The sequence below is a fragment of the Methylophaga thalassica genome (assembly GCF_030159795.1).
In the GTDB taxonomy this organism is placed as follows: Bacteria; Pseudomonadota; Gammaproteobacteria; order Nitrosococcales; family Methylophagaceae; genus Methylophaga; species Methylophaga thalassica.
The window spans coordinates 1-461,373 of sequence record NZ_BSND01000013.1 but is presented as its reverse complement, the minus strand read 5'-3'; the positions used below and the strand labels follow the sequence as shown (position 1 = coordinate 461,373).

Here is a 461,373-nt window from a genome sequence, read left to right as displayed (position 1 = left end):
CACTTTTTTGTTTTTATTGAACTGGCTGAGTTCTACTTGAATTGACTGACGGGCATCAACGCAGTGACGTTCGATCGTTTGATTGATTTGTATTATTTTTTCAATAACAGGGCTCGCTTCAGACTGGTTCACTGAGTTATCTAAAGGGAAAACTTCGGCTAATATTTGACCACGCTTGTGTACTAATCCGGAAATCTCAGACCACTTTTCATTTTCTACAGCTGAGAGCATTGACTCTGTTAGCCTTAAAGCTTCCTGTAACTGGGCTATGGCATTCATAACTAATGAAACTCTGGGGGTATTCCATCCCAGCCCGCTTTGATTTCTTCAAGTAACTTGGTGACTTCATCAAGAATCGTTATATCATTGCTGACATTCGCTTCAAGTAACCGGCGCGTTATATAGTCATATAATGCATCTAAATTGGCAGCGATCTCCCCGCCCTTTTCAGCATCCAAACTGGTCTTTAATCCTTCAACAATACGAATGCACCATGAAATCTGATGTCCTTTTTCAGCAATTTCATTACGCGCAATACAGCCTTTTGCAGTAGCGACCCTCGCCAGCGCACCTTCCATCAACATCTGAATAATTCGATAGGGTGAGGCATAATTTACTTCAGACTCAATGGCACCTCGGCCATAACCTTCCATCGCTTTTTTATTGACCATTACCTGCATACTCCAGTCCTTAACACTAGTGAATCATTCTACTTAATTTGAATTCATGGAGGATAATTGTGAAATCAAATAATCACCTTGTGATTGTAAATTACTAACCAATGTGTCCATCGCTGAATACTGTGCACGCAGACGTGTTTCCGTCATTTCAAGACGGGCTTCCATCTGCTCTTTTTGCCTGTCAAGCGAAGTTAAACGTGCATTGAGTCCTTCTTCCTTTGAGTCAATAAGGCCATCGGTCTGTAACCATGAATCGGCTAATGATTCTAAACGATTAGCAAAACCTTCACCTTCAGCTGAAAACAAATTAGCAAATGAAGTGAAGTCTGAGCTTAATACTTCATTCACTTTATCTTCATCTACCGTCATCACCCCTTCTTTATTGATAGAAATCCCCGCTTGAATCAGATAACTAAAACTCGACCCGGTAATACTGGCACCAGAATTAAATACATCACGTACCTGACTTTCGATCGTTAGCAGTGTGCTATCGGCTTCTAACTGGCCATTACGTTGAGATTTAATTTCTGTCATTAATGCATTATATGCCGATGCAAACTCATTAACTGATTCCAAAATCGCATCATCATCACGGGTAATATCTAATGTAGAACTACCGACATCTTTGACATTCAACGTGACACCATCAATAGCATTAGCAATCGAATTTGAGCTACTAGTGACAGTAAATCCATCAATACTTACAATCGCATCTTTCGCTGAAGAAATCGAAGAAAGATTTTGTGTTCCCCCCGAACTGTAAACGAAAGCAGAAAGCCCTGATGCATCAGAGTCATTCCCATCACTGTCACCACTCACAGAAACACTGATCGCATTATCTGTTCCGGTTTCGTTTGATGTCAGCACAAGACGAGCACCACTATCGTCTGTAATAATTGATGCCGTCACACCAGTATTTTCGGACGCATTATTGATAGCTGTACGAATCTGAGCCAGCGAACTATTGCTCGAATCAATAGTCACGTCAAAACTTTCAGAACCGACACTTATCGTGAGCGTACCTTCTCCCACAGTCGTGTTGTAATCAGTAAAAGCAGATGACGCTAATTTATCTCGTGTCGCTATTTGCGTGACATCAATATTGTATGAACCAGTAGCGGCAGTACTGGTAGCCGTCGCAGTAAATAAATCTTCATCTTGAGAATTGGCTTGAAATACTTTAAAACTAGAAGCACTACTTAACGACTCCATTGCCGACTGAAAAGTCGACAATTTACTTTTAAAGGAGCCATACGCACTAATCTGAGCATTAATGGTAGATTGCTTACTCTCAAGCCTATCAAGTGGTTGACGCTCAATATCCATCAAGCCAGTGACGATACTCTCAAGGTCGAGCCCTGTTCCTACCCCTAATGATGAAATTGTAGCCATGTCAATTCTCCGCTTAAACTTGATTACAAATTTGCAGCAAGTTTTGAGCCAATCAAGCTTTTGTTTCTAATAAAATGCCACGATATTTTTCAATAGCATGTCTCGCCTCTAAAATCTCTTCCGATGGAATTTGTCTGACGACTTCTTCTGTTTCAGAGTCAATCACTTTAATCACCGTATCCCCGCTAGTATCATCGACACTAAACTGCAGGTTCCGGTTCATGTTCTGCATATAATCATTTAGTTGAGCAACCTTATCACGCAAAGCTTCTGTACGCTGTTGTTGCTGGTTGTTCTGCTCATCTGATGATTGTCGAATCACTTGAGATTGAGCAGATAATTCAGTAACAGTCTCAGTCTGAACAGATTGCGTAACCGGTTTAGACTGACTAGTAACATTGTTTTGCACTGATTGAAGGGCAGATTGCACTAACAGATCATTATTAGCCATTGTCTTCCTCCTAATCTTTTATAAACGGCATAAAGCCTGGGGAGTAGTTTACTCACCAGGCCTATGCGTTTCATCCTTTTGTTATTATCCCAGCAGTGATAACGCTGACTGCGGAATAACGTTAGCTTGTGATACGATGGATACACCGGCCTGTTGCAGAATCTGTGCTTTGGTAAGGTTTGCAGTTTCAGCAGCAAAGTCGGCATCAACGATCCGGCTACGGGCAGCAGTGGTGTTTTCTGAAAAGCTGTTGATATTTGAAATAACTGCCTCAAAACGGTTTTGAATAGCACCAAATGTCGCACGCAATTGACTCACTGTGTTGATGTCAGTATCCAACGTTCCAAGAGAAGTCGATGCATTTGCTGAGGTATCTACGGCAGCGGTAGTCAAGCTTAATGCTGTTGCGCTAATACTCACAGTATCACCAGCATCTTGTCCGACCTGAATGCTCAGAGATAAATCAGTACTACCAGAACCACCTAGTAAATCAGTACCGTTAAACTGTAATGACTCAATAATACGAGTATTTTCAGCTTCAAGCTGTGTCACCTCAGCAGATAGACCTGTACGATCTGTTACAGTACCGTTAGCAGATTGCACTGCGATTTCACGAATCCGTTGCAGGTTATTACTGATTTCAGCAAGGCCACCTTCAGCAACCTGAGCCAATGAAATACCATCCGCAGCGTTACGAGCCGCCTGATTTGCGCCACGGATATCCGCTGTCATTTGCTGAGCGGTGTATAGTCCAGCAGCATCATCTTTCGCGCTATTAATACGCAAGCCAGACGATAAACGTTGTAATGATGTATTCAGAGTATCTTGAGATTTACTTAAGTTACGTTGTGCATTTAATGATGCAATGTTTGTGTTAACGACTAATGCCATGAGATTTACTCCCTCATAGGGTCGAGCTAAGCTCGCTTTATACATGGCGGACAAACTATGAATTTTCTAGTTTTTACCGCCTCCGAAAACATTAGCGGCAGGGAGTGAGATTTTCTTTAAGACAATTTACAAAAAAATAGGTCAGACTTTGCGAAAGTCTGACCCAGTTCACATTTTGATATTGATCGATATCTGAATTCCACTTACATGGAAATATTCTGTTCGTCACTAGTAGTGAGTTTACATTTTCTGCGGAGGTTTATAGCCCCTAATAATGCTGGGGCGAATAAAAGTGCTGCACTTGGTATTGGAGTTGCGATGAGTGAAGATTCAGACCAAACTGCAAAAGTTCTACTTGCTTGTGGGTATAAATTTCCTTGTCCATACCCAACACCTTCTTGTTCAAACTCAAAGCGTTCTGTATTTCTGAAAAAATAATAAGATCCGGTATCAAACCCACTAGTATGAACATAGGCTGTAGTCAACTCACACGATACAGTTCCTTCACATCCCTCAACCAGCTCTGGACTTTGGTCATAAACTGTATCAGCAAGAAGACCATCACCATTGAAAGCAGCGTATAGAGCGTTTGCAGCTGCAGTTACGAAACCGTATGAGTTACCACCAAGCGAGTAATCAAAAACGTCATTGAATGTAACATCATAAAGTCCGAAGCCACTAACGTTTATCCCCTTGATTCCAGCAAGTTTTCCATCGCTATTAATTAGAATGCTAGCTGCACTTACAGTCGTTGTAGTCAATACAAATAATATTGCACAAGATAGTTTCAATAAAAACTTTTTCATCATAAATTCCTTTTTAATTGATGATATTTACTTATCACCGATAAAACTCCCTTTCATCCGTGCTCACTAACTGAATGTGGAAAATCCATTTTCCACTTTAACTTTCTATCTTGACATCCCAAGCTTCTGTTCTTTGCTAAGGAAAAGTAACATTATCGGTTATCACTGCAATAAGGACAGAGCATTCTGAGGCAATGTATTTGCCTGTGCGAGGATGGACGTACCAGCTTGCTGTAGAATTTGAGCTCGCGTTAATTTAGCCGTTTCTTCAGCAAAATCAGCATCCATAATCCGGCTTCGAGCAGCACTGGTATTTTCTGATAAGCTTTGTAAATTAGAGATAACGGCTTCAAAACGGTTTTGTATTGCACCGAACGTGGCGCGTAATTGGCTAAGACTATTAATATCAGTATCCAATGTACCCAATGCTGTCGAAGCATCTGCTGATGTTGAGACATCTACCGTCGTAGTAGTGGCAGCAGTGGCAGTAACGGTAACGGTATCAACGGCATCAGCACCGACCTGAAATGTCAGTGACAAGCCTGATAAAACTAGCTGGCCATTAAATTGGGTCGTGTTGATTATTCGGGTATTTTCATCCTGTAGCTGAGTAACCTCAGCCTGCAAACCATTTCTATCTGTGACTGTGCCGTTGGCAGACTGCACTGCTATTTCACGAATACGTTGCAGGTTATTAGTAATTTCAGCCAGGGCACCTTCAGCAACCTGAGCAAATGAGATACCGTCAGCAGCATTTCTTGCCGCTTGATTGGCACCGCGAATATCGGCGGTCATTTGCTCTGCTGTATAAAGGCCTGCAGCATCATCTTTGGCACTGTTCACGCGAAGGCCAGAAGATAAACGTTGTAATGCAGTGTTCAAATCACCTTGCGATTTAGTTAAGTTCCGCTGCGCATTAAGCGACGCAAGGTTAGTATTTACGATTAATGGCATTTGAATTCTCCCATTTCAAATATTATTTGCCTGTAACCACAAAGGGTTACCAGACTTGATGGGAGTAAAGCAGTTTGCGTACCAGTTTTTTTAAATCAACAGAAAAAAAACATAAGCAATTGTTTTATATAGATTTAAATACTTTTAACCAGTCATCTAAATGATCTTCAAGGATAAATTTTTGACGTACCCAGTTTTGTAGCTGCCGACCTTGAGCGGCAATTTTCTCCGGTTCAGCTAAGGCGGCAAGGATTGTCTCTATCCAGATATCGCTTTCATTAGGTATTAAAGTTACCGGTGCCCCATATTGCTGATATGGGTACATATCACTTGCAATGACAGGCCACCCCATAATGCCATATTCAAGTAAGCGCAAATTACTTTTTGCCTCATTAAAAGGATGCTGCTCTAATGGTGCGATAGCTAAATCTAAATCAAGATCTGCTAAAGCCTGCGGATATTGATTGAAGGAAACAAATTGATGAAACTCTTTTACATACGGTCTGAGTTCGATTGGACACATCCCCATGAAGATCCAATCCACTTTATCTGCCAAAGATTTAACCACATCTGTCATTAACGCTAAATCACCTGCATGTTGATTAGCCCCAGCCCAACCTACTCGTGGTTTTTGATGGACCGTTTTTTCTGGTAATGATAATGTCAACCACCTTTGTGATTCCAGTCTATTAGGTATGACCGTAACATAATCAGTATATTGACGACATAAATCAGCCAATGGCTTAGTGGATACTATTGTATGATCACATATTGCCAACGTTTTTCTCAGTCTTGAACGCATATCCCTGAAAACCAGTTTTTTTCTGTCACTCATTTTCGGTAGGTTTATGACCAGATCATCCAAAGAAAAGACAATTTTGATTTGAGTGTGTTGTTTAACCTTTTGTAGAAACTCAAAGGCAACATCTGTAAGCATCTGCTGAACATACAATATATCCGGCTTTAACCGCGCTAATTCTAGCAAGGTGGGTAAAACAGGTTGCTCTTTAAACTCATGAAAAGGCATCCATGTCAGCTCAACATCACCATGATTTGCCAACGCCATCGTTGGTGCGATCATCCGATATTGACCAGTACCAGAGCCATTAAGAGGAAACACTACAATGCGAGTTTTTAAGTCAAATCGAGGATCCCATTGTCGTTGAATTTCGACCTCAGGCGCAAAATAAGTAGATCGCAAACTCAGGTTTGGATTGAAGAAAGGATCATTGCTGAAGGAATTAGCCCATTTAACAGCTAACACTGACTCATCTATATCACTATAGGGATTAACACCGTTTGTTTCTATCGCCAGCTTTTTATCTTGAAATAATGTGACATAAGGCGACCAGATAACTTTTTTACCCTGCTGCTGAATTGTGAGGCATAAATCCATTACCGAGTAACGCGTATCTGAGAATGCGTTTTCACACAGGCCGCCAGCTTCGATAAAAGTCTGTTTTTCAATAGCAAAACAGGCTGCTGAAACTGATGAATATTGCTGAATACAATGCGCTCGTTCCATATAACCAGCCTCTGTAATATCCAGCCCTTGGAATAGACCAGTCACATCATCCGTAATACCGAACACACCACCGGCATGAATAATCTTGTTTTCATCATCAAGGATACGAGCGCCAACAACTCCAACATCCTCTCTTGTCATCAATGGCATCATTTCATTTAGCCAATTGCCATTCACAGCCATCGCAAAACAGGAGATGATCACTAAATAATCACCACTAGCGATATTTACTGCATGATTAATCGCTGCCGAGTAATTTTTCTGATCAAAACGTGTTGCTGCAAAACGTTCACCCCACGCTTCCGACATCTCAGCATACACATCCTCGAGATCTTCGATATCACTCATTACATCTACAACGACCACTTCATAGTTGATATAGGTCGTGTTTAGCTCTAACTCTTCCAAACAACGTGCAAGGTAGGAGACATGATTATGATGAGCAATGATGATAGACACTTTTGGCTGGTTTTTCGTGCTATAGACGGTCTGGAATCGCGGCTTGTTTTTGGGGTTCGATATGGTTGCAGAAACACCAACCCTGTTTAGATGCGCATGACGGGTCAACCATTCATTTTCCGTCAATTGCTCTTTATTGATATCTAATGGAATCGAGGTAAGCAATACATCTGGAATATGAGAAAACGCTCGTTGCTGATACTGCTCATACACCTTAAATGCCATATCTGTGGTGTGCACATAAGCCAAGTTTGAATAACCACCGACCTGTTCAAAGGCTTCCCTACTTACAATAAATGAACGCCCTAAGTATGAATAAGCCCTTAAATAATCAAGACTAAACTCTGGCTTAAACCAGATATCGGCCTTAGCTTCATCGACTAACTCATCACTGTAAATAAAGTGTGCCTTAGTCTCTAAGTTAATTGTGTCAGCAAAGCTCAATAAAGCATGTGGGGCTAATTTATCACCGGGAATTAACTGCATAATCCAATCTAAACCTGAGGCCATAATGGCGCTTTCAATGGATTCATTAATTGAGCTCTCGATTTCAAGCCATTCGATATTCTCAGGAATAGAATTGAAGACGTCCGGAGCTGGAATATTACTGATGATCGTCAACCCCCAGGCAGAATAGAGTTGTTGTTCAAGCGAGTTTAAAGTTAAGGCAAGACTATCAAGCTCATGGGCGTTGACCACCATGATCAAGTGTATACCAGGTATTTGCTGCCAGTCAGTGGATAAACGCTCTGCCAATACGCTGGCCCTAGCTTCAGTCAGCAGATGCTGTTTCTCCCAAAGACCATAATCTATATTCAAGGTTTGCAACAATCTGTCTGAATCAGTCTCTCTCGAACTCAGTATTTTTGAGAGAATTCGAACCCATTCAAGATTCTGCCAGTCGGCGCTTTCCAGTTTTGATTCAAACTCATGGGCAGTTTTGCGAAGGAATTGATCCATTTGCCACCAGCAGTAATTGATCGATTGCTGGTTGTTATAACGTACTTCCGCGACTGTGGCTTTGGCTTGCTCAAGTGCATCAGTCCCACTCGAATAGGCGATACCCGGACCATGTATCGGATCACGCATGTTATTGCGCAAAAACTCAGAGTCCACCATTATCACTGGACAACCACATAATAGGGCCTCACCAATCATTGAGGTCGGTTCATAGCAATAGAGGACTTCAGACCGGCGGAGAATATCTGCGATCTGCTGGTGACTCAGTGAAACATCCTGACAGAGACTGATTGCGTCTTTGGCATGATCAGTAAGTACCCCGCCTTTCGCCAGATATTTATGGGCGTAATAACAGGCACCACGTCGCTGTTTATCATGAGGATTGTTTTCATTATGAAACAGGCTGTTATTGATGAGCGGAATATTCAGCAGATCAACATCCATGCCTTCAGGCACAAAACCTTGTGAGTAGGTAAAAAATAACTCATTGGCAGAAAGGTTTTCATCACCTCCCACATAGCCCGGTTTGTTCAACCACCAACGAACAACAAAAGGCATACATAGCGGATTACCACGTACCACCTCAGGGTAAACCATGATTGGCATCAGTCCCGCCTTAACATGGCGAATAATATCACTATTTCTGAGTAGGGGGGTTCTTAGCGTTTCACTTTCTATATCAGTACCGACAAGATAGGCCTCTCGCCCCATTTCATTGAGACCATGACATAGATAATGCAGAGCTCGGATACCCGCTGACTTCTGCGAAAAATCGGGTGCATAAATATAAAAAGGTAGATTGATGCATTCAAAAAAGCTGGGTTGCCTAATCATTCATTTCTCCCTAGAGTTGTGTCGGACGACGCTCCATGATTGAATTAAGGCTGGTTAAGCAGAACGGCCAACTGCTGCGCATTATTTGCACGAGGTACCTTGGCATCATCACACTGTCCATATCCCCATTGCACCATAATATAGTGTAAATCATTAGCCACAGCAGCCTGATAATCAGAATCGGTATCGCCAACATAGACGGTGTGTTTTGGATCAAGTTTATATTTGTACATTATCTCTGCTAACAGTTCTTTTTTTGACGCCAAACCGATAAAGCTATCTAGCGAATAAACACCGGTCATCATCTGCTGCCAACCTAAATATTCAGTGATCTTACGGGTCGGGACTTCGCGTTTGTTGGTCGCGATAAAAAGCTGCCGCTGGTCATGGTACAAGTCGTGAATTAGCTCATCTATCCCATCATAAACACTGCTTGAGCGGTAACTGTCATGATCGTAAACCGCTTTGAATGAAGCAGCGATACTGGCCAGCTTTTTTTCATCCGTAAGCCCAGTCAATATTGGTAATAACTGGTTTAACGGAGGACCGATGAGTTTATGGGTCATCGGCAATTTAGGTTTTATCTTATTTTTTTCCAGCGCCATTTCTAACGCTGCCAGTATGGCCGGTGAGGAATCAATCAGCGTACCATCAAGATCGAAAATGATATTCAAAACGTGTCTATTCCTATAATGATAAAAAGTCTTAACTCAACAGCTGCTCAAATTCATCCAGTTGCTTTTCGGTGAGACTTTTCATCGCCCCCAGCTGATAGGCCGACTCAATTGCACCGTCAAATAACAAAGCCAGTAAAACACCGGCACGACGGCTTAGCTTCTGGATGTGGAAAATCTCATCACGCGATGACAGTGTCTGCTTGAGCTCAGTGGATGTCTGTTGCAAACGTTGTTTTGCCGCCGACTCGCATGAATGGTTGATAATCTCATAAAGCCGTGAAGGCAGCGCGGTCAGCCAGAGATGATGTGACGGCAATCCGTTCTCGATGACCGCCAACATTTTGTCGAAAATACGGTACTGATAAACTGGGAGCAACTGTGTCGTCCAATGATCATGTTTCTCATCCGGTATCAAAAAGACATCTGCAGTGTCTTTGAGTATTGAGGTGTTCCAGACAGCTTTATTACTGAGACAAATGCCATAAATGTTATAGACCGTGTAGCCGATATCACGGGCAAAGTCATACAGCGTGTCAGCTGTAATCGCCTGTCCATTGAGCTCGAAACTGAGCGCATTATGACAATATTCCATCAAGATATAAGGCCGGTTTCTTGCGAGCAGCGCTCTGGCACCATCAAGTGCCAGTAACTCTGCCCCTTCAATATCCAGCTTGATCAGCCCGATATTGTCACGATCTGCCAGCATCTCATCCAGCCGCACCAAATCGACCGTCTTGACCACATAATCCTCACCAACACCGCAATGAGCCATGCCCCGGGTATATTTCAGGCTGCCGGCACCCCAGATTGCTGTTTCTATAAAATCGGCAGTGCCCTCTTGATTCGAAACGGCGTAGTTGTATAGCTCAACTTGAGGCTCATCAGCAAACTTGGACCTGGCAAATTCATAGATCGCCGCTGAAGCCTCAAACCCCAGAATCGGCCCCTTGGTATGTTGAAGGTATAGTTCCGCCTGAATACCGATATTGAAGCCGACATCCACCACCGCCTGCTCAGGGCCAAGCACCAGTGCAAAGAATTCATCAAAGAACTCGGTATCATTGAAATAGTGCGAAGTGCCGGATGAATGACTAAGGGCCTGATAAGCCACAGTCTGGAATGAAGTCAGCTTATTCATTACTTTACTCCTCCGCAAACACCAGTTGTTTCCATGACACAATGACAGGCGGCTTAAAGGCCAACTTATGAATTAACTGTGTCAGTTGTGCTTCCTGATTTTTTTCAGAGCTCAACACCACCTGCTGGATCGGTGAGTCGGGCTGTGACAAATCGTGGATTGGAATAATCGGTACGCCCAGTAATGTTCCCCCCTGACGTGAGACATTGGACTCCAGGCAGGCCACGACCTCAATGCCGGCCCTTTTCAAGTCAATAATGAGCAAGGCGGCGACCAGCGCACTTCCCAGAATAGCGACCTTTTTGGTGGCATCAAGCCCATCAGCAGCACTGCCGCCACCGACCCGTTTCCGGTACCAGGCATAAAAGGCCTGTGTTGCGTTGGTAAATGACTTATCAGGGCTGGGACAATGCTGCGATGACACCGGCGACAGATCATCAACATCATCGCTTATCAGTTGATGCAGGATGAATAGAGGCAGAATGGGATAAAACGCCTCAGCACAGTCGCTAATCTGCCGCGACCAGCTGCGGGCCTGTTTTCGAAGTGACTGTCTTGTTGCCGGATGTAAGGGATAACGCTCGAGCCCCGTCATCTTCTGTTGCAGCCGGAAGCGATCGACATAACTGTCAAACAGCGCATCGTATTGTTGCGCCAGCGGGCTCTTTCGGGCCAGCCTTTTCATCGCTTTATACAAGTAAATGGAAGGCGTGGAGAGGTTAACGTTATTGGTACCCTGATGCAGGTGCAGGCGATAGCGCATCAGCGGTTTGGCGATAAATGCCACCGCATGCTTCACATTGGCTCTGGCCGGAAACAAGGCATCCTCAGCCCCTTCAACCTGTTTGCCACGACGGCTTTTTTTGACTGTTTTGGTATTGAAATAATGCAGCCCTATCTGCCAGGTGAGACTGTAGCGGCGGTCCAGAATGATTGTGCTGGGCACCGGCCAGAGTCTGGAGTACAAAAAGTTGAGCAAATACTCGCCTGGCTGAAAAACCCGGCTATCCGCAAGGGTATGATGATTGGCTCCGATAACTTTATCGTCCCCATCAATCAACGTCACTCCGGTCCAGGCAAGAATGACTTCCGGATGCGTGTCCATAAACTGCATCTGGGTCTCGAGCATGTCCCGCTCCATGATGTCATCATCATGGGTCACAATAATTCGATGCCCTCTGGCCAGGTGGTAAGCCGACATGTAATTAAACTCGACCGAGGAACCGGGCGCATTACGCACGTATCTGATCCTTGTGTCATCCAGTGACAGGATGTACTGAGCCGTATCATCCGGACTGGCGTTATCCAGAACCAAAAACTCGAATTCGCGATAGCTCTGAGCAAGGATGGCTTCGACTGCTTTTTTGAGATAACTACCGCAGCGGTTATAAGTTAGCAGAGCGACCGTGAGGGGAATTTGATCCGTTTTTTTATCGCTCATGGTGTCGAGCTTCTCACCGTGAGAATATCACCGTGCCATTGATATAGCCTGATTAGTTCATCGCGGATTTCATCGGCATAGGTGGTACTGGCAATAAAGACGGTGTTGTCGGTTTTATCCACCAGCCATGCCGGTGCATTGATAGTCTTACCGAGTAAATGTTTGCCCTGCAGATCTGTGTTCTTATCTATAAAACCAAGTATGTCCAGCTCCGCAAGCCGCGTTGTGGCGCATAAACGCCGTGTCAGAGAACCCGCTCCCCATACAATCAGCTTTTCATGGCTGGCAATCAGACTCTCAAACAACTTATCAATATCGCCCAGTCGTGCTGTTGACTGGGCGATATACTGGCTTACGCTATCATAGGTTACGCTGGTTCTGGCCGGAGGGCTCACTGGCTGCTCAGGCCCCGCTTTTCTGGCCATCAGATAGATGTAGTTATTGTTATAAAAATCGTTATAAATGCTTTCACAGCTAAACACCTCAAAGCCGTTTAACTGAAACAGCTCTTCCAGGCTCTGACGACCAAAAAAGTTAATATGCTCAAGTGCAAACTCAAGGAAAGGCTCATCTGACACGATACCGCCAAAAGTGTCAGCATCAGGGACAGCAATAAAGACCCCACCCTTTTCAGACAGGAGGTCACAAATTTTGGCTAGCGCCTGATCCGGCGTAAGCAGGTGCTCCAGCACACCACAAAGACTGATTAAATCAAAACTGCTTGCCGTCTGATAATCAGCAAAAGGCGTCGTAAGCACCTCGATGTCATAATACTCACGCGCCAGGCTGGCGGCTTCCAGACTAGGTTCAATGCCGGTCAGGCGGGTGATACCGTCCTGTTTGAAATAATTGAGAAAATGCCCCATCGAGCTGCCGATATCCAACACCCGAGATTCGCTGTCTAGTGCCTGATGCTGCCTGACAAACTGGTACATGCCGGTATGAATCTTTCTGATCCCCGGGGGCAGCTCAACATGGAGGTGATGGCCTGAAGCGACATAGTAGGCATTCAGGCTGTCCTCTGCTGGCAAAGAATCGGCAAAGATAAACCCGCATTGCCGACACTCAACCACATCATAATGCAGTGATTCATCCATTCCCGGCGAGATAAAAAACTGACGGTGTAAATGCTGTTTATTATCAGCATGACATACGGCGCAGCGACGAGAACTCATTCATTTACCTGCTCTATCTGCAGCCAACGTCCCAAGGGATCGTCACTGGCGATCTGCTGATGATACTGATTTAATTCGATAGCCAGAGGCTGCCCTACCATATAAGTCGAATACTTTATTTCAGGGTAATCAGCTTCCTGACGCTGCAACAACTCGGTCATCTGCTGTGCTGCTTCAATTAATAACTGTCCCTGCGCCGATACTTCCTGCTCAAAACGCTCAAGGGCGGCGTGATAGAGCTGGATGTCATAATCCAGCATCGATCGACAGCTGGCCCTGTTATCCTCAACCATATTAGAAGTCTCTGATGGTGACACATTACATTTAACTGGAATCACTTCCTTCCAGCCCAAGCGTTTGGCCATTAATAATAAAGACAACTCACTTTGCTCAGTAATACCGATGAACTCACTTTGACGGACCCGACTCAATGCCAGATGGAAATCGGTCAACGTGACATCGCGGGTGAAAAACGTGCCACTGAGAAAGTGCGTCATATTGTTATGGTAATAACACAAGCTTTTTGCTTTCTCGATTCGGCCTGCCAGATCCAGCTCAGGGGCAGATAGAATATGGTGAAAACCATGTGACGGGTGTCGCCTACTGTGTTCGATATCTGACAAAGTCCTTGCCACCGGTTCACGCAAGAAAAAGAAATAGCGTTGACCAGACAGGCCCAGATAATCATGCACACCGTAGGGCATATGCCCCTGTATCAACTTGAGCTGTTGCCGTTGCAGCCTTGTTGTTGCCATGCACTGATTAAAAATTTCCGGCTGCGAGCCATACAGACTCAATAACTCCAGACTGTCATAGTTGGCATTGATTAAGGTGCGGATCGTACTACCACCCGTTTTGGGGAGATGCAGAAAAAATGCCGTGTCCGCCTGTGTGCTTGCTTTCATAATGTTGAATAGTACCGGTACATTTTTGCAAAACCCATCTTGGGCGAGGTGATGCATTCCCAACCCAGACCTTTTATTTTCTCGATATTGAAATACCCCGAACTGCGTAATGCCGGATTGGATATAGCCTGTACCGGTAATCGCACGCTGATCGGATGCGTGCTAATCTCACACAATAATTGTGCCAGCTCAGCAATTGTTATTTGGCTGTCAGCGCCAATGTTATAGGCTTCTCCCGAATCACCACTCAATAAAATACGCAATAACCCCTCTACCATATCGCTGATATAACAGAAAGGCCTGGCATCACTGGGGGAGCCTTTTACACATATATCTCTTCCAGCCAACGCATCAGCCATGAAGTCAGTAAACACCCTGCCATCATTAAGTTCAAGACCGGGACCATAAGTATGGGAAACACGGGCTATGCGGATATCTAGGTCATACTGACGATGATAAGCCATGCAAATCGCCTCACCGGCTCTTTTCCCCTCACTATAACAAGCCCGCTCATCAAGAGGATCAACGATGCCGTAATCCTGCTCACTAAATACTTCTTGTTCACTCTGACCGTATATCGCACCACTACTGAGATATAAAAATCGTGCCCGATGGCTGCGGGCTATTTCCAGTAACAACAAAGTACCCAGAGTATTGGTACTAATAGTGTCAGCAGGCTGTTTCAGATAAAGATGAGGGCTAGCTTCACTAGCACAGTGAATAATGTAGTCAACTGAATTTTCATATCTTAAAGCTTTACTCTCTGTTAGATCGCCGACTAACAAATCGATGTCGGCTCTACCTCTGAGGTGAGGGAAACGCTCAGAAAATCGCTCAGGGTCTCGAACCAGAGCAGTAATTTGAATATTATTTTCAGGTTCTTTCTCATTCAGAAAACTGAATAATTCCAGCAAATAACCGCCAATGAATCCAGTCGCACCGGTAATCAGCAAATGCCTGTCCTTGAATTCCGTCCATGATAAAGACTGACTTGCGATCCAGATCAAATCGTCTTCGATCTGTGGATGTCTAGTCCTCGCCATAGAACTCACTCAAAGTCACAATGCATCCCCTGTCGACGCCCATTGATATCAAATCCTGCAGAATTTCGTCCTCAAAATGAAGAGAGGCAATCAAAATGGGATAGATCCTATCTTCCTCAGGATTGAACTCTTGCACGGTATGACCATCAATAACACTACCTTGCCTCAGGCCGGCTCCATCGCGAAGCCCGGCTACGGGAATAAATCTCATGAGAGGATGAACACAATTAACAAAATCACCACCGATGCCATATATCAATACCGGCTGAGGGAAAAGCTGCTGACATCGATGCCGAAGTGTGACCTGTCTCTGTTCTTCAGTAACACATGGGCAGGCTAGCAAACGAATACTATCTCGATAAAGCGACGACTCGAAATGTCCTGTTGAAACAGTGGTTATCGCCATACCCAGCCGGGTCATTAGAATGACTAGTGATCCCACGCTGAATTGATGAAGGTGTTCTGGATGCCGATCGATAGCTAATAATGGATTACCGGACGCATTCGGCACCTCCACCAGCAGTTTTCCATTGGGTTTAAGCAGCGTTTTCCAGGCAATTATTGCTGACGACACGGCATCAATGTGTTCAAGAACATGAAAAGCAAGAACCAAATCGTATTGATGCGCCTGCTCAATATCACTAATGTCACGATAGACCTTGTCCAATCGTTGCTGTGCAACTTTAGCATCCTGGGAAGGTTCCACAGCTTCATACTGAAGCGTATATTGCCTCTTTATGCTGGCGCCGAGCCCTCCTTCAGCGCAACCAACTTCTAGCACTTTGCAATCATCGAACAGCAAATTGCTCAATGTGAGCAGACGGCCACTGAGTTTTCTTTTAAAGTCAGACGATTGCTCCTGATTTCGGCGTGATAACTGGGCATAATTAACAATATGCTCAGTGGTTTGTTTTTGCCAAATATGCTGGCAATGGCTGCAGCGATAAAAAACATCACAGGATGTTAAAGCTGTTTGTTTACAGCAGGGACATTGGTCATCCGGCTGCACTTTATCAACGCGCGATTCAGTCATGCTCTCTATCCACCTGTCTGGAAGCTTCCGACAATGGTACTCGCATTTCTTGCTCCAGCATTTCCAAAGACAGTAACGGCGACATATCTTCCAGTGGCATCGATATCATCGAGCCATTTGGCTGGGGAATAGCTGATACTTTTGGCCATAAAGCTTCGTCTTTGATAATCGTGACATCACAAAGAATCGGGCCTGGATGATTCAATACATATTGGATTTTTTCATCGAGTTCACTGGCATCCTCAATACGAATAGCATCAAGGCCAATCGCTTCCGCGAGTTTGACTAAATCCGGAATCAATAAGCCCGCTTCTTGTCCTGTAGCAACATATCGAGCGTCAAAATAATTGCGCTGAGTATTTCGAATGGAGGCATAACCATTATTGTTCATCACAAACATTCGAATAGGCAGGTTAAGTGACTTCAAGGTACTTAATTCTTGCAGATTGAGCTGCAAGCTTCCGTCACCTTCTACCGAGACAACGGGCTTTCTGCCTGACGCGAGACAACCACCAATAGCAGCGGGCAAACCATAGCCCATCGAACCTAAACCAGAGGTAAGAAAAATTCGTTGGCCGGGTTTATTCACAAAGGTAGAGTAGAAGACTTCCACCGCCAGCCCTGAGCTACCGGTAATAATCAGCTCATTGGCTTTAGTAAAAGCAGATAAACGATCGATGAAATGATAATGACTAATTTCACCTTGCTCTGGAAATATTTCACCATCACAGCGTGGATAGCGTTGTTTCCAATCGGCTATTTTATTAATCCAATCCGAATAGTCAGTTTTAAGCTCAGGCAGTTCAGTATTAAGTTGTTCAATAAAAGTTTTGGCATTGCCCTGAATCAATCTTGCTTTTGGCAACTGATGTTTTTTTAATTCAGACGCATCAATATCGACAATCACTTTGTCGGCATATTGAGCAAAATTTTGCGGATTGTGGGCGGTGACCACATTATCCAGACGGGCACCAATACTAATTAGCAAATCACAATTCTGGGCGGCAAAGTTTGCCGGTCTGAGTGCCACGGAACCTGGACGGCCGGCACATAATGGATGTTCATAAGGAATCAGATCCAGTGAATTCCAGGTGGTTAATACCGGAATACCGGTTTTTTCGTAGAGCTGTTTGAATACGTCGGCGGCACCTGACAGACGGATACCGTGTCCTGCTAGAATAATAGGACGCTGTGCCTGCTGAATGAGTTGGATAACTTCATCCAGCTCAAGTGAACAGTCTGATTCGGAATCAGTATTCGATTCATCCCGAGCTAGCTTTTCTGGCTCAATTAAACTGGCTTGCACATCTAATGGCACATCCAGCCAGACAGGGCCTTTTCGTCCTGTCATCGCCTCATGTAAAGCCTTATCAAGATAAAGGCCAATGTTATCAGGCTCATCAACCGTTACTGCGTATTTAGTAACGGGCTTAACCATCGATACGATGTCGACTTCCTGAGGCCCCATTTGACGCACGCCGCTATCAGCTTTCATATCGGCCCGCTTCACCTGACCTGAGATTATCAACAACGGCACAGACTCAATCCAGGCACCCGCTACGGCAGTTAAAGCATTGGTCGCACCTGGTCCCGTTGTGACAAGCGCCACGCCGAGTGTTTCATTCACACGAGAGTAGGCTTCAGCCGCTATCGCTGCGGCTTGTTCGTGGTGAGCCGGTATAAAGTTAATATCAGGATTTTGTCCGAGCGCGTCCACCAAATGCATGGCCCCACCACCGGGCAATAAAAAAACCTCTTTAACGCCTAATTCGGCAACTCGGGCAAAAATATAATCAGCAACGCGTTGTTGGCTCATGCCCACTCCGTAGTTAGCCAGTCAGCACGAAAGATCAGATTAGTTTTGCGGCGACTGTTTTGGTTAATGGTTTTATCATCGTAATAAGAATCATCGGTAAAGTGTGTCGTCGACAATTCTTCAAATATCGCCCCGGTTTCACTACTGAAAGCATGTTTAACTCCGCGTTCAACAGTTACCATCTCACCCGCTTTAATCGTTTTTAATTCATCACCTAGTTGCAGCTGCATTTCACCCGCCAGCACATTAAAGGTTTCTTCTTTTTTGTGATGGGCATGCACCGGATGATTTTGTCCAGGCAGTAATACCAAAATCTTTTTACAATACTCACGATTGACCACATCAATAATAGTCGCGCCCGTTTCTTCAAATTTTTCAATGCCATAATGATGTGATAGCTGACAGTTCACACCGTCAGCAATGGCAATGCCGGCTCCACGTAATAAAGCACATACTTTAGATAATGAAGCGGAAACCATGTCACGTGTATCGGTGATTTCAAGCTTTTCCAATAACAACGGCTCATTAGCTTTAACAGCTGTTTTTAACTCAAACTGTTTGTACTTAGATAAATCATTGGCTAATAGTTGACCAGGTTGGCTTGGAATCGCTAGATAAAAATCTTCTGTTTGTAAGGCTTTCCCGGCAGCGAGATCCTTTTTGGCAAATACAGCACGTCGTAGTGAATTGAGGGTGTTTAATTCTGTCTCGGTGACGGCAACACGTTCCCCCTCAAGGCCAAGCATGGCATAGGCTTCTTGAGCTGAGAGTAACCATTGTCTAACTTGTTCAGGGTTCGCCGAGTAAGCATTGAGTTCACCTACCCCAACATGCTTTTCGAACAATTGTGCCCCCATCGCCACCGCCATTTTGACCGCTTCGGTTTCATTAGGATCTTCATGAGTTGAGTAACCTACAGCCACCTCAGGGAAACGTTGTTTTAATAAGGCAATTTGACCTAATTGTAAATTTTGTCGTGGCGTTGGATATTCACCAACACAATGCATCACCGCTAATTGTTTATGGCGATGCAGGAAAAACTGCACGACATTTTCAATCTCTTCCATCGTGGCACCTGCAGTCGACATCACCAATGGCAATGATGACTGGGCAATACGCTCTAATAGCGGCCAGTCTGTCAGAGAGCAGGACGCGATCTTTAATATGTCAAAACCATGCTGTTCAATCCAGTTGACAGAGTCTTCATCAAAAGGCGTACACATGGAAATAAAACCCGCATCATCAATCGCTTGTTTTAGTTCTAGTAACTGGGTTTCATCCAGTTCCGTATCACGAAACCGTTTAACATATTTAATGTCTTGTCTATCGCGATAATCGGGATGAATAAAGGTTTTCAGGTTACGGTACTGCAGTTTAAAGGCAAACTGGAAAGGGAAACCATCACACACTTGTTTCATCTGCTGAATGACTTGTTTGCCATGGGCTATATCACCTTGGTGATTGTTGGCCATTTCCAGCACGAATAACTTTTGATACATGGATGTTTTGTCAGTCATTGCTCACACTTTGAAATAAGATTGGATGGTATCAATCATGTAATCAATCATCTCATCAGACAATCCAGGAAAAACGCCGAGCCATAATGAATCATTCATTACCTGGTCGGTCACCATTAATTCTCCGACAATTCGATAGCTTTGTTGTTCGAAATAGGGCTGTTTGATGAGATTACCGCCAAATACTAATCGATTGGCGATCTTATGTTGTTCAAGATACTGAATAAAGTCAGCTCGATTACTCTGCTTTAAGGTAATAGCGAAACCAAACCACGACGGATCAGCATTGTTCTCTGCTTCAGGCAGTAGCAAATAATCCTGTAGCGAAGATAAGCCTGCGTAAAGACGTTGGAAGTTGGCTTTTCTTTTTTCAATAAACCCGGTGACTTTAGCTAACTGTGACAAACCCACAGCCGCCTGCATATCAGTGATTTTTAAGTTATAACCAAGGTGAGAATAGGTATATTTATGGTCATAACCACAAGGCAACTGCCCTAGTTGATAGCTAAAGCGCTTTTTGCAGGTATTGTCCTGGCCCGGCTCACAAAAACAGTCTCTGCCCCAGTCACGAAATGACTCCAGAATCAATTTCAGTTGGCCATTATTGGTATAGACCGCACCACCTTCTCCCATCGTTATATGATGAGCCGGATAAAAACTCAACGTCGCAATATCACCAAAGGTGCCTACATGACGAGGCTCATCTAACGCAATTGCTTGTCCACGATAATCAGTCAGTTCAGTATCTGGTGAATAGGTGGTACCTAAAGCATCGCAACAATCTTCGATTAACCACAGATTATGTTCGCGAGCAAAAGCTACAACGGCATCAATATTGAAAGTATTGCCTAAGGTGTGCGCCATCATAATGGCTCGTGTTTTATCTGATAACGCTGCCTCAAGCTGACTGACATCGATATTGTAGGAAGGCAGAGTAATATCAACAAAAACAGGCACTAAACCATTTTGTAAAATGGGATTCACCGTAGTCGGGAAACCTGCCGCCACAGTAATCACTTCATCGCCTTTTTGTAATGCTTTATCACCTAACTTAGGTGAAGTCAGTGCAGTTAATGCCAACAAGTTGGCTGATGAACCTGAGTTCACTGTCAGCACATGTTTGACACCAATAAATTCAGCAAGCGCTTTTTCAAACTGGGCATTAAACCGACCGGTAGTCAGCCAGCCATCCAATGAGGCATCAACCAGATGCTCGATATCATCAGAATCCATAACCTTGCCAGACACTGGAACAGTACTGCTTCCAGGCAGAAAGTCTTTGTGCAGAAATTTCGTTTGACTGTAACGTTTTACCTGGCGTTGCACCAAAGCCCGCAAAAGTCTTTCGAGATTTAATGTTGAAATTTTGCCCTGATAGCTAGCCACATCAAGTGAACCGGCAAATAGTGGAAAGCGTAAGTCCACATATTGCGCTGAACCATTAACACTGTCATCGTCAAAAACAAATATATCAAGGTCTGAGACATCATCGTTGAATGCCAGTATTTCATAACATTCAATAATGGCATTTTCTATAGCCACCACAACACATAACGTCGGTGACATTCCCGTTTTATTAACGACACAAATATCGCCACTAGTTAAGGCGATCGATGAGGATTCAGTGTGAGGTGTATGTAATGGATTCATGCTTTGAATAACTGAGGATTGGCTGCCTGAACAAATTGCTGAATCTGTTGCAAACTGAATTCACGCATCTCTTTTCCGGAATAAAAGGCATCATACCAGTCAAACGTTTTTGATAAAGCGTCATCGATTCGCCAGACAGGTTGCCATCCCAGTTTTTGTCGTGCTTTAGAACAATCCAGCATGAGTATATTGGCTTCATGATGTTCATTCTGTGACGGACTATACCATTCAAAGCTGGACCACTTTTTCTGTGCTTGTTCAACAAGATAATGGACCGGTTTAATATCTTCCTGTACCGGACCAAAGTTCCAGGCTTCTGCCACATCGACGCCGCTTTCACACAACTGCTGTGCCAATTGCAGATACCCTGATAATGGCTCTAAAACATGTTGCCAAGGACGAATCGCGGCGGGATGCCGGATTTCTAATGGCTGTGTGTTTTGTTTTGCCTTAATCAAATCTGGCAATAATCGATAGTCAGACCAGTCACCACCGCCAATGACATTACCTGCACGTGCCGTTGCAATGGCCGTTTTATTATCGGCAAAAAAGGATTTACGGTATGAATCCGTGACCAGCTCTGCACAGCCTTTACTATTACTGTATGGATCATGCCCACCCAGTCGGTCGTTTTCACGATAAGGCCATGACCACTCATAATTTTCGTAACATTTATCAGAGGTGACGATCACCACAGCTTTCACAGAAGGACAATGTCGTACTGCGTCCAGCACATTAACTGTGCCCATCACATTCGTCTGATAGGTATTTACGGGATCATCATAGGAAGGTTTAACCAATGATTGTGCAGCCAGATGAAAGACAATGTCTGGCTGTAATGTCTTGATGGTCACAGATAAAGTAGCCAGATCACTGATATCGGCAACTATCGAATCCAACTCGTCATCTAGAGCAAGTGAGTCATACATGGAAGGATTTGTCGCCGGAGCTAAAGCATAACCCGTGACGTTAGCCCCCAGTTCATTTAACCATAGACTGAGCCAACTTCCTTTAAACCCAGTATGCCCGGTAACCAGAACAGATTTTCCTTGCCAGAAAGAGGGATCAATCACCAGACTTTCCATGGTGCCTGACCTGACTGCCAGAGTTGTTCAAGGTGTTGCTTATCACGAAGCGTATCCATGGGTTGCCAGAAGCCTTCGTGGCGAAAAACACGTAGCTGTTGCTCTGCGACCAATTTTTCCAGTGGACGCCCCTCCCAACTAGTTCGATCATCACTAATGTAATCAATCACTTTGGGCGATAACACAAAAAAACCACCACTGACCATCCCATTGTCACCTTTCGGTTTTTCCTGAAAGTTCACTACCCGATCATCATGTATATCCAATGCACCAAATTTTGCTTGAGGATAGGCTGCTGTGACTGTAGCCAAGTTTCCATGTTGTTGATGGAACTGTATGCTCGCCGTAATATCAATGTTGCCAACTCCATCACCATAAGTCAGACAGAAGGCGTCTTCATCTTTTACATAGTCAGCAACCCGACGGATACGACCACCTGTCATACTATCATCACCGGTGTCGACCAACGTCACTTTCCAGGGTTCAGCATGGGCTTCATGTACATGCATTTTATTATTTTGCATATCAAAGGTGACGTCCGACATATGCAAAAAGTAATTCGCAAAATACTCTTTAATCAAATAGCCCTTGTAACCGCAACAGATAATAAAATCATTCACACCATGATGTGAATAGATTTTCATAATATGCCAGAGAATAGGCTTTCCACCTATTTCTATCATTGGTTTTGGCTTATTTATAGACTCTTCGCTAATACGAGTACCTAAGCCACCAGCCAGAATCACTGCCTTCATATTTTATAACTGATAATAGTTAGAGTTATGTCAGTGTTTCATAAAAAGTTAAACAGGGACAGCCCTTGCACTTTGACATAGGCTTGTTGAGCCGCTTGCAAGCCTGTCGTTTGCGAGTTTAAACGTGAAATCGCTTCCGCATAATCCAAGTCTTTTAATTTAGTCAGACTCGTTTCAAGGCTGGTCAGACTGTCTTCATTAATGCTGCGTTGCTGGTCAATAGAATTGATTCGAGCACCAACAGCGGTTCTTGCTGTAGTTAATGAATCAATGGCTGTCGACATATTATCTAAGAATTCACCATTATTAGGTGCTGTACCGATAGTATTAGCTTTTAGCGCGGTTGAAAATTCATCGATCGTCTGAAAAATAGCTTGTGTTGAACTATCAGCATTAGTGATAACAAATAGCTCATCTCCGGGAAAAGTTGCTTCGACTGAGTAATCACTTCCTACACGCATACTGCGTTGACCGCTATCGCCACCATAGGCAAATGTTGTGGTATCGAATGCTTGTGTGAAAGATTGATAACCAGAAAATAAAAACTCGCCGTTAGCATCGGTCGTGTTCGCCAGACTGACCAACGATTTATTCAACTCATCAATTTCTTCCGCAATACCTGTTCTGGCATTAGCATCATTGGTATCGTTCAGCGCCTGAACTGCGAGTTCGCGAATCCGTTGAACAATATCCGTCGCACTGGTTAAGGCATTTTCAGCCGCATTGAGCTTATTGTTCGCCACATCCGCATTCGCCTGATACTGCTCATTAATGCTGACTTCACGCTCGTAATTGAGTGACTTTACCGCGGCTACCGGGTCATCAGAAGGCCTTAGAATTCGCTGGCCGGTGGAGACTTGTAACTGCGTATCGGCCAGCTGTTTCTGCTGGGCAAGCATCGTGTCCACACTTTGCTGTTGAATATAGGATGTCGAAATTCTCATGATAATCTCCTAAACAGCATTAATCAGCGAATCAAAAATCGTGTTGGACACGATAATAATCTGAGAAGCCGCCTGATAGGCTTGCTGAAATTTGATGAGCTGTGCGGCTTCTTCATCCAGATTAACCCCACCAACCGCATCAAAGCGCTGTTCTGTTTGTTGTAACAACGCAAGTTGTGTTTCCTGACTGGCTTCCGCTTGCTGTGTACGTGTGGCCACATCTGAAACCAACACGGCATACCCTTCTGATAGCGAACGAGTCACCCCAGGCGCGATAGTTACTAATGTTTTATCTGTCTCCAGGTTAGCCAAAGCTAATGCGTTTTCATTATTACCTGAGCCAGAAATATTCACGGTGCCTGTTGCCGCATCAAACTTTGATGAGGCGGCAATGGCACGAGGATCGCTTATTGCCACTGAAATAGTGGCGGCGGTAATATTTGCCGGGTCAAAGAAGTCTCCGCCATCATTACCATCTAAATCAACCGATCCCTGCCCACCATTGGCAATATTGGTTGTATTGTTATGGACAGCATTAAAACCTTCCACCACCGCTTGAGCCAACACATCAAGTTCAGCTCTGACATCATCGATAATCGTGTCACGAAACTCCAAAGCCCCGCCTAAGGTGCCACCTGATAACTGACTAGTGATATTAGTACTGCTATCGCCATAGCCAATGCCTAATCTTGGTGGGGTCGTGGAGGTATCGGTCACCGTAGTCAGAGTCATACTTTTCGTACCAGCGACTAAGGCTTGCCCATTACCAATCAAAATATTTGTTGTACCATTCGACTGTTCGATCACGTTCACTGAGACGATCTCTGAAAGATCCGTAATCAGTTTGTCACGCTTATCCATCAGATCGTTTGGCGTACCACCAGCACCACTAGCAGCAGTGATCGCAGCATTTAGCTCGGCAATACTTTTCGATAAATTATTGATGTCATCTACAGCAACAGTAATATCGTAATCCACTTGCTCATCCAGCTGAGTCAGCTGCGAATCCATGGTATTAAAACGATTCGCTAGCAACTCACCACGAGTCAGCATTAATTGTCTGGCAGCAATCGATGTCGGATCGTTTGCTACCTCATTCACCGCATTGAAGAATTGACTGATACCTGTACTCAAGCCCAAGTCTTCTGAGCCGAGCAGATCATCCACCTGTTGAGAATAACTGAGATAGCTTCTCTGGGCGGCTTCCTGTGCTGTATAAGTTCTGACCTGACTCGCGAGAAAAGTGTCATATACACGTTCGACGGACGTTATCTGAACACCCGTACCAAAATAGATATCCCCTTTATAATCAGGTGTACGTGTCGCTTGGTCAGCACGCTGGCGTGTGTAACCCTCAGTATTAACATTACTAATGTTATGACTGGTCGTCGATAAATTACCTTGGGCCGTTAATAATGCCGATGTCCCAATCCCTAGCAGACTCATGGCATGCTCCTTAACTCGTCAGCGTGATTATGCATGGTTTGACTCCAGCGAAATTCGTGCCAGAATGTCACTATTCATAATACGTTTAATTTTGTCGGAATAATTAGGGTCGGTTGCAAAGCCGGCTTTTTGCAATTGTTCAACAAAGGCATCAGCATTACCCGTGTGTTTTAATGCATCACGGTAGCGAGGCTGAGTTTGCAGAAACTCAATATAGTCATTGAAACTATCCTGATATGACTCATAAGAGCGGAACTGAGACGCTTCGTTATAAGCCTTACCATCACGATATTCGAGTGCCACTTTACTGACACTATCACCAGTCCAACTTTTACCAGCCTTGATATTGAACAGATTGAAACTTGTTTCTCCAGCCTTATCTTTGAGAACATACTTGCCCCAGCCTGTTTCTAAAGCGGCTTGAGATAAAATTACCTCAGGTGCAACACCAATTTTATCTGCAGCCTGTTGTGCATAAGGCCAGAGTGTTTTTACAAAATCTTGAGGTGAGTCAAAGACTACGGCACCAATATCTTTCAATTCTGTTGTCGAATCTGTGTCGATGTTTTCAGCGTGAATATCACGTATCTGCTTTAACATCAGCTCGTTTACTTTTTTAGCAAGAGCAGGTCTTATCGTTACTGTGTCGTAACTATAGCTCTGGCCCGTTTTGGCTGGCTGAGCTGACTGGAGCTGATAACTCCCCAACTGTTGGATAATTGCTTGCTGTAGTCCGAGCCCACCACGCATAGACAAATCAGAAGCCAGTTGTTGGTCAGCCATATCCTGATACATTTTGCTTTGGGATGAGTCAAATACCCCGTCACCTAGACTTGCCTGACGCATCGACTTCAGCATCATATTGATAAATAGTGACTCAAACTGACCGGCAACCTGCTTCAACGTTTGCTGACTATCCACCTCTTTTACCGCTTGTTCGCGTAGTTGGTTCAGGCCGTGAAAGTCAACTGCTGACCGGGCAATATTAGACTCATAAGCCATCGCTAAATAACCACTAAGTCAGCCTTAAGTGCGCCGGCCTGTTTCAATGCTTCGAGGATAGCCACTAAATCACCAGGCGCCGCACCGACCTGATTAACCGCACGTACAATTTCATCGAGCGACACCCCAGGATTAAAGACAAACATCCGGCTATTTTCTTCCGTAATATTAATATTATAGTTAGGCGTTACAACCGTCTGTCCTTGCGAAAAAGGTTCTGGCTGACTGACTTCTGGGTTAGCCGAGATAGTGACCGATAAATTACCATGCGTCACTGCAGCAGGGCTCACCCGCACATGCTGCCCAATCACAATCGTGCCACTACGTGAGTTGACCACAACTCTGGCGGGTGCTTCACCTGGATTCAACTCTAAATTCTCGATTAAGGACATAAATGGAACACGCTGGTTAGGATCGCGCGGCGCGTTCACTTTGACCGAAGATGCATCCATCGAAAACGCCGTATTTTTGCCTAATGTATGGTTAATGGCATCACTTAATCGACTGGCCGTAGTGAAATCGGGACTGTGTAGATTAAGAATAATAGAATCCCCAACATTCAATGCATTTCTAACGGCTCGCTCAACCGTCGCGCCATTGGGTACCCGCCCGGCACTGGGAATATTGACCGTTAACCTTGAGCCATCAGCAGCATCAGCGCCAAAACCGCCGACAATTAAATTGCCTTGTGCCATGGCATAAATTTGTCCATCAGCCCCTTTTAATGGCGTCATTAATAAACTGCCACCGCGAAGACTCTTGGCATCACCCAATGAGGAAACAGTAATATCAATGGTTTGACCGGGCTTAACAAACGGCGGTAAATCGGCATGTACAGACACGGCCGCCACGTTTTTACTTTTAGGGTCAGTGCCCGGTGGGATATTAATCCCCATTTCCACTAACATGTTTCTTAGGCTTTGTCCGGTGAACTTTGTCTTATCGCCCGTGCCATTGAGACCCACCACCAATCCATAACCAATTAATTGGTTACTACGCACGCCAGCAATGGAGGCCAGATCTTTAACCCGTTCGGCGCAGGCAAGGCCTGAACTCACTAATAATGCGAATGCAATAAATACTCTGAACTTCATAACTTTTACCCTTTAAAAAGGCATCAATGCGCTAACAAAGAATCGACTTAACCAGCCCATCACATTGGCATCATTAGTCGGGCCATCCCCCACATAAGAAATCTGAGCATCGGCAATGCGAATAGACGAAATAGAATTATCTGCCTCGATATCTCTTGGACTAATCATCCCTGACAAACGTATGTATTCATTACCTTGATTTATGGTAATCACTCGCTCACCTCGAATGACCATGTTGCCATTGGGTAATACTTCAACCACCGACACACTAATATTGCCGGTCAACTTATTATTCTGATCACTATCGCCGGCACCTTTAAATTTACTGGTTGAATTTACGCCAAAGGCTAAATTGTTGTCTTTTGTATTAGCTAACGGTAGTTGGCCGGGGAGATTAAATTGTGGTGTTGTTCCAAACAGCGTTGGATTATCAATGGAATTATTATTCGACTTATCGACCGTTGTTTCTGTCTCTTTCTCAGCGTCAGTTTTTTCTTCTAGTTTGACTGTCAAAATATCGCCTACCCGTCTCGCACGATAATCCTCAAATAGTGAAATATTATTGCGTGCGTCAAAAATGGCACCGTCATAATTATCTTGCGGCTCAATCGGAGCTGGACGTACCGCAGCAAAGGCTGGGTCTCGTTTAACCTCATTGTTGTAGCAGCCGGTTAACATTGCCACAGCAATAAACACTAAAAATGGGGCAATTGTCTTCATTTTGACACTCCGAAAAAATACGTACTTCACCTAGAAAGTGAAGCAGAGTTCATGCCAAAAAAATGAAAAACCAAGAAGGTGAAAAAGAAAAGGGCTACTTGGTGGGGGACAACAAGTAGCCCGAAGCTATGACTAAAGGTTCTGACTGGCGTACTGCAGCATTTGATCAGATGTAGAAATGGCTTTTGAATTCATTTCATACGCACGCTGAGTTTCAATCATATTGATCAGCTCTGTTACTACATTAACATTCGATGTTTCCAGCGCTCCGCCAACGGTCTGACCAAACCCATCCAACCCAGGTGTACCGGTAATCGGGGTGCCACTTGCTCCGGTTTCCTGAAACAAATTTTCACCTATTGGTTGCAAACCCGTCGGATTCACAAAGTCGGCTAACTCAATATTGCCGACAATCGTTGGGGTCGCCGTACCAGGCTGAGTCACACTTACCGTACCATCAGACCCTACCGTAATACTTTGTGCATCTGCTGGAATCGTAATAGCTGGCTCTAAGGGGTTACCATTCGACATCACAACCTGACCATCAGAGTTAAGTTGAAACGTACCATCACGTGTATAAGACAGCGTTCCATCTGGCATTAAAATCTGAAAAAAGCCTCGGCCATTAATGGCAATGTCCAATGCTTGTTCAGTTTGGATAATATTACCTTGAGTATGTAATTTTTCCGTCGCAACCGTTCTGACACCTGTACCAATCATCAAGCCTGATGGCAGTTGTGTACTTGTTGAAGATTGTGCCCCTGGCTGTCTTATTGTTTGATATAACAAATCTTCAAACACCGCTCGGTCTTGTTTAAACCCGGTTGTATTAACGTTAGCCAGATTATTGGAAATAACTGACATACGTGTTTGCTGGGCATCTAGGCCAGTTTTGGCAATCCACAAAGCCTGATTCATAATCGTCTCCTGAAGTCTTATGCAATCGTCGTGTTAACGCTAATTGCTTAAGTACTTATCTGCATTAAACGTGCCGATGCTGCACTATTTTCTTGTGTTGTATCCATCATTTTGACTTGCATTTCATACTGTCGCTGCAACTCGATCATATTAACCAGAGCACCTACCGCATTGACATTACTGCCCTCTAAAGTACCGGAGGCAACTGTGACCGTCGCATCTAAAGGTGCTTCAGAACCATCCTGCATCCGCATAAGGCCATCTGAATCCTTAAACACTTGTTGCAAATCTGGTTTGACTAATTTAATCCGGTCTAATACGGCAAGTGCATTTGCCGCTTCGCCTATAGGGCGGATAGAAATCGTTCCATCACTGCCGACATCGATTGTCTGGGCTGGGGGAATAGCTATCGGTCCCCCCTCCCCCATCACGGCAAGTCCGGTACCTGTAACCAATTGTCCCGCTTCCGTCACATGAAGATCACCAGCACGCGTGTAACCCTCACGACCATCTTTACCCTGAACAGCAATAAAGCCTTCACCTTGAACAGAAATATCCAGATCACGTCCAGTAGATTGAATAGACCCTGTTTGATAATCGGTTTGTGGTCGCTCCAGCATTGAATAAACACGGCTAGGTAAACCTTCGCCAAATACCGGCATACTTCTAAACTGTTCAAAGTCCGCCCGAAAACCAGTGGTATTCACATTTGCCAAATTATTGGCGTTAGCTGCTTGGGCCAACATGGTCTGTTGAGCCCCGTTCATGGCGATATATAAGCTACGGTCCATTATTTCTGCCCTCAATGCGCTGCCAGAGACAGCGCACTTTTAAAGAAAAACGTTATCGCAGGTTGATAATGGTCTGAGTAATGGCATTATTTGTCTCGATCGCTTTTGAGTTAGCCTGGAAGTTACGTTGTGCAGTAATCAGTCCCACTAGCTCAGCCGTCAAATCAACATTGGATGTTTCTAATGCACCCGCCTGAATTTGACCAAAACTACCTGTTGCAGCTTCTCCTGCAATGACCGGGCCAGAATCTGTGGTTTCTTTCCAGGCAGTACTACCAATTTTGTTCAGCGCCTGAGGATTAGCAAAGTTGCCCATAGCAATTTTTCCAATAGGAATGGCTTGCCCATTACTGTAGTTGGCTCTGATCAGGCCTTCTTCACTCACATCCACCCCAGTCAGACGACCAGTTGGGAAACCATTAACAGTGAGAGCACCCACATTAAAACTGCCAGAGTTCTGGGTTGAACCGTTAAGCGATAATGTAATTGTTTGCGTTTCGGCACCACTCATCCACTCAGTCGCCCCACCATCAGTGAAGGTGAGAGCAATGGGATCAATACCTGCAGTACTTGGATCAGCATCAACCTGATTCAATGTGCCATCAGCATTAAAACTAATACGGGCATCCGTTTCTAGAGCATAGGGAACCCCATCCGTACCACCTTTGACTTCACCACCATCAACGTAAACAGCCATTTGCCATTGGTTATCACCCACAGGGACACCGCCATCTAATGCCGCCTCATCGATATGCTGGTAATAGGTAGTCACGATATGTTCATTACCGAGCGAATCATAAATTGTTGCTGAGGTTGTATAACTGTAGGTTGTATCGTCGGTTGGGTCGATGGCCAAAATCCCCCCAGTACCACTATCAATAATCCCATCAGATGTAGAGGGTAAATTGGTGGCGATTTTCAACTCTGTAGTCGCTTCAGGTGCACCAACAGATGCCGGTAATTGAATAGGCGATGTCGCATTCATACTGGTTGCTGAAATGTTACCTTGCTCATCCACAGGGAAAGTTCTTAGATACCAACCTTCATTTGAGACAATATATCCATCTTTATCAACACCGAACTCACCTGCCCGAGTGTAAATAACCTCACCACTGTCGAGTTCGGGAGCTAAGGCAAAAAAGCCTTGTCCACTTATCGCCAAATCTAACGAATTGTCCGTGAACTCAAGATTGCCTTGGTTAAACTGCTGAGCCACATTTTGTAATACAGCACCACTACCAATGGCTGTTTGATTGGTTGATCCAAAGGCTGAAACGGCAAAAACGTCACCAAACTCTGCACGAGACATCTTAAAGCCGGTCGTGTTGACGTTAGCAATATTGTTTGATTTGACGTTTAGATCGGCTGTTGCCGCATTCAAACCACTTAAAGCTGTGCTAAATGACATAAGATATTCTCCTAAAGAATTTCAACAACTTCACTAAATGACGCCGAACCAATTCCGGCCAGATTCACTATCAATCCATCGGTCGAACTAATTGAAACACTCGACACTTGAGCTAAAACACCAGTAGCAAAAGCTGTATTCGAGCCATCAACCGTACCCGAGGCTTTGAATTGATAAACACCTTCCGGCATAGCTTCACCGTTATCATCAAAACCATCCCAGGTGAAATCGGTATAACCTGAGGCTGAGCCCATGTCGATGGTACGTACCACAACACCCGCCTCGTCATAAATTTTCACTTTCAAATCTGTAACAGGATCGGCAACATTTATCCGACCGGATAAACCATCTGTTGCCGTTAAGTTACCTATTGATGAAGGGATTAGCACTGTTCGCCCAACTAGCGATGATCCCTGCAATGCCTGATTAGATTGCATCGAATTGGCAAAAGTAGAAAAAGAATCCTGCAAGTCAGATAAGCCTGTTACCTGAGCAAAAGACGCTATTTGCCCAAGAAAATCACCATTTTCCATGGGATTCATCGGGTCCTGATACTTTAACTGCGTTGTCATCAGGGACATAAAATCTTCCATCCCCAGTGTGCCAGCATCTTTATTTTTTTCTTCTGTTGAACTAGTCGAGTTCAAGAATGCATACGGGTTGTTATCGTTAATTCCGCTCACAGCCATCTCTCACCCCTCCTTATTGCCCTAACTGTAATGTTCTTAACAGCAATTGTTTTGAGGTATTCGCGATTTCAACGTTGTTTTGATAGGAACGTGACGCGGACATCATATTTGCCATTTCGGTAATCGGATCCACATTTGAGTGGAAAATATAGCCATCTTCATTTGCCATTGGGTGGCTCGGGTTATATTCCTGCCTGACAGGAGCCTGACTTTCGACAATGCCCTGAACTTGAACAGCGCCCTGCTTATAACCTTCTTGAGCATTATCCAACACGGTTGCAAACACAGGTTGTCTGGCTTTATACGTCTGATTAATGCTACTGCTGACACTATCGACGTTGGCGAGATTACTTGCCGTTGTATTCAGACGTAGAGACTGAGCACTCATACCGCTTCCGGCAATATCAAAAATATTAAATAACGACATAGTGCCTATTCTCCTTTCAGTGCCCGTGTCAGCGAGTTGAACTTACCACCCAAAAATTGCAGGCTGGCCTGATACTGAACAGCATTCTGCATAAATTGTGCCTGCTCCACTTCTTCATCGACACTATTGCCATCTAAAGAATCCTGTGTTGCTACCCGGTATTGAATCGGTCCCATCAAACCATTAGATTCCGGGTTTGTGGAATAGTGTTTTTGATTAGTCGTGTTTAATTGACCAGGCGCTGACCCCGTCATCGCATTATTCAAAGCTTCCCTAAAATCAATATCTTGGGCTTTATAATTAGGCGTATCGGCATTGGCCATATTGGTGGCAAGTAGCTCAGCACGCTGTGAACGCACGCGTAATGCATCAGCATGAATTCCAATTGCACTATCAAAATTAATCGGCATTTATACGCCTCCATCCTCATTTACAATTGTCATTCAGCATTTAACGTGCCAACTAAACTAACTGTATGAATTGCCGATAAGTCACCATGAGTTCGGCAATGTAGTGGTCGAAATTAGCGGCAAAGATTTCCCCCTATTGCCGCCTTGTTGTTACACTAAAAACGACGATATGACTGATATTCACAGTTTTTTTTCAAATATGAGACAAGCCCCACAAAGTCTATTGATTGAAACTTGACTGAGAAAATAAATAAGGCTAAAACCGATCCCATGGAGAGGGCTGAATAAAGTGGTAAAAGACAAATTTAATCAAGGATTTACTCTAGTTGAATTGATGGTAACTCTCGCGGTCGCCGCCATCATATTAGCTATTGCTGCGCCGAGTTTTTCACAGATGATTCGAGACCACCGCCTTATCACCACAGCAAATGACTTTATGGGCACTATGCAACTGGCACGCAGCGAAGCCATCAGAAGAGGCATTCAAGTCACCATGCTACCTATTACGAATGGTGACTGGAGTAGTGGCTGGAATGTATTTACTGACTGGGATGCTGATGAGTCGCTTGGAGATGTTGGGGCCGTTTGTGCAGAGAATCAAGACTGCTTTCTTTCCCAACAAAATGCCTTGGACAATGTTACGTCAGTCACTGCCGGAAATACAGGCAGTGGATTTCGGTTTATGCCGACAGGTGAAATTCTATCCACACTAGGTTTCCCAAATGGCAATATCACTTTTTGCTCGACAGGCAGCAATGAAAGAATTATTACCGTGAACCAGTCAGGTAGTAGCAGAATTTCTATCGGGAATGTTTGCCCATGATGAGACGTCAACAAACCGGCTTTACCTTACTGGAAGTTATGGTGGCAGTATTTGTCTTAGCTATAGGTTTACTTGGTATGGCACATTTACAAGTCACCACCCTCAAGGCCAACTCAACCGCAGGCCTCAAAACCCAAGCTAATATTCTTGCTGGCAGCATACTAGAGCGCATGAAAGCCAATACCACGGCAGCCTATGCAAAAAACTATGACATCCTTTTTAATGGGGCAACGCCAGCTGGCAATAGTGTTTCTGATACGGATGTTCGAGAATGGCGAGCGGCTTTAGCAGCCTATCTTCCTGCAGGTGAAGGACAAATTGTGTGTGGCAACTTTCTTGTGAACCAGCCCTTCATTTGTACGATCACGGTGAGATGGTCAGATATTCAAATTGGTGATGAGAATACTAATTATGGTGACTATGCGACCTCGACAATGGTTCTGGAAAGTGCGATATGAATAAAGAAAAAGGGTTTTCTCTCGTCGAATTGATGGTGGCACTCGTCATAGGCCTTTTACTGATTGCTGGGGTAATAGAGTTATTCGTTAGTACGCGTCAAACCTATCGTGTACAAGATATGAAAGCGCGCATGCAAGAAGATGGACGCTATGCAATTCATCACATTTCATCGCTTTTAGACCGCGCCGGTTACGTCGGTTGTAACTCTATCCCTACAGGGAATAGAGGGGCTACAGGAAGAAATTCAGGGGGTACAGGTAGAAGCCTAGTCAATAATCTGAACACGGCAAATAATTATTTCTGGGACATAGGTGGTGCCCCAGTCTTAGGCCACGAAGCAGATAACAACGGTGGCTGGTCTCCCGCATTACCTGCTGGAATCAATCAAGCGATAGCAGGTAGTGATGTATTTACCTTACGTACAGTGAGCAATGTCTTTATTGAAGTGAGTCATTTCGATAGCAGTTTAGGCCCCTCTGCTCCGGTTAAAATTCCACAGGATAATCCTCTGGATGACTGCGATCCGGCGACAGAAGCAAAGCCTGGTGAGTGTGCTAACATCGTGATTGCTTCTGACTGCAATAATAGCGTGATTTTTCAGGTGACCAATGATCCCTCAGTAGACGGCAATCTTCAACATGAAACAGGTATCGGTACACCTGGAAATAGTAGAGTTGACTTGGGACTATCTGGCCTAAGTCAGGGCTGGTTAAATACCATCACTACACATACTTTTTTTATTCGAAATGGCCCCAGTAATTACCCTTCTCTTTATCAGATGGTGCTGGGAAAAAATCCAGATGTACTTATCGAAGGTGTCGAACAGATGCAGGTGGAGTATGGTGTCGATACCAGCAATAACGGTAGTGTAGACCAATATGTCAAAGCAAATGCAGTGGCTGACTGGGAGCAGATTATCAGTGTTCGCATATCCTTAGTCATGATCAATATTGACCCTCAACAAAATGATAATGTGGCATTAGGGGATGGCACCTATACCCTCGAGGGCAATGTCATCACCCCAGATGACGGCAGGTTGAGGCAAGTCTTTACCAAAACAATAACGCTCAGGAACCGTATATTATGAAAACTCAACAATCAGGTGCGGCCTTGATTGTCAGTCTCATTATGCTGTTATTGCTGACCATGATAGGAATCTTTGCCATGCGTACAGGTGTCATGGAAGAAAAAATGGCATCTAATCAAATTGACAGAGATATAGCGTTTAAAGCAGCTGAAGTGGCGTTACGAGCTGGTGAAGGTACCGTCTTAAACTGGGTTAATCTGCCAATTTGTTCCGATACTGGTGCCCCCGGGTGTTGGACCAAACAATCAATGGATCCTGTCGGCACAGATGCGACCCCTTGGTGGCTTCAACGTAACGCCGCCTGGTGGACTGCAAATGGCACAGCCGCCACCCAACCACAAGGTGCTGTCAGCCCACCACGTTATGTCATTGAAGAAATTATAAAACCCGGAAATAGTAACGGTAATAAGCCTCGAGACCAGCAACAAGGTGGTGCTAAGTTCTACCGCGTTACTGCCCGCGGTGTGGGTGGCTCAGTGCAATCCGTGGTCCTTTTACAGTCTGTCGTTCGTATGAGGTAAAAATATGAATAAATTATCCTCTTTCACAGCGCTCGTATTATTGGGTATTTACTCGCTGACATCTTCAGCAGCTAATCTCAACATCAGTAATGTGCCACTCTATCTCGGTGGTGTGGTTGCACCGAATATCATGTTTACACTTGATGATTCAGGTTCAATGCAATGGGAGGTCATGCCTGATGAGAATTTACATTATGCGAATTACCTGTTCCCTAGACCGTCCAGTCTTTATGGTGGTGTTACCTACAGTAACCAGGTACCAAACTTTGATGACGATAATGTCCATAACTTCTTTTCACGCTCATCTGTCAATAACGCAGTCTTCTACAATCCAGATGTGACTTATGTGCCTTGGAGTAAGGCTGACGGCACGAGTATGGGGAATGCGAATCCATCAGCTGCGCTATATAATCCGGCCGATCCTTCACGTGGAAGTATCAACTTAAAAACTCAACAAACACAATACTCATGCTGGTTCAAACATGGCAGTAGCCTCAGTAGTGCTTATGGTGACCCATGCAATGGTAACCATAGTTTTTGGCCCATCACATACTACAAATACAATGGCAGCGCTTCTGACTCAGAGGCATTGCGATTAGATCGCTCTCGCTATACACGAGTAAGAATTACCGACTCCACTTCAGCCAGTGCAACATTCACCAGTCCAAACGGTACGACTCGAACACGTGATGAAGAAATACAAAACTTTGCTAACTGGTTTCAATATTACCGCTCACGAATTTTGACAGCTCGTGCTGGTGTAGGCCGAGCATTTGCCACCCAATCTGAAAATTCCCGTGTCGGTTTTGCTGCAATAAACGAGGGTAGTCGCACTATCGATGGTGTCAGCAGTAACAGAGCCCTGATCAGAGGCGTCAGAAAATTTAGCGGTGCAAACAGGACCGCATTTTACGATAACCTCTACGATCATGTGATTAACAATTACGGGACACCTCTCAGATCAGCTGCGGCCAGTGTAGGCCAATATTACGAAAGAACCGACAACAGAGGACCATGGGGAGCTAACCCAGGTACTGATGACTCCTCTGCTCACCTGACTTGTCGTCAGAGCTATCATATTCTTACTACAGATGGCTACTGGAATGGCGGCAGCCCTGGGCTTGGAAATGTCGATAATAGCAACGGCACCACCATCAGTGGTCCCAATGATGACGATTATACGTACATTGCATCTCCCCCTTTCTCTGATTCATGGTCAAATACACTGGCTGATACAGCCATGCACTACTGGAAACGGGATCTTCGGACAGACTTAGAAAATGAAGTACCAACCAACACGGAAGATCCAGCATTTTGGCAACACATGGTCACATTCACTGTGGGGCTCGGGGTCAAAGGCTCACTCGACCCAGAGAATGATTTAGCCGCGCTTTCAGCCACCCCTCCGACCAAATCATGGCCTGACCCGGGAAGTTCAAGCCCAGCAAAAATAGATGACTTATGGCATGCTGCAGTCAATAGTCATGGTAATTTTTTCAGTGCTGCTGATCCTGATGAGTTTGCCGAATCACTTGCTGGCATTTTACAAAATATCACATCGAGAACTTCGTCCTCCGCTGCTGTTGCCGTTAACTCGGGTGCCATAACTAGTGACAGTAAAGTCTATCAAGCCCGTTTTAACAGTGGCGACTGGACAGGACGACTACTAGCGTTTGGCTTTGATGACGATGGACAATTATTACCTTCAGCATTGTGGGATGCTGCTAATAAAATTCCAAGCGCTAATCAACGTGTGATATTCACCTCTGATGGTAATAATGGTTATGCATTTGACTGGAATGCATTGAATTCTAGTCAAAAATTATCATTAGGCAGCGAAGATGTATTGAATTATCTGCGTGGTAACCAATCGAAAGAACAGAGTAAATCTGAGGGTATCTATAGAACACGAACTAAATTACTTGGCGATATTATTAATTCCTCTCCTGTGTTACTTGGTCCTCCTAGATCAGATTATTACGATCAATGGGGCAATAGATCAGAAGATGATGAGCCAGAAGATTCTGTCCTATATTCTGAGTTTGTCAGCACCTATCTGAACCGAACCGCTATGATTTATGTAGGGGCGAATGATGGGATGTTGCATGCGTTTGATGCTGATTCTGGAGTAGAAAAGTTTGCCTATGTCCCGAATAGTGTCTATGACAACTTGAAAGAATTATCATCCCCCAGCTACTCACACAAATATTACGTTGATGCCAGTCCAACTGTGGTAGATGCCTTTTTTGATGGCAGTTGGCATACAGTACTTGTTTCAGGTCTTGGCGCGGGAGGTCAAGGTTACTTTGCCTTAGATATTACGGATCCTTCAGCATTTTCAAACGAAACAGAATCAGCTAAAAAAGTGTTGTGGGAATTTACCGATAAGAATGATCCCGATATGGGATACACCATGGGACAAGCAAATATTGTTCGTTTGAACAACGGTAAATGGGCGGCCTTATTTAGTGGTGGGTACAACAATACTTTTGATAATGACGCTGATGGCAGTGCAAATAATGCAAGCCATGACAGTGATGATGGCAATGGTTATATCTATATCGTAGATTTAGAAACCGGTAGCCTGATTCGTAAGTTTGATACACAAACAGGCAAAAATGAGGATCCAACCGAACAGTTTAGACCAAATGGAATCGCCACGCCGACAGCTATCGACACAAACCAGGATGGCACCACCGATCTGATTTATGCCGGTGATATGTTTGGTAATGTTTGGAGCATTGAAATTGGTAGCAATAATAAGAATGACTGGGACTTTACATACAGAGATGCGGATACCAATAAGCCACTGCCCTTATACTCGGCGTGTTTCGGGACAAGCTGTAACAAAGACAACATTCAACCAATTACAACACCAATTAAAGTAGAGCTTCATAGCGAAAAAAATGGCTATTTACTTTTATTTGGTACCGGTAAATATTTTGAAGTTGGCGACAATACTCCAGTTGATCAAGTTACACAGAGTTTTTATGCTATTTGGGATCCGAGAGTATATGATACTGATACATCCTCCTATACACGTTATGCATTTTCTCGGGCTCAACTCAATAAACGAGCAATGGCTGAATTTACGATTCTAGGCACGAATTATCGGACAATATCGGCCTCAGAATCAGATAAAATCATTAACTGGGGTACAGCTAACACTGATGACCGAGGCTGGTATGTTGACTTAGTCAGTGCATCATCAGGTGAAAATAGTGGTGAAAGACAAGTTTCTGAAGCCATTATCCGAGATGAAAAAGTGATCTTTACGTCACTTGTTCCATCAGAAGATGCATGTGATTTTGGTGGTAGTAGTTGGTTAATGGAATTAGACTATTACACGGGACTACCTCTGAACTATCAGCCGCTGGATATCAATGGCGATGGTGTGATTGATGCAAATGATCTCTATGTAGATACTGATGGTGACGGTGAGCCAGATACCGAGGTGCCAGTTGTCGCAGGTAAAGGCTATGATAGTATCATTTCGCCACCTAAAATCAGCAGACGTGTTCCTGGTTCTGGCTCCACTGAAGTGAAATTTATGAGTGATGCCGAGACAGGTGAGCTTATTTTAGAAGAAGAGTCTTCAAGTGAGGATGCGATAGGAAGGCGATCTTGGATTCAACTGACTGATTAAGGACATATGTATGTTAAAAAAAAATTATTTAACCATCCTCTCTGTGTTATTAATACCAATGTCAGTATTTGCACAGACTTTTAGTCAGAGTGGAACAGTAACGGACTCATCGCTATCCTCAGATAGATTAGTGATTTCTAATCAAGAGTATCTTATCGACCATAATACGGTTGTGCATGGTCTTGCGCCACAAGGGGAAAAAGGCCCTATTGTGAATGAAGACACAGCTATAGGTTTTAACACGAGTCGTGGTGCTGATGGCGAGCCCCCCTATATCACTGAAATATGGTTATTAAATGAATAACATAAAATATAGAGAAAATGGATTTACACTCATCGAGTTGATGATTGTTGTTGTCATTCTAGGCATCCTTGCTGCCATTGCTTATCCGTCTTACCAAGAGCAAGTCAGACAAACACGACGAGCTAATGCTCAAGCTGACTTAATGGAATTGGCGAGTTATATGGAGCGCTATTACACAGAAAACTTCACTTATGCAGGTGCTGATAACACTCTACCTTTTAATCAATCGCCTAAGACGGGAACAGCGTATTACATTATTGCAGCTAACCCTGCTCCAACAGCGACAGCTTATACCTTAGTTGCAACGGCTCAGGGATCTCAAGCTAATGATGCTAACTGCACACCTCTAACAATTACTCAAACAGGTGCTACTGGTCCTGTCGGTTGTTGGTAACTGTTATTCAGTATGCAAATAAAAAAGCCGACTAATGTCGGCTTTTTTATTCTTCTCAAATCCTAACTTAACTTTGATCTACTTGAATCTGACCGCTAGTAATCAAAGAGTTGATAATGTCGGCATTAGACATACCAGAAGCATCACTTCCAACCAGTTGATCAATACTGGTATTTTGTAAGGTGATTGTCTGCGTCATATCACCACCATCACCATTAGGTGTTAGAGACAGTACGACGTTGTTACCTTGTTCAGCAACAGAAATATAGTCGGTAATATCATTGCTTTCTTCTCCCTGAAGAATATCAGAAAGATCTAAGCTATCACCTTCAGTACCATTGAAGTCAGTCACAATATCATTAGCAGGTGTAGCTGCAGTTCCTTGACCACCATTGTGCCAAACAAATAAATCAGCACCCTCACCACCGGTTAAGATGTCATTGCCACCACCGCCAACTAGCGTATCGTTACCTTCACCACCGAGGAGAATATGCTCACCGTCACCACCAACGAGGATGTCATCACCAGCTCCGCCATCTAATGTTTCCGTAACCGTGGGATTGTCTTGAACTGTACCTGAGCTACCACCATTAGTCGTATCAGGCTCATATGTACCATCTAGGCTTGTGCCATCATTAAAAGAGACGGTAAAAGGTACTTCCTGTCTGCCAAAATCATCGCCAGTGGTCATGCCTCGACCATCAGTATCAATACCAAAAGTCAGAGTATCTTCATGGGTAAAAGTACCAGGCTTAAACTGGATCACTAATTCATTAGTGTCACCATCGGTAACCATCTGAATATCATCGCTAGAGATAGTCGAACCATCACCTAAAGTAAATTTATAACTATCCTGACCAACCTGATCAAAAATAGCATTGTAGTCAGCAAGCGAGATACGAATTTCAGTTACATATAATCCGGCAGCAGCTGCAATTGCTGACGCAGTTAAAGCAAATGAAAATTGATTATTACCCGTACCAGTGGCTCCTGACTCAACAGTAGCTGTCACTGTTCTTGAGCCAGCGTCATAGCTACCACCAATTCCACCAATCAGTACATCATTTCCAGCGCCGCCAGAAATAAAATCAACATCATTGCCACCGATCAGAATTTCATCCCTAAATGAACCTTCAAGGATACTGCCATTGACGTGTGTAACAGAAACATTCGCAGAGTCTGTCTGACCACCAGCTTGGTTCTGATAACTAAAGCTACCGCCATTACTGTCTGTATCATTGAAAGTAACACTGTTGCCATTCACAGAGGCAGTATCTGTAGTCGATGTCGCGTCTGTCAGGGTATACGTTTCACCATCGGCACCACTGTCATTGGCAAATAAAGCCCAGTCAGGGATATCAACAGAATCCTGATTAGTAATGACCAAATCATCACTCACCACCAATGTTGATAAATCAACATCAACATCGACTGTAAATGTATTACTGGCAGTATCACCATCGCCATCCGTAACGGTGTAGGTTATCTCTTCTGTGAAGGTACCACTGGCAGAATCACCAACATTATATGTATATTCACCACTGTCCATATCTACCGTAAAGATACTGCCATTAGTGGTAGTAATGGTCCAAACATGAGTTGAAGCATCAAAGCTTGCTATAGCACTGCCAGCTGAGGCTGTATTAGTTTGTTGATTGAATGTGTAGTCCACACCATCAATAGAAATCTGACTGATCCAACCTCCATCAGCTCCGGCACTTGAAGGAAAGCCACCATCCAGTAGGTCACCTGAGACACTGTTGCCAGTTACAGTCTTCACTAATGTATCTGCAAGCTGAGAAAAATCGGTGACGGTAATGACGGGAACATCTGCTTCTTTAACACCATCATAAGCAATGGGCGCAAGCTCATTAGCTACAGCATCAGCGCCCATTCCTAAAGCATAAGATGTCACATCATTGTCAGCTAGAAACTGTTCCCACGCCTGTTGTTCACTGCTGTCAATACCAACACCGATATAATTCCCATCAGCATCTGTTTGATTACTCTCATTAGGCGCACCATCAGACATAAAATAGGCGATGTTCTGTGCACCATCTATCTTACCTGGGTCTTTGAAGGCTTCAACGGCTTCCGCTAAGGCAGCGTCATAGTTGGTTTCTCCACTCGCAGAGAGTGAGTTGATGATGTCTTTCGCGGTAGCTGTGTCGACCCAAATATTTGTTGGATTCTCAGCACCATTGTTAAATGTCACTAGATTCACCATGACATCGCCCAGCGCTTCATATTGTTCAATTAAATTCAGGCTAGACTTGATCATGACTTCCAGTTTTGTCATCCCCTGAAAATCAGTGGTCTCATTCATACTGTTTGAGACGTCAAGAACTAAAAGAAGGTTTGTATTAACCGCCTGACCGACAGATATGGATTCCTGAGCAGGATTAGCAACAGGATTATCATCTTGAACGGTTACATCAAAACTTGCAGAAGATGACTCGCCAGCATTATTGCTGACATTGACATTAATATTAATATTTTCAGTAACCCCATCAACATCACGAATAGGTTTAAGAAGCTCTACTGTATATGAAGCTTGATTATTCGAGATGTCACTTAGTGTGACTGTAAAAATCTGGTTACTTGCATCAGTTGAGTCTGTGCCACTTATGTAGCCAATCAATGTGCCGGTAGAACTATCCCATGCAGTGTCAATGGCTTGACCGTCCAGGGTTAACAAGGTTGTCGTATTTCCGGATGTCGATAACGAAATACTGCTTAAATCACTTCCGCCTAAATCCAGGCTGATAGTTTGGGTTGATGATGCAGAACCACCAGATTGTCCTTCAGGCAGACCACCTTCAGAAACCAAGCTAGATGGGACTTCAATAACAATATCGCCAGAAGGAGGCGTAACGGGAGGTATACCCGATTGTTCAGGATCACCATTATCAACAAAAAGTAAATCCGCCTCAGGGAAGTCGAAAGTATTACTAACACCAATAGTGTCGAAACCTGCTTCAGGAATTTGTTCAGGATTTAGATAATCAATAAACACCGCATCATGGCCTTCGTTGCCATTAGCGGTACCTGCACCAGCAGCAGTCTCCTGACCCACTTGAGTAGGATCTTGACCTTCTAAAATCGCTTGCTGTATGGCATCAACATCGTCAGTAACGGCTTGTTGATTATCCTCGACATCCGTATTTGTTGGATCAAATACTTCAGCATCTAAAAGTGCTTGAGAACTGCGACCCAGATCCATTACGCTGCCATCAGCAAATTCAATCTCAATAGCACCTTCGGCACCGGTTGAAATTAAATCATTGGCATAAACCACATCACCCACTTGTAATGTTCTCACAGAGCCATCCGTGGAGGTGACTGTTACAGCGCCGATAAGCGCTTTTACAACACCAATTTCTGTAGCCATATTTATTCCCCTAATCGCTGAACTGGGAAGACCAGAACGCGTAACTTATTCATCATGGCGTAATATTGCCGTGAGAGCCTCATTTGATCTACTGTACTTTGGTACTAACACATCAGTAAATGTGAATGAGTTCACATTTTTGTGATACTCATTTCGTTAGCAAGTTCCTCAACTAAGCAAATTTAGTACCATGATGCAGGGAGAATTAAAGAATTAGTTATTAATGCGGTTATGTCGCTTTTCTTCTTTGGCCAGTTTATCAAGCACATCTGTCACTAATTTCCTCGGAATCCAGGCTTCCCCATCATGAACGACTCTTACTGCTCTGACAATTGCGTGTCTTTGTTCGAATGCAACAAAGCCTCGGCATGTAAAGCCTGATAGCTTTAATTGTTCGTATGTGGCAGGCTTGTCAGTAATGATGATGGTCTTTGTTTTCGATAGCCTTAAACTGACGTAAAAACATAACTCATCGGCTGAAAGCTGGTTAGTTTGATCGGAGATCACTAATACATCTGGACTCAATTTTTCAATAGCATCCAGTAATGCTTCAAACGAGGTTTCGTAAAGTGCATTTGTCGTAATGTTATGCTGGCTCTGCAATAGAGCAAGTTCCTTCTTTATATCAGAACCGACCAGACAAACATTTATCATGCATAAACCTCAAGCATTTTTGTTAATAACTGCCATTTTTGTTCCCAGCCAATCAGAGGAGATTGTCTGTAGCTGCTTCTTACATATTGTTGCATTTGCCCCTCAACAACAGCGAGTAGTAAATTCGCAGTTTCATTGACAGGTCGACCTCCGGCCTGTGTCAAAGTCAGCTCACGCTCTCTCAAGATCTGTCTGAATTGCGTCTCCAGACGGTCAAAAAATTGACTCACGCGTTGTCTTAAGCGCTCTGTTTCACCAGTTAAAGCCGTTCCCATTAGAACACTAGTAATTCCTGGATTTTTTGTAGAAAAGCCAAGCATAAGCGTCATAATTTTTTCAATCCGATTCAACGCATTTTGTTCATCTTGTAAAATTCGTTGAATCAAACCAAAAACTGTTTCTTCAGCAAAACCAATTAAACCTTCAAACATTCTCGCTTTACTGGGGAAATGCCTGTACAAAGCAGCTTCTGATACACCTAAACTTGCAGCGAGTTTGGCGGTTGTAATCCGCTCTCCCGGTCTTTGTTCTAACTCAGAAGCAAGTGCTTCTAGAATATCCTGACGACGTGAACGTTTGGTTTCAGCTCTACTGGTAGGTACTGCTTCAGTCATCGACCACCTCCACGAATCAACGTACCTACGCCCTCGTCAGTAAACATTTCAAGCAATACTGCGTGTTGGACACGTCCATCGATAATATGTGCAGTTGTCACACCCGACTGAACAGCATCTAGAGCACAGCCAATTTTTGGCAGCATACCACCATATATAACACCCTCGTCAATTAAGTCATTGACTTGTTTAGCATTTAGACCAGTTAACAACTGACCATCAGCATCGAGTAAGCCAGCGGTATTCGTTAACAAAATCAATTTCTCTGCTTGGAGCACCTCAGCAATTTTACCCGCCACTAAATCAGCGTTTATGTTGTATGACTCACCGTCTTTGCCAACGCCAATTGGAGCAATAACAGGAATAAAGTCACTATGAATCAACATATCAATGACGCTGGTATCAATACTGGCTACTTTACCAACATGGCCCAAATCAATTAATTCCGATGCTTTGATATCAGAAGAACTTGAAATATGTAGTTTTTCAGCAAAAATTAAACTTCCATCTTTACCTGTCAATCCGACGGCCCTGCCACCATGGTTATTAATTAAGTTAACGATACTTTTGTTAACTTGACCGCCTAATACCATTTCAACAATATCCATGGTTTCACGATCTGTGACACGCATGCCGTTAACAAATTCACTCTGCTTACCAACACGCTGCAGTAATTCACCTATTTGCGGACCACCACCATGAACAATAACAGGATTGATTCCTACTGCCTTGAGTAAGACCACATCCCTGGCAAAACTATTTTTTAATGCCTCGTCCACCATGGCATTACCGCCATATTTGATGACCAGTGTCTTGCCAGAAAAGCGCTGGATATACGGCAGCGCTTCAGTTAATACCTGAGCAATATGGGTAGCACGTTGTGTGTTTAAACTCATTCTATCCGTCTTAAATTATAGTTTTAATGTTAGCGTGGGCTTCACTTGTTGCATTTGTTCAATGAACAACTGTTTAATTCTTTCCAATTCAACATCATTTGTCGCTTCAAACCTTAAGGTTAAAGCAGGAAGTGTATTTGAGATTCGCACGAGTCCCCAACCATCAGCATAATCCACGCGGATACCATCCATAGTAGAAATATCACCACCTTCGGCATTGAAATTACTAAGAAGTGTGGTCATGAAACGTTTCGCTTCAGGATATGGCATATTCACCATAATTTCTGGAGTGGAAACACGTTGACTAATCTCAGCAAACAATTGAGTAGGCGTTCGAGTCATGGGATCAGCTGATAATAACTCAACCAGCCTTGCAGCTGCATAAGTCGCATCATCAAAGCCATACCAGCGGTCATTGAAGAAGAAATGTCCACTCATTTCAGCAGCCAGTGCGGCATTATACTGCTGCATTTTGTTTTTGATAACAGAATGTCCGGATGGCACCATCATTGGCTCACCACCAGCAAAGCGTATCACGCCCTCAAGCAAACTCGTACTTTTTACATCATAAAGGATTGTGGCGCCAGGTGATTTATCCAGAACAGCTCGTGAAAACAATATCATCAACTGATCTGGCCAAATAATATTTCCTTCTGTATCCACCACACCGAGACGATCCCCATCCCCATCCACAGCAATGCCCAGTTCCGCGCCCGTAGACTTCACTTCTGAGATCAAGGATTTAAGGTTTTCGGGTTCCCCGGGGTTCGGATGATGATTTGGGAAACGACCATCCACCTCACAGAATAACTCGATGACATTACAACCAATTTCTTTTAGTACTTTTGGTAATACTTTACCGGCGACACCGTTGCCACAATCTACGACAACTTTTAGTTTACGTTCGAGTTTAATGTCTGACTTGATCCGTTGAACATAAGCTTCCGTCACATCATTCGCCGTAATATTCCCACGGCCGGTCTCAAATGCACCTTGTTTAATACGCCGATAGAGTGCGTGGACTTCATCGCCTTCAAGCGTCTTACCTGCAATGACCAATTTAATGCCATTGTAATTAGCCGGATTATGACTACCGGTGATCATCGCTCCTGAACGTGTTTTTAAATACTCACAAGCAAAATAAACAACCGGAGTGGGAACTTGACCTAGGTCGATAACGTTACAGCCGGTATTGGTCACGCCACGCATAAATGCTTTTGCCAGCGGCTGACTACTTAGCCGGCCGTCATGGCCCACCACTAACTCTGTGACACCTTGAGCGATCATCTGACTACCAACCGCTCGGCCAATCAATGTCATCACAGGCACAGTTAACTGTTCACCCACAATCCCACGGATGTCATAAGCTCGGAAAATAGCTTCATCTGGCAGATGTTGTGCTGAGGGTGGATTTAATTCCAGTTTCTTTTCTGTTGCCGGGAGACTCTGTTGAGTATCTTCGTGAAAAATTTCTTTTGTTTCATCATCAGGCTCTGAAGACAGATCGATTTCAGGTTCAAGTGACAACTTTTCTGTTGCTGAAAATTCAGGCTCAATAAAAACAGAAGACTCTACATCTTCTGTTGATGTGTCATCATCCGTCAGCTTAAGCTCAAGTAAATCTGAATTATTCGCCACGGTTTCATCCAGACTTAGACTCGATACGTGTTGTTCAGGGGCGGTAGAGTCCTCATCAACGAAGGATTCTTGCTCATCGACTGCATCCTGCTCATATGGCCTGTCGTAATCAATCACGTCACTATCGTATGATTCACTCTCTTCCCGAACCTCTGGCGGCGTTTCAACAAGTGTTTCACTTCGTTCCAGTGTTTCAGTTTCATCAATGACAAATGTGTTAAGCGGTTCTTCAACAGGTAAAGCCCGTTTCTTCTCTGGTATAGCAAGTTGTTGGATCAGCTCTCTGACGCCATACAACTCACTGAAAACTAATGGATACTTTGTTTTCAGCTTAACTTCTTGCAGGTCTCTGAGCTGTTCTTCTAATCTATTAGCATCAGAGTGTAATAATTTCGTTTGCCACCAATCTCTGAGCATCCATATCAGTACAATCAAAATCATAACAGGCGCGAGAAACAACCATAATGGTGTTCCAGCACTCGTGGTTACCGACCACAGCTTCACTTGCCAGTAAGAGTTAGGTATGGGTTGAGATATAACGGGTTCGGCTTGTTTATATTGACTGTCACCTATTGTGGTAAGAAGACCTGTTGGTAAATCCCCTTGGCTGATCTCAATATATGCGTCAGGTACCAGCCCTGGGTTAATCAGTTGAATATCCGTTGGTTTCAAAGCAATCGCAACAGCTGCATATTGCTGCTTATCATCAAGAGGTACTCTCGCCGCCAGCAAAATATGATCGGCTTTTCCATCTTGCATAATCATCGCAACATCAGCTTGCGTCTGCGTAGTTAGTTGTCTCAAACTTTTCAGTGATACGTAAGAAATGGGCAAACACCCTTCATTTGTTGGCGCATCATATTCTCTGGTGATTAAACAAATGGCCTTAGCTGAAGGAAAAAAACGGTTGGCCAGATTTTTCCAATCATCAACATCGTAAATATTCTTGGTGTTAGCGAGCTGCTTTGTTTCGGTTAACTCGGCAAGGCTAAGTGCTGTTTGCTGCCATTCTTTAATTTGTTGCTGATAACTCGCTATGACAGCATTAACAATTTGTTGACTCTTCTCACGCTGAGTATTTTGCTGAGTGGTATTGGCTTGCGTATTGATGAAAACAACTGCAGCACTGACACCTAAAAGCATAACCAGTAGCAAAAGAACACTAACAAACTTGCTTCCCAGCTTTTCCATCATGGCCATGCCAATCCCCTTTGACTACTACTGACGTCCAGTATGTCCAAAACCACCTGCGCCACGCTCCGACGAGGTGAACTCATCGACCTTCTCAAACCCTACCTGTACAACGGGAACAAAAACCATTTGCGCAATACGTTCTCCCACACTGATTTCAAATTTATCTGTGCCACGGTTCCAGCATGAAACAAACACCTGGCCTTGGTAGTCGCTGTCTATTAATCCAACCAGGTTTCCCAACACAATCCCGTGCTTATGGCCTAAGCCTGATCGTGGCAGCAGCACAGCAGCCAGCGTGGCATCATCAATGTGAATAGCAAGGCCAGTAGGTATTAAAACGGTTTCACCAGGCGCCAGTGTGACGGGCTCATCAAGGCAGGCTCGCAAATCTAACCCTGCAGAACCTGACGTTGCGTAATCAGGAAGAGCAATGCTGTCGCCCAGTCTTGGATCAAGAATTTTTAATTGAATTTTTTGCATAGAATCTTTTTATTATTAATGTCATTAGTTCTCTTGCCAGCTGCGTTTTAGGCATCAGTGGCAATGTTTGCTCGCCGTCGGTCCAGATAATATGCAACGCATTATCATCCACAGCAAACCCCTGATTTTCTCCAACCAAATTAGCCGCAATCATATCGAGTTTTTTTCGTGCTAACTTGGATTTTGCATATTCCGTTAAATTCTGTGTTTCAGCTGCAAATCCTACGACAAATGATGGCTTATTGTGTCGATTTGTCACAGTAGACACAATGTCTATCGTCGGTTCAAGTTCTATTTGTATCGACTGCTCTGAGTTTTTTTTAATTTTTTCTTGCTGAACCTGAATGGGACGATAATCAGAAACAGCCGCACAACTGATAAAAATATCACACGCATCAAGACTATCCTCAACCGCTAAGGCCATTTCTTCTGTTGTTTCAACATTGATACGTCTTACCGTTGTAGGTGTGGCTAATTGAACCGGCCCGGCGATAATAGTCACCTTCGCACCAGCTTCTTTAGCTGCCTGCGCGATAGCAAAGCCCATTTTTCCAGAGCTACGGTTACCAATAAATCTCACGGGATCAATCGGCTCATAGGTTGGGCCGGCAGTAATTACCACCTGTTTTCCAGCCAACAGTCCCGGTACCATTAAACGGTCTAATTCATAGACAATGTCTAATGGTTCCAACAGCCGCCCCTCACCTTGTTCGCCACAAGCTTGATCACCGCTGGCTGGACCAATCACACAGATACCACGTTGTTTTAATACTGCTAAATTGGTCTGCGTTGCTGCGTTTGACCACATTTTGTTATTCATTGCCGGTGCGACGGCAATCGGCGCTTCTGTTGCCAGACAAACGGCTGCAAGAATATCATCAGCACGACCAGAAACCAGTCTGGAAAGACAATCCGCCGTGGCAGGGGCAATCAGAATCCAATCAGCCCAGCGTGCTAATGCAATATGCCCCATTGCTGACTCTTCGTCGGCGTCTAACAAGGTCATCGCCACAGGGTGACCACTTAAGGTCTGCAATGTCAGCGGTGTAATAAATTCAGCCGCGCCCGTTGTCATCATGACACGCACCTCGGCGCCATAATCTTTCAGGCGTCGAATTAAATCTGCTGCTTTATAAGCGGCAATGCTACCGGTGACACCAATAACAATCTTCTTACCATTTAATGATGAGGCGTCGCTCATTCTCCCTCTTTCCTCATAGCAAGCTCACGCAACGTTAAATCACCTAATACCTCAGCCTGGGCATCACCAATGTCTTTCAGTAACTTGTTCACATCTTTATCCAGCACACCTTTAACGTGATAGGCACTATTCTCTTCCGCCGTACGTAAACAATTTAATAAAGCGGCCACTTTAATGGTGGCGACATCAGATGAAGGTACATATCGAGTTTCATCACCAGCGACTTCGACAAGGAACCCGCCCTTTTCAAGACTACTGAGTAAGTCCTGTAAGGCATTATTGGTCAGTCCCGTTTGCTCTTCCAGATGCTGTATGGTGAGCGGCGGCAAGTTTTGGCAAAATCGTCTTGCAATCACCGTCATCAACCACAAACCTTCACGCTCACGTAAACGTGGACTTAAGGTTAATGGTTTTCCCGCCAATCTCACTAACTTAGGATGCTGCAGATAAAACGCAACCTGAGAACCTGTCAACAAAATAAACCAAGCCAGATACAGCCAAATCATAAAGAAAAACAAAATCGCAAAGCTCGAATAGATCGCCGTGTAGTTGGACGAGGAAGCCACAAATTTTGCAAACACCGTACCCACGCCAATCCACAAGGCACCGGCAACTGATGCTCCGATCAATGCCGGGCTGAATTTTACCTTGGTATTTGGGATAAATTTATATAAAAACGTAAATGCCGTAATAATCATTAAATAAGGTAATAACTTAGTACCGATGACCAGCAAGGTCCCAAATGGCTCGATACTACTCAACTGCTTGACGAATTCATGATTAACAACGGTTGCCACGAGTCCAAGTGCAGAAAAAATCAACACCGGCCCAATCATCACAACACTAAGATAGTCAGTAAAACGCCGCGCTAATGAGCGTGAACGCTTTACGCGCCAAACAAAATTAAACGCATTCTCAATTTTCTGAACCAGTGCGATGATGGTGTAGAACAACATAGCCACACCAATAGATCCCAGAACACCGACCTTCACATTCTGGACAAAACGAATAATATTTTCGGTAATTTCCGGGCCGCGATCGCCCAATGGTTCCAGCAGGCTCAACAGCATAGGTTCCATTTGATTATGGACACCAAAGGCTTTTAAAACCGAAAACGCAACGGCAATGAGTGGCACCAAAGAAAGAATGGTTGTAAACACCAAGCTCATAGCGCGCAAATTCAGCTCACCCGTCGCCAACTCCCGAATCATAATATAAGTCACGCGAATCGCATTAACCCAAAACCGCCATAAGGGTGAAGCATCCTCAGGCAGGTCTTCCCACAATGTGCTGTCAAAAAAACGTTGAACACGATGACGCTGTTGCTGATAAGTATTTAAGACGGAATTCAACATGAGTACCTAAACCGGATTATCTATATCAATAAAATGATGAACGATATCAAACTGTTCTGCCAGCATTTCTCCGATGGCTTTCACCCCATATCGCTCTGTCGCGTGATGGCCGGCAGCCATGTAGTTAATGCCTAATTCACGTGCCATGTGTACAGTTGGTTCAGAAATCTCACCGCTAATGTACAAATCCAACCCAAGCTCAGCAGCATACAGTAGATACCCCTGAGCGGCGCCCGTGCACCAACCAACCGTGGTAATCGGTCGGTCATGCCCTTGTATCACTAAAGGATCGCGTTTTAATTTTTGCCGAACATGACTGCTGAATGCAGATAACGATAAGGGCTCCGGCAAACTACCACATAAGCCAATTGCCGGCTCTCCCATGCCAGAAATACGTCCATCGACTTCGATGCCTAACAACTCAGCCAATTGTGCATTATTGCCCAGCGTCGGATGCGCATCCAATGGCAGGTGATAGGCAATTAAATTAATATCATTCTCAAGCAACAGTCTTAATCTGCGCTGTTTCATGCCGATTATACGGGCATCCTCTCCCCGCCAGAAATAACCATGATGAACCAATATCGCATCGGCATTTAACTCAATCGCTTCTTCAAGCAAGGCTTCTGATGCTGTCACGCCAGTAACCAGCGTCGTAATCTCTTCCCGACCTTCAACCTGAAGACCATTGGGACAGTAATCATTAAAACGCTCAGGTTCCAAAACATGATTGATATAGGCGAGAAATTCAGTTCGGGTTATCATCAACTCAAATCCCTATGGCTTAAGTAAGTCATCACTATAACAAAATGGAGAGCAATCAATGGAAGCAGTCAATATTATTGCACTCAGTATGGGAGCAGCATGGGCTAGCGGGATCAATCTCTACGCGACCATATTTATGCTCGGCTATATGGGCATGACCGGCAATATTGTATTGCCTGATGAACTCCAGCTGCTGACCGATCCCATGGTGATGGCGGCAGCAGGCTTTATGTACTGTGTTGAATTTTTTGCTGATAAGATTCCGGGCGTCGATTCCGGCTGGGATACCATGCATACCTTCATCAGAATTCCAGCAGGGGCGATGTTAGCTGCAGGCGCGGTTGGCGATGTCAGCCCGGCAGTGGAACTAACCGCAGCGTTGTTAGGAGGTACACTGGCCGCTGGCAGCCATGCAACTAAGGCAGGCAGTCGCTTATTGATTAATACCTCTCCTGAGCCTGTTACAAACTGGGCAGCATCCATCAGCGAAGACTTATTAGTTATTGCTGGATTATGGACGGCGCTTCACCATCCGGTATTATTTTTGATTGCACTGGTGGTGTTTGTTGTTTTGATGATTTGGCTTTTACCAAGATTGTGGCGCTTATTGAAAGCGATTTTTCAGAAAGTTGGCGCATGGCTGGGACTAACAAAACCGACTGAGAGCAATCCTGTTGAGCCAATTCCAACTGAGACGACCCCACCGGTCAAGAAAATTGAACATGATCCGCACTAATCTTTTTTGCGATAAACCGTACTATGTGGTGTGCGAACAAGATCAAAGGCATCGGTATAACCACTGATCGTTTCTGATGCCCCCAGGAATAAATAGCCACCTTTATTTAACGATTGTGCCATCCGTTGCAGAATGTCTTTTTTTCGATCAGCAGAAAAATAAATCAGTACATTTCGGCAAAAAATAATATCGAATTTGCCTAATGTACCAAAGCTTTGCAGCAGGTTCTGAGGTCTGAAACTAACCCGTTGTTTAACCTCATCTATTACACGCCAACGATCACCCTGTTTAGTGAAAAATTGCTGACGACGCTGATCGGATAAGCCCCGGCCAACCGCCACATCTTCATATTCAGCTTTTTTAGCCTGCACCAGCATTGAGCTTGAAATATCTGTTGCGATAATCTGACTGGAAGCGATTCTGTTAGATGGGAATTTACGACAGTACTCACTTAACATCATGCTGATAGTGTATGGTTCCTGACCGGATGAACATGCCGCCGACCAGATTCTGAGTGAGCTACTACGCAGTTTGTCTAATTCTGGAAAAATGACCTGACCTAATGTTTCAAATGGCTGAACATCACGAAACCACGAGGTTTCGTTAGTAGTCATCGCATCAATAACGGCATCACGCAGATGATGAGGCTGTCCTCGCTCAACAGCCGAAATTAAATTCGACAGACTAGCGATATTTTCATCACGGAGCAGTCGTGTCAGCCTGCTAACAATGAGATATTGCTTGCCATCCCCGAGAAGAATGCCGCAGGCATCTTCCAAGAAACGCTTAAAGCGTTGGTAATCAATATCCGTTATTTCTTGCGTCTGCATAGTGTCCCAGGGTTAAGTATCAAAGGAATATATAGCATATCGGACAATATACTTAAACATTTACCCCTACATCCGATAAAGTGACAAATAGTTTAGGAAAGATAAATTAATCAAATGAAAACATGTCTTATCACAGGTTGCTCAAGTGGCATTGGTTTATGTGCTGCAATCACATTACATCAGCGTGGTTATAAAGTCGTCGCCACCGTCCGTAATGACAGCGATAAAACATCACTTGAGCAACATGGTATTTACACCATCATCATGGATTTGGCGAATGAAAACAGCGTTAGCACAGGTTTTCAGCAAGCATTAATCTATCTCAATAATCAATTAGACGGACTGTTTAATAATGCCGCTTTTGGACAGCCTGGTGCTGTTGAAGACTTATCGCGAACGGCCTTAAAAGAACAGTTTGAAACGAATGTATTTGGTACACAACAGCTTACTAACCTCGCTATCACACATATGCGGCGACAAGGTTATGGACGCATTATTTATAACAGCTCGGTATTGGGACTAGTTGCTTTGGCTTACCGTGGTGCATACAACGCCAGTAAATTCGCTATAGAAGGCTTGGCCGATACGCTAAGGATAGAGCTTCATGGCACGAATATCGATGTCAGTTTGATTGAACCTGGCCCGATAACCAGCCGGTTTCGTGATAACGCCTATGCGAAGTATCTTCAGCATATTGATAAAACAAACAGTGCCCATCAAGAAACCTATCAAGCGATGGAAGCCAGGCTCAAGAAAAAAGGCCCAGCAGCGCCTTTTACTCTACCTGCAGATGCCGTTGTTAAAAAATGTATCCATGCACTAGAGGCAAAAAAACCCAAAAGGCGTTACTACGTCACTTTTCCTACTTATCTTTTTGCATATAGTAAGAGACTGCTACCGGCTGCTGTATTAGACTGGTTGTGCCGAAAGGTTTCAGATAGCTAGCCTGAAAGGATGCGCATGATGAATAAGCTGTCACTATGAGAGATACCACACATTCAAACACGGTTATCATCACCAGAAACCGCATTCTGGCAGGCAGTGTTTTATCCGCTGTTATCACTGTTAGCGCATTCTTTTTGATACCTTATCTTTTCCCGACTGTCTCACATATCAAATGGATTGCAGCGACAATAAGCTCTGTTTGTTATTTATTCCTTATCCTATTTCTATCACGTCACCTGATTCGTTCTATTCAATCGAGCTTCGATGACATAGGTCAACTCACCCTCTCCGTTCCTTTGGTTGCCAGTAAAAAATTTATTGAGGCCCGCGAACAATGCGAGTCTGTTAATGAAAATAATTCAGACCATGCCATTGTCAATCTGAAACAAGAGCTATGTAATCTGGCAACGATGCTCGAGGCTCTGGAAGACAAAGTTTCTCAGCGCAATAAAGCTGTTTTTAGAGCACATCAAGCACTAAAGAACGAACGCGACTTCATCACTCAACTTGTTGATACGGCACAGATGATCGTAATGACATCCGATGATAAGCAGGTAATTCACTTGTTCAACCATTATGGTGAGCAGTTAACGGGGTTTAGTCGTGAAGAAGTGGAAGGATCGGATGTGGCTCGCTTCTTCCCTCCTGGTCACTGGTCTGAAACCAATAATATTTTGAAAGAACTATTAATTGGTAATATTCAGATCGCCCAGCAAGAAGCCGAACTTGTTGATAAAGCAGGTAGCTTAAAACAAATTTCCTGGTTTCATTCGCGCGTAGAAAGGAATAACGAAGAAACCATGATCCTCTCAGTAGGACTGGATAACACTCAAACTCGAGCAGCAGAAAAACGTATCGTGTGGATGGCTGAACATGATCCTCTAACCGATTTATGTAATAGAAGAAAATTTACTGAAGAGTTTGAAAAATCATTGCAAACGGCGATTCGTTATCAGCACAACAGCACACTTTTGTTATTGGATCTCGACCGCTTTAAGGATATTAATGATACCAGCGGTCACCGAGCTGGTGACGAAGCGCTCAAGCTAGTTGCAAAAGCACTCAATAGAATCACCCGTTTTACTGACTTTGTTGCACGTTTAAGTGGTGATGAGTTCGCCGTCATCATGCCAGAAAGTGACGAGGCCGGTGCGATTACACTCTCGGAAAAGATACTGGCTGAGCTTTCAACCATTCATCTGAACTATGCATCTGTGCGTCATACAATCTCCGCCAGCATCGGTATCGTCAATTATCCTCTACAAGATGCCACAACCAACGAGCTGATGGGGTTTGCGGATTTAGCGATGTATCGGGCTAAAGCTAACGGCAAAGGTCGTTATCATATTTTTTCGCTCGATGATCAAAGCCGTGAACAGCTACAAAAAAGGGTTTACTGGAAACAGAAAATCGAAGAAGCCTTGGAGAATCATCTATTTGTTTTATATTTCCAACCCATTCTTAACCTGAGTAATAATGAAATCCAGCACTATGAAGTGTTGGTCAGAATGCGAAATCCTGAAACCCAGGAAATCACCTTACCAGGTAAGTTTATCGAGATTGCTGAAGAAGTTGGACTGATACAAAGTATCGATCATTACGTACTGCACCACAGCATAAAAAAATTAGGTGAATTGCAGAAACAAGGCTCAAAAGTGGAGTTTGCTATCAACCTGTCCGGCGCGGTTGTTGATACACCCGTTTTATTGCCATACCTTAAAAAATTAATTAAGCGCTTTGATGTCGATCCTAGTGCCTTGATTTTCGAGGTTACTGAAACTGTTGCGGTTGCCAATCTGTATCAGGCAAAACTGATGATGACAGCAATAAAAGCGCTGGGCTGTCGTTTTTCATTGGATGATTTTGGTGTTGGTTTTGCTTCATTCAACTATATGCGTGAATTACCCATCGACATTATCAAGATTGATGGTATTTTCATCAAAAATCTGGATATCAATGCGGATGATCAGCTGTTTGTTAAGGCACTGATAGATGTCGCCAAAGGCTTAGGACGTAAGACCATTGCTGAATTTGTCGAAAACGAAGCCATTCTGACTATCCTGCAGAACTACGGCGTCGACTTTGCACAAGGTTTTTATATCGGCAAACCTCAACAAGACTTGTTATCTGGAACACATTAAACGGCATCATGACTGGATGTCTTCCTGCACCATCCAGGATCAAAACATTCAATATGGTGCAAAAACGTATCACCCTCTCTCCAAAAAAACCAATAACTCATTGATAAATAATTAATTTTAAAATTGGCATAATAAATGCCAATTTAGTCTTATCTTTTTATCATCGTGATTGTGTGGAGAAATAGCGGTTATGTCTTATATAAGCCCAGGTGAGTTTGTAAAAACAATGGTAGATGCGGGTGAGTCAAAATTATTTATGGCCACCCGTGACGTATTAATACGTTCATTTATGGCTGGCGCCATTTTAGCTATTGCTGTGGCTCTTGCGGTTACGGCTGCCGTCCAAACCGGTATTCCCATTGTCGGCGCCTTAATCTTTCCCGTCGGGTTTTGTATTCTCAATTTATTGGGCTTTGATTTATTAACCGGTGTATTTGCTCTGGTGCCTCTGGCCTTATTTGATAAACGGCCAGGGGCAACATTCAATGGCTTACTAAAAAACTGGGGACTGGTTGCTTTGGGTAATTTACTAGGCGCTTTAACAACAGCAGTGTTGATCGGCATTGCCTGGACTTTTGCATTTACCACGGAGCCCGGTGCGGCTGGACAAGCCATTGCCAAAGCAGCTGAAGCCAGAACCCTCGGCTTTGCTGAACATGGAGCCGCAGGTTGGTTAACGGTATTTGTTAAAGGCATTTTATGTAACTGGATGGTATCTGTCGGTGTGGTCGGTGCCATGCTGTCAAAAGATGTGATCGGTAAAGTTATCGCGATGTGGATGCCCATTCTTATCTTCTTTGGTCTGGTGTTTGAGCATGCTGTCGTGAATATGTATTTATTCCCACTTGGCATGATGATGGGTGCTCCTATCACCATTGCTGACTGGTTAATCTGGAATGAAATCCCCGTTATTTTAGGCAATTTAGTTGGCGGTCTGCTGTTAACGGGCATGGTGCTCTATGCCACCCATCTAAAACCAGGCCCAACCCGTAGCCGTGTGATTAAGCCCGATAACAAAGTGACGGCAAATTAACCTTCATCTACTGAAAATGAATTAATTCCAAAAACGCGAGGAACATAATGAATAAGCTGGAAATGACACAAGCCATTATGGTGGCGAAAGAAAATAAGCAGTTACAGTGGGAAAAGATTGCCGAAGTCATCGGCATGTCTACAGTCTGGACCACCTCAGCTTGTCTGGGAATGAATAGCATGCCAGCAGAAAAAGCACGTGCTTTATGCGAACTTCTGGAGTTACCAGCAGAAGTCAAAACAGCTCTTGAGGCCTACCCAATCAAAAATTGGGATGAGAGTGTGCCTAAAGATCCGTTGATTTATCGTCTTTATGAAATTGTTGGGGTATATGGCCCCACCCTGAAAGAAGTCATTCAGGAAAAGTTTGGTGATGGCATTATGAGTGCCATTGATTTTAATATGTCTGTAGAACGAGAACACGACCCCAAAGGTGATCGTGTTGTCGTGACAATGAATGGTAAATTTTTACCCTACAAAGCCTGGTAGATTACCCCTTGGTGAAGGGAGATAAACTACGGTTTTCTCCCTTCTTTTTTTGCCCAGGTTTTAGTGAAGTTTGAGCTCTTTGAACACCAGCTTATCCGCTTCAACTTCAATGTTGACAGTATCACCAGCAGAAAACTTACCTGACAATAAATCCTGCGCCAGTGGATTTTCAATCTCATGCTGAATCACCCGTTTCAGCGGTCTTGCCCCATACACAGGGTCAAAGCCTTCCGAGGCAATCAAGTCCAATGCCTCCTCGGATAACATCAGTTTCATATCTCGCTCTGCTAATCTTGCTCGCAGATGTGATAACTGAATCTCGGCAATCGCACGGATTTGTGCTTGTTGTAATGGGTGGAACACCACCACATCATCCACACGGTTAATAAACTCCGGACGAAAATGCTGTGACACAATCTCCATCACCGCGGCTTTCATCGCGTCATAATTTTCTTCACCCGCCATTTCCTGAATAACACTCGACCCCAGGTTCGAAGTCATCACAATCACCGTATTACGGAAATCCACAGTGCGACCTTGTCCATCCGTCAAACGGCCATCATCCAGTACCTGAAGCAGAATATTAAAGACATCCGGATGGGCTTTTTCCACTTCGTCTAATAAGATCACTGAATAAGGTTTGCGTCTGACGGCTTCTGTCAGATAACCACCTTCCTCATAACCCACATAACCAGGCGGTGCGCCTACCAGACGTGCAACCGAGTGTTTTTCCATAAATTCCGACATATCAATACGAATCATCGCATCCTGAGTATCAAACAAGAAGTTAGCCAGAGATTTACATAACTCCGTTTTACCGACCCCGGTTGGCCCTAAAAACAAGAATGATCCATTAGGACGGTGAGGATCAGACAAGCCTGCCCGGCTTCGACGAATCGCATTAGCGACTGAACTGACTGCTTCATCCTGACCAATCACGGTTTCGTGTAAGGCATCGTCCATTTTCAGCAGTTTGTCACGCTCACCTTCCAGCATTTTTGATACAGGAATACCTGTCCATTTAGAGACAACTTCAGCAATTTCTTCTTCACCGACTTTATTACGCAGTAGAGTGAATTCCTGCATTTCGGCTTCTGTGGCCAGTTTCAACTGTTTTTCCAACTCTGGAATACGTCCATACTGTAGTTTGGCCATTTTTTCATAATCGGCACTACGATTGGCAGCATCCAGTTCCAGACGCGCTTTTTCCAGCTCTTCTTTCACGTGCTGACTGCCATGTAACGACGCTTTCTCAGACTTCCAGACTTCTTCCAGATCGGTATATTCTCTGGCCAGTTTTTTCATCTCAGTTTCGAGCGTTTCAAGCCGTTTTTTGGAAGCATCATCACTTTGTTTTTTCAGTGCCATGCGTTCAATTTTTAATTGAATCAAACGACGCTCAAGCCGATCCAGTACCTCTGGCTTGGAGTCAATTTCCATACGAATACGACTCGCTGCTTCATCGATAAGATCAATCGCTTTATCAGGCAGTTTTCTGTCTGTGATGTAACGGTTAGACAACGTCGCTGCGGCAACAATCGCCGGATCCGTAATATCCACCCCATGATGCACTTCATAACGCTCTGCCAGACCACGTAAGATCGCAATCGTCGATTCCACCGTAGGCTCGCCGACAATCACTTTTTGGAAACGACGTTCCAGCGCCGCATCTTTTTCTACATATTGGCGATACTCATTTAACGTTGTGGCACCGATACAATGAAGCTCACCGCGTGCCAGCGCAGGTTTGAGCATATTACCGGCATCCATTGCACCTTCAGCCTTACCGGCACCGACCATGGTATGAATTTCATCGATAAACAGAATGATCTGACCTTCTTGTTTCGATAGATCATTCAAAACCGCCTTCAAGCGTTCTTCAAACTCACCACGGAATTTGGCACCGGCAATCAACGAGCCCATGTCCAATGCTAAAACCCGTTTGTTTTTCATACCATCCGGTACTTCGCCATTGACGATACGCTGTGCCAATCCTTCAACAATCGCGGTTTTACCCACCCCGGGTTCACCGATAAGGACAGGATTATTTTTGGTACGACGCTGCAAGACCTGAATAGTGCGACGAATTTCATCATCACGACCAATCACCGGGTCTAATTTGCCCGCTTCAGCTCTTGCCGTTAGATCAATCGTGTATTTTTCCAGAGCCTGACGTTGCTCTTCTGCGTTTGGATCGGTCACTCGCTCCCCTCCACGAATTTTATCAATAGCGGTATTAATCGCTGTTTTGTTACCGCCATGTTTGCGAAGTAATTCACCATGTTGGTTTTTATCTTCAGCCAGCGCCAATACAAACAGTTCACTGGAAATATATTGATCCTGACGTTGCTGTGCCAGCTTATCCGTTTGATTCAATAATCGGCTTAAATCTTGTGAAACATGGATATCACCATTACCACCTTCAACCTGTGCCAGTCGCGATAACTGCTGTTCTAAATCAGCTTGATAAGCCGCAACATTAACACCACTCTGAGCCAGAATAGGTTTCACACTGCCATTTTGTTGTTGCAGTAAAGCCAGCATTAAATGCACGGGTTCGATGAACTGATGCTCTTGCCCCACAGCCATACTTTGGGCAGCCGCGAGCGCTTCCTGGAATTTACTGGTTAATTTATCTATTTGCATACGAGGTATTTCCCCTGAAAAAGTAAGTTAATAGAGAAATGGGGGAAGCCTCGATAAAAATCAAGAGAGCTAATGCGGATGTTTTTGCAACGTTTCGATATAGCTTGTTAATTCAGCTTTAAGCACATCGATTTCCTGCAAAGGTGATAAAGGTTTGCCAACACGGATCTGAACATGGCTGGGAACAAAGGGCGCGAGTAACACCTGTCCTTGCGCTGTAATCCCATCCAATCGCACCGGATAAATTGGCGTTTTTGTCCATATTGCCAAGCGAATGACACCTGCTTTTATTGGTCTTGGTGGGTCGGTATCTAAATGAATTTTGCCATGCGGAAATAAGGCGATGATTTCTCCCTGCTCCAAAGCGCGTCTCGCTGCACGAAGTGCTTGTTCTGCCCGGCCTTGGCGATCAACAGGAATACAACCAGCGGCTTTGAAAATCCAGTGAAGTACAGGCCGATGATATTCTTCAGCCGCAATTAAAAACCGTAATGGCCGGCGACTAGCCGCAATTAATAATAGGGGATCGAGGCCAGAAACATGATTAGCAGCAACAATCGCGGGACCGTGTTCTGGCAAGGGTAAAATCAGGCCGGGATGGCGATGTAACACTTTACAAAGAATACGGGTAAGACCATCCAGCCAATTCACATAAATACCACCCCAGTCAGCGCGTGACTGAGATAGACAGATAGCAAAAAAGATCAATAAGAGAATAAGCGTTAGCCACATCTGCTTAACTCTCGAATGGGGTTGTATCTCCCATACCATGTCGGGTGACTTCAGGTAAGTCATCGACAAATTCAACCACGGTGGTTGGCTCGGCACCGCAGGCACCGCCATCAATAATTAAATCCACTTGTTTACCAATGGCATCGACAATATCTTCGGCATCCGTCATGGGCATATCATCGCCCGGCAAAATCAGGGTTGAGCTCATGAGCGGTTCATTCAGTTCTTCCAGCAGTGCCAACGCAATTGTGTGTTCCGGAATACGTAAACCAATGGTTTTACGTTTGGGGTGCTGTAACTTGCGAGGCACTTCTTTGGTCGCCGGTAAAACAAAGGTATATGGTCCTGGCGTATAGGCTTTTAATAAACGAAACACCGCATTATTGAATTTCGCATAGGTCGAGAGTTCTGATAAATCACGACACACCAAGGTGAAGTTATGATCGGCATCTAACTGACGGATTCGACGCAGACGTTCCATTGCATCGTTATCACCAATCTGACAGCCCAATGCATAGCCTGAATCCGTTGGATACACAATCAGCCCACCACGCCGAATAATTTCGCAAGCCTGTTTGATCAGTCTTACCTGAGGGTTGTCTGGATGTATTTGAAAAAACTGGCTCATATAAAATCACACTTCTAAAGATTGAGGGCTCAATTCACCCATGTCGACCAGATGGGTGTCACATTTGGCGGCAACGCCGTCATTTTACCTAGTTCAGTATAGCTATTATCCGGGCTATGGAAGTCTGAACCTGCTGAAGCTAACAAATCAAATTCAGTTGCCAACCTTGCCATTGTTCTGACTTCCTCTGGATGCTGCGCACCAGAGGCAACCTCGATTCCGGAACCACCCAATGCTTTGAATTCTGCCACCAGTTTCCGGCGTTTTGTTGCGGTCATTTTGTAACGTGCCGGATGAGCAATAACGGCCTGCCCGCCCGCGCCGATAATCCAGTTGACGGTATCTTCAAGGCTAGCCCAATGACCCGTGACATAACCCGGTTTATTACGAACCAGAAAACGCTTAAAGACATCTTTCATATCTTTTGCGTAGCCCTTTTCGACTAAAAAGCGGGCAAAATGCACCCGGCCAAGCATCGTTTCAGAGGCATACTGGCTCGCGCCTTCATAAGCACCAGGAATGCCTGCTTTATCTAAGCGGGTCGCAATATCTATCGCACGCTGACGGCGATAATCTCGTAATGCTGATAAACCTTGTTGCAAAACTTCATTATCGATATCGATCTGCAGTCCCACGATATGCACTGTGGCACCATGCCAGCTGACGGAAATTTCCACGCCGGGAATCAAAACCACATCCTGCAACTGAGCCTCTGCCATCGCCTGTCTTATGCCCTCTGTTCCATCATGGTCGGTCAACGCAAGGTGCGTGACGCCCTGTTGTTTAGCGCGAGCCACTAAGGTTTCGGGCGACAGCGAGCCATCAGAGGCAGTGGAATGGGTATGTAAGTCAAACTGAGTCATAAGTCCTATTTTACGATAGAATGCAGTCATCCTGCTTGAAGTGAAAAAACGAAATGAAATTATTCTTCGATTTCCTCCCCATCGTATTATTTTTTGTGGCTTATAAGTTTGGCGGCGGAGACTACACATTTAATGGTGTTACCTACCAATTAGAAGGCATTTATGTCGCCACAGCAGTCATGATTGTGGTGAGCTTATTACAGGTGTGTATTACCTGGTTGCTGTTCAGAAAAGTGGAACGTGCGCATTTAATTACCCTGGCCTTAGTTTTGGTATTGGGTGGGCTGACATTGTGGTTACACAATCCAGATTTTATTAAGTGGAAACCGACAGCGGTCAACTGGTTATTCGCATTAGTCTTTATTGGCGCTTATCTGTTCACGGATAAATCCCTTTTAGAACGAATGATGGCGGATCATATTCAACTCCCTCCCAAAATATGGACTCGTTTAAATCTGGCTTGGGTCGCATTTTTTGTCTTATCCGGCTTGGTTAACCTTTATGTCGCTTTCAATTTTGATGAAGCCACCTGGGTCAACTTCAAATTATTCGGCATGCTGGGGCTGACCGTTGTTTTTGTTGTGGCGCAGTCAATTTACCTGGCAAAACATGCTGTAGAAGTGAAAAAATAGGAATTGTGAAACTATGTTATACGCCATTATCAGCGAAGATCATCCAGACAGTCTGAGCAAACGTCTTGCTGCCAGACCTGCTCATTTAGAACGTCTTCAGGCTTTACAGGATCAAGGGCGTTTAGTTCTGGCAGGTCCTCATCCTGCTGTTGACAGTGAAACACCCGGCGATGCTGGCTTTAGCGGCAGTCTGGTCGTGGCTGAGTTTGATAGTCTGGAACAAGCACAAATATGGGCGTCAGATGATCCCTATATTGATGCCGAGGTCTACGCTAAAGTCACCGTTAAACCCTTTAAAAAAGTCTTACCATGAGCACCATTGACGAAATTAAAAATGCACTGCAAGCACTCTCCCCTGAAGTCATTGAAATTGAGGATGACAGTGATAAACACGCAGGGCATGCCGGCAACACGGGTGGTGGTCACTATAACCTGCTGATTGTCAGTGACGCTTTTACTGGCTTATCCCTCATCAAGCGTCATCGCCTCGTTTTTGAACACGTGGATACACTGATGAAGTCAAAAATTCATGCCTTAAGCATTCAGGCAAAAACCCCTGCCGAATACCAGCCTCAGTAATACTGTCATGGCTGAAAGTGCTGATCTCAAGCAAAAAAACCAAGCCTTTTTGCAAGGATTAGAGAAACAGCGTCTAAATAAAGACTGTCTGCGAATCATTGATTTAAGAGGTAAAGTCAGCGGTGAGTGTCAGGCATACGAGTTTGGTGGCCGTCGCCACTATCTTGATGACAGAGCTTATCTGCTGGTTAAACAGCTGATGAATCGCACTCAGGGGCGCTACACAGTAGCTGTCTACGAAGCTGTATTGAAGACCATCAAACAACTAGAGCAAACAAATACACTCGAAGAATCAGTAGAAACGAATAAACCAACCATTCAACGTCTGATATTGGATGAAAATTTCTCCCGCACAGAACAACGACTCAACTTCAGTACGCCGGTCAAACTTCGTATCGCCGATGTTTTATACAGCGGCCACACCGTCAATATCTCCTTAACGGCGATACGGGTCACGTTAAAACGCAGTTACACATTGCACAAGGGTGACTCAGTCAGTGTTGAGTTCAGTGAACTATCAGAAAAACACCGACTGTCATTCCTCTCTGCTCAGCGCTACATCATATTAAAGCTGGAGCACGATGAAGCCTATTCAACACTGATCCTGACCCAGGAAAATACCGACACTGAATTCACTCAGTGGATGTCTGGGTTCATTGAGCAGCAAGCCAAGCAACGGCATATTGATACCGAGTATGAGGTACTCAATTTACAGAAAGCCTTTTATCGGCGCCTTTGGGTCAATCACCTTGCGTACCCGGTATTATGGCAAGTACAACATGCTGACTACCCGGATTATCAGGCTATTTTTTGCGGTGTCGAATCAGAATGGCAGACGCAACAATGGCAAACCAGCCTGAGCATGCTGATTGAAAGTCTGCCAGCACCGGAGCAAAAACAACAAGAAAAACTACTGATTTTGATGGGTAAAAAACAGGTATGTTTCTCGCCATTAAAATCAGAAAAGCAAGTCATTGCGTTACTCCACAGTGCCGCAATCAATCATCAACAGCTGTTTCTGATGCTCAGAAGTCCGATCCAGATTGACGAAATCTTGTCTACGACCTCAATAAGTGCTTTAAAAGAAGAGATGCCAGGCTATGCTCAACAGTTAGCCAATAATCTGAATCGCCCACAATACGCCATTCGTTTGATTGATTTACAACAATCACTTACACCGTATATTGCTGATGCGCAAAAAGGAATCGTAGCTCAACCCGAATGCTATGACATTCCTATATGGGAATTAAATGACTTACCGACACCTTATGCGTTGAGTCATATCATTAAACGTCAGGTTCAGCGCTATCAAATTCGCACCCCAGTTGTCATTCATATCAATGAACAACAATGGGAAACCACCAGCATTGATGTTTCAAGTCATGGTTTATCTGTCACATTGCCACTCAGTATTGAGGTAAGTCTGGATAAAGTGGTTTATGTGGACTTTCCTCGTTGGCAAAGCCAGACTAAAAAAGTCAGTTTGCAACGCATCCCGTATCAACTTAAGAATAAGAAACGTTGGAAAAATCGTTATCAACTCGGCTTTGAACGTATTCATGAACACTGCTCATCGAGTCAGGACCAGTTTTTTAACCACGTTATTGCCAGCAACCAGCAACAATTGAAGCAAAATCAGGATGATCTCCTTCAAGGCCATGAAAGTCGCTTGTTCATACCTTCCCTTCTCGACACAGCAGAATCGATTCCTTTATTTTTAGGTGCTGATGAATCAGGCCAAAGACGCATCTATATCGTTGGCTGCACTGAACTCAACAATGCGCATCAGCAATCGGATAACTTTTGGTTATCGATGGAAGTTCACCTGGCAGAACTTCATGAGCAAGTTAAAAACTTTCAAGCAAAAGAGGGAGAATCGCTCAATACAGCGCTATATGGATTCAGAAATAGCCAGGATCAATGGCAATGGATGTTTGATCACCAATTTATTGCACAACACGATAAAGATCGGTTTCTACAGCGGGCACTCACCGCTAAGCAATTTTATGCCTTTCAATGTTATATCAGCCCAATCAGTCGTCGGGAAGCCGACAAACAAACTGATCTGTTACCACAACTGAATCAACAGCGTAGTAAACAAGCCCATCGTATAAAACATATTCGCCAGCAGCTCAGTGAATTATTCGCTATCGCTGAACTGACTGACATTACACCGTTAATTCAGCTAGTGTATGCAAACTCATCTGCTTCGGAGCACATCCCATAAATAATCAGGGCTAAGCGCAGCAACAGAATCACAGCCCAGTTGTGCCATAGTCATTTCTAACTCGGCACGATACAAATGTATCAGATGAGCCACACCCAGGCTGCCTGCAACCGCAAGCGCATATAATTGCGGGCGTCCCAATAATACGGCATCAGCGCCTAATGCCAGTGCTTTAGCAATATCATTACCAGAGCGAATACCACTGTCGACAATCAGTGGCATTGCATCGTTACCTAATGCCTTTTTAATGTCTGGCAAAACACTTAGGGGGGAGACCGCATCCACCAATACCCGACTGCCATGATTTGAGATCACCACCGCATCAGCGCCTTTTTGTTGAGCCGTTAAAACATCAATCGGGGCTAAAAGTCCCTTAACGATCACAGGCAGTGAGGTCTGTTGTTTTATCCAATCCAGTGTTGCCCAATCGGTTTCTTGTTGGGCCAGGCTGGATTGAAACACAATGTGTTTATCCAGCACATGACTGGTGTATTTTTCCTGAGAATCTGACACTAAATTAACAGCAGTCACGCCCTCAGGTAATTGAAATTCTGAACGCTTGTATTGGGCATCCACTGTCCAGACGATAGCTTGATAGCCCGCCTTAACGGCGCGTTCAATCAGTTGTTTGTTTTGCTCAATATCCGCTTGCCAATACAGTTGAAACCATAACGGGGCAGCTTCAATCTGCATTTCTGCTGCAGTGGCATAAAACGTCTCAGCAATATCTTCCAATCGTCTGCTGGCTAAAGAGCTGACTACCAAGCCTGTTTGTAATGCTGCTGCAGCTTGCGCCATCGCCAACTCGCCCTGCGGATGCACTAAACCATGATAAGCAATAGGTGCAAGCAACATCGGATAGGCATGTAACTGACCTAATAAATGACTTTCAGCACTGCCCTGATGAATAGGCTGTAATCGATGAGGCAACCATTGCCAGCGTTCAAATGCCTGGCGGTTTATTTGGTCCTGACCGGGTTTATCTGCACCTTCCTGAATATAAGCCCAAATATCATCGGCAATAAAGTCTTTTGCCAGGATTTCATAATCAACCGCACGTCTGATACTGGCCGGAATAGCCGATAACGCGGCTTGCAGAATATGCTTGGTTTGCTCAGCCATAGGGGATTGTTCCATTCAGCTTTATGTCTGTGACCAGTGACGTAACAGATTGTGATAAAGATGCGTTAACGAGGCGATCGACTCACTTTCAGGATGATCCATGATCAAAGTCTGGATGCTTTGATCAAGCTCGTACAACATCTGTCTCTGTTCACTGCTTGCCACTAAACTTTGCGACCAGAAAAAAGCGGCCAGGCGGATACCTTCGGTGACAGGTTCAACACGGTGCAAACTATTTGCCGGATAGACAATAGCATCCCCTGCTGCGAGCTTAACGCGCTCCTCTCCATAGCTATGCTGAATAACCAGCTCACCGCCTTCATATTGCTCAGGCTCACTGAAGAAGACTGTGGTAGACACATCACTGCGTAATTTAATACTTGAATTAGGCAGTGTTAATAAAGCGTTATCAACATGATTGCCATAGGCGCCGCCGCTTTCGTACCGATTAAACAAGGGCGGTAATACTTTCGCTGGTAACACGGCAGACATAAACTGAGGATGAGCCCCCAAGCGGTCAAGAATCAGATCGCCAATCTGCTGAGCAACCTGACTGTCTCGACTTAACTGCAAATTAGTTTTCACATTGATGGCGACATGCCCCGCCGTCTGTCGCCCATCATTCCATGCCTCTTGCATCAGCACCTGCCGACATTTTTCAGCTTCCTCTGAACTCAACAGACCTTTAATAGGAATAAGCATAATAAGTGACACCCTTATAGCAAAAAAGCTTTGCCATCATGATGATGGCAAAGCTATAGAGAGTATAACTAAATGTGGCGTTTAGAAATCGAGTTTCAAGGTTGCCACCGCAGAACGACCCGCTGCGATCGTTGCATAATGTGTCGTATAAGAAGAGGAGTAATACTCTTTATCAAGCAGGTTATACACATTTAATTGTGCTTCCAGCTTTTCACTGATGGCATAGTTCACCATGCCATCAAAACGTGTGTACCCCGGCACAGCTCTGGTAATCAGCGCATCACCATTAAAGGTGTAGCCACCGACCATTTCACTTTGCGTAATCATGCCAATGCCAGACGTCAGCTTAGGCGTGACTTCATAGCTCGTCCATAAAGTGAAGCTATGGCGCGGCGTATTAGGAAACGCTTTACCCGTTCCGGCAGCGGGCACACCGCCACTCAAACCCAGATCTTTTTGTTCACTATCCATATAGGTATAACCGGCAAACACATCCCATTTAGGTGTTAATTGCCCTGTCGCAGACAGCTCCAGACCATTGACCACTTTTTCTCCGCCCATTTCAGCCAGTGAAGCATCGTTTGGATCCTGAATTCGAACATTTGTGACTTCATTACGGAATACTGCAGCACCAAGCGATAAACGATCATCTGCAAAATTCCATTTGGTACCTAATTCGTAAGCACGGGTCTTTTCTGGTTTGAGTTGATCCGCATTAGTAGGTGCTCGTCTCCCGTTAGGGTCAATAGAACCTGCTTCACGACCTTGGCCGAGAAAAGAATTACCAGGGGTGCTTGATGTTGAGTAGTTAGCGTAGATACTGCCGCTCTCTACTGGCTTGAAGACGATGCCTAGTTGATAGTTCCATAAATTATCAATACGCGACACGGTAGCGGCTGAAGCCCCGGTATAAGTCGAGTCATAATGGTCAAAACGCACACCACCATTTAGCAACCACTGAGGAGATAATTCCATAGTATCAAACACATAGGCAGAGGCCGTTTTTGTTCTGTATTTAGCCGGCTCTGGCAAGGTATAGTCAAATAACCACGGATCATTCGGTGAAGGATTGCTTAGGCTTGTACACAGAAAAGCATCAATGGCATCTTGACCACAATTAACATAGGCGTTGTTAAAGGTAACGGCCATACGTTGTACCTCAGATTTTTCATGAGATAACTCTATCCCTGTGGTGTAGCTATGTTGAATGAAACTCGTGTCAAATTTTCCGCTCAGCTCAGTCGCATTTTGTACGGTTTCTGTTTTACTAAAGTTAGCATTACCACGACGCCAGACTAAACCATCAGCCACATTGCCTTGACTGTCATCTGGCAGTGTCCAGAGGTAGTCTTGTTTGGACTTCGCAAAACGGAATGTATTCTTGATGGTGGTGTCAGAGTTTAAATCATGCTCCACAATACCGGTGAGCTGATCGGTGGTTTCATCACGAAAGTCACGGTGCGTCATTCCATACCAATTGTTTCTGTCTCCGCCGGTGGTTGGATGCAACGTCACAGATCCTGAAGTAGGTAAGGTGGCAGGCAAGTTATAAGGTACGCCGCCATCAGGAATGTCATTTGTTTCTAGGTGATACCAGGCCAGTGTCATTCGTGTCGGTGTGTCCAAACCCAGCGTCACAGAAGGTGCAATACCCCAGCGTTTATTCTCTGGTCCTTCTCTGCCAGGAATATCTTCTTTTAACCCCATCGCATTTAAACGAAACGCCACACCATTATCAAAAAACTGGTTCACATCAATAGTGCTGCGGAAATGGTTATCTGTGCCTAAACCAATTTCAGCATGCTTAAAGTTTTCGGCTTTTGGAAGCTTGGTCGCAATATTGATACTCCCACCAGCACCTGCACGGCCGTTGAATGCTGAATCAGCACCTTTTATCACTTCCACTTGTTCTACGTTAAACATTTCACGTGAACCAGCTGCAATGTCACGTAAACCGTCAACCGAAATACTATTCTGACTATCAATGCCACGAATAAAGGGTCTGTCACCTAAGGGATTACCTCCCTCACCAGCGCCAAAAGTAATGCCTGGCACAGTTCGTAATGCCTCTTCAAGCGTAGTCACCCCTTTCTCACTAATAACGGCTTTTGGAATAACGTTGACCGTTTTTGGTGTATCCAACAACGGAGCGGTGAATTTATTTGAGGATGAATATTCGGTATTGAACTGGTTCTCTTTCTCACCCACAACGCTAATACTATCCAGATCAATTTCGTTATCAGTAACACTATTATCAGCCATAACAACCGGTGACAGCGGGAGTGATAATAAAAAAGCGGTGATCGTAGGATGAACCGATTTATTTAATACAGGACGTCGTGAGGGGAATTTATTTTTCATATTGCTCGTATTTAGTAAAGATAAACCAAACGCGTTGTCACGCCAGAAGGAACGAAACTTTACCTTTAACTAAATCTAAATGCAACACATTCTCAATTAGATTTAAAATCTTTTCCTGTTATTAGCAAATAACAGCAGCTCTTTTACACATGATGTTTATTGACAACAGTTAGCTTTAAGCTAGACAAACACCCGTCGTTGTTTAACATTAGAACTGCATATTAGCTGCGTTAAATTATCAGTGATACGGAATTGGGCCTCAATCTCTATTGAGAGCTTGCAATTCCATTTAAGAGGCAGCTATCATCATTTTTTCGAGCAACACTGAACCACAACGGGTATTGCCTCGTATATCCACATCACTGCCTACGTCCACAATCCCCATAAACATGTCTTGCAAGTTACTGGCGATGGTAAATTCATCAACCGGATATTGGATTTGACCGTTCTCAACCCAAAACCCCGCTGCGCCTTGTGAATAGTCACCATTCACAATATTAACGCCCATGCCCATGGTTTCCGTGACGATAATGCCCTTATCCATCTGCTTTATCAGCGCAGCTAAATCAGCGTCAGTACTGCTATCAATAGTTAAATTATGCACACCACCCGCATTTCCGGTTGTTTGCATGCCTAAGCGTCGGGCAGCATAACTGTCGAGCACATAGCCTTGCAGTACACCATCCAATATGATGTCACGGTTTTGTGTCGCCACGCCTTCACCATCAAAACTGGCACTGCCTAATGCTTTAAGAATATGCGGTTGCTCATGCACATGAATAAATTCAGGAAAAATTTGCTCGCCTTTTTTGTCCAGCAAAAAAGAAGCTTTACGGTATAAAGCACCACCACGGATAGCAGAGATTAACTGGCCAAATAAAGAAGGGGCCATTTGCGCAGTAAAAATCACCGGATAACTTCCGGTTTTCACTTCACCGGCACCTAATCTTGATAACGTCCGTTCAGCGGCCTTTAAACCAATCGACTCGGCACTAGCCAGATCGTTAGCATCGCGTTTAATGTCATACCAATAATCACGCTGCATGCCTCGCTCATCTTGAGCAATCAGTGTGGCAGACAGACTATGACGACTGCTTTGTGTTGCTCCGATAAAACCATGACTGTTTGCATACACACGTTGTCCACTATGACTGGAGACAGTGGCGCCTTCTGAGTTTGAAATCCGACTATCGCGATCAAGACCGGCCTGTTCACACAATGTCGCTAAATCAATGGCTTTATCCACGTCAATTGGCCAGGGGTGATAAAGCGATAATTCCGGAAACGCTGTGGCCATTAAATTTGCATCGGCAAGCCCTGCCGCTTCATCTGCCTGAGTATGTTTAGCAATATTACAAGCCGCTTTGACTGCTTCAGCAATAGCGGCTTCACTTAAGTCAGATGTGCTGGATGAGGCTTTGCTGTGTCCGAAATACACCGTGATGCCCAAACCGGTATCGTTATTGTGCTCCAGCGTTTCGACTTCACGTTGGCGGACCGTGACCGATAATCCTTCACTATGGCTGATGCCCACTTCAGCAGCACTGGCCCCCTGCTTTTTGGCTTCAGTTAATGCCATATCAGCGGCACGTTCTAATTCAACGGTGTTTGTCATTTGACTCATCTGTGTTCAAATCCTCGACTTATTTGTCTTTCTCAATGGTTTGAGATGCCTTATCGGCTTATATTCTGTGGTGGCTATCGGAGCAAACCGGGCAGCTTGGATCTGGCCTGAGTTTTATTTCTCGCCAACTCATGGAAAGCCCATCCAGCAGTAATAAACGCCCCGTTAAAGGTGTCCCAATTTTTGCCAGCAGTTTTAATGTTTCCGCGGCCTGCGTTCCGCCAATCATCGCGAGCATGGGGGCAAACACACCACTCTCAGAGCAGGTTTCCTGTAATTCGCCTTTGTCTTCATACAAGCAGCGGTAGCACGGTGAATCAGCCTGTCGTGGATCATAGACTGTCACTTGTCCGTCAAAACGAATCGCTGCTCCTGATACCAGGGGAATCTTATTTTCCCTGCTGACTTCGTTTAAGAAAAAACGCGTCTCAAAATTATCGGTACAGTCTACGATCACATCGACATCTCTAGATGCCGCCAGCATAGCTGGTTTATCCAGACGTTTATCGATCATATCAATCCTGATATCAGGATTTAAGGCATGTAATTGTTCTGCCGCCGATTCAACTTTTTTTCGACCGATGTTTTGATGGGTGTGAACAATCTGTCTTTGCAGATTAGCTAATTCCACCACATCATCATCAACTAAGGTTAAATGACCCACACCAGAGCCCGCTAAATACATGGAAACAGGCGCGCCTAGCCCACCTAAACCAATGATCATCACATGGCCGTCCAGCAGACGCTGCTGCCCTTCAATATCCATTTGCGACAATAAAATATGGCGACTGTAGCGTAATAATTGTTCGTCATTCATCAGTGATTAGACTCAATAGCGTATTGCAGCATTATAACGTGAGTTGGCCCATCACGGCCCGGTCGTTTCCGCCAAAATCCTGGTGTGCTGAAATATGAGAAAAGCCCGCGGCGGAAAAAAGCTGTTGCACAGCCACAGACTGATCATAACCATGTTCCACCAGCAACCAGCCATTTGGACGCAAACAGTTTGCCGCCTGCTGGGTAATAAGCCGTATATCGTCCAACCCGTCCGGGCCAGAAATGAGCGCAGAAAGAGGTTCAAATCGCACATCACCTTGCTGCAAATGCGGATCATCCGCTTCGATATAGGGTGGATTTGATATCACCATATCAAATTGATTTTGCTGACAGGCCGTCAGCCAGAAAGCCTGCATAAAATGCACGTTATCTAATTTGTGTTTACGTGCATTTGCCTGAGCTAATTGCACTGCAGGCAGATGAAAGTCCGTGGCAAACATGGTGATATCCGGCCGCTCATCTGCGATGGATAAAGCAATGGCCCCGCTACCCGTGCCCAGATCAATAATTTTCATGCCGGCTTCTACTTTCGCCAAGGCCAGTGCGACTAATAATTCAGTATCCGGGCGAGGAATCAGTGTTGAATCATTTACGTCAAGCTCCAACGACCAGAACCCTCGCGAGCCCGTGATGTGAGCTATCGGTTCACCGTTCTTTCGGCGTTCAATAAATTGTTTAAATTGTTGCCATTGGCTTTCTGTGAGATCGCTTTCGGCATCCAGTAATAATCGTGTTGGAGAACAGTCCAGAAGATGACACAGAAGATACTGTATATCGATATCTGGACTGATTGAACTGCTTAAACAGGCACGGCCATAGGCCTGAGCTTCACGTATAGAGGGCAGCATTAAATAAACACAAACACCAACGCTAATATTGCTATAACGCCGATTCCGATACTGATATTACGCTGCATGGTCAGTTGTGCATGAAGCTGAGCCCATTGTTCTTGATGACTGTTATCAAACTCCTGCTTCATCGCCGTCACTTGATTGCGGATAAGCGGTAGGATTTTTTCATTGACTAAGCGTTCCAGACTTTTTGCGACCAATGGATTTAAATCATGCTTAAGCTGCCTTAACACCGACTCACGCACGATATTTTGTTGTTTATCCAACCATTTCCCAGCATGCTGCTCCAGAGCCCGATCGATACTCGAACTCAAATCCATATCTTTAAGCGCCTGTTGTAAAACCGGTTCAGCCGTTATCGTAACCAGCTCATTCAATTGCACTGACAGTGATTGTTTCAGATCAGAAAACTGTTGTTGCGTCAGCTCTTTCACCAACTGAGTAATCTCAGCTGCCCCTAATTGGGATTCCGTTGTAGTCTTTTCCGGCAGTTGGATTTGTTGCAAACGCATATCAAGATCGTTCATCAACTCAGCTTTAAGCGAAGTCACTATGGCCTCAATATCAAGCTGTTGTGGTTCGACTCCTGAAGGGCTCATCTCCGGTAAGTCGATTGTTCTGAGCTCAATCTCGTCCAATATGGCGGCCACCTTATCTGCCTCAGGTGGCTTACTCAACACAGCAGAGGCGCCGGCATCAAAGGCCTTTTTCTGATCGGCTTCGGTTTCATTACCGGTACAAATAACGACCGGAATTCGTCCCCATTGTGAATGCTGTTTTAGCTGAGCAGTGGCTGTGAGTCCATCCATTGCTGCCATCATCACATCCATAAAAATGAGATCAGGCAGTTTATCGGTAGTTTGCAGCCAGTGCATAGCTTCTTCAGCACTCCCCAGTTCAACACTGTTGAAGCTGTGATCACGTAATAACTTACTCAACGTCATTCTGGCAACGCGAGAATCATCCACCACCAATGCCGTAAATTTAGACATGTTTATCCTCTGATGTGATTAACCGACCCGAAACGCATCCATGCTAATCGACTCCACTTTTTTCCCCATCATAATGACTTCCCCCCGATAGCGCTGCTGCATATCGCTGGCAAATTCAAAAAAATAATAACGCTGTAACTGTATTCGTCCTTGACGGTTACGTTTAAAACGGATTTTACGCCAGAACACTGTATCATTTAAGAAGGCGACGCCGGAATTGGCACAATAAGATTCTGCGGCTATCGTGGCGCGTTCAGCCACGCCACGACTGTCCCACCAAAACCAGGCGAGGCTACCGAGAATAATCAGTAGTAAACCACTATCATTCATCCCAGATCACCCCATAATGTTTGTGCAACAGCTAAAGCTGCCACCGCAGCTGTTTCTGTGCGAAGAATACGAGGACCAAACTGTACTGCTTGATAGCCGGCGTTTTTTGCCATCTCAATTTCAGTATCTGACAAACCACCCTCTGGCCCAATTAACATGGTCAGGGACGCCGGTTTGCTCAATTCAGAAAATCCTTTGTGTGCCAAAGGATCCAACACTAAGTTCAACTCATCTTTATAGTCAGCAAGCACTGTTGAATAGGTTTGAACGGCCGTTAACTCGGGCAGGAAACTGCGTCCAGACTGCTCACAGGCACTGACCATAACGCCTGTCCAGTGATTAAAACGCTTATCAGCACGATCACCACTTAACTGCACATTACAACGTTCGGTAATCACCGGAACAATCTTTTTCACACCCAGTTCCACCGCTTTCTGAATGGCAAAATCCATGCGTTCACCACGAGAAATGCCTTGTAGCAGGGTAATGTCTAGTGGTGATTCTTTCTGCGTTTCTACAAGCTGACCAAGACAAACGCGTGACTGTCGTTTTTCAACAAGAGTTAATTCTGCCTCATACTCCATACCCTGCCCGTTAAACAAACGGATATTTGCTCCAGGTTTCAGACGTAGTACCTGAACAGCATGACGATGCACGTCATCAGGCAAGACAAATTCTGATTCAGAAGATGACAATATTTCAGTATAAAATCGGGGCATTCGCATGGTGTTGAAGTCAAAAAGCTACTAAAGTGACTAGCAGTTTACAGATTGTCATCGATAGATTGAATCAAATTCCTTTTTTCGCTGTTATACTCAAGACATGAATATAGACCGGCAACAAATTCAGCAACTTGTCAGGGACGTGGCCTCCACGACCCTTTTGCCTTATACCAATAATGTCAGCCGTGACTATAAAAAGGACGGTAGTATCGTCACAGCCGCGGATAGTGCGGTGCAAAGCTCATTAACAAAACAGCTTGCTGAGTTGCATCCTGATATCGCTTTGCTCGGCGAAGAAATGTCTACTGAACAGCAGCAACAACTATTTGATTCCGGCAAACCAATCTGGTGTCTTGATCCTGTGGACGGTACCAGCAACTTTGCTTCAGGTTTACCGTTTTACTCCATCTCACTGGCCCTGATTGAACACGGTGAAGTGACCTTTGCCATGGTATTGGATCCCTCTCGTAATGAGAGTTTCACCGCTATTCGCGGTCAGGGCGCTTGGCTGAATGATGAACCACTGCGTCTGACCTCACCTAATCTTAGCCTCGACAACACCATCGCGTTTGTCGACTTTAAGCGTTTACCCCCAGCCTTAGCCTCTAAAATCGTGGCAGATCGCCCTTTTGCCTCGCAGCGAAATCTGGGCTCTATCGCGTTGGAGTTATGCTGGTTGGCGGCTGGCCGTGGACATATTTATCTGCATGGTAGTCAGCAAATCTGGGACTATGCGGCCGGCGACTTAATTTTAGAAGAAGCAGGTGGTTTTGCTTCCACTCTGTATGGCGATCCTTCGTTTCGTTACACCTTACAGCCACGTTCATCATGTGCCGCCATTGATGAACACTTATTTCAGGTTTGGCAAAGCTACTTACTGGATGCGGTGAATGGTTAGAAAAACGCTGGAATTTATTACGCCAGACTGGACCATGCCCGACCATATTCAGGCATACACAACAACCAGAAAGGGCGGTATCAGCCCTAGCCCATACGATAGCTTTAATATTGCCAATCACGTCAACGATACGCCTGAGAATGTGGAAAAAAACCGCGCGGCACTTAGCTCTCTCCTAAAACTGCCAGCCTCCCCGCTATGGCTGCAACAAACACACAGCACTCAGGTAATTAATAGTCAGGATTGGCAGGAAGGCATCGAAGCGGATGCGATTTACGCTAATCAAACCAATCATGTCTGCGCGATTATGACCGCTGACTGTCTGCCACTATTGCTCAGTAATGTATCTGGTACTGAAATTGCCGCAATACATGCAGGCTGGCGAGGTTTAGCCGATGGCATTATTGAAAAAACCTTAGCGCAATTTGATGCTGCCGCAGAACATATTTATGCCTGGTTGGGGCCAGCCATCGGTCCGGAAAAGTTCGAAGTTGGCTTAGATGTATATGAGGCATTTATCAGTCACGATCCGATGGCTGAAGTCGCTTTTCAGCAAATCGATGACAGTCACTTCTTAGCCGATATCTATCAACTCGCCCGCCTGAGATTGAGACAGTATGGTGTCTCGCAATTATTCGGTGGCAATTATTGTACGATGACTGACGCTTCCCGTTTTTTCTCCTATCGACGGGATGGAGAGACTGGTCGTATGGTTTCGCTTATCTGGATCAGCGATAAATAAGGTATCATTAGCGGCTTAATTCAGCCTTGTTGGATCATTATGGAATTACTCATCTGGATCATTGTTTTTAGTCTGGTAGGCGGACTTTTGAGCGTTGTTGTGGCTTCATCGTTTTTATTATTGCCTGAAAAACATCGCACACTGGCCGTGCCACACCTTGTTAGTTTTGCGATAGGCGCGATGCTCGGCGCTTCTTTCTTGGGTTTAATTCCACATGCTATTGAGCATGAGTATGCCATTGATGCGCATGCTATCGGTTTAACATTACTTCTCGGTTTACTCAGTTTTTTTGCACTAGAGAAAATGGTGTTATGGCGACACTGCCATACTCATCATGGTCATGAACATATCCCTGAACTGGACAGACCCGATCATCATGGTGGTCATCACCATAATCACAAGCATAAATCGGCTGGCCCGTTAATTCTGATTGGCGATACGATACATAACTTTGTGGATGGTATCTTAATCACCGCAGCGTTTCTGACTGACGTACATCTTGGGGTGGTCACCGCCTTAGCTATTGCAGCTCATGAAATCCCACAAGAATTGGGCGACTTTGTCATTTTATTACACAGTGGATTTAGCCGAAAAAAAGCCCTCTATTACAATATCATGTCGAGTTTAGGCACATTAGCCGGCGCGTTAATTGGTTACTTTGCGTTATCCGGTATGCAGCATTTCCTGCCTTATGTTCTGCTGGTTGCCGCATCCAGCTTCATTTATGTGGCTGTTGCCGATTTAATTCCTGGCCTGCACGAAAAGGTCAAACCTATTGAATCTTTACAGCAAATCAGTTTGATTGCTCTCGGTGTCGTGTTTATTTATATCGCTCATAGCACATTACATTAGTCATGGCGGGAAGGAACCCCAATAAAAAGATCTTAATTGTCGGTCCATCTTGGGTGGGTGACATGGTCATGGCACAGTCACTTTTTATTGCGCTAAAGCAACAAGATCCAGCGGTTATCATTGATGTCCTCGCGATGGACTGGACACGACCATTGTTGCAGCGTATGCCTGAAGTTAACAACGCCATCAGTATGCCAATATCTCATGGTATCTTTGCTTGGAAAATGCGTGGAGAATTAGGCCTGTCGCTGCGTGATAAACATTACGATCAGGCGATTGTTTTACCCAACTCATGGAAATCAGCGCTTATTCCCTGGTTTGCCAAAATCCCTGTAAGAACCGGTTGGCGTGGCGAATATCGTTATGGCTTACTAAATGATGCCCGAAAACTGGACAAAAAAGCTTTACCGATGATGGTTCAGCGCTTTGTTGCTTTGGCACATCCAGCATCACAGTCACAGATAAAACCGACTTATCAAGCACCGTTGATGATTGGTGAGCCCCCAAATGAAGTCATTAATCCTAAACGCCAGTCTGTTCAGCAAAAACGACTTATCCTTTGTCCTGGTGCAGAATTTGGGCCAGCCAAACAATGGCCGACATCGCATTATGCAGCGCTAGCAGACTCTTTTCTTACGTCAGGATGGCAAGTATTAATTCTTGGCTCCAAGGCGGATATCAGCACGGCAGACGAAATCGTCAGTCTTTGTCGGGATAAGTCTGATAATTTAATCAGCCTTGCTGGTCAGACACAGTTAGAAGAAGCCATAGACTTATTAGGCACTGCAGATTACGTTGTTTCCAATGATTCAGGCTTAATGCATATTGCTGCGGCGTTACAGGTGCCATTAGTAGTAGTTTATGGTCCAACATCACCCGCATTCACTCCCCCCTTAGCCAACAACGCTAATATCATCCAGATTGATATAGACTGTAGCCCATGCTTTAAACGCACCTGCCCTCTGGGGCATCATAACTGTATGAAACAACTTTCTGTTGAAAGTGTTATTGAACAAATAAAAACAACAAAATGAAATCGCTAAACTCGTTTTTTTCAGAACTTAATAATAACCAGTTACGCTTATTTACGGCGTTATTTAGTCTTCTACTTTCCATATTGGCATTCACCAATGATCAGCTAATCAACAGTGATGGTGTTTTGTACATAAATATGGCAAAAGCCTATATTGACGGGGGACTTACAGCCACAGCATCAATGTATGACTGGCCGTTTTTTTCCATGTTGATTGCAAAGTTTCATCAATTTAGCGGTTTCAAACTGGAGTTTAGCGGTCAGCTAATCAATAGCCTGCTTTTTGTCGTTTTCACCGATGCACTTTTTCTTATCGCCAGCAAGCTACTCACAACCCAGCGATACGTCTTTATTGCGGCGTTGCTCATTCTGTGCTTTTCCACCTTAAATGACTATCGCAGTTATATTATTCGAGATATTGGTTATTGGGCTTTTATATCTATATCCATGTATCGAACCATTATTTTTCTGGAAAAACCCAGCTGGTTAAATGGCTTTTACTGGCAATTATCCAGCTTGTTAGCCATGTTATTTCGTGTTGAAGCTATCACTATTATTCTGGCAACACCTCTCTTCATCCTCTTCCAACTAGGTGTTAAAGAGGGCTCAAAAGCCAGTGTCAAGCTTTGTTCATTCTTCCTGTTCGCTGGAGTAATCAGTGCTGTCACCTTTACCCAACAGCAAGGACTAATGAATGCATTTGGTAAAGTCCTTAGCGTGACGCAATTTCTGGACTACTCAGCCATTACTGATGAATTTCATACTAAAACAGCCATTCTCGGTAATGAATTATTGAATCAGTATTCTGAAAGATACAGCGGGATGATTTTGGCTTCAGGCCTGGTTTATATGTTACTGGCAAAAATCATTACTGGCTTATCACCTCTTAATCTTATTTTATTTGTCTTCGCGAGACTTCAGCACAAAAAGAGCTCATCTGATGCTAAGACTCAGCGTTTTTTACTTTTTTTCGTCGGTATAAACGTCGTCATTTTGCTTTCCTTCCTATTTAAACATTACTTCATGAGTACGCGTTATGCTGTCATGCTAATCACTGCTCTGATGTTACTAATGCTACCATCCATGTGCAGACTAATAGATGAGTACTGGCAAGCAAAAAATAAAGTTGCGCTTGTATTAATTTCGCTATTGCTTCTAGCCAGTCTGATTGATTCATGCACGACGAGTGTAACCAAAGGCTATATAAAAGAAACGGCGATCTGGGCAAGCCAACATTTGCCAGAAAATAGCCGAGTTCTCACCAATGATATTTTTATTGATTTTTATTTCCATGAAAATGAGCCAAAGACGCAACTAAAACTGAATCGAGAACTTGAAGGTTCGCCTGATTTTGATTACTTGCTCGTTGTAGAAAAAAAGTCTCATCAGGATGATGAAAAAATCTATAGTGACTGGGATCTTGAACCCGTTCATCAAAGTCAAAATGCCAGAGGTGACAGAGCCATTGTCTACAAACATATTACTCCCACTGGAATGAAGGAGTAGTTGCTCGTGGAGCGAAATGTATTACTGCTGTGTCATGGATATGAAGCCCCTTTCTTAAGCGTGGCAAATCAATATGCTGCCTTATTCAAGAATACAGATTTCAGGGTTATTACTGTGTTTATTAAAGGACAACACAATTCTGAGGTCGTTGAGCAGTGTGGCGCCGATGAAGTGATATTCTTGGATGCTTCATCAAAGCAAATGAAAGGATTGAAACAGCAGCTAATCAAAAAAATTCGCCAGCTTGATAAGCAATATCAATTTGAGTTCGCAATAGCGCATCGTTATAAATCTATATACATCGCTAGTCATGTCAAAAACTTGTTTGTTATCGGTGTCGCACACATAGACGGCGTTTTTACGCCTTTAATGAGGAAGTTATTTGCTTTCTTTCATCGCAAGAACTTATTACTTTTAGGTGTATCGAAAGCCATACGAGACGATATAAGAAAAAGTCTTTTTTTATTTGATGATGAAAAAGTTCAACACCTCTATAACTCCCTCGACTTTCAGTCGATAAGGGAAAAACAACTACCTCGAGATCAAGCTCGACAAGCCTTATCCCTTCCTGATAATGACTATTTGTTTGTGAATGTAGGACGTTTGCATGAAGATAAAGACCAGAAAACGCTAATAAAAGCGTTTGCTCATGCTCGCGATGCGTTACCAGGTTCAAAACTTATAGTTGCTGGAAAAGGCAGACTTGAAACGGAACTTAAATCATTAACAAGTGAGTTAGGTGTAACTGATAAGGTGATATTTCTTGGTATGGTTCCCGAGTTTTATAAATATTTGAAGGCTTTTGACACCTTTGTACTCAGTTCTATTCGTGAAGGATTACCGGTTTCTTTGCTTGAAGCGTTTGCAGCAGAGCAGGTCTGTATTGCTTCTGAGTGCAATGGAAATAAAGAAGCTATTTCAGAGGCTGGCTACTCTTTTCCAATAGGTGACCATAAAAAATTGGCAGAACAATTAAAGAAAACCTTACATCTCAATAACGCTGAACGTATGAACATAGTTGGTAAAGTGAATAGGAAAATCAGCCAACATTTTACTGAAAGCGCGGTAAGGCAATATTTCTGGTCCATGCCTGCACTTAAAGCACGTTTGAAGAAATAAGTATTTAATAGTGTGATAATTTATGTTTGTGATTATAGAGAGAAAAGCAATCAGAGCGCTAAAATGTCAGTACTAAAAGAAGCACAACTATTATCCAACTCAGAGTATTTTGAACAGTTATGGCAACTGGATACAGACTGGTTCGAGCCCCCAAATCATAGACGTGGCGGCTGGAGTGGTGTGGTTAAATATGTATTGAAAACAGCAAATGGCGCGGTTGATGTGTTCATCAAACGTCAGGAGAATCACCGCACTAAAACATGGTGTCATCCACTAAAAGGCATTCATACCTTTCAAAAGGAATATAACAATATTCTCAGGCTGACAGCAAAACACATTCCGACGCTCGATCCGGTTTATTTTTCATGTGACAAGTCCAGGGCGATACTGGTAACAAAAGAACTGACTGGTTACCAATCTCTGGAAAACATTTCTCCTTTAAGTCTATCAAGTGTATCTCGTAAACAGTTGCTGAAAGCAGTCGCCCATGTGTTAGCAGATATGCATCAGGCACATTTTCAGCATAACTCACTTTATCCCAAACATATTTTTGCCAAGCCAATCAGCAGTGGTTGGGATATAAAAATAATCGATTTGGAGAAAATGAAACGTACATTGTTCGTGCGGCAATCGATGATGAGGGATCTGGGCACATTAGAACGTCATGCTAATCAAGACTGGTCGAAGAAAGATCGCGTTTTCTTTTTACAGCAGTACTTCAACGAGCAACCGTTATCTAAAAAAACCAGACAACTTTTACAGAAGCTTGCTAAGCCCAAAAAAGCAAAACGTCATTAGTCGTGTTGGCCGACTGCATGCGATATACTTACACGCTGTTTAACTCAAAGACATATATCACATCATGATCGTTTTAGGTTTGTCTGGCGCGGTAAATCACGACGCCTCCGCTGCTTTATATATTGATGGAAAGCTTGTAGCTGCTGCTGAAGAGGAGCGCTTTCTCCGTGACAAGCATGCCAAAGGAAAAATGCCCTACGAGGCAACTAAATTTTGTTTGGAACAAGCTGGTATTCGTCCCGATCAGATTGATATTGTAGCTTTCCCTTACGCCGAAATTGGTCTGAAATCACCCGCCCGCTGGCATTATGCTAAACGTCATTGGTATGCTCCAGACCGAGCACTTACCGCCTTATTCAGTGGCAATCGTCGATATTGGCGTAATCACCGAAATGTGATGAAGCTATTAGATGATCTGGGTATCGGCGCAAATCGCGTTAAATTTGTTCCCGTCGAACATCATTTAGCTCATGCCAGCAGTGCTTACCATCTAAGCGGTTTCAAAGAAAAAACAGCCATTATCGGTATCGATGGTAAGGGTGAATATGCCACCACGTTCTTTGGTTATGGTGAAAATGGCAAGATTCATAAAATCAAAGAATTCTATGATCCAGATTCGCTTGGTGGGGTTTATGGAGCACTGACTGAATACCTTGGTTTTGAAATGCTGGATGGCGAGTTCAAAGTGATGGGTATGGCCCCTTACGGTGATCCTAAACGTTTCGATTTTTCACGCTTGATTGACTACAAAGACGGTGAATTCAAAGTCAATACAAAACTAGTGAACGTTGTAGGTACCCGCCGTTTCAAAAAGAACGGCAAAGGTTACTTTTTCAGCCCTGAATTAATTGAATGGCTCGGGCCAATGCGTGAAGGTGATGAAAAAGACGAGCCTTACATCGACTATGCCGCCAGTATCCAAGATCTGTTAGAAAAGACAGCCTTAAAACTCATTGATTTTTATCTCGGTGACATTATTAAAGAGACCGGCAAAATTGCTTATGCAGGCGGTGTTGCATTAAACGTCAAACTGAATCAACGTATTATCGCCATGCCTGGCGTTAAAGAACTGTTTGTACAACCGGCTGCAAGTGATGCGGGTACGGCCATTGGTGCGGCCAGCTATGCTTCACAATTAGCGGGGGTACCAGTAGAAAAAATGGAACATGTCTACTTAGGACCTGCGTATACAACAGAACAATGTATTGAAGCATGTGAGCAATACGAGCAGCCAGTCAAATGGCAACGAATGACCAATGTTACTGCAGAAACAGCCAAAATTCTGGCTGATGGTAATCCGGTTTCCTGGTTTCAGGGACATATGGAGTTCGGACCTCGCGCTTTAGGTAACCGCAGTATTCTCGGCTCACCCAGCCATCCTGGGGTTGCTGACAGAATTAATGCCCAAATCAAATACCGTGAACGCTGGCGTCCATTCTGTCCGAGCATGCTGGATACAATCGCACCAGAAATACTACAGACGGATCACCCTAGTCCATATATGACATTTACGTTTGATGTGGCAGAAAGTTGGAAATCACGTATTCCAGAAGTCGTACATGAAGATGGAACAGCCCGTGCTCAAATTGTCACAAAGGCCACCAATCCTCGTTATTACTCACTTCTTCAGGAAATGGAAAAACTTACCGGTAATGGCGTGGTACTGAACACTTCTCTGAATCGCCGTGGTGAGCCAATGGTATGCAGCCCTACAGATGCATTGAATATGTTCTTTGGCTCAGACTTAGAATACTTAGTCATGGAAGATATCTTAATTACTAAAGATGATCATCACCCCATATAACTCAACATATGCTGGGTACGTTTATCCCAAGTGAACTGTTGACGTATTTTCTGTTGTCCCCGTTTAGCTATAGCTAAACGGGCTTCATCATTACTTAAATAATAAGCGACTTTCTCTACCAGTTCTTTTGACCCCTTGAATGTTTCAATTTCCAGACCGATGTCGAATAACTCGGCAACTTCATCACAGTAATCTGTCAGAACAAAACATCCTGCTGCCATAGCTTCAAAAATCCTCAGATTAACTCCCGTTTCAGCCGCATAAAATGGTCCTCTCGTGATATTTAATACTATCTTTGACCCCATTAGATGCTGATGCAAAGCCTCTCCCCACACGGGTTTATCATCTATTATTTCTTGCAGTTTCTTGGATAATATGGCTTGGTTACGCGTCCAACGAGCGCCTTTTATCGAGACATAATCAGCAATATGCTCTAGCATAAAACAACGTCTAAGATCGGCACTACCAACAAATAACACTTCATGCTGAAACTTTCCTGGTTGCCGTTCAATAAGGTTAGCCCCAAAAGGTGAAAATATCGCATCGATATTCATGCGATTGAAAAACTCTGTCACTACTTTTGAGAATGAAAAGACTCGGTCATAAATACGCACCTCATTCTCAATAAAATATATAAACTCTCTACGTTTCGTGTAGAGGTTACAGCTATCAGTATCGTACAAATAGAGCTTTATATTTCTAGATTTTGCAATATCTTTAAACTGTTCGGGATTAATAAAACGGTACACAAAACCTATAACAAAAATAACTTCAGGTTTCACATCATCAAGCACCGTTAAAAACGACGATAGGGCTTTTTTGGGTAAGTAATAAAAACTCTTCTTCTCTGAAAAATTTCGTTTTACTTTTGCCAGAGCTGAGCGAGGCTTGTATAAGTTGATCTGCTTTAGTTTCGCTAAATCATAATATTCTGAGTTGTCGATACAAGCATGAATGTCTCGGCCAAGGGTAGCCCCACCAATTCCATCCAGAATTAAGATTTTTTTCTCAGTCACGTACCAATGTCCCTATCTTGATTTTTATATATTGGAGATAATTTTCTTCGCGTTCGATTGGTTAGTAAACTTCTTTGATAATAAACCTTTAAACTTTTCCCACTTGCGTTCAATTTTTTTTCTGCCGAAAAAGCGAACATAACTACTAATCGGTAAAATATCCGAGTTACCTATATTGTCGATAATCAAGCATCTCAACCTATCTCTATGTTTCTGTACGACAATATTTTTAGGTTTGAGTGTCATGGTAATAATATTCTGCTCTAGTAAGTCCCGCTTCAATTTAATCAGCGCCTGACTAATAGATTCGACTAACTCTGGTGTCGAGCTCAGATTGTCCAGATAAAACGCCAAAGTTTTGGACACTTGCCCATCGTCATCACGAATTAAATCAAAGACAGCGCCAGGCCCCATATTCGTTTCTTCATTACCGTAAAACTGGGGTAAGCTGATCCAATCAATATTTCGGCGCTGCAGGAACCGATAATAAGCCTGTTCTCGACGAGTCTCTTCCTCACCCCGTAAAACAACGACCTTCACACATTTTGAATCATCGTCAGGATGGACATGGACTTCTCTGTGTAATCCTTTGCCGACTAATGTAGCGGCCGATAATTCAAGCATCGCCATATCCATTAGGGTTTTGACTTTGCCAGCGCCAGGCATCAGTCACCATATCATCCAGTGTTTTCTCAGCGGTCCATCCCAATAGTGATTTTGCTAAGGCCGGATCGGCATAATTAATTGCCACATCTCCCGCACGGCGGTCGACAATTTTATAATTCACTTGCTTGCCCGATGCCTGTTCAAAAGCAGCGATCACTTCAAGTACGCTGTATCCCTGCCCCGTGCCCAGATTAACCGCTTTACAGCAGGGTGCTGTCGCATCCGATTCCAGCCAGTTCAGCGCCTCAAGGTGTCCTCGAGCTAAATCCATCACATGGATATAGTCTCGAACACCTGTGCCATCAACGGTGTCATAGTCGCCTCCAAAAACGGATAAGCACTCTCGTTTACCAATAGCTGTTTGCGTGACATAAGGCATCAGATTATTTGGAATAGCACTGGGATCTTCACCAATAAGACCAGACTCGTGTGCACCAGCCGGATTAAAGTAACGTAATAACACCACACTAAGTTGATCTGGCGTCGCCTTGACCATATCTGCCAGAATTTCTTCTATCATCAGCTTTGTACGGCCATAAGGATTCGTTGCCGAAGTCGGAAACGTTTCATTTACGGGCATTGAAGCAGGATCGCCATAGACGGTGGCTGATGAACTAAATACAAAGTTTTTCACGGAAAATTGCTGCATCACCTCTAACAAAACAAAGGTGGCATCCAGATTATTTTGGTAATACATCAAAGGAAAAGCACAGGACTCACCCACAGCTTTTAATCCTGCCAGGTGAATAACAGCATCAATAGGATGGGTATTAAAAATACCTTGTAAAGCCGCTTTATCACGACAATCTGCTTTGTAAAAAGCGATTTTTTTCCCTGTAATCTGACTTACTCTATCGATAGCTAAAGAGGAGCTATTACTAAGATTGTCCACGACCACGACATCAAATCCTGCTTCCAGTAACACTACACAGATATGCGAGCCAATATACCCTGCACCGCCGGTAACCAAGACCGTTGTTGTCATTGTTTTTTCCTTTTTTGTTTTGCCTGTGACCTAATCACTGCGGCTGCCTGTTGCGGCATACTGTACAAATCTTCCGTCACAGCATAGTGCAAAGCGTGCTGAGACCATTGTTGTAATTTATTCTTATCTAACATTTCAACAAGGTCTAAGGCTGTTTGCTGTGCACTATCGGCATTCTTAATAACCAGACCGGCATCGGCCTTAATCACATGTTTGGTATAACCACATACATCGGAAACTAAGCTTGGCAGACCTGCTACCATGGCTTCCAGGATCACCGTCCCCGTATTTTCCTTTCTGGCAGGATGAATTAACAAGTCAGCCGCCAGCAAAAAGCGTGGAATATCAGAGCGCCCACCAAGAAACGCAACTTGCTTATCAATACCGGATTGCTGGGCCTGACGCTGTAAATAACGGTTATCGCCATCGCCGATAATCATCAGTTTAGTTTGTTGTTTAATGGCATCCGGTAAATTTGCCAAGGTGGCTATTGCCCGGTCAACACCTTTTGTTTTAAAGCCCGTGCCTACCATCAACAATAACCACTCATCAGCCGAGACATTAAACTCATCTCTCACCTGCTTGCGAATAAGCTCTGCATTTTGTGGCCGTTTTCTATCACGGTCAATCCCTGGAGGTAAGCTGACTAAGCGATCTTTTGGTGTGCCGTAATGATGTTCGAACAGTGTTTGTTGCACATCGGAAATCATCATAGATACGGTATTCGACTGTTTGCCAAAAACGGCTTCTTCACAGGCTTTATAAAACTTCACACGCCCTGAAAACTGTAATAGCCCGTGCAAAGGATGAGACCTTATCCGGTCAATATAACAAGGGTCTGCGGCATAATAGACATCAAGCCCAGGCATTTTATTAAAACCAATCACCAGGTCATAAGCACCCTGATGTAATTGTGGTAACACCTGATCTATATACGATTGCAACCTGGCATGGTTGCTCCACCCATGAGTCTCAATAATCTGCACATTGAATGGCTTAGGTACTTCTCCCTGCCACTCCATCACATAAACATCGACCGTATCATCGGCTTGCAGACAGCAGCGCATGATATTCATGAAATCACGGGCGAGCCCGCCAAAAGGAAAATACTTATACAAACAGACAGCGTATTTCATAAACGTATTTTTTGTCTTTGTAGCATCACTCTGAAAAAAGCCTCCAGCTCAGGATTCTTCCAGTTTTTCAGGAAGCGTTTTTTGTCTTGTAAGTTAGCCATGACTGCCTGTTTTTTATTGGTATATTCTCGCATGGCATCTAAATCGATTAGCCAGACTTTGCCTTTTGCATCTAATAACAAGTTTTGTGCTTTCATATCGCCATGACCCAACTGCGCTATTTCAAGGCCAGCGAAAATGTCTTGAATCTGGTGCACTTCAGACTCGGTAGGCATTCGCTGTTGATAGACATCCAACAACTCCTCAGCCTCCCGATATTCACTAATAAAATAAGCTATACGTCTCAATGGACCAAAGCGCTGCTCAATAAAAGCGAGAGGCATTGTTGTCGAAATGCCCATAAACATCAGTAAGTTTGCATTACGCCAGGATATAGCAGCGCGGCTTGGTCGCCAGCAACGGCTAAGTGCATGACCAAGACTTTTGATATTGTAACGTTTAATCACAACATCAAGGACGCCCATCTGAGTGCGTATCACCGTAGCGGTATTACCGGCCTTTAATATCTGTGCATCAGTGAATAATGCTTCAATATCGTCAACTGACTGAATCTGACTTTGTTGCCAGAATTCACGTTTCGCAGCGACCTGCCAGCGAAAGTTCTGTTGATAAAAGGTCATAGTGCATGGGCGAAAACACTTCTTAAGATACTGTGACTTTCTTTTTTGCCAAACCTTTTCCAGCCTTGTTGTAAACTGCTGCTGTTCATCCTCAGTGTATTCCCAGCCACGACCGTGATAATACATCTCGATCAGTGGTTTTAGCGTCATTTGTTCCTGTAGTGAGAATTGAGCAATGAGTCGCGCCAGATTGGTTAAACTGGTGTCCTTATCAAGTGCCTTGCCATCGTTTGATTGTTTAACAGAACCCAAGTCAAGCAGCACAATTTCATGACCATTGAGCAATAGATTATCAAGATGAATATCGTCTTGATAAAGCCCATCCAGATGCAGAGTCAGCATTAACGTTGATAGCAATTTCAAACGTTCTGGAGATGAATCACCAAGCTGAAAACGCTGACTGTTTCCTATAAATTGATATATCAGTGCAGAACCATGAGCTTCCTTAACCGTCGCTAATAATGCCGGCGTGTTTATCTCACTATCTTTTACCGCATTAATACCCTGAATTTCTCGCTGAAAGTCTTTCTGCGCTTTGCCTTCACTCGCAAAAAGTTTAATGATTACAGCCTTTCCAGCACTGTCTAATGCCTTAATCACTAAACGGCGCCCAGGCAAATCACGAAGAACCTGCTGACATTGAAACCTTTCCTGCCGTAGCTCTATGTCAAAAGGCAGCTCAGGTCGGCTGTCAGAGTCAATGATGGCATCAATATCCGGTATATTATTCAGCATATAAGGTATCTGCCCGCTGTTTAACCTGCTGCCATAAATCAGCCTTTTGGGTTAATGCCTCACGCAATGGCAGCTGAGTGTAAGTTTTGATAAACCGAAATAAATCACGTTGTGTCAGCGGCACGGCATAAGCCGAGAAGTATAAGCTACCCAGATCTTTTATTTGCCAGCGACGCGGGAGTTTTTGTCGGATCTGAGCACGATGAAGATCGATAAGATAGATTGGCATTGTTGGCTGATAAATATTAGTCTCAGCAAATGACTTATCCAACAAAAAATGACAAAGATAAAAATCCCGATGGTTCATGCCATTTTTATGCATAGTCCCTGCGATATGGGCCAACTTCTGAATTAACTGGTATTTGCTTGTGAATGATGGCGGCCTATCTCGCCACTGTTGACCCAGATATTCCAAACTCATCGTGTCGGTTAAATCATCGGTAATCACAAATGAATGACGCTTCGCCGGATTCCAACCTTTTTCACCGTAACCGGCTAGGGTCATTGTATCCAGATCATGAGACTGTAAAAACTGCACCGCCTGCCATTCATTACGGGCACTGATGATCGGCAAACGTAATGACAGCAGGTTCTTTACAATTTCAGCCCAGCCAACGCCTTGATGATATTTAAGAAAATAGCTTTTCTGATTCACCTCAAACCGTAAAGTACGTCGCCCCTCTTTATCACGAAAAATCTCACCCGGCATAGTCTGTAACCAGGTAAATATGGCTTTATCCTGCCAGCCATGAGCTAATTCTTCACGTAGATAGAGAGTGTATGTTTTCATTCAGTTTTATGATGTGATTCAGTCAAACTCAGTTATGGCTTAAAACCGCCAGTCAGTCTGAATTTTGTTAAACTGTCGATCTCAAAAAGTGAGATGTTATCATCACTACACCAGTTTAAGGGGAAGCCGTGTCATTTAAAGCCACCATCACACGCCATCAGGCGATGATCGAAAGTCTGTTTGCACTTGAACCACAAGTCACAGCACTTGCCGCTCGTATTGCAAGCTGTGTGAAACAAGGCAATAAAATTCTGTTCTTTGGCAATGGTGGCAGCGCGTCTGATGCGCAACATTTAGCTGCCGAATTTGTGGTTCGTTATCACAAAGATCGTCGTCCCTATGGTGCCATCGCCTTAACAACAGACACATCCATTTTGACTGCTCACAGTAACGATTATCAGTTTGATACCGTATTTGATCGCCAAATTGCTGCTTTAGGGCGTCCAGGTGATATTGCGATTGGTTTATCCACATCCGGTAATAGCGGTAATGTCATTAACGGTATTAAAACCGCAAAAGAAATGGGCATTTGGAGCTGTGCGTTTACTGGTGAAGGTGGCGGGAAATTAGCTGAAATAGCTGATGAATATATTGCCGTCCCAGTCAAAGAAACGGCACGCGTTCAGGAAGGGCATATTCTGATCGGTCACTGGCTGTGTGAAACCCTCGACGAAACAGACTAAATTTATTCATGACGCAAACCACACTTAACACCGATGTTGTCATTATCGGCGCAGGTATTGCTGGCCTGTGGCTTCATCATCGCCTTAACGATATGGGTATTCACGCCATCTTGCTGGAACACGGACACATTGGGCAAGGACAAACGCTCAGCTCACAGGGCATTATTCATGGTGGCAGTAAATATGCCCTTAATGGTGTGTTATCCAAAGCCGCACAAGTCATTAGCACCATGCCTGCCCGTTGGAAAAGCGCATTAAATGGTGAAGGTGATATTGATCTCCGCTCAGTGAGAAAACTGGCGGATCATCAATTGTTATGGTCTAAAGACAAACTGTCCTCAAAAATGGTGTCGTTTTTTGCCAGCAAAGCTTTAAGTAGTCGTATGCAACGGGTAGAGAAACGCGAGGCACCGGCATTATTTCAGGATACCGGCTTTAAAGGCACGCTCTATCAGCTTGATGAGCCTGTGTTAGATATTCCAAGTCTGCTAACAAAGATCACTGAAAAGTGGCACTCACGTATGCTTTTAGTACCTAAAGATAGTCAATATCATTGGCAACGCACAAGGCAAAAAGTAGGAATTGTTCAGATTGGTGATATGACAATCCATGCAAAGCAGTTTGTTTTGACCGCAGGCGAAGGTAATGAAGCCCTGCTGCAATCATTAGGTATCAAACAGCCCACGATGCAACGTCGCCCCTTGCAGATGGTGTTATGCAAAAGTCACGACTCTACTCAACCATTGCCAACGATCTATGCCCATAGCCTGGGAAGTGGTTCCAAGCCGATAGCAACGATTTCCAGCCATCAAACTCAACAGGGCGAGACCGTATGGTACATCGGCGGTAATATTGCCGAAGAAGGTGTCGGTAAATCCCGAGAAAACTTGATTGCTGAAGCGCAGCAACTACTCAACAATATTCTGCCCTGGTTTAAACTCCCAAATCTGGATTGGGCAACACATGCCGTTAACCGGGCTGAGCCCAAACAATCCAGTCTGACTCGGCCGGATAATGCCTTTATTGATTCACAACAGAATATTCATATTTGCTGGCCTACCAAATTAGCCTTGGCACCTGATTTAGCCGATCAGGTACTGAAAGCGATTAATGTCGACTCCATAGAAAAACAGACTTACGACAATCCTGACTTTCCTCATCCAGAAATCGCTAAACCGTTATGGGACAGAGCGTTCTGATGGCCTATTTAGAACGAAGAAATCCGATAGCGGATACTGGACTAAGCGTGTCCCCACTGGGGATGGGCACCGTTAAAATCGGTCGTGATAAAGCAGTGAAATACCCTGATGGCTTTCAGATTCCTGATGATGAACAAGTGATGACATTGCTTGAACAAGCCTGGGAATCCGGCATCAATCTGATTGACACGGCACCGGCTTATGGACGCAGTGAACAACGTCTTGGACAGTTATTAAAAAAAGTCCGGCGCGAGTGGATCATTGCCACCAAAGCCGGTGAATATTTTGATGCGGAAACAGGTGAATCACATTATGACTTTACCCCTGAATCACTGATTAAAAGCATTGAAAACAGTTTAAAAACCCTGCAGCGAGATGAATTAGATATTGTATTGATTCACTCTGATGGCAATGATGAACAGATTATTCGTCATCATGGTGCGCTGGAAGTCTTAGCTGACTTAAAACAACGCGGCTGGATTCGCGCCAGTGGCATGTCGACTAAGACCGTCACAGGCGGTCTATTAACGTTGGAACAGTCCGATATCGCCATGGTGATGCATAATCTGCAATATCAGGAAGAACGGTCGGTGATTGAACAAGCCGCCAAACTTAATAAAGGCATTTTTATTAAAAAGGCTTTGGGCAGCGGTCATCTAGCAAAAAATTCAGCCGATGATAATGTTCAGGCAAACTTCGACTTTATCTTTAACGAACCAGCAGTGAGTAGTGTGATTATCGGTACGATTAACCCTGCCCATCTGCGTGACAATATCAGTAAAGTTGTTAAGGCTTTGACGAAATAAAAGCGAACTAAAACTAGCTTCGTTGATTGATTTTATTCACTATAGCCGTCGTTGAGCAGTTTTCCACCAGCCCCATCACTTTGACTTCACCGCCGTAAGCTTCAACGATTTCCCAGCCAACGACACCTTGTTTGTCGTAGTCGCCCCCTTTCACCAGAATGTCTGGTTGAATCAGTCGCAATAACTCTTCTGGTGTATCACCGGGGAAACAGGTCACCCAGTCCACATCCGCCAGTCCGGCAAGCACCGTTAAGCGTCTGTCAGCAGTATTAATTGGACGACCTTCACCTTTTAATTTTGTGACTGATTCATCGGTATTAATAGCAACAATCAGGCGGTCACCCAATGCTCTGGCCTGCTGCAGATAAGTCACATGTCCGGCATGTAAAATATCAAAACAGCCATTGGTAAACACGACTTTCTCACCTCGTTTTTTGGCTTGTTCTACCGCCATTTTTAACTGTTCAACCGTGACAGCACCACCGATACAATGATCCGTGTTGTTAATGCCCTGATGACGTTCATATTCCTGACGTAGTTCAGGCTCACTGACCGTAGAGGTTCCTAGTTTTGTGACAACAATACTGGCAGCCACATTAGCTAATGTCACCGCCTGCTCAAGGCTTACACCAGCCGCTAATGCCGTAGCTAATGTTGAAATCACGGTATCGCCTGCACCTGTGACGTCGGCGACTTCTTTGGCGATAGCGGGTAAGTGGAATTCCGGCTGATCCGCCTGAACCAGCGTCATACCATGTTCACTGCGCGTAATCAGAATCGCTTTAATATTCAGTGTTTTAATCAGTGTCTGCGCTTTACTGATAAGATCCTGTTCTGATTCTACTGCACCGACAACCGCTTCAAATTCGCTCATATTGGGTGTAATCAGATCGGCGCCACGATATTTAGTAAAGTCATCGCCTTTAGGATCAACCAGTACGGTAATTTGCTTGTTTCTGGCTTTTTCAATCCAGTACTGAGGGTGAGCTAAGGTGCCCTTGTTATAGTCTGACAGGACAATCACTTTCGCGTTGTCAGTGACATGCTCTGCTAAGTGCTCCATATCCTGAGCCACTTGTTCAGTAAAGCGTTTTTCAAAGTCGAGACGAATCAGTTGTTGATGACTGCTAATGACTCGCGATTTGATAATTGTGCAGGCATGAGCCGCTTGATGGAACAGACAATTCACACCCACGGCATGAAGTTTTTGTTTGAGAACATTGGCGGCTTCATCAGCACCGGTAATGCCCGTAATATTGCATTGCGCACCAAGTGAAGCAATATTCATTGCTACGTTAGCCGCGCCCCCCGGCACATCTTCCAAGCGGTCCACATTCACTACTGGCACCGGGGCTTCAGGTGAAATACGGCTAGCTTTGCCATAGTAAAAACGATCGAGCATCAAGTCGCCAATAACAGCAATGCGAGCTTGATGGAATTCAGGAAAATCAAATTTCATAATGCGGTTTTATCACGCCAGAATAGAAGTCAGAGGCGTTATTGTGCTTGTAAAACGGCAGCGAGTCTATTCCAGACTTGGTCTGGTTGCATCTCAGCCATACACACCGGCATACCGGATTTCGCCTCTGGCAAAGGGCAACGACGTTTATAACAAGGTGAACACGACATTCCGGTAATCAAGTGTTGCTGATGATGACCGGCGGTACCAATCAGATGGGTATCTGTTGAGCCATATAAGGTAATCGCCGGTTTATCCATCATCGCGGCCATATGCGCAAGACCGGTATCACTACAGAGAGCCGCTTTTGCGCCTTGCATAATAGCCACGACATTATCAAGTGGTAACCGGGGCAAGGTATAAGCATGGTCACTCACAGCGGCAATCTGCAATGCACGTTGATACTCTTCATCATTCCCTGATGGAATCACCACAGAATACCCAGCCTCAACGGCTTTTAATGTGAGCGCCTGCCAATGTTGCACTGGCCATAATTTAGTTAACCAGCTCGCATTGTGAACCAGCATCACATACTTTTTGGGTAACTCAAATGCTAATTGCGGCAACTGGCAATGCGCTAAATCCACACCGTAGTCTGGCTCAGTGTCAGGCTGCGGATAATCAAGGGCTTTCGCCATGATCTGACGCATACGCTCAACCGCGTGTTGGTTAGGATTCACATTGATTTTATGACGGTAGGCCAGATAAGCAGGCTTCTCACGACAACTGTATTTATCCAGACCCGCAACAGGGCCCTTTCTTAACAGGCTGACCAACGCACTTTTCAGATTGTTTTGCATATCAATCACAAGGTCATAGTCATCGAGATTTAATGCTTTATAAAAATGTCCAATCTCGCCATTGAACAAATGACCGAACCAATTCTGACGCCAGCGCCGATGTGATGTGGTAATGACACGTTTTACACGAGGATGCCATTGCGGTACGGCGGAAAAAGCACTATCAACCACCCAGTCAAATTCAATCTCTGGGAATACTTGAGCGGCATCAGTGAGCGCCGGCAGAGCATGCATCAGATCGCCCATTGAAGTCAGTTTAATTATCAGAACGCGCATCAGCTGTTTAGTTAAAATCCAGCGTTAGAGGATGCTCACGGTGATACTTGAGAATAGATAAAAACGCATCCGGGTTTTTAATTTGAGTCAGCTCACCTTCACGGGGAAAGAGTTGATCCTGTAATCGTGACAGCCAGAAACGCAGTGCTGCTGCCCGACAAACCATATTCCAGTTAGCCTGTTCTGATTCTGTTAATGCCCTTTTCTGCAGATAGTGTTTCATAAGCGACTGATAACGTGTGGCTTCGGGTAAACCATCCTCACCGACACACCAGTCATTAACGGCAACAGCCAGGTCATAAAGTAAATATTCATCACTGGCAAAGTAAAAGTCGATAATACCGCTTAGTTTGTTACCTTCAAATAAAGCATTGTCACGAAACAAGTCTGAATGCGTAACCCCTTCAGGGAGACCTAACGTCGCATAACCTTGCTGATGAGCAAGTTCATTTTTCAATATGCCCGTTCTTTCATCATCCAACTGAGGCAATAGCTGTTGTGCCGTTTGCTGCCGCCATTCAGGTCCGCGTTCAGAGGGCCGTCGTGATTGAAACGACTGTCCAACTAAATGCATATCAGCCATCACAGCACCAATTTGTGCGCATTGTTCAATGGTTGCGGTGGCATTGACACCCCTACCAGGTAATCGCACAACTAAAGCCGCGGGTTTACCACACAATTTTTTGAGATAATGCCCCTGACTGTCCGCTTCAGGGTGGGCAGAAGGAATGTCGTTCATGTAGAAAAACGTCATCACATCTAGAAAATACGCTAACTCACCAAAGGTGTGTTGCTCAAATAAAGTGAGCACATACTCACCTTTGCTTGTGGTGACAAAATAATTGGTATTCTCGATGCCGTCACTGATGCCCTGATAGGACACCAATTCTCCGACCGAATAATCACTTAGAAACGCGACTAAATCGTCGCGCTCGACTTCAGTATAAACTGACATTAAAAGAACTCAGATAAATAAACGACTTACCACTCCAACAGAATCCAGTTTGGCACGGCACCAGAGTCCAGCTCAAAGCTTTTTGTCTCCAGAGAACCGTCACCATCAGAATCCATCAAGTAATAAGGTTTGCCGATAGATGGCGTGACTTTAATCATATAAAGTTGACCGTTCATACGATATTCTTCAACCGTGCGGTCATCTTCCTGAATAATATTAATATCGGGCTCCATGCTTTCACCGCTTTGTAATGGCTCAGGAATCACAGGTGGTTTTTCCATCACTGATTTTTCATCTGCCCAAACTTGGGTTGTCATTACCAGGGTAACTGCGCATACAATAGCGAATTTGTTAAACATGTGGATGCTCCGTGTCATTTGGCACTAAAGATAGCATTTCCGCTGCTTGGAGAAAAGCAGTCTGTTCCCTATTATCCAATTGGTCGTTATAACTTATGAGTCAATCTGCCCCTTTCGTTCTGGTCGACGGTTCTTCTTACCTTTATCGCGCATTTCATGCCATGTTCAAAGCCGATCTCCGAAACTCCGCCGGTGAACCAACTGGGGCTGTCAGAGGCGTGACCGCAATGTTACGTCGATTACTGGCCGATTATCCCAATAGTCCAATTGCCGTCATCTTTGATGCGAAAGGCAAAACCTTCCGTGATGAACTTTTTGCTGAATATAAGGCGCAGCGTCCGCCGATGCCGGATGACTTACGTTCGCAAGTGCAGCCTGTACACGACATTATTAAAGCGATGGGCCTGCCACTACTGGTCATTGATGGGGTCGAGGCAGATGATGTCATTGGCACATTTGCACGTCAGGCCACTGAAAAAGGCCTGGATGTTGTGATCAGTACGGGTGACAAAGATATGGCGCAGTTGGTTAACCAGCATGTCACACTGGTGAATACCATGACAGAAACCGTGCTAGATATCGAAGGTGTGAAAGAAAAGTTTGGTCTGCCACCAGAACTGATTATCGACTTTCTGGCATTAATGGGCGACAAGGTGGATAACATTCCCGGTGTGCCCGGTGTCGGTGAAAAAACGGCATTGAGTCTGTTACAAAACCTGGGCAGCCTGAAAGATATTTACGCCAATCTGGAAGCGGTTCGTGAGCTTGATTTTCGCGGTGCGAAAAAAATGCCGGAAAAACTGGCTGAAAATAAAGAAATGGCTGATCTAAGTTATCAACTCGCCACAATAAAATGTGATGTTGAATTAGATATTCATCTTGAAGACATTAAAAATCAGCCTCAAGACACTGAAGCACTGCTTGAATTGTTTAAAAAACTGGAATTCCGCAGTTGGATAAGCGAATTACAATCGTCTGGAAGTGCCTCCATATCAGATAACGATGCTATCGCAGAAACAAGTAAAAACACCACTGAGCAACATTACGAAACGATTCTTGAACGACAACAATGGCAGGCTTGGTTAGACAAACTGCAAAAAGCTGATTTATTTGCATTTGATACCGAAACCACCAGCCTCGACTATCTTGAAGCCAGAATTGTCGGCGTTTCGTTTGCAGTAAAAGCAGGGGAAGCGGCTTACTTACCGCTAAAACATGATTATCCAGGTGCACCGGAGCAATTGGAGTTTGACAGCGTCATGCAGGATCTCAAACCCTTACTTGAAAGTCCTAAACACCTCAAAGTCGGCCAAAACCTGAAATACGATCGCCATGTATTACTCAATCACGGCATCAATCTGCAAGGGATAGCTCATGACACCATGCTCGAATCCTATGTACTTGATAGCACGGCCACCCGACATGATATGGACTCCTTAGCGCAAAAATATCTGGGCCGAGACACCATTCACTTTGAAGACATTGCCGGTAAAGGTAAAAAACAGCTTACCTTCAATGAAATTGGCATTGAGCAAGCGTCGCCGTATGCGGCTGAAGATGCTGATATCACCTTACAACTCCATCAGACACTCTGGCCAAAAATTGAAAAAATTCCCCCTCTCGCCAGGGTCTATAAAGAGCTGGAAATGCCATTATTACCGGTGTTGAACACACTTGAACGTAATGGCGTCAATATTGATATCTGGATGCTGCAACAACAAAGCGACAATATGGCCAGACAAATTGCCGATCTCGAAGAACAGGCTCATGCCGTTGCTGGTCAGAAATTTAATCTGGGGTCACCAAAACAATTGCAGGAAATTCTTTACGAGAAACAGCAATTGCCGGTGAAAAAGAAAACGCCAAAAGGTCAACCTTCGACAGCCGAAGAAGTCTTACAAGAGTTAGCAGATGAAGGTTATGAACTGCCACAAATCATTATGCAGTACCGCGGACTAAGTAAACTAAAATCCACTTATACCGATAAGCTGCCGCTTCAGGTCAATAAAACCAGTGGGCGAGTACATACTTCCTATCATCAGGCTGTTACCGCTACAGGGCGTTTGTCCTCCTCAGATCCTAATTTGCAGAATATTCCTATCCGCAGTGAAAATGGCCGTCGTATTCGAGAAGCCTTTGTGGCATCGGATGGCTCTGTTTTATTGGCAGCGGATTACTCACAAATTGAACTGCGAATTATGGCGCACTTATCAGGTGATAAAAGCTTACTCAATGCCTTTGCCAATGGTGAAGACATTCATCGCCATACCGCTTCAGAAATATTTGGCGTCGCGTTAGAAGAAGTCACCAGTGATCAACGTCGCAGCGCCAAAGCCATTAACTTCGGTCTGATTTATGGCATGTCCGCCCATGGACTTTCAAGACAACTGGGTATCGAACGTCATCAGGCAGCAGACTATATGAATGTGTATTTCGAACGCTATCCCGGTGTTCGTCAGTATATGGATAACACCCGCCAGCAAGCCAAAGATCAGGGTTATGTTGAAACCCTCTTTGGACGCCGTCTGTACCTACCAGAAATTAACTCCAGTAATGGTATGCGCCGCCAATATGCCGAACGTACAGCGATTAATGCCCCGATGCAGGGCAGCGCTGCTGACATCATCAAACGCGCCATGATTGATATCCATACTTGGTTATCTAACGCCGATACTGGCATCAAAATGATCATGCAAGTACACGATGAGTTAGTGTTTGAAGTACCGAAAGACCAGCTTGATATGGCAAAAAACACTATCGAAGACTTTATGATTAAGGCTGCAGAATTAAAAGTGCCGCTGGAAGTCGGGATTGGTGTGGGTGATAACTGGGAGCAGGCACATTAAGTTTTATTTGCCTAATTAAGGCTCTTCTAGTTTTCGCCTTAGTGGCGAGTCAGGGAAATGTTTGCCCATTTCCCTAACAACCCTAGGGCACCCCACAGTGCTGGCCTGCGGCTTCACTCGTCATAACATTGATTCAGGCGGTCGGCTAAAACTCGCTACGCTCAAACACTAGCCTCCCTCAGACCTGAATAAATGTCACTCCTCGTCAGCACAAACGGGGGATTAGAAAAGCCCCATTTTCCCGTCTATTGCCGCTAAAAATTCGCTGTATTTTATGGATTAAGTGGGCACGTGTTTGAGCGCAGCGAGTTGGTGTCCACGCCATAAAATGCAGTGAATTTTTAGAGAAAAGGCAATATCGGGTGCCCTTTTGTTTGGTTCGTTTATTTTGGGCATGCAAAATAAATGAATGCCTTGCGGCAGCGATATCAATGTAAATGTACGGCGATTAACTCAAAATAATATTACTAGTCAGCAACTGATGTTAAATTGGATTTTATTTATAAAGTCAGACTTAGACGATAAATAGTGATTATATTTAGGAGTCTGAACGCTTTTTCGCTCGAGGATGAGCCGAGTCATACACCTTAGCAAGATGCTGAAAATCCACATGAGTATAAATCTGTGTCGTACTGATATCGGCATGCCCCAGCAATTCCTGCACCGCACGTAAATCACCACTGGCTTCTAGCATATGCGAAGCAAAAGCATGTCTTAATCTGTGAGGGTGAACACGATCAGAAATCCCTTGTTTTTTACCCCAGTAGCTCAATCGTTTTTGGATGGAACGTACCCCTAAACGTCGTCCTTGTTGGGTAATAAATACGGCTGGCTGGTCAAAAAAACCCAGCTGATCGCGTTTATCTAACCAGTCCTTCAGTGCTGCCAAGGCTTTACCTCCGAAAGGACAGACTCGGTCTTTATTCCCTTTACCAGTGACATGAACCAAATGATCGCCAAAATCGATATCTCGTAATTCCAGTGCAGCCAGCTCGGCTAAGCGTAAGCCTGAGGAATAAAACAATTCCATTATGGCTCTGTCTCTAGCTGCGACAAAGGTATCGGGACGTGTGTTGTCCAGTAAGGCACTCATCTGATCAACATCCAATGTTGATGGCAATCTTTTTTCGCTTTTTGGGGCTTGAACCGCTTTAGCCGGATTACTCTCAGCCAAACCAAATTTGATAAGAAATTGATAAAAGGAACGTATCGAAGACAACATTCGCTGGATCGTCCGACCAGACAGTCCTTTTCTATGCAAAAAAGCAATGAACTGTCTGAGCTGACTGGATTTAAGCACGGTCCAGTCTGAGATGTTTTGTTGCTCGACATATTCAGCAAGCTGGAGCAAGTCCCGGCGATAGTTACTTACCGTATGCTCCGACAGACGACGCTGCAACGACAAATTGTCGAGAAAATCGTCTATCGGATTGATTATCTCATTGCGCATGCTGTTGGTGAGTATGTTGTCTAATCACACGCATCACCACTTCACCTAAAAAACTCAGATAATCGGTGGCCATATCCGCATGAAACCGGTTAGCATCAACACTGCCAATGGCCAATAAGCCCGCACAAGGTTGATGCCCTAAAGGCAGGCAGGCAACAGAGTTAATTGCCTCTGCGCGCTCATCAAACAATAGCCCTTTCTGTGCTTTTGTCAGTCGACCACACACGGGCTCTTGTTTGGTAAACAAATTATCAAAAATACGTAGTTTTTTATCATCAGCATGAAGCTGTGACACATTTGCTGCAACCTGAGGCAAATCAAGTTTGTGCTGACCCTGATAAAACAGTCTTAGGGCAACATCATCCGCTGCAAACTCTTGTTTTAGCTCGGTCTGGATTAAGTTAATCAGATCGGCTAAATCCACCGCATCCATGACACTTAAACATAAATTATGTACACGCTTTTCTAGAGCAGCATTACTGTGTGCATTGTCTATCAGAGCATGTAACTGCTCATTTAACTGTTGGTTTTTCTCTTGTAAACGTTGAGTCTGTCTTTGGGCAAGGGAAATGGTCCCTTCTGGAGAGCTGTTAAGGTTCAGCGACTCCAGCAGATGAGGCTGCTCAAGAAATAGAGCGGGGTGGGCCTCTAAATACTGTTCAATCTGTTCCAGTGTTAAATCTGTTGTAGTGTCGACCACGCAATTTCTCCGTCAAATACATGCTCTGCAGGGCCGGTCATCCATACAGAGGCATTTTCATCTGGCCAGCTAATTTGCAACTGCCCTCCTGGTAAAGAAACAGTCACATCTCTGGCTAATAATCCTCGGCGAATCCCCGTTACGACTGCGGCGCAAGCCCCTGTACCACAGGCTGTCGTTTCACCTGAACCTCGTTCAAAAACACGCAACCGAATCGTTTCTGAGTTCACCAGTTGCATGAAGCCAACATTCACACGTTCTGGAAAACGTGTATGAGACTCCATAGCAGGACCTATTTTTTCTACAGCGGCTGTGTCGACATTATCCACCAGCATCACAGCATGCGGATTGCCCATTGAGACGCTGGCAATTTCGACTTTGTCGTAATCCGGGACATCAATCAGATAGGTAACCGCTTCTGATTCAGCAATAAACGGCACTTTTTCAGGTGTAAAAATGGGATTACCCATATCAACGCTAACCAGTCCATCAGCCTGAATTGTCGGATAAATGATGCCAGAAGCAGTCTCTACAGCAATGGTATCTTTGCTTGTTAAACCATAATCACGGACATAGCGGGCAAAACAACGCGCACCATTTCCACATTGTGAGACTTCACCACCATCTGCATTAAAAATCCGGTAACGAAAATCCACGTCTGACGATGATGCTTTTTCAACCAGCAAAAGCTGGTCACAACCGATACCAAAATGCCTATCCGCCATAAAACGAATCTGCTCAGTGGTCAGCTCTACTTTTTGCTGTATGGCATTAATCACAATGAAATCATTGCCTAAACCATGCATTTTGCTGAATTTCAACATCATTTATGCCTGTATAACATGCTCGCCAGCGAATAGATCATTAATCGTTTCACGTTCTCTAACAAGGTGAACCTTATCACCCTCTACCATCACTTCTGCGGCTCGTGGACGAGAGTTGTAATTTGAACTCATGGCAAAACCATAAGCCCCCGCCGAACGAATAGCTAATAAATCGCCCTGCTGAATCGCAAGCTCACGATCTTTACCCAAAAAGTCGCCTGTTTCACAGATAGGACCTACTATGTCATAGCTGACCACTTCTGTATCAGAATGTTGTTTGACTGTTTGGATATTTTGCCATGATTGATAAAGTGCAGGACGTAACAAATCATTCATAGCCGCATCAACAATCGCAAAACATTTCGCTTCTGTTGGCTTAATAAATTCCACTTTTGTTAATAAAATGCCTGCATTGCCAGCAATTGCACGTCCAGGCTCCAACAGAATCTCCAGCTCACGGTCCTTTAATAACGGTGCCAGCGCTTGTGCATATTCTGCAGGTGTAGGTGGTGTCTCATCGCGATAATGGATACCCAATCCGCCCCCAATATCCAGATGTTTAATCTCAATACCATCTTCAGCAAGTTCATCAATCAACGATAAAACACGCTCTAATGCATCCACAAAAGGCGAAACAGAAGTCAGTTGCGAACCGATATGACAATCCACCGCAACCACATTCAAATGCGGCATGGCTTGCGTAGAACGATATACCTCACGTGCATCTTCAATAGCGATACCAAATTTATTTTCTTTCAGTCCTGTTGAAATATAAGGATGCGTTTGTGCATCGACATCAGGATTGACTCGAATTGACACAGGTGCTTTTTTGCCTAGACGACCAGCCACTGTGTTAATACGATCCAGTTCAGGAATCGATTCTACGTTGAAGCAACGTATACCGTGTTGCAGTGCATATTCAATTTCCTGCTCCGTTTTACCGACACCAGAAAATACGGTTTTCGCGGGATCACCGCCAGCAGCTAACACTCTCGCTAATTCCCCCATGGAGACAATATCGAAACCAGAGCCTTGTTTTGCCAGCACATTTAACACAGCAAGGTTAGAGTTTGCTTTCACGGCATAACAGACAAGGTGAGGATAGGCCGAAAAAGCCTCATCAAAGGCCTTCCAGTGGTTTTCCAGAGCGGTACGAGAATAAATATAGACTGGCGTGCCATATTGCTCCGCAATTTTATCAACCGGCACATTCTCCGCGTGCAAGGTGCCCGCCTGATAATCAAAATAGTTCATTATTACCTTACCCTGCCGCGATTAAATTAGTCTGGCCTTCCGGCAAGTAAAGATCACCTTTTTGTCCACAGCCCGTGACGGCCATCAGTACACAAACCAGCAACGCCAGTCTGGTCCAGCAAGAAATTGCTCGCATTTTATTTCCTCAAAAAATTTATTCGGCAGTATATAACGACGCAGACTTATTCGTCTTGAATCTGAAAACTAGAATTTCTTGTTTAAGTTACATACTATTAGGGTTCCTAGATCAGCTTATGTTAAGGAATCACAAATAGTCATGGCAAATATGGCAGCCCCCATGAGACTCAGTGGCCTCGCTCGACGACTGGTTAATGAAGGTCTTTTAACTGAAGAGCAAGCACTGCATGCCCAGTCCGCAGCCAAAGAAGCCAAGCAGCCTTTCGTTACGTATCTGGTTAATCACAAAATTCTCGCTAGTGCCGACATTGCGGCAATTGCCTCCCAGGAATTTGGTGTTCCGCTCTTCGATATTGACGCAATGAACCTGGATCTTGCGGCGACCTCATTAATTCAAGAAAAATTAATTCGCCAGCATAACGCTTTACCATTGTTTCAGCGCGGCAAACGTTTATATGTCGCCGTTTCAGATCCCACTAATTTGCAGGCCTTGGACGAATTCCAATTCAATACGGCCATGAACACCTTCCCGGTTTTGGTCGATGAACAAAAACTCTCCAACATTATCGAAAAGGCATTAGATAAAACCAACGAAAAACTGGATAACTTTGATGACGAAGAGCTCGATGATATCGATCTTGGTCCAGACGAAGATGACAGCAAAAATGACCAGCTCAATGACAAAAACGTTGATGACACCCCGGTCGTTCGTTTTATAAACGGCATTTTAACTAATGCTATCAAATCGGGCGCATCCGATATTCACTTTGAACCTTATGAACAAAAATACCGGGTCCGGGTCCGAATCGATGGCATGCTTCACGAAATGAAAACAGCGCCTGTAGCCCTCGGTGGCCGTATTGCTGCTCGCTTAAAAGTATTATCACGCTTGAATATCGCAGAGCGCCGTGTCCCACAAGATGGTCGTATGCGATTGAAAATGTCGAAAACCAAAGCCATCGATTTTCGTGTGAACACCTGTCCAACGTTGTTTGGTGAAAAAATCGTATTGCGTATTTTGGATCCCACCAGTGCACAGTTGGGTATTGATGCCTTAGGTTATGAAGAAAACCAAAAGAAAACCTTTCTGGAAATCATGCACAAACCCTACGGCATGGTGCTCGTTACCGGGCCGACAGGTAGTGGTAAAACTGTCTCGCTTTATACCGCATTGAATATTCTCAATACCGGTGATCGTAATATCTCTACCGCTGAAGATCCGGCTGAAATTAGTTTGCCTGGCATTAATCAGGTTAACGTTCACCCAGCGATAGGACTGACATTCTCTGAAGCGTTACGTGCTTTTTTACGCCAGGATCCCGATGTCATCATGGTCGGTGAGATTCGTGATTTGGAAACAGCAGAAATTGCCATCAAAGCGGCACAGACCGGACATATGGTTTTTTCAACCCTGCATACCAATGACGCACCACAATCTTTAACGCGATTAATGAATATGGGTGTACCGGCATTTAATATCGCCTCTGCTGTCTCCCTTATCATTGCACAACGTCTGGCAAGGAGACTGTGCTCAAAATGCAAAGCACCGGATACACTTCCAAACGAAGCGCTGTTGGCTGAAGGATTCACACAAGCGCAAATTGATGCTGGTGTCACAGTTTATAAAGCGGTGGGATGCGATAGTTGTACCGAAGGCTACAAAGGCCGTGTCGGTATCTACCAGGTGATGCCGGTATCTGATGCGATGGGTCGCATCATCATGGAAGGCGGAAATGCAATTCAGTTGGCGGATCAGGCAGAAAAAGAAGGTATTGATGATCTTCGTAAGTCCGGACTCAAAAAAGTCGCAGCAGGCTTAACCAGCCTCGAAGAAGTCAATCGGGTAATCAAGGAGTAAGATGTGGCACAAGCACAAGCGGCTAAAGCAAAAAAAGTCAAAGTACCCGATATCTTCCTCTGGCAGGGAACAGACAAACAGGGCCGGAAAGTCAAAGGCCAAATTAGTGCAGAAAACCTGAATCAGGCCAAAGTCGATTTACGACGCCAAGGAATAACCCCGTTAAAAGTCCGTAAAAAACCCAAAGATCTTTTCGCTCCCAGAAAACCGAAAATCAAGCCTTCCGATATTGCCGTTTTCAGTCGTATGCTTGCTACCATGATGTCGTCTGGCGTGCCATTAATGCAGTCACTGCAAATTATCGGCGAAGGCCATGAAAATAGTAGTATGCAAGAAATGATTCTGGCGATAAAAGCTGACGTTGAATCAGGTACTAGCTTAGCTGAATCCTTATCTAAATTTCCTCATCACTTTGATGATTTATACGTCAATCTGATTAATGCTGGCGAGCAATCAGGTGCATTAGAAACACTCTTGCATGAAATTGCCGCCTACCAAGAGAAAACTGAAGCATTAAAAGCAAAAATTAAAAAAGCCCTTGTTTACCCAACAGCGATTATCGTCGTTGCGTTTATTGTGACAGCCATCTTGATGATTTTTGTTATTCCACAGTTTGAGTCTTTATTCAAAGGCTTTGGTGCTGACTTGCCGGGTCTGACAAAATTAGTGATTCGGGTATCCGAAGTCTTTCAGGAAAAATGGTGGTTAATCTTCGGCATATTGATTGCGGCGGTTTACGGCGCCATGGAGTCACGCAAGCGTTCACGTAAAGTTCAACACTTTTTAGACAGGATGCTACTTAAAATCCCTGTGGTCGGTGAAATCATGAGAAAAGCGGCCATTGCCCGTTTTGCCAGAACATTCTCCACCATGTTCAAAGCAGGTGTTCCGATGGTCGAAGCGATGACATCTGTAGCGGGTGCGACGGGTAATGTGGTCTTCGGTGAAGCAACACTGATTATGCGGGATGATGTTTCTACAGGCACACAATTGAATAAAGCGATGATTGATGTCGAGTTATTCCCCAATATGGTTGTGCAAATGGTAGCTATCGGTGAAGAGTCAGGTTCACTTGATGCCATGTTGGCCAAAGTCGCTGAATTCTATGAAAGTGAAGTCGATGACGCGGTAGATAATATGACTGCCTTATTAGAGCCACTCATCATGGTCTTCTTAGGTGGTATCGTGGGTACACTGGTCATCGCCATGTATCTGCCAATATTCAAACTCGGCGCAGCGATCTAAATATGTCGCTTATCGATTACCTGGCAACATCGCCAGTTGCATGGATCATCATTGCCGGCATTCTTGGCCTGCTCGTTGGCAGTTTTTTAAACGTGGTTATTTACCGTCTGCCTATCATCCTGGAGCGTGAGTGGACTGAACAATGTGCAGAACTAGGTGACCAAGCAAGCCCTCCCGAAGCGGTATTTACGCTTTCAAGGCCTCGGTCTGCATGTCCGCATTGTGGACATGCCATTACGGCACTGGAAAATATTCCAGTGATCAGTTATCTATTTCTTGCAGGCAAATGCAAAGCTTGCCGAACCCCGATTTCAATACGCTATCCTATTATTGAAGCTCTATCAGCTCTGATGTCAGTCATTATTGCCTGGCACTTTGGTTTTGGCTGGAGTGCAGTTGGTGCGCTGCTACTTAGTTGGGCATTAATAGCATTAACGTTTATTGATGTTGATCACCAACTGTTACCTGACAAAATCACGCTACCGCTTATCTGGCTAGGTTTGGCTTTTAATCTTTCTGGTGTCTATACAGATCTTCATAGCAGTGTAATTGGGGCGATTGCCGGTTATTTATCACTGTGGAGCATCTATCACCTATTTAAACTGGTGACTGGTAAAGAGGGTATGGGTTATGGTGACTTCAAGCTTCTCGCCGCACTGGGCGCCTGGATGGGCTGGCAAGCACTTCCTATGATTGTCTTATTATCATCGTTTGTTGGAGCGTTAATCGGCATCACACTGGTTCTGCTAAAACAGCATCAACGTGAGATTCCTATCCCCTTCGGCCCCTATCTTGCCATTGCAGGGTGGATAGCACTCGTCTGGGGAGAAATCATAAACAGTGCTTACCTGCATTGGTCAGGTCTCGTTTAATGGTGTTTAAGGTTGGCCTCACTGGTGGTGTTGCCAGTGGCAAATCTACTGTCACTTCACTATTTCATGATAAATACCACATCGACATTATTGATGCCGATCGTATTGCTCATACACTTTTAACAATAGATTCAGACTGCTACAGCGAAGTTGTCGAGGCTTTTGGTGAGTCAGTTTTGTTGGATAATGGAGAAATTAACCGACGCTATTTACGCGAACGTATCTTCCACAATGATAATGATAAACAACGTCTCGAAAAAATATTACACCCGGCTATTCGCCAGCAATTATTCACTCAAGCGGCAAGCTCTACATCTGCTTACTGCATAATGTCTGTGCCGCTACTGATTGAAGTAGGCATCTATAAACAAGTAGACCGCGTCTGTGTGATTGATGTCAGCCTTGAGAAGCAGCTAGAAAGATTACAAACGCGTGATAATATCTCTATGGAAACAGCTCAAGCGATGATTAATAGTCAGTGTGACCGCCAACTCCGCTTGCAACACGCAGATGATATTATCAATAATAATGACTCTGTAGATTCTTTAGCACATCAAGTTGCTCAATTGCATGAACTCTACTTAAAGTTTGCTGACAAATGACATTAAGTTGCTTGCCAGCAAAGAGTCATGGACAATAAACCTATCCATTCATCGTTAAAAAATAGACCCGTGTCAGATTCGATAATTTTTGAACAACCACTCAATGAACGAATTCGAACCTTCCTAAGGTTAGAATTTCTATTTAAACGTGTTGATTCTGCATTAATGGGCCAATCCGAGATGCATCATCGCGATGCTTTGGATGGAATATTAAGCATGCTCAGTGTCTTTGAGCGCAGCGATATGAAACAAGAATTGATGAAAGAAATTGAGCGGTTGATTGCTAATTTATCAGCGCTGGAAAATACTCCAGGTGTTGATAGAGAGGCATTGGATGCATTGCTTTCTGATTTGGATCAAAGCTTGGATGCTTTGCACGTACAAAAATCAGGGTTAGGTCAACCGTTACGTGATAACGAATTCCTCTACAGCATTCGGCAGCGTTCCAGTATTCCTGGCGGCACCTGTGAATTCGACTTACCCTCTTACCACTTCTGGTTGCAGCATACGCTTGCCGAAACACGCAGTGAACAACTTCGGCTGTGGTTAAATGAATTTATTTCCGTCAGAAATGCTGTAGAACTAAGCCTTCGACTTATTCGTGGTAGTGTGGGTTTTAAAGATGAAGTAGCAGAAGCGGGATTCTATCAACGCAGCCTGGATTCAAATCAACCTTATCAACTTATCCGTGTTGAAATCCCTCGTGACAAGGCCTTCTTCCCGGAGGTGAGTGGTGGTAAACACCGATTTACCGTTCGCTTTATGTTATTTGATATCCAGCAGCGGCCACAGCAATCGTTTGAAACCATCCCTTTTAAACTTAGCTGTTGTGCAATGTAATTATGGTAACCACTGTTAACTGTCCACAATGCGGAACATTAGTGCCATGGCAAAAAGATCAAGTATGGAAACCTTTTTGTAGCGAGCGCTGTAAACTAATTGATCTCGGTGAATGGGCTTCTGAAGGACATCGTATTCCTGGGCCACCAGTTCACTCACCTTTAGATGATAACGACGAATCCGATTATCACTAAGACTAAGCGTCACCGGCTGTGAGAATACCTTTTTCATAAGAAAAGTTAAGCATCCGGTTCAACGGAATTAGCGCTTTTTGACGAATATCCTCATCTACTTCAATCGTATTATTCATCTCGACTAATGTTTTGTGTAAGTTCACAAGGGTATTCATTGCCATCCATGGACAATGGGCACAGCTTTTACAGGTCGCACTTTTGCCCCCTGTCGGCGCGGGTATTAGACGTTTATCAGGCACAGCCTGACTCATTTTGTAAAACAAACCATAATCTGTTGCGATGATTAAAGTATCGGCTTTAGAAGCTTTACCTGCCGCAATAATTTGTTTTGTCGAACCAACAAAGTCTGCCTTGGCAATCACCGCCTCAGGCGACTCCGGATGAACTAAAACCTCAGCATCAGGATATTTCGCCATAAGCTGTTCCAGTTCGTACAACTTAAACTCATCGTGTACAACACAATGCCCTTGCCATAACAGCATATCGGCATCAGTTTTATTTTTGATGTACTGACCCAAATGACGATCTGGCCCCCAAATAATCTTTTTGCCTTCCGCTTTTAAGGCGTCAATAATCTGAATAGCATTACTGGAGGTGACAATCCAATCAGCACGCGCTTTTACTTCAACACTCGTGTTAGCGTAAACCACAACAACACGATCAGGATGCTGATCACAAAACTCGCTAAAGGCGTCAATCGGACAGCCAAGATCAAGTGAGCATTCGGCTTCCAGTGTTGGCATGATAACCGTCTTTTCTGGGCTCAATATTTTCGCGGTTTCCCCCATAAAACGAACGCCACAAACCACTAGTGTTTCAGCAGGATGCTTAGCTCCAAAATTCGCCATATCCAGTGAGTCAGAAACATACCCGCCTGTTTGTTCTGCTAGAGCCTGTAGCTCATCATCAACATAATAATGAGCGATCATAACGGCATTCTTTTCTTCTAACAGACGTTTTATTTTCTCAATATAGTCCGCTTTTTCCTCTTCAGACAGCCAAGGCGTTGGGGCAACATTATCAATGATTGAGTCAATCTTTGATTGAAGTGATTGTGGAATGGCTTCTGCTAAACTCATAATTCTAAAATGCCTGTATGGTATTCAATTGCTGTTGTATTGATTCAACGATGGCCTTATTGGCAGCCGGGAATTCATATTGATGTAAGGTAGAAATATCTACCCATTGGGTAATTTGACCTTCCTGACCTATTGGCGTTCCATCAAAAGCATCCGTCCACCACACATCCAATAAAACAGTTCTATCACCATAATCATGGCTAATAGTAATGAGTGGTTTTGCTGAATGAACTTCAATCGCCAGCTCTTCTTTAATTTCTCTTTTTAAGGCCTGAAAAGTACTTTCTCCTGCCTCGACCTTACCGCCGGGAAACTCCCATAAATTACCTTGATGCTGCTCGGGCTTGCGTAAGGCGATAAATACTTGCTGTTTCTGAACAATAACTCCTACAGCGACATGTATTTGACTCATTTAATCCTAACCACTCAGTGTGAAAAGCGCCCCACAATAAGGGCAGGCCACTTCACCTTTTGTTTCGATATCTAAATAAACCCGGGGATGCGCATTCCACACCGCCATGTCCGGCATTGGACAGCTTAGCGGCAGATCTTTAGGGTGAACCCAATAATGTTTTTCTGTGCATGATTTATCATTACTTTGCTCACCCATAAGATCTCCTTAACGACTACTCAGCCTGAGGATTTTTTCTCAACCTAATATTCAGTTCTTTCAATAATGCATCATCAATAGGACTTGGCGCATCCGTTAATAAACAGCTTGCTGATTGTGTTTTTGGAAATGCCATCACATCACGTATTGAGGCAGCTCCGGTCATCAACATCACTAAACGATCCAGACCAAATGCTAGGCCACCATGAGGGGGACAGCCGTATTTCAATGCATTTAACAAAAAGCCGAATTTATCCTGCGCTTCTTCTTCGTTAATGCCAAGTAATTCAAATACTTTTTGCTGAATATCGGTCTTGTGAATACGCATAGAACCACCACCCAGCTCTGTACCATTTAAGACCATGTCATACGCTCGTGACAGACATTTCTCAGGATCAGAGTCCAACAGTGCCAAATCTGATTCGCGGGGAGCGGTAAACGGATGATGAAGCGCATGCCAACGCGCTGATTTCTCGTCCCATTCGAACATTGGGAAAGCAACAACCCATAAAGGTTTCCAGCCACGTTCAACCATGTCTAAGTCATGCCCCAGTTTCACACGAAGTGCACCGAGAGACTCATTAACGATCGTCGCTTTATCAGCGCCAAAGAAAACCAAATCGCCAGTTTTTGCTTCTACACGTTGCATAATGGCACTGATAACTTCATCAGGTAGGAATTTCAGAATCGGTGACTGCAAACCTTCACGTCCCGCATCAATATCATTCACCTTGATATACGCTAATCCCTTCGCACCATAGATTCCTACATACTTGGTGTAGTCATCAATTTCTTTACGACTCAGATTATTACCACCGGGTACTTTTAGAGCTGCGACACGACCGCGTGGATCATTAGCTGGTGAAGAGAAGACTTTAAAGTCAACCTCACCCATTAAATCGCTGACATCGACTAATTCAAGAGAGATACGCAGATCCGGTTTATCACTACCGAAACGATCCATGGCTTCAGCATAGGTCATTCTCGGGAATGGGTTCGGTAAGGCTTCTTCCAATACATTGGCAAAAAGACTGCGAATCATTTCTTCCATCATATTCATGAAATCTTCTTCTTCAACAAAAGAAGTTTCAATATCAATCTGAGTAAATTCAGGTTGTCGGTCAGCACGCAAATCTTCATCACGGAAGCAACGAACAACCTGATAATAACGGTCCATGCCGGACATCATCAATAATTGTTTGAATAGCTGTGGTGATTGCGGCAAAGCAAAAAATTCACCCTGATGGGTACGACTTGGTACCAGATAATCACGTGCTCCTTCTGGCGTGGCTTTCGTCAAAATAGGCGTTTCAATATCTAAGAAGCCGTTTGAATCCAGAAAGTGGCGTAACTGACGGGTAATCTGTGAACGGAAACGCAAACGTTGCTGCATTTCTGGACGGCGTAAATCAATGTAACGATAACGCAGACGGATATCTTCGTTCACATCCAACAGCTCATTCAGCGGGAAAGGCGGTGTTTCTGATGCATTCAGAATTTCCAGCTTTTTCGCAATAATCTCAATCTTGCCACTACGCAAATCGGCATTGTCACTACCGGCAGGTCTAAGCTGAACAAGCCCTTCAATTTTTAAGACATATTCACTTCTGACACGTTCAGCTACAGCAAAACACTCAGCATCTTCAGGGTTACAAACAACTTGAACTAATCCCTCACGATCTCGTAGGTCAATAAAAATAACTCCACCGTGATCTCGTCGACGGTGCATCCAGCCAACAATAGAAACTGACTGACCTTCGAGGGTTTCATTTACCTCGCCGCAATAATGGCTACGCATAATAACTTCCAATCTTTAAATTTTTATAGTTTGCAATTGAGTTCTGAAAAATAGAATTCGAACCCTTAATTTTACGCTTGTTCAGGCTTTTTCTGCTGAGCCTGTTGTTTCAATAATTGTTCTTTTTCCCAATCAGGCACAACGACCCCCATTGAGATAATCATTTTTAAGCCTTGTTCGACACTCATCTCCAACTCAATCACATCCTCTTTTGGCAACATGAGCACAAAGCCGGAGGTTGGATTAGGCGTTGTTGGTATAAAAACACTGATCACTTCGGATCGTGTTTTTTCTTGTACCTCACCGAGCTGATCTGACGTCATAAAAGCGAGACTCCAAGCCCCTTTTCTTGGATATTCCACCAAAAGTACACGGCGAAATGACTGTCCATCTGTCGCTAATACGGCTTCTAATATTTGCTTGATACCCGCATAAAGTGTTCTGACCAGAGGAATCCTTGATAACAAGGATTCCCAGGCATTCACTAACCGTCGCCCTAACAGATTGGCAACGATCATACCCGTTGCTAATACCAATACAACCGCTAATAACACTCCCAGCCCGGGGATATGGATACCTAAGAAATTATCCGGTTGATAAGCATCGGGTAGTAGTAATAATGTTTGATCAAGAAATCCAACGATAGCGCGGATAACAAGGAATGTAATGCCCAACGGCATCCAGACTAACAATCCCGCTATCAGATATTTACGCATTTATGACTTAGGTTCAATCATGATTAATGGCAGCCACAACCGGTACCGCATGCGGCTGCATTAGTCTTTTTTCCGCTATCACTCGTTCCTGTATCTGCTAAATTACGTTTACTGCCTGTTTTAAAATCAGTTTCATACCAGCCATCACCCTTCAAACGAAACCCTGACGCCGATACCAATTTACGTAACTGCGCTTCTTGACAGGCTGGACAATCAACCAATGGTTCATCACTAATTTTTTGCAATGCTTCAAATTCATGACCACACGCATCACAGCGATATTCATAAAGTGGCATTATTCCTTCCTCATACGATAAAACAAATATTGGAGACCACTTTTATAGTGTCTCGAAAGCCGCATTTCAAGAGTTAAATCCATTAATTATAACTAAAAATCTTTATTGCCGCCGTGCTCACTTACATCATCGCTAATTTAATGCGCTAAACTATACTAATGACATCCAAAAATGATTGGCAGGCAATACGCCGACTTATTCCTTTTATAAAAAAATTTAAAGGCCGTGTATTACTTGCACTTAGCCTGCTCACCCTAGCAAAGCTGGCTAACGTTGCTGTCCCCCTGACACTTAAACACGCTATTGATGCTTTAGATCCTCAGCATCAGAATATCATCTATCTGCCCGTGATGATGTTAGTAGCTTACGGGCTTCTGAGACTGGCTAGCAGTGCATTTAGTGAACTTCGAGATGCGCTTTTCGCCAAAGTCATCTTTCGATCTGTGCGTAGAATCGCCTCACAGATACTGGCTCATTTACACGAGCTATCACTTCAATTTCATTTGCAGAGACAAACCGGTGGTATCTCACGCGATATAGAACGCGGTAGTCGCGGCATCAGTTTTCTGATGAACTTCATGATATTCAATATCTTACCTACATTGGTAGAAATTGGATTAGTCACTGCAATATTACTCATTAATTACGACAGTATTTTTGCGATTATCACCACCAGTACAATTCTCATATATATCTTTTATACCCTCATTATCACTGAGTGGCGGATGCGCTATCGCAGGCGCATGAATGAAATGGATTCTCAAGCGAATAATCAAGCGATAGACAGTCTGATTAATTACGAAACCGTTAAATATTTTAATAATGAGGAACTGGAGGTTTCGCAATACGATAAAAAATTAGCGTCGTGGGAAAAATCTGCTATCCATAACCAGACGTCACTGTCCGTTTTGAATATTGGTCAGGGTGTTATCATTTCTGCTGGCTTGACCGCACTCATGCTACTTGCGGGACAAGGAGTAGTTGATGGTCAGTTATCACTCGGCGATCTTGTACTGATTAATGCTTATCTTCTCCAGCTTTATATGCCTCTGGGTTTTTTAGGGTTTGTCTACAGAGAAATTCGTCATTCACTGGCCGATATGGAACGCATGTTTCATTTACTCGAACAACAAAAAGAAATTTCTGATAATGACGATGCAAAGGATATTGATATAAGTTTGGGAGAGGTCAAGTTTGTAAATGTCGGTTTTTCATACCACCCGGATAGAGTCATTCTGAAAAACATTAGTTTCACCGCGAAAGCAGGGCAAAAACTCGCCATTGTAGGACCAAGTGGTTCCGGAAAATCTACCATTATCAGGCTGCTTTATCGTTTTTATGATCCACAAATGGGTCATATAGAAATCGATAATCAAGATATCAAACACGTGACCCAAAACAGCCTGCGAAAACACATTGGCATAGTGCCTCAAGACACCGTTTTATTTAACGATACGATTTACCACAATATTGCTTATGGCAAACCATCTGCCAACACTGAAGCTGTGACTGCAGCAGCGAAACAAGCCAATCTTCATGACTTCATTCAACAATTACCTGATGGCTATAACACTATCGTTGGCGAACGAGGTTTGAAATTATCGGGTGGCGAAAAACAACGGCTTGCCATTGCTCGTACCCTTCTGAAAAATCCCAAAGTGTTATGCTTTGATGAAGCCACTTCAGCACTGGACAGTCATTCTGAACAACGAATTGGCAAGGAAATCATCAATATTAGTCTGAATAAGACGACTTTGGTTATTGCTCACAGGCTGTCCACTATCATCGACGCAAATCAGATTTTGGTGATGGACAAAGGTGAGATTATAGAGCAAGGCACTCATCAACAATTACTAGCCCAAAACGGTGTCTATGCTTCCATGTGGCAGCTACAGCAAAGTCATACAGAAACAAATAACGTTGTATAAGTGAGTTATTTGACGCAAACCACTCACTTTTTTGGACTTTATGACAAAAGTCAGGTTAGTATGTCGCGCGGTTCTAGCCGACTTAAATCAATATATACCAAAGAGATAACTATTTTATCCGTTCAGTTTCGGTTCAGTTTGGTTGTGCCAAACTTGCATCGCACTGGGTCAAATAACCTAAGAAAACAAGAGGATTAATAATGAAATATGGTAAATCACTTATTGCTGCTACTTTAACTGCAGCGACTTTGATGTCAACTTCAGTAATGGCTGAAAACCACACAGTAACAGCCCAAGTGACATCATTCAAACCAATGGTTATTCAAATTCAACCAGGTGATACAGTTTCTTTCGAAAACATGAACGGTCACATCACCAACACTAAATTTGTTGAAGCTGATGGTGAACATGAGTACATCCCAGAAGGCGCAACAGGTTGGACTTCACAAATGGGTGAAAACTTCACAACACAACCTTTAACAGTAGAAGGTGTTTACTTATACAAATGTGACCCGCATTGGGGTGCTGGTATGGGTGGTGTCGTTATCGTTGGTAAACCAACTAACTTAGAAGCTATCGAAGCCACTAAACCTAAAGGCGCTCTGAAACGTCTGGTGAAAAAAGCCGCAAAAGCTGCTAAATAAGTTCGATTAAAATCGTTCCAAGATGAAAAGCCCGCCTAATTCTAGGCGGGCTTTTTTGATCCTTTGCTTCCAGTACTATGATAATATTTATGAGTTTTGTAGTTAACCGCAGCATTGAACAATAATAATTCATGCGGTTAATAGGGAATTTTAAGATTTTCAGAAAGCTGGGAGGACTCCGTCAATGAGTCACAATGTCGATACAGGCAAAAGGCGATTTCTAACCGCAGCTGCCAGTGTTGTTGGTGGGGCTGGTGCAGTCGCCGTTGCCGTACCATTTGTTTCATCCATGCTACCTAGTGCAAAAGCTCAAGCTGCTGGCGCACCTGTTGAAGTGGATATTAGTAAATTAGAAAAAGGGCAATTACTGACCGTTGAGTGGCAAGGAAAACCCGTCTGGATTTTCAGACGCAGCGAGGAAACAATTGAAACGCTTGTTTCATTAGACGATAGACTCGTTGACCCTCGTAGTGAAATGGCCAGCCAACAACCATCATACTGTCAAAATGAAGCTCGCTCTATCCGTGACGAATTGATGGTACTTGTCGGTATTTGTACCCATTTGGGCTGCTCACCTACATATAGGCCCGAATTAGCACCGGAAGATCTTGGAAAAGATTGGAAAGGCGGCTTCTTTTGCCCATGTCACGGTTCGCGATATGATTTAGCTGGCCGTGTCTTTCAAAATATGCCTGCTCCTAAGAATATGCTGGTACCTCCTTATCATTTCCAGGGTGATAACGTCGTTATCGTTGGTGAAAGTTCAGAAGGAGCTGCATAATGTTTTCCGGATTTATGAATTGGGTTGATGCCCGTTTTCCCGCATCTAAAATGTGGAGAGAACATCTTTCTGAATATTACGCACCGAAGAATTTCAATTTCTGGTATTTCTTTGGGTCTTTAGCCTTATTGGTTTTGGTCATACAAATTGTCACTGGAATATTCCTGACAATGAACTACAAACCTGATGCGGCACTAGCTTTTGCTTCCGTTGAATACATCATGCGTGATGTTCCATGGGGCTGGTTAATCCGCTATATGCATTCCACTGGCGCTTCTGCTTTTTTCATCGTCGTCTATTTGCATATGTTCCGGGGTTTAATTTACGGTTCTTATAAACAACCACGCGAGCTCGTGTGGCTGTTTGGTATGTTGATATATCTCGTATTGATGGCGGAAGCCTTTATGGGTTATCTGCTGCCGTGGGGACAAATGTCTTACTGGGGTGCTCAGGTTATTATTTCACTGTTCGGCGCTATTCCCTTCATTGGCGAACAACTCGCTTTATGGATTCGTGGTGACTTCGTTGTAGCTGATGCAACTCTGAATCGTTTCTTCGCTTTCCATGTTATTGCTTTACCAATCGTGTTACTGGGACTGGTTGTTGCCCACATCATTGCCTTGCATGAAGTTGGTTCTAATAATCCTGATGGCGTTGAAATTAAGAAACTTAAGAATAAAGAAGGCAAACCATTAGACGGTATTCCATTCCATCCTTACTATACGGTGAAAGATATTGTTGGCGTTATTGTCTTCTTATTTATCTTTTCGTTGGTGTTGTTCTATATGCCAGAAATGGGTGGTTGGTTCTTGGAACATGCTAACTTCATTCCAGCGGATCCGTTGAAAACACCAGAGCATATTGCCCCTGTCTGGTATTTCACGCCTTTCTATGCAATTTTAAGAGCGGTGCCAAGCATCAATGCATCAGCATTCCCTGGCGTTGTTGCCATGGGCTTATCCATCGTGTTCTTATTTTTGTTACCTTGGTTAGATAGAAGCCCAGTAAAATCAATTCGTTACCGTGGCCCTTATTTCAAGATTGCATTAACCTTGTTTATTATCAGCTTCTTAGTTTTAGGCTTTTTAGGCACACAACCTGCCACAGAGCTTTACACGCTGATTGCTCAAATTTCGTCAGTTATCTATTTTGCATTTTTCATCTTTATGCCGTTCTACACGAAATTTGATAAAGATAAACCTGTACCAGAAAGGGTAACAAGCTAATGAAACATTTAATTTTTACTGTTTTCCTCAGCCTGTTTTCGGTACAGGCTATGGCTGCCGGGGGTGGTGTCCATTTGGATCACACAGACATTGATATCACCGATCAAGCGTCTTTACAGCGTGGTGCAAAAACATTTGTTAACTATTGCCTGAGTTGTCACCAAGCTGCATACATGCGCTACAACCGTATGGCAAAAGATCTTGGTTTAACAGATGATCAGGTTAAAGATAATCTGATGTTTGCCTCTGACAAAATTGGCGACACAATGACTATTGCAATGCGTCCGGAAGATGCAAAGAAATGGTTTGGCGTGACGCCTCCTGATTTATCGGTTATTGCTCGTTCCAGAGGTACCGATTGGCTATATACCTATCTGAGAACATTCTATCTTGACTCTTCTCGCCCAGTGGGTACCAATAATCTTGCATTTAAAGATGTTGGTATGCCTCATGTTCTATGGGAGCAACAAGGTTATCAAACAAAGGATCCAGAGACAGGCGAATTAATTGCTCCAGAAAATGCACCGTTATCAACGCATGAGTACAACCAATTAGTGCATGATCTGGTTAACTTTCTTGCCTATATGAGTGAGCCATCTAAACTACAAAGAATGGCTCTTGCAAAATGGGTTCTGCTCTACCTGATAGTGTTTTTCTTGATTGCTTATCCACTTAAAAAAGCCTTCTGGAAAGATATACATTGATCATTATTTGGCATAGCGAAGACATGATAGGATTTGATAAAAAATGAATAGTACTCGCCGTTCTAAAATGACGGTTTTCTCAGATCCTATTTGTCCCTTTAGTCATCAGGTTCGCATTATTCTTCAGGAAAAAGATATTGATGCGAATATTGAAACCTTAATTGATGGCGCTTGGCCGGAAGAGGTCGCGATTGCCAATCCTTATGGAATTGGTCCCACCTTATTTGATCGTGATTTAGTGTTATTCAACGCAAGTGTGATAGCTGAATATCTGGATGAACGTTTCCCTCATCCACCACTGATGCCTGTCGACCCTGTAGCAAAGGCAAAAACACGACTGATGCTCTACCGAATAGACAGAGACTGGTACTCACACTGGAATGTTATTTCAGGACGCGAAAAAGGTAACGTCAGTAAAGCACGTAAAACGATTCAGGAAGATTTAACGGTGCTTGCGCCATTATTTGAAGACTCAACGTTTTTTATGAGTGATGAGTTTTCTGTGTTGGACTGCACGCTAGCCCCTCTATTATGGCGTCTTCCGGCATTAAAAATAAAATTACCAGCAAGTGCCAGTGCTGTAGAAAAATATGCACAGAAGATTTTCCGCAGAGACAGTTTCCAACAGAGTTTAACCGCAGCAGAAAAGGCAATGCGATAAATTATGACTTCACAAAAGCCATATCTTATTCGAGCCATACATGAATGGTTACTAGATAATGCTTCTACTCCTTATCTACTGGTCAACACTGACCACGAGGGTGTACAAGTTCCTACTGACTTCGTACGCGATAGCCGTATCGTCTTGAATATCGCACCTGATGCAGTTCGGGATTTAAATATTAGTAATGATTGGCTGAGTTTCTCAGCGAGATTTGCCGGCAAACCAATGGATATATTTATCCCCATCATTGCTGTTCAGGCTATTTATAGCAAAGAAAATAACGAAGGCATGTTCTTTCCGGAAGAAGACATGCCAACGCCACCGCCTCCACCAAAAACTGAACCCACGACTAAAAATAACACTAATAAGTCAGGAAGCCGTCCCAGTTTAAAAGTCGTCAAATAAACTATAATTGATATTTTTCCATGCGATATCGCATGGCCATTCTTGTCAATCCTAGCTCACGTGCAGCACGAGATACATTACCGGCGGTTCGCTCCAGTGCTTTTTCCAGCAGATACTTCTCGACTTGCTCAAGCGTCATATGTCCCAATACTTCGACAGGATCAAGCTGTTGAGATGTTGTGATTGTTGTCTGCATGATCAATTGTGATACATCAATCAAGCCATCAGCAGACATCATAACTGCACGTTCAACAACATGTTGTAACTCTCGGATATTGCCTGGCCAATCATAGTCTTGTAGCGCACTGACAGCCGTTTCTGTAAAAACGGGAGGTTTCAAACCATAACGTCTTGCAACCATCTCAACAAAATGCGCCGCTAATGGTGCGATGTCAATTTTTCGCTCCCGTAACGGCGGCATCTGAAGTTGAATCACGTTTAAACGGAAATAAAGATCTGAACGAAACTCGCCATCAGCGACCATTTGAGGTAAGTCACGATTTGTTGCTGCGATGAAATGTGCATTAACCGCCCTTTCTTGTGTTGCCCCAATTCGTCTTATCTGACGGCGTTCTAGCACATTCAATAACTTTGATTGCAACTCAAGTGGTAGTTCACCGACTTCATCTAAGAAAAGTGTCCCATCTTCGGCCACTTCAATTAAGCCTGCTTTTGCCTGATGTGCATTGGTAAATGCACCGCGCTCATAACCAAATAGTTCAGCTTCGATTAAATCTTTGGGTAAGGCTGCACAATCAACGTGGACAAAAGGCTTGTCTCGCCATTTACCTGACTGATGATAATAGCGTGCAAGCACATCTTTGCCTGTTCCAGTTTCACCGTTGATGAGAATGACAGGATATTCAGTCTGAGCGCGATCAACCAACTGAATGACGCGTTCCATTTGTTGCTTGATAGCCTGCATGGCGTTACTTTGGCCGACCATTACCACAGGTTCTGAACCATGTGTCTCCCGGACATGCGAGTAGTCAAGCTGTTGACTTAGCTTTTGTGTTTGCATCACCTTATTGACTGTGAGTACTAACTCATCCAAATCAACAGGTTTCTTCAAATAATCTGTCGCACCTAACTTCATGGCTCGAACAGCATCTTCTAATTCGCCATAGGCGGTCATCATAACCACTGGTATAACGTGCCAAGTTTGATGCTCTCTTAACACCTGTAAGAAGTCCAGACCACTGGCATCTGGTAATCTTACATCCAGCAGAATAATGTCTGGTAAAGTTTTTTCCAACACCATGTATGCATCAGAAATGGTTTCAGCAATTGTTGGCGTATGACCTTCTCGCTGCAGACGCTTCATAACAGATTTTGCAAAAAGCGTTTCATCTTCAATTAATAAAATATTCAATATCAATTTCACTTTGCCTTAGGTAATTTTTGGCAGTCTGATAATCACGCATGTTCCTTGAACATCATTAGCGTAATAAAACAGTTCGCCCTGATGTTGTTTCACAACTTTAAGTGTAAAGGGTATGCCCAGACCAAAACTAAGCCGTTTAGTATCATCCCTACCAACAGCATTTTCATCTAACGGATCAAAGTTCATTCCTTTTCCTTGATCACGAATACTTAATTCAATTTGGTCTGAACTCTCTTTATATTCGAGTCTTAACTTTGACGAAATTGGTGAGGCTTCAATGGCATTCTGTATAAGATTGAATATAGCTTGTTCCATTAAATTAATATCAATCAGAACCTGTGTAGGCTGCAACTCCCATCCTTTCCGTTCGATGTATATCGATTTATCCTTGAGTTGTAAATCCATCATAGCCAAGGTATTGTCTGCCACCTCTGTCAGAGGTTTCTGAGTGAAATGAGCACTTATTGGATGCAGATACGTTAATAATGAAGTCACCCAGCGTTCAAGGCGATCTACAGCAATAATAATATCTTTTAATGCTTCCTGAATTTCAGGCTCCGGATTTTCATCTAATGTGACTTGGGCTGCTGCACGAATACTGGCCAATGGGTTTCTAATGTTGTGAGCAACCAAGGGAACCAACTCGCCCAAAGCGGCTTGTTTTTTTGCTTCAATCAATCGGTCACGATTGACAATAATCTCACTGGCCATCATGTTAATGGCATCAGACAGTCGAATTAACTCATCTACCCCACCACCTTTAATCTCATGATTCAATTCCCCTTTGCTTATCCGCCTTGCGCCTTGCATCACTCTAGCAAGAGGTTTTATGACATTATTATTCACAAAACGCCGTGATAGTAATAATAGCGTTAATGCTAATAAGATCGGGATGGGTACAAGTATGAATAACTGCGACATCCACTTCTGTCGATCATGGGTCAATGCTTGCTGCTTTTTATTGAGTAGACTTTCAAATTGGCTGAAAGCATCTTCGAGTTTTTTAAAGGTATATTTCTCCAGTTGTAGATTCAGCAATTCTTTTTGTTGCTCAGATGGTTGCATGACTCTTAACAGAGTATGCGTTTCATCATGGAACCGTTGATAAGCCAGTTCGATATCAATCACTGCCTGAAACTCGTTTTGTTGTTCAGCTTCCTGCTTTAAGTCTTGGATAAACCCTGTAATTCTATCTGTATATTGTTCATACTCTTCAGGGGCGTCCGTATCCGCAAGAAAGTTCGCATCAAATACTTCTTTCAATTGACGGTATAACTCACCACGAATGTTTTGCATGTGATTATTCATCGAAGTCAATCGTAAAGACTCTTCAGAACTTTTTTGCCATGCAAAAGCCCAGACGATTCCGACACTGGCAGTCACAAGAATAATAATCAAGAAACTTAGCTCATGTAACAAAAGTGAGCCTTGAATACTTCGGCGAAAGCGGGAAAATAGTTTCATATAAAAAAACGGGCCTTTTCAGCCCGTTTTATGCTGTCCAAGATCAAGTAAATTATTTTTTTACTCGGGCTTATAGCTTTCAAATGTAATACTTTCATCGACTAATGCAGCCTGTCCTTCATGCCACGTATCACCATCTGGCACAATAGTTCTAACTTCATAAATCTCACCTGGGATATCTTCTGAAAGGGTGAAAATATAATATTTGCTGGCATATAGCTTATAACGTGCATTTTTAGGATCGTTAATATATGGCTGGACAATATATTGTGTACCTTTTACCTTTTTACCGTTGTAGTCAATATCGACCTGTTTTTTCTCAGCGCCAGCGGCTAATGCCCAACGAAGTTTGCGTTGGAAATAACGCCATTCGCCGCCTGTCAGGCGTTTCATTTCATGTACATCAAACTCTAAGAAAAGCACAAAAACGCCATTTCCACGCTGGTTTTCCATGGGTTCATAAGGACGTTTATACTGGTTGGTGAAAAAATCAAAAGATAGGTCACTACGACCAGTATTACGGATATTTGATACGTGTACTTTTATTGTGTCTTCACGGGAATCTTCAACGAAGCTTTCTTTTTTATATTTATAGGTTAATGTGCCTGGCTGTGTAATATTTTTTAAATGAGCTTTATCAAATAATTCATTATTTACTTCTGAGAATCCAGGCTCAGCAAAGGCATTACTGAAAAGCACCATAAGCCATCCAGACATCAATACCATTAACAATTTTTTCACTTTGAACCTCTCTCTTTTTTACTTTGATTTTATAGTGTTATTCTAAACAATCATTCATTAAATATAGCTTTAATACATGAAAATATTTTCCTCAGGCATTGTCAGCTACACTCTTATTATTCTTACATTTCTCTTCTTTACAGCCTGCCAGCAGCAGACTGAAAACAGACTATATGAAAAAGAAAGTCCGTATTCTTTTGAAGATACCTTATTAAACTTAGATATTGCTATTTCAGAACAAAATTACCGCATCATTCATCGAAGTCACATTGGCCAAGCCATTCGAGATCGTGGTGATACGGATTTTCCATTAGCGACGATTACTAATTTTTGTAACATCACTTATGCCAAAGAAATGATGGAAATCAATCCCCAGCTCATCAATGAAATGCCCTGTAATATCAGTGTACGTCAGTCCAACTCTGGTCAGGTTATTATCAGTACCGAATTAATGGATGAAACTTCTCAAAACACTAAACAACAGGTATTTGCAAAAAAAATTAATCACAATTTAAAAACAATTATCGGGGCAACGATTGAATAGTCACCCCGATAAAATGTTCAGCTAAATATTAATCGTCATCATCCTTGCGAACCCGCTTTTTAGGATAAGGATTAACGTTATCCAATGACGGCAAATAATATTGCGCCATGATGGCATCAATCTCATCTTTATTTTCTGTCAGGAATTGGTTTAATAGCGCATTCCATTTTTTGTCTTGATAACGCGTTCCCATACTAAAGCTGAACACATAGGCCTCACCCAGCTCATTTAGAGGCTGAACAACCATTGGCACATCTGACTCATTAGCATAGTAACCAGCAATGGGCCCCCACAATAACGCAACATCGATATTACCTTTGGCGAGCTCATCACTAATAATACGTCCAGCATTCACTCGAGCATCACCAGGCATCATTTGGAAATATTGAATTTGATCAGCTAAACCGAGGTCTAATAGCGCTTTTGTTGTTACACCACGATCAAAGATACCGATACGTAATGGTTTACCATCTTTTTTTGCTGTCACAATATCTTTCATCTGATGAAGCTCATAGCCTTCTCCTTTGCGGTAGACCATTGCTTCAATTGAACTCCAGTAGGGTTTAGTCGGTTTTAAGAAATCTGTATGTTCAGGAATACTCATTGCGACATCGCAATAAAACAATCCTGTCTCAGGATCTACTTTTTTAATTGTGTTGCGTGAAAAGCCGATACGTTGCGGGAAATAATAATATTCAACGGGTAACCCCAATTCTTTGCCTAATAACTCTGCGATCTTATTATCAAAGCCTTCACCTTCTTTATTTGAATAAGGCAGGTTGTAACCGTCAGCACAAACGCGCACGGCTTTTTGTCCAGGGAGGGGTTTTAAATCACCAGCAGCAAATGCTGTGGTTGTACCCAGAAGGACTCCCATAATAACTAGTGTCCAACGCTGTATTTTGGTCATTCTCTCTTCCTTTTTTTGATTATGAAAAACTTTCGACCATAAAGCTAACATATTTGTTTCAAAAAAAAGACCCGACATCAAAAGATGCCGGGCCTTTTATTCAGATTAAGATTACAGAGTAATCTATATCATCTGGGTCTTACAGGCTGAATACACTCAGAATACCACCCAGGTTAGTCCAGCTAGACAGTGATTTATATGCACCGACTGCGCCAAGACCATCTGTGTCATTTTCTAAGCTTGGGATCGCCATACCGATACCAGCCCAACCACCGACACCTGACAGTACAGAAATATACTGTTTACCGTCATGTTTGTAGGTGTTGACGTTACCGATAACGCCTGACGCTGTTTTGAATCTCCACAGCTCACGACCTGTTTGTGCATCAACGGCTTTCAAGTAGCCTTCCAATGTACCGTAGAAGACGACGTCAGAAGCGGTTGCTAAGGCACCAGACCAGACTGAGAAACGTTCTGGGTTTGACCATACGATCTTACCTTCACGTGAATCCCAAGCGATGAAGTTACCTAAGTGTGTACCACCTGGCGCTGGGAACATGCTTAATGTTGCACCAACGTATGGTTGACCTGCGACGTATTCCACTTCAAATGGTTCATAGTCCATACAAACGTGGTTTGTTGGGACATAGTGTAAACCAGTACGTGGTGAGTACGCTGAAGGCTGTTGGTCTTTAGAACCTAAGGCCGCAGGACAAATACCTGTTGTGTTAACGTCTTCACCGTTACGTGCAGTAGAGTATTTCGCTACACGATCATGTAAACCAGTTTTCAGGTTCACACCGTTTGACCAGTTAACCGCTGGATCATATTTTTCAGCCACTAACAGTTCACCCGTGACGCGGTCCATGGTGTAACCAAAACCGTTACGGTCAAAGTGGACAGCAGTTTTACGCATTTTGCCTTGCAGTTTTTGATCAACAAGTACAACTTCGTTAACACCATCATAATCCCACTCATCGTATGGTGTCATTTGGTAAACCCATTTCGCCATACCGGTGTCTAAGTCACGACCCCATAGAGACATTGACCATTTGTTGTCACCAGGACGTTGAACCGGGTTCCAAGTTGATGGGTTACCGTTACCGTAGTAGAACATGTTCAGATCAGGATCGTATGAATACCAACCCCATGTTGTACCACCACCAATTTTCCATTGGTCACCTTGCCAAGTTTTCAAAGATGAATCTTTGCCAACTGGTTTCAGCATAGACATGGTTTTGCTTGGATCAACTAACATTTCTTCATCAGGACCCGTGCTGTACGCTTTGTATTTAACGTTACCATCTAAGTCATAGGCTTGAACGTAACCACGTACACCAAACTCACCACCTGAAATACCGACGATGACTTTATCTTTGAATACGTGAGCTGCTGCAGTGCTAGTCGCACCACGTTTTGGATCATCACGTTTGTCAGACCAAACTACGCTACCATCAGCGGCATTCAGAGCAACTAATGTTGTATCCGCTTGGTTCAGGAAGATTTTTCCATCGCCATAGCTTAAACCACGGTTAACCGTGTCACAGCACATAACAGGTACTGTTTCATCGTAGTTTTGTTTGGGTTCATATTTCCATTTGATCGCACCGTCGTTGTTTAAGTCCAACGCATAAACGATGTTTGGAAATGGTGTGTGAACGTACATAGTACCGTCGATAACCAAAGCGTTACCTTCGTGACCACGTAAAACACCGGTTGAGAAAGACCATGCCATGTTTAAATCTTTGACATTGTCTTTGTTGATTTGTGTTAATTCAGAGTAACGTGTATTCGCATAGTTACCTGCTGGCATAACCCAGTTGTTTTCATCTTTTTGCATTTCCAATAATTCATCAGCTACTGCCAGACCTGGAACAGCTAATGTCATCATTGCGATTGATAAAGTTTTCAGCTTCATAAAGTTTTCCTCTTTATTGCTTTCTAGTTATATACGACACGAAAATTGTTCAGTGTTGAACCTCATGCGTAGGGCAACAATAATCTTGAAGAAAACGTTAGTCAAGCATATTTCCCATCTTTTTTATGATATTTTACTTATAACTTTCGGGAATTTTTTCCCGAAAGCATAAGTGGATGAAATTTATATCTTTTTTACTTGGTACAGGTTTTTAGTCCTGTTTTAGTCCTGATTAAGAATCCAGTCAATAGCTAGTTCGATTGCTTCCAATGTGCGCTCACGACCCAGTAATTGGAGTGTCACATCCAATGAAGGTGACACTGTATTTCCTGTGATAGCCACCCTGATTGGCTGGGCAACTTTCCCCATACCTACTTCATGCTTTTCGGCACAGACTTTTATTTCTGTATGGATGGGTTCTGCAAGCCAATCTGTAATTTGTGATAAGCGTGTTTTCATATCTTGCAACAAAGGTAAGCTCGTCTGGTTCAGGTTTTTCTTTGCTGCCTTCTCATCATAGCTGCTGACTTTTTCATAGAAGAAAATACTGCTATCAGCCATTTCGACAAGCGTTTTTGCACGTTCCTGATAGAGCTCAGCAATTTGCTCAAGCGTAGGCCCTGCAGACAAGTCGACTGACCGTTGCTCCATATGCCAAGCCAAATGTTTTGCAATATGGGATGCAGGACTATTTTTGATATATTGCTGGTTCAACCACAGTAGCTTCTCAGTATTAAAACTAGAAGCTGCTCTGTTAACATCCTCAATATCAAAAAACTCGATCATTTCTTGTATCGAAAACACTTCCTGATCACCATGTGACCAACCCAGTCTCACTAAATAGTTTAATAATGCTTCTGGTAGATAACCTTGATCGCGATAACTCATGACACCTACCGCGCCGTGGCGTTTTGACAATCTGGCACCATCATCACCCAAGATCATCGGCACATGAGCAAACTTCGGTGGTTCAGCACCAAGAGCGTTGAAGATATTAATTTGTCTGGGTGAATTATTGAGATGATCGTCACCACGTATTACATGGGTCATCTGCATATCCATATCGTCGACAACGACAGTTAGGTTATACGTGGGGGTGCCATCAGGACGTGCAATAATCAAATCATCCAGCTCAGCATTTTTAAATTCGACATCACCTCTAATCATATCTTTCACCACAACACTGCCGGATGTTGGATTTTTGAAGCGAATAACAGGGTCAATGCCAGGTTTAGGTGCTGTTAAATGTCTGCAACGCCCGTCATAGCGAGGCTTTTCTTTGTTGGCGCGTTGCTTTTCACGCATATCTTCCAATTCATCTTTAGAACAATAGCAATAATAAGCATCACCTTGTTCCATCAGCTGCTGAATGATTTCTTTATAACGATCGAAACGTTGAGTTTGATAAAAAGGCCCTTCATCATAATCGAGCCCCAACCAGGACATACCATCGAGAATCGCTTGTACAGATTCATCCGTCGAACGTTCAAGATCGGTATCTTCAATGCGAAGTACAAATCGACCACCATGTTTACGGGCGTAAAGCCAGGAAAACAAGGCTGTTCTCGCCCCACCAACATGTAGATAACCTGTTGGACTTGGTGCAAAACGGGTACGTATAGTCATGTTAGAAACTCTCAACTGGATTGATTCAATAAAGGCCGATATTGTACCAGTTGAAAGCCCATATATCGCGATTCTGATCAATGGACGAATATTTACAGAACCACTGCGCCCTAATGCTTTTATGGAAACGAAGATATCTAGTTTTAACCAAGTAATTTCGTGATATCAGCCGACACAAGCAGAACAAGGAACTTTTCCCATACATAACTTCTCAAAAATCTTACAATAACAATAACGACTTATTGGGAGAGAAAAATGTTTAATCGATTATCAACAATAACACTAGTGGGTTTGGCCTTACTCATGGGTAGTTACTCGATCATGGCAGCGACGCCGGAAGAACCCGTATGGCCTGCGCTTAAACAAACTTACTTTGGTGACAAAACAATACAAGATGATGCAAATGATGTATTAGTTTTGGAAGCACCAAAACGTGCTGAAGACGCAGCCATTGTTCCAATCACGATAAAATCATTAAAACCACAAACAAAAGATAATTACATAGAAAACATATACGTATTTATTGATAACAACCCGATGCCTTACTCGGCAAAGTTCCACCTTTCCTCGAACTTAGGTAGCGTGGATTTATCAACTCGAATGCGGGTTGATCAATATACCTATGTTCGCGCTGTCGCCGAAATGAACGACGGCAGTTTATATATGGTGTCGCGCTTTGTGAAAGCCTCTGGTGGCTGTAGTGCTCCTGCTGGCAAAGATGCCGCCGCCGCATTAGCACGTTTAGGCAAAATGAAGCTAAGAATGCGTCAACCAACCATCGGTGAACCGGTTCAGGCGCAGATGATCATCAGTCATCCCAACTACAACGGACTACAATTTGATCAAAAGGCACGTAAATACATACCGGCACATTATGTGGATAAAATTGATATCAGCTATAACGGTCAACCCTTAATAAGTGTTGATGCTGGAATATCTATCAGTGAAGATCCAAGTCTTCGATTCACATTCACACCTGAAGAACATGGAAAATTAGAAGCGAAAGTACGTGATACTCAATCAGAAGAGTTTGAAATAGAAAAAGACATTTAACCGAACCACAAATAAAAAAGGCCGCTTAAGCGGCCTTTTTTATTTGAACATTTATTAATTGTGAATACGACACTCTTTATAAGCTGTTTCATTCACTTGTTCGAAAAGTTTTAAACCTTTCTTAAGGCCTTTGTCGTCTCTGAACTCCGCCCCTTTATCAGCAGGTAGGTTCTTGTACATAAAGCCAGCACTAATATCTTCAAACTCTTTTTCGGAAAAGGCTTCTGCCATTTTATCCGCCACACAAGAACATTTATGAACACCTTCATAAACATTCATTTTAGGATTAGCTTCCATACAATCCATCACAAAATGTACACGGGTTACCGTAGAAAAATCATTGGACATTGCCATTGTTGGCAGTAACGCCAAACCTGTAGCAAACAACGTAGCAGCTCCAGCAATCTTCATTCATTCTCTCCTATAAATTATTATTCATCAGTTTGGATGAGTTGTGACTCAGCCTTATAGTATTAAGTTCCACTTATCCTGATTTTGATACAGAATTAGGTAGACATATTACATGAATTCTTCACCATCTTCCGCCATCGCAGATAGACGAAAAACGCTTTATTTTCACACAAGAGCAACATCAGGTAGAATTTCTTATTCATTCAGACACTATTAATACAGGCGGGAGATAGCCAAATGAAAAAATTGTTATTGCACTTGGATACCGATCCAGTTGCCAGCACCTTCGACCAAGCAGTGGCTTATGATGCTGGAGTCGATAACATTATTGCTCATGGCGGCGCGACACGTGACAATGTCACACCACATGTCCACGGCATGATTTTTACTCGTGGCGGTAAAAACTTAAAAAATAGCGCGATTTTCATCGGTGGCTCAAATGTCCCTGCCAGCGATCTGGTTGGTAAAGCAGTTAAAAAAGCGTTTTTTGGTCCAGTCAGCGTATCGGTTATGCTTGATCCTAACGGCTCAAATACCACTGCCGCGGCTATCGCCCGAAAAGTGCTAACAGATTACGATGTGAAAGATAAAAACGTTGTTATTTTAGGTTCAGGCCCTGTTGGCCAACGTACTGCACTTTATATGCTGAGAGAAGGTGCAAAAAAAGTGACTTTAACGTGCCGCAGCATGGAAAGAAGTAAAGCGACCGTCAAAGAAATGAAAGAACATTACGGTGTTGAGGTTCTTCCAGGTGAAACACGCAGTGATGAAGCGGTTAAACGTGTCTTATCTGATGCTCATGTTGTGATTGCTGCCGGCCCGGCGGGTGTCTGTGTTGTGCCGGAAATGGCACTGGAAAACAATACCTCTATTGAAGTTGTTGCTGATGTTAACGCTGTACCTCCCCTCGGTGTGGCAGGTATGGAAGTTATGGATAATGGCACAGAGAAAAATGGCATGCGTTACTACGGCGCAATTGCCATTGGTAACTTCAAAATGAAAGTCCACCGTGGCGCTATCGCTTCACTTTTTGAAAGTAATGATGCCTTTTTGGATGAAACCACGATTTACGACATTGCCTGCAAGATTGATAACGAACAGTGAAACAACAAACTGCTGAAAACGAACAGTGAAACAACAAACTGCTGAAAACGAACAGTGAAACAACAAACTGCTGAAGCTGAAAGCCTGACGGCAATGTCATCTGTTACCGTTCAGGCTCCGGCCAGGCTCCATCTGGGATTTCTTGATTTAAATGCTGAAATTGGTCGCAAGTTCGGTAGTATCGGCGTGGCGATCAATAGCCATCACACCATCATTCAAATATCCCCCGCTGAGAACTTCCTTATTCAAGGTAAAGACCTGACGGATAATTTGAAACTGAAAATCAGGCAAATTTGCGAACGTTTTTATGAAAGTATCGGTAGTCAGATTCCTTCAGCAAACCGATGCATCAATATTTGTGTAAAACAAACCATTCCTGAGCACTCAGGTCTGGGGTCTGGGACACAACTGGCCTTAACTGTAGGTACGGCCCTTGCCAAATTTCATGGTATATCAATCTCCACACCCTCTATCGCGAAGCAGCTAGGTAGGGGGAAACGCTCAGGTATCGGCATTGCTACTTTTGATCATGGCGGGTTTGTGATTGATGGTGGATTAAAACCAAATCAGACTGTACCTCCTATTCTGGCTCATATGGATTATCCGGCAGACTGGAAAATAGTATTGGTTATGGATCCTCATCATCAAGGTATACATGGCACTGCCGAGGTACAAGCGTTCCATGAACTACCTATTTTCCCTCAAGAAAATGCACGATTAATTAGCCATTTGACATTGATGTGCTTGTTACCTGCACTCATAGAGAAGTCTTGTGATGACTTTGGCAAAGCAGTCACCGATATTCAAGCTTTAATTGGTGATCATTTTGCAAAAGCACAGGGTGGAAGATATACCAGCAAGCGAGTTGAATCTTGCTTATTAGAAGCACAAAGATTAGGTCATTCAGGAGTAGCACAGAGCTCATGGGGACCAACTGGCTGTATCTTTGTCGAAAATGAGGCTAAGGCAAAACAATTAATCGAGCATCTTACCCAGTTTGCCAAAACCACTTTTTCGGATGGTAACGCCCCCATCTTTATTCAGACATCTGCTGATAATCATGGTGCAGTTATTGAATCCTCTATGTAAGTGTGGCTATTATCACAACTCCAGCCGTAATTTGATTTTATTATAAGGATTAATTATGTCCAAACGTTCGATTATTCACATGCTCAATCCAATGAAGCATAACAGCCCTTTTGACATTAACATGGCGTTAGACGCTGGTTATGATGTACTCATTCCATACTCTCATGTTGAGTTGAGTGAAGTCGCAGGATTAACTCAAGACGCCATATTTTCCCGTGGCCCTTCTGGCGTGAAAAAAACAGGAATGTTCATTGGTGGCCGTGATATCGGATTAGCCATGGACATGCTGGATTCAGCCAAAAAATCGATGGTGCCACCATTTGAAATTTCAGTATTTGCAGATCCAAGTGGTGCATTTACCACTGCAGCAGCTTTGGTTGCTTGTGTCGAACGTGAACTAAAAAGCAAATTTCAGCAAGAATTAAAAGGGGCTAAAGCCGTTGTATTTGGTGGAACAGGTCCAGTAGGTATTGCCACAGCAGTCATTGCTGCACTCCAAGGCGCTGAAACTGCGATTGTTGATCACTTTTCTATTGATACAGCACTTGAATTCGCAGCAGAAGCTAAAAAACGTTACGGCGTCGATTTACGTGGAACAACGGCAGCATCTGATGCTGACAAGGCTCGTCTATTATCTGATGCAGATATCGTTTTCTGTGCGGCAAAAGCCGGTGTTCAAGTGTTAAATGCTTCTGTACTTCGTGATGCGACAAAACTCAAAGTCGCTGGTGATGTCAATGCGGTTTCACCTCTGGGTATTGAAGGCGTTAAATTAATGGACTTTGGTGCACCTCTGGCTCATGCTACGAATTCACCTGATGCAGTAGGGATTGGAGCCTTGGCTATTGGTGATGTCAAATACAAATTACAGCAAGCTTTACTGAGAGAAACCCTAGAATCAGAAAAACCTGTATATCTTGATTTCCGTAATGCTTTTGAAGGTGCGCGTAAACTGGTTTAACACAGTCAGGCTATGCCACAAGAGCAGTTACCTTTACTCATATTTGCGCAAACTGCTCGATTTATTGCACAGTCCGCGGCCCAACTCGGTTACCAAACCTGGGTAGCGGACTGTTTTGCAGATACAGATACCCAGCGCGTTTCAAATCGACTGGTTCGCTTACCTTCGTTAGATAAACTCACAATAGCCTCCTTGCTCTCATCGCTTGATTCTCTGAGCCAACAGCAGCCGTGTATGTTGATTTGTGGCGCTGGAATCGAACGTTTTTACCCTGTTCTGGAACAGTTACCCCCTCATATTCAACCATTAGGCAATACCTTCCATACTTTTGAACAACTACGCTCATCTGATCAGTTTTTTCCATTACTCGACAGACTAGGTATTCCTTATCCTGAAACTCACCTCATCAGCCCTCCAGACAAAAATAAAAGGCGCTGGCTCAGTAAGGATATGAAGAGTTGTGGGGGAACACATATTAAACACTCCAATCTTTACTCTGATGAACAGGTGATTTTCCAGGAATATATCGAAGGTAAATCTGCTTCAGTAAGCTTTATTGCTGATGGAAAGGCTGCTTCAGTCCTTGGTTTTAATGAACAGATTCATGACAAACACACCTTCACCTTACAACAGCTTACTAACCAGATTGCTCTCAATCCATCTTCACAACAAAAAGTAAGCACAGCGTTACAGCAACTGATTACAGCAACGGGTTTTAAAGGGTTTGGCAGTCTCGATTTTCTAATCGATGAGGCAGACAATATCTACATTCTTGAATTGAATCCAAGGCTATCTGCCTCAGCAGAACTCTATTCCAACTCAGGTGATATTTTACGCAGACATATTCAGGCTTGTATGAGCACCCAGGCAGATAATCTAGCTTATCAAGACATACAAAAACATAGCATACGAACATTATCTTACTTGTTTGCTGATAAAAATTATCGTGTTCGTGAAAAAGCAAACTGGCCACCTCAGGCTCACGATATTCCTTCTGACCAGCAGATGATTCATTCAGGTCAACCTATCTGTACATTAGTCATCGATACTGAGTTCGAACATGCGTGCCAGAATATTCGTCATCAACTGGAAACTGAGATAGTGAAAAATTGTCTTTATCCTGCTTGAAAATAGCAGGGGCTCTACCCATATTAACCATGACTCATTAAGACAGGATTGAATGCATGAAACGCATATTACTTTTTCTTGGCACTAATATAGCTGTACTCGCCGTATTAAGCATTACAATGAGATTGCTGGGCATTGACAGTCTATTGGATGAGCAAGGTGCAGGCCTTGATATGAATGCCTTGATTATCTATGCAGCCGTTATTGGTTTCAGTGGCTCGATCATTTCGCTGCTTATCTCAAAATGGACAGCTAAACATCTGACAGGCGCCCAGGTCATTGAGCAACCTAAAAATGACACCGAACGCTGGCTGGTCAATACCGTTAAACGCTTAGCACAACAAGCGAATATTGGTATGCCAGAAGTCGCTATCTACAACTCTCCACAACCGAATGCCTTCGCAACCGGTGCGAACAAAAATAATGCACTTGTTGCCGTAAGCACAGGTCTTATGCGATCCATGACTCAGGATGAAGTAGAAGCCGTACTGGCTCATGAGGTAAGCCATATCGCTAACGGGGATATGGTGACAATGGCCTTAATTCAGGGTGTCGTGAACACCTTTGTTATTGTTTTATCTCGCGTCATTGGTCATCTCGTCGATAGAACCGTATTTAAGGTAGAACGTGGCCATGGCCCGGCATTCTGGATCACTTCAATTATTGCCGAGCTAGTGCTTGGTATTCTGGCGAGTATCATCGTGATGTGGTTCAGCCGTCAGCGTGAATTCAGAGCTGATGCCGGTGCTGCCAGTCTGGTCGGCGCTCCCAAGATGGTGGCCGCACTGCAACGCTTAGCAGGCACATCAACCGAACCGTTACCTGATCAGCTTCACGCTATGGGTATTTCCGGAGGCAAAGGGGGTGGCCTGTCAGCACTCTTCATGACGCATCCACCGTTAGAAGAGCGCATCAACGCCTTACGTGGAAACCGATAATGATCAATAAAAAAGCCGGGCAAGCCCGGCTTTTTTTACGTTAAAGCTCATCATCTTCAAAGTTATAGTTCATCTCTGCTGACGGTTCATGAATATAATAGCCTTGGGCATAATCTACGCCTAAACGCCACAATAGAGCTAGACTATTAGCATCAGATACAAACTCAGCGATCGAGCGTTTACCCGCTTCTTTTGTCATCTCAATAATCGCTTTAACGGCCGCCTGATTTTCAGCATCATGTGCCATATTTTCGACAAACGTGCCGTTGATCTTTAAATAATCGACATTAAACGCTTTCAGACTATTGGAGAAATCGATGCCGGAGCCGAAATGTTCCAGACCAAACTCACAGCCTAAACTCTGTAAACGCTCGATAACATGACTCACTTGCTCAACATTATCAATTGCCATTGTCTCACTTACTTCAAAAATGAGAGACCGAGCTGTCAGCTGTTGAGCGGATAATGACGCAGACAACCAATCAACAAAAGCTTCTTCATGCAGACTTTGTTCAGATAACTTGATAAAGAAGCGTGTTTTAGGAAACCGTTGACGATGAATGGTTAATGCCTTTAACGCACTTCGAATTACCCATTTATCAATTTCCGTCATCATTTTTAACTGAACGGCATGATGAATAAATTTATCCGCAGCAATAAATTCATCATTCACCTGGAGTCGGAGTAGTACCTCATAAAATTCCTGTTCTTCGCCGTGTAAACTCACAATAGGTTGATAAAACAAGGTGAACTTATCTTCCTGCAGTGCTGTTTGCAGCTGTTTGTGCCAGACTTCGCTCGACTGTTGTTCAATTTCACTGGTTTGAGCATGGAAACGCATCACCTGATTGCCGCCTAAATGCTGCGCTTTCATCGCCGCACTATCTGCATTTTCTAATACCGCTTCAGCAGTTAGCTGACTTTCATTGATTCGGGCGATACCGACACTACAGTGTAAGTCAATCGTTTTACCTGATACATGTGATACATAATCATCAATGGTTCTGCGGAAAGATTCAGCTCGCTCATCAACATAGGCATCATCATGATGAGGGACAATTATCGTAAAGACCTGATCACCGTAATGGCCGATAATTTCATGTTCGGCAAGATTATTCTGTAACAAGTCAGACACGCTTTTTAGAATAACTTCACTGGTACCTAATCCCACTTTTTCTTTAATGGATAAAAAGTCATCCAGTGTCAGATATAAAAGCTGTGCATCCCCTTCTCCCTCTGCAGCACGACGAACCGTTTTTTCCAACTCATCAATAAAGCGGCTACGGTTGTATAAGCCGGTGAGCTGATCATGCTCATCAACAAGCGTGACCACAGGAGCCGCTTGCTCATTAATTACCGTATCATCACGAATAACAACCTGTGTGCAGTCCTCACCTTCTACCCGCGCATGACTGAACTGAATTTCTGCTTTAAACGTGACACCATCTGCCGTAAGCCCATTCCCCATCAAGGTCACGGGTGGTGCATCTGGTTGTTCCGTAAATTGTCTGAATACAGCTTTAAACTTAGGATGATCATCAGCACTGAATAAATCGAGAATAGGCAATCCGGCAACATCTTCTGATTCCTGATAACCAAACAGATCTAAATAGGCTTGATTCACATAAATATGCATTCCTTCATGCATATAAGCAACAGCATCTCTGGAGCTATCTAAAAGCGTTTTGGAGCGCTTCTCACTTTCTCTGAGCGCTCGTTCATTACGTCGTGCCAGACGTCTTATGAAAAGATTATCAATCTCACGATTAATCACAAATTGCAGGCGCTGTTTATCCTCAAACAACACAATATCTTTCGCGTTTGTTGTGAAATAGTCAGCTTCATGTGTTTTATCATCGGTAATGATGATACAAGGCAAATCTTTATCTAAATGTTGAATCAGATTGAGGATATCCATCGGCTGGACATCAGCGACATGCTCGCGGCATAAGATGAGTTCCCAATTCTGGGCTGATAACAATTTTTCAATCGCGGCAGGCTTGTCTTCCCTTGTCGCCCGCACAGCATGACCAGCACTACGCAGCACATTGACAATCACGTCTGCATCCGTCAAAGAACTATCAATAATTAGTACTCGTAAAATGCCTTCTGCTCTCGCCACAGTCGCCACCTTATTGTTCTTTCTTTTTATCCAGAAGCATCGGTTTCTTCCCTTCCAGTTTGGTCTGTTGCAGTTCCATCCAGTCAAACAACTGTTGATTTAACTCGGCTGCAGAGAGGCTATCAGTAGCCATCTTTTTGCCTATCGTCATTTTTATCACACCGGGATATTTCAAAAACCCATGTTTAGGCCATGATTTACCGGCATCATGACACACCGGAATAACAGGATATCCGGTTTCTTTTGCAAGTCTGGCACCGCCAATACCAAAGCGACCAATATAACCTTTCGCTATTCTTGTGCCTTCAGGAAAAATAACCACCCAAGCACCAGAGCTTAAGCGATCCAAGCCCTGTTCTATCACTTGATTCAGCGCTTTTCTCCCAGCTTTGCGGTCTATAGCAATAGGGTTTAGAGAAGCTAGCCCCCAACCAAAAAACGGAATCCAGAATAATTCACGTTTCAATACCCATACCTGAGGTGGAAAAACAGCCTGTAATGCCAGCGTTTCCCATGAGGATTGATGTTTACAAATAATCACAGCGGGCTTATCGCCTATATTTTGGCGACCTTCGACCTCAAGCTTTACCTGACAAATTTTGTCCAATAGCCAGATATTGGATTTTGCCCACTGGCTGACCACGGCATAACGCCATTTAAACGGTAATGGCCATAACAGAACGCCTAAACAGGAAAACAATACGGCTGTAACAGCATGTAAAATAAAGAAAATAGTGGAGCGAATATAGATCATTGCAGTTTGCGTTCTAATAGGGCCGTGGCGACACTCGCCAAATCTTCATAAACCTCAACACCATCCGGAATGCCTGCAGCCAGGGTTCGTTCACCTTTGCCGGTTTTGACCAAGATAGGTCGGGCTTGTGACAACATCGCTGCCTGAATATCACGTAAGGAATCCCCCACTGCAGGCACATTTTCCAGATTCACTCGTAAACGATGAGCTAAATCCACAAACGAACCGTTCTGAGGTTTACGACACTGACAGTCATCTTCCGGACCATGAGGACAAAACATGATCGCCTCAATTTTGCCGCCGACCTGAGCCAGCATCCGACGCATTTTGCTATGAATACGATTTAAGGTTTCCACATCAAATAAACCACGCGCGATACCCGACTGATTGGTAATCACCACCACCCGGTATCCCGCATAATTTAAGCGAGCAATCGCTTCGAGGCTGCCTTCAATCGGCTCCCATTCTGCCGGATTTTTTATAAAATCATCCGAATCATGATTAATGACGCCATCTCGGTCCAGAATAATCAGCGACATAATTGCTCCTGTTACTCCTGCAAGCAGGAAATATCGGCGACGCCCAGAAATAGTGCCCGGGTTTGATTGAGTAAGGCTAAGCGATTGTTTCTTACTGCCTCGTCATCAGACATTACCATGACTTGCTCAAAAAAAGCATCGATGGTTTCACGCATGCCGGCGAGATAATTTAAAACACCCGCATAATCAGAAGCTGAATAGAGTGGTTTCAACGCTTGTTGTGCAGCCACAACCTGATCGGCCAATGCTTTTTCGGCAGGTTCGGCTAATAAGTTTGTATCAACACTCAAGCCTTCCTGCTCAGCCTCATTTTTACGTAAGATATTACCAATACGTTTATTACCGGCGGCCAGAGACTCAGCTTGTTCCAGTTTTCTAAATTCAGCCACCGCCTTCATTCTCTGCATAAAGTCTAGAGGTTGCGTTGGTGATACTGCCAGCACTGACTCGTATTCATCGGCTTTAGCGCCTTGATCGATAACATAACCACGCAAGCGGTCATAAAAATACTGCATGACCTGCGTTGTCACCTCATCTTCAGTCAGGATATCAACAAAGTTATTTGCCGCTTCTGTGACTAAACGAGACAGATCAAGCGATAACTGATTTTCGATAATAATCCGCAGCACGCCTAAAGCAGCACGTCGTAAAGCAAACGGGTCTTTCACACCTGAAGGTGGCTGACCAATACCAAATAATCCCACTATGGTATCCAGCTTTTCAGCCAGACTGACAGCAATACCGCTAGCCGTTTGAGGCAAATCATCACCGGCAAAGCGTGGACGATATTGCTCATCCAGCGCTTCAGCGACATCGGCATGCTCACCATCCAATTGCGCGTAATAACGGCCCATAATGCCCTGTAGCTCTGGGAATTCACCAACCATCTCTGTAACAAGATCACATTTGGCTAATAACGCAGCACGCTCTGCTAATTGAGCCTCACTACCCATCTGCTGGGCAATACTGGCGGCTAAGGCTGCAACACGCTGAGATTTGTCATAGACCGTTCCAAGCTTATTCTGGAACACGATGGTTTTTAATTGTTCCTGACGTTGTGCCAGTGGCAATTTACGATCGGTTTCCCAGAAAAACGCGGCATCGCTCAAGCGCGGCAAAATGACACGTTCATTGCCAGCAATCACTTGTGCCGGATCCTGACTGGCGATATTACAGATGGTGATGAAATGCGGTAATAAATCACCGTTTTTCGCCCGTACAGCAAAATATTTCTGATGACCTTCCATTGATGAAATCAACGCTTCAGCGGGTAATTCCAGAAAACGCGGGTCAAAGTTACCTGCCAGGGCTACTGGCCATTCCACTAATCCCGTCACTTCATCGAGCAGATCCGGATTAATCACAGCATCACCACCGAGGCTGGCCGCCAGTTCATTTACTTGTCCATGAATCGCCTGTTTTCTAGCTTCATAGTCGACCATTACGTGACCTTCACTTTCCAGTTGTGGCGCATAGGTCATCGGTGTACTGATACGGATAGGCTGTGGATGGTGGAAACGGTGACCGACCGTGAAGCGGTCTGAATTCACCCCTAACAAATTGACGGGAACAACATCATCGCCCAGCAATACCACCAACCAATGCACAGGTCGGACAAACTCACCCGGCAAGTCTCCCCAACGCATACGCTTGGGAATCGGTAAAGCGTTGAGTGATTGTTGAATAATCTCTGGCAGCAAACTGGCGGTTTCAGCGCCTTTTTGTTGTTGTTTAAAAATTAGCCACGCGCCTTTATCCGTCTGCATGGTTTCTAAATCATCGACATCCACACCACAAGAGCGAGCAAAGCCTTGTAGCGCTTTGGTCGGGTTACCATCTTCGTCAAATGCCGCCGTCACAGCCGGTCCACGGCGTTCTACTGTTAAATCGTCTTGCTGGGTTTGTAACTTCGAAATCACCAAGGCCAAACGTCTTGGAGTCGCGTAGGCACGAATTACATCAAAGCTTAACTCAGCACTTTTTAGCCCCTGCTCGATACCCTGTTGAAACGCCTGACTTAATTTCAGCAATGCTTTTGGTGGTAATTCTTCTGTACCTAATTCGATAAGCAGATCCTGATATGCCTGACTCATGATTGCACCTCCTTATCTGCTGACTGAACCATTGGGAAACCTAATGACTCACGTCTGTCGTAATACGCCTGAGCAACGGCTCTGGCCAAAGTACGGACACGGAGGATAAATCGCTGTCTTTCTGTCACGGAAATGGCTTTTCTTGCATCTAATAGGTTGAATGTATGTGACGCTTTTAGTACCAACTCATAGGCAGGCAAAGGTAAACCTGCTTCTATCATGCGCTGACTTTCGCGTTCACAGGTATCGAATGTGGTGAATAAACTTTCCACATCGGCATGTTCGAAGTTGTAGGTCGACATTTCGACTTCGTTTTGGTGGAACACATCACCGTAGGTGACTTTCCCCATAGGACCATCTGCCCAGATTAAGTCATAGACACTGCTCACACCTTGCAGGTACATAGCAATACGTTCCAGACCATATGTAATTTCACCAGTAACGGGGCGACATTCGAGTCCACCCACCTGTTGGAAATAGGTGAACTGCGTGACTTCCATACCGTTCAACCAGACTTCCCAACCTAGTCCCCAGGCACCTAGCGTGGGTGATTCCCAGTTATCTTCGACAAAACGTACGTCATGGATAGCGGTATCCAACCCCAGCATTTCCAGCGAACCTAAATACAGCTCCTGAATGTTAATAGGCGATGGTTTTAACACAACCTGGAACTGATAGTAGTGCTGTAATCGGTTCGGGTTTTCACCATAACGGCCATCGGTCGGACGACGTGAAGGCTGAACATAAGCAGCACTCCATGGCTCCGGACCAATTGCGCGCAAAAATGTGGCTGGATGGAATGTCCCGGCACCCACTTCCATATCGTATGGTTGAAGAAGCACACAGCCCTGCTCAGCCCAGTACTGTTGCAGCCTGAGGATCAGTTCCTGAAAGGTTCTTGGCGTTTCCGCCTTCATCACCGCTGTCTTAGTCATTAGCTCGATTTCACAATCCAAAGTCAAAACATACGGGATTATAGCGAATACCGAGCTGACTGTAGAGGTCGACAACAGATAAATCTGTTAGCACAAAGCCTAAGCACATATTTTCCTCGCCACTCCATCGCCGCCATTCAGGTACAATTCACCCCCTGAGTCAGGTAATCATGAGAGTGACTATGCAACGAACCATTGGCATCGTTATGGATCCGATCGATCGGATTAATACCAAAAAAGACAGCAGTCTCGCGATGATGCTGGCTGCGCAGCAGCGTGACTGGCAGATTTTGTATATGGAACAACAAGATCTTTTTCTGTCAGAGGGCAAGGTATTTGCTGAAATGCGCAGTCTTCGTGTGTTCGATGATCCAGAGTACTGGTTTGAACTGGGTGAAAAAGTCACCCGTCCTATCACCGATGTAGATGCGATTCTGATGCGCAAAGATCCGCCGTTTGATATGGAATATATTTATAGCACTTACTTGCTGGAACAAGCACAGGCTGCTGGCGTGCTTATCATCAATGATCCGCAAAGCCTGCGTGATGCGAATGAAAAACTGTTTACCGCCTGGTTTCCACAATGCTGTCCTCCGACCTTGGTGACACGCCAAAAACATCTGATAAAAGCCTTCCAGCAAACACATAGCGATATTATTCTTAAGCCGCTTGATGGCATGGGTGGCGCGTCTATATTCCGCATCAATCAAGGCGATCCCAATTTCTCAGTTATCGTCGAAACGCTGTCAGAACACGGGCGACGTTCGGTGATGGCGCAAAAGTATTTGCCGGCTATCAAAGACGGCGACAAACGCATTTTACTTATTAACGGTGAGCCGGTGCCTTACGCGCTGGCCCGCATCCCAGCTGAAGGTGAAACTCGTGGCAACCTTGCTGCAGGGGGACGCGCTGAAGGCCGGCCATTGACCGACAGGGATCGTTGGATCTGCGAGCAGGTCGGCCCCAAACTCCGCGAAAAAGGCTTAATTTTTGTCGGGCTCGACGTGATTGGTGATTATCTGACCGAAATAAATGTCACTAGTCCGACCTGTATCCGTGAACTTGATCGACAATTTGGCATCAATATTGGTGCCGATCTTATGACTGCAATAGACAAACTTCTACCATGAAACTGATACCCCTTTTATTTATCTTAACGACCTTATTACTCACAGCTTGCGGCGAACAGGAAGAAGCTGCTCGCCAGGCAAAATTTTATGCCTTCGGCACTGAAATTGATGTCAGCCTTTACGGTGTGGATGCTGACACTGCCGAGAAAACAGTGACCGATCTGGAAGACTCCTTCGATAACATTAATGAAACCTGGCATGCATGGAAACCCAGCACCTTAACCCGTATCAATAAAGCAATTGCAAACGGCGAACCAGTCGAAATCAAACCAGAAGTGGCCACAGTTATTGAAGAGGCAGCGACCTATGCCAAGGAAAGTCATAACCTGTTTAATCCGGCTGCCGGTAAATTATTTGAACTTTGGGGTTACCATCGTGATGACTGGTTTGAGTCACGTCCACCACCAGCTCAAGATAAAATCGATGCCTGGTTAAAAGCGGCCCCCACCATGGACGATATCCATATTAAGGATAATATTCTGACCTGTGATAATTCGATGGTAAAACTGGGCTTCGGTGGTTTTGCCAAAGGCACTGCGGTTGATGCCGCCATTGATGCCCTGAGAAAACAAGGCGTGAATAATGCCATTATCAATATTGGGGGTGATTTACGCGCTATCGGTAAACACGGCAACCGTCCTTGGGTGATTGGTATCCGCCATCCAAGAAAAGAAGCTGCCATGATCGCCTCTGTCGCCGTTTTCGGTGACGAAAGCGTATTTACTTCGGGTGACTATGAACGTTTCTTTACCTATGAAGGCAAACGCTATCCTCATATTCTGGATCCAAGAACCGGTTACCCCGCACGCGATAATATTTCTGCGACAGTGATTCATCAGCAGGCCGCCCGTGCCGATGCCGCAGCGACAGCATTAATTGTGGCTGGTAAAGACTGGCCGGAAATTGCCGCCTCAATGGGTATTAAGGAAGTGATGATTGTTCGTGCCGATGGTCAAGTTGAAATGACCCCGTCCATGCAGAAAAAAATTCATTTTACTGACAAATCAACTCAACCGATTTTACGTGAAATAGGCTCAACAACGACTCCATAGCTATGGCAACCAGCGCATCATCAGATCGACTCATTTTTACTCTGCTGTTTTCAGTCATCCTGCATCTGGTGATTGTGCTGGGTGTGAGCTTTGATGTGTTTTCTAAGCCCACGAACGCACCAGCGAACAATCTTGATATCACGCTAGTGAAACAACAAGACAAAATCAAGCCAGAAGAAGCGGACTTTCTGGCTCAGGCAAATAATGAAGGCGGCGGTGAACTTGATACGCCTACTCCAGTGCCGACAAAAGACATACCTGTACCGCTAACTGAAGACCAACCTTCGGCACCACCGCCAGTGCAAAAAACAGAAACGGTTACCGAGACGGAAACCGTCGCCGTTCAACCACCAGCACCAGAACCAACACCGCCAGAGCCAAAAGTGGTCGAGCCGAAACCTGAGGTGCAAAAACCCAAACCTCAGCCCAAGGCAAAGCCAGTGCCGAAACCAGAGAAGCCAGTGAAAAAGCTCACTCAGGAAAAAGCGGAGCGCAAGGTAGAAAAAACTGAGACAGCGGAAATCGCTACTGAAACTGAGACGGAACCTGAAGAAGTGGCTAAGCCCGAAATTTCTGCCCGTGATTTGATGATGCAGGCCAGAAGTGAAATCAGTGAGCTTCAGGAAAAACTTGATAAAAGCACCAAGGCCTTAAGTGAAAGACCTAAAAAGCGACGCATTTCAGCCTCGACCAAAGAGTTTGCTGCCGCCGCCTATATGAAAGCCTGGGAAATGAAAGTCGAGCGCATCGGTAATATGAACTACCCTCAGGAAGCCAGGCAAAAAGGCCTGAGTGGCAGTCTGATGCTATCTGTAGATATTAATCCGGATGGCAGTGTACCGGCGGGTGGCATCGTCGTATCACGTTCATCAGGACATAAAGTTTTGGATGATGCTGCCGTCAAAATCGTGCGACTGGGTGCGCCTTATGCCGCCATTCCCAAAGATGTGCTGAAAAATAACGATATGCTGACCGTGATTCGTACCTGGAAGTTTGAAACCGGTCGCGGTTTATCAACAAGATAAAAAAAGCCGGTAACGATCGCTACCGGCTTGAATTTTAGTGAAATAAATACTGGCGAATTTCTTGTTCGCTTTTATTGATAAAGTTTTTATTGATGGTTTGACTGATATATTTCTGTGTCACTTCACCCATTTGCTGCTTGAGTGCCCCCAGAAAACTGGGTGGGGAAATCAAAACCAGGTCGTTGACATCACCGGTTCGGCGAGCGCTTTCCAGACGTTCACTTAGGTCATGGGCAAACATCTGCATTTCGTGCTTTTTAGGTTCTGTTCTGGATTCCATGGCGTGACGCCCTCCAGCACCATGACTATCAAAACTTCGTCCCGGCATATCAGAAACCAATTCCTGGTTCTGGGCACGGCTGGCAGTGTTGACCATGTCATCTATTTCCTTGAGTGGACTAGTCCGACTCTCAACAGAAAAAATCCGAGCACGACTGCTCTCGGCGACAACGATCCACTTTTTCTTCATAGTCGATTCTCCTTCTCGCTTGGGGAAACAAGCAACACAGAGCAATAAGCGGGAAATCACCCTGCATCATCATTAACTTGATAGAAGCAATGGTTCGACTATAACAGACAAGATCGCCTTTGTCTGTTACTTAACATTTCTAAACAATTCTTTACTTATCAGCACCTTGCGACAAGCCATATCCCAGACCCGCTTTACTGATATTGCTGTATTCAAGTGGGAGAGCGGCCTTGAGCTGATCGGCTAATTTTTGGCAAATGTCTATTTGCCCCTGCTTTAATTCCAATTCAATTTCATGAATCGCGACTTGTTTGTCACCCGCTCTGACTTCGCCCCGGTCATAAGCCAGTTCAATCACGGTGTCAGCCTCTAACCTCAACAACCAAACATCACGTTCAAACTCTGTGGTGAACACTGGCTGAATAGCATTCCATACCTGCTCCTGCTCCAGTAATGGCGCGATAGCGGTTTCAGCCAGACGCTCAAGGTCAAACTCTGGCGCTTCTAATTCATGCTCCCACTCCTGACGTTCATGCAAACCAGAACTGGCTTTTCCACTGCATTTCACCGTTTGCAGCCACTGTTCACCGATTTGACGCAATCTCAGACCCACACCAAAGTTCATCAAGGCTTTATCAGCCGTATCAAAATAAGTGCTCAATAAATGCTGCTGATACACATCTTGGATCAAACGTTTTTTGAGCCAGTCTATTTCATGTAACAGAAGAGACTCAGCCTGGGTGACCTGAAGTTTTATTTCTTGTTCTAGACTCATAAGTTCAGTAAGGGTTTTAAATATTTGCCAGTGTATGAAGACGGGTGTTCCGCCACCTCTTCTGGGGTACCCACAGCCAGCACTTCACCGCCACGCGCACCGCCCTCAGGTCCCATATCAATAATCCAGTCTGCGGTTTTGATGACATCCAGATTATGCTCAATCACCACAATGGTATTGCCGCGGTCTCTCAGGCTATGCAGGACTTTCAGTAGCTGTTCAATATCGAAAAAGTGTAAGCCGGTGGTTGGTTCATCCAATACGTACAGGGTTTTACCGGTATCACGTTTGGATAACTCTTTGGCTAATTTGACACGCTGCGCCTCACCGCCGGACAAGGTCGTCGCATTTTGTCCCAGTTTGATATATGTCAGGCCAACATCAATCAGTGTCTGTAACTTTTTGGCAACGACCGGAATATTTTCGAAAAAGACGTTGGCTTCTTCGATGGTCATATCCAGCACTTCGGTAATCGTTTTGCCTTTGTAACGAATATCCAATGTTTCGCGGTTATAGCGCTCACCTTTACACACATCACATGGCACATAAATATCAGGCAGGAAGTGCATCTCCACTTTAATCAGACCATCGCCCTGACACGCTTCACAACGGCCACCTTTGACATTAAAACTAAAGCGACCAGGACCATAACCACGTGAACGTGCCTCTGGTGTGCCAGCGAATAACTCACGAATCGGGGTAAATAAACCGGTATAAGTGGCCGGGTTTGAACGTGGTGTACGACCAATCGGACTTTGGTTAATTGCCACCACTTTATCGAGCTGCTCTAAACCGATAATTTCAGAATGCGGTGCGGGTTCTTCAGAGTTACCGTTTAAATTTTTGGCGGTCAGTTTTAATAAGGTTTCATTGATCAGCGTTGATTTACCCGAGCCAGACACACCGGTAACACAGGTCATCAGACCAATCGGCACATCAATATCCACATTTTTCAGATTATTACCGCAGGCACCTCTTAAACCAATCACACGACCCGCATGAGGTTGTTGACGTTTCGCCGGTACATCAATCTTTCTGCGTCCTGACAGATATTGCCCCGTCAGTGACTCTTCACTTTTCATGATTTGTTCAGGCGTGCCTTGTGCCACAATTTGTCCACCGTGCACACCGGCGCCCGGACCAATATCCAGCACAAAATCTGCCATGCGGATCGCGTCTTCATCATGCTCTACCACGATGACTGTATTACCCAGATCGCGTAGTCGGGTTAAGGTTTCCAGCAGACGGTCATTATCGCGCTGATGCAGACCAATTGAAGGTTCATCCAGAATATACATGACCCCCACCAGACCGGCACCAATCTGACTGGCTAAACGAATTCGCTGAGCTTCACCACCAGATAAAGTTTCCGCACTACGTGCCAGATTCAGATAATCAAGGCCGACATTGACCAAAAAGCTGAGACGCGCCGAAATTTCAGTGACAATTTTTTCTGCAATTTCACCGCGTTTACCCGGTAAGGTGAGTGTTTCAAAGAAAGTACTCACTTCGCCAATCGGCATCGCCGTGACTTCAGGTAATGTAATTTCATTGACAAATACATTACGCGAAGCCAACGTCAATCTCGCCCCGTGACACTCTGGACAAGCCCGAATGGAATGGAACTTAGCCAGATCTTCACGAACACTGTTTGATTCTGTTTCATGATAACGGCGCTGCATATTCGGAATGACACCCTCAAACGGATGTTTACGGCTCACTGTCTTACCGCGGTCACCCATGTAGTTGAAGGCGATCTGTGTTTTGCCGCTACCATACAGAATGACTTCACGCACATCATCGGACAATTCCTGAAAGGGTGTCTCCAGATCAAATTTATAATGTTCCGCCAGCGATAACATCAGTTGGTAGTAATAAGCATTACGACGGTCCCAGCCACGAATCGCTCCTGCCGCCAGACTTAATTCGGGATGAGTCACCACACGCACAGGATCAATAAACTGCTTCACACCCAAACCATCACAGGTCGGACAGGCACCAGCAGGATTGTTAAACGAGAACATGCGCGGCTCTAATTCGGAAATCGAATAACCACATTCTGGACAAGCAAAGCGTGCTGAGAACAAAGTCTCATCAGATTCATCATCCATTGATACCACTTTAGCAACGCCATCAGCCATAGCCAGCGCGGTTTCAAATGATTCTGCCAAACGTTGCTGAATATCCGCGCGTACTTTAAAACGATCTACTACGGCTTCAATCGTGTGTTTTTTGCGCAATTCTAATTCGGGCGGATCATCAAGCTCGATAACCTGACCATTTACTCGCGCACGAACGAAGCCTTTAATACGCAGCTCTTCCAGCACATCACGATGCTCGCCTTTGCGGTCCTGAATCACCGGCGCAATCAACATCAAGCGTTTACCTTCGGGCATCTCCAGCACCGCATCGACCATTTGACTGACCGTTTGCGCCGCCAATGGCTGATGATGTGTCGGACAGCGCGGTTCACCGGCACGAGCAAATAACAATCTCAAATAGTCATAAATCTCGGTAATGGTGCCGACCGTTGAGCGCGGGTTATGCGACGTGGATTTTTGCTCGATTGATATCGCAGGAGACAGGCCTTCAATATGATCCACATCCGGCTTTTCCATCATCGATAAGAACTGTCTGGCGTATGCTGACAAGGATTCTACATATCGACGCTGTCCTTCTGCGTATAATGTGTCGAAGGCAAGCGAGGATTTTCCCGAACCAGACAAGCCAGTGATAACAATCAGAGCATCTCTAGGCAGGTCCAGGTCAATATTTTTAAGGTTATGGGTACGAGCCCCACGAATGCTTATATTTTTCATCCCGGGAACGCTTATATTTTTCATCAGGATTCCGTAGTAAAATCAAACGGATCAATATACTCTGTCCGACTACCATGACGCAAAAACAAACTACAACAAACTCATTGACCTCGCTGGAAAAGCGGAGCATTTCAGGGCTTTCGTTGATATTTGCCTTGAGAATGCTGGGCTTATTCATGATCTTGCCGGTTTTTTCGATATCGGCACATCAATACACGGGCAGTACCCCCATGCTCATCGGTATTGCGATTGGCGCATACGGACTGACTCAGGCGCTACTGCAAATTCCATTTGGCATGTTATCCGACAAGATTGGCCGTAAGCGCGTTATCACTATCGGCTTACTTTTATTTGCGGCCGGCAGTGTGATTGCTGCAATGGCACACTCTATTGAGATGGTTATTGTCGGACGCCTATTGCAGGGTAGTGGAGCCATCGCCGCCGCAATCATGGCTTTAACAGCAGACCTTACCCGCGATGAACAGCGTACCAAAGCGATGGCCAGTATCGGTATTAGTATCGGTCTATCATTCTCTGTCGCACTGGCAACCGGTCCTATTCTCGAACATTGGGTTGGTTTATCAGGTATTTTCTGGGCGACAGCGCTGCTCGCCATCGCCGGTATCGGTATTTTGCACTTATGGGTACCTACCCCTAAACGTTTGATGATGCATACCGATCTTGGACCTGTTCCCAAGCAGTTTGGGAAAGTCTTTGGCAACAAACAGATCATGCGTTTAGTGCTGAGTATTATGTTGCTGCATTTACTGCTTACCACCAGCTTTTTCGCTTTACCTCATGCCTTACAGGATGTGGCTGGTCTGGATAAAAGCCAGCATGCTATGGCTTATATGCCAGTGCTGCTTTTAGCTTTTTTCACAATGGTGCCATTTATCATCATCGCCGAAAAAAAACGCAAAATGAAACCCGTTTTCATCGGTGCCATTGCCGTGATAGGCCTGGCTGAGCTGGGTTGGGCATTTTTTGCTCACTCATTAACCGCGATCCTAATCTGTCTTTGGTTGTTTTTTTCTGCGTTCAATATTCTCGAGGCCAGCCTGCCATCGATGATGTCAAAGCTCAGTCCGTTGGAAAATAAAGGGACAGCGATGGGGGTTTACTCCAGTGCCCAATTTGTAGGTGCATTTATTGGTGGCGCTATGGGCGGTACGCTTTATGGCATCTTCGGTCTGGAAGGGATTTTTGTCGCCAGTGTCGTACTGGTCGTCATTTGGTTATTACTGGTTTTCCCTATGCAGGCACCGAAACACTACAGCAGTAAGATCATTCATCTGAGTGAGGCGACCATGAATAATTCCACTGACTTCATTCAACAATTGACAGCCATCTACGGTGTAAAAGAAGCTGTCATGGTGCCGGAAGAGCAAGTGGCTTACGTCAAATATTCGCCCGATGAAATTAATATGGAAGAACTGGAAGCCTTTGCTTCACGGCATTAAGGAGTGCAGAAATCAGGCTCGAAATCGCAGCCCTCTCATTGCTATTAATGTGATGGCGGTGATAAATGCCAGAAAAGTTGTACAAAGATACAACGTCAAGTGGTCGTCAATCATTTCTGCCAACACTGATGACAGAAACTGACCTGAAAATATCGCCATGGATAAATAGGCTAATTGTGTATTCCTAATGCTGGAATCACTCAATTCAATAGTGATGTGATTTACCAACGGTATTGATAATCCAAATCCCATCCCCATAGCAATCGCCGCTAGAATAAGAGTGAACCAAGAATTGGTGAAGGCAAACAATATCTGGGCAATACCGTAGAGACTATAAGCAGCAATCAGCGTCGACCTTTCCTGCAAACGTTCAACTATTTTTGGCATAAAAAAAGCGCCTATCACGGCCATAAATGAAATAAATGCCAGATAAAATCCTGCTGTAATCTCACTGACACCCGATTGATGCAGTTGTACAGGCAGGGTAATGGTGGTGATGAAAAAGATCAGCATGGATATCAAAGCCAGTGCTAACACCCAACGTTGCTCTCGGCTCACTCTTACTTCGGCAGTATCTATTTGTGTTTTCTCAAGACCTGTCATCGCTGGCACATATAACACCACCATGACTAAGATGAGCCAGGCAATAGCGTAAAGATAAAATGGCCAGAACCATGCCTGTGCGGTTAACAGTCCGGCTACAGCAAGAAAGATGACACCACCTACCTCTATCGACATACCTTGTTTTGCGATCATCTGTAACCTTTCTTGCCCTTGATAAAAGTGGGCAATTAATGCCGTACCAGATGCCATAACCACCGCAGTGGCAGCGCCGAGTAATAGGCGGTCAACATGAATGAATAAGGAATCTTTGAACAAAAAACCTGCCATACCGATTAGCCCATAGAGAGCCAAACCGACACAAAGCGCGTTGTAAGCCCCGACTTTTTGCATCAATTTTCCTGCAGCTGGGCCAAACAGGATCACCCCTAGCGATGGCATGGTAATCAACCAGCCAGGATCAGAAGAAATTCCGAGCTGAGTAGCAATCAACGGTAAGCCTGGCAGCAGAATACATCCCACCATGATGGTAAGCGAGGATACTGCGAGTAATGTGATATCGGTTAACCGGTTTGCTTGTCTTGAGTTTTTATCCACTATACGGTCACTTTATTTCATATATCGGTGATAGTCATATGTTAGACTCCCTGTGTCAATAAATGGATAAAATCATGGTCGATCAAAGCAAACACAATCATAGTCAGGTTATTTCGCGTGCCGCCACGATACTCAAAGCATTACAACACTATCCACAAGGAATCAGCATCACAGCATTAGCCAAACGCGTTGAGTTACCACGATCTACTGTTCATCGTTTGGTGTCATCTTTAGAACAAGCGTCTTTGGTAATTCACACTCGTCAGGGTATACAACTTGGTGCGGCCTTATTACAGATGACGCATACTGCGCACACTGACTTCATCAGCGTCGCCAAACCCCACATCGATACATTGGCCAGACGAACAAGAGAAACCGTAGATGTCTGCGTGTTTCGGGGGCAATACTCCTTATCCATCGATCAAATAGCCAGTGATCAGGAACTTCGCGTCATGTCCCCGGTGGGGACAGCCTTCCCTGTTTACACATCGGCTCATGGCAAAGCGATACTGGCAACGCTCAGTAATGAAGAAGTCAAAACCGTCATTGGTGACAAATGGATACAGCGCACAGAGTCCAGCCACGTATCCTATGACACGCTCTTTCGTGACCTGGATTTGATTCGTAAAAATGGCTGGGCAGTTGATATTGAAGAACATGCTGAAGGTGTTTGCGCTGTAGGTGTCAGCATTCAATCCTCGCTTGCAGAGCGTTATGCTATTGCAGTCGCATTACCCGTAATTCGTTTCAACAAAAACATGACAGAAGTGACTTCAGCATTGCTACAGTGTCAAGCTGAAGTTGAAGAAGTACTCAAGCGCTAAAGCAGATTATCCTTATCTCTTCCAAACACCCCACCTAAGACAACGCATCACACTGGACCTTCTATTTTGATATTGGGAATGTGTGACTGAGATGATATTATCCCTGCTCATTAGCAATCCTTTTTCTGCCTGCAATAGTGTGGTTGATGGTAGAAACGCTTTTAACTATTTTTTTAACACTGAGACAGTCATTTGACTGATGTTCAGCAGCAACATCAGCACAGATTTGACGGTCCCCATTAAACCAAGGAACAAGCCATGTCAGTAAATAAGGTCATTCTGGTCGGACGACTCGGCGCAGAGCCTGAAAGCCGCGCCTTTCCAAACGGTGGTTCAATTTGTAATTTACGAATTGCCACATCAGAAAGCTGGAAAGACAGACAAACCGGTGAACGTCAGGAACGCACCGAATGGCACCGAGTCGTCTTACGAAACAAACTGGGGGAGATTGCTCAGCAATATCTGCACAAAGGCTCACAGGTTTATATCGAAGGTCGGATTCAAACGCGTAAATGGCAAAATCAGCAGGGACAAGACCAATACACGACGGAAATCGTGGGTAATGAAATGACCATGCTGGACAGTCGTGGTGCCGGCGGTGGTGCCAACCAGGGCGGTGGCAGTAATTACAGTGGTGGTGATACCTCGTTTGACCAACGTCCACAACAACAATCTGGCGGTTACAATGCACCACAACCTGCCTCATCATCTGCAGGCCCTGATTATGGTGGGGGCGGCGATGATTATTACGATGATGATATTCCGTTCTAGGAATCTCTGAAAGATCACAAAAAAGCTCTGTTTTACAGGGCTTTTTTATTATCTTAAAGTCAGATAGCACTCATAACAAAGCATCAATATGACTGGCCACACTGCGGCCTAATGCTGACATGACATAACCGCCTTCAAGCGTTGAAACTATCCGGCCCTGGGCAAATTTATCCGCTATTTTTTTCACTTCACTGGTCACCCAGGCAAAATCATCTTCCACCAAATCCAGATCCGACATATCGTCTTCCCGATGCCCATCGAATCCAGCTGAGATAAAAATCATTTCTGGTTGAAATGCTTCCAGCTCTGGTAGCCATTGTTCTTCAATAAGTTGGCGAAATTGCTCACCACTGGTGCCAGCAGGCAGACCAATATTGATCATATTGTCGTGTTTACCCGGTTCACCAGTATCGGGATAAAAAGGATGCTGAAAACTACTACATAACAGTATCTGCTGGTTGCCTCTAAAAATATCTTCTGTGCCATTACCATGGTGTGCATCAAAGTCGATAATGGCCACTCGCTGCAATCCATATTCAGCTATCGCATGAGCGACACCTACAGCGACGTTATTGAATATACAAAAGCCCATCGCCTTGTTATGTTCTGCGTGATGACCGGGCGGTCTGACACAACAAAAGGCCGTATTCGCGTCTTGGCTCATCACTAAATCAACCGCTTTTACTACAGCCCCGGCTCCACGCTGTGCCGCCGTTAATGACGCTGACACCATCAATGTATCAGCATCCAGCCAAACACGTTCATTCTCTTGCAACTTCTGAAAGATATCACTGACATAATCAGCATCATGAACACGACATAATTGCTGTAAGGTGACCATCGGCGCGTCATAAAAATGCATAACCATTTCCAGGCCGCTGGCGATAAGACGATCGTGAATGGCAGCAAGTCTTTCTGCCGTGTCCGGGTGATATGATGTCGTTTCGTGCAGGGCACAGTCAGCATGAGAAATAAACGCGATAGTCATAACGACACCTTAAACAACCGTAATAAAGTTTTTGTAAGCTAATCGTATCAGGAAAATGGACCAGTGATATGACCACACATTTTTTAGACCGCCTGTTTTCACCCCGTTCAATCGCGGTATTTGGTGCCAGTCAGACGACGGATGCGGTGGGCAGACGCGTATTTGATAATTTGGTGGATACCGATTTTTCCGGACCAGTCTTTGCGGTAAATCCAAAATATGATCGTATCGATGATCATATTTGCTACCCGAATCTGGAAGCGATTAATGAATCTATCGATTTGGCTGTTATCGCCACACCGGCCACCACCATAGAAGCCATTATTCATCAATGTGGTCACGCAGGTGTGAAAGCGGCCATCATTATTTCAGCGGGTTTTAGTGAAGGACAGGGACAAGGACTGAAACTGGAACATGCGGTGGTGAAAGCCGCAAAGCAATACAATATTCATATTCTAGGCCCGAATTGTCTGGGTCTTATCCGGCCCAGTATTGGCATGAATGCCACGTTCAGCAAAAACACCGCTGCGCCGGGACAATTAGCCTTAATTTCACAATCGGGTGCTTTATGTACAGCCATTTTGGATTGGGCCGCAGCCAATGAAGTGGGCTTTTCCGCCATTATCTCTCTGGGCAATGCCGCCGATATCGACTTTGGCGATCTGCTCGATTTCCTGGCTCAGGACCACAAGACCCAAAGCATTCTGCTGTATGTCGAAGGCATACGTGATGCACGCCGTTTTATGAGCGGTTTACGTATCGCTTCTCGTATGAAACCTGTGGTCGTGATCAAGGCGGGTCGTCATCAAGCTGGATCACAAGCCGCTTTAACGCATACAGGTGCGATGATGGGGGGAGATGACGTCTTTAATGCCGCAATTCAGCGAGCAGGTGTGGTCAGAGCCGATACCATCCAGCAGCTTTTTGCTGCGGCTGAATTATTAGCCACACAATGCCGAGTTCATGGCAGACGTTTAGCGATTGTTACTAACGGTGGTGGTCTTGGCGTCATGGCCACTGATCGGGCCATTGATTTAGGTATTGAATTAGCCAGTCTGTCAGATGACACCATTGCCAGTCTGGATAAGGTATTACCAGCCCACTGGTCACGTAGTAATCCTATCGATGTGCTGGGTGATGCCGCACCGGAACGTTATAAAGCAGCGGTCAATGCCTGTTTGCAAGATGAAGGCATTGATGGCGTGTTAGTCATGTTATCGCCCCAAGCCATGACTGACCCCGATGCTTGTGCGCAGGCTGTCATTGATGCACAACAGACCAGTTCTAAACCTGTTCTGGCTTGCTGGATGGGACAACAACTTATCGCCAGTGCAGATCGTTTGTTTGCCCGTCATCATGTGCCGTGTTTTTCTGATCCGGAATCGTCAGTGGAAGCCTTCGCCTGTCTGGCCCGTTTTTATGAAAATCAACAGCTGCTGATGCAGGTTCCCGGCCCTTTATCATCACATAGTGAACCCGATATTGAAGGCGCCCGACTGATTATTGAAAGTGTCTTAGCTGAAAATAGACAAGCGCTGACAACGGCTGAATCCCGAGCCCTGTTACATGCCTTTGATATCCCGGTGAGCTTAAGCATTCAATGCCACAGTGCCAATGAAGCTTTGGTCGCCGCAGAAAGTTTTGGTTATCCGGTAGCGATGAAAATCAATGATCGCCATATCCAGCATAAAACGGATGTCGGTGGTGTACGTTTAAATATCAATAATGCGGCCGCCGTCAGGTTGGTTTACAAAGAACTGTTGGAAGCTGTGCGTAAAAAAGTGCCGGATATAAAATCGTTCAGCGTCAGTATCGAACCGATGTATACCGATCCCTTTGGCAGAGAATGTCTGGTCGGCGCCAATCGTGATCCAGTGTTTGGCACCACCATTGTGTTTGGTGCCGGTGGAGTCAAAGTGGAAGTGTTGCAGGATACCGCTATCGCCCTGCCCCCTCTGAATACCTTCCTTGCAGACAAACTGATTAATCAAACCAAAATCGCAGCAATGCTAGGTGAATTCCGTGATATGCCTGCGGTAAACCGTGATGCCTTAATACAAGTGTTATTACGTGTATCTGAAATGGTCTGTGAATTACCAGAAATTGAATCGCTGGATATCAATCCGCTGGTTGTCGACGAGCGAGGTGTGTTGGCATTAGATGTCAGAATTATAGTGGCACATCATGTCAAAAAGATTAATCGTTATGATCATATGGCCATTCACCCCTACCCAACCCATTTGACCAGACAAGAACAGTTAGCCGATGGCACGGATATTATTATCCGACCAATACGACCTGAAGATGCGCTGATAGAACAAGTCTTTTTCCGGAAGCTTTCTACCGAATCACGCTATTTCCGTTTTATGCAGGAACTCAACGAATTATCGCAGGATATGTTGATACGCTTTACTCAGCTTGATTACAGTCGCGAACTGGCTTTGATGGCGGTGACCATGGAAGAAGAGGAAGAAATTGAAGTCGGTGTTGCCCGTTACAGTATGAACCCGGATGGCAGTAGCTGTGAATTTGCTTTGGTCGTCGCCGATGAGTGGCAGCATAAAGGTATTGGCACACGACTGATGAACGCGTTAATTTCCAGTGCTCGCCAGCAAGGTTTCAGCCTGATGGAAGGCGAAATCCTGACCAGTAATCAACCCATGCAGCGGCTAGTAGAGAGCTTAGGGTTTACAGTCACGGCCAGTCTGGAAGAGCCCTCCATCAGGTTAGCTTCTATGCATTTGTAGTGCTGCTGAGCAAAAATTATCTGAAAACCATTGATTGTTATTAACAAGAGTGGGAGCATCAATTAGTAACCACCAAAGAAGGCGTGTGAATGAAAAAAATCCCTTATACCACTGTTCGTCCAATTCGTAGTCTTAACCTGTTATCACAGGAAGAAATCATCAAACTCAGCTCACCCAGCGCTGAGCTGCATCAACTGTTTCGTGAATGTGCTCTGGCCATTCTGAATACTGACAGCCATGAAGATGATGCTGAAGAAATTCAGCAGCTCTATGCGGACTTTGATATCCGCCTGAAATCACAACCGCGTGGTGTGATGCTGGAAATCTTTAATGCACCGGCACAGTCTTTTGTTGACGGCACCCTGATTCGCGGTATTCAGGAGCATTTATCTTCGGTATTGCGCGATATTGTCTACACTGACTTTAAAATTCTCGCTGAAGAAACCAATAACTCAGCCAAAATCACCGACAAAGTGTTCCGCATTTTGCGTAATGCCAATATGGTCAGGCCGAATGTGTCACCAAATCTGGTGGTGTGCTGGGGTGGTCATTCTATTCCACGTGAAGAATATGACTATGCAAAACATGTCGGATATGAGTTTGGTTTGAGAGGACTAGATATCATCACCGGCTGCGGTATTGGTGCGATGAAAGGCCCTATGAAAGGGGCTGCAGTGGGACATGCTAAACAGCAAATCACCCATGGTCGTTATATCGGCATTAGCGAACCAGGCATCATTGCTTCAGAATCGCCCAATGCCATCGTCAATGAGCTGGTTATCATGCCCGACATCGAAAAACGCCTGGAAGCCTTTGTGCGTCTGGGTCACGTTATCGTGGTATTCCCAGGTGGTGTCGGTACCGTCGAAGAAATCTTCTATTTACTCAGTATCCTGCTGCATCCGGAAAATAAATATGGCATTCCATTAATTTTTGCTGGGCCAGAATCCTGTCGGGACTACTTCAACACGCTGGACGCCTTCCTCAAACAGTGTCTGGGTGAAGAGATTAGTGACTTATATGAAATCGTGATTGGTGAGCCAGAAACCGTTGGCTATAAAGTCAAACAGGCGATGACCGAAGTCCATGAAAATCGCAGAGAAACTGAAGAAGCCTATTACTACAACTGGCAGTTACATATCGACCCTATGCTGCAGCAGCCATTTATTCCTACTCATGAAAATATGGCCGCGTTGGATTTAGATCCATCATTGCCCAAACATTTGCTTGCCAGCCAGATCCGCTCAGCATTTTCAGGCATTGTCGCCGGCAATGTGAAAAGTTTTGGTATTAAAGAAGTGGCGAAGCATGGGCCTTATCTGTTGAAGGGTGATCCTGACATCATGCAAGCCATTGATAATCTGCTCCATATTTTTGTCAAACAGCAACGAATGAAACTAGGCCAGGGAGAAGGGGTGTATCAACCTTGTTATAAATTGGTGGGCTAACTTTTACCCGATAATGACAAATAATGTTACATAAACCACTTCAGAAGCAGGGGCACAGATAGCTGGTGATTGCACTTTTCCATGACCAGTCATCGGTGTCCTTGGCCTGAATGAATTAGCCACCCAAGCAATATGTCACTATCCTTGAGAATTATTTAAGGATAGTTATTGAGGATGGGTGAGATTAAATCGTTTACGGGCCAGTGCAATCAGTAATAACACAGGTAGCCCCATAAGTGCCGTCATCAAAAAGAAATTTTCAAACCCAATAGACTCCACCATAGAACCAGAGTAACCGCCCAGCACTTTGGGGATTAAGGTCATCAATGAGCTGAAAATGGCATACTGCACAGCAGTAAAAGAGATATTGGTTAAACTCGACAAAAAGGCAATAAAGGCGGCATTAGCCAGACCGCCGGATAAATTATCGGCGGTAATCACCACATACAGCATCGTAATATCATGTCCGCTTTGCACCAGCAGCATAAACAACAAATTGGTAATGGCAGATAACACCGCCCCCAGCATCAATATCGGCATCACACCATAACGTAACACCAGTACCCCGCCATAAAAGGCGCCGAAAATGGTCATAAACACACCAAAGGTTTTCACCACGGTGGCAATTTCATTTTTGGTAAAGCCAAGGCTTTGATAAAGCGGATTAGCCACTACGCCCAGGACAATATCTGAGATTCGGTACAGACCCACCAAGGCTAATAATAACCAAGCCAAAGACCAGCCATAACGTGTAAAGAAATCCTGAATAGGCGCGATGTAGCTGTGAGTCACACTTTGTTTATCGATAAATTTTATTTGTGTCATCAACAGCGCAACCAGCGCTGCGGCAACCCCGGCAAATACCAATCTGATTAACTCGATAAAAACAGACACCAGTTGCGCATTACTCAGAAGTAAACCCAGTTTTTGTTTCGCCAGCGCGGTTAAGTCTGCTGTCAGAGCAAAGCTACAAATAAAGGCGCTCACTGCCAGCAAAAAGGTAATAAAAAATCGCACATGATGGCGACGATTGATCAAAGCTGATGCTTGTAGTTGCTTGGGCTCATCGATGATTAAGGTGGTCAAAATGCCAACTAAAAATAAACTGGCCATCGCCCAGTAGGTTAATTGCCAAGCCTCAAAATTATAATGCTCCATACTGGTACCAAAATAACTGGCCAGAAATAAAGCTCCGCCTCCAGCCAGCAACATGCCAATGCGATATCCGGCGATGTAACTGGCTGACATCATCGCTTGCAGTTCAGCATTGGCTGATTCAATACGGTAAGCATCGGTCACGATATCCTGAGTAGCCGAAGAAAAGCCTAAACACACCGCAGCAGCGCCCATCCACACCAAGGAATGCTGAGCGGGATCGACCATGGCCATAAAAATAATGGAGCCCATCACCATGCACTGCGCCAATAATAACCAGGCACGCCGACGTCCTAGCCAACGGGTTAATAAGGGTAAAGGCATGACATCGACTAATGGTGCCCAAACGAATTTGAATGAGTAACCCAGTGCCGCCCAACTGAAATAAGTGATGTCACTTTTTGCGATGCCGACTTCGCCAAGCCATAGACTCAAGGTGGAAAAAATCAGTAATAACGGCAGGCCCGCCATGATGCCAAAGACAAGCATCGTTAACACCCGCGGGTGCATAAATGCTTGTAAACTCTCCTGCCATGAACGTAGTCGTGCTATCAAAATCGGTCTCAGATCGCGTTGAATCAGCTAAAGTAACATTGAAGTATATCTGGTTCCACTTTTGTTCATAGTGATACAGACGACTAGAAAATATTGCTGTTCATCATGCAGTCAACGATAATGAGAAAATTAAGAGAACACACTTCTGATATCCTTGCTACCTCATGGCTAAACAACGCAAAATAATTCACGTCGATATGGATGCTTTTTTTGCTTCTGTTGAACAACGTGATCATCCCGAATATAAAGGTAAACCGCTGATCGTCGGCGGCCAGCCTAACAGCCGGGGCGTGGTTGCGGCCTGCAGTTATGAAGCCAGAAAGTACGGCATTCACTCGGCTATGCCCTGCTCACGTGCCTATCGTTTATGCTCTCATGCCTTATTTGTGCCGCCACGCTTTGATGCTTACCGTGAAGTATCCAACCAAATCCGTGACATTTTCTGGCGTTATGCCACTGAAGTTGAGCCGTTATCTCTTGATGAAGCGTATTTAGATGTTACATACACCGAGGCTTTTAATGGTTCGGCCACCTTGATTGCCCAGGCCATTAAACGTGAGATTTTGCAGGAAACCCGACTCACCGCCTCGGCGGGTGTTTCCTATAATAAATTCCTCGCCAAAATTGCCTCGGATATGGACAAACCCAATGGGCTCTATGTCATCAGACCCGAACAAGGCGAAGCTTTTGTCGCCGCTCTTCCAGTGGGTAAGTTTCATGGCATTGGTCCCGCCACAGAAACCAAAATGCATAATCTCGGCATCCATACTGGCAAGAACCTACGTGAGAAATCATTAACAGAACTGACTGAGCGTTTCGGTAAAGCAGGTCAGTATTATTACAACATCGCCCGAGCTATCGACGAACGTCCGGTTCGCAGTCAACGCATCCGTAAATCGCTCGGTAAAGAAACCACCTTTGCTGAAGATATTCACTCTATCCCGGAATTAACCGCCAAACTGCTTGATCTGGCTGAACGCGTTTTCGAAAGCCTGAGTAAACAAAACCTGAAAGCGCGCACCATCACCGTCAAAGTGAAATATGCTGACTTTCAACAAGTCACCCGTGCGCACAGCACCGAGCACATTATTCAACTAACAGACTTAAAACAGATCATTCCGTTATTGCTTGAAAAAACAGAAGCTGGAATCAAACCTGTGAGATTGGTCGGATTAAGTATGAGTGGGTTTGATGTGCCGGTATTACAGACTCATCAACCACAGTTAGACTTAGCGTTAAATGATGAGTTTTAAAAATAAAACGATCCATCGTTTGGATTGAGGAAGAAACCCGAAATGAACTTAGTTATGGTCATTGAGCTTCAACCTTCAACCCAAGCACTATTGATATAATTAAAGAGCTGCCTTGATACGATTTTTCAGAATTTTATAACGGCTAAACGCACATTTCACGAAGTTACCATCCTTATGTTTAAAGCGTTTTTTTAGTGCTTTTTTCACTTCCCATGTGCCTTTATAACCGTTAGGGAAGACCACTAAGTCACCCGCTTTAAATGTGGTCGCTGGGCCACCATCATTTGGCGTCATCACACACTCCCCTTCTACAATGTATGCCACTTCAGTGGTCACAAATGACCAGGGAAATACGGATACTTCTTTTTCCCATGTTGGCCAATGTTCAACCCCCATTTTCTTTAATTGTGCTTCGCTGGGATTACTGTCCACGGTAATGTCTTTCATTTGAATTCCTAAAATTTAAGTTTTGCCCAAACAATGAACATTTGGGATGAGATGGGGATTTCGCCTTATCTATTTTGCCTGTGTTTCAGTGATAAACCGAATTTACCGTTCATCTCTGATGTTAGAGTCAGGGCATATTTGCCATAATGCCCCTTTGCTTTAACCACTGAATTTATTTATGCAGACTCAAGGACAACCCGCACTGGACGTGCTACAGAACATTTTTGGTTACAATGGCTTTCGACATAATCAAGACGATATCGTTGAGCATGTTATCCAGGGTGGTGATGCCCTTGTATTGATGCCAACTGGCGGCGGTAAATCACTTTGTTATCAGATTCCGGCGCTGATACGACCAGGCACCGGCATTGTGGTTTCACCGTTGATTGCTTTAATGCAGGATCAGGTGGTGGCATTAAACGAGTTGGGTGTGAAAGCGGCCTTTCTTAACTCAAGTTTGTCAGCCTCAGAAGCCTATAGCGTTGAGCAACAACTTGAAGACGGGTTGATTGATGTATTGTACATCGCCCCAGAGCGTTTACTGAATGAGCGCAGCATATCGCTATTGAGTCGTGTAACCATTTCCTTATTTGCAATAGATGAAGCGCATTGTGTATCGCAGTGGGGCCATGACTTTCGACCAGAGTATCAACAGCTTCGACGACTACATGAACGCTTTCCTAATGTGCCTCGTATTGCTCTGACAGCCACGGCCGATAAACGCACACGTCAGGAAATCATTGAGCAACTCAATCTGCAGCAAGCCAATGTCTATCTGAATAGTTTTGACCGACACAATATTTTTTATGCGATTACCGAGGCAAGCCAAGCCAAACAACAGCTGTGGCAGTTTATCGAGGAACACCACGCCAATGATGCCGGCATTGTTTATTGTCTGTCGCGAAAGAAAGTCGAGGCCATTGCCGAATGGCTTCAGGAACAAGGTCGGGTTGCGCTGCCCTATCATGCCGGTTTGTCCAATGAGGTAAGAGCAAAACACCAACAGCGGTTTTTACGTGAAGAAGCGGTGATCATTGTCGCTACCATCGCCTTTGGCATGGGTATTGATAAACCGGATGTGCGTTTTGTCGCTCACCTGAACTTACCGAAAAATATTGAGGCCTATTATCAGGAAACCGGGCGTGCTGGCCGTGACGGTTTACCGGCTGATGCCTGGATGGCTTATGGCCTGCAGGATGTCATTACGCTGCGGCAGTTTATGCAGGACTCCAATGCGCCGGATATGGTCAAACGGGTTGAACAACATAAATTGGATGCCATGCTAGGTTTATGTGAACTCATCACCTGTCGGCGTCAGGCCATCTTGGCCTATTTTGATGAGGAAGCACCTGAAAAATGCGGGCAATGTGATAATTGCCAAACACCTCCTGAAAGCTTTGATGCGACAGAAATGGCACAAAAGGCCTTGTCTTGTGTTTATCGTACCGAACAACGATTCGGGGTGAATTATTTAATCGATATCTTACTTGGTAGTGACGATGAACGTATTAAACAAAACCAGCATGACAAGTTAAGTACCTACGGCATCGGCTCTGAACTCAATGCCACTCAATGGCGAGGTATTTTCCGTCAGTTAATCGCCACGGGTTATCTGGATATTGATATTCAGCGTTATGGCGCATTACGTCTGACAGAAAAATGTCGACCAGTCCTCCGCGGCGAGCAAACATTATATTTAAGAAAACAGTCGCCTAAAAAATCAACAGCTAAAACCGGCAAAAAACAAACAGCTGTTCGCCCTCAAGATCAACGACTTTGGGAAGCATTGCGTCAATTACGCTCGGATATTGCCAAACAACATGAGTTGCCGCCTTACGTTATTTTTCATGATGCGACGTTGTTGGAAATGTGTCGTTATCGACCTGCAGATATGGCGGCTATGCAACGTATTTCCGGCGTGGGCGAACAAAAACTCAACCATTACGGCCATGCGTTTTTAGAGGTCATTCAACAACATCCTTTGTCTGAGTTACTGAATAACGGCTTGAGTGACACGATTAATGACACGTTGTTATTACTGGAAAAAGGACATGAGATAGACAGCATTGCGAAACAGCGAGATTTAAAACTCAGTACAGTTTATAGCCATCTGGCTGAAGGCATTAATGCCGGGTTACTGGATGTAAAAGACGTACTGGACCTGGAAGATGCTGAGCTGAACACGATCATGCTGACGATTGATTCATTAGGAGATGAATCTCAGAGCCTGAAAGCGATTTATCAGGCCCTGGATGAAGCTTATGATTATGGTGTGATTCGTTGCGTTCTGGCATCCATGTATTAATGACAACGTGCTTTCAGGCTTTGTCTGACTGCACTTGCTGTAATTGTTTCAATATCGCCTCTGCCTCCTGAGTCAGTGAAGCAAACAGCCGTATATCGCCATTACGTTGTGCATGTAATGCCTGTTCACGCTTTTGTTTTAATTGCTTTTTTAACTTTTTCTCAGGATCAGACTTAAATAATGACCACATACATAACTCTCTGTTAGGTTAAATAAGTCAGAGAGTTATGGCGTGATAAAGTTCATTTGTTTATTTTGGTAACGCGTAGTCATAGTCAATGATTAACGGCGCATGATCCGAAAAAGACTCATCGCGATAGATTTCTGTGGCTTTGACTTTACCTTTCATGCCCGGCGTTAAGATATGGTAATCAATACGCCATCCCACATTATTGGCTCTGGCCTGACCACGGTTTGACCACCAGGTGTATTGATGTTCTTCCTGCGGTAACTCTCGAAACGCATCAATAAAACCCATTTCATCAAACAGTTTATCCAACCAGGCGCGCTCCTCCGGTAAGAAGCCAGAGTTTTTCAGATTGCCTTTCCAGTTACGAATATCTTCATTTTTATGTGCAATATTCCAATCGCCACAAATCAATACATCGCGACCCGAGTCTTTCATGTCCTGCATTTTATTTTCAAAAAAATCCATGCAGCGATATTTGGCAATTTGTCGCTCTTCTTTTGATGAACCTGAAGGCATATACAGCGAAATCACGCTTAAATTACCAAAACGGGCTTCGATGTAACGGCCTTCCGCATCAAACTCCTCATTACCCATACCCACAATCACCTCATCAGGCTCTGCTTTACAATACAGCGCCACACCGCTGTAACCCTTTTTCTCTGCATCATGGTAATAACAGTGATATCCTTGCGGCCTGAAAATATCATCTTCAAGTTGGTGCACTTGAGCTTTGGTTTCCTGAATACAGACAACATCTGCATTTTGCTTGGGTAGCCAGTCAAAAAAACCTTTACGGGCGGCGGCTCTAATACCGTTCACATTGGCTGTGATTATGCGCATGGGTCATCCTATTGAAAAATAATCACATAATACCATTTACAAATCAGATTAAAATCCGGATAATGTCGGGCTCATCTGTAAATACAGATAGCTAGGTTTAGCTACAGATAAATGAATTTTTAGGAGAAGCACTTTGGCAAATTCGGCACAAGCAAGAAAACGCGCGCGTCAAGCAGAAGTACACCGTCAGCGTAACGCCAGCCAACGTTCAGCGATGCGTACAACGATTAAAGCACTGAGAAAAGCAATCGCAGCTGGTGATAAAGAACAAGCTGTTGCTGCTTTCAAAGTTGCAGCGCCTGCATTAGATCGTATGGCGGGTAAAGGCATTATTCACAAGAATACTGCTGCTCGTGGTAAAAGCCGTTTGAACAACGCTGTTCGCGCAATGTAATTTAAAGTTTCGACTTTATAAAAAAAACCGACTTAATGTCGGTTTTTTTATGCCTGCGATTTTTATTATTCTCTTGAATTAGCTGGTTAACACCAGATTATCGCGGTGAATAAGTTCAGGTTCACCGACATAACCCAGGATAGATTCAATTTCACTGCTGGGTTTGCCTTTAATCAGATGCGCCTCATCAGCATTATAATTCGCTAACCCTCTGGCGATTTCTTTACCATTTACATCACGACAAATCACCAATTCACCACGTGTAAACTTGCCTTCAACATGGGTCACTCCGACAGGCAATAAACTGCGCCCTTGTTCTCTCAACACAGCCACTGCACCATCATCCAACACTAATTGCCCTTTGGCGATTAAATGACCCACCAGCCACTGCTGTCTGGCAGTAATCGGCTTATTGTCTGGCCAAAGTAATGTACCCACGCCATGCCCTGCCGCCAGGTGACGAAGATTGTCGGGATGTTTACCAGATAAAATAACCGTATAGGCACCTGAACGGGCCGCACGGCGTGCTGCCAATAATTTGGTGGTCATACCACCACGGCCCAGCTCACCTTTACTATCACCCGCCATTTGATCAAGCGCTGCGTTACTGGCAGCTGAGGCAGCAATCATGCGGGCATTAGGATTAGTTCTGGGATCGGAGTCAAACAAGCCGTCCTGATCCGTCAAGATAACTAACACATCGGCCTCAACAAGATTGGCAGTCATGGCTGCTAGTGTGTCGTTATCGCCAAAACGAATTTCTTCGGTAGCAATGGTATCGTTCTCATTAACCACGGGCAGAATATCTAATTCCAGCAACGTTTGCAGTGCACTACGTGCATTAAGATGACGGCCACGGTCTGATAAATCAGAGTGAGTTAATAAGATTTGAGCGGTGTGAATGCCATGCTTACCGCATTCTGTGGCATAGGCGTTGACCAACTCCATCTGACCAACACTGGCAGCCGCTTGCAGACGATGAATTTCGTGTGGACGTCTTTTCCAACCCAGTTTCTGCATACCCGCCGCAACTGAGCCAGACGTGACTAATACCACTTCTTTTCCCTGACGTCTTAGTTCGGCTATTTCAGCACTTAACCAACGTATGCGATCCGTATCAAGACCTTCACCAATACGAGTTAATAAAGCACTGCCAATTTTGATAACCCAGCGCTTGGTATTCAATAATTGCTGATGTGGTTCTGTCACTGAGGTTTATTCCTGAGCATCATCCTGTGAATTATCTGTGGTTTCGTCTTTTTCACTGGCACGAACACTTTCCAGATAATTCATGACTTCATTGACCAGCGCATCGCAACCTTCGCCAGTCTGACCACTAATGTAAAACACTTTGCCTTTCCATTGCAGTCGATCCAGCACTTCTTGACACAGATCGTCGCGAATATCTTCGGGTACCAGGTCCATTTTATTCAAAACTAACCACTGATCCTGACTGCCTAAAGCTTCACTATAGTTTTCCAGTTCACGATTGATGATCTGCACACTTTCTACCGGGTCCTGTTTCACATCAACCGGCGCCATATCAACAAGATGTAACAGTAAGCGCGTACGGGTCAGATGTTTCAGAAACTGGATACCTAGACCGGCGCCGTCTGCCGCACCTTCAACCAAACCGGGAATGTCTGCAATCACAAAACTGCGCACATCTTTTAAGGTTACTACACCCAAGTTTGGATAAAGCGTTGTGAAAGGATAATTTGCCACTTTGGGTTGCGCAGCTGACACCTGACTGATAAATGTTGATTTACCCGCATTTGGCAATCCCAACAGTCCCACATCTGCTAATAGCTTCATTTCAAGCCGTAAAGTGCGTTCTTCACCGGGGGTACCATCGCTGGTTTGACGAGGAGCACGGTTAATGCTCGATTTATAACGCGCATTACCTAAACCATGCCAACCGCCTTTTGCGACTAATAATTTATCGCCATCTTTGGTCAGGTCACCAATGAGTTCATCGGTATCATCATCCCAGGCTTCTGTGCCAATAGGGACTTTGATAATCAGATCTTCACCACGCGCACCACTGCACAAACGACCACGACCATGCTCACCACGCTCGGCTTTAAAATTACGCTGATAACGAAAGTCGATCAGTGTATTGACCTGTGAATCGGCCAACAAATAGACATCGCCACCATCGCCACCATCACCGCCATCGGGGCCACCAAAAGGAATGAATTTTTCACGGCGAAAACTCAAACAGCCATTACCACCGGCTCCGGCACTGATTTTAATTTTCGCTTCATCCACAAATTTCATTGTCGCTTCCCGACCTTAATCTCATGTTCTTTCTGACTATAAACCTATATGCCAGAAACAAAAAACCCCGCATCAGCGGGGCTTTGTGCTGTTTGCCCCATACGGGCTAACAAATATTCTTAGTCAGCAACAACACTGACGAAAGTACGGTTTTGAGGACCTTTGGTCTCAAATAATACTTTACCTTCAGCTGTCGCAAATAAAGTATGGTCTTTACCGATACCTACGTTACGACCTGCATGGTAACGTGTACCACGCTGACGAACTAAAATGTTACCACCAGACACTAATTCACCACCGTAGCGTTTTACACCAAGGCGTTTAGACTCTGAATCACGTCCGTTACGAGTACTACCACCAGCTTTCTTGTGAGCCATTTCTTAAACCTCTTTTCCGATTCTTAGGCTGAGATGCCTGTGATTTCGATTTCAGTATATGCTTGACGATGACCCATCTGTTTTTGATGGTGCTTACGACGTTTGAATTTGACGATTTTCACTTTATCGCCACGGCCGTTAGCTGCCACTTTCGCAGTCACTTTAGCACCGTCAAGGTAAGGTGCACCAACTTTGATGTCTTCACCTTCGCCAACTAACAGAACTTTATCAAGCTCAACCGTATCACCGGCTTCAGCAGTCAATTTTTCAATGCGGAGCTTTTCGCCCTCTTTAACTCGGTATTGTTTACCGCCAGTCGCGACAATAGCGTACATCGCTGTCTCCAAAGTATAATAGTGTTAATGCGGGTTACCCCACAAAAGACCGGCAATTGTATCTCCTTTCTTCAAGGAGATCAAATTCATATTGAAATATTTGCGCAGTATTCTCGCTCATGAGAAAGTACGCGTTTAAATCACACATTATAGGCAGATTACGGTTCCGTGGATATCCAATCCATCTATTCTCTAATTCAAGATGACATGAAAGCTGTAGACGAGTTGATCCAACAACGCTTACAGTCTGATGTTGCCCTCATTAATCAACTTGGCTTTTATATTATCAACAGTGGTGGTAAGCGGCTTCGCCCGGCGATAGCTATTCTGGCTGCACGTGCATGTGGCTATGAGGGGAGTCAACATATCAACCTCGCTACCATTATTGAGTTCATTCACACCGCAACGTTATTACATGATGATGTGGTAGATAATTCTGATATGCGCCGGGGTCAGGAAACAGCTAATACACTCTGGGGCAATGAAGCAAGTGTACTGGTGGGAGATTTCCTCTATACCCGCTCTTTTGAAATGATGGTAGAAATTGAGTCTATGCGCTTAATGCAAATTCTCTCTCACACCACGAATGTCATTGCGGAAGGCGAGGTACTGCAGTTATTGAACTGTCATGATGCCGATACTACCGAAGCGCGTTACCTTGAAGTGATTCATCATAAAACCGCCAAACTGTTTGAAGCTGCTGGCCAGTTAGGTGCCGTCATCTCAGGCTCTGATAACGCTACTGAAATGGCTATGGCTAACTACGCTATGCATTTGGGTAGTGCTTTTCAGCTGGTCGATGACTTACTTGATTACAGTCAATCCAGCGAGACTATTGGTAAAAATATTGGTGATGACCTTGCTGAAGGCAAACCTACATTACCTCTGATCTATGCGATGCAACATGGTAATGCTGAACAATCAGCCATTATTCGTGAAGCCATCGAACAAGGCCAGCGAGACAGGATTACTGACATTATTGAGATCATTCAGAACACAGGCGCGATAGATTACACAGCCAGAGCCGCTGAAAAGGAAGTGATGCAAGCGAAACAAGCTCTGGATATACTTGCTGGAAGCCCGTATAAACAAGCTTTATTATCGTTAGCCGACTTTGCTATTCAGCGAAATTATTAATGTAATGGTCCGACTCACACCTTAAGGTCATCAAATGAAAAGCATCGCTGGTTACATGGTTAATTCAGTCATGATATGCAAAGGATGCACATAATGATTTCAGATAAGGACATTTTAAACGCCAGAATTCTTATTGTTGATGACCAATTGATCAACATTAAATTACTGGAAAAAATGCTGAGACAGGCCGGATTTACCTCTCTGTATTCCACAAATCTAGGCGCTGAAGTAAAACAACGCTATTTTGAATACGAAATTGATCTCATCCTGCTAGATATCCGTATGCCGGATATGGATGGATTTCAGGTGATGGAAACATTGCAAACAGCGATACAGGATGATTATCTTCCAATACTGGTAATCACCGCCGAACTCACTCAGGAAATACGGAAAAAATCTCTCTGCTCCGGCGCAAAAGATTTTATAACTAAGCCGTTTGATCAGACAGAAGTCATCCAACGTATCAGAAATATGTTGGAAGTCCGCCTACTGCATAAGCAAGTATTGACGCAGAATGAAACGCTAGAACAACAGGTCAAGATCCGAACTCAACAACTTGAGCAAAGCCGTCTTGAAATTATTAAACGCTTAGGTCGGGCGGCAGAATACAAAGATAACGAAACCGGTAATCATATTCTGAGGATGAGCCACTTTGCCCATATGTTGGCACTCGCCGTCGGACTCAGTGATAAGTTTGCTGCTGATATATTAACCGCAGCGCCGATGCATGATATCGGTAAAATTGGCATTCCAGATCACATTCTACTGAAACCGGGTTCGCTTAATCCTGATGAGTGGGAGATCATGAAAACCCATGTCAAAATTGGCGCAGACCTACTAGCTGATACAGATGTGCCATTGCTCAAGCTGGCGAGTAATATTGCCCTGACTCACCATGAAAAATGGGACGGTTCTGGATACCCAAATGGTTTAAAAGGGGAAGCTATCCCCATCGAAGGTCGTATTTGTGCAATATGTGACGTTTTTGATGCTTTAACGTCTGAGCGCCCATACAAAAAGGCATGGCCGGTTGAGCAAGCGGTTGATTATCTGATCACTCAAAAAGGACAACATTTTGATCCTAAGTTAGTCGATCATTTCTTAGCGATTATCGAACAGGTTCTTCACTACCGTTCTCGCTATCCAGATACAGCGTATGAAGCATCAGATCAGTCCTAATTTTGTTTAAATGCTTTTTAGTTATTTCAAGGTTCGCTATTCTTAGTCACTATGGCTCAAATATATAAATATCATTTATTTTTCTGTACGCATCAGCGTGATGATGGCAGTGCAAATTGTGGAGAGCATGGTTCACAGTCTCTGCGTGATTACGCCAAACAGCGTGTTAAAGAATTAAAAATAAAAAAAGTGCGTGTCAATAATGCAGGCTGTCTTAACCGCTGTAAGCTGGGACCGATGTTAGTGATTTATCCTGAAGGCACTTGGTATCACTATGAAACAGAAGCGGATATTGACGAAATTATTGAGTCACATCTGTTAAACGACACGATTGTGGAACGTTTGGTCAAATGACGCCGGATCAATACTGCCGCGACAAAGCAGCTAAAAGTGGTTCCAGTTTTTATTACAGTTTCATGTTTTTACCACCGCAAAAGCGACAGGCCATCACCGCCTTGTATGCGTTTTGCCGTGAAGTGGATGATGCAGTAGATGAAATAGCCGATCCGCAAGTTGCTGCACAGACCTTAAGCTGGTGGCGAAGTGAGGTTGAGAATATATTTAACCAGACAGCCACTCATCCTGTTGGTAAAGCTCTGGAAGAAGCAATAAAGCGTTTCGAGCTTCATCAAGAATATTTTCTTGAAATTATTGATGGCATGGAAATGGATCTATTCCAGCATCGATATGACGCTTTTAAACATCTGGCTTTATATTGCCATCGTGTCGCAAGCGTGGTCGGGTTACTTGCTGCAGAAATTTTTGGTTATCAAAACCGTCAAACACTGAAATATGCTGAAAAACTGGGTTTGGCTTTCCAGTTAACCAATATTATTCGTGACGTTCGTGAAGATGCCGAACGTGGCCGCATCTATCTCCCCGCAGAGGATATGGCTCGATTTAAGGTAAGTGAAGAAGATATTCTGGCACTCAAACAAACAGCAGAATTAACAGCACTACTGGCGTTTGAAACCGAACGTGCTCGTTCCTTCTATCAAGAAGCCAAAACGCTATTACCCAAAGAAGATCGATACTCACAACGTACGGGCTTAATCATGTCTGCTATTTATGAGGCGACGTTAGACGAAATTGAAAAAGATCAGTTTCAGGTGATGAAACAGCGCATTTCACTGACACCATTGAAAAAACTCTGGTTAGCCTGGCGCACGTCCAGAGCAGAAAAAAAACATCCATAATGACCACGCTGATTGTTGGTGGTGGCTGGAGTGGACTTGCTGCCGCTGTTCGTTTGTTAGAAAAGGGCGAATCGATTCACCTGGTGGAATCTGCAAAGCAATTGGGAGGACGAGCCCGAAATGTTGACTGGAATGCACAGACCATAGACAACGGTCAACATTTATTGATTGGTGCCTATCAACGCACCTTAAAATTATTGCAAGACCTGGGGGCTGATGAGTCCAGATTGTTTCAGCGGCTTCCGCTAAATATAACCATCCATCATCCACATTTTGGCGATCTAAAACTCGCTGACACGCTACATCTACCCTGGCCGCTATCTCTGGCAATAAAGACTTGGCAACTCAATGGTTTTGCTGTTTTTGTCCAGATCTCTCGTCTAATCTTCAATGCCCGTTCACAAAAAAAGTCAGACGATATCTCCGTGCAAGCATGGCTAAAACAGCAGAAACAAAGTTCAAGGTTGGTTGAGCAACTATGGGAACCACTATGCCTTGCTACATTGAATACACCTATTTCAGAAGCCTCGGCTAATCTTTTTGCTCATGTCTTGTTAGAGACTTTTAGGCAACGTGACTACGCTGATTTTTTGATTCCGCAAGTACCATTAGGCGATACCCTACCAGCCTATGCTGAACGATATATTCAGCAACAAGGCGGACAAATTTCCCTGCAAACGCGTATTAAGTCACTCGTTATCCTTAACAATAAAGTCACTGCGGCTTTGACAGATAATGGACAAACCATTGAAGCGGACAATATTATTATTGCTACTGGACCACACACTAGCCAACAACTGTTAGGAAAATATTGGGGAGCTAAGGACGCAAGCTCTCATCCTATTGTCACGGTCTATCTGCAATGCGCATCTGATATCCATCTTCGATCACCTATGTTGGGACTCAGCGGGACAACAAGCCAATGGATATTCGATAGAGGTGATGGCCTGTTGGCGGTTGTTATCAGTGGACCAGGCTCACATCTGAAGCTGACTAATGAACAGCTTATCGAGCACGTTGTTAATGAATTACTAGACGCAAATATAGTACAGCCCTCTGAATTTATTCGCGGTTACGTTATCCGAGAAAAACGGGCAACATTCAGAAGTACTGTGGGTGTTTGCTCAGATCGTCCGACAACTTGCTCTCCAGTGGATGGGCTCTATTTAGCAGGTGATATAATTAACAATCTTTATCCTGCTACACTAGAAGGTGCAGTGATAAATGGTGAAAAAGCTGCCGAATTGATAATGAAAATCAACACGGTTAGCTAAGCGATTAATCACTTGCTATACTTTGTGGCTCAATATTTATAACAATAAGGGAATGCTATGCTGAAACAGTTCAAATTACTTTTTATCGCGTTATTTCTAGGCACATTCATTGTTGCCTGTAGTGATGACAACAGTGCTCAGACAGACTCTAAAGATACATCTGCCGCACCTGCAGAGATGACCAGTGAAGACACCACTGACACAACAGGTGCTGTAGAAGATGAAACAGACACGATTGCAGGAATGACGAAAGAAGAAGCTATCGCTAAGTGGGGTGAGCCTGATGTCACTCAAACACATACAATTGATGCATTAACTGTTGATCATCTTGAATGGCATAAAAAAGACGGTATTACATCGGTACAATTCCATAACGGTGTCGCACAATTTAGTCAATTTGTACCTGCCGAATAAATCTTGATGCAAGCATATACTGAGGATAGCCAATTGGCTGAACAAATCATTCTTATCACCGGTGCCGCTCAAGGCATCGGTGCCTCAGTAGCTAAAGCCTGTGCATATGCAGGTGCTACAGTTATCTTACTTGATAAACAAGTTCCGCAGCTTGAAGCTGTTTATGATGAAATTGTTGAACAAACTGGCATCATTCCAGCTATCTATCCGCTCGATCTCAAAGGGGCAACTGTTGATGACTACAAACAACTTGCCCAGACTATTTCAGAAAGTTTTGGTAAATTGGATGCCTTAATTCACTGCGCTGCTTCACTCGGACAATTAGCCCCAGTGATGAATCAAGATCCTAAAACATGGGCAGAAACCCTGCACATCAACCTGACAGCCGCTTACCTACTCACCCAAGCCTGTCTACCATTATTAAAACAACAAGCAAGCCATTTAATTTTCACTACGGATGCCCACAAGCATACCGCTTATTGGGGTGCCTACGGTATTAGTAAGGCCGCAGTTGAAGCACTTGCTGAACAACTAAAAGATGAACTGGAAGCAGAAGGCAAAGTGATCGTCAGCACCATTGATCCTGGTGAAGTCAGAACGGCGCTTTATGCTCGCGCTTATCCAGCCCGAAACCCAGAACATCTGAATTTGCCAGATGATGTCGCTTATCAATATATCGCAAAACTTCAATTAGAAACCAACTCTCCAGTATCGGTAGATTAAACGTCAAAACCCTGACACTAACATCCAACCCATTGATTCATAGATAATTTTAAATATTGGCACACTTATAGCAGGTTATATTCATAACTTGAATAAGGAAGTGCTCCAATGGAACACCCATCAATATCAAACAAGCATAAACTAAGCCTGGTAGAAGGGTCTAAACCAGCAATAGATTACACTCAGACCAAAACAGCGGAAGACATACACCGTCAACTTCCTTACACGCTGCAAACCAGCCTTATTTTGGAAGACATGCTTCAATTATTTCAGCATGAAGTGAATGCTGTTTTCCCTGAGTGTAGCTTTCATTATCAAAACCCTAGTATGAAAGTCGATATCAACTCGGCGGAAAAATCTCACCACCGCTGCCATTATAAGCTTGAAATGAATGGTGATTATCTGGGCGATCTTAGCTTTACGCAAAGCAAAAAGTTTTCTCAAGCAGATATTATTTTTCTAGAAGATTTACTCAGCCTGCTTGTTTACCCTTTACGTAACTGCCTGCTTTATAAAAAAGCACTTGCCTCTGCACTACTGGATGACTTAACCAGTTTGGGTAACCGGGCTGCTTATGAAAAAAGTTTGCATAGGGAAATCGACAGAGCAAAAAGACACAATATACCTCTGTCACTCGTCCTTATTGACATTGATAACTTCAAAATTATCAATGACAACTTTGGTCATATGACCGGTGATAGAGCACTTAAAATTTTGGCAGATATGATTAACCAGAATTTGCGTGGTAGTGACTTGGCATTCAGATTTGGTGGTGAAGAATTTGTTCTGCTACTAACGGATACTAGCATTCACGACGCTCAAGTTGCAGCTGAAAGAATCCGTGAATCCGTTGCACAAATATTATCTCATGATGGAACAAACAGCTTCGGTTTCACCATCAGCTTAGGCGTAGCCCAACTTGATATGAATGAAGAAGGCTATCACCTGTTTGAACGGGCTGATATGGCACTTTATGAAGCCAAACACATGGGTAAGAATATAACTGTCTGCGCCAAGAAACCCTAATCTTTAATAGACAGCAGACAGTATAAAATCAATGGCCTCGAATACGAGGTCTTCTTTTAGGCGTGGGCTCATCCTGATCCCGGCTTTGTTCTTTTTTATTGGTACTATATTCTTTTCTTGTACGTGTTTTCTTGGGTCGTTCCTGCTTAACAGCCGGTTTCTTGCGTCCACCTGTAACATTACTGACTGGCTTCATCCCAGCCTGTTCATAGAGATAATCTAAGTCTGAACCTTCCAGCTTTGTCCAGTGTCCCATACGCAGATTATTAGGAATAATGATGGGTCCATAACGCACCCGCATCAAACGGCTGACCTGTACACCCTGGCTTTCCCACAAGCGACGTACTTCACGGTTACGACCTTCCTGGATAACCACGTGGTACCATTTATTGGCTCCTTCACCGCCAGATTCCTGAATATCTGCAAACTTAGCTTCACCATCTTCTAGCATGACGCCATCACGTAGCGTCTGCATCATTTCTGATGTCACTTCGCCTAAGACACGAACCGCATATTCGCGATCCATTTCATGCGATGGATGCATTAAACGATTTGCCAATTCACCATCTGTGGTCAGGATGATTAAACCACTGGTGTTTAAGTCAAGCCGTCCCACACTGACCCAACGGCCCTGCTCTGGAATAGGTAAGGACTGAAAGATAGTACGACGGCCTTCAGGGTCCTTACGCGTGCACACTTCACCAACAGGTTTGTTATAGAGAATGACCTGTTTAGCCGGTTCCTGCCATAAACGTTTCGGAGAAAGCGGTTTATTATCCAGCTTTAAACGATCGCCTTCACTGATCTGATCTCCTAAACTTGCCAACTCACCATTACGAGTGACACGTCCTTCTTTAATCCAGGTTTCTACCTGGCGACGAGAGCCATACCCTGCTCTTGCTAATACTTTTTGAATACGTTCAGCCATAAAAACGCGTCAGCAACCCTTTTATTTATAGTTTAAACCCATTGATGAACGGACTTCCGCCAAGGTTTCCTGTGCCACTTCACGCGCGGCAGCATTACCATCATCAATAATACGGCGGACATCTTCTGGGTGTTGGCTAAAATCCAACGCCCGTTCACGAATCGGTCTCAGTTCAGCACTAACAGCATCAATCAACGGACCTTTACAATCCAGACAACCAATACTGGCACTGCGACAACCTTCTTGTACCCACTGTTTCTGATCTTCTGAAGCGTAAACCTCATGCAACTGCCATACAGGGCAGCGATCGGGCTCACCAGGATCAGTACGTCGAACACGGTTGGTGTCCGTTGGCATACGCTTAATTTTCTCTGCCAGGCTATCATCAGGCTCACGCAGCGAGATTGTATTTCCGTATGACTTGGACATTTTTTGACCATCCAGGCCTGGCATTTTAGATGCCGGTGTTAATAAGGCTTTTGGCTCGGGCAAAATCACTTTACCTGCACCTTCCAGATAGCCGAATAAGCGCTCCATATCACCCAGCGCTAAATTTTGTTGATTTTTAAGCAACTCACGCGCGGTGGCTAGAGCATCCGCATCACCTTGCTCTTGGTATGACTTACGCAAAGTATTGTAGAGCTTTGCGTTTTTCTTACCCATTTTTTTAATCGCGGCTTCGGCTTTTTCTTCAAAGTCCTTCTCACGACCATAGATATGATTAAAACGACGAGCGACTTCACGTGTTAACTCGACATGAGCGACCTGATCTTCACCCACAGGCACCTGACCCGCACGATAAATCAAAATATCGGCACTTTGTAATAAGGGATAGCCTAAAAAACCGTAAGTCGATAAATCTTTTTCTTTTAGTTTTTCTTGTTGATCTTTGTATGTTGGTACACGCTCTAGCCACGAAAGCGGTGTAATCATCGACAATAATAAGTGTAATTCAGCGTGCTCAGGTACTTTTGACTGTAAAAACAGCGATGCCGTCGAAGGTTCAATACCGGCAGCGAGCCAGTCAATCACCATCTCCCAAACACTGCCTTCGATGACACTGCTCTCTTCATAATGAGTCGTCAATGCATGCCAGTCTGCGACAAAGAAGAAGCAGTCAAATTCGTGCTGTAATTTAATCCAGTTTTTTAGAACGCCATGATAATGACCTAAATGCAATTGCCCTGTTGGACGCATGCCTGAAACAATGCGACGGGACTGTATAGCAACCGTATCCAAAATGTTCTCCTGATAAGCCTTAATTAGCTAACTATAAAATACTGAATATTTGTGCTGGTAAATGAAAGACAGACACCAGCAAACCTAGCATAGCACTGACCAATGGCCATAAAATCAAATTCAAAATGCCGAAATAAAGCAGTCCGAGCAAGATAAAGAAACCATAAGGCTCTATCCTGCTGAACTTATATGCCATCGGTCCTGGTAGCCAGCTTGATAACACACGACTGCCGTCCAGAGGCGGAATAGGCAGTAAGTTAAGCATCATTAACATCGTATTAATCAAAACACCAGCGACGCCCATAAACATCATAGGTTGACCCAGGGTAATATCGGCATGAATAAGCATTAAACCCAGCTTGGCAACGATCGCCCAGATAATCGCCATAATAAAGTTGGCAGCAGGACCAGCAGCAGCCACCCACGCCATATCTCGTTTGGGCTGATGCAGATTCTGATAGCTCACCGGTACCGGTTTCGCCCAGCCAAATACAAAGCCGCCGAGTAATAATAATAAGCCGGGCACAAGTACTGTGCCGATAGGGTCGATATGTTTAAAGGGGTTTAGCGTGAGCCTACCCAACATTTGTGCTGTTCTATCACCTAACTTTAATGCAACCCAGCCATGCGCAACTTCATGCACAGTAATGGCAAATAAAACAGGTATCGCCCAGATAATAATTTTCTGGACCAAACTAAATTCAAACACGAATGCTGTCCTGACCGCCCATATATGGACGTAACGCCTCTGGAATTAACACCGAACCATCTGCCTGTTGATGATTTTCCATCAACGCTAACAGCGTACGGCCAACGGCCAGTCCTGAACCATTGAGCGTGTGAACTAACTCAGGTTTTCCAGTAGCAGGATTACGCCAGCGGGCCTGTAAACGACGTGCCTGGAAATCACCAAAATTACTGCAAGATGAAATTTCTCTGTAGGTTTGCTGGCTTGGTAACCAAACTTCAAGATCATAGGTTTTTGTAGATGAAAACCCTAAATCACCCGTACACAAATTCACCTTACGATATGGCAAATCTAATAACTGCAATACTTTTTCAGCATGTGCTGTTAATTCTTCATGCGCGGCAGCAGAGTCCTCTGGACGGACGATTTGTACCAACTCAACCTTTTCAAACTGGTGCTGACGGATAAGACCACGTACATCGCGACCATAAGAGCCGGCTTCACTTCGGAAACACGGTGTATGTGCCACAAACTTCAGCGGCAACGATGCATCTTCAGTAATCGTATCGCGGACAATATTAGTCACTGGCACTTCAGCTGTTGGAATCAGATAAAACTCACCATCATTCACTTTAAACAGATCTTCTTCGAATTTTGGTAACTGTCCTGTTCCTCTTAAAGAGTCAGCATTCACTAAATAAGGAACATAGGTTTCCGTGTAACCATGCTGTTCGCTGTGTAAGTCCAGCATAAACTGGGTCAGTGCACGCTGTAACTTAGCCAAAGGACCGGACAAAGTGACAAAACGGGCAGCACTGATTTTTGCTGCGGTATCAAAATCCATACCTAAAGCAGCACCCAGATCGACATGATCTTTTGGTTCAAAATCAAATTGACGCGGTTCACCCCAACGTAAAACTTCCTGGTTTTCGCTCTCATCTTTACCGGCCGGAACATCCGCCTGAGGAAGATTAGGAATACCCATGGCGATGTCTTGCAACTGGGTCAACACGTCATTTAATCGTGACTCAGCCGCTTTGTGACGGTCACCTAAATCCTCGATTTCTTTCAGTAAGGGGGTAATATCTTCACCCGCCGCTTTGGCTTTACCAATATTTTTAGAACGGCTATTTCTTTCTGTTTGTAATTCCTGAGCATCCAGTTGTGCCTGTTTACGCTCTTCTTCAAGCTTAGCCAACAATGCAACATCTAAATCAAAGCCTCTACGGGCTAGTTGCTCAGCAACCTGTTCAGTCTCATTTCTTAATAACTTCGGATCTAACATTCTTTTATTTTCCAGATTGTGCAGTCCAGCTCACAATATGATCCGGCTTAACCATACTTTCCAGCTGTGTAATAATTTTTTCCACTTTGTGTGGAACATCAAAAAACTCGATCACCAATGGTAATTCAGGTGATAAATCCAATAGTGACGCTTTATGCAACTTTTGTTCAGCACCAAAACCAGCAATGCCACGAAACACGGTAAAGCCTTTAATATCTAATGTTTCAAGTAACTCTATAACGCGATTACTATGATCCCGCCCCTCAGCAAGGTATACACGAACCATCGTGACTTCGAACCGACTCATAACTGTCTCCCCAGGCTTAGACCTATCCATGTAGCCGTCAGACAGAGCAAAACGCTAAGAAATATATTTAGCATGGCTCTCGTGACATCACCGGCTTCCAGCAGAGCAATAGTTTCCATAGAAAATGTCGAAAACGTGGTAAACGCGCCAAGTAAACCGATTAAAATGGCAGAGCGCCATTCTGTCATACCCAACTCTCTCTCGATAAAGATGATAAACAGAAATCCCATCAATAAAGAACCGAGCACATTAACAGCCAATGTGCCGTAGGGAAAGTCTCGCCCTAAAACACGATAGATGCCGTTGGAAACAACAAACCTGAGTACGGCACCCACTGCACCGCCGGCGGCAATAGCAATTATTTGATGCACGAACGATATTCCCTGCTAAAAAACAGGTAGTTTACCGTATTCTGGCACAAGGCTCGCAACTGATTGTTTAATGAGGAAAATAACATTCAATCATAGATAAGTCTGAGCAGCTGAAAATCACTGACAAACAAACTGTTATCGACCCAAACTAATATCTTTCAACCATTTTAGCTAATGAAACAGGCACGATCTTTCTGGCATGTCCTGCGCTACCAAATGCCTGATAACGCGCTTCACAAATCGTTTGCATCGCCTGCGTCGCTGCTTTGAAAAATTTCCGTGGATCAAATTCCGCTTTATTCTTCTCATCAGTCAAAAACTGACGAATAGCACCAGTTGAGGCCATGCGTAAATCGGTATCAATGTTGACCTTACGTACACCATATTGAATGCCTTCAACAATTTCTTCTACAGGCACGCCATAGGTTTGGCCAATATCACCACCATGTGTATTGATAATTTTCAACCAATCCTGCGGTACTGAGCTTGAACCATGCATCACAAAATGGGTATCAGGCAGTTTTTGTTGCAAGGTTTTTAAGTGGCTAATCGCCAGCACATCACCTGTTGGTGGTTGTGTAAATTTATAGGCGCCATGACTGGTGCCTATGGCAACGGCTAAGGCATCGACCTGCGTTAAATTCACGAACTCCACTGCCTCATCAGGATCGGTCAATAGTTGACTATGATCTAAGGCAGATTCAGCACCATGACCATCTTCTTCCCCCATCATACCGGTCTCTAAAGAGCCCAGGCAGCCTAACTCCCCCTCCACGGAAACACCGCATGCATGGGCAATGTCACTAACGTTTTTTGTCACCTGCACGTTATAGTCAAAATCAGATGGTGTTTTCATGTCTTCTCGTAATGATCCATCCATCATCACCGAAGTAAATCCTGACTGAATCGAACGAATGCAGATAGCCGGGCTAGCGCCATGATCCTGATGTAAAACTACTGGAATATGAGGATATTCTTCAATAGCTGCGAGAACCATATGCCGTAAAAATGGCTCACCGGCATATTTTCTGGCACCAGCGCTGGCCTGCATGATCACAGGACTGTCAACCTTGTCTGCTGCCTGCATAATGGCATGTACTTGCTCCATATTACTGACATTGAATGCCGGAACAGCAAAATCATGTTCAGCTGCATAGTCTAATAATTGTCGCAACGTAATCAGGGCCATAAAGCCTCCTGTAAAGAAAAAATCATGTTCCGTATTTAGTCTATCTGCCTGGGTTCAGCCATATCACCGACTTTGACAATTTTCATAGCATTGGTGCTGCCCTGAATTTCAAGATCGCCTTTAGTGATAATGACGATATCACCATCTGACACAACACCACGGCGGACAAGCTCATCTACCATCTCTTTATTCATCAGCGCATGATCATGATGTTCTACATCAAACTTAAGTGGATAAACGCCTCTGTATAAGGTCACTTTCCGTGCTGTTTTTTCATGGGGTGTGAGTGCAAAGATAGGAATACCCGAACTAATTCTGGACATCCACAATGTGGTTGCACCTGAGTCCGTCAACGCAGCAATCGCTTTTACATCCAGATGGTTGGCAGTATACATAGCAGCCATGGCGATGGCTTCATCCATCCGTTCAAAATGCGAGTCTATCCGGTGTCGCGATACTCGTATTTCACGTTCCAGTTCTGCTTGCAGACAAACACGGTCAACAGCCGCTATGGTTTTTATTGGATTTTTACCAATCGCCGTTTCCCCGGATAACATCACCGCATCGGTGCCATCCAGCACAGCATTGGCCACATCAAACACTTCAGCCCGGGTCGGAATCGGATTCATGATCATTGATTCCATCATCTGGGTGGCTGTAATGGTCAGGCAGTTCTTTTTACGCGCCAGCCCAATGATACGTTTTTGAATAGGCGGTAATGCCGCATCCCCCATCTCCACGCCCAAATCGCCACGTGCGACCATAATCGCATCGGTAGCTGAGATGATCTCATCAATAGCTTCTACCGCTTCTGCACGTTCAATTTTTGCCACAATGGCACCATAACCGCCAGCATCGCGTAATAACTGCCTTGCCTGATGGATATCATCAGCCGAACGAGGGAATGACACAGCGAGATAGTCTGCCTGCATGCTGGCAGCCGTTTTAATATCCTGTTTATCTTTATCGGTAAGGGCTTTGGCAGATAGTCCACCACCAAGACGGTTAATGCCTTTGTTATTGGAGAGAACACCACCGAAACTTACCGTCGTATAGATTTTATGCGTATCGACTTTATCCACACGCAATACAATCCTGCCATCATCAAGGAGCAAGGTGTCTTTCGCTTTGACATCACGTGGAAGCGCTTTATAGTCAATGCCCACTTGCTGTTCATCACCCTCGTCTCTACCAAGCTGGGCATCCAGAATGAAATACGCGCCTTCTTCAAGCACAACCGAGCCTTGTTTAAAGCGTGAGATACGAATTTTGGGTCCCTGAAGGTCAGCCAGAATGCCAACCTGTTTATTTTGCATACGAGCACGTTCTCTGACCAGCTCTGCCAGCGCAATGTGAGTGTCAGGCTCACCATGAGAGAAGTTAAGCCTGACCACATTCATGCCGGCTGCGATCATTGCATCCAGTACTTGCGGGCTTTGTGTGGCCGGCCCTAAAGTCGCAACAATTTTTGTTCGTCTTATGGCCGTCACATGAAACTCCTTTATGCTTGTGCGGCGCGTTGCTCCAAAATATCTACAGCAGGTAATTTTTTACCTTCAAGAAACTCGAGAAATGCGCCACCACCCGTTGAAATATAAGAAATGTCATCACAAATTTTATATTTAGACACTGCCGCTAATGTATCACCACCACCAGCAATAGAAAATGCATCAGACTCAGCAATCGCCATCGCGACTTCTTTCGTGCCTTCACCAAACTGATTAAATTCAAACACGCCGACAGGACCATTCCAGACAATCGTACCAGCGTTTTTTAAAATTTCTGTTAAAGCGGCGGCCGATTTTGGACCAATATCAAAAATCATGTCATCGGCAACGATATCGGTCACTTTTTTGACTTCAGCTTCCGCATTTTCAGCAAAATGCTTACCACATACGACATCAACTGGTACCGGAATATCCCCACCACGAGCCTGAGCTTCCGCTCTTAGTTTTTTACAGGTATCAATTAAGTCTTCTTCATAAAGCGAATTACCGACTTGGTGACCCTCTGCCGCAATAAAAGTGTTGGCTATCCCACCACCGACAATCAGTTGATCCACTTTTTTAGATAACGATTCCAGCACCGTCAACTTGGTGGATACCTTTGAGCCACCTACAATCGCGACTAGCGGCCTTGCCGGGTTATCCAATGCTTTCGCCAATGCTTCTAATTCTGTTGCCAATAGTGGACCGGCACATGCAATCGGTGCGTATTTAGCTACGCCATGCGTCGACGCCTGAGCACGATGAGCTGTGCCAAAGGCATCCATTACAAACACATCACACAACTTGGCCATACGACGAGATAACGCATCATCGTTGGCTTTTTCACCGATGTTAAAACGCACGTTTTCACACAAGACGACTTCACCCGCTTCAACGGGTATAAATTCTGGTTCTAGCCAGTTTTGCTCAAGCCTGACCGGTTGATCCAATAAGGCTGATAAATAATTAGCAACAGGGGCCAGCGAGTACTGATGCTCATACTCACCTTCAGTTGGTCTGCCAAGATGCGACATGATCATGACCTTTGCACCTGCTTTTAATGCCATTTCTATAGTGGGCAATGAAGCATGAATACGGGTGCCATCAGCAACAACACCTTTTTTCAGTGGCACATTAAGATCTTGGCGAATCAGTACACGCTTACCCGCCAAATCCAGATCAGCCATCTTGATTACAGACATGATGATTTTCCTCGTGAATAATTAAATTTGTGATCTCCATCACAAAGTATAACGTTCTAAATTAGTTTGACCATAAAAAAAGGCTTCCTGAATCCAGAAAGCCTTAACGTTTTTATTGATAAATGAATGAATTAACGACCAACGTGCTGCACTAGACGCATCATATTGCAGGTATAGCCATATTCATTGTCATACCACGCAACCACTTTAACGAACGTCTTATCCAATGCGATTCCAGCACCGGCATCAAAGTTTGAAGGGGCTGTGTTACCACGAAAATCCGTTGATACCACGCTTTCTTCGGTATAACCCAGTACATCTTTTAACTCTGATGTAGAAGCGGCTTTCATCGCTGTGCAGATATCTTCATATGTCGCATCTTTGTCTAACTCAACCGTCAGATCAACCACCGAAACATCCGATGTCGGCACGCGGAAAGCCATACCGGTTAACTTGCCATTCAAATCAGGTAAGACTTTACCAACCGCTTTCGCCGCACCGGTAGATGATGGAATAATATTTTCCAAAATGCCGCGACCACCACGCCAATCTTTCATTGAAGGACCATCCACGGTTTTTTGTGTTGCGGTGGCAGCATGTACCGTAGTCATCAATCCGCGTTTGATACCAAAGCTGTCATGCAAGACTTTAGCGACAGGCGCTAATGCATTGGTCGTGCATGATGCGGCAGAAACAATCGCCTGACCGTCGTAATCTTTATGATTGACACCATAGACAAACATTGGTGTGTGATCTTTTGAAGGCGCAGACTGCACCACTTTTTTGGCGCCAGCATCAATATGCGCCTGACAGCTTTCTTCGGTCAGGAAAAAGCCCGTACATTCGATAACCAAATCCGCACCGACTTCATCCCATTTCAAATCTGCAGGGTTACGCTCAGCGGTAATGCGGATAGTTTTGCCATTCACCACCAGATTGCCATCTCTGACTTCCACTTCACCATGGAAGCGGCCATGCACAGAATCGTATTTGAGCATATAAGCCAGATATTCGGGATCTAACAAATCATTGATAGCTACCACTTCAATATCTGTAAAATCTTTGATGGCTGCACGAAATGCCATGCGACCAATGCGGCCAAAACCATTAATACCGACTCTAATCGTCATGCTTAATCCCCTATCGCTATATCCGTCTGTCTAAGAACTGAAATCTCTGTGTGAAATCTCACTTATTAGACTTTCGAGTTTTAGAGAGAGAAAAACCAGTGAGCAAAACTGCCCACTGGTTCGACTCAATTACTACTTAATTTAAATCAGCAATCATTACAGCACTGATTTAACTGTCTTAACGACATTTTCAACTGTGAAGCCGAAGTGTTTCATCAATACACCACCTGGCGCAGATTCACCAAATGTATCGATACCAACAACGCCGCCTTCCAGGCCAACATATTTGCGCCAGAAGTCAGTGACACCCGCTTCAACAGATACACGTTTAACACCAGGTGTTAACACGCTGTCTTTGTAAGCTTGGTCTTGACGATCAAACACATTGGTTGAAGGCATAGAAACAACGCGTGCTTTCACACCGTCAGCTTTCAGTTCTTCTTGTGCTTTAACCGCTAAGTCAACTTCAGAACCTGTCGCGATGATGATGACATCAGCTGCGCCACCTTCTGCTTCAGACAATACATAAGCACCTTTACGGATAGCTTCGAAGTCAGCAGTGTCATGTTTACGGCCTGGGATACCTTGACGGCTTAATACTAAGCTTGAAGGACCATCTTTACGTTCAACGGCAGCAACCCAAGCCACAGCAACTTCAGTTTCATCAGAAGGACGCCATACATCCATGTTAGGAATGTAACGCAGACCTGCTGTGTTTTCGATTGGTTGGTGAGTAGGACCGTCTTCACCCTGACCGATAGAGTCATGAGTCAAGATAGCGATAATGCGTTGCTTCATCAATGCCGCCATACGTAAAGCAGACTTAGCATAGTCAGAGAACATGTGGAACGTACCACCGTAAGGCAGTAAACCACCGTGCAGAGCCATACCATTCATGATGGCATACATACCAAACTCACGAACACCGTATGAAATGTAGTTACCTGGCTCTTTACCAGAAACATGTTTGAAGCTTGAGCAGCTTGTCAGGTTAGAACCTGTTAAGTCAGCAGAACCACCGATAAATTCTGGTAATTCAGGCGCTAAAGCAGTGATAACGTTTTGTGATGCTTTACGTGAAGCAACGCTTTCTGCTTTATCGTTGAAATCAGCGATCATTTTATCTGTGAATTGTTTCCAGTCAGCGGGTAATTCACCTGCCATGCGGCGTTTAAATTCAGCAGCTAATTCTGGGTATTCAGCAGCATAAGCGTCGAACTTTTTGTTCCATTCAGCTTCAGCAGCGTCACCTTTTGCTTTTGCATCCCAACCTGCATAAACGTCTTCAGGAATAACAAAAGGTTCGTAGTCCCAACCTAACTCTTTACGAGTTAATGCAACTTCTTCTTCACCTAATGCAGCACCGTGGCAATCATGGCTAGCTGATTTGTTTGGTGAACCGAAACCGATGATGGTTTTACAGCAGATCAGTGACGGTTTGTCAGTCACTTTCTTGGCAGCCTCAATCGCCGCGTTGATAGCGTCAGCATCATGTCCATCAACAGATTGCACGTGCCAGCCATAGGCTTCGAAACGTTTCACGGTGTCATCGGTGTACCAGCCATCGATGTGACCGTCGATTGAAATATTATTGTCATCCCAGAAGGCAATCAGTTTACCCAATCCCCAGGTACCTGCCAGAGAGCAGGCTTCATGAGAAACGCCTTCCATCAAACAACCGTCGCCCATGAATACATAGGTGTGGTGGTTAACGATGTCATGACCTGGTTTGTTAAATTGGTCAGCCATCAGTTTTTCAGCCATCGCAAAACCAACACCGTTGGTGATACCTTGACCTAATGGACCTGTTGTTGTTTCAACACCTGGTGCATAACCGTATTCAGGGTGACCCGCACATTGTGAATGTAATTGACGGAATGTTTTGATTGAATCCATTGGCAAGTCATAACCTGACAAGTGCAACAATGAATAAATCAACATAGAACCGTGACCATTAGATAGGATGAAACGGTCACGATCAGCCCAATTTGGGTTATTTGGGTTGTGTTTTAAATGGTCATTCCATAACACTTCGGCAATATCTGCCATACCCATAGGCGCGCCGGGGTGACCCGAGTTCGCCTTTTGTACTGCGTCCATGCTCAGCGCACGGATAGCATTAGCTAAATGTCTACGTGTAGCCATTATCTACATTCTCCTATTAAAAAAAATTAAGCTGCCCGCCATTTGATCGAGCAACCCATACTAGGTATTTGATTTTCTGGGCCGTGGCCTGTTTCTGCCACTTGTTTCATTGCTTCAAACAAATCTCGTCTGACATCAGATGCCGCTGCTTGTTTTTTACTGGCATCTAAACGACCGCGATATTGTAGTTGCAAATCACCGTTATAACCAAAAAAATCGGGCGTGCAGACTGCACCATAAGCCTGGGCAACCTGTTGTGTTTCGTCATACAAATAAGGAAATGAAAACTGCTGCTGTTCAGCAACGCGTTTCATATTATCGAAAGCATCTTCTGGATAGTCATTCACATCATTAGACATAATGGCGACAGAGTTAACGCCCAACTCTTTCAGCGCATTCGTATCACGGACAAGTCGATCCATGATCGCTTGTACGTACGGACAATGGTTACAAATGAACATCACTAATAGTCCATTTTCACCACGACACTGATCTAATGTCCAAATTTTACCGTCTGTTCCTGGCAGAGAAAAATCCACAGCAGGCAAACCAAATTCACAGACTGGTGTCTCTAAAGCCATAAACGCTCGCTACAGTTGTACTTTTGTCGTTTCAGGTGAAAAACTACGCATGAAACTCTTTTGGAGTTCTGCATATTACCAGACAAATTGCATAATGCGAAATCAAGCTGTTAGCGCTTTTTAGGCGTGCCTGTTTTGACGAACTGTAAAAAAAGTAATGACTTAGAGCACAAGCGTATCGGTTTCCATTGCCCTGATTTATCTACAAACAGGATCAGACCTCTGACAATTTTCACTGCTGCGCGTTTTAACGATTCGTTTCCGCTGAACGCCGCATATTAAGGTGGACTGTTATCACTTAATGCCAACATCATGTTTTAATGTTGTTATTGAATTACCGCCTGAACAGGCTCGTATCCTAAGCTGAGAATCTCATGGCTCAAAAGAAAACGCCCGCTAAAAAACGTACACGCTCAAAAAAAACAAGCTCCCGAAGAAAAAAACAAACTGGTTTCATCAGTCGCTCAAGCTTACTCAAGATCGCTTTTACGATCCTCGTTCTGCTCGGTTTTTTAACGCTGTTTCTTGATGCTCAAATCCGTAGCCAGTTTGAAGGCAAACGTTGGGCGGTTCCTGCCAAGGTGTATGCACGTCCACTGGAACTGTATGCGGGTGCGCCAATATCGATTGCTGACTTAAAAATCGAGCTGAGAGGCTTGGGTTATCAGTTTACCAACAAAGCCGCCCAACCGGGGCAAGCCGCGTTTTCGACATCAAAAGCCATTATTGCAACTCGGGGGTTCCGCTTCAGTGACGGTATGGAGCCTGCAAGAAAACTGATTCTCGATTTTGATGGCCAAGGCCTAACACAATTGAGAGATTACCAGGGGCAGGATGTGCCGTTGGTTCGGCTTGAACCCGTACTCATCGGTGGTATCTATCCCTTAAATAACGAAGATCGGGATCTTATCCAGCTTAAAGATGCGCCGCCGATGCTGACCGAAGCCTTGATCGCGATAGAAGACAGAGATTTTTATCAGCACCATGGTATATCGCCTAAAGGCATTGCTCGTGCGATGGTTGCTAATATTAAAGCCGGTGGTTTTGTGCAAGGTGGCAGTACGTTAACTCAGCAATTGATCAAAAACTTTTATCTGACCTCGGATCGCAGCCTTGTCAGAAAACTCCTCGAAATTCCCATGGCTTTGTTATTAGAACTTCATTATGACAAAGATGAAATTCTCGAAGCTTATTTAAATGAGGTCTATCTGGGACAGGATGGCTCCCGAGCCATTCATGGTTTTGGTTTAGGAGCACATTACTTTTTTGCTCAACCCCTACAAGAACTGAAATTGCATCAGTTAGCACTACTGGCTGGACTAGTTAAGGGGCCCTCTTATTATGATCCAAGACGTCACCCTGAACGAGCGAAAAAAAGACGTAACCTGGTATTACAAGTGTTGTTTGAGCAGGGGAAAATCACCCAGCAACAATATCAGCAAGCTATCAATGCGGATCTTGATGTCGTCAAAAAAGGTACCTTATTAAAAGAAGCCTACCCGGCGTTTCTGGATTTAGTAAAACGACAACTTCGTCGTGACTACCGTGATGAAGATCTGAATTCCGAAGGTTTACGTGTTTACACCAGCCTGGATCCCATCACTCAAAGCCATGCTGAAACGTCACTCAAACAAACCATCAGCACTTTGCAACAAAGCTATGGCGCCAAACTGAAACCATTGCAGGGCAGTATGGTAGTCACGGATCCACAAACGGGTGAAGTACTTGCGGTTATTGGTGATAAAAACACCCGTTACAAAGGATTTAACCGCGCATTAGACTCGCTTCGCCCAATCGGCTCCCTAGTAAAACCCGCAGTGTATTTAACCGCATTAGAGCATGGCAAAACGCTGGCCAGTATTGTTGATGACTCAAGCTTGACGATGAAACTGCCTAATGGGCAAACATGGAAACCACAAAACTTTAGCAAACAATCACACCAACAGGTCATGCTGATTGATGCCTTAGCCCATTCTTATAATATTGCAACTGTTCGCCTTGGTATGGAGGTTGGCTTAAAAGAAGTGATTAACACATTAAATCGGCTGGGTATTAAACGTCAGTTAGATGCTTACCCCTCTCTTTTACTTGGCGCACAAGGACTATCCCCCCTCGAAGTGGCGACCATGTATCAAACGATTGCTGCCAATGGTTTCCAGACACCTGTACGAGCGATTCGCACGGTGACAGATAGTCAGGGCGAAGCATTATCCAGCTATCCATTCCAGCTACGTCAAACTATTGATGCTGATGATGTTTATCTAATTCAAACCGCCATGCAGGAAGTCACTCACAGCGGTACTGCTGCCAGCATTTATTCCGTATTACCGAGCAGTATCAATACTGCCGGAAAGACAGGAACCACCGATGACCAGCGCGACAGTTGGTTTGCAGGATTTAGTAACAATCGTTTAGCCGTCGTCTGGCTAGGCCTGGATGATAATTCACCCTTGCCGTTTACCGGTTCCGGTGGTGCACTCAGAGTCTGGAAGAGCTTTATGAAAACTCAGCCGCTTGAATCATTTGAGGCACCGTTACCAGACGATATAAAATGGCTATGGATAAACGCTGAAACCGCTTTACTGTCTGCTGAAAACTGCGAAGGTGCAAGGCTGCTACCCTTTATTTCTGGATCAGAACCGACTGAAGCATCCGAATGTATGACAAAACCAGATGAATCATCTAACCCAGTGACACGTTCATTGAACTGGATCAAAGACTGGTTCTAATAAGGTATAACAATGACAAATTATGTATCACGTTTTTTTGTAACGGGGCTTATGCTAAGTGTGCTTGCTGCCTGTACAACATCGCCTTATCAACCCTCACAACCACCAGTTGATGATCGTAGTAACCTGCCTCCTCAACAGCCAACGCCTGAAACTCATGCCTATCCGCCTGTGGAAGAAGCCATTCCTGGACAACCTATCCCTTCACACCAAGCGCCACCACCGCAAGCTCAGTTGCCACAAAAACAAAACCCTGCTGTTATTGCTTTACTGGACAGGGCTGAGCAAGCAAGAGTCAGTGGTGACTTAAGAAGTGCGCAGAATAACTTACAACGAGCACAACGTATTGCCCCAAGGGATCCTAAAGTCTATTACTCTTTAGCTCAGACGCATATGAGTCTGGAAGATTATGACTTAGCAGAACAAGTCGCCTTAAAGGGCGTGTCGTTATCCTCAGGTAATCAAGTTCTTCTGAAACGTTTCTGGCAGTTGATCACCGAAATCAGATTACGGGCTGGCGACGTCTCCGGAGCAGAAGTAGCTAAACTGAGAGCCCAGAAATACTAATCAGACTGACTTAAGCGCTTATATAGGAAGGGATAATCGGACAATAAGTCCGTCATGCCCTGAATATCGAATACTTCTACTTTATCCAGAAGTTGCTGGGCATAATTGGCTAAAGGTGTGAATTTCTCTTTATCTGCAACTTGGTTCAGATCCGAAGCAAAACGTTTAATTTCACTCATATTATTGCTTTCTTTGACCATCTTCCAAATCGGCATTTTGCTCTCCATAAAGCCGAGAATAGTCGGTAATACACTAATTTCATGTTTCGATAAGACGGGCATCTGATCATTAGCGTGAGCCATGTCTGAATCACTAGGCTGTTCATGCACTAAGAATTCGGCCAGCTTATGGTAGAGTTCGGCCTTTTTGACTGGCTTACGGATATGCGCATCAAAATGCTCTGATTTGAGACGATCAAAATCATCCTTCATCACAGAGGCTGTGAGCGCAATGACCGGGATATCAAATTCTGCCTTAATTTTTTCTGCCGCCTGATAACCATCCATCACGGGCATACGTAAATCAATCAACACTAAATCAATAGGATGATGTTTCATCGCTTCAACCCCTTCTTTACCATTTTCGGCCTCAATAATTTTCAGTGCAGAAGTAGAGAAACTCTCAGCCACCAAGCGCCGGTTATCTTCAATATCATCAACCACAAGAATGGTTGCCGGAGCAAAAACCGGCAATGTCGGTTCGCTGTAATTATTCAATGTTGTTTCAGCAGCAATCGCTGCCACAACGACATTATCCAAGTGCACAGTAAATATCGACCCTTTGGCCAATTGACTCTTGACGGTAAGCGTCCCACCCATCAGTTTAATGAGACGACTGCAAATCGATAATCCCAACCCAGTACCACCAAACTTGGCGGTATCCTGACCTACTGTTTGATTAAAGTCTTCAAAAATTCGGTCTAATTGATCTTCTGGAATACCAAGACCGGTATCTTCCACATCAATACGCAGCCCTAATTTACTGCCGATATTATTTTTATTATCGACACGTGCCCGCATGGTTATTCGCCCTGACGCAGTAAATTTAACGGCGTTTCCTAATAAGTTGAGCAATACCTGGCGCAGTCGAACCACGTCTAACATCAGACTTTGTGGAATTTCAGCATCTACTTCTAATACCAGCTCTACGCCTTTATTTCTCAAAGGCACACTGAAAATATGGGATAACTCTTCAAATAAGACGTGCGGGTTTGTCGCTGCGTAATTAATCTCTAATTTTCCCGCCTCAATTTTGGATAAATCGAGAATGTCATTTATTAATAACATTAAATCATTGCCGGCGGAATGAATGGTTTTTACATAGGATTTTATCTTGTTGTCTTTGACCTGCTCATAAAGCAGTTCGGTAAACCCAATAATGGCATTCATAGGTGTACGAATTTCATGACTCATATTGGCCAGAAACTCAGATTTAGTGCGATTAGCGACCTCGGCTTTTTCTTTCGCCTCCAGCAACTGTGCTTCCATCTCCAGCCTGTCCGTCAGATCCACCGCAATACCCAACAAGGCATCTTGATTCTGATATTTGATGGGCATGATAGACACCATCATTGAGCGTTCTTCACCATCCAGTTTTTTAAACTGGACGATTTTCTGATCGACAAACCCTTTTGTTCTTATATCTTCCAGAACATCCTCACGCTGACTTGGATTGGAGTAAAAATCGAGAATATTAAATCGCTCCAATTCATCTATTTGTAGGTTGTAATCTAATAAGGCTTGCGGGTTACCAGTAATAATCTGGCCATCATAGCGTGTCACCGAAATTTGCAAGGGAAGATGATCTATCAATGTTTTTGTCTGTGCTTCGGCCGCTTCCCGCAAACGAATCTGAGCAGCGAGCTTTCTATTCCAATATAAAATCCATGCTACTACTACCAGAAATACTGCAATAACCTTCAAAACAAGACTGTAATCAACGATCGTTGCGTATTTATCTTTTCCCCATTCATCCAGAATACGTTGTTTCTCTGTAAGCGAAATCGCATTAAATGTGCGATTAAAAAGACTCACCATAGGCTGATATGCCTCACTAAAGCCGAATGCAAGAGAGGTTTTAAACCCGGTTTCACCCACTATCCTGATATTATTAATCCCCATTTCTGCAATGTGATAGCTGGCTTGTGCCAATGTTGCGACCAATGCATCTACTTTTCCCGTAGACACAGCTGTTAGGCCATCCTGACTGCTCATGACTTCGATGAAGTTAATTTCGGGATACTGGTTGCGAATATTATTCACATAACCATATTCATGAATGACCGCAATTTTTTTCTTTTTTATGGAAGAAAGACTTTCGACATAGACATTGTCATCACGCATCACGACAACAATCGGACTATTTAAATACGGCCTGGTGAAAGTAAGAAACTGACCCAAAGTGGAATCACTGGTTTCTGAAATCATATCGACTTTACCAGACTTAATCAGATCAATAGATTCAGTCCAACTGGACGTTGGAACATACTCAATCGTGATACCCAGCTTCTTTTCTATCAAATGCAAATATTCAGCAACAATACCAATATAGTTGCCATCTTTATCAAATGCTTCGTAGGGCAACCAATTTGGATCACCCGTAAAGCGAATTGTTTTATGTTCGTTTAACCAGGCTTGTTCACTCGGTGACAGGATAATATTTTTGGAAACGCCTTCTGCGATAATATTTCGTTTGAACCACTTGTCATCAATACTACGTTTTTGCACAGCAGAGATAGCCAGCAAACCTTTATCAATAATGGATAACAACACTGGCTCAGATTTCTGCGTAGCCATATAGAGATTCTCACTCCCTAAATAGCGTGTTGACTGTAAGGGTTCGATATTCAGGATCCCTTGCCTATCCAGCTTGTAACTTAATACAGCATAGTAGTCATACAATAAGTCGGCTTTGCCATTTAAAACCAGCTCAATAGCCTCATCTGCTGTGTTGGTTTCAACAATATTGAGTTTAGGGAAATAACGTTTAATCGTACTGATGCGAGAGTCATCTCTCGGTAAAGCGACCCGTAAATTATCCAGAGAGTTTTTGTCATCCAGCTTGATATCACTGCGAATAAAAAAATACTCTACTGCTTCGTGATGGGGACTGGAAAAAGCCATATATGAAGACTTTTCCTGTGTCATAAATACGGCAGGTAGTAAATCAATTTCTCCCGCCACAAACTGTTTAAGGTGATCGCGCCAAGTACCCGTCTCCTCATATTTGAATTTCAAACCGGTTAACGATGAAATAATATTAAGGTAGTCTCTAGCTATACCCTGATACTGGCCTTTCGAATCAATAAAATCGTAGGGTGGCCACTCAGCGCCTCCACCGACAATCACTACTGGATGTGTTTCTATCCAGTCAATTTCTTCCTGCGTTAGTAATACTGGTGTCTGATACTGTGTTTTAACCGTTTCGTTATCCGCCATAACAGTCGAGCTAAACAAAGTAACGACCACATTTAATAACAGAAAGAACAAAGTGATAAACATCATTCTTTTTGTTATTAAATCATCATTCATCTTATATGCTTCTATTTCACTATTTCAGCAAACTTATCAAGATTCTGTATCATCAAGTCCACTAATTCAGGATCAAAGTGAAGACCTCGCTGTTCTTTAATGAACTCAATAGCCTCATTCACAGACCAGGCAGGTTTATAACAACGTTGATGGGTTAAGGCATCAAACACATCCGCTAATGCCACGATACGACCATATATGTGGATATCATCGCCCTTTAGCGCTCTCGGATAGCCACTGCCATCCCATTTTTCATGATGTTGATGAGCAATAATCGCCGCTGATTTAATTAATTTACGTTTGGAACCAGACAATAATTTATAGGCATTAGTGGTATGCGATTTCATGATCTCAAACTCTTCCGGCGTATATTTCCCTGGCTTATGAAGAATCTCATGAGGCACTGTCATCTTACCGATATCGTGCATCGGTGAAGCATGATAAAGGGTATCTGCATCCATATCGGTTAATGTCGGATGAAGTTTTGCCAATAATGCTGAGATTTCTGCCACACGACGTATGTGTTTGCCTGTTTCATCTGATGTCGATTCCATCAGCTCAGTTAAAAACCAGATTAATTCTTTTTGGCTGTTTTCTAATTCAGATAATAATCGAGCCTGGGCGAAACGGGATTTTGTCTCAAGGTCAATATTTTGTTGTTCGAGCCACTTTTTGGTTTGGTATAGCTGGATATGGGTTCTGACACGTGCTAACAGCTCAGCAGCATGAAACGGTTTGGTCACATAATCGACCCCGCCAGCCTGAAATGCCTTGGCAATCGAGTCAACATCGGCTTTGGCCGTGAGGAATATGATAGGAATATCCTGATATTGTGAGCTAGCCTTTATGCGTTTACAGGTTTCATAACCATCGATACCAGGCATCATTATATCGAGCAGAATAAGGTCAAAATCAGCATCATCACTATTGAGAATTGATAATGCTTTTTCGCCACTATTGGCAAAAGAAAACTCATAACTGTCTTCTCTCAGCAAATTCATAGCGACCTGAATATTGTCAGGGACATCGTCAACTATGAGAATCTGAGCATGTGGTGCCATCAATCCAACCTGTTAATGCGTTGGTTCGATTATATAAGTAAGTTAAGAGAAAAGTACAATACCCTGCATGAAGCAGGGTATTGGTAAAGAAATTTAGAGATCAGAAGCAGAGCTCTAACAGAAAATTGTCAGTCAGAATTTAAGATAAACCTAAGACATCCTGCATATCAAACAACCCATTTTGCTTCTGCATTAGCCAGCTAGATGCACGCATGGCACCAAAAGCAAATGTCATACGACTAGAGGCTTTATGAGTAATCTCTACACGTTCACCTTCGGCGGCAAACATAACTGTATGGTCACCCACAATATCGCCTGCGCGAATCGTGGCAAACCCAATCGTATTTCTATCACGTTCTCCGGTACGTCCTTCACGACCATAAACAGCACACTGTTTAAGATCACGACCTAAAGCATCGGCAACCACTTCACCCATACGCAATGCGGTGCCCGATGGCGCATCAACTTTATGGCGGTGGTGTGCTTCAACAATTTCAATGTCGACATCGTCACCTAAGACACGTGCGGCAATATCCAATAATTTTAATGACAGGTTCACCCCAACACTCATATTGGGTGCCAAAATCGTCGCTATTTGCTTTGCCGCATCTTCGATCGCTTGTTTTTGGTCTGCATCAAAACCGGTTGTACCGATAACCGGTCGACATTGGTGAGCAACACAAGCAGGTAATAAAGCCATTGTGACTTCAGGCAAAGTAAAATCAATTATGATGTCGGAGTCTTTCGTGGCTTGTTCGATATCCGAGCTAATCGCAATACCAAGTTTACCTACGCCTGCAACTTCACCTGCATCAGCGCCTATTAGCGAGGAATCGGCGCGATCTATCGCCGCACTGAGTTCTAAACCTTCAGTCTGTTCAACTGCCTGAATCAGGCAACGCCCCATTCTGCCAGCAGCGCCATTAATCGCAATCTTAGTGGCCATAATTATTCCTTTTTCATTTCGCCTGATGATGTCTGCACATCATATTATTCAAAAAAACGTTTTACCGCATCCAGCCAGGAGCTATGTTTCGGGTTGTGCTTTTCACCGCCCCCTTTCAGATCGCCCTCAAACTCTTGCAGTAATTCTTTCTGTTTTTTTGATAACTTCACGGGGGTTTCGATAATAACCCGACATAAAAGATCGCCGGTTGCACCACCACGAACTGACTGCACACCTTTACCTTTCAGGCGGAATTGCTGGCCAGTTTGCGTGCCTTCTGGAATCTTCAGATTGGCTTTGCCTTCCAAGGTCGGTACTTCCACTTCACCGCCCAATGCCGCAGTGACAAAACTCAATGGCACATCGCAAAATAAATTTGTACCATCACGAGTGAAGACATCATGTCGGCTGACTGACACTTCCACATACAAATCACCAGCAGGGGCACCGTGAGTACCCGCTTCACCTTCACCCGCCAGACGGATACGGTCGCCTGTATCGACACCAGCAGGGACTTTCACTTGCAGTGTTTTTTCTTCCTGAACCAGCCCCTCACCATGACAGTCTGGGCAAGGCTCTTTAATCATTTTACCTGTGCCCCGACAATGAGGACACGGCTGTTGCATGGTGAAGAATCCTTGCTGAATACGTACCTGACCATGACCACCACAGGTGGTACAGGTAACAGGCTGTGTGCCTTTCTTGGCACCACTGCCATCACAGGTGTTACATTCAACATTGACCGGAATACGTATCTTCGCCGTGGTTCCGGCAACGGCATCTTCCAATGACAAATCAAGACGGTATCTTAAATCAGCACCGCGATAAGCCTGCTGTCGGCCACCGCCACCACCGCCGAAAATATCATTAAATACATCACCAAAAATATCGCTGAAGCCGCCACTACTTCTGAATCCTCCACCCATGGATTGATCCACACCCTCATGACCAAACTGATCATAGGCAGCACGTTTTTGACTATCAGATAAAATTTCGTAGGCTTCTTTGGCTTCCTTAAACTTGGACTCAGCTTCAGCATCATCGGGATTTCTGTCCGGATGATATTTCATCGCCATGCGACGATAGGCTTTTTTGATTTCAGCTTCAGTCGCCGTGCGTGATAATTCTAAAACTTCGTAATAGTCTCTTTTGGCCATTATTCTTTTTCCCAACTACCTAAAACGACAAAACAGGCGCCGGAAATTCCTGACGCCTGTTTGCCATGCTCAACATAATCTCGTTAAAGATTATTTTTTGTTGTCGTCGTCAACTTCTTCAAACTCAGCGTCAACGACGTCATCACCTGCTTTTGCACTGTCGGCTTGACCTGCATCAGCACCGGCTTCTGCATTTTCTGCATAAGCACGTTCTGCTAACTTGCCAGCGACTTCACTTAAAGCGGTTGTTTTTGCTTCAATGTCGTCTTTGTCTTCGCCTTTAATCGCTTCTTGTAAAGCGGCGATCGCTGATTCAATTTTTGCTTTTTCATCAGCTTCAACTTTATCACCTAAATCTTTAAGTGATTTTTCTGTGCCGTGAATTAATGCATCAGCTTGGTTACGTGCAGTCACTAGCTCATGGAATTTACGATCTTCATCCGCATGCGCTTCTGCATCTTTCACCATTTTCTCAACTTCTTCATCAGATAAGCCACTAGACGCTTTAATCACGATAGATTGTTTTTTGCCTGTCGCTTTATCTGCTGCTGATACGTTAAGAATACCGTTAGCATCAATATCAAATGTCACTTCGATTTGCGGTGTACCACGTGGAGCAGGAGGAATATCTGCCAAGTCAAAACGACCCAGTGATTTATTCGCTGATGCCATTTCACGCTCACCTTGAAGCACATGAATGGTTACCGCGGGTTGATTGTCCTCTGCTGTTGAGAACACTTGATTCGCTTTTGTCGGAATCGTGGTGTTTTTCTCAACCAGTTTAGTCATCACACCACCCATGGTTTCAATACCCAGGCTCAGTGGCGTGACGTCAAGTAACAATACGTCTTTAACATCACCTGAAAGCACCGCTGCCTGGATAGCAGCACCCACTGCAACCGCTTCGTCAGGGTTCACATCACGACGAGGCTCTTTACCAAACATTTCTTTAACCGCTTCCTGCACTTTAGGCATGCGGGTTTGACCACCGACTAAAATCACATCGTTGATTTCAGATGTAGATAGGCCAGCATCTTTCAGTGCCATTTTACATGGCTCCATGCTGCGTGAAATCAGGTCTTCAACCAATGATTCCAACTTAGCACGTGTTAGACGCATTTCCATGTGTTTAGGACCTGATGCATCCGCGGTGATGTAAGGCAGGTTAATATCTGTTTGCTGGCTTGAAGACAGTTCGATCTTCGCTTTTTCAGCCGCATCTTTCAGACGTTGCAGAGCCAATGGATCTTTTGCCAGGTCAACACCTTGATCTTTTTTGAACTCAGCCACTAAATAATCAATGATGCGTTGGTCGAAATCTTCACCACCTAAGAAGGTATCACCATTAGTGGCTAATACTTCAAATTGGTGTTCGCCTTCAATATCCGCAATCTCAATGATTGATACGTCGAATGTACCACCACCTAGGTCATAAACAACAACGGTAGAATCGCCGCGTTTTTTGTCCATGCCGTATGCCAGTGCAGCAGCGGTTGGTTCGTTGATAATACGTTTAACTTCCAGACCGGCAATTTTACCCGCGTCTTTGGTTGCCTGACGTTGTGAGTCGTTGAAGTAAGCAGGCACAGTGACCACCGCTTCTGTGACAGGTTCACCCAGGAATTCTTCAGCGGTTTTCTTCATTTTCATCAGAACACGTGCTGAAATTTCAGGTGGTGCCATTTTTTTATCGTTAACAGACACCCAGGCATCGCCATTGTCTGCTTCAACGATTTTGTAGGGCACCATATCGATGTCACGCTGAACGACATCTTCTTTAAACTTACGGCCAATCAAACGTTTGATACCGTACAGTGTATTGTTTGGATTAGTGACCGCCTGACGTTTTGCAGACTGACCAACTAAGACTTCGTCATCTTTTGTAAAAGCAATGATTGATGGCGTAGTGCGATCGCCTTCGCTGTTTTCGATAACGCGTGCTTTGCCATCTTCCATCACTGCGACACAGGAATTTGTTGTTCCTAAGTCAATACCAATAATTTTTCCCATTTTTATACTCCATCAATCTTGTATCTTGCTGGCTATTTAAGCCGCCTTCGGATAAGTAATTGGGGGATAAAATTAAAATTTCAAGCCCCCGAATGTATTTTTATTGAGAGACCACAACCATTGCCGGTCGAAGTAAACGGCCATTGAAGCTATAACCTTTCTGCATCACGCTAATGACATGGTTGGCTTCAATGCCATCGGCAGGTTGCATAGACACAGCCTGGTGTAACTCAGGGTCAAACGGTTGGCCCACAGGATCAACCTGTTCCAAACCAAGCTTGCCAATATTATCGAGTAACATTTTCATGGTCATACTCATACCATCGCGAACTGCATCTAGCGTCGCTGATTCTGACTTAGCCGCATTTAAGCCAAGTTCAAGGCTGTCACAAATGGGTAAAAGCTCATTCACAAACTTATCTAAAGCGTGTTTATGGGCATTTTCCAGGTCCCGAGCATGACGGCGACGAACATTTTCCAGATCAGCACGAGCTAATAACACCTGGTTCCAGTTTTCTTCTGCTTGTTTTTGTGCTTCTTCCAACAACTGCTCTGTTGTTTTTTCTGTTTCTGATGATGCCTCAGTTTCAGCTTGCTCACTCGCTTCTACTTCTGGCTTTTCAATTTCTTCATTGCTCATGATGATGTATTCCGCTTTGCTTCTAACAGAACGTCAATCTGGGGGTAAAAAATTTGATTTCAAGGCGAAATTTAGATTTTGTTTAGATATCCCGATGAGCGTTGATTTATTTGCAAGCTATTTCGCCTTACTGGCGAGTCAGGGAAATATTCGCCACTTCCCTGTGACTCATCTGCAAGCAGGTTGCTTCGCAATTCAAAATCGTTCCCGACGATGTTTGTGCTTGCCCATTTCCCTAACAACCCTAAGGCACCCCAGCGTGCTGGCCTGCGGCTCCAGTGCGTTGCTCACTTTATCTGGCGTCTGGTTAAAACTTCCTTCGGTCAGGACCAATCATGATCCAGATAAACCTCCGCTACTCGTCAGCACAAACGAGGATTTGAAAAGCTCCCAACCTTCCCGTCTATTGCCGCTAAAAATTCACTGCATTTTGTGGATTAAGTGGACACCTGTTTGAGCGTAGCGACAAATTTGTCCGGAACAAATTTGGACGTCAGAGACGCCCGAAGGGTAAGCGACAGGGATGTCGCGAATCAGTTTTCGTCCACGCCATAAAATGCAGTGAATTTTTTGAGACAAGGCAATATCGGGTGCCCTTTTGTTTGGTTCGTTTATTTTGGACAAGCACAAATTCGTCTGGAACGAATTTGGACGCCGGAAGCGCCCAAAGGGTGAATGACATGGATGTCACGAATCCAATTAAATGAATGCCCCGCGGCAGCTTCGATACTTTAATTCAACGAGCGTGTTGGGTTTCGTTCCTCAACCCAACCTACAACCCTAAAAGTCTTAAAGACTATGATTCTCTCAACCAAACACATTCCCCACCACTACTTTTCTGCACTTTTTCTAACATCGCCTCATGCGCAGCAAGTTCTTCTTCCGAGGCTCGGATGACTTTGAGGTTTCTGGACTTCACAGTCGCAATCACTTCTTCAGCTTCGCTTCCTGATGGGGTTGAGGTTACCGTTTCCTCTTCATTAGCGGCCAGCAACATACTAACCTGGCCACCGGTCATTGCTAAATAAACGTCCGCTAAAATCTCAGCATCCAGTAAGGCCCCATGTAACTCACGGTTGGAGTTATCCACGTCATAACGTTTACATAAGGCATCGAGATTGTTTTTCTGGCCCGGATGTTTGTCCCTGGCCATTTTTAAAGTATCTAATACTGTGCAAAGCTTATTAACCCGGCGCTTTTCGCCGCTCAATTTTTTGAGCTCGTGATCAATAAAGCCAACGTCGAACGGGGCGTTATGAATAATTAACTCGGCACCTTCAATGAATTGCAAAAAATCTTCAGCGATATCTTCAAAGCTGGGTTTATCCGCTAAAAATTCATTGGTGATACCGTGAACCTCAATCGCACCAGCATCAATCTCACGATGAGGATTGATATATTGATGAAATGTTTGCCCGGTCAGGCGGCGATTAACCATTTCCACACAGCCAATCTCAATAATACGATGATCTTCAGCGGTGCTGATACCGGTGGTTTCGGTATCCAGAATCACTTGTCGTTTAACAACATTTTCTGCCATGGTGTCCTCTTATTTCTTAGCGGCTATTTGTTCTCTAGCGGCAACAGCTAATTGATCCGCGCGTTCGTTTTCAACATGTCCCTGATGACCTCTCACCCATTCCCATTTTACCTGATGAGGCGCTACTGCTTTATCAAGGCGCTGCCAGAGTTCAACATTCTTCACTGGTTTTTTTGCTGCTGTTTTCCAATTTTTGGCTTTCCAGCCTGTTAACCATTCGGTCATGCCTTTAATGACATACTGTGAATCCGTGGTAATGGTGACCTGACATGGGCGCTTTAATGCTTCAAGTCCGGCGATTACGGCCATCATTTCCATTTGATTATTCGTGGTATTTTTTTCGGCACCGGACAGTTCTTTTTCTTGTCCCTTTGCTCGTAATATCACGCCCCAACCACCTGGGCCGGGATTGCCACTACAGGCACCATCAGTAAATAACTCAACGTGGTCCATCTGTTCCTTCTCTTGTTATCGGCTTATTCACTAAGCCGGCTGACGGAAATAAATTCGGTTGACGCCAGCGTTGTTTAAGCGGGTTGAGCGGGATCGTTCTTTTGCATGCCACCACAATCGCCACGCCGCCAAAACATGGCCATAAACGTTTTCCCCAGCGCTCTAAAAAACGGCACCTATTTAACCAACTCGCTCGGCTAAATGGCGGTCTGAACATGACTTTATGGTGTTCAACCACTTCAAAGTTTAATAGTGCCAACCAATCCCTGATACGGGTTTGGGTAAAAAAATGACCATGCCAAGGCGCATTGTCCTGCCATGAAAACAAGCGGCGCAACCCCCACAAACTCCAGGGATTGAAACTGCATAAAATGACTCGACCGTCGGCGCCAAGAACTCTTTCTGTTTCCCGCAATACCTGATGCGGGTCATGGGCATACTCCAACACATGCAAAAGTAATAAATTATCTATACTGTGAGACTTGAAAGGCAGCGACTCAGCGCTGGCATTTAAATCACCCGTTGGGCCTACAATACTTGTTTTAATCGCTCGATTAGAGGGTGGAAACAAAGAATAATGACCACCTAATTGAACATAAAAATACCCGACTAGAGGATGATTGAGAGATGTCAGGGTATCCTGCTCATGTTGGACGAGCATCTCTCCCAGTGGACTATGCCACCATTGATTCAGTCGTCGTTGTTTGTTCTCATTCATACTGTGAGCCCATTAAAGGAGAAATCATGCTGAGTGTGCACAGAATTCCCGCATTTGAAGACAATTATATCTGGCTTATTCAAGCGCAAGGCACGAATAAAGTCATTGCCGTTGATCCAGGTGATGCGACGCCCGTTCTGAACACCTTAAGAGCCAAATATCTGGACCTTATTGCTATATTGATTACTCACCACCATGCCGATCATACTGCGGGCATTGTTGAGTTAACAAAAGACGTCGCCATTCCCGTTTATGGTCCTGCCAATGAAAACATAAATGGGGTGACTCATCCACAAACTGGCAGAGACACCATTGCTATCGACCCCGCATTTCCTGAATTTACTGTTTTAAATACACCAGGCCATACTCCCGGTCACATTAGCTATTTGGCTGAAGGAAAACTGTTCTGCGGTGATACGCTATTTGCAGCCGGCTGCGGACGCTTATTAGGTGGAACCGCAGAGCAATTACATTCCTCACTCAGCCATCTGGCAACCTTGCCTGCCACAACAGAAATCTATTGTGCTCATGAATACACATTAGCCAATTTACGTTTTGCTAAAGCAGTTGAGCCAGATAATACCTTGCTGATACAACGCTTTGAACAAACAGAAAAAGCTCGCCAGCAGCAGCAAGCTACCGTTCCCTCATTGATGCAAGATGAGCTGGCCACCAACCCTTTCCTGCGTTGTGAGTTAGACAGTATAAAAAAGGCGGCCGAATCCTTTTCCGGTCGCCCACTGGCAGATAGTCAGGCTGTTTTTACAGCATTAAGAGCTTGGAAAGATGCGTTTTAAGCGGCCTTTTCATCTTCTTTATCAAGATTATTAAAGTGAATGTCCATTTGTGGGTACGGAATAGAAATACCGTTTTCATCAAACGCTAATTTGATGGTTTCAATCAATTCCGAACGGACTAGCCAGTAATCATCGGCAGCCACCCATGGGCGCACGTCAAAATTCACACTGCTATCCGCTAATTCAGACACACGAATAACAGGAGCAGGATCTGCCATGACTTTTTCATGACCGGTGACAATATCAGTCAGTAATTTTTTCGCTTTGAGCAAATCATCGTCATAACCGATACCAAACACCATATCGATGCGTCGGGTATCTTTTGCTGAATAGTTAGTGATGGTATCGCCATAAATCAAACCATTGGGGACGATAACTTCACGGTTATCACCCGTCTTCATAATCGTATTGAAAATAGTGATTGTCTCAATGACACCTGCGGTACCTCCAGCTTCAACAAAATCACCAATTTTGAAGGGTCTGAAAAGGATAAGCATCACGCCGGCAGCAAAGTTTTGTAGTGAGTCTTTTAAAGCCAGACCAATCGCCAAACCTGCTGCACCCAGCACAGCGATCATCGAGGTGGTATCGACACCCAGTTGGTCTAAAGCAGCAATCAGTACGAATAATAATAAAATGGCGTTGGCAATGGTGCTAAAGAAATTAATCAGAATAGGATCAAGGTTTGCTCTGACCATCAGTTTGCGTGACATTTTTACCAGCCACTTGACCACTATACGACCGACAAAAACAATGATCGCAGCATAGAGAATATTGATCAGCCAGAATACAACAATACTTCCGGTTGCAGTTTCCATGTTAGTTCCTCTTTGATATGGATTGAATCACTTCTCGAATAAGCGTGGGGCCTTGATAAATCAGGCCACTATAAATTTGTACAAGGGATGCACCCGCATCCAACTTGGCTAACGCTTGTTGAGCAGACATGATTCCACCGGCAGCGATGATAGGCAAGTCATCATCAAGTGCTTCGCGGAAAAGTCTGACAATTTCCGTTGATTTTTCAAAAACAGGTGCACCGCTCAAACCGCCCGCCTCATCAGCATTCTGCAGGCCTGCTACCGCCTCACGATCCATCGTCGTGTTGGTGGCAATCACCGCATCAATTTTATGTTTATTGAATGCCTGTGCCAGTTGCGACACTTCATCAGTTGTCAGATCTGGCGCAACCTTCACGGCCATCGGTACATATTTGTTATGTTGTTCTGCTAAATCAGCCTGTGCCTTTTTTAAGGCTGATAACAAGCTGTCCAGAGACTCGCCAAACTGAAGCGTGCGAAGGCCTGGCGTATTTGGCGAGGAAATATTAATAGTGACATAGTCAGCGTGAGGATAAACCTTATTAAGACCTATTAAATAGTCATCTACCGCTTTCTCAACAGGGGTATCAAAGTTTTTACCGATATTAATACCAATTAAGGTTTTTGTATCCGCTGCTTGTACTTGCTGAATAAGATGATCCACGCCCAGGTTGTTAAAACCCATTCGATTGATAATGCCCTGTGCTTCAGGAATACGAAATAATCGCGGTTTAGGATTACCCGGTTGTGGTCGTGGTGTGACTGTACCAATCTCAACAAAGCCAAACCCGAGTGCCGACATCGCTTCAATGTGATCACCATTTTTATCCAGCCCGGCGGCAAGCCCGACGGCATTCGGAAACGTCAGACCCATCACGCGAACTGGCGTCATTTTCATCTTGCGAGTCATCAGCCATGACGCACCGGTCATTTCCAGCCAATCAAGACCAACTAAACCAAGATGATGGGCCTTCTCGGCATCAAGACGAAACATCAGATCTCGCATAATGCGGTAAAACATTTATACCTCCACTTCGATGTGATAACCGCTAAATTTGCGGAGATTAATAACACCGTTATCTAAAATCAGATACTGGCCTTTAATGCCATCCAACCGTCCTTCAACAGTTGCCGTTTTATCAAAATTAAATGAACTGACTTTTTTCGGATAGGCATTCACCGGGTATTCAATCGTTTGCACAGGCTCAGCTGTTAATACTTGAATAGCTGACTCGCCAAACTGTTGTTGCAGTAAGCTTATTTCACTCTCACACAAGGCTAATAATCGATCTCTTTCCGCAGCCAAATCAAGCGGTTCTGCTTCGCCTTTTAACATTTTCCGCCAGTCAGTTCGGTCAGATACATGCTGTTTAAACATCACCTCAACCAAGCCCGATTGATAACGGCTTTTTACCCGAAAAATAGGCACAGCCTGAGTGGCACCCTGATCAATCCACCGTGTTGGAATCTGATTAATACGGGTGATACCGACTTTTAAACCAGAACTGTTTGCCAGATACACAATATGGTCTTGCATACATACCGCTTCACCCCACTCCGGTTCACGGCAGGTGCCCTGATCATAGTGGCAAAGCTCTGGCTTCATAAAACACAAATCACATTGTGCTAACTTCTGCGAACAGGGAAAACAAAAGCCACCACTGAAACTTTTTTTCGTTAGACGATCGCAATTCAGACAATGGATTTCACCCTGATAGTGTAAGGAAATCGGCTGACCGATCACCTCATTTAAAGCGAATACTTGCTCATCGAGCTTCATTGCATAATGTGCTTGTCTATTGTTAGTCAGGCTGACCTGCATTTTGGACAATTGTCCGCTGAGCTTTGCCACTGAGTCTCCCTTTAATCTGAGTTTTTCTGCTGATCTTATCGTAGATAGGCTGTGGCCGACAGCCGCTATTCTTTGTTGTCCATATTTGGCTTTGGTTCATTATCTGTTACCAAACGAATCGGAAAAGGTTCTGTTACAGAACCGGTATATAGGGAACGATGTGGAAAAGGAATTTCTATCGATTCAGCGTCAAACGCTTCTTTGATTTCTTCATGAATACTGTTTTTGAGTTCAATAAAACTCTCACGCTTCACCCATACCGAAAACTGCATATTCAGCGATGAGTCGCCAAAGCCCAGAAACACAAATTTTGGTTTGGGCTCATCAAGGCAAAGTGGATTGGCCTCTGCCACTTTCTCCAGGACTTTTCTGACCGCCTTGATATCTTCTTTCAGCGCAACAGCAATACTTAAATCAATTCGTCTGATAGGAAAACGCGTCAATGTTGTGACTTCTGACTTAATCAATGTTTCGTTTGGAATGCGCACAAACAAATTATCAAAGGTACGTAATTTCACCGATAACAAATCGATAGAAAGTACTTCACCGGTGGTCTCCCCCACCTTGATTAAGTCACCGACAGAAAAAGGTCGCTCAGCGACTAAAAACAAACCACTGATAATATTGGAGGCCGATGTTTGTGAAGCAAAACCAATAGCAACGGATAACACCCCGGCGGCACCAATTAAAACGCCGAGGTTGAAACCGATCGCATTTAAGCCCATCACAACAAACACCAACAAAATCAAATACGACGCCACGCGTGCCATCAAAAGCTGTTGATGGGTATCAAAACGGTTTTTACTCCATTGACGAACACCTCGACTAGCCATCTTGGCCAGAATCAGCCCGACAATAAAATAAATCAGTGCTTCCGATGCAGAGATAAACCATTCTGCATTGAGACTGTTAAACCATTCCGTCATAACTTTTCACTCAACTAATTAACCAAATAAGGCTGAAATGGCCTTGGTAATTTTGCTACGCCCAATATCTTCTCTCGCAGGACACACCAGCTCAAGCTCGCTGAGTGCTAGTCCACCACTTATCACATCGTCCAAACTCAAAATCGCATCATCCTGATTACGCCTGACCAGCGTTATACGTGGCGTCCAGAATTGTCCTTGTTTATCGGCATATAAACTTAAATTAGGTGCCGGTACACTGATTTTATCCAGCGTTAACATTTGATCAGACTGATTCTGAATCCGTACCTCAATAGCGGCTCTCGCCTTGTTATTGGCAATGGGCTTTACATCTAATTGCTCACTCACTTGCGAGGCATAACTCAACACACCTTCACGCGTGTTAGGACCGAACCAGGAGTCACAGACTTTTACCGTTGGGATATCTAATAATGTCTGATCGGATTCACCAGTCGCTATCTTCAACCATAAAGGTAGACACACAAATAAAGTGACTTCCTGAAACGGCAATAAACTCACCGAAACCACTGGCCGACACACTACAGGACGGTCGGCTAACGCTGGCTGAATCACCATTTTCTCTGGAAGTTGAGCAAAAACAAAACGTTGCTCATGTTTAGGTGATGACTCAAAGGGACTGTTTTCATTTCTTAATGAAGGCTCAAATTGGTTTATATTTTGTTGCCATTCATAACCTGCCCACCATTGATGAGGCGCAGAACGAAGCCCAAGACAGACATCTGCACATCGCATAACCCATTGTGTTTCCTGGGGAAAATGAAAAACACCCCACCAGTTATTTAGCTGTTCAACCATCAGTAATTGCAACTTTTATAAATTATTCGGAGACAGGTAGAAAATCCTTGCTTATAATAGCGCGGATGTTTACTCGAAATATGATAAGAATAGCACTCGTATCGGTATTTACGTTACTTGTCGCTTCCTGTAGCAGCACCCCCGAAAAAGTCGTGGGGGCCTCGGCATCGCCGTCTGTTACGTATTCTAAAACGAAGCAAAAGCAGAAACATACTCCCTGGGAACAAGCATATAACGAATCCCTAGAAGAAAACGAAAACCCTCTATCCTCAGAAAACCCACCAATTACACTTCCTCCCCAAGACCCAACCGATGTTTGGGAACGCATTCGAAACGGCTTTGTCATCTCTGATTATAAGACGCTTGAGCCAGATACAGAACGTCAACTTCGCTGGTTTATTGATCATCAGGATTATGTCGCCAGGGTGGTGGAAAGAGCTAGACCTTACCTGTTTTACATTGTTGAAGAAGTCAAAAAACGTAATATGCCGATGGAAGTCGCCTTATTACCTGTTGTCGAAAGTGGCTTTAAACCCATGGCTTATTCGCCCAGCCATGCGGCAGGGTTATGGCAGTTTATTCCAGGCACTGGTGAACTTTATGGCCTGGAGCAGAACTGGTGGTATGACGGCAGACGTGACGTAGTTAAGTCAACACAAGCGGCACTTGATTATCTTGAAAAACTTCATAACGACTTTGGTGACTGGCAACTCGCTTTTGCTGCTTATAATTGTGGTGAAGGCACAGTCGGACGTGCTATTAAAAAGAATCAGGAACAGGGTAAACCGACTGATTTTTGGTCGCTCGATCTTCCCAAAGAAACGTCTGCTTACGTACCTCGCTTAATGGCTGTCAGCCACATGGTGAAATACCCTGAACGTTACGAACTAGAATTAAGCCCTATCGATAACAAACCGTTCTTTGGTCAGGTTAATGTTGGTTCACAGATCGATTTAGCGATGGCCGCCAAGATGGCAGGCATCAGCGAAAAACAGCTACACCAATTAAACCCGGCATTTAATCGCTGGGCAACAGCACCACAAGGCAACCATAAATTAGTACTGCCGCTGGAAAAAATTCCTACTTTTAAAACCGCCTTAGCAAAAATGCCTACTTCACAGCGAGTGCAATGGGCACGTCATGAAATTAAACGTGGTGAATCTTTAAGTATTATTGCCAGAAACTACGACACCACAGTCGATGTTATAAAACAAGCCAATAAACTCGGCACGACTCAAATCCGTGCAGGAAGAAATCTACTGATTCCGGTCGCCTCACATGACATCAGTAAATTGGCTTTGAATAAAGCACAGAAGAGTGTGTCACCTGAGAATGTCAAAAAAACGACTTATGTTGTGAAAGCGGGTGACACTTGGTGGGATATTGCCCGAAAAAATAACACCGATGTAAAAACGCTGACTCAACAGAATAATAAATCGGCCAAAGACATCCTGCGTGCAGGCGAAAAACTTGTCATCACTAGTGCTGCTGCAGATATCAGAAAGTCGGTCAGTTACACTATCAAAGATGGTGACTCACTCTGGGCAATCTCACGTAAATTTAATGTCAGTGTTGCTGATGTGAAAGAATGGAATGGTCTCAGTGATCGCTCAACTTTACAGCCAGGTCAGAGCTTAAAACTGTATATAGACGAAACCTGATCCGCTGTGCTTCATGTTGCTCTCTATGAGCCCGAGATTCCTCCCAACACGGGCAATATAATTCGCTTATGCGCTAATGCTGGTGCAGGCCTACACTTAATTGAACCGCTAGGCTTTGCTATTGATGATAAACGCCTACGCCGCGCTGGACTGGATTATCATGAGTTCGCTGATGTCCTTGTGCATAAGAACTTCGATGAGTTCTTAGCATGGAGCGGCAGCAGACGAATTTTTGCCTGCACGACAAAAGCCAGACAACATCATCATCAAGCCAGCTATCAAGATGAAGACATTCTGTTATTTGGCCCGGAATCACGCGGCTTGCCTGAAGACGTCCTCAATCAACTGAATGATAGGCAAAAAATACGCATACCGATGCTGCCTGACAGTCGAAGCCTTAATCTATCTAATGCAACGGCCATCATCTTGTACCAAGCATGGCAACAACTGGATTTTGCCGGTGCCAAACAGTTTGATAACAACTAAATAGTGATTCGCTAAATCCGCTTGTTGTGAAATATTGGTTTTTAGAGCCAATAAAAAAATAGAAGATGCGAGTGTCACACAAAGCTTCAGGATATCGCCGCTATTCTTATTCGACTTGATTGGGTTATAATCTAAGCACCAACACATCATCTAAATCTTTGTGTGTAAACGCTAGGGAAAGCTATAAACAGAGATGTTTACCCTCTATACAATTCATTGAGCATTATTCATGGGTGTAAATCACTAGAAATGATAAGCCATCGATTTTTTTGTGTATGTCTTCTTAACCTTTTATTGAGCCTGTCGCTACCCAGCTACGCTCAACTGGAAGCTACAGATGAAGACTTACCCCTGGAAAAAGTCAGTTTACAACTGAAGTGGAAATATCAATATCAGTTTGCTGGCTACATTGCTGCCGTAGAAAAAGGATTTTATAAAGAGGAAGGCCTGGATGTTGAATTACGTCCTCGTCAACCTGACATTAATGTTGTCAATGAGGTCGTCAGCGGAAAAGCGGATTACGGTATCGGTGGTATCGGGATCCTCGCTGAATACGCGAATGGTTCACCGATAAAAGCCTTAGCCGCGATATTCCAGCATGATGCTTTAGTCTTTATGTCACGCTCAGAATCCGGAATTGTCAGTCCTTATGAAATGGCTGGAAAGCGTGTCATGTTTGACGCCAGCAATGGTAATGACGCCATCTTAAGAACCCTGCTGAATGATGCAGAAATCCAGCTGAAAGATATCAATATCATCCCTCAGAAAATGGGCATTGATAGCCTTATCAATAATGAAGTTGATGTCATTTCTGGTTACATCAGCGATCAACCTTATGAGTTTTTGCAGAAAAAAATCCCTATAAACATCATCAATCCGCGTAATTATGGTTTTGATTTTTACGGCGATATTTTATTTACCAGCGATGACGAACTGAAAAAATATCCAGGCCGAGCCCAACGCATGCTGAAAGCCTCGTTAAAAGGCTGGCACTATGCGCTCGAGCATAGTGAAGAGATGATTAATATCATCAAGCAGAAATATGGTGCTGAACAAAGCCTGTCGCGACTTAGATTTGAAGCAAGAGAGACAAAAAAACTAATATTGGCCGATCTAATACCGTTAGGCAGTATTGAGCCTGGTCGCCTGAAACGCATTGCCGATATTTATGCACAGCTGGGGGTCGCCCCTGCTCTGCCAGAAAAAACCCTTAATCACTTCATTCATCAACCCAGCACCATGTTATCTCTCACTGAAGATGAACAGGCATGGCTACAGGCTCATCCCGTTATTAAAGTCGGTGTAGACAAAGACTTCGCTCCCTATGAGTGGATCAACAAGGATGGTGAGTATGTTGGTCTGGCTGCTGAAAATATCAATTTGCTGGAAGAACGATTGGGCGTGAAATTCGACATCATCTCTAATCGAAGCTGGGATGAACTGATGACTATGGCTCAAAACGATGAAATCGACATGCTGGCCTGTCTGAATGAAACCACCGAACGTAAGGAATACTTAACGTTTACCGATCCGTATATTCAAAATCCTGTGGTTATCATTAATACGGATATCAATGGCTACATTGGTTCATTAAAAAATCTGGCTGGTAAAACAGTCGCATTAGAAAAAGGTAACTTTAGTAACGCGCTGCTGAGCGATGAGTACCCTGAAATTACTTTGATGTTCACTGACACACCTCGACAAGCATTGGAAAAAGTAGCTAGAGGCGAGGCAGATGCTTATATAGGAGATGCAGCCTATGCCAATTATCAAATAAAAAACAGCGACCTCATTAATCTTCAATTTGCCGGACAAACGCAAGCCAGAGCGGCATACCGCATGGGTATAGTCAAAAATGAACCAGAACTATTAAGCATCATAAATAAAGTGCTGAGTCAGCTATCTGAGCAAGAAAAGAAAGAAATTGAGTCTCAGTGGCTGGGTATTAAAATCGACTCCGGACCACAACTAAAAACACTGATACAGTTTGGTTCTGGCATCCTGCTGTTGTTTCTATTGTTTAGCTATTGGATTTACCGGCTGCGCCAGTCACGACGAGCCCTTCAGGAAAGTGAGGGACGTTTAAGTGATGTTTTGAACACCTCACCCGTGCCAGAAATCATTATCGATAATCACGGTAAAATTACTTACCTTAATCAAGCGTTTATTACCTCTTTCGGCTATGACCTCAGCGATATTCCAACATTAGATGATTGGTTACTCAGGACCTTCCCCAAAGTAGAAACTCGTGAACGATTTATCACACAAGCTGATATCGCGTTTAACAAACAATACGTTTCTTTCAATTTTGAATCTATTGAAACCGATCTCATCTGTAAAGACGGGCAACGACGCTCTGTCATTGCCAATGCCCGTAAAGTGACCAGTGACACGATACCAGATACATTAATTATTCTTTACGATATTACTGAGCGAAAACGTGCAGAAGAAAAATTAAAACTGTCCGGCAGTGTCTTTACACAAGCACACGAGGGAATTCTCATCACCGACGCGGACGGCCTCATCGTCGATGTAAACCCGGCATTCTCTGAGATAACGGGCTACAGCAGGGAAGAAATATTACATCAGAATCCCTCAATATTACGTTCTGATAAACATGACGCCTTATATTTTGAAGAGATGTGGAATGAACTCCGCCAGCAAGGCCACTGGCAAGGCGAGATATGGAATAAACGCAAAGATGGTCAACTCTATGCTGAGTTACTCACTATTTCTACATTGGTCGATGATTATGGTGAGACCATACATTATCTCGGCATGTTCTCCGACATTACCCAAAGCAAAGAGCAACAGCATGCCCTGGAAATGATGGCGCACTATGATGTACTGACGCAATTGCCTAACAGAACATTATTTGCCGACAGGTTCAAGCAAGCCATCGCCCATAGTAATCGCAATAAGAGTCTGCTTGCTGTGGTCTTTTTAGATTTAGATGGCTTCAAACCTGTTAATGATACCTATGGACATGAAGCGGGGGACCAGTTACTGATTGAAGTCTCTGCCCGTATTCAATCCTGTATCAGGCAAGACGATACCGCATCCCGACTCGGTGGTGATGAATTTGCTTTATTACTCAATGATGTCAGTTCAGCAGAGCACTGTGAAACACTGATAAATCGTATCCGACATGCTATTGAACTGCCCTATCATATTGATGGTAATAGCATCAGTTGCAGTGCGAGTATTGGTATCACCCTTTACCCTCTGGACAATGCCGATGCCGACACCTTGTTACGCCATGCCGACCAGGCAATGTATCAGGCAAAAGTATCTGGCCGCCAACGTCATCATATGTTTGATACACAACAAGACGAGCAAATGTCTCAACAGCAGAATCAATTTAAGTCGATCGAAGATGCTTTGATATCGGATCACCTTGTGCTGTTCTACCAACCCAAGGTGAATATGCGCTCAGGCGACATCATTGGCGCTGAAGCATTAATCCGCTGGCAACATCCTGAACGGGGCTTGATCACACCAGCCCACTTTTTACCTGTTGTTCAAGGAAGTTATCTGGAAATAAACATAGGAAACTGGGTCATTGAGCGCGCCATCAAACAGCTAAACAACTGGATTGAACGTGGCTGGACAATAGAAATGAGCATTAATATTTCGTCACGTCATCTGCAATGGCAAGGTTTGTTTGACCATCTGGACCGTGTTCTAGCCAAGTATCCCAATGTACCTTCTTATCTCATTCAATTAGAAGTTCTGGGAAGTAGTGTTTTAACCGATATTAACAATATCTCTTCTATCATCGAAACCTGCCGCCACACGCTTGGCCTTAAGATTTCACTGGATGATTTTGGCACCGGCTATTCCTCACTGACACATTTACGTCATCTTCCTGTAGATACCGTCAAGATAGATCAAAGTTTTGTACGTGATCTGATTGACGATCCCAATGACTATACGATTATTGATGGCGTTATTGGTCTGACAGACGCTTTCCATCATCAGGTCATCGCTGAAGGTGTAGAAACAACTGAGCATGGCATGATGTTGCTGGCGATGGGCTGCGATTTAGCGCAAGGTTATGCGATCGCTTATCCAATGTCGGCTGATGACTGCAATCAATGGTTCACTGATTACCAACCAAATAAGAAATGGATCGATCTGGCTAATCGTCAGCTTAATGCGGAACAGACCTTACTGGAATTAATGACGCTGCAGATCAATTATTGGCTAAACCGTGTGATTGCCAATCTAGAGTCGAGTCCTGACACTATTACTCATTGGCCACTGATGAATCATAAGAAATGTCACTTCAGTTTATGGCTGGAGCAAGCCAAGAAACAGAATTTGTTTGATAGAGTATGGATAGAGTCGATGAAACTGGCTTATACAGAGCTTTATCATAATGCCAATAGTCTGAAATATCAGTATCAGGAAGACCAGCATCCTATTAATGATGCTGGTATTGCTGAACTGAAAGCCCACTTTAAAACCATTGAATTACTGCTGGATGCCAAAAAACAGCAATAATTAGTTACCAATAAAACGGCCCAGACTTCTTGGGCCATCAGGCATAGCAATCTGCTTGATAACATTCTGGGATTTAGTATCAATCACTGACAAGCTATTACTAAACCAATTAGTCACGTAAGCATATTGACTATCTTCGGTAAAAGACACACTTTCAGGCATTTCGCCCACATCAATTTTTGCGACTCTTTCTAAACGTTTTGTATCAAAAACCCAGACATCATTCGTGCCTTGGTTCGCCACATATAACCACTGATTATCTGGCGTTACAGCAATACCATAGGGTGCCGTACCGGCTTCAAGTGTTTTGATCACCTTGTAATCATCACCATTGATGACCGTCACCGTATTGTCCTGAATTGCTGTGACATAGATACGTCTGCCATCAGGACTCACGGTAACAGCATAAGGTGCTTTACCGGTCTTCACTTCAGCGTACTGACGCGGTGTGTCGGCATCCAGCACGGTTAGTGTGTCACTATTACGATTAGCGACATAGATACGCCTTGCTTCACTATCGATGGCCAAGCCAGCAGGATTTTTACCCACAGATAAAATATCAACGACTAATTTTGTCTCCGGGTTAATCACAACAACGGCATTGCGCTCCCAGTCAGAGACAAAAACCTGATGTTTACCTGAGGGATCCACAGCAACAGCAAAAGGTTGCCCACCCGTTCTGATTTCACCCAGTTTCTTATTGGTTTGCGTATCAATCATGGTCACAACACCCATTTCCGGATGGGTGACGAATAATTGATGACGCTGATTGTCTAAAGAGACACCTACCGGTCCTGTTGCGACATCAACCGCAGTCATGATTTCCTGTTTTTCAATATCAACAACCGTGACCTTACTGGCTGCCTGACTACAGATGTAGGCATGTTGCGCTGCTAGTGGCATAGCCACTAGCAATAAACTCAATGAGAGACCTAAACGCAACTTCACTTATTTCTTCCCTTCAAGTGATTCTTTCAGGCTGGCCATACCTGTTTTGGCAAACGCTTCCATGGCTTTGACTGCTGATTCATCATTGTATTGTTCAGGTGGGAAATTGCCGGTATCCGCACGATAAAAGCGGCCCTTCCAACTCATTTCCGTACCATCGTTCACCTTGCTTAATTCAATACTGACTGTATAAAAGCTCACTGGAAAAGCTTCAATATTCTCTTCTAATAAACGATAACTCAGATAATGTTTCGCATCGTCTTTCTCATCCAGGCTATCAGTAATTTCACCCTTGCCTTTTAACTTGAGAACTCGCGTGCCTTCTTCGGGCGATGTCACTGACTCAACCATGGGATGCCAATCGGCTATGCCATTAAAATCTGAGACTTTTTCCCAAACCTTATCAATCGGTGCAGCAATCACCACTTTTTCATCGATTTTTTGTGGTGTCGGTCCATGAGCGAAAGCAAGGCTGGTGACGAATAATTGACTTGCCATCAAGGCGGTTGCCCATAATTTCATTAAGTGTTCCTCTTTAATTTAAGTGTCGTAAATAGGATGTTATTTAGGGTCGCGATTGGTATGTCCCAATGTCTCAACATGGCCATTAACAATGCCGAACTGGGTATAGCGATAAATTTTGTCAGAGTGTGCTTGCTGCACAAGATCACGATAAATCCAGAACTCAATCGTGCCACTGGCGTTTTCTTTCTTAGCGATGCTGTCAGGCTCACCCAACTCTGTTCTGATAAATTCGGGGGTTTTTCCGGTGAAGTGTTTGAGGAATGCCATTTCCTCATAGGTTTTGTGTGTGGTGGAATCCGCCAGGCTTATTCCGGGGAAAAAAAGTAGTACTGAAAGCAGTAGTGGCAAGAGTTTCATGTTCTTCCTCAAAGTGAATAGAAAACTTGACCATCGTACTGAGCATTGTGCCGATACCGTTAGAGACATGTCCTTGTATTTCATCAGGACCTTTTCATCTATGTCTGCGTGATTTGCTCCCCATCTCATCTTAGGCTATGGGTAAATCGCTGCCTCTGCTTCATACTTTTCTTTTTTAATGACGTATGAATACATTATGGAAGGCCTGCAGCAGCTCAAGCATCACACTGATCACAATCAGCGTAAACACAGTATTAAACGCGACGTCGTCTGGATTACCATCTCGTCACTTATTACTTATCTTGTCGCATCGTATTTGGATCTGGCAGAGCGTTATATCGATTGGACTGCTCTGGGCGAGTTCTATCAGCTTGATGAGATTATTTTTGTATTACTGGTTTTTTGTGCGGGCCTTATCTGGTTTAGCACCCGACGTATTTCAGAGTTATCACTGTCGCTCAAACACAATTTGGCGATGCAGGCAGAATTAAGCCAAAACAATAAAAAAATACGTCAGCTACTCAACGATAAACAGGCCTTAGTCCAACGAATAGCCTTGGTCAGAGAGTCTGAACGCGATCATCTCGCCTCTGAACTTCACGATATCTTTGGTCAACACCTTGCTGCAATGGATGCCAACCTGACTGTCGCCTTAAACCAAACCGACAACCCCACTCTCCAGCCTATCCTCGAATCTGTCATGGACAGTACAACAGTGCTTCGCTCGATTACCCGTAATAAATTACGTCATCTAAAGCCACCGAGCCTTGACAGTATCGGCCTTAAAGGCGCTGTTCGTGAGCTGGTTTCTGAATGGAAACATGCCTTTCAGGGCAGCGAACATCTCTCACTGGAGATACAGGATCATGAAATACCCAAAGCAGTTGCACTGTCGATATATCGAGGCCTACAGGAAGGGCTGAGGAATATTAGCCGTCACGCCAATGCCGATCAGGTTTTTATCTATTTGCATCAATTCCGTGAACCTGGCAATGCCTGTATTCAATTAAAGCTGGAAGATGACGGTCAGGGCTTCAACAGCAATATAGAAGCCCAACAAGGCCTTGGACTTATCAGTATTCGTGAACGTTGTGAGGCTTTAGACGGCGAATTTTATATTGCATCTCGTCAGCCTCAGGGAACCTGCTTAACGATTACGATTCCTTATGACCCAATTATTTGAGTAAACCATCATGTCTAAAACGACTATATTATTGATTGATGATCACGCCATTTTACGAGATGGCTACCAACATTTATTGAACTCTTCAGGGTTTGACGTCATCGGTCAGGCCAGTAATTCAGAAGAAGGTTACCGGCTCTATGTCAGTCATAAACCGGATGTTTGTATCATTGATATCAGCATGCCTGGTGCCGGTGGCCTTGAATGTATTCGCCGCATAACATCCCGTGATCCACAAGCTAAAATTCTTGTTTGCACCATGCACGATGATTCCACGCTGGCTATGCGAGCGATGGATATGGGAGCGCGCGGTTATATCACTAAATCCTGTCCATCATCCGTATTGATTGAAGCCGTTAAAACGATAGCCAGTCGTGGCCACTATCTGAGTACAGAGATTGCTCGCGCCATTGCCATGGAAAAACTGATTCATGCTGATCAGAAAGTACACTCGTTATCACATCAGGAGTTTGCTGTATTTCGCATGGTGGCAGAAGGAAAAAGTATCAATGAAATGGCTGATAACTTAGCTCTGGCGCCTAAAACAGTATCCAATTACAAAACCAATATGATGCGAAAATTAGGCACTAATAATCTGGCCGAAATTATTTTCCTGGCACAAAAAACCGGCCTGATCACTACACCGCCTAGTTAATGGTGGCTAGTGAAAAAGTTCATTATGTTTTTAGACATAGCTCCCATAGAGAAAAACATAAACAACAAATAAATTATTGATATATAAAAACAAAAAACTTAAACAACATAGCCTCACCAGCGAATTAAGGATAACTTCCCTGAACCTTTCAGGTGTCGCTCTCTATCCCCTGTCACAGCAAAGATAAGAAGATGACCTTTGTGCTCAGCCGTGTTTTTTACAGCTGATACACAAAGTCAGCATTGACTGACTCTCAAAACAAATAGGAGGATATATGAGAGAAATGCATCATAGCCGGTGGTCAAAAATCGGTACTGCGCTTGCTGTCTCATCCGCACTCGGATTGATGTCAGGCATGTCAGTTGCAAATGATAAGTTAGTAGAACTGTCTAAAAGCAATGAAAACTGGGTAATGCAAGGGAAAGATTTCTCAGGCACCCACTACAGTACTGCCAAACAAATTAACAAAGACAACGTTAAAAAACTGCGTCCATCATGGTCATTCTCAACAGGTGTACTAAACGGTCATGAAGGTGCACCGCTTGTTGTGAACGGCACTATGTACATTCACACACCTTTCCCGAACAACACTTTTGCTATCGATCTGGATGAGCCAGGTGTGATCAAATGGGAACACAAACCAAAACAAGATCCAGCTGCACGTGCTGTTGCCTGTTGTGACGTTGTTAACCGTGGTCTAGCTTACTGGCCAGGGGATGACAAAGCGCCAGCCATGATCGTGAAAAGCTTACTGGATGGTCACGTTGTCGCATTAAATGCTGAAACAGGTGAAGAATACTGGAAAGTAGAAAATGGTGATATCAGCGTTGGTCAAACAGAAACAGCTGCACCATTTGTTGCTAAAGACTTGGTTATCCAAGGTTCTTCTGGTGCTGAATTAGGTGTTCGTGGTTATGTCACCGCATACGATATTCACACGGGTGAAATGGTATGGCGTTGGTATGCAACGGGTCCTGATGCAGATGTGGGTCTGGATAAAGACTTCAACAAACATAACCCTCACTATGGTCAAAAAGGTCTGGGTACATCTACCTGGGAAGACAACGCATGGAAAATCGGTGGTGGTACTAACTGGGGTTGGTATGCCTACGATCCACAATTAGACATGTTCTACTATGGTTCAGGTAACCCTGCTCCGTGGAACGAAACGATGCGTCCTGGTGATAACAAATGGACGATGACTATCTGGGGTCGTGATCTGGAAACTGGTTTAGCTAAATTCGGTTACCAAAAAACACCTCATGATGAATGGGATTACGCGGGCGTTAACGTCATGATGCTTTCTGAGCAAAAAGACAAAAACGGCAAAATGCGTAAATTGCTGACTCACCCTGACCGTAACGGCATCATCTACACACTGGATCGTGAAACAGGTGACTTAGTGTCTGCTAACAAAATGGATGACACGGCAAACTGGGTAAAAAAAGTCGATCTGGAAACAGGTTTACCAATTCGTGACCCTGAATATGGAACACGTATGGGACACCGTTCACGTGATGTATGTCCATCAGCAATGGGCTTCCATAACCAAGGTTTCGATTCTTACGATCCTAAACGTGAATTGTTCTACTTAGGTATTAACCACCTATGTATGGATTGGGAACCGTTCATGTTGCCATATCGTGCAGGTCAGTTCTTCGTTGGTGCCAACGTATGGACATACCCTGGTCCTAAAGGTGATCGTCAAAACGGAATCGGTTCAGGCCAAGTTAAAGCCTACAACGCGATTACGGGTGAGTTCGCCTGGGAAAAAATGGAGAAATTCTCTGTTTGGGGTGGAACGACTGCAACAGAAGGCGGCTTAGTGTTCTACGGAACATTAGATGGCTTCATCAAAGCACGTGACGCTGATACAGGTAAATTACTGTGGAAATTCAAACTGCCTTCAGGTGTTATCGGTCATCCAATGACTTACACACATAAAGGTACACAGTATGTTGCTATCAACTACGGTGTCGGTGGTTGGCCTGCAGTAGGTCTGGTATTTGACCTGAATGATCCATCAGCTGGTTTAGGTGCAGTAGGTGCCTTTAAAGAACTGGCTAAAAACACTCAAATGGGTGGTGGTGTCATGGTCTTCTCACTTGATGGTAAGAGCCCATATGACGACGTGAGCTTAGGTGAATACGGCATGTAAGCAGTCGCTTACAGGTCAATAACTTAAGACTTATTTCGTTAGAAACCTGGCCAGCAACCATAGGGTTGCTGGCCTCCATCAAAGAGACCAACACGATGAAACGAAACATGAAACAAGCCAAATCAGGTCGGATGTTACCTTCTTTTTTGGCACTCCTATTAGGCAGTGGCTTAGCCTTTAATGCACAAGCCAATACCAGCACGCTCAAAGTGTGTGCAGCCAGTGATGAAATGCCTTATTCAAATAAGCAGCAGGAAGGCTTTGAGAATCAACTGGCAAAAATTCTAGCGGATACCATGGATCGGGAACTAGAGTTCGTCTGGTCCGACAAAGCAGCTATTTTCCTCGTTACTGAGAAGCTGCTTAAAAATCAATGTGATGTCGTCATGGGCGTAGACAAAGGTGATCCTCGTGTCGCGACCAGTGACCCATACTATAAATCGGGTTATGCCTTTATATACCCTGCAGACAAAGGCTTGGATATTAAGAACTGGCAAAGTCCAGCACTGAAAGACATGTCTAAATTTGCCATTGTTCCAGGCAGTCCTTCAGAAGTCATGCTGCGTGAAATTGACAAATATGAAGGCAACTTCAATTACACCATGTCATTAATCGGCTTTAAGTCTCGTCGTAATCAGTATGTCCGTTACGCACCTGACTTACTGGTATCAGAAGTCGTTTCAGGTAAAGCGGATATCGCTCATATCTGGGCACCAGAAGCAGCGCGCTATGTTAAATCAGCCTCCGTTCCACTGAAAATGGTGGTCTCTGAAGAAATTGCGCCAACCCATGATGGAGAAGGTGTCAGACAACAGTTTGAACAAGCGATCGCCGTACGCAGTGATGATCAGGAACTGTTGAAAGAAATCAATACAGCACTGCATAAAGCTGATCCTAAGATCAAAGCCGTATTGAAAGACGAAGGCATCCCACTTTTATAACTCAAATAAAAATACTCTTTGTTACTACAGGAAATTTTTTAAATCATGACTATCAAAACATTTTTGCCAAAGAAGATTCGAGGAATCGCACTGCTTACTGTCTCGGTACTCTCCGTGGCATTGATTCCTGTCGCTCAATCTCAATTGGTTTTCAGAAATACAGTCACTGGTGATGTGCTGGACTTATCTTTTGGCAAGAAAGGTGAAAAAACAGAAGCTGTAGAGCATTTCCTTAATACCGGTGAAAACCTCTACAACACCGATGATGAAGCCATCAAGGCAGGTGAAAGCCTGTTTATGACAGCTTGCTCTGGTTGCCATGGTCATCATGCTGAAGGCAAGTTAGGACCAGCATTAGGAGATGATTATTACACCTATCCTAAAAACGCTAACGATAAAGGCCTCTTCGAAACCATTTATGGTGGTGCCCGTAGCATGATGGGGCCACAGTACAACAACCTCACTAAAGATGAAATCTTGCACATCATGGCCTGGGTAAGAAGTGTTTATTGGGGTTCAGCAGATAAAGCAGACTGGTTGACTGAAGAGCAGAAAGCTAACTTTAAACCAGCAGAAGTGCCAGAAGACTTCAAAGAAGCTATGGATAACTTTAATAAAACTCATCATTAATTAATGGGTGGCATGTTGCCATAGTGGCAGCATGCCAATTCATTATGTCGTCGCAAAAATAAGGAGAGAAATATGAAACTAAAAACAATCGCTGTTGCTTGTTCAGCTCTGATGATGTTGTCAGGTGCAAGTGCAGTTATGGCTTACGATGGTACTAAATGCAAAGCCGCTGGTGATTGCTGGGAAGCCAAACCAGGTTTCCCTGACAAAATCAAAGGTTCTAAGTACGATCCAAAACACAGTGAAAAAGAACTGAACAAACAAGATGCTGCGTTAAAAGCAATGGAAAAACGCAATGCAGAACGTGTTGAACAGTTCAAAAAAACAGGTAAATGGGTTTATTAATCCACTACTGAAGCTGACCGGCCTAATTCTCAGGCCGGTCTTTTCTTTTTCTCCCATGTGAAACCGCTATGAACCAGCTATCTAAAACGTCAACGATAGCGATGTCAGATTGGCATGCGCTTATTGCTAAGATGGAATCCAGTATCAATAACACCATCCTGGGTCAAGAACATATTGTCAGATTGATGACCATTGCTACTCTTTCCAGAGGACATATCCTGCTTGAAGGTGATGTAGGTGTCGGTAAAACCACCTTGCTGAAAACTGTAGCCGAATGTCTGGGTGGTAACTTTGAACGTATTGAGGGCACCATCGATCTGATGCCGCATGACCTCGTCTATTACACCTATATTGCTGAAAATGGTAAACCAGGTGTCAGTTCAGGGCCGGTTCTGAAACATGGAGATGAACTCTCTATCTTCTTTTTCAATGAGATTAACCGGGCACGTCCACAGGTCCACTCTCTGTTATTGAGAATCATGGCCGAACGTAGCGTGCATGCTTTCAACCAAACACACTTTTTCCCTCATTTACAGGTGTTTGCTGATCGTAATCGTATTGAAAAGGATGAAACCTTTGAGCTGCCTGCCGCAGCACGTGATCGCTTTATGATGGAGCTGCATGTTGAGCAGCCAAAATCTGAAGTGCAATTGAAAGACCTGATGTTTAATCCACGTTACCATGATGCCGACAAACTGGTGGATTCAGCGGATAAAGCCATTGTGCCATTCCAGCAATTGAATGATGTTGCTGCCGCCATTCAGGAGCATGTCCACACCAGTGAAAAAGTGCAGGACTACGGCTATCACTTGTGTCGTGCGCTACGTGAACCTGCTGAATATGGCATTCAGATCACTGATGTCGATACAAGCAATATGTTACGTGGTGGTATGGGACCACGCGGGATCAGTTATCTTGCCCGTGGCGCCAGAGTCAATGCCTGGCTCAATGGACGTGATGCATTAGTGCCAGAAGATTTTCATATGATTATCCGGCAAGTCGCCAAGCATCGACTCTTTTTAAACCCCGTTTATGACTACAACCGTGATGAGATTGTTGAATCACTCATCACTGCCGCATTGAATACTATTCAATCACCATGAACCAGACGTTTGATTACAAAACCACTGGCCTGGTCAGTGGCTTAATGCTGGGCTCACATAAAAGTCGGCAGCGAGGTACAGGCGCTGACTTTTATAAAAAATCATTATTTTTGGATGAACCCGATACATCAAGGCTGGACCTGAATGCCAGCCTGACCGATCCTTTTGAGTCTCTGCATGTCAAAAGTTACCGACAACGTAGCAAAATCGATGTGTTATTACTTATCGATGGTTCATCCTCAATGCTCTATGACGAAAAATCGGCATTACTGCATGAAGTCTATGAGAGCACCAAGGCCTCAGTTGAAGCCGCTAATGACCGTTTTTCCTGCTATCTGCTCACGGAAAAACTAATAAAGCTCGATGATATCGATGCCCTAACAACCGAGTTTACGAGGCTTAGCCCCGAGTCCAATCATGCGGAAGCTACTCAACAGGTTTTCCCCGTGTTACCTGGCAAACCTGCACTCATATTTTTAGTCTCAGACTTTCACTGGCCGGAAACACAATTACAGTCATTGATGACCGTTTTATCAGCGCATTTAGTTGTACCCATAGTGTTATGGCAATCCAAAGAGTATCTCGACTTCCCGTTATGGCGATTTGTTGAGCTGACCGATCTTGAAACGGGTGTCAGCTCTCTAGTGTTTATCACCCGTGATCAGAAACAAAAAATTCAGCAACAATATGAAGATCGGAGAGCCTACCTCACACAACAATTCCGCCGCTTTAATCAACAGCCTTTTTGGTTGATTGATCACTATGACGCCAAACAAATGAGTCGATACTTTTCGATGCAGTAGGAACCTTTATGAAGCTTATTAACACCATTTCACTGCTTTTGAGCTTATTTCTGCTGTCTGCTGCCTGTTACGCGGAACCGGTTCTGCCTGCTCAGCTTATCAAAATGGACCAGGGGCGAAATTATGGCCTGATGGTGGGGGATATTATCGAACACCGCTATCTGATTGCCGTGGATGAAGGCTATTCCTTATCTCCATCCTCATTACCTGTAGAAGGTGAACTGACTTACTGGCTGGATCTGAATAGCGTGAGCATGACTTCTGAGCAACAGGGCAAAAAGACCATCTACAATCTTACCCTCCGCTATCAAACATTTTACGCACCCCTTGATGTTCGAACCTTACAGATTCCTGAGCAACAGTTAGTGTTCACAGACAGTGCAAATCAGCGTGTAGAAATCACCTTACCCGACTGGCACTTCATCATGTCACCTATCAAAGAAATTACCGCGAGTGGTGTGGGCAATAATGACGGTAGTGATGGTTTCATGAAAGCGGATATCGCACCTAGAACACACTCACTTTCTCGCTATCAATCCCCCATTATCATCTACGCCAGTTTGTCGATTCTATGCTTGCTTATCTGGGCTGCTCTCGCAGGGTTATTGCCTAAGTTTGATACCTCACCTTTTCACACCGCACGGCGTCAAATCAAGCGTATAAATCGACATAAAAACATCACCGTTGATCAGATTCAACAAGGCTTACAAGCCATGCATGATGCGTTTAATTCACGGGCATCTTATACCGTGTTTGCCTCACAAATTGATGTTTTTATTCAGCAGCAGCCACAATTTAATGAGAGCCGGACACAGATAGAAGATTTTTTTCAGCAATCCAGATGCGTGTTTTTCTTTGATGAAGACCCCAAGCCAAACCTGCTGAACGATTGTATTCGTCTATGCGACAGACTCGCTGCCGCTGACAAAGTGGTTTCCGGTAAGTCATGAATCTCGCCTTTCATCTGCCATGGCTGCTGGTGTTATTACCACTCAGCTTATTACCTTTCTTCAGCAGCTTATTTGAGAGACATGCTACGCCCAGCAAACAGCTCATTAAACTTAATCCGCTGACGATCTGGCTAAACCGCTTAATTAAGCTTGCTGCTTCTCTGGCTATAGCCACAGTCATTATCGGACTCGCTGGTTTGCATAGTCTTGAGCAAATTGTGACTCGTACCGGACAAGGTGCCCATATCGTTTTTGTATTGGACCGCAGTGCCAGTATGAATGAAACCTTCGGCGGCCAGACACCGGATGAAAATGAGCAATCCAAAGCACAAGCAGCCCGGCGTTTACTCTCGGAATTTGTAAATCGCCGTCCCCATGATTTATTCGGAGTAGCCGGTTTTAGTACCCAGCCTTTTTACATCAGCCCGCTGACTGAACATAAAAGTGCAATTCAGGCAGCGATTAATAGTCTGGAGACACCAGGGTTAGCGTTTACTAACGTTGCAAAAGGTTTAGGCATGGGTTTGAGTTATTTCAAAGACCAGCCTCACACCGGATCACGTGTGATCGTTTTGGTCTCCGATGGCGCCGCCACCTTGGATCACCGTGCCCAGAAAACCCTACGTGAATGGTTTGAACGTTACCGGGTAAGTCTGTACTGGTTCTTCTTACGTACTGAAAACGGACAAGGCATCTTCAGTGAGCCCAAATCGCATCGCGATGATAACCCAAGAGTCATGCCTGAACGATATTTACATAAGTTTTTCAATACCTTATCAGTGCCATACCATGCATATGAAGTCGATACGGCAGAATCACTACAAGCCGCTTTGGCTGAGCTGGATGAACTGGAAAGCCTGCCATTAATTTATCAAGAAAAGCTTCCAAAACAGAGCCTCTCAGCATGGTGTTATGGCTTTGCTTTGTTTTTTGTTTTGTTACTTGTTGCAGTGAAATCTTTGGAGAAACGCTCATGATGTTGCGCCGTATTTATCTACAACATCTAACGCTGGCGATTAGCCTCGTTTTTCTTACCCTACTCGGCCTGCAAATAATAGAAAGGCAACATCAGCAAGACATCAACGATGCAATACGTTTGCTACAGTCACCACGCTTAGTGGAGGCTACTGAGATTGATCTGACAGAGCCCGAAGTACAGTTTGCCTATGCTCATCATTTGCAACAACGCGGTATGTTCGAGGATGCTGTCGATGCCTATGGCAAAGCCGAACGGATCAGCTCTCCAGCCATGTTAAAACTGGTTTACTACAATATGGGCAATCTCTATCTACAACAGGCGATTGAAACGGCTGAAAAAATGGGGATTGATCGTGCAACAGCTTTGGCTGATGTGGCAAAAGATCTCTATAAATCTGCATTAAAAAAAGATCCCGAGTTTTGGGCAGCCAAATATAATTTCGAAGCAGCACAACGATTATCCCGAGACTTGCCTCTCGGCGATCTACAAGAGTCTGGTGAAGTGCAGGAAAGCTCAGAAGAGCTGTGGTCAGCCATGCCTGGTTTTCCCTTAGGTCTGCCTTAGGTTGTTATGATGAAGCGTTTATATGCACTGATAGCTGCCGCCGTCTTATTACTGATAGCCATCGTTCTGCCTCCTTTACCCTTCACAGTAAAAAGCTATGACTTTGTGTTTGTGCTTGATATTACCCGTAGCATGAATGTGCAGGACTATTCTGATAAACACGGCGGTGCAATCAGTCGTTTAGAAAAAGCGAAAACCGCTATGCTGAATGCGGCCAGAAGCCTGCCATGTGGCTCAAAAGTAGGCTTAGCTGTATTTACCGAACGCGTACCTGCTTTACTCTATTCACCCATTGAGGTATGTAGTGATTACCCTGTTCTTGAGGCCAGTATTCATGCACTCGACTGGCGAATGGCCTGGGTAGCTGATAGTAATATCGGTCAGGCTTTATATAATACGCGTGAGCTGATGCTGAATGATGTGCTCGCTGGCAGTAAATTAGTCTTTTTTACCGATGGTCACGAAGCACCGCCCATCAATCCACGTTATGCTCCCGATTTCAGTTATCTAGATACAGAAGATCAAAAAGAAGATTGGAAGGCAGGCATGATTATTGGTGTCGGTGAACTGGGTCTGAGTAAAATTCCCAAGTTTGACGAGGATGGTGTACAGATAGGTTTCTATACTGCTGAAGATGTGCCTCATGCTTCACGCTTTGGCCTACCGGAGGATCCCAGCAAGGTCGAGGGATACATTCCACGTAATGGCCCATGGGGCACGGCCAAAGCCGTTGGCATCGAACACCTATCCAGCCTCAAACAAGACTATTTAATGGATCTGGCTCAACAAAACCATATGCTCTATCACCACTTGGAAAACAATAGGGATATGGCCAAGGCACTACAAAACACTGATTTTGCTTATGAGGCAACACAGCCCACGCAGTTTAATAAAATAGCGGCGGCATTAGCACTATTACTGCTTCTCTATTGCTATCAGCCTTTCAGACCTAAATGGCCTGCCAGAAAGTAAACACTTCTCCTGGCTACTCTAAATTACACCGATAAGATATTCCTATCTTTTGATTAATACCTATCTAGGCTTGTCCATCTTTTTTTGCTCTGTGCTGGCGTCGACTCTGACAAATCTGTGCATGATTGCTGTCAGCCCAGGCAATAAGGGCTTGCATAGGTTCAAGAAATGAATGGCCAAGAGGACTGAGTTTATATTCCACTTTCGGTGGCACCTCGGCATAGATCTTACGTTCAATAAACCCGTCCTGCTCTAATCGTTTTAAAGTGCGAGATAACATCTGTCGGGAGATATCACCAATTTCACGATGAAGTTCATTAAAGCGCAAAGTCGCCGGCGCTAATGTGGTTAGGATTAATAAACTCCACTGATCGCCGATTCTATCCAACACATCTCGTATCGGACAAGGATGGTCAAACTCAGTCTCTGTCTGCGTTTCGACAGAATTAGTCGTTGTCATGGTCACCTCCAAGTAACTTAGTACGCTGAAATTGACTTCTTGTCAGCTCAAGAAAAAGTATCTACGCTTAACTCAAAGGTCTACATTATAGACCTAATATTTATTAGATACTATTAGGAGGTTTATTATGTCAAACATTGCCATCATTGGCGCTTCTGGAGAAGTTGGTTCAAGAATAGTCAAAGAACTATCAAACAGACATCATCAGATTACGGCTATCTCACGTCATCCAGAAAACATTCCATCATTACCCGGCGTAACTGTATTAAAAGCCGATCTGCTTAACATCGATGACATTGTTCCACATCTTAGGGGGCATGACGTCGTGGTAAGCGCCGTAAAATTTAATGATACTGAAGCAAAACACATTATCGATGTGGTTAAAAAATCCGGCGTGCCGCGCTATTTAGTAGTTGGTGGTGCTGGCAGTCTGGAAGTAAAACCCGGACTTCGTCTCATCGACACACCTGAATTCCCAAAAGCCTATAAGGCTGAAGCAAACAAAGGGGCAGACTTTCTCGATGAAATACAAAAAGAAACGGAGCTTAACTGGACCTTCTTATCCCCATCAGCCCTGTTTGGCCCAGGTGAACGTACAGGTCAGTTCAGGCTGGGTAAAGACACTCTTCTCACCTCAGACAATGGCAGCCACATCTCATATGAAGATTATGCTGTGGCTCTGGTCGATGAGATTGAAACACCACAACACCCTCGCCAACGTTTTACTGTCGGTTATTAAAAAATATCAAGGAAATAATAATGAAAACACTATCACGAAAAGTCTTCCCGGTCCTGCTTAGCCTTGGTTTAGTATTATTCACCGCAAATGTGACTGCTGAACCAGCTAGCCATCGGGATCTGGCTAAAGAGGAAGCCAATCGTCAACTTGTTATCCACTTTTATAATCAGTTTTTTAACCAACATAAGGTTGAGCAAGCGGCAAAGGTTCTGGCTGAGGACTATATCCAACACAATCCTGATGTTCCTGATGGCAAAGCGCCTTTGCTTGACTACTTCGAGGGATATTTCAAAACACATCCACAATCCAGAGCAGATATTGTCAGAAGTGCGACAGATAATGATCTTGTGTTTCTGCATGTGCACTCTGTTGAAAATGCAGACGATCGTGGACAAGCGGTTGTTGATATTTTCCGCGTAGAAAATGGCGTAATAGTTGAACACTGGGATGTTATTCAAGCTGTGCCAGAAACCTCAGCCAACGACAATACTATGTTTTGAACCTGATGAGGTCATAGTTTGGGCTGATTTTAAGGCTGAACCTAACCAAGCCATGTATACGTTGATTTCATCACTATACAAATTCACAGGCGAAAAAAAAGCCGGAGCAGAAACTCCGGCTTTTGAATCTGTTGGTGGCTATGGGTGGATTCGAACCACCGACCCCATCATTATGAGTGATGTGCTCTAACCAACTGAGCTACATAGCCACACGAAGCGCGAAATAATACGATATAAATGCTTAAGTTTCAAGTGAAAAGATCATATTTATAACCAGTCACTCAACTGGATACCAAAGCCGATACTATTGGAGTGAGCATCATAGTCAATCAGGCTTTCTCCATAGCCATTAAACCATTGCACATAACCTTTCACACGGTCTGTCAGCGGGAAGCTCCAGCCTAACTGAACAGCGCCATAGTTATCATCAAAATTCAGGTTATTCCGCAGCAGAATATCGAAGCTGTGATTATCCATTTTATAGACAGCGCCGAATTCAAAGTTACCCATATATTCTTCGATATCCGGATTATCGTCATCGCTGCTGCTATCAGGGATTCGCCACCATGGTTTAAATGAGTAGTACCAATCATTGTGCTCAAACACGAAGTCCGCATAAACCCGGTTCCAGCTACGTGATAACTCACCTGCCTGACCATTTGACTGGTGGACAATACCTGTACGAATAAGTGAATTTTTTATACCAAACAATTCATAATCGTTTTTGAATGATAACCAGGCTTCCGGTTCATGATCAGACTCACGGAAAGGCGAAGAACTGTGTTTATTAAACTGCTGCCAAAATGACCGGTTGGTATAAGCTACATAGGCATCAGCCCGACCATTGAAGAGAGCGTAAGCCACTGGCAGCTTCAGGCTGATTTGGAACTTGGTTTCCCACGGCTGCAAATGAATATTGTCATTCGGATAAGCTGCTTCAAATGGCGCTTCATTCGGAGCAGACATATTATTACTTAAGATAATGTAATTCGGTTTATGCGGTAATAATACAAACGGGTTTTTGGCTTCTTTCTTTTCCAGAAATAAGCGTCGGGTAATGGCCGACTTGTCTTCTGTCTCTAAACCCGTACTGGTTACTTTAACGTCAACAGGCTCAGGATTGGGGGAGGCTTCCTCAATAGTGTTCTGGGTGATTGAGGAGTCACATAATTGTTTAATATCCCCGACTGACATGGTGTCATCTGCTGTCGCCAGTTGAGTGAGCAAGCATTGATTTAACTTATCATCGGCATTGACCAGTGGTGTATAACCGATAGCTAACGATAAGAAGTAAAAGGAGAATGATGCCGTCTTCATAGCTTGCCTATGTCAGAAAGAAATAAGAACTCACGACATCATATCCCAGAATGCTAGACGTTGAAGCGGAAATGCATGACATCGCCATCTTTGATGACATATTCTTTGCCTTCCAGACGCCACTTACCGGCATCTTTCGCGCCTTGCTCACCATTGTATTGAACAAAATCATCGTAGCTGATGACTTCTGCGCGGATAAACCCTTTCTGAAAGTCAGTGTGAATAACACCAGCGCCTTCCGGTGCTGTCGCGCCTACTTTCACCGTCCATGCCCGCACTTCTTTTACACCGGCTGTAAAATAAGTATGTAAACCAAGCAATTCATAACCGGCACGGATAACACGATTCAAACCCGGCTCGTCTTGCCCGATTTCACTTAGAAATTCGACTTTTTCATCGTCTTCCAAGCCTGCGATTTCTGATTCAATCGCCGCACAAATCGCGACAACATTAGCATTTTCTTGCTCAGCGAATTGTTTAACGGCATCTAAAGCAGCGTTATTCTCAAAACCATCTTCAGAGACATTGGCAATATACATGGTGGGTTTGATCGTCAGCAGATGTAAGTCACGAATCAAAGCCAGTTGTTCTTTATCAAAGCCCATGGCACGAACAGGTTTGCCACTATCCAGTTCATCACGCATTTGCGTGAGTAGCTCTAATCTGGCTTTAGCCGTTTTGTCACCACTTTTGGCATCACGAGTCGTTTTGGTGATGGCTTTTTCAACACTTTCCAAGTCCGCAAGCGCTAACTCGGTATTAATCACTTCAATATCATCCAAAGGTGACACTTTACCGGCGACATGCACGATATTGTCATCTTCAAAACAACGTACTACGTGTGCAATCGCATCTGTCTCGCGAATATTGGCCAGAAATTTATTGCCCAGACCCTCACCTTTTGAGGCACCCGCCACCAGGCCAGCGATATCGACAAATTCCATCGTGGTAGGTAAAACGCGTTCTGGATTTACTATAGCTGCCAGTTTATCCATACGTGGATCAGGTACGGGAACGATGCCGACATTAGGCTCAATAGTACAAAAAGGATAGTTCTGCGCATCGATACCGGCTTCAGTCAATGCATTAAACAAGGTTGATTTGCCAACATTAGGTAAACCGACGATACCGCACTTAAATCCCATGAGAAATCCTATTGTGAATGTAGCCAGTTCATAGCCTTATCCATATTTCCGGATAACACCTCTGGCAAAATACGTAAAACATTATCGATGGCTTGCTCGATCTGTTGGCGATCGGTCGGTGACGGTTTACTGAGAACATAATCAGAAACCAGCTTGCTATGACCAGGATGACCGATACCCAAACGACAGCGCAGAAATTGCTTGCCACCCGTCTGAGCAATAATATCCCTCAGTCCATTATGCCCGCCATGACCGCCATCGCGTTTCAGTTTAACGGTTCCGGGAGACAAATCTAATTCATCATGAATAACGAGAATATTCTCTAACGGAATTTTGAAGAAATTCGCTAACGGGGCAACAGACTGACCGCTTCTGTTCATAAAAGTCAGTGGTTTGAGCAAAAAAACTTTATGACCATCCAGAGAGCATTGAACCAGCTCCCCGTGATATCGGTTTTGAACAGTGAAGTTCACCCCGAGCTCACGAGCCAGCTGGTCCAAAAGCCAGAACCCGACGTTATGCCGGGTTCCTTCATACTGGGAGCCGGGATTACCTAAACCGGCAATGATCCAGCTCCCCATCTAAAGATTACTCTTCAGTTGCTTCTTCATCACCCTCTGCGTCTTCAGCTTCATCATCCACTGAATGTACGCGAGGCATATGAATATTGACCACTGCTTGGTCATAAGCAGAACGTTCACCTTCTTCAAGGTGCTCTTCCTGACCGTGTGACAACGCAGGTAAGCTAACGCCTTTAGGCAGAACAAGTTCTGATAAGTGAATAGCGTGATCTAATTCCAGCTTGCTGATATCTACCTCAATGAACTCTGGCAGATCAGCTGGTAAACAAGCAATTTCAACCTCAGTCATCACGTGAGAAACCACACCACCGGCTTTCACACCTACGGCTTTTTCTTCGCCGATGAAATGAAGAGGAACAGTCATTGTCATTTCATGTTTTGCATCAACACGCAGGAAATCAGCGTGAATGATTTTGTTGTCATTGGCAGGATGACGTTGCAGGTCTTTTAATACAACTTGCTCTTTTTTCTTGCCAATGTTCAGCGTCAGAATGTGAGCATAAAATGCTTCTTCAGCTAAATGACGAATGAATTGGTTGTGATCTAAAGCGATCGAAACTGGCTCTTTTTCAGCGCCATAAACAACAGCTGGTACTTTACCCGCATGACGAAGGCGGCGGCTCGCACCTTTCCCCTCATCAGTACGCGCTTCAGCTTGTACTTCAAATAAGTTTTCCATTTTTTTCTCCAAAAACAATGGACTTTTGCCCATCAAAAATGCCGCTTTTTAAGCGGCGTAAGCCTCCCCCGCGACCAGGTTCGGCACGTAAAAGTCAGCCGTAGCTAACTAATCCATATACAAGGAGCTGACTGACTCCTCGTTGCTAATTCTGTACATCGCTTCTGCCAGCATTTCTGCAATGCTTAACACGCGAATTTTTTCACATTCCTGCGCATGCGGCTGCAATGGAATGGTATCGGTTACCACTAGTTCATCCAGTACTGAGTTGCTGATATTTTTTATAGCTGGGCCCGATAAAACCGGATGTGTTGTGTAGGCGACCACACGGGTAGCGCCATGTTCTTTTAGTGCAGCAGAGGCCGCACATAATGTACCGGCAGTATCCACCATGTCATCAATCAACACACACACGCGACCATCCACATCACCAATGATATTCATCACTTTGGCTTCATTAGCGCGGGGACGACGTTTATCAATAATGGCTAATTCAACACCGAGATGTTTCGCTAAGGCACGCGCTCTGACTACACCACCCACGTCAGGCGAGACGACCACTAGGTCTTCGTATTTATGCTTCCAGATATCACCCAGTAACACCGGTGAGGCATAAACATTATCAACAGGGCAATCAAAAAAGCCCTGAATTTGATCAGCATGTAAATCGACGGTTAAAACGCGGTCTGCACCAACGCCAGTCAGCATATTCGCTACGACTTTCGCGGTAATCGCTACACGCGCTGAACGAGGACGACGATCTTGTCGTGAATAACCAAAATAAGGCACAACCAGCGTAATACGCTTTGCTGATGCACGACGGATGGCATCGGTCATCACCATCAATTCCATCAGGTGATCATTGGTTGGCATGCAGGTAGGTTGAACGATAAAGACGTCTTTACCACGTACGTTATCAAGGATTTCAACCATGATTTCGCCGTCACTGAATTTTTCCACCGTGGCTTTGCCAAGGGAAATATTGAGGAAATTGGCGATGCTTTGAGCCAGCTTACGATTGGCATTACCAGTGAATACCATCATACGGCTGTCGGCTGTTCGTTGTTGTAACTGGAGAAGTCGGTTTTGTGTCACGGTAGAGGCGCCGAGTTTTCTATCAAAAAAACAAAAGAGTGGCTGGGGTACCAGGATTCGAACCTGGGAATGCTGGGATCAAAACCCAGTGCCTTACCGCTTGGCGATACCCCAACTGACAAAACTCATTCTATCATCTTGCAGTCACATCTGGCTTATTTTTCTGCCAGTGCTCTTGCAGTGAGTGGCGACTGATTACAGCCTTTTGCCACAAAACCCTGCCAGTGTGAAGGCAGTTTATCTATTACGTCTTGTGCTTGTTGCTGACTTTGAAAATCAGCGAAAACACATGCTCCTGTACCAGTCATTCTCGGAGGCGCGTATTGTGCCAACCATTCCAGTGCATTTGCAACTGCCGGATAGTGTTTTATCACTACCGCTTCGCAGACGTTTCTGCCTTCCCCAGAAAGGAAGCGCGGTATTGTGATAGGTTCGCAGTCTCGTGTCAATTCCACCGATGAAAATATTTCTGCAGTAGACACATGACAATCAGGACAAATCACCGCAAACCAAGGTTCTATCGGGGATATTGGCGTTAAGTCTTCGCCGACGCCTTCTGCCCAGGCAGCGTGACCAGCGATAAAAATCGGCACATCTGCCCCCAAACTGAGTCCGATTTGCGCTAATTTTTGCTGTGACAAACCACATTGCCATAGCTTATTCAACGCGACTAATGTTGTAGCGGCATTTGAACTACCGCCTCCTAAACCGCCCCCCATGGGTAAGCGTTTTGTGACGGAAATATCCACCCCATGATGTGTTTCAGTAAAGGGTTTTAATAATGTTGCCGCTTTAACAATCAGATTATCTTCGCTGGGCACACCTGCAAATTCAGTTTGTAGATCGATTTTGCCTGAGTTATTGGTATCAAAAAACAGACTATCGCCAAAATCCAGAAACTGAAATGCGGTCTGAAGGTTGTGATAGCCGTCTTCCCGCCGTCCGGTGATATGCAAAAATAAATTTAATTTTGCCGGCGCTGGCCATGCTTTCACTCAGCTCGACTCCAATCTGCAATCACTAATCTAATATTCAAATCAGGGTGTTTGATAAAAATTTTAGCGGGTACCACCAAGCCATTAAATGGCACATAGCGCAGGTATTCCACCTGCCAACCGGCTTGTTCTAAGGTTTTCAGACGCCCATTTTCATCCAGTTGATACTTATCTACTGCAGCGTCTTTATAAGGCACGCCTCTCACCCAATCACGTAATGCACTCACCGGTAAAAGCCAGCCTAAAGTTTTGGCTAAAAGTTGCTCGGGGGTCTGCGCCGAATATTGCTCACCATTATCCAGCGTTAAGGTAACTTGTTGTGCATCACCCATTAACTCAGCCCCACCTTGGGAAAAAGGGCCTGATAATTTGATATCAAAACCATCACCTTGTTGTTGCCAAGTGATTCCCGCGTTCCAGCCTTCACGACCTTGGGTGATCGCCGTACGACCTCGAAACCGCCAGTCTTTCAGTGACGCTATTTCTTGCTGCTGCTGTTGCCATTTTTGCTCTGGCGACTCAGTCGTTTTTGCTTGCCATAAAGGCGCACAGGCGGTCAGCAACAGACTCAGTGCTGCCAGCCAGACTAACCTCATAGGCCAAACCTGCGCATGGTTTCAATTAACAAGGTATTGTCAGGATCTTGCAACAGACCTTTATCCCAGATTTTTTTCGCTTCTTGTTTTTTGCCGCGCTGCCACAGCACTTCACCTAAATGGGCAATGAACTCCGAATCAGGATTGGCTTCCGTCGCTTCCCGCAGGTATTTTTCCGCTTTTTCTAAGTCACCCAGGCGATAATAAACCCAACCCAGACTGTCGAGGTAGAAAGGGTCACCTGGCTTAAGTTCTAGAGCACGTTGAATCAGCTTTAATGCTTCCTGATGACGATCAGTACGATCCGTCAATGTATAACCCAGTGCATTTAATGCCTGAGAATTATTAGGATCATTGGCCAGAATCTGTCTTAAATCCGCTTCCAGCACATCTAGCCTATCCATCGACTCAGCAATCATCGCTCTGCTATAAAGCGCATCTTCATTTTTTGGGTAATGCTTGATGGCTTTTGTTAATAAGTCAAAAGCCTCTTGTTTCATACCGTGGTCGCGTAACAAGCTGGCTTCGAATAAGTAATACTGCAGGGCTTTATTAGGTAATTGCTGTCTCAACTGTGCCAGATGTTCACGGGCTTTATCGATGTCATCGCGACCCAGCAATAAATTAATGTAATGCGTCTGCGCTAAATCAAAACGACTGCTTTGCACCGGTACTGAGGCAAACCAAACCAGCGCGGCATCGACATTGGCATTCAACTCTTCAGCAATCCCCATAAAATACGCAGCCTGATTGGTAGGATCGCCCAGTCTTAATAAATCACTGAAATACGATTTGGCTTTTTCGCCATCTTTTTCTTCCAGCGCTAACAAGCCAAGCGCGAAAAGCACATCCCGATTTTCTGGATTATCCGCTTGAATGGATTCAAAAATAGTGCGTGCTTTGTCCAGTTGGCCGTCATCACCTAATAATTTGCCATAGGTAAAACGCAGTTCATCACTGGCATCATCTTTTGCTGCAGGTTTGGCTAGCAGTTTCACACCTTCTTTGGTTTTACCCAATCGCTGTAAGGTATCGGCTTTCAAAACGAGATAACTTTCATTCTCAGGATCGGCTTTTAATAAAGGATCAATTTCAGCCAGTGTTTCTGGGTATTGCTGATAGAAGAACGCTAAGCGAGCATACGCATAATGCGCATCAGGATGGCCTTGCTTATACAGATCTAATTTCTTCAGTGTGGCGAGCGCTTCTTCCGGAGACGCCACTTCAGCCAGATTTTCTGTCGCTCTGGCTAAGTACAGTTTTTGATTTTCTGGCGCTAGAGACAGTGCTTTATTAATGGCCTGAACTGCGCCGTCATAGTCTTTCTCCATCATCAAAAATGGCGCGCGCATCATATAGACATCGGCATTATTAGGATCCACTTCTAACCAGCGATCCAGAGCATGATTAATTTTTTCTTCGTTTCGGGAAAGTGTCGCCACCTGAGCACTTCGGCCAGCCAGTTTAGGCGACTTGACCATATCCGCAGCTCGCTCGTAAAGTTCAACGGCGGCTCCGACTTCACCACGCTGACCCGCCACTTCCGCAGTAAGGATGTAGTACATCAGTTCAGGTGACATTGGCATAGTGACTTCGGGCTTTTTTTCCTCTTTCACTTCCGGTGCAGCTTTGACGACTTTTTGCGCCTCATCAACTGTGGCTTTACTTTGCTGTGCGGGGGTTGCAGCACAGGCAGTAATGAGTGAGGTAAGTCCGATCAGAGCAAAATATTTAGTATGTTGCCCTACATTCATCATGAATGATTTCGTTGAATCCATATTAAAACGACCTGAACGTTTGATTTTGATAGAATGGCGAATTGTTTTCACTAATAACAGACGATTGTAATAATGGCTGTAAAGTTTAACAGCATTTAATAACGACTTTTTCTTAATATGCATCTTGTCACCTATGGCATCAACCACAACACTGCTCCGGTTCATATCCGTGAGCTATTTGCGTTTGATGCGAGCATGCTTCCAGCAGCTTTATCCACTTTACATGAAGATGATTCCATACTTGAAGTCGTTATCTTGTCGACATGCAATCGTACTGAAATCTATTGTTGTGTTGATGCAGAGTCTGACAACCATATCCTCGCTTGGTTGCATCAGTATCATCAACAGGAAGATGGCACCATCACTCCTTATCTGTATCACTACCAGCATGCCGACGCCATTCGTCATCTGATGCGCGTGGCCTGTGGTCTGGATTCTATGGTGCTGGGCGAACCCCAGATTCTGGGTCAGCTAAAAGATGCTTATAGCCAATCACTTAATGCTAATACCCTTGGAAAATCACTAGGCCGTTTGTTTCAACACGCATTTGCAGTTGCCAAACAAGTCCGTACGGATACCGCGATTGGAAACAGTCCTGTTTCGGTAGCTTTTGCTGCCGTCAGTCTGGCGAAACAAATTTTTAGCGAGCTGGCTGACTCCACCGCCTTATTAATAGGTGCAGGCGAGACCATTGAACTGGTCGCACGCCATCTCTATGACAATGGTATTAAACGTATCATCATTGCCAACCGCACGATTGAACGGGCACATAATCTCGCCACTCAAGTAGATGGTTATGCCATTAGTCTGAGTGAACTGCCGGCACATTTGGCCGAAGCCGATATTGTGGTCAGCTCAACCGCCAGCCAACTGCCAATTCTCGGTAAAGGTGCTGTTGAAAGAGCCTTAAAAATCCGTAAACGTAAACCAATTTTCATGGTCGATATCGCCGTACCACGCGATATTGAAGCCGAAGTCGGATTATTGGATGATATATACCTTTATTGTGTTGATGATCTGAAAGAAATCATCGAAGAGAACTTACAATCTCGTCGTGATGCGGCCTTACAGGCTGAAGAAATTATCGATACACAAGTGGATCATTTTCAGGCCTGGCTCAGAACCCAAGATGCCGTCCCTGTAATTAGAGCCATACGTGACAATGCTGAAGAGATAAGTAAGCATTCACTGGAAAGAGCAATAAAACAATTTGAGCAAGGCATGCCTGCCGAACAGGCTATGACTGAGCTCGCACGTACATTGACCAACCGTTTACTGCATGAACCGAGTCGCCAGCTCCGTCAATCCGGATTTGATGAAGAAGGCCATTTACTCACCGCAGCGCGGCGTCTGTTTAATATCAAGGATCCCAAGTGAAAGATTCGATCAAACATAAATTAGAATCACTCGTTGATCGTCATGAAGAAATTAGTGGTCTGCTCGCTGATCCTGACACCATGGCCGATCAGAATAAATTCCGATCACTGTCGCAGGAATATGCTCAATTAGAGCCTGTTGTCAGCAATTTCAACGCATATCGCCGCACAATCAGCGCATTAGAAGATGCCAAGCTGATGCTGAATGAAGATGATGCTGACATGCGTGAAATGGCAAAAGAAGAAATTAATGCTGCAGAAGAAAAAATCGAAGAGCTCGAATTAACCCTGCAAAAGTTATTACTGCCTAAAGATCCTAATGATCAACGCAATATTTACCTGGAAATTCGTGCCGGAACCGGTGGTGATGAAGCAGCGATTTTCTCTGGCGATTTATTCCGTATGTACACTAAATATGCTGAGTCTCGTCGCTGGAAAGTCGAAGTGATCAATGCGCAGGAAGGTGAACATGGCGGTTATAAAGAAGTCATCTGTCGCATTGTTGGTGAAGGTGCATATTCACGTCTGAAGTTCGAATCAGGTGCTCACCGTGTTCAACGGGTTCCGGAAACGGAATCACAAGGCCGTATTCATACCTCGGCCTGTACAGTGGCTATTCTGCCGGAAGCGGATGAAATTGATGAAGTCGATATCAACCCGGCCGATTTAAAAGTCGATACCTACCGCTCTCAAGGCGCCGGTGGTCAGCACGTTAACACCACAGATTCTGCGGTGCGTATTACTCACATTCCAACCGGTATCGTCGTCGAATGTCAGGAAGAGCGTTCGCAACATAAAAATCGTGCAAAAGCGATGTCCGTTTTACAAGCGCGCATCATGGCTGCGCAGGTAGAAAAACAAGCGGCCGAAGAAGCTCAAACACGTAAATCACTGGTGGGTTCAGGTGACCGAAGCGAACGTATCCGTACCTATAACTATCCTCAGGGACGTGTTACTGATCACCGTATCAATCTGACCTTATACAAACTGGTTGAGATCATGGAAGGTGAGCTGGAACAGGTTATTGAACCCCTGATCAACGAATATCAGGCGGATCAACTCGCCGCCTTATCCGGCGAGTCTTAAATCCAGTCGCGTGGCGGCAGAAAGTCCGTGTATAAACGGGCTTCTGCTGATCCGGCTTCCGGAATCCAGTGATAACGCCATTTCACCAGTGGAGGTAGCGACATCAAAATCGATTCGGTGCGGCCTCCCGACTGTAATCCAAACAATGTGCCACGGTCATACACCAGATTAAACTCGACATAACGTCCACGACGGTATAACTGAAAGTCGCGTTCGCGTTCACCAAACTCGGTGTCCTTACGTTTCTGCACAATCGGTGCATAAGCCTTGATATAACTGTCGCCAACCGATTGCATAAAGGCAAAACAGCGATCAAAGCCCCATTCATTCAGATCATCAAAAAACAAACCACCGACGCCACGGCACTCATCACGATGTTTTAGGTAAAAATACTCATCACACCACTTTTTAAAGCGTGAATACACGTCAGCACCAAAAGGATCACAGGCGGCTTTGGCGGTGGTATGCCAATGAATCACATCTTCTTCATTGCCGTAATAAGGCGTTAAGTCATAGCCACCACCAAACCACCAGATAGGTTCTTCACCGTCTTTTTCAGCAATAAAAAAGCGGACATTGGCATGTGATGTAGAGACATAAGGATTATGAGGATGGATAACGAGTGAAACACCCATGGCACGAAAACTTCGGCCCGCTAACTCAGGGCGGCTGGCCGTTGCCGAAGCGGGTAAGTCATCACCGCTGACTTCAGAAAAATTAACACCACCCTGTTCAAAGACGGCACCATTGGTTAAAACCCGAGTACGACCACCACCGCCAGTTTCACGTTTCCAGTCATCAATTTCAAACAATGCTTTACCATCTATTAATTCAAGTTCTTTGCAAATACTTTCTTGTAGGCGAAGTAGGTATTCACGAACGGCATCAATATCCGGTGTACTCATCGTAAAATTTCTCCTGTTTGTGCATCTCTAATTTGGCTTGGTTTTTTGGCGCCGCCCAAACTACCCGCTAACACATAATCCAGCTCAGGCAATTGCCAGCGAACCTGATGCACATTCATCGCTGGTCGTAAGCCATTTAGGTTGGCACTGGTTGAGACAATAGCCCCACCAAAAGCTTCACATAAAGCACGCGTTTGTGGGTGCGCCGTCACTCGCACGGCAATGGTATCGTGTAAACCCGTTAACAACATCGGCACTTCTTCACGCACTGGCAGTAACCACGTTACAGGGCCGGGCCAGGTTTTATTCAGTTCGGCTAACAATTTGGCATCAACGGGTTTAATAAAATCTTGTAACTGATTAAAGTCGGATGCGATGAGGATAAGGCCTTTATGCCAAGGACGTTGTTTCAGCTCTAATAAGCGCAATAATGCTTCTTCATCCCAGGGATCGCAGCCCACACCAAACACCGCTTCTGTCGGGTAGCCGATAACGCCACCGGCATTCAGTGTTTTTACTGCTTCTCGTAATCGCAAAGTATCTGTCATGTTCTCGCCCCTATTCAGACCACAGTGATTGAATACCCTATGTCACTCAATAAAAAGGGGTTAACCAGTAACCCCTTTTTTTAGCTTTTTAACCCGTTAATTTAGCCCTGCTCACGTGCTACAGCGCGGTAGGCTATATCGGTACGGAAATACGCATCTTTCCACTTAATGTGATCCAATGCCTGATAAGCCGATTTTTGCGCTTCTGCCACAGAATTACCTAGTGCCGTCACACACAACACACGACCGCCAGCTGTGACCACATCATCACCCTGACTCGCTGTGCCAGCATGGAACACTTTGCTGCCATTTTTCTCAGCGTCGGCAATGCCCGTGATCACATCACCTTTACGATAACTATCAGGATAACCACCCGCGGCCATTACCACACCGATAGCTGCGCGAGGATCCCATTCAGCTTCTACTTCATTCAACCGTTTATCTAATGCAGCTTCACATAAGGTGATAAGGTCAGATTGCAAACGCATCAAAATGGGTTGGGTTTCTGGGTCACCAAAACGGCAGTTATATTCAACAACACGCGGTGCGCCAGCTTCATCAATCATCAGACCGGCATACAAAAAGCCTGTGTAAGGACGACCATCTGCCGCCATGCCTTTTACTGTTGGTTCAATCACTTCAGCCATAATGCGTGCAAACACTTCATCAGTGACAACAGGTGCCGGAGAATATGCGCCCATACCACCAGTGTTCGGGCCTTTATCACCATTATCACGCGCTTTATGATCCTGTGACGTAGCCAGTGGCAGAATATGTTCGCCATCCACCATCACGATAAAACTGGCTTCTTCGCCGGTCATAAATTCTTCAATAACCACGCGACTACCGGCATCACCAAAGGCATTGCCAGACAGCATATCTTCTACCGCAGCAATGGCTTCGGCTTCGGTCATCGCCACAATCACGCCTTTACCTGCAGCCAGACCATCGGCTTTCACTACAATAGGTGCGCCCTGCTCTTGGATGTATGCTTTCGCTTCATCAATCTGAGTAAAGACTTGATAAGCCGCTGTTGGAATCTGATGACGAGCGAGGAAGTCTTTGGTAAAGCTCTTTGACGCTTCTAATTGTGCGGCCTCTTTTGATGGGCCAAAACAACGTAAACCCGCTGCTTCAAACGCATCGACAACACCCATGGTTAATGGCACTTCCGGTCCGACCACGGTGAGATCAATCGCATTGTCCTGAGCAAATTTTACCAGCCCGGCGATATCTTCAACTTTGATATCCACATTGCTGATATTCGTTTCACTGGCTGTGCCGGGATTACCCGGTGCCACAAAAACCTGAGAACAGTTTGGAGATTGATTGAGTTTCCAGGCGAGAGCATGTTCGCGCCCACCGCTACCGATGACTAATACTTTCATAGATGATTGCCGGAGATGCTTAAAAAAGAGGCTAATAATACCGTAGATAACGGCTTTTCCAAACCACCAAAATGGATGATTTATAAAGGCAAAGCGATTCTTTTTATCCATTCACCAGTCAGCAGCCAGCAGCAGCTTTGATCCAGGTCAAGATCTGCTCGGATATTAAAACAACACAAATCCTCGCTGGTTATACTTTGCGGACATTATTTAGGAACAAAACCATGACTGATGCGATTGAATTTAACGCCGAATTAATCCGTCGTTACGACAAAGCTGGCCCACGTTATACCTCCTATCCGACCGCAGTCGAATTTCATCATGGTTTTACTGCTGACACTTATGCTCAGCATATTGCCTTATCAAATCAGCGTGGCGGCCCGCTTTCTTTATATTTCCATGTGCCATTCTGCGATACGGTTTGTTTCTATTGTGCATGCAATAAAATCATCACCAAAAACCGCCAGCATGCTCAGCCTTACCTGGAAAATCTCTATGAAGAAATTCGCATGCAGGCTGAGTTGTTTGACACAAACCGTGTGGTAGAACAATTACACTGGGGCGGCGGCACACCGACGTTCTTAACGCACCAACAAATGCGTGAATTGATGGCGCACACACGGAAATATTTCACCTTGGCGGATGATGACAAAGGCGAGTTTTCAATTGAAATTGATCCCCGCGAAGCGGATGACGCCACCATCAAACTGTTAAGAGAACTGGGTTTTAACCGCATTAGCCTCGGTTTGCAGGACTTCAATCCTAAAGTGCAGAAAGCAGTTAACCGGATTCAAACAGAACAACAAACATTCTCTATTCTAGACGCCGCCCGTCGTGAAGGTTTTCGCAGCATCAGCCTGGATTTGATCTACGGCCTGCCACATCAGACTGTGGAAAGTTTTAGCGACACGTTAGACAAAGTCATTGCCGCCAGTCCGGATCGTTTGTCGGTCTTCAACTACGCCCATATGCCTGACTTGTTTAAAACACAACGCCAGATCGCCACAGCCGATATCCCACTACCACAAGTGAAGTTACAAATTCTGCATCGCACCATCGATAAACTGACCGCCGCCGGTTATGTATATATAGGTATGGATCATTTCGCCAAACCCGATGATGAACTCACATTGGCCCAACAAAACAAACAGCTCTATCGCAACTTTCAAGGTTACTCGACCCGTGCTGAGTGTGATCTGATTGGTTTTGGTGTGACCTCTATCGGCAAAGTGGGTGATGCTTATGTACAAAATGTGAAAACACTGCCGGAATACGATGAAGCGATCAAAGCGGGAAAATTGCCGGTATTACGTGGCGTAGAGCTGGATGAAGATGATAAATGTCGTCGCGATATCATCACCCGTCTTATCTGTGATTTTGCCTTGGACATACCCGCCATTGAAAAAGCCTATCAGATCAACTTCAGCGACTATTTTGCAGATGCCATCGCCGACCTAGAACAATTTGCCCAAGACGGCCTGTTGCAGTATAAATGGGACTCTATAGAAGTCTTACCCGCTGGCCGCTTGTTAATACGTAATATCTGCATGGTGTTTGATAAATACAGTCAACAAGCAAGGCAGCGATTTTCCAAAGTTATATAGGGAATATGCTGGAAAAACTCCGTCAGTACTTTATCTTCGGTCGACTGGGCGTCAAGCTTTACGTACTTGCGGTCATCACCGGATTACTGTCGAGCTTGGCCATTATCCTGTTACGTCTCACCATTGATTTTGGTCAGATGGCTTTATTTCCCTCCGGCGAAGTCGAAAGTTACGACAGCTTACCGTGGTACTGGTTACTGGTACTGCCCATCATTGGCAGTCTGTTAATCGGATTGTTATTTCGTGGACTGGATGCAGAGCAGCGAAATACCGGCATCTTACATGTGATCGAACGGCTGTCTTCTTATGAAGGCAGGCTTCCCTGGCAAAATGCGGTTCGCCAATTTATAGGTACCAGTATCGCCATTATCACCGGCCACTCTGTTGGCCGTGAAGGTCCGGGGGTTCACCTGGGTGCCGCCAGCGGCAGTTTACTCGCCAGTGGTTTAGAACTGCCAAATAACAGCGTACGTATTCTGGTTGCTTCCGGCTCTGCCGCCGCCATTGCGGCCTCGTTTAATACCCCCATCGCTGGTGTGATCTTCGCGATGGAAGTCATCATGATGGAATACCATATCGCCAGCTTTATTCCGGTCATTCTGGCAGCCGTCACCGGCGCGGTAGTCTGCCGTCTGACCTTTGGTGATGATACTGTTTTCGTCAATCTCGCTACCCAAATGCAATCATTATGGGAGCTGCCCTACATCATCTTTCTCGGCATTATTATTGGCTTTTTAGCCACTTTATCGCTCAAAAGTCTGAAACTGTTTTCTGGCACGTTCAGTAAACATCCGGCCTGGTTGCGTCCGACTTATGCCGGTATTTTAATGGGGATTTTCGGCATGGCCGTACCCGAAGTAATGGGTATGGGTTACGGCATTATTGGCAGTATTTCCGCTAATGAAATCGCGATTGGCAGCCTGGTCATTATTCTGATTCTTAAACTGGTGCTGTCTTCTGCCTGTGTTGGTTTTGGCATTCCCGCAGGTATGGTCGGCCCCACCATGGTAGTCGGTGCATGTGCCGGTGCCATTCTGGGTTATATCGGTAATTTAGTGTTACCGGAATATGCTTCGTCGATGACCTTTTATGCGGTTATCGGCATGTGCGCAATGATGTCGGCCACGCTCAAAGCCCCGCTCGCCGCCTTAATGGCCATGTTGGAATTAACCGGTAACCCGGAAATCATCCTGCCAGGTATGTTGGCGATTGTTTTCTCCAGTCTGATTATTCATGACTACTTCAAGCTCGATGCCTTGTTTGTCAGCATTCTTCGCTATCGTGGACTCGACTTTCAAAATGATCCAATCTCACAAGCCTTACGCAAAGTCAGTGTTGGGGCAGCCATGCAACGTAATTTTGTCACCTTAAATCAAGTGATCAACGCTCAAATGGCGATGCAAACGCTAAAAAACAGCCCTGAGTGGATCATCATCACCCGTGATCGTATTCCGGTTGTGATGATGCCTGCCAGTGATCTGGCAAGAGCGGTCAGCGTCAAAGAGATGGGCGAAAACAGCGAAATCGACTTAATGCAGATTCCAGGCACACGTCGGGATGTACACAAAATTTCCTTACATACCAGTCTCTTTGAAGCGTATCAGGCCCTGAACGAACATCATGTAGAAGCCCTTTATGTCAGCCGTCAAAACGCCCCGATGATCGAACGGATTTACGGCATTCTGACTCGTGAAATGATCGAAGCCCACTACCAATTACCCAAATCTGTAACAAAATAGTAAAAAGGGTAGTGAACAAATCGAAAATCTTCGTTATAATGTGCGGCTTGTTGCCCAGGTGGTGAAATTGGTAGACACAAGGGACTTAAAATCCCTCGCCCTAATCCGGCGTGCCGGTTCGATTCCGGCCCTGGGTACCATAAGAATACGAAAGCCTCGATACTGCAAAGTCTCGAGGCTTTTTTATTGGTGTCGAGCATCAGTAAAACGTGTGGGCATTAATAAAAGTCGTTTAGTTATTATCGGAGGAACGGGCCTTAAATGATTGCTTATCCTGCAAGAACACTCTGGTTTTATCTATTCCTGACGACCATCTTCACTTTTGCCCATTCCCCAGCCGAGGCAGGTTTGATCTCCAGCTTGGCAAAATTAGGCAAAAAAGCAGATGCTCCGGATACGCATCACACCTCATCCTTTCGCTTTGCTGATGAATTAGCTCATTACCCAGAAGGCAGTGTCGCTGAAATTAGCTTCAATCACAGCCAAAACCAGTGGATGGCAAGAACGCCCGATGGCAAAAACGTGCCGGTGCATCAATTCACTGAAAATGCAGTGGATGCCAACAAACAAGCTACTTTATTACTTTCTGAAAGCAATCTCCCCTACTCTCTGGATGCCTTTAATAAACTGCCCGCAGAGGTTGCCATCAAACTCAAATCACGGCATGGGAAAACCTATTCATTAAGCACCAGCCCGGCAGCGACCAATCTGATTGATAACCATATCAGTATCAACATTAGCGATATGTCTTCATTAAAAACGGCACTGTGGCAGTTACAACGGCCGGTTACCTCGGCGAATATGCGCTTGATTCAATTAGCCGATAATCCTCATCTGACACTGCCCAAACAAAGCTACGGCTCAAAAATACCCGTGGATAAAGTCGGCACAAACCAGTTACTAAATGCACTCAAAACAATGCGGCAGCAAAGCTTTGTTATTTCAGCCAAGGTAGAGGATGGCTTTATCATTCAAGGTAAAGAAAAGATCGCTGTAACGGATTTGGAAAAAGTCGCTGCTGATAGAGATATCAGTCTGATCATTCTGGGCTCAGACAAACCCAAAAAAACCTTAGATCAATTGGCTAAAGACTGGCAAAAACGAAAAGATACCGGTAGTTTAACTTCATATACCGCTGGTGATTTTTATAATGCCTTTGCTCCCAAGAACACCTCATCACCAGTGCCGGTAGAAATTGATTCATCAAGGAAATTACGTACCGCCCTGCATTTTGATCACAGCAGCTCTGCCACTAAAGCCGTCCAACCGCAAAGCAGCAACCTCGAGCTCGCCTTACTGCCACTGCATGTTTTAACAAAATCCGTCATGCTATTTCAGCCCAATGAGGCTCGAGCAAAAGAACTGGATGATCGCATCCACCCAGCTATCCCGTCATGGGTTCATCTTTCATTAATCGCTTCATTGGTCATTGGCCTGGTCGCCTACAAAACATCCTGGTTCTTATACCTCAAACTCTGGGCCTCACCACTCAGAGTTAATCACCGTCACTGGTTTCCATTCACCCTCCGTTATCTGCTGCATCGGCTGAGTTTTGTTCTGCTTTACCTACCATTGCTCGGCTTTATAAGCCCGCTCTATATATTGATAACCTGGACTTACAGAATTATTTACTTTTTACTGATTCGTCCCGCTTATTGGATTTTTAATAAATTTGGTTAGTCTGATTGGCTTGCAAATCGTACTGTTAAGAAATGTAAGAGATTTTTTACAAAATTAGTTATTATCCGAAAAATACAAAAATAATCATTCTCAATAAGGATATATAACCATGTTCAAACAGACCCTTCTTCTAGCAATTACAATGACTTTGACTGCCATTACCCCCGTCGTACATGCAGACTTCATGGATGGTATTCGTGATCTGAAAAATGCGGTTTCTGATGTCAGCAGCAGTTCGAAAGAAGTCAGTTCTCTCGGCAAAACAATGGGGTTTGGTAATAATGAGTCAGAAGATACCAGCGGCGCTCTTGAAGCAGGCGATGTATTGGTTGCTAAAATCAACAAACTGAAAGTCTATAAAGATCCAAGCAAATCATCAGAGACAGTCTCGCTCGTTGATAAAACCAGCAGTCTGGTATTTATGGGTGAACAAGCGAACGGCTTTTATTTTGTCACCACCGATGATGGTGCTGAAGGCTGGGTCCAACAAGCTCTAACAGCGAAACAGTAAGAGTAATTGCTTCATCGATATTTTGACTATAAATAAGGGTCAGCCTAATCCAGTTGGCTGACCCATAATTTCCCGATTGTTTCCATTTCTCCCTGATTCGCCCTGCTTATTGGGTTTTGAGTAAATTCAGTTAAATGTTAACGTAGAACTTCATCTGATTAAGCCAGTCATACTGGTGAAATCAAACACTCTGACACTATTAATAAGCTCCCGAAATATGACTTCAGAAGTCTCGACACTCGACGACCTGGCACAACTCACAAGCTATTCGCTCATGGACTCACTGAATTGTGATCCTGACGCAACCTCAAATGGCGATGATCATTATCCAAGACAAGTTTTCTCGGGGCATTATGTTCCGGTAAAACCCACACCCATCGAAAACCCGGTTTACGTCTCGCACAGCAAAACCTTTTTCCATGAATTGGGTTTCGCTGACAGCATGGCGAACTCGGAAGACTTTGTCCGACTGTTTTCAGGCGATCTCACTCATGTTCCCGAGCCTATTCGTAAAGTCGGTTGGGCGTCTGGGTACGCCCTATCTATTTACGGTACGGAATACACTCAACTGTGTCCTTTCCAAACCGGTAACGGCTACGGTGATGGTCGAGCCATTTCCGTATTAGAAGCGGTTATCAAAGGCCAACGCTGGGAAATGCAATTAAAAGGTGGTGGTCGAACACCCTACTGCCGCGGTGCAGATGGTCGAGCTGTTTTACGCTCCAGCATTAGAGAGTTTCTTGCTCAAGAACACATGCACGCACTCGGTGTGCCCACATCACGTTCATTCAGTTTATATGCCTCGACAACCGAACGTGTCAGACGGCCCTGGTATTCGGAGGGTTCAACAGCAGCTGAACCGGATATTATTATCACCGAACCCGTTGCCATCTCAACGCGCGTCGCCCCGTCCTTTATTCGGGTGGGTCAACTTGAGCTATTTGCTCGCCGCGTTGTGAATCATGCACATGAAAATGCCATGGATGAGCTTGAAAAGATCGTCTTACACGTAATCGATCGAGAATATGCTGACGTTATCGATAACAGCCTGAATATCGAAACCAAAGTCATTTTACTTGCCAAGGCGTTTCGTGAACGCCTCACCTCACTTATTGCTAACTGGATACGTGTCGGTTATTGCCAAGGCAATTTTAACAGTGACAACTGCGCGGTCGGCGGTTTTACGCTGGACTATGGTCCTTTTGGCTTCTGTGAAGCGTTTGATCCTGTATACCAGCCATGGATCGGCGGCGGACGTCATTTCTCATTCTTTAACCAACCCGCCGCGGCTGCACGTAACTTCGCCATGTTTTGTAAAGCATTAGAGCCTTTGCTTAAGGGCGATCAGCATTACCTATCAGAGCTTGAAGATGTTCAACACGGTTTTGCTAACGTCATGCAAATGCAATTAGAAAAGATGTGGGCAGCTAAACTCGGGCTTGAGGATTATAACGAGGCATTATTCAGCGAGCTCATCAGCCTGATGACTCTGACACCTGTAGACTACACCATTTTCTTTCGTGAGCTCTCAGCGTTGCCTGGCGACATCGGGCCACTGAAAAAAAGCTTTTATGGTGAACTGAATCCTGCTGAAAATGGCATTAACTCAACGTCTCCAAACTCTCAGGATATTGAGCAACACTGGTCAGCATGGCTTGATAAATGGCAAACGCTGGTAGGCATTAGTGACCAGAACGATGGAAATGCTACATCTTCCCGTGAAGCGATTTCCAGTCAAATGAAACAGGTTAATCCGAAATATATTTTGCGAGAATGGCAACTCGTTGCTGCTTATAAACAAGCAGCCGAAGGTGAATACACACTTCTTCGTGAGTTACAGGAAGTGATGAAAAAACCTTACGCCGAACAATCAAAAGACATCGAGAAAAAATACTATCGGCTTATGCCGACGGAGTTGAGTGATATCGGCGGGGTATCGCATTATAGTTGCTCGTCATGATTTGGAATCAATAGGGGCACCGTGTGTGTTTAAATTAGGGTCCGGGTTGCTCAATAAAATCAAGTTGATAGGCACCTTGATATTTTTTTACTCGAAAGTTTCATGCTCACGTTTATTATCTCTTTCCTCACATTCTCTTTCTTTTGCAATTTCTTTTTGTATTTGAACAGCATATTTTTTTGCAAAATTAGCTACCTCACTATTTGAGTGATTAAAGAGGTCATCAAATAAGTAAGCTCTTTTTGCAACGATGTTTGCTCTAGAACCACTCCATGAGGTCGGCCATAGTGAATGCCACATATCCTCAAATAATTTGTCATATTCATTTATGTTTTCAATTATCCAGAGGACAAAAGGTCGCCATTCATGCTTTTCTGAATTTGCTTTTGTCTTAGATAGTGGGGCCGATTGAGTTAGGGTAGGCCAACGGTTTTCTAGATCACCTTTTAGCCATTGAATAATGACTGAATCATCTAAAAATGCTAGAGGACTTTGTCGTCTGGAACTTGTGAATGTATAAGATGTGACAATACCATCCTCATTCATGAACTTATTCAAGAACAACTCAGGTTGCAGCTTGGCCATTACACTAAAAAGCTTTTCAAACTCATATGAGTTTCGCCAATAGTCTTTAAATGCATTAACAATATTATCGAAGATGGCAATGGTGTAATTATCTGGTTGGTTGTTTAGACATGCCTTTGCAACTTCGGATAATCTGTAATCACCTATATGATCATGAGTATTTTTAACAAAAGAATATTGCGATAAAACTTTACGAGCAAAAGATAATAATGCCTTGGGATGCTCTCTTTTTTCTTCTTTATTACCGAAAATCCTCATATGGAGTATTTCAAGGCAGACAATATTTCCATTTTCTTTGGAGTTAATTTTTTCGAGTAAGTCTAATAAATTTGCATCATTAATCTTCTCATGTGCTCTCCCCCAAGCAAGCTGTTTGTATTGAAAAATATCCGCTTTGTTAAGATCTAAAGCTAGGTGAAGTCGAGTAAGTCCTTTTTCATCTAGAGGGAAAGCAATTTGGAACGTAGGAAACCATTCTCCTAACTCTTCATCAGTAACCATTTGTTCTAAAGCTTCGTCAAAAAATCTAGGTGAAGAGAGTCTACATCCACCTAAAAAACCAATTAAGAAGCGGATATGCCGCTTATCTTTAGGTAGCTCTGTATAACTCTTGTATAGTTTTTGCCAAACTTTATCTCGGGAATTGGTACTTTGTGCCAGCCCTTCAGCTAAAAAACCAACAGTATTTAAATCCGAACATAATAGTTCAGGTAATAACTCTGCGAATACGGTTTCATCACCACCGATTTGATTGCCTATATTTTCTATAAACTTACCGACGCGTTCAGTGCTAGCATCATATGATCTCACATCATCAAGAGAAGCATCTTCATTCGTATCAAAGTCAAAAAAATCAACATAGTTACCGCGTCGAGGATAAAGAAAAATCCGTGCTTGCTCTATAAGTGTTTTAGGTCTTAAGGCATTCTCGAATTCTATAAATTGTGATGTTTTTTCTTCATCGAACCTCTTTAGATCAAAGCGGCGGATTGACTGACTAGCTGACCAGCCTTGGGGCCATGGAGCGGATGCGTTAAGTTTTTTAGCTGCTTCTATTAAAAGAGTGCTCACACCAGCCATAAGCCACAGAGATCTTAATTGGGTTGCTAAGCATTTTCGGACCTCTGTAGATATAGCCATGCTAGGTTCAGAAAACTCTATGCATAAATTTATATAGTGTTCAAACCAGAGAAATACGTCTTTATTTGTTTTTGGCTGATACCCAAAATCTCTTGAATGAGCACCGAAACTGAATCCGTAGTGCGAACTAAAGTGCCCAGACTCTAAGGCAGCACTTAACAACTCAACCCCTAGGGTTTGTTCATCTTCATTACTTGATACTAAGAGGCTTCGAATTATTTTACTTCGCTCTTCTGCTAATGCATGTGTTCCAGACAGGTAAATGTAAAATAGTGATTTAAATAAATCTCTAATCGAATTATTATTTTCACCAGGTTTTTCAGTAAGTGCATATTTGCAGAGTAGTTCTGAGCAACGTTGAAAAAGCGAACGGTCATAAGCAATTAAACGAATTAATTTTGTAAAATCTCTACTGTGTTTATGCTCTCGATTTGTGAATTTGTAGCCGTTATCACCATGAGCAGCATGCTCAAAAAGTACTAGTGTTTTTTCTGGTGATACAGGAGCAATATTTTTGAGTATCTCAAGGCCTAATGGGTTTAGGTTGGTTATATGTTCACCTATCCAACCATCAGGTTCAAGCCAATCATTTACAATTTCTCGTGCTGTTTGACAATCATGTAAATAACCTAGACGTCGGCTAAAAGATTTGAGTAATCTTTCTGAACCACAAGTTAAAAAATAATGAGTAAGCGTGGCTTTAGGGATTTGAGATATTGCCTTTAAAGCTAACCTATTGGCGATTGCATGAGGTAACACTGCCCGCCACTTGCTGCGTGATTGAACTAAGTCTCGTTCTCTTAGAATAGTAACGGCTCTAAAAAGCTCATTGGGAGTTTTATTGAAGAATGAACCTAAAATAGCTAGTTCTGATTTTTCGGGTTCGGTGTCTTCCCCATCAAATGAATACACTAGAGATAAAGCATAAGCAGACGTCATTAAGTCATCATTCGGATAATTTCGTTGATGAAAAAGTCGTTCAAATAAAGCTTCTTGCTTTAATTCTGATATGTTTTCACTTTTTCCTACTGTATTCGCTATTGCGATCGCTATACGAGCATTACCCCCTGAAAAATTTGCAATACTTCTCGCATTAACTTGACCTATTTGAGGATAACGTTGTTCTATTAGATTTGATATGAGCTCATCGCTTGAAGGTTCAAGCCTAAAAACCGATGTTTCTTCCGGCAGGTGCTCCCTTACATCATATTCCACCGTTATGAGACTAAGCTTGCTTTCGGGGCGCTTACATATTTTTGTAAGCTTGTCATGAAGTTCTTTTGAACAATTATCTATAACCAGAATGGCATCATCGCACCTAGCTATAAGCTGTTCGGTAAATTGAATAGGTTCAGGAGTGGGCGAGTCTGAGATGTCTGTATAAAGCACATTTGCCTGATTAAGTGCATGTGCACCGATCCTTCTATCAAACAGCGCCTGAACTAGTCTTGTTTTTCCGACCCCAGATAGGCCGGTTAATCTTATAGATGAATGTGGATGAGAGAGCTTTTCTCGAAGATGGTTAAGCCCCTCTATTACGGATGAGTTATCGCTTTTGGATGATGTGCCATCATGAAGCCGTAAATTGCCATCAAATAAATATTCATCCTCAACACCATTGGGTGAGTTTGCCCAGTTACCGAATGGTTGCCAGCCCGAAAGTGGTTTTCCAATTTTGTTTCGTACCCACAAAATCAGTGCCGGGTGATTTCTCACCCAGCTGGCAACTCGGCTTCTATCATAGAAATCAATGAATAACTTATGTTTATCAGCTTCCCCCTCTAATGCTTCTAACATGGCTGCTTTACGGCTTCGTAATGTAGAATCTGTTGTGGAATCTCCTGAGCTGATAATTAAATATGCCCCTTCTTTTGTGATAAGAGACTTAATAACGTCTCTTAATCTTCCATCAGGTTTCATTTCTTTTAGAATTGCAGCTCTCGGCATTTTCGGCTTTTTAACCTGAATGCCGACAGGTGAGCGAGTTAGGTAACCATGTCGTGGAACAGTATTACTCTTAATGACAACATCAAGGCCTCCATCGCTGGCATCTTGATGACCGCCATACGTAATGCCCGAAGTAGATATATCCTCTAACCTATATTCCGCTTCACAGAGTAAACCGATTAAATTTCTTAAATCAGCATCATTAAGTGAGGCAATATCATCGCCAGTAATTTCAATTAAATTGTCCATCCTGCAGATTCGTTCCTATGTGTGCATGGTCGTTAAGGAGTATCTAGGATCAGAGTAAAAAATAGCCTTATTTTTTCACTGTTGGGACTCTCAGACAGAAAAATAGATGTTGTTCTTACTGAAGAGGTTTAACAACCTAGTCTCTTGAATTAGGTGGAATAATTATTTTGCTGTCTTCTGTTTTCTTAAATGCATGAAGGTTATTTAAATCGCTAATCAAAAATCTAACTGTCTCAATATGTTTTGATCTCTGTGATGTAATATGAAGTTTCGTAAAAGTTGCAATGTCTTTGAGTATTATGAAAAGTTCTATCACACCATAGCCTAAAACAAGAGCTATAAATACAGATTGAAAATATAACGTTAATATTACGATCCAACTGGCATTTGAATAGAATTCAAATAGAGAATGTATATTTTGACCAGCACTTATTGATAAAGCAGTTACGAGTGAACATAAAATGACAAAAAGTGTAAGAATTCTGGAGTTTGCATCCCTGTTATAAATGAAGCTAAAAAAGCGCTCTACAAAAGAATTATCATTAGAATACACAATAGCTAGTGTTAACATCTTTTCAATTCTTTTTGCAGCGTCTGAAAAGCCAGTCATTGAACAATCAAAATACTTTTCTAGTAAAAATACTTTTGCAGGCTTAATGCATTCAAAAGTATTTTTTAACTCGTTTGATAAATTTTCTACCAAACGCTTTTTTTGCCACTCCTGTATATTTACCCAAGACAGCACCATAGCAACTTCACTTAAAAAAGCTATAAGTGCCAAACGGTTAAAAACCGAGTCTGTATTTCTTGAAAGTACTTCATGAAGAAAACAAATTGTGTAAAGAACAAAAAGAAATGCGGTAAATAGCAATGTCCAAAAAGTAAACTTTTTATATAGCTGTAATCCACGAAATGATTTTACTTTTGTGTAGTAATCGTTTGCCAACTCATATAACTCTTCCATGCGTAATCTCAACATACCTGTTCAAGATAATGAAGAATAAAGTTTAGAATTAAATCTACTGTATTTCCATAAACATCTTTTAGAAAGGTACTTCCTATAGAACCAAGGGGTAGAGTCAATGGATCAGCCAACTTGATAATTAAACCAAAATAAAACCGCTGCCCCCCATTGATTCCACTTTTAAAGTATCCACTTTCCAATCGCCTTAATTTTGTTGCCAAATTTTATCGAGTCAGCTTTAAGGCTTTTCAGCTAACCAAGCTGAGCCAACATCAATTTATTTACCGCAGTTTATGCGGTGATTAGTCACATTATTCACCGCAGATAAATAGATACCCGCTCACAAAAGGCCCTTGGGAGTCAGAATAAAAAAGGCCAAACAAATCGAATTGTTTGGCCTTTTATGATGGATAGAAAAACGTTATCAGTGGGATTTCATGCGTTCAATCGTGGTGCTCAGTACTCGTTTGATTTTATCGGTGGCCCCGGTAAATGCTTGTTTGACAGAGGCAGCGTCATGGGTGACCACATTAGGTTGATGGCCTTCTATCCGAGCCTCAATCAGGCAGCGAATATCATCCGCTCCGCCTCGATTTTCACTGTTTTGATCACTTAGATGGACTTCGATGCGGGTGACATGTTCATCGAAGCGTTTGAGAGCGTGCTGTAATTCCTCACGAATTGAATCAGTGAGCGTGTCATCACCTGGAATATGACGATCGGTATTTACCTGAATTTGCATGTTATCTCCTTGAAAGGTGAATAAACCGCTTTTTATGACAATGTGAATTATTAAACAATTCCATGGTTATTTTTTTATATGACGATCACGTTGCTCTATTTCAAGCAACCATCCTTTAACCCAAAGCAAGTCATTGGTATGGTCAATATTGTTAGACTCGAATATTCATTCTTCAAAAATGTAGCTAAGTCTTAGCTTTCATTCAAAGGAGCACACTATGCAGCACATTTATAAATACAGCACCGCGATAAGTATTATGGCCCTCAGCCTGAGTGGCTGTGGCGATACGTCTAAAATTACTTCACAAGCGGATTTCGGACCTGATCCTGTGTTGGTCGCACCGGAATCATCGCTCATCCCCACTTTGAACATTGCCCCGGCTGAAGGTTGGTCAATTGATGGCAAACCTGTCGCTGCTGAAGGGCTGATGGTCAATCGATTTGCTGTGGATTTAGATCATCCCCGGTGGTTATATGTTTTGCCCAACGGCGATGTATTGGTCGCGGAGTCAAATGCACCGAAAAGTGAAAGTACAGATTGGAGTATTAAATCCTGGATTAAAGGCATGGTATTAGAAGATGCTGGTGCCGCCGTACCCAGTGCCGATAGAATTACCTTACTTCGTGACAACGATAATGATGGTGTGGCTGAAACACGGCATGTGTTTTTAGATAATCTGCATTCCCCCTTTGGTATGGAACTGATTGGCAATAACTTTTACGTCGCTAATGCTGATGAGATTGTGCGATTCCCTTATAAAGAAGGACAGACTCAAATCACCGCTAAGCCAGAGCATGTGACAGATTTACCGGGAGGACCGATTAACCACCATTGGACCAAGAATATTATTGCGAATAAAGATGGCACAAAGCTTTATGCCACTGTGGGTTCAAACAGTAATGTCGGTGAAAACGGCATGGAAGCAGAAGAAAACCGTGCAGCCATTCTGGAAGTGAACCTGCAAACCGGTGAAAAACGTATATTTTCCTCAGGTTTACGCAACCCTAATGGACTGGCTTGGCAGCCACAGACCGGCGAGCTTTGGACCACGGTCAATGAGCGCGATGAAATTGGGAGTGATCTGGTGCCGGATTACATGACCTCAGTGAAAGAGGGTGCTTTTTATGGCTGGCCTTATAGTTACTACGGACAACACGTAGATACCCGAGTGCAACCGCAACGGCCGGAGTTAGTGGAAAAAGCCATCAAACCCGATTATGCATTGGGCGCTCATACTGCATCATTGGGCCTGACGTTTTATGAAGCAGATTTGCTGGCAGAGAAATATCATCATGGCGCGTTTATTGGTCAGCACGGTTCGTGGAACAGAAAACCATTAAGCGGTTATAAAGTGATTTTTGTACCGTTTAAGAATGGTAAGCCTGATGGCCTTCCTCAGGAAATCCTAACCGGATTTGTCAATGAGGATGGTGATGCAAGAGGACGTCCGGTCGGTGTTGTGGTCGATAAAATGGGTGGCTTATTGGTCGCCGATGATGTCGGCAACACAATATGGCGTGTTAGCCCCCAATAACACTTACGTCACTCACTGCTTGTAGCATTTTATTGTCGGCTGAAGCACGGGTCAGGAAAGATCTGTGCTTTTTGCTGTCTTATCGTTTTAAGATAGCTATCATTAATCAATGAATATCTCGGGAGCGTTTTTCAACGATGAGAAAAAAGCCTATCTCTGTCTTTTTATTACTCACCATTGCGTCGGGTTCTATGCTCTATTCCGGGCTGAGTCAGGCGGATGAATCCGCAAGCAATACAACGGATTGTAAAAATGTGAGTGTGGATTATCTGGATAATCCCGCGTTGACCCGAGCAGAAAAACTGGCCCGTATGGAACAGGCGCTGAGTGATTCTCTCAATCGCTTTGAGTTATGTAATATCTCCATATCATCCAATTCATCCTCAGCTAATAGTGGTAATGGCTCAGGTGCAGGCGCTGGCTCCGGTTCAGGTGGCGGCGGTGCTGGTGACACCGGCAATGGAAGTTCAGCAGGTGGTGCCAGTGGTACCGAGTCAGTAGCCAGTGACATGATACAAGGGACAGAACAAGCGCCTTCTAACGAAGCTATGGCAGCGACATCAGATACACAAGAATCAACTGAATCGGGTTCAGGTAAGATATCTGCCTCAGGCAATGTCGCTGAGAATGGTAAGATTCCGGAAGATATTCCACCAGCGGATAATGATGATGCCATTGCTGCTCAGATCCGTGTCGCCGCCGAGGCAGAAACCGACCCAGAGATACGCAAAAAGCTCTGGGATGAATACAGAAAATATAAGGGTATGAACGTTGAACATTGATCGTTTTAGAAAACCATCCAAGTTTCTGGTCTACCTGCTGGTCATGCTGCATGTGCTGACAGGCTGTGCTACTACATCCGGATCAGGTGTGAATGTCGGACCGCGATCGTCTTCAAGCTTTAGTGAAGATATGTCGAAAACGGCTTACAGCGGCCCAAAAATGGACGTGGTTATTCCAGTGTTCTCACCCGGTCTTTCTGACAAAGCGGCCAATTATGAAAAAGAAGGTGTATGGCCGGAACTGCGTCGGGCTGAAGCAAATCGTTTCGCCTATAAACTTAAAAAAGCGCTCGATGATACTGGCAAGTTTGGTGCGGTTCGAGTCACACCTGATAAAACCGCTTCGGGTGATCTGTATGTTTTAGGCAATATTGTTGAGTCAAACGGCCTGGAAGTCGAGTTTGATATGCAAGTGGTCGATGCCAGTGGCAAACAGTGGCTGGATGACAATATCGACTACGAGGTGGGAGATGGCTTTTACAAAAACCCCAGAAATACCGATAAGGATCCTTATGATCCGGCATTTGATAAAGCAGCAGCTGATATCGTCAAAGCCTTACTGAAACAAAAACCATCGGACTTAAGCACCGTAAAACACATTGCTGATTTACGCTTCGGTGCCAGCTTTAACGATAAAGCCTTTGATGAATATATGGATACCAGCTCCACGCCAATTAAACTTAAAGGCATGCCGAGTGAAGCGGATCCGCTTTATGAACGGGTGAAAGCGATTCGCGTTAAAGAACAATTATTTGTTGATAACCTGCAACCTAACTACGCCGCTTTTTCACAGAAAATGAATGACAGTTATCTGACCTGGCAAAAAGCCAGTGCGACAGAACTGAAACTTCAACAAGAAGCACAGAATAAAAGTCTGATGAAAATTATTGGGGGGGCTTTATTAATCGCTGCGGCGGTGGCAGTGGGTTCAAATGGCAGCCGTTATGACAATAATTTGGGCAGGGATATGGTCACTATCGCCGGAGGGATTGGTGGTGCGGTGTTAATCACCAGTGGTATTACTTCGCGTGAAGAAGCCAAATTCCATCAGGATGCGATCAATGAGCTGGGCCAGTCACTGGATTTGGAAATGTCGCCTCAGGTGGTTGAGTTTGAAAATCAAAGCACCAAGTTGACCGGTAATATGGAACAACAGTTTCAGCAATGGCGTGCCTTTATGGCGCGTATGTATGAGCTTGAATCGACACCTGATAAAGCGCTTTAAACGCCGTCATGATCAACGAAGAAATACGCAGAGCCAAGCAGGCGAAACAACAGCGCCTGCTCATTGGCGTGATTATCGTGCTCTCACTTATTCTGGTGACAGGGCTGGTGTTGTTCAGCCTTAATAATGTTCGATTTAACAGTACACCATCGACTGAAGAAACACCGTCAGAGACACAAACCGCACCACAAAAAATCGAAGAACCAAAAAACGAAGAAGATATTGCTGCATTACGCCAAGCCTATCTGGATGCCTTTTCTCTTTATGAAAACACACTGAAACCGCAGCTGGAAAAAATCGATATTGATAGCTGGGATAAAACACTGGCCGAGACCATAAAAAACCAGGAAAAAACCGCGGTTGATACCTTTGGCACCGGGCAATATGCTAAAGCGAAACAAGCCATTGATACGCTGACGCAAACCGCTGAGAAAACACTGGCTGACAGCGAAGCGGCTTTTGAAAAAGCCATGCAGGAGGCGCAAAAGGCGTATGACAATTATGATTATCAAACCGCCCGTCTGGCGATAGATAACGCGCTGATTCACAAGGCAGATTCAGCAGATGCTCAGGCCTTGGCCAAAAAAATAGAAAACATCCCGCAAATAGTCGAGCTGAATGAAGCGATTCGTGTCGCTAAAAATGAAAACAATCCGAATAAAGAGCTGTCTCTGATTGAAGAATTACTGAAAATCGAACCCGATCGAGAAGAGATGAAACAGCGCGCCCAGGTGCTGCGCACGCAGCTGGCCGAGTCACGCTTTAACCAAGCCATATCTCAGGCGTATCAAGCCATTGAACAGCAGCAGGTTGAAAAAGCCAGACAGGCACTGAGCCAGGCAGAAAAAATTTACCCCTCCCGACCTGAAAATAAAGAAGTGAGAGCGGCGCTGGCTCAACTGGAGTCACAGTTGCGTTTCAATCAGCATATTGCCGCCGCTGACAAAGCACAGAAAGCCGATAACTGGGAAGTCACTAAACAGGAGTTAAGCGCCGCCCTAAAAGAACGGCCGGCCAATAAAGACCTTATCGACCGCTTAAATCAGGCAAAACGTATTGTGGAGATTGCTCAAAACATCGAGGGTTTATTACAAAATCCATACCGATTGAGTAATCCTGCCATTAAAGCAAGCGCCGATATTAATGTGATTCAGGCTGAGTCGTTCAGCCAGATGAGTCCGTCACTTGCTCAATCTGCCCAGCTGCTTAAATCAACCATAAACGCAGTTAATACCCCGGTGAACGTGAATGTGATTTCCGATGGTAAAACCTTTGTGTCCGTTCGCGGTGTAGGAAAAGTAGGTGAAACGACAGGTAAAACTATTCAGCTCAAACCCGGCACCTATAGCTTTGAAGGCAAACGTGAGGGTTATCGCTCCAAGTTGATTGAGGTGCAGATCCCTTTGAACCGTAGCGATTATCAAGTCACCGTGATTGCCGATGAGCGAATTTAATCAGGCCATTGAGGCTGCTAAACGTCGGCAGCGGCGTATGCTGTTATGGCTCAGCCTCGGTTTTATCGTTGTTGCCTGCATTGTTTTTACGACACTCATTGCTTCACGAGCTACGCCCATTCATGTCTTGCCAGAAACCATCAGCACTGAGGCGAAGCTGAGCACCAACAGTGGCATCGCTCTGATACTGGATCATCATTTATATAGTTTGTCTGACACCGCTGAGGTAGAAGCCTCTGCGCCTGGCTACCAAACAGCAACACAGCTGATTTCTCAATCCGGCTTTGGCAAAGTGACACAAATCACCTTGCAGCCCTTACCTGCTGAAGTCATATTGAAAACCGGGTTGGAAGACAATAAAACCCGCTGGTATATCAATGACAAACTCACCACAGTGGCCAATACGTTTGAACAATCATTTGAGAATGGTGACTACACCATCAAGGCCAGTCATCCTTTTTATGAGCCTGTTACCCGGCAATACAGCTTAGCGCCCGCGCAGAAGATTGAAGAAACAATTAATTTAACCCCCATCATGGGTGAGTTATCACTGAGCAGCACACCCGCTCAGGCAGATGTTTCTATCGATGGAAAAGCACAGGGGCAAACGCCTTTAACCTTATCCCTGCCCGGCGGCCCACATCAGCTCGACATCACTAAATCGGGTTTTGAGACCATCACTGATTCTGTCGAAATCAATCAGACAAGCACACAGATAAACAGGCAATATCGACTGCAGGCAGAGCGTGCAAAGTTCAATCTCACCGCGTTACCTGAGGGCGGCACACTGACCGTCAATGGTATTGATACGCCGTTACAAAATGTCATCAAAGTGGACGCCAATCAAAACAACGTAGTGACGTATAAAAAACCAGGCTATTTCTCCCAGTCCAAGCGCGTTAATCTTAAGCAGGGTGAAACTAGCGAACTGCAGTTCAACTTAGAAAAAGAAATGGGCAAGGTGGTGATAGAGTCCACGCCCCAAGCGAATATCACCATTAATAATAAGCCTGTTGGACACACGCCAATAACCTTATCGCTGGATGCGCTGCCACAGACTATCAACTTTAGTCTGGACGGCTACCGAGCTGAGACTCGCACGATAACACCGACAGCAAAATCGACCAGCAGCGTCTCAGTGAATTTACTGACTGAAAAACAAGCCCGGCTGCAAGAAGCCTCCAGAAGCTATAATACCCGTGCCGGCGGCGAGATGATGTTATTCACACCAAACGACACCATTATTATGGGCGCTGAACGCAGTGAGCCAGGACAACGGGCCAATGAGTTTATCCGCAAAGTCACCATCAACCGCCCGTTTTACGCTGGGGTGCATGAAGTGACGAATGCTGCCTATGCCCAATTTGATAAAAGCCACAAAGCGGATCCGAACTTGCCGGTCACATCCGTTACCTGGTTAGATGCTGTACGTTACGCCAACTGGTTGAGTCAGCTGGAAGGCCTAACAGTGGTGTATAACATCAATGGTAATCAGGTCACGCAAATCAATGATCAAGCTGATGGTTATCGCTTACTGACCGAGGCCGAGTGGGAATGGTTAGCCAGAAAAGCCGGCCGCCCGGTTCAAACACTGTTTGTCTGGGGTAATGACAAAACCATTCCCCCTAAAGCAGTGAATATAGCGGATGAATCAGCTAAAGGCTCGGTGACACATTATGTGCCACGTTATAACGACGGTTATGCTGGCATGGCACCGGTGATGTCGATGAACAGAGAGTTATCAGGTTTATTTGATTTGGGCGGCAATGTCAGTGAATGGACACATGATAATTACTCACTTACTGTACCTAAACCGGGGCTTGTTTATACTCAGACGCTGGATAAATCAGCCGGTGATGAGCATGTTGTGAAAGGCGCTAACTGGCGTTCAGGCACACTCTCAGAATTAAGGGCGTCGTATCGGGATGGCGCCAGTCAGGGCCGCGATGACTTAGGTTTCCGGCTGGGACGTTATGTTTACGGAGGTCATTAATATGGCAACACTTAAAAAATCGTTGGTGATTGTATTATCCATTGCCCTGTTTCTGCTGGCATTGATGATGGTGAAAAATGTTTATGCCGGCAAACCTATTATTAGTTTGAACTCTCCTGTTTCATTTCCCGTGGATATCTAAACCATGAAAGATATGCTGAAAAGTTTTGCGGCATTACTGATTTCTATCGTTGTCGTGCATTTGTTTTACATTGGTTATGTTCGCCCAGAAGCAGCACAACTGATTGAGTTTGCCGTCAGTCAGGGACAAACTGCACCGCGCGATATTGCCGTGATTATCAAAGATTACGAGCAGGAAATCTGTTTTATTCTGATGTTGTGGGGCTGTTATCTGATCCTCAGTGCCTACCGAAATATTCTCAAAACCAAGTATTTGTTCAGCGTGGATCTGATTAAAGATGCCCATTCACAAGCTGAGGATACTGATGCAAAACATACTCTGGATGTGAATGCGATTATTCATCGGCTGGATACTGAAATCCCAGCGGACTGTATGCAATCACCGCTGGTGCGGACTTTACGCTCTTCTCTGTGGCGCTACAGCTCAACCAATAATGTGCAAAACCTGTCGGATGCGATCGAAAGCAACCTGGAAGCGTTAGCCGTCAAACAAGATTCTGAAAATACCATGATTCGTTATTTGATCTGGGCGATTCCTTCGATTGGTTTTATCGGTACCGTTCGTGGTATCGGTCAGGCTTTATCTCAGGCGGATGAAGCATTGGCAGGCGATATTTCTGGTATGACAGACAGTCTCGGTATCGCTTTTAACTCCACCTTAGTCGCCTTACTGATCAGTATCTTTTTAATGTTTTTATTCCATCAGTTACAACGCCTGCAAGACAGCCAAATCGTCGATACGCAGGATTATTGTGATAAGTTTTTGCTTCGTCGCATTCGGTGATTTTCGTTGGCCCGTAAAAACCGACAAGCTGAAGGATTAAACCTCGCCTTTCTGGATATTATGTCCTGCGGTTTGGGCGCGGTGATTCTGGTTTTTATGCTGGTTAAACAGAATATTGAGTCATCGCCCTCAGAAACGGAGAACCTGAAAAAAGATATCAGCAGTCTGGAACAAGCGCGTGATGACGCCCAGAAAGGCTTGGATGAACTCACCTCGCAACTGAAAAAAGAGAATATCGACCTGGCTGCTTTAAGCCAGAGCCTGCAACAACAGCGTGCCGATCTCAACGATAAAAGCAGTGAAATTCAAACAGCACAGTCCAATCTCGACCAACTCAAGAAAAGTATTACCGAGATCAAAGTGCCGAAAAAAGAAGACCTGGTCGAAACACAGCAGGTTAATGAAGAAAACTATCTGCTCGGTCTGAAAATGGAAGGCAGTAAGATTGCGATCCTAGTCGATGTCAGCGCCTCGATGACCAATGAAAAACTACTCGATATTATTAAAACCAAAAGCAGTTCTGATCAGACAAAAGTCTCAGCCGCTAAATGGCAACGCACCAAGCGCGTGGTCGCTTGGCTATTAGCACGTGCGCCGAAAAACAGTCAGATTGCCGTTGTCGCCTTTAGTGAAGATGCTAAGCAGTTAGGCGGCACCGGCTGGATGCCTGCCAGCAGTGCCAGCGTGTCCGGCATTATGAGCAGTTTGAATCAAGTTATTCCTACCGGCGCAACGAATCTGCAGAAAGGTTTAAGCACCGTTAACAAACTATCACCCAGCGATATCTATGTCATCACCGATGGTTTGCCTACCAAAGGCGAATCCAACTATAAAAGTCTGAATCCATTTTCTGGCTGTAGCTCTTTGACCAGTAATGCCAAAACCATTTCCGGTGAATGTCGAAAACGGCTGTTTCGCCAGACCATTAACGAAAGCGGTCTGACCCAGGCGAAAAAGAATGTGATCTTGCTGCCACTGGAAGGTGATCCTGAAGCGGCTTATGAATATTGGGCCTGGGCCTCCAGTTCGGATGGTTTATTAATCAGCCCGGCGAGTAACTGGCCATGAGACGTCGCGATAAAGGTATCGACATTTTCAGCCTGTCATTTCTGGACATTATTTCCTGCGGCTTTGGTGCGGTGGTGATGTTGATTCTGATCTCCAAAACCGACGTCGATGTCGCTCCCACTGCTGGCACAGAAGATGTCAGTGCGATGCTCTCGCAGTTAGTCACACTGCAAAATTCTGTCAGCCAGATTCAACAGGAAATGAATCAAAAACTTGAGGTTCTTTCGTCAATTTCTGAGCAAAAACAATCTACCGCTGCTGCCTCAAAAGCACTGCAGCAGCAACTAAAAGCATTAAATCAAAAACAAGCCGCCACGGCAGAAAGCATTGCTGGACTGGGTTTAGTGGAAGAGCGCTTAAAACAAGCCTCATTAAAAACACCGCAAAAGCCCAATAAAACCCGCGATGAAGATGTCGGCGGGATTCCAGTTGATAGTGACTATGTGGTGTTTATCGTCGATACCTCAGGCAGTATGAAAAACATCTGGGGCAAAGTGTCTCAGGAAATCGTCAATGTGCTGAATATTCATCCTCAAGTGAAAGGTTTTCAAATCCTTAATGATATGGGGCAATCACTGATTTCCGGCTACGATGGTCAATGGATGCCGGACACGCCGGCCAGACGAAAAAGCGTGATCGAATTGTTTAAAAAGTGGAATGCGGTCTCTAACTCCAGTCCGGTAGAAGGCTTAACCGCTGCGTTAAGAAAATATGCCAAGGCCAATATCACCACATCCATTTATGTGTTTGGTGATGATTACACCGGCTCCAGTTACGACCCGGTCATTGATGCCATTACTCAGCAAAACAAAAAGCTGCCCTCAGGCAGACGGTTGGCAAAAATTCATGCCATTGGTTTTATTTCACCCGGTACAACCGATCGTTTCAGTGTGCTCATGCGTGAAATGACCAAACAAAATGATGGCACGTTTATCGCCCTGCCACGTTGATGATTGAGTCAAAGCAATCAACGCTTTGTAGAGCGCTAGTTTCGCCTTAATGGCGAGTCAGGGAGATGCTTGTTTATTTTAAATGTAGGTTGGGTTGAACCTGTGAAACCCAACAAATGTTTTCTAGCTCAAGTTAGAGCATTGCCTCAAACACTATTCTATTTTTCACTTCACACGCTGCCGCTGGGGCGTTCATTTAATTGGATTTCGTTCTTCATCTTAAGCTGCTAGCTTTTTTAAAATCTAGTTTCGCCTCAATAGCGAGTCAGGGAAATGCTTGCCCATTTCCCTAACAACCCTAGGACACCCCACAGTGCTGGCCTGCGGCGTCACTCGTCATAACATTGATTCAGGCGGTCGGCTAAAACTCGCTCCGCTCACAAATTTGTCTGGAACAAATTTGGACGCCGGAGGCGCCCGAAGGGGGAGTGGCATGGATGCCACGAATCAAACACTAGCCTCCCTCTGACCTGAATAAATGTCACTCCTCGTCAGCACAAACGGGGATAAAAAAAGCCCCTCATTGTCCCGTCGATTGCCGCCAAAAATTAGGGTTGGTTGATGGAAAAAAGTGGTCGAGTGTTTGAGCGTAGCGAGTTTTCGACCACGCCATCAGCCAACCCTAATTTTTGGATCAAAGGCAATATCGGGTGCCCTTTTGTTTGGTTCGTTTATTTTGGGCAAGCAAAATAAATGAACGCCCCAGCGGCAGCGTGTGAAGTAGATAATCATCCTGTAGATTGAATTTAAACATGACTCCAGACAAGTGTAGCTCGAACAAGCTTATCCCTTAAAGTCTATCCGATTGTTGGGTTTCGCTGGGGCTCTACCCAACCTACTTAACTTTGTAGCTTGGGCAAAGCGCCAGTTTCGCCTTAGGAGATACTTGCTCATTTTAAATGTAGGTTGGGTTGAACCTGTGAAACCCAACAAACATAGCTTCAATCTTGAATGTTGGGTTTCGTTCCTCTACCCAACCTACTTCACTACTTCACTCTCCCTAATGGTAGAGTGAGAAATATCAGCATGTGGTTGAAACAAAACGTGTCAGAAAAAACGAAGGAAAAGCTATGATGGAACATCACGGCACATGTTTATGTGGCAAAGTGACCTTTGAAATCAAAGGCGACTTTGAACATTTTTATCTCTGCCATTGCAGTCATTGTCGAAAAGATACGGGATCAGCACATGCTTCCAATCTGTTCTCTCAATCCGCCAAACTAATCTGGCTGTCGGGGGAAGAAAACATCCGTACTTACACCTTACCAGGCACCCGTCATACAAAAAGCTTTTGCATAAACTGTGGTTCTGCCTTACCGCAGATACAAATGAATGGTCATTTATTAGTGGTGCCCGCCGGTTGTTTAGACGGCAGCTTAGCTATTCAACCCGACGCTCATATTTTTATGGCCAGCAAAGCTGAATGGGACAACACGTCAGATCAACTCCCTCAATTTGAGCAGGGCCCAAGATAACATCCCTAGGTTGAGTTGAAACATGAAACCCAACAAACAGACTAACAATTAGATCATGGTTTAAGCAGCAGCATCATTGCGCCCAAAGAATTAAACCTCAATTCTTCTAGTTTTTTCAACAATGATGGTAGGTATTTAGTGTTATGCGAGATAAACCGTTCGTAGCTTTGTATTAATTGTAGAACATGAGCTGTATCAATATTCTGATGATAACTGGCTATTCCTATCAACGTGGTTTGAATATTGGTAAAGCAGGTAATCAATCTAAGGTAACTATCAAATAAACCATGTTGGCTTGATACAGGGAAGTCAGAATGGAACAAGTGGGAGATTAAATAATTTTCCAGAAAATAGCCGCGTTCTTGTAAAAACTGCTGATAATATTTCTGGTCAGCACCTTGATACTTCTCAAGTATCTTATCTATCTCAAACTCATCGTAGTTAATATCCAAGCCCTTATTTAACCAGTCCAGGCACTCTGCCAAACGAGGATTAGCCGCTCTTGGATAATCAGTAAGCAACATTGTAAGAGAGTACTCAAGCTTCAGGCGTGGATTTGAGTTGAATTGTCGATATGGTTTTAATAGTTCGTCTGGGTAGTCAAGCGCCTCGATGAATTCAACGATAGTCTGATTCATCAAAATATAACTGTTTGTTTTTGAACCCGCATCAAGCTTATCTAAGAAGAAGCCCAAGAGAAATAAGCGTTCGTCCAGGGTGATTTGTCGCATTTGTATGATGTGGAATGAGACGGTTCTTATCGCTTCATAGGTTTCCTCAGCATTAGCTGGTAGATGTGCGCCTATTTTTAACTCAATTGATTGTAGTCTTTGGCTGTGAACACTGGCCATATCAATATCAATTAGTTGTACAGGAGCTTCAGGTAAAATAGCTAGGCGTGTGACTTCAGGGCAAGCTAAGCTCAGAGCGGAGTGTGACTGATTAAAAACTTTGGTTGGTCTGCGGGGAAAGACTGTGCACGTATCGGACAAGTAAGTTTCACCACATTTTTTATAAATATTACATAACTTGTCTTCATTCAAAAAAGGACACGAGCCATCGTCATGTAGCTTGATCTTATATTCTGCGCCGGTGACCTTTTGTCTGTCAGGGCCGATATTATTAAGCACTTCTTTCCGGAATTTTTGATCGGAAATAGTTTTATATTTTCGATATGTTTTTTTATCGATACTGACTTGCCAGCCACTACAACAGGTATCCTCACAATCAGAACCAATGCATTCGAACTTATCGTAGTAGTCCAAAACCTTCATAAGGTAGCCTCTAAAATAAAACCTATTAATCTGTACTGTACAGATTCATCTAAAAATATAAAACTTTAAAAAGCAGCAAACACGGCTAATATCATCATCTCTGACAGTACCTCTATGTATTTCTATGGTGATGATTAATCTCATTCATCAGAACAGTTCATAGCTTGGTAAGGCCTTGATAATGGCTCTCTATAAAATCCAAAACACCGTTAGGTTTCGCCTAAGCTCTACCCAACCTACGAGTCATACTCAAGCATGAGGCAAGATAATCATCCCTAGCTTGGGTTGAAGCATGAAACCCAACATCAGACTGGAACAATTTAGATTGCGCGCAAGTCATTATCTTTAATGAATCTAACTCGATGAGGTCATGATGAAAGTGCATATGCTTTTTCTTACGGTTGTTACCCTTTTCTTTACAAAACTTGTAAATGCCGAAGAACAGAACTATCAACAGTGTCTATTCAACCCAGCCAATGAAACGGCGGCGGAACAGGCAGGGCAATCAACAGCGGTATTTTGTGCATCACGTCATTTTGATACCGCACCAACAGCATTTCAGGCACAAGTATTAAACCAGGATATCGAAGGATTTAAACAACGTGATCCAAAATTCAAAGCCTTTTACGACGGTATTCGTCAGCATAGTTCAAACGATATCTATACCGATCGGCAAATCATTTTGATGTTTATTGATAAACGCGAAGTGAATAAAGACTAAGGCATAAAAAAAGCTCTGGCCCAAAGGCCAGAGCTTCCGAACTACTCCCGCAGTAGTTCTTACCTTATGGTTGATAAGGTAAAGAGGAATGATGCAAATCGATTTTGACGCTGCCGTCGTCCTCAAGTGTATATCCAAAGGTGTATTCCACTTTCACTTCCTTACCTGAGGTATCAGTGAAATAGTAATTCCCCATCGCAACGGCATAATCGTCTTTGATGGCAATATCTTCATTTTCAAATCGAACATTTGTCCATGGTTGCAGGGCAAAGCCTTTATCTTCTGAGACGCTACCACCTACAAAGTAGGAAATAGCCTCATCGTAGCTGTTTCTGAATTGATCTTGCGCGGCCTTGGTCGGTTTAAATAACACCGTGCCATCTTCAAAATCATACAGCTCACTGACTTTCATTTTCGCGACGGATTCATAGTCTTTTCCATCCAGTTTTGCCTGACCAATTTCAACAATCGCCTCTGCCCAGTTTTCCTGCGCTTTTTGAATCACCTCTTTACTCAGTGACTCGCTGGCCAGCGCTGAACCGGCAATCGAACTGCTTAAAATCAATGTCATTAATGATAATTTTTTCATTTTTTCTTCCTCTTCACGAATTGTGTAGGCTCAGTTTATGGCGGGATGGCTGAATACGATCTGATTATTAGATGAACAGAAAATGAATTTTTCAACACTGAAAAAAGCACAAAAAAAACCCGCATAAATGCGGGCTAATGGGGAGGTCAAAAGAGTTCGAGATTAAAAACGTCGGCCAATACCAATACCAAACACAAAGGGATCGATATCGGCGTTAATCGTAGCTTTGTCGATTGTGCCACCTAATATATTGCTGTAGTGCGCTTGGGTATCAATATCGATATATTTCATATCGACATTTATAAACCAGTCCTGATTAATGGCCACATCAACACCGACCTGAGCGGCCAGTCCCCAAGAGCTATCAAGCTTCACCTTAGAGCCCGGTGTGCCGAGGATTCCTGGCACTTCCTCATCAAAAAAGTAGGTGTAGTTAATCCCGGCACCGATATAGGGTCTAATCGAGGAGTCCGGTAAAAAGTGATATTGCAGAAGTAATGTCGGTGGTAAGACCTTTGTGTCCGCCACATCACCGAGATTACTCCAGTTTTTAACCCCTTTAACGGTGTGCTCGGAATACCCCAGAATCAGCTCCAACCCCCAGTGTCTGGTAATCATATAAGTGATGTCGAGTTCTGGCACCGTATCATCATTGACACTGACCCCTTCGCCCGAGGCAGCCCCGTTGATATATAACTGACCACTATCATCATTGGGATTAACATTAATAATTCGACCGCGAACTAGCCAGTCACCAGCCTCATAGGCGTAAACAGGTAAAGAAATGGTGGACAGGCTTAACACTGATAAACCAGCCAGAGCGAATAAAGACTTTCTCATGATCATTAACCTTAGTGTGAAAACTAAGGTCAGTTTAGGCAGGCGATACTGAATTTATTCTGAGTTTAAAATGAACAGTAAATGAATATTATTTTGCTGAAAAACGGTAACCAACACCACGTTTGGTTTCAATGAATGAACGTGCAGGCTCGTTATCAATTTTCTTCCGCAAACGGCGGATGTAAACATCAACAATATTCGTCAACGGATCAGTATTCACTCCCCACACAGCATTGATTATGCGTTCACGCGAGACGACTTTGCCATCGGTTTGCACCAGATATAACAACAGATCAAACTCCAATGAGGTGAGATCGACCGCTTGTCCCGCCACATAAACACTACGCTCACCGACATTTATCTGTAACGGTCCAACTTGCAGGCTGTCTTGTTCAGGTTGATGGGCTGAGCGTCTTCGACCCAGCGCTTCAATTCTTGCAATTAACTCTTCAAAATCAAATGGTTTAGTCAGGTAATCATCAGCGCCGGCCCTGAGTCCGGCGACTTTTTCCTGTGTGTCATCCACCGCGGTTAAAAAAAGTATCGGAATGTCTGCATTCTGCTTCCTGACGCGTTGGCAGATAGTTAAACCATCCATATCTGGCAGCATGCGATCAATAATCAGCAAGTCGTATTGGTGTTGTTTCACAAAAGCGAGACCTGTTGCCCCATCATTCGCTTGCTCACAAAAAAAGCCTTCCGCTTTCAGCCCACGGCAGATAAAGTCAGCCACCCGTTTTTCATCTTCAATCAGCAGAATTTGCATTAGACCACCCGAGGCAGTGAGATAGTAATACGAAAACCTGTGTCATCTACTTGAGCCCAGATTTTTCCCTGATGCGCATCGGTTATTGCCTTGGCTACAGCTAATCCCAAGCCTGTTCCCGGTAAGGATTCTCTCCGTACTTTTTGACTGCGATAAAAACGATCAAAAATAAAGGGGAGCTCGGACTGCTCAAGTCCATGCCCCTGGTCCGCGACATGAATCAGGATATTGTGCTCATCAATCGACGTATTGATTTGTACTTGTGTCTCTGCAGGGCTGTATTTGATCGCATTGTCGAGCACAATGATTAACAGTTGCCTTATTCGTTCGGCATCCACCATGGCATAGGCAGGTTCTACGACAGGATGAAAACTTATGACCATGGACTTTGCTTTTGCCTGGTGACGCATATCTTGGCAACAGTCAGTGATGAGATCATGGATATTGGTTTTTGCACATTCCAGTCTCAGGTTATTGGTATCGGTTCGAGCAATAAATAGCAGGTCATCCACCAGTCGACTCAAAAACAAAGCCTGCTCGAGTACCTGGCTTAATGCATCACGTAAAGCAGGGTCAGAATCCTCAGCTTTTTTTTGTCTCAATGCCACCTGAGCTTCACCGCGAATAATAGTAAGCGGTGTTCTGAGTTCATGGCTGATATCAGCGAGAAAGTGTCGTCTGGACACATCGTTGTGCTGTAAGGTCTGATTCAATTGAACCAGCTCCTCTGTACGTTTTGCCACCTCATATTCAAGGTTTTGATTGAGGGTATCACGTAATTGTTTTTGTTCAGCCAGATTGTGTGCCATTCCATTAAACGATTCAGCAATGGCATCAAACTCAGCATCAAAGCCAAGTGGTACACGGTATTGCAAATCACCTTTTGAAAGCGCTTCCGCTCCTTTTTTTAATTGGTCCACGGGTTCAGTTATATTTCGAATTAATGCCAGACTACCCAGTATCGTCAGAAAAATGGCTAATAATGACAGTACCAATGCCGACCAATAAATCAGGGCGTGTCGATTTTCAATATTGGCATTCAGCGCATCCACCAATCCAGACTGGCGCTGCAGGGCCAGGTTAATCGCATCACGGAAATTATTATCAATTTGCTCTTCCAGCAGGAATTTAATTTTCTGTGAGCGTGATTGTTCATCACTCATTTCCAGTACTTCAGCGAATGACTTGAGTATGCCATTTATGGCCATTTCCAGATTATCTGTATCCTCGACAGAACCCTTGGTTTTTTCCGGGCCCAGGGCTTCTCGTTGAGCAATTTCTAATGCTCTGATACGAGATAGCGTCTCGGTAATCATGGCCCGTTTATTTCTGACAATGGACTGATTGGCACTTTTACCGAGCAGAATTTCATCAGTGATTTGCTTGAATAAACGATAGCTATGATCAGACAGCTTTAAATGCTCGGTGAGTAAGCTGTTGGCCATATTCACTTGTGCAATATTCGATGCTGTGAACTTGGTCGACCAGACGGTGAGTGACAAAGCCAAAATCACTATCAGAAAGGCAAATGCGGCAAACAAAATAATTTTCTTTTTATACATAACGTCGTTATCTATACATTAAGAAATTGAAATTTGGTGTCAGAGCCTGATAACCGACATCAATTATTGCTGCTTATCTTCAGATGGTAATTGTTTCGCTATCTCAGCCGCTAATTTGTCCAGGTTCGTCGCTAAGGCTCGGATCAGCACCGGATAACCTTCTGCTGGCAGGTCTTGAGTCAGGCTGAATCGCTGTGTTTTGAGTGTTTCTCCAGCGGTATTCATCAATTGCCACTGACCACTGGTCACCGCTTTGCCATCGAAGCGTCCCTGAAATTGGTCAAATTCCAGCTGCAACTGATAGGTGCTTTGCTTGGCAAATGACGGCAGGTTCACAATCCGATAATTTGACTGTGCCGCCTGGAGTCTGTCCCGTAAAGCGCGGCTCAACTGGTCTGTTAACGGCTCAGCCCATTGATGATACTGAGCAGAATGAATGGTGATGTCATCGAGTTGTAAAACGACTCCATTGTTGCTGAGAAAGTCAGCCAGAATAACCGGTTTAATAAAAACCGTTTTATCAGACACCACCTGCTCTGACGCCTGAGTCACAGGCAGAGTATAGAAATTTGTCTGGGTCACAGGCTGGCTGGCACATGCGGTCAGCAATATGAATAACATCCCAATAAAAAATCGTTTCACAACAGACTCCTGAATTTATGGCTGAGCAGCAGGTGGTTGTGGGTCCATCTGCTCGGTGCGATTAAAAATAAGTGCGTTGGGTTGTTCATTCAAAGTCCGCACCAAGGGCTGTATGTCATTAATCAAACCTTCCAGACTCTTAATACTTTGCGATAAGTTCTGATACGCCGGTGCATCGGGTGACAATCCTTTCAGCGTTTCTCTTAATTCGGTCAGCGTCTGATTGACATTATCCGGTATGGTTTGTGTCTGAGGATTATTCACAAAGTTATCGATACTGACTGCCAGTTTTTGCACTTCTTGCAGCAACGCCTGAGAAGTTTTCAAGTTAGCATTCACTCCATCTAAAACAGGCTGTACATCGATACCATTTAACTTATCGAGTAAATTAGAGACTTTCATTTCCATCTGCGCGAGCTGTGATGACTTGGTCGGAATCACCTGTCGCTCTCTGAACATGGCGGTTTTAATCTCAGGCATGCCGGGTGTTTTGTCGATATTGATATCCACAAACATCGAACCGGTAAGTAAATTACCCGGTTTTAAAGTAGCGACCAGACCACGTTTAATCAGTCGATCAATACGCTCTTTCCACTCTTCAAGCAGACCATCATGGAAATCACCCAGCCGCTGAGGCTCGAGTCTGATAAGCACCGGAATAGCAAAACCATCCTTACCATTTCGCATTCTCGAGTTATATTCCCAGGGCACACTTTGTACTGTACCAATGCGCAGCCCCCTGAACTCTACAGGCGCACCTTCTGCCAAACCACGCACAGTATCCTTCACCATCAACACATATTCGATGTAGTGATCATAGCTCGCTTGTTGGGCTGCGGTCTGATTCGGGTATAGAGTGAACTCATCACCTGACTCCGCCGCTTTGTCATTTTCCATTTCCTGTAAAACACCAAAGCTGACACCACTGCTTAATAAGGTTTCAAGTGAGGCCAGGTTGATATTAAAGCCTTTCGAATCAAGGCTGATATTGACACCAGAAGAAGACCAGAAGCGGGTGCTTTTGGTGACCAACACATCATAGGGTGCTTCGATAAATAACTCATGGTGCATATGTTGATCACTGGCCGAGAACTCAGCTTTCTCCACCCGACCAACAATCTGGCCCTGATAACTGACCGGGTCACCGGGATTCAACGAAATTCCCAGAGGGCTGTCGAGACTGATACGAATTCCATCGCCGCTCAGTGACACCGGTGGTTGATCCAATACCTCAAAGTCACGCTTTTCCTGCTTTGACTTACCAGGTTCAAGTTGAATATACGCGCCGGACAGCACGGTATTTAAACCACTGATGCCTTCACGTCCAATACGCGGTTTTACAACCCAGAAACGTGTGTCCTCAACCAGGGTTGATGCTGCATCGGGGTCAATCCGGGCTTTGACCACAGCGTATTGCAAATCATCCGAAAGCTTCACTGATTCAACATGCCCAATTTCCACATTACGTGTTTTAATCAGCGTTTTGCCAGCAGCAATGCCCTCAGCATCACTCATCGTCAGATTAATCAGTGGCCCGGTGCTGAGATAATCATCCACAACCAACCAGGCACCGATTAATACCGCGACAATAGGAAGAATCCAAATCGGTGACCAGCTTGATGCTTTGCTGGCACGCGCAGTATCTAATTCGTCTGTTGTGTCAGTACTAGAGATATCTTCCGTCATACTTTCTTGCCCCGCATAGGTCGTAACTCAGATTGAGGGTTATCCCAAATTAATCGTGAATCAAAGGTGATCGCTGCCAACATGGTTAGTACAACCACACTAGCGAAGGCCAGAGCGGCTGATCCGGGGGTGACAGAAATTAAGTCACCAGCATGAATCAAGGCCACCAGAATCGACACCACAAACACGTCTACCATAGACCATCGACCGATAAATTCGGTAATCCGATACAATTTCAAACGCGTCATTTGGCTTAGCTGATGAGCATTATTGACGGTCAGGCATAACCACGACAAGACGAGTAATTTGCCTATCGGCACCAAAATACTGGCAATAAAAATCACTAGTGCAATCGGCCAGGATCCATGTTGAATCAGATCAATCACTCCCCCCATGATGGTACTGTTTTTTTCCTGACCGAAGGTGGTGGTAGTCATAATGGGATAGACATTGGCTGGAATATACAGAATAGTTGCGGTGATGAGTAATGACATCGTTCGTTGCAGACTTTTAGGTGCACGTGCATGAAGAGGCTCGCCACAACGGATGCAATGATTATCGCCATTTTCATTAAGCGTATGAATCAAACCACAGGTCGGACAGCCCGTCAGCCCTTGTTCAGAGGCTCCTTGCCCGGTTCTGGTCTGCGCCGGCGCACGCGGTTCGCCAGCAATCGCAAACCACATCCAGTCGGCATCGATAGAACGTGTTGTCATCAATAATAAAAACGCAAAAACGGCGTAGGCCCAAAAGGCGATACCCAGCTGAATATCGGCCATGCCAGCAATTTTGAACAAGCTCACCAATGCACCGATAATAAACACATCAGCCATCATCCAGCTATCCAGATGTTTTAAGGTGCGCGCAATTTGCCGGTGTTTTATTTTTGGTTCTGAAAACAGCAAGACCAGTTGTAACCAGATCACTGAAAACAAATACAGCGCAGGAAGAATGATAATAGTCAGTGCCACCACAATGGCAACAATAGGCTGCTCAAAACTCAATAACATCGAAGCGGTTTGTTCGATTTCGATACTGTGGCCAATGCCTTTTATCGAAAAACTGACAAAGGGAAAGCTCACCGCGATCAATAATGCGATGACAGCACTGATGGCTAAAGCCAGACTGCGTTGGGCCGGACGGTAATGGCGTCTTACCAGAATATGTTGGCAACGTGGACACTGTGCGACTTCTCCGGCATGAAGTCGTGGTAAAGCAGACACCCAATCACATTCGTGACACGCCCGTAACCGACGTTGTCCGTTAATGTTCTTATCAAGCTTCTGTAGAGATACCGCTTGTTTCATGGCGTAATAACATCGCGTCTATTTGCTGCGTTAATCGATCCTGCTTACACATATTGCCCTGCACACCAACCACTTGACCATGCCCATTGGAAATTAAATCCGCCCAACCAGCCAGTCACATCCAGTACTTCACCTATAAAATATAAGTTTTCTGTGGTCTTGGCTTCAAAGGTCTTTGACGAAATGCCGTCCGTATCAACACCACCGCGGGTGACTTCCGCTGTGCGATAACCTTCTGTTCCGGAAGGCTTGATTGTCCAGTGGTGGAAAAACTGTGACAGCTTCTCTATTTCCTGATTTGATAACTGCTTGACCAATTTATCGCCTAAATCTGCAGCAATCAGTCCTAACCATGTCAACACAAATCGTTTCGGTAAATAATGCCCCAGCAGTGTTTTCAGCGTGGCTTTTTCTCCAGCCGTTTTCCATTGTTCAATTAACTCTGCCACTGATTGCGTTGGTAAGAAATCTATCGTGATCTCATCCGAACTGTACCAGTAGTTTGATATCTGCAAAATGGCTGGCCCACTTAAGCCTCGATGCGTAAATAATAAGGCTTCATTAAAGGTTTGCTGACGACAAGTTACACTGATATCTATGGATACCCCGGCTAACTCCTGCGCCACGGTTAACCAGGCGTCACTCAGCGTAAATGGCACTAAAGCCGGTTCGGTCTCTTTCACTTTCAGGCCAAATTGTCTGGCAATTTTATAACCAAAGCCAGTGGCCCCCATTTTAGGAATAGACAAGCCACCCGTTGCAATCACCAGTGAATGACACTGGTACTCACCTCGCGGCGTATCGATGACAAACTGTTCATTGTCTTGTTTGCTGATGGCTGTAATGGCGGTATCAGTTTGAATGGTGACACCGCCCGTTTCACATTCTGCTAATAAAATATTCAGGATATCTCTGGCTTTATCATCACAGAATAATTCGCCCGCACCTTTATCGTGATAGGCCAGCTGGTAGCGCGAGACTAGCTCCAGAAAATCATACTGGGTGTAACGGCTTAATGCCGACTTACAAAAATGGGGGTTTGCCGACAGATAATTATCCGGCTCCATGTACAGATTGGTGAAATTACAACGGCCACCGCCTGACATTAAGATTTTCTTACCCACCTTATTCGCATGATCTAACACTAATACTCGGCGTCCACGTTGACCGGCGGTGGCCGCACTCATCAGACCTGCTGCACCGGCACCAATCACAATGCAGTCGAAGAATTGAGGACTCGTCAAAACTTACTTCTCTTTATCATCCAGTGACGGCCAGCTAAAGCCCTCAAGATCATTTTTCTTTGGGTGAAATTTCAGTTGCATGCCTTGTAGAAAGTTACGTAACACCTGGTCTTTACAGGCACGGAAATGTTTATGATCCGGCTTTCTGAAAAACGCACTTAACTCATGTTTGCTCAGGCTGAAACCTTCCAGCTGCAATACATCTAATATTTCGTCACTTTGTAAGTTAAAGGCTATCTTCAACTTTCTGAGGATAATATTGTTATTCAGTGATTTTTCCGGCTTCGGTTGCTCGCCTTCTTTTTTACCACGCAGATGGTTAATCAATCCGTTCAGAAAGGTCGCCATCTGTTTGTCATTCAATGATTGGTATTCAGGATCATCGTCTTTCTTCAACCACTGGCGTACATCGTCACGGCTCACCGTCATATCGGCTTGTTCAAAAATCGAAATCATCGTCGCGTCATTAACGTCGAGGATGTAACGGATTCGTCTTAAAACGTCATTATTCGTCACACATTTTTCCTAAAGGCGGGAGCCAACTAACAGGCTATTAATAACAGTGCATACTTTAACAGGATGCCGTATGGAACGTGGCATAGACATCTTCTAAGTCAGCTTTTAAGCCTGTAAATCGCTCTACAATTCTCGTCTCTGTCGTGTTTGATTTATTGCGAGCGCAAATCAAAGCGCATCACGACTTCCTCGTCTTTGGCCTTAATCGCGCTGATAGCATCAGCATGCAGCTGCGCATCACTGAGTTTTGCCTGCTGTTTGATATAGGCCATCACGGCATCTTGTCTGGCTTGTGCGAGCTGCTTCAGATCGGCTTCAGAAACCGTTTTTTTGGCGACTAAAGCGGTTTTGAGTTTGCTGTTATAGGCGAGTAGATCAATAGATGGATCTTGGTCATCAGCCGCCGTATTTTTAGCCATCAGCTCCAGTTTCAGCACCGATAAGTCAGGGCTTATAGCTTGTTCCGTATACAAACGCTCTAATACGGTTTTCCGACGTTCTAATAATTGCTGTTCAGCATCCGTTTGTTTTAAACCTGTATCGATGTCCTGTTCCACCGCTTTTAACTGAAGTTGCTGACGATCAATACTTTCTGCATAGGGTGCAGGAATTTCCAGCGTTAATTGTGGGCGTTGTGCCAGGGCTTCTGTGAGTTTTAATAAGGCTTCTTTTTGTGGGGGTGTCAGCTCCGCTCGTCCGGCAGCAAAACGAATATCACTCACCGGCTGATCATCGCCTCCGATCAGGTTAGCCAGGAAACGGAAAGGCGAGGTCACAATATTACGAATCGCATTAAAAATGGCTTTTCGTATGGCCGGCCCCATCTCAAACTGAGGATTGTTCACATCTCCGGTCACCGGAATACTTAAATCAATCACTCCATCACTGTTTTTTAATAAGGCCACCGCCAGATCCAAGGGTAAATCCACTGCATTCGGCGATTCCACGCGTTCACCTAAACGAATATCACGAATCACCAGACTGTTAGTGGCATTTAATGATCCATCCTGAATGGCATAATTGAGTTTCACATCCGCACGGCCATCAGCAATTTTTCTTCCGGCAAATTTGATGGTGTACGGACTCATCGCTGGTAAGTCGAGATTGCTGAATGACATCGCCACATTACTTTTCTCCGTAATATTAAACGGTGCCAAACTGCCTTTGATTTCGACCATGCCAAACTCTTGTACCTGACCTTCCAGATTCAACTCGACGGCTTGATCAGATTGAGTTGAAAAACCGCTGATTTCACCATCCAGCGAACGCATTTGGGTATCAAATACAATCGGTAGACTTTCATCGGTAAAGCGTGAACTGGCGTCTTTAATGCTCACCTGTCCAATCGACACTTTGTAAGGGTCATCTTTAGCTTTAGTTTCAGCGGTGGTCGCTGTTGTTTTAGTCGGCTGCTCTTTTAACAACATACGTAAATTAGTCACGCCTTGTTGATTAATAAAGATACGGCTATACAACTTATTGACTTCAATATCTGAAATTGCCAAGTCTTTATTTTTCAGAGAAAAATCGATGGTGTTAACGGATAATTTCTCCAGACTGAACAGTTTCTCTTTCAGGTTTTGATTATCTATCTGCAGTGAGGATAAGGCTAAGTCGCCTTTGACCAATAAAGCATCATCGGTATTACTTTTGAGTGAAGCATTGGCGGATATCTGCCCATCCTGCAGGCTGACATAGGCATATTCATGGATATAAGGCTGCAGCGGTTTCAATGATAGCTGGTCGACTTTCGTGTCTGCTGTCACCGTCAGCACAGGGAATAGCTGCAGCTCACCATCAGCAGATAGCTCACCACCAGAACCGACTTTAATACGGCTGGTAAATGGCATTTTCTGATTATCTGCCAAACTCAGATTCTTCAGGCTGGCCGCCAGATTTAATGTGATATTTGAGGCTAATTCCGGCTGCTGGTCTTCAATAGACAGAGCAACATCTTTCAGTTCGACTTCAGCAATCGCTAATTTGAATGCGGGTGTCTCTTCTGACGACGCTGTCTCTTCGGTGTCAGATTTGGGCAAGGCTTCGATGAGTTGCAACCAGTTAATCTCGCCCTGTTTGTTATGCAAAGCAGCCAGTTTGGCATTGCTCACCACGACATTATCCATCGTTAATTGATTTTCCGGATATTGATAATGCCCGTTCTCAACGTTTAACTGACCGTCAGTGATTAACGATTTGGTGATGCCCGGCTGATATACATCCAGCTTAGAAAGCTGAATAGTGGTGTTGTTAATATCGACGTTGGGCTGTTCTCCAGCCAGGTTCAAATCGTAGTCAAGTTTAATATCCACCAGCCCCTGCTTTAACTCAACAGGTAACTGCGCTTTAAAATAACGATACGGTGTCTGCAGGTTAAACTGACTTAAGCTGAGCTGACCCGATAGGCTCAGTGGCGATAAGGAAAAATCACCTGCTATGGTTAAGTTGGCTTTATCTTCAAGCGCAATAGCTAAGCGGGTGTTTGCTGTCTCACCTGCTTTGGTAGAAAAATTCTTTAATTGGAAATTAATGGGTGACAGTTCCGTTTTAAACGTTTCGGCTGGCACATTATCGACATAATGCAGCTGACCCTCTTCAAAACTCAGCGTATCTAAAACGACATTAAATAGCGGCTCACCTTCTTCTGAAACCGCTTGCTCAGTGGAAGTGGGTTCAGCATCCTGCTCTGGAGCGGTTTCCTGCCATGTAGTGGCTAACTTTGTCAGCGTATTTTCTGTATCTGAATCACGCTCGAAATAGAGGTTAACACCATCAATATCAATGTTACGAATAAGAATATTGCGTTTAACTAACTGGCTCGGTTCAACATTGATATAAACCGAGTCCCATGCTGCAAGCGGCTCATTTTCTTTGGTTTTAATATCCAATCCCGTCACACTTAATTCGAAAGTATAGGGATTAAAACGTATCTCCTGCACTTGAGCCTGCAGGTGTAAGCGTTGAGCCAATGTACTTTTCAACTGCTTTTCAGCCAGCCAGGGCAGCAGATAAAAACCCGCTAGCGTGTAAATCACGCTCAAACTCAGCAGGCTAATAATCAGGCGGCGGTGACGAAACAGAAACGTCTTAACTGATGACATCGGAATCATTCTTTACTTGATGGGATAAATTAATAGTACACAATTCAGTTCGCTGCACCAATTTATCTCTACTTGCCAGGCAAAGCGTATCAGGCATTTCTGAGCCGTTCCCGGGTGTCAGCAGCCCCCATGGCATCAGCCAACATTAAGGCTGTTTTGCCCTCATCCGTCATCATACTGGCATCAGCCCCATGCGTCAGAAGACACTCCACCACTTCGAGTTGGTTAAACATCGCAGCAAACATCAGTGCGGTTTTGCCATCCGGTGTGGTCGCATTGACATTAGCCCCATGCTCAATCAATAACTCAGCAATGTCTTTGTAGCCTTTAAAGGCCACGCCAGCTAACGGTGTTTGCTGACGATCATTGGCAAGTTCTGGGTCGGCACCATGCGCCAATAATAGTTTTGTCATGTCGTAGTGACCGTTGTAACTGGCTAACATCAACAAACTATCGCCGTTGCCAGTTCGGATATTCACCGGCAAGCCCATTTCCAGTGATTTCTTTAACTCGTCCGCTTTGCCATCGCGCACTAACTGAAACACCAGCTGAGCTAACTCATAGGTTTTTTCATCCATTTCTGGATTTGCATCATTTTCCGCCATCACATCATCCTCTTATTCTGTTGGTGTCAGTCAGTATCACCCTTACATGCCTTTATATACTGGCCCACTACCACCTTCTGGTGGCACCCAGAAGATATTCTGGGTTGGATCTTTGATATCACAGGTTTTGCAGTGTATGCAGTTCTGAGCATTAATCTGTAATGAGGGTTCACCTGCCTGCTCGATAATTTCATACACCCCGGCCGGGCAATAACGTTGCTCTGGTGCATCATAGTTAGTGAGGTTAATCCTGATCGGTACCGTTTTGTCTTTTAACTGCAGATGGCAAGGTTGATTATCATCATGAACAATATTGCTTAAGTCGATTGACGACAGCCGATCAAAGGTCAGTTCACCATCCGGTTTCGGGTAGTCAATTTTTTCCGCCTGGCTTTTTGGCTTAAGACTGTCGTGGTCGGCTTGCTGGTGCTTTAAGGTCCATGGAAACTTAATATGTAAAGCGCTTAACCACAGCTCAACGCCAGCCAATGCGCCGCCTACCAAATTACCAAAGCGTGACAATAATGGTTTAAAGTTGCGTACCTTTTCCAGCTCTTTCCAAACCCATGAGTCATTTAACTTAATGGGATATTCCATAAGTAAACGCTTACCACCTTCACTCTCGGCAGCAAAATAATCAAAAGCGGCTTCTGCTGCTAACATGCCAGATTTCATCGCATTATGGCTGCCTTTAATCTTGGCTACATTCACCATACCCGCGCTGCAACCGATAAATGCACCGCCCGGAAAAATCAGATCGGGCAGAGATTGCAAACCACCTTCACTAATCGCTCTGGCGCCATAACTAAGACGCTTACCACCCGATAACATCGACCGTATCTCCGGATGAGTTTTAAACCGTTGAAATTCTTCAAAAGGAGACAGGTAAGGGTTGCTGTAATCTAAATGCACCACCATCCCGATAGACACTAATTGCTCACCGTAGTGATACACAAATGCCCCACCGCCGGTATCGTCAGATAATGGCCAACCAAAACTATGACTCACATAACCTGGCTGATGTTGCTGTTCTGGAATACGCCAGATTTCTTTTATACCTAAGCCGAACTTGGCTGGTCGGTTTTCATCTCGCAACTTGAAATGTGACTCTAACTGACGGGCCAGCGACCCTCTGGCTCCCTCTGCAATAAAAGTAAAAGGCGCCTGAATTTCAATGCCGTCAACAAACTGTGCTGTTTCTTGACCCTGGGCATCTCTACCCATGTCTCCGGTAATGACGCCAATCAGATTACCTTCCTCATCATATAAGGCTTCTTGTGCAGAAAATCCGGCATATATTTCCACACCGAGCTGTTCAGCCTGCTCGGCTAACCAACTGCATAGTTCACCCAGACTACCGATATAGTTACCATTATTTTTCATCAAGGGCGGCATCAGCCAGTGGGGAATCGTCCAGGCTTTATTGCCCGTCATAAACTGAAACTTATCATCGCTTACGGGTGTTTTTAATGGTGCGCCCTTTTCTTTCCAATCCGGTATCAGCTCATTTAAAGCGATGGGATCAATCACCGCGCCAGACACAATTTGTGCACCGACTTCTGCCGCTTTTTCCAACACACAGACGCTGAGCTCTTTTCCTGCATCATTGGCTAATTGTTTAAACCGGATAGCCGCAGCCAGCCCTGCTGGCCCAGCCCCGACAATCAATAAGTCATAATTCATTACATCACGTTGCATGATTTATTCCTTAATTATTCGCGTTAAATTGACCTCGTCACTACGAGAGACATCGGCGGTAATTGATTTACACAAAGCCAAAAACTCACGCATGCCAGTGGTCTGATATTTCTGCTTATGCCAGAGAAAATAAAAGTACCGCCCCAAATCTAAGGCGGGTGTATTCACCGGCACTAAACTGCCACGGCGGAAAGCATCTTTTAATGCCAAACGAGAAATACAGCCGATGCCTAAACCCGATTCCACCGTACGTTTCACCGCTTCGGTATGCTCCAACTCCAGACGAATATTGAGCTGAGAATGGTAATTATGAAAAGCACGATCAAAGGTCTCACGTGTGCCCGACCCTTTCTCCCGTAAAATCCACGGCTCGGCCAGTAACTGCTGCATAGTGACTTTTTTCTTCGTTGCCAGCGGATGCTGCGGAGCACAAAACACCACTAATTCATCAGCAATCCAGGTTTCCACCTCAATATCCGGATGATGACAGCCGCCTTCGATCAGACCAAGATCAAGTTCATGATTCGCAATTTGCTCAATGATAGTTTTGGTGTTGTGAACCTGCAGCTCAATACGACTATCGTCATGCTCATGTAAAAACTCGGCAACCAACAACGTCGCCAAATAATTGCCAATGGTCAATGTCGCGCCGATTTTCATCAGACCGTAACCGGCATGACCTTCCATCAGGTTATGAATCTCCTGGGCGCGGTCTAATAACTCCACGGCATGCGGTAACAATTGCTGACCTGCCTGGTTAATTCGTAAGGACTTACCAACTCGGTCAAACAGCTGCACATTATATTGTTTCTCAAATTCCGCCAGCGCCGTACTCGCTGCAGACTGTGAAAGAAACACAGCCTGAGCGGCTTTGGACACACTGCCTGTTCGACTGACGGCAACAAAAATTTCAAGTTGTCTTAGACTGAATTTCATGTTTTTGCATATCTATTTATTAGATAGATAATATCTAAATAATCAATTTAACAAATATTGTACGCCACTATAAAATGCTCAGCAAACCTTAAGAGGAAATGTGATGAAAATTTTAGTCGCGATAAAACGTGTAGTGGATTACAACATCAAGGTCGGCATCAAAGCCGATGGTTCCAATGTGGATATCGACGGCGTCAAAATGAGTGCCAATCCTTTTGATGAAAATGCGATTGAACAAGCTATTCGCCTGAAAGAACAGGGAAAAGCCACTGAGATTGTTGCTGTATCGATAGGCTCAGCCGCTAATCAGGATGTGCTTCGTCATGCACTGGCAATGGGGGTAGATCGTGCCGTCTTAGTCGAACATGAGGCTGAAGTGCAATCTCTGGAAGTCGCCAAACTATTAAAAGGCCTCGTAGAACAGGAACAGCCAGACCTGATTATTCTGGGCAAACAAGCCGTTGACGATGATGCCGGGCAGGCAGGGCAAATGCTTGCCGCATTATTGAATTACCCTCAGGGCACGTTCGCCTCGGCTTTAGACATTGAAGCTAATGAAGCCATCGTCACTCGTGAAGTAGATGGCGGTACGGAAACACTGGCCTTGCAGTTGCCGGCGGTGGTCACGGCGGACTTACGCTTGAATGATCCCCGTTTCGTCAAATTACCGAACCTGATGCAGGCGAGGAAAAAACCCATTGAAACACTCGTGGCTGCAGATCTGGTATCAGATCTCAGCACCAGATTGTCTTTATTACAGGTGGCAGAACCACCTGCACGTAAGCCTGGCATCAAAGTCGATAGTGTGGATGCTTTATTGCAGCAACTACGCGCAAAAGAAGGAATTGAACTATGAGCACATTAGTCTTAGCAGAACATAATGGTCAGCAACTACATAACGACGTTCGTCATGCTGTGACTGCAGCTCAATCTTGGGGACAGCCGGTTCACCTGTTAGTTTTAGGCCACCAATCTGAAAAGATTGCTGAACAGGCCGCCACGATTCATGGCGTCAGTCGAGTATTACATGTCGATGCGCAGCAGTTTGCCCATCCGATCGCAGAAGATGTCAGCAATCAGATTAACTCGATAATCACTGATTATCAGGTCCTTATTGCTGCCCATTCTTCATTTAGTCGCAATGTTTTACCTCGAGTAGCGGCACTCAATGATGTAGCGATGATATCCGATGTATTGGACATTCAATCTGACAATCGTTACCTGCGTGCTATCTACGCCGGTAATGTACACACCACTATACAAAGTCGTGATACACGCCAAATTCTGACAGTGCGTGGCAGCAAGTTTGCCGCGGCTGAATTAAATGGCCAGGCTGAAATAACGACTATTACAGCAGTAGCGCCTTTCACTAAAACACGCTGGATCAGCGAGTCACGTATTGAGTCAGACAGACCTGCTCTGAACTCGGCCAAAGTGGTGGTATCAGGCGGACGCTCATTAGGCAGTGCAGAAAAATTTGATGCCTTACTTAATCCATTGGCTGAAAAACTCGGTGCGGCACTGGGCGCAACCAGAGCAGCGGTAGATGCCGGTTATGCACCGAATGAAATTCAGGTCGGTCAAACAGGTGTGACTGTAGCGCCTGAACTGTATTTTGCTGTCGGCGTATCTGGTGCGGTGCAACACACGGCCGGTATGAAAGACAGCCGGATTGTGGTTGCCATCAACCAGGATCCTGACGCACCGATTTTCCAAGTGGCTGACTACGGTTTGGTCGCTGATTTGTTTGATGCCGTGCCAACTTTAACCAATGCCCTTTCATAAAAAGAGATAACGATGAGTACATTTGCAAGCGAACGCGTATTAAGCGTACATCACTGGGATGACAATCTGTTTAGCTTCAAAACGACTCGTGATCCGGGTCTGCGTTTTGAAAATGGTCAATTTGTGATGATTGGCCTTGAGGTCGACAATAAGCCATTAGTTCGTGCTTACAGTATTGCCAGCCCGAATTATGATGAAAATCTGGAATTTTTCAGCATCAAAGTCCCCAACGGGCCACTCACCTCACGCCTGCAACATTTACAGGTAGGTGATGAAGTGCTGGTCAGTAAAAAACCAACGGGCACCTTAGTGGTTCATGATCTCAAACCGGGCAAAAACCTGTATTTGTTTTCAACCGGCACCGGACTCGCACCTTTTCTCAGCGTGATTCAGGATATTGAAGCCTATGACCGCTTTGAAAAAATTATTCTGGTACATGGGGTGCGTTATCTTAGTGAGCTGGCCTATGCCGACTTTATTGAAAAAGAATTACCTGAGAATGAATTCTTTGGTGAGGTGGTCAGAGAGAAGTTGATCTATTATCCCACCGTGACACGTGAACCCTTCCGAAATGAGGGGCGACTGACGGATCTGATTACCAGTGGCAAACTGTTTGAAGATATTGGCTTACCGCCGCTTGATCCTGCCCACGACAGAGCGATGATCTGTGGTAGCCCACAAATGTTAAATGACACAGCGGCATTATTAGACGAAAGAGGATTTGTGGTTTCCCCTCGTATCGGTGTGCCTGGCGACTATGTAATCGAGCGTGCTTTTGTTGAAAAATAATGGGCTGTGAAGCGCATCATTTAACGAAAACCTCATCACCAATCTGGATTACACCGGCTTCAGCAATCACACCATAAACGCCCAGATTCTGATCAGCCTGCTTCACAATGGTTCGAAGCATGCCTGTATCTGTGGGAATATGGCGCTGTTGTCGGGTGATCGCTCCACAACGTGGTGTTGTGCCACAACATTGCACATAAGTCTGACCAATCTGAATCGTTTTATCTAACCAGGCCTGTTCAACCAAGCCTTCCATCCCCGGTAAGGTTTCAATAACAATATTGGGACGAAAGCGTTCCACAGCCCAATCAGACTCGGGTTTAAGCTGTTTCATATAATCGAGTGTTGCCGTGGTGAGCAGATGAAAAGGCGTGACTAGGAAAAATGTGCCGGGTAAGGACACATATTCCTGAGCTTGCTCAGGCAAGTTATCCAAATCCGGCAAGGCTTCTCCCGGTTCCCGATCAAACGTGGCTTTTAATTCTTCCAGCCAAGTATGATCGTCTTGTTTATAACGTTTGTAGAAATCCTGTTCTTCAATGGGTTTAAGCGGCTGCAGAGTAGAATCAAACCCGGTCAACAGAGTCAGCAACTGATTCACCTGCGGCTCATCACTGCCAATCACTGCGCCGTCAGGAAAAGTAATATCGACCTGATCGTCGGGTCCGCTCGCGTCACCACGCCGGCACTTCGCACTGCAACGCAATAATTGAGGCCGAAACTTACAGCTTTGAATTTCCTGCCGCTGTGTATCCTGCAATGCCCAGATACGATCACCGGTTAAACCATTTTCGCCTAAATAACCTTGTTCAAGCTGTTCTCCCGCCATCCCTTTGACCGGATACCGCCAGATTTGTTTGACTGTGCCAACCTTGAGCATAAAACCACCCTGTCTTCATCATGCAGAAACTGATGCTCAGCTTAGGGTCTATCTGAATTCATGTATATCAGGAAATTTACGTAGATAATTTTCTACAGGCATAAAAAAAGCCCCAACTAGTGGGGCTTTTTTGCTCTCGATTTGAGAAACTATTATCTGTTGCAGATGTACATAGTTACTTCGAAACCGAAACGCATGTCTGAATATTCTGGTTTAGTCCACATGATAATCACCTCGCTTTGTGTTTGTTAGTACGGTTCCTATATTACGAGCCTGTAACAAATCGCAATAGCGTATTTTTCTTTTGATCACTCAGGATTTTCCTGAGTGCAGATAAAATATCCACCTTTCATTCACGTCGGTAAAAGCAAAGAAGCCAGGCTTAGAAATATCAGAAACCCCAGAGTATCGGTCATTCCGGTGGTAATAATGCTGCTGCCCAGCACCGGATCCTGTTTCAGCTTTTTTAAAATCAATGGAATACTGACCCCAATTAATGCCGCCAACACCATCGTACATGACATCGCTAGCATCATCACAAAAGCTAAACCCAGGTTGTGATACAAAAATAAGGTTAACAATCCGGTCAGACTTCCCCATATCAAACCGTTAACAGCAGCCACGGAAAACTCTTTTATATATAGACGCCGCAGATTATTAGCATCAAGTTGTTTTAATGCCAGACCACGAATCACTAATGCCACCACCTGATTACCCGTATTACCACCAATATTCGCCGTGATTGGCAATAATGCAGCTAGCGCCACCATACTGCTGATGGTGGTCTGGAACTGATCAATCACACGCGAAGCAATCAATACAATCACCAAATTAAGCGCAATCCAAGGCCAGCGGTTTTTTGCTGACTTCATCATCGGGTCAAACAGATTTTCTTCTTTCGATAAACCGGCTTGAGCCAGAAACTGACGCTGGGACTGTTCTTCCAGTAAATCCATCAAAGAGCTGACGCGCAATACGCCAACCAGTTTCTGATGCGCATTAATGACCGGGGCAACCAATAGTTCATAACGCTCAAAATCACGTGCTGCTTCATCAGCAGAGTCGGTGGTATGAAAAATATGGACTTGTTTCAACATACTGTCTGCCACCCGCAACTCACCAGATTTGATTAATAAATCCGAGACAAGCAACAATCCCTGAAATAAACCTGCCGAGTTAATCACCAGAATAAAACCCGACTCATCGGGTAACTTCCCTTTCTGCCGTAATTCACGTAACACTTGATCTAAGGTTTGATGATCAAATACCACGGTAAAGTCATATTCCATCCATGCACCGACACTTTCTTCAGGAAAAAGTAAGGTGGACTGGACATTTTCACGCTGCTGTTCTGGTAATGAAGATAAAACACTATGGCCGACGTCATCCGGTAATTCCTGCATTAAATCCGCAATCTCATCGGTATCAAGATGCGATGCCGCCCGAATTAAATCAGTCGGGTTTAATTCTGCTAATAATGTTTGCCGTAAACTGTCGGATAACTCGAGCAATACGGCCCCCATATGTTCGCTATCAAGCAGTTGCCATATAAAAGAACGTTGCACAGGCGGTAATTGCTCAAGCAAGTTCGCAATATCGTATGGATGTAAGCGATTTAACAGTTGCTGAATTTCACCTTGATATTGTTTTACGGTGAGCAATTCGACCAGAGCCTGTTTACCTTTATTCTCTTGTCGCATTGTCAGGGTTTCTACTAGTTCCTGACGATTCAGCAAGTCATAAATTAAATGGAATATATGCTCTGTTTGCTTGATTTGTTGCACGCAAAACGCCTCATCATGTTTATTTGCCGATCCCTTAGTATGCGTCAGAGATATTTCAATCTGATGATCGTCCTGGCTATGGCAGAGCGGGAAAACCTTCCGTTATTTCAATAAATTATTCTTAAAAAGAGTCAGATGCAGTAAAATTGCCGATTGCTTTATTTAACGTTGCCTTACATTGTGAACACAAACCGCCCTAACCTATTCACTGCGTTGCTCAGACGAATTAAACACTGTTTTCAATCTTCCAGAGACACGTCAGCCGTGGCGATTCGGACAACTGTTCAGTTGCCGATCATTCTGGCTGATGGCAGTGAAGCAATGGCAGAAATGTATAGTTTTTCAGGTTTAGCAGATGACAAAGAACATTTTGCGTTAAAACTCGGCAGCCCGGATCCACAGCACCCATTAGTGAGATTGCACTCAGAATGTGTCACAGGTGATGCATTGGGTTCAGCACGCTGCGATTGTGGACCGCAATTGCAGGAAGCCTTGAGTTTGTTTAATAAAGAAGGTGGTTATTTATTGTATCTGCGTCAGGAAGGCCGAGGCATTGGCCTCTATGAAAAGCTGGATGCCTATCGCTTACAAGAACAGGGGCACGACACCTTTACCGCTAACCTTAAACTCGGCCATAACGTCGATGAACGCGATTATCAGGCGGCGGCCGACATCCTCAATGCCTTAGGTCTTAATCAGATTATGCTCATGACCAATAATCCGGATAAACGCCAGCAACTGGAAAATGCCGGTATTCAGGTGCATGGAACCCGGCCCACCGGTGTCTTTGCTAATCGTCATAACCATCTTTATCTGCAATCTAAAATTCAACGGGCCAATCACCAGATCAATATTGACGAGTTATTAACTAAACCCTAAACAATATCAAGTGACTGAAAATATTGATGAATTTCTTTCAGGTTAGTCTGAATATATTCTAAAAAAGCCTGAGTAACAGGCGTCGCATGTTTGCCTTGCGGTGACACCAGACACCAACTGCGGCGTAATGGAAAACCTTTAATAACCGGGCTCACCAATTGGCCCAGACGCAATTCTGACAGTACACTCAATCTCGGCAATACTGCCACACCTAATCCCGCTAAAACCGCATGTTTCAATGCATCATTAGAGCCAAACTGCATGGTCACATTGAGTGATAAACGCTGCTGCTGACAGTGTTGCTCAAGTGCCAGACGATTGCCCGACCCAGATTCACGACTCAGTAACTTCGCATCAAGAAACTGCTGGGGATGGATATTTTTTTTTGTCGCCAGCGGATGATGAACAGGGACCACGGGTATTAATTCATTATCGAGAAAAGGCAAAGAGGATAACGATCGATCATTAGGGACTAGCCCCATAATCACCAAATCTTCTTTATTGTCATTAAGCCTTTCAATCGCCTGAGTTCGGTTCACAATATTCAGATTGACGTTTACCGATGGATACAGCTGTAAAAAACCGCGTAATAAATGCGGCACCGCGTATTGAGCTGAACTGACCGCACACAGATTTAATTCACCTGAAAGTTTCCCCTCAAGCTTATGCAGATCACTTTGCAGACTCGCCACTTGCTCAAAAATGGCTTCAATATGTTCAGCAACCCGCTCCCCCGCACGAGTGCAATATAGCTTACGCCCGACAAATTCAAATAACGGCTGACCTAATGCCGACTCAAGCTTTTTGATCTGTGAACTGACGGCTGGCTGAGTCAAACCTAAACTCTCCGCCCCCTTTCCATAACCTTGTTGTTGGTATACCGCCAGGAATACCTGCATTTGACGGAAAGACAGTCGACTGATTAATTGCTGTAAAGTCAATGACATAAAAATGAAGAAACCTTATACATAAGTAATTACTTATCACTAATCAAAATTATATCAATTTTTCATTATGTATGAATTACTCTAGCCTATTTCCTAGATTCAATCTGGAGTAGCTCATGTTGAAAAAAGTGTTAATCGCCAATCGTGGTGAAATTGCCGTGCGCATTGTCCGCGCATGTGCAGAGATGGGCATCCGTTCAGTTGCTATTTATACCGAACCCGATCGTTATGCCTTACATGTAAAACGTGCAGACGAGTCCTATTCACTCGGCGATGATCCACTGGCCGGTTATCTTGACCCATTGCGTATTGTGAACTTAGCGGTTGAAACGGGCTGCGATGCTATCCATCCAGGCTATGGTTTTTTATCTGAAAATGCCGAATTTGCTCGTTTATGTGAAAAAAATAACATCACTTTCGTTGGGCCGAAATCCAGCGTCATCGAAAAGATGGGTGACAAAACTGCAGCCCGTGACAGCATGCGTGATGCCGGCGTCCCTATTACACCGGGCTCTGACGGCAACTTAGCCGATTTAGACGAAGCCTTAGCCCTCGCTGAAGAAGTGGGTTATCCGGTAATGATCAAAGCCACATCTGGCGGCGGTGGTCGTGGTATTCGCCGTTGTGACAGTGCCAATGAGCTGCGTCAACAATATCCACGTGTCATTTCTGAAGCAACAAAAGCTTTTGGTTCGGCTGAAGTCTTCCTTGAAAAATGTATCGTGAACCCTCGCCATATTGAAGTTCAAATACTGGCTGACAGCGAGGGCAATGTGGTGCATTTATATGAGCGTGACTGTTCCATTCAACGCCGTAATCAAAAACTGATTGAAATTGCACCCAGTCCGCAGCTCACTCCTGAACAACGTGATTATGTCGGCGGTCTTGCTGTCAAAGCCGCTCAAGCAGTGAATTATGAAAATGCCGGTACCGTCGAGTTTTTACTGACAGGTAATGAAGTGTATTTCATGGAAATGAATACCCGCGTTCAGGTAGAACACACCATTACCGAACAAATTACTGGTATTGATATTGTGCGTGAACAATTGCGCATCGCATCTGGCCTACCATTAAGCTACCGCCAGCAAGATATCGCCTATCGCGGTTATGCCTTACAGTTCCGGATTAACGCCGAAGATCCAAAAAATGATTTCCTGCCCAGTTTCGGACGTATTACGCATTACTATGCACCAGGTGGTCCGGGTGTACGTGTTGATACAGCAATATATACCGGTTATGAAATTCCACCTTATTTCGACTCCATGTGTCTGAAATTGGTGGTCTGGGCACTGGATTGGGAAGATGCGATTAGTCGTGGTCAACGCGCCTTGGATGATATGCGTTTGCACGGCATTAAAACCACAGAGAATTATTACAAGCAGATTCTCAATCATCCCGATTTCCGCTCTGGTCATTTCGACACAAGTTTTGTGCCTAACCATCCGGAATTACTCAACTATTCGAATAAACGACGTCCCAGCGCAGTGGCGCTGGCTTTGGCCACTGCAATTGCAGCCCATGCAGGCTGGTAAGCCTTAAACACTGCTGGAGATTTTATGAAAAAAATTGAAGTTACTGATGTCATTCTGCGTGATGCCCACCAATCACTTATTGCAACGCGTATGCGCACTGACGATATGCTGCCTATCTGTGACAAACTCGATCAGGTCGGTTATTGGTCACTGGAAGTCTGGGGTGGTGCGACGTTCGATGCCTGTGTTCGTTATTTAAAAGAAGACCCTTGGGAAAGACTCAGACAGTTAAAACAGGCTTTACCTAAAACCCGTTTACAAATGTTATTACGTGGCCAAAACCTGCTGGGTTACCGTCACTACGCTGACGATGTGGTCAGTGCTTTTGTCGAACGTGCGGCTGAAAACGGTATTGATGTATTTCGTATTTTTGATGCGCTGAATGACCTGCGCAATCTGGAAACCGCGATGAAAGCGGTGAAAAAAGCCGGTAAACACGCTCAAGGCACCATAAGCTACACCACCAGCCCGGTTCACACGCCTGAATTGTTCGTAAAACAGGCCAAAGATCTGCAAAACATGGGCGCAGACTCCATTGCCATCAAAGATATGGCCGGTTTATTAGCCCCTTATCCGACCTATGACTTAGTTAAAGCAATTAAATCGGAAGTCGATCTACCGTTAGTCATTCACTCTCACGCCACTTCAGGTCTCGCAGCACAATGTCAGCTGAAAGCAATTGAAGCAGGTGTGGATCGTATCGATACCGCCATTTCGTCATTTGCAGGCGGTACCAGTCATCCAGCCACAGAGTCGCAAGTGGCAGCCTTACGTAATACAGACTGGGATACCGGGCTTGATCTTAACCTGTTATCCGAAATTGCTGACTATTTCCGCGAAGTTCGCAAAAAATACCATCAGTTTGAAAGTGAATTCACTGGCGAAGATGTGTCAGTACAGATCAATCAGGTCCCTGGCGGCATGATGTCAAATCTCGCCAACCAATTAAAAGAACAAAACGCATTGGACCGGATTCGTGATGTATTTGCGGAGATTCCACGTGTCCGTGAAGATTTGGGTTATCCACCATTGGTTACCCCAACCTCACAAATTGTGGGCACTCAAGCGGTATATAACGTGTTAGCCGGTGAGCGTTATAAAACGATCACCAATGAAGTGAAACGTTATTTACAAGGAGGTTACGGTCAGCCACCCGCACCTGTTAATGCTCAATTGCAGAAAAAAGCGATTGGTAACGAAGAAGTCATTGAGTCTCGTCCCGCTGATGCACTATCACCTGAGCTCAATAAGCTGAGAGCCGATATCGGTGACTTAGCGAAATCTGAAGAAGATGTGCTGACTTTTGCCATGTTCCCTGATCTTGGCCGTGAATTCCTGCAACAACGTGCTGAAGGTACCTTGAAACCAGAGCCATTATTACCGGTCACTGAAGCCAGTAATAATAAAGAAGGCATTGCCACTGAATTTAAAGTCGATGTCCATGGTGAAAGCTACGATATCGCCATCACAGGTGTGGGTGACGTCGGTGGTGGTAAACGCAAATTCTACATTTCTATTGATGGCATGCCCGAAGAAGTGACTTTCGAGGCCTTAAACGAGTATGTCAACGATAGCAGCAGTAATGCTGGTGGTCGTAAGAAAGCGACAGATCCTGGACATGTCACGGCACCACTACCAGGCAATGTTGTTGATGTTCTGGTGCAGGAAGGTGACAAAGTGGAAGCGGGCCAAGCCTTGTTAGTTATGGAAGCCATGAAAATGGAAACCGAGTTGCTGGCTAATATCTCTGGCACAGTAAAAGCACTGCATGTGAAAAAAGCCGACCGCGTTACGCCCGGTGAAACCTTAATTGAGATTGTCGAATAAGGTTACCAATAGTAGCCATCATAATAACGCCATGAAGGGCGTAAGCCTGGCCCGTAATACGGGCCATAGGCGAAGGGGTCATAATAGTACGGATGACCTCGCCAATAAGGATCACGTGAGTAATCATTCTTACTCCAGCGATACAATTGAGTAGCCGTCACTACCGGTAAGCTCATCGATTTTTTATCGATAGTGACTGTCTCTTTGTTTTTAACAATCCCCGCTACCGTGATTAATGTACCGGCTTTATAGATGTAGGGGTCGATAAAGCTATCTGAATGAATTAGAAAACGGCCCTGACTGACACCATCACTATCGGGTCTTCCAAAACTGTTGAGTGGAAACTGAACGACATGGATGGTGGAACCGTTATCATCATTCTCCACTTTCACCACTTGTCCTCCCCAGCGAATGCTATCTCCCTTATGCTGTTCTGCTTGCGTAGCCACCTGACTCAATTGCCAATCAGGCGAAGGGGCTTCTTTTATTGCCACAGGCAAATTACTACACGCACTGAGAAGCAACATCACTATTGGAAGCAAAAACCGCATTTTGTTTCACCCTTTTCATTCAAGTTCTGTTGAGACTGAAATTGTGATGAGTTAGTTCTGACTAGGCTCTCTTGCAATGAAAAATATATCGTTCTCGATACCGCTAATCATGAACAATAATCGCTGATAGATCTTCTCAAAGTCTTCAACACAAGCTATGGCATCAGACATTTTTTCAGCTAAGGCATACTCTCGCATTTGAGTAGCCAGTGTGTGCCATTCCCGATGTGTTTTCGCAAGTTCATCGAGCCAGGATTCTTCAAATAGATTCTGATTTTTAACACGTTCAATCCATGTACCACAGTGACAGTAATGAATATCCATTATCGGCCATTGTGTTGATATGGCAGAATCAATATTTTGATCAAAATTACTTAAAAATACTTTTCGCCACCGCTCCAGTGTCAGAGATAAAAAACGCAAGGCTTTTTGTCTGGGAGAGAGCAGCAAGTCCACCGCAGCCAGCCACTGAGGATCAGCATGATAACGTGCTAGCCAGGGAAGCACTTCATCACTCGGCATAGGCTTAGCAATACCATAGCCTTGTGCATTCTCACAGCCGATGAGCAATAGCATCAAACCATGTTCAACACTTTCCACCCCTTCCGCGATAACCTGTCGATTAAAGGCTTCCGCCAGTCCGGTCACACCATCCACAATGGTGTAATCCTGAGGGTCATCAAGCATGTCACGAATGAAACTCTGATCAATCTTAATGGTATCCGCATTCAAATGACGTAAATGGGTCAGAGAGGAATAACCCGTGCCAAAATCATCTAAAGCGACCGAAACACCAAGAGAGTCTCTGCATTTTCTGATGATCTTGGTGATAGCACCGATATCACCCAATGCGGATGTTTCCACAATTTCCAGCTGTAGGTAGTCTGTGCTGATATCCGGATACTGATTCAGCATAGCTTCCACATTTTCCACAAAGTAAGCCGACTGCAAGTGGTAAGAAGCAATATTGACACTTATTGAGATGCGATAGCCAGCATGATGTAATAGCTGCAGTTGTTGAAGCGCTTGTTGTAAAACCCACTGCCCCATTTCAATTTCTAATTCACTGTCGGCAATCAGTGGTAAAAACTTCAGCGGCGTTAATAAACCACGCGTTGGATGTTGCCAGCGGATCAAGGCTTCCATACCAAACACCTCGCCAGTCGTCATATTGACTTTAGGCTGGTAAAACAAACGGAATTCATTGCTTTGCAAGCCCTGGCGAATATCATGTAGTAGCTGTTGTTTTTCGATATTCAACTGATTGTCGGCCGGGTTGAATAATTGATAATGATTACGCCCAGATAATTTAGCCTGATACATACTTTGGTCAGCATGACGCAATAAAGTATCAAGATCATCATTTTCCTGAGTGTAAAAACTGACCCCGCTTGATGCACTGATGTTCAGGCGTAAATCATCCACGTGGTAGGGTTGAGCAATCGACTGATGAATGCGTTTCAGCATCTCTTCACACTCTTCGACTGACTCAACATCACGAAAAATAATGGCAAATTCATCCCCACCAAATCGTGAAATCGTATCTTCTTCCCGCACATTGCTTTTTAATCGGTTAGCCACCTCGACCAGCAGTTGGTCACCCACATCATGACCATAAGTATCATTAACGGGTTTAAAGTCATCCAAATCAACAAAACAGATGGCCAGCATGCTGCCAGAGCGTTTGCAGTGTGCCACTGCTTGTGAAAAACGATCAGCAAACAAGACGCGGTTAGGCAGTTTTGTCAGCACATCGTAATGCGCCATCAGCTCAAGAATATCCTGCTGTTCTTTTGCCTGAGTAATATCAGAAAACAACCCGACAAAATGTCGCGTTGTACCGTCATCATCCATTAAGGAAGAGACGGTTAACAGTTCAGCATATAGTTCACCATTTTTTCTACAGTTCCAGACCTCACCCTGCCAATAGCCATGCTCCGTTATTGATTTCCACATGTTCTGAAAAAACTCAGGAGGATGTTTACCGGAACTCAATAAATGAGGTGTATGACCTATTGCCTCTTCACGACTGTAACCTGTGATATTACAAAACGCCGGATTAACATCGGTAATCACACCTCTGGTATCAGTGATCATGATCGCTTCGTGTGCTTGATTGAACACGCGTGATGAAAACCGTAATTGTTCTTCCGCTTCCTTACGTACAGTGATGTCATATATCACCAGTAACGTTTCATCACCAAAGGTATTTTCAACGACTGAAGAACTAACCAGCACAACACGCGATTTACCTGATTTAGTCTGAATTTCTATCTCAAAGGCATTGCTCATGCTGCTGATATGAGTCACTTCAGTTACAAAATCCTGCTTCAGTTTTTCTCGCTGCTGCTGCACCTGAGCAATTAATTGGCGCCAGTTTGGTAGAGACTCAATATCTTCCAGCGAATAACCGAAGGTTTCTTTAAAGGCCTGGTTAATAAACGTCACTCGTTGTTGTTTGTCCATTAACACATAAGGCACTGGTGATGATTGAATCAGATTGCGATATTTATAGTTTGCAATAGATGCCACCAACACAAAGCGAATAATGGCTGCCAACAATAAAAAAACAATGCTAGCAATGCCATAGATCGCTACCACCTGCTGCCAGTAATTTTGGGGTAATGCTGACCAACCGCCTTTAGGTTCGGCAGCGAGTATCCACTCTCCCTCTGGCAATTTGAGGGTCTGTATCAGCGTCGGTTGCTGAAACAATGCCGGATCCCCAAAAAACACGGCACCCTGTCTACCAAGGCTGTCTTTACCACGTATTGCCAGTTTAAACGGCATGGGATCCTTCAAACCCACGTGACTAAAAAACTTATCGACATCAATAACTGCTGAAATGAGCCCCCAAAAATATTCTTCACCTGTATTTTCATCGTTTAAGAACACAGGTACACGAGTCACCAACCCCGTTCCTCCCTGCTTTAATTCAAGCGGCCCTGCCAGCACAAGCTCACGCGTGCGTCTGGCCCTGTCAGCAGCCTCAAACTGCTCAGGTTCTTTACGATAATCCAGGCCGATGGCGAGCTCATTGCCTTCCACCGGATACATGTACTTAATGATCATGTCCGGCGCCGCAGCAATGTTGCGAATTTCTGACTCGTTATTCACCAAATAACCGACAGCCTCCGCAAATTGTTTCTGCGTTAAATGCTGATTGACCGCAAACAGGCTTGGTAGACCACGAATAAGTTGAATATGAGTTTGTAGCTCGGTGCTTAGGCGGTTCTGATATTCCGTCAAGAAGTTTTGAGTCTGTGCGTATTGCTCAGAGCGATAATTATCATCTAAACGTTCACTAATAAATGTCGCTACTGAGATGAAGATCACAGCTAGCACAGCCAGTATGCTATAGAATGCCATTCTTGTATAAGTGTTGGTGTACATAACTGGCTATCGCTTTAACGACATGAAATATAAGCTCTTTTCACAAAGAGCGTCCTCGCAATCCTTGGGGAAAAATCGATAGTGACTTATACCACTATCGCTTTTATACACAGGCAAGCTTCTCAACAACACTTGCAACATACGTATTAATGCAACATATTAACGTGTATACGATTGATTCGCATAGCAATATCTATACCCCTAAAAGAGCATAAAGGTATCAGATAATGCGAACTGGTCGGACAAAAGCGAGTAGATTTGAATAACCAGAGCCAATACCGACCCAATATGAAGAAACAAAGCAGTGGAATCCCTCGCTATTTAGCCACTTTCGCTGATCTTATGACTTTGTTACTTTGCTTTTTTGTATTGCTGCTCAGTATGGCTGAAATTGACGCACTTAAATACAAAGTCGTGGTTCGCTCGATGGAGAATGCTTTTGGCGTAAAAAAAGATACGCCCGAAGAGATCGTCAAAGCCACCAGTATCATTAAACAGACCTTCTCCCCATCTCCTACAGATACACCATCACCGCTCTCTAAGATCTTCCAAGAAAGCCTGAACGATGAACGTGTCATCAAAATTCATGATGCCAATTTGTATCAGAGAGCAAAATTGAATAGCCTAATGGCAACGCTACAGAAAAAATTCATCAAAGCGATTACAGCAGGGCAGCTGAGTCTGGAAACTATTGATGACCGGGTCATTATTCGCATTAATGAAAATGCTTCTTTTCCCTCAGGACAAGCAACTTTAAAATCCGGGATATTGCCGGTTATTGCTCATATCTCGGATGTTCTGACGGAACTCAATACTACTTTTGTAGTCGCAGGACATACAGATAACGTCCCACTGAGCAATTTAAATTATCGGTCTAACTGGGAGTTATCCGCAGCGAGGGCAACATCAGTAGTGCATGCATTATTGGATAATAAAGGCTTATAACCGGAACAATTCAGAGTTGAAGCGTATGCCGATACCAGACCTATTCGGTCAAACCTGACCTCACAAGGGCGTGCGATGAACCGTCGGGTTGAAATTGGCATTATTAACCCATAGCGGTAAGCTGAATTATCACTATATAATCAAGTTAACAGAAAACAGATCGGCCCCCTGAAACCAACGGATAAGGACGCATCATGAAAACATCAGACCTACTCGTCAAAGCACTGGAAAACGAAGGGGTCGAATATATCTTCGGCATTCCCGGCGAAGAAAATCTGGATTTTCTTGATTCATTAAAGCATTCATCTATCAGGCTGATTATTACTCGCCACGAACAAGGCGCAGGATTCATGGCCGCAAACTACGGGCGATTAACCGGTAAACCTGGCGTCTGTTTATCCACACTCGGTCCCGGCGCAACGAATCTGGTGACGCCCGCAGCTTATGCGCAACTAGGTGGTATGCCGATGTTGATCATTACCGGGCAAAAACCCATCAAAGAAAGCAAACAAGCCCTGTTTCAGATTGTGGATGTGGTCAATATGCTCCGGCCCATCACTAAGTTCACCAAACAAGTCGTGCATGGCAGTACTATCGCCGCCACTGTTCGTGAAGCTTTCCGTATCGCCGTAGAAGAAAGACCCGGCGCAGTTCATATTGAACTTCCCGAGGACATCGCCGCGGAAGAAGCCCATCAGCGTATATACACGGTTGAAACCATCCGCCGTCCGGATGCAGATAACCGTACGATTCAGCATGCTTTGAAAATGATTGAAGAGGCGTCAATGCCTCTATTACTGATTGGTGCCGGAGCCAACCGTAAACGAGCCAGTGCTGCTTTGACAAAATTTGTCGAACATACCGGTATTCCATTTTTCAACACGCAACTGGGCAAAGGCGTGATTGATGAGCGGCATGATAGCTATCTGGGTACCGCTGCGTTGTCAGAATCGGACTTCTTACACTGTGCTATTGAACGAGCGGATCTGATTATTAATGTGGGTCACGATGAAGTAGAAAAACCGCCTTTCTTCATGAAAGATGGCGGCGCTCAAGTCATTCATATTAATTTCCATGCCGCTGAAATTGATCCTGTCTACTTCCCCCAACTCGATGTAGTCGGTGATATCGCCACCTCCATTAATCGTCTGCGTACGGGTTTAACAGTTCAACCACATTGGGACTTTTCGTATTACTACAGAGTAAAACAAGAAGTAAATGAACGGCTGTCCAAATACAGCGATGATGAACGCTTCCCTATCCTGCCGCAGAGTGCAGTACGCATTATTCGTGAAGCCATGGGTGAAGAAGATATTCTCGCCTTGGATAATGGCGTGTACAAAATCTGGTTTGCTCGAAACTATCCGAGCTATTACTACAATTCACTGCTGCTGGACAACGCCCTCGCCACAATGGGAGCAGGACTATCCACCGCGATGATGGCGAAAATGCTGAATCCGGATCATAAAGTCATGGCTGTCTGTGGTGATGGCGGTTTTATGATGAATTCACAAGAAATGGAAACCGCTGTCAGACTGGGCCTTGATTTGGTCGTGTTGATATTCAACGACAACGCCTATGGCATGATCAAGTGGAAACAAGAAGGTATGGGCTTTGAAGATTATGGCCTTAACTTTAATAACCCTGATTTTGTGAAATATGCCGATAGCTATGGCGCGATTGGTCACAGACCCACCAGTCATGCCGAGTTCGTCAAAACCCTTGATTACGCTCTCAATGCCAAAGGGGTTCACCTGATTGATCTGGCTGTTGATTACTCGCTGAATTATTCCATCCTTAGTGAAGGCCTGAAACAAAAAATCTGTATTTTATAAGGAGCTTATATAATGACCACGCCCCATTTTCCGTTGAAGATCGCTGGTTTATCAAAAACGGATGCTTCCCGGGCGGAAGTCTTCTCGCCCTTTAATGAACAATTACTCGGCACTGTCGATCAAGCAAATAAAGCGGATATTGATAAAGCCTTAACCACGGCACATTCGCTATTTAAAGACCGATCACAGTGGCTTAAGGTTGTTGAACGTATTGCCATTCTCGAAAAAGCCGTTGAGATGATGAAAGCAGAGGCAGACAGTCTCGCTGTCGGTGCGGCTGAAGAAGGTGGTAAACCTCTTATTGATTCTCAGGTCGAAATGAATCGCTGTATTGATAGTATTCGTGCCTGTATTGATGGCTTGCGAAATGATGCACCGCATACGATTCCCATGGGTATTAATCCAGCCTCACAACACCGTTTAACCACAATACGTAAAGAACCAATTGGTGTGGTGGTTGCCATCAGCGCATTTAATCATCCACTTAATCTTATCGCTCATCAGGTCGGTCCGGCGATTGCCACAGGTTGCCCGGTCATTGTAAAACCTGCCGAAAAAACACCTTTATCCTGTTTCCGCCTGGTGGAAATATTCCATAAAGCCGGTTTGCCAGAGGGCTGGTGTCAGGCTCTACTGACGGAAAGTCACGAAGATACCGAATCTCTGGTCACCGATGATCGTGTGGCTTTTCTGAGCTTTATTGGTAGCGCTAAAGTGGGCTGGTATTTACGCTCAAAACTCGCCCCGGGCACACGTTGTGCATTGGAGCACGGTGGTGTGGCTCCGGTTATTGTGACTAAAGATGCTGACATTGAAGCGGCTATTCCCGGTCTAAGTAAAGGCAGTTTTTATCATGCAGGCCAGGTATGTGTCTCTGTACAACGGATCTATGCTCATCGCTCTATTGCCAGACAATTGGCAGAAAAATTAGCGGAAGCGGCCAAACAGCTTAAAGTGGGTGATCCGGTATCAGCCGATACGGAAGTGGGCCCAATTATCAAAAAATCTGAGCTAACCCGGATTGATGATTGGGTGAAGGAAGCCATTCGTGCCGGTGCTGAATGTCTGTGTGGCGGGAAAGCATTAGCTGATAACTGTTACGCACCTACGGTGTTATTCAACCCACCAGCGAATGCCAAAGTCACCACATCTGAAGTGTTTGGCCCTGTCGTCAATGTGTATCCATTTGATGATGTTGATGAGGCTCTGGCGGCGGCTAACAGTCTGCCCTTTGCCTTCCAGGCCTCGGTATACAGTCGCGAGTTAAATGCGGCGATGTATGTGGCTGACAAGCTTGATGCGTCGGCTGTGATGATAAATGAACACACCGCATTTCGTGTCGACTGGATGCCTTTTGCCGGTTTAAAACACTCTGGCTTAGGTACAGGCGGTATTCCTTACACGATGGAAGATATGCAGGTTGAAAAGATGATTGTGATGACATCAAAAGGTATTTCTGCCTGAATATGATGAATTTACAGTACAAGGCACTGTTTTTAACAGTGCCTTTTTTCTTGGCCTCTCTGCTAATGTTTGTATCAAAAGCGAATGCTGACACTGACGTTAGAGCCGTAACAAAACCTAGCGTAAATCGTTTTACATCGCTAAATCCTGAAAAATCCTCATCATTGACCCTATCACCCTCGGGCTGCGTCAGAACAACCGAAACAGTGACCTTATCTGGAACGGTGGATAGTCAAGAAAAAAAATGGCTACTCAAGTCTGGTGATGATTGGCTGCCTATAGAAACCATGGCCATTAATAATAAACAGATCTTATTGACGTTACCGGCAACACAGCTTTCAGCAGGTCAGTCTTATCCCTTATTTGCAGTGGAAGGTAAGCATCAAATTGATTCAGGGCTGAGCATCACGATCTGTCCTGCTTTTAGCCAATTACCTTTATTACCCGCCCCTACGCCTAAAACTGATTAATAAATTCAATAATGGTTTGCCTGAGCTTATCATCGCCTCTTAAAGGTTTAGCCAGATGAGAAACCATGGCTACGTGATTTAGCGCTTCAAACTCGACAAGCTGAACCGGACCGTTTTTCCGCTTAATCTCTGCAGCCAGATTAATACTGTTCCTGGGTAACACCGTGTGGTCCTTGTTACCTACCATCAGTAACATTGGCGGGTTTTCACCATCCACAAACTGAATCGGCTGACTTTGCCAGCGCTCTGGTTCAGGGCCAAAGATATGCTTCAAGCGCTGACTCTTTAAAGGCAAGAAATCATAGGGCCCGGCCAAACCAATCATGCCTTGAATATCTGTTGGCTTATAACCGTAGTTAGCCAAATATGATGCATTCAAGCTTAATAATGCTGCAATATGTGCCCCGGCCGAATGCCCGGCAATAAATACCTGTTGTTTGTCACCACCGTAGTCACGAATATGTTCAAACACCCAAGCCATCGACCGTGCGGCATCATCGACAAATTCAGGGAAGACCACTTCAGGATACAAACGATAATCAGGAATGATGACAATATAGCCAGCAGATGTCAGCGCTTCTGCAACAAACTTATAATCAGCTTTATCACCTGAGTCCCAACTGCCACCGTAAAAGAATACGATTGTCTTCAGTGGTTGTTTGAATGTAGCTGCTCCAGGCAGATAAATATCCAGCTTTTGTCTTTGGCTCGTACCATAAGCCTGGTCCGCTATTTTTTGATAACCATCTTCTGGTACCAGTGCATTTAATACCGTCACGGGTGAACAAGCATTACATAGCGATACCATCAGTGCCGTCACTGTCCGTTGAAAAACCTGCCAATAACGCCCTCTGATTAACATCGACAACCCATTTCTGAAAGCCCTACAAATATAAAATAAACCTTTGATTTATATTGTTATTAGGTTCACGTGAAATTCACGTTAAGCGGCAGAGACTCAAGTTAACAATCAACGTCAAAGGTGATGATGATGAAACGTTTTATGATTAAAATCCTTCTGACTTTCTCTCTCATGCCATTCTCTGCTGCCATGGCAAATAAGATAGTCATTAATTATGACTTTGATGCCGTTAGCCCCTTCTATCAAGACACCGCTATTGTTGTACAGAATAAACAAGGCATACCTTATGTTGGTCTTATCAACACGGTTGGTGAATTTATTCTGCCGCCTCAAAAACACACTGAAATAAAAGCGTTTAATGAGGGACTTGCGCCAATCCGCATTGATCAGCGCTGGGGTTTTATTGATACCAGTGGTCAGATAGTCATTCCTGCCATATTTAAGAAACTAACCTCTTTTAATGAAGGCTTAGCAGCTGCATTAGAAGAAGATAAGTGGGGATTCATTAATACAAAAGGTGAGTGGGTGATCTCTCCCCGGTTTGATAAAGCTGACATCTTTCAGGAAGGCAAAGCCGCTGTGAAACAATATGGCTCCTGGGGATTTATTGATGAACAAGGCAGATGGGTTGTTCAGGCAAAATTTCGTGACACAAAGCGCTTTAGTGGCGGCCTGGCAGCGGTGAAAACAAATGATGGTTGGGGCTATGTAGACACTCAAGGTCATATGGTGATTACCCCCAAATACGACACTGTTTACTCTTTTAATGAGCAGCGCGCCTTAGTCAGTAACAATCAAAGCTGGAGGTTTATATCTCAAGACGGCACTTTATTAAATGATAAAGAATATGAGCACGCTCAGCCCTTTAGTGAAGGTAAAGCCGTGGTGATGCATAATGGCAAATATGGCTATATTGATATACAAGGAAATGAGCTGGTCAGCCCGGTTTATGATAATGCCTGGTCATATAGAGATGGTCTGGCCAGAGTAGAAAAAGCCGGAAAAGTCGGCTATCTGGATGCAACGGGCAAGCTTGTTATCGAACCTCAATATAAATGGGGCCAGTCTTTTCAGGAAGGGCTGGCAGCCGTCACCTTAGATTACTGGGATTATGGTTATATCAACCAACGTGGTGAGCTGGTCATTCCTCCTCAGTATGATGATGCCAAACCGTTTAATAACGGCTTGGCACCGGTCAAACATGAGGGTAAATGGGGTTATGTCTCTTTTGATTGATTCGCGGCTGCTTCCATCAATTTCACGTCAAATGGTTTACTGGCTTCGCCGAAATAAATCGTACTGTGAGGGAATGGAATTTCAATATTTTTCTCATCAAAGCTCAGCTTGATGCGTCTTAAAAACTCTCGACCAACCGTCCACTGTTGAATGGGCAGCGTTTTGATTCTGCCCTTAATAATCACTGCCGAATTATCGAGTTTATCCACACCAAAAATCTCGGGTGGTTCAAGAATCAAGTTTTTCATATCTTCGTCAGCCATCAGCCCATCAGCGACTTCCCGAATGACTTCTATTACCTCATCGGTATTTTCTTTATACGCCACGCCGATATCAAACACATAAGCTGACCATTCAGTCGTCATATTACTTAGTGTGGTAATCGTGCCATTTGGAAAAAAGTGCACAATACCGGCCAAATCGCGTAATACGGTGGTGCGGAAATTAATGGCCTCTACTAAACCACCGGTACCATTAATCACGGCCACATCACCGACCCGTATCTGATTTTCCAGAATCATAAAAAAGCCTGAAATCACATCCCTCACCAGGTTTTGCGCCCCAAAGCCAATCGCCAAGCCGACAATCCCGGCACTGGCAATAAGCGGTCCGACTTCCACGCCAATTTCTCTTAATATAATCAGGAAAAAAGTAATCCATATTGCCAATAGGCCGGCTTGTTTTAACAATCTGGCAATGGTTTCGATGCGCTTTCTGGATTCCAATGAAGACTCGCCCCTCGCGGTCGCCTTCCCGACCAGTCTTACTTCAAAGCGCTGCAGTGCCGATTTCATCAACCACGTCGCCACCCAGGCAATAATAAAGATAAGCACCATTCGCAAGCTGGCAGTAATAATGGCAGACCAGCTGATCTCTTCAATAAAAGTTTTTATTGATTCCATCATTTACTCCGTTAAAAAGGTGAATTCAGACGTCATATCCGAGATAATATTTCACATGTGAATGCGAGTTAACAGCGCTGTTAATACATCGATTCATACTGTAACGACTCAGCAGCCCATCAACGGGTTCCATTCTTTTGTCGTGAGCAATAAATCAGGATTGCTCAATCTCTTATTTTTGACTATCTTTAATCGCAGCCATTACTGGAACGACTATGACCTATTGTATTGCCATATCACTAGATAAAGGATTGGTGCTTACCTCCGACTCAAGAACCAACGCAGGTATTGATCAGGTCAGCACATACAGCAAGATGTTTCGTTTCAGTACAAAGGCTGATCGCTGTATCGCCATTCTAAGCGCGGGTAATCTGGCTACCACGCAATGTGTGATAGAACAGCTCAACCGGGATCTGCGTGAAGATAATGAAACCAGCCTCAATACGACTCATTATCTATCCGATACTGCCGATTATGTAGGGGATGTATTAAGCCAGCGTATCAAACGGTATAGCGAAGACCAGCAGTCCGGCTTTTCACCCGATGCCACTTTATTGATGGCAGGCCAAATCAAAGGCCAACCGCCGCAGGCTTTTTTGATTTATCCCCAAGGCAATCACATCACCACCAGTCGCGAAACACCCTATCTGCAGATTGGTGAAAGCAAATACGGTAAACCCGTGCTGGATCGCTTTCTGACAATGAAAACCTCGTTAACAGATGCCGCCACCTGCTCCTTAATATCCATGGATTCGACCATGAAGAGTAATGTCAGTGTTGGGCCACCTATTGAAGTATTGATATATGAAACCGATAGCTTAGCGTTTAAACATCACTATCGCTTTGATACGGAAGATGCTTTTCTGATTAATTTACGTCGTGAATGGGGTAATAAACTGAATCAGGCATTTAAAGAAATGCCACGGATTCCCGAGTCTTTTTCAACGGATTCAGCAGCTTATGAATAAATTTCAGTTTTTTTCTCACTGATGCTGACACGACAAAAGGGTAGGCATCCGTATTACCCACACTTCGGTTTAATGCATTCATTTTCACCACCAGCGACAACCAGTCAGTCATCAATACATCAAAATCACTGGCATAATCAAAATGGTCAATCAGCCCATAAGCCACCGCTGTTTCCATAGTGTCACTCATCATCAGATAATGTGACCACGTTTCTGCCCAGTCTTCCATTGGGTGAGCGCTGGCGTATGCAGACAGATAAAACTCCGGCCAATCCGTCGCCGGCCCATCACTGTAATAGCTATTTAAACTGCTTTGATAATCTTGTTCAGTAAAACCGAATACATCACAAAACATGGTGTAATGTTCAGACTCTTTAATCAAGATATCCCAATAGTAGTGGCCAATCTCATGACGAAAATGGCCCAGCAAAGTTCGATAAGATTCATTCATCGCTTCACGGGTGGCTTCCCTGAAGCTACCATCCGCCTCGGCAGCATTGAGCGTAATCACACCTTGGCTATGACCACTCAACACATGTTCAAGGGCTAAGTCAGGATTCGTTCGCTGATCTTCAAGAAAATCAAATACCAGCCCGTGCTCATAACCTTGATAAAAAGCGTTAATTGGCAAATTTAATCTGAGTAAACCATAAATCATACGGCGTTTGGCTGCTTCCAGCGTGCGCCAACGACGCCAATTATCCGGCTGGGTCAACATCGGTATCGTTCTGGTCAAGGCACAGGAAATACACTGCGTGTTGGGTGAATCAGCCGGGATTAACCAGTTACAAGCCAGCTCATGGTCACGGTGAAAACAACTGCGATAACGTTGTAACGGAAAAAGGTCCGTCATCAGCCAGGCATTGTCATCTTCTTGCAGACTGGAGAGTTGTTGCAGCTCAGGAATAAAGCCTAATTGACTGCCACAGACGCCACAGTGCGTGTTTTCAAAAAAGATTTCTTGCCCACACTGGCAAAAGAAACGTCTCATGAGACTGAATAATCCGGATAAAACCAATTACTGGTAATGCTGGTATTCAAACGATTTAACAAAATCTGTAACTCATCCATCATCAGTCGTATGGTTTCCGGTGGATTTTTCTCCGCACTGTAGTCCTGTAATCGTGTCAAAATCTCAATCTGCTGTTCCAGTACTTGTTTTTCACCCGGTAAATACTCCAGGTAATTGCCTATAGAGTTAACCGAAAAACTTAATGAACGAGGGAAGGCTTTATCCTGAATTAAGAACGTGAGTACTTTCTCGCCCTTTAGTGACGAATTATGTGCCTGAATATACATCTGCTGAGCATTTAACACTCTAAGCAAGGTCGCCCACAAAATACCTTCATGCTGCCTTAAAGCATCACTACGATTATCTGACATTAATAAAGTAGCGAGCTCAAGTATTCGGCTTGTCATATCTGCACGCTCAAGATGTTTACCTGCTTGTAGGAAATCATAGGCGTAATTACGGCTCATATGATTAGCAATCATACCCCATATACACTGACAAGACTCCATAATAGTGAGTAATAACTTCTGTCTTCTGCGCCTATTTCCAATAGATGATAATTCGCTTTTCACTAACAGGTGCAGCTCGTTGACTTGCTCCCACACTTCCTCAGGCAGCACATCAAGTGACGTCCGGGCATTTTCTCTGACAGCAGATAAATTATTGATAAGTGAGCCACCATAGCTGGGATCAGACAACAGAAAATGCATGATGTCATATTCATTTTCGCGGGGGTGTTTAGCGTAATAAAGCTGCTCCGCATCAAAAATGGTCACTAAGGTAAACCAGTTCACTTCCATATGTTCCGGTAAGTCCATTAACAATGCGGTATGCACATTAATTAAACGAGCCGTGTTTTCTACACGTTCCAGATAACGTGCTAACCAGTACACCCTTTCAGCAACACGGGATAACATTAGTCTTCCTCCACAAGCTGGCGGCTTTCATCGACAATCCAGGTATCTTTACTTCCTCCACCCTGAGATGAGTTAACTACTAATGAACCTTTGACCATCGCCACACGGGTTAGCCCGCCAGGTGTGACATAAACATCATCTCCAGAGAGGATGAAAGGCCTCAAATCAACATGACGGGGGGCGATGGTTTCATCACAACAGGTGGGAGAGACTGATAAACTCAAGGTGGGCTGAGCAATATAATTTTTCGGATCATTGATTAGTAAATCACGAAACTCTTCTACTTTCTCCGCAGAAGAATGTGGCCCGACCAGCATACCGTAACCACCCGACTCATTCGCAGGCTTGACCACTAACTCAGGAAGGTGTTGAAGCACGTGCTGCAGATCCTCATCATTACGACATAACCAGGTAGGTACATTACTTAAGATAGGCTCTTCATTCAGGTAATAACGGATCATATCGGGCACATAGGCATAAATGACTTTGTCATCAGCCACACCGCAACCAGGCGCATTGGCAATGGCTACCTTACCGGCACGCCATGAACGCATGATGCCCGGTACCCCCAACATCGAATCAGGGCGAAAGACTTCCGGATCAATAAAATCGTCATCGATACGGCGGTAAATCACATCAACACGCTCAAGACCATGAATGGTTTTCATATAGACATAGTCGTCATCACCCACCAGCAGATCGGCCCCTTCCAGTAAAATCAAACCTGCCTGCTGAGCCAGAAACGCATGCTCAAAATAGGCAGAGTTATAGATACCTGGTGTCAACAAAGCCATCGTGGGATTAGATAAATCGGGGCGTAATGAGGCGAGCATTTCAGCTAAATGCTCGGGATAAGCATCAACAGGACTAATATTTAATAATTTAAATAACTCGGGGAAAACGCGTTTAGTGGTTTTTCTGTTTTCAAGCATATAAGCCACACCCGATGGCACCCGTAGATTATCCTCAAGCACATATAAAGTACCTTCATGATCACGTACCAGATCAGAACCACAGATATTTGCCCAGACTCCATGAGCCGGTGTCATACCATGGCATTCTTTACGGTAGCCTTTTGACTGATACACAACGTCGGCGGGCATAATGCCATCGTTGATAATGTTACCTTCGTTATAAATATCCTGAATGAACTGATTTAAGGCACAAATACGTTGTTTCAGCCCCTTTTCGGTGCGTTCCCACTCAACTTTTGGGATAGCGCGGGGAATAATATCGAACGGCCAAGCCCGGTCTATATTCCCTGCATCACTATATATGGTGAAGGTAATACCACGCTCCAGCATTTCCACTTCTGACTCTTTAACACGCTGCGTAAAGGCTTCTTTTTCCATGCAACGCAAGTATTCAAGTAACTTAAAACTGAATGCTCTGGGCTGATGTTTTGCAAACATGAGTTCATCAAAAAATGATCCCGGATCGTAGTCTTTCCATATGTCCTTCATCAGTCCCCCCATCAGGTTTTAGCAAAAAGAACGTTGTCGTTAATAAAGAGAGCAAAAGTTATACCTGACTTAAAAGCTAGGTTAATTTTCAGCCTCATTTAGGTAATGCTGCTTCAACCATACTGTTGATCAGTTCTGCCGCATTTTCTTCATGTGTACCCCGAAAGGCTGAAACCAGGATTTTTGCTTCATTAAATGCTTGATCTATTTCCCGCCTAAAAAGCTGTTTATAGCGTTCCACGCCTACCAGATAAACACCGCCTGACAAAGTGATTCCCTGCAGTATCTCCTGTTTACTGTCACTCTTTTCCGAAGCGATGAGTTGAGCAACAATCTGACTATAAAGGGGAATTCCCATCACAAAACTTAATAACTTATTCACTTCTGCAGGATTCCTGTTTTTCCAGTACTGAGCATAGATTGAGATACGTCTTAACCGCAGCCAGTCAATATCAGATATAGCAGCGACGGGACCCGATGGCTGTGCACCGTGAAAGATCAATTCAATATCACTGCAAAACTGATAAAAATCTGGCAGTGACGCCTTACCGAGTTGATCCGCAATAATGGCAATATCGACTTCCAGCGCTTGCATCGCAGTCGGAGCAATATGCTCATAAACAACTTTACTATGGCGCTGTCCATTTTTGTCGGACCAGAACTGGACCGCTCTTGCCAAAGGATGGAATTCAGCAAGCACCGACACAGATGAAAATAATTGTGTATCCGGATTTATCATCTACACACCTCCGGCAAAATAAGCTCAGCTCACTTTTTCAAGCAAAAAAAAGCCCTGTTCAACGTAGTGTTGAACAGGGCTTTGATCGTTACCACACGTCTTAGCTAAGTGCAGATAACGCTTTTTCATAATCAGGTTCATCAGCAATTTCGCTGACTTGTTCTGTGTAAACGACTTTACCGTTTTCATCAATGACCACAACTACGCGTGAACATAGTCCGGCTAACGGTCCGTCTTTCATTAATAAGCCGTAATCCTCAGCAAATGAAGAACGGAAAGCCGAGCCAGTGACTACATTATCAATGCCTTCAGCCCCACAAAAACGAGCCATTGCAAACGGTAAGTCTTTTGAAACACAAACCACAGTGGTGTTATCCAGTGCTGCTGCTTTTGTATTAAATTGTCTGACTGACATCGCACAGGTAGGCGTATCTACCGACGGAAAAACATTTAACACAACGCGGCCAGATAAATCTGCCAGTGTTAATTCAGACAAATCATCTTTTGTCAGGCTAAATTCAGGTGCCTTACTTCCCACAGCCGGTAATTCACCGACAGTCTCAAAAGGTGTACCTTTTAATGTCACCGTAGTCATAAAATCTCCTTTAATTTTAGTTATATAAACAATATAAAACGGGTTTAAAACTATTCTTTTCAAATGGGATGTTGTTGTTTTTCGTAAGACCGTTGTCTGCTTTGTTTGAGTTCACCCAGTGTTTGATAGACTTGGCGGGCATCAGATAAATTCCGCTTGGCAACAGCGACCCGCTTATCTTCAATCATAGCGATCATGGCGATAACACCCACAATACTGATCAGCGTACCAGCAATTCCCCCTGATACCCAAGCCACATAGATTGCCAATAAAATAAGAATGAAGATCTGGATGACCATCCATTGCGACGCCAGTTTCTCTTTTTGGCAGGTCACATACTTCTCATGCCATAAACTCACTAATAAGTTCAGCTCTTCATCACTCAATACGGTCAGATTACTGTAATACTCGAGTCCGATTAATTCGTCATTGTAGTTACGGGAGCTCAATTGCGCATCTTCAGCCATTTCCTTTAACGCACTAAATGTATCTTCATCACGCTCAATCATATTCACTCCTTTTGATGCCGCTGTCTCACTATGACTCAGCTCGGCTGACGCTTCCAGAGACAAGACTCCCTAATTTATTTTCTGCGAAGTATCTCTCATTTTCATAAAACTTTAATACTCCAGCCCTATAGTCCACAGCAAATCGCCTTGCTAGACAGAGGCAACTTTGCTTTTTATTTAATCTTAGGTGCTGTCACCATGAGTACTAATAACGCTGAAAACATTACTATCTGGCGGCTCACTGATGGAAAACCCGGTCATCAAAGTCAGTCCTTGGGTTTGGTCAATGCCTTGAAACGTAAAATGCCCTGTGAAAGTTTTGATATTCCGGTAAGTGGTCGTCTACAACCTGTGTTTGACTTATTGAGTACGACCTGGCCTGCAGGTCAGGGACTGCCATTACCTGATCTCATCGTCGGAGCAGGTCATCGCACGCATCTTCACATGCTGGCAGCAAAAAAAGTGTATGGCGGGCAAACGATTGTCTTGATGCAGCCCAGCTTACCTGTGTCGTTTTTTGATCTTAGCTTAATACCAGAGCATGACTATTATCAAGGTGGTGGGAATGTGTTGGAAACCCGGGGGGTGCTTAACCCTATCCATGCCGCTGGTGAGCATAAAAAAAACGAAGGTCTGATAATGATTGGTGGCCCATCCAAACACTGTGACTGGAACGAAAGCCAACTCATCTCACAGGTTACTCAGCTTTGTAAACAAAACCCTCGCATTCACTATACGCTGACCACCTCTCCCCGTACACCTGCAAATTTTGCCACTCATATGCTTGGCTTCAAACTGGAGAATCTGACGATTGTGCCGTTTGAAGAAACCGACCGGAATTGGGTAGCACAGCAATTAGCCGCATGTTACAGCGCCTGGATAAGCGAAGACTCTGTCTCAATGGTATATGAGGCACTCACAGCTAAAACAGCCGTCGGTATTCTTAATATGCCTGTTAAACGCGATAACCGTGTGTCGCGTGGACTCAGCAAACTTGTCGGTGATGGCTATGCGGTTCGCTTCGATAGCCTGGGTCATTATAAAAGCCGCCTGCAACCTGTTCCGGGATTTATGGAATCAGAACGCTGTGCAGACTGGATCATGAAAAACTGGTTAGATGGGGTGGTACAACCTCAAACCTTGCCAATACCACAGCTCAGTTAATCCTTAATGGCAGAACGTTTAACAGTTGTTCAGGTATTACCTGCGCTTGAATCGGGTGGCGTTGAGCGAGGTACATTGGAAGTCGGACACTATCTGGCAAGCCAAGGCCATCGCTCGCTTGTCATTTCTGCAGGTGGACGCTTAGTTGATAAACTCACCAGACAAGGGAGTGAGCATATCAACTGGAATATTGGCCGAAAATCGCTGGCCACATTCCGTCTTATTCCACGATTGCGCCGCTTTCTGGTGAAAAATCGTGTGGATATTTTGCATGTCCGATCACGTATGCCAGCATGGGTCTGTTATTTCGCCTGGAAATCTTTACCCAAACAATCACGACCTAAATTCATCACTACTGTTCACGGCACCTATTCTGTCAACGGCTACAGCAGAATCATGACCAAGGGCGAACATGTGTTTGTGGTATCAGAAAAAATTCGCGACTATGTCACCACCCATTACGGGGTCAAAGACAATCTCACCCTCAATTACCGAGGTATAGACAGACGCGATTTTCCTTATGGTTTTGAACCTGATAGCGAATGGCTAAAACATTGGTATCGAAGCTTTCCACAAACTCAGGGAAAACTAATAATTACGCTGCCTGGACGTATTACACGCTGGAAGGGTCAGGCGGATTTTATTGAGATTATCGCTGAACTCAAAAAATATTATTCAGATGTTCACGGACTTATCGTGGGTGAAACTAAAAAAGGAAAGTCCGCCTTTTTAGCTGAACTCCAGCAGCGTGCGGCAGAACTTGGTGTAATCAACGATATCAGCTTCATTGGTCACCGTAGTGATCTGAAAGAAATTATGTCTATTTCAAATTTAGTGATGTCACTATCACTGCAGCCTGAAGCCTTTGGGCGAGTGACCATTGAAGCATTGAGCCTGGGTGTACCCGTTATTGCCTATGCGCATGGCGGCGTAGAAGAACAACTTTCGACAGTGTTACCAGAAGGCAGAGTGAGCACCGGAGATAAAGCCGCAGCTGTCAGCTTAGCGACGAAATGGTTACTTGCCCCACCCACGGTGCCGGAATCCCATCCATTCATTTTGCAATCCATGTTGGATACCACACTATCAGTCTATAAACGCGTTTTACAGCAAAGCGCCGCATCGTGAATATCTGTCAGATCCTATTAAGCAGAGGTGAGGGTGGGCTGGAAAAACATGTTCGCGAACTTTGTATTAGCCTCAATAAAGCCGGGCACACGGTCAGCGTTATTGCTGATCCTCAGTTTTTAGATACCTTACCTGAGCAAATACAGCGTTTTCCGGTAAATGCCCGTCTAAGCCGAAATAATCCATGGCTTTGGTTAAAGGTGCTGTATTTCATCCATCGCTCCCATGCCGATATTGTGCATGCCCAGGCCAATAAAGCGACGGCGGTGTTAAATAAATGTCGCTATTTCCATTCAGCAAAAACCGTGGGAACACTGCACAACATCAAAAGCAAAGTAAAAGATTACGCCAAGCTGGATCAAGCTATCGCGGTTAGTAACACGCTACGCTCTCAGTTGAATACCCCGAATGCAGTGACTGTCTACAATGGCATTTCACCGCCAAAGGTAAAAAAGATTAATCTGTATGAAGAGTTTGGGCTGAATCCTGACTTACCCACATTATGTGCTGTTGGTCGTTTGGTTGAAGCAAAAGGTTTTGATTTATTGCTGGAGGCCATAGACGGCCTGCACTTGAACTTACTCATTATTGGTGAAGGCAAGGAAAGACATCGCCTACAAAAACAAATTCAGGAGCTATCCCCTCATACACACTGTCATCTAACGGGCTACCGACCTGATGTCAGTTCACTGATGCAGTCCTGTGATGGCGTGTTAATCAGTTCCAGACGAGAAGGTTTCTCCTATGTGTGTAGCGAAGCATTACTGTTAAATATGCCAATTTTATCAACAGATGTTCCGGTTGCTAATGAAGTGCTGGATAAAACTTTAATTGTCCCTATCGCTGATAGCAAAGCCTTTCGTCGACGCTTAGAAAGTCTTCTGGAAAACCCAGCTCATTGGCAAAGACTGATGCAGAAGGCGATTGTATTTGCTCATCAAGCTATGACACTGGAAGCCATGACAGAAAATACGCTTGCTGTTTATCAAGCATTAACCGACGCTTAGCTTATGACGCAGGCTGGCAAATTATTGCTTATCAAACACGGTGCGTTTGGTGATCTTATCCAGGCAGATGGGATATTCCGCGACATTCGCCAATACTTTAGACGGGCAGAAATTGTTTTATTAACCATGTCTCGGTATAAGTCGTTAATGCAACGTTCTCCCTACGTTGATCGCATCATCATCGACGACAGACTGCCTCTTCGTCATGTACAGCAGCAGTGGAAGCTTCGTAAGCAACTGATTAATGAACAGTTTGATCTTATTATTGATTTACAGAACTCTGATCGCAGTGCCTTATATCAGCGCTTCTTTTTACCTAAGCTGAGGTGGATAAGTCGACGCACAAAGGCCGCGCCAGAATCAGGACTAAAAGGCTTAGTACAGTTACTCACCGAATCAGACATCCCTCATCATTATGCCTTATCACCAAACGTTAGCTGGATGGTTGAAAAAACATCCGAAACATTGAGCAAATACCCGATTTACAAGCCATATATTGCACTTATTCCCGGTAGCTCGGCTCAGCATAAAGAAAAGCGTTGGCCATACTATCCCGCCTTATCAAAAGCACTTATCGAGCTCGGTTATGGAGTAGTGAATATATTAGGTCCCGATGAATTAGATATGGCAGCGAAGCTGTCCGGTTATAGCCCTAACAGCAAAGACGACTTATTCAATTGGTTTGAACTGGCAGGCATTTTGAAAGAGGCTAGTTATATCATCGGTAATGATACCGGCCCCAGTCATATCGCTTCATGCCTCGGCCGCCCCGGTCTCGCTTTATTCGGACCAACAACCTCTGTGAGCCGCTCTGAAATTGAGCGAGGTCAATTTCAGGCTCTGCAAGTCAACGATTTACATCAGTTAAGCGTCGATCGGGTTCTGAGCTATCTACCGAGGATATAGCTAACACCCAGGCAACCCCTAACCATACCAGTGCCGCCACCCAGTTACTCAGAACGCTGATGCCTCCAGTGAGCGGCCAAAAACTCACCGTTAATACCGAAAAACTCAAAGCGGCCTTTATCCACTGACGCTCAGCCAATAATGGGCCTAAGACATGTTTGTATAGCAAATACAGCATAAACAAAAATAAACCTAAGCCGATGACACCGGTCTCTGCACCTAACTGCAAATACAAATTATGCGGATGCGTACACATCAGGCCGCTGTCTATGAGTAACTGCTGTTGTTCACATACTGTTTGATAGGTATGTAAACCACTACCCAACCACCAGTTGTCCCGCCACACCTGCCAGGCCGCCTTAAACACGCTGCCATAATCTGATTCAGCAAATGTTGAGAGCTTTGAACCGATGCTCACGATACTTCTCTCAAACATCTCAGGTGATAAAAATAAGGTGATCATCAATGTGATACCAAGCATAGCCAGCATAAGCAGTAAGCTTTGTTTGTATTGTTTATATTCCAGTAACATGGCGATAAAAACGATGACACAGCCTGAGCTGAACAAGATGAGTGCCATTCTCTCCCCCGTTAGGAAGGTAAAAACAAAACCACTTCCCATCGCCACCATCAGAAACGTTAATTGCCGTAAAACAGACGATTTAAAAAGTGGGATAAAAAAGGCAGCAAATAAGGCGATAAACCACAGTCTCAGTAACATCGTGCCTGGAATAGGACTACGGAATGGACCTGTTAAACGAGTGTCAGAAAAGCGCTCTATACCAAACCAGTCAACATCAAAAAAATATTGCCGTAATGTGTCGGCAATAATAAGCAGCATAGTCAGCAATAAACTAATAAGAAAGCGCTGTCTTTTTTTAGCATCACTGAAAACCCAGTATGACAAAGCTACTGCAAATAAAGGCCATCTTATAAAAGTAAGCACATACTTCAAGCTTTCAGATGAATCACTACTCAAAGGCAGATTGACGACAAGAAGGTAAGCATTAAACAGCAAGATTGCTAAAAACCAGGGCTGTTTTACCCAATCCCAATCACATTTTTTAAAACTGAAGATAAGAAAGGCAATCGCTACGAGTACCACAGTTACATCAGCTATTGCCCGCGAAAACAGCAATAACGCAGGTAACAGATAAAGAAACAGGTGTGCAGCAGGAGGGAACCCCAAGGGTCGGTTGATGAGCATGCCTATATTCGCGAAAAACGCTCATCATATTCGACTTATATGACAATTTAATGGCGGTAAGCCAAGCTGCTAATGTCTTGCTTGGCTAAGCCAGCTGGTATCTAACTTATTGTGGTGACTCAGTCGTTTCAGGTTGAGCTACAACAATGGCCGCCTCTGGTGCTTCCACAGACAAACTTTCCATCAGCCTACCCATCGTCTCTGATAACCAGTAACAGGCATAAATATGATCATAATAAGCATTGGTGTAATCGTTTCTGGCCGTCAATAATTCGTTTTCTGTATCCAGTAAATCTAATAATGTTCTTCTGCCTACATTAAACTGTTCGAAATACGCATCCCGCGTTTTTTCTGCAGCAATCTTACGTTGTTCGAGGATAGGTAATCGTCTTGACAGTGTTTCTACATTAATCCAGGCCAGACGTACATCACGGTCAACATTGCGTTTGATAATCTCCGCATTTTGTTTTGCTTGTTCACTTAGATACTTCGTCTCTTCGATACGCGCTTTATCGGCACCACCATTGAGCAGGTTGTAATCCATTCGAATCATGGCCTGAGCTTCTTTCTCATGACCACGTGTGCCATCCAGATTATTGTCTGCTCGCGTACTCAGCTCCGCATTCACTTGAGGATGAAACGGCGCTTTAGCCCCTTCTTCCTGAGCTAGTGAGGCCTCATGTTTCGCCATTGCCGCCCATAATGAAGGATGTTGTCTGTAAGCAATTTGTAATGCATCCTCGACAGCAGCGGGCGCAGTATCACAACATGACTTACCGGGATCAGTTAAGGATTCAGGTGCATGACCCACCAAACGCTGATAGCGTGTTTTTGCGTCCTGCAAATTGCCTTCTGTGGAACGTAAATTCGCTTGAGCCAGGGCCACTCGACCAGTAGTCTGGTCAAGATCAGAACGATTACCCACTCCGGCTTCTGTTCTGAGTTTAATTTTGTCGAAGATTTTTTCGTGCTGCTCCAGACTTTCTTGTGTTTCTTCCAATAACTGTTGGCGTTTAAGTACATCGAGATAACTCTGTACGGTGTTAAGACCGATCGTTTCTGCCTTATCTGTGACATCATAACCAGCAGCATCCGCTTGAGCCTGACTTTGCTCTACAGCACTTTTAGTGGCAAATCCATCATAAAGCATCTGCGTTGCTTTAATTTCAGCTTCACCACGATTCAGCGATTCATGATCGGGGCGCGTTGCCGGGTTTTTCGTGCGCTCGTAACCGATGCCCAACGTTAAATCCACCCGAGGATAATAACCTGCTTTAGCTTGATCAACCGTCTTATCAACACTGTAACGACGATTGGCTTCTGCCAAGACTTCAGGGTTTTGTTTTAGTGTTGCATCCACCGCTTCCTGTATGGTTTCCGCCGCAATATTTGTGCTCGCTATCGCTGCAAGACAGGCAGCAAAAATAGTAGAAAATCGTGATAAGACCATTTTTCTAATTACTCCAGAAATTAACGAACATCAATTTCGACCCGGCGGTTACTCACTTCATCAGTCTCATCAGGTGTAGGCACTTTCAAAACTGTTTCGCCTTTACCTACTGTAGAAATACGAGATTCGTCCACACCAGCGTTGATCAAATCCTGTGCGACTTTTTCAGCACGGCGTTTGGATAATTTATCGTTATATTGTGAAGAAGCGAGTGTATCAGTATAGCCAACGACTTCAATATGACGATTTCTTCTTTCTAAAACCGCTTTATAGATCTTAACGGATTCGCGTAATGAGTCGGGTGTGAAAGTGGTTTTGTCGAGCTCAAAATAGAGCGTTGCGTGATATGGTTCAGGGGTACGAATAACTTTAGGTGTTGTAGTAACCACCATCTCTTCATGACAAAAGGGAGAACCACTATCTGAAATGGTTAGAGGTGCTTGTAATGACTCACGTAAATCTGAGCGGGGAGTATCAGGACCAATAGCATCATGAATCGTGCTACAAGCAGACAGTGCTAAACCCAATAAACTGGTAATAACCAGCCGAAAACCAATAGACATCCTTAACTCCAGCCATCCCTAACGTCATAACAATATTTGCTAATCATAACAACAAAGTATGATTATCACTAATGTAATGATGTCGTTACTGATTTATTTAATAAATACAGGCTACCCAGCAAATGTATGGACTGTTTAATCTTTTTTAACAAGTGACTCGATAGCTTCTACTAGACTGGCATCATCCGGCTCTACAGCACTTGGAAAGTGTTCTAACACATGGCCATCGGCATCGATAATGTATTTGTTAAAATTCCAGTCCGGTGCCTGACTTTGTTTGTTTATCTCCATGAAAATCGGGTTGGCACGCGGACCAGTGACATAGCTAGGTGCCACCATGGTGAAACTTACACCAAAGTTTTCTTTACAGATTCTGGCTGCCTCTTCTTCTGTCTTAGCTTCTTGATCAAAATCGTTACTGGCAAAACCAATAACAAACAGTCCTTTATCCTTATATTGCTCATGTAACTTTTCCAAACCACCAAATTGGCGAGTAAACCCACAATGACTGGCGGTATTTACCACCAATAAGACCTTGTCTTTAGCGATCTCACATAGATTTACGGTGTCATTTGAGTGCAGTTTCGGTAAATCGTAATCAAAATAAGCCGGACAATCTTTAGCATGAACCATAGATGAAAATGCCATTAATAATCCCAGCCACACATATTTTTTCATAATCTCTCTCCTGTTCATTCCAGCCTATTTTCTATATTCGTTATCAAAAAAATGTGATGACCATAATATGACTAGTCTTTTGATAAATTTGGAAATTTAAGACGTTGTTATCAATTAATGAAGCTGTTAAATTTATGTTAGGTATTTCACAATTTTACACAAGGGACGTGTTTTGGAAGCCAGATCATTATCAGAGTGTGGAGTAATCTCAGACTGGGGCATAGTTGAAGTCGAGGAAACCAAAGACAGGCATATTTTTGGTTTCTCCAGCCACTATAATTTCTATGTGATCACTCAAAAAATTATCGACTATCATTATGATGTGAAAACACGGCAAGGATCAGCCCTCACCGAATCAGGTATTCTCTACGCCTTAACCGGCAAACCCGTTTCCTACAGTCCCAACAAGCAGTTACAACTTCAGGAATTCATGGAAAAAAATAACTGTAAGTTAAAGCCTGTGAAAATTGAGCGATTTAATCTCTTTTACTTGAACGACTTCTTTCAAAAGTTATTATCTATCAATCATTAAGTCTCTGAGACTATCATGCAGCTTACTGCAGTAGTGAAATATCAGCTTGAGTATCAATATCAATGAATATCGACGGCCTATCAATATTCACTGCCTGTACCAGTGTTTCATGAGCTTGCACTATTGTTTTAGCACCTACATCGCCTGTAAGTTGCATCAAATCATCTCGATATTGGTTGGAGAATGCGACTGGGTGCCCTCGTTTGCCATGATAAAAGGGAGCTGATATAGCCGCTCCCTGTTTTAACTCACTAACTAATAACTGCAGTATGTCGGATGTTATCATCGGCATATCTGCCAAACCAATTAACCATCCCTTTGCTTGCTGAGTGGCTTGAATCCCGGCGGCGAGTGAATGCCCCATTCCTAAACCGGACTTATCAGCTTTGATAAAGTTAACCCGGCCTGCCACGGATCGACATACTCCTAATAGCTCTTGGTTATTTATTGGCGTGACGAGGTGAATTTGCTCAAACACCTCTAACCATGGCGCTAAAGCATGCAATATCAGCGGCTGTCTCACACCTTTATATCCAACTTCCGTCAGCAGCTTATCTGCACCAAAGCGCGATGATTTACCGGCAGCGAGAATAACCGCAGCAATCTCTGCCGTTTCCACCGTTAAACTGTCACCTTATCAACGGATGACGTAAGTTGTGGTGTATGTATTCTGTCGCGACGAACGGCAATCAACTCAGCAGAAATCGCTACTGCGATCTCGGCAGGGGTTTTACTGCCTATCTGTAAACCAACCGGACCATGTAAGCGGTCTATTTCTTGTTGGGTGAGATCAAATAATTTCAGTCTTTCCCTGCGTTTATCATTATTGGTTTTGGCTCCTAAAGCACCAACATAAAACGCTGCTGATTTTAGGGCCTCCAACAATGCCATATCGTCTAACTTAGGATCATGTGTTAACGCCACCACCGCCGTATTCAAATCAGGCTGCAGGGACACTACCGCATCATCAGGCATCATGGTGAGTAAAGTGCTCTGTTCATGTTGCCAGGTTTCCTGCATTTCTGGTCTGGGATCGCAGACAAACACCTGGTAATCCAGTGCCGTAGCCATATTTGCCAGATAGAATGACGTTTCTGCTGCACCAATGATTAATAGACGCAACCTTGGTCCGTAAACAAACGACAGTAAGCCTTCCTGCTCACTAACAACAGGTTCATGACTGATGGCATCAGTGCAAGTTACCTGTAACGAGTCCAACGTGACCTGTCTCTTTATTAACTTCTGAGACTCAATCGCCGTTACCACCTCTTCCAGCCAAGCCTTATCAAGCACAGGCTCTATCAATAATCTGAGCTGACCACCGCAAGGAAGTTTATACCGTAGCTGCTCTTCCTGATTAGCGCCATAGATTTTAAGCGCGGCAGATGAACTAGAGAGCTGATGCTGTTTAACTAAAGACACCAGATCATCCTCTATGCAACCACCAGACACTGATCCAACCAACAAACCATCACTGCGTAGGGCACACATCGACCCCGGTTGGCGGGGGCTGGAGCCATAGGTTCCAACCACCGTAATTAGCCAGACCTTATGCCCTTCTTGCTGCCAGCTCAGTAGCTGTCTGAGCACATTCAGATCATGCCCGGTCATACGACTAGGACTCGAGCTGATAACGTATCGGTAATTCACGGATACGTTTACCAGTGGCATTAAAAATCGCATTACATATTGCCGGTGCGACCGGAGGCATACCCGGTTCACCAACCCCACCTAATGACTGATTAAAATCTTTTGCCGGTACAAGATGAACATGGATTTCTTTTGGTGCTGCATCCATACGAGTGACCTGATAACCATCAAAATTGTCCTGAACGGTAACACCATCTTTGAAGGTGATTTCACTTGTCATGGCTAAACTTGCGCCCATAACGCATGCCCCTTCAATCTGAGAGCGGATACGTTCAGGATTCACCTGTGGGCCACAATCAACAGCCACATCGATTCTCGGTATGCTGACCTCACCATCGTCATTAACAACGACCTCCACTACCGTCGCAACATACGTCACGAAACTATAGTGAACGGCTAAACCCTGTCCCGAACCTTTCGGCAAGGTTTTACCCCAATTCGCTTTTTCGGTGACCATGTTAATCACGCCTTTCATACGTGCTGTATTGAGAGGGTATGCCTCTGGCGACTCACCATAATTCCAATCATCTTTTAATGAGGCCGGATCAATTTCACGATCAGGACCGATCAATGACAGTAAAAAGTCTTTATGATCTTTTTTCTGCTGATGCGCCATCTCAGCGATAAATGACTGAATCGCAAAAGCATGCGGAATATTAGAGACGGAACGGTACCAACCAATACGAGTATGTGCAGCTGCTTCAGGATTTTCAATTTGAATATTCTTCACATCAAATGGAATATTCACAACGCCCATGCTTAATTCCATCGGCATTTCATTTTTAGCATCTTTCGCAAAAGTAGAAGCGATAGTTGGTGCAACTGTGCGATGTAACCAGGCCGTTGCATTACCACTTTCATCAAAACCAGCTTCTAAATGTTCGGCAGAAACGGTGTGGAAATAAGAGTGTTGAATATCATCTTCACGCGTCCATACCGTTTTAACAGCTTGCCCTCCTAAGGCTTTAGAAATTAACGCGGCTTCGACAAGGTAATCAGGTTTAGATTTGCGGCCAAAACCACCACCAAGCAGCGTCACGTTCACCTTAACTTGCTCAGGTTTTACTTCTAACCATTTTGCGACCGTATCGACACCCGCTTGTGGGTTTTGTGTAGCAGTCCAAATCTCACACACATTATCCACAATTCGTGCCGTCGCAGCTGGCGGCTCCATCGGGGCCTGAGCCAGGTGAGGAATATAATAATCCGCAGAGATGGTAGAACTCGCATTCGCTAATTCATTATAGGTTTCACCTTTACTACGAATGACTTTGCCACCTTTCTGTTTGGAAGAAGCCTGTAATGTTTCGCGGAACTTGGCTGAATCATATTCACGGTTAGGACCGGCATTCCACTCAACAGATAATTTTTTTCTGCCTTGAATGGCTGCCCAGGTATTTGAGGCAACTACCACAACCCCACCGAGCGGATTAAATACTGCAGGAGGCGGGCTGCTGGGTAAGGTTAAAACTTTGATCACACCCGGTACTTTCAATGTTTCAGTATCGTCATATGATTTCAGTGTATCGCCATAAGCAGGTGGATGAGCAATGACTGCATAGACCATGTCATCGAGGCGAACATCCATGCCATATGTGGTTTGTCCGGTGGCAATATCGAAACCATCGACTAGCTTATTATCTTTCTTGCCGATGTAATTAAATTCGTCTGCAGACTTATAAATCAGGTTTTGATTTTCAGGCACAGCCATTTCAGCTGCTTTTTGCGCCAACTCGCCAAAACCAAGCGTCTTACCTGTTTTAGCATGAGCAACCTGATGTTTTTTCGCTTTGACTTCTGAAACAGGAACGGCCCACATTGCCGCAGCGGCAGCTTCCAGCATCATTCTGGCTGCAGCACCGACATTACGCATTGGCATAAAGAAATGGCGCATACTACGTGAACCATCTGTGTTTTGGTTGCCGTAGCGCTTTTCATTACCATCCGCTTGAATCACTTTGACTCGCTGCCAATCAGCTTCCATTTCATCAGCAACGACCATCGGCAAGCTTGTTCTGACACCTTGGCCCATTTCAGAACGGTGAGCCACAATCGTCACGGTGCCATCTTCAGCGATGGAAACAAAGACCAAAGGATCATCAACCCAACCATTTGGCATGCCATCACGGCCATACTTTTGCTTTTCATCAGCGGCTAACAACTGAGCCGGCATACCCACCGCCAGAACAAGACCACTTAATGCGAAACCTTTAAGAATACTACGACGGCTAATGTTGGCTATTTGTGGAGCATTATTATCAGTCATTATTTACCCCCCTGCTGCGCTGCTTGTTTGATGGCTGCCCGAATACGTGTGTAGGTACCACAACGACAAATATTTCCACTCATCGCATTATCAATATCTTCATCTGTTGGGTTAGGATTATCGCGAAGCAGTGCTGTAGCAGCAACGATCTGTCCTGACTGACAATAACCGCACTGCGGTACATTGATTGACTGCCAAGCTTCTTGAACAGCCTGGCCGACTTTGTCCTCAGAGACCGCTTCTATGGTTGTGATTTTCTTGTTTTCAGCAGCACTGATCGGCGTAACACAAGAACGAATTGGCTGACCATCCAGCATCACAGTACAGGCACCACATAGCGCCTTACCACAGCCAAACTTTGTCCCCGTCATACCTAGGACATCTCTAAGTGTCCACAGAATGGGGGTATCTGTGGGGACATCAACCTGACGGCTTTCGCCATTAATTGTGAGTTTCATTTGAATAATCCTAATTCTGATACGAGTATGGTTAGTTAATTTTTTCTAACACAGCCACACATAGTTAGCTGGCTAATTATTATTTATTATACATGACTGTTGTTAACAGTATTAGTTCCTATCGATAAACTACTGTGATAAGCGTGATAGCGTCGTCAAGAAAAGGGTTCTCTATTTTTTTATAGTTGTGGTAATTTTATGCCCTGATAAAAATGTAGGAGCATTTATGAAACCTTTCGCCGTCTTATTATCTATTTGTCTTGTCTTACTTCTGAGTGGTTGTAACACAATGGAAGGTATTGGCAAGGACGTTGGTGCAGCAGGTGATGCCCTGGAAAAGAGTGCCAGTGATAACAAAGGATATTAATAAAAAAGCCTCAAATTACTGAGGCTTTTTTATTAACTATTTAGCTTAAAAATTACGTTTCATCAAAATACTGCTTAAAAGCAGACTTGACGATCGTTCTCGCTTCCTGACTGTAGCCAAATATCACACCGGCAGCCAATGTCGTTGCCAGAGACTTTCCCGGATGTTTTTTAATTAAATCCGCAAGCACTGGATCGGAGAGTTTTTCCAGGATCATTTGTAACTCATCGGCTTGTTGATAACCACTCGTTTGCCCCTCTCTATAACGCAAAGAGGCTTTTTCTGCTGGGCGATTCAATATTTTTGCTACTGCTAAAATCAGTAAGGCCAGCAAAAGGTAAGCAATGGCTGTTAACAGAGCAGCCAACTGTGGCTCAAAGTAGTCGTTAAGAGCGATGTAGGCTGCGACACCAGCAAAACCAAAAGCAAATAACCCCAGAATAATTGCCAGAGCATAAGCTAATGTGGTGATTTGTATTCTTGAAAACAGACTCATTGTTACCTTCTTATCCGCTAGGATGGGTAGCGTTATTTTCTATCCAGTACTTTACCGATCACCAGACCAATACCAAAAGCTACTGCCATACTAGTATAAGGATGCGCTTCAACTTCGCCTTGTGCTTTAGCTAGTGATTCCTTAGCTTGCTGTTGAGCTTGTTGAGCAGCGGCCTTAACTTTATCTTGGCCTTGCTGAGCATATTCTGATGTCAGATTTTTTAGCGTGCTGGTAACCTCTGCAAAATCTTTACGTAATGCATCCAGCTGTTCTTGTAATTCTTGATTTGTCGTTTGTGTAGCCATGTTTATCTCCTGTTGATTTGTTTAAAACGTATCGTCGAGACTATTTTCCGTGGCAACTATTTATCCGTTGCATCTTCAACTTCATCAGCTGAATCTTCAATGGCATCACCAGCATCGTCTGCGGCATCATCAATTGCATCACCGGCATCTTCAACCGTGTTATCAATTTTTTCACCCATTTCTTCTGCTGGACCATCGTTGTCACATGCTGCCAATAAGCCAACTCCGGCAAAAGCAAACATAATAAGTAATGCGCGGCAGATCATTGAAAAAGATTTTGATTCACTCATTGATTTCATACTTACATCTCCATTTAAAGTTAGGTGGAAAATATTGTTTACACCATGATGCTGACAAAAGTTATGCTGCATTTGTTCAACCATAGTGACATTAAAAGCAGTTCATAAGCAAAAAAGTATTTATCGGAAATACTCATTGTTTTGCTGTTTCTTAATCTAAGCTATCGTTGATTTATAATTATCGCCTTAACATATGTTAAAGACGACGCAATGAAATACACATATCGTATTCATTCCCATTCACTATAAAGGAAGATAGATATGTTAAGTTGGGCATTGACGTTTTTAATCATCGGTATTATTGCTGGTGCACTAGGTTTAAGTGGTGTTGCAGGTACTGCAACGAATATTGCTTGGATTCTATTTGTTATCGGTTTAGTGCTTGCTCTTATTTTCTTCATCACTGGTAGACGCCCCCCAATGTAGGCGTATATTCTCACGAAATACAGACATTCTTAATCGGTGATCACTTATTCAAGAAAGTCTCTTTTGAACTACATTATTTAAGCGAGTCTTCATGGAATCTGTTATCAGCGATGCAGATAGTTGTATTGTTCACCAGTTTGAAAAAATGGTTGAATTATCAGAGTCAGAAATAAACCTTCTTGCAGCTCTCGAAAGAGATGCTCGCAAGTTTGACTCTGGTGAGAGATTAGCCTTTGCTGGTGAGTACAGTGATCGTTTTTATACTCTGAGGTCTGGCTGGGCTTGTGCCATAAAAACCATGGCCGATGGTCAACGGCAAATTCTTGATATTTTCTTGCCAGGCCAGATTTTAGGTCTTCGGGAAATTGGTCTCAGTCATTCACTGACTGAGTTCAGGGCTTTAACACCCATTGAAGCCTGCCCGTTCCCAAAACAAAGATTGACAGAGATTTTTGAAAAGTCTCCACGGCTGACAGATTTATTCTTTCTGATCATGGCAAGAGAACAAGCGATGCTGATTGAAAGAATTGTCAATATCGGTAGACGAAATGCTGCTGAGCGTCTAGCTCATTTTATTGTCGAAATGAAGGTGAGACTAAATCAGCGTGCATGTGAATTTCATCTACCCATGAACCAGAGTGTTATTGGAGATACACTTGGTATTTCGTCAGTACACGTCAGTCGAACATTTAAACACCTACGTGATTTAGGTTTAATTGATAATAAAAACGGACAAATCGAAATTAACAATCTGGAAGGTTTAATTGACCTATCTGGTTTTGATAGAACCTACCTTGAAACCTATCCAGACTGGACCAGACTAACTAAACCCTCTAAACGAGGATACTAGGAGATAATTATGAAACTTACAGCTTTATTAATTCCATTAACCTTAACGCTATTTTTATCAGCCTGTAATACGATGGAAGGTGTTGGTAAAGATGTTGAGTCTGCTGGCGATGCTATCGAAGACTCGGCATCAGAAAATAAAAATTATTAATCGCCCTATCCTATTTGTTTTTTACTCTCAGCCCCTTAATTGGGGCTTTTTTTGCCCAAAAAACTTATGACAAAAAAAAGCTAGGTAAAAAGCTAGCTTAACTAATTAGAAGGAGCAATAAACGTGAGAACTGAAACCAATCAACTCACAATCATGCTAACGTCAACCTATCAAAAAAGTTAAATTCAAACACGGCAAAGTATGCGCTAGCTCACATTTTCTGATGATTTTATGGTGCCAAGCGTTGTTTTATCCACTGATTATCAGCGCTTAGTTTATATGAAATGCGATCATGCAAGCGGCTTTGCCTGCCCTGCCAGAACTGCCAATAATCCGGCACCAACCTGTAACCACCCCAATGTTCTGGCCGAGGGGGCGTTAAGCCATACTTCAATGCATATTTGGCTGCTTGTTCTACAATCACTTTTCGATTATCAATCACCTGGCTTTGTGGGGAGGCCCAAGCACCAATCCGATGAGTCAGGGGTCTTGATGCAAAATATCGATCCGACTCAACAGGTTCGAGCTTCTCAACCTTGCCCTCAATTCGAATAACGCGTTCTAACTCTGGCCAGAAGAACTGTAATGAAGCAAATGGATTAATGGCTAAATGATGTCCTTTCCGGCTCAGATAATTGGTAAACCACACTAGACCTTTTTCATCAAAGCCTTTAATCAATACTGGTCGACTTGATGGCCGTCCGTGCTCACCGACAGTCGCTAGCGTCATTGCATTGGCTTCATTAACGTCTTTATCTAAAGCCTCAGCTAACCACGCCTTAAACTGACTTAATGGCTCATCTGCACTCTTCTGCTCCTCAAGAGAGCCTTTTTGATAGCTCGTTCTAATATCTGACAAGCCCAATTCATCATCCATAAGCACTCTCATACAAGAAATATATTCATACTGTGCCAACAGTTTGTTGGCTTCACAACTACATCTGACTTATAAATGATGATAATCAATATTGTGTGAATTATTTATCAAACATGGAGCAATAAAAAAGCCTTGATACCTGACTGGTAACAAGGCTTTGATTGTATTGGTGGGCCCACTAGGACTTGAACCTAGGACCAATGGATTATGAGTCCACTGCTCTAACCAACTGAGCTATAGGCCCTTTTGACTAACTTACGAACCTTCTGAATCCAGGAAGCTTCGTAATTGATCAGAACGTGAAGGATGGCGTAGTTTACGTAATGCTTTCGCTTCAATCTGACGAATACGTTCACGCGTTACATCAAACTGTTTGCCGACTTCTTCCAGCGTATGATCGGTATTCATATCAATACCAAAACGCATACGTAATACTTTTGCTTCTCTTTCTGTTAAGCCGTTTAATACACCTTGAGTCGCTTCACGCAAGCCTTCTATTATCGCAGAATCTGAAGGTGAAATCACATTCACATCTTCAACAAAGTCGCCTAAGTGCGAATCTTCATCATCACCAATCGGTGTTTCCATCGAAATTGGTTCTTTAGAAATTTTCAGCACTTTACGTACTTTATCTTCTGGCATATCAACACGTTCTGCCAACTCATCAGGAGTAGGTTCACGGCCCATTTCCTGTAACATCTGACGTGCAACACGATTCAATTTGTTAATTGTTTCAATCATATGTACAGGAATACGAATCGTACGAGCCTGATCCGCAATAGATCGGGTTATCGCCTGACGAATCCACCAGGTGGCATAGGTTGAAAACTTATAACCACGTTGATATTCAAACTTATCAACAGCTTTCATCAAGCCGATATTACCTTCCTGAATTAAGTCCAGGAACTGTAAACCACGGTTAGTATATTTTTTCGCGATAGAAATAACCAGACGAAGATTCGCCTCAACCATTTCTTTCTTCGCACGACGAGCTTTTGCTTCTGCGATCGACATTTGACGTGAAATTTCTTTTATTTCAGAAATTGACATGCCACGGCTTTCTGCAATCTCAGCTAAAACTGACTGTGCAGCGATAATTTCATCATGATGTTTCTTGATGGTAGAAGAGTAATGTTTTTTCGCTCTGATATGTTTATCAGCCCAATTGACATTACTTTCATTGCCTTGGAATGAATCGATAAAATCACGGCGATTCATGCGGGCTTGTTCTACCACGATATCCATAATAATTCTTTCCTGATTACGGATTTCGTTGACTGTTTCGCTCATCAGATCATTCAGGTAAGCCAATGTTTTAGGAGTAAGTTTAAACTCCATAAACTGTGCACTGGCTTGCTCACGTGATGCCTCAGCCTCTTCACCTTCTGCTTTCAGGTAGGCATTAAAGCTTTCTTTTAATGCTTCAAAACGAACACGTGCTTCTTCAGGATCAATTTCACCAGAGTCATCGTCATCGCTGACGTTATCCACAGAATCATCATCGTCATCATCATCTGAATCACTATCTGAATCATCATCTGTGTCATCATCTGTATCACTCAGATCATCATGTTCTTCCACGAGCTCTTCTGCAGAAACAAAGCCTTTTATCAACTCGTTCAGACGCATTTCACCCGCTTCGACGGCGTCATACAATTCTAAAAAGGATGAAATACAGGCTGGATATGTCGAAAGCATCATCAAGCTTTCACGTAAGCCTGCTTCAATGCGTTTCGCAATGACAATTTCCCCTTCCCGGGTCAGTAGTTCTACCGAGCCCATTTCGCGCATGTACATACGTACTGGATCAGTGGTTCGACCAAATTCGCCATCAGAGCTTGCTAGAACAGCAGCAGCTTCTTCATCTGAAACTTCGTCGTTTGACGAAACCGCTTCAGCAAGACGCTCCATTTCATCGGTATCCATGCCATCTTCATGGACCATAATACCGAGGTCACTGAACATGCTGACAATATCTTCGACCTGATCAGCATCTACCAAATCTTCCGGAAGATGATCATTAATCTCACCATAAGTGAGATAACCACGTTCTTTACCTAAGGCGATCAGTTCCTTAACGCGTGATTGTTGATCTTTCATGCAGCCCCTTTAACCCTGTGACGCTATATAGACGTGAACACTTCATTATACTGAAATGACAAATTTATTGCATCAAATTAACATAAACATTTAGCTCTGAGATAACCGTAATTCTGCTTTTTCAGCCTCAGTTAATTCACTGAGCGGCTTTGACTCGAGATAAATTCGTCGTTGTTGTTTTGCCTGTTTTTGCAGTTGCGAAAAAATACCGAGCAACTCGTACTTCAGTTCATCTGCCGATAGACTCAAACTTTGCAGCGCTAGTTTCTGAAGATGCGCACTATTTTCCCTGTTACGCCAACGTTCTAGAAGTGCCGCAGTAGTTAGATGGGGATGCTCATGAAGAGTTTCAAGCAATTCTTTAAGAATATTAACGCCAGGTAAATCAAGTGAACTAATTGACGATGTGTCATCAATTTCACGCGCCAGAATCGGATATTGTAAAAGAATGCTAATAGCCAGCCTGAGTGGCGTCATTGTCGCCATAGTTTGTTTTTTGGCTGGGCGTTGCTGTTTCTGTGCTGGTTTTTCAATATGACGATTTAGCGTCGCCATATTCGTCTGGCTCAATTCCGCTAGGCGTTGCTCCAGCATATCTCTGTAAACCCCCGCCGGAACATGTTTAAGATAAGGCTTTGCTATCTCGACAAGTCTTGCACGCCCATCCATTGATCCCAGCTCGACTTTCTCAGTTAGCCATGCAAAGAAAAAATCAGAATAATTTTGTGCGTGTAAGACTTCTGACTCAAATGCTTCAGCACCGTGTTTTCGTACCATACTATCGGGATCTTCACCATCTGGCAGGAACATAAACTTAAGTTGCTGATTACCTCCTAACATAGGAAGGGCATTTTCGGCCGCTCGCCAGGCCGCTTCTCTGCCTGCACGATCCCCATCAAAGCAAAAAACGACTTCGGGCGCTGTTCGAAGTAACTGTCGCAAGTGATCTGGGGTGGTAGCGGTACCTAATGTTGCAACAGCATTAGTTATGCCGTGTTCGGCTAATGCAATCACATCCATATAGCCTTCTACAATCAGTATGCGTTCGAGTTTACGATTTTGCTTTCTCGCTTGATAGAGACCGTATAACTCAGTGCCCTTATGGAAGATCGGTGTTTCCGGCGAGTTAAGGTATTTTGGCGTTGAGTCATCCAACACCCGACCACCAAAACCGATAACACGACCCCGTCTGTCGCGAATAGGAAACATCAATCGATGACGAAAACGGTCATAGGTCCGCCCAGCATCATTTTTGATTAGCAGGCCAGTATCGAGAAGCTGTTTCACCAGTGTCTGAGATGAACCAAATGTCTTTAAAACATTATCCCAGCCATCGGGCGCCATACCGATTCCAAAGGTCTCTATGGTGTTTTTGGATAAGCCTCTGGACTTTAAATAATCGACAAAAACCTGTCTGTCTGGATGCGTTTGTAATTGATGGACATAAAACTGACTGACCTTGTCCATCAGGTCATAAAGGTTTTTCTGCTGAGGTGATTGTGAAACATTTTGCGTGGTAGGCACGGTCATGCCAACCTGATCAGCCAATTCCTGAATAGCTTCAGGAAAGCTTAACTGATCATATTCCATCAGAAACCCTATCGCCGTGCCATGGGCTCCACAACCAAAGCAGTGATAGAACTGCTTATCCGGACTGACTGTAAACGAGGGGGTTTTTTCATTATGAAAAGGACAGCAGGCATGCAAATTCTTGCCTGCTTTCTTCAGTGCAACCCGGGTATCAATGATATCGACGATATCGACCCGGGCTAGCAACTCATCAATGAATTGTGGGGGTATTTGACCAGCCATATTAGTTATTATGGCTGAAATTTGCTGTAAATATTAACCATATCTTGATGAGATACGGCAGCGTGGCTGTTTTAATTGCTCAACGCTGATTTAACTTGTCCACTTACTGCGGCCATGTCAGCACGGCCTTGAATTTTTGGTCGCAACACATTCATGACTGCGCCCATGTCTTTAATGCTACTTGCACCCGCTTCATCAATGGCTGATTGAATAGCTTGCGCAATTTCTTCTTCAGAGAGTTGCTCAGGCATAAACTCTTCAATGACCACGAGTTCAGCCTTTTCGATATCCGCCAAATCCGCACGAGAAGCATTTTCGTATTGTTCTAATGCTTCACGACGTTGTTTGATCATTTTGGTCAGGATAACGACAATATCATCGTCAGAAAGGTCAACCCGGTTATCTACTTCAACTTGCTTGATGGCAGCTGAAATTTGACGTAACACTGCAAGACGTTCTTTGTCTTTGGCGCGCATCGCATCTTTGATGCTGTCTTGAATAGTAACTTTTAACGGGCTGGCTTCTGCAGGCATGATATTTAGTTTAGTCTCTGAATATAGCGATTTTAGTAAAGACGGATACGGCTTGCGTTTTCGCGAGACAGTTTCTTCTGGTGACGTTTTACGGCTGCGGCTGCGGCACGTTTACGTACAGTAGTTGGTTTTTCATAAGCTTCACGAGCACGGGCTTCAGCAACTGTGCCAGCTTTCTCACATGCACGTTTAAAACGACGTAGAGCGACGTCAAATGGTTCGTTCTCTTTTACTCTTACTGCAGGCATTCAAAAAACTCCCTAAACAATTCTTGTATGGAAACCCCTAATTGTACGAAATATTCACCAGAAAGCAAACAGTTAAATCACTTTATTTATAAAAAAGGGCATAATAGTCAGGTATTAATGCTGAAGCTTAGGAAAAAAATGCGTGTTTTAGGTATTGAATCTTCATGTGACGAAACCGGTGTCGCTATTTACGACACGGAAAAAGGGTTGCTCGCTCACCGCTTATTTAGTCAGATCGCTATGCATGCTGAGTATGGTGGTGTCGTGCCAGAACTGGCTTCCAGAGATCATATCCGTAAAACATTACCACTTATTGAAGAAGTATTAAATGCTGCGTCCTTAACCACTGCAGACATTGATGCTGTCGCTTATACAGCAGGACCTGGCCTAGCTGGCGCTCTGTTAGTTGGCGCAGCAATCGGCCGCAGTTTAGCCTGGGCGTTAAATATTCCCGCTTTAGCCGTCAATCACATGGAAGGACATTTGCTGTCACCTATACTGGAAGAACCTGCACCGGCTTTCCCCTTTGTCTCACTACTAGTGTCCGGCGGCCACACCCAATTGGTGGATGTAAGAGGTATTGGCCAGTATGAACTACTAGGTGAATCGATTGATGATGCGGTAGGTGAGGCTTTTGATAAAACAGCCAAACTTTTAGGCATGGATTATCCAGGCGGCCCATACCTTGCGGCCAAGGCAGAACAAGGTGTCGCCGATCGCTTTGTGTTTCCTCGGCCTATGACTAATCGTCCCGGTTTGGACTTCAGCTTTAGTGGCTTAAAAACATTTGCGATGAATACCTGGATGGAAACAGAGCAATCCGATCAAGATAAAGCCGATATTGCACTGGCTTTTCAAACTGCGGTGGTTGAAACACTGGCTATCAAATGTAAAAGGGCGTTGAAACAGACCGGACATAAGCGATTAGTTGTCGCCGGTGGGGTAAGTGCAAATAAAGCATTACGCCAAAAATTAGATTCAATGAAAGGCGTTGACGTTTTTTATCCTCGGCAACAATTTTGCAGTGACAATGGTGCCATGATTGCTTTTGCTGGTGCCATGCGCCATCAAGCAATGAAACATCAGGAAATACCGAGCTTCACTGTCAGACCGCGCTGGCCACTTAACGAACTCAGCCCACCCTAGCTTTAGCCAGACTTTGACTCTTCCTTAGCCAGTAGGCGACGGATATTACCGTGATGACGGGCAATTAAGAACAAGGCAGTCAGTAGAATAATCCAACGCGCATTGACACTATCGATAAGCCACAAACTATAAACCGGGGTAAGGGCAGCAGCCACTAAGGCAGATAGAGACGATATACGTGTCACAGCAAACACCACTAACCAAGTGACTAATCCTGCTGCGGCCAGTATCGGTGATAGAGCGATAAAGCCACCCAATGCGGTAGCGACCCCTTTGCCACCTTTGAATTCAAAAAAGATCGGAAACAGGTGACCTAAAAAGGCGGCAAACGCTGTTGCGGCGACCCACACCATATCAAGGCCGATGGCATATGCAATTGCTACCGGAATGACGCCTTTCAAAACATCAAACAGCAAGACAGTTGCTGCCAGTTTTTTACCGCCAAATCGCAGTACGTTAGTTGCACCGGGATTACCTGAGCCCTGAGTTCGTGGGTCCGGCAAGCCTGCCAGCTTACATAAAATGATCGCACTCGATAATGAGCCAAAAAGATAAGCGACCACCAATAAAATGACGGGTAAGGCATAAGTCTCAAGCATGATATGATGCTACCTTTTAAAAACGTTGCGACATTATAGGTCGCGAATCAATGATTGCCACCCTTTGACAGATCGAGACATGGATAAAATTTTTCTTAACGACCTTAAAATCGACACCATTATTGGTATTTACGACTGGGAAAGACACACACAACAAACCCTGACTTTTGATCTCGAAATGGACTGGGATATTCGTCAAGCTGCGGAAACAGACGATATCAGCAACACACTGGACTATGGTGCTATTGCCCAAAAAATAGTTAATTTTGTTAAAGCCAGTGACTATCAGCTTATTGAAACACTGGCTGAAGATCTCGCCCAAATGTTACTCAATGAGTTCTCAATTCCCAAACTCAAACTGACGCTGAGTAAGCCCGTCGCCTTACACGGTCAAAATACGGCTCGAATTGTGATTGAACGTAGCAAATAATGCATAAACAAAGACACGGCTACCTACTTGGACTGGGCTGCAATATCGATCCGTTTGAAAACTTTTCAAGCATGGTCGATCTGTTGCTAGCGCATTTTGAGCGTTTTGATATCAGCCGGATTTTGCATATTCCACCGGTAGGCATGAATAGCCAGCACTTTTTCCTGAACGCCGTCGCCTTTATTGAGACGGATATGCCACAAGACAAACTGAAAGACATCTGTAACGCGATAGAGATGAGACTAGGCCGTGATCGTGAAGATCCTGATCGTAAACACAAAGATCGGCCAGCGGATCTGGATATTCTGTGCTCTCTTACGGTGCCTGACGGTCTGAATACCCCGGCTCGGGAAATCACAGATGAATATTTTCTGTATCCCTTAATTGATGAATTGTTTAAATTTTTAAGTGATCAACCACTTAACAGCCAAATACAAAATGGCACCAAAATCCAGGTGGGATCTTTATCGTTTGGAGAGTCGGCGACCACCATCCACCGCAATTGAGACACCGGTCAGGAAAGGATTGTCTAACAAACTTTTGACGGCCAGGAAAACAGGCTCTGCACCACCTTCACGTGCTAGTGGTGTTTCAGACATCATCTGCTGACGAACCTCATCAGAATGTGACTCGGTGAACAAGACAGGGCCGGGAGCAACGGCATTGACCTTGATTGCTGGTGCATATTTTTTTGCCAACACCAGCATCATATTATGCAGGCCAGCCTTGGTGGTGCCATAAATATCAAATCGCGGTGTTGGGTTCTCAACATTGATATCGGTGATATGCACAATATCCGCCGGTTTGTCAGCGTCTCCTTTTAGCTTGTTTTTGAGTCCTTCATTAATCAAAAAGGGTGCCATCATATGTACATAAAAAAATTGTTCATACTGCTGAGCGGCTTTTTCTAGATCATCATCTGTCGGCGAAAATGATGAGGCATTATGAATAATCGCTTTTAATGATTCACAGCGTTGTTGGCAATCCTCAATAAACGCCATGATAGCTTGTTTGGAGTTAAAGTCTGCCTGAATGGTATCAATACCCATTTCACGCATTTCTTGGACACCATCAGTCTCGGTACGGTAATGTGCAAGCACATTACATCCTTGTTCATGGAATCGCTTAGCCATATGCAAACCGACTCGACGACTGGTGCCTGTCACCAATACAACCTGATGCAATTGCTACTCCTCAACGATGAATAATAAACACACATTATCGACTGTTTCGCCTGAAGCGCAACAACACAGTGATGCTTTAAAAGAATTGATCAAAAAGCAAATACAGTCTGAAGGTGGCACAATCAGTTTTGCCAAGTATATGCATGCCTGTTTGTACGCGCCAGGTTATGGTTATTACAGTGCTGGCAGCCATAAAATTGGCGAGCAGGGCGATTTCACCACCGCCCCTGAAATCAGCTCTTTTTTTGGTTATAGCATCGCCAACCATATCATCGATGTCTTTGCCCAGAAAACCCAAAAACATATTCTTGAATTTGGTGCTGGCAGTGGGCAACTCGCCATAGACATCATGACCTATCTGGAAAAAAGCCATGAGCTGCCTGAGTTTTATTACATTCTGGAAATCAGTGCTGATTTACGCCAACGCCAGCAACAGTATATTCGACAACTTTTACCCGAACACATAGATCGGTTTGTTTGGTTAGATGAATTACCTGAACAGTTTGAAGGTGTCATTCTAGCCAATGAAGTATGTGATGCCATGCCCGTTAACCTCATCAAAATAAAAGATCATCAGCTATATGAACGTCATGTATGTCTAAACAATAACTATTTTGCCTGGCGAGATATGCCTGTGACTGATGATGAACTCATGCAGCAGGGGACTCGCATTCAAACGCTTATTTCAACAGATATTTACGAAACCGAAATCCATTTAGCCTCGCAGCAATGGTTACGTACAGTTGCCCAATCACTAAAAAAAGGCGCTTTTTTTATAATTGATTATGGCTATAGCTTTAACACGTTTTATAACGACGAAAGAAAGCAGGGGACCTTATGCTGCTACTATCGCCATCAACTGAATGATGATCCCTTTTATTTACCTGGTTTGCAGGACATTACCGCTCACACGGAATTTACTACACTGGCTGATGTCGCCTTTGAAAGAGGGCTGGATGTGGCGGGGTTCCATGAGCAAAGCGACTTTCTGATGGCAGGCGGCATTACCGATATTGCTGCAGCGTTTCACACCGACACGCCTTCTGCTGACTGGTTACAACAGAGTGCAGGATTGAAGCAGTTATTAATGCCAAACCAGATGGGCCAGCAGTTTAAAGTGTTGAGTCTAACTAAAAACCTTGAATTGTTAGCGCGGCTTTCAATAAACGACCGCCGCTATCAACTCTGAATGACAGCAACAAAAAAGGGGCTGAAAGCCCCTTTAATGTTTGAATAAATACCTAGAATTATTTCTTCAACGCTTCCAGTTCTTTTTGTAATTTATCCATTTTTTCGCTCATATCAAATAAGACTTCTTTGATATTTGCCATGTCATCACGAAGATTGCTGGTTTCTTGCTTATTACGTGCAATATCTTCTTTCAACTCAGGACTGATAAGCGCATCTTTTGAATCAGCTTGACGTTCAGCAATGGTTTGTAAAACCGTCGGAATATCAATCTCAATCCAGTCTGTTCTCTCTTTACCTGTTTCAGGATCAATGTGATATGACATACCATTATCAAGCGCCACTCTTACAGCGGGTTCAGAATCAAACTTTCTGGTACCCGGTAACAGTGGGTTAACGCGGCGGTCAATTTCCTGACCGGTGTATTGGTCTTTGTCACGATAATCTTCGTGTAACAAACCGAAGATAATGTTCAAGCGACCACCACTCATGAAAACACGACCACTATCACTTTGACGCTCTTTGGCAATCATACCCTGATGCACACCCAATGTAACAAAGGTAACATCTTCATTTGGCTGAGCACGGCCTAAACCATTCGCTAAACCATTACTCAGAATCTGTAACTCTGCAGGTGAAAACAGCGGATTTTGACGCTGATTAAACAACACCTTTTCATTCACATAAAGCGATTCTAAAACTGAACGCATCGTGTCTGGTGAAATTGAGTAGGGGTGATCGTTTGCCACACCTGGAACATCGCGATCAACAATTTTGACGTACTGCAAACCTGTTTCAAATAAGGTTTTACCTTCTGTAGAAATTTCTACATCATCAGACTTTTTCAGTGGGTTACCACAACCACTCAGCCCCAGGCTCAGGGCTAAAGCAACGGTCACTGCCGTGCTGTACTTCACAATGCCTCGCATAGATTCTTCCTCGTTTTAGTTAACCCGTTTAATTAACGGGAGGTGTGAGTTCTGCTTTTTGTTCCCTGCATAATAATGCCTGAACGGATTCTCGTGGATCGTACCCTTCAAACAAAATTTTGCATACTTGCTCCACAATGGGCATTTCAATGTCAGCCTGACGGGCTCTCAACATGACTTCACGTGCAGCATGCATTCCTTCTACTGTTTTACCGACAAACTTAACAGCATCATCAACGCTGAGTCCGCGTCCAATCGCCAAACCTAATTGACGATTGCGACTTTGATCATCGGTGCAGGTTAAAATCAAATCACCAATACCAGACAAGCCGAACAAGGTTTCAGTTTCCGCACCCAGTGCTGCCGCTAAGCGTCTTATTTCGGCCATACCCCGCGTAATCAATGCGGCTCGGGCATTGGCTCCATAGCCTAAACCATCAGAAATACCCGCACTAATCGCCAACACATTTTTGACTGTGCCGCCAATCTGCACACCTAACACATCATAAGTTGTGTAGACACGCAGTGTTGGGCTATGAAACAAACCCGCCAGTTGTTTGGCAAAATCACCATCTTCCGATGCTACTGTAAATGCCGTCGGTAAATTAGCCGCGACTTCTGCGGCAAATGAAGGGCCGGAAATCACCGCTAATGGGTGATTTTCACCCAAGACTGAACGAGCCACATCATAAAGCAGCTCACCGGTATCAGGAGCCAAACCTTTTGTTGCCCAACTCACGGGCGTTGTAGCTGCAAGTACTGGCTTTATCATTTGCAAGCTTTCTACAAAGGCTTTACTGGGAACTGAAATCAACACATGACCACAATTTTGTAGGGCTTTATGCACATCATCCACTACCGATAAAGCATCAGGGAACGCTATACCAGGCAAGTATTTCGCATTTTCACGCGATGTTTGCATCTCTGCGCAATGTAGTTTGTCTCTTCCCCATAACCATGTCTCATGACCATTTCTGGCCATCGCCATGGCAAGCGCAGTTCCCCACGCCCCAGCGCCCAACACCAGTGTTGGTAATAAATTGGCTTGTTCAGACACCGCCGTTTCCTGGATATTAATGCGTCGTTTTTGCTCTTGCTTCTTGAGCTTGTCTCTCAACTTGCTCTTTTTGATGGAGATACATCGCATCAAAATTGACGGGGGCCAATACAAGTTGCGGGAAGCCACCCTTAGTCACTAGATCAGACACCACTTCTCTGACAAATGGGAAAAGCGTATTGGGGCAGTAACTACCGACTAACGGTCCCATTTCTTCGGTGGTATAGCCCGTTAGCGTAAAAATACCAGCCTGTTTTACTTCGACTAGAAAGGCGGTTTTATCGCCTACTTTTGCGGTGACGGTAACAGATAACACGATTTCATGTGTGTCATCGTCGATACGGTTATATTCATTGCCTAACTGTAAATCCAGTTGTGGACGCCACTCATCACGAAAAATTTCAGGTGAGTTAGGTGATTCAAAAGACACATCTTTTGTGTAAATTTTTTGGATCACAAAACGTGGTTTTTGTTGTTCTTCACCTGTTGCTGTGTTTTCTTCAGCCATCTCTATTCCTTCTTGTTTTAAGATTGCGCCAGGAGACTATCTAGTTCTTTAGTGCGATCAATCGCAACTAAATCAGTGTAGCCACCTATGGCTTTATTATTGATAAATATCTGCGGCACGGTTCTTTGCTGGCTCTTTTTCATCATCTCTTCTCTTTTTGAAGGATCCAGATCCACACGAATTTCGTCGTATTTCACGCCTTTACGCTCCAGCAACTGTTTTGCCATTACACAGTAAGGACAGTGAGCAGAAGAATAAACAATTACTTTAGCCACAATATAACCCTGCCATTTTGTTTTGATTAACTAAACAGAGGCAATTTAGCCTCTTTCCATCCATTAATGCCACCAGTCATTACATAAACTTCTTCAAAGTCATTTGATTTTAACTTTTTGGCGGCATTCCGAGCACGCTGACCACTAGCGCAGACAATTACCAGAGGTTGCGATTTATTTTTTAACTTTTTAATTTCTTCGTCTAATTTGGATAACGGAAGATTGACCGAGTCAGCAATATGCTCTTTCTCGAATTCATCTGCTTCCCGGACATCAACAAATTTACCTTTGTACTGATTGACCAGTCTGACCGACTGATTAGCATCTAATGGCTGTAATCCGGTTAGTTTACGATTAATCGCATCAGAAAAAACTAACCAAGCCAATACAACCCATGCTGCACTCAACATCCAATGATTAACGATGAACTCACCCAAATTTTCCATAGCAACCCTTAAAACTGTCTTAAAATCAGATTAATTTTTTGCAGAACAGAATACTTCACGCATCATCTCAATCAGTCTGAGAGTACGCTCATCATTCACACGGTAATAAATACGATTAGCATCACGGCGTGACATAAGAATGTCTTTTTCACGTAACTTTGCCAAATGCTGTGATACGTTACTTTGTGTGGTGCCAACCTGCTCAACGATATCCTGAACGGATAACTCATGCTCACCAATCGCGCAGAGAATCTTAAGGCGCAAAGGATGAGACATCGCTTTCAGTGCAAATGCAGCACGTTCGATATCGTTATCAATCGCGATAGAATCTATGTTTAAAGCTTGTGCCACAATTTTGTCCGTCAGTACCTGTGACTGTATTTCATCACAAAACACCATATAATACACGGCATCAATTCTTAATGACATACAAGACAAGGGATAGTCAGCAGATAGCCCGACTACTTTTCGTTTTAAGGACTTATCAATGACGCAAACACACAGACCTCTGGCGCTCATCATCTTTGATGGATGGGGCTACAGCGAATCCGCAGAAAATAATGCCATTCTTGCAGCAAATACACCGAATTGGGACCGTATGTGGGCAACATATCCACACACGCTGATTAATGCATCAGGGGAAGGTGTTGGTTTACCGGGTGATCAAATGGGTAACTCTGAAGTCGGCCATTTGAATTTAGGTGCTGGCCGGGTTGTGTATCAGGAGTTTACACGTATCAGTCTGGCCATCAGAAATGGTGAGTTTTTCGATAATCGTGTGCTGATTGACGCGGTTGATAAAGCCAAAAAAACCGATAGTGCTGTGCATATCTTCGGTTTATTATCCGACGGTGGTGTACACAGCCATGAACAACATATTCACGCCATGGTCGAGCTAGCAGCCAGACAAGGTGCCAAGCAAGTCTATGTTCATGCCTTTTTAGATGGTCGTGATACCCCACCTAAAAGTGCTGAAGCGGCGATTGAGAAACTAGAAGAAAGCTTCAAAAAATCAGGAACAGGTCAACTTGCTACCATCATCGGTCGTTTTTATGCGATGGATAGAGACAACCGCTGGAATCGAGTTGAAGAAGCCTATCAGCTCATCACCGAAGGTAAAGGCCAATATCATGCTGACACAGCGATTGAAGGTCTACGTGCAGCATATCAACGCGAAGAAACCGATGAGTTTGTTAAAGCGACCACGATTGGCACACCGGTAAAAGTGAATGACGGTGACAGCATTGTCTTTATGAACTTCCGTTCTGACCGGGCTCGTGAGCTGACGGAATGTTTCATCAATCCTGAATTTTCCGGTTTTGTTTTACCAAGAAAAATTCAGCTTGCTGACTTTGTGACATTAACCGAATACAAAAAAGACTTCACTGCGCCTATCGCCTTCCCAACAGAAAAATTACATAACATTCTGGGTGAATACTTATCTGCCCAGGGCAAAACTCAGCTACGTATTGCTGAAACTGAGAAATATGCGCATGTGACCTTTTTCTTTAATGGCGGTCAGGATACCCCGTATGAAGGTGAGGACCGTATTCTGATCCCATCGCCTAAAGTTGATACCTATGATCAACAACCAGAGATGAATGCCCCGGAAGTCACAGACAAACTTGTCGAAGCGATCAATAGTGCAAAATACGATGTCATCATTTGTAACTTCGCGAATGCCGATATGGTAGGCCACACCGGTAATTTTGACGCAGCTGTGAAAGCCATCGAAACTCTGGACGTCAGTCTGGGGAAAATTTGGACAGCTATTGAAAAAGTGGGCGGTGAAATGCTGGTGACAGCAGATCATGGCAATGCCGAGCGTATGGTCAATCATGAAACCGGACAGCCTCATACTGCACATACCAATAATGTCGTGCCATTATTATTTGCCGGTCGCGAGGCTCATTGTGTCGATGGGGGGACTTTGTCAGACATTGCACCAACCATGTTGTCATTAATGGGGCTCACCATTCCAGACGAAATGGGTAAAAAACTCTTAGTAATAGCCCAATAAGCTTTTCAAGTGACGTTGAGAATATTACTGGCATGCTTAAGCCTGCTGATCTGTTTCAGTGTTCATGCTGAAACAGATTCAGCATCGCGTCTGGACGATGTTCGCAAAGAAATAAAATCGCTGAATAGTGATCTGTCAGAAAAAAAAGCAGACCGGCAGGCACTTCTCGATCAGTTAAAAACACAAAGCCGACAAGTCTCTGAACTGAACAAACAACTTCGAAAACTTAAAGCGCAGATTAACGATAAACACAAAGAGGTCGAAGCGCTACGTCAAAAGATGGGCATCAAAGAAAAAGAGCAAAAACAGCAGCTTGATGCCTTATATAGCCAAATACGTTCTGCTTTTGTTCATTCAGAACCCAGTTATCTGGAGCTATTGTTAAACCAGAAAGATGTGTCTACTCTTAGTCGAGGAAGCACCTATTTTCGCTACTTTCATCAGGCAAGGCAGCAGGAACTAGAAAATATTCATCAACTGCTGGTGAAACTCAACGACGAGCAACGCGATGTTTTACTTGCACAGCAATCTTTAGAAAATATGCTGACGCAGCAGCGTTCGAAACAGGCTCAACTTGAACAACAAACCAAACAAAGGAAAGCCACGCTAGCTGCGCTGGATAACACCATATCGACACAAGACAGTCGTCTGGCGTCTTTGAAAGATGAAGAGCGGAATCTACAACAATTGCTGGATTCCCTTAGCAAAAAATCAGCGCCAACAGCACCGGTAGCGAAGCCTAACAATAATTCAACACCTGTGAAACCAAACACACCTTTTCCACGTCTGACAGGTAAACTAACGTGGCCTGTTAATGGAAAATTACTTGCCCGCTATGGCAGCTCGAGAAATCTTGGTAAACTCAAATGGCAAGGTATCGTCATTGCGTCACCAACTGGAAACGATGTCAAAGCCACAGCAGCAGGTCGAGTTGTTTTTGCTGATTGGTTGAGAGGGTTTGGTCTATTAATCATCATTGATCATGGTGATCAATATATGACTCTTTATGGCAATAATGAATCATTACTTAGAGATGTCGGTGAGTATGTCAAAGCCGGCGACGTTATAGCACAATCTGGCGAACAAGGAATTCGTGGCCTATCCGGCCTTTATTTTGAAATTCGTCATCGAGGCAGCCCAACAAATCCACTAAAATGGTTGGGGAAACAAGGCTGACAAGTCTTATCGATTAAGGAAGGAATATGAGTTTTTTTAAACGTGATTTCGGCTTAATTACCAGCGGTGTAATTTTAGGTGCCACCCTCGTATTTGGCCAAATGGTTTTTGCTGACAAGGAAGCAACAAAACCGGACCTACCTCTTGAAGACTTACGTACTTTTTCAGAGATTTTTGGCAGGATTAAAAGTAGTTATGTAGAACCTGTTGAAGATAAACAGTTACTGGAAAATGCTATCCGCGGCATGCTTTCCGGTCTGGATCCTCACTCAACCTATCTCGATAAAGAACAGTTCAAAGAACTGCGTGAAGGTACCTCTGGCGAATTTGGTGGACTGGGTATTGAAGTCAGCATGGAAGATGGCTTTGTTAAGGTCGTCACACCAATTGACGATACGCCTGCTGCAAAAGCCGGTATCAAACCGGGTGATCTGATTATTCGTCTTGATGACACTCCTGTAAAAGGAATGACCCTGAATGATGCAGTGGATATCATGCGTGGCAAACCAGGCACTGACCTTATGCTAACCATCATTCGTGAAGGTGAAGATACGCCACTCAAAATTAATGTCACTCGCGCCATCATCAAAGTCGAGAGTGTTAAGAAAAAAATGCTGGAACCGGGTTACGCCTATGTTCGTATTTCAACATTCCAGTCACGGACCGGTGAAAGCTTAAGAGAAGCCATCTCTGAACTGAAAAAAGAAAATGATGGCAAGCTAAATGGACTGGTGCTGGATCTGCGCAACAATCCTGGTGGTGTATTAGATGCCGCGGTTGAAGTCTCTGATGCCTTCATTGAAAAAGGGCTCATTGTTTACACTGAAGGCCGTATTCCAGATTCTGATCAGAAATTCCACGCCACTCCTGACGATATGCTGAAAGGAGCTCCATTAGTTGTATTGGTTAATGGTGGTTCTGCATCTGCCTCGGAAATTGTTGCTGGTGCCTTACAAGATCATGATCGTGCGGTCATTATGGGTACAAAAACCTTTGGTAAAGGTTCTGTGCAGACTGTAATGCCTCTCACTAATGACACTGCTGTTAAGATGACAACAGCTCGTTATTACACACCCTCAGGCCGTTCTATTCAGGCAGAAGGTATTGTTCCGGATATCGAACTAAAACCAGTGCATATTTCTGCTATTGAAGACGCAGAATTTACTCCGCTAAGAGAACGTGATCTGGCTCATCATCTGGTCAATGGTGACGAAGAAGAAAAAGCCAATGCTGAACAGAACCAAGCGGATAAAGAGAAAGAGCAACCTCTTGAAGTCTCTGATTATGCATTATCACAAGCACTGAATTTGTTAAAAGGAATGACCATCCTTAAAAAATAAAGGATAGCTTATGTCAACTGTATTGGTTCCTCTCGCCGAAGGCTTTGAAGAAATTGAAGCGGTCACCGTTATCGACTTACTGAGGAGAGCAGGGATCAATGTGGTGACAGCCAGCCTGACCCAGCGTCATCAGGTCACCGGCAGCAGACAAGTGGTATTAGCTGCTGATAGCCTGATAGATGATGTCAAAGAGTCAACGTTTGATATGGTTGTTCTGCTGGGCGGTCAGCCCGGCACGAACAATCTCAATAGCGATGCTCGTATCGCGACCTTATTACAAAATCAGTTAAATGCTAATAAATATATCGCAGCAATTTGTGCTGCACCTTTGGTATTAGCGAATGCAAAGATCCTTAATCAACACCGTGCTACCTGTTATCCGGGCGTATTGAAACAAGAAGATTGGCCTGAAATATCACTCATTGATCAAACTGTTGTCATCGATGACAGAATAATTACTTCAAAAGGACCAGGTACCGCCATGGATTTTGCATTAAGCATTATTGAAATTCTGACAACGCAACAAACACGTAACCAAGTCGAAAATGACTTGGTAAGACACTAAGCCTATGGCCTTACTTACAGCTAACGATTTATCTATTCTGCTGGTTGAACCTTCAGCCATGCAACTCAAGCTCATCATGCGACATCTGAATGAAGAGGGTGTTCATAAAATTGATGGCGTCAGTAGCGGTAAAGAAGCATTAGCGCTGATTAGTAAATACCCACCCGATCTGGTGATTACAGCCATGTATCTACCGGATATGACGGCTAATGAGCTTATTGAAACTGTGATACAAGATCATCCTGAGCTCAATCTGTCATATATGCTGATTTCCAGTGAAAAAGGGCATGCAGCGCTGGAACCTGTCCGTCAGGCTGGAGTGATTGCTATCCTGCCCAAACCCTTCGATCATAAAGACTTACAACGGGCTATAAGGGCCACGTTAGATATCATTGATCCAGAAGAAATTACGCTGGAAAGTTATGATGTCAGTGAGTTGAACTTGTTGGTTGTTGACGATAGTTTGACTTCACGTAATCACATTATGCGTATTTTCAGTACGATGGGCATTCAGCATATTGACGATGCTGAAAATGGTCGTAAAGCTTTGGATAAAATTAACGAAAATCACTATGACCTGATTGTCACCGATCTGAATATGCCTGAAATGGATGGTCACGAGTTGGTTCAGTACATCAGAAATGATATGGGTAATGACGCCATTCCAATCATGATCTTAACCACAGAAAATAATGAAGCCCGACTTGGTCAGGTCGAACAGGCAGGTGTCTCAGCCATTCTCAACAAGCCTTTTGAACCTAACACTATCCGGGAAATGTTATTTCGTCTGCTTGATTCCTAAAGCACCTTTTTTCTGTCCCATTTCTAAAAATGTTGCCATATAGGGCACCGTCTGTTCACCCACCCGCATCGCTGCAAATAAGGTTTTCATCACACCATGCTGCCCTAATCTAACGATAGAAGCAGGAATTTCCTGGCAATATTGTTTAGCCAACCAATCAGGTAATACGGTCACACCACGGTTCAGGCTCGCCATTTGTACCATGATATCTAAAGATTCCATCGTTTTATGTTGTGGTTTTACATTGGCAGGCAGTAAGAACTGAGTATAAATATCTAAGCGTTCATGCGGCACGGGAAAAGTCATCAATAACTCCGATTCCAATGCCTCTGCTTCTATATAATCCAGCCCAGAAAGTGAGTGAGTACTTGCTACCAACAACACCATTTCATACTCGAATAATGGCGCATAAAATAAATCTTTGTGTGTCACTTTATCCGGCGTCACCAAACAGTCTATGTGATGATTTAATAGTCCTTCCAAACCGGAAAACTGGAATTTATGAACAATATCTACATCCATTTTCGGCATCGCGATCAGATAGTCCGTTAATATTGCTTTTAACCACTCATAGCATGGATGACACTCCACACCAATCTTTAACACCCCTTGCTTACCATCAGCCAGAGCCTGCATTGTATTTTCTGCCTGCTCAAAAACAGGTAATACCTGCCTTGCCGTTTTTAATAAAAGCTGACCAGCTTGGGTGAGCCTCAATTTTCTTCCCTGTCTCTCCCAAAGACGAACCTCTAACTTCTGCTCAAGGTAACGAACCTGATGAGTTAATGCCGGCTGAGTGACATATAAGGCGTTTGCAGCCGCCGTTAGACTGCCATGCTCTGCCAAAGCCTGAATAATTTTTAAATGGGTACGCTCAATCATGTATGAAATATTCTTATAGATTAAGAAATAAATATCATTATTCCTTATCTTTTATCAACTTTACAATGGCCCACGATTTGTAAAGGAACATAACATGGTAAAAACACATAACCTGGGCTTCCCACGTATAGGGAAGAAACGAGAATTAAAATTTGCTCTAGAAGCCTACTGGCGTGGTGAAACATCGCTTATTGCTCTGGAACGGCAAGCCGCTGAATTAAGAAAAAAACACTGGAATAGCCAAAAAAAGCTGGATTTTAGTCCTGTAGGCGACTTTTCATTTTATGATCATGTGCTAGACACCAGCTTACTGCTAGGTAACTTGCCTCGACGCGCTCGTAGTGGACTGTCTGAACTGGATCAATACTTTCAAGCCGCCAGAGGTCAAACCAGCAAAGCCGTTGAACAAACGTCTGTAGCAGCAGCTGAAATGACTAAATGGTTTGACACAAATTATCATTATCTGGTCCCGGAATTCGACGCAGATACCACATTTGAACTTCATGCTGAGCGCTATCTGTCTTACGTAAGAGAAGCAACGCAGCAAGGCGTCAATGCCAAACCCGTTATTCTCGGCCCCGTCAGCTACCTTTGGCTTGGTAAAAGCAAGGATGACAGCAACAAACTTGACCTGCTACCTAAACTCTTGCCCGTATACGAAGCTTTGTTAAACCTGTTAGCAAAAGAAGGTATTGAGTGGGTACAAATAGATGAAGCCATCCTTGTTACGGAACTGGATAAGGACTGGCAGCATGCTCTAAACCAGGCCTACTTTGCTTTAAACAAAACACCAGTTAAATTACTGCTGACGACTTATTTTGGCAGTCTGAAAGAAAACCTGCAGCTGGCCTGTGAATTACCCACAGCAGGGCTGCATATTGATGCCATTAATGCTCGAGATGAAGTCATTAAGGTGGTCGACTGGTTACCACCACATAAAGTGTTATCTATCGGCATAATCAATGGAAGAAATATCTGGAAGACAGACCTTAACGCAACGCTGGATTGGCTCGAACCTGTTTATATACGTCTTCAGCAACGGCTTTGGTTGGCGCCATCCTGTTCGTTATTGCATGTTCCTGTCGACTTAAACAGCGAAACGGATATCGATACTGAAGTAAAAGATTGGCTGGCATTTGCTGAGCAAAAGCTCGATGAACTGGCTATTGTCGCCACCGCGCTGAATGAAGGCCGTGACGCCCTTGCAGCAGAACTAGCCGAAAATGCTAACTCGATTGCGCATCGAGAAAACTCTACGCGAGTACACCGTAGTGACATTCAACAGCGTCTCCAATCAGTTACCGATGCCATGGCAAATCGCCAACAACCTTATGCTGAACGCGCTGAATTACAGCGTAGCAAGGTCAAGCTGCCGCTTTATCCCACGACCACCATTGGCTCGTTTCCACAAACCACCGATATTCGGCAAACACGTCAATTGTTTCGTAAAGGAGAGATAGACTTTACCGCCTACCAAGCCAAAATGCACCAACAGATCCAGCTGGCAATTGAAGAGCAGGAAAAAGTTGGGCTGGATGTTCTGGTGCACGGTGAAGCAGAGCGAAACGATATGGTGGAATACTTCGGCGAACAACTCGATGGTTATATCTTCAGCCGGTTTGCTTGGGTGCAATCTTACGGTTCACGCTGTGTTAAACCTCCTATCATCTTTGGGGATATCGCACGACCCCGTGCAATGACCGTCGACTGGATTAATTATGCTCAATCACTGACCGATAAGCCTGTAAAAGGCATGCTGACTGGCCCTGTCACCATGCTGAACTGGTCCTTTGTTCGTGATGATCAACCACGTTCAGACACGTGTTTACAACTGGCCCTGGCCATTCGTGATGAAGTACTGGATCTTGAAAAGTCTGGGGTTAACATCATTCAAATCGATGAAGCGGCATTACGCGAAGGGCTACCGCTGCGTCGTGCTGAATGGCAAGACTACCTTGACTGGGCGGTACGTTGTTTCCGAGTCACTGCCAATGGCGTAGCGAATGAAACGCAAATCCATACCCATATGTGCTATTCCGAGTTCAATGACATTATTGAATCAATTGCTGCGATGGATGCTGATGTCATCACCATTGAAACCTCACGGTCAGATATGGAACTACTGGATGTCTTTAATGCCTTTGATTACCCCAATGAAATTGGACCGGGTGTATATGACATCCATACACCGAATATTCCTAATGTGGAGTACATGAAAACCCTGATGAAAAAAGCGGCACAGCGAATTCCGGCTGAACGTTTGTGGGTCAACCCCGACTGTGGCCTGAAAACCCGTCAATGGGCAGAAGTGAAACCCGCGCTGGAAGCCATGGTTGAAGCCGCCAGAGAGTTACGCCAATCTCAGGCAGCCTAGCGTAATGGATGGGTGGAGTAGGGGGCTTAATGGTACCTACTCTCCCTTATCCCAGCTATTAGGTAAATTCTGATGCAAAAAGTCCTGAAAAACCCGTACTTTTAGCGTTTTTGCAAAACGATCAGCAACACAGAAATAATAATCTAAAGGTTCCGCTTCACCATGAAGTTCAGAGTGATTGCCAGCTTCAAATAAGGGAATGAGTCTTCCTTCAGCAATATAAGGGGTTGCAACAAAAGCGGCTAATCTCGCAATACCTCCGCCTGCAACGGTGATATTCGCCAACATATCAATATCATCACAAATCATGGCTGTTCTGACTTCTGGTTGGAAGCGTTCACCATGCCTTATAAAAGACCACCCGACTATTTTTTCATCAACAGGAATTTTAAACAGCAAACATCTATGCTGACGTAATTCAGCAATAGAATCTGGAACACCATTTTTATCTAGATAATCAGGGGAAGCACAATAAACAAGCGGAACGGTAGTAAGTCGATTCGCCACCAGGCTATCATCCAGTTGCTCTCGAATTCGAATACTGACATCAATGCCTTCCTGCCGATGGTCAACATGTCTGTCACTGGCCATAAGCTCTATACTCAGTTCTGGATACTGCTCATAAAACATGGGGAGTAACGGAGCTAATACATGCCGTGCAAAGGCTGCAGAGCAGGCTATTTTCAGTCGTCCAGACACTTTACCATCAACTAATGAAACAGCTTCTGCCGCCAGCTCCATCTCTTGCAACAGACCTTTTACTCGCTGGTAATAAACTTCTCCGCTATCTGTTAATGCCAGACTTCTTGTCGTTCTGGTAAGTAAACGTGTAGCTAAAGCAGACTCTAATCGGGCAATATTCTGGCTGACCGCCGCTGCGCTAATACCTAACCTTCTTGATGCGGCTGCAAGACTGCCTAACTCCACCGATCTGACAAAACTCTCTACACCACGCATCGTATCCATCTGTTGATTCCCTATAAGCAACACAATATTGCTAACTTTAACTTAATAATTTATTTAGTTTATACCCTCTATTTACTTAACAGTAACATGGTTAAACTTCTCACCATAAATTAAGAGGAGTCAGTAATGAAAACAAAGAAGTTACCCGTCAAATTGACATCTTATGTATTTGCTTTTTATATGGCAGGGATTATGGCCATGTTAATGTGCTTAATTATTACTGGCGTTAACCAGGGTTGGTCTTCGCATTACATCAGTGATGTTTTACATGCTTATAAAATTGCCATGCCAGCGGCCTTTATTTGCGTTCTTATTGTCAGACCTATAGTAGCTATCCTAGTGAAAAAAACCGTTCACGTTAGCTAAAATTAAACATATACATTGATACAAACCAACCATACATTGTTACGTTTATATCACTGTTGAGAACACTAAAAATCAAACGCATGGCCTATTCTTCTTATTTGTCAGATTTAATCCAGTTCGGTGTCACGGATACGCAAAAAACGAGCAAAACGAGGCAAGCCATTTTTGGTATAACCTTGATAACGATAGGTGATAACCGTTCCAATCGCAGGCGGATTTAGGCGATCTTGATCGGATAAACCACTGCCAATAGCGAAAATTTGACCTTGAGCATTTTTAACGCGTAATGCACCTAACTGATGGGTATATTTGCCTTTACCAGGCAGGTGTCCAATAACGACAGCTTCTTCATCGTCGTAAGGTTTTAATTTTAATAACGCCTCTGTTCTGCCACCCTGATGTTTGGCAGAGGCGAGGTGTAGAATCAGACCTTCCGCGCCGTGCTCAAGCTTTTGCTGTAATAGATCTTTTAATGCGGCATTACTCGCAACGCGTTGTTGTTTAACTGTTTTGAGATGAGGCAGATCTAGTTTAGTGATTAAACGAGTGTAGTTTTGATAACGTTGCTCAAACGGCAAATTTTTATCAGGCATATCAAATACGCGGTAACTAACATGTTGCCACTCCTCATCAACAGGTGTTTGTGTTCTCACAATACCACTGAGCCGGGCAAAGTCCTGATGCGTTGTCCACAACTCACCGTCCAACCACACATCAGGGAGGGGAGCAGTAAACCAGTCCGGGGCATTAATAAGGTTTCCACTTCGCGTCAGTAGTTCTGTGCCGGTCCATATAGCTCGAACACCATCAAATTTCTCGCTGACGAGGTAGGCTGATATTGGCTCAGCATTGTCTGACTTATACACACTGGCCAGCTGCACTGGCGGCATGGCCTGAGCAGCATGAACGATCCCGTTAAAGGTAAGCAGGGTAAGAATTAAAAAAACACGGATAAAACGTTGAACAAGTTGCATGTTCGCCTCCTTGCGATTTAATGATGACCTATTTCACTGGCGTCCTGCCAATAAAGCCTGCTTATAACGTTTACTGTAACGCTGACGCGATAGTTTTGGCCAATGTTACGGATAAGGTTCCATTTCGTTTTCGGTCTGGACAAAGGGCACTGCGAAAGCCAAGATAGTCCGGCTGTAATGTTCGCAGGGTAGCAATGTCATCAATGCGTAATGCACCTGCCAAACCACATAATTGTTGTGCATCTTTTACGACGTTTACAAAGTCAGTCAGGGCATCAACGGACCAAAGATCCAACAAGGAACGACCATTTTTTTCAGCGGTATCGATCATTACACCGCTAAATCCTGTCTGCAATACCTGTTTTATCACATCCTTTTCATAGTGACGATCAGCAAACGTCACGGCAATGACCGGTGTATTAAGTTGTTTGATAACCGGCGTTAATTCTTGCAGACATTCAGCCTGCTCATCGCCGCCAAATAAGCCTACTTTGACATAATCCACACCTGTTTCAGCCATCTTCATAATTGCAGGTTCAATGAATTGAACCTGCATTGGCAAATCACCAACTGTGGCACTGGTTAAACACCGACCTGATGCCCATTTGACGACATTTTTCACCACATCCAGTGGCAGGGCACCCAAGGCGCCTTGTGCCGGTTGTTTCATGTCAAGTATATCTGGCAGACACTCGTTCAAGCTTTGCGCTTCTTCCAGCGATTGAACACTGGCAAGCCACTTTGTGTTATTCGACATCGATACCTGCTTGTTTAACCTTTTCCATTAACCATCCCCAGGCTTCCCACTCGCGTTCTCCCGCGGTTTTTTCCATGCCAATGGTTAAGTAGTTAATTTCATCGCGAATTTTTTGTTCCGGCAGCATGGACAGTCGACTGACCAAAATCGCCGCTTCAATCACGGCGCTTTGGGCACGGTTGTAACCACGAAATAAGCCGTGTTGCTGTTCATTTACCACAGCACCATAAAAACATGCACGCGGATCATCGTCATCCACATTCTGAATTGCGATTTCACTATGACTTAGCGCATCCGTCAAATAGAGCCCATCCACCTTTTCGCATGGTGATATTGGCCATTGTCGATGCCCGGTTAATGCCCCAGCAAATACACGAACATCATCAATATAATTAATACTACACGACCGCTGGTTCATCAGATTGTTGTATGTTGTTGAGGGTTTAAATGGTTTTATTTGAAAGTAATTGTTTACTTCACTAATTCCCATCGGCGCATGATGCGCCGTACCATCAGCATTTTTTGTTGTTACGATGACTTCATGAATCTTTGCGGTCAGCCGTGCCACAGGGGCGCTCCTTTTTCTTTTTATCGGACTCTGCCGTTCTACAGGCCGTACGTCGTTTTTTCACTTTAGGGGCTTTCTCATCACGCACGATTTTTTTCATACTTTCTCGCGCGGTATCACTGGCCTCAGCTGTCCCGCAGGCACGTTGTTTCTTTGTTTTCTTCATCGTGGTGCCTTCTTCTTTCTGCTCGCTGAGATCGTCTTCCTCTCTCGATACAGCACAACCCCACTGAAGTTCTTCATCCTGAGTATAACGTTTACCTAATTCCCAGGCTGTTTGTGCTCTGGCAAGTTCCACACCCAAGTAAAATGCATGTCCAGGATCATTTTCTACTTCAAGGTGTGGATAAAACTCAAACGGATCCACATCATGAATAATACCGTCACGATTAAACAAATAGATGCCATCAGCTGCAATTTTTATACGATAGTTCGGATCTTTAATGTTTTCAGCCAGCGCTATAATTTCATCCCGACTATCCGTAAAGGGTTTCCGTTCATGCGCAACTAGAAGGTCAGCCGTAAAATCTCGCGGTAAACTATTATCCTGTTTAGCTGCATACATCATCCTTCTTGCCACATCCGCTTCTCTTATAGCTCGTCGCGCATGCTGACTGACTTCGGTAGCCAAAACACAACTTACATTCAGCTCTGAAATAATGCCAAACAGCATCGCATTGATGCCGCTGGTGTCTGCGTCTGTAAGCTCAGTTAAATTACCCACTCCCATCATTATTGGAATATCAGGGTATTTTTCTCTTAATTGATAATAACGAACGATAGATGCTGTCAGGCCAAAATGGATGGGATCTAATATCGGATCAGCAATATACGGTTTGCCCCATCGTTCCATTATTTCCATCGCTCGTTCTAATGACTCGAGTGAACCTGGTTCAGCTGGAACTAATATCGGTATAGCATCGGTTTCTTTAGCAAGGTCGATGGTTTTTTCAGTAAGGCTCAATAAGTAGTCCGCGCCAGCATTAGCGGCTCTTTTTAAGTCCGGCAATGATAGTGAGTCCACACTTACTTTAAAACCATTATCATGTAATGCTTTAACAGCTTCTTCAAGGTGTGGAAATGACTCTTGAGGTAAGCAACCAATATCAATGACATCGGCACCATTATCACGGTAATAGTTTGCTCGGTCGATAATGCTATCAATCGTACGTTCTGGTGCATCAACAATTTCTGCGAAAATATCAACGGAATAGCGGCTCAGATCGGGGCGTTTTTTTGCTCGACCAAAGTGGATTGGCAGATCCTTAATTTCATCTGGTCCACGTGTAATTTTAATACCTAATTCTTTACCCAGCGCTTCAAGGTCACCACGGCACCGCCCCGGTACGATAATTTCGTCACAGTCCTGATAGTCTTCTGCTTTAAGCCTGCGTGCGATCATCGCATCCGTTATCAACGCCGCCACCGACACACCAATTTGGTGTACCCGGTAATCAAATGGCAGGGGTGCCATTTCCTGTAAAACCTGATTTACACTTGGTTCTGCAAGCTTGCCGGTGATAAACAAAATTCTTTCAGACATGCGGGACTCAGCCCACCTCTTTCAGGCGTATTTTCAGTGCAGCAAACAGCTGGTCAGCATCGTCTACGACGGTGGTTGCTTCGAATGTTCTCAACGTCTTGGTGTGCTCAAGATCGATCCTGCGAGGCCAAACACGCACGATTCGATCTGGTGCAGGTGTATCAATCTCCGGCTCAGAGTCACAGGCCAGCACGATACTTGGGATTTGGCACTTACCTGCCTGAGCAAAAATGTTTGTCACTAAGGTATCAGAAATGCCTAATACCATCTTAGCCACGGTATTAGATGTCGCTGGTGCTACTACTAAACTATGGTAATCACCCCGATAAAAAAGGCCCACAGGTGGCGCACTGGCGGCTCTGTCACGGTAAACCCGTCCCTCTGGTACTTGGGATTTTGGGTCATATCCGTACATTCTCACGACTTCTTCACCTGCACGGCTATAAAACAAGTCCACATCCTCTAATTCCCGGACAATTTCCAGACACTCTTTCAGGTAATGCCCTGAGCCAGTAACAGCCCAAGCCAGACGAGGTTTTTCAGGCCTTGCTTGCATTTCATTTCTCTGTGAATAAGTTAAGGTGTAAATTTTGCCAGACTAAACAGATATAGTAAAAATAAGATAGGTTTTATAAGGTTTTTTACGTTAAAATCGATAACTCATTGTAATTTTGCGTCAGATTGGAGCCTTTGCGAATGTCTAACAGTATTCCAAAAATTGTGGTTGTCGGTGGTGGAGCAGGTGGCCTTGAATTGGTCACTAAACTCGGCAAAAAACTGGGTAAAAAAGGCAAGGCTGAAATTACGCTTGTCGATAATACGCACACTCACATCTGGAAACCACTTCTTCATGAAGTTGCAGCTGGCACGCTCGATTCTCATGAAGACGAAATTGAATACCTGAGTCAGGCTAACGCTAGCGGATTTCGCTTCCGTCTTGGCAAAATGGATGGTCTCGACAGAAACCGCAAGACAATATCTCTTGCACCAACGCTCAACCCCGATGGTGTTGAGATTATTCCACGTCGTGAATTTGAATATGACTATCTTGTGATATCTGTCGGCAGCGTCAGTCACGATTTTGGTATAAAAGGTGTTCGTGATCATTGTTTATTCCTCGATACAACCAAACAAGCTGAATCTTTCCAGAATAAACTGCTTGAGGCTTATCTGCGCGCGCATACGCAAGGCAAACCGCTAGACGAAGGCCAGCTAAATATCGCAATTGTCGGCGCGGGGGCTACTGGTATAGAACTTAGTGCTCAATTGCATGAGGTTTCTCACTTACTGACGGCTTATGGTCTGGATGAAGTACAACCTCAGGACGTAAAAATTAGCATCATCGAAGCCGCAAACCGCGTTTTACCTGGTTTACCAGAAAACTTATCAGCAGCCACCACAAGTGAACTTACAAAACTTGGGGTTGATGTTCTTACCGGCGAACGCGTCGTAGAAGTCAATGATAAGGCTATATTTACTGAGAGTGGTAAAACCATCCCTGCATCTATAAAAGTTTGGGCAGCTGGTATCAAAGCACCTGAATTCCTGAAAGATATCGCTGGACTTGAAACTAACTGGATGAATCAACTTGTTGTCAGACAGACACTGCAAACAACCCTTGACGATGATATTTACGCCATCGGCGATTGCTGTGCATGTAAATGGCAGGGTCACGATGAAAATGTTCCACCACGCGCGCAAGCAGCTCATCAAATGGCATCTGTTGTATACAAGTCAATACGTAACCGGATGGCAGGTAAGGTAGCACCTGAATTTGAATATCATGATTACGGTTCACTGGTCTCTCTTGGTAAGTACAGTACTGTTGGTAACCTGATGGGCAACCTGAGCAAAGGTAGCTTGATGATTGAGGGCTTTATGGCGCGTCTCATGTATCTGTCGCTGTATAAGATGCATCAGGTAGCCTTATTTGGGCCTTTCCGTGTAGCGATGCTGTCGTTATCACATATCTTTAGACGTAGTGTACATCCTAAAATCAAACTTCATTAAGCCTATTTTTTTGCTTAGCGATATAAAAAAGGCCCTGTCAGGGCCTTTTTTTTCCGAGATGCCTCATTCTTTATTTCCTAGAAAATAATGACATTCGCTGATTAATAGTATTACCACTGAGACGGTGTTTTACTGCTGCGCCGATATGAATGACTAGTATAGCGATCAATGTAAATGCAAGAATTTCATGTATTTCACTGAAATACTCTCTCATATCAGGATCCGCTTCAGCTAGCCTGGGTAACACAATGCCCCAGAGCTTAGTATCGTATTTGCTGTACATTGACTGAAGATATCCGGTGAAAGGCATAGCAACCATCAATACATATAATAGCCCATGAACGCCACCAGAAAGCCGCTGTTGCCACGATGGAATGTAAGAGGGCAGTTGTGGTGCTTTGTGTGATAATCGCCACGCTATGCGCAGCACAATGAGAACAGCGACACTTATACCGAGTGACTTGTGCAATAAAAACCAAAACGCCCTTACACTCTCCTGGCCTGGCGGTAATTCCCATTCTTTGGGAAGCTGAACCATATACAGCCCAATAGCAATCATCGCTAATATCGCCAGTGCGATTAACCAATGCAAGATTCTTTGTACCAAGTCATACTGATTTTCAGTTTCGGACATACCGTTTCCTTCACTTTCTTTTATGCATAAAAAAGTCACACAACCTATCGGCTGTATGACTTATTTAATCAGGAAAGATTCCTGGATTTAGATATCCAGATTCGAGACCTGTAATGCATGTGTTTCAATAAATTCTCTACGCGGTTCAACATTATCACCCATCAGCGTGTTGAATGTTTCATCGGCTGCAATAGCATCATTGATTCTTACCTGAAGTAGTCTACGTTTAGACTTATCCATTGTGGTTTCCCATAATTGATCAGGATTCATCTCTCCCAGACCTTTATAGCGCTGGACATGTTGCCCTCGTCTGGCTTCGGCTAACAACCAAGTGACCGCTTGTGAGAAATAACTGACTTCTTGTTGTCTTTCACCACGTTCAACCCGTGCACCATCACCGAACAAACCATTGATTTTATTAGAAAATACTAAAATCTTCTGATATTCAGTACTATCAAAGAATTCACCCGGTACGTGATAGTCTGTGCTGATACCATGTCTGCTATAGCTAATATTAATGGTACCGACGGGCTCATTTTCCTGACGTTTGATGCTCAGTTTAAATTGTGTACCTGTCGGCAGTCCTTTGTTTAAAGCAACTTCAATATTTGCTAGCCATGCATTAATCGCCGCATCATCATTCATGTCTGGAATCTGAGGCTCGTACACCAATTTATCCAGAAACGCAGGGTAATAATGATTAGACAATCTACCAATAATTGAATTGACCGTTTGATATTCCGTTACTAGAGACGCCAGTGCAGTACCTTCAATCGGTTGAGCATTTTCTGCCGGATATAATTTCGCATTCGTTAATGCTACTTCAGTAAGATAACGCTCCATCTCAGCATCATCTTTTACGTAACGTTCTTGTTTCCCTTTTTTAATTTTATATAAAGGTGGCTGTGCAATATAAACATGGCCACGCTCTATTAACTCGGGCATCTGACGATAAAAGAATGTCAGTAGAAGCGTACGAATATGTGAACCGTCAACGTCAGCATCCGTCATGATAATAATATGATGATATCTGAGCTTTTCAGGATCATATTCATCACGACCAATACCGCAGCCCAAAGCCGTAATTAATGTTCCGACTTCTGCAGAGCTGATCATTTTGTCAAAACGCGCTCTTTCTACGTTAAGAATTTTTCCCTTCAGCGGTAATATCGCTTGTGTACGACGGTCACGGCCTTGTTTGGCACTACCACCTGCCGAGTCCCCTTCCACTAAGAATAATTCTGATAGGGCAGGGTCTCTCTCTTGGCAGTCTGCTAGTTTACCTGGTAGTCCGGCAATATCTAATACACCTTTTCGGCGTGTCAATTCTCTCGCTTTTCTTGCTGCATCCCGAGCACGGGCGGCGTCAATCATTTTATTGGCGATTAATTTAGCATCGGTAGGATTTTCGATTAAGAAATCGTGGAAAAACTCATTCACATAAGATTCCACAATTGTTCTTACTTCTGACGACACCAACTTATCTTTTGTTTGAGAGCTAAACTTAGGATCCGGGACTTTAACCGATAGCACTGCTGTTAAGCCTTCGCGAGCATCGTCACCACTTGTTGTGACTTTAGACTTTTTCGCCAAACCTTCACTTTCAATATATTGATTTAAGGTTCTGGTCAGGGCTGCACGAAATCCAGCTAGGTGTGTACCACCATCACGTTGCGGAATATTATTGGTAAAGCAATAAATATTTTCTTGATATGAATCGTTCCATTGCATCGATAACTCGACAGCAACATCATCACGCACACCTGATATCTTGATAATATTTTCGTGGATCAGATCTTTGTTCTTATTAAGGTGCTGAACAAAAGCAGTGATACCACCTTCGTAAAAGAAGGTTTCTGTCTTTTCATTACGCTCATCGGTTAGAACGATTTTTACACCTGAATTCAGAAAAGCTAATTCACGGATACGTTTTGCCAAGATATTGTAGTCAAACGTCACGTTAGTGAATGTTTCTTCACTTGGCCAGAACTGAATTTTTGTTCCTGTTATCTCTGTGTCTGCAACATCTGTTAATGGCGAGTCGGGTACACCATGTGTATAGGTTTGTTTATAAACTCTGTTATTCCGATGAATTTCCATTGCCAGCTTTTTGGATAATGCATTAACAACAGAAACCCCCACACCGTGAAGTCCACCTGACACTTTGTATGAATTATCATCGAACTTACCGCCAGCATGAAGAACCGTCATGATAACTTCAGCAGCAGAAACACCTTCTTCTTCGTGGATGTCGACAGGAATGCCACGACCATTATCAATGACTGATACTGAATCATCTGGATGTATACGCACCTGAATTTCACTACAATGACCGGCTAACGCTTCATCAATTGCATTATCTAACACCTCGAAAACCATGTGGTGCAATCCTGTGCCATCATCGGTATCACCGATGTACATACCAGGTCTTTTTCTAACTGCATCAAGTCCTTTTAGGACTTTTATATTCGAAGAGTCGTAAGTGTTGTTGTTTTTTTCCGTTGTCATAATCAAACTATTCCTGGCCAAATGGAGGATGTGCTGAATAACCTTCTATTCTACTACTTATACAGGTTTGTTGACAGTCTCATTATGAAGCTATCATTTCACCTTGTTTCACGTGGAACACTTTTTCTTTGTCTGTATTGATTAATGATGCGAGTTCGCTATTTGTACTCGTTATGAAACTCTGTACAGGTAGATTTCGTAGTGTATCTATGACTGTTATTTGATGGTTCCAATCCAGCTCTGAGCTTAGATCATCAATCAATAAAACCGTGTTTTTTACATCTTTTTCGTTCAGTAAAATGATTATTTGTGCCATGCATAGGCCCAGGTAAAACAATTTTTGCTGTCCCCTAGAAAGCATTTCTTCAGCAGAGGCATCATTAATACGTAATGTCCAATCGGCAGAATGTGGACCATTGCGACTATAGCCCATAATCCGATCACGCTCATAATTTTCATCCAGGATTTCGGCTAAAGATTTTTCCTTACTCCAACCCTTGTTGTACTTGACGGTAAACTTGCAGTCACTCAGCGATGGACAGAGCTTATGGAATAATGGCTCAAAAACACTAACGAGCTTATCTAAATAAGCTTCACGATAGTCCGTTATGATTAAACCATGCTTTATTAAATATTGATTCCATAGTTCAGTCTCATTTCTAGACTTTTTGTTTTTTAATGCTGCATTCTTCTGAAGTAGCGCTTTTTTATACGTTTGCCAGTGATAATTAAATTTGTGTTCCACGTGGAACATACCCCAATCTATCATCTTGCGACGAAATTTTGGGCCTAACTCAAAAAACTGGTGACAATTTGCAGAAATAAATTGTAGAGGAGTGTTAACTGCCAAATCTGATAACTTTTTAAGCGGGGCATTATTCAAACGAATTTGCAGCCCTGACTGGATATCATATAACAGTCCAACCGGTGTCATTTCAGAGGAACGCGCAAAAAGCGTAAATTGAGAATATTCTAGCTGGACAATATTTTTCAGATGACGCGATCGAAATGATCTACCCATGGCAAGTAAATGTAGAGCTTCAAGAATACTTGTTTTACCAGATCCATTTTCCCCAAGAATTAGGTTAATACCTTCAGAGGGGGATAGAGTAGCAGAACTAATATTACGAAAATGAACGAGGGTCAAGTGTGAAAGCACAAGTAATCTTATACGACCAATCAATTATTTCTGAACAGCAAAAGAAATCAATAACCTCATATGTTGTTATCGTTTACGATAAAACAATAAATAGAACACTTCTGTGAACTAATGTTCATGTACATAGAACCCATTTATCTATAGATCAAGGCGTTTGATTTGGACAAAAGAAACTTCTAGATTTCTACCATTTCAAAATCGTCTTTACCAACACCACATTCAGGACATTCCCAGTCTTCGGGAATATCTTCCCAAGCTGTTCCAGGGGCAATTCCTTCTTCAGGTAAACCTTCTGCTTCATCATAGATAAAACCACAAACAATACATTGCCATTTCTTCATTCTAAAACTCCGAGTATTTGAGAATAAAATCTAGTTATTATGAGTAAAGAATCTTAACAAAATTGAAGAGTTTACGCTCAATCATTCCTCGTAAATAGACAATAATAAAACTATTAGCCTTACTGCAAGTCAATAAAATAATAGATTAGGTTTAGCACATATTATATTTATGTTATAAATCAATATAAAGCTAATAAACGGAAATATCGATTATGCGACTACCGACATTAAGACAACTGCAATATTTAACTGCTGTGGTGGAAGAGAAACACTTTGGACATGCTGCCGATAAATGCTTTGTCACACAATCAACTTTAAGTGCCGGTATTCAAGACTTAGAGCAGTTACTTGAAGTGTCTTTGTTAGAGAGGACAAACCGAAAAGTACTACCGACCCCGATCGGAGAAGAGATCGCCAGCAGAGCACAACAGATACTATCATTGACTGAAGACCTTGTTGACCTTGCTTTATCGGAGAAGAACCCATTATCTGGTCGAATTCAAATTGGCATCATTCCGACAATAAGTCCTTTTTTATTGCCAAAAGTCTTACCCACTGTCAGAAAACAATTGCCAGATCTTGAGATAGTATTAATAGAAGACCAGTCAGAACGTCTCTTAGATCAATTGGAAACCGGTAGTATCGATGTCGCTGTATTGGCATTTCCATACAATACTCGCGGATTAACACATCGAGAGTTTGCAAAAGAACCCTTCTGGATAGCATTACCACAAAATCATCCCTTAGCCGATAAGGATAAGTTGAGCGCTGATGAATTACCTATTAATGAATTATTACTATTAGCAGAAGGACACTGTTTGCGAGAGCACGCATTGAGTGCCTGCCAATTACCCGCATCAGCTCAACGTAAAAGCGTTCAGGCAACAAGCTTATATACACTGATTGAAATGGTGGCCAGTGGATTAGGGATCACACTTATACCTGACATGGCGATAAATTCAGATATGGTTATACATTCAGACATTCGTCTTGTTCGTTTAGCTGCTGATAAAGAACAAGCTATGCGTGAGATAGGGTTAGTATGGCGACCAAGCTTCAGAAGAACAGCGACCTTAGAGCAGCTGGCAAAAACATTTTCTGATGCTTTAGCCGATACTAATTACTCACTACGAGCATAAAAGTCGCGTATCTGAAAAAATATTTTTTGAATAGCTAAGGAAGTAAAAGGCGGTTTGAATACAGCATAAGCACGCCCTTGAGGATCAATCAGATAAATATAATGCTGTTGTTCAACTTTCAAGCTGTGTTCATATTCCTCAGGCTCTAAATATAAAAAGTCGACACTTTTAGTGATAGATTCGATAACTTCCGATGAACCGCCAAAGGTTTTTAAGTCAGGAAAGGAAAGGGAAGCAGTGTCGGTATTATCGCCAAAGTTAATAATTAAAAACTGTATTGAGGAACCAGCAAATAAACGTTGCAAATGCTGCATCACTTTTACGACAACAGTACACTCTGGCTCACAATATAGGTGTGTAAAGTAGACAAAGCTCCATTTGCCGTCGAGGGAGACATTCGTTAATACCTGTTTTTCATGACCTTGCAATACAAACTGAGGTATCAGTTGTGGAGGGGAGATAAGAAATTTTCTCAGATTGTCAGGAATATCACGCCTGTCTGGTTGCGTAAACTCCATTCTGCTTAGCCACAACACTAAAATAATCAGTGTAATAACAAGATATAACGCTAAAAAAGCCTTAGAATTAACACTTTTAATTGGCTTAAACATCTTTATTTAACCTTGTACAGCCGAGATATAACCCTGTTGTGAGTAAAACATGAGCGAAAAACTCTTCAAGTCTACCGCAGTTGTCAGTGTGATGACTTTTTTATCCCGGATACTAGGCTTTGTAAGAGATATTGTCATTGCCAGAATGTTCGGTGCAGGCTTGGGCGCAGATGTTTTCTTTGTTGCTTTTAAGATCCCCAACTTTTTAAGACGACTTTTTGCTGAAGGTGCCTTTTCACAAGCTTTTATTCCCGTTCTTGCAGAATTTAAAGAACATGGTGATAAGCCCTTACGGCAATTGATTGCACAAACCAGCGGCACTTTAGCCGTTATTCTAACCATGATAACGGCTGTGGGGATGATTGCCGCACCTGTGATTATCATGATTTTCGCCCCCGGCTTTGTAGAAGACCCAATCAAAGCCGACCTGGCAGCTAATCTTCTTACCATCACCTTTCCGTATATCTTTTTTATCTCATTAACGGCGCTTGCCGGTTCAATTCTCAACAGTTTTGGTAAGTTTGCTATTCCTGCATTTACCCCCGTATTTCTTAATATATCGCTAATTGCAGCAGCGATATGGTTATCACCTAAATTAGAGGAACCGGTCACAGGTCTCGCCTGGGGTGTTTTTATAGGTGGGGTTGTACAGTTTTTATTTCAGCTACCCTTTTTAATAAAACTCGGCTTATTGCCCAGGCCAAAATGGGGGTGGAAAAGTGAGGGTGTCAGGAAAATTATCCGCTTGATGATCCCGGCTATGTTTGGTGTTTCCGTTGCGCAGATAAATCTTCTACTGGATACCTTACTTGCATCATTTTTAGTTACTGGCAGTATTTCCTGGTTGTATTATTCAGACCGACTTGTTGAGTTTCCATTGGGTGTTTTTGGAATCGCTTTATCTACTGTTCTTTTACCGAGCCTATCTAGAAAACATGCAGCCAAGACCACAGAAGAATTCTCAGACACTATCGACTGGGCCTTACGCTGGGTGTTTCTTATTGGAACACCAGCTGCAATAGGGCTGATTTATTTAGCTGAACCTTTGTTAATGACATTATTTCAATATGGAGAATTTACAACCGTCGATTCTCATAAAGCTTCTTTGAGTTTAATAGCCTATGGCTTAGGGCTATTACCTTTTATATTCATCAAAGTCCTGGCACCAGGTTATTACGCCAGACAAGACACAAAAACCCCTGTCAAAATAGGCATCATTGCCATGATCAGTAATATGGGGCTGAATATAATCCTGATGATCTATCTTGAGCACGTGGGCTTGGCTTTAGCGACATCATTATCAGCCATACTTAACGCTGGCCTGCTTTATCAAGGTTTAAGAAAGCGCGGTGTTTATTCACCAACCCCTGGCTGGGCACGATTTTCATTGAAATTAATTATCGCTAATTCAGGTTTATTGCTGTTTTTATTCGCCTTGAATCCGGTATATAAAAACTGGGAAATGTGGGATGCTTTACAGCGAGCTAGTCATTTATCTGGATTAATCATGGGTGCAGCTGTGATTTATTTTGTCTTACTACTCATCTTACGTATCAATCTAAGAAGCTTAGTTAGACCAATCAACAGATAAAAAAAAGGCCCTCCGAAGAGGGCCAAGCACTACGAGGACATTAATTTCTTAGAAGCGGCGTCCGATACCAATACCCCAAACAAATGGGTCAATATCAGCGTCAATTTTTGCAGTACCAACAGGGGTTCCTTTGAAGTGAGCAGTTGTATCGATATCAATATATTTCACATCAAAGTTCACAAACCAGTCTTCATTTAGAGCCACATCAACACCAGCTTGTGCCGCTAAACCCCATGAGCTATCCAGTTTTACTTTAGCGCCGGGTACATCAAGAACAGGACCTTTTACCTCTTCATCAAAGAAATAAGTGTAATTGATACCTGCACCGACATAAGGGCGAATCTTTGAGTCAGGCATAAAGTGATACTGCAGTGTCAGTGTAGGAGGTAATACTTTAGTATCAATAACATCACCTAAACCTTGAGCAGCCCAATAACCTTCCGATTTCACTGTGTGTTGTGAATATCCAAGGATCAGCTCAACCCCCCAGTTTTTGCTCATCATATAAGTAATATCTAACTCAGGAACTGTGTCAGAGTTTACGCTAACACCTTTTTGGCCTGAATCAGCGCCACCAACATATAAAGTGCCACTATCATCATTAGGATTAACGTTGATAATACGACCACGAACTAACCAGTCACCTGCTTCATAAGCCATGGCAGGAGCGGCAAGCGTAGACAAGCCTAAAGTAGTGAGTAGTGCTGCAGCAAGTGTTGTTGTTTTCATTTTTTCCTCCTCGGACAAACTATGTTCTGTAAGACATGGTTTGAATTTTACGGAGGTGTGGGGTTAATGCATTGACCTGGATCAATAAAGCGAGCGCTTACCAATTTTTAGCGGAATTACCCACATAATGTTTTTAATTTTTCAGTGTCACGCAAAGAAATAGATTTGTTTTGAATATCGATCAAGCCTTCATCCTGAAAGCGCGAAAAAAGCCGACTGACGGTTTCAACAGCCAGACCCAAATGATTAGCGATATCACCACGTGACATACTGAGCTGAAATTCACGTGCAGAAAAGCCACGATCCTGGAAACGACGCGAAATAGATAATAAAAATGTCGCCAGTTTTTCTTCAGCCGTTTTTTTGCCTAATAAAAACATCAGACTTTTATCACCAGACAGTTCTTTACTCAAACGTGACATCATCTGTACTTGAAGTTGAGGCATATTGGTGCCCAACTCTTGCAACATATCGAAAGGTAATTCACACACACTACTGCTTTCTAATGCTTTTGCGTTAGAACGATAAGCCTGTTCATAGATAGCATCCAGACCAACAAACTCACCCGGAAAATAAAATCCGGTTACTTGCTCGCGACCATCAACCGCAGAAACCGTTGTTTTAAAGGAACCAGAACGAACAACATAGATAGAATTGAACGGTGTCTGGGTACTAAACAGTGGCTGACCTCGGGAATAACTCTGACTGCGCTTGATGATTTTATCTAATTGAATCAAGTCGTTATTGTGTAAACCAAGTGGCAAACATAAACGATAAAGTGAACACTCCTGACAAGCGAGATTATGTTCATGTTCGACTTTAGCGAGGTCCTGAAATAGTGGGGTAACGTTGCCTAACTGGGTCATTGCTAATCCTATATAGTGAACGTTGACTATAATAACGCTTCAAACCCTTGTTCGAAACAGTTATTATCTCCTTTTATTACTAATATTCAGGAAATCAAATGACCACTCGTAGCGCGTCAGTTGCGCGAAACACACTGGAAACGCAGATCGAAGTTTCAATCAATCTGGATGGTAGCGGTCAATTCAATGCCGAAACGGGTGTTCCGTTTTTAGATCACATGATGGATCAAATAGCCCGTCATGGCTTGTTTGATCTAAATGTTAAAGCAAATGGCGACTTACACATCGACGCTCATCACACCGTTGAAGATGTAGGCATCACAATCGGTCAGGCCTTAAAAAAAGCATTAGGTGATAAAAAAGGGGTTGTTCGCTACGGACATGCCTATGTGCCGCTAGATGAAGCATTATCTCGCGTTGTACTTGATCTTTCTGGTCGTCCTGGACTTGAGTTTGATGTGACATTTACCCGCGATAAGATTGGTGAGTTTGATGTTGACCTGTTCTACGAATTCTTCCAAGGCTTAGTCAATCACGCTGGCATTACACTACACATTGATAATCTAAAAGGCCGCAATGCTCATCATATTGCTGAAACCATTTTCAAGGCATTTGGTCGAGCATTACGAATGGCTGTTTCACTGGATCAGCGCGCATTAGAACAATTGCCTTCAACTAAAGGTGCTTTATAATCTTTTTAAAAGAATTATTAGCCATAAATTATTAAGTAAATAAACAGGTTTAACATGCATCGCATAGCAGTGATTGACTACGGCATGGGTAATTTACGCTCTGTCTCAAAAGCACTGGAAGCAGTTTCCAATAATGCCTCTGTTGTTGTTACGTCAGATCCTCAAACCATTCTTTCTGCCAGCCATGTTTTATTTCCAGGCGTTGGAGCAATACGTGATTGTATGGCAGAACTAAAACATCTGGAACTGGAACACGTTATCAAACAAGCTGCTCAGGAAAAGCCTTTTCTTGGAATATGCTTGGGGATGCAGGCCTTATTGACTCATAGTGAAGAAAATAATGGCGTCAATACACTTGATATTTTCACTGGCGAAGTCAAATTATTTCAGCCTGCTAAAAATGCTGATGGCGAAAAACTCAAAGTCCCACACATGGGATGGAACCAGGTTCATCAAACCTGCCCACACCCGTTGTGGAAAGGCATAGAGCAAAACAGTCGGTTTTATTTTGTACACAGTTTTTATGCTGTTCCAGAAGACAAACGTGTTATCGCTGGCACATCTGCCTATCCTGATGATTTTGCCGCCGCACTGTATAAAGACAATATCTTTGCAGCCCAATTTCACCCTGAAAAAAGTCAGCGAGCCGGACTGCAGTTATTAGAAAACTTTGTAAACTGGGACGGTCAGTCGTCCTAATCAACATCAACAAACGGAGTAAGATTATGTTGTTAATCCCTGCCATTGATCTCAAACAAGGTCACTGCGTGCGCTTGCGTCAGGGGCGAATGGAAGATAACACCGTGTTTTCAGAAGATCCTGTTGCCGTTGCCCGTAAATGGGTAGAAGCGGGAGCCAAAAGACTTCATATGGTAGATTTAGACGGTGCTTTTGCTGGTAACCCGGTTAATGCTGAAGTTATCCATGAAGTTTGCAAAACATTTCCTGAGCTAGATGTACAAGTTGGGGGTGGCATTCGTGATGAAGAAACGATAGAAACATATCTTCACGCCGGTGTTCGCTACGTCATTCTGGGAACCAAGGCGATCAATGCGCCGCATTTTGTGGGTGATGTATGTGCCGAATTTCCAGGTCATATCATCGTTGGTCTCGACGCTAAAGACGGGAAAGTCGCCATTGATGGCTGGTCGAAATTATCCAATCATGATGTCGTCGACATTGCCCAGCAATTCGAGCAAGACGGTGTTGAAGCCATTATTTACACAGATATCAGCCGCGATGGCATGATGCAGGGCTTTAATCTTGAATCTACTCGAAACTTAGCTCGGGCAATTCAAATCCCCGTTATCGCATCAGGTGGCGTCAGCTCCTATGAAGATATTGAATCTTTGTGCGCTTGTGAAGACGAGGGTGTGATGGGGGCTATTTTAGGCCGCTCAATTTATGAAGGCAGTATCGACCTGAAAAAAGGTCAGGAACTGGCTGATAAATTAAACCCGCCGTTGGAGTTTTAAAGCTAACCATGGCTCTCGCGAAACGCATTATTCCTTGTCTTGATGTTGATGGTGGACGTGTCGTTAAAGGCGTCCAGTTTGTTGATATCAGAGATGCCGGCGATCCAATTGAGGTTGCTAAACGTTACGACCAACAAGGCGCTGATGAAATCACTTTTCTCGATATCACAGCCACACATGCTGAACGTGACACAATGGTCCATGTTGTTGAAGCTGTAGCCAGTCAGGTGTTTATTCCATTAACTGTTGGTGGAGGAATAAGAACGGTTGAAGATATTCGCCGAATGCTGAATGCCGGTGCCGATAAAGTGGGCATCAACTCTGCTGCAGTTAATAATCCTGAATTTGTTCGCGAAGCGGCAGAAAAATTCGGCTCACAATGTATTGTGGTAGCGATCGATGCTAAAAAAGTCTCTGCTGAAAACGAAACTGATAAATGGGAAATTTTTACCCACGGTGGTCGTAAACCTACAGGGATTGATGCTGTTGAGTGGGCTAAAAAAATGGTCGACTATGGTGCTGGAGAAATCTTGCTAACCAGTATGGATAAAGACGGCACCAAATCAGGGTTTGACCTGGCACTGACACGAGCAGTCAGCGATGCGGTGAACGTTCCTGTTATTGCGTCAGGTGGTGTTGGCAAACTTCAGGATTTAACCGATGGTATAAAACTTGGCCATGCCGATGCTGTCTTAGCAGCAAGTATCTTCCACTTTGGTGAACACACTGTTGAAGAGGCAAAACAACAAATGGCAGCGCAGGGTATTGAGGTGAGACTGTAAATGACAGCTTGGATAGAACAAGTAAAATGGAATAGCGATGGACTTGTTCCTGTTATTACACAAGAGTTTGAAAGCAAGCAAATACTTACTTTAGCCTGGATGAACAAAGACGCTTTACAACTGACCGCAGAAAAAGGGCATGCTGTTTACTGGTCTCGTTCCCGACAAAAGTTATGGCATAAAGGGGAACAGTCAGGGCATCAACAACTCGTTAAATCCATAAGAATGGATTGTGATAACGATGCCATCTTGCTTGAAGTGATTCAAAAAGGCGGAATAGCCTGTCATACAGGCCGTCATCACTGTTTCTTTAATAAGCTTCAAGAGGGTCAATGGCAAGCTGTTGAGCCTGTGTTAAAAGATCCCAAAGATATCTATTCATGAGCGATATAATCAAACAACTGAGTGAAGTTCTTATTGAACGTAAAACAGCAGATGCAGACAGTTCTTATGTCGCTAGTCTCTATGCTGCTGGCACTGATAAAATCCTGAAAAAATTAGGTGAGGAAGCGGTAGAAACCGTTATCGCAGGTAAAGGTGGAAACAAAGATGAAATCATCTATGAAACTGCCGACTTATGGTTTCATAGTCTTGTTTTACTGGCACATAATGATATCGATACTCAAGCGGTGCTAGACGAACTTGCAAGACGTTTTGGCCTCTCAGGCCTGGAAGAAAAGGCTAACCGGAGTAAATGATGAGTGATTGTATATTCTGCAAAATTATCGCAGGTGAAATACCTTCAAGCCGGATCTTTGAAGATGAGCTGATTTATGTCTTTAAAGATATCAACCCAAAAGCGTCGGTCCATCTGTTAGTTATCCCAAAACAGCATATTGCGAGACTGGATCACGCTAATCAGCAACACGCTTCACTTCTTGCTCATATGATGCTCAGTCTGCCTAAAATTGCAGAGAGTCAAGGTTTGGATAATGGCTTTAGAACTATCATCAATACCGGACCGGGTGGCGGTCAGGAAGTTGATCATCTGCACATTCACATCCTTGGCGGCGATAAAATGCCAGGATTTAACTAGGAGATAACCATGTTAGGTGGTATTAGCATTTGGCAGTTACTGATTGTTTTAGCCATTGTGATTTTATTATTTGGCACAAAAAAATTACGCTCTTTGGGTGGAGATTTAGGCAGTGCCATAAAAAACTTCAAAGACTCAGTGCAAGATGGCAAAGATGACATCGAGAAAGGTGAACATGATTCAATTCAGCACCATGATACGCATGAGTCATCACAGAAAAGCGATAGTAAAGATAAAACATCTCACTAAGCTAAATCGGCGTATTAGCCATGTTTGATATTGGATTCTGGGAAATCTTGGTTATTGCTCTTGTGGCACTGATTGTTGTCGGCCCGGAAAGGCTGCCTAAACTCATCAGAGTGACAGGATTATGGATAGGGCGAGCCCAGGCTTCTTTGCACGCCATAAAAACCGATATTTCAAGAGAGCTTCGGGCACAAGAGCTTAAAGATGCTCTGAATAAAACCAATCAAACCATGTCTGATATGAATCAAACAATTCACATTGATGAAAGCTTAGAAAGCCAGAAAAAAACAGAAAACACCGAAGAGACAGATAAAAAAGATGGATAATAACGATCAACAACCATTGATATCACATCTGGTTGAACTTAGGGATCGTTTGCTAAAAGGCGTGTTAGTTGTACTGGTCATCGCTCTATGTTTACTGCCTTTTTCTAATGACCTTTACCACTTTTTATCCGAACCGCTCTTAAAGCAGTTACCAGAGAGCAGCACCATGATTGCGACCGAGGTCGCTTCCCCGTTTTTGACCCCCTTTAAACTGACGCTGAGCATCTCCATTCTGTTGGCTGTTCCAGTTTTGTTATATCAACTGTGGGCCTTTGTTGCACCAGGCTTATATTCACATGAAAAAAAGCTGGTATTCCCACTGCTGTTTGCCAGCACCATTTTATTTTTCTTAGGAATTATTTTCGCTTATTACGCGGTATTTCCACTGATCTTTGCTTTTTTGACGCAAGCTGCTCCTGAAGGCGTAGCAGTGATGACAGATATCAGTAGTTATCTGGATTTTGTTTTAAAACTATTTTTTGCCTTTGGTTTGGCCTTTGAGGTCCCTATTGCCACTGTCTTGCTTATCTGGACTCAAGCGACAACGGTGGAGGCCTTGAAAGAAAAACGGCCTTACATCATCGTGGGGGCGTTTGTAGTGGGTATGTTACTCACGCCCCCGGATGTAATTTCACAGACCTTGCTTGCTGTTCCCATTTGGCTATTATTTGAGATGGGATTATTCAGCGCACGGTTTTTACCAAAAAAACAGCAAGAAATCTAAGCCTTGTAACGCATTCGTGTTCCATGTTGTAAAGAAAGTAAAATTTCCTCGGCTTCAAATTGTTTAGGAAAATAGACCCCGGAAATTTTTGCACCATGAATGCTCGCACCTTCCATGCTGACACATTCAGTAAAGTCTATCCCCCTCAAATCTGCTTGACGAAAATAGCTATTTGAAAAGTCCAGACCTTTTGCTAGCAAACCAACTAAGGTTAAGTGCCTAAAATCGCATCCCCTTAAATCTACCTGCTCACCGGCAGCAACTCGTTGGTTAAATTCTTGAACCTTACCATCACGTAGTAATTGGTAAAGTGGGTTATCGGTAATTACTGGAGCAGCCATTGTTGTTTCTCCCTTACTGTCTTTATTGTTATATAACGGCTAGATTCTAGCTAAGTCCATCATATTTCTATACAAAAGAAAATATTCCGATATATTTCACAAATACCTAAATGAATTTCACCCTTTATGCTATTTTAAATCCATAAAAACAGCAAAAGGCTCAGATCATGACAATCAAACAATATCTAATAGAAGAAATCGAAGTATTACTTCAATTCCCGTTAAACAGCACTCAAGCAGGCATTAAAGTTCATCACAACGCCAGACAAGAAATGATCGATGCCACTGAAAATTTATATAAAAAAGGACTCATCAGCCAACATGATGGGGGTTATCTCACTGATTTAGGCTACGAAGCTGCAGAACACTTACAGCACGCATTACAAATCATCTGTTCTGAATCTTCTGAAATAGCATAAAGCTATAATCATACTGATTCTTTTCATCGGCTTTATGGTCTTCTGAACTCACCAGTTTCCAATCAGAACGATCCCAGTCAGGAAACCAGGTATCACCACCATCAATGGTGGTGTGGACTTGTGTGATATAGAGTTTGTCACATAGTGGAAAACATTGTTTATAGAGCGATGCTCCTCCCATAATCATCACTTCTTCAGCATTTTCACACAAAGAAAATGCCTGCTCCAATGAATGAACAACATCACAACCGTCAGCAATATAATCATCTTGTGACGTCACAACGACGTTTCTTCGACCCGGTAGTGGTCTACCAATTGATTCATGTGTGTTTCTTCCCATGATAATGGGTTTACCCATGGTGGTTCGTTTAAAAAACTGTAAATCGGCAGAAATTTTCCATGGCAAATCATTGTCTTTGCCAATCACACCTTGTTCATCCATCGCCACAATCATTGCTATTTTCATTCATTCTCCAAACACATTTTTAACCTAATAACAGGCGTAATTTTTACTCATAATAAGTGCTGTATAAGATCCCTATAAGATCGATCACAAGCTGTGGATAACTTTCCATGTGGATAACTCCTGTTTTTATCCACAGGATTTAGTCTGCGCAGCTTTAAAGTTATCAACAAGTGTAAACATCGATAACAATCTGATTTATATGTTGTAATAAGAACTATCCAACAATCCACAGGCATAAATCATTAACATCACTAAAAAAATATCTTTCTTTCTTTATGTTTAATTAATGACTTGCATACTTCACATTAGCGTACCGTGTCCTCTCAGACAATTGTTTGATTACACCTCAGACTTACCTATCTCCGAATGGGAAATAGGTGCTCGGGTAAAAATAAACTTTGCCAACCGACTCTGCACCGGCATTGTTGTAAAACTGAGTGAAGTTAAAAGCGATACAGATATCACTAAGTTAAAAGCGATCGAAGAAAAGTTAGATGACAAGAAATTAATTCCAGATGAATTAATGCAAACATTACTTTGGGTAAGTCGGTATTATCACCATCCTCTTGGCGAATGTTTTCAGACAGCTTTACCCAAATTACTCAGAACAGGAAAACCAGCAGAACTTGATAAAGAAACGTGGTGGTTCAGAACAGACATAACTGTCGATAAAAAAATGGGTTCAAAACAACAACAGTGTCTGGATTTACTAGAAGATTATGCTGACGGTATCAGCCAGTCGATGTTTAAACAGTATTTAGGGAATGTCAGCAGTTCTCTCAAAGCGCTTGAAACAGCAGGCTTGATATCACAACAACAAAAAGCAAAATTACCCATTCCAAGTAATGAACTGAATGTTGATTTAATACTGAATCAGCAACAACAACAGATTGTAGAAAACGTTTGGCAAAAAAAAGAAGAATTTCAGCCCTTTTTATTGGAAGGAATAACCGGTAGCGGTAAAACAGAAGTTTATATTGAGCTAACCGAAAGAGTGTTAAAAACCAATAAACAAGTATTAATACTTATTCCAGAAATTGGTCTGACAGGACAGTTTGTTGAACGATTTAAAAAAAGACTGAACACGACCATAGTCATCCTGAACTCAGCCGTTTCAGATAAAGAAAGAAAACAAGCCTGGTTATTAGCAAAACAAGGTTTAGCAAATGTGATTATCGGTACACGCTCAGCCGTTTTCACCCCATTGATTAACCCAGGACTTATCATCATCGATGAAGAGCATGACAGTTCCTATAAACAGCAAGATGGCTTACGTTATCATGCAAGAAATGTCGCTCTGATTAGAGCTCAAAAATACAATATACCGATCGTCATGGGCAGTGCGACACCGTCACTAGAGAGCTTGTACCAAGTAAAAAAACAACGTTTTCAATTGCTTGAATTAACACAAAGAGCAGGTAATGCTCAATTACCACCGGTACGTTTAGTCGATAACAGTCAAGCAAATCCTGAGCATGGCTTTAGCGATGTCTTACTCAAAGCAATCAAAAAACATCTGGATGCGGGTAATCAGATTATTTTGTTTATCAACCGACGTGGTTATGCCCCCGTTTTGATGTGTCATGACTGTGGCTGGCAGGCTAAATGTAAACATTGTGATGCAAGAATGGTGGTTCATCAGCATCGCAATATTTTGTTTTGTCATCATTGTGGTTTTATTCAGCGATTAGTTGAAGAATGTCCTGAATGTGAATCAAAGTCATTGAAAAGTTATGGTGCTGGCACGGAAAAAATTGAACAGCACTTGCAAAAACTTTTTCCTGAAACACCGATTATTAGGGTCGATCGAGATACTACCCAGAGAGTGAACGCTTTTTCAGATCTGATTGCTGATATCAAACAAGGGGAAGCCCGAATTCTGGTGGGAACACAAATGCTGGCAAAAGGTCATGATTTTCATGATGTTACTCTCGTCGGTGTTCTTGATACTGATCAGGGCTTGTATAGTGCTGATTTCAGAGCCACAGAAAATCTGGCACAAATGATTACCCAGGTCACAGGTAGAGCCGGGCGTGGAGATAAGTCAGGCGAGGTATTAATTCAGACAGAACAACCTGCGCATATTTTCTGGAAAAACCTCATCAAAAACGGCTATAAGAAAACAGCAGAAAGCTTGTTGGAAGAACGTATTGAGATGGAATTACCGCCGGTTTCGAATTGGGCGGTTATCCGCGCTGAATCTTCTGATAGAGAACAAGCAACAGCGTTTTTACAAGAGTTCAGCGCACAATGTCATCAACATGCGTCAGAGGAGGTTCTGATTTTGGGACCGGTTCCAGCGATTATGGAAAAAAAGGGAGGGCGGTTCAGAGCGCAATTGTTATTGAGTAGCGCACATCGAAAACCCTTACATCAGTTATTGGATCGACATATCAGTGTGATTTCACGGCATAAACTGGCAAGAAAAGTACGTTGGTCAATTGATATTGATCCAGTCGATCTTTTGTAAACATATTTACCGCCTAAAAACGATAACGAAACAAGGATGTAATCCAAGCGGATGATCGGGTAAAATGCGCGACACTATTCAAATTGCATTCAAGGTTCATCAACGTTGAAAAATCAACTGAAAAACCTGCTTGGTCAGGCTTTATCTTCATTTACTCAGAAACATGCTTTAGAGTTTGATCTACCTGAGATTCAGATAGAACGAACCAAAGATAAATCTCATGGTGATTTTGCTTCAAATATTGCGATGATGTTGGCAAAACCAGCCAAAATGAATCCACGACAAATTGCGACCGAAATTCTCGAAGCATTACCTGAAACTGATTTTGTCACAAACGTCGAAATTGCCGGGCCAGGATTCATTAATTTTTTCCTTTCTGCTGAGGCGAATCAACAAGTCATAAAAGATGTGCTTGAGCTGGGTGAAAAGTTTGGTTTAAGCCATGTTGGTCAGGGTAAAAAAGTACAAGTTGAATATGTCTCAGCTAACCCAACAGGTCCTTTGCATGTCGGTCATGGGCGTGGTGCAGCTTATGGTTCTGTTGTTAGTAGTCTGTTATCTGCTGCAGGCTTTGATGTGCATCGTGAATATTATGTCAACGATGCTGGCCGCCAGATGGATATTCTGGCTACTAGTGTCTGGCTTCGTTACCTGGATGAATGTGGTGAAGTGTTTACCTTCCCAAGTAATGGCTATCAAGGTGAATATGTTCGCACCATCGCCGCAGAGTTAAAAACGGAGTATGGAAATCAATTTTTGCTGTCTGCCAGTCAAGTTTTTGAGGATATCCCTGCTGATGAACCTGATGGCGGCGATAAAGAAATGCACATTGATGCTTTAACCAATAAAGCCAAAAGCTTATTAGGCGAAGCCAATTACCGGATTATTTTTGATAAAGGCTTAAATGCCATCCTCAATGACATTCGTGATGATCTGGCTGAGTTTGGTACCGAATATGATGAATGGTTTTCTGAGCGTTCATTAGTTGAATCCGGTGATGTAGATAAAGCTGTTGAAATGCTGAAACAAGCTGGTCATCTCTACCAGGACAAAGGTGCATGGTGGTTTAAATCCACAGATTTTGGTGATGAAAAAGATCGCGTTGTTGTGCGTGATAATGGTCAGGCCACCTATTTTGCTTCTGATATTGCTTATCACCTCAATAAATATCAACGTGGCTTTGATCGCATCATTGATATCTGGGGTGCTGATCATCATGGTTATATCCCGCGTGTTAAAGCGGCTGTGGAGTCAATGCAGCTTGATGCTGATAAACTAAATGTCTTGCTGGTGCAATTTGCTGTGCTGTACCGGGGAACTGAAAAAGTGGGTATGTCTACTCGTAGTGGTGAGTTTGTCACTCTTCGTGAATTACGCAATGAAGTTGGCAAAGATGCAGCGCGTTTCTTTTATGTAATGCGTGGTGCTGATCAGCATATGGATTTTGATCTGGAACTGGCCAAATCACAGAGCAACGATAATCCGGTGTATTACGTCCAGTATGCCCATGCACGTGTCTGCAGTGTTTTTAGACAACTGGCTGAACGTGGACACAACTGGGATGCAGAAGCGGCAAAACAACATTTAGCTAAGTTGACTGAGCCTCATGAAGAAGCGTTGATGAGCATGTTATCGCGTTATCCTGAGATTCTGGAAACAGCCGCTTTAAACCATACACCACATCTACTGGCACATTATCTTACTGATTTAGCTCGTGATTTCCACACTTACTACAATGCACATCAGTTTATTGTGGATGATATGGAATTGAGTCAGGCTCGTTTATTACTTGTATCTGCAGTCAGACAAGTGATTAAAAATGCATTGTCTGTTATGGGTGTTTCTGCGCCTGAGTCTATGTAAGAGGTTGAACATTGGCGGCAAAAAGAAATACACGTAACGATTCATCATCACGCTCCCTGCCATGGGGGCCGATGTTATTGAGCTTTGCTGTAGGCGCATTTGTGATGTTTTTATTGCATCTCAAAGATAATGTTCCAGCAGATAAGTCTGGCAGTGTAAAAACAACCGAGTCGAAGCAAAAACAAAAGCCTGCAAAAAAAGAAGGGGTGGAACCCACATTTGATTTTTATACCTTACTTCCTGAGATGGAAGTCATGGTGGATAAAAAAAATCAGGGTTCTCAGCCTATCGTGACTTCGCCTTCTGATGACTCAGATGCAGCAGAAGCCACTATTGGTAGTGAAACGGGCAGTGAAACGCAACCCTCTGCTGAAGCTGATGTCAGTTATATGTTGCAAGTTGGCTCGTTCAAGCGGGCAAGTGACGCTGATGGTTTCAGGGCCAAATTAGCCTTATTAGGTATTGAGTCTAAAGTTCAGAGCGTTACTATAGACAATAAAGATACGTGGCATCGCGTTCAGGTGGGTCCTATTGCTGGGCGTAGTAAAGCTGATGCATTGCAGAAGCAGTTACGTGATAACAATATTGACTCACTACTTTTGCGAGCCAAACATAATTGATAATAGAAAGTTGAATTAATTCGTGACTGTCATGGTCCCGGCTGTTTATTATCAAGCGCTACTGATTTCAGTTTTGTAATTTGAGTAATTGAGGACACCGACATGACGGACAATACAGCAGCTCACATCTTTGAAGATGTAGTGAGTCCTTTTTGTGGTATTGCTTCCGATGATTTAGTCATTGAAGTTAAAGGCAATACTGTCACGGTGAAAGAAAATGGCGATGCGGTCACCAAACCAGGCTTTGAGACACCGATAACCGATCTTTCACCACGAATAAAAGGTCAGGATGTTTCATTTGAACAAGCAGTTAACCATATCGCGAGTTTGCTGAAATCAAGCAAACAGCCGCTGATTAGTGGTATGGCTACTGATTTAAACGGTGCTCGTGCAGCGATGGCCGTGGCTGATGCGACACGGGCAACAGTCGACAGTTTTTATTCTGATAATGCCTTTAAAAATATTCTGGTGCTGCAAGACACCGGCTATATGACAACCACGCTGACCGAAGTCAGAAATCGTGTAGATTTACTTATCGTTGTCGGTAGTGATATTGAAAAAGGCTTTCCCCGTTTTTATGAACGCATGGTTTGGCCACAAGAAAGTATGTTCGGCCAGGATATTGAATCTCGAGAAGTGATTTATCTAGGTAAGGCGCCTTCAGGTGATGCTTCTACTTCACCAGCAGGTAAAAAAGCAGCTGTTCTGCCTTGCGATACAGATGATTTACCCGAGGTGATTTCAGTATTACGTGCTCTGGTAAAAGGTAAATCTGTTCAGGCTGAAACCGTTGGTGGTATTGCTGTATCAGAACTTGCCAATTTGGCTGAAAAAATTAAAGCTGCTAAATATTCTGTTCTGACCTGGTCTGGTTCTGAAATGAGCATGGATCATGCTGAAGCCACTATTCAAAACCTGTGTGAAATGATCAAAGAGGTCAATGAAAAAACACGCTGCAATGGTTTGATGTTAGGCGGTAAGGATGGTGATACAACGGTGAATGCTGTGTCATCCTGGCAGGCAGGTTACCCAATGCGAACCAGCTTCAGTCGAAATATGCCCGACTATGATCCGTATTTGAACCGTGGACAACGCATGTTGGATGAAGGCGAGGTGGATTGTCTGGTGTGGATTTCCAGTTTCAATACCCAATTAACGCCACCAAAAACAGACGCACCAACAATTGTTTTAGGCCGCTCTGGTATGACATTTGATAATGAGCCTGAAGTCTTTATCCCGGTGGGTGTTCCTGGTATTGATCATGTCGGTCGTACTTTCCGCTGTGATAGTTCTGTGTCACTACCACTCAAAAAATTACGTGACAGTGGCTTGCCAAGCACTTATGACGTGCTGACTGCTGTTGAGAAAGCCCTGTAAACGGAGAAAAAATATGCTGACTAAATTAACAGGTGGACGCATTTTTGACCCAGAACATGGGCAAAATGATGTGGTGAGAGATATTTATATCCGTGATGGTCGCATCGTTGATGCACCGGCGGATGGTAAAGTTGATGAAGAAATTGATGTTCGTGGCAAAGTCATTATGTCGGGTGCGATTGATATGCACACCCATATTGGTGGTGGTAAGGTCAATATTGCCCGTACCATGTTGCCGGAAGATCATGCGGAATCATTAATTGAACGTACCGAGTTAATGCGAAGTGGTTGTGGCCATGCTGCACCAAGCACATTAACCACTGGTTATCGTTATGCCGAAATGGGTTACACAGCCGGTTTTGAGCCTGCGGTGATGCCAGTTAATGCTCGCCAGGCACATATGGAAATGCATGACACACCGATTATTGATAAAGGTGGTTATGCCATGCTGGGAAGTGATGACTTCCTGTTACGCATGATGGCAGCCAATGAAGATCAGGAAGCGATTAATAACTATGTTGCCTGGACATTAACTCACAGTCAGGCGATTGGTCTGAAAGTGGTTAATCCTGGCGGTATTAACGCATTCAAATTCAATCAACGTAAGTTGGATCTGGATGAGAAAAATAGTTTTTATAACGTTTCTCCACGTGAGATTCTACAACGCCTATCTCGTGCGGTGACGGAACTGGGTGTTCCTCATCCATTACACGTACATGGTTGTAATCTTGGTGTGCCAGGAAATAAAGATACTACCCTCGATACTATTCAAGGTATTGAAGGCCTGCCGATGCATCTAACCCATATTCAGTTCCATAGTTATGGCACAGAAGGTGACTTTAAATTCTCATCCGGTGCTGCAGAGATTGCAGAAGCGATTAACAGAAACAAAAATATCACCGTCGACGTGGGTCAGATTCTGTTTGGCCAGACAGTCACTGCCTCTGGCGATAATATGCGTCAGTTTGATGGCAGCAAACATGCCCACCCCAATAAATGGGTGTGTATGGATATTGAATGTGATGGTGGTTGTGGTGTTGTACCGTTCAAATATAAAGATCAAAGTTTTGTGAATGCTTTGCAGTGGATGATTGGTCTGGAAACCTTCCTGATGGTGGATGATCCATGGCGCATATTCCTGACCACAGACCACCCGAATGGTGCACCTTTTACCAGCTATCCTCATTTGATTAAGTTGTTGATGGATAAATCATTCCGTAACGATATGCTGTCTACCCTGCATCCGGAAGCACAAAATGCCACGCATTTAGCGTCTTTAGATCGCGAATACAGTCTTTACGATATTGCGATTATGACGCGTGCCGGTGCAGCAAAACTGGTCGGTTTGTCTGATCGTGGTCATTTAGGTGTAGGCGCTGCAGCGGATATCACCGTGTATACCGATCATGCTGATCGTGAAAAAATGTTCACTTCACCGGATTATGTGTTTAAAGATGGCAATATCGTTGTGAAAAATGGTGAGCTGGTTAAAGTCACCTGGGGGACGACTCATGTGGTCAAACCTGAATACGACAAAGGCATTGAAAAACCATTAAAAGAATACTTCGATAAATATCACACCATGACGATGGGTAACTTCAAAATCAGTGATGATGAAATCGTGGATGATGGCCGCGGAAGCTTGACCGTACAGCCGTTGAAAAAAGGAGGCAAGTTATGATTATCAACGGCGTCACTATAGACGAGACGTTTGCTGAAGCTTTTCCGATGAAAGGCACTCGGCTGATTATTACGGCATTAAATGCCAAGTGGGCCATGATTTCGGCACAGGCATTTACCGGCTTTGCTACCTCTGTTATTGCCTGTGGTTGTGAAGCGGGTATTGAGCGTGAATTGGATCCAAGTGAAACACCAGATGGTCGCCCAGGCGTCTCTGTGCTTATCTTTGCTATGGGCGGTAAAGGCCTTGCAAAACAAGTAGAAACACGTGCTGGCCAATGTATTTTGACTTCACCGACTTCAGCCTTATTTTCTGGTCTGGATAACAGCGAAAAAGAAATTGCTCTAGGTCAAAACCTGCGTTATTTCGGTGATGGTTTCCAGATTTCAAAAATGATTGATGGCAAACGCTACTGGCGTATTCCTGTGATGGATGGTGAATTTTTAACACAGGAAAAAACCGGTGTGCATGACTCGGTCGGTGGTGGTAACTTCCTGGTATTGGCAGAATCACAAGCTCAGGCTTTAGCTGCCTGTGAAGCGGCTATCGAAGAGATGAGAAAAATTCCGAACGTCATCATGCCTTTCCCTGGTGGGGTTGTACGGTCCGGTTCTAAAGTGGGCTCTAAATTTAAAGCCTTAAACGCATCGACCAATGATGCCTTCTGCCCGACCCTGAAAGGTCAGACTAAGAGTGATTTATCACCAGAAGTTGAATCGGTCATGGAAATTGTTATTGACGGCCTAACCAAAGAAGATATTGATAAAGCGATGCGAGTGGGTATTCAAGCTGTGTGTAACTTGGGCGCTGAAAACGGTATTCGTCGAATCAGTGCGGGTAACTACGGCGGTAAATTAGGCCCATATCACTTCCACTTGCAGGAGATCATGGCATGAGTGCATTAACATTCACGTTAAAAACGTCACCTGCACAGCGGGTGGATTGTTCACCATTAACAGCGGATAAACTGGCTGATAAAACAGCTGCTGAGATTGCAGCGATCACCTTAGTTGTCGGTAATCAAAAAGTCCGTACCGATGAAATTTTTGATATTCAAGGTGAGGATGTCGCGAATATTCATTTTGCTAAGGCTACAGACAAACTGGACCATATAGGTCATGCCATGGCTACGGGTAAAATCACGGTTGATGGTGATGCCGGGGCTTATCTTGGTCAGTTTATGGCAGCTGGTGATATCGTTATTAACGGCAACACCGGGGTTTATACAGCCTGTGAAATGAAAGGTGGCACCATTAAAATTAATGGTAATGCCGGTGATTTCCTGGGTGGTGCACGCATTGGTTATAAAAATGGCATGACTGGTGGTACCGTGATCGTGACAGGTAATACAGGTGCACGAACCGGTGATCATATGCGTCGTGGGTACATCTTCATTGAAGGTAATGCCGGTGATTACTGTGGTTCAAGAATGGTGTCTGGCACGATTGCTGTGTTAGGAAAAGTCGGTAAGCATTTTGGTTACGCGATGAAACGCGGCACTTTATTACTGACATCAGCACCGGAACAAGGTATTTCTGCTAACTTTAATGACTGTGGTTCACATACATTAGCCTTTCTGCCGCTGATGTTTGCGTCATTTAAAAAGTTTGATACCAAATTTGCTGAAATTGAACCTTTTTCACGTGTTCAACGTTATGCTGGTGATGTTTCCGGTATAGGCATGGGTGAGATTTTAATTAAAATTTAAACCTTAAAAACCCGGCTTCAGGCCGGGTTTCTTTTCTCTCCGTGTTAGAAATGGTGATAGCTTTAATGTGTTAATAACGGAGACGTTTCTATGTCTGATATCGGACAATCAGTTAATCAATTCCTTGTTGAAACGCAGCGTGCTCATCCTTCCGCTACAGGTGATTTAACCGGGCTGTTAAATGATGTTATCAGTGCCTGTAAAAAAATCGCGAATCTGGTTAACCGTAGCAGTATTTTAGGCCTTGAAGGTTATGCCAGCAGCAATAATGTGCAGGGTGAACATCAGAAAAAACTCGATATTCTGACCAATGATGTCGTGGTTGAGCATTTAAACTGGACAGGCCACCTTGCTGCCATGGTGTCAGAAGAAATTGATGACATTATCACTATTCCTGACGATTACCCCAAGGGTAAGTACTTACTCTGTTTTGACCCGTTAGATGGATCCAGTAATGTCGATATCAATCTGAGTGTGGGTACCATCTTTTCGGTATTACGCTGTCCTGAAGATATCAAAAAACCAAGCCACGAACATTTTTTGCAAAAAGGCACAGAGCAAGTTTGCGCTGGATTTTGTGTGTATGGTCCGAGCACGATGCTGATTCTTACCACGGGCTTTGGAGTGAATGGTTTTACCTTAGATAGAGAGGTCGGCGAGTTTATTTTGACGCATCCCAATATGCAGATTCCTGAGGATACCGCCGAGTTTGCCATTAATATGTCGAACCAGCGCTATTGGCAATCGCCTGTTAAACGTTATATTGATGAATGTGTTCAGGGTGTTGATGGTGTGCGTGAAAAGAATTTCAATATGCGTTGGAATGCTTCAATGGTGGCGGAGGTCTATCGCATTTTGACACGCGGTGGCATTTTTATGTATCCACTTGATAGTCGGATTGCACAGCAGGGAGGAAAGTTACGCCTGATGTACGAAGCTAATCCGATGAGTTTTATCATTGAGCAAGCGGGTGGTGTCAGCAGCACGGGCACACAGCGTATTATGGACCTGCAACCAGAAACTATCCATCAGCGTGTCCCGGTCTTTCTTGGCTCAAAAAATGAAGTGGAAAGGGTGGTTTCCTATCATAAGTAAGCGTTATCGCTATAAAAGGGATTTTAGGAGCAATGGATGTCACGACTTTTATTATTAATCAGTCTTTGTTTTGGATTAGCAGTTCAGGCAGACATTTATAAATGTCATGATAATGGACAAGTTCATTATCAGGATAAGCCCTGTAATGCTCAGTCTGAAAAAGTCGAAACCAAACTTCACCAACCTTCGAAACAAGATATTGAACAACAAAACAAGCTAACCGCTGCATATAACGAAAATTCACGTATTTACCAGATAAATATGCTCAAGCAAGAAAACAGGGCATTGCAAAAGCAAAAAATCGCGTTGGAAAAAGAAAACAAAGCAAGATATGACGAGTTGCAGAATCAAACCTATGATGTAGGAAATGGGATGATCGCCACTCGTGACCCGGCATTATTGAAAAATATGCGTGGGATAGTTAAGCAGCATGTACAGCAGCTTAAAAGCCTTCAGCAGGAAATAGATAACAATAAACGACAGATAAAAGCGCTTTCTGCACAACAGTAACGTGGTCAAGGGGGGGGTAACCCATGAAAAAGCTATTATTACTGATAACGCATGGAATGATGTTGGTTCTTGGTTTTGCCTTAGGTATTTATGCTTTACCCATACTGACACAACCGGATAAACCGTCCATGACGGAGATTGGTCAAGTTGCGACATCAGCATTATTTACTGGTCAGTTTGAGCGCGATCTTGAGGGAAGTGATGCCCTACATTACGGTAGTGGTACGCTATATATTAATGCTAATAAAATAGCGTTTGATGGGCAGATTTCTCCAGGCCCTGATTACAAATTGTATTTATCACCCGTGTTTGTTGAGAATAAAACAGACTTTTTAGCGAATAAAGATAAGATGTTAAATATAGGTGATGTCAGAACCTTTAATGGCTTTATGCTTGATATACCAGAAGGTATTAATCCGGCAGATTACCAGGCCGTCGTGATTTGGTGTGAGTCATTTAATATCTTTATCACAGCGGCTAAATATCATTAATGTTAATGATCACAAGCCAAAACAACAAAGAAGCAGGTAAATAGATAGTCATGATGAAGATATGCCGTGCAGTTAGTTTTATTGTTACGCTGTTACTGATCAGTTCTTTTGTCTCAGCAAATAATAAAACGGGCTTTAGATTAGAGAATTTTGACTACCCATATCCGGTACAGTTTATGCCTCTCTCCAGCCAGAAAAAGCAGTTGGACATGGCTTATATGGATGTAAAACCGACAGCTAAAGCCAATGGGAAAACGATTGTATTGTTCCATGGCAAAAACTTCTGTGCTGCCACCTGGGGGGAGACAATTAAAGCGTTAGCGGCAGCTGGTTATCGGGTTATAGCGATGGATCAGATAGGGTTTTGTAAATCTTCAAAACCGATTGATTATCAATACAGCTTTCATCAATTGGCTACCAATAGCTGGAATTTATTAAATAAACTGGGTATTGAAAAAGCTGTCATTGTCGGCCACTCAATGGGGGGAATGCTGGCAACACGTTATGCTTTGCTGTATCCGGATAATGTTGATGCTTTATTTTTAGTTAATCCAATCGGTCTGGAAGATTGGTTAGCTAAAGGTGTGCCATATGTGTCGATTAAAGACTGGTATAAAAACCAACTGACACTAACAACAAAGCGCGCCAGAGCCTATCAACAAAAAACATACTACGCGGGTCAATGGCGTGATGATTATCAGAAGTGGGTCGATATGCTAATGATACAGTATAGGGCGGATAAGGAAGACTCAGCCTGGTTATCTGCTATTCATTACGACATGATTTTAACGCAGCCCGTCGTACATGAATTTGATCAGCTCTCAGTGCCGACATGGCTATTTATTGGTGAGAAAGACAATACTGCTATCGGTAAAGCCTTTGTGCCAGACGATATCAAAAAACAATTGGGCAACTACCCCGTATTAGCCAGAAAAACGGCAAAAGCGATTCCTGAGTCACATTTGATATTGTTTAATGATTTAGGTCATTCGCCACAGATTCAGGAACCTGAACGTTTTCAACAGGCGTTATTAAACGCATTAAACACCGTATTTTCTAAACAAAGCGAGTAGATGTATGCCGTTTATTTTATGGGTCTTATTTATCGTGGCTATTTTGCCGATGTTACTGGCGATGTTAGGTGGATATTGCCGTTACAGGCAGTTTGGCAAGTTTGATAATCATTATCCGAGATCACAGCAAGCACACATGACCGGCTTGGGCGCACGTGTTATGGCTGCTCAGCATAATGCCTGGGAGTCACTGACTCTGTTTTCTGCTATGAGTTTACTGGCATATGCCTCTGGACTTAATCTAGCTGATTTTAGTTATCCAGCTGGCTTATTTTTACTTAGTAGAATTTTTCATCCCTTATTTTATATTCTCGATATGGATACCTATCGTTCATTGGTTTTTTGGATTGGTTTATTTAGTGCCATCTATATTGGTGTGAAAGCAATCACTGCCTTTTAGGATCCATCAGCTTATTTCTTCTTTAAGGGAAACAATAGCGTCAATTCGTGTCGTACACATATTGCTTCAGCCATAAAAATAATGAGAGGACGGTGATATATGCGGCTAATCGGCATGCTTTGTTTGTTAGTTATGAGCGTCGTAGCCTGTACAGGCACACCCAAAGGCGTCACACCTGTAGATAACTTTGTTTTAAACCGCTATCTCGGCAACTGGTACGAAGTAGCCAGACTTGATCATCGCTTTGAACGTGGTTTAAGTAATGTTACAGCGCAATACTCTTTAAAAGGGGATGGTGGCGTTAAAGTGATCAACCGCGGTTACTCGGAAGAGGATAAGGAGTGGAAACAGGCCGAAGGCAAAGCTTATTTTGTCGAAGGTCCACATACCGGACATCTTAAAGTCTCTTTTTTTGGGCCTTTTTATGGAAGTTATGTGGTATTTGAATTAGAAGATGATTACCGTTACGCCTTTGTTTCTGGTCCTAATCACAATTATCTGTGGTTACTGTCACGGACTCCGGATGTGTCTGAAGAGGTGAAGCAACGCTTTATTAATAGAGCTAAAGCGTCGGGTTTCGATACAGATGATCTGATCTTTGTGAAACAAAAATCATTGAAATAGATGGCCGGCTAATGGCATGGTGACATTCTGCCTTTAAGAGATGTTTTTATGCCCGATATTAATTTTGATCAGGTTTGGTTTAATTTATATCAGATAGGTATCGCGTTTATGCTCGCACTGCCTATTGCGTTTAACCGTGAATATGTAGATACCGGCGGTGCCGGGTTAAGAACCTATCCCTTGGTGTCTATTGCCTGCTGTGCGTTTATGTTGGTAGCGATGGATGTTTATCAGGGAAGTGATGCTGAAGCGCGGGTCATGTATGGCGTGATTACCGGTATGGGGTTTATAGGTGGTGGTGCCATTGTGAAAGAATCTGGCAGAGCGATGGGTACCGCTAACGCGGCCGGTATTTGGTTAACGGGTGCGATAGGTCTTTCCGTGGCTTACAGAAGGTATGAAATTGCTATCGTGTTATCGTTGATTGGTTTTTTGATATTTCAGTTTGGCAGTTATCTGAAAAGGCGTGATGAATCATAAGTTTGTCGGAGGTTATCGTTTATTCAGACCATACGGCATATTCATTACCAGTGAGATCGGTGAAGTGAAAACGTCTTCCTCCCGGAAAAGCGAAAATGTCTTTGACAATCTGACCACCAGCGGCGTTTACGTCTTTTAGTGTTTCCTCCAGAGCGTTGCTATAGAGCACTATCAATACACTACCTGACTCTGGTGTCGCGACCAGTGGTGATCGATAAAATCCACCATCAATGCCGGCGTCTTCAATGGCGATATAGTCCGGACCATAATCAATAAATTTCCAGCCAAATGCATGACTGAAAAAAGCTTTGGTCTTATCTAAATCCGACGATGGAATTTCAAGATAGTTAATCTTTCCTGTCTCTTTCATTATTTATCATTATCTCTGGTTATTTTATCTATTCAATGTAGATCATCCGCTTGCTTCTACACATAATTCATATCTTACTCAATGCAATAATCGCTTCATATTAACTCAGATAACGGTTTTTATTAAAAACAAAAGGTTGCATAAGGGATAGTTTTTAAATGATAATAGTTATCATTAATATCTATATATGGTTCAGCCGTTTAATATATGTCGAGTAATAAACAGATTGTTTTTGATCAGCCGAGCTATAAAAACAGTTTTATTGCGTCTTTGTATGAAAATCATCACTATTGGTTGACGGGCTGGTTAAGTAAAAAATTAGGCTGTTCGCAAAACGCCAGCGATCTCACCCATGACACCTTTGTGAATGTCATCAGCAAACAAAATGACTTAACTCAAATCAGAGAACCTCGTCCCTGGTTGTTGACGCTTGCCAAGCGCTTATTGATTGATAAACGTCGCCGCTTTTTATTAGAACAAGCCTATTTAGAAGAGTTAAAACTTAGCCTGGATGATGCAGAGCCAATACCATCAACAGAAGATGTTTATCTGGTCATTAATGCACTTAGTACAATTTCTGAGGCGCTGGAAACCTTACCTAGCCACGTCAGACAGGCTTTTATTCTCAGGCATATTGATGGTTTAACCCAGTCTGCCATTGGTAAAAAACTGGGTGTATCCACCACCATGGTGCAGAAGTATTTGATTCAGAGTTTAGTCGCCTGTCAGCAGGCGTTTGAAACAGAAACATTTTAATGGTCACGAGTTCATCACCTGAAGTGACAGATTCAGAAAGCATTGTCACCCAAGCGGCAGAGTGGGTTGTGTTGATGTCAGATGAAGAAAATCCACCATCAACAGCACAAAAACAAGCCTTCCTTGACTGGAGAAATCAGGATCCTCAGCATGATGAGGCGGTGGATAAGTTACAAACCCTTTTAGGTGACATCCAACAGTTTCCCCGGTCTGCATCAAAGGCTGCATTATCAGTCTCAACCAGCAAAGCATATCATCAGCATTCCTGGCAGACCTTAGCAAAAACATTTGTATTATTAATGGTTATTTTTATCCCAATGTTTGTTTGGCTACCAGATAAAGTCACGCTGATGATGGCTGATAAACAAACATCCGTCGGTGATTGGCAATCCTACACCCTGGCAGATAACTCAGTAATTATGCTCAGCAGTGATAGTGCTATTAATGTGGATTTTAATCATAGCCAGCGAACCATTCATTTATTAAAGGGAGAAATACGGGTCAAGGTAAGTAAAAATCGACAAAGACCGTTTGTCGTCAAAACAGAACACGGTAGTCTCACGGCTTTGGGTACAGAGTTTAGTGTGGATAAACGTAGCGATTACACCTTACTGAAAGTCATCGAATCCACTGTAGCAGCCACATGTCAGCGACAAGGCTGCGATGTTAAGCCCCTTCAGCCGGGCCAGCAGATTCGTGTTTATGCTGAACATTTGGGTAAGGTTTCTGATTTTAGTGTTGCTGATGTCAGTCTGATGTGGAATAAACACCAGTTGATGGTGGATGGTATGCCGTTAAATGAGGTGCTTACTATTCTGAACCGTTTCCATAAGGGCTATTTCTATTTTGATGCTCAGCAGTTAGAGAATTACCATGTCTCGGCCGTGTTGCCACTCGATAATCCGCAGTCGGCATTAGCCTTATTAGCAGACTCATTCCCGCTAAAAGTCACCCATATCAGTCCTTGGTGGACGGCTATTACTGTCGTCCCAAAAACATAAATGAAGTTAAAGGTGGTGATTTCTTTATGTCATTCGTCAGAGTAGATAAGACAAATGAAATAAGGGAGTCTCATGTTTATTTATCGTTTTTTTTCAACAGCCGGGTTTCGCTATAGCCTTTTTGTGTTTTTATTAAGCTGGCTTTCCGTTGTGACGGCGGCAGAGAGTCAGAAAAAGCCAATTGATATTAAGGCGGGTCTTTTATCAACTAGTCTCAACCAACTTGCTAGCCAGACAGAGATATCCATCGTGGTCAATACTGATCTGGTGAAAAACAAATCAGCAAAAGCGATTAAAGGTTTTTATACGCCGCAGAACGCTTTAGAGATGTTATTAGATGGACATAAGCTGCGGGCGGAAGATACCGGTACAGGCTTTGTTATTAAAGCGGTGTCAGAGGATAAGGTTGTTTTAAGCGCTATAGATATAAACGCTGAAAAAGTAAAAAAGTCCTTACAAACTGAAAAATATGCTGGGGGACAGATCGCCAAACAAGGTCGTGTCGGTATCTTGGGTAACCGTGATGTGATGGACACGCCGTTTAATATGACCAACTTTACCAGTGATTTTATCGACAATACTCAGGCCGAAACCATAGCCGATGTGGTATCAACTGATCCTTCCGTCAGAACAGCACATGTGAGTGGTGGCATGCTGGATTCTTTCCGTATTCGTGGTTTTGCTATGAATGAAGGTAACTCAGGGGATATCGCCTTTGATGGTGTCTATGGTGTGGCGTCTAATTACCGGGTGTTGGCAGATTATGTGGACAGAATTGAAGTCATAAAAGGCCCGGCATCGATGATCTATGGAATGTCACCAGATAGTAGTGTGGGTGGCAGTATCAATATCGTTCCCAAGCGCGCTCTGGATGAGGATTTAACGCGGTTGACCGCATCTTATGCTTCCGACAGCCAATTAAAAGGCCATCTTGATCTGAGTCGACGTTTTGGTGATGACGATCAATTTGGGGTTAGATTTAACGGTACGGTCAGTGATGGTCATACCGAGCGTGAAAATCAATCACGCGAAGTCGAGTCATGGGCATTAGCTTTGGATTATCAGGGCGAAAAACTGAGAATGACAGCCGATCTTATTCATCAAAAAGAAGATCTGGATGCCCCCTTACGCCATTTATGGTTAGCCAATGGTGTTGATGTGCCGTCAGCGCCGGATGGTGAACATAATATTACTCAGGATTGGGAATGGTCGAAGGTAGATGACAAGTCATTACTGCTCAAAGCGGAATACGATATCCATGACCAATTAACTTTTTTTGCAGATATCGGCGGTGGTAAAACCCGTGTATCCCGGTTATTTGGTTATCCCAGCATTACCAATGCATCGGGTGATGTCACCGTAACACCAAGTAATGCCGATTTTAATGTGGATAGATATACCGTCAGCACTGGCTTGAGAGGCTGGTTTGATACGGGTGCGATAAATCACAATATGACTGTGCAATTAACGGAGTATCGCGATCAGCTCGAAAAAGCGACGATCAATGCCAGTTCATCCTATTTAAATAATCTCTATTCACCGACCGATCAGGCAGAGATTGTGGTCGCTAATCCGCATAATGCACCCAGAGTCAGTGAGAGTAGATTAACAGGGATAGCTTTAGCGGATACCTTGTCTGCGTTGGATGACAGAGTGCAACTGACCATTGGTGTCAGAAGACAACAGGTGGAATCAGACAGTTTTAATGCCAGTACTGGTGCCGTCACCACACACTACAATGAAAGTGCATTAACACCGATGGTGGGTGTAGTCATTAAACCCTGGGAAAATGTATCGTTTTACGCCAATCGCAGTGAGGGCTTGAGTAAAGGCGATATTGCGCCCGATAGTTCAGCCAATGCGGGGGAAGTGTTTGAACCCTATAAAACCAAGCAATATGAAGTGGGTGCTAAGATTGATTTTGGTGAGTTCACATCAACAGTGAGTTTGTTCCAGATCGAAAAGCCCAGCTATCAGACGGTGAACAATATCTCATCTGTGTCAGGTGAACAACGCAACCGCGGCATCGAAATGAATGTTTTTGGACAATTAACCCCAGATGTTCGGCTATTAGGTGGTTTGATGTTACTGGATGCAGAATTAAATAAAACCAATAACCCGGCAACCCAAGGTAATACCCCTGTTGGTGTCGCTGAACGTCAGGCCAATATTAGTGCTGAATGGGATATGCCCATGCTGCCAGCTTTAACCTGGACGGCAAATTTGATTTACACCGGTGAACAATATGTTAATCAGGCCAATACTCAGAAAATCCCCAGCTGGACCCGACTCGACCTGGGTGCTCGTTATGATCTGTTGGTGGCAGGTAAAGACGTGACCGTTCGTGCCGGTATCCATAATGTCTTTGATCGTGACTACTGGTCAGGTGTGGATACCTGGAGCGGCATGGCTTACGGCGCACCACGCACATTTACCATCTCAACCAGCATCGACTTTTGAATTATCCGCCTCTCTTGTTATCAGAGAAGAGAGGTGTTTTTTTCAGCATAATTTAGCTTTGGCTGTTCTGGTCACTTGGCTTCACTCTGGTGTTGAAAAGGTATAATCACGCCGTTTAATGGATGCCTTTATTAAGTTTATTTTTGATAGTCATCATCCTATTGCCGTTGTCGTTGAGAAATATGGAAATTAGAGAAATAGCTTCACAGCAAACACATGCTTTAAGAAGTCAGGTTTTGCGCACAGGTAAACCGCTTTCTGAATGTGTCTTTGAGGGCGATGATGCTGTCACCACAAGACATTTTGCTGCCGTGGATCAAACCGAGAATATCGTTGGAATAGTATCGGTTTATCTCAACGATAATCCTTTATTGAAGCAGAGCAATAGCTATCAAATCAGAGCGATGGCAACTGCACCGGATTACCGAGGCAGAGGTGTTGGAAGCGCCTTACTGACGGCTGCGGAGCGATATGCGAAATCCCAGAGAGCAACCCTCATCTGGGCCAATGCCAGAAGTACGGCAATCGGTTTTTATCGCCGATCAGCTTATACGCTGGCTTCCGAGGAGTTTATGATTTCCGGCATCGGTCCACATTATCTGGTCAGCAAACCATTGAGATAAATTCAAATAGAACAAGTGGTGTTAGTTACATTCTCGTCGTTGCTTCATTAATCTCTGTTTTCTTAACGGAGAAGCGTTCAGCCCAGTTTAAAACAGTGATTAACAAGCTGGGTAAAAAGGTCAGCGTGACGATCATTGAACATAAAATGCCAACCAGCACGACGATACCGACGCCGCGATAAAGCTCCGTCCCTGCACCTGGAATAAAGACCAAAGGTGCCAGACCAAACACGGTAGTGGCGGTAGACATCAAGATTGGACGCAAGCGAGTGGCAACCGCCTGATTGACCGCATCACGCACAGATACTGCTTTATCTTCTAAATTTCTTCGCGCCTGTTCAACAATCAGAATAGGGTTGTTGACGACAGTACCCAGCAAAATGACAAAACCAAGCATGGTAATCATATCGAATGGTTGAATAATCGCTGGAAGACCAAACAGGTTGAGTAATGGCCCGGCGGCATTGACTGCCGCTAAGCCGACAATACCTCCAGCAATACCTAAGGGCACGGTCGCAAGAATGAGTAGTGGATACCACCAGTGACTAAAGATAGCGACCAGCAGCAAATAAATAAGAATTAACGCAATGACAAGGTTGCCTGATAAGGATTCACGGGTAGCATCTAACTGATCAGCGGCGCCCGAAATGCTGATAGAAACCCCTTTAGCCACTTCCCCCTCAGCCTGCATATTTGGCAGCATTTGGGTGCGAACCTGGTTCACCGCGGTTTCCAGTGCAATTTCTCGTGGCGGAATAATCAGTAAGGTGACGGTACGACGACCATTCACACGTCGTAATTGATCACTGTCTACCGTATCAACAATATTCGCCAGCGCATTTAAGGGTAAAACCGTACCTTGTGGCGTCATGATAGGCACATTAGCCAGTGACGACAGGGTTTGGTTTTGTCCGGCGGTGCTAAAGATGAACATATCAATTTTGTCATCATTCATAAAAAACTCATCGACATAAGCGCCATCACTCAGCGCTGCTACCGTGTAACCAAAATCATCTGCAGACATATCAATCTCGGCTAGTCGATCCCAGTTCGGACGAATTTCAACTAAGGGTTGATCGAGAGACAGTGCTGAAGGTTCAGACTCGATCTGCGGATTGCCAAACAGCTTTTCAGCACGTCTCATTGCATATTCAGCCGTGCTGTAGAGACTTTCCTGATCGGCGCCGGAAATATCGAGATTAACAGCGCGTGTGCCTCCCTGATTGCTGGAAATAATCGAACCCCGGTTCGAGAAACCACGCATTCCCGGATATTCTTTAAACATCGACGTGAGTGCATCCATCATCGCCTGTAAATCTTTTGGACGAACAGGTTCACTCAGAATCCATATTGAGCCTGGATTAATCCGCTGAAAATAATATTTCAGTGCAGGTAAGCGGTGTTCACCGTTATCAAACTTTTGTGGATCGGCATGCAAGGCTTCGCTTAAATGCTGGCGGATATCATCTGCCAATAAACGCATCTCAGGTATGTTATAGCCGGGAGGGGCAATCATCATACTGAAGGCTTTGGGTTCTTCACCTTCCGGTAAATACTCAGCTGGTGGTAGCAGATACCAGCCAGCGCCCATGGTGCTGGTAAAAATAATCACAATGGAAAGTAAGCGTTTTAAAGGTGAGGTATTGAGCCAGCTGACCATTTTTAAAATCGGGCCAGGATGTTTTAAATCATCGCCATGATCTCGATCATCACCAAACCCAACCCGGGCACAGGCAGCCGGTACCACGGCAACAGCAAATAGCATAGAGGCTAAAATAGCTGTAGATATCGCAATCGCAATATCTGAATAAAGTTGACCCGCTTCTTCATCAACAAATAACACCGGAGCAAACACTAATACCGTGGTCATACTGGAAGCCAGTACCGCAGTCCAGACTTCTTTTACGCCAGTAATGGCCGCTTGAATCCGATCTAATCCACGTCGACGTGCCTGTTCAATACTTTCCAAGACCACAATGGTGTTATCCACGGTCATACCTATGGCAAAAGCAATCCCTGCCAGAGAGATCACATTGATCGTGCGATCAAAGGCGAGTAAACCGATAAAGGCGGCAATCGTACATACCGGCATGCCGAGTAGGCCGATAACGGTGGCTCTGCCCGAACGTAAAAATAAATACAGAATAAGTGTCGCAAGAATGGCGCCCAGAGCCAGGTTCTGCGTGACTTTTTCTACAGAGGCTTGAACATAACGAACGTCATCACCTATCAGGGAAATAGTTAAACCGTTAGGATGAAGTTGATCCTGGCGGATTTCATCAATTTCTTTCAGCATGGCCTGTTTGATATCAATGACATTTGAGCCTGTTTCTCGCTTAACGGCCATGGTCAGTGCCGCTTCATCATTGACTATCGATAAACCTCGCACTTCATAGTGATCCAGCCTGACTTCTGCCACGTCTTTGAGTTTGATATCCGCATTATTGCGATGAGCCAGAGTCAATTCTCGAAGGCTTTCAACATCTTTGAAACGTCCTACGGTCCGGATAAAGTAACGGCGCTTACCATCGTCAAGATCGCCGGCTGAGGTATCTCTGTTACGTTCACGAATGGCGTCTCTGACATCAGTTAAGGACAGACCTCGTTGTGCGAGTTTGGCGGGATCTATATGGATTTGTATTTGTCTTTCAGCACCACCACGAAGTTGAACTTCAGATACTCCAGGAACCCTTTCCATACGAGGTCTGACATCATCATCGATGAAATCAGTGACCATATCCATATCAAGGCTCAGTGGATTTCCGGGCAGCGGGGTAACAGCAAAATACATAAAGGCATTTTCTGAGAAAGAACTGCTATATAGCCGCGGTTGATCGACATTTTCTGGGTAATTGGAGACCTGACTGAGTGCGTTAGAAACTTCGATAAGAGTTTCATTCACATCAACCCCAAACGGAAATTCCAGCTCGATTGTAGCCTGGCCAGTATCTGCCAGTGATTCCATTCTAGCCAGATTCGGCACACTGCGCAGATAGCGTTCTTGTTCGATGAGGATTTCTTTTTCAATATCCTGTGGTGTTGCTCCTGGCCAGCCGGTAACCACGCTGATGGTTTGCACATCGAGATCAGGAATCATCTGGACTGGAATACGTTTTGCTGCGGCAATGCCCAGTACCATAATGATAAGAACGATAACCGTAAGTAGCTTTCCGTTTCTGATGGGGGCTTCAAGCATAACTAGACCTGACTATTGTTCTGAGTCAACGATGGTAACGTTTTGCCCATCACGCAGAACTTCGTTACCGCGTGTGACAACCCTGTCGTCTAGTGTGATACCAGATAAAATGGTCACGCCCTGACTGCTTTGATTGCCGATGCTGACTTTATGGCGTTTGGCAATGCCATCTTTTACTACAAAGACACTGTAACCACCGTCAGGGTGTAAAAGTAATGCATCTCTGGGGATAATGGTTCGCTGTTGGTTCTGTTGATTGTCATTCAAGCCAATAATGGCTTTTGCTGAGGTACCCGGTAGTAAGCTGATGTCGCCTGTATCGATAAGAATTCGTACTAAAAAGGCTCTCGCTTGTGGGTCGCTGACCGGAACAATGGCATTTATGGTCCCTTTAAAACGCTTATCAGGAAAAACATCAGGAATGACTTCCACGGTATTTTGCCGGTTAATTTCTGAAAAACGTTCCTGTGGTACTTTGACATCAAGCCGGACTTTATTGGTTGCCACCAGTTCTAGTACGGTTGTACCCCGGTTTACCCATTCACCCACTTCGGTAAGTTTAGCGCTGATAACGCCTGAAAAAGGGGCTGGTAAGCGATGTCGAGTCAATTCTTCCAGTGCTGATGCTTCAGCCGCTTTTGCGGCCATAAGTGCTGCTTCGGTCAGTTTTAGATTGGATAATCGGCTGGCATTTTCACTGGCGGAGATATAGTTTTTTTCACGTAAACCTTTGGCTTCATCAACAAGCCGCTGCGCCTCATTCCGAGCTGCTTGTGCTTCAGCGGTGGCGGCTTTGGCCTGATTCAAAACTTGTTTGGACAAGGCAGGATCTAACTCGAGTAATAGTTCGCCTTTTTTTACTTTACTTCCTGCATCAACCAGAACACTCGACACCAAGCCATCAACACGTGGTGAAAGCATGGCTTGTTTTTCTGCGGTGAGTGTACCACTTAGAGTTAAGTTATCACTTACTTTCGATTTTTCTGGCGATATGACTGATACAGGAGTTTCAGCATAGACTGTCGTGATGGTTAAAAATCCGTACAGGGCGAATAAAAATAGATAGATTGATTTTAAATAATAACTATTCTTCATATTATTCCGTTATACCAAGTCGTCGCTAACTTAGGTGGTAAGTCAGAGCTTAGTTCCCCGATATGTAAATATTTGTTAAGAATGGTGATACGAAGATTACATTGATTAGTGGTTTTTTACTAATACGCTAATTCAGACAAATTGAGATGGTTGATAAAGTCTTATTATGAATCCACTACTTTCTGACATAGTTGGAGTTATGCAGACGCATAGTATTGGCTAACTCTGCGTCTGAATATATCAGTCTTATCGTGGTTTTTTATTTGTTCTATTGGCAGGTTTGGCCCGTGGCGGACGACGCGCAGGTCGTTTTGCTGGCGTTGCATTGTCAGCATTTGCTCTAGGTGGACGGCGTTTTGCCGGACTACGGTTAGAGGGTGCTTTTTTAGTAATGCTGTAACTATCAGGCACATCATGTGTCGGTTCAAAACCATCCACATACTCTCGTTCCAGTTTATTACCGATAAGTTTTTCGATATCTTTGAGTTGATCAATTTCATCAGCACTGACTAATGATATCGCTTCTCCAGTGGCTCCAGCACGGCCAGTTCGGCCGATTCGGTGAACATAATCAGCAGCCACATTGGGCAGATCAACGTTGATGACATGAGGCAGTTGATCAATATCTAACCCTCTTGCGGCAATATCTGTAGCAACTAATACCTGAATCGTATTGGACTTAAAATCAGCCAGCGCTCGTGTTCTTGCTCCCTGACTTTTATTACCGTGAATGGCCGCAGCTTTCAGGCCGTGATCTTCCAGATATTTCGTTAATTTATTGGCGCCATGTTTTGTTTTCGAAAACACTAACACCTGATACCAGTTGTTATCCTGAATGAGTTGGTTCAGTAGCGCCGGTTTTTGTTTTTTATCAACAGGAATGATCCACTGTTTCACTTTCTTAGCGGTGGTATTCGCCGGTGCAACAGAAATCTCAACTGGGTTTTTTACCAGACGTTTTGCCAGCTCGCGGATCTCATTAGAGAATGTCGCCGAAAAGAGCAAGGTCTGGCGGTTTTGCGGCAACATATTAATGATCTTGCGGATATCATGAATAAACCCCATATCCAGCATACGATCTGCCTCATCCAGCACCAAGACTTCCAACTCATCAAAGCGAATCGCATTTTGTTGGTAAAGATCCAGAAGACGTCCAGGTGTGGCCACTAATACATCAACGCCACGGCGCATTTGCATCATTTGAGGGTTTATTTTAACGCCACCAAACACCACAGCTGAACGTAAGGGTAAATATTTACCGTAAGTTTTAATGCTTTCTTCGACTTGGGCGGCGAGTTCACGCGTCGGTGTTAACACAAGGGCACGAGCCTGATTAGCGCGGGCTGGTTTGCCTTCAGACAGTTTATGCAGAAGTGGTAAGGTAAACCCTGCAGTTTTACCTGTGCCAGTTTGGGCAGCAGCCATCACATCATTACCCTGCATGATTGCAGGAATGGCTTTGGCTTGAATTGGAGAAGGGGTCGTATAACCTGATTCTGTGACGGCACGTTGCAGTGGCAGAATGAGGCCTAACTCGGAAAATGTCATAATTTACTCAATATAAAGCGTTATAGTGAAAACAGCGTCTTCGCATTATTCAGCGTGTGTCGTTGGATAAGGTTAACAGTCACGGTTTTGTTACATCGACAAAAAGTGATGTAAAAGCGGAGGTAATGCCAGAACGTCTGTTAACACATGGAACTGATTGTTTACCATGAATTCAGGTAACGACGAGTTCTATAGATGCAATTATGACAGAGTTTTAATGAGAATATTGTTTTCTCTACACTAAATCGTTAGTTGAGAATGTTATCATTCACCTATGAATTTTTATCCAGGAGGAATCATGAAGAAAAAATCGATTTTAATTGCTATTGTGATTGCGTTACTAGCAATCTTTGTTGTGGCGGCTGTCTCCACAGTGTTTGTTAACGATAGTAAAGAACGTTACGCCAATGTCTCATCTAATAAGTCCGATGATGCTGTTGCACCAGCCTCAGTTAAAGATGAATCAACACAGCCACTGGCACAAAATGAAGTCGGTGGGGTGAATGAGACAGTTACCGAGCATATGGAAGATGCGAATGAAGCTGTACCCGAAACGGTGGTAGATGAAGGCGCGATAGCAGAACCGGATACGACTGAAGAAGCGACAGCGCCGGTTGAACAAGACCAAGCAGAAGCGGCTCCTGCAGAACAAGAACAAGCCTCTGCCGAAGCAAAAACACATATCGTGACTGCGGTCGGTCTGAAGTACGAACCTTTGGTGATTCAAATTCAACCTGGCGATAAAGTCGCCTGGGAAAATATGCCAACACATGACACCCAATCTCTGGAAGGTCTTATTCCAGAAGGTGCTGAAGCATGGCATTCACAAATGGGTGAAAACTATCAGCGCACCTTCACGGTTGAAGGGATTTATGTTTACAAATGCACGCCTCACTTTGGTGCTGGCATGGGGGGGGCCATTATTGTGGGTAACCCTGTCAATCTGGATCAAATCAAAGCGGCTGATGCAAAAGGTGCAGCAGCACGTCTGGTGAAAAAAGCCATTGCTGCCGCTGAAAAAATGTAAGAAACAGCTGATGATGTCAATCAACCCTCTGCTCGTACCGGGCAGGGGGTTATTTTTTGGAAGAAATGATGACTGAGCAAACATTTATTAAGGGTAAAGATCGTGATCTGGAAACCAGTATTGCGACCATGCAAGCAAAGCTAAAGGCATTTGGTTTTGATGTGGAAGAAGCCTCGTGGCTGAATCCGGTCAGTCATGTTTATTCTGTACACATACGGGATAAAACCTGTCCGTTGATGTTTACCAATGGTAAAGGTAGCTCTGCTAAAGCCTGTTTAGCCAGTGCCTTGGGTGAGTATTTTGAGCGCCTCAGCTGTAATTACTTTTTTGCTGATTTTTATTTAGGTGAGCAGCATAGCCAGGCACCCTTTGTGCATTATCCGAATGAGCGCTGGTTTGTTTCCAATGATGGTGAGATGCCTGAAGGTTTATTAGATGAAGGCTTATGGGATCACTTTGATCCAGAAAGAACACTGACACCAGAGAAATTATTTGATACTAACTCCGGTGCTGGTGAAAGAGGCATCTGTGCGGTGCCGTATGTGCGTCAGCGTGACTACGAAACCCTCTATTTCCCGGTGAATATCATCGGTAATATCTATGTCAGCAATGGTATGTCTGCAGGCAATACCCAGAATGAGGCTCGTGTTCAGGGTTTATCTGAAGTGTTTGAGCGTTATGTCAAAAACCATATCATCGCTGAAGGGATTTGTTTACCCGAAGTGCCACAGTATGTCATCGACCGGTTTCCTAAAATTAAAGCCGCATTAGAAGAGCTTGAGGGGCATGGTTATCACCTAAAAGTGGCTGATGCCTCACTAGGTGGTCAGTTCCCTGTGATGAACGTGACCTTGATTAATCCGAAAGATGGTTCTGTGTTTGCTTCTTTTGGTGCCCATCCCAGCTTTGAAGTGGCTTTAGAAAGAACGGTCACTGAGTTACTTCAGGGTAGAGGTCTGGACCAACTGGATGTGTTCCATCCACCGACATTTGACATGGAAGAGGTGGCATCACCACAAAACCTGGAAATGCACTTTATAGATTCCAGTGGTTATGTCTCCTATGACTTTTTTCGTGATGCGCCAGATTACGAATTCTATGACTGGGATCACGATGCGCCTACCCGCGATGAGTTTACTTATCTGACCGATATCATTCATGAGATGGGGTTTGATATCTATATTGCCGACTATGAGCATCTGGATGTCTACGCTTGCCGTATTCTGGTGCCAGGGATGTCGGATATCTATCCAGTGGATGAATTGCTCTGGGAAAATAATAATGAAGGCGCCTTATTTCGCGAAGACTTATTATCACTGAAGTTTCGTACCAAAGAACAATGGCGTGAGTTATTAGTTGCTTTGGAAGATGGTGGTTATAACGACCATACACCGGTTGCTCAGTTTATAGGTTTAGCGCCTGATCCTGGCACTTTGTGGTCAAGCATTCGCTTAGGTGAAATCAAATTGATGCTGTGTCTAGCTTTGGAAGATGAGCAGGCATTGGAGTGGGTGGACTGGTGTTTGTCGCTGGGGCAAGGCGATGAGGCGCAATTACGCTTCTATCGCTGCTTAAAAGCGTTACTGGACATCAAGTGGGATGATGAGCGTGAATATAAAGACTATCAGCAGTATTTGGCCTTAATGTACGGTGAGCAAAATGTGCAAGATGGCATCGCTATTGTTGATGCAAAAACAGTTTTCCATCAATTACATACACCTGGTCTGAGCCTGCATGGCTTTGAACGTCATAATGCACTGTTGGCTGGCTATGAAAAACTTCAAAAAGCCAAAAAAGCGTACTGGGATAAAAAGGATTAAGAGCGATTTAAAGGTGAGAGAAAAAATTTTTACATGAAACACTAACACCTTTGTAAAAATTGCTGTATATTCTCTCGCTTCTTCGGCCAACAGACGTTTTTTCGTCTGCCAAGAAGGATAGTGGAGCGGTAGTTCAGTTGGTTAGAATACCGGCCTGTCACGCCGGGGGTCGCGGGTTCGAGTCCCGTCCGCTCCGCCATTATTCCTTTATTAAATTTCCCCACCTTATTTTTCTATCCTGAGATGAGCTTCTCTCGAATCCTCCCAAACCTGGCTATGCAATAATATTTACTTTTCTATATGTGTTAATACCGCATAAACGATGGGCTATCTATGCAAAATCGATTTAGATGTCGTCCATCAGTATTTGATAAGCAAGATCAAAGCTGCGCGAAATCAGACAGCTGGATAACAGAGATTCTGTCTATATTATTTGCACTTTCCTTATCTGAAGCGGTGTTGTAGCCCCAACTCGCCAGATAGAGCTTGATATCATCCAGACCGTCTTCAGTGATGACATTAATCAGTGCTGGAAGTCTATCCTCAATGAAAACAATCTCCATATCCGGTTTTTCGGCGTGCAGATCGCTGAGGACCTGTTGTTTGCTCATATTTCTGTCCAGGCCATAAACCTGTGCTATTGGCAGTGAAATCTGATTCGCTTTGAGAATATGATCAACGAAGCGTTCCTGTTTTGTAGTGATAATGACCAGATTATCCGTTGGAATGGTCCGAAGTTTTTCAGCAATACCTTCGAATAATGGATTCATAGCAATCCAGCTATCAAAGTCGTCCCTAATCCATTCATCGCGGGTTTTACCGAAGACTTCTTTCAGTTCATCGACAAACATATCATCGCGGATCATCAACGCTTCAATCTGATGATGAAATGCAGACATGAGTGTGTCAGCAGACATGCCTTCATACAGCAGTCGCATGATAAGCACGGCCTCATAGCCCGTTTCCATGACTGGACGCACTTGCCGGAATTTTTCCAGTAAATCATCAGGCATCTCAGTTGGCATATCTGCCCATACTTTCAGGGCAACCTTCCAACCTGCTATGCCAGTCTCTATAGCGCTATCACAGATAACACCATCAAAATCCAGCGCGTAGAGTTTATTTGTCATTGCTTGGGAAAATACAGTAACGAGTGAAGTCAGCGGCTTCGTTGGCAGTCCAGTCGCCTTTGGCTTTATCTTTCATCATTTGGCACCAGTCTTCGCTGCCTACTTCTGGGCTACAGGCGGTTATCATGAAAAATGCAGCAATTAACGTGGCGCAGCATAAAGCCATTTTTATTGATTTCATCTTGTTTCCTTTAACTCTTAATCTCGTTCATGAACTAAGCGACCATGAAATAAAGTATGGCTGACCTGGTGGTTAAATAACCAGCCTTCAAAGGGGCTATTTTTACCGGCACTGACAAAGTTTAACGGTTGGCATTCATATTCAGAATCAGGATCAATTAAGCAGATATCGGCAGTAGCCCCCACTTTAAGCTGTCCAGAGTCGATACCCAGAATGTCTGCCGGGTTACAGGTTAGAGCAGCTAAAGCAGTGTGCAAATTAACCTCGTCATCTTCTACTAACTTCATTGTTAATGGTAATAAGGTTTCAAGACCAGAAATACCAGGTTTTGTTTCTGCGAAGGGCCCTAATTTATCGTCTTTATCAAGTGGTTGATGATGAGAAGATATCGCTGAAATAACACCATCACGGACACCTTGTTGCAGTTGCTCTCGGTCGCGGATACTGCGAAATGGCGGCAATACATGGCTCAACGCATCGTAATTACCCAGGTCATGCTCGGATAAATGTAGATGATGGGCACTGACATCAGCGGTTACCGGTAATCCTCTATTTTGTGCATCACGAATTAATTTGACCGCTTTTGCTGTGGATAAATTATGAAAGTGAGCACGCACTCCGGTTTGTTCAATTAAGATCAGGTCGCGACTGACAGCAATGGTTTCAGCACTTTCTGCAATGCCACCTAACCCGAGTCGCGAGCTAACCGCTCCGTCATGTACACAACCCTGGCTTTGTAACCATGGATCGGCAGGCGTGATAAAAACCGTCATATCGAGTGTGGCAGCATAAGCCATAGCTCTTTGTAAGATGACACTATTTTTAATCGGAGACAGTCCATTACTGATTCCGACACAACCAGCGGCTTTTAGTCTGGCCATCTCGGCTAATAATTCACTGTTCAAATTTTGCGTCATTGCGCCCATGGTCAATACCATGCTGCGACCGGATTTTTTAGCGCGATCCTCAATGAGTTCAACTACGGTGGGATTATCAATCACCGGTGCCGTGTCGGGCGGTACACAGACCGTGGTGATGCCACCAGCGGCTGCTGCCTTGGTTTCTGTGAGGATAGTGGCTGTGTGTTCCTGTCCCGGCTCACGTAATCTGACACTGAGATCAATTAACCCGGGGCAAACGATTAAACCGGTTGCGTCAATGGTTTTATCAGCCTCAAAGCCATCTAATTGCTCGCCGATAGCGATGACTTTTCCATCGCTGATATAGACATCCTGGCGGGCATCAAACTGGCTTGCAGGATCGATAACACGGCCATTTTTTATACGAATTTTCATGCTGGCAGCTCGTTTTGTTCTGATTGTGCACCCATAGCCATGGACATCACGGCCATTCTGACAGCAATACCATGAGTGACTTGTTCTAATATGACCGATTGTGGGCCGTCAGCCACGGATGAGGCAATTTCGACGCCTCGGTTGATCGGGCCTGGGTGCATTACAATGGCATCTGGTTTAGCGAGTTTGAGTTTGTCGTCTGTTAGCCCAAAGCAGTGGAAATACTCTCTGGCGCTGGGGATTAAAGCCCCTTGCATACGTTCAAGCTGCAGACGCAGCATAATAATCACGTCAACATCTTCTAAGCCTGCTTCCATATCGTGATACACATGCACGCCGAGCGTCTGGCAGTCGGCAGGCAGTAGGGTTTTGGGACCAATAACACGAATTTCACCAACGCCAAGTGTTGATAACGCTTGAATCTGTGAACGCGCCACCCGTGAGTGCAAAATATCACCGACGATCGCCACCCGCAGATCAGGGAAGCTTTTTTTATGGCGACGAATGGTAAACATATCCAGCATGGCTTGTGTTGGATGAGCATGACAGCCATCACCCGCATTAATGACGCTGACATGAGGTGAGACATGTTGAGCAATAAATTCAGCGGCACCGCTTTGATTGTGTCTGACAACAAACATGTCTGTGTGCATCGACTCAAGGTTGTGCAAGGTATCGAGCAGACTTTCACCTTTTGAAGTGGCTGAGGTGCTGATATTAAAATTCATGACATCGGCAGACAGACGTTTTGCGGCCAGTTCAAAGGTAGAACGGGTACGAGTACTGTTCTCAAAAAACAGGTTAACGATGGTTTTCCCCCGCAGGATGGGGACTTTTTTTACCTGACGATTGGTGATGCCCGAAAATTGCTCTGCCCGGTCCATAATTTCCGTCAGTAGTGGCTTTTTTAGTCCTTCAATCGTGAGGAAGTGGCGTAGCTGACCGCTTTCCGTCAATTGGTTGTTATTCATTCAGCCTTGCCTTTGTTTCGATATTCCAACTGTAATCCTGAGCTATTAGTGAGTTTGATATGTTGGCCTTTGGCGACCTCAACGGTTTTTCCGATGATATCTGCCTGGATAGGCAGTTCACGCCCATTGCGGTCAACCAAAACCACCAGCGTGACGCTGGCTGGGCGGCCATAGTCAAAAATCTCATTGAGAGCGGCACGAGTGGTGCGTCCACTATGCAGCACATCATCAACCAGAATCAGATGACGGCCATCTACGCTAAAAGGCAAATCCGATGGTGTCACCTGAGGGTGCATGCCAATGCGGGTGAAATCATCCCGATAATAGGCAATGTTAAGGGTGCCGAGTGGCGCGTCGAAAAAATCCTTACCCAGAATATCCTGTAAGGCTTTAGCTACCCATACGCCTCCGGTATGAATACCGACGAGTAAGGGTTGTTTTTCCGCGAATTTCTCGCGAATATCTGCTGCCATATCATTGAGCAGGTTCTGAACTTGATTTTGGGTCAGTGCGATGGTCATTGTTGGTTCAGCCATGATTGAAGTATGAGTTGTGCAGATAACTGATCGACGTCACTGCGTTGACGAGAGTCCATTTTACTGCGGATTCCCATTTGGTCTAGTGCTTCGTATGTTGTCAGTCTTTCATCTTGCCATTCCACTGGAATATTAAATCGACCATTCAGTCGATTTCCAAACCGTTTAGCGGCGGCCGTCATTTCTTGTTCAGTCCCATCCATATTCAGAGGAAGACCGACGATAAGCAGATCGGGTTGCCACTCTTTCAGCAGTTTTTCTATTTGCGACCAGTCCGGAATACCATCACGTGCCTTGATTGCGGTCAGCGGGTTAGCTGTGGCCGTTAATTCCTGACCGACGGCAATGCCGATATTTTTCATGCCGAAATCGAAACCAAGTAAGGTCCTGGCTGCACTCATGAGTGGCCTGCAAAGTTAGACATCAGGTTAATATCAACGCCGATAGATTTAGCGGCTGCTTGCCAGCGCTGTTCGGCTGGTGTGGTAAATAATAACTCATGACTGGCTGGAACAGTTAGCCAGCTATTTTCCATGAGTTCCTCTTCTAGCTGACCTGCGGACCAACCGGCATAACCCAGGGTTACCAGGGCATTAGATGGGCCTTCATCGGTACCAATGGCTTCAAGAATATCAGTGGATGTGGTTAAGATAACATCGTCAGATAATTGCAGACTCGATTTCCAGGGGGACTGAGCCTGATCATGTATCACCATGCCCTGGCCTTTTTGCACCGGTCCCCCAAATAAAACCGGTGTGTTTTTTATGCTTTCGGAGGGGTTCTCAATATGAAGGTGAGATAAGAGTTCTTCTAACATGACACGGGTCGGTCGGTTAATAATCAGGCCCATAGCACCATTTTTATCATGTTCGCAGAGATAAATGACCGAACGATAAAAAAATGAATCGGCCAGAGCAGGCATCGCAATCAGAAAATGGTTTTGTAATGAAGACTCCATAGCACTCCTAAAAGAAGGTAAAGCCAACCTGGAATAAACGTTCGACCTCTTTTATGTAACGTTTATTCACTAAAAATAAAATAACGTGGTCTTCAGATTCAATAATGGTCTCATCTTTAGCAATAATCACTTCTTCACCCCGCACAATCGCCCCAATCGTTGTACCTGGTGGTAAGTCGATTTCATCAATGCGTCGACCGACAACGACAGAAGAACTGCTATCACCATGAGCAATCGCTTCCAATGCTTCAGCAGCACCACGGCGTAGGGAGTGTACGGCGACAATATCGCCACGACGAATATGGGCAAGTAGACTACCAATAGTCGCCTGCTGTGGTGATAAGGCAATATCAATACTGCCACTTTCTACCAAATCCACATAGGCTGCCCGATTAATCAGCGATAAAACCTTACTGGCACCAAGTCGTTTTGCCAGCATGGCAGAGAGAATATTGGCCTCGTCATCATTGGTTAAGGCACAAAACAGATCGACTTTATCGATTTCTTCTTCGAGTAACAGTTCTTCATTAGCGACATCGCCTAACAGCACAATACTGTTGCTCAACTCTTCTGACAAGAACTCAGCGCGATCGGGGTTGGCTTCGATTAATTTGATTTGATAATCATTTTCTAAGGCTTTTGCCAGGCGGGCACCGATATTACCGCCGCCAGCCAGCATAATACGCTTATAGGGTTTTTCCAGACGACGCAGTTCGCCCATGACAGCACGAATGTCTTTGGTGGCGGCGATGAAAAAAACTTCATCATCGGCCTGAATAGTGGTATCACCGGTGGGCGTGATAGGGTGACCATCACGGAAAATAGCGGCAACCCGGGTTTCTGTTTTCGGAATATGTTTGCGTAAATCACGCAGTGGATGCCCGACCAACAGACCGCCATGAAAGGCTTTTACAGCAACCAGCTGCACTTTACCTTCAGCAAAATCCAATACCTGCAAAGCATTAGGATGGCTGATAAGTCGCTGGATATATTCAGTGACGATTTGCTCAGGACTGATGAGCATATCAATGGCAATCGCCTGAGGGTTTTCTTTATCAAATAATTGTGGCGTCGACAGGTAGCCTGTTGAGCGAATACGGGCAATTTTGGTGGGCGTGTTGTAGAGCGTATGACAAATCTGACAGGCCACCATATTGGTTTCATCACTGTTAGTCACTGCCAGAATCAAGTCAGCATCTTCAGCGCCAGCCCGAGCCAACACATCGGGATGAGAGGCTTGTCCCTGAATCGTACGAATATCGTAATGATCCTGAAGTTTGAGTAAGTTAGTGCTGTCTGTATCGACAAGGGTGACATCATCGTCTTCGCGAGCCAATGTTGCCGCCACAGAAGCGCCGACTTGACCGGCTCCGAGGATCAGAATTTTCATAGTCGATTCCTAAATCTGTTTGGTGTCTATACCAAGAGAGCGAAGCTTTCGATAAAGATGTGTTCTTTCCATGCCAGCCAGTTTAGCCGCTTTACCTACATTGCCGTCTGTTTCTTGTAATTTACGTAAAAGGTAAATGCGCTCGAATTGTTCTCTGGCTTCACGCAGAGGTAATTCAAAGTTAATAGTTTCATCACCATTTTCGATAGCTTCAGCTTCTGAGGCGAGTGCAAGATCGACATCTGCGACATCAATATCTTCACCATTCCCCAGTACTAATAAGCGTTGGATGACATTTTTCAATTCAAGAATATTGCCAGACCATTCATGGTTCCTGAGGCGGTTTTGTGCGGCAACAGTGAAACGACGGTATGGCAAGCCGGAACGCGTGGTTTGTACGTCAACAAAGTGATGAACAAGCTCTGGAATATCTTCAATATGATCACGAAGTGGTGGTACTATCAGAGTGATGCTATTGAGCTGATACAACAGGCTCTCCAGAAAGTCACCGTTATCGACGGCTTTTTGTAAGGAGTATTGTGTAGCGCAAATCAGCTGACACTGCTGTAATTTATGAGTCTCCAACAGGTGTAATAACAGTGCCTGAGCTTCATCACTCAGCAAGGCCAAGTCATGGATATACAAACAGTTATTTTTAGCTAATGAGGTAATCTTCAGGCTATCTAATGGAAAGCTTTCTGGGCTTAATTCAATAAATTTACCGCCTGAGAATTGACCCAGGCTATGTAAATAATGCGAAAAACAATGTTTGCCCACCCCAGGCTCACCTACCAGCAGAATAGGCATTTCGTGTTTCGCAACGCGTTCAACTTGTTCACGCAATAATTTTATCTGCTGACTTTTACCCACAGGAATCTGTGCCAGTTCTTTTTGTATGCTGGCTTGTTTTGCTCTATTTTCGAGGGCTTGCTCAACACCGCGCAGAAGTTTGGCCGTCGACAGCGGTTTCTCAATGAAATCACTGGCGCCCAGCCGCGTTGCTTCTACGGCGGTTTCTATCGTGCCATGGCCGGACATCATCACGATAGTGACATTTTTATTTTGTTGTTTGAATTCTTTTAACAGACTAATACCATCGATATCCGGCATCCAGATATCGAGCAGAATCAGATCAGGCTGTTGTTCGTTAAAAATTTGTTGTGCTTCCTGCCCATCAGCAGCAATTCTGACTTCATAGTTTTCGTCTTCCAGAATGTCTTTGATTAGCTCGCGAATATCCGGCTCATCATCAACAACAAGAATCAGGGGTTTGTCATTACTCACGACGGAGACTCCTCCAATGGCAATCTTATAATTATACTCGTTCCTTCTGGATCCAGATTTTCCGCCCAGACATCACCACCATGTTCTTCAATCATTTTTTTAACGATAGCTAAGCCAAGCCCGGTGCCTTTATGTTTCGTCGTGGCGTAGGGTTCGAATAATTTATCAATAATAGAAAAGGGGATGCCAGGACCGTAATCCCGAACAGAAATTTCAAGCCAACGACGTTGTTGGTGAGTAAGTGGATGGTAACTGATAACGATATCGACAGGAAGTTGAGCGTCCTCACAGGCTTCGATAGCGTTTTTCAATAAATTATGCATGACTTGCCGAAAACGATTGACATCAATTTTGACCGCCACACTTTCCGGGCTGTTTAACAGCGTGAACTGATGATTCGGATTACTCTGATACATGGCCAGTACTTCACGAATCAGTTGACCGATATCATAGGACTGTAATTGTAATGCCGGCGTGCGCGCATACTCGGAGAATTCATTCACCATTTCTTTCATCGCTTCAACTTGTTGAATGATGGTATTGGTGAGTTTATCGACGACTTCGACCTGCTCCTCGGGCACAATCGCTGCGTATTTTCGTTGCAGACGTTCCGCTGACAGCTGAATCGGTGTTAAAGGATTTTTTATTTCGTGAGCCAGACGCCGTGCCACTTCACCCCAGGCGGCATTACGCTGTGCTTGTAGCAGTGTAGTGATGTCTTCAAAAACGATAACCCAGCCACTATTATTGGGTAATTCGGTACCATGACAAATTAAGGTTTGGTTGCCGTTTTGTTTTTGTAGTTCTACTTGCTGTTCCCAGGCAATACCTTTGACAGCGCAACGTTCAATCATTTCGCAGAACGTTTTCATATTTTTGTTAATTTCAGCCAGCTTGGATAAAGGGCTTTCCAGACGTTGCTGGAGTTTAACACCGAGAATTTTGCTGCTGGCATTATTGGCTGTATGCAGATAAAGGCGTTTATCCACGGTGACCACGCCACTGGATAAGCTGCCAAGGACAGTGGTCAGGTAACTTGTTTGTTGTTCTAATAAACGGTGACTACGCTGTGACGCATTGCGGGCATGGGTTAGCCTTTGTGTCATTTGGTTAAACGAGCGAACCAGGAAGCCAATTTCATCGTGGCCTGAGGCCGTCAGTTGCATATTGTAGTTACCGGAAGCCACCGCTTGTGTACCTTGCGCTAGTTCTTGTAGCGGCTCGACGATACGTCGGGATATCCAGATAGCAAACCAGATAGACACCAGAATGGTTAAAAACACAATCAGGCTTAAGGTCAGTGTGAACACGGTAATTAAAGGTTTTCTGAGATAACTTAACTCTTTGTAATCAGAGTAAGCATCTTGCACGGTTTTACCGAGATCACTTAAATGATCATTGATCGGAAACAACACATTGAGAATTCGTTCTTCGGCTAAGACAGACTTTTGTGGAATTCTGACAGCGGCCCGCAGTTGGAGCTTGTCATTTTCTGAGGGGTCCATGCCGATATAATCTTCACCCTGAAGCAGCTGATGCATGATGGTATCGTTAGGTCTGTTCGGTACCATAATAGTTGGACTTTCAATACTCGACGCAATCGGTTGTCCATCTCTTGCCCAGATACTAAGCTCCAGTGCGCCACTCAATTGCGTTAAATCCCGTAAGCTGTGTGATAGCTCGCTATCGGGTAGTTCACTAAGAACACCAGCCATCATTCTGGTTTGGCGCAGCAGGGTTCGCATGCGGATACCAAAAGCGGTACGGCTTAACTCCAGTGAATCATTCAGTGCTTGTTCTACTTTGACATCAAACCAGCTGTTAATACCGCGATGCAGGAAGTGGATCGAAAAGCCGTAAACAATCGATGTCGCAACTAAAATCAATAAAACAAACAGGCTAACCAGTCGGACGGTAAGCCGCGATCCCGCCTCATGTTTTTTAAAGTCGCGATATAAACGAAAGAGGCTGCGAGCAAGAATGCCCACCAGTAATAATAGACAGGCAACACCAATACCAAAGATAACCAGAAAGAGGTCATTCAGCCGTGAACTATCTTGAGTAGCTGCGCTTAGCAAATAGGCGAGAACAAGCAGTAAAAATGCGAGAGAGAAGTATGGTGCTGTACCTGAGCTAAGTCGCTTGATAAGACTTATAGCCATACTGCTTGAACCCATGGACTGGTGAGTTGCCATTTGTCAGAGATTAAGGCTCCAGGACGCATTGGAGTTGGTAAGGCATTGAGATCCAATCCACTGCGAATTTCCAGAATCAGATTTTCCGTATCTTCGGTATATTCTGGTGGCAGCGAGAGCGCATTAATATCGCCCAAGGCTTTTAGAGCACCACTCAAACTAGGGAAGTTTTGTTGTTCATGAGTATCGAGTGACTCCACAATATATTGCTCTGATAATGCGTGGTAACGAAGCTCATAGCTCAGAGTGCTCTCCCATAAGGTGGTTTCCCATTGCCAGAAGCTGCCCAATATTGGCATAGCATCAATTAGCCGAAACTCTTGCAAAAAGGTAATGGGTACGCCATTTTGCAGGGCTTCAATCACTCGTGGCGTTAATGGGTAATTAATTTGAGCCGTCAGCACATAGGCATTACCAATGGGATGAACAACCGGGTTATTGACGCTAAAAACAGTGGCATTGGCTGATGTTTGAATAAACAACCATAAGAAAAGAGACAGGAATAGACGCTTACTTACGGCGAAGGCAGGCATAATAAAAACCGTCCATAACATCATCACCAGGCAGTCTCTGGTAACCGAAAGGCCTAGCTGTCGCTGGTGTCGAAGAGAGTTTGACTTCTTCAGCATCTGGATGTCGTTGTAGAAACGCTTCAATTTGCTGCTCATTTTCTTTTTTAAAGGCAGAGCAGGTAGTGTAAACCATTAAACCATCGGCTTTCAGCAGTGGCCACAAATTATCTAATAAAGCCTGTTGTTTACTGGCCAAAGTATCGATATCTTCTGGATGACGTAGTAGTTTTATGTCCGGATGGCGGCGAATGACACCACTACCCGTGCAGGGTGCATCGATAAGGATGCGGTCAAACGCTTGTCCGTTCCACCAATGGTTGGTGTCTGCGGCATCGGCAGCAACTAATGTGGCGTGTAAACCAAGCCGATCCGTATTTTGTTGAATTTGCAGTAAGCGATCAGATGATATATCGATAGCTGTGACGTCATTTTCAGGAGAGGTTTCAAGAATATGGCATGTCTTACCGCCGGGCGCAGCACAGGCATCTAACACGCGCTGTCCTGGCTTTATATCCAGAATCGTTGTGGCTAGTTGGGCTGAGCCGTCTTGCACAGAAACCCAACCTTCTTCAAATCCCGGTAGTTTATATACATCGCAAGGTTGGTCCAGCAAGATACCCTGGTCGGTCGCTTCAATAATTGAGGCAGCAATCTGTTCAGACTTTAACTGCTGAAGATATGCTTCACGTGAAACTTTTTGCTGATTAACCCGGAGCATCATCGGGGGCTGTTTATTATTAGCGTTGGTAATATCTTGCCAGCTTTCAGGCCAGTCTTGCTGGTATTGTGATAGTAACCAGCTTGGATGCCCGTAATTAGCTGGGTCATTTGCCAACAGCTTCTGTTCGATCTGTTCTTGTTGTCTTAGATAGTTTCTCAGGCAGGCATTTAATAAACCACCCGCCCAGACTTTTTTCAGTTTTTTACTGGCATCCACTGTTTCAGAAATAGCGGCATGATCCGGTGTATTTAAAAAACGTAACTGTAAAATACCGAGTATTAATAGTTGCTCAATATCTTTGTCTTTAGCTTTAAAGGGTTTTTTTATCAGCTGGTGGACGATAAATTGCAGAGTCGGGTAATGACGCAAACTGCTATAGCAAAGCTGTTGACAAAAACCACGATCTTTTTCATCAACATGAGGCAAATACTGAGCTAAGGCCGTATTGAGAGAACGTTGCTGAACGACTACTTCATTCAAAATGAGTGCAGCATTCGTTCGGGCACCTTTAGTGGGGTTAGGCTTAGCCAAAATGATCGCCAACTTTCATGGTGTTTGCATTAAGGAAATCCTGCACAGACATCGCACGTTTACCGGGTAACTGTAGCTCAGTGATGCGAATAACACCGTCGCCGGTGGCAACATCAATCCCGACTTTATCGACCTTAATAATTTGACCTGCTGGTTGCCGTGTTTCTTCTTTCACTAATTGTGCTCGCCATATACGAAAAATAGCATCGTGCCAGATCGTCTGCGCTACAGGCCAGGGGTTAAAGGCATTGATTTTACGAAGAATATCTTGAGCTGAAAGTTGCCAGTCAATATCGGCTTCTTTTTTATCTAATTTGCTGGCATAGCTTGTCAGATCGTCATTTTGTGGTTTGGCATTGCGTTGGCGTTGCTCAATATCCTTGAGAGTTTCAACTAAGGTTGTGGCGCCCAATATTGCGAGACGATCATGAAGTACCTGGGCAGTATCTTCTTCGGTAATTGGACAACGCGCTTCAGAAAGAACGGGGCCGGTATCAAGGCCGGCTTCCATTTGCATGATGCAGACACCGGATTCTTTGTCGCCGGCCAAGATAGCTCGTTGGATAGGCGCTGCGCCACGCCAGCGGGGAAGTAGAGAGGCATGCACATTGATGCAGCCAAGCTTGGGCGTATCCAGAACGACTTGAGGTAACAATAAACCATAAGCAACAACGATCATCAGATCCGCCTGGTAGCCGGCTAGGGTCTGTATCGCGTCATCGGTTTTGAAGTTAACAGGCTGCTCTACCGGAATATTATGTTCGAGAGCGAGTTGTTTAACAGGACTGGCTGTTAATTTACGTCCACGACCTGCGGGGCGATCCGGCTGAGTATAAACAGCGCAAATTTCATGCTCGGTATTGATTAAAGCTTTCAGTGTTTCTGCGGCGAAAGCCGGAGTACCGGCGAAAATAATGCGCATCCAAGATCCTTATAGTTTTTGTTTTTGGTGTTTTTCTAAGCGTTTTTTTATGCGTTCGCGTTTTAGGTTACTCAGATAATCAACAAATAATTTACCATCGAGGTGATCAATTTCGTGTTGAACACAGGTCGCCAGAAGTCCTTCGGCAGAAAATTCAAAAGGTTCACCATCTCGGTTCACTGCTTTTATGGTTACTGTGTCAGCACGCACAACGGTTTCATAGGCCTCTGGTACGGATAAGCAGCCTTCTTCATATTCTCGTTCACCTTGCTTATCCAGTATTTCTGGGTTGATAAGGATGAGTGGTTCTGATTTGTCTTCAGAAATATCGATAACTATCAGGCGTTTTTGTACATTCACCTGATTGGCGGCAAGACCTATTCCTGGCGCATCATACATCGTTTCTAGCATGTCGTCGGCAAGTTGACGGATGTCATCAGTCACTTCCTCTATGGGCTCAGCTTTTTTGCGCAGCCGTGGATCGGGGAAATGGAGAATATTTAAAATGGCCATGAGTAATACCTGTCAGGATGATTTACTGCTTTTACAAACCTTATATTGTAGTCTGCCAGCGCCTTATTGAAAATATAATGAATTTTGCTTGATCCCGATTAGTCATTGGTGACGGTGAATCAAAACCTAAGCAAACCAGCTATGGCGTCATAAACCGAGCCTGTTAACATTTTTTTGAGTTTTTTCCCGGTATCCTTGTGCTGAATGCGACAGTTAGACTCAATGACTAGTTTCAGCGCTGAGTCTCAAATTACTTGCCGGAGTTTACTTGTTGTCTAAAAATGATTAAGTTTGACGCTGGTAGCAATACTTGATTAGTCATACCGCATATAACACACTATTTAAAGTTGCCCATTACAGGATTGGGGCAAGATTAAGGTCCATGAGGATGGTTCGATGATAAAGCGCATAGCGATTAGTTTGATTTTTGTTTTGCTGAGTAACCCTCTGCTGGCCAAAGAAGTGGAGCTTAATCCAGACCATCCACAACGATATACGGTTAAAAAAGGCGATACCTTATGGGATATTTCAGGCATGTTCTTAAAATATCCGTGGCACTGGCCTGATATTTGGTATGTAAACCCGCAAATTGAAAATCCCCACCTGATCTATCCTGGTGATGAATTATCTCTGAGTTATCGTGATGGCAAACCAGTCATTGAGGTTAACCGTGGCAAACGCAGTGTGAAGCTGTCGCCTGAGGTTCGAGAAACGATTTTAGATAAACCCATCCTGACTATTCCGCTATCGGCAATTGGCCCATTTTTATCCAAACCTCGCGTAGTGGGCGATGAAGTACTCAATGATGCACCTTATGTTGTTGCCAGTGCCGATGAACGTCTTATCTCAGGCGCGGGCGATTATGTTTACGTAAGGGGTATCACAGACTCGGATAGTAATACATATAGTCTTTTCAAGGGTGGCAAAGCATATAAAGATCCTGACACTGGCGAAGTATTAGGATACGAAGCAATCTATCTGGGGGATGCTGAAACAATGACTCAGGGGGATCCGGCCAAAGTCAGCTTGACCTACACAAACAGAGAAATTCAAATTGGTGATCGCTTATTAAAAGTCGAAGATGACGACTTTGATCTTAATTTCATTCCTCGTGCCCCTGATAAGCCGTTAGATGGACGTATCATTTCTGTTTTTGATGGTGTTTCTCAAATAGGGCAATATCAGATAGTTGTTCTAAGTTTAGGCAAGCGCGATGGCTTGCAAACAGGAAATGTTTTATCCGTCTATCAAGCTGGGGAAACGTTAAAAGATTCAGTGTCAGTTGATCGCAAGGACACGGTGACATTACCTGATGAACATGCTGGTGAAGCTATGGTATTCAAACTATACGACAAAGTCAGTTATGCCATTGTTATGAAAGCCACCCGTGCTATGCATGTGTATGACAAAGTGAAAAGCGCCCAATAAAAGGACTTATTCAGCGGAATGATAGCTAACAAGCACAGTGAATTAGCTTGTTGGATTGCTCTACAGCGAGTGCCAGGGATTGGCCCGGTAACATATCAAAAACTGTTGCAACAGTATGGCAATCCGCAATACATATTAAATAACCCAGGCCAAATAACTGGCTTCAATGATGAACTGGTAGAGAAGTTACGCCATCCCGACTGGCAACAAGTTGAGCAAGATTTGCTCTGGTTGGAACAAGATAACCGTTACATTCTGACCATTGAAGATGAACGCTATCCAAGTTTGCTCAAAGAAATTACCGATCCACCTTGTTTACTCTATGTTCAAGGTGATGTTTCATTATTAAACGACTGGCAGCTTGCGATTGTGGGCAGCCGAAACCCATCGCCGTCAGGCAGAAATACGGCGTATGACTTTGCTCACTACCTGGCTGAGGGCGGTTTAGTGGTGACGAGTGGGCTTGCAATGGGGATCGACGCTGCCGCACATAAGGGCGCCCTGAGCAAGGGGAAAACAATAGCGGTTGTTGCTACAGGTCTTGATCGTGTTTATCCTGCCCAGCATCGTCAACTAGCCTACGATATTGTAGAAAACGGTGCGATGGTGTCAGAGTTTCCGTTAGGTACTTCACCACGACCAGAGCTATTCCCGAGAAGAAACCGAATCATCAGTGGATTATCGCTAGGAACCCTGGTGGTTGAGGCTGCATTAAAAAGTGGTTCTCTGATCACAGCCAGAATGGCAATTGAACAGTCACGCGAGGTTTTTGCTATTCCCGGTTCGATTCATAACCCTTTATCCAGAGGCTGTCATCAGTTGATCCGGGATGGGGCAAAGCTGGTAGAGACGGCGCAGGATATTATTGAAGAGTTGGGTGCGCTGGCAGGAATCAAGACTCCACATGAAGACACTAAAGACAAAACAGAATCCACACATGAAAAAGACGGTGACTACCAAGTGTTGCTTAATCATCTTGGATTTGACCCAGTTGCCATAGACAGCCTGATAGAAAATACTGGATTGACGGCTGATGCTGTTTCATCCATGCTGTTATTACTTGAGCTAGAGGGCGAGGTTGAGTCATTGCCCGGCAGCCGTTATATTCGGACGGGTTCCTGAACCAGGCTTATTAAAGAGAGTCAGATGAAAGAAAATGTCATTGATGTGTTGTTATATCTATTTGAAACCTACATCGATACGGAAGAACGAAATAAACCTGATAATGAAGTGTTAGAGCTTGAATTAGAGCAGGTTGGTTTTCAGGAATTAGAAATTCATAAAGCGCTGGAATGGTTAGATAATATGACCGTGGCCGCTGATCAACCTCTCAAACGGCACGCCACAATGCGCGTGTTCAGTGACAATGAGCTGGAACGGTTGGATGTGGAGTGCCGAGGTTATTTATTGTTTCTGGAACAAGTGGGCGTTTTAGACGTCGAAACTCGGGAGATCGTGCTCGAACGAGTGATGGCGCTGGATACAGAAGAGATTGACCTTGATCAGCTTAAGTGGGTTGTGCTGATGGTGTTGTTTTATCAGCCTGGAAGGGAAGTCGCTTTTGCCTGGATGGAAGACTTGGTCTTTGAAGACATGGAAGCCATCGTTCACTAGACTAAAAATAGAATAAGAAACTTCAACATTGCCCGTCTCAACGGGCTTTGTTTATATGTGCGTAGGTTTTTGGTATCGGGGAAAATGGGAAAAAAACTAGTCATCGTTGAGTCGCCAGCCAAGGCGAAAACAATCAAAAAATATCTCGGTAAAGATGTCGAAGTCTTAGCTTCTTATGGTCATGTGCGTGATTTATTACCAAAAGAAGGGGCGGTTGATACTGCCAAAGATTTTGAGATGAAATACCAAGTTATCGACCGTAACAGCAAGCACGTCGATGCGATTGTAAAAGCGATGAAAAAAGCTGATGCCCTTTATCTCGCGACTGACCCTGATAGAGAAGGGGAAGCCATTTCCTGGCATCTATATGAGTTATTGAAAAAGCGTGGCGCTTTGAAAGACAAAGAGACTCACCGTGTCGTTTTCCACGAAATTACCAAACAAGCGGTAAATGACGCCGTTGCCCACCCTCGTGAATTATCCATGTCGCTTGTTAATGCACAGCAGGCCAGACGCGCCTTGGATTATCTGGTTGGTTTTACCCTGTCTCCACTGCTTTGGAAAAAGGTTCGACGCGGACTTTCTGCAGGAAGGGTACAAAGTCCAGCGTTGAGAATGATCGTTGAGCGTGAGCTTGAAATAGAAGCTTTTGTTGCGAAAGAGTATTGGAGCATCGAAGCTGATGCGAGTGCTGATAAAAACGATTTCCAGGCCAAGCTGACCTATTTCGAAGGTGAGAAACTCAGTCAGTTCAGTGTGACGGATGAAAAGCAATCGGCAAAGGTTGTAAAGGCATTAGATAAAGCCGCACAAGGTAAGTTGCTGGTTTCCAATGTTGAGAAAAAACAACGCAAACGTAACCCTGCAGCACCGTTTACCACATCCACATTACAGCAAGAAGCATCACGCAAACTAGGTTTTGGTGCCCAGCGTACCATGAGCATTGCTCAACAGTTATACGAGGGTGTAGATACCGGAGAGGGCGCGGTTGGTTTAATCACCTATATGCGTACTGACTCTGTCACTTTGGCTCAAGAAGCTTTAGATGAAATACGTGGATTCATTGCAGAAAAATACGGCCAGAAAATGGTTCCTGCAAAACCACAAGAATACAAAACGAAATCAAAAAACGCGCAAGAGGCGCATGAAGCGATACGTCCGACTTCTGTGCTTAGAACGCCAGAAGATATGAAAGCCTATCTTTCTGCCGATCAGTTAAAGCTTTATACACTTGTCTGGCAACGTACGATGGCGAGTCAAATGATTCATGCTACCCTGAATACAGTTGCTGTCGATTTGGCTTGTGGTAAAGGTAATACTTTCCGTGCAAATGGTTCGACGGTAGTCAATCCAGGCTTTATGAGTGTGTATCTGGAAGATAAAGATGATTCTGCTGCCAGCGACAAAGACGAAAAACTGCTGCCGCCGATGGAAGTCGGTCAAGTTGTTGAATTAAAAGCGATTAGGCCTGAGCAGCACTTTACCGAACCACCGCCAAGATACAGTGAAGCCAGCCTGGTCAGAAGTCTGGAAGAGCACGATATTGGCCGACCATCAACATACGCGAGCATTATTTCTACACTTGTTCAGCGTGAATACGTTGAAATTATCAATAAACGTTTTCATCCGACTGACGTGGGTCGTGTGGTGGGTAAGTTTCTTGTCGATCACTTTACTAAGTATGTCGACTATAACTTTACCGCTGAGTTGGAAGATGAACTTGATGCGGTGGCCAGAGGCGAAGAAGAGTGGGTGCCATTACTAAGAAAGTTCTGGGGACCGTTTAAAGAACAAGTCGAAACCAAAGATAAAGAAGTTCAACGCAGTGATGTGACACAAGAACTGCTAGATGAAGACTGTCCTAAATGCGGTAAAAAACTCTCCAGCCGTCTTGGCCGGAGTGGGCGTTTTATTGGTTGTACTGGTTACCCAGAATGTGATTACACCCGTAATATTGATGGTGAAGAAACTACTAATAATGAACCTGAGGTGGTTGAGGGCAGGAAATGTCCAAAATGTGACTCTGATTTATGGATACGAACTGGACGTTATGGGAAATTCATTGGTTGCTCCAGTTATCCTAAGTGTAAACATATCGAATCATTGGAACAGCCGGCCAACACTGGTGTTGAATGCCCACAATGCCATAAAGGCGAGATTCTGACGCGTAAATCACGTCGAGGAAAAGTCTTTTACTCTTGTTCAGAGTATCCTGATTGCGGCTACGCTTTATGGAATGAGCCACTGAAAGAACCTTGCCCGAAATGTAACTGGCCAATTCTGACACTAAAAACGACTAAAAGTCGTGGTACAGAGAAAGTCTGTCCACAGAAAGACTGTGATTATTCAGAGAAAGTTGAAAGCTAAATCACTCATCCGGTGATAACTTATTTAAGTTGTTGCTGGATGCTAATCACGTGTTGTTTGGCTTTTTCAGCTTCTTCTAAGGCTTTCTGTTGGCGAGCCTCGTCATTTTCCAGCAGCCCGTTTTTCAGATCCAGTCCGATGTAAATCAGGTTCTCATAGATAGCAAACAAAGGGGCACTTGGCTGTTTTTCTAAAAACGCTTTATTGTGTTTAAAATCCCGACTGTATCTTATCTTCATAGACATATATTCAGGTGTCCATTTATGGTTACGGTACTGAATAAAGTCATAAGTATTGTTGGACTGTTTTGCTTGCTGATAGTGTTTAAGTAGTTGCTCTTGAATGCTTATGTAGCTGTTGGCCATTTCATTGGCGTATTCATTGATATTTTTACTACTTAATTCTGTCGCTTCGTTTTGTTTGGGTGAGTGTGGAGCTGGTGTATTTGTACTATCACAGCCCAGCAAAAAAAGCGTGAGCAGCATGGAAATGCCCGCTTTAAGAAGCAGGTGCATAAAGGTGTTATCTGCACGCATAGTCTTCACCTCGACTTAAGATTGATTATCAGAGCTTGGTTTCTTATCACTATGGCCCAAAGACCTGTCAGGAGCGATGATATCACGCACCAGTTGCTTTAACTCTGTAATCTCAGGAAAACGACCTTGTTCTTTTCGCGACCATAGTAGTTCATCATTCGCTCGCACTTCGAAAAGGCCACCTGTGGCCGGAATCAACGTCAGTGAAGTGATTTCATCATCAAATGTTGTCAACAGTTCTTGTGCCATCCAGCTGGCTCTCAGTAACCAGCGGCACTGTGTACAGTAACTGATGGAAATATGATTATGTTTAGTCGTCAAATCAATCTGCTTTTAAATTTTCAAAACAAGTGTCGGCTTGCTGCATCGCTTGATCAACGGTTTCAGCCAGAACATTGAAGTGTCCCATTTTTCGACCAGGTCGTGCTTCTTGTTTACCATATAAATGCAGTTTGATATTTGTTTCTGATAGTAAGGTTTCCCAGTGAGGCTGACTGTTACCCCATACATCGCCTAATAAGTTCACCATAACGACCGGGGTGATCAGGTCACAATCTCCGGCAGGTAAGCCGCATAACATACGAACTTGCTGTTCAAATTGTGATGTGTGGCAGGCATCAAGTGTGTAATGACCAGAATTATGAGGGCGGGGTGCTATTTCATTAGCAATGATTTCGCCTGATTGACTGACAAAAAACTCTACAGCCATCGTGCCTACGTAACCTAGCCCTTTAGCAATATCATTAGCCATTTGAATGGCCTTTTGCGCTTGTTCAGCAGCGACGGAGGTGGGGACTGTAGTTGTATGCAAAATACCATTCACATGGACATTTTCTGCAACTGGAAAATTAATAATGGTGCCGGTTTGACTTCTGGCCAGAACAACGGAGATTTCTTTATCCAAATCAATTCGTTGTTCTAAAACACACTCTTTTTCACCTAATGCTTCAAATCCGGCATAAACATCTTCAACCGTTTTGCAAGGGGTTTGGCCTTTGCCATCGTAACCAAAGGTCGCTACTTTGAGGATAGCTGGAAAACCAATGACTTTTTCAGCTTCTGCGATATCTTGTTGCTGACGGATGGCGAAAAAAGGCGCTGTTTGAATGCCGAGAGAGGCGATGAAGTTTTTCTCAACATTACGGTTTTGCGTTGAAGCCAAGGCTTTGGATGATGGATGAACTATAGTTTTTTGCTCAAGAAAAGCTAATGTCTGCGCAGGAATGTTCTCAAATTCAGTAGTGATGGCAGCACACAGCTTTGCCATATCATCTAATGCTTTTTCATCATCGTAAGCAGCACAGATATGCTGATCAGCAATAACACCAGCTGGACTTTGTGGATCAGGATCGAGAACCACAACCTTATACCCCATGATTTGAGCAGCAGAGGTAAACATGCGGCCAAGTTGACCTCCACCCAGCATACCTAATGTTGAACCGGGTAAAATCTGTGTATTCATCATTGACCTCATTTTAATGTTAGCGAGTCGAAAATAAGCGTTGTATTTAATTATCGGTAATTAGCACTTGAGATTGATTAAAAAATAATCAACAGGCTTTGTTTATCCATGTACTATTGAGGGGGTAGGGTCATCTCAACAACGGTTTGGTGTTGTTTTTTGCGAAACACATCCAGTTTCGCTGCCAGATGAGCATCATTCACGGCGAGTTGGGCGATAGCAAACAATGCCGCGTTAGCTGCGCCAGCTTCACCAATCGCAAATGTGGCGACGGGAACGCCTTTAGGCATCTGTACGATCGATAACAGTGAGTCTTGACCTTTAAGATACTTGGATGGGACTGGAACACCTAAAACAGGAACGATAGTACTAGCGGCAAGCATACCAGGTAAGTGCGCTGCGCCACCTGCACCTGCTATAATGCAAGCAAGTCCCCGCTGTTGGGCCGTTTCTGCGTATTCCGTCAATAAGTCTGGCGTGCGATGAGCCGAAACAACTTTGGCTTCATAGCTGATGCCAAATGCTTCTAGTTGCTCAACTGCTTTTTGCATAACGGGCCAGTCACTGTTGCTGCCCATGACGACACCGATTAAGGGTTTGTCCATGATCGTTCCGTTGTTCTCGTCAAAAACAGTGCATTTTAGCTATTTTATTGAAAATAGGAAAATTTAACGCTCATATTTTGCCAAGGAAGGTATCGTAATAATTGAATGGCAAGGTATCCATCGTTATAATAGATGATCCTTTCTGCCGTATTTGGTCAACGCTCCTCGAAGATGATTTCCGAATACCGCCGGGCTATCCGACGGGTGAGCAGTGACGGCGCTAACTAATATGAAGGTACGTGACGTGAGTCAGCCAACAGAAATGAATCAAGGTCTCTATAGACCGCAATTTGAACGTGATAACTGTGGTTTTGGCCTAATCGCCCAGATGGACGATAAAGCTAGTCATTGGTTAATCGAAACAGCAATTGAAGCCTTAGGCAATCTTACCCATCGCGGCGCTATTGGTGCTGACGGAAAAACGGGGGATGGCTGTGGTTTACTGCTGAAGAAGCCAGATAGCTTTTTCAAAGCCATTGCAGAAGAGCTCGGCTATAACTTATCTGCTTTATATGCAGTGGGTATGGTTTTTCTTTCGCAAGATGAAGCGAAAGCGGAATTTGCGCAAAAAGCTGTTGCTCAGAACTTAGCTAAGCAGGGATTAGAGGTTCTTGGCTGGCGAGATGTGCCAGTAGATCCTGAATCAGCCTGTGGCCAACAAGCATTGACGTCACTGCCGGTGATGCGTCAGGTTTTTGTAAATGCTGGCGAAGGCATGTCTGAAGCTGATTTTGAGCGTCAACTCTACATTGCTCGTCGTCTTGCTGAAAAAGCCGTGACCGATGACAGCGACTTCTATATCCCGACTTTGTCTTCGCATGTTGTCTCGTACAAAGGTCTGGTGATGCCGTCGTACCTGCCGGTATTTTATAAAGATTTGAATGACAAACGCATGGAAACATCCGTGGCTGTTTTCCATCAACGTTTTTCAACCAATACCTGGCCGCAATGGCGACTTGCTCAACCTTTCCGTTACCTTGCTCACAATGGTGAAATCAACACGGTTCAGGGTAACCGTAACTGGGCTCTGGCACGTGGTGCCAAGTTTGCCACTTCTCTGATTGAAAATATGGATGACATTCGTCCATTAGTTGGCACTTCAGGCTCAGACTCATCCAGTATGGATAATATGCTGGAAGCTTTATTAGCGGGCGGTGTGAGTCTATTTCGTGCGATGCGTTTGATCATTCCACCTGCATGGCAAAATGATCCAACCATGGATGCTGATTTAAAAGCATTTTATGACTACAACTCTATGCACATGGAGCCATGGGATGGTCCTGCTGGTGTAGTAACTACTGACGGTCGTTATGCCGCCTGTACCTTGGATAGAAATGGCCTGCGTCCAGCGCGTTACATCATCACTAAAGATCGTCATATCACATTGGCTTCTGAAGTCGGTGTTTACAAATATGAACCAGAAGATGTTATTGCTAAAGGCCGTTTGAAGCCTGGGCAAATGCTGGCTGTTGATACACAAACAGGTGAGTTATTGATGCCGGAAGACATCGATAACATGCTGAAAACTGCTCAGCCATACCGTGAATGGTTAGAAAATAATCTGCAAAGATTGTCTGATGCGGCTGATGATGAAACTGGTCCAACACTTGAAGGTGATGAATATCAGGTTTATGAAAAGTTATTCAATATCACGTTTGAAGAGCGCGATCAGGTCATCCGTGTTTTAGGTGAAGTCGGCCAGGAAGCGATTGGTTCAATGGGCGACGATACCCCGTTCCCTGTTTTATCCAAACAAGTCCGTTCGGTTTATGACTACTTCCGCCAACAGTTCGCGCAAGTTACCAATCCACCGATCGATCCACTTCGCGAAAATATTGTGATGTCACTGGAAACGTGTTTCGGTGAAGAACGCAATATGTTTGAAGAAGGTGAAGATCATGCACAGCGTGTTGTGGTTGATTCACCTGTATTGTCTGAGAGCCAGTTCCGCCAGTTATTGGCAATGGGTAAAGACAATGCTGAATACGAGTCAATCATCCTATCCTTGAACTATGATCCTGCTGTCGGTCTTGAAGCCGCTATAGATGCGCTTTGTGATAAAGCGATTAAAGCTGTTGCTGACGGTACAGTGGTGATTGTGCTCAGTGATCGTGATATTGCCAAAGATAAATTGCCAATTCATGCTTTATTAGCAACGGGTGCAGTGCATCAGCGTCTGATTCAAGCTGGTTTACGTTGTGACGCTAATGTCATTGTAGAAACGGCAACAGCACGTGATCCACATCATTTCGGTACCTTATTAGGTTATGGTGCGACGGCGATTTATCCATATCTTGCCTACGCTTGCCTGAACGACATGATTCATACCAATGAAATTAGAGACTTGGATCGTGCAGAATTGTGTCGCCGTTACCGTAAGGGTATTAATAAAGGCTTATTTAAAATTACGTCAAAAATGGGTATTTCCACGATTGCAAGTTATCGTGGCGCCCAGTTGTTTGAAGTGGTTGGTTTAAACGATAGTATCGTTGATAAATGCTTTACAGCCACCACTAGTCGCGTCAGTGGTTCGACTTTCGCTGACCTTCAATCAGACGATGAAAAACTGGCAAAACTGGCTTGGAATCAACGTAAAAAACGTGGTCAGGGCGGTTTGCTCAAGTTTATCCATGGTGGTGAGTATCACGCCTACAATCCAGACGTTATTGCGACCTTACAGAAAGCGGTTCAAGGTGGTAACTACGACGATTATAAAGCCTATGCCGAACTGGTTAATGATCGTTCACCAATGGTGTTACGCGACTTAATGAAGGTCAAACTGGCTGACAAGCCACTTGAATTGAATCAGGTTGAAGATATCAGCAATATCCTGAAACGATTTGATAGTGCGGGTATGTCATTGGGTGCATTATCTCCAGAAGCGCATGAAGCCCTTGCTGTGGCAATGAACAGACTGGGTGGCCGTTCAAACTCTGGTGAGGGTGGTGAAGATCCGGATCGTTTTGGCAATGAACGTGTTTCAAAAATCAAACAGATCGCTTCAGGCCGCTTTGGTGTAACGCCTCACTACCTAGTTAATGCAGAAGTGCTGCAGATCAAAGTAGCGCAAGGGGCTAAACCTGGTGAAGGTGGACAGTTGCCGGGTGGTAAAGTTAATCAAATGATTGCCACATTACGTCACTCAGTGCCGGGTGTGACATTGATTTCACCGCCACCGCATCATGATATTTATTCAATTGAAGATCTTGCGCAATTGATTTTTGACTTAAAACAGGTCAATCCAGATGCACTGGTCTCTGTGAAGCTTGTATCACAGGCGGGTGTGGGAACAGTCGCTGCTGGTGTGGCCAAGGCATATGCTGACCTGATTACTATTTCTGGTTATGACGGTGGTACTGGCGCAAGCCCGCTGACCTCAGTGAAATATGCTGGTGGACCGTGGGAATTAGGTCTGAGTGAAGCACATCAGACATTGCGTGCTAATGACCTTCGTGACAAAGTCCGTTTGCAAACAGACGGTGGTCTGAAAACGGGTCTCGATGTGATTAAAGCGGCGATTTTAGGTGCTGAAAGCTTTGGCTTTGGTACAGGACCAATGGTGGCTCTGGGTTGTAAATATTTACGAATCTGTCACTTGAATAACTGTGCAACGGGTGTTGCAACTCAAAATGAGAAGTTGCGTACACAGCACTTTATTGGTTTACCACAAATGGTAATGAACTACTTCCAGTTTGTTGCTCGTGAAACACAAGAGTGGTTAGCTAAATTAGGTGTAGTAAGTTTACAGGACTTAATTGGTCGTACTGACTTACTGGAGTTATTACCGGGTGAGACAAGCAAACAACATAGCCTGAATCTGGCTCCGTTGTTGTCATCTGCAGGTGTACCGGCTGACAAACCGCAGTTCTGTCTAGAGCCTAAAAATGAACCTTATGATAAAGGTGAACTGGCTGAACAAATGGTGGCGGATATTAAAGAAACCATTGTTAATAAAACAGGCGGTGAGTTTAGCTACCAGGTACGTAATGTTAACCGTTCTATCGGTGCGCGCTTATCGGGTGAAATTGCCAAGCTTTATGGCAATTATGGTATGGCCGATAAACCTATTCGTCTGAAATTGACGGGTTCTGCAGGTCAAAGCTTCGCTGTATTCAACGCCGGTGGTCTTGAAATGTATCTGGAAGGTGACGCCAATGACTACGTTGGTAAAGGGATGGCTGACGGTAAGATTGTCATTTATCCTTCGCCTGAAAGTGAGTTTGAAACACAGGAAGCCAGCATCATTGGTAACACCTGTCTGTATGGTGCAACAGGTGGAACCCTGTATGCTGCGGGTCGTGCTGGTGAGCGTTTTGCTGTTCGTAACTCAGGCGCCACTGCCATAGTAGAAGGTGTTGGTGACCACGGTTGTGAGTACATGACTGGCGGTGTTGTCGCTGTATTGGGCGAAACAGGACTGAACTTTGGTGCAGGTATGACAGGTGGTCTCGCATTTGTATTAGATAGTGATAATACGTTTGCTGAGCGTTATAACAAAGAACTGGTCGAGCTAGTTAGAATCGACAGCCCTGAAATGTCAGAGTTATCACTCTATCTCAAAGGTATGATTGAAGATCATGTCCGTGAAACGGGTAGTGTGTGGGGACATCAATTGCTGGATGCGTTTGAACAACGCATTAAAGAATTCTGGTTAGTCAAACCTAAAGCAGCAGCAATCGATGGCTTGTTAAAACTTGCTACTAAAGCGGCATAAGTCCAGAGACTAAGATAATAATTATGGCAAAAAATACATTTCAGTTTTTAGATGTGGGGCGTTTTGACCCAAAGAAGCTTGATGCTGATGTTCGGATCAAACAATTTGGCGAAATTTATGGCAGTTTTGACTCCGATTCTTCAGCAGAACAAGCAGACCGCTGTTTAGAGTGTGGTAATCCTTACTGTGAATGGAAATGTCCTGTTCACAACTATATTCCTAACTGGTTGAAATTGGTTAGTGAAGGCAATTTAGAAGAGGCTGCTGAGCTATCTCATGCGACTAACACCTTGCCGGAGATCTGTGGCAGGGTATGTCCGCAAGACCGTCTGTGCGAAGGTGCATGTACATTAAATGATGGTTTTGGTGCGGTGACTATCGGTTCTGTAGAAAAATACATCACCGATACTGCGCTTGAGCAAGGCTGGCGTCCAGATATGTCTAATGTGACAGATACTGGTAAGCGTGTTGCCGTCATCGGTGCTGGCCCAGCTGGTTTGGGAGCTGCTGACGTACTGGTACGTAATGGTGTCAAACCCGTTGTGTTTGACCGTTACCCAGAAATCGGTGGTTTGCTGACCTTTGGTATTCCAGAGTTTAAGTTGGAAAAGCAAGTTGTGAAGCGTCGCCGTGAAGTACTCGAAGGCATGGGCGTTGAATTCCGCTTAAACACAGAAGTCGGTAAAGATGTTGATTTTCAATCCTTAATTGATGAATACGATGCCGTATTCCTGGGAATGGGAACATATACCTACATGAAAGGCGGTTTTCCAGGGGAAGACTTGCCCGGCGTTTACGAAGCACTGCCTTTCTTAGTCGCGAACAATAAGCACCTGTTAGGTCTTCCTTCCGATGACTATGTATCAATGGAAGGCAAACGTGTGGTTGTATTAGGTGGTGGTGATACAGCGATGGACTGTAACCGTACCTCTATCCGTCAAGATGCTGCCAGTGTGACTTGTGCCTACCGTCGTGACGAAGAAAATATGCCGGGTTCACGCCGAGAAGTAAACAATGCACGTGAAGAAGGCGTTCAGTTTTTATGGAATCGTCAGCCGGTAGAAATTGTTGGTAATGGAAAAGTAGAGGGCGTTAAAGTGGTGACCACAGCTTTAGGCGAAGCTGATGAACGAGGTCGTCGTCGTCCTGAGCCCGTGCCTGGTAGTGAAGAAATTATTCCTGCTGATGCCGTTGTTATTGCGTTTGGTTTCCGTCCAAGCCCGGCACCATGGTTTGAGAAATTTAATATTTCGATTGATGATGGCGGTCGTGTTGTGGCACCGGCTGAAGCAGCCATTAAGTATCAAACAACTAACCCAAAGATTTTTGCCGGTGGTGATATGGTACGTGGATCTGATCTGGTTGTTACTGCGGTGTGGGAAGGTCGACAGGCAGCAGAAGGTATTCTGGATTTCTTAGACGTATAATCACTGATCTACATCATTAAACAATAAGGCTTTTTCATACAGGGATAGGGCTTCCTGTATGATGAAGCCTTTTTTATATCTATCATTCTTAAAAACAGGTCCAGCTATTCAGGAGTCAATTGTGAGCAGTCTAAAAAACGATCGTTATCTCAGGACATTACTAAAGCAACCGGTAGACAAAACCCCGGTCTGGGTCATGCGTCAGGCGGGTCGTTATTTGCCTGAATACCGTGAAGTCAGACAAAAAGCGGGCAATTTTATGACGCTTTGTTCTACCCCTGAATTGGCTTGTGAAGTTACCTTACAACCACTTAGACGCTATGACCTTGATGCCGCTATCATCTTTTCAGATATCTTAACTGTACCTGACGCGATGGGTCTAGGACTGCATTTTGTCACGGGTGAAGGGCCAAAGTTTTCTAAAACAATTCAAAATGCACAGGATATAGCTAATCTTGCAGTACCTGATATGGAAGATTCTCTTGGCTATGTGATGGATGCGATACGTCTGACCAGAAAAGAACTCGATGGCAAAGTACCACTTATCGGTTTTAGTGGCAGCCCTTGGACTCTGGCGTGTTATATGGTGGAAGGTGGAAGCAGTAAAGACTTTGCAAAAGTAAAAGGCATGATGTTTGATGCACCAGATCAAATGCATGCTTTACTAAATGTATTGGCTGAGTCGGTTATTGACTATTTAAACGCTCAAATTAAAGCGGGTGCTCAAGCTATTATGTTATTTGATACCTGGGGCGGCACATTAAGTCCTGAGAATTACAAAGCATTCTCACTAGCTTATATGGACAAAATCGTTAATGGTTTGATTAAAGAATCTGAAGGACGAGAAGTTCCTGTGACCCTGTTTACCAAAGGTGGTGGCCAATGGCTGGAATGGATGGCTGAGACCGGTGTGAATGGATTAGGACTGGATTGGACAACAGATATTCGTTCAGCAAGACAGCGTGTCGGTGATAAGGTGACGTTACAAGGCAATATGGACCCATGCGTTTTATATGCATCACCCGATCGTGTTGAACAAGAAGTGAGTACGATTCTTGAAGCTTATGGTAACGGAACAGGCCATGTATTTAACCTTGGTCATGGTATTCACCCATCGGTGAACCCAGAGAATATGGCAAGACTCGTTGATTCTGTACATCGATTAAGTGAAAAGTACCATCAGTAGCTATTATTGATATCGCAAAAATAAAAAAGGGCAAGTAATGAATACTTGCCCTTTTTATTTGTTGAGTTTGCCTAAGTGGCTTATTTGCCAGTGTTAGTAAACTCAGGGTACGCTTCCATACCACATTCAACGTAGTCAACGCCTTCGTACTCTTCTTCTTCAGAGACACGCAGACCCATCACAGCTTTTAGGATACCCCAGACGATCAAGCTGGTAACAAATACCCAGACAAAGATAGTTGCTGCACCAATCAACTGACCAGAGAATGAAGCATCACTGTTTGTTAAAGGCACTGCTAACAGACCCCACAGACCAACGGTGCCGTGAACAGAGATCGCACCAACAGGATCGTCGATTTTCAGTTTGTCTAAGAAGACGATTGAGAAGACAACGATGATACCGCCGATAGCACCGATGATAGTCGCCATTAATGGTGATGGAGTATCAGGACCTGCAGTGATAGCAACAAGACCTGCTAATGCACCATTAAGAATCATAGTTAAGTCGGCTTTACCGAACATGATTTTAGCCACAATAAGGGCAGCGATAACACCACCAGCTGCAGCAGCATTGGTATTCAGGAATACCATGGCAACAGAGTTGGCACTGGCAATATCACCTAGTTTTAAAACTGAACCACCGTTAAAGCCGAACCAACCCATCCATAAAATGAATGTACCTAATGTTGCCATTGGTAAGTTAGCACCTGGAATTGGGTTAATTTCGCCGTTAGGGCCGTATTTGCCTTTACGAGCACCAAGTAACAATACACCTGCAAGAGCTGCAGCAGCACCAGCCATATGCACGATACCTGAACCGGCAAAGTCTAAGAAACCAAGGTCACCAAGGTTGTACATACCTAAGACATCGTTACCACCCCATGTCCAAGAACCTTCCATTGGGTAGATAAACGCAGTCATGACGATCGCAAAGCCAGCAAATGCCCACAGCTTCATACGTTCAGCAACCGCACCAGAGACGATAGACATCGCAGTTGCAACGAAAACAACTTGGAAGAAAAAGTCTGAAGCAGCTGAGTAAACAGAACCACCATCAAAACCATTTTCAGCAGAAGATGCCAAGGCATCTGCAACTAATGTGTCACCGCCATCAATCCCAGCAAGGAAGATACCGCCGCCGTACATGATGTCATAACCAACAACCAGATAAGCTGTGCAGGCAATAGCAAACAACATCACGTTTTTGGTTAAGATTTCAGTCGTATTTTTTGCGCGAACCAGACCGGCTTCTAACATTGAGAATCCAGCGGCCATCCACATGACAAGAGCACCCATTACTAAGAAGTAAAAGGTATCCATGGCATATTGGAGTTCGAAAATTTGATTTTCCATATTATTTTCTCCCCAAGCTTACAGTGCATCAGGACCGGTTTCGCCTGTGCGAATACGGACCACTTGCTCTAATGGATAAACAAAGATTTTACCGTCACCAATTTTGCCAGTGTTGGCGCCTTTGATAATGGCTTCAATCACTTGTTCGACGATATCGTCATCGACGGCGATTTCCAATTTCAACTTAGGTAAGAAATCAACGACATACTCAGCACCACGATAAAGTTCGGTGTGGCCTTTTTGACGTCCAAAACCTTTTACCTCTGAAACGGTTAATCCTTGTACACCGATTTCTGAGAGAGACTCTCTGACATCATCAAGCTTGAAGGGCTTAATAATTGCTACAACTTGTTTCATAAGCGTATTTCCTTCTGTAGAAAATCTACCCCCTCAACATCGAGGGGGTAGCTGTGAGAAGTTTAGAATGATGCGCTAACGCTAGCTACGAAGCGATCGTCAGATGTTCCATCACCTAATTCAAAGTCTTCACCATCGCTGTTTGTACCAACATAAGCTACAGACCAGTCAAGACCAATAAATGATTTTGATAATCCGATTGTGTAGTCCATGTAGCTGTCAGATAAAGTGCTGTCATAATCATTACGATCAGAGTCAGTGTAACCAATTGCAGCATTTAAGCCGAAGCCGTATGGAAGTTCATAATCAAACGCAAGGTTGTAGTAGATTTCATCAGCATCTTTACCATCACCACCTTGAATATTGTTTGTGTAACCAATCATTGCAGTGAAGTAGCTGTATGAAAGAGAACCTAAGTATTCTGTGTAATCAAGTTCGTCATTACTGTTTTGACCAGGATAAGTGTAACGACGAACTGATACATCGTAGCCAATACCAGTGTCACCAAACTCATTAGCGAAACCAGCATAAAGGTCAATTTCAATATTGCTATCAGCACTGTCACTGATATTTGATGCCCAAGTACCAGCATACAGACCTGATGAGTGTGCGTAATCAAAACTACCTTGGATAGCTGGATCTTCGTCTGTTAATGAAATACCACGGAAAATGTAGTCTGTTGTTAATGTAACGCTAGCACTGGTTGAGTGCTGACCGTCTTCACTTTCCCAAGCCATTGCTGATGATGCAGCAAATAATGATGTCGCTGCTAGTGTAAGAGCCGAAATTGTACGTAATTTCATTATGGTGTTACTCCTCGGTTTTAAAATGTTTATTAGTCTTTTTTGAATCCATGCGTTGGTCTTTTGCAACACTTTGTATTCAGACTACAACAACAAGAGCAGAATATGTGCCAACTTTACAAATTTTATATAAAACAGAGATATAGATGGTCAATGGATAGCATTAACCGGATGATTGTGATCAATTTGGTGCGATAAATTTGACGCTTTGTCCAAAATGGTGCAGATAAGATTTTATCTTTCGCGTTATATGCACTGAATTGGTATGATTGCAGTACTTTACATAGAGTGACACAGATGACGTATCCCCAAATTGATCCTATCGCCTTAAGCATTGGCCCTCTGCACATTCATTGGTATGGGTTGATGTATCTATTTGGTTTTTTGTTTGTGTGGTTGCTAGGTCTTTACCGTGTAAATAAAACAGACTGGACCCGACAACAATTAGAAGACTTACTTTTTTATGGTGCGGTCGGTGTCATTATTGGTGGTCGTTTAGGCTATGCCATTTTTTATGACTTGCAGACTAACCTGGAAAACCCACTGAACCTATTCAAAATCTGGCAGGGCGGTATGTCGTTCCATGGTGGTTTACTGGGTGTGCTGACAGCCTTTTGGTGGTTTGGTAGAAAAACCGGGAAATCTTTTTTCGAGATCAGTGATTTTATTGCACCGATGGTACCGATCGGTTTGATGTTCGGTCGCATTGGTAACTTTATTAATGGTGAATTATGGGGAAAAGTCAGTGATGTACCCTGGGCCATGGTATTCCCTGGTGCAGGGCCATTACCAAGACATCCTTCACAGCTTTATGAAGCGGCATTAGAAGGTGTCTTGTTGTTTATCCTTTTATGGTGGTTCTCTTCTAAACCGAGACCGAAAGCGGCGGTTTCTGGTTTGTTCTTGCTGGGATATGGATTTTTCCGCTTTATCATCGAGTTTGTTCGTATTCCTGATGCTCAGTATGGCTATTTAGCGTTTGACTGGTTAACGATGGGCCAAATTCTCTGTTTACCGATGATTGTGTTTGGCATCTTATTAATGGTGGCATCTTATAGAATGGGTGCTAAAGCAAAATAGTCAGCCAGGTAGCAGTAGCAATCAAGATGGTCATTAACACAGCAAAAGAACCATAGTCTTTAGCTCGGCCAGATAATTTGTGTTTATCTGTACTGACACGATCAACAACAGTTTCAATGGCCGAGTTCAATACTTCAACGATCATCACTAAAACAACACTGGAAATCATCAGTAACCGTTCGACCGCTGTGACATCAAGATAAAAGCTGATAGCGGTTAAAAAAACAAACGCAAAAAACTCCTGACGAAAGGCCTCTTCGTGTTTCAAGGCTGAGATGAGACCTTGCCATGAGTAGACCAGAGCGAAGAGTAAGCGCTTAATGCCACGGTTTTTTTCCATAATGTCCTCAGTGGTTTGTAAGATAAACGTTTGAATTATAGGCAAACATTATTAACAGCATGTTAAAATTACCCTCTTTATTTTTTAGATTGTTGGTGTGATATGAGTTTCCAGGATCATTACGAGGTCATCGTTGTTGGCGGTGGTCATGCCGGGACTGAAGCGGCTTTAGCGTCTGCACGTCAAGGTGTGAAGACACTACTATTGACGCAAAACATCGAGACACTGGGGCAAATGAGTTGTAATCCAGCAATCGGTGGCATTGGTAAAGGTCATCTGGTCAAAGAAATTGATGCCATGGGCGGGATTATGGCAAAAGCCGCTGACAGAGCGGGTATTCAATTTCGTACATTGAACTCCAGCAAGGGGCCAGCAGTAAGAGCGACACGTGCTCAGGCTGATCGTATTCGTTATAAAGCGGCAGTGCGGGCTTACCTGGAAAATCAACCCAACCTATATATATTCCAACAACCAGTCGATGATCTTGTTGTGGAAAATGATCGAGTTGTTGGTGTCGTGACACAAGCGGGTTTACGCTTCTCTGCTAAAGCCGTTGTGTTAACCGTGGGGACTTTCCTTGGCGGTTTAATTCATATTGGCTTACAACATCATCAGGGTGGTCGCGCTGGAGATCCTGCTTCCATTGCTTTATCCCAACGCCTGCGTGCTTTACCTTTTAGAGTTGATCGCTTAAAAACAGGCACACCTCCACGTATTGATATCAACAGTATTAATTTCTCAGAACTGACCGAACAGCCGGGCGATACACCGACCCCTGTTTTTTCTTTCTTAGGTAAAACTGAGCATCATCCTCGCCAAATCTCGTGCTTTATTACACACACCAATGAGCGAACTCATGATGTGATCAGAAATAATCTGGACCGCTCCCCGATGTATAGCGGTGAAATTGAAGGTATTGGTCCACGTTACTGTCCTTCAATTGAAGATAAAGTCGTTCGTTTTGCTGATCGTCAGTCCCATCAGATTTTCCTGGAGCCAGAAGGTCTGGAATGTGGTGAAGTCTATCCGAATGGCATATCAACAAGCCTGCCGTTTGATGTGCAATATGAAATTGTCCGTTCCATGAAAGGTTTGGAAAATGCGCACATTACCAGACCAGGTTATGCGATTGAGTATGACTTTTTTGATCCACGTGATCTGCATCCCTGGTTAGAAACCAAACACATGGCTGGATTATTTTTTGCTGGTCAGATTAACGGTACAACGGGTTATGAAGAAGCCGGAGCACAAGGTCTGATTGCTGGTCTTAATGCGGGTTTACAAGCGCGTGGTGAAGAACAGTGGTATCCGCGTCGTGATGAAGCCTATATGGGCGTACTTATTGATGATTTAATTACCTCCGGCACCCGCGAGCCATATCGCATGTTCACCAGCCGCGCTGAATATCGTTTAATGCTTCGCGAAGACAATGCGGATATTCGCCTGACACCAATTGCCCGTCAACTTGGGTTGGTAGATGACGAGCGCTGGGCGGTATTCAATGAGAAGCAGGATGCTGTCGCCAAAGAAAATGCCCGTCTGGACAGTTACAAGTTTGTACCGGAAAAAGTGGATCAAGAAAGAGCTGAACAAGTCTTAGGTGAGAAACTGAATAAAGTTGCTTCAGCAAAAGAATTACTGCGACGCCCGAAAGTTGATTATGCAGGACTGCTTGATTTGATGGGTGAAGAGCAAGATATTGCTGATGATGTGGCTGAGCAGGTGGTGATTCAGGCTAAATATTCGGGTTACATTGATCGTCAGCAAAATGAGATCGAACGTTTGCAACGCCATGAGAACACAGAATTGCCACTGGATATGGACTATAAAAACGTTCGTGGTTTGTCTAATGAAGTTCGTGAGAAACTAGAACAGGCAAGGCCAGGAAATTTAGGTCAGGCTGCACGAATTTCAGGTGTGACGCCCGCCGCCGTCTCACTATTATTAGTGCATTTAAAGCGTAGCGGAATGAGCGAAGCGAGTTAATGCTTGAGCAAAGTCTATTAAACCAGTTAAAGCGTGGATGTGAGTTACTTGGGCTAACGTTAGCCGACGAACAATGCCAGAAACTTGTCGCTTACGTGATGTTGTTACATAAATGGAACAAGGTATACAACCTGACATCCATTCGCGAGCCTGAGCAAATGATGGCCCGTCATATTATCGATAGTCTCTCAGTATTGCCCTATATCACATCAATATCATTATTAGATGTAGGTACCGGTGGAGGCTTACCTGGTGTGCCCGTTGCTATCTGCCAACCGCAAACGCGGGTCACCTTACTTGATAGTAACTCAAAAAAAACGCGTTTTTTACAACAAGTCAAAGCAGAACTTGCCTTAGATAATGTCACGGTTGTGCATGGGCGTGTAGAACAGGTATCTTTACCTAAATTTGCTATTATCACGGCTCGGGCATTTGCCAGTATTGATGACATCATTCAGCTTGCCGGTTCTCATTGTGAGGAGGGTGGCAAATTAGTGCTGATGAAAGGCACTTACCCAGAAGAAGAATTAGCATTTGAATCTACAGACTTTCATTTGCACGATGTCATATCTTTAAACGTGCCTGAGTGTGATGGTGAAAGACATTTAGTAAGACTTATCAAGGATTAAGACTAAGTATGGGCGATATCTTTGCGGTGACCAACCAGAAAGGGGGGGTGGGTAAAACGACCACAACAGTTAATCTGGCAGCGTCACTGGCCGATTATGGTAAAAAAGTCTTGCTCATTGATCTTGACCCGCAGGGAAATGCGACAACAGGATGCGGGCTGGATAAAAATCAGATAGAAAACAGCAGTTATGAAGTGATCATGGCTGAGGCGCGGGCAGTTGATGCCATTATTCGACCCGATGAGATTGGCTTTGATGTCATGCCAACCAATGCTGATTTAACGGCGGCTGAGGTCGAGTTACTGGAGATTAAGCTGCGAGAGCATCGTTTACGTCTTGCGCTTGAGTCAACACGTGATAAGTATGATTACATTCTGATTGACTGTCCGCCCTCATTGAGTATGCTTACCGTCAATGCGTTGGTTGCAGCACAGGGTGTTTTGATTCCGATTCAATGCGAATATTATGCACTTGAAGGTTTATCGTCATTACTGAAAACGATTGAACGGGTAAAACAGCGAGCCAACCCCAATCTGGAAGTCACCGGATTATTAAGAACCATGTTTGATGCTCGGAATAATCTTGCCAATGAGGTTTCTCGGCAATTGATTAGCCATTTTGACGCAAAGGTTTTTCACTCGATTATTCCAAGAAACGTCAGGTTAGCTGAAGCGCCGAGTTATGGATTACCTGTATTGAATTATGACCGGGCCTCTAGAGGGTCGATTGCTTACATGGCGCTAGCCAGTGAATTTATGCGACGACAAAAGCAAAGTGCTAAATGACAAGGTTGATAGAGAATGAGTAAAAAAAGAGGTTTGGGACGAGGGCTAGATGCCTTGCTTGCGGATGTTCATCAGGAAGAAAACGCAAATCTAGATGATAGTTTGCAACATTTTCCTCTTGATATGATTCAGCCGGGCAAATATCAGCCACGTATTGATATGTCTCAAGAGTCTCTGGAAGAACTGGCCGACTCTATCCGTGCCCAAGGACTGGTTCAGCCAATTGTTGTTCGCCCTATCGGTGAAGGTAAATATGAAATAGTGGCTGGTGAACGCCGTTGGCGAGCATCCAGAATGGCGGGGCTTGTGGAAGTACCGGTATTAATTCGTGACGTTTCTGACAGAAGTGCCATTGCCATGGCCTTGATTGAAAATATTCAGCGTGAAAACCTCAACCCGATGGAAGAAGCTAATGCCTTATTCCGTTTACGTGAAGAGTTTGAAATGACCCATCAGCAGGCGGCTGAAGCGGTTGGTAAGTCTCGTGCTACGGTGACTAATTTATTGCGATTACGTAATCTTAATGATGATGTTAAACGTATGCTGGAAAATGGCGATATTGAGATGGGCCATGCCCGAGCCTTGCTAGGGCTTGAAGGTACTGTTCAATCAGAAGCGGCTAAGCAAATTGTGGAAAAGGTACTGTCTGTCAGAGAAACAGAACAGCTGATCAGACGCATTCTAAAGCCTTCACCAGAGAAAAAAGCTGAGCCAGCTGTCGTGCAAGCGGATATCGAAGAGCTAGAAAAGCGAATTGTCAATAAGTTAGGCAAAGGAATTAGCATAAAACATCGAGCTAATGGTAAAGGTAAGCTTGTCTTTGATTATGCCAACATTGATGAGTTAAAAAATCTGATGAAGCAGATTGGGGCATAATGGATTTGTTTTCAGAATTTACAGAATAAATGCACAAAAATGAAACTTTGCATTCCTGTGGTGCGTTAACCACGGTTGACGAGCAATAAGTCTTGTTAAATACAACTTCATCCTCAAAAAAAGATTCATATATAAATCCATTGAATCGTAGAGGCTTAAATGTGAGTGTGCGCTTACTTTTTATGGTTTAACTGATCGTTATTAGCTATTTTCAAAGTTTAGAAAATATAACCAGAGATTGGACTGGCTATTGCATAAACCAAATATATGCCTATGTATTTGGAATTTTAGCCAATGAGTTTATTAAGAAGAATTCTTAGCAATCCTGTTTCTAAACAGTCACTGGATGATACACAAGTGATGGAAGTCCCTGTTGAAGAGGTGGCTTTTAGTGAAGATGAAAAACGGTTCTACCGAGCTTTGCAGTTAGTCAGCTCCCAAACATCCCAATTATCACGCCAGATTTTTCGTGCTTTGGAAGTACAAGACAACTTTTTATCTGAAATCAGTCAGCGAACAAGCAAGCTCGATGCTGAACTGAATATGGCAAATGATTATCTAAACAGCTCAAATTCAACGGTAGGTGCTTTACAGTCACAAATTGATGTTGAAGTAAAAGAGGTAAACACCTCGGTTAGTGAAGCGATGGAGCAGATCAGTCAGACGCTTGCCGAAAAATCTCATAATGTTACTGACGTGTTAGACGGTATTTTAGAAATCGGAAAAGGCGTTAATTTGCTAGCCTTAAACGCAGCGATTGAAGCTGCCAGGGCGGGAGAACATGGCAGGGGGTTTGCGGTTGTGGCCGATGAAGTAAGACGACTTGCTTCTGTGACCATGGAACAGGCTCAGCAAGCAGCTAAACAGCTTGATTTCACAGTGGTCAACGATGAATTACAAAATATCAGCCAGACCAATAAGCAACGGCTCGACAATTTCGTCGAGGTCATACAAGCTGCTACGGCACAATTAACGCAGCTATTCCAATCGATCAGTGATCAACTCCGACTTGTCATGAATAACACGGCCGTCATTTTTGAAACGCTGGATTTAAGCTCGGGTTCCATGGAGCGTATAAAGGGTAAAAACCGCATCATTAATGATGTTGTGGAAGAGATGAGTTCTGGTTTGGATGAGATCGATATTCAGAATGCCAATATCGACAAAGCGATAGGGGCTTTTGATAATACCTTAAAAAAATTGTATCTGGTGCCTGATGCCGCCCACGATCAGCTGGATGATATTTTGAACCGTGGAAAATTACGCGTTGCTGTTGAACCCAATTTTGTTGGTTTATCTTTTCGCGAGAAATTAGGCGGACCACTTGAGGGCTTGGATATAGATTATGCTAAAGCATTTGCTAGTTATCTCGGGGTAGAGTGCGAATTTATCGAAGCACCGTGGGACATGTGCACCGAATTACTCACAGCAGGTAAGAAGTTTGGTGAACCGCCGGCAGATATTGTTATTAGTGCATTGCCGCCATCAGCCGAGTACGACAATGTGGCTTATTCAGAAGCCTATACTTATCTTCACTGGGTGTTAGCAAGAAGAAAAGGGGATAAGCGAATCAATGGTGTTAATGACTTAGACGGTAAAGTATTAGGCATCATTAATGACCCGGCGGCATTCGATTTATTAGAGCATAGAGGAGTGCGTTGGAGCAGTAATGAAAATAAACCTAATGGAAAGGTGATGTTGGAGAATTTAATCGCTTATTCCGATCAGTCCAGAATACATCACTGTCTTGCTGATGGTGTTGTAGATGCGTTTGGCGTCGATCTGCCAATTTATCACTGGGCCAGTAAAAACCCGGCCAGTCCCTGGTACAACAAGATTGAAATTATTCCTGGCAATATTGCGGAACAGCCTTATTACTATACGATGGCAGTTAATGCCTGGGCATCAAGCTATCGTTTACTGGCAAAAGCCAATGAGTTTATTACTTGGTTCAAAACACAAAGTGAGCGTACAGCCATTGAAAAAAGATGGCAGGGTGAGCCCGTGGCTGGGAATATCAGTTATCGTGATGAAGCTGGCAATCTGATGGGTGAAGAAGAACTGAAAAAACTTTATCTGGCACATTGTGAGAAATTTAAACTGTCCCCGAAAGGACTGGCTTTACCAACGAGACTAACACAGGAAGTTGCCTAGAGAATGGATCAATCTGAGTACAGATTAAGATATAGCTAGGATAGCCGATGTTCTAAATTGAGAACTTAGTTCCAATAGTCAGGATTCTGTATCCTGACATGAGTAGTGAATATCGTATTGAAGTCGATAATTGTCGTTGACCCGGCTAAGTATACGTCTATATAATGCCATGATTTGCTTAACGCAAAGACTAAATCCAAGTGGAAAAAATGGAACAGTTAACTAGATTGCAACCACTCAAACGTGTTGTGTGGTGGCAGGTTGCCATGTGGGCACTAGTTGTACTTTTCGCCTCTTGGTCAAGTGGTTTTGAGAGCGCAATTGCGGCTGGTTTTGGCAGCATCATTGCAATCATCAATACGCTCTTGATGATTTGGCATATCCTGCGAGCAGTGGAGACTGCAAGAGCAGATGCCGAGAGAAATTTAAGTAGAGCATACAGATGTGTAGCTGAACGCTGGCTGAATACGATTGTAATGTTTACCACTGGCATTATTTTGTTAGAGATGAATATTGTAGCGTTGATGCTTGGCTTTACAGCGACACAGATGATGTTGTTTATGGGACATACTAACCGGGCTTGAAACCGACATGGCTAGTGAAACAATTACTACATCAGAATACATCAAGCATCACCTTCAAAATCTGACGTTTGGTCAGAAACAAGTACAAATTGAGCCTGGCGTTTGGGCTCCGAACGGCGACTGGGGTTTTGCTACCTCAGCAGAAGAAGCCGCTAAAATGGGATTCTGGGCAATTAACGTCGATACGATGTTTATGTCTCTCCTATTAGGCGCTCTGATGATGTGGTTCTTCCGCAGCGCTGCTAAAAAAGCTTCTGCTGGTATCCCTACCGGCATGCAAAACTTTGCTGAAATGATTATCGACTTCATCGATGACACTGTGAGAGGGTCTTTCTCCGGTGGTAAAAATAACCTTGTTGCTCCCCTTGCACTGACCATCTTCGTCTGGATATTCCTGATGAACTTAATGGACTTACTGCCTGTTGATTTGATTCCAATGGCGGTGGCTCAAGGTGCTGCAGCAATGTTTGGTGCGGATCCGCATCATGTGTTCTTCAAAATCGTACCTTCAACTGATCCAAATGCCACATTAGGCATGGCGTTGTTAGTGTTTGCCTTAATGCTGTTCTACAGCTTTAAGATTAAGGGTACAGGTGGTTTCCTGGGTGAATTAGCCTTCCAGCCTTTTGGTAAATGGGCGTTGCCAATTAACTTGATTCTGGAAACCGTTACATTATTGTCAAAACCATTCTCGTTAGGTTTACGACTGTTCGGCAATATGTATGCCGGTGAAATGGTATTCATCCTGATTGCGACTATGTATAGCGCAGGTATTGTGATGGGATCTTTTGCTGGTCTGTTACAGATCGGCTGGGCGATTTTCCATATTCTGATTATCACGTTACAGGCATTTATCTTTATGGTGCTGACAACGGTTTATCTGGATATGGCACATCAAGAACATCATTGATGTTTGTTGGGTTTTTAACTTTTTGTTTTTAGTCTTTACTTTTTGTAGGAGAAAAAAATGGATATGGGTTTAGTTTATATTGCTGGTGCTTTAATGATCGGCTTGGGCGCACTGGGTGCGGCTATTGGTGTTGGTTTATTAGGTGGTCGTTTCTTAGAAGCTGCTGCTCGCCAACCTGAATTAGTTCCAATGTTACGTACACAGTTCTTCCTGGTTGCTGGTCTGGTTGACGCGGTACCTATGATTGCTGTTGGTTTGGCTATGTACGTTCTGTTCGCAGTGGCTGGTTAAGATTTATAACTTCCCATTAGCGATAAATTAGAGGTACAGGCATGAATATCAATGCAACCATCATAGGCCAGATGATCGCTTTTGCGATCTTCATTGCCTTCTGCATGAAGTATGTATGGCCACCTATCATGCAAGCGCTTGAAGAGCGTAAAAAGAAAATTGCTGACGGTCTGGCAGCTGCAGAGCGTGGTAGACATGAGCAAGAGTTGGCTGAAAAACGTGCACAGCAAGTGATCCACGAAGCGAAAGAGCAAGCGAATGAAATCGTTGCTCAAGCAACTAAACGTGGTAATCAAATTGTGGACGAGTCAAAAGACAATGCCCGTGTTGAAGGTGAGCGAATCCTGACAGCGGCGAAAGCTGAGATTGAACAGGAAGCAAACCGTGCTCGTGACGAGTTGAAGTCACAAGTTGGCAGTATTGCGCTGGCAGGTGCCAGTAAAATTGTCGGCCGTGAAATTGATGAAAAGGCACACACCGATTTGCTTGACGAATTGGTTAGCCAAATCTAGAGGAATGTTAGGATGGCAGAAGCAATAACCATCGCTCGTCCCTATGCCAACGCGGTATTTTCTATCGCGCAGGAAAAAGGCGAGTTGAAGGCGTGGTCTGACCTGCTTGCGGTTTTAGCACAATGTGTTTTAGAACCAGAAATGCAATCCATTATCACTAGCCCTGCAGTAAGTGACGAGCAGGCTGTTGATTTGTTGGCAGAGATTGCTGGCGATGCAATGACAGCCGATGCACGCAACTTTCTGTTGTTGTTGGCAGAAAATAACCGTCTGTTATTACTGACAGATATTACCGTTCTCTTCGAAGCATTACGTGAAGAAGCTGAAAAATTAATGACTGCTGATGTAATTTCGGCACGTCCTTTGACGGAAGAGCAGGCCGCTAAAATTTCTGCCGCTCTGAAAGCACGTCTGGGCCGTGACATTACATTAAACACGACCATTGATGAAAGCTTACTGGGTGGTGCAATTATTCGAGCAGGCGATATGGTAATCGACGGTTCTGCCGTGGGTAAACTGAACAGACTGGCCAACGCTATTACATAAGCGGCCCGTTTATAGAGGAAACAGAGATGCAACTGAATTCAGCAGAAATCAGTGACCTGATCAAAAAGCGTATCGAAAGCTTTGAAGGGGCCACTGAAGCGCGTACAGAAGGTACCGTAGTCGGTGTTACCGACGGTATCGTTCGTATTCATGGCTTAGCAGATGTGATGTCAGGGGAAATGCTTGAATTCCCAGGTAACACGTTTGGTATGGCCCTTAACCTTGAGCGTGACTCAGTAGGTGCCGTTATTCTGGGTGCTTACCAACACATTTCAGAAGGCGACAAAGTTAAATGTACTGGTCGTATTCTTGAAGTACCAACAGGCGAAGCACTGTTAGGTCGTGTTGTTGACTCACTAGGTAAACCAATTGATGGTAAAGGTGATATCAACGCAGAAAGCTCTTCTCCAATTGAGAAAGTAGCGCCTGGCGTTATCGCTCGTCAATCGGTTGATCAACCCATCCAAACTGGTTTGAAATCAGTTGACTCTATGATTCCAGTCGGCCGTGGCCAACGTGAGCTGATTATCGGTGACCGTCAAACTGGTAAAACAGCGATTGCTATCGACACCATCATCAACCAAAAAGGTACAGGCGTTAAATGTATCTACGTGGCTGTTGGTCAAAAAGCGTCTTCTATTGCTAACGTTGTGCGTAAATTAGAAGAACACGGTGCCTTAGATCACACGATCATCGTTGCTGCTTCTGCATCAGACTCTGCTGCGCTGCAATTTATTGCACCTTATGCTGGTTGCTCGATGGGTGAGTACTTCCGTGATAAAGGTGAAGATGCTCTGATTATTTATGATGACTTAACTAAACAAGCATGGGCATACCGTCAGGTATCTCTGTTGTTACGTCGTCCACCTGGTCGTGAAGCTTATCCTGGTGACGTTTTCTACCTTCACTCACGCCTGTTAGAACGTGCTGCTCGTGTTAACGCGGACTACGTTGAAAAAGAAACTAACGGTGCTGTTAAAGGTAAAACAGGTTCATTAACTGCATTGCCTATCATCGAAACACAAGCGGGTGACGTATCTGCGTTCGTACCAACTAACGTTATTTCGATCACTGACGGTCAGATCTTCCTTGAAACTGACTTGTTCAACTCAGGTATCCGTCCTGCGATTAACGCGGGTCTGTCGGTATCTCGTGTTGGTGGTGCAGCTCAGACTAAAATCATCAAGAAGTTGGGTGGCGGTATCCGTCTTGACTTAGCTCAGTATCGTGAATTGGCAGCGTTTGCTCAGTTCGCATCTGATCTTGATGAAGCAACACGTTCACAAATCAACCGTGGTCAACGTGTTACGGAACTGATGAAACAGAAACAATATCAACCTCTGTCAGTGGCTGAAATGGCGGTATCGCTGTTCGCAGCTAACGAAGGTTTCCTGGATGACGTTGAAGTGAATAAAGTTGGCGATTTCGAAGCTGCTTTATTAGCTAATATGCATTCAAACCAAGCTGACTTGATGGCAACTATTAACGAAACCGGTAACTTTAATGACGATATTGCAGCGCAAATGAAAACTGCAATTGAGAGCTTTAAAAAAACTGGTAGCTGGTAATCGGAGCATAAGTCATGGCTAGCGGTAAAGAGATACGGACTCAAATTGGCAGCATCAAAAATACGCAGAAAATTACTTCTGCGATGGAGATGGTTGCTGCGAGTAAAATGCGTAAGGCTCAAGATCGCATGGCAGCGACACGTCCCTATGCAGACAAAATTTACAACGTTATTCAGCATTTAGCGTTTGCACATCCAGAGTACAAACATCCGTACTTACAGGACCGTGCAGAAACGAAGCGTGTTGGATATATTGTGGTTTCGTCTGATCGCGGACTATGTGGCGGTCTGAATAACAACCTGTTTAAATCCGTTTTGAAAGATATCAAAGCGAAGTTGGATGCAGGTATGGAAGTTGATGTCTGTGCTATTGGCCAGAAAGCATCGACTTTCTTTAAAAGACTGCCCGTCAACCTTGTCAGTCAGAAAGTGCAATTAGGTGATGCGCCACAAGCGCATGAGCTGATTGGTACTGTTAAGGTAATGCTGGATGCTTATAACGAAGGCCAGATCGACAGCCTGTATTTTGTATACAATGAGTTCGTGAACACCATGACTCAGGACAACAAAATTGTACGGTTGTTACCGGCCAAGCCTGAGAAGCCGAGCGAAGAGCTTTCCCATCACTGGGATTACATTTACGAACCTGATGCAAAAGATGTACTTGACGACCTGCTCGTTCGTTACATCGAATCATTAGTTTACCAAGGTGTTGTCGAGAATATTGCCTGTGAGCAAGCCTCTCGAATGATCGCAATGAAAAATGCGAGCGACAATGCAGGTGATCTTATTGATGACTTGCAATTGGTTTACAACAAAGCTCGACAAGCTGCGATTACGCAAGAGATCTCCGAGATTGTTGCAGGTGCCGCTGCGGTATAACTGATATAGAAGATATTAAGAGGAAGCGAGATGAGCTCTGGAAAGATTGTTCAAATTATCGGCGCGGTCGTCGACGTGGAATTCCCACGTGACAGCCTGCCTAAAGTATATGACGCCCTCCTGGTTGAAGAAGCTGGCTTAACGCTGGAAGTTCAACAACAACTAGGTGACGGTGTTGTTCGCGCAATTGCCATGGGTACAACAGATGGTCTGAAGCGTGATTTAGCAGTTTCCAACACAGGTAAAGCGATTAGCGTACCGGTTGGTAAAAAAACACTAGGTCGTATCATGGACGTCTTAGGTAACCCTATTGACGAAAAAGGCGACATCGGTGAAGAAGAGCGTTGGGGTATCCATCGTAAAGCACCGTCATTTGACGAATTAGCAGCCAGTAATGAATTGCTGGAAACAGGTATCAAAGTTATCGACCTGGTTTGCCCATTCGCTAAAGGTGGTAAAGTTGGTCTGTTCGGTGGTGCCGGTGTAGGTAAAACCGTTAACATGATGGAACTGATTCGTAACATCGCGATCGAGCACAGCGGTTACTCAGTATTCGCGGGTGTAGGTGAACGTACTCGTGAAGGTAACGACTTCTATCATGAAATGACAGATTCAAACGTTATCGACAAAGTATCACTGGTTTACGGTCAGATGAATGAGCCACCTGGTAACCGTCTGCGCGTTGCCTTGACTGGTCTGACTATGGCGGAATTTTTCCGTGATGAAGGCCGTGACGTACTGTTCTTCGTTGATAACATCTACCGTTATACATTGGCCGGTACTGAAGTATCAGCGTTGTTAGGTCGTATGCCTTCTGCGGTAGGTTACCAACCAACACTGGCTGAAGAAATGGGTGTTCTGCAAGAACGTATTACGTCAACTAAGACAGGTTCTATCACTTCTATCCAAGCGGTATACGTACCTGCGGATGACTTGACTGACCCATCACCAGCAACGACCTTCGCTCACTTAGACGCGACTGTTGTATTGTCACGTTCAATTGCTGAATTAGGTATCTACCCAGCAATCGATCCGTTAGATTCAACTTCACGTCAGCTAGATCCATTAGTGGTGGGTAACGAACACTATAACGTGGCTCGTGGCGTTCAAGGTACATTGCAACGTTATAAAGAACTGAAAGACATCATCGCGATTCTGGGTATGGACGAACTGTCAGAAGAAGATAAATTGACAGTAGCACGTGCTCGTAAGATTCAGCGTTTCTTGTCACAACCGTTCTTCGTAGCAGAAGTCTTTACTGGTGCACCTGGTAAATACGTCTCTCTGAAAGACACGATTGCTGGCTTCCAAGGCATTCTGAATGGCGACTACGATTCACTACCAGAACAAGCGTTCTACATGGTAGGTAGCATCGAAGAAGCTGTCGAGAAAGCTAAGAAGTACTAATCCCCTGGGAGGTAAACATGGCTATGACTATCCATGTTGATATCGTAAGCGCAGAGAAACAGATCTTTTCAGGTCTGGCACAAGCTGTCTTTGCATCAGCTGTGTTGGGTGAAGTGGGTATTTACCCACGTCACACACCTATGCTGACTCGCCTTAAACCAGGTGAAGTTCGTGTCTTAAAAGACAACGGCGAAGAAGAGCAGTACTACGTCTCTGGCGGCATGCTGGAAGTTCAACCACACGTTGTGACTGTGTTGGCTGACTCGGCATTACGTGCTGCTGACGTTGATGAAGCGGCTGCATTACAAGCGAAAGCGGATGCAGAAAAAGCGATCAACGATGGCACAGCGAAACGCGACTTTGCTGAAGCTCAGAAAGAACTGGCTGAAGCAATGGCGCAACTGCGTGCAATCGAGCGACTGAGATCGAACAGTAAAGGACGTTAGTCTTTCACTGCAAAAAATAAAAAAGGCTGTCTTCGTGACGGCCTTTTTTTTATCTATTGTCTGCTAAACTTAACCCCATTATCACAAATACGGAACACTCTATGAGCCTGAGCATTATCATCCTCGCTGCCGGTAAAGGCACTCGCATGAAATCGGCTAAACCGAAAGTCATGCACACACTCGCTAACAAACCTTTACTCCAACATGTGATTGATACCGCCAAACAACTCAATCCCAGCCAACTTGCTGTGGTCTGTGGCAGTGGTGCAGATGACGTCGTGCCCTACCTACAGCAACAAGGTATTGATACCGCTATGCAGCTAGAACAAAAGGGGACAGGCCATGCTGTTGAGCAGGCCAAAGCCTTTTATCAGGAGAGTGATCAAGTCCTGGTGTTATATGGTGATGTACCACTCATTGAAAAAGACACCCTTGAAGCATTGATTCATGAAGGTGGTGCCAGCACAGTTAAAGTGCTCACCACTGTACTGGATGACCCCACAGGTTATGGCCGGATCGTCCGTGATGCCACCGGCCGTATGCTGATGATTACCGAAGAAAAAGACGCCAGCAATGAAACCCGAGAAATCAATGAAGTGAATACCGGCATTATGTGTATTCCAGCTAAATGGTTAAATACGGCCCTATCTCAGCTCGATAATAATAATGCCCAAGGTGAATACTACCTGACTGATCTGATTGCCAAAGCAGTGGAAGAGGGCATGGAAATCGACTCCATCACTTGTGAAGACGAACAAGAAGTCGCGGGCGTGAACAACCGCGTACAGTTAGCTGAACTAGAAAGTTACTACCAGCAGAAGAAAGCGACTGAATTAATGATGGCTGGCGTCACCATGCGTGATCCCGCTCGTGTTGATATTCGGGGTGAGCTAACAGTCGGACAAGACATCACAGTTGATGTGAATGTGATCTTTGAAGGCAATAATACGTTGGCAAATAATGTCACCATTGGTGCCAACTGCATCATCATCAACAGCACAATCCATGAAGGCGCTGAAATCCTGCCTAATAGTATTATCGAAAATGCAGAAGTAGGCGCTAACTGTTCGGTAGGTCCTTATGCCCGTTTACGTCCAGGTAGCAATTTAGCGGCTAAAGCCAAAGTCGGTAACTTTGTTGAAGTGAAAAATGCCAATATCGGCTTAGGTTCTAAAATCAATCATTTAAGTTATATCGGTGATACTGATATGGGTGCTGATGTAAATATTGGTGCCGGTACCATTACCTGTAACTACGATGGTGCGAATAAACACCGTACTGTGATTGGGGATCGGGTGTTTGTGGGGTCGGATACACAGTTGGTTGCTCCAGTGACGGTTGAGGATGGGGCGACTATTGGGGCTGGGTCTACGATTCGGAAGACGGCGCCTGCTGGTGAGTTAACACTGACTGTGTCTAAGCAGAAGACGGTTGAGGGGTGGAAGCGGCCGGTAAAAAAGAAATAGTTTGTTCGTACATTTCTTCGAATGCTCCCAAAGAAATCCAAAGGAAAGAGTGTTGGTAAGTCCAACCTTTAGAGCTAGCACTGAGTTTATCGCAACTAGCGAATGATGCAGAATTGATTAATGATTGAGTCGAGTGAGGGAACATGACTGAGTTTCAGAATCCATTTTACAGAAGCGAGTCTACGGCTGTTGAGGCAGAGTATAGCGATGGCGTTACAGCCCTACAGATAGGTAATTACAATGCGGCTAGTATGCATTTTGCCAATGCCGCACGGGGTGGGCATGTTTCTGCATTGTTCAACTTATCCCTTCTCTGGGGAGGCGGACAAGTGACACCCTATGATTTTGATTTAGCAGCAGACTGTTGGTACAAAGCTGCGGAGGCAGGTCATCCGAGTGCTAAAAATTTGCTTTGGCAGCTAGAGGCTGCTGATCGGGGAGGGTTCGGCACAGATAACCTAGCCAAATTTACTCAAGAAGCAAATGCCGGGAATAGGTTAATACCATCAATAATGATCTGTGCAGCTCGCTTTTTTGATGTGATTTGTCGTAAATATGGAGCTACAGTTGATCTTATTGCCTATGAATTAGACGCCGCAAGTATGAGCGACCTTGAGTTCGTCCATTCGTTTATCAATCGTACGGGGATTGATGAGCGATTTTATGAGGGTGGGGCAAGTCGCCTGAAATCGGGTTCTGCAGCTGCTCAAGTCGCGGATGGTTTGAACAAGTTACATACCGCTATGAGACACTCAGGCGTAAGCGAAGAGCTAACTATAATGGCCCGGTGTTCTATTGTAGGCTACATCATAGAAAAGTCACCATATGGAAACCAAGCACAACCGTTACGAGGGGTAGATACTTTCTTCGACATCAAGTAGGAAACTATGAGAAAAGTATCCTAACGGGGAGCAACTAGCTCCATATTTATCAAAACGGCTTAAAAAAAGATTTAAGGCGCATAAATTGATTAAGTTTTCCAGAACCATATGTTTGTGTAGGACTAGTGACAACCTATCTTTCATGTTTACTGAGCTGGTTGGAGTGTACTCTTGACATATTTTCAACGGATCGCGCTCGCAGTGGTTTGTATTCTTCTAGGGTTTCTCTTCCTCCCCCTCTTTTTCGTCGGGGGCTTAATCGTTTGGAGTGTCTACCGTGACATTATTGAAGAGCCCGCAAGGCGAGCTGAGCAGGCGGAGATAGATGCCCGTATCAATGCGCCGGTGAGTGTCGAGAATATCCGGGGCCAATGTGAGTCTCCAGCAGAGATGGCCTTTCTCGAAGCAATGGTTTCAGCCTATAAACTGCAAACTGGGCCAGGTGCCATTCAGGGGCGGGGATTACGCTTGCGAAACCAGGTATCAGTGGGGCGGTTAAATATCTATTCAGGTCATGCTTCTTCCCAGTATCGAGCAGATTTCCTGATTGATGATAAGCTTGTCGTTGAGATTGACGGCGCAACATATCACTCTTCTCCAGAAGCTGTTTTACGCGATCTCAAGAGGGATGATGATATGAGGCGGGAGGGCTACTCAATCCTTCGGATACCGGCTCGTGAAGTCTTCCTAGATTCTGCTGCGGCCGTGAAAAAAGTTGAAGATGCTAGGGTCTTACTGCGAAGAACTGGAGACCTAGGAAGCATTTAATTCGCAAAAATATTTGGGCTCAGAGTAAAAATTCTTAGAGCGGCGAGAAATCAAGGGGTCAGCCAACTTGATTTCAATATGATCTATTTTTTTACTTCTCACGCTGCCGCAGGGCGTTCATTTCTTTTGTTTGCCCAAAAGAAACGAACCAAAGAAAAAGGCACCCGATATTGCCTTCATCCAAAAATTAACCTTACTTGATGGCGTGGTCGACAACTCGCTACGCTCAAACACTCGACCACTTAATCCATCAACCAAGCCTAATTTTTGGCGGCAATAGACGGGAATAAAGGGAGCCTTTCAAATCCCCGTTTGTGCTGATGAGGAATGGCACCTATAAAGCTCGGTAGGTTGGGTAGAGGAACGAAACCCAACATATATCAAGATTCAGGAATTGTTGGGTTTCTCAGGTTCAACCGAACCTACTTTTTTAAGCAATTCTATTAATTGCTTGGCGTATAAATCGGGCTGGGGAAGTGGGTGACTTTGCCATCGAATTCGGTGATCTTAGCTAAGCCTTTCTTGGTGACCGAATCAATTCTCAGCACCGCATGCATGGGAATGTAGGTACGAGTCACATCAGCAAATTCGTCTTTAAGTTTTTCGTGGCTGGGGTCTAGCACTACTGATGTGTGGGTGTCCCAGACAAAATCACCTATCTCGATAAAGCCAAACAAACCGCCCTGGCTGAGTTCGCGGGCGTAGAGTTCGTAACGTTGGCCAGCTTGGATGAATTCGACACGGTATAAGAGTTCTTGTTTGCTCATGGCTTCTTGTTTGGCTGTATGACTGTTATTTAGTGGTTTGATTAACACTGCTTATGGCAGATGTGTGAGATTTAAATGGGGTTACTGAGCTGCTTTTCAAGTAGTAGGTGAGCTTGAGAAATATTCCAATCAGTCCACATATATCAGAGGGAATCCATCAGTAAAAAGTGCGTTAGCACTACAAGGTTGCAGAAACTAACTATTTTCATTCAAAACAATCTCTGATTGGTCACTTCAACCATATGAGGAAAAAAATTTGGCTCTATAAAATCCAGTTTAGTGTAAATTAAAGTTAATGTTTGCAGTGCGTTAGTGACTTATGGATGGATTCAAAAGGAGATTGCATGGAGTCGAAAAAAACAGACCAAGCTAAACATCAGGTTTTAATTGTAGATTTGAATAACTTTTCCCGTTATCCAACGCTATCCGTAGGTTACTTGAGTTCGATATTGAAAAATAATGGTGCTCAAGTAGATGTTTTATCGCCATTATTTTTTGGTGTGCATGGTTTTCCAAGAAATGTGAAAGAACCTAGGGGATATCACTACCTCAAGTTTTTGAATCACATAGGTGCGACGAGTGAAAATAGATTCCTTAAATTTCTGTATGACAAAATCAAAAATGTAAGAAAAAAAGATAAGTCGATACTTCAGCGAACAATCGTATCTGCCTTCCAAGAACAGATAAAAAATAAAAAGCCAGATATCGTTTTGATATCAGCGTATACCATGTACTTTGATGTGACATCAGTGATTGCTGGTATATGTGATGACCACAACATACCGCTTATTGTTGGTGGTAACAGTTTTGTCATTCCCGAGATAGCACAGAAATGGTCTGTAATTCGGGGAGTCACGGTGGTGTTTGCTGGAGAGCCCGAGGCAATTCTTAATAGAATGGTCGATGATGTATTGCTAGGAAATGATATCAGCCATTATCAAGGTGTTTATGAAGATGGGGGGCAAGGCAATATAGCGAAACCTTTAGAAAGTCTTGATAGCATCCCTTACCCAACTTTTGATGCTTTTCCCTGGCATTCATACCCAAATAAGATAATCCCTATCATGACCGGTAGAGGATGCGAATGGGGACGATGTTCATTTTGCTCTGATGTCTTAACTAGTGCTGGCAGAAATTATCGTTCTCGCAGCCTCGATAATGTTATCTCAGAGATGAAATATCAAAGAAGTAGGCATCAGGTTGATCTCTTTGTCTTACTCGACCTTAAGTTAAATTCGAATCTTGATGTCTGGAAAGGCCTCGCAGAAAGAATCTCACATGAACTGCCTGATATAAAATGGACGGCATCTGTGCATGTAGATTCCAGAACAGATAATGGTCTGAGCTATGCGGATTTAAAAAAAGCGAGTGAAGCTGGTCTTGTAAGAATAACGACAGGGCTTGAGTCCGGCAGTCAAGAAGTGCTTAACAGCATGCTTAAAGGGACTAAGTTAAAACGAGTGTCTGAATTTATCAAAACTGCACATGCCGTTGGACTGAGTGTACGGCTTACATGCATTATTGGTGAAGGAAATGAACAAGCTGATGATATTAAAAAGACGACAAATTTTTTGCGTGAACATGAATCTTATATTGAGAGAGTTGTTGTAAATAGGTTTGCTTATATTCCGGGTACACCAGCATTTTATTTTCAAAAGGCACCAGAAAAAGCATATAAAAATATAAAGTTAGGCGAATTAGATTTGGAGAGTGGCCTCCTTAAGCATAGTAATTCTAGGTATATGGAGTTAAAGCATCGTATAGCTGTATTTGGCTTGCTTAGAGTCGCAAACACAATTAACAGAAAACCTTTAATTGAGAAAGCGACTGAGTTTGAAGGTGCCTTTTAGTTTTCTGAGTCAACCACCAAGATATCTCCAACTATTCACTAAATAAAGTCGGGATATTGAGTGATATCCTAGGTTGTTAGGGAAATAGGTCTCAGGGGGAAATGGTTGAGCCGGATGCTGCCAAGCCCAACCTGCCGGGAATTATTACGCTTCAGCCAAAGTCATGGCTTGCAGATAATTTTCCAGTCCCATTTTCTCAATCAGACCAAGTTGCTGTTCTAACCAGTGGGTGTGATCCAGCTCGGTATCTTCCAGCTGTTGCTTGAGCATTGTTCGAGTTTCGTAGTCTTTTTCGGCTTCACACAACGCAATGCCATCACGCAGGTTTTTGACGACGGCGTATTCCAAGTCGAGGTCATTTTGCAGCATCTCTTTGACGGTGTGACCCACATGAAGTGGTTCGCGGTGTGTCAGGTCGGGCATGCCTTCCAGAAACAGAATACGTTTGATCATTTGGTCGGCGTGTTCGGTTTCGTCCTGCATTTCGTGAGCGATGCGATTATAGAGGCGAGTCAGTCCCCAGTCTTCATACATGCGTGAGTGAATGAAGTATTGATCCATAGCGGTCAGTTCGCCTGCGAGTAATGTATTGAGAAGTTCAATAACTTTTGGGCTGCCTTTCATATGCTGATCCTATTTTGTATGTGCAAAAAACACGCTGTTTTTGATGTGCGTTTGTTGTCATTGTAATCAAACTAGTCTGACCATGCAGATCTGATTATGACGTTAACGTTGCCTTAACTTTTCTTGGGTTAAATTAGCTGTAAGAATTCCATCACTTCATTAGAGACTCATGAAAAAGATTAAATATGCCTTGCTCACGGTACTGTTATTGCCCACTGCCTTGTGGTTGATGGCAGATAATTTATGGCCCGAACCGTTTACTTACTTTTCGTTTAGGGCTGTATTTGTTCAATACAGTGGTGTCATCGCCATAGCCGTGATGAGTATCGCAATGTTGTTGGCATTGAGACCAAAAATTGTTGAGCCTTTCTTTCATGGTCTGGACAAGATGTACCGTTTGCATAAATGGCTGGGTATCAGTGCGCTGGTGTTTGCGGTATCTCATTGGTGGTTTGCAAAAGGTACAAAATGGATGGTGGGCTGGGGCTGGCTAGTTAAGCCTGAGCGTGGCCCCAGAGGCGCGCAGCCAGAGTTAGGTTTCTGGGAAGGCTTATTTCGTTCACAGCGTGGCTTAGCTGAGACTATTGGTGAGTGGGCGTTTTATGCTGCTGCTTTGTTGATTGTGCTGGCTTTAATTAGACGTTTTCCTTATCGCTTATTTGCTAAAACGCATAACTTATTAGCGATTACTTATCTGCTCTTTGTTTTTCATGCGGTGATATTACTGCGATTCGAGTATTGGTCTCAGCCTGTAGGTTGGTTGATGGCCGTATTACTCCTAGGTGGGACTATCTCTGCGGTCTTAGTATTGATGGGGCGAGTGGGTGCTAAGCGAAAAGTAAGAGGCCATATTACTGAGTTGGAATATCACTCGGATATGCGAGTGATGGAAGTAACAGTAAAAATGGATAAAGGTTGGCCGGGGCATAATGCCGGACAGTTTGCTTTTGCGATGTCAGATAAAAAAGAAGGTGCTCATCCCTACACCATCGCTTCAGCCTGGAATCCGGACACTCGCTTGATTCGTTTTGTGATTAAAGAGCTGGGTGATCATACGGCACGATTAAAGCAACGTTTGTCAGTGAGTATGCCGGTCACGATGGAAGGTCCCTATGGTGAGTTTAACTTTACGGATGATAAGCCAAGACAGATCTGGATTGGTGCGGGAATCGGCGTCACGCCATTTATTGCTCGCATGAAACGTTTAGCGGATGAGACGGATGGTAAAACCATCGACTTTTTTCATCCCACGTCACAGATTAATGATGTCGTCAGACAAAAATTATCCGCTGATGTAGAAGCCTCAAACGTCAGGCTACACTTAATGGTGGATGACAAAGATGGCCACCTTGATGCAGAACGAATTCGTACAGCTGTCCCACACTGGCAAGAGGCCAGTATCTGGTTTTGTGGGCCATCCGCCTTTGGTGAAGACTTACGCAAGGACTTCATTCAGCATGGATTACACCCGGATCAGTTTCATCAGGAGTTATTTAAACTGCGATAGATCGATTAGTCATCGGCATGAAGCATTCGTTACGATACAATGCCAAGCTCACCCGCCAGTCACACTAGCTATGAGGAGTTCGCATGCTTCGCCTGTACAAAATCGCACAAGGTCTAATCAAAGAAATTCCCGTTGAAGGAGAGATTTCTGCTGCGCAATTGCGAGAGGCTGATTGGATTGATGCGCTTGAACCAGATGATGACGAACGGGCGTTACTGGGTACCTTGTTTAGTGATGAAGTGCCTGATGTGGATGATGTCGAAGAAATCGAAGCTTCAGCACGTTGTTTTACCGATCAGGACGGTTTGCATGTGCATTCCTTATTCCTAGGTTATTCAGAAGGTCGACATCACACTGTTTCTGTCGCCTTTATCTTGCAGGAAGATCGGCTGGTGGCGATTCGTGATGGTGAGCTGAGTGATTTCCGTCTGTTACGAATGCGTGCGCGTCGCGGACAAATTAGCTGTAAAACACCACGTGAGTTATTGATTACCCTGATGGAACAGAAAGTCGAAAACCATGCCGATAATCTGGAAGATATTCATCGTGAATTGGAACGGGTCAGTCATTTAGTGTTGGAAGATGAAGCGGCTGATCTGGAAGACTGCATCAGCCAACTGGCCAGACTGGAAGATAGTAATGGGAAAATCCGTCTCTGTCTGATGGATACCCAGCGCGACATTTCCTTCTTGCTCAGAAATTTACGTGAGGCAACTGAGTCTCGTGAAACCTTGTATGAAATTTTACGCGACTTAGAGACGTTGATGTCTCACACCACCTTTCTGTTCGATAAAATCAACTTCCTGATGGACTCGACACAGGGCTTTATCAATATTCAACAAGCTCAGATTATTAAAATCTTCTCTATTGCAGCTGTAGTATTTTTACCGCCAACGCTGGTGGCCAGTATTTATGGCATGAACTTCCATGTGATGCCTGAGTTGGATTGGCACTATGGATATCCCATGGCGATTGGTCTGATGGTTGCTGCGGGTATGGCACCTTACCTGTATTTCAAACGTAAAGGTTGGTTGTAATTCATGCTAATAAAGACGCCCCTAATATCCCAGAGGCGTTGTGCGTTCGTAAAGCTAAGACTACTATCTCATTATCTTGCTGATAGGTAACTGCCATGTGTGTCTCGGTACAACCCTGAGCTAGTATTGAGGGCAATATGAGTGATTGAAAACTCTGATTTTTTTAAAACGGTTCTAGATTCATTGCCTGAGCAAATTGTGGTGCTCGACAGGCAGGGAGAGATTGTATTTTGTAATCAATACTGGAATACATTTGCTGAACAGAATGGCTCAGAAATCACCGACTGGGTAGGGCTGAACTACTTAGACGTTTGTAATACCTCAGGCAGAAATGGCGACAAGATGGGACAAGACGTCAGTAAGGGGATTTATTCTGTTCTTCATGGTGAGGAGCCGACGTTTTATTATGAATATCCTTGCCACAGCCCGACTGAAAAACGCTGGTTTATGTTACGTGTTGTCATGTTCCATTTTCAAAATGCGGACTTCTTACTACTCACACACCACAATATTACAGAGAGAAAACGCTCAGAAGATCTGGCGCGCTCATTATCTCGAACAGATGCGTTAACACAAATAGCCAATCGCCGATATTTCAATACCTTTCTGAAAACAGAGTGGCGTCGTTGTAGACGATCTCAAACACCTTTTACCCTAGCCATGGTGGACATTGACCATTTCAAATTACTTAACGATACCTATGGTCACCAAAAGGGAGATGATGTATTAGTCGAGTTTTCTGCCGTGTTGAGTGATTTTTGCCGAAGACCAGGTGATCTGTGCGCACGTTATGGCGGTGAGGAATTTGCTTTGATATGGACAGATATCGAGCATACGGAAGCGGTAAAATTAGCAGAAGAATTGCTCATACAAATAGAGAGATTACAGATTGTAAATGAACACTCACCTACCAAGCCGATCTTAACTACCAGTATTGGCCTGGTCAGCCTACATCCCCAGGGAATGAATGAGCTAGAAATTTTAGCCAAAGCCGATGAGTTACTTTATGAGGCGAAACAGCAAGGCCGAAATGGATTAGTCGCTCATAAGCTCAATTAAAAAAAGAAAAAAGCAGAGCCCAGGCCCTGCTTTTTTAGGGTAAGCGGATTAAATGGTTGATCTTACCTTTGCATGAGAGTGAGACAGACCGGCATCTCATCGGATTATCTGGTTGATGCTTCACCTACTGCTGGTGCATGTT

Annotated in this window: 440 protein-coding genes and 5 tRNA genes (1 of these 445 only partly in view); 202 read left to right on the top strand and 243 right to left on the bottom strand. The window is 44.1% G+C overall.

Features of this window, described 5'->3' with window-relative positions; translation table 11 throughout:
• The 31 genes from QQL60_RS15020 to flgB all read right to left on the bottom strand — a co-directional run.
• Positions 1-279, bottom strand: partial view of a flagellar protein FliT gene (locus QQL60_RS15020; RefSeq protein WP_284723758.1) — the 5' portion only. 24 nt of this gene lie to the left of the window's left edge; the window shows 279 of its 303 coding nt (coding positions 1-279); its start codon is at positions 277-279; its stop codon lies off the left edge, out of view.
• A gap of 2 nt (positions 280-281) precedes the next feature.
• Complete coding sequence (gene fliS / locus QQL60_RS15015; protein ID WP_284723757.1) at positions 282-680, bottom strand: flagellar export chaperone FliS; 399 nt, start codon at positions 678-680, stop codon at positions 282-284.
• Between the two features lie 33 nt (positions 681-713).
• Positions 714-2,072 carry a flagellar filament capping protein FliD gene (gene fliD, locus QQL60_RS15010; protein WP_284723756.1) on the bottom strand — a complete coding sequence of 453 codons (1,359 nt, stop codon included), beginning with the start codon at positions 2,070-2,072 and terminating at the stop codon, positions 714-716.
• Positions 2,073-2,124: 52 nt separating this feature from the next.
• Positions 2,125-2,523 carry a flagellar protein FlaG gene (locus QQL60_RS15005; RefSeq protein WP_284723755.1) on the bottom strand — a complete coding sequence of 133 codons (399 nt, stop codon included), beginning with the start codon at positions 2,521-2,523 and terminating at the stop codon, positions 2,125-2,127.
• A gap of 84 nt (positions 2,524-2,607) precedes the next feature.
• Positions 2,608-3,414, bottom strand: a complete 807-nt coding sequence (locus tag QQL60_RS15000; protein ID WP_284723754.1) for a flagellin N-terminal helical domain-containing protein — start codon at positions 3,412-3,414, stop codon at positions 2,608-2,610.
• A gap of 203 nt (positions 3,415-3,617) precedes the next feature.
• Complete coding sequence (locus tag QQL60_RS14995) at positions 3,618-4,220, bottom strand: hypothetical protein (protein ID WP_284723753.1); 603 nt, start codon at positions 4,218-4,220, stop codon at positions 3,618-3,620.
• A gap of 162 nt (positions 4,221-4,382) precedes the next feature.
• The gene (locus tag QQL60_RS14990; protein WP_284723752.1) at positions 4,383-5,174 is read right to left on the bottom strand and encodes a flagellin N-terminal helical domain-containing protein; all 792 of its coding nucleotides are present in this window, start codon (positions 5,172-5,174) and stop codon (positions 4,383-4,385) included.
• Between the two features lie 124 nt (positions 5,175-5,298).
• Positions 5,299-8,952: a glycosyltransferase gene (locus QQL60_RS14985; RefSeq protein ID WP_284723751.1), complete on the bottom strand. Its 3,654-nt coding sequence runs from the start codon at positions 8,950-8,952 to the stop codon at positions 5,299-5,301.
• A 44-nt stretch (positions 8,953-8,996) separates the two neighbouring features.
• Complete coding sequence (locus tag QQL60_RS14980) at positions 8,997-9,626, bottom strand: HAD family hydrolase (protein WP_284723750.1); 630 nt, start codon at positions 9,624-9,626, stop codon at positions 8,997-8,999.
• Positions 9,627-9,657: 31 nt separating this feature from the next.
• Positions 9,658-10,767: an FkbM family methyltransferase gene (locus QQL60_RS14975; protein WP_284723749.1), complete on the bottom strand. Its 1,110-nt coding sequence runs from the start codon at positions 10,765-10,767 to the stop codon at positions 9,658-9,660.
• A 4-nt stretch (positions 10,768-10,771) separates the two neighbouring features.
• The gene (locus QQL60_RS14970) at positions 10,772-12,208 is read right to left on the bottom strand and encodes a glycosyltransferase family 2 protein (protein ID WP_284723748.1); all 1,437 of its coding nucleotides are present in this window, start codon (positions 12,206-12,208) and stop codon (positions 10,772-10,774) included.
• Positions 12,205-13,383 carry a methyltransferase domain-containing protein gene (locus tag QQL60_RS14965; RefSeq protein WP_284723747.1) on the bottom strand — a complete coding sequence of 393 codons (1,179 nt, stop codon included), beginning with the start codon at positions 13,381-13,383 and terminating at the stop codon, positions 12,205-12,207. The genes QQL60_RS14970 and QQL60_RS14965 overlap by 4 nt, the downstream gene beginning before the upstream one ends.
• On the bottom strand, positions 13,380-14,288 hold the full coding sequence (locus tag QQL60_RS14960) for a hypothetical protein (protein WP_284723746.1): 909 nt from the start codon (positions 14,286-14,288) through the stop codon (positions 13,380-13,382). The genes QQL60_RS14965 and QQL60_RS14960 overlap by 4 nt, the downstream gene beginning before the upstream one ends.
• Complete coding sequence (locus QQL60_RS14955) at positions 14,285-15,331, bottom strand: NAD-dependent epimerase/dehydratase family protein (protein ID WP_284723745.1); 1,047 nt, start codon at positions 15,329-15,331, stop codon at positions 14,285-14,287. The genes QQL60_RS14960 and QQL60_RS14955 overlap by 4 nt, the downstream gene beginning before the upstream one ends.
• Positions 15,318-16,364, bottom strand: a complete 1,047-nt coding sequence (locus tag QQL60_RS14950; protein ID WP_284723744.1) for a class I SAM-dependent methyltransferase — start codon at positions 16,362-16,364, stop codon at positions 15,318-15,320. Before QQL60_RS14950 ends, QQL60_RS14955 begins: the two co-directional genes overlap by 14 nt.
• Positions 16,357-18,180, bottom strand: a complete 1,824-nt coding sequence (locus tag QQL60_RS14945; protein ID WP_284723743.1) for a thiamine pyrophosphate-binding protein — start codon at positions 18,178-18,180, stop codon at positions 16,357-16,359. The genes QQL60_RS14950 and QQL60_RS14945 overlap by 8 nt, the downstream gene beginning before the upstream one ends.
• A complete protein-coding gene (locus tag QQL60_RS14940; RefSeq protein ID WP_284723742.1) occupies positions 18,177-19,697 on the bottom strand; it encodes an N-acetylneuraminate synthase family protein in 1,521 nt (506 codons plus the stop codon). The genes QQL60_RS14945 and QQL60_RS14940 overlap by 4 nt, the downstream gene beginning before the upstream one ends.
• Before the next feature lie 3 nt (positions 19,698-19,700).
• Positions 19,701-21,347, bottom strand: coding sequence for a lipopolysaccharide biosynthesis protein RfbH (gene rfbH / locus QQL60_RS14935; protein ID WP_284723741.1), 1,647 nt, complete (start codon positions 21,345-21,347; stop codon positions 19,701-19,703).
• Positions 21,344-22,432 carry a CDP-glucose 4,6-dehydratase gene (gene rfbG, locus QQL60_RS14930; RefSeq protein WP_007144598.1) on the bottom strand — a complete coding sequence of 363 codons (1,089 nt, stop codon included), beginning with the start codon at positions 22,430-22,432 and terminating at the stop codon, positions 21,344-21,346. Before rfbG ends, rfbH begins: the two co-directional genes overlap by 4 nt.
• Complete coding sequence (gene rfbF, locus QQL60_RS14925; protein ID WP_007144597.1) at positions 22,417-23,187, bottom strand: glucose-1-phosphate cytidylyltransferase; 771 nt, start codon at positions 23,185-23,187, stop codon at positions 22,417-22,419. Before rfbF ends, rfbG begins: the two co-directional genes overlap by 16 nt.
• A 38-nt stretch (positions 23,188-23,225) precedes the next feature.
• Complete coding sequence (gene flgL / locus QQL60_RS14920) at positions 23,226-24,131, bottom strand: flagellar hook-associated protein FlgL (protein ID WP_007144596.1); 906 nt, start codon at positions 24,129-24,131, stop codon at positions 23,226-23,228.
• A 9-nt stretch (positions 24,132-24,140) separates the two neighbouring features.
• The gene (gene flgK, locus QQL60_RS14915; protein ID WP_007144595.1) at positions 24,141-25,577 is read right to left on the bottom strand and encodes a flagellar hook-associated protein FlgK; all 1,437 of its coding nucleotides are present in this window, start codon (positions 25,575-25,577) and stop codon (positions 24,141-24,143) included.
• Positions 25,578-25,604: 27 nt separating this feature from the next.
• Positions 25,605-26,579, bottom strand: a complete 975-nt coding sequence (gene flgJ / locus QQL60_RS14910) for a flagellar assembly peptidoglycan hydrolase FlgJ (RefSeq protein ID WP_284723740.1) — start codon at positions 26,577-26,579, stop codon at positions 25,605-25,607.
• Between the two features lie 2 nt (positions 26,580-26,581).
• Positions 26,582-27,673 (bottom strand): flagellar basal body P-ring protein FlgI, encoded by a 1,092-nt coding sequence (locus QQL60_RS14905; RefSeq protein WP_007144593.1) that lies wholly within the window; start codon positions 27,671-27,673, stop codon positions 26,582-26,584.
• A gap of 12 nt (positions 27,674-27,685) precedes the next feature.
• Positions 27,686-28,393, bottom strand: a complete 708-nt coding sequence (locus QQL60_RS14900) for a flagellar basal body L-ring protein FlgH (RefSeq protein WP_007144592.1) — start codon at positions 28,391-28,393, stop codon at positions 27,686-27,688.
• 132 nt (positions 28,394-28,525) lie between these two features.
• Positions 28,526-29,311 (bottom strand): flagellar basal-body rod protein FlgG, encoded by a 786-nt coding sequence (gene flgG / locus QQL60_RS14895; RefSeq protein ID WP_007144591.1) that lies wholly within the window; start codon positions 29,309-29,311, stop codon positions 28,526-28,528.
• A gap of 47 nt (positions 29,312-29,358) precedes the next feature.
• The gene (flgF, locus tag QQL60_RS14890) at positions 29,359-30,102 is read right to left on the bottom strand and encodes a flagellar basal-body rod protein FlgF (RefSeq protein ID WP_007144590.1); all 744 of its coding nucleotides are present in this window, start codon (positions 30,100-30,102) and stop codon (positions 29,359-29,361) included.
• A gap of 52 nt (positions 30,103-30,154) precedes the next feature.
• A complete protein-coding gene (flgE, locus tag QQL60_RS14885; RefSeq protein WP_007144589.1) occupies positions 30,155-31,510 on the bottom strand; it encodes a flagellar hook protein FlgE in 1,356 nt (451 codons plus the stop codon).
• A gap of 11 nt (positions 31,511-31,521) precedes the next feature.
• Positions 31,522-32,199 carry a flagellar hook assembly protein FlgD gene (locus tag QQL60_RS14880; protein WP_007144588.1) on the bottom strand — a complete coding sequence of 226 codons (678 nt, stop codon included), beginning with the start codon at positions 32,197-32,199 and terminating at the stop codon, positions 31,522-31,524.
• 13 nt (positions 32,200-32,212) lie between these two features.
• A complete protein-coding gene (flgC, locus tag QQL60_RS14875; RefSeq protein ID WP_007144587.1) occupies positions 32,213-32,626 on the bottom strand; it encodes a flagellar basal body rod protein FlgC in 414 nt (137 codons plus the stop codon).
• A gap of 5 nt (positions 32,627-32,631) precedes the next feature.
• The gene (flgB, locus tag QQL60_RS14870) at positions 32,632-33,036 is read right to left on the bottom strand and encodes a flagellar basal body rod protein FlgB (protein ID WP_007144586.1); all 405 of its coding nucleotides are present in this window, start codon (positions 33,034-33,036) and stop codon (positions 32,632-32,634) included.
• Between the two features lie 289 nt (positions 33,037-33,325).
• On the opposite strand from flgB, the gene QQL60_RS14865 reads away from it, so the two are divergent.
• The 7 genes from QQL60_RS14865 to QQL60_RS14835 are packed head-to-tail and all read left to right on the top strand — an operon-like array spanning position 33,326 to position 40,270.
• Entirely contained in the window at positions 33,326-33,859 is a 534-nt protein-coding gene (locus tag QQL60_RS14865; RefSeq protein WP_007144584.1) for a GspH/FimT family pseudopilin, read from the top strand.
• Positions 33,856-34,317: a type IV pilus modification protein PilV gene (pilV, locus tag QQL60_RS14860; protein ID WP_007144583.1), complete on the top strand. Its 462-nt coding sequence runs from the start codon at positions 33,856-33,858 to the stop codon at positions 34,315-34,317. The genes QQL60_RS14865 and pilV overlap by 4 nt, the downstream gene beginning before the upstream one ends.
• Complete coding sequence (locus QQL60_RS14855) at positions 34,314-35,405, top strand: PilW family protein (protein WP_007144582.1); 1,092 nt, start codon at positions 34,314-34,316, stop codon at positions 35,403-35,405. The genes pilV and QQL60_RS14855 overlap by 4 nt, the downstream gene beginning before the upstream one ends.
• On the top strand, positions 35,402-35,926 hold the full coding sequence (locus QQL60_RS14850; protein WP_007144581.1) for a pilus assembly PilX family protein: 525 nt from the start codon (positions 35,402-35,404) through the stop codon (positions 35,924-35,926). The genes QQL60_RS14855 and QQL60_RS14850 overlap by 4 nt, the downstream gene beginning before the upstream one ends.
• A 4-nt stretch (positions 35,927-35,930) precedes the next feature.
• Positions 35,931-39,572 carry a pilus assembly protein gene (locus QQL60_RS14845; protein WP_284723739.1) on the top strand — a complete coding sequence of 1,214 codons (3,642 nt, stop codon included), beginning with the start codon at positions 35,931-35,933 and terminating at the stop codon, positions 39,570-39,572.
• A gap of 10 nt (positions 39,573-39,582) precedes the next feature.
• The gene (locus tag QQL60_RS14840) at positions 39,583-39,876 is read left to right on the top strand and encodes a hypothetical protein (protein ID WP_007144579.1); all 294 of its coding nucleotides are present in this window, start codon (positions 39,583-39,585) and stop codon (positions 39,874-39,876) included.
• Positions 39,869-40,270, top strand: coding sequence for a type IV pilin protein (locus QQL60_RS14835; protein WP_040576167.1), 402 nt, complete (start codon positions 39,869-39,871; stop codon positions 40,268-40,270). Before QQL60_RS14840 ends, QQL60_RS14835 begins: the two co-directional genes overlap by 8 nt.
• A gap of 67 nt (positions 40,271-40,337) precedes the next feature.
• Here the strand turns inward: QQL60_RS14835 and QQL60_RS14830 are convergent, their stop codons facing one another.
• From QQL60_RS14830 to QQL60_RS14790, 9 genes are all read right to left on the bottom strand, one after another.
• Positions 40,338-43,661, bottom strand: coding sequence for a retention module-containing protein (locus tag QQL60_RS14830; protein ID WP_007144577.1), 3,324 nt, complete (start codon positions 43,659-43,661; stop codon positions 40,338-40,340).
• Between the two features lie 213 nt (positions 43,662-43,874).
• Positions 43,875-44,315: a hypothetical protein gene (locus QQL60_RS14825; RefSeq protein WP_284723738.1), complete on the bottom strand. Its 441-nt coding sequence runs from the start codon at positions 44,313-44,315 to the stop codon at positions 43,875-43,877.
• The gene (gene slmA / locus QQL60_RS14820) at positions 44,312-44,929 is read right to left on the bottom strand and encodes a nucleoid occlusion factor SlmA (protein ID WP_007144575.1); all 618 of its coding nucleotides are present in this window, start codon (positions 44,927-44,929) and stop codon (positions 44,312-44,314) included. The genes QQL60_RS14825 and slmA overlap by 4 nt, the downstream gene beginning before the upstream one ends.
• Positions 44,926-45,825 (bottom strand): acetylglutamate kinase, encoded by a 900-nt coding sequence (argB, locus tag QQL60_RS14815; RefSeq protein ID WP_284723737.1) that lies wholly within the window; start codon positions 45,823-45,825, stop codon positions 44,926-44,928. Before argB ends, slmA begins: the two co-directional genes overlap by 4 nt.
• Positions 45,826-45,840: 15 nt before the next feature.
• Positions 45,841-48,663, bottom strand: coding sequence for a phosphomannomutase/phosphoglucomutase (locus tag QQL60_RS14810; protein WP_284723736.1), 2,823 nt, complete (start codon positions 48,661-48,663; stop codon positions 45,841-45,843).
• Between the two features lie 18 nt (positions 48,664-48,681).
• Complete coding sequence (gene dut, locus QQL60_RS14805) at positions 48,682-49,137, bottom strand: dUTP diphosphatase (protein ID WP_007144572.1); 456 nt, start codon at positions 49,135-49,137, stop codon at positions 48,682-48,684.
• The gene (coaBC, locus tag QQL60_RS14800) at positions 49,109-50,338 is read right to left on the bottom strand and encodes a bifunctional phosphopantothenoylcysteine decarboxylase/phosphopantothenate--cysteine ligase CoaBC (protein WP_284723735.1); all 1,230 of its coding nucleotides are present in this window, start codon (positions 50,336-50,338) and stop codon (positions 49,109-49,111) included. Before coaBC ends, dut begins: the two co-directional genes overlap by 29 nt.
• Positions 50,335-51,693 (bottom strand): YihY/virulence factor BrkB family protein, encoded by a 1,359-nt coding sequence (locus tag QQL60_RS14795; protein ID WP_284723734.1) that lies wholly within the window; start codon positions 51,691-51,693, stop codon positions 50,335-50,337. Before QQL60_RS14795 ends, coaBC begins: the two co-directional genes overlap by 4 nt.
• 6 nt (positions 51,694-51,699) lie before the next feature.
• A complete protein-coding gene (locus QQL60_RS14790) occupies positions 51,700-52,458 on the bottom strand; it encodes a Nif3-like dinuclear metal center hexameric protein (RefSeq protein WP_284723733.1) in 759 nt (252 codons plus the stop codon).
• Between the two features lie 58 nt (positions 52,459-52,516).
• Here QQL60_RS14790 and QQL60_RS14785 point away from each other — a divergent pair, with 58 nt between their 5' ends.
• Complete coding sequence (locus QQL60_RS14785) at positions 52,517-53,194, top strand: DUF4126 domain-containing protein (protein WP_273178926.1); 678 nt, start codon at positions 52,517-52,519, stop codon at positions 53,192-53,194.
• Here the strand turns inward: QQL60_RS14785 and QQL60_RS14780 are convergent.
• Positions 53,191-54,024 (bottom strand): CheR family methyltransferase, encoded by an 834-nt coding sequence (locus QQL60_RS14780; RefSeq protein WP_273178928.1) that lies wholly within the window; start codon positions 54,022-54,024, stop codon positions 53,191-53,193. The genes QQL60_RS14785 and QQL60_RS14780 overlap by 4 nt on opposite strands.
• 114 nt (positions 54,025-54,138) lie before the next feature.
• On the opposite strand from QQL60_RS14780, the gene QQL60_RS14775 reads away from it, so the two are divergent.
• The 4 genes from QQL60_RS14775 to cynS all read left to right on the top strand — a co-directional run bounded on the left by QQL60_RS14775 (position 54,139) and on the right by cynS (position 58,631).
• Positions 54,139-54,969 carry an SDR family NAD(P)-dependent oxidoreductase gene (locus QQL60_RS14775; protein ID WP_273178930.1) on the top strand — a complete coding sequence of 277 codons (831 nt, stop codon included), beginning with the start codon at positions 54,139-54,141 and terminating at the stop codon, positions 54,967-54,969.
• 35 nt (positions 54,970-55,004) lie between these two features.
• Positions 55,005-57,110: a putative bifunctional diguanylate cyclase/phosphodiesterase gene (locus tag QQL60_RS14770; protein ID WP_284723732.1), complete on the top strand. Its 2,106-nt coding sequence runs from the start codon at positions 55,005-55,007 to the stop codon at positions 57,108-57,110.
• Positions 57,111-57,300: 190 nt separating this feature from the next.
• Positions 57,301-58,143, top strand: a complete 843-nt coding sequence (locus QQL60_RS14765; protein WP_007144564.1) for a formate/nitrite transporter family protein — start codon at positions 57,301-57,303, stop codon at positions 58,141-58,143.
• A 47-nt stretch (positions 58,144-58,190) separates the two neighbouring features.
• On the top strand, positions 58,191-58,631 hold the full coding sequence (cynS, locus tag QQL60_RS14760; protein ID WP_007144563.1) for a cyanase: 441 nt from the start codon (positions 58,191-58,193) through the stop codon (positions 58,629-58,631).
• 60 nt (positions 58,632-58,691) lie between these two features.
• Here cynS and clpB read toward each other — a convergent pair whose 3' ends face one another.
• From clpB to QQL60_RS14740, 4 genes are all read right to left on the bottom strand, one after another.
• The gene (gene clpB, locus QQL60_RS14755; RefSeq protein WP_284723731.1) at positions 58,692-61,277 is read right to left on the bottom strand and encodes an ATP-dependent chaperone ClpB; all 2,586 of its coding nucleotides are present in this window, start codon (positions 61,275-61,277) and stop codon (positions 58,692-58,694) included.
• A gap of 69 nt (positions 61,278-61,346) precedes the next feature.
• The gene (locus QQL60_RS14750) at positions 61,347-62,009 is read right to left on the bottom strand and encodes a lysophospholipid acyltransferase family protein (protein WP_284723730.1); all 663 of its coding nucleotides are present in this window, start codon (positions 62,007-62,009) and stop codon (positions 61,347-61,349) included.
• Between the two features lie 4 nt (positions 62,010-62,013).
• The gene (locus QQL60_RS14745; RefSeq protein WP_284723729.1) at positions 62,014-62,637 is read right to left on the bottom strand and encodes an L-threonylcarbamoyladenylate synthase; all 624 of its coding nucleotides are present in this window, start codon (positions 62,635-62,637) and stop codon (positions 62,014-62,016) included.
• 29 nt (positions 62,638-62,666) lie between these two features.
• Entirely contained in the window at positions 62,667-63,500 is an 834-nt protein-coding gene (locus QQL60_RS14740; RefSeq protein ID WP_273178943.1) for a PHP domain-containing protein, read from the bottom strand.
• Positions 63,501-63,553: 53 nt separating this feature from the next.
• Here QQL60_RS14740 and QQL60_RS14735 point away from each other — a divergent pair, with 53 nt between their 5' ends.
• Genes QQL60_RS14735 through QQL60_RS14720 form a run of 4 tightly spaced genes read left to right on the top strand, consistent with a single transcriptional unit; the run spans position 63,554 to position 66,938 of the window.
• Complete coding sequence (locus QQL60_RS14735) at positions 63,554-64,132, top strand: septation protein A (RefSeq protein ID WP_273178945.1); 579 nt, start codon at positions 63,554-63,556, stop codon at positions 64,130-64,132.
• 13 nt (positions 64,133-64,145) lie between these two features.
• Positions 64,146-64,445, top strand: coding sequence for a YciI family protein (locus tag QQL60_RS14730; protein WP_273178947.1), 300 nt, complete (start codon positions 64,146-64,148; stop codon positions 64,443-64,445).
• On the top strand, positions 64,442-64,711 hold the full coding sequence (locus QQL60_RS14725) for a BolA family protein (protein ID WP_284723728.1): 270 nt from the start codon (positions 64,442-64,444) through the stop codon (positions 64,709-64,711). The genes QQL60_RS14730 and QQL60_RS14725 overlap by 4 nt, the downstream gene beginning before the upstream one ends.
• A gap of 7 nt (positions 64,712-64,718) precedes the next feature.
• The gene (locus QQL60_RS14720) at positions 64,719-66,938 is read left to right on the top strand and encodes a PilZ domain-containing protein (protein WP_284723727.1); all 2,220 of its coding nucleotides are present in this window, start codon (positions 64,719-64,721) and stop codon (positions 66,936-66,938) included.
• On the opposite strand, the gene QQL60_RS14715 is transcribed toward QQL60_RS14720, so the two are convergent.
• The 9 genes from QQL60_RS14715 to QQL60_RS14675 form a co-directional block, all read right to left on the bottom strand.
• Positions 66,912-68,060 (bottom strand): alpha-hydroxy acid oxidase, encoded by a 1,149-nt coding sequence (locus QQL60_RS14715; protein WP_284723726.1) that lies wholly within the window; start codon positions 68,058-68,060, stop codon positions 66,912-66,914. The two genes, QQL60_RS14720 and QQL60_RS14715, sit on opposite strands and share 27 nt — an antisense overlap.
• Before the next feature lie 21 nt (positions 68,061-68,081).
• The gene (locus QQL60_RS14710) at positions 68,082-68,762 is read right to left on the bottom strand and encodes a Fe2+-dependent dioxygenase (RefSeq protein WP_273178955.1); all 681 of its coding nucleotides are present in this window, start codon (positions 68,760-68,762) and stop codon (positions 68,082-68,084) included.
• Between the two features lie 81 nt (positions 68,763-68,843).
• Positions 68,844-71,123, bottom strand: a complete 2,280-nt coding sequence (locus tag QQL60_RS14705; RefSeq protein ID WP_273178957.1) for a TonB-dependent receptor — start codon at positions 71,121-71,123, stop codon at positions 68,844-68,846.
• Positions 71,124-71,412: 289 nt separating this feature from the next.
• A complete protein-coding gene (pmbA, locus tag QQL60_RS14700) occupies positions 71,413-72,747 on the bottom strand; it encodes a metalloprotease PmbA (protein WP_284723725.1) in 1,335 nt (444 codons plus the stop codon).
• A gap of 58 nt (positions 72,748-72,805) precedes the next feature.
• Positions 72,806-73,564, bottom strand: coding sequence for a HesA/MoeB/ThiF family protein (locus QQL60_RS14695; protein ID WP_007144550.1), 759 nt, complete (start codon positions 73,562-73,564; stop codon positions 72,806-72,808).
• A gap of 31 nt (positions 73,565-73,595) precedes the next feature.
• Positions 73,596-74,432 (bottom strand): peptide chain release factor N(5)-glutamine methyltransferase, encoded by an 837-nt coding sequence (gene prmC / locus QQL60_RS14690; RefSeq protein ID WP_273178960.1) that lies wholly within the window; start codon positions 74,430-74,432, stop codon positions 73,596-73,598.
• Entirely contained in the window at positions 74,432-75,427 is a 996-nt protein-coding gene (locus QQL60_RS14685; protein ID WP_273178962.1) for a response regulator, read from the bottom strand. Before QQL60_RS14685 ends, prmC begins: the two co-directional genes overlap by 1 nt.
• 18 nt (positions 75,428-75,445) lie before the next feature.
• A complete protein-coding gene (locus QQL60_RS14680) occupies positions 75,446-75,757 on the bottom strand; it encodes a DUF3301 domain-containing protein (protein ID WP_284723724.1) in 312 nt (103 codons plus the stop codon).
• Positions 75,754-76,476: a 16S rRNA (uracil(1498)-N(3))-methyltransferase gene (locus QQL60_RS14675; RefSeq protein ID WP_273178966.1), complete on the bottom strand. Its 723-nt coding sequence runs from the start codon at positions 76,474-76,476 to the stop codon at positions 75,754-75,756. Before QQL60_RS14675 ends, QQL60_RS14680 begins: the two co-directional genes overlap by 4 nt.
• Before the next feature lie 103 nt (positions 76,477-76,579).
• Between QQL60_RS14675 and QQL60_RS14670 the strand changes: the two genes are divergently transcribed.
• The 8 genes from QQL60_RS14670 (at position 76,580) to QQL60_RS14635 (ending at position 85,231) form a co-directional block, all read left to right on the top strand.
• A complete protein-coding gene (locus QQL60_RS14670) occupies positions 76,580-77,377 on the top strand; it encodes an inositol monophosphatase family protein (protein WP_273178968.1) in 798 nt (265 codons plus the stop codon).
• Entirely contained in the window at positions 77,370-78,119 is a 750-nt protein-coding gene (gene pgeF, locus QQL60_RS14665) for a peptidoglycan editing factor PgeF (RefSeq protein ID WP_273178970.1), read from the top strand. Before QQL60_RS14670 ends, pgeF begins: the two co-directional genes overlap by 8 nt.
• 39 nt (positions 78,120-78,158) lie before the next feature.
• Entirely contained in the window at positions 78,159-78,971 is an 813-nt protein-coding gene (locus QQL60_RS14660; protein ID WP_284723723.1) for a ZIP family metal transporter, read from the top strand.
• Between the two features lie 2 nt (positions 78,972-78,973).
• Entirely contained in the window at positions 78,974-80,005 is a 1,032-nt protein-coding gene (gene waaF, locus QQL60_RS14655) for a lipopolysaccharide heptosyltransferase II (RefSeq protein ID WP_284723722.1), read from the top strand.
• A complete protein-coding gene (locus tag QQL60_RS14650; protein WP_284723721.1) occupies positions 80,002-81,510 on the top strand; it encodes a hypothetical protein in 1,509 nt (502 codons plus the stop codon). The genes waaF and QQL60_RS14650 overlap by 4 nt, the downstream gene beginning before the upstream one ends.
• Before the next feature lie 6 nt (positions 81,511-81,516).
• Positions 81,517-82,629 carry a glycosyltransferase gene (locus QQL60_RS14645; protein WP_284723720.1) on the top strand — a complete coding sequence of 371 codons (1,113 nt, stop codon included), beginning with the start codon at positions 81,517-81,519 and terminating at the stop codon, positions 82,627-82,629.
• A gap of 63 nt (positions 82,630-82,692) precedes the next feature.
• Entirely contained in the window at positions 82,693-83,427 is a 735-nt protein-coding gene (locus QQL60_RS14640) for a lipopolysaccharide kinase InaA family protein (RefSeq protein WP_273178979.1), read from the top strand.
• 64 nt (positions 83,428-83,491) lie between these two features.
• Complete coding sequence (locus QQL60_RS14635; RefSeq protein ID WP_284723719.1) at positions 83,492-85,231, top strand: carbamoyltransferase family protein; 1,740 nt, start codon at positions 83,492-83,494, stop codon at positions 85,229-85,231.
• Here QQL60_RS14635 and QQL60_RS14630 read toward each other — a convergent pair.
• From QQL60_RS14630 to rfaP, 6 genes are read right to left on the bottom strand one after another with little or no spacing between them, the layout of a single operon-like run.
• The gene (locus tag QQL60_RS14630) at positions 85,219-86,247 is read right to left on the bottom strand and encodes a CgeB family protein (RefSeq protein WP_284723718.1); all 1,029 of its coding nucleotides are present in this window, start codon (positions 86,245-86,247) and stop codon (positions 85,219-85,221) included. The genes QQL60_RS14635 and QQL60_RS14630 overlap by 13 nt on opposite strands.
• A 24-nt stretch (positions 86,248-86,271) precedes the next feature.
• On the bottom strand, positions 86,272-86,871 hold the full coding sequence (locus QQL60_RS14625) for a YrbL family protein (RefSeq protein WP_284723717.1): 600 nt from the start codon (positions 86,869-86,871) through the stop codon (positions 86,272-86,274).
• Positions 86,864-87,898, bottom strand: coding sequence for a UDP-glucose 4-epimerase GalE (galE, locus tag QQL60_RS14620; RefSeq protein ID WP_284723716.1), 1,035 nt, complete (start codon positions 87,896-87,898; stop codon positions 86,864-86,866). The genes QQL60_RS14625 and galE overlap by 8 nt, the downstream gene beginning before the upstream one ends.
• Positions 87,895-89,034: a glycosyltransferase family 4 protein gene (locus QQL60_RS14615; RefSeq protein WP_284723715.1), complete on the bottom strand. Its 1,140-nt coding sequence runs from the start codon at positions 89,032-89,034 to the stop codon at positions 87,895-87,897. Before QQL60_RS14615 ends, galE begins: the two co-directional genes overlap by 4 nt.
• Complete coding sequence (locus QQL60_RS14610; RefSeq protein ID WP_284723714.1) at positions 89,031-90,449, bottom strand: lipopolysaccharide kinase InaA family protein; 1,419 nt, start codon at positions 90,447-90,449, stop codon at positions 89,031-89,033. The genes QQL60_RS14615 and QQL60_RS14610 overlap by 4 nt, the downstream gene beginning before the upstream one ends.
• Complete coding sequence (rfaP, locus tag QQL60_RS14605) at positions 90,439-91,239, bottom strand: lipopolysaccharide core heptose(I) kinase RfaP (protein ID WP_273178993.1); 801 nt, start codon at positions 91,237-91,239, stop codon at positions 90,439-90,441. The genes QQL60_RS14610 and rfaP overlap by 11 nt, the downstream gene beginning before the upstream one ends.
• 128 nt (positions 91,240-91,367) lie before the next feature.
• On the opposite strand from rfaP, the gene QQL60_RS14600 reads away from it, so the two are divergent.
• The 3 genes from QQL60_RS14600 to QQL60_RS14590 are packed head-to-tail and all read left to right on the top strand — an operon-like array spanning position 91,368 to position 93,927.
• Positions 91,368-91,922 (top strand): D-sedoheptulose-7-phosphate isomerase, encoded by a 555-nt coding sequence (locus QQL60_RS14600; RefSeq protein WP_273178995.1) that lies wholly within the window; start codon positions 91,368-91,370, stop codon positions 91,920-91,922.
• An 8-nt stretch (positions 91,923-91,930) separates the two neighbouring features.
• Positions 91,931-93,121, top strand: coding sequence for an FAD-dependent oxidoreductase (locus QQL60_RS14595; protein ID WP_273178997.1), 1,191 nt, complete (start codon positions 91,931-91,933; stop codon positions 93,119-93,121).
• The gene (locus QQL60_RS14590) at positions 93,121-93,927 is read left to right on the top strand and encodes an aldo/keto reductase (protein ID WP_273178999.1); all 807 of its coding nucleotides are present in this window, start codon (positions 93,121-93,123) and stop codon (positions 93,925-93,927) included. Before QQL60_RS14595 ends, QQL60_RS14590 begins: the two co-directional genes overlap by 1 nt.
• Before the next feature lie 13 nt (positions 93,928-93,940).
• Here QQL60_RS14590 and hldE read toward each other — a convergent pair whose 3' ends face one another.
• Genes hldE through QQL60_RS14570 form a run of 4 tightly spaced genes read right to left on the bottom strand, consistent with a single transcriptional unit; the run spans position 93,941 to position 97,734 of the window.
• Positions 93,941-95,386: a bifunctional D-glycero-beta-D-manno-heptose-7-phosphate kinase/D-glycero-beta-D-manno-heptose 1-phosphate adenylyltransferase HldE gene (hldE, locus tag QQL60_RS14585; RefSeq protein ID WP_284723713.1), complete on the bottom strand. Its 1,446-nt coding sequence runs from the start codon at positions 95,384-95,386 to the stop codon at positions 93,941-93,943.
• A 38-nt stretch (positions 95,387-95,424) separates the two neighbouring features.
• Complete coding sequence (gene waaC, locus QQL60_RS14580) at positions 95,425-96,462, bottom strand: lipopolysaccharide heptosyltransferase I (RefSeq protein WP_284723712.1); 1,038 nt, start codon at positions 96,460-96,462, stop codon at positions 95,425-95,427.
• Positions 96,463-96,469: 7 nt separating this feature from the next.
• A complete protein-coding gene (locus QQL60_RS14575; RefSeq protein WP_284723711.1) occupies positions 96,470-97,417 on the bottom strand; it encodes a homoserine kinase in 948 nt (315 codons plus the stop codon).
• A gap of 26 nt (positions 97,418-97,443) precedes the next feature.
• On the bottom strand, positions 97,444-97,734 hold the full coding sequence (locus QQL60_RS14570; protein WP_050797540.1) for a DUF2782 domain-containing protein: 291 nt from the start codon (positions 97,732-97,734) through the stop codon (positions 97,444-97,446).
• 137 nt (positions 97,735-97,871) lie between these two features.
• Between QQL60_RS14570 and polA the strand changes: the two genes are divergently transcribed.
• Complete coding sequence (polA, locus tag QQL60_RS14565; protein ID WP_273179007.1) at positions 97,872-100,622, top strand: DNA polymerase I; 2,751 nt, start codon at positions 97,872-97,874, stop codon at positions 100,620-100,622.
• Between the two features lie 538 nt (positions 100,623-101,160).
• Here the strand turns inward: polA and xerC are convergent.
• Genes xerC through lptM form a run of 5 tightly spaced genes read right to left on the bottom strand, consistent with a single transcriptional unit; the run spans position 101,161 to position 104,986 of the window.
• Positions 101,161-102,072, bottom strand: a complete 912-nt coding sequence (gene xerC / locus QQL60_RS14560; RefSeq protein ID WP_273181325.1) for a tyrosine recombinase XerC — start codon at positions 102,070-102,072, stop codon at positions 101,161-101,163.
• The gene (locus QQL60_RS14555; protein WP_273181323.1) at positions 102,062-102,772 is read right to left on the bottom strand and encodes a DUF484 family protein; all 711 of its coding nucleotides are present in this window, start codon (positions 102,770-102,772) and stop codon (positions 102,062-102,064) included. Before QQL60_RS14555 ends, xerC begins: the two co-directional genes overlap by 11 nt.
• Positions 102,748-103,596, bottom strand: a complete 849-nt coding sequence (gene dapF / locus QQL60_RS14550) for a diaminopimelate epimerase (protein ID WP_337955140.1) — start codon at positions 103,594-103,596, stop codon at positions 102,748-102,750. The genes QQL60_RS14555 and dapF overlap by 25 nt, the downstream gene beginning before the upstream one ends.
• Before the next feature lie 3 nt (positions 103,597-103,599).
• Positions 103,600-104,850 (bottom strand): diaminopimelate decarboxylase, encoded by a 1,251-nt coding sequence (gene lysA, locus QQL60_RS14545; protein ID WP_273181321.1) that lies wholly within the window; start codon positions 104,848-104,850, stop codon positions 103,600-103,602.
• Between the two features lie 7 nt (positions 104,851-104,857).
• Positions 104,858-104,986: an LPS translocon maturation chaperone LptM gene (lptM, locus tag QQL60_RS14540; protein WP_007144516.1), complete on the bottom strand. Its 129-nt coding sequence runs from the start codon at positions 104,984-104,986 to the stop codon at positions 104,858-104,860.
• Positions 104,987-105,127: 141 nt separating this feature from the next.
• Here lptM and pilB point away from each other — a divergent pair, with 141 nt between their 5' ends.
• From pilB to QQL60_RS14510, 6 genes are read left to right on the top strand one after another with little or no spacing between them, the layout of a single operon-like run.
• Positions 105,128-106,846, top strand: coding sequence for a type IV-A pilus assembly ATPase PilB (gene pilB / locus QQL60_RS14535; RefSeq protein ID WP_273181320.1), 1,719 nt, complete (start codon positions 105,128-105,130; stop codon positions 106,844-106,846).
• 3 nt (positions 106,847-106,849) lie between these two features.
• Positions 106,850-108,091, top strand: a complete 1,242-nt coding sequence (locus QQL60_RS14530; RefSeq protein ID WP_273181318.1) for a type II secretion system F family protein — start codon at positions 106,850-106,852, stop codon at positions 108,089-108,091.
• 2 nt (positions 108,092-108,093) lie between these two features.
• Positions 108,094-108,963: a prepilin peptidase gene (locus tag QQL60_RS14525; protein ID WP_273181317.1), complete on the top strand. Its 870-nt coding sequence runs from the start codon at positions 108,094-108,096 to the stop codon at positions 108,961-108,963.
• Positions 108,963-109,565, top strand: a complete 603-nt coding sequence (coaE, locus tag QQL60_RS14520) for a dephospho-CoA kinase (RefSeq protein WP_273181315.1) — start codon at positions 108,963-108,965, stop codon at positions 109,563-109,565. Before QQL60_RS14525 ends, coaE begins: the two co-directional genes overlap by 1 nt.
• A 27-nt stretch (positions 109,566-109,592) precedes the next feature.
• Positions 109,593-110,405 (top strand): cell division protein ZapD, encoded by an 813-nt coding sequence (zapD, locus tag QQL60_RS14515; protein WP_007144511.1) that lies wholly within the window; start codon positions 109,593-109,595, stop codon positions 110,403-110,405.
• A 2-nt stretch (positions 110,406-110,407) separates the two neighbouring features.
• Positions 110,408-110,599 carry a DNA gyrase inhibitor YacG gene (locus QQL60_RS14510; protein ID WP_040576155.1) on the top strand — a complete coding sequence of 64 codons (192 nt, stop codon included), beginning with the start codon at positions 110,408-110,410 and terminating at the stop codon, positions 110,597-110,599.
• A 2-nt stretch (positions 110,600-110,601) separates the two neighbouring features.
• Here the strand turns inward: QQL60_RS14510 and nadA are convergent, their stop codons facing one another.
• The 6 genes from nadA to QQL60_RS14480 form a co-directional block, all read right to left on the bottom strand.
• A complete protein-coding gene (gene nadA / locus QQL60_RS14505; protein ID WP_007144509.1) occupies positions 110,602-111,678 on the bottom strand; it encodes a quinolinate synthase NadA in 1,077 nt (358 codons plus the stop codon).
• A 4-nt stretch (positions 111,679-111,682) separates the two neighbouring features.
• A complete protein-coding gene (gene mutT, locus QQL60_RS14500) occupies positions 111,683-112,090 on the bottom strand; it encodes an 8-oxo-dGTP diphosphatase MutT (protein WP_284723710.1) in 408 nt (135 codons plus the stop codon).
• Between the two features lie 6 nt (positions 112,091-112,096).
• Positions 112,097-112,288: a zinc-finger domain-containing protein gene (locus QQL60_RS14495; RefSeq protein ID WP_007144507.1), complete on the bottom strand. Its 192-nt coding sequence runs from the start codon at positions 112,286-112,288 to the stop codon at positions 112,097-112,099.
• 16 nt (positions 112,289-112,304) lie between these two features.
• A complete protein-coding gene (gene aspS / locus QQL60_RS14490; protein WP_284723709.1) occupies positions 112,305-114,086 on the bottom strand; it encodes an aspartate--tRNA ligase in 1,782 nt (593 codons plus the stop codon).
• Positions 114,087-114,157: 71 nt separating this feature from the next.
• Positions 114,158-114,802, bottom strand: a complete 645-nt coding sequence (locus QQL60_RS14485; RefSeq protein ID WP_040576154.1) for a DUF502 domain-containing protein — start codon at positions 114,800-114,802, stop codon at positions 114,158-114,160.
• 23 nt (positions 114,803-114,825) lie between these two features.
• Positions 114,826-115,098 (bottom strand): FmdB family zinc ribbon protein, encoded by a 273-nt coding sequence (locus QQL60_RS14480; RefSeq protein ID WP_007144503.1) that lies wholly within the window; start codon positions 115,096-115,098, stop codon positions 114,826-114,828.
• 158 nt (positions 115,099-115,256) lie between these two features.
• Between QQL60_RS14480 and QQL60_RS14475 the strand changes: the two genes are divergently transcribed.
• From QQL60_RS14475 to QQL60_RS14445, 7 genes are all read left to right on the top strand, one after another.
• On the top strand, positions 115,257-117,026 hold the full coding sequence (locus tag QQL60_RS14475; RefSeq protein ID WP_007144502.1) for an ABCB family ABC transporter ATP-binding protein/permease: 1,770 nt from the start codon (positions 115,257-115,259) through the stop codon (positions 117,024-117,026).
• Between the two features lie 200 nt (positions 117,027-117,226).
• Positions 117,227-117,670 carry a plastocyanin/azurin family copper-binding protein gene (locus tag QQL60_RS14470; RefSeq protein WP_007144501.1) on the top strand — a complete coding sequence of 148 codons (444 nt, stop codon included), beginning with the start codon at positions 117,227-117,229 and terminating at the stop codon, positions 117,668-117,670.
• A gap of 184 nt (positions 117,671-117,854) precedes the next feature.
• Positions 117,855-118,451 carry a ubiquinol-cytochrome c reductase iron-sulfur subunit gene (gene petA / locus QQL60_RS14465; RefSeq protein WP_007144500.1) on the top strand — a complete coding sequence of 199 codons (597 nt, stop codon included), beginning with the start codon at positions 117,855-117,857 and terminating at the stop codon, positions 118,449-118,451.
• Positions 118,451-119,677, top strand: a complete 1,227-nt coding sequence (locus tag QQL60_RS14460) for a cytochrome b (protein ID WP_007144499.1) — start codon at positions 118,451-118,453, stop codon at positions 119,675-119,677. Before petA ends, QQL60_RS14460 begins: the two co-directional genes overlap by 1 nt.
• Positions 119,677-120,381 carry a cytochrome c1 gene (locus tag QQL60_RS14455; RefSeq protein ID WP_284450459.1) on the top strand — a complete coding sequence of 235 codons (705 nt, stop codon included), beginning with the start codon at positions 119,677-119,679 and terminating at the stop codon, positions 120,379-120,381. Before QQL60_RS14460 ends, QQL60_RS14455 begins: the two co-directional genes overlap by 1 nt.
• Before the next feature lie 43 nt (positions 120,382-120,424).
• Positions 120,425-121,042 (top strand): glutathione S-transferase N-terminal domain-containing protein, encoded by a 618-nt coding sequence (locus QQL60_RS14450; RefSeq protein ID WP_284723708.1) that lies wholly within the window; start codon positions 120,425-120,427, stop codon positions 121,040-121,042.
• A 3-nt stretch (positions 121,043-121,045) separates the two neighbouring features.
• On the top strand, positions 121,046-121,450 hold the full coding sequence (locus QQL60_RS14445; protein ID WP_284723707.1) for a ClpXP protease specificity-enhancing factor: 405 nt from the start codon (positions 121,046-121,048) through the stop codon (positions 121,448-121,450).
• A 1-nt stretch (position 121,451) separates the two neighbouring features.
• On the opposite strand, the gene QQL60_RS14440 is transcribed toward QQL60_RS14445, so the two are convergent.
• From QQL60_RS14440 to QQL60_RS14430, 3 genes are read right to left on the bottom strand one after another with little or no spacing between them, the layout of a single operon-like run.
• The gene (locus QQL60_RS14440) at positions 121,452-122,822 is read right to left on the bottom strand and encodes a sigma-54-dependent transcriptional regulator (RefSeq protein WP_273181304.1); all 1,371 of its coding nucleotides are present in this window, start codon (positions 122,820-122,822) and stop codon (positions 121,452-121,454) included.
• 18 nt (positions 122,823-122,840) lie between these two features.
• Positions 122,841-124,298: an ATP-binding protein gene (locus tag QQL60_RS14435; protein WP_284723706.1), complete on the bottom strand. Its 1,458-nt coding sequence runs from the start codon at positions 124,296-124,298 to the stop codon at positions 122,841-122,843.
• A gap of 60 nt (positions 124,299-124,358) precedes the next feature.
• The gene (locus QQL60_RS14430) at positions 124,359-125,039 is read right to left on the bottom strand and encodes a hypothetical protein (protein WP_139031825.1); all 681 of its coding nucleotides are present in this window, start codon (positions 125,037-125,039) and stop codon (positions 124,359-124,361) included.
• A 76-nt stretch (positions 125,040-125,115) separates the two neighbouring features.
• Between QQL60_RS14430 and QQL60_RS14425 the strand changes: the two genes are divergently transcribed.
• Entirely contained in the window at positions 125,116-125,583 is a 468-nt protein-coding gene (locus tag QQL60_RS14425) for a DUF302 domain-containing protein (RefSeq protein WP_284723705.1), read from the top strand.
• 28 nt (positions 125,584-125,611) lie between these two features.
• On the opposite strand, the gene QQL60_RS14420 is transcribed toward QQL60_RS14425, so the two are convergent.
• From QQL60_RS14420 to gltX, 3 genes are all read right to left on the bottom strand, one after another.
• Positions 125,612-126,493: a quinoprotein dehydrogenase-associated putative ABC transporter substrate-binding protein gene (locus QQL60_RS14420; protein WP_284723704.1), complete on the bottom strand. Its 882-nt coding sequence runs from the start codon at positions 126,491-126,493 to the stop codon at positions 125,612-125,614.
• A 139-nt stretch (positions 126,494-126,632) separates the two neighbouring features.
• The gene (locus QQL60_RS14415) at positions 126,633-128,411 is read right to left on the bottom strand and encodes a methanol/ethanol family PQQ-dependent dehydrogenase (protein ID WP_284723703.1); all 1,779 of its coding nucleotides are present in this window, start codon (positions 128,409-128,411) and stop codon (positions 126,633-126,635) included.
• A 222-nt stretch (positions 128,412-128,633) separates the two neighbouring features.
• Entirely contained in the window at positions 128,634-130,037 is a 1,404-nt protein-coding gene (gene gltX / locus QQL60_RS14410; RefSeq protein WP_284723702.1) for a glutamate--tRNA ligase, read from the bottom strand.
• Between the two features lie 255 nt (positions 130,038-130,292).
• Between gltX and QQL60_RS14405 the strand changes: the two genes are divergently transcribed.
• Positions 130,293-131,090: a quinoprotein dehydrogenase-associated SoxYZ-like carrier gene (locus QQL60_RS14405; RefSeq protein ID WP_284723701.1), complete on the top strand. Its 798-nt coding sequence runs from the start codon at positions 130,293-130,295 to the stop codon at positions 131,088-131,090.
• A 54-nt stretch (positions 131,091-131,144) separates the two neighbouring features.
• Here the strand turns inward: QQL60_RS14405 and QQL60_RS14400 are convergent, their stop codons facing one another.
• Positions 131,145-131,501 carry a hypothetical protein gene (locus tag QQL60_RS14400; RefSeq protein ID WP_007144487.1) on the bottom strand — a complete coding sequence of 119 codons (357 nt, stop codon included), beginning with the start codon at positions 131,499-131,501 and terminating at the stop codon, positions 131,145-131,147.
• A gap of 237 nt (positions 131,502-131,738) precedes the next feature.
• Between QQL60_RS14400 and QQL60_RS14395 the strand changes: the two genes are divergently transcribed.
• From QQL60_RS14395 to htpX, 5 genes are read left to right on the top strand one after another with little or no spacing between them, the layout of a single operon-like run.
• Positions 131,739-132,605: an NAD(P)-dependent methylenetetrahydromethanopterin dehydrogenase gene (locus tag QQL60_RS14395; RefSeq protein ID WP_007144486.1), complete on the top strand. Its 867-nt coding sequence runs from the start codon at positions 131,739-131,741 to the stop codon at positions 132,603-132,605.
• A 54-nt stretch (positions 132,606-132,659) separates the two neighbouring features.
• Positions 132,660-133,694: a beta-ribofuranosylaminobenzene 5'-phosphate synthase family protein gene (locus QQL60_RS14390; RefSeq protein ID WP_007144485.1), complete on the top strand. Its 1,035-nt coding sequence runs from the start codon at positions 132,660-132,662 to the stop codon at positions 133,692-133,694.
• A 55-nt stretch (positions 133,695-133,749) separates the two neighbouring features.
• The gene (locus QQL60_RS14385; protein WP_273183078.1) at positions 133,750-134,655 is read left to right on the top strand and encodes an NAD(P)-dependent methylenetetrahydromethanopterin dehydrogenase; all 906 of its coding nucleotides are present in this window, start codon (positions 133,750-133,752) and stop codon (positions 134,653-134,655) included.
• Between the two features lie 12 nt (positions 134,656-134,667).
• Positions 134,668-135,783, top strand: coding sequence for an ATP-grasp domain-containing protein (locus QQL60_RS14380; protein WP_284723700.1), 1,116 nt, complete (start codon positions 134,668-134,670; stop codon positions 135,781-135,783).
• 56 nt (positions 135,784-135,839) lie between these two features.
• On the top strand, positions 135,840-136,721 hold the full coding sequence (gene htpX, locus QQL60_RS14375; protein ID WP_284723699.1) for a protease HtpX: 882 nt from the start codon (positions 135,840-135,842) through the stop codon (positions 136,719-136,721).
• A 40-nt stretch (positions 136,722-136,761) separates the two neighbouring features.
• Here the strand turns inward: htpX and QQL60_RS14370 are convergent, their stop codons facing one another.
• From QQL60_RS14370 to glyQ, 5 genes are read right to left on the bottom strand one after another with little or no spacing between them, the layout of a single operon-like run.
• Complete coding sequence (locus QQL60_RS14370) at positions 136,762-138,843, bottom strand: EAL domain-containing protein (RefSeq protein WP_284723698.1); 2,082 nt, start codon at positions 138,841-138,843, stop codon at positions 136,762-136,764.
• A gap of 10 nt (positions 138,844-138,853) precedes the next feature.
• Positions 138,854-139,597 (bottom strand): lysophospholipid acyltransferase family protein, encoded by a 744-nt coding sequence (locus QQL60_RS14365; RefSeq protein WP_284723697.1) that lies wholly within the window; start codon positions 139,595-139,597, stop codon positions 138,854-138,856.
• On the bottom strand, positions 139,594-140,136 hold the full coding sequence (gmhB, locus tag QQL60_RS14360) for a D-glycero-beta-D-manno-heptose 1,7-bisphosphate 7-phosphatase (protein WP_007144479.1): 543 nt from the start codon (positions 140,134-140,136) through the stop codon (positions 139,594-139,596). The genes QQL60_RS14365 and gmhB overlap by 4 nt, the downstream gene beginning before the upstream one ends.
• An 11-nt stretch (positions 140,137-140,147) precedes the next feature.
• Entirely contained in the window at positions 140,148-142,229 is a 2,082-nt protein-coding gene (gene glyS, locus QQL60_RS14355; RefSeq protein WP_284723696.1) for a glycine--tRNA ligase subunit beta, read from the bottom strand.
• On the bottom strand, positions 142,226-143,164 hold the full coding sequence (gene glyQ / locus QQL60_RS14350; protein WP_007144477.1) for a glycine--tRNA ligase subunit alpha: 939 nt from the start codon (positions 143,162-143,164) through the stop codon (positions 142,226-142,228). The genes glyS and glyQ overlap by 4 nt, the downstream gene beginning before the upstream one ends.
• 182 nt (positions 143,165-143,346) lie before the next feature.
• Here glyQ and gshB point away from each other — a divergent pair, with 182 nt between their 5' ends.
• From gshB to QQL60_RS14335, 3 genes are read left to right on the top strand one after another with little or no spacing between them, the layout of a single operon-like run.
• Positions 143,347-144,294: a glutathione synthase gene (gene gshB / locus QQL60_RS14345; protein WP_284723695.1), complete on the top strand. Its 948-nt coding sequence runs from the start codon at positions 143,347-143,349 to the stop codon at positions 144,292-144,294.
• Positions 144,291-145,346, top strand: a complete 1,056-nt coding sequence (locus QQL60_RS14340) for an FAD:protein FMN transferase (RefSeq protein ID WP_284723694.1) — start codon at positions 144,291-144,293, stop codon at positions 145,344-145,346. The genes gshB and QQL60_RS14340 overlap by 4 nt, the downstream gene beginning before the upstream one ends.
• 2 nt (positions 145,347-145,348) lie before the next feature.
• Complete coding sequence (locus QQL60_RS14335) at positions 145,349-146,371, top strand: energy transducer TonB (RefSeq protein ID WP_284723693.1); 1,023 nt, start codon at positions 145,349-145,351, stop codon at positions 146,369-146,371.
• Between the two features lie 34 nt (positions 146,372-146,405).
• Here the strand turns inward: QQL60_RS14335 and QQL60_RS14330 are convergent, their stop codons facing one another.
• From QQL60_RS14330 to uvrA, 3 genes are all read right to left on the bottom strand, one after another.
• On the bottom strand, positions 146,406-146,840 hold the full coding sequence (locus QQL60_RS14330) for a host attachment protein (RefSeq protein WP_284723692.1): 435 nt from the start codon (positions 146,838-146,840) through the stop codon (positions 146,406-146,408).
• A 151-nt stretch (positions 146,841-146,991) separates the two neighbouring features.
• Positions 146,992-147,615, bottom strand: a complete 624-nt coding sequence (locus tag QQL60_RS14325) for a CYTH domain-containing protein (RefSeq protein ID WP_284723691.1) — start codon at positions 147,613-147,615, stop codon at positions 146,992-146,994.
• Positions 147,612-150,434, bottom strand: coding sequence for an excinuclease ABC subunit UvrA (gene uvrA / locus QQL60_RS14320; RefSeq protein ID WP_284723780.1), 2,823 nt, complete (start codon positions 150,432-150,434; stop codon positions 147,612-147,614). The genes QQL60_RS14325 and uvrA overlap by 4 nt, the downstream gene beginning before the upstream one ends.
• 74 nt (positions 150,435-150,508) lie before the next feature.
• On the opposite strand from uvrA, the gene QQL60_RS14315 reads away from it, so the two are divergent.
• The gene (locus QQL60_RS14315; RefSeq protein ID WP_040576151.1) at positions 150,509-151,894 is read left to right on the top strand and encodes an MFS transporter; all 1,386 of its coding nucleotides are present in this window, start codon (positions 150,509-150,511) and stop codon (positions 151,892-151,894) included.
• A gap of 12 nt (positions 151,895-151,906) precedes the next feature.
• Here QQL60_RS14315 and QQL60_RS14310 read toward each other — a convergent pair whose 3' ends face one another.
• The gene (locus QQL60_RS14310) at positions 151,907-153,052 is read right to left on the bottom strand and encodes an MFS transporter (protein WP_284723690.1); all 1,146 of its coding nucleotides are present in this window, start codon (positions 153,050-153,052) and stop codon (positions 151,907-151,909) included.
• Positions 153,053-153,126: 74 nt separating this feature from the next.
• Between QQL60_RS14310 and QQL60_RS14305 the strand changes: the two genes are divergently transcribed.
• Together QQL60_RS14305 and QQL60_RS14300 are read left to right on the top strand one after the other, a co-directional pair.
• Entirely contained in the window at positions 153,127-153,876 is a 750-nt protein-coding gene (locus QQL60_RS14305; RefSeq protein WP_007144467.1) for an IclR family transcriptional regulator, read from the top strand.
• 258 nt (positions 153,877-154,134) lie between these two features.
• The gene (locus tag QQL60_RS14300) at positions 154,135-154,647 is read left to right on the top strand and encodes a single-stranded DNA-binding protein (protein WP_007144466.1); all 513 of its coding nucleotides are present in this window, start codon (positions 154,135-154,137) and stop codon (positions 154,645-154,647) included.
• Positions 154,648-154,717: 70 nt separating this feature from the next.
• Here QQL60_RS14300 and QQL60_RS14295 read toward each other — a convergent pair whose 3' ends face one another.
• Entirely contained in the window at positions 154,718-155,635 is a 918-nt protein-coding gene (locus QQL60_RS14295; RefSeq protein WP_273183056.1) for a histone deacetylase family protein, read from the bottom strand.
• Between the two features lie 68 nt (positions 155,636-155,703).
• Between QQL60_RS14295 and QQL60_RS14290 the strand changes: the two genes are divergently transcribed.
• Positions 155,704-158,382 (top strand): bifunctional acetate--CoA ligase family protein/GNAT family N-acetyltransferase, encoded by a 2,679-nt coding sequence (locus QQL60_RS14290; RefSeq protein ID WP_284723689.1) that lies wholly within the window; start codon positions 155,704-155,706, stop codon positions 158,380-158,382.
• A gap of 89 nt (positions 158,383-158,471) precedes the next feature.
• Positions 158,472-159,830 (top strand): nucleotide 5'-monophosphate nucleosidase PpnN, encoded by a 1,359-nt coding sequence (gene ppnN / locus QQL60_RS14285; RefSeq protein ID WP_284723688.1) that lies wholly within the window; start codon positions 158,472-158,474, stop codon positions 159,828-159,830.
• Between the two features lie 165 nt (positions 159,831-159,995).
• Here ppnN and QQL60_RS14280 read toward each other — a convergent pair whose 3' ends face one another.
• On the bottom strand, positions 159,996-161,540 hold the full coding sequence (locus QQL60_RS14280) for an AmpG family muropeptide MFS transporter (RefSeq protein ID WP_284723687.1): 1,545 nt from the start codon (positions 161,538-161,540) through the stop codon (positions 159,996-159,998).
• A 164-nt stretch (positions 161,541-161,704) separates the two neighbouring features.
• Between QQL60_RS14280 and dinB the strand changes: the two genes are divergently transcribed.
• Positions 161,705-162,793: a DNA polymerase IV gene (dinB, locus tag QQL60_RS14275; protein ID WP_284723686.1), complete on the top strand. Its 1,089-nt coding sequence runs from the start codon at positions 161,705-161,707 to the stop codon at positions 162,791-162,793.
• A 99-nt stretch (positions 162,794-162,892) separates the two neighbouring features.
• Here the strand turns inward: dinB and QQL60_RS14270 are convergent, their stop codons facing one another.
• On the bottom strand, positions 162,893-163,240 hold the full coding sequence (locus tag QQL60_RS14270) for a cupin domain-containing protein (protein ID WP_273183049.1): 348 nt from the start codon (positions 163,238-163,240) through the stop codon (positions 162,893-162,895).
• 178 nt (positions 163,241-163,418) lie between these two features.
• Between QQL60_RS14270 and recQ the strand changes: the two genes are divergently transcribed.
• Complete coding sequence (recQ, locus tag QQL60_RS14265) at positions 163,419-165,545, top strand: DNA helicase RecQ (protein WP_284723685.1); 2,127 nt, start codon at positions 163,419-163,421, stop codon at positions 165,543-165,545.
• Positions 165,546-165,558: 13 nt separating this feature from the next.
• Here recQ and QQL60_RS14260 read toward each other — a convergent pair whose 3' ends face one another.
• Complete coding sequence (locus QQL60_RS14260; protein WP_007144458.1) at positions 165,559-165,735, bottom strand: DUF6435 family protein; 177 nt, start codon at positions 165,733-165,735, stop codon at positions 165,559-165,561.
• Positions 165,736-165,795: 60 nt separating this feature from the next.
• On the bottom strand, positions 165,796-166,575 hold the full coding sequence (locus QQL60_RS14255; protein WP_007144457.1) for an exodeoxyribonuclease III: 780 nt from the start codon (positions 166,573-166,575) through the stop codon (positions 165,796-165,798).
• Between the two features lie 133 nt (positions 166,576-166,708).
• On the opposite strand from QQL60_RS14255, the gene rpsT reads away from it, so the two are divergent.
• Positions 166,709-166,969 (top strand): 30S ribosomal protein S20, encoded by a 261-nt coding sequence (gene rpsT / locus QQL60_RS14250; protein WP_091712336.1) that lies wholly within the window; start codon positions 166,709-166,711, stop codon positions 166,967-166,969.
• Positions 166,970-167,047: 78 nt separating this feature from the next.
• Here the strand turns inward: rpsT and proB are convergent, their stop codons facing one another.
• The 4 genes from proB to rplU all read right to left on the bottom strand — a co-directional run bounded on the left by proB (position 167,048) and on the right by rplU (position 169,961).
• Positions 167,048-168,178 carry a glutamate 5-kinase gene (gene proB, locus QQL60_RS14245; RefSeq protein ID WP_284723684.1) on the bottom strand — a complete coding sequence of 377 codons (1,131 nt, stop codon included), beginning with the start codon at positions 168,176-168,178 and terminating at the stop codon, positions 167,048-167,050.
• A 6-nt stretch (positions 168,179-168,184) separates the two neighbouring features.
• Entirely contained in the window at positions 168,185-169,249 is a 1,065-nt protein-coding gene (gene cgtA, locus QQL60_RS14240) for an Obg family GTPase CgtA (RefSeq protein ID WP_007144454.1), read from the bottom strand.
• A 119-nt stretch (positions 169,250-169,368) separates the two neighbouring features.
• Positions 169,369-169,626 carry a 50S ribosomal protein L27 gene (gene rpmA, locus QQL60_RS14235; RefSeq protein WP_007144453.1) on the bottom strand — a complete coding sequence of 86 codons (258 nt, stop codon included), beginning with the start codon at positions 169,624-169,626 and terminating at the stop codon, positions 169,369-169,371.
• A gap of 23 nt (positions 169,627-169,649) precedes the next feature.
• On the bottom strand, positions 169,650-169,961 hold the full coding sequence (gene rplU, locus QQL60_RS14230) for a 50S ribosomal protein L21 (protein ID WP_007144452.1): 312 nt from the start codon (positions 169,959-169,961) through the stop codon (positions 169,650-169,652).
• Positions 169,962-170,129: 168 nt separating this feature from the next.
• On the opposite strand from rplU, the gene ispB reads away from it, so the two are divergent.
• The 8 genes from ispB (at position 170,130) to QQL60_RS14190 (ending at position 176,910) form a co-directional block, all read left to right on the top strand.
• Positions 170,130-171,098, top strand: coding sequence for an octaprenyl diphosphate synthase (gene ispB / locus QQL60_RS14225; protein WP_040576147.1), 969 nt, complete (start codon positions 170,130-170,132; stop codon positions 171,096-171,098).
• 93 nt (positions 171,099-171,191) lie between these two features.
• Positions 171,192-172,277 carry an HD domain-containing phosphohydrolase gene (locus QQL60_RS14220; RefSeq protein WP_284452275.1) on the top strand — a complete coding sequence of 362 codons (1,086 nt, stop codon included), beginning with the start codon at positions 171,192-171,194 and terminating at the stop codon, positions 172,275-172,277.
• 51 nt (positions 172,278-172,328) lie between these two features.
• On the top strand, positions 172,329-172,631 hold the full coding sequence (locus tag QQL60_RS14215; protein ID WP_007144449.1) for a (2Fe-2S) ferredoxin domain-containing protein: 303 nt from the start codon (positions 172,329-172,331) through the stop codon (positions 172,629-172,631).
• Positions 172,628-173,473, top strand: a complete 846-nt coding sequence (hpnD, locus tag QQL60_RS14210; RefSeq protein WP_284452273.1) for a presqualene diphosphate synthase HpnD — start codon at positions 172,628-172,630, stop codon at positions 173,471-173,473. The genes QQL60_RS14215 and hpnD overlap by 4 nt, the downstream gene beginning before the upstream one ends.
• A complete protein-coding gene (gene hpnE, locus QQL60_RS14205) occupies positions 173,473-174,747 on the top strand; it encodes a hydroxysqualene dehydroxylase HpnE (protein ID WP_284723683.1) in 1,275 nt (424 codons plus the stop codon). The genes hpnD and hpnE overlap by 1 nt, the downstream gene beginning before the upstream one ends.
• Positions 174,748-174,804: 57 nt before the next feature.
• Complete coding sequence (locus QQL60_RS14200; RefSeq protein ID WP_007144446.1) at positions 174,805-175,161, top strand: hypothetical protein; 357 nt, start codon at positions 174,805-174,807, stop codon at positions 175,159-175,161.
• A 33-nt stretch (positions 175,162-175,194) separates the two neighbouring features.
• Positions 175,195-175,884, top strand: a complete 690-nt coding sequence (locus QQL60_RS14195) for an SDR family NAD(P)-dependent oxidoreductase (protein ID WP_284452271.1) — start codon at positions 175,195-175,197, stop codon at positions 175,882-175,884.
• Between the two features lie 108 nt (positions 175,885-175,992).
• Positions 175,993-176,910, top strand: coding sequence for a GGDEF domain-containing protein (locus tag QQL60_RS14190; RefSeq protein ID WP_007144444.1), 918 nt, complete (start codon positions 175,993-175,995; stop codon positions 176,908-176,910).
• A gap of 28 nt (positions 176,911-176,938) precedes the next feature.
• Here the strand turns inward: QQL60_RS14190 and rluB are convergent, their stop codons facing one another.
• From rluB to QQL60_RS14130, 12 genes are all read right to left on the bottom strand, one after another.
• The gene (rluB, locus tag QQL60_RS14185) at positions 176,939-177,838 is read right to left on the bottom strand and encodes a 23S rRNA pseudouridine(2605) synthase RluB (RefSeq protein WP_284723682.1); all 900 of its coding nucleotides are present in this window, start codon (positions 177,836-177,838) and stop codon (positions 176,939-176,941) included.
• 21 nt (positions 177,839-177,859) lie between these two features.
• Positions 177,860-179,077: a tryptophan--tRNA ligase gene (locus QQL60_RS14180; protein ID WP_007144442.1), complete on the bottom strand. Its 1,218-nt coding sequence runs from the start codon at positions 179,075-179,077 to the stop codon at positions 177,860-177,862.
• A 31-nt stretch (positions 179,078-179,108) separates the two neighbouring features.
• The gene (locus QQL60_RS14175) at positions 179,109-179,786 is read right to left on the bottom strand and encodes a site-2 protease family protein (RefSeq protein ID WP_007144441.1); all 678 of its coding nucleotides are present in this window, start codon (positions 179,784-179,786) and stop codon (positions 179,109-179,111) included.
• Positions 179,779-181,050 (bottom strand): serine--tRNA ligase, encoded by a 1,272-nt coding sequence (serS, locus tag QQL60_RS14170; RefSeq protein ID WP_284723681.1) that lies wholly within the window; start codon positions 181,048-181,050, stop codon positions 179,779-179,781. The genes QQL60_RS14175 and serS overlap by 8 nt, the downstream gene beginning before the upstream one ends.
• Positions 181,051-181,054: 4 nt before the next feature.
• Positions 181,055-181,357 (bottom strand): DUF190 domain-containing protein, encoded by a 303-nt coding sequence (locus tag QQL60_RS14165; RefSeq protein ID WP_273183023.1) that lies wholly within the window; start codon positions 181,355-181,357, stop codon positions 181,055-181,057.
• On the bottom strand, positions 181,354-181,728 hold the full coding sequence (crcB, locus tag QQL60_RS14160; protein ID WP_273183021.1) for a fluoride efflux transporter CrcB: 375 nt from the start codon (positions 181,726-181,728) through the stop codon (positions 181,354-181,356). The genes QQL60_RS14165 and crcB overlap by 4 nt, the downstream gene beginning before the upstream one ends.
• Before the next feature lie 148 nt (positions 181,729-181,876).
• Complete coding sequence (gene fba / locus QQL60_RS14155) at positions 181,877-182,917, bottom strand: class II fructose-bisphosphate aldolase (protein WP_284723680.1); 1,041 nt, start codon at positions 182,915-182,917, stop codon at positions 181,877-181,879.
• 35 nt (positions 182,918-182,952) lie between these two features.
• Complete coding sequence (gene pyk / locus QQL60_RS14150; protein ID WP_284723679.1) at positions 182,953-184,407, bottom strand: pyruvate kinase; 1,455 nt, start codon at positions 184,405-184,407, stop codon at positions 182,953-182,955.
• An 11-nt stretch (positions 184,408-184,418) separates the two neighbouring features.
• Positions 184,419-185,606, bottom strand: coding sequence for a phosphoglycerate kinase (locus QQL60_RS14145; RefSeq protein ID WP_273183015.1), 1,188 nt, complete (start codon positions 185,604-185,606; stop codon positions 184,419-184,421).
• A 131-nt stretch (positions 185,607-185,737) separates the two neighbouring features.
• The gene (gene gap, locus QQL60_RS14140; protein ID WP_273183013.1) at positions 185,738-186,736 is read right to left on the bottom strand and encodes a type I glyceraldehyde-3-phosphate dehydrogenase; all 999 of its coding nucleotides are present in this window, start codon (positions 186,734-186,736) and stop codon (positions 185,738-185,740) included.
• A gap of 156 nt (positions 186,737-186,892) precedes the next feature.
• The gene (gene tkt, locus QQL60_RS14135) at positions 186,893-188,881 is read right to left on the bottom strand and encodes a transketolase (RefSeq protein ID WP_284723678.1); all 1,989 of its coding nucleotides are present in this window, start codon (positions 188,879-188,881) and stop codon (positions 186,893-186,895) included.
• 26 nt (positions 188,882-188,907) lie between these two features.
• Positions 188,908-189,462, bottom strand: a complete 555-nt coding sequence (locus tag QQL60_RS14130; protein ID WP_284723677.1) for a thioredoxin family protein — start codon at positions 189,460-189,462, stop codon at positions 188,908-188,910.
• Between the two features lie 374 nt (positions 189,463-189,836).
• On the opposite strand from QQL60_RS14130, the gene mrcB reads away from it, so the two are divergent.
• Both mrcB and QQL60_RS14120 read left to right on the top strand, forming a co-directional pair.
• Complete coding sequence (gene mrcB, locus QQL60_RS14125) at positions 189,837-192,191, top strand: penicillin-binding protein 1B (RefSeq protein ID WP_284723676.1); 2,355 nt, start codon at positions 189,837-189,839, stop codon at positions 192,189-192,191.
• Between the two features lie 12 nt (positions 192,192-192,203).
• The gene (locus QQL60_RS14120; protein WP_284723675.1) at positions 192,204-192,758 is read left to right on the top strand and encodes a tetratricopeptide repeat protein; all 555 of its coding nucleotides are present in this window, start codon (positions 192,204-192,206) and stop codon (positions 192,756-192,758) included.
• Here the strand turns inward: QQL60_RS14120 and QQL60_RS14115 are convergent.
• The 9 genes from QQL60_RS14115 to QQL60_RS14075 all read right to left on the bottom strand — a co-directional run bounded on the left by QQL60_RS14115 (position 192,755) and on the right by QQL60_RS14075 (position 204,813).
• Positions 192,755-196,261: a transporter substrate-binding domain-containing protein gene (locus QQL60_RS14115; RefSeq protein WP_284723674.1), complete on the bottom strand. Its 3,507-nt coding sequence runs from the start codon at positions 196,259-196,261 to the stop codon at positions 192,755-192,757. The genes QQL60_RS14120 and QQL60_RS14115 overlap by 4 nt on opposite strands.
• 38 nt (positions 196,262-196,299) lie before the next feature.
• The gene (locus QQL60_RS14110; protein ID WP_273183006.1) at positions 196,300-197,349 is read right to left on the bottom strand and encodes an HD domain-containing phosphohydrolase; all 1,050 of its coding nucleotides are present in this window, start codon (positions 197,347-197,349) and stop codon (positions 196,300-196,302) included.
• Between the two features lie 139 nt (positions 197,350-197,488).
• Complete coding sequence (gene dapB, locus QQL60_RS14105) at positions 197,489-198,295, bottom strand: 4-hydroxy-tetrahydrodipicolinate reductase (RefSeq protein WP_284723673.1); 807 nt, start codon at positions 198,293-198,295, stop codon at positions 197,489-197,491.
• Between the two features lie 44 nt (positions 198,296-198,339).
• Entirely contained in the window at positions 198,340-199,452 is a 1,113-nt protein-coding gene (gene dnaJ / locus QQL60_RS14100) for a molecular chaperone DnaJ (protein WP_007144425.1), read from the bottom strand.
• A 90-nt stretch (positions 199,453-199,542) separates the two neighbouring features.
• Entirely contained in the window at positions 199,543-201,462 is a 1,920-nt protein-coding gene (gene dnaK, locus QQL60_RS14095; protein WP_284723672.1) for a molecular chaperone DnaK, read from the bottom strand.
• Positions 201,463-201,562: 100 nt separating this feature from the next.
• The gene (gene grpE, locus QQL60_RS14090) at positions 201,563-202,102 is read right to left on the bottom strand and encodes a nucleotide exchange factor GrpE (protein WP_007144423.1); all 540 of its coding nucleotides are present in this window, start codon (positions 202,100-202,102) and stop codon (positions 201,563-201,565) included.
• 796 nt (positions 202,103-202,898) lie between these two features.
• Positions 202,899-203,642 carry a DNA polymerase III subunit epsilon gene (dnaQ, locus tag QQL60_RS14085; protein WP_284723671.1) on the bottom strand — a complete coding sequence of 248 codons (744 nt, stop codon included), beginning with the start codon at positions 203,640-203,642 and terminating at the stop codon, positions 202,899-202,901.
• 9 nt (positions 203,643-203,651) lie between these two features.
• The gene (gene rnhA / locus QQL60_RS14080; protein ID WP_273182999.1) at positions 203,652-204,095 is read right to left on the bottom strand and encodes a ribonuclease HI; all 444 of its coding nucleotides are present in this window, start codon (positions 204,093-204,095) and stop codon (positions 203,652-203,654) included.
• A complete protein-coding gene (locus tag QQL60_RS14075; RefSeq protein ID WP_284723670.1) occupies positions 204,082-204,813 on the bottom strand; it encodes a class I SAM-dependent methyltransferase in 732 nt (243 codons plus the stop codon). The genes rnhA and QQL60_RS14075 overlap by 14 nt, the downstream gene beginning before the upstream one ends.
• A 26-nt stretch (positions 204,814-204,839) precedes the next feature.
• On the opposite strand from QQL60_RS14075, the gene gloB reads away from it, so the two are divergent.
• Complete coding sequence (gloB, locus tag QQL60_RS14070) at positions 204,840-205,610, top strand: hydroxyacylglutathione hydrolase (RefSeq protein WP_273182996.1); 771 nt, start codon at positions 204,840-204,842, stop codon at positions 205,608-205,610.
• Here the strand turns inward: gloB and QQL60_RS14065 are convergent.
• The 5 genes from QQL60_RS14065 to QQL60_RS14045 form a co-directional block, all read right to left on the bottom strand.
• Entirely contained in the window at positions 205,607-206,428 is an 822-nt protein-coding gene (locus QQL60_RS14065; protein WP_273182995.1) for a mechanosensitive ion channel family protein, read from the bottom strand. The genes gloB and QQL60_RS14065 overlap by 4 nt on opposite strands.
• Position 206,429: 1 nt before the next feature.
• Positions 206,430-207,452: a quinone-dependent dihydroorotate dehydrogenase gene (locus QQL60_RS14060; RefSeq protein WP_273182994.1), complete on the bottom strand. Its 1,023-nt coding sequence runs from the start codon at positions 207,450-207,452 to the stop codon at positions 206,430-206,432.
• Entirely contained in the window at positions 207,453-208,253 is an 801-nt protein-coding gene (locus tag QQL60_RS14055) for a DUF2797 domain-containing protein (RefSeq protein WP_414673462.1), read from the bottom strand.
• A 95-nt stretch (positions 208,254-208,348) separates the two neighbouring features.
• Entirely contained in the window at positions 208,349-209,209 is an 861-nt protein-coding gene (locus tag QQL60_RS14050; RefSeq protein ID WP_273182991.1) for a mechanosensitive ion channel family protein, read from the bottom strand.
• Positions 209,210-209,227: 18 nt separating this feature from the next.
• Complete coding sequence (locus tag QQL60_RS14045; protein ID WP_273182990.1) at positions 209,228-210,025, bottom strand: DUF432 domain-containing protein; 798 nt, start codon at positions 210,023-210,025, stop codon at positions 209,228-209,230.
• Positions 210,026-210,105: 80 nt separating this feature from the next.
• Between QQL60_RS14045 and QQL60_RS14040 the strand changes: the two genes are divergently transcribed.
• From QQL60_RS14040 to QQL60_RS14030, 3 genes are all read left to right on the top strand, one after another.
• Positions 210,106-211,686 carry a lytic transglycosylase gene (locus QQL60_RS14040; protein WP_273182988.1) on the top strand — a complete coding sequence of 527 codons (1,581 nt, stop codon included), beginning with the start codon at positions 210,106-210,108 and terminating at the stop codon, positions 211,684-211,686.
• A 6-nt stretch (positions 211,687-211,692) separates the two neighbouring features.
• On the top strand, positions 211,693-212,172 hold the full coding sequence (trmL, locus tag QQL60_RS14035; protein WP_007144410.1) for a tRNA (uridine(34)/cytosine(34)/5-carboxymethylaminomethyluridine(34)-2'-O)-methyltransferase TrmL: 480 nt from the start codon (positions 211,693-211,695) through the stop codon (positions 212,170-212,172).
• A 249-nt stretch (positions 212,173-212,421) separates the two neighbouring features.
• Positions 212,422-216,678 carry an EAL domain-containing protein gene (locus tag QQL60_RS14030; protein WP_284723669.1) on the top strand — a complete coding sequence of 1,419 codons (4,257 nt, stop codon included), beginning with the start codon at positions 212,422-212,424 and terminating at the stop codon, positions 216,676-216,678.
• Here the strand turns inward: QQL60_RS14030 and QQL60_RS14025 are convergent, their stop codons facing one another.
• Genes QQL60_RS14025 through QQL60_RS14015 form a run of 3 tightly spaced genes read right to left on the bottom strand, consistent with a single transcriptional unit; the run spans position 216,679 to position 218,508 of the window.
• Positions 216,679-217,626: a YncE family protein gene (locus QQL60_RS14025; RefSeq protein WP_284723668.1), complete on the bottom strand. Its 948-nt coding sequence runs from the start codon at positions 217,624-217,626 to the stop codon at positions 216,679-216,681.
• The gene (locus QQL60_RS14020; RefSeq protein ID WP_007144407.1) at positions 217,627-218,148 is read right to left on the bottom strand and encodes an SRPBCC family protein; all 522 of its coding nucleotides are present in this window, start codon (positions 218,146-218,148) and stop codon (positions 217,627-217,629) included.
• 39 nt (positions 218,149-218,187) lie between these two features.
• Entirely contained in the window at positions 218,188-218,508 is a 321-nt protein-coding gene (locus tag QQL60_RS14015) for a hypothetical protein (protein WP_273182980.1), read from the bottom strand.
• A 196-nt stretch (positions 218,509-218,704) separates the two neighbouring features.
• Between QQL60_RS14015 and QQL60_RS14010 the strand changes: the two genes are divergently transcribed.
• The 12 genes from QQL60_RS14010 to QQL60_RS13955 all read left to right on the top strand — a co-directional run bounded on the left by QQL60_RS14010 (position 218,705) and on the right by QQL60_RS13955 (position 229,791).
• Positions 218,705-219,691: a sensor histidine kinase gene (locus QQL60_RS14010; protein ID WP_284723667.1), complete on the top strand. Its 987-nt coding sequence runs from the start codon at positions 218,705-218,707 to the stop codon at positions 219,689-219,691.
• A gap of 10 nt (positions 219,692-219,701) precedes the next feature.
• Positions 219,702-220,346, top strand: coding sequence for a response regulator transcription factor (locus QQL60_RS14005; protein WP_007144404.1), 645 nt, complete (start codon positions 219,702-219,704; stop codon positions 220,344-220,346).
• A gap of 274 nt (positions 220,347-220,620) precedes the next feature.
• A complete protein-coding gene (locus QQL60_RS14000) occupies positions 220,621-222,504 on the top strand; it encodes a methanol/ethanol family PQQ-dependent dehydrogenase (protein ID WP_007144403.1) in 1,884 nt (627 codons plus the stop codon).
• Between the two features lie 95 nt (positions 222,505-222,599).
• Entirely contained in the window at positions 222,600-223,445 is an 846-nt protein-coding gene (gene moxJ / locus QQL60_RS13995; RefSeq protein ID WP_284723666.1) for a methanol oxidation system protein MoxJ, read from the top strand.
• A 45-nt stretch (positions 223,446-223,490) separates the two neighbouring features.
• Positions 223,491-224,075 carry a cytochrome c(L), periplasmic gene (moxG, locus tag QQL60_RS13990; RefSeq protein WP_284723665.1) on the top strand — a complete coding sequence of 195 codons (585 nt, stop codon included), beginning with the start codon at positions 223,491-223,493 and terminating at the stop codon, positions 224,073-224,075.
• Between the two features lie 72 nt (positions 224,076-224,147).
• Positions 224,148-224,420 carry a methanol dehydrogenase gene (locus QQL60_RS13985; RefSeq protein WP_007144400.1) on the top strand — a complete coding sequence of 91 codons (273 nt, stop codon included), beginning with the start codon at positions 224,148-224,150 and terminating at the stop codon, positions 224,418-224,420.
• A 68-nt stretch (positions 224,421-224,488) separates the two neighbouring features.
• Positions 224,489-225,523, top strand: coding sequence for an AAA family ATPase (locus QQL60_RS13980; RefSeq protein WP_284723664.1), 1,035 nt, complete (start codon positions 224,489-224,491; stop codon positions 225,521-225,523).
• Positions 225,520-226,326, top strand: coding sequence for a DUF58 domain-containing protein (locus tag QQL60_RS13975; RefSeq protein ID WP_284723663.1), 807 nt, complete (start codon positions 225,520-225,522; stop codon positions 226,324-226,326). The genes QQL60_RS13980 and QQL60_RS13975 overlap by 4 nt, the downstream gene beginning before the upstream one ends.
• An 8-nt stretch (positions 226,327-226,334) precedes the next feature.
• Entirely contained in the window at positions 226,335-227,276 is a 942-nt protein-coding gene (locus QQL60_RS13970) for a hypothetical protein (RefSeq protein ID WP_284723662.1), read from the top strand.
• Positions 227,273-228,253 (top strand): vWA domain-containing protein, encoded by a 981-nt coding sequence (locus tag QQL60_RS13965; protein WP_007144396.1) that lies wholly within the window; start codon positions 227,273-227,275, stop codon positions 228,251-228,253. Before QQL60_RS13970 ends, QQL60_RS13965 begins: the two co-directional genes overlap by 4 nt.
• Positions 228,250-228,819 (top strand): hypothetical protein, encoded by a 570-nt coding sequence (locus QQL60_RS13960; RefSeq protein WP_007144395.1) that lies wholly within the window; start codon positions 228,250-228,252, stop codon positions 228,817-228,819. Before QQL60_RS13965 ends, QQL60_RS13960 begins: the two co-directional genes overlap by 4 nt.
• A 6-nt stretch (positions 228,820-228,825) precedes the next feature.
• Entirely contained in the window at positions 228,826-229,791 is a 966-nt protein-coding gene (locus tag QQL60_RS13955) for a vWA domain-containing protein (RefSeq protein WP_284723661.1), read from the top strand.
• A gap of 64 nt (positions 229,792-229,855) precedes the next feature.
• Here the strand turns inward: QQL60_RS13955 and QQL60_RS13950 are convergent, their stop codons facing one another.
• The gene (locus QQL60_RS13950) at positions 229,856-230,251 is read right to left on the bottom strand and encodes a winged helix-turn-helix transcriptional regulator (protein ID WP_007144393.1); all 396 of its coding nucleotides are present in this window, start codon (positions 230,249-230,251) and stop codon (positions 229,856-229,858) included.
• A gap of 127 nt (positions 230,252-230,378) precedes the next feature.
• Here QQL60_RS13950 and QQL60_RS13945 point away from each other — a divergent pair, with 127 nt between their 5' ends.
• A complete protein-coding gene (locus QQL60_RS13945) occupies positions 230,379-230,990 on the top strand; it encodes an NAD(P)-dependent oxidoreductase (protein WP_007144392.1) in 612 nt (203 codons plus the stop codon).
• 20 nt (positions 230,991-231,010) lie between these two features.
• Positions 231,011-231,490 carry a nuclear transport factor 2 family protein gene (locus tag QQL60_RS13940; RefSeq protein WP_007144391.1) on the top strand — a complete coding sequence of 160 codons (480 nt, stop codon included), beginning with the start codon at positions 231,011-231,013 and terminating at the stop codon, positions 231,488-231,490.
• A 132-nt stretch (positions 231,491-231,622) separates the two neighbouring features.
• Here the strand turns inward: QQL60_RS13940 and QQL60_RS13935 are convergent.
• From QQL60_RS13935 to QQL60_RS13890, 10 genes are all read right to left on the bottom strand, one after another.
• Positions 231,623-231,699: transfer RNA gene (locus QQL60_RS13935), tRNA-Met, on the bottom strand.
• 58 nt (positions 231,700-231,757) lie between these two features.
• Positions 231,758-232,807, bottom strand: coding sequence for a phospholipase A (locus tag QQL60_RS13930; RefSeq protein ID WP_284723660.1), 1,050 nt, complete (start codon positions 232,805-232,807; stop codon positions 231,758-231,760).
• A 53-nt stretch (positions 232,808-232,860) separates the two neighbouring features.
• On the bottom strand, positions 232,861-233,952 hold the full coding sequence (gene ychF / locus QQL60_RS13925; protein ID WP_007144389.1) for a redox-regulated ATPase YchF: 1,092 nt from the start codon (positions 233,950-233,952) through the stop codon (positions 232,861-232,863).
• Between the two features lie 8 nt (positions 233,953-233,960).
• Positions 233,961-234,533 (bottom strand): aminoacyl-tRNA hydrolase, encoded by a 573-nt coding sequence (gene pth / locus QQL60_RS13920; RefSeq protein WP_007144388.1) that lies wholly within the window; start codon positions 234,531-234,533, stop codon positions 233,961-233,963.
• A 7-nt stretch (positions 234,534-234,540) separates the two neighbouring features.
• Complete coding sequence (locus QQL60_RS13915) at positions 234,541-235,212, bottom strand: 50S ribosomal protein L25/general stress protein Ctc (RefSeq protein WP_040576141.1); 672 nt, start codon at positions 235,210-235,212, stop codon at positions 234,541-234,543.
• 108 nt (positions 235,213-235,320) lie between these two features.
• Positions 235,321-236,256, bottom strand: a complete 936-nt coding sequence (locus QQL60_RS13910; protein ID WP_177207333.1) for a ribose-phosphate diphosphokinase — start codon at positions 236,254-236,256, stop codon at positions 235,321-235,323.
• A 90-nt stretch (positions 236,257-236,346) separates the two neighbouring features.
• A tRNA-Gln gene (locus QQL60_RS13905) sits at positions 236,347-236,421 on the bottom strand.
• A 41-nt stretch (positions 236,422-236,462) separates the two neighbouring features.
• Positions 236,463-237,302 carry a 4-(cytidine 5'-diphospho)-2-C-methyl-D-erythritol kinase gene (ispE, locus tag QQL60_RS13900; protein ID WP_273182951.1) on the bottom strand — a complete coding sequence of 280 codons (840 nt, stop codon included), beginning with the start codon at positions 237,300-237,302 and terminating at the stop codon, positions 236,463-236,465.
• Complete coding sequence (gene lolB, locus QQL60_RS13895; RefSeq protein WP_007144384.1) at positions 237,299-237,898, bottom strand: lipoprotein insertase outer membrane protein LolB; 600 nt, start codon at positions 237,896-237,898, stop codon at positions 237,299-237,301. The genes ispE and lolB overlap by 4 nt, the downstream gene beginning before the upstream one ends.
• Positions 237,895-239,799 (bottom strand): tetratricopeptide repeat protein, encoded by a 1,905-nt coding sequence (locus tag QQL60_RS13890; RefSeq protein ID WP_273182949.1) that lies wholly within the window; start codon positions 239,797-239,799, stop codon positions 237,895-237,897. The genes lolB and QQL60_RS13890 overlap by 4 nt, the downstream gene beginning before the upstream one ends.
• Between QQL60_RS13890 and hemA the strand changes: the two genes are divergently transcribed.
• Both hemA and prfA read left to right on the top strand, forming a co-directional pair.
• Positions 239,794-241,053, top strand: a complete 1,260-nt coding sequence (gene hemA / locus QQL60_RS13885; RefSeq protein WP_273182947.1) for a glutamyl-tRNA reductase — start codon at positions 239,794-239,796, stop codon at positions 241,051-241,053. The genes QQL60_RS13890 and hemA overlap by 6 nt on opposite strands.
• Entirely contained in the window at positions 241,050-242,138 is a 1,089-nt protein-coding gene (gene prfA / locus QQL60_RS13880) for a peptide chain release factor 1 (RefSeq protein WP_273182944.1), read from the top strand. Before hemA ends, prfA begins: the two co-directional genes overlap by 4 nt.
• On the opposite strand, the gene hemF is transcribed toward prfA, so the two are convergent.
• The 3 genes from hemF to purD all read right to left on the bottom strand — a co-directional run bounded on the left by hemF (position 242,135) and on the right by purD (position 244,979).
• Positions 242,135-243,043: an oxygen-dependent coproporphyrinogen oxidase gene (gene hemF / locus QQL60_RS13875; protein WP_284723659.1), complete on the bottom strand. Its 909-nt coding sequence runs from the start codon at positions 243,041-243,043 to the stop codon at positions 242,135-242,137. The genes prfA and hemF overlap by 4 nt on opposite strands.
• Positions 243,040-243,591 carry an L-threonylcarbamoyladenylate synthase type 1 TsaC gene (gene tsaC, locus QQL60_RS13870; RefSeq protein ID WP_284723658.1) on the bottom strand — a complete coding sequence of 184 codons (552 nt, stop codon included), beginning with the start codon at positions 243,589-243,591 and terminating at the stop codon, positions 243,040-243,042. Before tsaC ends, hemF begins: the two co-directional genes overlap by 4 nt.
• A 101-nt stretch (positions 243,592-243,692) precedes the next feature.
• Positions 243,693-244,979 carry a phosphoribosylamine--glycine ligase gene (purD, locus tag QQL60_RS13865; RefSeq protein ID WP_284723779.1) on the bottom strand — a complete coding sequence of 429 codons (1,287 nt, stop codon included), beginning with the start codon at positions 244,977-244,979 and terminating at the stop codon, positions 243,693-243,695.
• 224 nt (positions 244,980-245,203) lie between these two features.
• Here purD and hemN point away from each other — a divergent pair, with 224 nt between their 5' ends.
• The 6 genes from hemN to QQL60_RS13835 all read left to right on the top strand — a co-directional run bounded on the left by hemN (position 245,204) and on the right by QQL60_RS13835 (position 252,473).
• Positions 245,204-246,583 carry an oxygen-independent coproporphyrinogen III oxidase gene (hemN, locus tag QQL60_RS13860; protein ID WP_284723657.1) on the top strand — a complete coding sequence of 460 codons (1,380 nt, stop codon included), beginning with the start codon at positions 245,204-245,206 and terminating at the stop codon, positions 246,581-246,583.
• Between the two features lie 5 nt (positions 246,584-246,588).
• Positions 246,589-248,322, top strand: coding sequence for a chloride channel protein (locus QQL60_RS13855; RefSeq protein ID WP_284723656.1), 1,734 nt, complete (start codon positions 246,589-246,591; stop codon positions 248,320-248,322).
• 52 nt (positions 248,323-248,374) lie between these two features.
• Positions 248,375-248,462 (top strand) — tRNA-Leu (locus QQL60_RS13850).
• A gap of 121 nt (positions 248,463-248,583) precedes the next feature.
• Positions 248,584-250,002 carry a hypothetical protein gene (locus QQL60_RS13845; protein ID WP_284723655.1) on the top strand — a complete coding sequence of 473 codons (1,419 nt, stop codon included), beginning with the start codon at positions 248,584-248,586 and terminating at the stop codon, positions 250,000-250,002.
• Positions 250,003-250,144: 142 nt separating this feature from the next.
• Positions 250,145-250,513 (top strand): SH3 domain-containing protein, encoded by a 369-nt coding sequence (locus QQL60_RS13840; RefSeq protein WP_284723654.1) that lies wholly within the window; start codon positions 250,145-250,147, stop codon positions 250,511-250,513.
• A 217-nt stretch (positions 250,514-250,730) separates the two neighbouring features.
• The gene (locus QQL60_RS13835) at positions 250,731-252,473 is read left to right on the top strand and encodes a protein adenylyltransferase SelO (protein WP_284723653.1); all 1,743 of its coding nucleotides are present in this window, start codon (positions 250,731-250,733) and stop codon (positions 252,471-252,473) included.
• Positions 252,474-252,560: 87 nt separating this feature from the next.
• Here the strand turns inward: QQL60_RS13835 and QQL60_RS13830 are convergent, their stop codons facing one another.
• The 3 genes from QQL60_RS13830 to QQL60_RS13820 form a co-directional block, all read right to left on the bottom strand.
• Positions 252,561-256,394, bottom strand: coding sequence for a hypothetical protein (locus QQL60_RS13830; protein WP_284723652.1), 3,834 nt, complete (start codon positions 256,392-256,394; stop codon positions 252,561-252,563).
• Between the two features lie 136 nt (positions 256,395-256,530).
• Positions 256,531-257,358: a hypothetical protein gene (locus tag QQL60_RS13825; protein WP_284723651.1), complete on the bottom strand. Its 828-nt coding sequence runs from the start codon at positions 257,356-257,358 to the stop codon at positions 256,531-256,533.
• Between the two features lie 424 nt (positions 257,359-257,782).
• Positions 257,783-258,100: an HPF/RaiA family ribosome-associated protein gene (locus tag QQL60_RS13820; RefSeq protein WP_284450833.1), complete on the bottom strand. Its 318-nt coding sequence runs from the start codon at positions 258,098-258,100 to the stop codon at positions 257,783-257,785.
• Between the two features lie 217 nt (positions 258,101-258,317).
• On the opposite strand from QQL60_RS13820, the gene QQL60_RS13815 reads away from it, so the two are divergent.
• From QQL60_RS13815 to QQL60_RS13770, 10 genes are all read left to right on the top strand, one after another.
• Positions 258,318-259,634, top strand: coding sequence for a PQQ-dependent sugar dehydrogenase (locus QQL60_RS13815; protein WP_284723650.1), 1,317 nt, complete (start codon positions 258,318-258,320; stop codon positions 259,632-259,634).
• A gap of 137 nt (positions 259,635-259,771) precedes the next feature.
• Positions 259,772-260,416 (top strand): hypothetical protein, encoded by a 645-nt coding sequence (locus tag QQL60_RS13810; protein WP_284450831.1) that lies wholly within the window; start codon positions 259,772-259,774, stop codon positions 260,414-260,416.
• Positions 260,406-261,641, top strand: a complete 1,236-nt coding sequence (locus tag QQL60_RS13805) for a hypothetical protein (protein WP_284723649.1) — start codon at positions 260,406-260,408, stop codon at positions 261,639-261,641. Before QQL60_RS13810 ends, QQL60_RS13805 begins: the two co-directional genes overlap by 11 nt.
• 8 nt (positions 261,642-261,649) lie before the next feature.
• Positions 261,650-263,095, top strand: a complete 1,446-nt coding sequence (locus QQL60_RS13800; protein WP_284723648.1) for a coiled-coil domain-containing protein — start codon at positions 261,650-261,652, stop codon at positions 263,093-263,095.
• The gene (locus tag QQL60_RS13795) at positions 263,082-265,088 is read left to right on the top strand and encodes a PEGA domain-containing protein (RefSeq protein ID WP_284723647.1); all 2,007 of its coding nucleotides are present in this window, start codon (positions 263,082-263,084) and stop codon (positions 265,086-265,088) included. Before QQL60_RS13800 ends, QQL60_RS13795 begins: the two co-directional genes overlap by 14 nt.
• 1 nt (position 265,089) lies before the next feature.
• Entirely contained in the window at positions 265,090-265,230 is a 141-nt protein-coding gene (locus QQL60_RS13790) for a hypothetical protein (protein ID WP_007144349.1), read from the top strand.
• 3 nt (positions 265,231-265,233) lie between these two features.
• Positions 265,234-266,013: a MotA/TolQ/ExbB proton channel family protein gene (locus tag QQL60_RS13785; RefSeq protein WP_284723646.1), complete on the top strand. Its 780-nt coding sequence runs from the start codon at positions 265,234-265,236 to the stop codon at positions 266,011-266,013.
• Between the two features lie 6 nt (positions 266,014-266,019).
• Complete coding sequence (locus tag QQL60_RS13780) at positions 266,020-267,081, top strand: VWA domain-containing protein (RefSeq protein WP_284723645.1); 1,062 nt, start codon at positions 266,020-266,022, stop codon at positions 267,079-267,081.
• The gene (locus QQL60_RS13775) at positions 267,078-268,031 is read left to right on the top strand and encodes a coiled-coil domain-containing protein (RefSeq protein WP_284723644.1); all 954 of its coding nucleotides are present in this window, start codon (positions 267,078-267,080) and stop codon (positions 268,029-268,031) included. Before QQL60_RS13780 ends, QQL60_RS13775 begins: the two co-directional genes overlap by 4 nt.
• A gap of 1,070 nt (positions 268,032-269,101) precedes the next feature.
• The gene (locus QQL60_RS13770) at positions 269,102-269,506 is read left to right on the top strand and encodes a GFA family protein (RefSeq protein ID WP_284723643.1); all 405 of its coding nucleotides are present in this window, start codon (positions 269,102-269,104) and stop codon (positions 269,504-269,506) included.
• 53 nt (positions 269,507-269,559) lie between these two features.
• Here QQL60_RS13770 and fliB read toward each other — a convergent pair whose 3' ends face one another.
• Positions 269,560-270,780, bottom strand: a complete 1,221-nt coding sequence (gene fliB / locus QQL60_RS13765; RefSeq protein ID WP_284723642.1) for a flagellin lysine-N-methylase — start codon at positions 270,778-270,780, stop codon at positions 269,560-269,562.
• A 385-nt stretch (positions 270,781-271,165) separates the two neighbouring features.
• Between fliB and QQL60_RS13760 the strand changes: the two genes are divergently transcribed.
• Entirely contained in the window at positions 271,166-271,501 is a 336-nt protein-coding gene (locus tag QQL60_RS13760) for a hypothetical protein (RefSeq protein ID WP_284723641.1), read from the top strand.
• Positions 271,502-271,565: 64 nt separating this feature from the next.
• Here the strand turns inward: QQL60_RS13760 and QQL60_RS13755 are convergent, their stop codons facing one another.
• The 13 genes from QQL60_RS13755 to QQL60_RS13695 all read right to left on the bottom strand — a co-directional run bounded on the left by QQL60_RS13755 (position 271,566) and on the right by QQL60_RS13695 (position 286,993).
• Positions 271,566-272,090 (bottom strand): hypothetical protein, encoded by a 525-nt coding sequence (locus QQL60_RS13755; protein WP_284723640.1) that lies wholly within the window; start codon positions 272,088-272,090, stop codon positions 271,566-271,568.
• A 162-nt stretch (positions 272,091-272,252) separates the two neighbouring features.
• Positions 272,253-272,930 (bottom strand): OmpW/AlkL family protein, encoded by a 678-nt coding sequence (locus QQL60_RS13750; protein ID WP_284723639.1) that lies wholly within the window; start codon positions 272,928-272,930, stop codon positions 272,253-272,255.
• A gap of 88 nt (positions 272,931-273,018) precedes the next feature.
• The gene (locus QQL60_RS13745) at positions 273,019-273,696 is read right to left on the bottom strand and encodes a response regulator transcription factor (protein WP_284723638.1); all 678 of its coding nucleotides are present in this window, start codon (positions 273,694-273,696) and stop codon (positions 273,019-273,021) included.
• Complete coding sequence (locus QQL60_RS13740; RefSeq protein WP_284723637.1) at positions 273,696-275,258, bottom strand: sensor histidine kinase; 1,563 nt, start codon at positions 275,256-275,258, stop codon at positions 273,696-273,698. The genes QQL60_RS13745 and QQL60_RS13740 overlap by 1 nt, the downstream gene beginning before the upstream one ends.
• Positions 275,259-275,321: 63 nt before the next feature.
• On the bottom strand, positions 275,322-275,900 hold the full coding sequence (locus QQL60_RS13735; protein WP_273179024.1) for a PqiC family protein: 579 nt from the start codon (positions 275,898-275,900) through the stop codon (positions 275,322-275,324).
• A gap of 15 nt (positions 275,901-275,915) precedes the next feature.
• On the bottom strand, positions 275,916-277,586 hold the full coding sequence (pqiB, locus tag QQL60_RS13730) for an intermembrane transport protein PqiB (RefSeq protein ID WP_284723636.1): 1,671 nt from the start codon (positions 277,584-277,586) through the stop codon (positions 275,916-275,918).
• Positions 277,583-278,893 (bottom strand): paraquat-inducible protein A, encoded by a 1,311-nt coding sequence (locus QQL60_RS13725; RefSeq protein ID WP_284723635.1) that lies wholly within the window; start codon positions 278,891-278,893, stop codon positions 277,583-277,585. Before QQL60_RS13725 ends, pqiB begins: the two co-directional genes overlap by 4 nt.
• 44 nt (positions 278,894-278,937) lie before the next feature.
• Positions 278,938-280,137 carry a BaiN/RdsA family NAD(P)/FAD-dependent oxidoreductase gene (locus QQL60_RS13720; protein ID WP_284723634.1) on the bottom strand — a complete coding sequence of 400 codons (1,200 nt, stop codon included), beginning with the start codon at positions 280,135-280,137 and terminating at the stop codon, positions 278,938-278,940.
• 3 nt (positions 280,138-280,140) lie between these two features.
• Positions 280,141-280,653 (bottom strand): YehS family protein, encoded by a 513-nt coding sequence (locus QQL60_RS13715; RefSeq protein ID WP_284723633.1) that lies wholly within the window; start codon positions 280,651-280,653, stop codon positions 280,141-280,143.
• Between the two features lie 152 nt (positions 280,654-280,805).
• Complete coding sequence (locus QQL60_RS13710) at positions 280,806-283,754, bottom strand: DUF748 domain-containing protein (protein ID WP_284723632.1); 2,949 nt, start codon at positions 283,752-283,754, stop codon at positions 280,806-280,808.
• 89 nt (positions 283,755-283,843) lie between these two features.
• Positions 283,844-284,359 carry an ankyrin repeat domain-containing protein gene (locus QQL60_RS13705; protein ID WP_007144336.1) on the bottom strand — a complete coding sequence of 172 codons (516 nt, stop codon included), beginning with the start codon at positions 284,357-284,359 and terminating at the stop codon, positions 283,844-283,846.
• Positions 284,360-284,401: 42 nt separating this feature from the next.
• Positions 284,402-286,057, bottom strand: a complete 1,656-nt coding sequence (locus QQL60_RS13700) for an electron transfer flavoprotein-ubiquinone oxidoreductase (protein ID WP_284723631.1) — start codon at positions 286,055-286,057, stop codon at positions 284,402-284,404.
• Positions 286,058-286,060: 3 nt separating this feature from the next.
• On the bottom strand, positions 286,061-286,993 hold the full coding sequence (locus QQL60_RS13695) for a LysR family transcriptional regulator (protein WP_007144334.1): 933 nt from the start codon (positions 286,991-286,993) through the stop codon (positions 286,061-286,063).
• A 103-nt stretch (positions 286,994-287,096) separates the two neighbouring features.
• Between QQL60_RS13695 and QQL60_RS13690 the strand changes: the two genes are divergently transcribed.
• The 3 genes from QQL60_RS13690 to QQL60_RS13680 are packed head-to-tail and all read left to right on the top strand — an operon-like array spanning position 287,097 to position 289,567.
• The gene (locus QQL60_RS13690) at positions 287,097-287,849 is read left to right on the top strand and encodes an electron transfer flavoprotein subunit beta/FixA family protein (protein WP_284723630.1); all 753 of its coding nucleotides are present in this window, start codon (positions 287,097-287,099) and stop codon (positions 287,847-287,849) included.
• Entirely contained in the window at positions 287,846-288,778 is a 933-nt protein-coding gene (locus QQL60_RS13685; protein ID WP_007144332.1) for an electron transfer flavoprotein subunit alpha/FixB family protein, read from the top strand. Before QQL60_RS13690 ends, QQL60_RS13685 begins: the two co-directional genes overlap by 4 nt.
• 12 nt (positions 288,779-288,790) lie before the next feature.
• The gene (locus tag QQL60_RS13680; RefSeq protein WP_284723629.1) at positions 288,791-289,567 is read left to right on the top strand and encodes a ferredoxin--NADP reductase; all 777 of its coding nucleotides are present in this window, start codon (positions 288,791-288,793) and stop codon (positions 289,565-289,567) included.
• Between the two features lie 16 nt (positions 289,568-289,583).
• On the opposite strand, the gene QQL60_RS13675 is transcribed toward QQL60_RS13680, so the two are convergent.
• The 3 genes from QQL60_RS13675 to mgtE all read right to left on the bottom strand — a co-directional run bounded on the left by QQL60_RS13675 (position 289,584) and on the right by mgtE (position 292,231).
• On the bottom strand, positions 289,584-290,447 hold the full coding sequence (locus QQL60_RS13675) for an MOSC domain-containing protein (RefSeq protein WP_284723628.1): 864 nt from the start codon (positions 290,445-290,447) through the stop codon (positions 289,584-289,586).
• A gap of 152 nt (positions 290,448-290,599) precedes the next feature.
• On the bottom strand, positions 290,600-290,671 hold the full coding sequence (gene pqqA / locus QQL60_RS13670) for a pyrroloquinoline quinone precursor peptide PqqA (RefSeq protein WP_081443609.1): 72 nt from the start codon (positions 290,669-290,671) through the stop codon (positions 290,600-290,602).
• 129 nt (positions 290,672-290,800) lie between these two features.
• The gene (mgtE, locus tag QQL60_RS13665) at positions 290,801-292,231 is read right to left on the bottom strand and encodes a magnesium transporter (RefSeq protein ID WP_284723627.1); all 1,431 of its coding nucleotides are present in this window, start codon (positions 292,229-292,231) and stop codon (positions 290,801-290,803) included.
• A gap of 264 nt (positions 292,232-292,495) precedes the next feature.
• Between mgtE and QQL60_RS13660 the strand changes: the two genes are divergently transcribed.
• Complete coding sequence (locus QQL60_RS13660; RefSeq protein ID WP_007144328.1) at positions 292,496-293,110, top strand: GTP cyclohydrolase II; 615 nt, start codon at positions 292,496-292,498, stop codon at positions 293,108-293,110.
• Here the strand turns inward: QQL60_RS13660 and QQL60_RS13655 are convergent.
• The gene (locus QQL60_RS13655; protein WP_284723626.1) at positions 293,107-294,057 is read right to left on the bottom strand and encodes a LysR family transcriptional regulator; all 951 of its coding nucleotides are present in this window, start codon (positions 294,055-294,057) and stop codon (positions 293,107-293,109) included. The two genes, QQL60_RS13660 and QQL60_RS13655, sit on opposite strands and share 4 nt — an antisense overlap.
• A 116-nt stretch (positions 294,058-294,173) precedes the next feature.
• Here QQL60_RS13655 and QQL60_RS13650 point away from each other — a divergent pair, with 116 nt between their 5' ends.
• Together QQL60_RS13650 and oadA are read left to right on the top strand one after the other, a co-directional pair.
• Positions 294,174-295,589, top strand: coding sequence for an acetyl-CoA carboxylase biotin carboxylase subunit (locus tag QQL60_RS13650; protein WP_007144326.1), 1,416 nt, complete (start codon positions 294,174-294,176; stop codon positions 295,587-295,589).
• A gap of 24 nt (positions 295,590-295,613) precedes the next feature.
• Complete coding sequence (oadA, locus tag QQL60_RS13645) at positions 295,614-297,416, top strand: sodium-extruding oxaloacetate decarboxylase subunit alpha (protein ID WP_007144325.1); 1,803 nt, start codon at positions 295,614-295,616, stop codon at positions 297,414-297,416.
• A 2-nt stretch (positions 297,417-297,418) separates the two neighbouring features.
• Here the strand turns inward: oadA and QQL60_RS13640 are convergent, their stop codons facing one another.
• Both QQL60_RS13640 and QQL60_RS13635 read right to left on the bottom strand, forming a co-directional pair.
• Entirely contained in the window at positions 297,419-297,967 is a 549-nt protein-coding gene (locus QQL60_RS13640) for a Slp family lipoprotein (RefSeq protein WP_284723625.1), read from the bottom strand.
• Positions 297,968-298,018: 51 nt separating this feature from the next.
• Entirely contained in the window at positions 298,019-301,360 is a 3,342-nt protein-coding gene (locus tag QQL60_RS13635) for an EAL domain-containing protein (RefSeq protein ID WP_284723624.1), read from the bottom strand.
• 288 nt (positions 301,361-301,648) lie between these two features.
• On the opposite strand from QQL60_RS13635, the gene QQL60_RS13630 reads away from it, so the two are divergent.
• The 4 genes from QQL60_RS13630 to QQL60_RS13615 all read left to right on the top strand — a co-directional run bounded on the left by QQL60_RS13630 (position 301,649) and on the right by QQL60_RS13615 (position 306,074).
• A complete protein-coding gene (locus QQL60_RS13630; protein WP_284723778.1) occupies positions 301,649-302,305 on the top strand; it encodes a flagellar motor protein MotB in 657 nt (218 codons plus the stop codon).
• A 194-nt stretch (positions 302,306-302,499) separates the two neighbouring features.
• Complete coding sequence (locus QQL60_RS13625; RefSeq protein WP_007144321.1) at positions 302,500-304,140, top strand: acetolactate synthase large subunit; 1,641 nt, start codon at positions 302,500-302,502, stop codon at positions 304,138-304,140.
• 12 nt (positions 304,141-304,152) lie between these two features.
• Positions 304,153-305,604, top strand: coding sequence for an aldehyde dehydrogenase family protein (locus tag QQL60_RS13620; protein WP_284723623.1), 1,452 nt, complete (start codon positions 304,153-304,155; stop codon positions 305,602-305,604).
• Positions 305,605-305,606: 2 nt separating this feature from the next.
• Positions 305,607-306,074, top strand: coding sequence for a hypothetical protein (locus QQL60_RS13615; RefSeq protein ID WP_284451330.1), 468 nt, complete (start codon positions 305,607-305,609; stop codon positions 306,072-306,074).
• On the opposite strand, the gene QQL60_RS13610 is transcribed toward QQL60_RS13615, so the two are convergent.
• On the bottom strand, positions 306,061-306,936 hold the full coding sequence (locus QQL60_RS13610; RefSeq protein ID WP_007144318.1) for an alpha/beta hydrolase: 876 nt from the start codon (positions 306,934-306,936) through the stop codon (positions 306,061-306,063). The genes QQL60_RS13615 and QQL60_RS13610 overlap by 14 nt on opposite strands.
• A gap of 141 nt (positions 306,937-307,077) precedes the next feature.
• Here QQL60_RS13610 and QQL60_RS13605 point away from each other — a divergent pair, with 141 nt between their 5' ends.
• The gene (locus QQL60_RS13605; protein ID WP_284723622.1) at positions 307,078-308,172 is read left to right on the top strand and encodes a WG repeat-containing protein; all 1,095 of its coding nucleotides are present in this window, start codon (positions 307,078-307,080) and stop codon (positions 308,170-308,172) included.
• Here QQL60_RS13605 and QQL60_RS13600 read toward each other — a convergent pair.
• On the bottom strand, positions 308,154-309,074 hold the full coding sequence (locus tag QQL60_RS13600; protein ID WP_284723621.1) for a mechanosensitive ion channel family protein: 921 nt from the start codon (positions 309,072-309,074) through the stop codon (positions 308,154-308,156). The two genes, QQL60_RS13605 and QQL60_RS13600, sit on opposite strands and share 19 nt — an antisense overlap.
• A gap of 215 nt (positions 309,075-309,289) precedes the next feature.
• Here QQL60_RS13600 and QQL60_RS13595 point away from each other — a divergent pair, with 215 nt between their 5' ends.
• Positions 309,290-310,042, top strand: a complete 753-nt coding sequence (locus QQL60_RS13595; protein WP_284723620.1) for a proteasome-type protease — start codon at positions 309,290-309,292, stop codon at positions 310,040-310,042.
• Here QQL60_RS13595 and QQL60_RS13590 read toward each other — a convergent pair.
• The 6 genes from QQL60_RS13590 to QQL60_RS13565 form a co-directional block, all read right to left on the bottom strand.
• Positions 309,984-311,033, bottom strand: a complete 1,050-nt coding sequence (locus tag QQL60_RS13590) for a zinc-binding metallopeptidase family protein (RefSeq protein WP_284723619.1) — start codon at positions 311,031-311,033, stop codon at positions 309,984-309,986. The two genes, QQL60_RS13595 and QQL60_RS13590, sit on opposite strands and share 59 nt — an antisense overlap.
• Positions 311,030-311,971, bottom strand: a complete 942-nt coding sequence (locus QQL60_RS13585) for an alpha-E domain-containing protein (protein ID WP_273179092.1) — start codon at positions 311,969-311,971, stop codon at positions 311,030-311,032. Before QQL60_RS13585 ends, QQL60_RS13590 begins: the two co-directional genes overlap by 4 nt.
• Positions 311,971-313,434, bottom strand: coding sequence for a circularly permuted type 2 ATP-grasp protein (locus QQL60_RS13580; RefSeq protein WP_284451333.1), 1,464 nt, complete (start codon positions 313,432-313,434; stop codon positions 311,971-311,973). The genes QQL60_RS13585 and QQL60_RS13580 overlap by 1 nt, the downstream gene beginning before the upstream one ends.
• Before the next feature lie 94 nt (positions 313,435-313,528).
• Complete coding sequence (locus QQL60_RS13575; protein ID WP_284451335.1) at positions 313,529-314,173, bottom strand: hypothetical protein; 645 nt, start codon at positions 314,171-314,173, stop codon at positions 313,529-313,531.
• Positions 314,174-314,273: 100 nt separating this feature from the next.
• Positions 314,274-314,768, bottom strand: a complete 495-nt coding sequence (gene tpx / locus QQL60_RS13570; RefSeq protein WP_284451337.1) for a thiol peroxidase — start codon at positions 314,766-314,768, stop codon at positions 314,274-314,276.
• A 59-nt stretch (positions 314,769-314,827) separates the two neighbouring features.
• Complete coding sequence (locus QQL60_RS13565) at positions 314,828-315,277, bottom strand: hypothetical protein (RefSeq protein ID WP_284723618.1); 450 nt, start codon at positions 315,275-315,277, stop codon at positions 314,828-314,830.
• Positions 315,278-315,475: 198 nt separating this feature from the next.
• On the opposite strand from QQL60_RS13565, the gene QQL60_RS13560 reads away from it, so the two are divergent.
• The 4 genes from QQL60_RS13560 to QQL60_RS13545 are packed head-to-tail and all read left to right on the top strand — an operon-like array spanning position 315,476 to position 319,482.
• Positions 315,476-316,441, top strand: coding sequence for a mitochondrial fission ELM1 family protein (locus tag QQL60_RS13560; RefSeq protein ID WP_284723617.1), 966 nt, complete (start codon positions 315,476-315,478; stop codon positions 316,439-316,441).
• Between the two features lie 6 nt (positions 316,442-316,447).
• A complete protein-coding gene (locus QQL60_RS13555) occupies positions 316,448-317,569 on the top strand; it encodes a glycosyltransferase family 4 protein (protein WP_284723616.1) in 1,122 nt (373 codons plus the stop codon).
• Positions 317,566-318,576 (top strand): glycosyltransferase, encoded by a 1,011-nt coding sequence (locus tag QQL60_RS13550; protein WP_284723615.1) that lies wholly within the window; start codon positions 317,566-317,568, stop codon positions 318,574-318,576. The genes QQL60_RS13555 and QQL60_RS13550 overlap by 4 nt, the downstream gene beginning before the upstream one ends.
• Before the next feature lie 3 nt (positions 318,577-318,579).
• Positions 318,580-319,482, top strand: coding sequence for a glycosyltransferase family 9 protein (locus QQL60_RS13545; RefSeq protein ID WP_284723614.1), 903 nt, complete (start codon positions 318,580-318,582; stop codon positions 319,480-319,482).
• Here QQL60_RS13545 and QQL60_RS13540 read toward each other — a convergent pair.
• From QQL60_RS13540 to QQL60_RS13525, 4 genes are all read right to left on the bottom strand, one after another.
• A complete protein-coding gene (locus QQL60_RS13540) occupies positions 319,424-320,689 on the bottom strand; it encodes an O-antigen ligase family protein (RefSeq protein ID WP_284723613.1) in 1,266 nt (421 codons plus the stop codon). The two genes, QQL60_RS13545 and QQL60_RS13540, sit on opposite strands and share 59 nt — an antisense overlap.
• Positions 320,690-320,795: 106 nt before the next feature.
• The gene (locus QQL60_RS13535; RefSeq protein ID WP_284723612.1) at positions 320,796-322,139 is read right to left on the bottom strand and encodes a TolC family outer membrane protein; all 1,344 of its coding nucleotides are present in this window, start codon (positions 322,137-322,139) and stop codon (positions 320,796-320,798) included.
• Positions 322,140-322,159: 20 nt separating this feature from the next.
• The gene (locus QQL60_RS13530) at positions 322,160-322,702 is read right to left on the bottom strand and encodes an OmpA family protein (protein ID WP_284451348.1); all 543 of its coding nucleotides are present in this window, start codon (positions 322,700-322,702) and stop codon (positions 322,160-322,162) included.
• Positions 322,703-322,837: 135 nt separating this feature from the next.
• Complete coding sequence (locus QQL60_RS13525) at positions 322,838-323,380, bottom strand: glutathione peroxidase (protein ID WP_284451349.1); 543 nt, start codon at positions 323,378-323,380, stop codon at positions 322,838-322,840.
• 172 nt (positions 323,381-323,552) lie between these two features.
• Between QQL60_RS13525 and QQL60_RS13520 the strand changes: the two genes are divergently transcribed.
• Positions 323,553-323,912 (top strand): hypothetical protein, encoded by a 360-nt coding sequence (locus QQL60_RS13520; protein ID WP_007144300.1) that lies wholly within the window; start codon positions 323,553-323,555, stop codon positions 323,910-323,912.
• 22 nt (positions 323,913-323,934) lie between these two features.
• Here QQL60_RS13520 and QQL60_RS13515 read toward each other — a convergent pair whose 3' ends face one another.
• The 4 genes from QQL60_RS13515 to QQL60_RS13500 are packed head-to-tail and all read right to left on the bottom strand — an operon-like array spanning position 323,935 to position 328,286.
• Positions 323,935-324,531 (bottom strand): nucleotidyltransferase family protein, encoded by a 597-nt coding sequence (locus QQL60_RS13515; RefSeq protein WP_284723611.1) that lies wholly within the window; start codon positions 324,529-324,531, stop codon positions 323,935-323,937.
• A 2-nt stretch (positions 324,532-324,533) separates the two neighbouring features.
• Complete coding sequence (locus QQL60_RS13510; RefSeq protein WP_284723610.1) at positions 324,534-325,583, bottom strand: XdhC family protein; 1,050 nt, start codon at positions 325,581-325,583, stop codon at positions 324,534-324,536.
• On the bottom strand, positions 325,528-327,828 hold the full coding sequence (locus QQL60_RS13505; RefSeq protein ID WP_284723609.1) for a xanthine dehydrogenase family protein molybdopterin-binding subunit: 2,301 nt from the start codon (positions 327,826-327,828) through the stop codon (positions 325,528-325,530). Before QQL60_RS13505 ends, QQL60_RS13510 begins: the two co-directional genes overlap by 56 nt.
• A complete protein-coding gene (locus QQL60_RS13500; protein WP_007144296.1) occupies positions 327,828-328,286 on the bottom strand; it encodes a (2Fe-2S)-binding protein in 459 nt (152 codons plus the stop codon). The genes QQL60_RS13505 and QQL60_RS13500 overlap by 1 nt, the downstream gene beginning before the upstream one ends.
• 226 nt (positions 328,287-328,512) lie before the next feature.
• On the opposite strand from QQL60_RS13500, the gene QQL60_RS13495 reads away from it, so the two are divergent.
• Entirely contained in the window at positions 328,513-328,653 is a 141-nt protein-coding gene (locus tag QQL60_RS13495; protein WP_284723608.1) for an entericidin A/B family lipoprotein, read from the top strand.
• 52 nt (positions 328,654-328,705) lie between these two features.
• On the opposite strand, the gene QQL60_RS13490 is transcribed toward QQL60_RS13495, so the two are convergent.
• From QQL60_RS13490 to QQL60_RS13480, 3 genes are read right to left on the bottom strand one after another with little or no spacing between them, the layout of a single operon-like run.
• On the bottom strand, positions 328,706-329,149 hold the full coding sequence (locus QQL60_RS13490; RefSeq protein ID WP_284723607.1) for a hypothetical protein: 444 nt from the start codon (positions 329,147-329,149) through the stop codon (positions 328,706-328,708).
• A gap of 32 nt (positions 329,150-329,181) precedes the next feature.
• Positions 329,182-329,454 (bottom strand): DUF883 family protein, encoded by a 273-nt coding sequence (locus QQL60_RS13485; RefSeq protein ID WP_007144293.1) that lies wholly within the window; start codon positions 329,452-329,454, stop codon positions 329,182-329,184.
• Positions 329,455-329,510: 56 nt separating this feature from the next.
• Positions 329,511-329,753 carry a hypothetical protein gene (locus QQL60_RS13480; RefSeq protein ID WP_007144292.1) on the bottom strand — a complete coding sequence of 81 codons (243 nt, stop codon included), beginning with the start codon at positions 329,751-329,753 and terminating at the stop codon, positions 329,511-329,513.
• Positions 329,754-330,014: 261 nt separating this feature from the next.
• Here QQL60_RS13480 and QQL60_RS13475 point away from each other — a divergent pair, with 261 nt between their 5' ends.
• The 3 genes from QQL60_RS13475 (at position 330,015) to QQL60_RS13465 (ending at position 331,179) form a co-directional block, all read left to right on the top strand.
• Positions 330,015-330,179: a DUF1328 domain-containing protein gene (locus tag QQL60_RS13475; protein WP_007144291.1), complete on the top strand. Its 165-nt coding sequence runs from the start codon at positions 330,015-330,017 to the stop codon at positions 330,177-330,179.
• Between the two features lie 91 nt (positions 330,180-330,270).
• Positions 330,271-331,029 (top strand): Crp/Fnr family transcriptional regulator, encoded by a 759-nt coding sequence (locus QQL60_RS13470; RefSeq protein ID WP_007144290.1) that lies wholly within the window; start codon positions 330,271-330,273, stop codon positions 331,027-331,029.
• 9 nt (positions 331,030-331,038) lie between these two features.
• Positions 331,039-331,179 carry an entericidin A/B family lipoprotein gene (locus tag QQL60_RS13465; RefSeq protein WP_007144289.1) on the top strand — a complete coding sequence of 47 codons (141 nt, stop codon included), beginning with the start codon at positions 331,039-331,041 and terminating at the stop codon, positions 331,177-331,179.
• A 229-nt stretch (positions 331,180-331,408) separates the two neighbouring features.
• Here QQL60_RS13465 and pdxH read toward each other — a convergent pair whose 3' ends face one another.
• The 6 genes from pdxH to rpsU form a co-directional block, all read right to left on the bottom strand.
• Positions 331,409-332,056 (bottom strand): pyridoxamine 5'-phosphate oxidase, encoded by a 648-nt coding sequence (gene pdxH / locus QQL60_RS13460; RefSeq protein WP_284723606.1) that lies wholly within the window; start codon positions 332,054-332,056, stop codon positions 331,409-331,411.
• Between the two features lie 167 nt (positions 332,057-332,223).
• Positions 332,224-332,300: transfer RNA gene (locus QQL60_RS13455), tRNA-Ile, on the bottom strand.
• Between the two features lie 11 nt (positions 332,301-332,311).
• The gene (rpoD, locus tag QQL60_RS13450) at positions 332,312-334,156 is read right to left on the bottom strand and encodes an RNA polymerase sigma factor RpoD (protein ID WP_284723605.1); all 1,845 of its coding nucleotides are present in this window, start codon (positions 334,154-334,156) and stop codon (positions 332,312-332,314) included.
• Between the two features lie 90 nt (positions 334,157-334,246).
• The gene (dnaG, locus tag QQL60_RS13445; RefSeq protein ID WP_007144286.1) at positions 334,247-335,968 is read right to left on the bottom strand and encodes a DNA primase; all 1,722 of its coding nucleotides are present in this window, start codon (positions 335,966-335,968) and stop codon (positions 334,247-334,249) included.
• 71 nt (positions 335,969-336,039) lie between these two features.
• Positions 336,040-336,501 carry a GatB/YqeY domain-containing protein gene (locus tag QQL60_RS13440; RefSeq protein WP_007144285.1) on the bottom strand — a complete coding sequence of 154 codons (462 nt, stop codon included), beginning with the start codon at positions 336,499-336,501 and terminating at the stop codon, positions 336,040-336,042.
• A gap of 32 nt (positions 336,502-336,533) precedes the next feature.
• Positions 336,534-336,749, bottom strand: a complete 216-nt coding sequence (gene rpsU, locus QQL60_RS13435; RefSeq protein WP_007144284.1) for a 30S ribosomal protein S21 — start codon at positions 336,747-336,749, stop codon at positions 336,534-336,536.
• 138 nt (positions 336,750-336,887) lie between these two features.
• Here rpsU and tsaD point away from each other — a divergent pair, with 138 nt between their 5' ends.
• Positions 336,888-337,895: a tRNA (adenosine(37)-N6)-threonylcarbamoyltransferase complex transferase subunit TsaD gene (tsaD, locus tag QQL60_RS13430; protein WP_284723777.1), complete on the top strand. Its 1,008-nt coding sequence runs from the start codon at positions 336,888-336,890 to the stop codon at positions 337,893-337,895.
• A gap of 2 nt (positions 337,896-337,897) precedes the next feature.
• On the opposite strand, the gene plsY is transcribed toward tsaD, so the two are convergent.
• The gene (gene plsY, locus QQL60_RS13425; protein WP_284723604.1) at positions 337,898-338,494 is read right to left on the bottom strand and encodes a glycerol-3-phosphate 1-O-acyltransferase PlsY; all 597 of its coding nucleotides are present in this window, start codon (positions 338,492-338,494) and stop codon (positions 337,898-337,900) included.
• Between the two features lie 79 nt (positions 338,495-338,573).
• Here plsY and folB point away from each other — a divergent pair, with 79 nt between their 5' ends.
• Together folB and folK are read left to right on the top strand one after the other, a co-directional pair.
• Entirely contained in the window at positions 338,574-338,924 is a 351-nt protein-coding gene (folB, locus tag QQL60_RS13420; protein WP_007144281.1) for a dihydroneopterin aldolase, read from the top strand.
• Positions 338,924-339,430: a 2-amino-4-hydroxy-6-hydroxymethyldihydropteridine diphosphokinase gene (gene folK, locus QQL60_RS13415; RefSeq protein WP_284723603.1), complete on the top strand. Its 507-nt coding sequence runs from the start codon at positions 338,924-338,926 to the stop codon at positions 339,428-339,430. Before folB ends, folK begins: the two co-directional genes overlap by 1 nt.
• Here the strand turns inward: folK and QQL60_RS13410 are convergent.
• A complete protein-coding gene (locus QQL60_RS13410) occupies positions 339,389-340,108 on the bottom strand; it encodes an SDR family NAD(P)-dependent oxidoreductase (protein ID WP_284723602.1) in 720 nt (239 codons plus the stop codon). The two genes, folK and QQL60_RS13410, sit on opposite strands and share 42 nt — an antisense overlap.
• Before the next feature lie 16 nt (positions 340,109-340,124).
• On the opposite strand from QQL60_RS13410, the gene QQL60_RS13405 reads away from it, so the two are divergent.
• On the top strand, positions 340,125-341,297 hold the full coding sequence (locus tag QQL60_RS13405) for a class I SAM-dependent methyltransferase (RefSeq protein WP_284723601.1): 1,173 nt from the start codon (positions 340,125-340,127) through the stop codon (positions 341,295-341,297).
• A gap of 58 nt (positions 341,298-341,355) precedes the next feature.
• On the opposite strand, the gene QQL60_RS13400 is transcribed toward QQL60_RS13405, so the two are convergent.
• Genes QQL60_RS13400 through QQL60_RS15260 form a run of 6 tightly spaced genes read right to left on the bottom strand, consistent with a single transcriptional unit; the run spans position 341,356 to position 344,910 of the window.
• Complete coding sequence (locus QQL60_RS13400; RefSeq protein ID WP_007144277.1) at positions 341,356-342,225, bottom strand: hypothetical protein; 870 nt, start codon at positions 342,223-342,225, stop codon at positions 341,356-341,358.
• Between the two features lie 28 nt (positions 342,226-342,253).
• Complete coding sequence (locus QQL60_RS13395) at positions 342,254-343,342, bottom strand: NAD(P)H-dependent glycerol-3-phosphate dehydrogenase (RefSeq protein ID WP_284723600.1); 1,089 nt, start codon at positions 343,340-343,342, stop codon at positions 342,254-342,256.
• On the bottom strand, positions 343,299-343,790 hold the full coding sequence (gene secB / locus QQL60_RS13390; protein ID WP_007144275.1) for a protein-export chaperone SecB: 492 nt from the start codon (positions 343,788-343,790) through the stop codon (positions 343,299-343,301). The genes QQL60_RS13395 and secB overlap by 44 nt, the downstream gene beginning before the upstream one ends.
• A 17-nt stretch (positions 343,791-343,807) precedes the next feature.
• A complete protein-coding gene (gene grxC / locus QQL60_RS13385; RefSeq protein WP_040576134.1) occupies positions 343,808-344,065 on the bottom strand; it encodes a glutaredoxin 3 in 258 nt (85 codons plus the stop codon).
• Positions 344,066-344,091: 26 nt separating this feature from the next.
• On the bottom strand, positions 344,092-344,511 hold the full coding sequence (locus tag QQL60_RS13380) for a rhodanese-like domain-containing protein (RefSeq protein WP_007144273.1): 420 nt from the start codon (positions 344,509-344,511) through the stop codon (positions 344,092-344,094).
• Between the two features lie 30 nt (positions 344,512-344,541).
• Entirely contained in the window at positions 344,542-344,910 is a 369-nt protein-coding gene (locus tag QQL60_RS15260) for an ArsR/SmtB family transcription factor (protein WP_007144272.1), read from the bottom strand.
• An 88-nt stretch (positions 344,911-344,998) separates the two neighbouring features.
• Between QQL60_RS15260 and gpmI the strand changes: the two genes are divergently transcribed.
• The 5 genes from gpmI to QQL60_RS13350 are packed head-to-tail and all read left to right on the top strand — an operon-like array spanning position 344,999 to position 350,414.
• Entirely contained in the window at positions 344,999-346,531 is a 1,533-nt protein-coding gene (gene gpmI / locus QQL60_RS13370) for a 2,3-bisphosphoglycerate-independent phosphoglycerate mutase (RefSeq protein ID WP_284723599.1), read from the top strand.
• A gap of 9 nt (positions 346,532-346,540) precedes the next feature.
• A complete protein-coding gene (locus tag QQL60_RS13365; RefSeq protein ID WP_284723598.1) occupies positions 346,541-347,707 on the top strand; it encodes a murein hydrolase activator EnvC family protein in 1,167 nt (388 codons plus the stop codon).
• 26 nt (positions 347,708-347,733) lie between these two features.
• Positions 347,734-349,047, top strand: coding sequence for a S41 family peptidase (locus QQL60_RS13360; RefSeq protein ID WP_007144269.1), 1,314 nt, complete (start codon positions 347,734-347,736; stop codon positions 349,045-349,047).
• A gap of 10 nt (positions 349,048-349,057) precedes the next feature.
• Positions 349,058-349,612 carry a DJ-1 family glyoxalase III gene (locus QQL60_RS13355; RefSeq protein WP_284723597.1) on the top strand — a complete coding sequence of 185 codons (555 nt, stop codon included), beginning with the start codon at positions 349,058-349,060 and terminating at the stop codon, positions 349,610-349,612.
• Between the two features lie 4 nt (positions 349,613-349,616).
• Positions 349,617-350,414 (top strand): response regulator transcription factor, encoded by a 798-nt coding sequence (locus tag QQL60_RS13350; protein ID WP_007144267.1) that lies wholly within the window; start codon positions 349,617-349,619, stop codon positions 350,412-350,414.
• On the opposite strand, the gene QQL60_RS13345 is transcribed toward QQL60_RS13350, so the two are convergent.
• Positions 350,391-351,296 (bottom strand): LysR family transcriptional regulator, encoded by a 906-nt coding sequence (locus tag QQL60_RS13345; protein ID WP_284723596.1) that lies wholly within the window; start codon positions 351,294-351,296, stop codon positions 350,391-350,393. The two genes, QQL60_RS13350 and QQL60_RS13345, sit on opposite strands and share 24 nt — an antisense overlap.
• A 94-nt stretch (positions 351,297-351,390) precedes the next feature.
• On the opposite strand from QQL60_RS13345, the gene metE reads away from it, so the two are divergent.
• A complete protein-coding gene (gene metE / locus QQL60_RS13340) occupies positions 351,391-353,670 on the top strand; it encodes a 5-methyltetrahydropteroyltriglutamate--homocysteine S-methyltransferase (protein WP_284723595.1) in 2,280 nt (759 codons plus the stop codon).
• 36 nt (positions 353,671-353,706) lie between these two features.
• On the opposite strand, the gene QQL60_RS13335 is transcribed toward metE, so the two are convergent.
• Positions 353,707-354,636, bottom strand: coding sequence for a LysR family transcriptional regulator (locus QQL60_RS13335; protein ID WP_284723594.1), 930 nt, complete (start codon positions 354,634-354,636; stop codon positions 353,707-353,709).
• 126 nt (positions 354,637-354,762) lie between these two features.
• Here QQL60_RS13335 and QQL60_RS13330 point away from each other — a divergent pair, with 126 nt between their 5' ends.
• Complete coding sequence (locus QQL60_RS13330) at positions 354,763-355,002, top strand: DUF2798 domain-containing protein (protein WP_284451374.1); 240 nt, start codon at positions 354,763-354,765, stop codon at positions 355,000-355,002.
• A gap of 107 nt (positions 355,003-355,109) precedes the next feature.
• Here the strand turns inward: QQL60_RS13330 and QQL60_RS13325 are convergent, their stop codons facing one another.
• From QQL60_RS13325 to QQL60_RS13305, 5 genes are all read right to left on the bottom strand, one after another.
• Positions 355,110-355,976 (bottom strand): DNA ligase, encoded by an 867-nt coding sequence (locus tag QQL60_RS13325; RefSeq protein WP_284723593.1) that lies wholly within the window; start codon positions 355,974-355,976, stop codon positions 355,110-355,112.
• A gap of 70 nt (positions 355,977-356,046) precedes the next feature.
• The gene (locus QQL60_RS13320) at positions 356,047-356,733 is read right to left on the bottom strand and encodes a (5-formylfuran-3-yl)methyl phosphate synthase (RefSeq protein ID WP_007144261.1); all 687 of its coding nucleotides are present in this window, start codon (positions 356,731-356,733) and stop codon (positions 356,047-356,049) included.
• Entirely contained in the window at positions 356,723-357,301 is a 579-nt protein-coding gene (locus QQL60_RS13315; RefSeq protein ID WP_284451375.1) for a DUF447 domain-containing protein, read from the bottom strand. Before QQL60_RS13315 ends, QQL60_RS13320 begins: the two co-directional genes overlap by 11 nt.
• The gene (locus QQL60_RS13310; protein ID WP_284723592.1) at positions 357,273-358,844 is read right to left on the bottom strand and encodes a DUF6513 domain-containing protein; all 1,572 of its coding nucleotides are present in this window, start codon (positions 358,842-358,844) and stop codon (positions 357,273-357,275) included. The genes QQL60_RS13315 and QQL60_RS13310 overlap by 29 nt, the downstream gene beginning before the upstream one ends.
• A gap of 7 nt (positions 358,845-358,851) precedes the next feature.
• Positions 358,852-359,400, bottom strand: coding sequence for a flavoprotein (locus QQL60_RS13305; protein ID WP_284451377.1), 549 nt, complete (start codon positions 359,398-359,400; stop codon positions 358,852-358,854).
• A gap of 140 nt (positions 359,401-359,540) precedes the next feature.
• On the opposite strand from QQL60_RS13305, the gene QQL60_RS13300 reads away from it, so the two are divergent.
• Entirely contained in the window at positions 359,541-360,854 is a 1,314-nt protein-coding gene (locus QQL60_RS13300; protein ID WP_284723591.1) for an NAD(P)/FAD-dependent oxidoreductase, read from the top strand.
• Between the two features lie 70 nt (positions 360,855-360,924).
• On the opposite strand, the gene QQL60_RS13295 is transcribed toward QQL60_RS13300, so the two are convergent.
• The 4 genes from QQL60_RS13295 to rd all read right to left on the bottom strand — a co-directional run bounded on the left by QQL60_RS13295 (position 360,925) and on the right by rd (position 365,496).
• Entirely contained in the window at positions 360,925-361,488 is a 564-nt protein-coding gene (locus QQL60_RS13295) for a cytochrome b (protein ID WP_007144256.1), read from the bottom strand.
• Positions 361,489-361,575: 87 nt separating this feature from the next.
• Positions 361,576-363,996, bottom strand: coding sequence for a DNA topoisomerase (ATP-hydrolyzing) subunit B (gene gyrB, locus QQL60_RS13290; protein WP_007144255.1), 2,421 nt, complete (start codon positions 363,994-363,996; stop codon positions 361,576-361,578).
• An 82-nt stretch (positions 363,997-364,078) separates the two neighbouring features.
• Positions 364,079-365,179, bottom strand: a complete 1,101-nt coding sequence (gene recF / locus QQL60_RS13285) for a DNA replication/repair protein RecF (RefSeq protein ID WP_284723590.1) — start codon at positions 365,177-365,179, stop codon at positions 364,079-364,081.
• A gap of 152 nt (positions 365,180-365,331) precedes the next feature.
• The gene (gene rd, locus QQL60_RS13280) at positions 365,332-365,496 is read right to left on the bottom strand and encodes a rubredoxin (RefSeq protein ID WP_007144253.1); all 165 of its coding nucleotides are present in this window, start codon (positions 365,494-365,496) and stop codon (positions 365,332-365,334) included.
• Positions 365,497-365,708: 212 nt separating this feature from the next.
• Here rd and QQL60_RS13275 point away from each other — a divergent pair, with 212 nt between their 5' ends.
• Positions 365,709-366,635 carry a hydrogen peroxide-inducible genes activator gene (locus tag QQL60_RS13275; RefSeq protein WP_284723589.1) on the top strand — a complete coding sequence of 309 codons (927 nt, stop codon included), beginning with the start codon at positions 365,709-365,711 and terminating at the stop codon, positions 366,633-366,635.
• On the opposite strand, the gene QQL60_RS13270 is transcribed toward QQL60_RS13275, so the two are convergent.
• Positions 366,617-367,153: an SCO family protein gene (locus tag QQL60_RS13270; RefSeq protein WP_273179191.1), complete on the bottom strand. Its 537-nt coding sequence runs from the start codon at positions 367,151-367,153 to the stop codon at positions 366,617-366,619. The two genes, QQL60_RS13275 and QQL60_RS13270, sit on opposite strands and share 19 nt — an antisense overlap.
• Before the next feature lie 142 nt (positions 367,154-367,295).
• Here QQL60_RS13270 and murJ point away from each other — a divergent pair, with 142 nt between their 5' ends.
• Complete coding sequence (gene murJ / locus QQL60_RS13265) at positions 367,296-368,837, top strand: murein biosynthesis integral membrane protein MurJ (RefSeq protein ID WP_284723588.1); 1,542 nt, start codon at positions 367,296-367,298, stop codon at positions 368,835-368,837.
• Positions 368,838-368,885: 48 nt separating this feature from the next.
• Here the strand turns inward: murJ and QQL60_RS13260 are convergent, their stop codons facing one another.
• Together QQL60_RS13260 and fnr are read right to left on the bottom strand one after the other, a co-directional pair.
• The gene (locus QQL60_RS13260) at positions 368,886-369,566 is read right to left on the bottom strand and encodes an OmpW/AlkL family protein (RefSeq protein WP_284723587.1); all 681 of its coding nucleotides are present in this window, start codon (positions 369,564-369,566) and stop codon (positions 368,886-368,888) included.
• 116 nt (positions 369,567-369,682) lie between these two features.
• On the bottom strand, positions 369,683-370,432 hold the full coding sequence (fnr, locus tag QQL60_RS13255; RefSeq protein WP_007144247.1) for a fumarate/nitrate reduction transcriptional regulator Fnr: 750 nt from the start codon (positions 370,430-370,432) through the stop codon (positions 369,683-369,685).
• Between the two features lie 98 nt (positions 370,433-370,530).
• Between fnr and hisB the strand changes: the two genes are divergently transcribed.
• From hisB to tatC, 10 genes are read left to right on the top strand one after another with little or no spacing between them, the layout of a single operon-like run.
• A complete protein-coding gene (gene hisB / locus QQL60_RS13250) occupies positions 370,531-371,124 on the top strand; it encodes an imidazoleglycerol-phosphate dehydratase HisB (protein WP_007144246.1) in 594 nt (197 codons plus the stop codon).
• 54 nt (positions 371,125-371,178) lie between these two features.
• Complete coding sequence (gene hisH, locus QQL60_RS13245; RefSeq protein ID WP_273179201.1) at positions 371,179-371,823, top strand: imidazole glycerol phosphate synthase subunit HisH; 645 nt, start codon at positions 371,179-371,181, stop codon at positions 371,821-371,823.
• Between the two features lie 26 nt (positions 371,824-371,849).
• On the top strand, positions 371,850-372,599 hold the full coding sequence (hisA, locus tag QQL60_RS13240) for a 1-(5-phosphoribosyl)-5-[(5-phosphoribosylamino)methylideneamino]imidazole-4-carboxamide isomerase (protein ID WP_007144244.1): 750 nt from the start codon (positions 371,850-371,852) through the stop codon (positions 372,597-372,599).
• Positions 372,600-372,607: 8 nt separating this feature from the next.
• The gene (hisF, locus tag QQL60_RS13235) at positions 372,608-373,381 is read left to right on the top strand and encodes an imidazole glycerol phosphate synthase subunit HisF (protein ID WP_007144243.1); all 774 of its coding nucleotides are present in this window, start codon (positions 372,608-372,610) and stop codon (positions 373,379-373,381) included.
• Entirely contained in the window at positions 373,382-373,765 is a 384-nt protein-coding gene (gene hisI, locus QQL60_RS13230; protein ID WP_284723586.1) for a phosphoribosyl-AMP cyclohydrolase, read from the top strand.
• A complete protein-coding gene (locus QQL60_RS13225) occupies positions 373,762-374,079 on the top strand; it encodes a phosphoribosyl-ATP diphosphatase (protein ID WP_007144241.1) in 318 nt (105 codons plus the stop codon). Before hisI ends, QQL60_RS13225 begins: the two co-directional genes overlap by 4 nt.
• The gene (locus QQL60_RS13220; protein WP_040576129.1) at positions 374,079-374,417 is read left to right on the top strand and encodes a histidine triad nucleotide-binding protein; all 339 of its coding nucleotides are present in this window, start codon (positions 374,079-374,081) and stop codon (positions 374,415-374,417) included. The genes QQL60_RS13225 and QQL60_RS13220 overlap by 1 nt, the downstream gene beginning before the upstream one ends.
• A 9-nt stretch (positions 374,418-374,426) precedes the next feature.
• On the top strand, positions 374,427-374,666 hold the full coding sequence (locus tag QQL60_RS13215) for a Sec-independent protein translocase subunit TatA (protein ID WP_007144239.1): 240 nt from the start codon (positions 374,427-374,429) through the stop codon (positions 374,664-374,666).
• A gap of 20 nt (positions 374,667-374,686) precedes the next feature.
• A complete protein-coding gene (gene tatB / locus QQL60_RS13210) occupies positions 374,687-374,989 on the top strand; it encodes a Sec-independent protein translocase protein TatB (protein ID WP_007144238.1) in 303 nt (100 codons plus the stop codon).
• A complete protein-coding gene (tatC, locus tag QQL60_RS13205) occupies positions 374,982-375,713 on the top strand; it encodes a twin-arginine translocase subunit TatC (protein ID WP_273179211.1) in 732 nt (243 codons plus the stop codon). The genes tatB and tatC overlap by 8 nt, the downstream gene beginning before the upstream one ends.
• Here tatC and QQL60_RS13200 read toward each other — a convergent pair.
• Complete coding sequence (locus QQL60_RS13200) at positions 375,710-376,054, bottom strand: pentapeptide repeat-containing protein (RefSeq protein WP_007144236.1); 345 nt, start codon at positions 376,052-376,054, stop codon at positions 375,710-375,712. The genes tatC and QQL60_RS13200 overlap by 4 nt on opposite strands.
• 167 nt (positions 376,055-376,221) lie before the next feature.
• Between QQL60_RS13200 and QQL60_RS13195 the strand changes: the two genes are divergently transcribed.
• Positions 376,222-376,473 (top strand): TIGR02647 family protein, encoded by a 252-nt coding sequence (locus tag QQL60_RS13195; RefSeq protein ID WP_007144235.1) that lies wholly within the window; start codon positions 376,222-376,224, stop codon positions 376,471-376,473.
• On the opposite strand, the gene folA is transcribed toward QQL60_RS13195, so the two are convergent.
• Positions 376,442-376,939 carry a type 3 dihydrofolate reductase gene (folA, locus tag QQL60_RS13190; protein ID WP_284451382.1) on the bottom strand — a complete coding sequence of 166 codons (498 nt, stop codon included), beginning with the start codon at positions 376,937-376,939 and terminating at the stop codon, positions 376,442-376,444. The two genes, QQL60_RS13195 and folA, sit on opposite strands and share 32 nt — an antisense overlap.
• 286 nt (positions 376,940-377,225) lie before the next feature.
• Between folA and QQL60_RS13185 the strand changes: the two genes are divergently transcribed.
• From QQL60_RS13185 to QQL60_RS13120, 14 genes are all read left to right on the top strand, one after another.
• Positions 377,226-379,409: a primosomal protein N' gene (locus QQL60_RS13185; RefSeq protein ID WP_284723585.1), complete on the top strand. Its 2,184-nt coding sequence runs from the start codon at positions 377,226-377,228 to the stop codon at positions 379,407-379,409.
• Positions 379,410-379,514: 105 nt separating this feature from the next.
• On the top strand, positions 379,515-381,272 hold the full coding sequence (gene argS / locus QQL60_RS13180; RefSeq protein ID WP_284723584.1) for an arginine--tRNA ligase: 1,758 nt from the start codon (positions 379,515-379,517) through the stop codon (positions 381,270-381,272).
• Between the two features lie 11 nt (positions 381,273-381,283).
• A complete protein-coding gene (locus QQL60_RS13175; RefSeq protein ID WP_007144231.1) occupies positions 381,284-381,892 on the top strand; it encodes an SPOR domain-containing protein in 609 nt (202 codons plus the stop codon).
• A 102-nt stretch (positions 381,893-381,994) separates the two neighbouring features.
• Positions 381,995-383,269, top strand: coding sequence for a formylmethanofuran dehydrogenase subunit B (locus tag QQL60_RS13170; protein ID WP_007144230.1), 1,275 nt, complete (start codon positions 381,995-381,997; stop codon positions 383,267-383,269).
• Between the two features lie 13 nt (positions 383,270-383,282).
• Complete coding sequence (locus tag QQL60_RS13165) at positions 383,283-384,950, top strand: formylmethanofuran dehydrogenase subunit A (protein ID WP_007144229.1); 1,668 nt, start codon at positions 383,283-383,285, stop codon at positions 384,948-384,950.
• Entirely contained in the window at positions 384,947-385,846 is a 900-nt protein-coding gene (gene fhcD, locus QQL60_RS13160; RefSeq protein WP_284723583.1) for a formylmethanofuran--tetrahydromethanopterin N-formyltransferase, read from the top strand. Before QQL60_RS13165 ends, fhcD begins: the two co-directional genes overlap by 4 nt.
• Positions 385,843-386,658, top strand: a complete 816-nt coding sequence (locus tag QQL60_RS13155) for a formylmethanofuran dehydrogenase subunit C (RefSeq protein ID WP_273179225.1) — start codon at positions 385,843-385,845, stop codon at positions 386,656-386,658. Before fhcD ends, QQL60_RS13155 begins: the two co-directional genes overlap by 4 nt.
• A gap of 90 nt (positions 386,659-386,748) precedes the next feature.
• The gene (locus QQL60_RS13150) at positions 386,749-387,753 is read left to right on the top strand and encodes a class 1 fructose-bisphosphatase (protein WP_284723582.1); all 1,005 of its coding nucleotides are present in this window, start codon (positions 386,749-386,751) and stop codon (positions 387,751-387,753) included.
• Positions 387,754-387,789: 36 nt separating this feature from the next.
• Positions 387,790-388,263 carry a DUF4124 domain-containing protein gene (locus QQL60_RS13145; protein ID WP_284723581.1) on the top strand — a complete coding sequence of 158 codons (474 nt, stop codon included), beginning with the start codon at positions 387,790-387,792 and terminating at the stop codon, positions 388,261-388,263.
• Positions 388,264-388,286: 23 nt separating this feature from the next.
• Entirely contained in the window at positions 388,287-388,754 is a 468-nt protein-coding gene (locus QQL60_RS13140) for a DM13 domain-containing protein (RefSeq protein WP_284723580.1), read from the top strand.
• A gap of 50 nt (positions 388,755-388,804) precedes the next feature.
• Positions 388,805-389,827: an alpha/beta fold hydrolase gene (locus tag QQL60_RS13135; RefSeq protein WP_284723579.1), complete on the top strand. Its 1,023-nt coding sequence runs from the start codon at positions 388,805-388,807 to the stop codon at positions 389,825-389,827.
• Between the two features lie 4 nt (positions 389,828-389,831).
• Complete coding sequence (locus tag QQL60_RS13130) at positions 389,832-390,227, top strand: MAPEG family protein (RefSeq protein ID WP_284723578.1); 396 nt, start codon at positions 389,832-389,834, stop codon at positions 390,225-390,227.
• Positions 390,228-390,326: 99 nt separating this feature from the next.
• Positions 390,327-390,851 (top strand): lipocalin family protein, encoded by a 525-nt coding sequence (locus tag QQL60_RS13125; RefSeq protein ID WP_284723577.1) that lies wholly within the window; start codon positions 390,327-390,329, stop codon positions 390,849-390,851.
• Between the two features lie 48 nt (positions 390,852-390,899).
• The gene (locus QQL60_RS13120; protein WP_007144220.1) at positions 390,900-391,331 is read left to right on the top strand and encodes an MgtC/SapB family protein; all 432 of its coding nucleotides are present in this window, start codon (positions 390,900-390,902) and stop codon (positions 391,329-391,331) included.
• Between the two features lie 19 nt (positions 391,332-391,350).
• On the opposite strand, the gene QQL60_RS13115 is transcribed toward QQL60_RS13120, so the two are convergent.
• The gene (locus tag QQL60_RS13115) at positions 391,351-391,701 is read right to left on the bottom strand and encodes a VOC family protein (protein WP_284723576.1); all 351 of its coding nucleotides are present in this window, start codon (positions 391,699-391,701) and stop codon (positions 391,351-391,353) included.
• A gap of 207 nt (positions 391,702-391,908) precedes the next feature.
• Between QQL60_RS13115 and QQL60_RS13110 the strand changes: the two genes are divergently transcribed.
• The 4 genes from QQL60_RS13110 (at position 391,909) to QQL60_RS13095 (ending at position 396,541) form a co-directional block, all read left to right on the top strand.
• The gene (locus QQL60_RS13110) at positions 391,909-392,457 is read left to right on the top strand and encodes a sigma-70 family RNA polymerase sigma factor (protein WP_284723575.1); all 549 of its coding nucleotides are present in this window, start codon (positions 391,909-391,911) and stop codon (positions 392,455-392,457) included.
• Entirely contained in the window at positions 392,457-393,458 is a 1,002-nt protein-coding gene (locus QQL60_RS13105) for a FecR family protein (protein WP_284723574.1), read from the top strand. The genes QQL60_RS13110 and QQL60_RS13105 overlap by 1 nt, the downstream gene beginning before the upstream one ends.
• A 72-nt stretch (positions 393,459-393,530) precedes the next feature.
• Complete coding sequence (locus tag QQL60_RS13100) at positions 393,531-395,918, top strand: TonB-dependent receptor (protein ID WP_284723573.1); 2,388 nt, start codon at positions 393,531-393,533, stop codon at positions 395,916-395,918.
• Positions 395,919-396,100: 182 nt separating this feature from the next.
• A complete protein-coding gene (locus QQL60_RS13095) occupies positions 396,101-396,541 on the top strand; it encodes a GNAT family N-acetyltransferase (protein ID WP_284723572.1) in 441 nt (146 codons plus the stop codon).
• A gap of 25 nt (positions 396,542-396,566) precedes the next feature.
• On the opposite strand, the gene QQL60_RS13090 is transcribed toward QQL60_RS13095, so the two are convergent.
• The 3 genes from QQL60_RS13090 to QQL60_RS13080 form a co-directional block, all read right to left on the bottom strand.
• The gene (locus QQL60_RS13090) at positions 396,567-399,737 is read right to left on the bottom strand and encodes an efflux RND transporter permease subunit (protein ID WP_284723571.1); all 3,171 of its coding nucleotides are present in this window, start codon (positions 399,735-399,737) and stop codon (positions 396,567-396,569) included.
• 12 nt (positions 399,738-399,749) lie between these two features.
• Positions 399,750-400,832, bottom strand: coding sequence for an efflux RND transporter periplasmic adaptor subunit (locus QQL60_RS13085; RefSeq protein WP_284723570.1), 1,083 nt, complete (start codon positions 400,830-400,832; stop codon positions 399,750-399,752).
• Positions 400,833-401,078: 246 nt separating this feature from the next.
• Positions 401,079-402,380: a DEAD/DEAH box helicase gene (locus tag QQL60_RS13080; protein WP_284723569.1), complete on the bottom strand. Its 1,302-nt coding sequence runs from the start codon at positions 402,378-402,380 to the stop codon at positions 401,079-401,081.
• A 298-nt stretch (positions 402,381-402,678) separates the two neighbouring features.
• Between QQL60_RS13080 and QQL60_RS13075 the strand changes: the two genes are divergently transcribed.
• The 3 genes from QQL60_RS13075 to QQL60_RS13065 all read left to right on the top strand — a co-directional run bounded on the left by QQL60_RS13075 (position 402,679) and on the right by QQL60_RS13065 (position 405,426).
• Positions 402,679-403,407, top strand: coding sequence for a plastocyanin/azurin family copper-binding protein (locus QQL60_RS13075; protein WP_007144211.1), 729 nt, complete (start codon positions 402,679-402,681; stop codon positions 403,405-403,407).
• A 68-nt stretch (positions 403,408-403,475) separates the two neighbouring features.
• Positions 403,476-405,227, top strand: coding sequence for a 30S ribosomal protein S12 methylthiotransferase accessory factor YcaO (gene ycaO, locus QQL60_RS13070; protein ID WP_284723568.1), 1,752 nt, complete (start codon positions 403,476-403,478; stop codon positions 405,225-405,227).
• A 122-nt stretch (positions 405,228-405,349) separates the two neighbouring features.
• Positions 405,350-405,426, top strand: a tRNA-Asp gene (locus tag QQL60_RS13065).
• A 181-nt stretch (positions 405,427-405,607) separates the two neighbouring features.
• Here QQL60_RS13065 and QQL60_RS13060 read toward each other — a convergent pair.
• Genes QQL60_RS13060 through def form a run of 14 tightly spaced genes read right to left on the bottom strand, consistent with a single transcriptional unit; the run spans position 405,608 to position 418,426 of the window.
• Positions 405,608-406,357 carry an HAD family hydrolase gene (locus QQL60_RS13060; protein WP_284723567.1) on the bottom strand — a complete coding sequence of 250 codons (750 nt, stop codon included), beginning with the start codon at positions 406,355-406,357 and terminating at the stop codon, positions 405,608-405,610.
• Positions 406,347-406,538, bottom strand: a complete 192-nt coding sequence (locus QQL60_RS13055) for a DUF3012 domain-containing protein (RefSeq protein ID WP_007144203.1) — start codon at positions 406,536-406,538, stop codon at positions 406,347-406,349. The genes QQL60_RS13060 and QQL60_RS13055 overlap by 11 nt, the downstream gene beginning before the upstream one ends.
• 17 nt (positions 406,539-406,555) lie before the next feature.
• A complete protein-coding gene (locus QQL60_RS13050; protein ID WP_284723566.1) occupies positions 406,556-407,833 on the bottom strand; it encodes a dihydroorotase in 1,278 nt (425 codons plus the stop codon).
• Complete coding sequence (locus tag QQL60_RS13045; RefSeq protein WP_007144201.1) at positions 407,830-408,804, bottom strand: aspartate carbamoyltransferase catalytic subunit; 975 nt, start codon at positions 408,802-408,804, stop codon at positions 407,830-407,832. The genes QQL60_RS13050 and QQL60_RS13045 overlap by 4 nt, the downstream gene beginning before the upstream one ends.
• Positions 408,801-409,325: a bifunctional pyr operon transcriptional regulator/uracil phosphoribosyltransferase PyrR gene (pyrR, locus tag QQL60_RS13040; RefSeq protein ID WP_284723776.1), complete on the bottom strand. Its 525-nt coding sequence runs from the start codon at positions 409,323-409,325 to the stop codon at positions 408,801-408,803. Before pyrR ends, QQL60_RS13045 begins: the two co-directional genes overlap by 4 nt.
• Positions 409,322-409,741: a Holliday junction resolvase RuvX gene (ruvX, locus tag QQL60_RS13035; protein WP_007144199.1), complete on the bottom strand. Its 420-nt coding sequence runs from the start codon at positions 409,739-409,741 to the stop codon at positions 409,322-409,324. The genes pyrR and ruvX overlap by 4 nt, the downstream gene beginning before the upstream one ends.
• Complete coding sequence (locus QQL60_RS13030) at positions 409,738-410,298, bottom strand: YqgE/AlgH family protein (protein ID WP_007144198.1); 561 nt, start codon at positions 410,296-410,298, stop codon at positions 409,738-409,740. The genes ruvX and QQL60_RS13030 overlap by 4 nt, the downstream gene beginning before the upstream one ends.
• 7 nt (positions 410,299-410,305) lie before the next feature.
• Positions 410,306-411,688 carry a Trk system potassium transporter TrkA gene (gene trkA / locus QQL60_RS13025; protein ID WP_007144197.1) on the bottom strand — a complete coding sequence of 461 codons (1,383 nt, stop codon included), beginning with the start codon at positions 411,686-411,688 and terminating at the stop codon, positions 410,306-410,308.
• Between the two features lie 9 nt (positions 411,689-411,697).
• Entirely contained in the window at positions 411,698-412,972 is a 1,275-nt protein-coding gene (locus QQL60_RS13020) for a sigma-54-dependent transcriptional regulator (protein WP_284723565.1), read from the bottom strand.
• Complete coding sequence (locus QQL60_RS13015; RefSeq protein WP_284723564.1) at positions 412,969-415,134, bottom strand: sensor histidine kinase; 2,166 nt, start codon at positions 415,132-415,134, stop codon at positions 412,969-412,971. Before QQL60_RS13015 ends, QQL60_RS13020 begins: the two co-directional genes overlap by 4 nt.
• Positions 415,125-415,700: a DUF4390 domain-containing protein gene (locus QQL60_RS13010; RefSeq protein ID WP_237701185.1), complete on the bottom strand. Its 576-nt coding sequence runs from the start codon at positions 415,698-415,700 to the stop codon at positions 415,125-415,127. The genes QQL60_RS13015 and QQL60_RS13010 overlap by 10 nt, the downstream gene beginning before the upstream one ends.
• Positions 415,678-416,991, bottom strand: a complete 1,314-nt coding sequence (gene rsmB, locus QQL60_RS13005; RefSeq protein WP_284723563.1) for a 16S rRNA (cytosine(967)-C(5))-methyltransferase RsmB — start codon at positions 416,989-416,991, stop codon at positions 415,678-415,680. Before rsmB ends, QQL60_RS13010 begins: the two co-directional genes overlap by 23 nt.
• Complete coding sequence (gene fmt, locus QQL60_RS13000; protein WP_284451412.1) at positions 416,984-417,913, bottom strand: methionyl-tRNA formyltransferase; 930 nt, start codon at positions 417,911-417,913, stop codon at positions 416,984-416,986. The genes rsmB and fmt overlap by 8 nt, the downstream gene beginning before the upstream one ends.
• Before the next feature lie 9 nt (positions 417,914-417,922).
• Positions 417,923-418,426 carry a peptide deformylase gene (gene def, locus QQL60_RS12995; protein WP_007144191.1) on the bottom strand — a complete coding sequence of 168 codons (504 nt, stop codon included), beginning with the start codon at positions 418,424-418,426 and terminating at the stop codon, positions 417,923-417,925.
• A 396-nt stretch (positions 418,427-418,822) separates the two neighbouring features.
• Between def and QQL60_RS12990 the strand changes: the two genes are divergently transcribed.
• From QQL60_RS12990 to topA, 4 genes are all read left to right on the top strand, one after another.
• Positions 418,823-419,854, top strand: coding sequence for a LysM peptidoglycan-binding domain-containing protein (locus tag QQL60_RS12990; RefSeq protein WP_284723562.1), 1,032 nt, complete (start codon positions 418,823-418,825; stop codon positions 419,852-419,854).
• An 18-nt stretch (positions 419,855-419,872) separates the two neighbouring features.
• The gene (gene dprA / locus QQL60_RS12985; protein ID WP_284723561.1) at positions 419,873-420,976 is read left to right on the top strand and encodes a DNA-processing protein DprA; all 1,104 of its coding nucleotides are present in this window, start codon (positions 419,873-419,875) and stop codon (positions 420,974-420,976) included.
• Positions 420,977-421,000: 24 nt separating this feature from the next.
• The gene (locus tag QQL60_RS12980; RefSeq protein WP_007144188.1) at positions 421,001-421,468 is read left to right on the top strand and encodes a Smg family protein; all 468 of its coding nucleotides are present in this window, start codon (positions 421,001-421,003) and stop codon (positions 421,466-421,468) included.
• Positions 421,469-421,552: 84 nt separating this feature from the next.
• Positions 421,553-423,835 carry a type I DNA topoisomerase gene (topA, locus tag QQL60_RS12975; RefSeq protein ID WP_284723560.1) on the top strand — a complete coding sequence of 761 codons (2,283 nt, stop codon included), beginning with the start codon at positions 421,553-421,555 and terminating at the stop codon, positions 423,833-423,835.
• 20 nt (positions 423,836-423,855) lie between these two features.
• Here topA and QQL60_RS12970 read toward each other — a convergent pair whose 3' ends face one another.
• From QQL60_RS12970 to purE, 4 genes are all read right to left on the bottom strand, one after another.
• Positions 423,856-424,371 carry a hypothetical protein gene (locus tag QQL60_RS12970; RefSeq protein WP_284723559.1) on the bottom strand — a complete coding sequence of 172 codons (516 nt, stop codon included), beginning with the start codon at positions 424,369-424,371 and terminating at the stop codon, positions 423,856-423,858.
• Between the two features lie 15 nt (positions 424,372-424,386).
• Positions 424,387-424,692: an Rdx family protein gene (locus tag QQL60_RS12965; RefSeq protein ID WP_284723558.1), complete on the bottom strand. Its 306-nt coding sequence runs from the start codon at positions 424,690-424,692 to the stop codon at positions 424,387-424,389.
• A 1-nt stretch (position 424,693) separates the two neighbouring features.
• Positions 424,694-425,833, bottom strand: coding sequence for a 5-(carboxyamino)imidazole ribonucleotide synthase (locus QQL60_RS12960; RefSeq protein ID WP_284723557.1), 1,140 nt, complete (start codon positions 425,831-425,833; stop codon positions 424,694-424,696).
• A gap of 113 nt (positions 425,834-425,946) precedes the next feature.
• Positions 425,947-426,438, bottom strand: a complete 492-nt coding sequence (purE, locus tag QQL60_RS12955; protein ID WP_284723556.1) for a 5-(carboxyamino)imidazole ribonucleotide mutase — start codon at positions 426,436-426,438, stop codon at positions 425,947-425,949.
• Between the two features lie 229 nt (positions 426,439-426,667).
• Between purE and gltB the strand changes: the two genes are divergently transcribed.
• The 3 genes from gltB to hemE all read left to right on the top strand — a co-directional run bounded on the left by gltB (position 426,668) and on the right by hemE (position 433,765).
• Positions 426,668-431,152: a glutamate synthase large subunit gene (gene gltB / locus QQL60_RS12950; protein WP_284723555.1), complete on the top strand. Its 4,485-nt coding sequence runs from the start codon at positions 426,668-426,670 to the stop codon at positions 431,150-431,152.
• A 23-nt stretch (positions 431,153-431,175) separates the two neighbouring features.
• On the top strand, positions 431,176-432,579 hold the full coding sequence (locus QQL60_RS12945; RefSeq protein ID WP_007144180.1) for an FAD-dependent oxidoreductase: 1,404 nt from the start codon (positions 431,176-431,178) through the stop codon (positions 432,577-432,579).
• Between the two features lie 121 nt (positions 432,580-432,700).
• Positions 432,701-433,765, top strand: coding sequence for a uroporphyrinogen decarboxylase (hemE, locus tag QQL60_RS12940; protein WP_284723554.1), 1,065 nt, complete (start codon positions 432,701-432,703; stop codon positions 433,763-433,765).
• An 80-nt stretch (positions 433,766-433,845) separates the two neighbouring features.
• On the opposite strand, the gene QQL60_RS12935 is transcribed toward hemE, so the two are convergent.
• The 3 genes from QQL60_RS12935 to QQL60_RS12925 all read right to left on the bottom strand — a co-directional run bounded on the left by QQL60_RS12935 (position 433,846) and on the right by QQL60_RS12925 (position 436,277).
• The gene (locus QQL60_RS12935) at positions 433,846-435,117 is read right to left on the bottom strand and encodes an ammonium transporter (protein WP_284451418.1); all 1,272 of its coding nucleotides are present in this window, start codon (positions 435,115-435,117) and stop codon (positions 433,846-433,848) included.
• Between the two features lie 18 nt (positions 435,118-435,135).
• Complete coding sequence (locus tag QQL60_RS12930) at positions 435,136-435,474, bottom strand: P-II family nitrogen regulator (RefSeq protein WP_007144177.1); 339 nt, start codon at positions 435,472-435,474, stop codon at positions 435,136-435,138.
• Positions 435,475-435,536: 62 nt separating this feature from the next.
• Positions 435,537-436,277 carry a TorF family putative porin gene (locus QQL60_RS12925; protein WP_284723553.1) on the bottom strand — a complete coding sequence of 247 codons (741 nt, stop codon included), beginning with the start codon at positions 436,275-436,277 and terminating at the stop codon, positions 435,537-435,539.
• Between the two features lie 297 nt (positions 436,278-436,574).
• Here QQL60_RS12925 and lgt point away from each other — a divergent pair, with 297 nt between their 5' ends.
• A complete protein-coding gene (gene lgt / locus QQL60_RS12920) occupies positions 436,575-437,357 on the top strand; it encodes a prolipoprotein diacylglyceryl transferase (RefSeq protein WP_284723552.1) in 783 nt (260 codons plus the stop codon).
• Here lgt and QQL60_RS12915 read toward each other — a convergent pair.
• Positions 437,344-437,697, bottom strand: a complete 354-nt coding sequence (locus QQL60_RS12915) for a diacylglycerol kinase (RefSeq protein WP_007144174.1) — start codon at positions 437,695-437,697, stop codon at positions 437,344-437,346. The genes lgt and QQL60_RS12915 overlap by 14 nt on opposite strands.
• Positions 437,698-437,799: 102 nt before the next feature.
• Between QQL60_RS12915 and mnmG the strand changes: the two genes are divergently transcribed.
• From mnmG to QQL60_RS12830, 17 genes are all read left to right on the top strand, one after another.
• A complete protein-coding gene (mnmG, locus tag QQL60_RS12910; protein ID WP_007144173.1) occupies positions 437,800-439,683 on the top strand; it encodes a tRNA uridine-5-carboxymethylaminomethyl(34) synthesis enzyme MnmG in 1,884 nt (627 codons plus the stop codon).
• Positions 439,683-440,312: a 16S rRNA (guanine(527)-N(7))-methyltransferase RsmG gene (gene rsmG, locus QQL60_RS12905; protein ID WP_284723551.1), complete on the top strand. Its 630-nt coding sequence runs from the start codon at positions 439,683-439,685 to the stop codon at positions 440,310-440,312. The genes mnmG and rsmG overlap by 1 nt, the downstream gene beginning before the upstream one ends.
• 8 nt (positions 440,313-440,320) lie before the next feature.
• Positions 440,321-441,097, top strand: coding sequence for a ParA family protein (locus QQL60_RS12900; protein WP_007144171.1), 777 nt, complete (start codon positions 440,321-440,323; stop codon positions 441,095-441,097).
• Between the two features lie 15 nt (positions 441,098-441,112).
• The gene (locus tag QQL60_RS12895; RefSeq protein WP_007144170.1) at positions 441,113-441,973 is read left to right on the top strand and encodes a ParB/RepB/Spo0J family partition protein; all 861 of its coding nucleotides are present in this window, start codon (positions 441,113-441,115) and stop codon (positions 441,971-441,973) included.
• A gap of 294 nt (positions 441,974-442,267) precedes the next feature.
• Positions 442,268-444,127 (top strand): methyl-accepting chemotaxis protein, encoded by a 1,860-nt coding sequence (locus tag QQL60_RS12890; protein WP_284723550.1) that lies wholly within the window; start codon positions 442,268-442,270, stop codon positions 444,125-444,127.
• 209 nt (positions 444,128-444,336) lie between these two features.
• On the top strand, positions 444,337-444,711 hold the full coding sequence (locus tag QQL60_RS12885; protein WP_007144168.1) for an ATP synthase subunit I: 375 nt from the start codon (positions 444,337-444,339) through the stop codon (positions 444,709-444,711).
• 7 nt (positions 444,712-444,718) lie between these two features.
• Complete coding sequence (gene atpB, locus QQL60_RS12880; RefSeq protein WP_007144167.1) at positions 444,719-445,621, top strand: F0F1 ATP synthase subunit A; 903 nt, start codon at positions 444,719-444,721, stop codon at positions 445,619-445,621.
• Positions 445,622-445,678: 57 nt separating this feature from the next.
• On the top strand, positions 445,679-445,912 hold the full coding sequence (atpE, locus tag QQL60_RS12875) for a F0F1 ATP synthase subunit C (RefSeq protein WP_007144166.1): 234 nt from the start codon (positions 445,679-445,681) through the stop codon (positions 445,910-445,912).
• Between the two features lie 41 nt (positions 445,913-445,953).
• Positions 445,954-446,424: a F0F1 ATP synthase subunit B gene (locus QQL60_RS12870; RefSeq protein WP_007144165.1), complete on the top strand. Its 471-nt coding sequence runs from the start codon at positions 445,954-445,956 to the stop codon at positions 446,422-446,424.
• 12 nt (positions 446,425-446,436) lie between these two features.
• On the top strand, positions 446,437-446,970 hold the full coding sequence (locus tag QQL60_RS12865; protein WP_007144164.1) for a F0F1 ATP synthase subunit delta: 534 nt from the start codon (positions 446,437-446,439) through the stop codon (positions 446,968-446,970).
• Positions 446,971-446,996: 26 nt separating this feature from the next.
• A complete protein-coding gene (gene atpA / locus QQL60_RS12860) occupies positions 446,997-448,538 on the top strand; it encodes a F0F1 ATP synthase subunit alpha (RefSeq protein ID WP_007144163.1) in 1,542 nt (513 codons plus the stop codon).
• Between the two features lie 14 nt (positions 448,539-448,552).
• A complete protein-coding gene (gene atpG / locus QQL60_RS12855; protein WP_007144162.1) occupies positions 448,553-449,419 on the top strand; it encodes a F0F1 ATP synthase subunit gamma in 867 nt (288 codons plus the stop codon).
• 30 nt (positions 449,420-449,449) lie between these two features.
• Positions 449,450-450,826, top strand: a complete 1,377-nt coding sequence (gene atpD, locus QQL60_RS12850; RefSeq protein WP_007144161.1) for a F0F1 ATP synthase subunit beta — start codon at positions 449,450-449,452, stop codon at positions 450,824-450,826.
• 17 nt (positions 450,827-450,843) lie between these two features.
• Positions 450,844-451,272, top strand: a complete 429-nt coding sequence (locus tag QQL60_RS12845; RefSeq protein ID WP_284723549.1) for a F0F1 ATP synthase subunit epsilon — start codon at positions 450,844-450,846, stop codon at positions 451,270-451,272.
• A gap of 101 nt (positions 451,273-451,373) precedes the next feature.
• A complete protein-coding gene (gene glmU / locus QQL60_RS12840; protein ID WP_284723548.1) occupies positions 451,374-452,738 on the top strand; it encodes a bifunctional UDP-N-acetylglucosamine diphosphorylase/glucosamine-1-phosphate N-acetyltransferase GlmU in 1,365 nt (454 codons plus the stop codon).
• Positions 452,739-452,881: 143 nt separating this feature from the next.
• Positions 452,882-453,619, top strand: coding sequence for an SEL1-like repeat protein (locus tag QQL60_RS12835; RefSeq protein WP_284723547.1), 738 nt, complete (start codon positions 452,882-452,884; stop codon positions 453,617-453,619).
• A 171-nt stretch (positions 453,620-453,790) separates the two neighbouring features.
• Positions 453,791-454,387, top strand: coding sequence for an endonuclease domain-containing protein (locus QQL60_RS12830; protein WP_284723546.1), 597 nt, complete (start codon positions 453,791-453,793; stop codon positions 454,385-454,387).
• A 443-nt stretch (positions 454,388-454,830) separates the two neighbouring features.
• On the opposite strand, the gene QQL60_RS12825 is transcribed toward QQL60_RS12830, so the two are convergent.
• Positions 454,831-455,202, bottom strand: a complete 372-nt coding sequence (locus QQL60_RS12825) for a DUF1820 family protein (protein ID WP_284723545.1) — start codon at positions 455,200-455,202, stop codon at positions 454,831-454,833.
• A 296-nt stretch (positions 455,203-455,498) separates the two neighbouring features.
• Between QQL60_RS12825 and QQL60_RS12820 the strand changes: the two genes are divergently transcribed.
• Positions 455,499-457,004: a B12-binding domain-containing radical SAM protein gene (locus QQL60_RS12820; protein WP_284723544.1), complete on the top strand. Its 1,506-nt coding sequence runs from the start codon at positions 455,499-455,501 to the stop codon at positions 457,002-457,004.
• 144 nt (positions 457,005-457,148) lie between these two features.
• Here QQL60_RS12820 and bfr read toward each other — a convergent pair whose 3' ends face one another.
• Positions 457,149-457,628, bottom strand: a complete 480-nt coding sequence (gene bfr / locus QQL60_RS12815) for a bacterioferritin (protein ID WP_284723543.1) — start codon at positions 457,626-457,628, stop codon at positions 457,149-457,151.
• 169 nt (positions 457,629-457,797) lie between these two features.
• Here bfr and QQL60_RS12810 point away from each other — a divergent pair, with 169 nt between their 5' ends.
• From QQL60_RS12810 to QQL60_RS12800, 3 genes are all read left to right on the top strand, one after another.
• A complete protein-coding gene (locus QQL60_RS12810; protein WP_284723542.1) occupies positions 457,798-459,135 on the top strand; it encodes a ferredoxin reductase family protein in 1,338 nt (445 codons plus the stop codon).
• An 83-nt stretch (positions 459,136-459,218) separates the two neighbouring features.
• Complete coding sequence (gene corA / locus QQL60_RS12805) at positions 459,219-460,172, top strand: magnesium/cobalt transporter CorA (RefSeq protein WP_284723541.1); 954 nt, start codon at positions 459,219-459,221, stop codon at positions 460,170-460,172.
• 141 nt (positions 460,173-460,313) lie between these two features.
• Positions 460,314-461,231, top strand: coding sequence for a sensor domain-containing diguanylate cyclase (locus tag QQL60_RS12800; RefSeq protein ID WP_284723540.1), 918 nt, complete (start codon positions 460,314-460,316; stop codon positions 461,229-461,231).
• The last annotated feature ends 142 nt before the right edge of the window (positions 461,232-461,373 follow it).

What these genes read in the sequence shown, in the direction of transcription:
- fliS (WP_284723757.1), bottom strand. Translation starts at nt 680, where the DNA reads ATGCAGGTAATGGTCAATAAAAAAGCGATGGAAGGTTATGGCCGAGGT.
- fliD (WP_284723756.1), bottom strand. Translation starts at nt 2,072, where the DNA reads ATGGCTACAATTTCATCATTAGGGGTAGGAACAGGGCTCGACCTTGAG.
- QQL60_RS15005 (WP_284723755.1), bottom strand. Translation starts at nt 2,523, where the DNA reads ATGGCTAATAATGATCTGTTAGTGCAATCTGCCCTTCAATCAGTGCAA.
- QQL60_RS15000 (WP_284723754.1), bottom strand. Translation starts at nt 3,414, where the DNA reads ATGGCATTAGTCGTTAACACAAACATTGCATCATTAAATGCACAACGT.
- QQL60_RS14995 (WP_284723753.1), bottom strand. Translation starts at nt 4,220, where the DNA reads ATGAAAAAGTTTTTATTGAAACTATCTTGTGCAATATTATTTGTATTG.
- QQL60_RS14990 (WP_284723752.1), bottom strand. Translation starts at nt 5,174, where the DNA reads ATGCCATTAATCGTAAATACTAACCTTGCGTCGCTTAATGCGCAGCGG.
- QQL60_RS14985 (WP_284723751.1), bottom strand. Translation starts at nt 8,952, where the DNA reads ATGATTAGGCAACCCAGCTTTTTTGAATGCATCAATCTACCTTTTTAT.
- QQL60_RS14975 (WP_284723749.1), bottom strand. Translation starts at nt 10,767, where the DNA reads ATGAATAAGCTGACTTCATTCCAGACTGTGGCTTATCAGGCCCTTAGT.
- QQL60_RS14970 (WP_284723748.1), bottom strand. Translation starts at nt 12,208, where the DNA reads ATGAGCGATAAAAAAACGGATCAAATTCCCCTCACGGTCGCTCTGCTA.
- QQL60_RS14965 (WP_284723747.1), bottom strand. Translation starts at nt 13,383, where the DNA reads ATGAGTTCTCGTCGCTGCGCCGTATGTCATGCTGATAATAAACAGCAT.
- QQL60_RS14960 (WP_284723746.1), bottom strand. Translation starts at nt 14,288, where the DNA reads ATGAAAGCAAGCACACAGGCGGACACGGCATTTTTTCTGCATCTCCCC.
- QQL60_RS14955 (WP_284723745.1), bottom strand. Translation starts at nt 15,331, where the DNA reads ATGGCGAGGACTAGACATCCACAGATCGAAGACGATTTGATCTGGATC.
- QQL60_RS14950 (WP_284723744.1), bottom strand. Translation starts at nt 16,364, where the DNA reads ATGACTGAATCGCGCGTTGATAAAGTGCAGCCGGATGACCAATGTCCC.
- QQL60_RS14945 (WP_284723743.1), bottom strand. Translation starts at nt 18,180, where the DNA reads ATGAGCCAACAACGCGTTGCTGATTATATTTTTGCCCGAGTTGCCGAA.
- QQL60_RS14940 (WP_284723742.1), bottom strand. Translation starts at nt 19,697, where the DNA reads ATGACTGACAAAACATCCATGTATCAAAAGTTATTCGTGCTGGAAATG.
- rfbH (WP_284723741.1), bottom strand. Translation starts at nt 21,347, where the DNA reads ATGAATCCATTACATACACCTCACACTGAATCCTCATCGATCGCCTTA.
- rfbG (WP_007144598.1), bottom strand. Translation starts at nt 22,432, where the DNA reads ATGGAAAGTCTGGTGATTGATCCCTCTTTCTGGCAAGGAAAATCTGTT.
- rfbF (WP_007144597.1), bottom strand. Translation starts at nt 23,187, where the DNA reads ATGAAGGCAGTGATTCTGGCTGGTGGCTTAGGTACTCGTATTAGCGAA.
- flgL (WP_007144596.1), bottom strand. Translation starts at nt 24,131, where the DNA reads ATGAGAATTTCGACATCCTATATTCAACAGCAAAGTGTGGACACGATG.
- flgK (WP_007144595.1), bottom strand. Translation starts at nt 25,577, where the DNA reads ATGAGTCTGCTAGGGATTGGGACATCGGCATTATTAACGGCCCAAGGT.
- flgJ (WP_284723740.1), bottom strand. Translation starts at nt 26,579, where the DNA reads ATGGCTTATGAGTCTAATATTGCCCGGTCAGCAGTTGACTTTCACGGC.
- QQL60_RS14905 (WP_007144593.1), bottom strand. Translation starts at nt 27,673, where the DNA reads ATGAAGTTCAGAGTATTTATTGCATTCGCATTATTAGTGAGTTCAGGC.
- QQL60_RS14900 (WP_007144592.1), bottom strand. Translation starts at nt 28,393, where the DNA reads ATGAAGACAATTGCCCCATTTTTAGTGTTTATTGCTGTGGCAATGTTA.
- flgG (WP_007144591.1), bottom strand. Translation starts at nt 29,311, where the DNA reads ATGAATCAGGCTTTGTGGATTGCCAAAACTGGCCTAGATGCCCAGCAA.
- flgF (WP_007144590.1), bottom strand. Translation starts at nt 30,102, where the DNA reads ATGGACCGTAGCTTATATATCGCCATGAACGGGGCTCAACAGACCATG.
- flgE (WP_007144589.1), bottom strand. Translation starts at nt 31,510, where the DNA reads ATGTCATTTAGCACAGCTTTAAGTGGTTTGAATGCGGCAACAGCCGAT.
- QQL60_RS14880 (WP_007144588.1), bottom strand. Translation starts at nt 32,199, where the DNA reads ATGGCTGTGAGCGGAATTAACGATAACAACCCGTATGCATTCTTGAAC.
- flgC (WP_007144587.1), bottom strand. Translation starts at nt 32,626, where the DNA reads ATGTCGTTATTTAATATTTTTGATATTGCCGGAAGCGGTATGAGTGCT.
- flgB (WP_007144586.1), bottom strand. Translation starts at nt 33,036, where the DNA reads ATGCCGATTAATTTTGATAGTGCAATTGGAATTCATGCTGATGCATTA.
- pilV (WP_007144583.1), top strand. Translation starts at nt 33,856, where the DNA reads ATGATGAGACGTCAACAAACCGGCTTTACCTTACTGGAAGTTATGGTG.
- QQL60_RS14855 (WP_007144582.1), top strand. Translation starts at nt 34,314, where the DNA reads ATGAATAAAGAAAAAGGGTTTTCTCTCGTCGAATTGATGGTGGCACTC.
- QQL60_RS14850 (WP_007144581.1), top strand. Translation starts at nt 35,402, where the DNA reads ATGAAAACTCAACAATCAGGTGCGGCCTTGATTGTCAGTCTCATTATG.
- QQL60_RS14845 (WP_284723739.1), top strand. Translation starts at nt 35,931, where the DNA reads ATGAATAAATTATCCTCTTTCACAGCGCTCGTATTATTGGGTATTTAC.
- QQL60_RS14840 (WP_007144579.1), top strand. Translation starts at nt 39,583, where the DNA reads ATGTTAAAAAAAAATTATTTAACCATCCTCTCTGTGTTATTAATACCA.
- QQL60_RS14835 (WP_040576167.1), top strand. Translation starts at nt 39,869, where the DNA reads ATGAATAACATAAAATATAGAGAAAATGGATTTACACTCATCGAGTTG.
- QQL60_RS14830 (WP_007144577.1), bottom strand. Translation starts at nt 43,661, where the DNA reads ATGGCTACAGAAATTGGTGTTGTAAAAGCGCTTATCGGCGCTGTAACA.
- QQL60_RS14825 (WP_284723738.1), bottom strand. Translation starts at nt 44,315, where the DNA reads ATGATAAATGTTTGTCTGGTCGGTTCTGATATAAAGAAGGAACTTGCT.
- slmA (WP_007144575.1), bottom strand. Translation starts at nt 44,929, where the DNA reads ATGACTGAAGCAGTACCTACCAGTAGAGCTGAAACCAAACGTTCACGT.
- argB (WP_284723737.1), bottom strand. Translation starts at nt 45,825, where the DNA reads ATGAGTTTAAACACACAACGTGCTACCCATATTGCTCAGGTATTAACT.
- QQL60_RS14810 (WP_284723736.1), bottom strand. Translation starts at nt 48,663, where the DNA reads ATGGCCATGATGGAAAAGCTGGGAAGCAAGTTTGTTAGTGTTCTTTTG.
- dut (WP_007144572.1), bottom strand. Translation starts at nt 49,137, where the DNA reads ATGCAAAAAATTCAATTAAAAATTCTTGATCCAAGACTGGGCGACAGC.
- coaBC (WP_284723735.1), bottom strand. Translation starts at nt 50,338, where the DNA reads ATGAGCGACGCCTCATCATTAAATGGTAAGAAGATTGTTATTGGTGTC.
- QQL60_RS14795 (WP_284723734.1), bottom strand. Translation starts at nt 51,693, where the DNA reads ATGTTGAATTCCGTCTTAAATACTTATCAGCAACAGCGTCATCGTGTT.
- QQL60_RS14790 (WP_284723733.1), bottom strand. Translation starts at nt 52,458, where the DNA reads ATGATAACCCGAACTGAATTTCTCGCCTATATCAATCATGTTTTGGAA.
- QQL60_RS14785 (WP_273178926.1), top strand. Translation starts at nt 52,517, where the DNA reads ATGGAAGCAGTCAATATTATTGCACTCAGTATGGGAGCAGCATGGGCT.
- QQL60_RS14780 (WP_273178928.1), bottom strand. Translation starts at nt 54,024, where the DNA reads ATGCAGACGCAAGAAATAACGGATATTGATTACCAACGCTTTAAGCGT.
- QQL60_RS14775 (WP_273178930.1), top strand. Translation starts at nt 54,139, where the DNA reads ATGAAAACATGTCTTATCACAGGTTGCTCAAGTGGCATTGGTTTATGT.
- QQL60_RS14770 (WP_284723732.1), top strand. Translation starts at nt 55,005, where the DNA reads ATGAGAGATACCACACATTCAAACACGGTTATCATCACCAGAAACCGC.
- QQL60_RS14765 (WP_007144564.1), top strand. Translation starts at nt 57,301, where the DNA reads ATGTCTTATATAAGCCCAGGTGAGTTTGTAAAAACAATGGTAGATGCG.
- cynS (WP_007144563.1), top strand. Translation starts at nt 58,191, where the DNA reads ATGAATAAGCTGGAAATGACACAAGCCATTATGGTGGCGAAAGAAAAT.
- clpB (WP_284723731.1), bottom strand. Translation starts at nt 61,277, where the DNA reads ATGCAAATAGATAAATTAACCAGTAAATTCCAGGAAGCGCTCGCGGCT.
- QQL60_RS14750 (WP_284723730.1), bottom strand. Translation starts at nt 62,009, where the DNA reads ATGTGGCTAACGCTTATTCTCTTATTGATCTTTTTTGCTATCTGTCTA.
- QQL60_RS14745 (WP_284723729.1), bottom strand. Translation starts at nt 62,637, where the DNA reads ATGAGCCAGTTTTTTCAAATACATCCAGACAACCCTCAGGTAAGACTG.
- QQL60_RS14740 (WP_273178943.1), bottom strand. Translation starts at nt 63,500, where the DNA reads ATGACTCAGTTTGACTTACATACCCATTCCACTGCCTCTGATGGCTCG.
- QQL60_RS14735 (WP_273178945.1), top strand. Translation starts at nt 63,554, where the DNA reads ATGAAATTATTCTTCGATTTCCTCCCCATCGTATTATTTTTTGTGGCT.
- QQL60_RS14730 (WP_273178947.1), top strand. Translation starts at nt 64,146, where the DNA reads ATGTTATACGCCATTATCAGCGAAGATCATCCAGACAGTCTGAGCAAA.
- QQL60_RS14725 (WP_284723728.1), top strand. Translation starts at nt 64,442, where the DNA reads ATGAGCACCATTGACGAAATTAAAAATGCACTGCAAGCACTCTCCCCT.
- QQL60_RS14720 (WP_284723727.1), top strand. Translation starts at nt 64,719, where the DNA reads ATGGCTGAAAGTGCTGATCTCAAGCAAAAAAACCAAGCCTTTTTGCAA.
- QQL60_RS14715 (WP_284723726.1), bottom strand. Translation starts at nt 68,060, where the DNA reads ATGGCTGAGCAAACCAAGCATATTCTGCAAGCCGCGTTATCGGCTATT.
- QQL60_RS14710 (WP_273178955.1), bottom strand. Translation starts at nt 68,762, where the DNA reads ATGCTTATTCCTATTAAAGGTCTGTTGAGTTCAGAGGAAGCTGAAAAA.
- QQL60_RS14705 (WP_273178957.1), bottom strand. Translation starts at nt 71,123, where the DNA reads ATGAAAAATAAATTCCCCTCACGACGTCCTGTATTAAATAAATCGGTT.
- pmbA (WP_284723725.1), bottom strand. Translation starts at nt 72,747, where the DNA reads ATGAGTCAAATGACAAACACCGTTGAATTAGAACGTGCCGCTGATATG.
- QQL60_RS14695 (WP_007144550.1), bottom strand. Translation starts at nt 73,564, where the DNA reads ATGAATGACGAACAATTATTACGCTACAGTCGCCATATTTTATTGTCG.
- prmC (WP_273178960.1), bottom strand. Translation starts at nt 74,432, where the DNA reads ATGCTGCCCTCTATACGTGAAGCTCAGGCCTATGGCCGTGCCTGTTTA.
- QQL60_RS14685 (WP_273178962.1), bottom strand. Translation starts at nt 75,427, where the DNA reads ATGTCTAAATTTACGGCATTGGTGGTGGATGATTCTCGCGTTGCCAGA.
- QQL60_RS14680 (WP_284723724.1), bottom strand. Translation starts at nt 75,757, where the DNA reads ATGAATGATAGTGGTTTACTACTGATTATTCTCGGTAGCCTCGCCTGG.
- QQL60_RS14675 (WP_273178966.1), bottom strand. Translation starts at nt 76,476, where the DNA reads ATGCCCCGATTTTATACTGAAATATTGTCATCTTCTGAATCAGAATTT.
- QQL60_RS14670 (WP_273178968.1), top strand. Translation starts at nt 76,580, where the DNA reads ATGAATATAGACCGGCAACAAATTCAGCAACTTGTCAGGGACGTGGCC.
- pgeF (WP_273178970.1), top strand. Translation starts at nt 77,370, where the DNA reads ATGGTTAGAAAAACGCTGGAATTTATTACGCCAGACTGGACCATGCCC.
- QQL60_RS14660 (WP_284723723.1), top strand. Translation starts at nt 78,159, where the DNA reads ATGGAATTACTCATCTGGATCATTGTTTTTAGTCTGGTAGGCGGACTT.
- waaF (WP_284723722.1), top strand. Translation starts at nt 78,974, where the DNA reads ATGGCGGGAAGGAACCCCAATAAAAAGATCTTAATTGTCGGTCCATCT.
- QQL60_RS14650 (WP_284723721.1), top strand. Translation starts at nt 80,002, where the DNA reads ATGAAATCGCTAAACTCGTTTTTTTCAGAACTTAATAATAACCAGTTA.
- QQL60_RS14640 (WP_273178979.1), top strand. Translation starts at nt 82,693, where the DNA reads ATGTCAGTACTAAAAGAAGCACAACTATTATCCAACTCAGAGTATTTT.
- QQL60_RS14635 (WP_284723719.1), top strand. Translation starts at nt 83,492, where the DNA reads ATGATCGTTTTAGGTTTGTCTGGCGCGGTAAATCACGACGCCTCCGCT.
- QQL60_RS14625 (WP_284723717.1), bottom strand. Translation starts at nt 86,871, where the DNA reads ATGCTTGAATTATCGGCCGCTACATTAGTCGGCAAAGGATTACACAGA.
- galE (WP_284723716.1), bottom strand. Translation starts at nt 87,898, where the DNA reads ATGACAACAACGGTCTTGGTTACCGGCGGTGCAGGGTATATTGGCTCG.
- QQL60_RS14615 (WP_284723715.1), bottom strand. Translation starts at nt 89,034, where the DNA reads ATGAAATACGCTGTCTGTTTGTATAAGTATTTTCCTTTTGGCGGGCTC.
- QQL60_RS14610 (WP_284723714.1), bottom strand. Translation starts at nt 90,449, where the DNA reads ATGCTGAATAATATACCGGATATTGATGCCATCATTGACTCTGACAGC.
- rfaP (WP_273178993.1), bottom strand. Translation starts at nt 91,239, where the DNA reads ATGAAAACATACACTCTCTATCTACGTGAAGAATTAGCTCATGGCTGG.
- QQL60_RS14595 (WP_273178997.1), top strand. Translation starts at nt 91,931, where the DNA reads ATGACGCAAACCACACTTAACACCGATGTTGTCATTATCGGCGCAGGT.
- QQL60_RS14590 (WP_273178999.1), top strand. Translation starts at nt 93,121, where the DNA reads ATGGCCTATTTAGAACGAAGAAATCCGATAGCGGATACTGGACTAAGC.
- hldE (WP_284723713.1), bottom strand. Translation starts at nt 95,386, where the DNA reads ATGAAATTTGATTTTCCTGAATTCCATCAAGCTCGCATTGCTGTTATT.
- waaC (WP_284723712.1), bottom strand. Translation starts at nt 96,462, where the DNA reads ATGCGCGTTCTGATAATTAAACTGACTTCAATGGGCGATCTGATGCAT.
- QQL60_RS14575 (WP_284723711.1), bottom strand. Translation starts at nt 97,417, where the DNA reads ATGTCAGTTTATACTGAAGTCGAGCGCGACGATTTAGTCGCGTTTCTA.
- QQL60_RS14570 (WP_050797540.1), bottom strand. Translation starts at nt 97,734, where the DNA reads ATGACAACCCAAGTTTGGGCAGATGAAAAATCAGTGATGGAAAAACCA.
- polA (WP_273179007.1), top strand. Translation starts at nt 97,872, where the DNA reads ATGAGTCAATCTGCCCCTTTCGTTCTGGTCGACGGTTCTTCTTACCTT.
- xerC (WP_273181325.1), bottom strand. Translation starts at nt 102,072, where the DNA reads ATGCGCAATGAGATAATCAATCCGATAGACGATTTTCTCGACAATTTG.
- dapF (WP_337955140.1), bottom strand. Translation starts at nt 103,596, where the DNA reads ATGTTGAAATTCAGCAAAATGCATGGTTTAGGCAATGATTTCATTGTG.
- lysA (WP_273181321.1), bottom strand. Translation starts at nt 104,850, where the DNA reads ATGAACTATTTTGATTATCAGGCGGGCACCTTGCACGCGGAGAATGTG.
- lptM (WP_007144516.1), bottom strand. Translation starts at nt 104,986, where the DNA reads ATGCGAGCAATTTCTTGCTGGACCAGACTGGCGTTGCTGGTTTGTGTA.
- pilB (WP_273181320.1), top strand. Translation starts at nt 105,128, where the DNA reads ATGGCAAATATGGCAGCCCCCATGAGACTCAGTGGCCTCGCTCGACGA.
- QQL60_RS14525 (WP_273181317.1), top strand. Translation starts at nt 108,094, where the DNA reads ATGTCGCTTATCGATTACCTGGCAACATCGCCAGTTGCATGGATCATC.
- coaE (WP_273181315.1), top strand. Translation starts at nt 108,963, where the DNA reads ATGGTGTTTAAGGTTGGCCTCACTGGTGGTGTTGCCAGTGGCAAATCT.
- zapD (WP_007144511.1), top strand. Translation starts at nt 109,593, where the DNA reads ATGGACAATAAACCTATCCATTCATCGTTAAAAAATAGACCCGTGTCA.
- QQL60_RS14510 (WP_040576155.1), top strand. Translation starts at nt 110,408, where the DNA reads ATGGTAACCACTGTTAACTGTCCACAATGCGGAACATTAGTGCCATGG.
- nadA (WP_007144509.1), bottom strand. Translation starts at nt 111,678, where the DNA reads ATGAGTTTAGCAGAAGCCATTCCACAATCACTTCAATCAAAGATTGAC.
- mutT (WP_284723710.1), bottom strand. Translation starts at nt 112,090, where the DNA reads ATGAGTCAAATACATGTCGCTGTAGGAGTTATTGTTCAGAAACAGCAA.
- QQL60_RS14495 (WP_007144507.1), bottom strand. Translation starts at nt 112,288, where the DNA reads ATGGGTGAGCAAAGTAATGATAAATCATGCACAGAAAAACATTATTGG.
- aspS (WP_284723709.1), bottom strand. Translation starts at nt 114,086, where the DNA reads ATGCGTAGCCATTATTGCGGCGAGGTAAATGAAACCCTCGAAGGTCAG.
- QQL60_RS14485 (WP_040576154.1), bottom strand. Translation starts at nt 114,802, where the DNA reads ATGCGTAAATATCTGATAGCGGGATTGTTAGTCTGGATGCCGTTGGGC.
- QQL60_RS14480 (WP_007144503.1), bottom strand. Translation starts at nt 115,098, where the DNA reads ATGCCACTTTATGAATATCGCTGTGATGCGTGTGGTCATGAATTTGAA.
- QQL60_RS14475 (WP_007144502.1), top strand. Translation starts at nt 115,257, where the DNA reads ATGACATCCAAAAATGATTGGCAGGCAATACGCCGACTTATTCCTTTT.
- QQL60_RS14470 (WP_007144501.1), top strand. Translation starts at nt 117,227, where the DNA reads ATGAAATATGGTAAATCACTTATTGCTGCTACTTTAACTGCAGCGACT.
- petA (WP_007144500.1), top strand. Translation starts at nt 117,855, where the DNA reads ATGAGTCACAATGTCGATACAGGCAAAAGGCGATTTCTAACCGCAGCT.
- QQL60_RS14460 (WP_007144499.1), top strand. Translation starts at nt 118,451, where the DNA reads ATGTTTTCCGGATTTATGAATTGGGTTGATGCCCGTTTTCCCGCATCT.
- QQL60_RS14455 (WP_284450459.1), top strand. Translation starts at nt 119,677, where the DNA reads ATGAAACATTTAATTTTTACTGTTTTCCTCAGCCTGTTTTCGGTACAG.
- QQL60_RS14450 (WP_284723708.1), top strand. Translation starts at nt 120,425, where the DNA reads ATGAATAGTACTCGCCGTTCTAAAATGACGGTTTTCTCAGATCCTATT.
- QQL60_RS14445 (WP_284723707.1), top strand. Translation starts at nt 121,046, where the DNA reads ATGACTTCACAAAAGCCATATCTTATTCGAGCCATACATGAATGGTTA.
- QQL60_RS14435 (WP_284723706.1), bottom strand. Translation starts at nt 124,298, where the DNA reads ATGAAACTATTTTCCCGCTTTCGCCGAAGTATTCAAGGCTCACTTTTG.
- QQL60_RS14425 (WP_284723705.1), top strand. Translation starts at nt 125,116, where the DNA reads ATGAAAATATTTTCCTCAGGCATTGTCAGCTACACTCTTATTATTCTT.
- QQL60_RS14420 (WP_284723704.1), bottom strand. Translation starts at nt 126,493, where the DNA reads ATGACCAAAATACAGCGTTGGACACTAGTTATTATGGGAGTCCTTCTG.
- QQL60_RS14415 (WP_284723703.1), bottom strand. Translation starts at nt 128,411, where the DNA reads ATGAAGCTGAAAACTTTATCAATCGCAATGATGACATTAGCTGTTCCA.
- gltX (WP_284723702.1), bottom strand. Translation starts at nt 130,037, where the DNA reads ATGACTATACGTACCCGTTTTGCACCAAGTCCAACAGGTTATCTACAT.
- QQL60_RS14405 (WP_284723701.1), top strand. Translation starts at nt 130,293, where the DNA reads ATGTTTAATCGATTATCAACAATAACACTAGTGGGTTTGGCCTTACTC.
- QQL60_RS14400 (WP_007144487.1), bottom strand. Translation starts at nt 131,501, where the DNA reads ATGAAGATTGCTGGAGCTGCTACGTTGTTTGCTACAGGTTTGGCGTTA.
- QQL60_RS14395 (WP_007144486.1), top strand. Translation starts at nt 131,739, where the DNA reads ATGAAAAAATTGTTATTGCACTTGGATACCGATCCAGTTGCCAGCACC.
- QQL60_RS14385 (WP_273183078.1), top strand. Translation starts at nt 133,750, where the DNA reads ATGTCCAAACGTTCGATTATTCACATGCTCAATCCAATGAAGCATAAC.
- QQL60_RS14380 (WP_284723700.1), top strand. Translation starts at nt 134,668, where the DNA reads ATGCCACAAGAGCAGTTACCTTTACTCATATTTGCGCAAACTGCTCGA.
- htpX (WP_284723699.1), top strand. Translation starts at nt 135,840, where the DNA reads ATGAAACGCATATTACTTTTTCTTGGCACTAATATAGCTGTACTCGCC.
- QQL60_RS14365 (WP_284723697.1), bottom strand. Translation starts at nt 139,597, where the DNA reads ATGATCTATATTCGCTCCACTATTTTCTTTATTTTACATGCTGTTACA.
- gmhB (WP_007144479.1), bottom strand. Translation starts at nt 140,136, where the DNA reads ATGTCGCTGATTATTCTGGACCGAGATGGCGTCATTAATCATGATTCG.
- glyS (WP_284723696.1), bottom strand. Translation starts at nt 142,229, where the DNA reads ATGAGTCAGGCATATCAGGATCTGCTTATCGAATTAGGTACAGAAGAA.
- glyQ (WP_007144477.1), bottom strand. Translation starts at nt 143,164, where the DNA reads ATGACTAAGACAGCGGTGATGAAGGCGGAAACGCCAAGAACCTTTCAG.
- gshB (WP_284723695.1), top strand. Translation starts at nt 143,347, where the DNA reads ATGCAACGAACCATTGGCATCGTTATGGATCCGATCGATCGGATTAAT.
- QQL60_RS14340 (WP_284723694.1), top strand. Translation starts at nt 144,291, where the DNA reads ATGAAACTGATACCCCTTTTATTTATCTTAACGACCTTATTACTCACA.
- QQL60_RS14335 (WP_284723693.1), top strand. Translation starts at nt 145,349, where the DNA reads ATGGCAACCAGCGCATCATCAGATCGACTCATTTTTACTCTGCTGTTT.
- QQL60_RS14330 (WP_284723692.1), bottom strand. Translation starts at nt 146,840, where the DNA reads ATGAAGAAAAAGTGGATCGTTGTCGCCGAGAGCAGTCGTGCTCGGATT.
- QQL60_RS14325 (WP_284723691.1), bottom strand. Translation starts at nt 147,615, where the DNA reads ATGAGTCTAGAACAAGAAATAAAACTTCAGGTCACCCAGGCTGAGTCT.
- uvrA (WP_284723780.1), bottom strand. Translation starts at nt 150,434, where the DNA reads ATGAAAAATATAAGCATTCGTGGGGCTCGTACCCATAACCTTAAAAAT.
- QQL60_RS14315 (WP_040576151.1), top strand. Translation starts at nt 150,509, where the DNA reads ATGACGCAAAAACAAACTACAACAAACTCATTGACCTCGCTGGAAAAG.
- QQL60_RS14305 (WP_007144467.1), top strand. Translation starts at nt 153,127, where the DNA reads ATGGTCGATCAAAGCAAACACAATCATAGTCAGGTTATTTCGCGTGCC.
- QQL60_RS14300 (WP_007144466.1), top strand. Translation starts at nt 154,135, where the DNA reads ATGTCAGTAAATAAGGTCATTCTGGTCGGACGACTCGGCGCAGAGCCT.
- QQL60_RS14295 (WP_273183056.1), bottom strand. Translation starts at nt 155,635, where the DNA reads ATGACTATCGCGTTTATTTCTCATGCTGACTGTGCCCTGCACGAAACG.
- QQL60_RS14290 (WP_284723689.1), top strand. Translation starts at nt 155,704, where the DNA reads ATGACCACACATTTTTTAGACCGCCTGTTTTCACCCCGTTCAATCGCG.
- ppnN (WP_284723688.1), top strand. Translation starts at nt 158,472, where the DNA reads ATGAAAAAAATCCCTTATACCACTGTTCGTCCAATTCGTAGTCTTAAC.
- dinB (WP_284723686.1), top strand. Translation starts at nt 161,705, where the DNA reads ATGGCTAAACAACGCAAAATAATTCACGTCGATATGGATGCTTTTTTT.
- QQL60_RS14270 (WP_273183049.1), bottom strand. Translation starts at nt 163,240, where the DNA reads ATGAAAGACATTACCGTGGACAGTAATCCCAGCGAAGCACAATTAAAG.
- recQ (WP_284723685.1), top strand. Translation starts at nt 163,419, where the DNA reads ATGCAGACTCAAGGACAACCCGCACTGGACGTGCTACAGAACATTTTT.
- QQL60_RS14260 (WP_007144458.1), bottom strand. Translation starts at nt 165,735, where the DNA reads ATGTGGTCATTATTTAAGTCTGATCCTGAGAAAAAGTTAAAAAAGCAA.
- QQL60_RS14255 (WP_007144457.1), bottom strand. Translation starts at nt 166,575, where the DNA reads ATGCGCATAATCACAGCCAATGTGAACGGTATTAGAGCCGCCGCCCGT.
- cgtA (WP_007144454.1), bottom strand. Translation starts at nt 169,249, where the DNA reads ATGAAATTTGTGGATGAAGCGAAAATTAAAATCAGTGCCGGAGCCGGT.
- rpmA (WP_007144453.1), bottom strand. Translation starts at nt 169,626, where the DNA reads ATGGCTCACAAGAAAGCTGGTGGTAGTACTCGTAACGGACGTGATTCA.
- rplU (WP_007144452.1), bottom strand. Translation starts at nt 169,961, where the DNA reads ATGTACGCTATTGTCGCGACTGGCGGTAAACAATACCGAGTTAAAGAG.
- QQL60_RS14220 (WP_284452275.1), top strand. Translation starts at nt 171,192, where the DNA reads ATGATTTCAGATAAGGACATTTTAAACGCCAGAATTCTTATTGTTGAT.
- QQL60_RS14215 (WP_007144449.1), top strand. Translation starts at nt 172,329, where the DNA reads ATGGCTCAAATATATAAATATCATTTATTTTTCTGTACGCATCAGCGT.
- hpnD (WP_284452273.1), top strand. Translation starts at nt 172,628, where the DNA reads ATGACGCCGGATCAATACTGCCGCGACAAAGCAGCTAAAAGTGGTTCC.
- hpnE (WP_284723683.1), top strand. Translation starts at nt 173,473, where the DNA reads ATGACCACGCTGATTGTTGGTGGTGGCTGGAGTGGACTTGCTGCCGCT.
- QQL60_RS14200 (WP_007144446.1), top strand. Translation starts at nt 174,805, where the DNA reads ATGCTGAAACAGTTCAAATTACTTTTTATCGCGTTATTTCTAGGCACA.
- QQL60_RS14190 (WP_007144444.1), top strand. Translation starts at nt 175,993, where the DNA reads ATGGAACACCCATCAATATCAAACAAGCATAAACTAAGCCTGGTAGAA.
- rluB (WP_284723682.1), bottom strand. Translation starts at nt 177,838, where the DNA reads ATGGCTGAACGTATTCAAAAAGTATTAGCAAGAGCAGGGTATGGCTCT.
- serS (WP_284723681.1), bottom strand. Translation starts at nt 181,050, where the DNA reads ATGTTAGATCCGAAGTTATTAAGAAATGAGACTGAACAGGTTGCTGAG.
- QQL60_RS14165 (WP_273183023.1), bottom strand. Translation starts at nt 181,357, where the DNA reads ATGAGTCGGTTCGAAGTCACGATGGTTCGTGTATACCTTGCTGAGGGG.
- fba (WP_284723680.1), bottom strand. Translation starts at nt 182,917, where the DNA reads ATGGCCCTGATTACGTTGCGACAATTATTAGACTATGCAGCTGAACAT.
- QQL60_RS14145 (WP_273183015.1), bottom strand. Translation starts at nt 185,606, where the DNA reads ATGTCTGTAATCAAGATGGCTGATCTGGATTTGGCGGGTAAGCGTGTA.
- gap (WP_273183013.1), bottom strand. Translation starts at nt 186,736, where the DNA reads ATGACGATTAGAGTCGGTATTAATGGTTTTGGCCGCATTGGTCGCATG.
- tkt (WP_284723678.1), bottom strand. Translation starts at nt 188,881, where the DNA reads ATGGCTACACGTAGACATTTAGCTAATGCTATCCGTGCGCTGAGCATG.
- QQL60_RS14130 (WP_284723677.1), bottom strand. Translation starts at nt 189,462, where the DNA reads ATGGCTTTAGAGACACCAGTCTGTGAATTTGGTTTGCCTGCTGTGGAT.
- mrcB (WP_284723676.1), top strand. Translation starts at nt 189,837, where the DNA reads ATGGCTCAAAAGAAAACGCCCGCTAAAAAACGTACACGCTCAAAAAAA.
- QQL60_RS14120 (WP_284723675.1), top strand. Translation starts at nt 192,204, where the DNA reads ATGACAAATTATGTATCACGTTTTTTTGTAACGGGGCTTATGCTAAGT.
- QQL60_RS14115 (WP_284723674.1), bottom strand. Translation starts at nt 196,261, where the DNA reads ATGATGTTTATCACTTTGTTCTTTCTGTTATTAAATGTGGTCGTTACT.
- QQL60_RS14110 (WP_273183006.1), bottom strand. Translation starts at nt 197,349, where the DNA reads ATGGCACCACATGCTCAGATTCTCATAGTTGACGATGTCCCTGACAAT.
- dapB (WP_284723673.1), bottom strand. Translation starts at nt 198,295, where the DNA reads ATGGCCACTAAGATTGCGATTAATGGCGCTGCTGGCAGAATGGGGCGT.
- dnaJ (WP_007144425.1), bottom strand. Translation starts at nt 199,452, where the DNA reads ATGGCCAAAAGAGACTATTACGAAGTTTTAGAATTATCACGCACGGCG.
- dnaK (WP_284723672.1), bottom strand. Translation starts at nt 201,462, where the DNA reads ATGGGAAAAATTATTGGTATTGACTTAGGAACAACAAATTCCTGTGTC.
- grpE (WP_007144423.1), bottom strand. Translation starts at nt 202,102, where the DNA reads ATGAGCAATGAAGAAATTGAAAAGCCAGAAGTAGAAGCGAGTGAGCAA.
- dnaQ (WP_284723671.1), bottom strand. Translation starts at nt 203,642, where the DNA reads ATGGCAGAAAATGTTGTTAAACGACAAGTGATTCTGGATACCGAAACC.
- rnhA (WP_273182999.1), bottom strand. Translation starts at nt 204,095, where the DNA reads ATGGACCACGTTGAGTTATTTACTGATGGTGCCTGTAGTGGCAATCCC.
- QQL60_RS14075 (WP_284723670.1), bottom strand. Translation starts at nt 204,813, where the DNA reads ATGAATGAGAACAAACAACGACGACTGAATCAATGGTGGCATAGTCCA.
- gloB (WP_273182996.1), top strand. Translation starts at nt 204,840, where the DNA reads ATGCTGAGTGTGCACAGAATTCCCGCATTTGAAGACAATTATATCTGG.
- QQL60_RS14065 (WP_273182995.1), bottom strand. Translation starts at nt 206,428, where the DNA reads ATGGAAACTGCAACCGGAAGTATTGTTGTATTCTGGCTGATCAATATT.
- QQL60_RS14060 (WP_273182994.1), bottom strand. Translation starts at nt 207,452, where the DNA reads ATGTTTTACCGCATTATGCGAGATCTGATGTTTCGTCTTGATGCCGAG.
- QQL60_RS14055 (WP_414673462.1), bottom strand. Translation starts at nt 208,253, where the DNA reads ATGCAGGTCAGCCTGACTAACAATAGACAAGCACATTATGCAATGAAG.
- QQL60_RS14050 (WP_273182991.1), bottom strand. Translation starts at nt 209,209, where the DNA reads ATGACGGAATGGTTTAACAGTCTCAATGCAGAATGGTTTATCTCTGCA.
- QQL60_RS14045 (WP_273182990.1), bottom strand. Translation starts at nt 210,025, where the DNA reads ATGGTTGAACAGCTAAATAACTGGTGGGGTGTTTTTCATTTTCCCCAG.
- QQL60_RS14040 (WP_273182988.1), top strand. Translation starts at nt 210,106, where the DNA reads ATGATAAGAATAGCACTCGTATCGGTATTTACGTTACTTGTCGCTTCC.
- QQL60_RS14030 (WP_284723669.1), top strand. Translation starts at nt 212,422, where the DNA reads ATGATAAGCCATCGATTTTTTTGTGTATGTCTTCTTAACCTTTTATTG.
- QQL60_RS14020 (WP_007144407.1), bottom strand. Translation starts at nt 218,148, where the DNA reads ATGAAATTATGGGCAACCGCCTTGATGGCAAGTCAATTATTCGTCACC.
- QQL60_RS14015 (WP_273182980.1), bottom strand. Translation starts at nt 218,508, where the DNA reads ATGAAACTCTTGCCACTACTGCTTTCAGTACTACTTTTTTTCCCCGGA.
- QQL60_RS14010 (WP_284723667.1), top strand. Translation starts at nt 218,705, where the DNA reads ATGGAAGGCCTGCAGCAGCTCAAGCATCACACTGATCACAATCAGCGT.
- QQL60_RS14005 (WP_007144404.1), top strand. Translation starts at nt 219,702, where the DNA reads ATGTCTAAAACGACTATATTATTGATTGATGATCACGCCATTTTACGA.
- QQL60_RS14000 (WP_007144403.1), top strand. Translation starts at nt 220,621, where the DNA reads ATGAGAGAAATGCATCATAGCCGGTGGTCAAAAATCGGTACTGCGCTT.
- moxJ (WP_284723666.1), top strand. Translation starts at nt 222,600, where the DNA reads ATGAAACGAAACATGAAACAAGCCAAATCAGGTCGGATGTTACCTTCT.
- moxG (WP_284723665.1), top strand. Translation starts at nt 223,491, where the DNA reads ATGACTATCAAAACATTTTTGCCAAAGAAGATTCGAGGAATCGCACTG.
- QQL60_RS13985 (WP_007144400.1), top strand. Translation starts at nt 224,148, where the DNA reads ATGAAACTAAAAACAATCGCTGTTGCTTGTTCAGCTCTGATGATGTTG.
- QQL60_RS13980 (WP_284723664.1), top strand. Translation starts at nt 224,489, where the DNA reads ATGAACCAGCTATCTAAAACGTCAACGATAGCGATGTCAGATTGGCAT.
- QQL60_RS13975 (WP_284723663.1), top strand. Translation starts at nt 225,520, where the DNA reads ATGAACCAGACGTTTGATTACAAAACCACTGGCCTGGTCAGTGGCTTA.
- QQL60_RS13970 (WP_284723662.1), top strand. Translation starts at nt 226,335, where the DNA reads ATGAAGCTTATTAACACCATTTCACTGCTTTTGAGCTTATTTCTGCTG.
- QQL60_RS13965 (WP_007144396.1), top strand. Translation starts at nt 227,273, where the DNA reads ATGAATCTCGCCTTTCATCTGCCATGGCTGCTGGTGTTATTACCACTC.
- QQL60_RS13960 (WP_007144395.1), top strand. Translation starts at nt 228,250, where the DNA reads ATGATGTTGCGCCGTATTTATCTACAACATCTAACGCTGGCGATTAGC.
- QQL60_RS13955 (WP_284723661.1), top strand. Translation starts at nt 228,826, where the DNA reads ATGATGAAGCGTTTATATGCACTGATAGCTGCCGCCGTCTTATTACTG.
- QQL60_RS13950 (WP_007144393.1), bottom strand. Translation starts at nt 230,251, where the DNA reads ATGACAACGACTAATTCTGTCGAAACGCAGACAGAGACTGAGTTTGAC.
- QQL60_RS13945 (WP_007144392.1), top strand. Translation starts at nt 230,379, where the DNA reads ATGTCAAACATTGCCATCATTGGCGCTTCTGGAGAAGTTGGTTCAAGA.
- QQL60_RS13940 (WP_007144391.1), top strand. Translation starts at nt 231,011, where the DNA reads ATGAAAACACTATCACGAAAAGTCTTCCCGGTCCTGCTTAGCCTTGGT.
- QQL60_RS13930 (WP_284723660.1), bottom strand. Translation starts at nt 232,807, where the DNA reads ATGAAGACGGCATCATTCTCCTTTTACTTCTTATCGTTAGCTATCGGT.
- ychF (WP_007144389.1), bottom strand. Translation starts at nt 233,952, where the DNA reads ATGGGATTTAAGTGCGGTATCGTCGGTTTACCTAATGTTGGCAAATCA.
- pth (WP_007144388.1), bottom strand. Translation starts at nt 234,533, where the DNA reads ATGGGGAGCTGGATCATTGCCGGTTTAGGTAATCCCGGCTCCCAGTAT.
- QQL60_RS13915 (WP_040576141.1), bottom strand. Translation starts at nt 235,212, where the DNA reads ATGGAAAACTTATTTGAAGTACAAGCTGAAGCGCGTACTGATGAGGGG.
- QQL60_RS13910 (WP_177207333.1), bottom strand. Translation starts at nt 236,256, where the DNA reads ATGATGGTATTCACTGGTAATGCCAATCGTAAGCTGGCTCAAAGCATC.
- lolB (WP_007144384.1), bottom strand. Translation starts at nt 237,898, where the DNA reads ATGAGGTTAGTCTGGCTGGCAGCACTGAGTCTGTTGCTGACCGCCTGT.
- hemA (WP_273182947.1), top strand. Translation starts at nt 239,794, where the DNA reads ATGCATCTTGTCACCTATGGCATCAACCACAACACTGCTCCGGTTCAT.
- QQL60_RS13890 (WP_273182949.1), bottom strand. Translation starts at nt 239,799, where the DNA reads ATGCATATTAAGAAAAAGTCGTTATTAAATGCTGTTAAACTTTACAGC.
- hemF (WP_284723659.1), bottom strand. Translation starts at nt 243,043, where the DNA reads ATGAGTACACCGGATATTGATGCCGTTCGTGAATACCTACTTCGCCTA.
- tsaC (WP_284723658.1), bottom strand. Translation starts at nt 243,591, where the DNA reads ATGACAGATACTTTGCGATTACGAGAAGCAGTAAAAACACTGAATGCC.
- purD (WP_284723779.1), bottom strand. Translation starts at nt 244,979, where the DNA reads ATGAAAGTATTAGTCATCGGTAGCGGTGGGCGCGAACATGCTCTCGCC.
- hemN (WP_284723657.1), top strand. Translation starts at nt 245,204, where the DNA reads ATGACTGATGCGATTGAATTTAACGCCGAATTAATCCGTCGTTACGAC.
- QQL60_RS13855 (WP_284723656.1), top strand. Translation starts at nt 246,589, where the DNA reads ATGCTGGAAAAACTCCGTCAGTACTTTATCTTCGGTCGACTGGGCGTC.
- QQL60_RS13845 (WP_284723655.1), top strand. Translation starts at nt 248,584, where the DNA reads ATGATTGCTTATCCTGCAAGAACACTCTGGTTTTATCTATTCCTGACG.
- QQL60_RS13840 (WP_284723654.1), top strand. Translation starts at nt 250,145, where the DNA reads ATGACTTTGACTGCCATTACCCCCGTCGTACATGCAGACTTCATGGAT.
- QQL60_RS13835 (WP_284723653.1), top strand. Translation starts at nt 250,731, where the DNA reads ATGACTTCAGAAGTCTCGACACTCGACGACCTGGCACAACTCACAAGC.
- QQL60_RS13830 (WP_284723652.1), bottom strand. Translation starts at nt 256,394, where the DNA reads ATGGACAATTTAATTGAAATTACTGGCGATGATATTGCCTCACTTAAT.
- QQL60_RS13825 (WP_284723651.1), bottom strand. Translation starts at nt 257,358, where the DNA reads ATGGAAGAGTTATATGAGTTGGCAAACGATTACTACACAAAAGTAAAA.
- QQL60_RS13820 (WP_284450833.1), bottom strand. Translation starts at nt 258,100, where the DNA reads ATGCAAATTCAGGTAAATACCGATCGTCATATTCCAGGTGATGACACG.
- QQL60_RS13815 (WP_284723650.1), top strand. Translation starts at nt 258,318, where the DNA reads ATGCAGCACATTTATAAATACAGCACCGCGATAAGTATTATGGCCCTC.
- QQL60_RS13810 (WP_284450831.1), top strand. Translation starts at nt 259,772, where the DNA reads ATGAGAAAAAAGCCTATCTCTGTCTTTTTATTACTCACCATTGCGTCG.
- QQL60_RS13800 (WP_284723648.1), top strand. Translation starts at nt 261,650, where the DNA reads ATGATCAACGAAGAAATACGCAGAGCCAAGCAGGCGAAACAACAGCGC.
- QQL60_RS13795 (WP_284723647.1), top strand. Translation starts at nt 263,082, where the DNA reads ATGAGCGAATTTAATCAGGCCATTGAGGCTGCTAAACGTCGGCAGCGG.
- QQL60_RS13790 (WP_007144349.1), top strand. Translation starts at nt 265,090, where the DNA reads ATGGCAACACTTAAAAAATCGTTGGTGATTGTATTATCCATTGCCCTG.
- QQL60_RS13785 (WP_284723646.1), top strand. Translation starts at nt 265,234, where the DNA reads ATGAAAGATATGCTGAAAAGTTTTGCGGCATTACTGATTTCTATCGTT.
- QQL60_RS13775 (WP_284723644.1), top strand. Translation starts at nt 267,078, where the DNA reads ATGAGACGTCGCGATAAAGGTATCGACATTTTCAGCCTGTCATTTCTG.
- QQL60_RS13770 (WP_284723643.1), top strand. Translation starts at nt 269,102, where the DNA reads ATGATGGAACATCACGGCACATGTTTATGTGGCAAAGTGACCTTTGAA.
- fliB (WP_284723642.1), bottom strand. Translation starts at nt 270,780, where the DNA reads ATGAAGGTTTTGGACTACTACGATAAGTTCGAATGCATTGGTTCTGAT.
- QQL60_RS13760 (WP_284723641.1), top strand. Translation starts at nt 271,166, where the DNA reads ATGCTTTTTCTTACGGTTGTTACCCTTTTCTTTACAAAACTTGTAAAT.
- QQL60_RS13755 (WP_284723640.1), bottom strand. Translation starts at nt 272,090, where the DNA reads ATGAAAAAATTATCATTAATGACATTGATTTTAAGCAGTTCGATTGCC.
- QQL60_RS13750 (WP_284723639.1), bottom strand. Translation starts at nt 272,930, where the DNA reads ATGAGAAAGTCTTTATTCGCTCTGGCTGGTTTATCAGTGTTAAGCCTG.
- QQL60_RS13745 (WP_284723638.1), bottom strand. Translation starts at nt 273,696, where the DNA reads ATGCAAATTCTGCTGATTGAAGATGAAAAACGGGTGGCTGACTTTATC.
- QQL60_RS13740 (WP_284723637.1), bottom strand. Translation starts at nt 275,258, where the DNA reads ATGTATAAAAAGAAAATTATTTTGTTTGCCGCATTTGCCTTTCTGATA.
- pqiB (WP_284723636.1), bottom strand. Translation starts at nt 277,586, where the DNA reads ATGACGGAAGATATCTCTAGTACTGACACAACAGACGAATTAGATACT.
- QQL60_RS13725 (WP_284723635.1), bottom strand. Translation starts at nt 278,893, where the DNA reads ATGAAACAAGCGGTATCTCTACAGAAGCTTGATAAGAACATTAACGGA.
- QQL60_RS13710 (WP_284723632.1), bottom strand. Translation starts at nt 283,754, where the DNA reads ATGTCATCAGTTAAGACGTTTCTGTTTCGTCACCGCCGCCTGATTATT.
- QQL60_RS13705 (WP_007144336.1), bottom strand. Translation starts at nt 284,359, where the DNA reads ATGGCGGAAAATGATGCAAATCCAGAAATGGATGAAAAAACCTATGAG.
- QQL60_RS13700 (WP_284723631.1), bottom strand. Translation starts at nt 286,057, where the DNA reads ATGCAACGTGATGTAATGAATTATGACTTATTGATTGTCGGGGCTGGG.
- QQL60_RS13695 (WP_007144334.1), bottom strand. Translation starts at nt 286,993, where the DNA reads ATGAAATTCAGTCTAAGACAACTTGAAATTTTTGTTGCCGTCAGTCGA.
- QQL60_RS13690 (WP_284723630.1), top strand. Translation starts at nt 287,097, where the DNA reads ATGAAAATTTTAGTCGCGATAAAACGTGTAGTGGATTACAACATCAAG.
- QQL60_RS13685 (WP_007144332.1), top strand. Translation starts at nt 287,846, where the DNA reads ATGAGCACATTAGTCTTAGCAGAACATAATGGTCAGCAACTACATAAC.
- QQL60_RS13680 (WP_284723629.1), top strand. Translation starts at nt 288,791, where the DNA reads ATGAGTACATTTGCAAGCGAACGCGTATTAAGCGTACATCACTGGGAT.
- QQL60_RS13675 (WP_284723628.1), bottom strand. Translation starts at nt 290,447, where the DNA reads ATGCTCAAGGTTGGCACAGTCAAACAAATCTGGCGGTATCCGGTCAAA.
- QQL60_RS13655 (WP_284723626.1), bottom strand. Translation starts at nt 294,057, where the DNA reads ATGTCATTGACTTTACAGCAATTAATCAGTCGACTGTCTTTCCGTCAA.
- QQL60_RS13650 (WP_007144326.1), top strand. Translation starts at nt 294,174, where the DNA reads ATGTTGAAAAAAGTGTTAATCGCCAATCGTGGTGAAATTGCCGTGCGC.
- oadA (WP_007144325.1), top strand. Translation starts at nt 295,614, where the DNA reads ATGAAAAAAATTGAAGTTACTGATGTCATTCTGCGTGATGCCCACCAA.
- QQL60_RS13640 (WP_284723625.1), bottom strand. Translation starts at nt 297,967, where the DNA reads ATGCGGTTTTTGCTTCCAATAGTGATGTTGCTTCTCAGTGCGTGTAGT.
- QQL60_RS13635 (WP_284723624.1), bottom strand. Translation starts at nt 301,360, where the DNA reads ATGTACACCAACACTTATACAAGAATGGCATTCTATAGCATACTGGCT.
- QQL60_RS13630 (WP_284723778.1), top strand. Translation starts at nt 301,649, where the DNA reads ATGAAGAAACAAAGCAGTGGAATCCCTCGCTATTTAGCCACTTTCGCT.
- QQL60_RS13625 (WP_007144321.1), top strand. Translation starts at nt 302,500, where the DNA reads ATGAAAACATCAGACCTACTCGTCAAAGCACTGGAAAACGAAGGGGTC.
- QQL60_RS13620 (WP_284723623.1), top strand. Translation starts at nt 304,153, where the DNA reads ATGACCACGCCCCATTTTCCGTTGAAGATCGCTGGTTTATCAAAAACG.
- QQL60_RS13615 (WP_284451330.1), top strand. Translation starts at nt 305,607, where the DNA reads ATGATGAATTTACAGTACAAGGCACTGTTTTTAACAGTGCCTTTTTTC.
- QQL60_RS13610 (WP_007144318.1), bottom strand. Translation starts at nt 306,936, where the DNA reads ATGTTAATCAGAGGGCGTTATTGGCAGGTTTTTCAACGGACAGTGACG.
- QQL60_RS13605 (WP_284723622.1), top strand. Translation starts at nt 307,078, where the DNA reads ATGATTAAAATCCTTCTGACTTTCTCTCTCATGCCATTCTCTGCTGCC.
- QQL60_RS13600 (WP_284723621.1), bottom strand. Translation starts at nt 309,074, where the DNA reads ATGGAATCAATAAAAACTTTTATTGAAGAGATCAGCTGGTCTGCCATT.
- QQL60_RS13595 (WP_284723620.1), top strand. Translation starts at nt 309,290, where the DNA reads ATGACCTATTGTATTGCCATATCACTAGATAAAGGATTGGTGCTTACC.
- QQL60_RS13590 (WP_284723619.1), bottom strand. Translation starts at nt 311,033, where the DNA reads ATGAGACGTTTCTTTTGCCAGTGTGGGCAAGAAATCTTTTTTGAAAAC.
- QQL60_RS13585 (WP_273179092.1), bottom strand. Translation starts at nt 311,971, where the DNA reads ATGTTATCCCGTGTTGCTGAAAGGGTGTACTGGTTAGCACGTTATCTG.
- QQL60_RS13580 (WP_284451333.1), bottom strand. Translation starts at nt 313,434, where the DNA reads ATGAAGGACATATGGAAAGACTACGATCCGGGATCATTTTTTGATGAA.
- QQL60_RS13575 (WP_284451335.1), bottom strand. Translation starts at nt 314,173, where the DNA reads ATGATAAATCCGGATACACAATTATTTTCATCTGTGTCGGTGCTTGCT.
- tpx (WP_284451337.1), bottom strand. Translation starts at nt 314,768, where the DNA reads ATGACTACGGTGACATTAAAAGGTACACCTTTTGAGACTGTCGGTGAA.
- QQL60_RS13565 (WP_284723618.1), bottom strand. Translation starts at nt 315,277, where the DNA reads ATGATTGAGCGTGATGAAGATACATTTAGTGCGTTAAAGGAAATGGCT.
- QQL60_RS13560 (WP_284723617.1), top strand. Translation starts at nt 315,476, where the DNA reads ATGAGTACTAATAACGCTGAAAACATTACTATCTGGCGGCTCACTGAT.
- QQL60_RS13555 (WP_284723616.1), top strand. Translation starts at nt 316,448, where the DNA reads ATGGCAGAACGTTTAACAGTTGTTCAGGTATTACCTGCGCTTGAATCG.
- QQL60_RS13545 (WP_284723614.1), top strand. Translation starts at nt 318,580, where the DNA reads ATGACGCAGGCTGGCAAATTATTGCTTATCAAACACGGTGCGTTTGGT.
- QQL60_RS13540 (WP_284723613.1), bottom strand. Translation starts at nt 320,689, where the DNA reads ATGCTCATCAACCGACCCTTGGGGTTCCCTCCTGCTGCACACCTGTTT.
- QQL60_RS13535 (WP_284723612.1), bottom strand. Translation starts at nt 322,139, where the DNA reads ATGGTCTTATCACGATTTTCTACTATTTTTGCTGCCTGTCTTGCAGCG.
- QQL60_RS13530 (WP_284451348.1), bottom strand. Translation starts at nt 322,702, where the DNA reads ATGTCTATTGGTTTTCGGCTGGTTATTACCAGTTTATTGGGTTTAGCA.
- QQL60_RS13525 (WP_284451349.1), bottom strand. Translation starts at nt 323,380, where the DNA reads ATGAAAAAATATGTGTGGCTGGGATTATTAATGGCATTTTCATCTATG.
- QQL60_RS13510 (WP_284723610.1), bottom strand. Translation starts at nt 325,583, where the DNA reads ATGCCACTGGTAAACGTATCCGTGAATTACCGATACGTTATCAGCTCG.
- QQL60_RS13505 (WP_284723609.1), bottom strand. Translation starts at nt 327,828, where the DNA reads ATGACTGATAATAATGCTCCACAAATAGCCAACATTAGCCGTCGTAGT.
- QQL60_RS13500 (WP_007144296.1), bottom strand. Translation starts at nt 328,286, where the DNA reads ATGAAACTCACAATTAATGGCGAAAGCCGTCAGGTTGATGTCCCCACA.
- QQL60_RS13495 (WP_284723608.1), top strand. Translation starts at nt 328,513, where the DNA reads ATGAAACCTTTCGCCGTCTTATTATCTATTTGTCTTGTCTTACTTCTG.
- QQL60_RS13490 (WP_284723607.1), bottom strand. Translation starts at nt 329,149, where the DNA reads ATGAGTCTGTTTTCAAGAATACAAATCACCACATTAGCTTATGCTCTG.
- QQL60_RS13485 (WP_007144293.1), bottom strand. Translation starts at nt 329,454, where the DNA reads ATGGCTACACAAACGACAAATCAAGAATTACAAGAACAGCTGGATGCA.
- QQL60_RS13480 (WP_007144292.1), bottom strand. Translation starts at nt 329,753, where the DNA reads ATGAAATCAATGAGTGAATCAAAATCTTTTTCAATGATCTGCCGCGCA.
- QQL60_RS13475 (WP_007144291.1), top strand. Translation starts at nt 330,015, where the DNA reads ATGTTAAGTTGGGCATTGACGTTTTTAATCATCGGTATTATTGCTGGT.
- QQL60_RS13470 (WP_007144290.1), top strand. Translation starts at nt 330,271, where the DNA reads ATGGAATCTGTTATCAGCGATGCAGATAGTTGTATTGTTCACCAGTTT.
- QQL60_RS13465 (WP_007144289.1), top strand. Translation starts at nt 331,039, where the DNA reads ATGAAACTTACAGCTTTATTAATTCCATTAACCTTAACGCTATTTTTA.
- pdxH (WP_284723606.1), bottom strand. Translation starts at nt 332,056, where the DNA reads ATGGATGATGAATTGGGCTTGTCAGATATTAGAACGAGCTATCAAAAA.
- rpoD (WP_284723605.1), bottom strand. Translation starts at nt 334,156, where the DNA reads ATGAAAGATCAACAATCACGCGTTAAGGAACTGATCGCCTTAGGTAAA.
- dnaG (WP_007144286.1), bottom strand. Translation starts at nt 335,968, where the DNA reads ATGGCTGGTCAAATACCCCCACAATTCATTGATGAGTTGCTAGCCCGG.
- QQL60_RS13440 (WP_007144285.1), bottom strand. Translation starts at nt 336,501, where the DNA reads ATGCCTGCAGAAGCCAGCCCGTTAAAAGTTACTATTCAAGACAGCATC.
- rpsU (WP_007144284.1), bottom strand. Translation starts at nt 336,749, where the DNA reads ATGCCTGCAGTAAGAGTAAAAGAGAACGAACCATTTGACGTCGCTCTA.
- tsaD (WP_284723777.1), top strand. Translation starts at nt 336,888, where the DNA reads ATGCGTGTTTTAGGTATTGAATCTTCATGTGACGAAACCGGTGTCGCT.
- plsY (WP_284723604.1), bottom strand. Translation starts at nt 338,494, where the DNA reads ATGCTTGAGACTTATGCCTTACCCGTCATTTTATTGGTGGTCGCTTAT.
- folB (WP_007144281.1), top strand. Translation starts at nt 338,574, where the DNA reads ATGGATAAAATTTTTCTTAACGACCTTAAAATCGACACCATTATTGGT.
- folK (WP_284723603.1), top strand. Translation starts at nt 338,924, where the DNA reads ATGCATAAACAAAGACACGGCTACCTACTTGGACTGGGCTGCAATATC.
- QQL60_RS13405 (WP_284723601.1), top strand. Translation starts at nt 340,125, where the DNA reads ATGAATAATAAACACACATTATCGACTGTTTCGCCTGAAGCGCAACAA.
- QQL60_RS13400 (WP_007144277.1), bottom strand. Translation starts at nt 342,225, where the DNA reads ATGCGAGGCATTGTGAAGTACAGCACGGCAGTGACCGTTGCTTTAGCC.
- secB (WP_007144275.1), bottom strand. Translation starts at nt 343,790, where the DNA reads ATGGCTGAAGAAAACACAGCAACAGGTGAAGAACAACAAAAACCACGT.
- QQL60_RS13380 (WP_007144273.1), bottom strand. Translation starts at nt 344,511, where the DNA reads ATGGAAAATTTGGGTGAGTTCATCGTTAATCATTGGATGTTGAGTGCA.
- QQL60_RS15260 (WP_007144272.1), bottom strand. Translation starts at nt 344,910, where the DNA reads ATGGTGTTTTGTGATGAAATACAGTCACAGGTACTGACGGACAAAATT.
- gpmI (WP_284723599.1), top strand. Translation starts at nt 344,999, where the DNA reads ATGACGCAAACACACAGACCTCTGGCGCTCATCATCTTTGATGGATGG.
- QQL60_RS13360 (WP_007144269.1), top strand. Translation starts at nt 347,734, where the DNA reads ATGAGTTTTTTTAAACGTGATTTCGGCTTAATTACCAGCGGTGTAATT.
- QQL60_RS13355 (WP_284723597.1), top strand. Translation starts at nt 349,058, where the DNA reads ATGTCAACTGTATTGGTTCCTCTCGCCGAAGGCTTTGAAGAAATTGAA.
- QQL60_RS13350 (WP_007144267.1), top strand. Translation starts at nt 349,617, where the DNA reads ATGGCCTTACTTACAGCTAACGATTTATCTATTCTGCTGGTTGAACCT.
- QQL60_RS13345 (WP_284723596.1), bottom strand. Translation starts at nt 351,296, where the DNA reads ATGATTGAGCGTACCCATTTAAAAATTATTCAGGCTTTGGCAGAGCAT.
- metE (WP_284723595.1), top strand. Translation starts at nt 351,391, where the DNA reads ATGGTAAAAACACATAACCTGGGCTTCCCACGTATAGGGAAGAAACGA.
- QQL60_RS13335 (WP_284723594.1), bottom strand. Translation starts at nt 354,636, where the DNA reads ATGGATACGATGCGTGGTGTAGAGAGTTTTGTCAGATCGGTGGAGTTA.
- QQL60_RS13330 (WP_284451374.1), top strand. Translation starts at nt 354,763, where the DNA reads ATGAAAACAAAGAAGTTACCCGTCAAATTGACATCTTATGTATTTGCT.
- QQL60_RS13325 (WP_284723593.1), bottom strand. Translation starts at nt 355,976, where the DNA reads ATGCAACTTGTTCAACGTTTTATCCGTGTTTTTTTAATTCTTACCCTG.
- QQL60_RS13320 (WP_007144261.1), bottom strand. Translation starts at nt 356,733, where the DNA reads ATGTCGAATAACACAAAGTGGCTTGCCAGTGTTCAATCGCTGGAAGAA.
- QQL60_RS13310 (WP_284723592.1), bottom strand. Translation starts at nt 358,844, where the DNA reads ATGTCTGAAAGAATTTTGTTTATCACCGGCAAGCTTGCAGAACCAAGT.
- QQL60_RS13305 (WP_284451377.1), bottom strand. Translation starts at nt 359,400, where the DNA reads ATGCAAGCAAGGCCTGAAAAACCTCGTCTGGCTTGGGCTGTTACTGGC.
- QQL60_RS13300 (WP_284723591.1), top strand. Translation starts at nt 359,541, where the DNA reads ATGTCTAACAGTATTCCAAAAATTGTGGTTGTCGGTGGTGGAGCAGGT.
- QQL60_RS13295 (WP_007144256.1), bottom strand. Translation starts at nt 361,488, where the DNA reads ATGTCCGAAACTGAAAATCAGTATGACTTGGTACAAAGAATCTTGCAT.
- gyrB (WP_007144255.1), bottom strand. Translation starts at nt 363,996, where the DNA reads ATGACAACGGAAAAAAACAACAACACTTACGACTCTTCGAATATAAAA.
- rd (WP_007144253.1), bottom strand. Translation starts at nt 365,496, where the DNA reads ATGAAGAAATGGCAATGTATTGTTTGTGGTTTTATCTATGATGAAGCA.
- QQL60_RS13275 (WP_284723589.1), top strand. Translation starts at nt 365,709, where the DNA reads ATGCGACTACCGACATTAAGACAACTGCAATATTTAACTGCTGTGGTG.
- QQL60_RS13270 (WP_273179191.1), bottom strand. Translation starts at nt 367,153, where the DNA reads ATGGAGTTTACGCAACCAGACAGGCGTGATATTCCTGACAATCTGAGA.
- murJ (WP_284723588.1), top strand. Translation starts at nt 367,296, where the DNA reads ATGAGCGAAAAACTCTTCAAGTCTACCGCAGTTGTCAGTGTGATGACT.
- QQL60_RS13260 (WP_284723587.1), bottom strand. Translation starts at nt 369,566, where the DNA reads ATGAAAACAACAACACTTGCTGCAGCACTACTCACTACTTTAGGCTTG.
- fnr (WP_007144247.1), bottom strand. Translation starts at nt 370,432, where the DNA reads ATGACCCAGTTAGGCAACGTTACCCCACTATTTCAGGACCTCGCTAAA.
- hisB (WP_007144246.1), top strand. Translation starts at nt 370,531, where the DNA reads ATGACCACTCGTAGCGCGTCAGTTGCGCGAAACACACTGGAAACGCAG.
- hisH (WP_273179201.1), top strand. Translation starts at nt 371,179, where the DNA reads ATGCATCGCATAGCAGTGATTGACTACGGCATGGGTAATTTACGCTCT.
- hisA (WP_007144244.1), top strand. Translation starts at nt 371,850, where the DNA reads ATGTTGTTAATCCCTGCCATTGATCTCAAACAAGGTCACTGCGTGCGC.
- hisF (WP_007144243.1), top strand. Translation starts at nt 372,608, where the DNA reads ATGGCTCTCGCGAAACGCATTATTCCTTGTCTTGATGTTGATGGTGGA.
- hisI (WP_284723586.1), top strand. Translation starts at nt 373,382, where the DNA reads ATGACAGCTTGGATAGAACAAGTAAAATGGAATAGCGATGGACTTGTT.
- QQL60_RS13225 (WP_007144241.1), top strand. Translation starts at nt 373,762, where the DNA reads ATGAGCGATATAATCAAACAACTGAGTGAAGTTCTTATTGAACGTAAA.
- QQL60_RS13220 (WP_040576129.1), top strand. Translation starts at nt 374,079, where the DNA reads ATGAGTGATTGTATATTCTGCAAAATTATCGCAGGTGAAATACCTTCA.
- QQL60_RS13215 (WP_007144239.1), top strand. Translation starts at nt 374,427, where the DNA reads ATGTTAGGTGGTATTAGCATTTGGCAGTTACTGATTGTTTTAGCCATT.
- tatB (WP_007144238.1), top strand. Translation starts at nt 374,687, where the DNA reads ATGTTTGATATTGGATTCTGGGAAATCTTGGTTATTGCTCTTGTGGCA.
- tatC (WP_273179211.1), top strand. Translation starts at nt 374,982, where the DNA reads ATGGATAATAACGATCAACAACCATTGATATCACATCTGGTTGAACTT.
- QQL60_RS13200 (WP_007144236.1), bottom strand. Translation starts at nt 376,054, where the DNA reads ATGGCTGCTCCAGTAATTACCGATAACCCACTTTACCAATTACTACGT.
- QQL60_RS13195 (WP_007144235.1), top strand. Translation starts at nt 376,222, where the DNA reads ATGACAATCAAACAATATCTAATAGAAGAAATCGAAGTATTACTTCAA.
- folA (WP_284451382.1), bottom strand. Translation starts at nt 376,939, where the DNA reads ATGAAAATAGCAATGATTGTGGCGATGGATGAACAAGGTGTGATTGGC.
- QQL60_RS13185 (WP_284723585.1), top strand. Translation starts at nt 377,226, where the DNA reads ATGACTTGCATACTTCACATTAGCGTACCGTGTCCTCTCAGACAATTG.
- QQL60_RS13170 (WP_007144230.1), top strand. Translation starts at nt 381,995, where the DNA reads ATGACGGACAATACAGCAGCTCACATCTTTGAAGATGTAGTGAGTCCT.
- QQL60_RS13165 (WP_007144229.1), top strand. Translation starts at nt 383,283, where the DNA reads ATGCTGACTAAATTAACAGGTGGACGCATTTTTGACCCAGAACATGGG.
- fhcD (WP_284723583.1), top strand. Translation starts at nt 384,947, where the DNA reads ATGATTATCAACGGCGTCACTATAGACGAGACGTTTGCTGAAGCTTTT.
- QQL60_RS13155 (WP_273179225.1), top strand. Translation starts at nt 385,843, where the DNA reads ATGAGTGCATTAACATTCACGTTAAAAACGTCACCTGCACAGCGGGTG.
- QQL60_RS13150 (WP_284723582.1), top strand. Translation starts at nt 386,749, where the DNA reads ATGTCTGATATCGGACAATCAGTTAATCAATTCCTTGTTGAAACGCAG.
- QQL60_RS13145 (WP_284723581.1), top strand. Translation starts at nt 387,790, where the DNA reads ATGTCACGACTTTTATTATTAATCAGTCTTTGTTTTGGATTAGCAGTT.
- QQL60_RS13140 (WP_284723580.1), top strand. Translation starts at nt 388,287, where the DNA reads ATGAAAAAGCTATTATTACTGATAACGCATGGAATGATGTTGGTTCTT.
- QQL60_RS13135 (WP_284723579.1), top strand. Translation starts at nt 388,805, where the DNA reads ATGATGAAGATATGCCGTGCAGTTAGTTTTATTGTTACGCTGTTACTG.
- QQL60_RS13130 (WP_284723578.1), top strand. Translation starts at nt 389,832, where the DNA reads ATGCCGTTTATTTTATGGGTCTTATTTATCGTGGCTATTTTGCCGATG.
- QQL60_RS13125 (WP_284723577.1), top strand. Translation starts at nt 390,327, where the DNA reads ATGCGGCTAATCGGCATGCTTTGTTTGTTAGTTATGAGCGTCGTAGCC.
- QQL60_RS13120 (WP_007144220.1), top strand. Translation starts at nt 390,900, where the DNA reads ATGCCCGATATTAATTTTGATCAGGTTTGGTTTAATTTATATCAGATA.
- QQL60_RS13115 (WP_284723576.1), bottom strand. Translation starts at nt 391,701, where the DNA reads ATGAAAGAGACAGGAAAGATTAACTATCTTGAAATTCCATCGTCGGAT.
- QQL60_RS13110 (WP_284723575.1), top strand. Translation starts at nt 391,909, where the DNA reads ATGTCGAGTAATAAACAGATTGTTTTTGATCAGCCGAGCTATAAAAAC.
- QQL60_RS13105 (WP_284723574.1), top strand. Translation starts at nt 392,457, where the DNA reads ATGGTCACGAGTTCATCACCTGAAGTGACAGATTCAGAAAGCATTGTC.
- QQL60_RS13100 (WP_284723573.1), top strand. Translation starts at nt 393,531, where the DNA reads ATGTTTATTTATCGTTTTTTTTCAACAGCCGGGTTTCGCTATAGCCTT.
- QQL60_RS13095 (WP_284723572.1), top strand. Translation starts at nt 396,101, where the DNA reads ATGGAAATTAGAGAAATAGCTTCACAGCAAACACATGCTTTAAGAAGT.
- QQL60_RS13090 (WP_284723571.1), bottom strand. Translation starts at nt 399,737, where the DNA reads ATGCTTGAAGCCCCCATCAGAAACGGAAAGCTACTTACGGTTATCGTT.
- QQL60_RS13085 (WP_284723570.1), bottom strand. Translation starts at nt 400,832, where the DNA reads ATGAAGAATAGTTATTATTTAAAATCAATCTATCTATTTTTATTCGCC.
- QQL60_RS13080 (WP_284723569.1), bottom strand. Translation starts at nt 402,380, where the DNA reads ATGACATTTTCCGAGTTAGGCCTCATTCTGCCACTGCAACGTGCCGTC.
- QQL60_RS13075 (WP_007144211.1), top strand. Translation starts at nt 402,679, where the DNA reads ATGAAGAAAAAATCGATTTTAATTGCTATTGTGATTGCGTTACTAGCA.
- ycaO (WP_284723568.1), top strand. Translation starts at nt 403,476, where the DNA reads ATGACTGAGCAAACATTTATTAAGGGTAAAGATCGTGATCTGGAAACC.
- QQL60_RS13060 (WP_284723567.1), bottom strand. Translation starts at nt 406,357, where the DNA reads ATGACAAATAAACTCTACGCGCTGGATTTTGATGGTGTTATCTGTGAT.
- QQL60_RS13055 (WP_007144203.1), bottom strand. Translation starts at nt 406,538, where the DNA reads ATGAAATCAATAAAAATGGCTTTATGCTGCGCCACGTTAATTGCTGCA.
- QQL60_RS13050 (WP_284723566.1), bottom strand. Translation starts at nt 407,833, where the DNA reads ATGAAAATTCGTATAAAAAATGGCCGTGTTATCGATCCTGCAAGCCAG.
- QQL60_RS13045 (WP_007144201.1), bottom strand. Translation starts at nt 408,804, where the DNA reads ATGAATAACAACCAATTGACGGAAAGCGGTCAGCTACGCCACTTCCTC.
- pyrR (WP_284723776.1), bottom strand. Translation starts at nt 409,325, where the DNA reads ATGACCATCGCACTGACCCAAAATCAAGTTCAGAACCTGCTCAATGAT.
- ruvX (WP_007144199.1), bottom strand. Translation starts at nt 409,741, where the DNA reads ATGAGTGCAGCCAGGACCTTACTTGGTTTCGATTTCGGCATGAAAAAT.
- QQL60_RS13030 (WP_007144198.1), bottom strand. Translation starts at nt 410,298, where the DNA reads ATGGAGTCTTCATTACAAAACCATTTTCTGATTGCGATGCCTGCTCTG.
- trkA (WP_007144197.1), bottom strand. Translation starts at nt 411,688, where the DNA reads ATGAAAATTCTGATCCTCGGAGCCGGTCAAGTCGGCGCTTCTGTGGCG.
- QQL60_RS13015 (WP_284723564.1), bottom strand. Translation starts at nt 415,134, where the DNA reads ATGGCTATAAGTCTTATCAAGCGACTTAGCTCAGGTACAGCACCATAC.
- QQL60_RS13010 (WP_237701185.1), bottom strand. Translation starts at nt 415,700, where the DNA reads ATGCCTGCCTTCGCCGTAAGTAAGCGTCTATTCCTGTCTCTTTTCTTA.
- fmt (WP_284451412.1), bottom strand. Translation starts at nt 417,913, where the DNA reads ATGCGCATTATTTTCGCCGGTACTCCGGCTTTCGCCGCAGAAACACTG.
- def (WP_007144191.1), bottom strand. Translation starts at nt 418,426, where the DNA reads ATGGCCATTTTAAATATTCTCCATTTCCCCGATCCACGGCTGCGCAAA.
- QQL60_RS12990 (WP_284723562.1), top strand. Translation starts at nt 418,823, where the DNA reads ATGATAAAGCGCATAGCGATTAGTTTGATTTTTGTTTTGCTGAGTAAC.
- dprA (WP_284723561.1), top strand. Translation starts at nt 419,873, where the DNA reads ATGATAGCTAACAAGCACAGTGAATTAGCTTGTTGGATTGCTCTACAG.
- QQL60_RS12980 (WP_007144188.1), top strand. Translation starts at nt 421,001, where the DNA reads ATGAAAGAAAATGTCATTGATGTGTTGTTATATCTATTTGAAACCTAC.
- topA (WP_284723560.1), top strand. Translation starts at nt 421,553, where the DNA reads ATGGGAAAAAAACTAGTCATCGTTGAGTCGCCAGCCAAGGCGAAAACA.
- QQL60_RS12970 (WP_284723559.1), bottom strand. Translation starts at nt 424,371, where the DNA reads ATGCGTGCAGATAACACCTTTATGCACCTGCTTCTTAAAGCGGGCATT.
- QQL60_RS12960 (WP_284723557.1), bottom strand. Translation starts at nt 425,833, where the DNA reads ATGAATACACAGATTTTACCCGGTTCAACATTAGGTATGCTGGGTGGA.
- purE (WP_284723556.1), bottom strand. Translation starts at nt 426,438, where the DNA reads ATGGACAAACCCTTAATCGGTGTCGTCATGGGCAGCAACAGTGACTGG.
- gltB (WP_284723555.1), top strand. Translation starts at nt 426,668, where the DNA reads ATGAAGGTACGTGACGTGAGTCAGCCAACAGAAATGAATCAAGGTCTC.
- QQL60_RS12945 (WP_007144180.1), top strand. Translation starts at nt 431,176, where the DNA reads ATGGCAAAAAATACATTTCAGTTTTTAGATGTGGGGCGTTTTGACCCA.
- QQL60_RS12935 (WP_284451418.1), bottom strand. Translation starts at nt 435,117, where the DNA reads ATGGAAAATCAAATTTTCGAACTCCAATATGCCATGGATACCTTTTAC.
- QQL60_RS12930 (WP_007144177.1), bottom strand. Translation starts at nt 435,474, where the DNA reads ATGAAACAAGTTGTAGCAATTATTAAGCCCTTCAAGCTTGATGATGTC.
- QQL60_RS12925 (WP_284723553.1), bottom strand. Translation starts at nt 436,277, where the DNA reads ATGAAATTACGTACAATTTCGGCTCTTACACTAGCAGCGACATCATTA.
- lgt (WP_284723552.1), top strand. Translation starts at nt 436,575, where the DNA reads ATGACGTATCCCCAAATTGATCCTATCGCCTTAAGCATTGGCCCTCTG.
- QQL60_RS12915 (WP_007144174.1), bottom strand. Translation starts at nt 437,697, where the DNA reads ATGGAAAAAAACCGTGGCATTAAGCGCTTACTCTTCGCTCTGGTCTAC.
- mnmG (WP_007144173.1), top strand. Translation starts at nt 437,800, where the DNA reads ATGAGTTTCCAGGATCATTACGAGGTCATCGTTGTTGGCGGTGGTCAT.
- rsmG (WP_284723551.1), top strand. Translation starts at nt 439,683, where the DNA reads ATGCTTGAGCAAAGTCTATTAAACCAGTTAAAGCGTGGATGTGAGTTA.
- QQL60_RS12900 (WP_007144171.1), top strand. Translation starts at nt 440,321, where the DNA reads ATGGGCGATATCTTTGCGGTGACCAACCAGAAAGGGGGGGTGGGTAAA.
- QQL60_RS12895 (WP_007144170.1), top strand. Translation starts at nt 441,113, where the DNA reads ATGAGTAAAAAAAGAGGTTTGGGACGAGGGCTAGATGCCTTGCTTGCG.
- QQL60_RS12890 (WP_284723550.1), top strand. Translation starts at nt 442,268, where the DNA reads ATGAGTTTATTAAGAAGAATTCTTAGCAATCCTGTTTCTAAACAGTCA.
- QQL60_RS12885 (WP_007144168.1), top strand. Translation starts at nt 444,337, where the DNA reads ATGGAACAGTTAACTAGATTGCAACCACTCAAACGTGTTGTGTGGTGG.
- atpB (WP_007144167.1), top strand. Translation starts at nt 444,719, where the DNA reads ATGGCTAGTGAAACAATTACTACATCAGAATACATCAAGCATCACCTT.
- atpE (WP_007144166.1), top strand. Translation starts at nt 445,679, where the DNA reads ATGGATATGGGTTTAGTTTATATTGCTGGTGCTTTAATGATCGGCTTG.
- QQL60_RS12870 (WP_007144165.1), top strand. Translation starts at nt 445,954, where the DNA reads ATGAATATCAATGCAACCATCATAGGCCAGATGATCGCTTTTGCGATC.
- QQL60_RS12865 (WP_007144164.1), top strand. Translation starts at nt 446,437, where the DNA reads ATGGCAGAAGCAATAACCATCGCTCGTCCCTATGCCAACGCGGTATTT.
- atpA (WP_007144163.1), top strand. Translation starts at nt 446,997, where the DNA reads ATGCAACTGAATTCAGCAGAAATCAGTGACCTGATCAAAAAGCGTATC.
- atpG (WP_007144162.1), top strand. Translation starts at nt 448,553, where the DNA reads ATGGCTAGCGGTAAAGAGATACGGACTCAAATTGGCAGCATCAAAAAT.
- atpD (WP_007144161.1), top strand. Translation starts at nt 449,450, where the DNA reads ATGAGCTCTGGAAAGATTGTTCAAATTATCGGCGCGGTCGTCGACGTG.
- QQL60_RS12845 (WP_284723549.1), top strand. Translation starts at nt 450,844, where the DNA reads ATGGCTATGACTATCCATGTTGATATCGTAAGCGCAGAGAAACAGATC.
- glmU (WP_284723548.1), top strand. Translation starts at nt 451,374, where the DNA reads ATGAGCCTGAGCATTATCATCCTCGCTGCCGGTAAAGGCACTCGCATG.
- QQL60_RS12835 (WP_284723547.1), top strand. Translation starts at nt 452,882, where the DNA reads ATGACTGAGTTTCAGAATCCATTTTACAGAAGCGAGTCTACGGCTGTT.
- QQL60_RS12820 (WP_284723544.1), top strand. Translation starts at nt 455,499, where the DNA reads ATGGAGTCGAAAAAAACAGACCAAGCTAAACATCAGGTTTTAATTGTA.
- bfr (WP_284723543.1), bottom strand. Translation starts at nt 457,628, where the DNA reads ATGAAAGGCAGCCCAAAAGTTATTGAACTTCTCAATACATTACTCGCA.
- QQL60_RS12810 (WP_284723542.1), top strand. Translation starts at nt 457,798, where the DNA reads ATGAAAAAGATTAAATATGCCTTGCTCACGGTACTGTTATTGCCCACT.
- corA (WP_284723541.1), top strand. Translation starts at nt 459,219, where the DNA reads ATGCTTCGCCTGTACAAAATCGCACAAGGTCTAATCAAAGAAATTCCC.